The sequence below is a fragment of the Tenacibaculum sp. MAR_2010_89 genome, from assembly GCF_900105985.1.
Lineage (GTDB): Bacteria > Bacteroidota > Bacteroidia > Flavobacteriales > Flavobacteriaceae > Polaribacter > Polaribacter halocynthiae.
On the sequence record NZ_FNUB01000005.1, the window covers coordinates 173,014 to 634,386 of the forward strand.

Sequence of the window (461,373 nt, forward strand, 5' to 3'; positions counted from 1 at the left end):
AACATACTACAAAAATAGTTGTTTTTAATGATTAACGATTTGTTTTCTAATGAATTTATTTTAATCCAACATTATCAATCAAACGAATATCTCCAGCAAAAACAGCTATAAACGCTCTGTATTTCTTTTTCGCTTCGATATTTTTCGGAGTTTGCAACGTATTTTCGTCAGCAATAGTGAAATATTCTAACTCTAATAAAGGCTCTTTTTTAAATTGCTTTTTCACCCACTTTGTTAACTCTTCAATATCTTTTGCTCCAAATTTCTTCTTTGCTTTCTTTAAAGTCTTGTATATAAAGGGAGCTATTTCTCGATGTTCTTTAGTTAACCTTGCGTTTCTAGAGCTCATGGCTAAACCATCATCTTCTCTATAAATAGGTCTTCCTTTTATCTTTACAGGAAGATCATATTTTTCTGCAAGTTTTTTAACTATTTGTAGTTGTTGAAAATCTTTTTTTCCAAAATAAGCTGTATTTGGCATTACTATTTCAAGAAGAGCTTTTACTATGGTTCCCACACCGTCAAAATGACCTTCTCGAAATTTACCTTCCATTTCATGTTCCAAACCGTCAAAATTGAATTTCTCAGAGCTTATATTGTTATCATAAATCTCTTCCACTGAAGGCACAAATAAAACATCACAGGCTACACTCTCAAGTAATTCCTTGTCGTTCTCTAATGTTTGTGGGTATTTTTTTAAATCTTCATTGCTATCAAACTGAGTTGGATTTACAAAAATACTTACCACAGCTATGTCGTTTTTTTCTTTCGCTCTTTTAACAAGTGATAAATGCCCTTGGTGTAAAGCACCCATTGTAGGCACAAATCCAATTGACTTAGCCCTTTCTTTTTGTTCAGCTAAAAACGCTTTTAATTCTAATTTTGTGTTAAATATATTCATTGCCTATTCATTGAAATGCATGCAAAATTAGCAATTTAACATCATTTTAGCATAAAAATTCGTATTTTTGCATCCTCATACAAAGAGTTCGATTTAATGAAGGATAAGAGAATATTATATGTTTCATCTGAGGTGATACCATATTTACCAGAAACAGAATTATCGTCAACTGCATTTAACGTTGCAAAACAAGCACATTCTAAGGGGGTTCAAACACGTATTTTTATGCCTCGTTTTGGGGTAATCAATGAACGAAGACATCAATTACATGAAGTTATTCGTTTATCTGGTATGAACTTAATCATTAACGACATGGATATGCCATTAATTATAAAAGTGGCTTCTATTCCTAAAGAACGAATGCAAGTTTACTTTATTGATAATGATGAATACTTCAAGCGTAAAGCCGTTTACTCTGATGAAGATGATCAATTATTCAATGATAATGATGAGCGTATGATCTTTTTCGCCAAAGGCGTTATTGAAACTGTAAAAAAATTAAATTGGGCACCAGACATTATTCATGTTCATGGATGGATGGCTTCCTTACTACCATTATATTTAAGAGAATTTTATAAAGAAGAACCATTATTTACTGAAAGTAAGATTGTAACTTCGCTTTATAATAATGGTTTTAAAGGTGAACTAAATAACGAACTTGCAAAAAAAGTTTGTTTTGACAAAATTAATAAAGACAAAACAACCGTATTTGAAACACCTAACCATATTAACATACTAAAAAGTGCTATTGAAAATTCAGATGCAATAGTAAAAGGTAGTGAAACATTACCTAATGAAATTGAAGACTTTATTGGAAACAATGATACAAAAGTTTTAGAATTTCAATCTGAAGAAAATTTAACAGAAGCATATTTAGAATTTTATAAAGAAAACGTTTTAGAATTAAGCGAATAAGAATGGTTAGAAAAATTGGTATTTTAGGTGTAAGCTTACTTTGTTTAGCTTCTATTATCTCGTGCGAAAAAGATCTTAATGATATTGGTACTGGTATTGTTAAAAACACAAAATTTAATACAAATCAAATTGACCTGGAGCTAGAAATTACTCCAGTAGATTTAGAAGTTGATTCAAATGGTAATCCATCTGCTATTAGAGCAGACAACATTAATACAGCTGTTTCTGAGTATTGGCTAGGAGTTTATAATAGTAAAGATTATAAAACTGTAGAATCATCATTCATTAGTCAGTTAGGTTTTGTAACCGACCTTAAAACACTAGATACTAATCCCGTAGCAAAAGATGGTGATATAGATTCAGTTTTTATTTTAGACAAAGTAATATTAAAGTTACCATATAGGGCTACAAGTAAAGGGAAAGAAAGTGACGGAAAGCCTAAATTTCATTTAGATTCTGTTCTTGGAGATCCAACTATAGCTACAAGCTTAAAAATTATCAAAAACGGTACATTTTTAAATACATTTGATCCAACAAACCCGTCAAAAAACAATTCTTTTTTATCTAATCATACCTATATAGAAGATGAAGTCCTAAATGAAGACCCTAATTTTAGTTTTAAACCAAATACTAGAGATACTATGTATGTATTTACACGATCTACTAGTACTGGTGTTACATTTAAAGACACTATAAAATTAAGTAACAAAGCTCCTTTCATAACAGTTCCTTTAAAAATGAACAGAATGAAAGAACTTTTTTGGGACAAATTTAACGATAGTGAATTTTCTTCATCACAAGCTTTAAACGAATACTTTAGAGGCATCTATGCAAAAGTAGAAGGTAGTAACGGGTCAATGGTTCCATTAAGTTTATTAGGAACTAGTGAGTCAGCAAGTTTAGAGTTTTATTACACAATTACTCGTTTTGAAAAGAAAGAAGGAATAACAAATTCTGTATACAAAGACACTGTTCCAACCAAATTTTCTTTTCCTTTAGCTGGTGTTCGTAATTCTAAATACAAAATGTCTGCTGCAACTAATAGCATTCCTTCTAATAATTTTGTTATTCAAGGAACTACTGGTTCTATGGCTAATGTTAAAGTTTTAGGCGTTAATTTAGGTAAATTAAAACTTAATGACCCTAACAATACAATTTTGAAACATGAAGCAAAAGACAATAATGGTGATGGTTATTTAGATTTAAAAGAATTATCAAACATTAAAGACCTTGCTAATGATCAATATGGCTTATTAGTTAACGATGCTGTTTTATCTTTTTATATAAACCAAACTGTTAATACTGATAAAAATATTTTACCTCAAAAACTACACCTTTATCTTAATAAAGACAATGGAAGTGGAGGCATAACTCCAACACAAATTTCAGATACATATAAAGAGTCTAACACCTATGGTGGTAACTTAATTTTATCTGATGACAAACCAGAAAGATACACTTTTAGAATTACCGATTATGTAGCTAGTTTATTTGACAAAACTTCTACTGATTTCGCACCTCTTGTTTTAAAAGTTTACAACAACCCCACTGATGCTTCTCTTAAAAATAGAGCGATAGATCTTAATGTTGAGTCTTACAATTGGAACCCTAGAGGGGTTACCATTTTAGATGAAAACGAAGCTGCTAACGGAACAAAAAGAGCAGTTTTAAAAATTTCATATTCAGAAAAAAAATAAAGAATTGATATGTGTGGTATAACAGGTTACATAGGCTATAGAGATGCTTATCCGATAGTAATTAATGGTTTAAAAAGACTAGAATACAGAGGGTATGATAGTGCTGGAATTATGATGTATGATGGAGAGAAAATGCATTTATCAAAAACCAAAGGTAAAGTTTCAGACTTAGAAGTAATTACCAATAATGATGACTCTAAAAAAGAAGGAAAAATAGGAATTGGACACACTCGTTGGGCAACTCACGGAGTTCCTAATAATACAAATTCTCACCCTCATTTTTCTCAATCTGGAAATTTAGTTATCGTTCATAATGGTATTATTGAAAACTATGATACTATAAAAAAAGAATTAATCTCTCGTGGATATAGCTTTCAAAGCGATACTGATACTGAAGTTTTAGTTAACTTAATTGAAGAAGTTAAAAAAAATGAAGGTTGTAAATTAGGAAAAGCGGTTCAAGTAGCATTAACAAGTGTTATTGGAGCTTATGCTATTGCTGTTTTCGATAAAACAAAACCAACCGAATTAATTGTTGCAAGACTAGGAAGCCCAATAGCGATTGGTGTTGGGAAAGATAATGAAGAGTTTTTTGTTGCTTCTGATGCTTCTCCATTTATTGAATACACCAAAAACGCTATTTACCTAGAAGATGGTGAATTAGCTATTATCAAAAAAGATAAAGGTATTAAAGTTCGTAAAATTGACAACGATAAAGAAGTTGATACCGATATACAAGAACTTCAATTAAACTTAGAGCAAATAGAAAAAGGTGGCTATGACCACTTCATGCTTAAAGAAATTTACGAGCAACCAAAAGCAATAACAGATACTTATAGAGGTAGAATGTTAGCGAATGAAGGTGTAATTCGTATGGCTGGTATTGATGATAATATTTCTAAGTTCTTAAACGCTGATAGAATTATTATTATAGCTTGTGGTACTTCATGGCATGCTGGATTAGTAGGTGAATATCTTTTTGAAGATATGGCTAGAATACCTGTAGAAGTTGAATATGCTTCAGAATTTAGATACAGAAACCCTATAATTACTCCAAAAGATGTGGTTATTGCAATTTCACAATCAGGAGAAACTGCTGACACTTTAGCCGCTATAAAATTAGCAAAAGCAAAAGGTGCTTTTGTTTTTGGTGTATGTAATGTTGTAGGTTCATCAATTGCTAGAGAAACTCATGCTGGTGCGTATACACACGCAGGGCCAGAAATAGGTGTTGCTTCAACAAAAGCATTCACTACTCAAATCACTGTGCTTTCTTTAATTTCATTAAAATTAGCAAAAGCAAAAGGAACATTATCTACTTCTGCTGTTAACAATTACTTACAAACACTACAACAAATCCCATCTCAAGTTGAAAAACTTTTAGAAATTGATCCTGTTGTCAAAGAAATTGCGTCTGTATATAAAGATGCTAAAAACTGTTTATACCTAGGTAGAGGGTTTAATTTCCCTGTTGCTTTAGAAGGTGCTTTAAAGTTAAAAGAGATTTCTTACATTCATGCTGAAGGTTACCCTGCTGCTGAGATGAAACATGGACCTATTGCTTTAATTGATGAAAATATGCCTGTTTTTGTTATAGCAACAAGTAAAGGACACTACGAAAAAGTAGTTAGTAATATTCAAGAAATAAAATCTAGAAGCGGTAAAATTGTAGCTATTGTCACTGAAGGTGATGTAACAGTTAAAGAGATTGCTGATCATGTTATCGAGATTCCAGATACTGAAGAAGCATTTACTCCTTTACTAACCACTATTCCATTTCAATTACTGTCTTATCACATAGCAGTAATGTTAGATAAGAATGTAGATCAACCTAGAAATTTAGCAAAGTCGGTTACTGTAGAGTAGTTCACTTTCATTAAAAAAATAATTAAAAGTCTCAGAATTCTATTTTCTGAGACTTTTTTTATTGAAAGTTAAATACACAGGAAAATGATCTGAAAAACCACCTTCATACCATGGACCAATATATGTTCTAAAGGGACTACCTTTAAATTTACCTTTATAAATTCTCATCCAAGGTTTCTTGAAAATTTTAGCCTTCGAAAAAATTAAGCTACTTTCATCATTATCAAAATTATTTGATATAATTATCTGATCAAATAAGTGCCATTCGTTATAAAAAGTTGAAGTTCCATTATTTTTTTTATGCATAGTATACATAGGGTTGTAAAATTCATTAGTTACAAGATGTTTTTTAACACTCTCACTTGATGGATCATCATTAAAATCTCCCATAATAATAAACTTAGATTCAACTTTTTCTTCACTCTTTATTTCTTCTATAACTTCATGAACTAACTTTGCTGCCTTAATTCTTTTATGTTGAGTTTTATCCTCTCCATCTCTCCTTGACGGCCAATGATTAACTAAAACATGCACTAAATCACCGTTTAAAACTCCTTTAACCACTAGTAAATCCCTGGTGTAATCATGATTTCCATCAGTATCGCTTAAATGTAATGGATGCGTTTTTGATGATAAAACAGTAAATAAGTCATTCTTATATAGCATTGCAACATCAATACCTCTTTCATCAGGTGAATTGTAATGTATATAACTATAATTATGATTTATAAGATTTTTATGCCTTATTAAATCTTTCAACACTTTAGCATTTTCAACTTCTACTAAACCAATTATAGCTGGAGCATACTTTGATTCTTGAGCACCTAAAAGAGGTAATATTGAGCTAATTTTTTTTATTTTATGTCTATATCTATTTTTATTCCATTTCTTCTTTCCTTTTGGAGTAAAGTCATTATCCATTGTTAATGGATTATCAATGGTATCAAATAAATTTTCAACATTATAAAAAGCAACTGTAAGAGTGTTTTTTCGTTTATTTCTAGACATTTAATCAAAAAAATTTCATCTAATTTACAAAGTAAATATTACAATTAAACATTGTGATAACACAAAGTATTGAAAAATTTTTATTAATTTTTTTTAAAAAAATATCAAATCAATAAAACTATACAACAACAATTTAATTATTAACTATAAATGTAAATAAAAAACAAGCATAACTCAATGTTAAGTAATTGTTATGCAACACTATAAAGAGTATTAAATAACATAAAAAACATTTTTACATAACACAAAAAACAAACTATAAACAACTAATACACAGTATTTTTACACCATAAAATAAACAGAATATTTAACCCTCTATTTATAAAAACCAAGAAAGATGAGAAAATTTGTTTTATTAGTATTTGTTGCTTTGATGAATGTCTCAGCATTTGCAATTAATGAAAATCCAGTAAAAGAAGAAATCAGAACCAACATTGTAAAATTATTAGGAAAAGTAGATTTTACTATTGAGAAAGATGTTAAAACTACTATAGATTTCTTAGTAAACAAAAAAGGTGAAGTAGTTATTTTAGACGTAGATTGTGCTAGTCCAGAAGTTTGTGCTTACATTAAAAGTAAACTAAATTACAAAAGAGTGTATAAAAACATAAAAAAATCAGTACAAATATATAAAATGCCTTTAAAGATCGTTAGAAGTTAATTAATGAAAGTTGTGTATAATTAAAACCTCGCAAAGTCGAGGTTTTTTTATACTTTTTTTATAACGCTAGTTACCACACCCCATATAACAAAATTATTTTCCTTTGTTATTTTAATAACAGGATAGTCAGGATTCTCTGGTTGTAGCCATACATTGACTCCCTCAACTCTTAATCGTTTAACAGTAAATTCACCATCTAAAAAACATACTGCTATTTTGTTATTTGTTGGTTCAATACTTCTATCAATAACCAATAAGTCATTATCATCTAATCCTGCCCCTATCATAGATTGACCACTAACTCTCGCAAAAAAAGTTGCTTCTTTGTTCTTAATTAATTCTTCATCTAAAGAAATACGAGTCTCTTTAAAATCATCAGCGGGCGAAGGAAATCCTGCAGAAATCCCTATATCTATGTACACTGAACCCTCATTTTTCAAGTCTTTAATAGAAAAAAAAGTTAATGCTTTAGATGCTTTCATATTATTTTACTTTAATAATTTGATTAATATTCGTTGTAAACTTTGGAGACAAATGTTCTTGACGCATTTTCCAAGTACGTTTTAAATCTTGACTAGCTAATTTTATTGCATCTGATTTAAACTTTCTATTTACAGTATCTATTACCTTCATTAAAGGTTTATGTTTTGGGTTCTCCATTTCAAAAAAGTTTAATTGAAAATTTTCATCTGGTACTAGACCTGTAACTATAACGCCAGCTCTTTTATAATTTACACCTTTTTTAAAAATTGTCTCAACAGCGTTAACAGCCTCTTTGCTAATTATTAAAGATGAATTTGTTGGATGCGAAAAAACAATTGACTTACTAGCCCGATATCTTTCATTTTCTTTTTCATGTTTATTACTATTTAAAGATACAATAACCATATGACAACATGAATTTTGCTTTCGTAATTTTTCAGAACAAGACATTGCAAAAGTAGCAATACGCTCTTTTATATTGGCCAAATCAGAAAAGGTATATTCAAAACTTCTTGTAGTAGCAATAGCCTTTTTATTTAACACATCCTCTAATTTCAAAACAGATTTACCTCTTAAATCTTGCTGTAACTTCCACTCAGTTATAGAAAAATTTTTTCGCACCCATTCACTATCTAATTCTGCAAAATCTAATGCCTTAAAACAACCTTTCTCTTTTAGCCTTTTTTGAAGACGATAACCTATTCCCCAAACTTTTTCTATAGGCATCCATTTTAAAGCCTTCATCCTTTTCTCTTCAGAATCTATAACATAAACACCATTCGTTTCTTCAGGAAAACTTCTTGCTATTTTATTAGCCACTTTACTCAAAGCTTTTGTAGGAGCTATACCAACACAGGTAGGGATTCCTGTCCACATTGAAATTCGTTGTTTTATTTTTGTCCCATAATCATTGAAATTAACTTTATCAAAACCTTTAAACTCTAAAAAAGCTTCATCAATTGAATATACCTCAATATCTGGCGTAAAATTGGATAAAATATTCATTACACGTTCACTCATATCTCCATACAAAGGATAATTTGAAGACAAAACAGTAACATTATAACTTTTAAATTCCCTTTTAAATTTAAAAGCCGGTGCTCCCATAGGAATAAACTTTTTAGCCTCATCACTGCGTGAAATAACGCACCCGTCATTGTTACTTAACACAACCACAGGTTTATGAAGTAAATTCGGATTAAACACCCGCTCACAAGAAGCATAAAAATTATTACAATCAACTAAAGCAAACATCGTGTAAAGATAAGAAATTCGTACTTTTGCACTCTATGATAGAAACACGTAAGGCCATATCTGAAAAAGCGGTTTTAATTGGTATTATAACCCAACAGCAAAATGATAAACAATCTGAAGAATATTTAGATGAATTAGAATTTTTAACATCTACTGCTGGTGGTGTTACAGTAAAACGTTTTGTTCAAAAACTAGAAAAACCAAATCCTAAAACATTTTTAGGTACTGGAAAATTAGATGATGTAAAAGCATACATAGAAACTCATAATATTGGTACTGCTATTTTTGATGATGAACTTTCTCCTGCACAATTAAGAAATATAGAGAAGATTCTTGATTGTAAAATATTGGATAGAACAAATTTAATTTTAGACATCTTTGCAAACAGGGCACAAACCAGCTCCGCAAAAACTCAAGTAGAACTAGCTCAATATCAATACCTTTTGCCTAGGCTAACAAAAATGTGGACTCACCTTGACAAACAAAAAGGTGGTATTGGAATGCGCGGTCCTGGTGAAACTGAAATAGAAACAGATCGTCGTATAATTAGAGATAAAATTACCCTTTTAAAAAAGAAATTGACCACCATTGATAAACAAATGGCCGTTCAACGAAAAAACAGAGGTAAAATGGTTCGTGTAGCTCTAGTTGGTTATACCAACGTTGGAAAATCAACTTTAATGAATGTTATCAGTAAAAGCGATGTTTTTGCTGAAAATAAATTATTTGCAACACTTGATACAACTGTTAGAAAAGTAGTAATAAAAAACATTCCTTTTTTAATGACTGACACCGTTGGTTTTATAAGAAAGTTACCTACGCAATTAGTAGAGTCGTTTAAATCTACTCTTGACGAAGTTAGAGAAGCTGATTTATTATTACATGTTGTTGATATATCACATCCAAATTTTGAAGATCATATTTCTTCTGTTAATCAAATTTTAGATGAAATTGACAGCGCAGACAAACCTGCTGTTATGGTTTTTAATAAAATTGATGCTTATACACATGAAACAATAGATGATGATGATTTAATTACAGAAAAAACTAAAGCGCATTATACTCTTGAGGATTGGAAAAAAACTTGGATGAATGATTTACAGAAAGAAAGTATTTTTATTTCAGCACTCAATAAAAGTAATTTAGAAGAATTTAAAGAGAAAACATATAATGAAGTTAAAAAGATTCATATTGAACGCTTTCCGTATAACGATTTCTTATACTTAGAGTAGTTTTTTTCTTTTAACTCAACATCATATTATTAACATAAAACACCTGAAATTAGTTTTTTTAATTATTTTTCTATATCTTTAAATTATTATTTTAATATAATATTAACATTTTAAGCCCCCTAAAAATGAAAACGCTCATAAATTTAACACCTTCACAAAAAAAAGAACATCAAAAAAGTAATTTTTTAGTTTTTCAAATACAAACATATAATTATTAAAAAACTTCCTAACTAATAATTAGCAAACTAAAATACCCCCTTTTAGAATTAGTGACTATACACTAAATCTATTTTTTTAGTAAGCAAAATTTATAGGATTTAATTATAAACGTATGAGAAAACTAACCCTATTATTACTAGCCCTACTCGGTTTTCAAGTAGCATTTTCTCAAGAAGTGTGTACTTCAAAATCTGATGTAGAATCCATTAATGAAATTTCTAATGTAACAAAGTGCATAGTTACTGGCACTAACAAAATAGATGGTTCAAAAAAAGCATCTAAAGTTATTGTTGTATCTAATAGAAGTAGACATAAAAGACGTCTATTTGAAAATAAAGAAGTTCATACTGCCAACCAATTACACGCTGCTAATATCAACATCAAAGCAGAAAACAGCAACAACCAATTAAAAATAAACGACTTAAAAAGCAGAATAGCTAAAATAAACAATGCAATAGAAGAGGAAAATTCACGTAGAAAAATATCTTTTGACACTGTTGATCAAATACCACAATTCCAATCTTGTTCAGACAGTTCTTTAAGTATTGTTGATTGTTTTAATCATGAAATGCAAAAACACTTAGTTCAAAACATTGTGTACCCAGAAGACGCAATTAGAAAAAAAATTACTGGTGATATTTGGATAAGCTTTGTAATTACAAACAAAGGAACAATAAAGAATATTATTACTACTGGACCTAAAGACAGCGACTCTTTAGAAAAAGAAGCCATTAGAGTAGTTTCATTATTACCTAAATTTATTCCTGGTAAACAAAATAATAAAGATATCAATGTTACATATACATTTCCTATAAGCTTTAACCTTGATAATTCACTAGATTAAAGTTATTGAATATAATATTAAACAGAAAAGAGTCTAGTTTTTTTAATTAAAAAAACTAGACTCTTTTCTGTTTAATTAGTGAACAAGAGAATAAAAACTCATAATAAAACCTATAACACCCTATTGTAAAACCAACATAAACAACACCTTACCTATTTAGACTTTATACAAATAGCGAAATAAAGTTAAAAAAACAACTTGATTTAATTTTTTTTCATAAATTTGCACCCGCTAAAAACAGCTAACTAACTAACAAGCTACTAACAAGTATATTACAATTTTAAGGTTATTAATTTTTGAACTCCCCTTTTATGAAAAAAACACTTTTACTCGTAGTATTAGTAATGATTTCAGTTTTTAGTACTACAGCTCAAGAGGTCTGCGCATCTCCAGAAGATGAATCATTAGATTTAAATAGTATCACAAAATGTACTATTAAGCCATCTAAAAATTCGAAAGACAAAAAAACTAGACAAATTACAGTTAAAGTTTCAGCAAGAAGACGTTTTCTAAAGAAAAGAGAACCTATAAAAAAGCGTGCAGCTTCTAGTCTTGGAACATTAAACACAGCTGGTGTTAGTAAAATTGAAACTACTCCTAGTATTCAAAATGAAAAAATAAAAACTAAATCAGTTAGTTTAAAAAACAATATCGAAAGCTTAAAAGAAAAGTTATCTAAAGAAGAAGTTAGGAAAGCTTCAAGATTTACTGCTGTTGATAAAATACCTTCTTTTGACACTTGTAATAGTGCAAAAAAAGAAGATAGAATGAATTGTTTTAACACAGAAATGATTAAACATATTCAAAAGTATTTTAGATATCCTAGTGAGGCTGTAAGAGATCAAATTCAAGGTGAAGTTTGGGTTCGTTTTATTATTGACAAAAATGGATATGTAAGAAATATAAAAACTCTAGGGCCTAAAAATGGAGAAATCCTAAATGAAGAAGCTAAAAGAGTTGTAACCAAACTTTCACGTTTTAAACCTGCAAGAAGAGAAGGAGAAAAGGTATCTGTTAAATACGGCTTCCCTATTAACTTTTCTTTAGAAGAATAATTCCCAATCACTTTTATATTATAATTAAAATTAAAAAAAATGTTTAAAAAACAGTTAGCAATGATTGTTTTTACTTTATGCGTTATGGTTAGCTATGCGCAAGTAAAAATTAATGGAGTCGTTTACGATGAGTATTTAGAGCCGTTTTACAATGCTAAAATTACAAATGGTAAAAACTATGCATTATCTAATGAAGATGGAGAGTTTTCTATTACTATTAGTAACAAATTACCTCAAACGATAATTGTTTCTTCTTTTGGCTACAGAACTGAAACAATAGAAATTACTTCATTAGATCAAGAGGTAAACGTAATTCTTAAAGAAAATTTATTATTAGATCAAGTAGTTATTTCTGCTTCTAGAGTTCCGGAAAGAATTATAGAATCACCAGTAACTATTGAGAGGTTTGGTCTTAATGATATAAGAAAGAACACTTCAAATTCTTTTTATGATGGTTTAACAAACTTAAAAGGAATTAGCTCAAGAGAAGGTAGTTACGGTTTTAAATCTATTAACACAAGAGGTTTTGCTGATTTTAGCAACTCTCGTTTTGTTCAATTAGTAGATGGAATGGATACAGCTGCTCCTGCATTAAATTTTAGTGCGGGTAACTTATCTGGTGTATCTGAATTAGATATAAAAAGCGTTGAAATTTTACCTGGTGCGGCTTCTGCTTTATATGGAGCAAATGCATATAATGGTATTATGCTTTTAAATACTAAAAGCCCTTTTGATTTTACAGGTATCAACATACTTCTTAAAAGCGGGGTGATGAGTCAAGAAGCTGCAGGAAACAATACATTTTATGATGTTGCAGTAAGAATGGGTTACAAGTTTAGCGAAGCGTTTGCAGCAAAAGTTAACTTCTCATATTTTGAAGCTGAAGAATGGCATGCTAATGACTCTAGAAATAGAGAAGTAGATACAAACAAATTAATTGATGGATCACTTAACTCAACTCCAAACTATGATGGAGTTAATACTTATGGTGATGAATTATTTTATGGTTTATCTAATTTTAATGCATTTTTACAATCTGTTAGACCTGGAAGTCCAACGATACCAGCAGATCTTCTTCTTAGAAGAACTGGGTATGCTGAAAAAGATTTATTAAATAGCTATAAATCTAAAAATTTAAAATTTTCAGGTTCTTTACACTACAGACCTTTTAAAGATGAATCATTAGAAATTCAGTTAGCAACTAGACTAGGTATGGGAGACAATCTTTTCCAAGGAACTAGTAGATTTGCACAACGTAATTACTATATAGGACAATCAAAATTAGAAGTTAAAGGAGATAATTTTTATGTAAGAGGATATTACACAAGAAATGATGCAGGAAATAGTTATGATTTAACTAGAACAGGTATATACCTTACTGAAGCATCTACTCCATTTGGATCATATATCAATGATTATTTCATTCAAAGATACCTTAATAATCAAACTGTTGAAGCTTCAAGAAATTATGCTGACAGAAACAGATTACAGCCTGGCACGACTGCTTTTAATAGTGCTTTTAATAAAATAACAACTACTTTAATAACTGAAGAAGGTGGTAGTGCTATATATGACAAAAGTTCTTATCAACATTTAGAAGGTAACTATAACTTTAGAAGTTTATTAAACGATTGGGCTGATGTTCAAGTTGGTGGATCATTTAGAGAATATAATCCAGAATCAAAAGGTACTATCTTTAATGATAAAGATGAAGCAATAAGCGTTCAAGAATATGGTGTATACACCCAAGTTCAAAAGAAATTAATGGATGAAAGGTTAAAATTAACTGCTTCTCTTCGTTATGATAAATCAGAAAATTTTAAAGGAAATGTTTCTCCTCGTTTTGCAGTAAATTACTCTTTAGGTCAAGATAAAGATCATATCTTAAGAGCATCATTTCAAACTGGTTTCCGTAATCCTACGATACAAGAACAATATTTATTTTTAAACACAGGTGTTAAAACTAATGTTGGTTCTACTTCTGACAACTTAAGAAGAATTCAATATAGAAATGAGAATTTCTTCCCTGGTTTTGGTACTGTTATTACTGAAACAACTGGTAGTGATATTATAAACAATGCTTTATTAACAAGATCTGTTTATGACACAAACTTTATAAATGCGAACGGAAGCTTAATTAAATCTGATTATAAAGAAATTCAAGCTGAAGTTGTTAAAACTTTTGAACTTGGATATAGAAGCATACTACGTTTAAACAACAACACTAATTTAGATATTGATGTTAATGGTTTCTATAGTCAACATGATGATTTTGTGTTTTTTCAAGATGTAGTTGTTCCAAACTATGGAACAGTGATTGCAACTGGTCAATTAGATGCTGATGCTAATTTAGCTTTAAACCAAGGACACGTTCGTGAGTTTTACTTAATTACAAATAGTAAATCACAAGTAAAATCATACGGTTTCGGATTAGGAATGCATACTAAGTTCTTTAGAAATTATGACTTCGGAGTAAACTATAACTTTATTGATTACTCTTTCGAAGATGCTGATTTTGGTTCATTTGAACCTAATTTCAATACTCCAAAACATACAGTAAAAGTTCAGTTAGGTAATGATAAACTTTTCAAAAACTTTGGATTTAACATTAACGGTAGATGGTTAGATAGTCATAAATGGGTTTCACCTTTTGCTAAAGGAGATGTAGAAGCTAGAACTGTTCTTGACGCTCAATTAAACTATAGAATTCCTTCGTTAAAATCTAAATTTAAAATTGGTGGTACTAATATCTTTGGAAAAGAATATTTAGTTGCACCAGGATCTGGGAGAATTGGTAAATTATATTACATTTCTTGGACAATCAATAATTAAATCTCAATATTGTAACAACTTTTAAAAGTTACATATAAATATACTAAAGGTAGCAATATTAAATTGCTACCTTTTTTCATTTTACGAATTCATAAAAAGAGAATAATCAAAATTAAAACATATTTACAACTACTTCTCTTTCTAATTCAAAACATTAAATGCAACTAAGTTTTTTTTGTTTTTATTAACAAAAAATATAGTTAAAATTCTGCATCTTTGTAGTTATGCGAATATATCCTATAGAAACAGGAAATTTTAAACTAGATGGTGGAGCCATGTTTGGTGTTGTTCCTAAATCCATTTGGCAAAAAACCAATCCTGCTGACAGCAAAAACATGATTGATATGAGTTTGCGTTGTATGCTTATTGAAGATGGAGATAGACTTACACTTATTGACACTGGACTTGGAAACAAACAATCAGATAAATTTTTTGGTTACTATTATCTATTTGGAGACTTCTCTTTAGACTCTTCATTAGCTAAATATGGATTTCATAGAGATGATATTACGGATGTTTTTTTAACGCACTTACATTTTGATCATTGTGGTGGTGTTATTCAATGGAACAAAGACAGAACAGGATATATGCCTGCTTTTAAAAATGCTAAAGTTTGGAGTAATGATCGTCATTGGCAATGGGCTACTGAGCCCAACCCAAGAGAAAAAGCTTCCTTCTTAAAAGAAAATATATTGCCAATTGAAAAAAACGGACAGTTAAATTTTGTTCATAGAAACACGAAAGATCAAGTAGGATTTGATGTTGTTTTTGTTGATGGACATACAGAAAAACAAATGCTTCCTAAAATAATGTATCAAGGAAAAACCATTGTTTTTATGGCTGATTTACTTCCTACAGTTGGACATATACCACTTCCTTATGTAATGGGTTATGATACTAGACCATTACTTACAATAAAAGAAAAACAAGTGTTTTTAAACGAAGCAGCAGATAAAGATTTTTATTTGTTTTTAGAGCATGATGCTCATAATGAACTTTGTACTGTACAACATACAGAAAAAGGAGTTCGTTTAAAAGAAACTTATAAATTTATAGACATTTTTAATTAAGACAAAGATTATGAGAGTTTTGAAGCCAGTATTTTATTCGGCAATGGCAATTACAACCTTAGTAGGTTGTTCATCGGTAAGCAAAATGGCTGTACCAACAGGAGCTAATACTGTTATTAATATTCCTGCTAAAAAAGCCCCATTAACAGATTTCCAAAAAGACAATTGGCAACACTTAGATTTAGCTACTGATAGTATTCCTGGAATGAGTGTTGACAAAGCGTATACATTTTTACAAGGAAAAAAAAGTATTGAAGTTATTGTTGGTGTTGTTGACAGTGGTACAGATTTAAAACATGAAGATTTAAAAGATGTAGCATGGGTGAATAAAAAAGAAATTGCGGGTAACGGAATTGATGATGACAAAAATGGATATGTAGATGATATTAATGGATGGAACTTTTTAGGTAAATCATACAAAGAGCATTTAGAGTTCGAACGTATTTTAATGAAACCTTCAGTTGCAGATGCAGCAACATTAGCAGAAGTAAAAGCATATCAAGAAAACAAAGTAAATGAAGCTAAGCAAAACGAAAGTCGTTATGGACAAATGTTAAGCGGAGCTGAAAAAGCACACAAGGAACTTACAAAATACTTTGGTAAAGACAGCTACACTCCAGAAGAGGTTGGAGCTATTAACACAAACAATGAAGACTTAAAGAAGAGTATTGCTACAGCAAAGTTTTTGTATCAATTTGTTCCTTCATTACCAAAAGGTATTAAAGAATTATCTTCAATGGTAAGCAAAGCTAAAAAAACAATCAACGGTGATAATTTAAAAACAGACTACAGAACTGTTGTTGGTGATAATGCATATGACATTAACGACAAACCAGGTTCAGGTGATGGAAACACAGGTCATTCTAAAAAAGATGAAGCACATGGTTCACATGTGTCTGGAATTATAGGAGCTACTAGAAACAATGGTAAAGGTATGAATGGTGTTGCTAATAATGTTAAAATTATGGCAGTACGTTCAGTATCTGATGGTGATGAGTATGATAAAGATGTTGCTTTAGGTATTCGTTATGCTGTTGATAATGGTGCTAAAGTAATTAATACTAGTTTTGGTAAAGCGTTTTCTCCAAATAAAGAATGGGTATATGATGCTTTAAAATATGCTGCCAAAAAAGACGTGTTAATCGTAAACGCTGCTGGTAATGATGGAAAAAACATTGATATAGAAAAAACATTCCCTAATGATGCTCCTGATTTAGTAAACGAAATATCTGACAATGTATTAACATTAGGTGCAATGAGTGCTAATTATGATGAGAACTTACCTGCTAGCTTTTCTAACTATGGTAAAATAAACGTAGATGTTTTTGCTCCTGGTGTTCAAGTTCATTCTACTACACCTGATAATGAATATCAAAAATTTAGTGGAACTTCAATGGCAGCACCATCTGCTGCTGGTGTAGCTGCATTGGTTCGTTCATACTATCCAAAATTATCTGCTAGTCAGGTAAAACATATTTTAATGAACTCAGGTACTAAAATTGACTTAATGGTTACAAAACCAGGTTCAAAATCTAGAACAAATCCAAAAGGAGAATTAGTTCCTTTTTCAAGCTTATCTGTATCAGGTCGTGTAGTTAATGCATATAATGCTTTAAGAATGGCAGACAGAATGGTAAATGGAAGAAAATAATTACCAGAAAATAAGTATATTTGAAAAGAGCATTTTAAAAAATGCTCTTTTTTTATAAATAATTAAATAGAATGAAAAAATTATTTTTAGGGGTTTCATTAATATCGATGTTAGCTTGCGCATCAACCAACAAACAACAAACAATTTCAACTCCTCAAACAACTAAAACAAGCAGTAGCACATATTGGCAACAACGTGTAAACTACACAATGGATATTGATATGAATGTTAAAACATATCAATACAAAGGAATACAAAAATTAGTATACACCAATAACTCTCCTGATGTATTAAACAAAGTATTTTATCATTTATACTTTAATGCATTCCAGCCAAATTCTCAAATGGATGTTCGTTCTAGAAATATTAAAGATCCAGATAAAAGAGTTAACGACAGAATTAGCAAATTGTCTCCTTCTGAAATTGGGTATATTAAAGTTAATACATTAAAACAAAATGGATCTGCAGTAAAACATGAAACTGTGGGTACTATTTTAGAGGTTACTTTAAACCAACCTATTCAACCAGGAGAAAGTGTAACTTTTGATATGGTTTTTGACGCTCAAGTTCCTAAACAAATTCGTCGTTCTGGAAGAGATAACAAAGAAGGGGTTGCTTTATCAATGGCACAATGGTATCCTAAAATGGCTGAATATGATTTTGAAGGATGGCATACGCCTCCATATTTAGGTCGTGAATTCCATGGTGTATGGGGTGACTTTGATGTAACTCTTCATATTGACAAAAATTATGTTGTTGGAGGTACTGGTTATATTCAAAACCCTCAAGAAGTAGGTCATGGTTACGAAAACAAAAAAGAAGAACTAAACATTCCTTCAGGAAAAAAATTAACTTGGAAATTTAAAGCTCCTAATGTACACGATTTTACTTGGGCTGCTGACCCTGAGTATATTCATGATACGTATACTATGAAAAATGGTATTGATTTACATTTCTTATACAAAAAAAACTTATCCGCTTTTTATCAAGAAAACTGGAAAAAATTACAACCTAAAACTGCTGAACTAATGAATTACTTTAGCAAACATATAGGAGCATATCCATACAAACAGTACTCAGTAATTCAAGGTGGTGATGGCGGAATGGAATATGCTATGTGTACTTTAATTACTGGTAAACGTAAATGGGGTAGTTTATTTGGTGTTACAGCCCATGAATTAGCACATACTTGGTTTCAATTTTTACTAGCAACCAATGAAAGTAAGCACCCATGGATGGACGAAGGATTTACAACTCACATTTCAAACAAAGCTACCAATGAAATTTTAGAACAAGGAAGAGAAAATCCTCAATCAGGTTCATACAGGCATTATAACTATGTTGTAAACAACAATGCAGAAGAACCTTTATCAACTCATGCTGACAGATACCATACCAATATGGCTTATAGCATGGGAAGCTATTCTAAAGGAAATATCTTTTTAACACAACTTCAATACATTATTGGAGAAGAAAATGTGGCTAAAACTTTAAAAAAGTATTTTACTGATTTTTCTTTTAAACATCCAACACCAAATGATATTAAAAGAACTGCCGAAAAAGTATCTGGAATTCAATTAGATTGGTATTTGAATGAATGGACACAAACTACTCACACTATAGATTATGGAATTAAATCTGTTACCGGTAAAGAAATTACTTTAGAACGTATTGGACAAATGCCGATGCCTATTGATGTTACCGTTACTTATACAGATGGAACTAAAGAATCATTCAATATTCCATTACGTATGATGAGAGGTGAAAAACCAACTTCGGCAAAAACTCTTGAAGACTGGACATTTGCTCACCCAACTTACAGTTTTTCTACATCAAAAAATATTAAATCAGTTGAAATTGATCCATCAAAGTTAATGGCTGATATAAATCAAGAAAACAACGTATTTCAAACTAAATAACTTTTGAAATTAAAAAAGAATAAAAAAGGCGAAGAATATTCAATTTCTTCGTCTTTTTTATTCTTTTAATAATTCCTTTTGAAGATCAGTTGGAGATAACCCTGTGTTCTTTTTAACAAACAAGCTAAAATTTGAAGGACTATCAAAATTATAATTATAAGAAATCTCTTTAAGGTTAGTGTCTTTAAACATTAAATCTCTTTTTATTTCTAAAAGAACTGCATTATGAATAAACTTTAAAGGTGTAATACCATATTTATTTTTCACAATATCAGTTAATTTTTTAGACGTAATATTTAATTTCTCAGCATATTCATTAACCGTTTTGGTATTCAAATTTAGATTTACCAATTCAGTAAACTTAATTAAAGAACGATCATTTGTATTTTTAAACTTTCCTTTTTTAATTGTGCATTCTTCTAATTCATAAAGTAACGTAGATAATAAGTGAATAGATTTTTGTTTCAGAAAAACACTTTCTTCTTTTGTAATATTCCTTATAAGATTTAAAAAGGAAATACCTTTATTTATTAATAACTTATCGTTTTCAAAGATCACTTTAATATCTGAATGGTATTGAAGTGTTAATAATGAACTAACTTCTTCTGAAAAAATAGAGGTATTAAAAAACTGAATTAAAAAACCATCAGCATCCTCTTCTCTTTTTACTAAATGTACTTGCCTTGGTTTAATTAAATAACAACTATTATCTACTATTGGAACTTTATCAAAATCAATTAATTGGTAGCCTCCTCCTTTAACAAAAAACATAATTTCATAATAATTATGCCTATGAACAACATTATAATCATAGGTGTTTTTATGTGAAATAGGTTCAATATTTATAGTGAACTCATCTTTAATATTATGAAGAGGTATTTGATTGTTTAGCTTCATTAAAAAAAGGGGGTTAAATTAATAAGAAAAACGCTTTTTTTCATAACTCAGTGCCACTAGCACCAAGTTACTTTTGCTAAAAGTATAAATTTAATAGTAATTATGATGAAAAAAATATTTATTACACTTATTCTAATATTTTCTATAAATGTAGTTAGCGCACAAAACACATGGAAAGTTGACAAAGCACACTCTTCAATAACTTTTTCAGTATCTCATTTTATGATTTCTGAAGTTACTGGTAATTTTAATAGTTTTGACATCGATGCTGAAACAAATGAAAAATTTGAAAAACCAGTTTTTAAAGTATCAATAAACGCTGCCAGCATAAATACAAATCAAGAAGGTAGAGATAACCATTTAAAATCTCCTGATTTTTTTAATGTTAAAAAAAATCCTACAATTACATTTAATAGTAGTTCTTTTAAGGATTTAAATAATGGAAACTTCGAAACTAGTGGTACCATTACTATTAATGGAATTGCTAAAGAAATTACTTTTAAAGGAAAATTAAATGGTATTATTAAAGCACGAAGTGGAAAAAATAAAGCTGGATTAAAATTAACCTCAACTATTAAAAGAGAAGAGTTTAATTTAGGTAAAGGAATGTCTCCAATTGGTAAAGATGTTACTGTTACTATTAATATAGAAATGAACCAGCAATAAAAACTCCCTTATCCCTCTTTATTAAAGAGTGATGTTTTTTAAAGTCAAAAACTTGCATAAGTTTTTGACTTTTTTAATTATTTGAATGTATTTTTATACATATGAATCAAATAACAATAGACTTTTCATTCTACAGTATTTTAGATATTCTTTCAATATCTACAGCTTTTATGCTTGGTTTACTTTTTATAACTTCAAAATCAAACAATAAAAAAGCCAATATTTTTTTAGGTTTATTTCTCTGGTCATTAACTATTGAAATATTTGGTTCTTTTAGTCAATCAGTTAATGAACTTGAAAATTACAATAACATTCAATCATCATTATTTACAATCCCTTTTTTACTGTTATATACCATACAAACCTTAAATGAGAAGATTAAAGCTTATTGCTATTTATTATTCATACCCGGGTTTATTTTAAACTTTGTTCCTGTAGAAAATATAGTCACAAAATATTTTGAATATTTATTTAATATTCTGCTCTTAATTAATATTACAATAATTCTTAAGAAAAATCAAAATAGAATTGGTGATTTTTACTCTAACATAGAAAATAAAACATTTGTATGGCTTAAAGCAATAGTATACATATTTTTCACCTTTCATGTTCTTTGGGTTTCAGAAGATATTATCGAGTTAAAAAGTATAAAACTTACCCAATACTTTGCTTTTTTATCAACCATTTTAACCTTTATTATGATTTACTGGATAGGCTATAATGGTTTTACTCAATCTGATTTATTTAAGTTCTCTCTATTTATTAATGACAAAGCCTCTTTAGAAAAAACATATTCAAAAGAATCTTTTAGTATAATCTATGATAAAATTGAAATGGATAAGCTTTTTTTAACTTCTAATCTCACATTAAAAACATTGTCTGAAAAATTAGATATTAGAGAAAAAGAATTATCAAAACTTATTAATACCCACACAAATAAAAACTTTTACAATTTTATAAATCAATTTAGAGTGAATGAATTTAAAAAGCTTCTTTTATCACCTAAAGCTAAACAACTTTCAATTTTGGGTTTAGCAGAAGAAGCTGGTTTCTCCTCTAAATCAACTTTTTATTCTGCTTTTAAAAACCTAGAAGGAATAACCCCAAAACAATACCAAAACAATGTAAAAATGTCCGAATAAGAGTTATTCGGACTCATACTAATACTTCTAATACACTTTTGGTGATAGTTTTGTAGTTAAACCAAAAAACATATAAAATTAGAAGTTATGATTATCACAGTTAATAAAATTATTACTTTTTCACTACTATTCTTTTTTATCTCTTGCTCAGATAACAATCAGGTTAATAGCAATTCAACTTCGTTAGAATCATATTTAAAAGCTAATGCAGATTATGTACATAATATTAATGGTTTTTTCATAGTAGCTAGTGCAGTTAAACCAACATCAAACGAAACAACACCAGGAACAACTGGTAAAGATATTTTTGAGCATAGCGTTCGTTTATTTAGTAATTTCTTAGATCAAAATAATGACGGTTTAGTTGATGATGATAAAAAGGAATTAAACAAATGGTTAGCTCAAAAACTAGTTTTCATATCTGGTCCTTTAACTATGGTTGATAAAATATCAGCAGCAAACCTAGTTGAAGGGAAAGGGTTATACGGAATGAGTATGCAGACAGACAACTGGCCATATGTTAAAAACTATAACGGTAAAGGCTGGGAGTTTGCCAAACTAAACTCTTCCACTTGGCGACCTGAAATTTTTAATGCTCTTTGGGAAGAAACATTCCATACAATTACTGAAGCTTTTAGTAGAACAGACAGCGAGTTTAAATTTACCGAAGGAGGTACTTTAAGAAAGTATATGGATGATGATATTTTAGCAAAAACATATGATATTTCAGAGCAAAATGCTGCTGAAAATGGTAATTATGATAAAGTAACGGCAGTAAATGAATATATCCATCAAATTTGGGCAATCAACTTTGCAGGTCATGGTGACAAATTAAATTCCCACCAAAAAAAAGCATTAAATTTTATGGTTAAAAAAAATGTTCCCATGAAGTTATCAGCATCTTATAAACACATATTAGGTAATAGAGTAAAATAAAAATAATTAAAAAAATGAGAAAAATCATATATATATTCGCTTTAATCAGTGTTATAGCTTGCTCAAGAAATAACATAAACTCAACATTAAATTCCAAAATTTCGGTAGGAAATGACCCTAATTTTAAAATCATTAAAAATGATGATTCAGAACTTGCTAGTTTCAATAGAAAAGTAGTTGTATTTGGCATCGATATTTATGCAGCTCCGAAAGTTGAAGATAAAAAACTATTACACGCAGCAAATTTAATGGCACAATATTTAGATAATAATGAAGATGGTATAATTGACAACAAACTTGTAGTAGATAAAATGAAAGAAAATAAAGCGTTTCTTTTTTTATGGAAAACTCAAAATGACATGCCTTCAAACCAACCAAATGGAAGGCTTGGTCAAGATTTAGGTAATGACGAAACAATTCCTGAATGGCACACCAACGGATATACAGGAAGGTTTGATGCTGCAATCGAAGAGGTTTGGCATATTATAACTCATGCTGGCTATGCTAAAGCGTATCCTACAATTTTTGGAGAAAACTCAGGAACATCATTAAGTAATGCTATGGATATAGCTAGAGGAGGCAAATTTAATAGTATTCCAAATAATTATCCTACGAATGCTTGGTATACCTATGACGATACTACATGTACTTACGATTGTCAATCTACTGAATACATTTATTGGGCGATGACATCAATTTTAGGAGCGCAAAAAAACAGATTAAATGCTATTCAACATGAATGGAAATTAAACACAAAAGAAAAAGTAAAAACTACTGACAATACTATTTATACCTTATTAACAAATCCAGTTTACAAATTTCCAACAGTTCTGCCTGATGGTACTTATAAAAGGTAAAGTGCATTAAATTAAGGTTTTTAATGAAATATAAATCACCTCAACATTTTTACGTAATTTTGCACTTCAATTTTAGAGAAAATGTCAGAAGAAAAGAAATCATTAAACTTTATTGAACAAATAATTGAAGAAGATTTGGCTAATGGAATGCCTAAAGAAAATTTACGTTTTCGTTTTCCTCCTGAACCAAATGGATATTTACATATTGGACATACAAAAGCTATTGGAATTAGCTTTGGTTTAGGTGAAAAATATAATGCTCCTGTGAATCTTCGTTTTGATGATACAAATCCAGCAAAAGAAGAACAAGAGTATGTTGATGCCATAAAAAAGGATGTAACTTGGCTAGGATATCAATGGGAAAATGAATTATACTCATCTGACTATTTTCAACAATTATATGATTGGGCTGTTCAATTAATTAAAGATGGAAAAGCATATATAGATTCTCAATCTTCTGAAGAAATGCGTACACAAAAAGGAACTCCTACAGAGCATGGAGTTGCTAGCCCATATAGAAATAGAAGTGTTGAAGAGAATTTAGATTTATTCAACCGAATGAAAAATGGAGAGTTTGAAGAAGGCACACATGTTTTACGTGCAAAAATTGATATGACTTCTCCTAATATGTTAATGAGAGATCCATTAATGTATCGTATTCTAAAGAAAGCGCATCACAGAACAGGAAATGATTGGGTTATTTATCCTATGTACGATTGGACACATGGAGAAAGTGACTATATAGAACAAGTTTCACATTCATTATGTTCTTTAGAATTTAAACCTCATAGAGAATTATATAATTGGTTTCGTGATAATGTGTATGAATATAGTAAATCAGCATACCCAAACCCTCCTAAACAAAGAGAGTTTTCTCGTTTAAACTTAAGCTATACTATTATGAGTAAGCGAAAGTTATTAAAACTAGTTGAAGAAGGTGTAGTAAACGGATGGGATGACCCTCGTATGCCTACTATTTCTGGTTTACGCCGAAGAGGATACACGCCAGCTGCTATTCGTAATTTTATTGAAACTGTTGGAGTATCTAAACGTGAAAACATTATTGATGTTGCTTTACTTGAATTTAAAATACGTGAAGATTTAAACAAAACTGCCAATAGAGTGATGGGGGTTTTAGATCCTGTAAAAGTAATAATTGATAACTACCCTGAGGATAAAGAAGAAATTCTAATTGCAGAAAACAATCCTGAAGATGAAAACTCAGGAACAAGAATAGTTCCTTTTTCTAGAGAAATTTATATAGAACGTGAAGACTTTAGAGAAGAGGCTAACAAGAAGTTTTTCAGATTAAAGCTTGGTAAAGAAGTACGCTTAAAAAATGCTTATTTTATTACAGCTACTAGTTGTGAAAAAGATGAAAACGGAAATATTACAGTTATTCACTGTACCTATGATCCGTTAACAAAATCTGGTAGTGGTACTGAAGAGAGCAAACGTAAAGTGAAAGGAACATTGCATTGGGTCTCTATAAAACATGCTGTAAAAGCTGAAGTTAGAGCATATGATAGATTATTCTCTGATGAAGCACCAGACTCTCACAAAGACAAAGATTTTATGGAGTTTATCAATCCAAATTCTTTAGAAAAAATAACCGCTTTTGTTGAACCTAGTTTACAAACTTCAAAAATTGGAGATCGTTTTCAATTTCAACGCCTAGGGTATTTTAATGTAGATGATGATTCTACACCTGAAAATTTAGTGTTCAATAAAATTGTTGGATTACGTGATAATTGGGCAAAAACAAATAAAAAATAAGAATTACACATTTTTAATAAAATAAAAAACACGCTTTATTTAGCGTGTTTTTTTTATTCTATTACAAAACTTTCATTCTGTATCCAATTGGCTCTTAACTTAAATTCCTTAGGAAAATAAATAATACGTTCAGGGTGAATTCTTTTTAAGAAGTTACCAGTATCCCATTTATTATTATTGTTATCATCAATAATTGCTTTTACAGTATATTTTTTAGGCTCTAATAAGTTAAAAGTTAATTTTTTAGAATCTTTAATATATCGCGTTTTTATAACCTTGTTCTTTATCAACAATTGAATAATAACATTCTTCTTAGTCTTATTTTGAATATCTAAAATTATACTACCATAGTCCTCTACTTCTTTTGTACTAAATTGATAATTTAATGAATCATTTTTTGTTTCATATATATCTTTAAACCCAGCAGGTAAAACACTAAAATCGTAATCCATTTTAGGTTTTTTCTTAAATATTAAAGCTAATTTATTAATGTCCATTCTTTTTAATTGATAAGGTACATTAATAGTGTCTTTATCTACAAAAGAAACTTTTGATGTATCAATAGCTACAATAGGATTATTCCCTTCTAAAAATAATGTATCGTTTAAATGTAAAATTCCACTTACATTCGAGTTAATTAGTAACGAATCAATTTTCTTTTTTCTTAAACGAACAGTAATTGTATCAACAAAACCTTTATTACTAACAATAAAATTTAAAGAGTCTTTTTTTAATGGAGTATGCCAATATAACAGCGTGTCTTTCTCCTTTTCATATTGAAAATAAGACTTAAAATTAGCTGGCACTTTTGATAGTAATGATACTTTTAGGTTTTTTCTTTCACCATTAAAACCAAATTGAATTTTTCCTTTAAAAAGCTCTTTTCCTCTTTTAAATTTAAAAGGTTGTTTTTCTTTAAAAATCCTAATATCTTTTTTAATAATACTATCTCTAGGTAACATGATTGTATCTTTCAAAAAACCAATTTTATCAGTCTTAGCATTAAAAATATAATCATTGTTTGGTTCTTTTAAAGCCAATAACAAATATTTCCCTTTTTTAATATTTGAAAAGTTAAAATTAGTAGAATCTAGGGTACTAGTAACATAGTTGGGTTTTCTCTTGTAAATAATTGAATCGTTAAAGCTACTATCAATTTTATATAATAAAACACCTATACTATTTGCTGTTTTCTTCTTAAAAGCATCTGATATATTTCCTTTAATTTTTAATGAATCGATATATTTTCCAGTAGACAAAACATATTTAAAACTTTCTAGTTTATTATTCTCATTATTATCTTGAACTGCATTACCAAAATTAAATGTATACGTAGTATTAGCTTTTAAAGTATCTAAAATTTTAATATTTATATATTTACTTGGAGTACCCTGGGGAGTTATTAATGGAGGATTTTTTAAAGGTGGTGAAACCACTAATTGTTTTGTTAATTCTTTTAAAACAATATACTCATCAAAGTAAATACGTATGTTATCTTCCTTAAACTCTATACTTTCATAGGGTGGATTAGCAGTAACCATTATTGGTGCATTTTCATCTTTAGGGCCTCCTTCAGGCCTTCCTTTACGGGCACAACTTGTTATGAAAATAACTAGTAAAAGAATGTAAACTTTAATTATTTGCTTCACAAAATAAGTTTTTAATTCAACATCAAAAGTAGTAAAATAACATAAACGAATGTTTATCCTTTTTCAGTATATGCAATGGTACAAATACTAATACTTATATGCGCTGTTTTTAACAATTCATTACAACATGCTTCCAGTGTAGCACCAGTAGTAACAACATCATCTACTAATAATACATGTTTATTTTTAAAAATCTCAAGGTCGTTCAATTGAAATTTAGTATTATTTTTAGAAAAACGCTCAAACCGCTGATGTAATGTTTGTGTTTTAGCTTTTGATGTACGTAAAAGTTTGTTTGGAATATAAGTAATTTCTAAATCAGTACTTAACGTTTTAGCAAATTTTGTAACTTGGTTATACCCTCTTTGCTTTTCTTTTGAAATATGTAAAGGCACAGGAATTATATAATCAACATTAGAAAAAATCTTTTTCTTTTTTAATTCATAGGCAAACCAGCTTCCAAAAAAAATGCCAATGTTTTCTTGATTTTTATATTTTAGTTCATGTATTATTTTTTGTGTAATACCCTCTTTATTATAATATAAAAAAGAGTGTATACTGCTTATAGGAACTCTACCATAAAAAATAGTTTGTAACATTTGTTGTGTTACCTCGTTATTATTTATAATTGGTAAGCTATGTTTACAACTTGTACATAAAAACAATTCTGTTTTTAATAAGTTTGTTGAACAATTTATACATAAATTAGGAAAAAATAAATAGAATATATCTTTTAAAAATTGCATCTTTACTGGCAAGTTTTTAAGAGAAAGATACAAAAATTATAACACTTTATTTTGGGGAGAAAATTCAAGTTTTTTAAAGAGGCCGTAAAAAATTATAAAACTTCTGGTACTGTAGTTCCAAGTTCTAAATATTTAGCAAACAGAATGACAACTACAATAAATTTTGAAAAAGCAGATGTTATTGTTGAATTAGGTTCTGGTAATGGAGCAATTACTAAAAATATATTACAAAAAATACAACCTCATACTACTTTAATTTGTTTTGAAATAAATGATGCTTTTTATAATGAATTAAAGAAAATAAATCACCCACGATTAATTGTATTAAAAGAATCTGCCGAAAAAATTGACGAACTACTTAAAAAATTAGGATTTAATGATGCTAGTTATATCATTTCTAGCTTACCCTTAACAATTATTCCTAAAAAAATATCTAATACTATTTTACAAAAAAGTTATACTGCTTTAAATAAAAACGGATTATTTATTCAATATCAATATAGCCTTTCTTACTACAAAAAACTTAAAGATGTTTTTGGAAAAAACATTACTTTAAGTTTCGAAACTTTAAATTTTCCTCCTGCTTTTGTATACAAATGTGCTAAAAAATAGTATTTTAGCGCAGAACACGTTATATTGTTCATCATAATTTCCCCTTAGTGATGGCTGTAAAAAATTTTAAAAACAAAGGTTTAATCGCCTTTTTGCTTTTTTTAATAATTGCAATAGGTTTTTTAGCATATCAAAATGCTAGAGATTTCTCGCAACTTAAAGGCGCCTTTGACTCTGAAAAACAAGAGTTAGAGGGAGAACTAGATAATGTTATTAAAGACTATCAAAGCGCTATTGACAGAAATGACAACTACACTTTAAATCTTAATAAAGAATTATTAAAAGTAGTACTACTTAAAGATACTATTAAAAACTTAAAAACATCCAATTATAGTTTATTAAGGTTTTACAGAAAAAGAATTACAACTTTAGAAGAGGAAAATAAAAAACTATTAGGTAAATTAGACTCTTTAAACTCTATAAACAAGGAGCTATTCACTGAAAATGATAGTGTTAAAGGTGTTTTAACAAAAAAAGAACATTTAAATTCAAGACTCTCTAGAAGTAATAGAATTTTAACTAAAAAAGTAGCTTCAGCAGAAGTTTTAGAAGTTGAAAAAGTAGTTATTGATGCCATGAAAAAGAGAAGTAGTGGAAAAATGACTACTACTTATAGATCGTGGAAAGCTTGTGGTTTTAAAATACAATTTGATTTACTTGAAAATAAAATAATTGACAAGGGATCTAAACCAATTCACATACAATTAATTAACCCTAAAAATGAAATAGTTGCTATAAAAGGAAAAGTAAAACTAAAAAATGGTAAAAGAATTATTTTTAGCGACTTTATAAGTGCTGATTACTATAATAAAAAGTTATCTGTAATGTCATTTATTAAAGTTAATAAAGATAAATTAGAAAAAGGAATCTATAAAGTAAACATATATGTAAATAAGATATTTATAAAAAAATCAACTATTAAACTAAAATAAACTTTTAAATCCCCCTTAACATGAATTCAAGAACCATTAAAAATATCGCTTTAATCGTTTTATTAATCTTAATTCTATTTTTAACTCTAAATTCTTTCAAAAAATCTAGTGATCTAAAACATTTACAAAATGTTTTTACAGAAGAAAAAGCTGATTTAAAAAACAATTTAGATGAGATGATTAAAGATTACACTGATGTAGTTATCAGAAAAAAAAGTCTTTCTAAAAGGTTACGTGTAGAAATACAAAAAATGAAAGATTTAAGAGATTCTGTAGCAAACTTAAAAGGAGACAACTATAACTTAATAAGACGCTATAGAAGTAAAATAAGTAGCCTTGAAAGAGAAAACAGAAGGTTATTTATTAAAATCGATTCTCTTAATACAGCAAATGAAGTATTAGCACAAGAAAACGTTATAACAAACGAAATTCTTAGTCAAAAAGAAACAATTAATACTGAATTAACTGAAAAATATAAAAAACTAGAAGAAAAAGTAGCAGTTGCCTCAAAAATTGACATAAGTCCTTTAAAAGCTATTGCTATGAAAGAAAGAAGTAGTGGAAAACTAACTTCTACTTCAAGGTCTAGTAGAACTGATGCTTTTAGAATAAATTTTGATTTACTTGAAAATGAAGTTACAAAATCAGGTAAAAAGATGGTTTATATTCAAATAATTGATAAAGACAAAAAAGTAATTACACCTAAAGGTAAAGCACGTTTAAACAATGGAGCAAGAATTATGTATAGTGATTCTGTTACTGTTAACTATAACAATGACAAACTTAGCTTAGTATCATTTGTATTGGTAAATAGAGATGATATTAATAAAGGGAAGTATACTATTAGCGCTTTTGTTGATGGTGAATATTCTGGTAACTCAGTCGTAAGTCTTAGATAAAAATCTTTAAAAATGAAAAAATGTAGTGAAGATTAAAAAATCTTCACTTTTTTTTATGTAATTAACAATAGTTTAAAAGCTTATTATATTTTTGCAGTATGGCAAAACAAGAAGATCAATTTAAAAAGGTAATATCACACGCTAAAGAATATGGTTATATTTTTCAATCATCTGAAATTTATGACGGATTAAGTGCTGTGTATGACTACGCCCAAAATGGAGTAGAATTAAAGAAAAATATTCGCGACTATTGGTGGAAAGCAATGGTACAAATGCATGAAAATATTGTAGGTATAGATGCCTCTATATTAATGCACCCAACCACATGGAAAGCTTCCGGCCACGTAGATGCTTTTAATGACCCTTTAATTGATAACAAAGACAGTAAAAAGCGTTATAGAGCAGATGTTTTAATTGAAGACTATTGTGCTAAAATTGAAAACAAAATTGAAAAAGAGGTTAAAAAAGCTGAAAAACGATTTGGCGACTCTTTTAATAAAGAAGAATTCGTTACAACTAACGGACGCGTTTTAGGATATCAAGAAAAAATTAATACCATTTTAAGTAGGTTAGGTAAATCATTAGAAAATGAAGATTTAGCCGACGTAAAAACTTTAATTGAAGAGTTAGAAATTGCTGACCCTTTAACAGGAAGTAAAAATTGGACAGATGTTAAACAATTTAATTTAATGTTTGGAACCAAGTTAGGTGCTTCTGCTGAAAGTGCCATGAATTTATATTTACGCCCTGAAACAGCACAAGGTATTTTTGTTAACTTTTTAAACGTTCAAAAAACTGGACGTATGAAAATACCTTTTGGAATAGCACAAACTGGTAAAGCTTTTCGTAATGAAATTGTAGCTCGTCAGTTTATATTTAGAATGCGTGAATTTGAGCAAATGGAAATGCAATTTTTTGTAAAACCTGGAACTCAAAAAGAATGGTATGAACAATGGAAAGAAAACCGTTTAAAATGGCACTTATCATTAGGTATAAACAAAGATAACTACCGTTTTCACGATCATGAAAAATTAGCTCATTATGCTGATGCTGCTGCAGATATTGAATTTAAATTTCCTTTTGGTTTTAAAGAGTTAGAAGGTATTCACTCACGTACTGATTTTGATTTAAAAGCACATGAAGAGCATTCTGGTAAAAAATTACAATACTTTGATCCTGAAGAAAACAAAAACTACGTGCCATATGTAGTTGAAACTTCTATTGGATTGGATAGAATGTTTTTAGCTGTTTTCTCTAATTCATTACAAGAAGAAGAGTTAGAAAATGGGACTACAAGAACTGTTTTAAAATTACCTGCAGTTTTAGCTCCTACAAAAGCCGCTATTTTACCTTTAGTTAAGAAAGACGGATTACCAGAGGTGGCTCGTAAAATTGTTGAAGATTTAAAATGGGACTTCAATGTAGCTTATGATGAAAAAGATGCTGTTGGGCGTCGTTACCGACGTCAAGATGCTGCTGGTACTCCTTTTTGTATTACTGTTGATCATGATACTTTAGAAGATAATATGGTTACCATACGTCATAGAGATACCATGGAACAAAATCGTGTTAAAATTGAAGAGCTTAGAGCTATAATTAAACAAGAAGTTGATGTACGTTCTTGGTTAATGAAAATGTAAGTTTTCTACTATATATATTAAAAAGCCTATCATTAATTTGATAGGTTTTTCTTTTGTAGGTTACAAAGAAAAAAGAGTTCAACAATTGTACTTTCGGTATATTTAACAAACCATAAAAAGTTCGTCATTACGAATGAAACCTAGTGAAATAAAGTAATCTAATAATTGATTTACAGATTGCTTCTTTCCTTCTCTAGTTCCCGCTAGTTTGCAACTAGTGGCTAACAAGTTTAGTTTTATTTTGTTAAACTAAAATATAAAATCTATAGTATAGAACTACATTTGATTTTTAATAATTACACCCCTTAATCTTTTATATTTTTATCTTAAAAAATTAATATATAAGATAGTTTTGGAGTAAAAAAGCCATAACATTTTACCGTTATGACTTTATATTTTATTTCTCTTACCGCTTACTCATATACGCCACTAGTTGCAAACTAGCGGGAGCGGGGGAGTATTTATCATTTTAATTTAACCATTCTATATTATTACTCTCACTTTTAAATTCAATTATGCATGATTTTATTATAGTTATAAAATCACTATGGCTTATTTCTAAAACATTTGAATCCATTTCAATAAAATCATTTTCTGATAAATTAAAATTTTCAGGGTATCCTGAAGGTTTCAGTGATATAGCACTATATTCTGTTGTAGCCCCATAACTAATACATAATAAGTTGTTAGGCTCTTTTATCACTACTTTAATACAGCCAATATATTGATCGGAAAAATCAAAAGGTAGGAATATTTCTTTCCTCCCTTTATCTAGTTCTATTAACCAATTCTCTAATAAATTAATTATATTAAGATTAGCTTTTCTTAAAGATTCATCATTAGGGTTAAATTTTTTATCGATAGCAAAGAAATAAGTATCAACTACTTGTTTAAATCCTGATTTAAAAATTTCAAAAACTAAATTATTATGACCTCCTAATTTTACGTTATCTCTATAAATTTTAAACATAATATCTAAATTATTTTGTTGGATAAGCTGTAATTACATCGCTAGTACCATCTATTACAACAATTCTTAAAGTAGATAAATTTTCTCCATTCCCTATTCTACCTCCTTGTTTTCCAATTGTTTTCCCTAAGTTAACATCAAAAGCTCTATAACCATCTTTCAGCTTTCCTTTCATTCCTGAACTTTTTACAATATCCCATGCATCATCAATTGTACCTATCAAATCGTCAGTAGAAATAGTAAAAACACCATGAATAGCTTTTTTTGTGTTATCTGACAAATGTGCTCCTACATGAGCTAATCTATTCCCTTCTCTACTACCTAGATTATAAAATAATCCTTTAGGAGAAACTAAAGCGTTATCAGAAAGTCTTAGTGTATTTCTTGCTATTTTCCCTCCTTTTCCTAAAGCATCTCCTATAAAAGGTATCATCGAAATTCCGCTTAGAGAGGCTTGAGAATAATTTCCTTCTCCTGCATACCATGATGCATTTAAACCATCAGCAATAAAAGTTGGATCAAAAATTCCCGCAATATCTAGAGCTAAATGTCCTATATCAGAAACAGCTTTAGCAACTTGTCCTACTCCAACGGCCATTTCAATTCTATTGGTTTCTGAATCAAAACTAGGATCAGGTGTTTCTATTTTTTGCCTTAATTGCTCACCATAAGCTTTACTTACTTTTTCTACACCTTCATTGTAATTATTCTTAATACTTTGATAACCTTCATAACCAAGCCTCATTGCCTCAAAAAGCAACTGATTATTCAAAAGTTCACGTCCTTCGAGTTCTTTACCTAAACCTAATTTATTTTCTGCAAAAGCATATGTGGCATTATAAGCAAAATCTTCTGCTAATGGGTCTATACTCCAAAACCTTCCATATGCAGGATCATAAAAACGATATTTAAACTCGTTTACATTTAACCCTAATTCATCGTGATATTCTTGCCCTTGGAATGTTTTATTCTTCTGCGCAGTGCTATTCCCAAGGGCTGAGACGTTATTATTGTATCCTTTGTGTTTGAGTCCAAAAGGATAGTAATTAGATTCTTCTATAATTTCAGTACTAGCAGTAATAATACCATCATTGTTATTATCAGTATAAGATAATCTTACATTTCCTAAATGGTCTTTGTATTGGTATACGTAGTTAAAGGTACCATTATCATTCTTTACATAACCCTCTGGGTGGTTAAAGAATTCTAAGGCTCCATTTTTATAAATATGGTTTCCTGCATAGTCAGTAGTTATTCCGCTTACTGTCTTTCTTAGTTTTGAACCACTAGCATCATAAGTATAATCTATATGTTGCTCTCCAATAGTAACCCTAGTTGGTAAGTTTAAATGATTGTAAGTAATATTAGTAATGCCTTTATTAGCATCGGTTTTCATATTACCATTTACATCATAGGTATAATCATTTCCTGCTACTGTAGGATTTTTAAATCCATAATACTTATTACCATAATCTGTTACGTTTACAAGCTTATTCCCTGAATCATATTGGTAAGTCATATTATCCATAACACTAAAGGTTGAAGCAGATGAATTAGTTGCTCCGTATCTTATAAGCTTGGTAATATTACCGTTTTTATCATAGGTTATGGGCTCAGTAGGTGTTCCAATATTATAATTCCCAGTATTATCAACTGCTCCAGTAATTCTATTTAAAGCATCGTAAGTGTAAGTATATTGACTACTTACTGGGTTACCACTTGTGTTTACACTTAGTGAGTTCCAGTTAGTTTGTGCTATATTTCCATTAAATAAACGTTTATTCACATCAGATGCATCATTATACTTTAGGCTAAAGTTAAATAAATCATTGTCATTTACACCATCTTGGTTAATATTTTTTAACCAACCACGTACATTGTAGGCGTAATCTACCTTTTGTAAACCTTTGCTATTATCTACAATTTTTAGGTCTTTGATATGAGTATTATTTGAATGTATAGATATATCACCAAACAAACTTCCAGAGGATGGTGTTAAAGATATATAAAAGGTTGCACCATTCTTTTTATAATGAATTTCACTTCCTATACGTTCAACTCTAAACACATCACCAATTTTGTAAGTGGTTTTGTCTCCTATATTTTGCCCAGATTCGTATATTCTTACATTTTTATCTCCCCAAATATATATTGCGTATTCAATACTAGAATAACTTGCATTTGTGTTCGTCTGAGAAACTCCAATCATATAATATTTATGTATATTAACTGGAAAAAACTCTACATACCCATCTCCAGTAAAATTGCCTTGAGTAGCTAAACCATGATTCCAACCATTAGATCCTGTTTTTGTAATTACATCATTACTAATACTTATTCCGCTAGTTACATCTTTGTAACCTGTTTTGGTTCCGTTACCTACTAACTTTGCTTCTAATTGTCCTAATTCATCGTAATTATTTTTTACGAGTCTAGTTGAAACTTGATTGTTGATTTTTTGAGTTTGACTAACGAGCCTATCCATATGGTCATACTCAAACCTATCAATAGTTACAATATCAGCTTTTCCTGTTTTTTTATGGGTAGTATTTGATATTTCTACTTTTCCTGTAAAATCTAATTTATTTAAAATCCACTCTTCTGTGTTTAAATAGTCATTTTTATGGTGAGTCTCCCAAGCTCTTCCTTTATTATCATAATAAGTAGCTGTTGTAGTCCATTTGTCAGTACCTAATACTCTTACTTGTGATACGGTAGGCAATCCTTTTACATTAGCCGTAGCTGTCATTCCTTCCCATGTACCTGAACCTCCTGCTGGGTTAAAAAGTACGATGTCTCCAACTTCATAGTCATCATAATAATTAACAGTATAAATCTCTGTATAATTTGTTGGGTATGTTACTGCGTAATTATAATATATTTTTTGATTGTTAAAAACAACATGTGAACTTGTTCTTTTTGTATGGTTAGATGGATATTGATTAGTTATCCAGTTTTGAATGCCATTTCTAGATCCACCATCCCAGGTTTTACCTGTAATAACAACTCTACCTAATGCATCATATTTAGTAAATAACCAGTGCTTACCTGGTCTTAAAACAGCATCTTGTGTTAATACTGGACGATCCAAATTGTCATACACGATATACTCCCATCCTTTTCCTGGTATTTTCTTTTCTACTAGTCGGTTTCTATGATCGTATTTATATTGGTATCCTAAATCGTTTAATGTATTTCTTACAGTAGTAATATTGTTAACAGTAGCTTCTACTTTTGGAGGTAATACATAGGTTAGGTTTCCAAAGTCATCATATACATAATAGGTATCATGTTTTTGACCTGCATTATAGGTACGTTTTAATACTACCTGTCCTTGTTTGTTTTTAAACTCTTCTGTTGTATGGTTTACACCATCAGCTGGCATCCAGTTTTCATCTTTAGTAATTGTTTTACTTAACTGCCCAACTATAAAATATCCGCTATTGGCTGTACTTCTTTGTAAAGTAGGTGTATAGGTGTTATTTGCAAAACTAGTAGTTACATAATAGTTAATTACTTCTGATGCTGTATTAACATCATATTCAAACTTTATACTATGACTATTGTTGGTATATCCTTTTGAAGAATAGGTATTTCCTTTTTTCCAATCTTTTCCAGGTGCTGCTTGCTCATAAACTCGATTTAAAGGAGAGTTCTCTAGTACCTTTTCTGAATATGCATTTACATCTGGTAAAGATACACCTGCAAAATCAGGAGTATGTTTTGTTTGATAAAAAGCGTTGGTTGCATTAGCTACATTGCCTGTAACTATGTTTCCATTTGTAACCGTGGTTGCATACGGTAAGTACTCTTTTGTTTGGCGCCCTAAAGCATCGTACTCATAGTGTGTAACGATATCTTTTGGTGGAGCTACTGAACTAATAGCACTATTACTTTTTGCTAGTTCTGGAATAGTTAGGTTTCCTCCATCTACTTGCTCAAATAATGGACTCCAAAAGTATTGACGAACACTTGTGTCTGTACAATAATACAAGTAGTCTCGTAAACGGGTTGTAGTATGATTTGCACTCCATTTATATTCTATTCCATTAGCTACTTTGTTTCCATTAGTATCGTACAGTCCACTAACTCCTGTATCTCCTCCTGAATAATTTACTGGATGTACAACACCCACCATTAAATACCAGGTGTTTAATTGTGGTAAACCTCCAGCCCAAAAATAAGGATTGGTATTGGCTGTTCCGTTTAGGTTATTTACATTTTGAACTCCATGATAGGTTGCTCCTACATTATTAGAAGTACTCGTTTTCTTTACCCAAACAGTATATCGGTAGGTTTTATTTCTATCTATTTCAAAAAACTTCGTATTCCAACCTCCATCTGCGTTACTAGCTGCATCAGGTTTACATTCCCATAATAAATCAGTAGTTCCAAAAGGAGTAGTTCCGTTTACTATCTTATTTTCAGTACTACTCCCATTACGATTATAAAAATCAGTGGCTGTATTATTTAATGTCCAATCAATTGGCATTTCATTAGCATTGGCTAAAACACCTCCTCCTTGTAATACAATACTTTGCTTTGCGCGACCTAATCCATCAAAATATTGAATACTGGTACTTACCTTGTCTTTGTCATTCCCTACTACAGAACTTGTGGTAGCTTTTTTATATGTTTTACTGGTTACGTAATTCTCTGTTTGTGTTTGACCTACTAATAGCATAGGTAGAAACAATACGATATATAATAACTTTTTCATAGCTCTTAGTTTTTATAGTGATATGTATTCTCTTTTAATATATTTCCCTCTGCATCTTTAACCTGTTTTAAACGGTTAAAATTATCGTACTCATAATACATGGTTCTACCTCTTGGGTCTGTTACACTAGTAACTCCTATTAATGGATTGTAAGTTAATGTGGTTACTTGAGTTTGTACATTTGTGAAACTTGCACGCAAAGTTGCTAAACTAATTCGTAATGCATTTTCTGTAGTTACATTAGTATCTGCGTTAGATGCAGTCACCGCATTATTAATAGCTGTTTGTTGTGCTGAACTAATAACACCCTCGTAAGCTTCTATTTTTGCTATAGGTTGTGTTTGATTATAGCCCCATACATAGTAAATCTTTGTACCGTCTTTTTTACTAATCTCTACTGGATTTCCTTTAGTATCATACTTGTGAAATACTACACGGTCTTCTAATCCTAATGTGCTTTTGGCTGTTTGTACTTTTTGTGGTAAATAATTACTTCCAAAATTAGTATACACCGTATTTTGAGTAGATAGCTTCGTATTTCCTTTATATGATTCTACTTTTAAAGGTTCTGCTATACGATATTGATTGGTTAAGGTTTGATCTCCTAAATCAGGAGCATAATAGGTTTTAGTTTTTATTACCTCTCCTCGGCTATTAGTTACTGTTGTTTCTGAAGGCAATAGTTTGTTATTATTATACACATAGTTTTGAGTACTTACTATGTTGCCTGATGCTAAATAACTAGTACTCATTTTACTTTTTAAACGATGCCATTCTGTTGAATAACTATATAAGGCTATAAGTAACATTTCATTCCCTTGTCCTAAACCATTTCCTAAATTGTTTGCAGGCATTGCTATTGTTTCTATACCAAAATAAGGAGCATGATAGGTGTTGACAGTTTCATAGGTAGTTTCTTGCTTACTTACCAATTGATTTTCAGCATTAAACACTTCTAGTTTTTCTAAATTCCCTCGTAACCAATCTCTATAAATAACAGTCTTAAAGTTATTTGGGTACATATTACTATAATAAACAGTATTATGTGGGTTATCCGGACTTCCTAAGTGCCTTGAGAAAGTATACCTTTTTTTACCATTGTTAATACCACCTGTGTAAGTTTCTGTTACATTTTTGTATCCTGCATATCCACCTTTGGTTAGCTCTAATTGTTTTCCTACCGTAGAATAAATTGCGATTGCTCCACTTTGATAATTCTCACAACTTCCTCCTCCTTTATAATTAAAATTTACAAAATTTGGAAAACCAACTGAAAAACCACTTGAAATATTACCTGACTGTTCAAAAGATTCATAATTAAAACTTCTTGACATTGCCAACTTCCCTAAAGATTCGTAAGTACTTATTTGTGCTATTCGTAAGCCTCCATAAATATATTCATTAGGTTTTGGATCAGTAGTCCAATTCATGGTTACTGAAAAAGTTTTTCCTGCTCCAGAAGAACTACTTGGTGATGATGGTGGTAAACCACCACCTCCTAAACAATTAGGATCTGTTAATGGATCACAACCTCCTCCACCTCCTGAAGAGCTTGAAGTTGCTTTTGCGGTAACTTTATAAGATCCTGGTGCAAAAGTGTACTCTAAATTAGGATTTAGAATAGTTAAACTAAAGTTAGGATTACTAACTCCTTTCACTTTTAATGTATAATCACATGATGTGCTATTAAAAAGTGGTCCACACCCTGTCATACTACTTGTAAAAGTAACAAGACCATCACTATTACTTGGAATGGTAAATGCCATTGAATAATCTATTGCTGGATCTGAATCTTGAAACAATGAACTATTGGTAAAATGCTTAGTTACTTTTGTTAAATGATCTATATAATTAGCTGCACTACCATCAAAAACACTTACGTAGTTATTATCCCATACAAAACTATCATATCCACCTGTTGGATAGGTTATTTTAGTCAGAGTTCCTGCTTGGGTAAATGATGGATCCACAGCTCTGTCTGCATTACCAATGTATCCTAATGTATTGTATTTATCTTTTGCTATTAAAGAGGCATTTGTTTTTCCATTGAAAAAACCAAAATAATCCATAGATTTTGAATAACGTCCTGGTAATTTTGTTGCATGGTATTCAAAAGTGTAAGGGTTTAATGTATTTGAATTTGCATCAAACTGCCTAACAGAATTTAATTGTAAGCGATATTTCCCCTCTCCATAATAATCAAAAGGAGAACCAGAATTTGTTCCTTGCTCCATACTGGTTATAAGTTCTATTCCTTTTACAAAATTATTATGCTTATCATATAATTTTATTTTTTTTAATGGATATGACTTGTGCAAATCTAAACGCTCAGTTGTTCCTTTTTCAAATACTATTTTTCCTTCAGGAAATTCTATACTTGCTATTTTAGGCTGTGTAAATTCTTTCTTTAAAAAATTAATTGTCAATCCTTTTTTAGGCGAACAATTTGATTCTATAAATTCTTCATTAATTCTTTGAGTAGTTTTTACTCCTGATTCTACTGTATAATGAAATTTGATACTTTGATCACTTGTTGGAAAAACAACATCTAAGAGCATCCAAGTCTGAAAAAATGGAGTACTAGAACTTCCATAATTTTGAGAGTTTCCTGAAGTAAATCCTTGAGGAGTTAAAGAAACATTTTGACTACTAATAATTCGTTCTTGACCTGTTCTTAATCCATCTGATGACTTTCCAAAATGATAGGCTACTCCATTAGGAGTCGTTATTTTAAAACCTACAATTCTTCCTCCTGCATTTTTAGTTTCTATTTTCAAGTTACTATAAGATACTTGAACAAACTTATTCAAAGATTGATCATAAAAAAACTTCCCTGAACCTCCTGGGAAATTAAAATTAAAAATATCAGCTTCATAATCTCGTTGATGAGCCATATTCTGAAGCAAATGATATGTTTGCCCATCAAAGTTCATCGAATTAGGGTTTCTAGATAATAAATCTTGTACAGTAAATTGCGTATGCATATACCCATAAGTTGGTGTATCATCTGGTAACCCTCGTAAAGTACGAGTTACCAACCCTCCAGGATTTAAATTCCATCCGGTTCCTACCCAAGATGCAATGTCTTCTACCCGAACACCTCCTGAATTATAACTTAAATTGATAGGTACTGATACTCCATTACTAGAAATTGTATGAAATGGAACCGAAATGTTTGGTGTTCCTGTATACAACGATACTTCTACTTGTGAATGTTTAATTAATGCAGCTGCCTCTGGCGATGGTGGCACTACTTTAGGTAAATCTTGCGCATACCCCCATGCACATACAAGTACCATAACGGCACTTAAGAATACTCTTCTCATAAAATATAGTGTGTTTAATTAGCAATTATTTTATCCTTTCAAATGCAAAACTACTCTTTTTTAACAGTTTAAAAAATATTTTTACACTTAAAATCAAAGAGTTGCTGTTTTATGAGTATTCAAAAGTTAAGAATATTAAAACTATCCACAGTTACACCCTTTGTTACAATTAGTATCTTTTTTAGTTTTAAAAAAGAATTTTCTAACTAGAAAAACAACTGCTAAAACAACAATACTATATGTTATAATTTCTTGCATTAGCTTAAAGTTTGATAAGATATTAATGCTACTACATAAGCTAAAACTCCCATACCAACCAATTGTATTATAGGCCATTTCCAGCTTTTTGTTTCACGTTTAACAATAGCCAGTGTAGCCATACATTGCATAGCAAACGCATAAAATAAAAGTAAAGACATCCCTGTAGCAAAATCAAACCTTTTTTTACCTGTGTCTGGATTTAATTCAGATTCCATTTTTTGCTTAATAGTTGTAATATCTTCATCATTATTTTCTACACTATAAATAGTAGCCAACGTACCAATAAACACTTCTCGTGCAGCAAAAGAAGCGATTAAACCAATACCTATTTTCCAGTCATACCCTAGAGGTTTTACTATTGGCTCAATAGTTTTACCCATAATACCTATATAAGAACTCTCTAATTTTGCTGAAGCTATTTTTTGATGTAGCTCTTTATCTGAAAGCTTCATCTCTACATTCTTTTCAGTAATCACTTTCTCAACATTTTCATAAGAAGATGGACCGTGTGATGCTAAAAACCATAAAACAATTGAAATAGCTAAGATTATTTTTCCTGCTCCAAAAACAAACGCCTTTGTTTTCTCCAAAACATCTAAAAAAACATTTTTTAAAGAGGGTAATTTATAGTTAGGCATTTCAACAACAAAAAACGTAGTACTTTTTATTTTTAAACTTTTATGCAGTATGTATGCTGCTATAATAGCAGCTGCAAAACCTAAAAAATATAAACTTAATAAGGTTAATCCTTGTAAACTTAAAAAACCAAAAACTTTAGTATCAGGAATTACCAAAGCAATTAAAATAGCGTATACTGGTAATCTAGCTGAGCAAGTAGTAAAAGGAGTTACTAAAATGGTTATTAATCGTTCTTTCCAACTTGATATAGTTCGAGTAGCCATAATAGCTGGTATAGCACATGCTGTTCCTGATATTAATGGAATAACACTCTTTCCGCTCATTCCAAAACGACGCATTATTTTATCCATTAAAAACACTACCCTACTCATGTATCCTGTTTCTTCTAAAACAGCTATAAACAAAAATAAAATAGCAATTTGTGGTATAAATATAACTACACCTCCTATTCCGGGAATAATTCCTTCGGTTAACAAATCAGTAAGTTTTCCTTTCGGAAATATATCTTTTGCCTTATCAGTGATATCAGCAAATAAACCATCAATAAAATCCATTGGAGTAGAAGCCCAATCAAAAATCGATTGAAATATTAATAATAGGAGTCCAAAGAAAATAATGTACCCAAAGATTTTATGGGTAAAAATGGCATCTAATTTACTTCTTAAATCCTTAGCTTTTGATTTATCTACGCTGTATGTTTTTTTTAAAACTTCATTTATTAGTTGGTAACGATAGATAGTTTCTTTATGCTGATATTTTTTTTTCTTTTGAAATATCATTCTTTAAAAAAAGCAACTCCTTTTTTTCTTCAGCCGTTAAAAGTGAAGTTTGATTTTTTGTAAGCATTAACCATAATTCATACACTGAAAAACGATTGCTTATTCTTTTAAAATTTTCAAAATATTCTATGTCAATTTTAGAATAAATTTGAGCAAAGTTTGAAGAATAAGTTGACTTACTTGAACTAATTATTTCTTTCTTAAGCACATCGATTCCTTTCTTATTTCTAGCAGAAATCAACACTACTTTTGTTTGTAATTCTTTTTCTAAAGTTTTAATATCAATTAAAATCCCTTTCTTTTCCATTTGATCGGCCATGTTTATTGCCAATACAGTTGGAATTTCTAAGTCTTGAATTTGGGAAAAAAGCAGTAAATTTCTTTTTAAATTTTCTACATCAGCAACAACAACAATTACATCAGGAATATCTTCTTCATTTGTACTCATTAATGTTTTAAGTACAATACTTTCATCTATTGAAGTCGGATTTATACTATAAGTACCTGGCAAATCAGTTATAACTGCTGTTTTACCTTCTGGTAACTTACACGTTCCTTGTTTTTTATCAACTGTTACTCCAGGATAATTTCCTACTTTTTGATTTAACCCGGTTAGTTGATTAAATAAAGATGTTTTTCCTGTATTTGGATTTCCAATTAATGATACTTTAATCTTATTGCTCATCCTTAAATTTTAGTTACTACTATTTGACAAGCGGTTTCTTTACGTATCGCTAAATGACTACCATTAACACATATATACATAGGGTCTTTAAACGGGGCAATTTGTAATAATTCAACCTCAGTTCCAGGCAAACACCCCATTTCTAATAATTTTAAAGGTATTCTATCTAAACAGCTTTCAGATATAATGCCTTTTTCCCCGATTTTTAACGATGCTATTGTGCTCAAAAAAAGTTTGTGTTAGCTTGCAAATATACTAAATAGAACGATTCTAAACTACTTATTGATCGTATTAATTCTATTTACAAAATACTTATTGTTCACTATTGGTGAAATAGTATATTTGTAATATGACTTTCGAGGAAATTATTGGACAAGAGCACATAAAAAATCATTTAAAAAAATCTGCTGAAAATGGAAGAATACCACATGCTCAATTATTTATAGGCAAAGAAGGCTGTGGCACCTTGCCAATGGCTATTGCCTATGCACAACATTTACTATGTAGTTTTTCTGAAAATAAAGAAGCATGTACAATAAAATGTAATAAACTTCAACACCCTGACTTACATTTTGCTTTTCCAGTAACTACAACTGACTCTGTAAAAAGGCACCCAGTAAGTAATTTATTTTTAGAAGAATGGAGGTCTTTTATTAAAGAACAACCTTATGGAAGTTTATTTAATTGGTTACAACATATTGGTGTAGAAAATAAGCAAGGTCAAATCGGTGTTGATGAGGCTGAAGATGTTGTAAAAAAATTACAATTAAAATCATATGAAGGAGGTTTTAAAGTAATGATAATTTGGATGGCAGAAAAAATGAATATTGCTGCATCAAATAAGTTATTAAAGTTAATTGAAGAACCTCCAAATAAAACTATTTTTCTATTAGTAACAGAAGATGAAGGCCAAATAATTAACACTATAAAATCAAGATGTCAAGCTTTACATTTTCCTGTTTTAGGGAATGCTGATCTTGTAAAAAGTTTAATTCAAAGAGAAGGTATTCAAGAGAATGAAGCTTTAAAATTAGCACATCAATCTGAAGGAAACTATAACAAGGCTGTTCATTTATTACACAATAACTCAAACGATACCATCTTCGAAGAATGGTTTATTACTTGGATTCGTAGTGCCTTTAGAGCTAAAGGAAATGCAGCTGTAATACAAGATCTAATTGGTTGGTCAGAAGCAATTGCAGGATCTGGTAGAGAAACCCAAAAACAATTTTTACAATACTGCTTACAATTTTTCAGACAAGCACTGTTATTAAACTATGGTACTCCTGATTTAGTTTTCTTAGAAACAACCTCTCCTAGTTTTGATTTGTCTAAATTTTCACCTTTCATTCATAGTGGAAATATCTTAACCATAGAAAAAGAAGTAAGCGATGCTCAATATCATATTGAGCGTAATGGAAATGCTAAAATAATTTTATTAGATTTATCCATTAAACTAACGCGCCTTTTACATACAAAAGAAGAAAAAATTAAAGCATAATGAAAAAAATTAAAATAGTCATTTCCTTTATCATGATAATGCTATTAGCTTTAGCGTGCAAAGAGAAAAAAAAATCTTTATCAACTTATATGATTGGTAATTGGGAAACTTCATATATTAAAATTGAAATGCCAACTGTTAATAAAACAGATAGCACTAGTGTATTTGAAGATGATTTTAGTAAACCTAATTCTGGTAAAGCTCAATCTAATTATAAAAAAGATGGAACTTTTACCGCATGGTTTAAACTTACTGATGGTAAAAAAACTGGTGAAACTGGCGGTATATGGAAAACTAGAAATGATAGTTTGTATGTTGAATATCCTTATTTAGGAAAACAAGTAAAAGCTTGGTATCATATTACACAGACCTCTGAAGGGTTTGATGGAAAAGTTATTTACGATTGGGATAATGACGGTGATTCTGATGATATATTATATATGAAATCTAAAAAAATAGCTCTTAAAAATTGATAATTCTAAATAACATATCACTACGTATTCGAATATTTTTATCAATGATATTATTAATATTATTGGCATCAATATTAATTGTTTCTGTTACTATTTTACAATATGACGAGCAAACAAAAGAATACAACACTCAACGTTTTGGAAGAAAAGAAGAAGCAACCAAGCAAAATATTGAAATAGAACTAAATACAACCACATACGGAGTTACTACAAATAATCTTTCAAAAATTTTTCAAAATAAAATTTATGAAATAGCAACAATACACAAACTTACTATTTCAATGTATGATATGAGTGGAAAACTATTAAAGTCATCCATTCCATATAGTTTTGACAAAGCTAAAGAAATAGCCCTTTCAAAAGAGATATTAATGCAACTTGCTTTAAATTCTGAACACAGGGTTGTGCCTCCGGGAAAAAAAGAAAAAGAAGTAACTTATCAATCATCTTATACATACATAAACGATTCAAGATATAAACGGATTGGTATTCTTCAATTACAAATTGCACAAGATAACGAAGATCAAAAAAAGGAATTGCGTGAGTTTATGTCAAGGCTTTTATTCGTGTATTTATTCATGTTTATTTTAGCCATAATATTAGCTTATTTTCTTTCAAGTTACATTACTAGATCTATTCAAACTATATCACAAAAAATTAAAGAAACTCGTTTAAATAAACGTAACGAAAAAATCACTTTAGAAGCTGCTAGTTCAGAAATAAATTCACTTGTTGAATCATACAACAATATGATTGATCAATTAGAAGAAAGTGCAGTAAAGCTAGCACAAAGTGAACGTGAACAAGCCTGGAAAGAAATGGCAAAACAGGTTGCTCATGAAATTAAAAACCCATTAACTCCAATGCGCTTATCTGTTCAAAGTTTTGAAAGAAAATTTAATCCTGAGGCACCAAATATAAAGGAAAAACTTACAGAATACAGTCAAACACTTATTCAACAAATAGATGTTATGAGCTCTATTGCTTCTGCTTTTTCTGACTTTGCAAAAATGCCTACACAACGTCGAGAAAAATTAGATGTTATTGATGTTGTAAAACATGCATTAGATATTTTCACCGAAAACTACATTATTTATATCGCTGAAGAATCAAACTTAATGGCTAACTTAGATAAAACACAATTAATACGTATTGTAACTAATTTAGTTAAAAATGCTACTCAAGCCATGAAAAAGGATGGTACACCTCCTAAAATTGAAGTAAAAGTAGCATCAGAAAACAACAATGTAAAAATCACTGTTTCAGACAACGGTAAAGGTATTATAGAAAAAAATAAAGATCTTATTTTTGAACCAAAATTCACTACCAAAACAAGTGGGATGGGACTAGGATTACCTATGATTAAAAAAATTATTGAAACTTACGATGGCTCTATTAGTTTTTCATCAACTGAAGGTATAGGAACAGTTTTTACTGTGATTTTACCAAAAACTTAATGGATAACTAATAAAGAAGCTTTATATAATATAACTTACTATAACATGAATTTTGAAAATATTTTAATTGAACAAAGTAACGGACTAGCAACTATAACTATTAATCGTCCTAAAAAATTAAATGCTTTAAACAAAAAGACAATTGAAGAACTTCATGACGCTTTTGAAACATTAGAAAACGATTCATCTACTAAAGTTATCATAATTACTGGTAGTGGAGAAAAAGCTTTTGTTGCTGGTGCTGATATTTCTGAGTTTGCTCATTTTTCAGTTGAAGAAGGAGGGCGTTTAGCAAAAAAAGGGCAAGAAATGTTATTTGATTTTGTTGAAAACTTATCAACTCCAGTTATAGCTGCTGTAAATGGTTTTGCCCTAGGTGGTGGGTTAGAATTAGCTATGTCATGCCATTTCAGAATTGCTTCTGACAATGCTAAAATGGGACTTCCTGAAGTTTCTTTAGGCGTAATTCCAGGATATGGAGGTACACAGCGTTTACCACAGTTAGTTGGAAAAGGTAAAGCTATGGAGTTAATTATGACAGCAGGAATGATTGATGCTAATGAAGCTAAAGATTGTGGCCTTGTAAACCACATAACAACCACAGAAGAATTACTTCCTCTAGCTGAAAAATTAGCTAGTAAAATTATGAGAAACTCATCAGTAGCCATTAGTGCAGCTATCAAAGCTGTTAATGATAATTTTAAAGATGGAATTAATGGATTTGAATCAGAAATATCTGAATTTGGAAATTGTTTTGGTACTGAAGATTTTAAAGAAGGAACAACTGCTTTTTTAGAAAAAAGAAAACCTAATTTCCCAGGAGCTTAATTTATGAAGTACCTAAAAGTAATAATATTATATTTTTTATTTTTCTGTGCAGTTACAATTTCTGCACAGGAATTTAAAGATAGCATTTATAAAAAAGAACTTATACAACTTTCAGATTCTTTACAAAACAGTACTGAAATAAGGAAGAGTATTTCTTTTATGAAAAAAATGCTGTTTTTAGCAGAAAAAAACAAAGATACTTTTAGAATAATACAATTTTTACACACCATTGGAAGGAGAAGTCAGTTTATAAGTGAAAACCATTCTTCTATTGTTTTCTTTAAAAAAGAACTTGCTCTTTTAAAAAATAACAACTTAAACTTTAAAGAAAAAGACTTACTAAATAAAGCTAAAATAGCTCCAATAGAAGTTTTAGCACAATTAGGAAATAATTATTCTGCAATAGGAAACACTACATTAGCTTTAGATTATTTTTATAAAAGTGAAAGTATTGCAGAAAAAGAAAATTTAGAATTTTACAAAGCCGTCATACCAATACTTATTGGGGGAGTAAAATTTAAAGCTAACAACTACAAAGATGCTTTAAAAGAATATAAAAGAGGGTACAAATTTCTGAACGAAACAACTAAAATAGATACTGCTAACAAACGATTTAATTCTTCTTTAACTTTAATATCTATTAGTAATACTTATCTAAAACTAAACCAATTAGATTCTGCAAAGCTTTCTATAAAAAAGGGTATTGAAAAAGGCTTAGATACAATCAATGGTTTGGTTCGCATTAACTTTCAATCGCAAATTGGGCGTATACTTTTAGAAGAAAAAAAGCACAATGAAGCTCTTACTCAGTTTTTAAAACTAAAGAAAATATCTGATGAATATGATATAAATTCAGGCATTACCTACTATTACAAAGATTTATCTGAAGCATACACTAAGGTTTCTCAATACGACTCAGCAATTGCTGTTATGCATAAAGGTATTGATATAATGAAAACCAAAACTAAAGAGTTTAATTTGGTTGAAGATTACAAAGCCTTAGCCAAAATATACAAGCTTTCTGGGAATATAGAAAAATCAAATAACTACTACGAAAAGTATGTACTAAATCAATCTATTTTAGACAAAGAAAGAAGGGAGATTCTTACCTCTTTCCATAATAAAGAAATAGAAAATTTAGCATCAGAAAAAAAAATTCAACAAAAAAACATTTCTTATTTAGCAATAAGCGGTGCATTAATAATTGCCTTATTACTCTTATTTTTATTTAAAACTTCTAAAAAAAACAAAAAGGACTCTGCTTCTTTTAATGAGTTAATAAATAAAATACAACAGTTAGAAGAACAGCAAAAAATTATTGACACTAAAGATAAAACAATAGAAGAAAAAAGTACTTTAGATATAAACCCTGAAACTTATCAAGAAATTTTATCTGGCTTAAAAAAACTAGAAGAACACAATTATTTTTTGAAACAGGATTGTAATTCATATAATGTAGCTAAAAAAATAAAAACTAATACTTCATATTTATCTAAAGTAATAAACGCGCATTATCAAAAAAATTTCAACACATACATTAATGATTTAAGAATTAATCATGCTGTATTAAAGTTAAAAGAAAACAAACAATTTAGAGCTTATTCTATTCAATCTATCTCAGAAGAAATTGGATATAAAAGTACAGATTCTTTTACTAAATATTTTAAAAGAAGAACAGGATTACTTCCTTCAGTTTATATTAAAAAACTGAATTCCATTTCATAAAATAATACTTTATAAAAACAAAAACTATGAGTTTTCACCCTAAATTTATAAAATTAGGGTTTAGTTATCTTCTTAAAAAACATCTTCATAAATAGAATACAATACATTGAAAAACAATCAGTTATAACCGTTCCGTGTTCCCTATTTTTCTAAAAACAGGCTTCATTAACTTGTAATACACATTTTTAAATCAAATCTTTGTACAAGAAATTAAACACAAGATTAATTCTAATAATGATGAAAAAAACACCAAAAACAATATTTATACTTTTTATATTTTTAACACTAGGAGGTTTATTTGGTTACACTGTTAGTTCTTCATTACATTCAATTGATAAATCTAAAAGCATACTTAAGGCATTAAAAGAAAATTGTAATTGTAAAGAAATAAACCAAGTTCTATATGCTACAGGTATTCAATATGGAAAAAACGGTTTAAGTACTGAGAAAGGAGAATATGAATTAATTGATTGTGAGTTTTCATCTTTAAAAAAAGAAGTTGAAAGAATTCAACAAATATTAAATAATAAAATTGACAACTTTAATCAAGTTGATTTATTAGAATTCGACTTCATAAATGGTAAAAACTCAAAAACTGTAATTATTAAAAAAGGGATTATTCAATAAATAAAAAAATTATGATAGTAGTAATAACAAAAATAATATTGGTAACTGTAAGTTTTGTTTTAATCGTTTTACAAAATATTTTTCGATAATGTTCAAAAATCAATTACACAATAAAAATCAACTTTACGTTTTTATTATTGCAGCAATAATAGCTGCAATAAAATATGTAGTACTAGAGATATTCTTTAAATAAACAGCATATTTAGGCTAATGAGTATTTACTATATAAAAAAAACAGCATCTGAAAAAAATCTAAATGCTGTTTCTTAACTTAAGGGAAAAAAATTTTATCGGGGATCGATGTTTCAAACATACACTATTTTTTTAAAACACACAATTAACATAAAATTTATTTTTTATTAACATATAATTTACATTGGATATAAATAATACTTATGCCCATTCAATAAAAAACTGTTTCAAAAATACTTCCATAAAATCATGCCTTTCTTGAGCTATTTTTCTTCCCGTATTGGTATTCATTTTATCTTTTAACAATAAAAGCTTTTCATAAAAATGATTTATTGTTGGTGCTTTAGACTTCTTATACTCTTCTTTAGTCATAGATAAATTAGGAAGTATACTAGGATTATAAATCTCTCTATTCTTAAACCCTCCATAATTAAAACAACGAGCAATTCCTATAGCACCTATTGCATCTAACCGATCAGCATCTTGAATAACATCAAGTTCAGCAGATTTAAATTGTTGCTTAAAATTACCTCCTTTATATGAAATATTGGTAATTATATTTTCTACATGTACTATAACATCATCATTAACCTTTTTAGTTTCTAAAAAGAATCGTGCTTTTTTCGGTCCTACTGTCTCATCTCCATCATGAAATTTACTATCAGCTATATCATGTAATAAAGCACCTAAAGCTACTACAAATTCATCTACATCTTCTTTTTCAGCAATTAGTAAAGCATTTTTATAAACCCTTTCAACATGAAAAAAATCATGTCCTCCTTCTGCTCCTTTAAGCGTTTCTTTTACAAAAGTTATTGTACTATTTATAATTTCTTTTTTATCCATAAAACAAAAATACATCAAATAAAAAACCCTAAGCTAATGCCTAAGGTTTTCATTTTTGTTAAAAATAAAAGTTTACGCCAAAACTTTATTTTTTAATATGCTGTTTTTAACCAAATACTCAGCTATTTGAATTGTATTAGTAGCAGCTCCTTTACGTAAATTATCAGAAACTATCCACATATTTAATGTATTTGATTGAGATTCATCTCTTCTAATTCTACCTACAAAAACTTCATCTTTATTATGAGCGTTAATAGGCATTGGATACACATTTTCTTTTACATTATCTTGAACTATAACTCCTTCAGTTCCTGCCAAAATCTCACGTACTTTAGTCAAATCAAAATCATTTTCAAATTGAATATTTACAGATTCTGAATGCCCCCCAGCTGTAGGAATTCTAACCGCTGTAGCAGTAATAGAAAAAGAATCATCACGTAAAATCTTTTTTGGTTCCTTTACCAACTTCATCTCTTCTTTAGTATATCCGTTTTCTAAAAAAATATCACAATGAGGTAAAGCGTTTCTTCCTATTGGGTGTGGATAAGCCATTTCTCCTTCAACTCCAGCTTCTTCATTATCTAATTGCTGAACAGCTTTTACTCCTGTTCCTGAAACTGATTGATACGTTGAAATTACAACACGCTTCATTCTATACTCTTTATGCAATGGGCCTAATGCCATTACCAATTGAATTGTAGAACAGTTTGGGTTTGCTATAATTTTATCTTCTTTCGTTAATACATCACCATTAATTTCAGGCACCACTAATTTCTTAGTCGGATCCATTCTCCATGCTGATGAATTATCGATAACCGTCGTTCCAACTTCAGCAAATTTTGGAGCCCACTCTAAAGAGGTTTCTCCCCCAGCTGAAAATAAAGCAACATCTGGCTTCATTTCTACAGCTGTAGCTAAATTTACTACTGAATACTCTTTTCCATTGTAAGGTAATAATTTACCTACTGAACGTTCAGACGCAACAGGAATCAACTCTGTTACTGGAAAGTTTCGTTCTGCTAATACTTGTAACATTACATTACCTACCATTCCGGTAGCTCCAACAACTGCTACTCTCATTGTTTTTTAATTTTATAGTGTGTTATAACTGTTTATATAATAGTTACAAAGGTTTAAAAAATAACTATTAGTTGTATATTAAATTTAGGTTTTTTTATAGCCACGTTTAATTATTATCAAATTAAGATCAAAAAGCCATATTTTAAACAACAAAGTTCAAAAAAGCAGTATCTTTGCCATGATCTTATAAAGAATCACAATATATTTTGTTTAACTAAAAAGTATAGCATGCAACTGTACAACAAGTTAAGTGCGATAGAACGCGCTGCACTAATTGACGAAGCGGGAAAAGACCGTTTAACTATTTCATTCTATCAATATCATAAGATAGAAAACCCACAATTATTTAGAGATAAATTATTCCTAGAATGGAATGAATTAGATGTACTAGGAAGAACCTATGTATCTAACGAAGGTATTAATGCTCAAATTTCTGTTTCTTCTGACAGAATGATTGAATTAAAAAATCAATTAGATGCCATTTCTTTTCTAAAAGATATACGTTTAAACGTAGCTGTGGAACAAGACAATAAATCATTTTTAAAATTAAAAGTTAAAGTCCGTAATAAGATTGTTGCTGACGGATTAAATGATAATACATTTGATGTTACTAATAAAGGTGTTCATTTAAGCGCTAAAGAATTTAATGATATGTTAGCAAACCCTAACACCGTTTGTGTAGATATGCGTAATCATTATGAAAGTGAAATTGGTCATTTTGAAGGAGCTGTAACACCTGATGTTGATACTTTTAGAGATTCTTTAGATATTATTGAAGAAGACTTAAAAGACCATAAAGAAGATAAAAATCTTTTAATGTATTGTACGGGTGGAATTCGTTGTGAAAAAGCATCTGCCTACTATAAACACAAAGGATTTAAAAATGTTTTTCAATTAGAAGGAGGTATCATAGAATACACTCGTCAAGTAAAATCAGAAGGCATAGAAAACAAGTTTTTAGGAAAGAATTTTGTTTTTGATCATAGAAGGGCAGAAAAAATTACTGATGATGTAATTTCAAACTGTCATCAATGTGGAAAATCTTGTGATACACACACTAATTGTGCCAACGAAGGTTGTCATTTATTATTTATTCAATGTGATGATTGTGCTGAAAAAATGGAGAATACATGTTCTTCTAAGTGCCAGGAAATAATTCAACTACCATTTGAAGAACAAAAAGAGTTGCGTAAAGGAACTCATGCTAGCAACAAAATTTTCAAAAAAGGACGTTCTGAAGCTTTAAAATTTAAAAAGTAAGACAAACGTTTTTTCACGAAACAATCAAATACTCTTTAAAAGTAAAATAGTTTAACTAAAAAGCTATAATTACAATTTCAAACATAAATTCTAAAGCTCTCAATTGAGAGCTTTTTTTATGCTTTTTTGTATCTTTGTAAAAACTTTTTTGGATGAAAAAACATTTTCCTCTTATAGTAAAAATTTCATTAATTTCTGTTTATTTAATTTTTTTAGCTGGTTCTGTTGTTCGTATGACTGGATCTGGAATGGGATGCCCTGATTGGCCAAAATGTTTTGGATATTACATTCCACCAACTTCTGAAGAACAAATTACCTGGCAACCTAATACCAATTATAATAAAGGGATGATTATTGTTAAAGATGATATGCTATTTGTTGCCGAAAACAATATAAAAACTACTAATGAATTTAATACTAATAATTGGGGAAAATATACCAAACACTCGTATGCTAAATTTAATAAATATCATACCTGGACAGAATACATAAACCGATTAGCATCAGTTTTATCTGGCTTTGTCTTTTTATTTTTAATAGTTGGAGCAAGTAAATTCTGGAGAGAAAATAAAACAATTCCTTTAGTAGCCTTTGGAGCTTTCTTTTTAATGTTATTTGAAGCCTGGCTAGGAAAAACTGTGGTTGACACAAATTTAAAACCAACTGTTATTACTATTCACATGGTTGCCGGATTAATTATTGTTGCTTTATTATTATGGCTTTTATTTATAGTTTCAGGAAAAAACCAAGCAAAAGTAAGTTCAGACGACACTCCAAAATACAACTCGTTATTTAATAAACTTTTAATAGCTTCAGTAGTTTTTTCATTGATACAAATTGCTATGGGAACACAAGTAAGACAGTTTATCGATGAACAAGTAAAACTATTTGGATTCGATAATAAAGAGTATAGTTTAATGGAACCTAATTTTAAATTTTACTTTCATAGATCATTCACTATAGCTATTGTATTAGTTAACTTAGGAATGTTTTATCTAAACCAAATTAAAAACTTAGGTTATAATTTAGTAAACTGGATTCTTTTTCTAATCTTTTTAGAAACCATTACAGGTATTTTAATGTACTATGCTGAATTCCCTTTAGGAACACAAGCAACTCACTTATTAGCTGGAGCTATTTTATTTGGGTTACAATTTTATTTATGGTTGCAAAGTAAAAAAACGTTCACTAATTAAAAACAAAATAAAGCCAAAACCAAAGTACTGGTAAAACCAAAATGGCACTATTAATAGCACTTTTTAAATAAGAATATTGATTAAATTTCTTTAACCCTAAAACCAGAATTTTAAGGGATAATAGACTAAAAACAATAGCGTTCCAAAAACTTAATAGCCTAAAACTATCAAAATCTACCATTTGACTAGTATACATTCCTCTTAAAACAAATTTAAAAGAATCTCCTATAATTATAGGGATTAATGCATAAGCGTATAATGAGCAAATTTCAACATAAGACGCTTTCCCTTTTAGTAATTTCCCTATCTTATGGATAATTAGACTAAAAATAATTCCTAAAAATACACTTATTAAAATAGCTAGAACAAGAAGATACAAGTTATAAAAAAAAGAATATTTAGCGTTTTCTTCATGAAAATTAAGAAGAAATCTTACAATACTAAAAAAAGAAAAAATAGTTAACGTTTCTCTATATAAATCATCTTCATATTTATCATCTAAAATATCTATACCTTTTGATGTTTTAAACATCAAATAAAATATCATTCTCATTCTTGTAGCAATTTCTTTTTTAACTTCTTCTTAATTCTCCCACTGAAGACTTTCCATCATACGAATCATATCTTTTTTAATATGCTCTACAGCTGGTAAAATAGAATCATAATTTGGTTTTATATAAAAAAACAAAGACCCTTTCATAAAATGCTTGGTACTATCAGTTACATGAAACTGTATTTGTGATGCAGCATTCCCTGCTATCTCACACATTTTCCCATATACCTTATTCTCTTTATTAGAAAAATCTCTCCATGAAATATGATCAGCTTTCACAGTATGTTCTAGCACCAATTTTTCAGCCTCTACTAACAACTCTTTTAAATTATTATCTATTGGTCTATAGGTTATGTCAACAGATGCTTTAAGTTTTGGATACTGAATTTTCAACCAATTTTTAGGTAAATCTTTTATAGTTGCACTTTTTGCTACATCAAAATAATAAGGCTTACTCATGTTCAACTTATTATACCCCAACTCTGGATATTCTAAACTTAAATATGCTTTAGGCTTTGGTGTAGTTTCTTCTCCACAACTTATCATTATAAGTGCTACTAAAAGCAAAAGTGTTTTACGCATTTCGTGTTGCTTTAACTTGTTTTATCCGTTTTTTATCTAACGCTTCAATAGTAAACGTATAATTACTAAAGTTTATTTTCTCTCCCTTTTTAGGAAATTTCCCTGAAACTTCTAAAATAAATCCAGCTAAAGTTTCACTCTCACCTTTTTCTTCTTCAAACTTTTCTTCGTCATCATCTCCTAAAACTTTACAAAAATCTCTAATTGTTATTTTTCCATCAAAAATATAATTGTTTTCATCTAACTTAGAATATGATAAATCTTCATCATCAAACTCATCATTAATATCACCAACTATTTCTTCAATTACATCTTCAAGTGTAACAATACCACTAGTTCCTCCATATTCATCAACAACAATTGCTAAATGTTTTTTCTTCTCTTGAAATTCACTTAATAAATCATCTAATTTTTTATTTTCAGGAACAAAAAAAGGTTCTCGAACTAAAGATTGCCATTTGTAAGTAGTTTTATTTAAATGCTGCAGCAAGTCTTTTGCATATAAAACACCTACAATTGTATCAATATTTTCATGATAAACAGGATTACGCGAATACCCATTTTTTAAAATAATTTTAAGTACTTCTGCATAACTAGTTTCATCAGAAATAGCACAAACATCGGTTCTTGGTTTCATTATTTGTACTGTTTCAGTATTTCCAAAAGTTACTATTCCTTCTAAAATTTTCTGCTCTTCCTTTGTAGTGGCATTATCTGATGTTAATTCTAACGCCTGAGATAGTCTTTCAACTGACAAATTATTGTTTTTATTTCCTAGTTTATTTTCAACAACACTTGTTAACTTTATAAGCGGAGAACTTAATGGTGTTAAAATAGCATTTAACAATTGTATCGGTTTTGCCATAAAATTAGCAAACTGCATAGATCTTCTTGTTGCATATACCTTAGGTAAAACCTCTCCAAACAATAAAATTAAAAAGGTCACTAATACTACTTCAATAAAAAACTTCACCCCAGAAGATAGTTCGCTAAAAAGAACTTCACCAAGTGAAGCAAAAATTAGAACTATTAAAATATTTATAAAGTTATTAGTTATTAATATTGTTCCTAACAGTTTCTTAGGATTCTCAAGTAGCTTTACAACAATACTTTTTCCTTTCGATTTTTCAGAAAGGTTATCAATTTCAATTTGTGAAATAGAGAAAAAAGCAACTTCTGTTCCTGATATTAAAGCTGAACAGATTAGTAAAACTAGTAAAACAACAAAATTAAGTGTTGTTAACCAATTAATACTTAAATAGATATTTAAAAACAGTTCGGGGTCTGGGTCCAAAATTTAAATTTTAATTAAACTAGAATGGTAAATCATCGTCTTCACTTGAAGCAACTTTAATATTTTCATTATTATTTGCCTGAGGTTGTGTTTGGCTTTGCTGAGGGGAAACCATAGCATTAGGATCTTTCTTAGTAGACAAGAAAGTCATGTCCTGTACCTGTATCTCAGTAGTATACCTTTTTTGGCCATCAACCTCATACTGACGATTTTTAATACGTCCTTCAATATAAACTTTATCTCCTTTTGTTAAATATTTTTCACAAATTTCAGCCAATTTATTACGTACCACTATATTATGCCATTCAGTGTTCGTTATTTTTTCTCCTGTTTGACGATTGGTATACGTTTCATTAGTAGCTATAGGAAAACGACCAATTGCATTTCCTCCTTCAAAATAGTGCATTTTTACTTCATCTCCGAGATGCCCAATTAAAATAGCTTTGTTTACTGTTCCAGCCATAGCTTTATAGTTTTGTGTAAAATCAAATATACGAAAATTACTTTTCTAACTTTAAAAATTCATTTAAAAACTTGTCTATTAAAACAGGTACTGGTTGTTTTTTTATTTCTTTCCAATTTGTAGTTGCTTCCTTTATAAAAGAAGTATTAACAATCCAAAATTGAGTATATAAATGTTGATGTGATAGTTTATGAATTATTTCTTTTTTATTGAATAGCTTAATAGAGGTCTCTTTTGAAAATAAATTTTTGAAATCATCTAAATCAATTAATTCATTAACATCAATATATTTTTCAGTTTCAATTAAAGGAAACTGATATAATCCTTCCCAAATACCTTTTCCTTTTCTTTCTTCTAAAATTGTTTCATTAGTATCTGTTACAACCACTAAATAATTAAAAAATCTCTTTTTAACTTTTAGCTTCTTTTCCTTTTTTGGCAATTCTTTTACCAAATCTGAATTGAAAGCAATGCAACTTTCTGAAAACATACAACTATCACATAAGGGGTTTTGTGGCTTACAATGTAATGCTCCAAAATCCATAATGGCTTGATTGTAATTTCCGGGGTTTTTAACGTCAATCAAACTTTGAGCTAATTCTTTAAACTCTTTAATTCCTTTAGTTATATTAATAGGTGTTTGTATTCCAAAATAACGTGACAAAACTCTATATACATTCCCATCAACAACAGCAACAGGTTCATTATAACATATAGAAGCGATAGCTGAAGCGGTATAATCGCCCACTCCTTTCAACTTTAACAAAGTTTTATAATTATCAGGAAACACTCCATTTAATTCATTTGCAATGTGCTTTGCAGTGTAATGTAAATTCCTTGCTCTAGAGTAATAACCTAAACCTTGCCATAGTTTTAACACCTCATTTTCTTCAGCTTTTGCTAAATCGAAAACTGTTGGAAAAGCCTCTGTAACCCTTAAAAAATAAGGCAATCCTTGCGCAACTCTTGTTTGCTGTAACATAATTTCGCTTAACCAAATGAAATAAGGATCTTTTGTTTTTCTCCAAGGCAAAGATCTATTATTTTGTAAATACCAGTGTATTAATTCTTTATGAAAAACCATCAAATAAAATTAGTTCTACAAAACTACTGTATTTAGTTTGTTTTTTTTTAAGTTTAATTTTTTTCGGAATAGATTAATTATCATATATTTGCATCCTCAATTTTTAAAGAAAACAAATCAAAATATATTTACAATGACAAAAGCAGATATCGTATCTAAAATTTCAGATAAGAGTGGAATTGAAAAAGCAGATGTATTAGCAACTGTTGAAGCATTCATGGAAGAGGTAAAAGAAGCATTAGAGAATGGCGATAATGTTTATTTAAGAGGTTTTGGAAGCTTTATTATTAAGCAAAGAGCAGAAAAAACTGGTAGAAACATTTCAAAGAACACAACTATTAAAATACCAGCTCATAACATCCCTGCATTTAAACCTTCAAAAGTTTTTACTGAAGGAGTTAAAGCTAAAGTAGCTGTAAAGTAATTTTGTAAATAAAAGTATTAACCGAAAACCAAGTATCATTGGTTTTTATAAAACATTATTAATTATGCCAAGTGGTAAAAAAAGAAAGAGAGCTAAGATCTCTACACACAAAAGAAAGAAAAGAGCAAGAGCAAATCGTCATAAGAAAAAGTAAGCTATCGCTTACTTTTTCTTCGTTTGCTAAATAGCTTACAAAAGTTCATTGACATTAAGGTTTAAACACCTTAAAACGGTATTAAAAATACCTGTTTACAAATTTTAATCCGTCTTCGTATAAAATTACGTTGGCACAAAAACTACATTCAGATGAAAACAGAATTAATAATTCGTTCAAATTCTTCTGATATTGATTTTGCCTTACTAAGAGATGGTAAACTTATTGAATTAAATAAAGAAACAAGCGACAATAAATTTTCAGTTGGAGATATTTTTCTAGCAAAAATTGGAAAAGTAATGACTGGTTTAAACGCCGCTTTTGTAAACGTTGGATATCCTAAAGATGGTTTTTTACATTATCATGATTTAGGGCCACAAGTACAATCTTTAAATAAATTCATTAAGAAGGTAAGCACAGGTAAATATAAAGAATTCACTTTAAAAAACTTTCGTTCTGAAGATGATATCAATAAAGACGGAAGCATTAATGATGTACTAAAATCAGGTCAAAATTTATTAGTACAAATTGTAAAAGAACCCATTTCTACCAAAGGTCCTCGAATTAGTTCAGAGTTATCTATTGCTGGTAGATATTTAGTATTAGTTCCTTTTTCTAATAGAATTTCAGTTTCACAAAAAATAGCTGATACCAAAGAAAAAGAACGTTTAAAAAGATTAGCAAAAAGTATCAAGCCAAAAGGGTTTGGACTTATTTTACGTACTGTTGCTGAAGGTAAAAAAGTAGCAGAACTAGATAAAGATTTACAAAACTCTCTTGAACGTTGGAAAACAACTTGCAAACACATTGCAAACACAAATACTCCAACTAAAATATTAAGTGAGTTAAACAGAGCATCTTCTATTTTAAGAGATGTAATGAATGATTCTTTTACAAACATAGTAACCAACGATGAAGCCTTAAAGGTTGAAATTAAAGAATACCTACAGGAAATTTATCCTGAAAAAGAAAAAATTGTGAAACTACACAAATCACAGATGCCTATTTTTGAGAAATACGGTATTGAAAGACAAATTAAAACATCGTTTGGAAAAACAGTTTCGATGAGCAAAGGTGCTTATTTAGTTATTGAACATACAGAAGCTTTACATGTTATTGATGTAAATAGTGGAAATCGTTCAAACAAAGCATTAAGTCAAGAAGAAACCGCTTTAGAAGTCAATTTAATAGCTGCCACTGAAATCGCTAGACAATTACAGTTAAGGGATATGGGTGGTATAATTGTTGTTGACTTTATTGATATGAAAAGTGCTGAAAACAGACAAAAACTATTTCAGCATTTAAAAGAAGCGATGGCTTTAGATCGTACAAAGCATAAAATATTACCTCCAAGTAAATTTGGATTAGTACAAATTACAAGACAACGTGTAAGACCTGAATTACACATAAAAACAAGAGAACCAAATCCTAATAAAAATGGAGAAGTTGAAGCTCCAATAGTTTTATTAGATAAAATTGAAGCAGAATTAGAGCGTTTAATTAACAGCGAAAAAAACTATACTGACATTACTTTAAATGTACATCCTTTTATTGCTGGTTATTTAACTAAAGGTCTAAATTCTATTCGTTTTAAATGGTTTTTAAAATACAAAAAGTGGATTAAAATATTACCTAGAGATGCCTACCAATACTTACATTATAAGTTTTTTTATAAAAAAACTAAAAATAATAATGCTAAGTAAGGTTTAATCTTATTATGAAATAAAAAGCCCTTTCAATTACTTGAAAGGGCTTTTTTTGTACTTAAAAACCACATATTTCATTCTGAAATGAAGTATGTTTTTGGTTTTAAAAATACTTTTGTAAAAAACTTAAAACCATGAATTCAAAAAAAATTATTCTATTAAATTTTAAAGAAACCAGAAGACGCAGTATTAACTTGTGGAATGGAATTCCATTAGAATATTTAAATTGGAAACCAGATCAAAAAGCATTTACTTGTATAGAAATGGTTCGTCATGTGTTAGAAGCTGAACATTTATTTCACACAGTTATAAATAATAGAGGTAATTTAGGCACTTATATTTCTCCCTGGAAAAATTTAGAATATATCAATGTAACTCATGAATTAAGGTTTGCAGAGAATTACAGAAATGATTTTTTTAGTATGATTGAAAATTTAAATGAGTTAGATTTAGAAAAGATTACAATAAATAGAACAGAGGTAAATCAACATAAAAAATTAGGAGATTATTTAAATAGAATGGTGTATCATGAAGCTGTTCATACAGGTCAACTATTAAGCTATTTAAGAACTTTAGGAGTCAAACGTCCACAAATTTGGGATTGATAAATTATGGAATATTTAGAGAAGGATTTTAGCGAAATTGCTGCTTTATTAGGTGATAAAGCAAGAGCCAAAATGCTATGGAATTTATTAGATGGAAGAGCATACACAGCAACTGAATTAGCCAACTGTGCAGATGTATCTTTACAATCTGCTAGTAATCATTTATCAAAATTACTTCTCAATAATATCTTAATTGTAGAAAAACAAGGCAGACATCGTTATTATAAGTTTAGCACACCAGAAGTTGCTCAAGTTATAGAATCAATGGCTAGTTTATTATCACTAAACACTAATTATAAAAAAATAAAAAGACCAGCAATAACAGCATTTACATATGCTAGAACCTGTTACAAACATTTAGCTGGTGAAGTAGGTGTTAAAATTACCAATGCTTTACTTGAACAAAACATAATTAAACCTTCAGAAAAAAAATATCTAATAACTAGTTATGGAGAAAACTGGTTTTTAAAACTTGGTATCCAAATAGAAATTACTAAAAATACAAAAAGATCATTTGCACATCAGTGTTTAGATTGGAGTGAGCGTAAACATCACTTAGCTGGTGCTTTAGGAGATGCTTTATTAATAAAAATGTTAGAGAAAGATTGGTTTAGAAAAAATAAAAATACTAGGAAACTTATTTTAACAACTCATGGAAAACAAGAAATTAAGGAGCTTTTAAATATTGATTTATAATAATCTTCAATTATTAATAAACATACTGTTTAACTAATATCATACTATTACTATAATATTAAAACCCTACATTTGACTTAAAATAAAAAAAAGTTTTATGATTGGAGGCTTATTAGTTATACTTCTTTGCTTGTATTTTATTAACAAAAACATCAATACAAAATTTGAAAAATTAGAAGATACAATTGTGAACCTTAATAAGAGAATAAGGTACTTACAACAAAAAACAACTTCGCAAGAACAAAAAACTAATAGTATCAAAAAGGATCCAGTTATAAAAAAACCAGATTCTATTATTGAAAAACCTATAGTTAACAAACCTATAGATGACATTTCTAAAAAAACTACAGTTACTGAAACAATTCCTGATAAATCTTCTTCAGTTTTAAAACTAAAACCAACAAAGAAGGAGGTTATTGAATCAATATCAAAAGTAGTTTCAGAAAAAACAAAAACTGAACCTAAAAAACCTTGGTTTGAAACATTTAAAGAGAAAAATCCAGATTTAGAAAAGTTTATTGGAGAAAACTTAATTAATAAAATTGGTATTCTAATTTTAGTGTTAGGTATTAGCTTCTTTGTAAAATATGCTATTGATAAAGATTGGATAAATGAACCTGCTAGAGTTGGTATTGGTATTTTATGTGGTTCACTTGTTATGGCAATAGCCCATAAACTAAAGAAAAACTATGTCGCTTTTAGTTCTGTTTTAGTAGCGGGTGCTATTAGTATTTTTTATTTTACTATCTATATTGCCTTTCACGAATATCAATTATTTAGTCAAACAATTGCTTTTAGTATTATGGCAATTATAACAGCTTTCAGCACACTTGTTTCTGTTACATATGATCGTCAAGAGCTAGCAGTTTTATCATTAATAGGTGGTTTTGCAACACCTTTTATGGTTAGTACTGGAGAAGGAAACTATGTTGTGTTATTCACTTATATAGCTATTTTGAACATAGGTGTTTTAGGTGTTTCCTATTTTAAAAAATGGAGAATAGCCACCATTCTAGCTTTTATTTTCACCATATTATTGTATACTGGATGGTTAGGTTCAAAAATAAATGATCCTTCTTTTTCACATAAAGGAGCTTTACTTTTTGCTACTCTTTATTATTTTATATTTAGCATTACCATAGTTTTAAACAACCTTAAAAATAAAGGTGTTTTTTCAACTATTGAGTATTTTATATTTGTTGCAAATACGTTCATTTTTTTCGGAATTGGGATGGTTATTTTAAAAGATATCAACTCGAATTTCACAGGAATTTTCACCTTATTGTTAGCTATTTACAACTTGGTATATGCTATCATTTTATTCAAAAAATTCGGATTAGATAAAAATGCGATATATTTATTAATAGGTTTAGCTCTTACATTTGTAACATTAACGATACCTATTCAATTCGAAGGAAACCAAATTACTTTATTTTGGGCATTGGAATCTGTATTATTATTTTGGTTATCCCAAAAATCAAAGATTAGTTCTTTTAAATTTGGCGCTATCATTGTACAAGTTTTAACCATTATTAGTTTACTAATAGATTGGGAAAGGTATTACTCTAGTGAAAGTTTCACTGTAATCTTTAATCCTTTATTTATTGCTGGGTTTATCGTTAGCGTTTCTTTATTCATAATATATAGGTTATTAAAGAAAGAAAAAGACGTTATAACAAGGTTTTTTACTTTCTCAATTAAGTTTTATAAAAATGTATTAGTATTAGCAACCGTCATTATAACCTATTTTACCGGTCTTTTAGAAATTAATTATCAAGCGCATCAATTTATAAGTAACCAAGCATCTGCCATATCATTTCCTGTGATGTATCATTTTGTGTTTGTTTCTCTTATACTTTATATAGCTTCTTTATTTAAAAAGAAAAACATTTCAAAAGGAGCTTTGATAGTAAGCACTATTTCTATTATTTTATATATCGTAAACTTTTACAAATTACCAAAAACAGAAATTATTAATAACCTTGTTGAAAATACAACTTCTAATTACGCTTTCTATTTTCACTACATTATTTTAGCTTGTTTATTTTATTTTGGAAATCAATTACTAACAACAACAACTTCTTTATTTACTATAAATACTAAACAGAACAAATGGCTTCCGTGGTTATTTACTTTTGCAATAGTATATGTATTAAGTAATGAAATAATGGTTCATGGTTTATATCTATCTAATAGTTTAAGTAGTGATGAAATAACAAATCAATTTTCTGACAGTGAAAATAATTGGTATGAAAAATTTAATTATGCAAAAAAACAAATAAACAATACAGCTACACAAATTATAAAAATTGGGTATCCTATTCTTTGGGGTGTGTTCTCTTTCATTTTTCTAATTATCGGTATTAGAAAACAATGGAAAAATTTGAGAATTATAGCATTATCATTATTGGGGCTAACAATTTTAAAACTGTTTATTTACGACATTAAAAACGTTTCAGAAACAGGAAAAATAATTGCTTTTATCCTTTTGGGTATTTTAATATTAGTTATCTCTTTTGTGTATCAAAAAATAAAAAAATTAGTAGTAGATGAAAATTCAGAAGATGAAAAAATATAGTTTTTTTATAACTTGTTTAATAGCTATAAATAGTTTTAGTCAAAATTATAAAGGAACGTTAGAAAAAACAAACTATAATGGTTTACATACATTAAACCTCAACACAAAAGTACGCTCGGCAAGCACTGATAATTTTTCTTCTTTAAGAATTAAAGATGTCAATAATAATGAGGTTCCTTATATTATTGTTTCGTCATCAAATAAAAATTTTACTGTTTTTAACCCAATCAAAATCACCACGAACAGGGTTGTTAAGGATTCTATTACTAGCATTGAAATAGAAAACAATACTAACACCCCTTTTGAAGAATTAGTATTAGAGATCGTAAATACTAAAATCACTAAAACATATAGTGTTTTAGGAAGTAATGATTCTAAAAAATGGTATGGTTTAGTTTCAAATAAAACCTTATCAAATATAAACTCATCAAATAACACATCGGTAAAAAAAACTATTCAATTTCCTTTAAATAACTATACGTTTTTAAAAGTTATTTTTAGTGATAAAAACTCATTACCTATAAATGTTATTGGTGCAGGAGTTTATAAAAACAAGTTTTTTAAAACCTCTTCAACTAAACTAGAAAACTATAAAAAAGAAACAGTTTTTCTAAAAGAAAAAAAAGTAACTCGTATTAAATTTTCAGCAGAAGAATCTCATAAAATAAATACTATTTCCTTTAAAATTAACACTGAATATTTTCTGAGAAAGGCAAAAGTATTTGTACAAAGAATACATAAAGTAAAAAAAAGAGAAGAAATATATACCAAAATACTTTCTACTTTTGAGTTAAATGCCAAAAACGAAAACACATTTACTATTACAAATTTAAATGAAAAAGAGTTCTTTATTGAAATTGAAAATGACGATAATCCACCGTTAGACATCGAGCATATTCAATTATTACAAAAGCCAAAGTACCTTATTTCTAATTTAAAAAAGGATGGAATTTACACTCTAATAATAGATACCACTCTAACTAAACCTAAATACGATTTAGGAAACTTTATTTCTGAAAACACTAAAGTAATTAGAGAAATAGCTGTAGCAGATTTTTCAATTATTACAAAAACAACAAAACCTAGTAAAGCCAAAAGCTTTTGGCAAACTACTATTTTTATGTGGATTTGTATTGTTATTGGTGGTATATTGGTAGTTTATTTTGCTTTAGGGTTGTTAAAAGATGTAAATACTCAGGAGACAAAATAGATTTTAATTTTACTAGAAAAGAATTATTAAAAAATGAATAAAGAATTATTTGAAAAAGTTATTGATAATTACGAAAGTTTAAAATACGGACTTTTAGATGCTCAAACTTTTAATGAAGCTCATTATGGTTTTCCTGAGGTATATTATAAAATAATGGAAACTGATGAGCAAAGAGTGAATGCTTTTAAAAAGGCTTTTGAATTAAATAATAATTTTAAAGATGCTGTAGTTTGTGAAATAGGAGTAGGAACAATGCCTTTAACAAAATTATACATGCCTCATGTAAAAAAAGCCTATTTAATAGAAAACAATCCTGATTTAATTCCATTTATAAAAAAAGAAGTTGCCAAACATCCATGGGCAGCTAAAGTAGAAGTTATTTTTGCAGATGCCTTAACTGTTGAACTACCTGAAAAAGTAGATCATGTTATTGGTGAATTGATGAGTATTTACTGTGCTAATGAATTTCAAGTACAAATATTTCAGCACATGCGTAATTACTTAAAACCTGAAGGAAAGTTGTTTCCTAACAGAATTGTAAATTTTGCACGTTTATGTGAAGCAGAAATCGATGAAGATATTCATCATTATCCTGTAATGTTTACCAGGCATCAACCAATGTTTTTATCACAACAATTTTTAGTAAACGAAATTGAATTGTTAAAAGAGAAAAAACAAGGTGTAAAGCTTAGCTTTTCTGTTCCTGTTTTATTTACAGGAAAAGTGAATGCCTTGTATTTAGAATCGTATGTAGAAGTTAGTGAAGGAGCTAATTTTACAGGTACTGATAGTTTAATGCCTCCAACAGTATTAAAAACAACTAACACACTAGATGTTAAAGCTGGCGATTTAATCCACATTGATTTTAGTTTTGATTATGGTTCTTCACTTGATAAAATAAGCTGTTTTTTATCGTAATTACCCACATTTATAAAAACAAAAAAGAGCCTGTAAATATATTTCACAGGCTCTTTTCTTTATAAATAGTCATAAAAATTACTCAATTTGTGTTTTAATTTCTAAAAACTAATATTTTTCTAAAATTAAAAACCCTGAAAATCAAAAGATTTACAGGGTTTTGAGGTGTCGAGCGGATTCGAACCGCTGTAGATGGTGTTGCAGACCACTGCCTAGCCACTCGGCCACGACACCTAATTAATTAGGACTGCAAATTTACATTTTTTATTGTTTAATCCAAATGTTTTTTAACTTTTACGAACATCTTTTAAAACAATAACAACTTCTTCAACATTTCCGCCTATTGGAGGGTTAATTTTAGCAACACTTACCTCAGCTTCATCTACCATTGGTATTTCATGAAAAACTCTATCTAAAATACGTTTTGCTACATGTTCTAATAGCTTCGATCGTATTGCCATTTCTTCTTTTACAATATTGTTTAAATGTACATAATCAACAGTATCGGTAAGCTCATCTGTTTGTGCCGATTTTTGTAAATCAGCCTTTACTTCTATATTAACTTTATATTCCGAGCCAATTTTAGCTTCTTCATCTAAACATCCGTGGTTTGTATACAAACGAATGTTGTTTACACGTATTATTCCCATAAGAACAAAGGTATATTAAAAATAGCTGTATTTTTATCAAAAGAATTGAATTTATTAGAGAATTTTGAATAGAAAAAAGTTTTTACAATTAGCAGGATTATCATCGGTGTCAATGGCAATGAAGCCAATAACAGATTTAGAAAAAATAATGGATGTGCTACCAAACACACCTAAAATGCCAGTGCTTTTTCTTGGTCATGGGACACCTATGAATGCTATTGAAGAAAATAAATACACCTTAGGTTTTAAAAAAGTTGCAAAAACATTACCTAAGCCTACTACTATAATTTGCGTTTCTGCTCACTGGTTAACTAAAGGGACAAAAATTACTGCTATGGAAAATCCAAAAACAATTCATGATTTTGGTGGTTTCCCTCAAGATTTATATGATGTAAAATACCCTTCAAAAGGTAATTCCTCTTTAGCTAAAGAAACACAAAAAATACTTTTACCGAACACTAATCTAGAGTTAGATTATGATTGGGGATTAGATCATGGTGCTTGGTCAGTATTAAAACACTTGTATCCAAAAGCAGATATTCCTGTACTACAATTAAGCATTGATTATTACAAGCCTGCCCTGTATCATTTTGAATTAGCTAAAAAGCTAACAAAACTTCGTTCTAAAGGAGTTTTAATTATTGGTAGTGGTAATATTGTACATAACTTAAAACGATTAGATAGTAACACCTCTAAACATGATTGGGGAAATGTGGCTAGAGAAAAATTAAACAACTTAATTTTAAATGAAGATTTCAATCCTTTACTAGATTATCAAAAATTAGGAAAAGAGGTTCAACTAGCAATTCCTACTCCTGATCATTATTATCCATTAATTTATGCATTGGGTTTAAAAGAAAAAGGAGAAAATATTGAGTTATTTAACGACTCTTTACAAACTCCTAAAATAAGTATGACCTCTTTAAAAATAAGTTAAAAAAACCTTTCTAATTAAAGAAAGGTCTTTTTACTATTATTTTATTTCAAATTTTTGTTTGGAACTATTCATTACAGCTTTATATTTTCCTTTCGGTAAATAATAAACACCATTTTTTGCTTTTTTAAGAACTGCATCTTCTTGCTTTTTTAAATAAGCCTTCTTTCCTTTCTTAGAAAAAGAAACATCGAATGAAACTTCGTTAAACCCTTTTTCAGCATCTACTTCAATTTCATTAATCAAAGTATCTTCATTAAATATATTTATAGTAACTTTCTTAGTTGAATTTACATAAAAAGGGATTTTTAATTTAGGAGTATTTGGTTTTAACCATTTACTCCATGAGTTCCCCCAATAAGAACTTTTTCTAATATTTCTTATTTTAAATAAAGCATCTTCATTTTCAGCTTTCAACTTTTGTAGCGAAGTAATGTTTGCTTTGTATATACTTCTTCCATGAGTACCAACTACTAATTCTTTTGCTTTCGGTTGAATTACTAAATCATGAACTGCTACATTTGGAATATTAGTAAACGAATGCCATTGTATTCCTTTATTTAAAGTAACGTACAATCCATTATCCGTTCCAACATATAATATATTTTCTTTTTCAGGATCTTCTTTAATAACATTCACTGGAGATGTTGGAATATTTCCAGCAATACTCGTCCATGTTTTACCATAATCATCCGATTGATAAATGTATGTAGTAAAATCATCAAAACGATATCCATTTAAAGTAGCATATACACGTTCTTTTTTATGCTTTGAAGCAATTACTCTACTTACCCAAAGGTTTTGAGGCAACGTATTCGAAATCTTCTCCCAAGTACCTCCACCATTTTTTGTAATATGAATATACCCATCATCAGAACCAACATAAATTACCCCAAACTGAAAAGGACTTTCAGAAATACTTGTTAATGTTCCATAAGCTACATTTCCTCTTTTACCACCTTGAGTTAAATCGCCTGAAATAGTTTCCCAATTACTTCCTTTGTTTAAAGAACGATGTAATTTATTACCTCCTAAGTATAAAATATCTTGATTATGTTTTGACAACTGAATTGGAGTTTGCCAATTAAATCTATAAGGATTTTCTCCTAAAGTATGTTTTGGTTGTATATACGTTTGCCTTCCTGACTCTCTATTTATTCGATAATAATTACCAAATTGATATCCTGTATAAACAATATTTGGGTTTCTATCATCAACTGCTACTTGCATTCCATCACCTCCCATTAAACTCTCATATGGGTTTTTACCGGTTTGCTTCCACCTTTTATTAACCTTCGCATTATTATTGGCTACCCAAACTCCATTATCTTGCAAACCTCCATAAATTTTATAGTTTTTTTGATTATCTGCATATACAGAGTAGAATTGTCCTACTGGAGGAGTATTAAGTTTTATCCAACTTTCCCCATCATCATATGAAATATTTAAACCTCCATCATTTCCTTCAATTAAATGACCTTGTTTTTTAGAGTTCACCCATAAAGCTTGATGATCAGCATGAACATTTTCTTTACTGATAGATTTAAATGTTTTTCCTCCATCTTTAGATTTTAAAATAGGAACTCCTAAAACATAAATAGCATTCTTATCTTGAGGATCTACTCTTACTTCTCCAAAATAATATCCATACGAATAATATAAATCATCTAAATACCCTTCATGTGTTTTCTTCCAAGACTCTCCTCCATTCTCGGTTTTAAAAACCTCAGCTCCAATTACTGGTGTATCAAATAATAAAGAGTTTGCATTTTCTAAATATTTAGCTAAATCAATTGGCTTTACGGATCCAGACCTTACCATTTGTTTTACATTTTCAGCTCTATATTTCTCTTGGAATCCATTCATTTTTAAATATGAATTCAACTTTTTATCTTTTAATTTTAAAAACTCTGCTTTTGACATAGTTTTAAAATCGTCTTTTGTTAAAGCATTTGACTTTCCTTTTTTCTTCTTTCCTTTTTCTCTTCTAAATTGGTTGTCATGAAAAGCATACACCGTATTTTCATCAAAAACTGCTAAACCAATTCTTCCTACTCCATTTCCTTCAGGAAAACCATTGTCTTTCGAAATTTTAACCCAAGTACTCCCTGCATCCATACTCTTGTATATAGCAGAATTTTTTCCATCTCCATCAAAATTCCATGCCTTACGTTCTCTTTCCCATGAAGCAGCATATAAAACATTAAAGTTATTTGGACTCTGTTGAACATCAATAACACCAGTATTTTCGTCAACAAACAATGTTTTATTCCATGTTTTTCCTCCATCTGTAGTTTTAAATATTCCTCGTTCGTTATTAGATGAATATAAATGACCAATTACACCAATAATAACTTCGTCAGAATTATTAGGGTTAATTAATATTCTACCAATATGATGACTATCATGTAAACCTACATTTATCCATGTTTTTCCTTTATCTGTTGATTTTAAAATACCTATTCCAGCATACGACGAACGCGATGAGTTGTTTTCACCAGTACCTACCCAAATAGTACCCTTTTTCCAATCTACAGCAATATCTCCTACATTTTGGGTTGGCGAATTATCTAAAACTGGAGTAAAAGTAGTTCCATTATTATTGGTATACCATACACCCCCAGAAGCGTAGCCCACATAAAATTCAGTCGTATTATCAGGATTTACATCAATATCAACAACACGTCCACTCATTACAGTAGGACCAATGTTCTCGAAAGGGATGTTTTTTACAATAGAAGCTTTACTTAACTCTTCTTTTTTAAGTAGAGCTTGCTGTATTGTTTTTGCGGAAGTTGGAACTTGTTGTTGACCTAAAAGTGTAAGAGAAAACAACGCTAAAATTGTTTTTAAAAGCGTTTTCATTAGTTATAGTTTGGTTTTTCAGGTTATGAAATTACTATAACTAGTATCGAATTCAAAAAAATTAACAGAAATTATGATTCCCTTCAACTTCTTGACACATTTCTACAATAAAAAAATTGTTAGCTTTGTAATGTCCTCATTTAAGGATTGTACGTATGAAATTTAATTGTTAGTAGATACCTATAAAGGATAATCATTACTTTTAATATCTATTACAACCCTGTTGAATACCTAGTAATAAAGAATTTTTAACCTAATCTTTTACTTATTAAAATCTATGAACATTTTTATTCTATCGGTTAGTGAACAGATTTATTCTACTAAGCGAATTTATGATGAAGCCATTAGCCGTGGGCATGATGTTAGTATTATAAATCACACTCAATGTTCTATTAAATTAAGTGGGGGGAAACGACAAATTATTTATGAAGGTGAAGATATTATTGATGAACCAGATGTAATTATTCCAAGAATTGGAGCATCAGTTACAAGTCATGGAGCTGCTGTAGTAAAAGAGTTTGAAATGAATGGAGTTTTTAGTACCGCTCGTTCATTAGGAATTTTAAGAGCTCAAAATAAGCTACGTACCTTACAAATAATGAATAGAAAAAACATTCCAATTCCGGACACTGTTTTTTCTGCAAATACTGAAAATATTAGTGAACAAATTCAATTACTTGGAGGAGCTCCAGTTATCATAAAGTTACAAGAAGGTACTCATGGCATGGGAGTTATCTTAGCCGAAACTGAAAAATCAGCAAAATCTATTATCGATACACTCTATAGTATGAACACTAGTTTTTTATTACAAGAGTTTATTAAAGAAAGTAATAGTGAAGATGTTAGAGCTTTTGTAATAGGTGATAAAGTAACCTCGTCAATGAAACGAAAAGGATTGGAAGATGATTTTCGTTCAAATATTCATAGAGGTGGAAGTGGCTCTAAAGTCGATTTAACTTCAAAAGAAAAAGAAATGGCAATAAGAGCTGCTCATTATTTAGGGCTTCCAGTAGCGGGAGTAGACTTAATAAGATCAAAAAGAGGAGCTTTACTAATAGAAGTTAATTCAACCCCAGGTTTACAAGGAATAGAAGCTTTTACTAAGGTAAATGTAGCTGAAGAAATTATTAAATATTTAGAGAAAAAATGTTCAACGAAGAATTCAAAAACGAAGAAATAATAATTCGTGGTGAAAAAATAGGTTTAGGAGAATCTAAACTCATAAAAATTTCTGTTGACAGACTACCAACAGGTACCTATATAGAGATTCCTGTATATATTTTTAATGGTGAAAAAGTTGGGCCAACAGTTTTACTTCAAGGAGGGTTACATGGCGATGAAACTAATAGTATTGAATTAGTTAGAAGAATGCTAATTGATAAAAGATACAAAATTCATAGAGGTTGCGTAATTGTAGTTCCTTTATTAAATGTTTTTGGCTTTTTAAACCTATCTCGCGACATGCATGGCAAAGATGTAAACCGAAGCTTTCCTGGATCTAATACAGGATCTTTAGCTAGTAGAATGGCACGTTATTTAATGAAAGAGCTTATTAAAAATGTAGATTTTGCTATTGATTATCATACTGGAGGAGCTCAAAGAAGTAATTTTCCTCAAATTCGTTTTACACCGCAAGATGAAAGAGCTTTAGAATTATCTAAAATATTTAATGCGCCACTAATGTTTGGTTCTAAGCTAATCCCGAAATCCTTCAGAAATGAATGTTATAAAAATAACATTCCTGTAATTGTATACGAAGGAGGAGAATCATTACGTTTATGTGAAGATGCTATTCAACAAGGAATTAACGGAACGTTACGTATTTTAAAACACTTTCAAATGATTAATGAAAATGTTGAGATTTCAAAAACCAAACAAAGTATATTTCTTAAAAAAAGAAAATGGATTAGAGCCAAAGTGGCTGGGTTATTTACAGCCAAAGTGGCTAATGGCACTTTTATAAAAAAAGGAGAAACATTAGGACATATTATGGATACTTATGGTGAAACAAATTTTACAGTAAAATCACCAATTAATGGATACATAATTGCCAAAAATAATTTCCCCGTAATTAACATGGGAGATGCATTATTTCATGTAGGAGAGCTTTAAAGTGCTGATTTTATTTGTTTTATTCGTTTTTTTTTAGTTAATTTATAATCCATTTAACTAACAAAAATCAATTATGGAATTAATTATTAGCCTACTCACAGGTGCCCTAGGTGGAAACTTAGCTGGTGCTTTACTAAAAAAATTCTCTATGGGTACTTTATGGAATTCTGTTGTTGGAATTCTAGGAGGCGCATTAGGAAGTCAATTATTAGGAACATTAGGAATTGACTTAGGAGGAATATTAGGAAGCATTGCTGGCGGTGGAGTTGGTGGAGGAGTTCTAATGGTAATCATTGGACTTATTAAAAGTGTTATGGGTAAGTAAAGAAAAAGTAGAATGAAGGGTAAAAAGATGCTATTTAAAGCATCTTTTTTTTTACATTAGTTTGTCATAAAAAGCTAAAAATGATAAAAAGTCAACTAACTTTTTCCAGCTACTTAAAAACTACAATAAAAAGCAAGTTGTTAGAAGCTCTCATACCAGAAATTATATCTTATTTTTCTAAAAAAGAACTTTCAAAGAATGATTTTTTTGTTAAAACTGGTAAGATACCTACTAGTTTTTGCTTTGTTGAAAGTGGTATTTTGCAACATTCAATACTAGTAAACGAGGAAGAAAAAACCACGTACTTTGCTTTAAAGAATACTTGTACAACTTCTTTAAAAAGTTTTTTACAAGAAATACCTTCCAGAAAAAACATAAAGGCTTTAAGTAAGTGTGTATTGTGGGTTATTGAAATTAATGACTTTAAATACCTTTTAAAAAACAATAAAGCTTTCTCCCAATTCTATTTTAACTTAATAGAGAATCAAATTTTTTTAATCGATGATTATCGTATCGATTTACTAACACTTAGTCCAGAAGAACGTTACCAGAAGCTTCTAATTAATGAACCTGATTTATTACAAAAGGTTCCTCTTCGTTATTTAGCTTCTTTTTTAGGGATTTCAACTAGAAATATGAGCAGAATTCGAAAAAACATAAAATAGTGCCATTTGGCTATAAACTATAAAGGTCTTTTTATGTAGTTTTGATTACTACATAACTTCTAAAAAAGAATATAACTCATGAAATATGATCCAATAAATAGCAGTTTATTTATTAATAACAGAAAAAACTTTATGGCACAAATGAAGCCAAATAGTATTGCTGTTTTTAATTCAAACGATATATATCCTGTAAGTGCTGATAGTACTTTACCTTTTGAACAACATAGAGATATTTTTTATTTAAGTGGTGTTGACCAAGAAGAAAGCATACTAGTACTATTTCCTGAATGTCCAAAACCACAATTTAGAGAAATTTTATTTTTACGTGAAACGAATGAACATATTGCTGTTTGGGAAGGTGAAAAATTAACTAAAGAAAAAGCGTATACATCTAGTGGTATAAAAACAGTTTTTTGGCTACAAGACCTAGAAAAAATAATGTTTGAATTAATGAGTTATGCTGAAACTATATACATTAATACTAATGAACATTATAGAGCAAACGTTGAAACTGAAACTAGAGAAGATAGATTTACAAAATGGTTACGTGAAAAATACCCTGCACATTCAGTAGCTAAAAGCAATCCTATTTTACAACGTCTACGTTCTGTAAAAGATAGTATTGAGCTAAACTTAATACAATCAGCTTGTGATATTACAGAAAAAGGATTTAGGCGTGTATTAGGGTTTGTAAAACCTGGTGTTTGGGAATATGAAATTGAAGCAGAATACATTCATGAGTTTGTTAGGAACCGTTCAAAAAAGTTTGCTTATACACCAATTATAGCTTCAGGAAATAACGCCAATGTTCTACATTACATAGAGAACAATCAACAGTGTAAAGCAGGAGATTTAATTTTAATGGACGTAGGTGCTGAGTATGCAAACTATTCATCAGATATGACCAGAACTATTCCTGTTTCTGGACGCTTTTCAGATAGACAAAAAGAAGTATATAACGCTGTGAATAAAGTAAAAAATGAAGCTACAAAAATGTTAGTTCCTGGAACTATTTGGGCTGATTACCATATTGAAGTTGGAAAAATTATGACTTCAGAACTTTTAGGTTTAGGGTTATTAGATAAAGCTGATGTACAAAATGAAGATCCTAATTGGCCTGCATATAAAAAATACTTTATGCATGGAACATCACATCATATGGGATTAGATACTCATGATTATGGATTATTACATGAACCAATGAAAGCAAACATGGTATTTACTGTAGAGCCTGGAATATATTTACCAAAAGAAGGCTTTGGAATTCGTTTAGAAGATGATGTAGTAGTGCAAGAAAATGGAAATCCATTTAATTTGATGAGAAACATTCCTATCGAAGCTGATGAGATTGAAGGATTAATGAATTAAAAAACACAAAAGAATGATAGTTGTAAACAAATGACTATCATTCTTTTTATATAATTACTTATCACTAATTTCCCGTTTTAAAACATTTAGTAATGTATTTATCTATTGACGCTTTTTTTTCTAATATATCAACTGGACTTGGTATAGTCCAACTTTTATTTTTAGTTGGTGGAGGACTTATTTTATTTACATATTCTCGTCTTATTCCTTTTAGGTATATGGGACATGCTATTGCCATCTTAAGAGGTAAATACGACAAACATGACTCTCCTGGAGACTTATCACACTATGAAGCTTTATCATCTGCTATTGCAGCTACCGTAGGAATGGGAAATATAAGTGGTGTAGCCATTGCTATTGCCATGGGTGGTCCTGGAGCAATTTTTTGGATGTGGGTAAGTGCTTTTGTAGGAATGGCTACTAAATTTTTTACTTGTAGTTTAGCTATAATGTACAGGGGTAAAGATGAAGAAGGAAATACAAAAGGTGGGCCTATGTATGTAATTACAGAAGGGCTTGGTAAAAACTGGAAAGGACTTTCTATATTTTTTGCATTAGCAGGGCTTATAGGTACACTTCCTGCATTTCAAGCAAATCAACTTACACAAACATTAGTTGACGTTTTTGAAGTAAACAAAGCCAATGAATTTACTGCTAAGTTAATTTTAGGAATTTCAATAGCAATTATTGTTGCTACTGTTATTTTTGGAGGAATTAAACGTATTGGAAGTGTTGCTGGAAAATTAGTACCTATTATGGTAGTAGTATATTTATTAACAGTACTTACAATTTTAGTGTTAAAAATAGAAGAAGTTCCTTCTATATTTTCATTAATATTTACTGATGCATTCACAGGAAAATCCGTTTTAGGTGGTGCTTTAGGTGCATTAATAATTACAGGAGTAAAAAGAGCAGCTTTTTCAAATGAAGCTGGTTTAGGTACTGCGCCTATGATGCACGGAACTGCTAAAACAAACGAACCCATTAGAGAAGGTTTAGTAGCAATGTTGGGCCCAGCAATTGACACCTTATTAGTATGTACATTAACAGCTTTAGCCATATTAGCTTCAGGAATTTGGAAAGGTTTTGAAGGAGATGGAATTACTATGACCTTAGCCGCTTTTAATGCTGTATTACCTTTTAATTCAGGAAGTATTATTTTAACAGTTTGTGTATTAATTTTTGCGTTTTCAACCTTATTTACCTATTCATTTTATGGATACAGTTGTTTGAGCTACTTGACCAACGCTAAGATTGGAAAATACTATAATTATATTTACATACTAGTTATAATAATAGCATCAGTTATTAAGCTAGATTTCGTAATTAATTTAATGGACAGTGCTTATGCTTTAATGGCAATACCTACCATAATATCAACATTAATATTGGCTCCTAAAGTAAAAAAGGCAGCAACTATTTATTTTCAAAAATTAAAAACTAATTCATTTTAGTTAGCTTTAGTTTTTCAATAATTTCAGCAGATATTAAATTAATTCGTTTTTGAGTTTCTTCAATTTTTTTAGTTAGCTCTGTAGAGTCTTTTGCTATATCTAAAGTAGTATTTGCTGTTTTGAAATACCAATCATTCCATGCAGAAATAATAGCTATTTCAGTATTTAATGAATCTCCTTTTTTAAGTGATATTTCGCTAAGTTTTTGTTCTTGTTGAAGTCTAGAAACAGCCTTGTTTTCAATAGTTTTTAAAATGGATTTTGCTGTAGTATTATTAGCATTCAATAAGGTATACGCTGAAACTAACGAAGTAACTCCAACATTTTTCAAGGTCGTTTTTGATACTTTATCTATTCTATCATTATCTGTATGATAAAACTGATCAGTAAAGTGCCAAAATAGTACACTAGGTATGTTTGCTTTTAAAAAAGGAACATGATCACTTCCTCCTTCAAAGGGATTTGTATTAACAGTCCAATTAGCTCGTTTACCTTGCTCTTTAAATTTATCAATTAAAAAATCATTTAAATAATGAGGTTTCATTTGATCAAGTTTCATTTTAAAACCACCCCATTCTGTATGTTTATCATTACCTCTTGTCCAAATTGCACTTGGGTCAGGCATTTTTTCAATCAGAAAAGTACCTCCAGTTTTTTTAGTGTCTTCACCAACCATGTCTAATGAAATTCCCCATTTAATATCTTTAGCTCTAATACTATCTTCTTTAACATACCTATTGGTTGAAACTATTTCATCACCCCATAAAAAAGTTAATGTTCTATTGGGTTCAAATCTTTTTTCTTCTATTAATTTTGCTGTAAGCGTAGCCATTTCCAAAGCAACTCCAACACCTGTGGCATTATCATTTGCTCCAGGTTCTTGAATGTGTGCACTAAAAACTAAACGTTCTTTAGAAATAACACTTCCTTTGATATCTGCTATTATCGTTAATTCTTCTGATGGATAAATATTAGTTGCTATGGTTACTTTTAAAGAAACTTTTCCTTTTAATAATTTAGCTTTTAATCTTTCTTTAGCTTCATAAGACATAGCAATTCCCCATGACTGTATTTTTTCATTTAACGGAATCGATCTAAACTGAATAGAAGTTGTATTTTTTTCTGGTTGTAAATATTTAGGGTTACTATACGAAATTACACCAACAGCTCCTCCTTTTACAATAGCCTCATTAAAAACCCTGGAAGGACTGGTTTCTACAAAAATAATTTTTCCTTTTACATCAAAAGTTTTGATTGTATTCAAATTTTTTACATAAATAACTTCAGCAACTACACCTTCTTTTGGAGTACTATAGGAATTTAACGCAATCATATTTCTATTAGTACTATGTTGTAGAAGCGGAATGTTTTCACCTTCAATTTCAACTATTGCATTTACAGATTCCCAAGTTGGTTTTTTTAAAGGTCTCTTTTCAATTCTATAGGTTAAAATATCTTTTTTCGTAGCTTTATCTTCATTTACAAACCCTGCTTTTTCTAATTGTTCTGCTATTCTATATACGCTTTTATTAAACCCCGTATTACCAACAACTCTCCAATATTTTTCAACAAAAGAAGTAGTTTCGAAGGCTAAATCACCCGTAAACTCTTTATTTAGAACATCAAAATAATTTGAAGAATTTAAAAGTTGCACTTCTTTTTCTTTCTTACAACTTATAAAAACGAATAGAAAAAGTGTACTTAAAAGTAAATTTTTAAACATAACCATTTTTTTAAAAACAATAAATATATCATTCTTTCTTTATATTTACTCACATAAAGTGATAAATAAACTATGGATCATCTATCATCTATCAACATTATAATTGGAATAGCTTTAATTGTATTTATTGTTTTTAATAAACATAATTTAGGTGAAAACTTATACGCTAAACTAGCCATCATTGGAGTTATCAGTTTTTTCACTTTTTCTGCTATCTCTGATTATATTATCACTGAATATGCCACTATTCGTTATAGTGTATTTACATTTATGGCTGTTGTTTTCTCGCATTTAATAGGTTTTTTTTTATTCCTATTTATCTCGGCAATTACTGGTCAAATTAACCATATTAAAAAGATAATAGTTATTACTATTGGAATTACTATACTAAGATTAATTATCATCTATTCTTTGTTAGAAGAATTCTTTAGGGGATTCAATGTTTTAGGTTCTGAAAAACAAACTGAATCCAGTTTTAAACTCCCTGTAATACTTGCAAATACAGATGAATTTATAATGGCTGCTTACAATTTAACCTTAACTATTATAGCCTATAGAACTTTAAAAAAAGCACCTTTAATTGTCGATTTAAAATCTAGTAAAGTATTGTATTATAAATGGGGAAAGATTATACTAATTTTTTCAATTATTCTGTACTCAATTGTATTTTTAGATACGATACTTTTATCTTTTAACAGAGAGAATTTGCATTATATTTTAATTGGAGAAAAAGTACTGCAATCAATATTTTTTATTTTCTTAAGTGTATCGATGATGTATTTTCCAGTGTTTGCTTATTCTGGTAAGTATGAAGATTTGTCTTCTTTATATAAAGTTGATAAAGAAAAATATCAAGGATCTACTTTAACTGATTCACAAGCTCTTTTTAAAGAAATAGATTTGTTAGTTCGAAATGAGAAATTGTATTTGGATTCTGAATTAAAGATGGATAAAGTTTCTAAAAAACTATCAAGACCAATTCCATACATCTCTCAGGCTATTAATGAGAATACACAAAATAGTTTCCCTGACTATATAAATTCTTTTAGAATAGAGGAAGCCAAAAAGAAATTATTGATAGAAAATCCTGATACTATTTTTTCCATTGCTATAGATATAGGTTTTAACAATAAAACTACTTTTTACAATGCTTTTAAAAAGTATACTAATATGACACCCACTCAATATAAAAAGCACTTTAAAAAAGAATAAGATTCGTAATTTGGTGAGGAAAACAGGTTCTACTTTTATTTCAATTATTTTTAGAATAAACTAGTGTATCATCTTAAGTTTCAATTATTCGATATTCAGATATTAATGTTCCTATAGAGAACTCATTACTTCTTTAAAAATTAAATCAATTTCCTTTTTCTAATGTTTAAAAAATCTTTCTAATCACTTTTATTTACCTCATATTATAAAAACGCACTCTTCAAAACCTGAAATAAAAAGTAAAATGGGTTCATTTTAATTAGTACTTAGTGTGTAGTTAAACATCTTCATTCCGTTGGTTTTTAAAGAGTTTAATGAGTAATTGTTTAAGGTAAACATTTATAAATATGGACTTATTTTTTGAGTTAGTATTTTAAAACTGAACTTTTTTTTTAAGAGGGTTATTTAGTTTTGAATCGAAATAATTTAACATTTTAATTAACCCTTCAGAAATGAAAAAAAACTATTTAAGGGCTTTTGTCCTTTCGTCGGTTCTTTTAGGAACTAGTTATCAAGTACAATCGCAAAACAAAAGAGAAGTAGAATCTATACGTAAAAATTACGATTTAGGGAAACTTCAAAAAATCGAGAAAGCCTATCAGAAAAAAGCTCTATCAAAAAAACAAAGAGCTTTTAAAATAGCCAAACAAAAAGGATGGGATACTACTATCTATAAGAAGGATGGTACATTTATGGAGCTTCAAGAAGTTGTAAATGGGCAACCAATTTACTATACAACTTTTAATGTTGATGCAGCAAAATCAACAAGAACAAACCATTTACATAACGGAGGTTCATTAGGATTAAACTTACTAGGACAAGGAATGAAAGCGTATGTATGGGATGGTGGAGTACCAAACAAAGATCACCAAGAGTATGATGGAGCAGGAGGAAATAACAGAGTATCTGTTGGTGACAGTTCATCTACACTTAACTTCCATGCTGAACACGTAACAGCTACAATTGTAGCCTCTGGTAAAGTAGCAAAAGCAAAAGGGATGGCACCACATGCAACTGCAATAGGAAATGACTGGAATAACGATAAAGCTGAAGCACTTAAGGAGGTTGCAAAAGGAATGCTTGTTTCTAACCACTCTTATGGTTATGGAGCACGACAAATTCCAGATTACTATTTTGGAGCATATATTACAGTTGCTCGTGAATGGGATGAAGTAATGTTTAACGCACCAAATTATTTAATGGTAGTAGCAGCGGGTAATGATGGAGAAGATGATAGTTCTAATGCTAAACCATTAGATGGAAAATCAGCTTATGATAAATTATCAGGACATTCAACAGCTAAGAATAATTTAGTAGTAGCAAATGCACAAGATGCAAATGTTGATACAAGCGGAAAATTAATCTCAGTATCAATTCATAGTTCAAGTAGTGAAGGACCAACGGATGATTTACGTATTAAGCCAGATATTACAGGTAACGGATCAGGAGTATATTCAGCTACTCACTTCCCTAGTTATGATAAAGCAACAGGGCAAAATAAAAGCGATGGCAAAATAACAGATGATTATGTTGATATGACAGGAACATCAATGTCAGCACCAAATGTAACTGGTTCTTTATTATTATTACAACAACATTACAAAAACAAAAACAACGGAAGCTTTATGAAAGCAGCTACCTTAAAAGGATTAGCATTACATACAGCAGACGATGCAGGTTCAAAAGGACCAGATGCAATTTTTGGATGGGGATTATTAAATGCTAAAGCTGCAGCTGAAGTAATTACTAAAAGAGGTAAAGAAACACAAATCAAAGAATTAACATTAGCTTCGGGAAAGACATATACGTTAACTGTTGAGTCTGATGGTAAAAGTCCTTTATTGGCTTCTATATCATGGACAGACAGACCAGGTACTGCTACGGAAAAAGCGAACCAATCAACAGCTGTTTTAGTGAACGATTTAGATTTAAAAATCACTAAAAATGGAACAACTTATAGTCCTTGGAGATTAACAGGAGTAACAACAAACGGAAAAGGAGACAATAAAGTAGATCCTTACGAAAGAGTAGATGTTGTAAATGCATCAGGTACATATACAATTACGGTATCTCATAAAGGAACATTAACAGGTAATAGCCAAAACTATTCTTTAATTGTAACAGGGTTAAAAGGAGCCCCGATTGTTTGTAATGCTACTGTACCAACAAATGTAGTTGCTAATAATATAACAAATACTGAAGCTAAAATTGAATGGTCTGCTGTAGCAGGAGCTAAGTATAATGTGGGGTACCGTAAATCAGGTACTACAAACTGGACAACTAAAGAAGCAACGACAAACAATTATAAAATTGTAGGTTTAACAGCTGAAACTAAATACGATGTTCAAGTACGTAGTAAATGTGCTACTAAGAATTCAGCATATAGTTCAGTAATTAACTTTACAACGAAGGCTGCTCCAGTTAAAGACACTCAAGCACCAACAGCTCCAGCAAGCTTAAAAGCAACTAATATTGAGCAAACTACATTAACATTAAACTGGACAGCTTCAACTGATAATGTTGCTGTAACAGGATACGATGTGTACCAAGGAACTACTAAGTTAGGAATTGCAACAAATACTTCGTATAATGTAACAAGTTTAACAGCAAATACAGCTTATCAATTTTCTGTAAAAGCAAAAGATGCGGCAGGTAATGTTTCTGACAGCAGTAACAAATTAAGTGTAACAACTAAAAAAGATGCGGCTGAAAAAGATACTCAAGCACCTACAGCACCATCTAATTTAGCATCAGCAAAAGTTGAAAAAACAACATTAACTTTAAATTGGACAGCTTCTACAGATAACGTAGCAGTAACAAGTTATGATGTATATCAAGGTACGAATAAAATAGGCACAACAATAGCTACTACTTATAACGTTTCTGGTTTAACAGCAGATACATTTTACGAATTCTCTGTAAAAGCAAAAGATGCAGCAGGTAATATTTCTGACAGTAGTAACGAAATTTTTGAATTTACCAAAGGTGACTGGGGAGATGACTGGGGAGAGTTTTCGATAAACAGTGGTACTTCTTCTGATATTACAGTTTTTCCAAATCCTGCAACTAACTTTTTAAACATTAAAATTCCATCACTATTAAATGCAAAGTATCGTGTTTTAAATGTAACGGGGATAGTAGTTAAATCAGGACAGGCAACTAAAAGTATTAATATATCAAAACTACCTAAAGGAATTTACTTTTTTGAATTTAAAAACAAAAAAGAACACCATATAATAAAATTCATAAAAGAGTAGTTAAACTGATTAATAAGTAGTCCCCCCTTTTTTAATCTAAAATTAAAGCCTCAACTATTAAACAGTTGGGGCTTTATAATTTACTAACTGATATTATTTTATATCATTACTACACTTTATATATCTTCTAAAGTTTTATCGCTTTAAACTGCTTTTTCTTCCTCAGAATTAATAATAAATTTAATTCTTAATGAAATACATTAACTTATTTTATTAGAAAACTCAAAAAAAGTAAATTCCTTAACTTTTTTAAATGTGTTATATTTGACAGGAATGTTAATTTGTTTATTTAAAAAAACAGAGAAGATTTGCATAAAATTGATTAAATAATATGAAAAACAACATCACTAAAGGAATTATTTTTGGCGCACTTCTTTTTTTAATATCAGCTATAATAATTCCATACATAGAAGGAGTAACAATTACTAATCAAATACTTTTACAAGGGTTTCTAATTTATTTTTTATTAGGTAGTACTCTATATATTATAGTATATACTCTTTTAAACAAGCTCAAAAAAAAGTAAAATTCTTAATTTTTCTTGGTCAAAACTTCATCTTCAAAAGAGACTCCCTCAAAACCTGTATTCATAAAATTACGTATGTTTTGATGATCAGTACCATTTGGATTTTCTAATACATCCTTAAAATAATATTGTCCAAAGCAAGCTAAAGTCTCCTCTTTTGTAAATTGTTGTTTCATTCCAAAAGCTAATACTTTACTAGATCCTAAATTTTCAGTTTTACTATTTTGTAAATTTCCATTTGTAAATGCAGATGCATTAAAATTATATAGCGCTTCAATAGTAGAAATCGTTTCTGAAAACACAATTTGAGAAGGTGTGTTTTTTAGTTTTTTTATAAAAGATTCTAAAGTCATTTTGATAGTATAAGTTTTGTTACAAAAAAACAAAAACTACTAGTAGAAAACGAGCAAATAGAAAATTTACACATACTTTTTAGTCTCGTTAAAAATGATGCTTTTATTTTCTAAAATAGAATCGAATACTTTTAACCACCAAATAAAAACTAATAAGTATTATAATTATAGCCCACATCCAATATGTACCAATAGTATTCTCTGCAATAGCTTGTGTGTCTGAGTTTTGAATTTGACCTCCCCTTTTAAACTGTTTCGTAAATAAATAGTTTAATTGAAGGTAACTACTCAAAATAGATTGTAGTCCTAAAAACAGTAATGTTCCAACTTCTATATTTTTGTTTTTCAAAAATGTTATTCCCACAAAAACAATAGCAAAAGCTCCTAATACAATAACTCCCCAATATGATCGAATCCATACCAGTAATGAAAGAATAATCATACCTGTTAATAATCGCAATAATATGGTAGCACTTCTTGCATTTTTTGCTCCAGCTATTAATAGTGCTCCAGCTATTGCCGGACCTAATAAACCACCCATTGCAGTAATAGCCTTTCCTATATTTAAGGGTAAAAACCTGTTAGTTAATGTAAAATACGCTACACCTCCTCCATTTTCATAAATTTCTAAATATTTAAAACTACCTCCAGTACATATTGCAGTAAGTCCATGGCCCATTTCATGAAACCAAGTTCCCAGTAATCTAAAAGGATATTGAATAGTAGTAAAATAGGGCAACTGTAACAATAAAAAAACAATTATGGCCGTAGCTAGTATAATATAATTAAGTTGTTTAGTCATTTTTTAAGAGAGTTTTACTTATAAAGTAATTTTAATATTTTTACTTAAAACGTTTTAAATCGTGTAGTTTCAAATTCCTTTAGGTTAATTCTAAACATTTTCTTTGAAGGAACTCTTTGTAAAGGATCTACTTCATAACCTCCAAGTAAATATAAATAACCCTCCGATAAAAACATCTCACAAGATTCATATAATAAATTAATTTTAAATTCTTTTAAAGAAGAATTCAATGTATTAAAGACATAAACATTTGATTCGCTAAAAATATAAATAAGGTTTCCATTAACTTCAATAGCTGGTTTACTCATTTTATTCGGTAGTCTTTTCTCAACTCTCCACTTTCCAGTTCTTAAATTAAAAGAAGTTATTTTATCTATTTTCTTATTATTATTTCCTCCAATTAGATAAACTTTTTCTTTTATTCTAACACTTTCCGTTTCTTTAGGATCAGGCAATTTACCCAATATTCTCCACTTGTTTTGTTTCGTGTCATAAAGTGTTACATCATTAGAAAACTTTTGTTTTCCACTTTTTAAACGTTTTACAGATCCACCTAATAATATAATTTTATCTCCAAATCTTGAAACTCCTTGATTAACTGCTTTGTGTTTATTTTTTAATGATTTTTCTTTACGTTTAGTAATAAGATTAAAAACTTCAATATTATCCGTTAAGTATTCCCTTTCTTTATTTCTTGATATTTTTTTTCCTCCTATCAAATACACTTTATTCTGTATTAAAACTGCTTTATGATTTGCTTTAGGTTGAGTTTTTGATTTGAGTTTTGACCATCTTTTTGTTTTTATAGTATAGACGTAAATAGTACTACTATACCTTATAAAACTTTTATAAAGAAGAAGACTTTTCATGGGAGTATTTGATTCACTAGCTTCTTTTAAAGCAATAGTAGCTGCATCTTTTAAAATTGATTTGTCTCCTCCAAAAACATAAATCTTACCCTCATACAAAACAGATGCGAAACTATGTATTCCCTTTTCTAGCTCAGGTAGCGTTTCAAAGGTTAATTTTCTTTTCTTTTTATATGAAATTAAGACTTCAGAAAGTTTATTATTTTGTTCAATTAAAAAAATAGTGTCATTTAGTTTTTGACTTAAAACGATTGTTCTATCTAAATATTTAATATGTGAAAAATAAAATTTTCCTGTTTTTAAATTCGGAACGGTAACATTTCCTATACTATCAGAAATAAATACATTGCCTTTGTATTTGACATGAACATTCTTTATGGGTTTCTTTTGAATTGAATCAAAAAGAACTAAAACTCTGTTTTGACTTGACAATAAATAACATTGAAATAGCAATAAGATAAATGGCAATTTTTTCATAAAAAATAAGCATCAAAAATTATACCTAAATATCTAATAAAATATTCTGAAGTAAAAAGTTAAAATCCGTAATTTTGCAACTTCTAAAACAAGAATACAATGTACAGAACGCATACTTGTGGCGAGTTAAGAGCATCGCACATTAATACTGAAGTAACCCTTTCTGGTTGGGTACAAAAATCACGTGATAAAGGATTTATGATTTGGGTAGATTTGCGTGATCGTTACGGAATTACACAGTTAATTTTCGATGAAGAACGTACTTCTAAAGAGTTAATGGAGAAGGCTAAAACTTTAGGTCGTGAGTTTGTAGTACAAGTTACAGGAACAGTAATTGAGCGTCAATCTAAAAATTCAAATATAAATACTGGTGATGTTGAAGTATTAGTTGCTACATTAGAAGTATTAAATGAAGCTAAATTACCTCCTTTTACTATTGAAGATGAAACAGATGGTGGAGAAGATATTAGAATGAAATATCGTTATTTAGATATTCGTCGTAACCCAGTTAAAGACAGCTTAATTTTCCGTTCAAAAGTATCAATGGAAGTTCGTAAGTATTTATCTGACAAAGGATTTATAGATGTTGAAACTCCATATTTAATAAAGTCTACTCCAGAAGGAGCACGCGATTTCTTAGTTCCTTCACGTATGAATGCTGGTCAATTTTACGCTTTACCACAATCACCTCAAACCTTTAAGCAATTGCTAATGGTAGGTGGAATGGATAAATACTTTCAAATAGTAAAGTGTTTTAGAGATGAAGATTTACGTGCTGATCGTCAACCAGAGTTTACACAAATAGACTGTGAAATGGCTTTTGTTGAACAAGAAGATATTTTAGAGATTTTTGAAGGAATGACACGTCATTTACTAAAAGAGATTAATGGTGTTGAGGTTGATAAATTCCCACGAATGTTGTTTGATGATGCAATGCGTTTGTATGGAAACGACAAACCAGACATTCGTTTTGGAATGGAGTTTGGTGAATTAAATAAGGTTGCTCAACATAAAGAATTTAAAGTATTTAATGATGCTGAATTAGTGGTTGGTATTGCCGTTCCTGGTGGAGCATCATACACACGTAAAGAAATTGATAAATTAATTGATTGGGTAAGGCGTCCGCAAGTAGGAGCTTTAGGAATGGTATATGTAAAATGCAACGAGGATGGCTCTTTTAAATCATCTGTAGATAAGTTTTATAACCAAGAAGATTTAGCTAAATGGGCTGAAACTACTGGAGCTAAAGCAGGAGATTTAATCTGTATTTTATCTGGTAATACTACTAAAGTAAGAGCACAATTAAGTGCCTTACGTATGGAAATGGCAGAACGTTTAGGTTTACGTAAACCAAACGAATTTGCACCTTTATGGGTAATTGATTTTCCTTTATTAGAACTAGACGAAGAGACTGGGCATTATCATGCAATGCATCACCCATTTACATCGCCAAAACCAGGTCAGTTAGAAATGTTAGATACTGATCCAGGAGCAGTGAAAGCAAATGCATACGATTTGGTGTTAAATGGAAATGAAATTGGAGGAGGATCTATTCGTATTCACGATAAGGAAACTCAAGCAATTATGTTTAAGCACCTAGGATTTTCTGAAGAAGAAGCTAAAGAACAGTTTGGTTTCTTAATGGATGCTTTTGAATATGGAGCACCTCCACATGGTGGTTTAGCTTTCGGTTTAGATCGTTTGGTTGCTATTTTAGGAGGACAAGAAACTATTCGTGATTTTATTGCTTTTCCAAAAAACAATTCTGGTCGTGATGTAATGATTGATGCACCAGCTACATTGAATGATGAACAGTTAGAAGAGTTAAGTATTAAACTTAATGTAAAAGAATAAATAACTTACATAGCTTAAAATAAAAAACCTGTTCTAAAATTAGAACAGGTTTTTTATTATTATGTATTGATTTAATTTTATACTAAATCAAATCCGATATCTTTTCTATAATTCATCTTTTCAAATGAAATTTCATCAATGCTTGCGTATGATTTTTCTAATGCTTCTTCTATAGAATCTCCAAAAGAAGTAACTGCCATTACACGACCCCCATTAGATACAACCTTTCCGTCTTTTTCAGTTGTTCCTGCATGAAAAACAATAGAATCATTAACAGAATCAAAACCTGTTATTTCTTTTCCTTTTTCATATGCTTCAGGATACCCCCCTGAAACCAACATAACTGTAGTTGCAATTTGATTTGTTACTTCATATGATTTACTCTCTAAAGTTTGATTTGCTACACCTTCAAACAAGTCTACCAAATCAGATTGAATTCTAGGTAACACAACTTCAGTTTCAGGATCTCCCATACGAACATTATATTCAATTACTTGTGGGTTTCCATCTACATTCATTAATCCTATAAAAATAAACCCCCTATAATCTATTCCATCTTTCTGTAACCCAATTACCGTAGGTTTAACCACACGTTCTTCTACTTTTTGCAAGAATGCTTCATCTGCAAAAGGAACTGGAGAGATTGCTCCCATTCCTCCCGTATTTAATCCAGTATCTCCTTCTCCTATACGCTTATAGTCTTTTGCTGAAGGCAATATCTTGTAACTTTTACCATCAGTTAAAACAAAAACAGAAAGCTCAATTCCATCTAAAAATTCTTCTATCACAACTGTTGATGATGCCTCTCCAAACTTTTGATTAGATAACATTTCTTCTAATTCAGTTTTAGCTTCTTCTAACTCATTAAGAATTAAAACACCTTTACCAGCTGCCAACCCATCGGCTTTTAATACAAATGGAGGATTCAATGTTTCTAAAAAAGCAAAACCTTCTTTTAAAGTATCTTTAGTAAATGATTGATATCTTGCAGTAGGAATATTATGTTTTTCCATAAATTGTTTAGAAAAATCTTTACTTCCTTCTAACAAAGCGCCATCTTTTTTAGGTCCAATAACAGGAATTTTTTTCAACTCATTATCTGCTAAGAAAAAATCGTGAACCCCTTCTACTAAAGGTGCTTCAGGCCCAACAACAACCATACTTATTTCGTGTTGTAAAACAGTTTCTTTTACCTTTAAAAAATCTGTAGGGTTAATTGGTAAATTTTTGGCAACTGTAGCTGTACCTGCATTTCCTGGGGCTACATATAAGTTAGTTATCTTATTACTTTCTGAAATTTTTTTAGCAAAGGCATGTTCTCTACCTCCTGAACCTAATATTAAAATATTCATTGTTGTGTGTTGTTATTTTGTAATGCAAATATACTGTGTGTAAATGGGTTGTTTTTAAGTTATTCCCCATTTTTTAAAATATTTTATTGCAGATGATAAATGGTAGAAAAGTAATTTTATTTTTTTTGAAGATCCTTGTTTAAGAATATGATACACTTCTACTTCTGGAAAATACAGTTTCTTTTTGCCTATAAAGTCAATTTTTTTACAAATATCTATGTCTTCCATATATAGAAAATAACGCTCATCAAAACCTTTTATTTGTACAAAATCTTTTGTTTTATATAATTGAAAACAACCTGTTATATATTCAGGATAGAATGGTTTAGATAGGTTTCTATTTCTATATTGCCCTTTTTTAATACGACTAAAAAACAACGGTTTTAACAATCCAAATCGCCTTACTAATAACTCAATAATAGTAGGGTATCTTCTGCATGAAAACTGGTGTTCTCCATTTGGAAACAATACTTTAGGAGCAATCATTGAAACATTAGTATCTATGTTTAATTGAGTTATTAAATTAGGTATAACCTCCTTTTTAAAAACTACATCTGGGTTTAAAATTAAATGATATTTTGAGTAGTCAGTAATAGTCTCAATTATTTGATTATGTCCTTTACCAAAGCCTAGGTTTTTTTTGTTTTCAATGTAAATTATCTCATCATTTTTAAATTCATTTTTAAACAGAGAATTCTTTGTATTGTCTATTAAATATAATTTTTTTGATATAGGAGATGATAAAAAGCTATTAATAGTTTTTTTTAACTCATTAATATCTTCTTTGTATAAAACAATTGAAGCCGATATGATTACTTGTTTTTTCAAATTTCTAATATGCTTTATCTTCTCCTTTAAAAACGTTAAAAACTGTTTGAAATATTATTTTTACATCTAACATAAGTGACCAATTTTCAATATAAAAAATATCAAATCTCACTCTATTTTCAATATCAATTCTATTGGTAATTTCTCCTCTATAACCACTTACTTGTGCTAATCCAGTAATACCTGGCTTAACAGATTTTCTTTTCATATAATTTCTAACCTCTTTAGTAAACTTAAAAGACTGTTCATTCATATGTGGTCGTGGTCCTACAACACTCATTGAGCCGAGTAAAACGTTAAAAAACTGAGGAAATTCATCTAAACTTGTTTTTCTTAAAAATGCTCCAACCTTAGTAATTCTCGTATCATTTTTACTTGTATGAATTTTATCAGCCATACTATTTATACGCATTGACCTAAACTTATAACAAACAAACTCTCCTCCATATAACCCCTCTCTTTTTTGTTTAAAAACCACTGGTCCTTTTGACTCAAACTTTATTAAAATAAATAATAAAGGATATAACCAAGACATTACAAACAAACAAATTAACAATGAAAACACTATATCAAAACTTCTTTTTATTATCCTATTCTCAATCAATTCGAAAGGCATTTTTTTTACCTTTAAAACTACTGTAGAACCTCCATAATATTCAGAAGTCGTATTCTTATTATACAGTTCGTTTGCATTTGGAATTAGTTTTACAACCCTGTTTTTTTTTGTAGCAAACTTTGTTATTTTTTTTACTTGTTTTTCTGTTAATTCAGTTAATGAACAATATATCTCATCTATCTGATTTTTTATAACATACTTCAAGCTACTTTCTATAGTTCCTATATGCTCATTGCTTCCTTGTGATTCATCAGAAAAAAAACCACAATATTCATATCCTAACTCTTTGTCTTTTTTAAATAAATTAATTAATTTTTTAGCTGAGCTATCATATCCTAACACAATTACTTTTCTATAGTTTTTACCATAGGTTCTATATTTTTTTAACAAGAAAATACCTAAGAACTTAAATATAGTTATTGATAAAAAAATAGTAAGTAAAACATTTGCTTGATTGTTTACTATTTCTCCTTCTCTAAAAATTGAAAAATAAGAGAAATACCCTAAAGTAAATATAGATAACTGGATTATTATAAGACTTAAAACCTTAAATAAAGAAGTGAAGCGATATACATTATAAAAACCAGTAAACAAAGAAGATAAAATCCAGAATAAAGAAGCATAGCCTAAAAAATGAATTTGCAAATATTGTTGATCATTAATTAGAAATACCACTAAATTAATGATTAATATATCATTTAGTAGAAATAGAGAATTTATGTATTTTGAGTATCTTTTTCCCATACTTTATTTCATAGATTTATATATTTCTTCTAATAAGCCTATATTCTTTTCTATTTTAAAAGATTCTTCAAAATATTTCCTTGAATTTACTCCCATTCTTTCTCTCTCCTCCTCATTATTAATTAATGTAAGTACTTTATCAACTATTTCATTCTTGTCTTTTTTTACTTTAAAACCATTAAAATTATCTTCAATTAAGTCTTTATTACCATCAACACTAGTAACTACGCAAGGCTTACCTAACGCTAATGCTTCAATAACTGCATATGGCAACCCTTCATATCTAGAGGTTGAAATGTATAAATCTGCTTGTTTTAAAATACTCAGAGCTTTTTTTCTCTCTATCCATTCAACTAATGTAATGTTACTTTCTAACTTTTTATTTTTTATTAACTCTTTAATTTTAACTAAAGAAGGCGAATAAAAACCAACCCCCAAAACAACTAAATGGATATCTTTTCTCTGTTTCTTAATTTCAACAATTGTATTAATTAATAACTCTGTGTTTTTTTGATATGACGGCCTACCAATTGTACATATATACTTTTGGGGTAAACTGTATCCAGATTCATTAACAACTACATTAGCAACATCTTCAATTGAGTTATTCCATAACAAGACATTTTTTTTATTAAAATTTAAATCATTTACAGTTCTATTATACTCTGATAAAGAGCAACACAACGTTTTAGCAGAAGAAAATTTAAACGCTTTTTCAATTTGCTTATATGTATGTTTTTTTAATTTAGAGTTTGTACTTAAATAGGAATATGCATGAGGAGTATATACTGTTGGTATTTTTAAATATGTTCCAACCAATCTTCCTAAAATGCCAGCTTTAGCACTATGACAATGAATAATGTCTGGTTTTATTTTTCTAATTTTTTTAATTATATCTATTAAGCATTTGATATCACTTAATGGTTTTATCTCTCTATTTAAATTAATATGAAACGTTTCTATTTTTTCTTCTAAACTGTTTTTAAAAGTGGTTATTTTATCATCTTTATTACACAACAGTACATTACAAAACTCTTCAGCTTGTAAGTGTTTAGTAAGTAATTGAATATAAACTCCAACACCCCCTATAGGTTTTGCTATATGAAGAATTTTAATCATTTAAAGTATTAAGGGTTTTATTCATTAAAAAACTTAGAGTAAAAAGAAAAAATAAAGACATTCCTTTTCCTCTAACTAAAATAGATTCGGTTGACATTATTATTATGAAAAAAATTATAAAAAGAACTGAATGATTTGGTGTTTCTTTTATAAAATAAAAAAGGAGGTATATAAAAAAAAGGAACCCGAAAATTCCTAAACCAATCATAAAATGTAAAAATTGATTATGTGAATTTATAGGATAAAAATGAATATACCCATCATTTTTTATTTTACTAGATATTTTAGTAGTTACATTTTGTATGCCAATACCAAATATATAGTGCTGTTTAAATTCATTAATAGTATATTTGGTAACTAAATATCTTCTATACATATTAAGCCAAGAGTTTTTTATAATTTCTTCTTTATCATTCTTAATACTAGATTTATAAATAGTCATAATTTGTTTTGTACCTTTCGTAAACCTAGCAGTTTTAGTAAACAAAAAAAACAAAGTAAATAATGAGAGCCCCAGTAAGAGTATTTTTTTATAAAATGAAATAGATAATTTTTTAAATATAATTATAATAACAATAACAATATTTGCTATCAAAGACATCCTAGCTCCAATATATGTTAATATTATTAAAAAGCATAAAAAAATAAAAAAATCAATGGTATATGATAAGTACTTTTCTTTATTTAAAAATAATATTAATAACAAAATATTTGCTGAGCCAACAAACATACCATAATAAACATGTGTTAAGTTTAAATACTTTGAAAAAAAAGGATTAATTGAAAGTGTAAGTTTATTCAAAAATAGATTAATAACTAATAATATTATTATTGAAACAAGTATTGAAGTAATAAAATATTTAATCGATTTAATAATAGAAAAATTAAACCCATTCTTTTTGATACAAATAAATAATAAAGGTATTAATAAATAGTATAAGTAGATATCGATTCCTTTTAAATATGGTTTAAAAATAACTGTGCTTAAAACAATTAAGCCGAATAATATCAAAACTAGTTTTTCTGGATAATATTTTTCAACTTTATTATTAATACGCTTCTGTTTTTTTTTAAAAAAAAGAAAGAATAATAACAAACTCAAAAGGATAATTTTATTCACTTCATTAGAAAAAATAGATGAATATATTAAAAGATAAAAATAATTGTAAAAAAAACACTTCTCACTAACCATTCCTTTTTTTAGTCTAAAAAATTGAATTGTTGTTAAAAACAACACAATAGGTAAAATAAAAGTATTAGTTCCCAAAAAGTTGAATGACACAGCTATAAAAAGCACCAAAGTATAAACATCTACTTTAGTATTAATGAAAAAATTATATTTAGTATTAATAATATTACTCAACTTTCTTTTTTTTAGAATCTAATGAAAAATCTTGATAATATAATGCTAAATAAATTATTGGAAAAAAACCCATTTTATGCCTAATAGCTGACCCTAAATCTGGTTCAAAAATTCCCTGCACAATAAAAAAAGAAAACAATATATAATAAACCCATAATTCATAATTGTTTTTCAATCCTTTTTTAAAGCTTTTCTCATATCTAATTAAAAGAATTATAAAAAGTAATGATTGCCATAAAACAAAAGCAATGATTTGTGGAGATAAATAATGCTTCAAACCATTTAATGGCAAGTTAACAGAAAAGAAACCATAAACTATTCCAAAACTTTCTCCATACCAAGATTCGGTATTAAGTGGTGAAATTATCATCGAATTACTAGCTTCACCATTCATTCTTAAAGCATTGAAACTTTCTCTAGTTTTTTGGGATATGAATTCTCCTTTTATAACTCCATAACTTAATGATACAAAAACAGCAGTCAATAACCCATAAAAAATAGTTGCTAGTTTTTTCTTTTTTATATTTACTTTACTAACAAGGTAAAAAATAACACTTAAAAAAGCAACTAACATATAATATTCCCTAAAAAAACTACCGAAAACTATTAATGATAATAACACAAAAATTATATTTTTTAACAAGTTGTCATTACTTTTCTTTAAAAGAAGAGCTATAAAAGTAATACATAAATAGTTTATAAATTCTTTGGTTGGCATGCATAAAAAAACAGCTATCATAATAAAACTTAAATAAGTTAATATATTTTTCACTCTTAACTTATCAAAATTTTTAGGCACACCTATTTTATAGGTCAGAAATGCTACTATAGAATATTGTATAATACCAATTAACGAAAAATGGAGTTCTTTTAATCCTGTTATCTTATAAAATAAAATTGTAAAAGGGTAACTACCTCTCCAACCTAATTCTTTATACTTATCATATAATATTATTTTAGTATCAAAAAAGAAACGTTCCGGTAAAACAAAAACCCCAACAACAGAGACAAATAACCCTAAAGTTATAAAAAAAGCAAAAGTAAGTTTTGATTTATTTACAATGATTCTCATCTATTATAGACCTTTTATATTTAAAAATTAAGAAAACAAAAGTTTTTCTATTTTCATAGAAATTGTTTCCCAAGAAAGATTTCTTTTCTTTTCTTTTAATTTTTGTTTTATTTCTTCACACTTCTTTGAATTACAAAACGCTTCCTTTATTACCTTCGCTAAGTCATATTCATCCACATCGCTCCAAAAACATTCATCATCACTTAATTGTTCTGAAAACCCACCAACCCTAGTACAAATCATTGGCTTTTCAGCAAAAATCCCTAATGCTATTACTCCAGATTGCGTTGCTTCTGTATAAGGTAATATTAATATGTCTGCCCAACTTAAAAGAGTTCCAATTTCTTCTTCTGAAAGATATTTATCAATAGTTTTAATTTTTTGACTTTTTAAAGTATTAAACGAGTAGGTACTTTTTCCAGCAATTATTAACTCATCAAAAAAAAGTGAAGATTTGACTGCACTATTCATTAACATTTCAACACCTTTATACCTATCTATTCTGCCTAAAAAAAGTAGATTTTTAGTATTTACTATTTGTTCTTTTTCTACAAAAAAAGAATTTTCTATAATAGGATGCGGAATTATATGACTTTTTTTTAAGTTATTATATTTATTCTCAACTAATCTTTTCACATAACTTGTTAGAAATATAAACTCTGTTGCATATTTTAATCTTATATACATTAATCCTTGAGTTATAATATTTTTTTCTCCTTTATGAAGAATACCGTCATGCACAGTAAAAACTATTTTTCTGTTTAATATTTTAAATAGTAAAATAAATGGCAAGTCCCAAAAATGCTTATATGGTAAATAAAGAACACTATACTCTTTATATATTTTAGGCATAAAAAATAAAAACTTAATAGGGAAATATATTAATGTATTTAAAATAAAGGTAAACTTATTTTTATATGTCTTTATTTCAATCGCATTAATTAATTTTCTTTTTTGAATTCTATCTTTAGATACTAATATATCAAAATTTTGATTTTTGAATCTTGAACTTATTTCCTCTCCATAAATAGGTAATGACCCAGTTCTTCCTAATGATAAAATCAATATCTTTTTCATAACTACGTTACCTAATAAACACTTTTAAACTGTCTTTTTTATAAACAACTATTGTTGCTAATATATTCCAAAAAAACAAACTACAACTAAAGGCTATCGCAGCACCCTCCATGCCATAAACTGGAATTAAGATTCTATTTAAAATAAAATTAATGACAACAGAACATATTAAAATATTTTGAAAATATTTCTGTTTTCCTGTCATATTTAAATAAACATTAACACTTCCAAATAAAGTACAAATACCTTGACTGACAACCATAATTAACAAAGCTCTGTTAGATGATTTATAGTTATTTCCAAATAAAAACAAAATGTCCTCAGAAAAAAAAACAATCATTAGTATTAATGGTAAAGACAAGAAAAAAATTAACCTAGAGCTTTTTTTTAACAAATTTTCTAGTTCTAAAAAACGTTTTGACTTGAATAGCTCAGCTATTTTTGATGATATATTAATATTAACAGTGTTTATTATCATTGATAATATTAACACAAACTTTACGGCTACACTATAATATGCTACAATTTCATCACTTCTATATTTCTTTAAAAAAATTATATCTATACTTAATAACAAGAAAAAACCCATGCTGCTTATTGCCATGGGGTATGAAGCTAAAAAAATTTCTTTTGTAAAAACATTTATTTCCTTCTTATAATTAGATATATCCTCCAGTTCTTTAATCTTTAAAAAAGATAATATTGTTGAGATAAAACCAACTAAAACAAATGATAGCAAAAAAAAAGTAATTAAGTACTCTTCTTTATTTATTAAAAATAATATTATTGCGCTTAGAAAAAAAGGAACATATTTTATTACATTTCTAAAAATTTCAGAAACAATAATCAAATCAAGGGCTCTAAAAAATTCTGTGTTTAATATTGTTAAACAATAAAAAAATAACACACATACTCCACTCAAAATCAACACATAAGTACTTTGATCTTCAAAAAAAGTAATAATCAATTGTTTTGCTACAATTATTACAATTGCTACAATTATAGATGTGATGAGTATAATTTTCATCATTCTAAAATATATATTTTTTATCTCTGTTAACTTGCCTTTGCTTTTTAACTTTCCAGAAAAATACAATATAGAATGGTCAGTCCCTAATAAACATAAACTACCTATTACTAATATAAATGATCTTACAAAATCATATTTCCCAACAATTTTAGCCTCGTAATTATTTGTTAAGAATAACGTTAAACCAAATAACAGGCAAACTCCCAAAACTCTAAAAAAAATAACTTTAATTATTTTATATGTGAAATTATCTCCTCTCATTGTTTTGTTTATACCACTCATACATTTTATCAATACCTTCCTCTAAAGCTACAGTATGTTTCCATCCTAATGAATGTATTTTTGTAACATCAGTGATTTTTCTCATAGTTCCATCGGGCTTACTAGTATTAAACAACAAACTCCCTTTAAACCCTATTCTCTTTTTAATAAGTACTGCTAAATCTTTAATAGATATTTCTTCTCCAGTACCAATATTAATATGCGTTTGTTCTGTTTTTTTATGATTTACTTTTTCCATTACAAACACACAAGCATCAGCCATATCATCACTCCACAAAAACTCTCGCTTGGGTTTACCTGATCCCCAAATTTCAACTTGCTGCTTTGTAATTCCAAATTTTGATAAGTAAACTAAAGCTTCATCTAAGTTAGCTACTCCTACGTTTTTAATAACTTCTTCTTCTTGATTATCTTCAAGTAATTTTGCTAAATAAATTTTCCTTATTAAGGCTGGTAAAACATGTGATTTTTCAAGATTAAAATTATCATTAGGCCCGTATAAATTAGTAGGCATTACAGAAATAAAATTAGTGTCATATTGAATATTATAATTTTCACACATTTTGATTCCTGCTATTTTTGCTATTGCATAAGGCTCATTAGTATATTCAAGACTACCTGTTAAAAGAGAGTTTTCTTTAATTGGTTGTTCGGTGTTTTTTGGATAAATACAAGTGCTCCCCAAAAACAACAATTTTTTTACATCATTAACATAACTTTGGTGAATTACATTATTTTGAATCATCAAATTGTCATAGATAAATTCAGCCCTATATGTATTATTAGCTATAATTCCACCAACTTTTGCCGCTGCTAAAAAAACAAACTCTGGTTTTTCACTTTTAAAAAAACCAGCAGTAGCTTGTTGATTTGTTAAGTCTAATTCTTCTTTTGTTTTAGTAATAATATTTACATAACCTTTTTCTAAAAGTCTTTTTAAAATGGCGCTTCCAACCAAACCTTTATGCCCTGCTACAAATATTTTAGCTAATTTATCCATTACTTTTAGCTCGACTTATTTACCAAGTTTTTATAGACTAATTTAATATCATTTTCCATCATTTCTCCTATCAAATTTTCAACAGAATATTCTGGAACCCACCCTAGTTTTTCTTTTGCCTTAGATGCATCACCTACTAATAAATCAACCTCAGTAGGTCTATAATAATGTGGATCAATACAAACAACTTCTTTCCCTTTTTCTATTTGATATTTAGGATTACTACAAGATTTTACATAGCCTCTTTCTTCTTTATCTTTTCCTTTAAATACAATTTCAACTCCAACTTCAGAAAAAGCTATTTTTACTAAATCTCTAACTGATGTAGTTTTTCCAGTTGCAATAATCCAATCTTCAGGCTTTTTAGCCTGTAATATCATCCACATCATTCGAACATAATCTTTAGCATGCCCCCAGTCTCTTCTGGCATTAAGATTCCCTAAATACACTTTCTCCTGTAACCCTAACGCTATTTTAGAAACTGCCCTTGTTATTTTTCTTGTAACAAAAGTTTCTCCTCTAATTGGTGATTCATGATTAAATAAAATCCCATTACAAGCATACAAACCATATGCTTCACGATAATTTACTGTGATCCAATAAGCATACATTTTTGCAACTCCGTATGGACTACGAGGGTAAAACGATGTTTTTTCTGTTTGCGGAACCTCTTGTACCTTACCAAATAATTCGGAAGTAGAAGCTTGATATATTTTTGTTTTCTTTTCTAAATTTAATATTTTAATCGCTTCTAATAATCGTAAAGTTCCTAAACCATTTGTGTTTGCTGTATATTCTGGTGTTTCAAAAGATACATGAACATGGCTCATTGCTGCTAAATTGTAAATTTCATCAGGTTGAACCTCTTGAATGATTCTGATTAAATTAGAAGCATCAACCATATCTCCATAATGTAAAAAAAGATTCCTTTTTTCTTCATGAGGGTCTTGATAAAGGTGATCTATACGATCTGTATTAAAACTAGAAGACCTTCTTTTTATTCCATGAACTTCGTAGTTTTTCTCTAACAAAAACTCTGTTAAATATGCTCCATCTTGCCCTGTTATACCTGTAATTAAGGCTACTTTTTTCATACCTATTAAAGATTTGGTAATTGCATGTCTTTATCAGATAGTTTTATCTCTATATCTAATAGATTCCAATCTATATTAAGGGTTTTATCATTATAAATAATACCTCCTTCAGACTCCTTATTGTAATAGTTATCACATTTATAAGCAAAAACCGTATTATTTTCTAATACCGAATACCCATGAGCAAAACCTCTTGGCACAAATAACTGTTTCTTATTTTCACCTGATAAAACAATTGAAAAATGTTGCCCATAAGTTTGAGAATTTTTTCTTAAATCTACAGCAACATCTAGTACTTTACCAGTAATAACTCTTACCAATTTAGCTTGTGCAAACTTTCCCTTTTGAAAATGTAGACCTCTAACAATTCCTTTATTTGAAAATGCTTCATTATCTTGAACAAAATTAAGATCAATACCTATTCCTTTCTTAAATTTTTCTTCATTAAAACTTTCAAAAAAATAACCTCTATTATCTTTAAACAACATTGGTTCTATTACTAAGCATCCTTCTAAAGGGGTTTGAACAATATTCATTAGTATTACTTTTTATAATTATAATTTTCTAAATATTTATTAAGCTTAATTAATAATAAATATAAAATCATTAATCCTAATGATAATAAAGCTAGTTGTACAGATCTGTTTTCAGAAACACCTTTAATTTCATAACCTATAGGTTGAAAATTAGATATGATATTCACAACCTCAGATTTTTCTGATTTCTCTTCACTTATTGTTTTAAGTTCCTTGTTAAGTTTTAATGTCGTTGTAAAAAGATCAAGCTCTTTACTATTTTTTCTAGTACTTCCTAAATCTATATTGGTGCCTTGTTTAGATGATTTTGCTTCTTCTAGAAGAACTTTTTTATAAATATGATGTAAAGAATCTGTTTGAGCTAAGTTTTTTCTTAATAAATTATCAGTTCTATTTAAATTCTCATTTGTTAGTTCTTTTAACTTATTAAAATAATTATTTTCTATTATTGAAGATATTATTACTTCGTCTAGCTTAGAAAACACATCATTCTTAGTTGATAAAACACTAATATTATGAACTTTGTAATTATATTTAGTAAACGTTCTTTTAAAATCTAAAAAAGAATAACTTTTCACTGTTAGGGTATCTATAGATAATATCAGTTCATCATATGTAGTTATAATATCATTTCCGTTTTCTATAGGTTCAATTGAAAATTTCTTTAATGATTTAGCTTCTTCTTCATTTAAATTAAAGGTTTTAGCTAGTAAGTTTTCATTTTTTTGCTTTACAAGATTGTTATAAAATTCAATGTTATTATATAATTGTCTTGCACTATCAAAGTTTGTTTGAACTAAAAGATTTGATCCAAACTTATTTTCTTCCTTTAATTCAATTACTAAACCAGCGATAGCACCAATAACAATAGTTATTCCTAACTTGATATAATTTTTCTTAAAGAAAAGAAGTATTAAAATGAAAAAATGAAAAAGGCCAGAAAAAACACTTCCTATAAAATTAAAAAAATTAGAAATACCCTTGCCTATTATTACAAACAAAGAGCCTAAATCAACTTCTTCTTCGTTTTTATTATTAGCCATGCTTTAAAAAATTTGTTCTATTATTTTTTCAGTTATTGCATAAGTAGGTGTTACTCCACTCATTCCTAATCCTCCCGAAGCTAATGTAGCTCCAGTTTCTAATGGGTTATCAGAAGCATAGTACGCATAACGAACTTTTACATTTTCTGAAATATTTCCTCTAATTTTAGAAGCAGATTGAATTGCTTTCTGGTAATGAGCTCCTTCCATTTCTAATCCTATAACATTCCATGTAGAGTCATGAAAAAATTTTAATAAGTCTTTATTCTGTAGTGAAGTTCCTAGTACAGAAACCATCGCTCCATCAAAAACCTCAACGCCATAACCTTCTAAATTATCTTTAGACAATTCATTTTCAAAAGGATAATTATCTGCAGTTCCTTCAAAAATATGAGATGATGGAATCATAATATCTCCCTTTCCTCCTTCTAAAATTCCTGCCTTTCCCATTATTGAAACAGATTCAACATCTAAATGTATCTTTCCTTCTCTTGTTTTATAAGGCTTTAAAAGCTCATCCATTGTTTCATATGCTTGTTCTCCAAAAGCATAATCCATAACAATAATAACTGGTTTTTTATTTATTGAATTTTCTTTCTTAAATGAAATAGTATTAAAGTCTATTTTATCAGTATCAATAATCTGAACATTAATATTCGTTCCAGAAGTATCCTTTATATAAATCAGCCCTTTTTCAGAAGCATATTGTTTAACCTTTGTTTGTAATGCTCCACTATCAGAATTACTTAACAATTCAAAAAGCTCAAAACCTTTATACTCTTTTGCTTTAGTTGGTAAAGCATTTTTAGCATAAATAGTATTCATTACACTATGCATGTTAGCACTTATTATATGTATTGGTCTATTTATTAAATCGTTTTCTAGTAAAGTTTTCTTTATGTTATTTGCCCAAATTTCTCCATAAAAATGATGTCCAATTTCTTCTATTAAAACTGAACTAAATTTTATGGATCTTTTTTGATCTAAAACCACTTCATTAATAGCTAATTTCCCTAACCAATAAATAAGGTGTAAAAAACGATTTGGATTTTCATCAGTAGCAAATGAGTTACATACATCATATACTTCATCGTAAGTTCTTCCTAAAATGTTACCTAAATGTACAATTATCACATCTTTTTCTTCATCTGTAAGTGTTTTATTATACAAAACAACCTCTTCAAGATGTATCCACTCTCTAATAAATTTTTCTCCAGAACCATCAATTGTAACTCTATCTTTTATTTTATGTGACTCAATAAATAGAAAAGTAAGGTGAGTAAGAATATCATATATTTCAGACCTTCCTCTAGTAATTTCAATGTTCATTTGGTCTTTATCAATACGATAGCAATTTCTCCTTCTTTTAGGAGGTACAATTGCTTTAAAATGTGAGTTTCTATAACCCTCATCAGCTGTTAAGTTGATAAATTGACATTCCTCTATTCCTTCTGGTAAACGCTCTATTACATAAATTAACCCATTTAATTCGGTTTTTTCTTCAGCTATAGATCCATAAATTTCTGGACGTAATGCTAAAAGTGATTTTCGTAAAGTTTCTCCAGAAATCCCCATTGGCTTATAAAATCCACGACTAAACAAATGCCTCATAGAAATGTATAATTTTTCTATTGCATTTGTTGACTCTTGCGCTCTCGTTCTTTCTTTCTGGTTTGGTTTCGACATAAATTTGTAATCAAATAAGTTATATAAACTACTCAGTTTTGAGTATTTTATTGTATCTGTTTTTATTTTTCAACAATGAAACTGCTTGCTTTATTGTTTTATCATTTTTTAATTGGTGTTTATACATTCCTTCTTTATAATAAGAAAGTTTTAATATTTCTTTTTCAATTTTTGCTAATAAAACATCTTTATTTTTTGTTATTTCTGTTACTTTTTGCTGTTGTAACTTTTTCAAAATATTATCATAATCTTTTTGTATACCAATTTTATTTTTTAAAGTTTTATAAGCTCTCTTGAACATTTTTTCTTCCTTTGTAACAAAAGAAGTATCGGTACTATATAAATATGTTTTGAACGTATTAAACTTTTGCGAATCAAATGAAAAATTTAAAGAGTCTACAGCTGTTTCTTTTTGAATATAATCAGTTGCAAAATTAAAAATAGCTCTTGATTTTAATAATGCTTTAGTTGTTTTGTTTTTTTCTGAATATTTTATTTTAATATCGGGAGTTACTCCACCACCATCATAAACTATTCTTCCATTCTGTGTTGTAAACTTATTAACTACCCCTTCAGAAAACTTTGGTACTTTTCCTGTTTTTGAATCTCTATTGGCATAATCCAATTCTTGAATACATCTTCCACTAGGTGTATAATATTTTGAAATTGTAGCTTTCATTTGGGTTCCATAATTCAACTTAAAATAGCGCTGCACCAATCCTTTTCCAAATGAACGTTCACCCATAACAACAGCCCTGTCATAATCTTGTAGCGCTCCAGAAACAATTTCAGAAGCTGAGGCTGATCTATCATCAATAAGAACAACCACGGGCATTTCAACATCTAATGGTTCTCTATTTGTTTTATATGTTCTACTATTCTTTTTAATCTTCCCCCTTGTATCAACCACTTTTTCCCCTTTAGGTATAAACAAGTTTGTAATGTTTACTGCATCAAAAAGTGAACCTCCAGGATTACTTCTTAAATCAAACACTAACTTGTTCATTCCTTTTTCTTTCAACTTTTTAATTGCTTTTGCTACTTCCTCAGTAGCTTTCTGACTCGTAAATTGAGTTAAAACAACATATCCAGTTTCTTTGTCAATCATGTCATAAAAAGGCACTGGATTTACTATAATCTTATCTAATTTAAGTTTAACATTTATATTTTCTCCTTTTCTATTTACTTTTAATATAAGTTCTTTGTTAGGGGTTCCTTTCAGTACTTGAGAAAGCTGACTTCTTTCAAGATTTTTTAAATCTTGGCCATTAACATTTATAATAATATCTCCTGCTTTTAAAGCTGCTTTGTCGGCAGAAAAGCCTTTATATATTTCTGATAAAACAATTCCTTTTTTAGTATAATACGATGTAACACCTATACCACCATATTCACCCTCTCTTCGTATTCTTGCATCTTCAACATCCTGTTCGTTATAAAAATTAGTATATGGATCTAAGCTTATAAGTGTGTTTTTAATAGCTTTATCTGTTACATCTCCAGGATTTATTTCATCAATGTAATTGATATTTAATATTTTAAATAGATTGTTATATATTTCTATTTGTTTCGCTATCTCAAAGAAACGAGATTGAAACGAAAATAAAATTCCAATAATAACTATGCTTCCTAAAAAAAGTACTTTTCTATTTTTCATTTGTATTAATTTCTGCTACAAAAAGCGACATTAATTTACTCATTTTCTCTTCAATATCTTCATATTTCCACTCTTCTCTTGCAATATAAGAAATCATATACACATATGGTTTTTTAGCTTCCGAATACACCATTCCTTTTTCCCTACGGTAGCTTTCTCTTAATAAGCGTTTAATTCTATTTCTATCTACTGCCCTTTTAAAATTACGCTTGGGCACAGACATTCCTACTTGAGCAGGGTATTTAGAAGTGTGTTCTGTTTGTATATAAACCATTCTCAAAGGAAAAACCCTAATAGATTTCCCTTCTTCATATAACTTACCTATAAGTTTCCTACTTTTTAATCGCTCCTCTTTTCCTAAAGTAAATCTCATCATATACAAACATACGTAAACCTATAGGAATAACCATTTTTTTGAGTATTTTTGAGGAAATCATTTTTAAAAATCACCACAACTATTTTATAAATATCATTTACTAACTCATATTGTAATCTTTATAATTAGTAAGTAAAAAAATTAAAAAAACAAACACATATGAAACCAGACTTATTTCAAGCTCCTGATTACTACCAAGTTGATGATTTATTAACCGATGAGCATAAGTTAATTCGTGATACTGCTCGAGAATGGGTAAAGAAAAATGTATCTCCTATTATTGAAGATGCTGCTCAAAATGCTAAATTTCCTGAACAATTAGTTGGTGGTTTAGCTGAAGTAGGAGCTTTTGGACCCTACATTCCTGCTGAATACGGAGGTGCTGGGTTAGACCAAATTTCTTATGGTTTAATAATGCAAGAATTAGAACGAGGTGATAGTGGTATTCGTTCAACTGCTTCAGTGCAGTCTTCTTTAGTTATGTGGCCTATTTTTAATTACGGAAACGAAGAACAAAAAAGAAAATATTTGCCAAAATTAGCAAGCGGTGAATGGATGGGGTGCTTTGGTTTAACTGAACCAAACCATGGGTCAAATCCTGGAGGTATGGAAACGAAATTTAAAGATATGGGTGACCATTATTTATTAAATGGTGCTAAAATGTGGATTTCTAATGCTCCTATTGCTGATGTGGCAGTAGTTTGGGCTAAAAATGAAGAAGGCAGAATTCACGGACTCGTTGTAGAACGTGGTATGGAAGGTTTTACTACTCCTGAAACTCATAACAAATGGTCATTAAGAGCTTCTATTACTGGAGAATTAATTTTTGACAATGTAAAAGTTCCTAAAGAAAATCTATTACCAAAAAAATCAGGACTTGGTGCTCCTTTACAATGTTTAGACTCTGCTCGATATGGTATTGCTTGGGGTGCTATTGGTGCAGCTATGGATTGTTATGATACTGCCTTACGTTATGCTAAAGAGCGTACACAATTTGGTAAACCAATTGGACAGTTTCAATTACAACAAAAAAAATTAGCTGAAATGATTACCGAGATTACTAAAGCTCAATTATTAACATGGCGTTTAGGAGTTTTAAAAAATGAGGGTCGTGCTACATCTGCACAAATTTCAATGGCTAAACGTAATAATGTAGATATGGCTATAAACATTGCTCGTGAAGCCAGACAAGTTTTAGGAGCTATGGGTATTTCGGGAGACTATTCTATAATGCGTCACTCTATGAACCTAGAAAGTGTTATTACTTATGAAGGAACACATGATGTGCATTTATTAATTACAGGTTTAGATATTACTGGTTTAAATGCTTTTAAATAAAACTAAAAAGAAGTGTTCTAAAAAGAAAAACAACTCGGGCTTTTAGAACACTTCTTACAATCAACTATTAAAAATCACTAAATAATAGTTACCCTTTCTTTTTACCACTATTCATAAAAATTAGTAGAGTAGCTATTAAGCCTAAACTAACAATACCAAAAACAATCAACATAATAGTTCCATTTGTCCATGAAACTGCAGGAATATTAACTAATTGTATCATATCGTAAACTTTTATACAAAGGTAAATACAATGAAAAGGTTAGAATATGACTTTTATCAGGATTTGGAAAATTTTGTTTTTAATCCATCAATGCTTTCTTGATTTTTTTCCTCCCAATAAGCTTCAATTCCATCTTTCCCTTTATCTTCAGCCCATTCATTTAACTGATTTCGTTCACCTAAATATTCATAAAAAGGTATAGAAGAACCACAGGAAGTTTGTGCAGATATTATTTCTACTACAAATATTTGACGTGTACCTGGTAGCTTTGGAAACAAGTTTACATAAGTATTCCAATCATTATCTTTTTCTTGTATCTCTGTTGCTTCTCCATACAACCTAAGAATATTAGGAGCTCCTTCAAAAGCACAAAACATAATTGTTATGCGATTATTTTCGATTAAATGTGCAGAGGTTTCATTACCACTTCCAGTAACACTTAACCAAGCAACTTTATTTTCATCCAAAATTCTAAAGGTATCCATTCCTTTAGGAGATAAATTAATTCTTCCTTCTTTAGGTGCTGTAGCAACAAAAAACATTTTTTGGTTTTCAATAAACTTTTGAAGTCTGTTTGTAATTTTTTTATAAAACTTAGCCATAGTTTAACTGTTTAATCTTTTTAAAAAATTGATTTTAAATTTTTGTCCAATAGGTATTTTTTTTGAACCAATAGTAACTTGATTTCCTTCAACAAAGTCTAATTTACTTTGATTTATAATATATGATTTATGAATTTGCATATATTTATTATCTGGTAATAATGAAAGTATATTTCTAAGTGTTTTATAACTCACCAAAACTTTATCTTTTGTATATATTTTAATATAATCTCCTAACGCTTCAACAAATAAAATATCATTTACTTTTAGTTGGTATAGTTTCTTATCTGATTTAATAATTATAAACTCTTTTTCTAAAACTAGTTTATTTTTTACTTTTTGAACTGCTTTTAAAAACCGTTCAAATGAAAATGGTTTTAATAAATAATCTATTGCATTAACATCAAATCCTTCTATTGCATACTCAGAATAGGCTGTAGTAAAAATAACTAAAGGAGGGTTTTTTAACATTTTATAAAATGCAATTCCCGACAAGTTAGGCATATTTATATCTAGAAAAAGAAGATCAACCTTAGTTTCTTTCAAAAACGTCATTGCATCAACTGCATCATTACAAATTCCTGCTATCTCTAAAAAATCAACATCTCCTATAAGATGTTTAAGTATGTTTTGTGAAGATGGTTCATCATCTATAATAACGCATTGTATTTTCATTATTTTAAATCTATTACAAGTTTAACCTTATAAGTTTCATTTGTTTTTTCAATTGTTAATTCATGTTTGTTTGGATATAGTATTGCTAAATTTTCTTTTATGTTTTTTACACCAATACCATTATACTCTTCTGTATACTTTAAATTATTCGCTTTGAAATTATTCTCTATCTCAAATAATAAAACATTTTTATTAAATTCTAAATTAATAATTACAAAAGGGTTATTTATATTGCTTTTTAATCCATGTTTAAAACTATTTTCAACTAATGGCAATAACAACATTGGTTGTATTTCTGAATCCGTATCAATATTGGATATAAATTTAATTGTTGAATTTACAGTGTGCCTGTTTTTTTCAAATGCTATATAATTTTCAATTAATTCCTTTTCTTTTTCTATTGTTGTTTTTCTTTCAGAGTCATACAATACATATCTTAAAATATTAGATAATTGCAACGTAGCTTCTGTAACTTCTTTATTTTTCCCTACAGATAATGAATATAAAACATTGAGTGAATTAAACAAAAAATGAGGATTTATTTGCCCTTTTAAAACCTTTAACCGCTCTTCAATTTCTCTTCTTTCATTTTGATTATAGTGTATCCAATCTTCTAACAATTTAAAAAATGTAGCAATTAAAGAAACAGCAGCAAAAACAATAAGCGTTTGTACGTCATTATAATATGAAATGAAATAATAATCAGTGAAAATCTTATCGATTATTAACTGGTGAAATTGAATATTAAGATATGAAAATAATGATATTATTATTATTGATAAAATTACAAATACCACATACTTCTCTTTTTTAAGAAACTTAGGCACCAAATAATAGATTAATAAACTTACTGGAGGAATTAAAGTAAGTAAATAACTAACCACATAAATAAAATCAATTTTTTTTAAAGGGAAATCAGCAAACAAAAACAGTATTACAAAAAATAAAAGCACCCATAATAAAAGGTTAAATATCCATTTATTATGATGTGCTTTATATCTATTTAATGAATTCTTATTCATTATACTTTAGTCAATGTAAATTTAATTAAGGTTTCCCATTTTTTTGAGGCATTAGAAACAATATATTTTTCAACAAACTTCTGTAATTCTTTTGATGAAGCCGTAAGTAAATATTTGTCGTTTAACAAGCCTATTTTTTCATGTTTGATTTTAATTTTACCTTCTTTAAAAAGATCTTCTATTCTATCTTCATCAAACCATTTAATTTTTATACTTCCATTTGAAGACACATCAAACTTAACTAATGAATGCGCATACACAATATGACTAAATGTTAATGAGTTAATACCTCCACTATCATAATCAACAGGAATAAAATCTAAAAAAAGTTGGTCTTTAATCTTAAATGGAGTAGCAATAAAAAAAGCTTCTTTTCCTTTTTTTTCAAAAGACACAAAGTAAGAATTCTTATATAAGCTTATTAACTGCTTGTCTTCTTTAGATACTTTTCCTTTATATCCTTTTAATATTTCACTTTCAAAGGTTTTTACCTCCCATTTTCCTTTTTCATTGTCTTTCCATTTTCCTAAAAACTCTTCAGTAAAACTAATTGTCTCTTTAGTATAAAAAGGCGATAATGATTTTACAACACACGAGTTTAAAAAAAATAAAATTGCAAGTGAACAAATTATACTTCTAATTTTCATAAAATTATATTTTAAAATTCTTTGTTCAAAAGAAAAATATTAAACACTTAATACCTATTTTTTTCGATAACCTTGTTCATTTTCTCGGTGAAAAATTAAACCTAATCTATCCAGTTTTTAGTTCTTTCTACAGCTTTTTGCCACTTTTTATATAACCTGTCTCTTTTTTCTTCTGAAAACGTAGGTGTAAACTCTTTATTAATTTTCTTTCTATTAATAATATCTTCTTGTTTCCAAAGTCCTACATAAATTCCGGCTAAATATGCTGCTCCCATTACTGTTGTTTCTATAATCTCTGGTCTTTCAACAGGTACATTTAATATATCAGATTGAAATTGCATTATTAAATCATTTGCACAAGCGCCTCCATCAACTTTCAATGATGTTAAACCAACCTCACTATCTTTTTGCATTACGTTTAATACATCTTTAGTTTGGTAAGCTAATGATTCTAACGTGGCTTTAATTAAATGGTTTTTTCCTGTATCACGTGTTAAACCAAATACAGCTCCTCGTGCATACATATCCCAATAAGGCGCCCCTAAACCAGCAAAAGCAGGTACAACATATACCGGGTTTTCACCAGTAACTTGTTTTGCAAATTCCTCACTCTCTTTAGCGCTTTTAATAATATCCAATCCATCTCTTAACCATTGAATCGCTGAGCCAGCAACAAATACACTTCCTTCTAACGCGTAATACACCTTATCATCAATACCCCAAGCAATCGTAGTTAACAATCCATTTTTAGAAAATTCTATATTCTCTCCAGTATTTAATAACATAAAGCATCCGGTACCATAAGTATTTTTAGCCTCTCCTTTATTAAAACATGCTTGCCCAAAAAGCGCGGCTTGTTGATCTCCAGCGATTCCTGCTATAGGAATTTGAATATTATTTAAATTAAAGTTTCCAAAATGATATGATGATGGTTTTACTTCAGGAAGCATTGTAGTTGGAATATCTAATTCTTCTAAAATTTTAGTATCCCAACAAAGGTTTTTTATATCATAAAGCATTGTGCGAGAAGCATTACTATAATCTGTGGCATGCACCTTACCATTAGTTAAATTCCAAAGTAACCAAGTGTCAATTGTTCCAAACAAAAGATTTCCTTTTTCAGCTTCATCTTTTGCTCCTTCAACATGATTTAATATCCAATGTATTTTTGTTGCAGAAAAATAGCTATCTATAATTAACCCTGTTGTTTTACGAACATGGTTTTCTAATCCTTTTTCTTTTAACTTTTCGCAAATATTTGCAGTACGTTTATCTTGCCAAACAATAGCATTATATATTGGTTTTCCTGTGTTTTTATTCCAAACAACTGTGGTTTCTCGTTGATTGGTTATTCCAATCCCTGCTACTTCTGAAGCTTTTATATTTGTTTGTTGTAATACTTTTTTTAATGTTGTTAGTTGAGACTCTAAAATCTCTTCTGCGTTATGTTCTACCCAACCAGGTTCTGGAAAAACTTGAGTAAACTCTTGCTGATTCATTCCTATTATTTCTCCTTCTTCATTAATAACAACTGTACGAGAACTCGTAGTTCCTTGATCTAAAGCTATAATATACTTTTTTGCCATTCTAGGTATTGGGTTAAAAACAGCAATTTACAATATATCCTTTTTAAAAATAAAAAAACCTTCTAGAATTCATCTAGAAGGCTTTGGAGTCACCGTTAAGTGGTTTTTAATGTTTAAGTGCATAACTTGCACCTTTACCTAGTTCAGCTAAAGCTGACATAAAACCCACAAAGGCGTCGTTTGCTTTTTTTACTAAAGTTTTCCCCATTTTAATAAAATTTAAATTTCCCTTAAGTTTTTGTGCTTAAATAAACACGTTACAAATGTATACTTGATTACTAGGGTAAAAAAGGGGTTTCCCGCATGTAAATCTGTAATTTTCCGCAACAAGTATATTTCTTTATAAAAATTAAACTAGAAGAATTTTTGAATTTTTATTCACTTAAAATACAATACATTATATTAGATTTATTATAAAAAAGACAAAACCTTCTAGAACTTATCCAGAAGGTTTGTTTTCCCCTTAAATCATCTGCTCATAATAATGAGTGACATGGCAAATATACTTGCAAATTCAGTGCCAGAAAAGGGGATGTCCGCATCTAAAAATGTAGCTTTCCGTAACTGTTATTTTTTATATAAAATAAAACCCCCTAGAGTTCTTCTAGGAGGTTTTACAATGAATATTAATTTAATTTTAGTGTTTAAGTGCGTAGCTCGCTCCTTTTCCTAAATCGGCTAAACTTTCTAATAAATTAACTAATACTTCATTTGCTTTTTTAAGTAACATTTTTCCCATTTTTCTAAATTTTTTAATTTCCCTTGTTTTTTGTGTTTAAATAAACAACACTACAAATATATACCTGATTATCAATATCTAAAAGGGGATGTCCGTGCATAAAAACGTGATTTTCCGTAACTTACATTTTCATTAACCTTCAAATAAAAAAACTGCCTTGTATAATTCATAGTCTTTAGATGTAATCTATTATATATAAAAGACAAAACCTCCTAGAACTTATCCAGAAGGTTTGTTTTCCCCTTAAATCATCTGCTCATAATAATGAGTGACATGGCAAATGTACTTGCAAATTCAGTGCCAGAAAAGGGGATGTCCGCATCTAAAAATGTAGCTTTCCGTAACTGTTATTTTTTATATAAAATAAAACCTCCTAGAGTTCTTCTAGGAGGTTTTATAATGAATATTAATTTAATTTTAGTGTTTAAGTGCGTAGCTCGCTCCTTTTCCTAAATCGGCTAAACTTTCTAATAAATTAACTAATACTTCATTTGCTTTTTTAAGTAACATTTTTCCCATTTTTCTAAATTTTTTAATTTCCCTTGTTTTTTGTGTTTAAATAAACAACACTACAAATATATACCTGATTATCAATATCTAAAAGGGGATATCCGTGCATAAAAACGTGATTTTCCGTAACTTACATTTTCATTAACCTTCAAATAAAAAAACTGCCTTGTATAATTCATAGTCTTTAGATGTAATCTATTATATATAAAAGACAAAACCTCCTAGAACTTTATCTAGAAGGTTTGTTTTCCCCTTAAATCATCTGCTCATAATAATGAGTGACATGACAAATGTACTTGCAAATTCAGTGCCAGAAAAGGGGATGTCCGCATCTAAAAATGTAGCTTTCCGTAACTAAAATTATTCTCTTTATGTATATCTATAAAATGACAAAACCTTCTAGACAGCTGTGCCAGAAGGTTTGTTTTCCCCTTAAATATCCGCTCATAAAAATGAGTGATGCAACAAATATAGTACTGGTTAACAAGTTTATAAAGGGGTTTTCCGCAGAAAAAAATGCGGTTTTCCGCAAAACAAGCTCTTAATTGATTTTAAATCAGGTTTTTACAACACATAACAAACTTGACTTCTTCCATTATTACATACAGCTACTAAAAACAAAACCTTCTAGACAACTAAGTCAGAAGGTTTCTTTTTCCCCTTAAATTATCTACTCATAATAAATGAGTGACATGGCAAATGTACATCGCAATAAAAACTCCTAAAAGGGGATTTCCGCATCTAAAAATGTAATTTTCCGTAGTTCGTTTTTGCCCATAAAAAAACCTCCTAGATAAAGTTCTAGGAGGTTTTATTTATTATTGAATATTTTTTAATGCTTAAGTGCGTAGCTCGCTCCTTTTCCTAACTCGGCTAATCCTGTTAATAAAGTTACCACCATATTGTTTGCTTTTTTTACGAATATTTTCCCCATTTTATACTACTTTGAATTTCCCTTGATTTTTGTGTTTAATTAAACAACACTGCAAATGTATATTGAAATACAAGTGTACAAAAGGGGTTTCCCGCACTTTAATATGTAACTTTCCATTACCTTAAATTTACTGCATAAAAAAACCTTCTAGTAGTATGAGAAACTAGAAGGTTTTGTTTTTCCCCTTAAAATATCCGCTCATTAAATGAGTGATGCAACAAATATAGTTTTCATTTACTTTTTAAAAAAGGGGATATCCGCAGAAAAAAATGTAGTTTTCCGCAAAAAACACATTTAACATTTTTTAAATCAATTAGTTAAAAATTAAAAAGTTTTTCTCCTTATTGTTATAATATACTTCTACTAAAAACAAAACCTTCTGACTTAGTTGTCTAGAAGGTTTCTTTTTCCCCTTAATTTATCTACTCATAATAAATGAGTGACACGGCAAATGTACCTCGCAATGAAAACTCCTAAAAGGGGATTTCCGCATCTAAAAATGTAATTTTCCGTAATTCGTTTTAACCCATAAAAAAACCTCTTAGAACTTTATCTAGGAGGTTTTATATTTTTATTGAATATTTTTTAATGCTTAAGTGCGTAGCTCGCTCCTTTTCCTAACACGGCTAATCCTGTTAATAAAGTTACCACCATATTGTTTGCTTTTTTTACGAATATTTTCCCCATTTTATACTACTTTGAATTTCCCTTGATTTTTGTGTTTAATTAAACAACACTGCAAATGTATATTGAAATACAAGTGTACAAAAGGGGTTTCCCGCACTTTAAAATGTAACTTTCCGTTACCTTAAATTTACTGCATAAAAAAACCTTCTAGTAGTATGAGAAACTAGAAGGTTTTGTTTTTCCCCTTAAAATATCCGCTCATTAAATGAGTGATGCAACAAATGTAGTTTTCATTTACTTTTTAAAAAAGGGGATATCCGCAGAAAAAAATGTAGTTTTCCGCAAAAAACACATTTAACATTTTTTAAATCAATTAGTTAAACATTAAAAAATTTATTCTTACACTAAAAAACTAGTTCCATGTAGTAATTTAAAAGGAATATTTAAGGAAGTATTTTAACACAAAAAACCTTTTAACTAATATGCTAAAAGGTTTTTGATCTTTTCTCTTCTTTTCTAGAATTTCTCCCTTACAGTGTTAATTCTATAACAAAGATATCTTTTACTTAAAAGTTACAAAAGGGGATTTCCGCAGTAAATAGTGTGATTTTCCGCAAAGGATTAGTCAAGTATCCCTAACTCCTTAGCTTTCAGTACTAAATCTGTATTATTATTTGCATCTAAATCAGTACGTAGCTTGGCTAACTTACTTTCTATAGCTCTAATTTTAACAAGGTTTCCATCACTTTTAGTGATAATACCTTCCATATTAGATATTTTTGAATGCTTTGGTAATTCTTTTAAAATTTGAACAGCAACATCATCCATTTGAATTTCAATCAATGCTCTTTTTAGTAATTTTTCATGAATTTCATGGGTATAATACACCTGATTTGCTAACATTTTTTGGATTGCAAAATTCAATTCGGTAGTATTACATTTTCCTTTTAAAATATAAGCTAACGGGTTTAAGTTACGCACTACATTATACACTCTATTTGTTTCAGAGTGCCCAGTTATTACTCCTATTTTTATAGGTACATTTTCTTTTTGAAGTGCTTTAATTAAGTTTTCACCTCCATCAATATTTGAGTTATCACTGGCATTATCAAAACTTAAGTCAGTAAAAAGTATTTGATACGGATCAGTATTTAAGTGAGATTTTACTAAGTTAAATGCTTCATCACAAGAATTGGTACTTGTAATTTCTAGACCATCAATATCTTTTAGATAGGAAAGAATTCCTTCTATAATTAGTTGATGATCATCAACAAAAAGTATTTTAATTTTTTCAGACATTTAAAGGTATTTGAATGTGTGTTTCGGTTCCAGCCCCTACAGTACTAGTAATTGATAGTGTTCCATTTAACTCTTCAACTCTTTCTTGTAAATTATGTAAACCGATCCCTTTTTTACTAACAGAGGTATCAAAACCTATACCGTTGTCAGTAACATCCAAAAATACATTTTTTTTATGTATTGAAAAAGCGATCGTAAATTTTGTTGCCTTCGCATGTTTTTTACTATTCTGTATGCTTTCTCTAATACTTAAATACAATAATCTTTTTATTGCACTATTAACTTGCGACCAATCTTGCTCATGCAATCCTTTTACTGTTATTTTAAAAGTAAGTTCAAAATAATCAGAAATTAAGTTTATTATTTGGTCTTTAAAGCCAACTTTTTTAAAGCTCACACTACTTAATTGGTGTGATAGTTGACGTACATTTTCTTTAACCGCATCAAGCTTTTGAGCCTCTTCAAACAACTGCGATTTTTCTAATTTTCTATGTAATAAACGTAAATCTCCAGCCACCTCATCATGCAATGATTTTGCAATTTGTTTACGCTCTTGCTCACGTGCTTGTGCTTTTTGTAACTGTGCTTGGTATAGTAATTTTCTACGCCTTAATACAAAAAACAAAATACTTAAACCCAAACTTAAAAAACCAGCAACTGCCACCAGCCAACCAATAACTTTTTGTTGCTTATGACGTACTATTTCATCTTGCTTTTTATCATTCTCTATTTTTAAAAAACTGTTTTCTTCTTCTTTTTTGGTAGTTTCATACCTGATTTTTGCAAATTGGTTTTTCTGCGTACGTTCTTTTTGAATAAGACTGTCATTTAAATCGATATGCTCTTCTAAATACTTTATAGCTTTCTTTCCTGTACTTAATTGAGAAAGTTCTTCTAAAGCATCTAACCAACGTTTATTATTATGAGTTTGCTTAGCATATGTAAGAGCCTTTTCAGCATGAAAACGTGCTTGTTTTACATTTTTTTTCTCTTTATAATACAAACAAATATTTATGTGAGTTGTACTTAACTCACTATAATCTTTTAAACTATCTCTTATTTCTAAAACCTCTTGGTACTGTTTTAATACACTTTTGTTTTTCTCTAAGGAAAAATTACTGTACGCTAAATTTTCTAGTAATAAAGCATATTGAGCTGGATACTTAATTTTAATACTATCAAAAGTTAATCCTTTTTTAAAATACTTGATTGCTTTTTTATGTTGTGTTCTTTTTTGATATAGAAAACCTAAATTATTAACTATAAATAAATATCCTTTTTCGTTTTTATTAATTTTATTAATTTCTAAGGCTCTATTATAATATTTTATAGCTTCATTTTTTTGATTTAATTCATCAGAAACAATACCTAAATTATTATAAACATACTCTAGAAACTCATAAGCTTTAGTCGGTTCTAAATATTCTAAGGCTTCTACTGAACTTATTTCACTTCCTAAAAAATCTTTAGCTTCTCTTTGTAAATTTGCAATACTCAATAAGCGTCCCCCTACTGCTATAGAGTCTTTTAAAAGTTTTGAAACATTTTTAGATTGATGATAATAATAAAAGGCACTATCATTTGTATACACAATTTTTTGATATAAAGCTTTAAAATGATAATATTTAGCTAATGTTGTAGAGTCTTTGCGTCTATTATAAAAATTTAAAAGTTGTTTCGTAGATTTTTTTAAAATAAACGTATCTTTTGAATAAAATGCGTTTACTCCAATATCAATTATCCTCTTTTTTTGCTTACTATACAATACACTATCTTTCTCTTTTTGAGAAAAAGTAACAGTGGAAATAAGAAGTAATAAAAAGAGGAAACGCATACTTTATTTATAAAAGTTCCTAAAAGTAATATTTTTTTATAAAAACCATTAAGCAATATAAGGATTAATATTAAAAAAGGTTGTTCTTTATATAATACAGAACAACCTTTTCAATTTTTATTAATATTATCTTTCAGGATTTAGCTTCCTCCGTCTCCTCCTCCATTACCAGTACTTCCACCGCCAGTGTCAGTATCAGTTCCAGAATTTCCACCTCCGTTATCTATAGTAGTTGCTCCTCCTCCAAATTGTAATGCTTGCTCTTCTAAAGTGTAATTGTTTTTCATCTTCCCTTTTGTTTAATGTTTTAAATTTACGTTTTTTAAAAATAATATTTTATCCTTTAAAACAAAAGGTTTTAAGAGTTTTTTAGCTTTTTAACAGGAAAGTTTCTTGATAAATGACAAAAATGTCATGAGTTTTTATAAAAAAGGTATAATTACTCAGGTAATTAAGAGTTTCCTTTGGTTGTTGTACTTTCTAAATAACAATCGTTACTACGAATAAAACACAATTAAAAGCATTTATCTTTTGTGTTTAAAAGTAAATAAAAAAAGCTGTTCTCTATAAAATACCGAACAACCTTTTAATAGTAATTGGCATTGTTTTTCAAGATTTAATCTTAGTCATCTCCATCTCCATTACCTCCACTTCCACCTCCATGATCACAACGATCATCATACCCTGGTTGATCTTCTTCAGTACATTCTTGCTCCCATGGCATGCCATTAGGTAAAGGAGACCCTCCGCTAATATTTTGTTGTTTAGTTCTTGTTAGAACTGTTCATAGATTTTCAATATTTTTTAACATAATATAGTTATTTAAATTTTATACTTGGAAAAGTATAATTTTATTCCTTATAAACAAAAAAAAACAGGAAAAATTCGTTTTTAGAAAACTAAATTGAAAAGGTTGCTTCAGTCGTTACTTACTTGAAGTTATAGCGAAAAATCGTCACTGTGAACGTAATATAATGGAGTGAAGTAGTCTGTTTATCTTGTACTCAAAACTTAAATAAAAACAATATTTCAAAAGATTGCTTCTTCGTACCTCATCGCAATGACAGGAATCGTCACTGCGAATGAAACGCAGTGGAATGAAGTAGTCTGTTTATATTGTACTCAAAATATAATTGCTAACTCTTATTAGAAAGATTGCTTCAGTCGTTACCCCCTTCGCAATGACATTAATAATCGTCACTACGAACATAATACAATGGAATGAAGAGTCTGTTTGTTTTGTACTAAAATTTAATTAACAACTCTTATTAGAGAGGTTACTTCGTCATACTTCCTCGCAATGACAGCTTGTTTATTATTTTATTGGAAGTTCAATTTCAATAGTAGTTCCTTCTCCTAATTTTGAGTTTACTTTAATAACTCCTTTTAATTTTTTTATTCTTGAGTTTATATTCTTCAACCCAATTCCTTTATTTTCTTTTTCTGAATCAAAACCAACTCCATTATCTTCAATTTTTATGTTCATATTACCACCTTCTTGAACTATTTTTAGCTTTATAGTATTTGCTTTTGCGTGTTTAATACAATTTTGTATCACTTCTTGAAGAATTCGATGAATATTAATTTTTGCTTTTTCATCAATCTTTTTCCAATCAATCTCTGTTGAAATATCTACACTATATTCAAAACCTCCTATTTTACTTTTCTCTTCAAAGAGTTCTTTAATCAATAGTTTAAAATTATCTGATTGACTTATAGTATGGCTCAATTTATGTGAAACTTCTCTGATTTCTTTTTCTACATTTTGTAACTCATTAAGAAGGTATTGGTGTTTATTTAACTCATCAATATCACCTTGAAGTTTTAAAAAACCTAAACTAAGTCGAGTTCCAAAAAGCTTACTTAAAACTCCATCGTGCAATTCTTGTGCAATTCTATCTCTTTCTAAATACCTAGTCTCAGCTTGTTGTAATTGTGTTTGGTATACTAATTTTCTTCTACGTAATACAAAAAATAAAGAACCTATACTTAGCCCCAACAAACTTATAAGTGTTAATAACCAACCAATTGTTTTTTGTTGCTTTTGATATGATATTTCTTCTTGACTTCTATTATTTTCAGACTTTAAGAGCGTATTTTCTTTTTCCCTTTTAACTGTTTGGTAATTAAATCTCGCTATTTTTTCTTGTAATTTATTAGTTACATCAATTAAACTGTCTTTTAATTGTACGTATTTTTTAAAATAATCTTTTGATTTAGAATATATATTTTGATTTAGAATTAATTCTAATTTTTGTAATTGAAGTTCCTTATTTTTACTTTTAAGCGCATATTCAAAAGCTTTAATAGCGTGTTTATTTGCTAAGCTCTTGTTCTTTTTATCAATATAGTACAGACTAATATTTGTGTGCGTAAAACATAAACCTTCATTGTTTTTTAATCTTTCTTTTATGTATACCGCTTCATTATATTTTTTAATAACACCTTCTTTTTTACCTAAAACATAATTACTGATGGCTATACCTTCTATTAAGTTAGCGTAAACTTGGGGTGCTTTCATTTTAATACCTTTATCCGCTAACCCATATTTAAAATATTTTATTGCTTTTTCATGTCTATCATCATTTTGATAATAAACTCCTTGATCTAACCATAAGTTACCCCAAACTTCGTTACGTTTATTTTCACCTTTTTGTTTTGAGAAAAGATATTCTTGAGAAAATGCCATAGCAGAAAACAGCATAGCACATAGGACTAATCGCATAATTTAAATAACAATTTTTGTTTAAAAGTAATGCTTTTTAAATTAATCTATGTTTAAACATGTTAGAGAGTTTTCATTCTAAAAAAGTGAAATGTCACGACGAATGAAACGTAGAGAAATGAAGTAGTCTCTTTATTCTCTGTTCAAAATTTAAACACTAACTCTTATTCGAGAGATTGCTTCGTCATACTTCCTCGCAATGACATTAACAATCGTCACTACGAACATAATGTAATGGTGCGAAGTAGTCTGTTAACCTTGTACTCAAAATATAATTGTTAACTCTTATTGAAGAGATTGCTTCAGTCGTAACCTCCTTCGCAATGACATTCTTTTTAGTATATTCAACTTATGAAAAAGAACTGTGTTTATTTACTTACAAATAAAAATAATACTGTTATATATATTGGAGTTACTAGTAACTTGATAAAACGTATATATCAACATAAATCAAAAACTTTTAAAGGTTTTACTGCTAAATATAATTGTGATAAACTAGTTTATTTTGAAGAATTCGATTCTATTGACGAAGCTATTATTCGAGAAAAACAGTTAAAGTCTGGTAATAGACGAAGAAAAGAAGACTTAATTAACATTGAAAACCCTCTATGGAAAGATTTATCAGAAGGTTGGTTATTTGATTTCATGTAATAAATCATCACTACGAACAAAGTGCAATGGAGTAAAGTAGTCTGTTCATCTTGTACTCAAAATATAATTAACAACTATTATTAGAAAGATTGCTTCTTCGTGCCTTATCGCATTGACAGGAGTTTATTTAAACCCAATTGCTAACGCCATTTTATCTTCTAATTCTTGTAAATGATTTGAAGAAGTTTTAGAGTTCCATTCAAAGTGTTTTATAAACTCGTCTAGTACAAATTGCTTATAATTATCAACACTTGGTTTATCAAAAAACAAGCGTCCTGTACGTCGCATAAAAAAGTCGGTTGGTGTACACGTCATTTCATGCTGAATAGTAAACCAAACCTCCGCTTTTAATAATTGTTTTTCTGAGTTTTCTTCAGTTAACTCATCAAATTTATCTAAAATAATATCGGTTTGTTTTCCATAGTTATGTACTAAATAACTAGCGTCTTTCTCTGTTAAACCAAATGATTTTATACGTTTATATACCTGATTCGTGTAAATTTTTACAGACTTGTAATTTAAAAATGGTCCTCCTGATAAAATAAGGTCTTCTGTTTGTATTGGTTCAAATTCTTTTTCAAACCTACGGGTCATCTTTTTAGCTACTATATCTACAATACGTTCAGCCATTTTACGATACCCTGTTAATTTACCTCCAGCAATAGAAATTAACTTCGTATCAGACACAAATATTTCATCTTTACGAGATAACTCTGAAGCTGATTTTCCTTCTTCATGTATCAATGGTCGTAAACCTGCCCATGACGACTGAATGTCTTCTAATGTAAGTGTTATATCTGGGAACATATTATTTACTGCTTCTATTAAATAGAGTGCATCAACAATACTAGTTTCTACGTTGTCTTTATCTTGTTGGTAATTGGTATCAGTGGTTCCAAAATAAGTTACTTTTCCTCTAGGAATAGCAAACATCATTCGTCCATCAGGAATATCAAAATACACCGATTGCTTTACAGGTAATTTTTCATGAGCTACTACTAAATGGACTCCTTTAGTTAAATGTAAACGTTTTCCAATTTTTGAATTGTTAATTTGACGTAGTTCATCTACCCATGGTCCTGCAGCATTTACAACATACTTCGCTTTAATATTAAAACTTTTATCAGTTAAAACATCGGTAACTTTAGCTCCAACTACACGTTTATTTTCATAAATAAACTCATCAGCTTGCACATAGTTTAAAATTTGCGCGTCATATTGACTAGCAGTTTTTAATATTTCAATCGTTAAACGAGCATCATCAGTTCTATATTCTGCATAAAACCCAGCACCATTTAAAATACTATCTGGCAATAATGGCTCTTTTTCAAGCGCCTCTTCTTTGTCTAACATTTTACGTTTATCATCACCTTCAACTGATGCTAATACGTCGTATATTTTTAGCCCTATAGATGTTAACCATGATCCATAAGTTCCTCCTTCAATAAGTGGTAAAATCATTTTCTCAGGAATTACCAAATGAGGAGCTAGCTTATGTACTATTGCTCGCTCTGTACCTACTTCTTTAACTAGCCAGAAATCAAATTGTTTTAAATATCGTAAACCACCATGAATTAGTTTAGTTGACTTACTACTTGTTCCAGAAGCAAAATCATTTTTTTCTACTAAAGCAACTTTCATTCCTCTTGATGCTGCATCTAAAGCAATTCCAGCTCCTGTAATTCCACCACCAATAATTAACATATCAAACTCTGTGGTTTCAAGTTCTTGTTGAATATTTGTACGGTTAAAAAACGAAAAATTGTTCATAGTAGAAAGGTGTTTTCCAACAAAAATAAGAATAAAAAAGAGTTGTTAAGCTATAAAAAAAGAGCCGAAAAATTTTCAGCTCTTTTTATAGTCCCCCGGACTAAAATCAATAATTATTTATTGATTAATTTTTTGCCAATTTTGGTCAGCTTTCTTTTGAAGTTCTTCTGGGTTTTCTTTTAACCACAACTTCAATGTATTTGTTCCCCATGAATTGTAAAAAAGGTATAATTTACCATTTCTAATTTCAAAAGTTTTAGGATTTATAGATACTTTTTCTCCATTTTTACCTATTGCATAAGCACAGTATCCACCATATTGAGGAATGTATTTTTGAGGCTCTTTTTTAAAAGCTTTTAAGTTTTTTTCAGAAGAAAATCTAAAAGTAACATTATCGTGTTTTGCTGTTATTTTTTTACTTCCTTTCAAGGCAGTATTATTAAAATAAGCAACAACATCGTACCCATTTGCTACTGCTCCTTTTTTTAAATTGTAATTGTTTTGTGCACCAACAAAAGATGTTACAAAAAATAAAACGTAGATTAATTTATTCATGCTCTACTTGTTAATGTGTTTTATTTCTTCCCAGTTTTTATCTCCTTTTGATTGTAGTTTTTTAGTATCACCTTCTTGCCAATCTTCTAATTTATTAGATAACCAAGAACTGTAAAACAAGTACAACTTACCATCTCTAACTTCATAAGCTTCAGCATCAATATACATCTTTGTTTTTTTTGCCGCTATAGCATATGCACAATATCCTCCGTATTGAGGAATATATTGAGTTGGATTTTTTTCAAATAAATTTTTATTTTTTTCAGATGAGAATTTAAACTTTACTCCATCGTACGTTGTTTGATGTTTTGATTTTCCTTTTTTAGGTTTTGCATTTATAAAATACGAAACAACATCATAACCTTCAGCTATGTAGCCCTTTTTAGTATTATAATCTGTTGTTTGTGCGAAAAGTGATGCAGAAAACATCACTATTAGAAGAGTATATATGTTTTTCATAAAGAGAGAGTCGATAAAAAGTAAGAGTACTTACATTTTTTAATTAAAATTTATAGAATCGTTATTTAACGACGTTTGCTTCTTGTTTTTTTTTCTTTGATTTTTACAAAAATTAATTTGTGTCTTCCTTTTGGACTTTCTCTTTGTTCAATTTCAAATTTATCAATTGACTTTATTAAAGGAGTAAGCTTATCAAAACCAAAATTTCTTGAATCAAAATTAGGTTGTTTCTTTTGCAATAAACTACCTACATCACCTAAAAAAGCCCAACCATCATCATCAGATACATCAGCTATCGTTGTGCTTATTAATTCAATTTCTTTTCTAGTAATTTTATCAACATTATATTTTGTTGATTCTTCCTTACCAGTTTCTATATTTTGTATAGCAGTTTTACTTTTTAATATTTCTATATAAATAAACCTATCGCAAGCTACAATAAACGGATTCGGGGTTTTCTTTTCACCTATACCAATTACTTGCATTCCAGCCTCTCTTAACCTAGTAGCTAATCTTGTAAAATCACTATCACTTGATACCAAACAAAAACCATTTACTTTTTCAGAATAAAGAATATCCATTGCATCAATTATCATTGCTGAATCTGTTGCATTTTTACCAGTAGTATACCCATATTGCTGAATAGGTGTTATCGCATTTTCTAGTAATAAGTTTTTCCACTTTGATAAATTTGGCTTTGTCCAATCTCCATAAATTCTTTTGATAGTAGGATTACCATATTTAGCAATTTCTTCCATCATTTCTTTTACATAAGCTGAAGGAATATTATCACCATCAATAAGTACAGCTAAATTTGAGTTTACATCCATATAATGAACTTTTTACAAGCTTTTTTCTTAGGGAAAGATATTTAAAAACAAATTATAAAACAAGTAAATTACAACCTCGAATATCAGAATTATCAAAACGTCCAATAATTTCAAAACTAGTATCAGTATGTACTTTTCCTAAATCTTGTGTTGCTATAAATGAACAAGAATTGTAATTTGCTAAATCAATTACGTTAATTCCTCCTGACTTTTCTTTTGGTAAAATAGTTAATGCATCTTCTGTATCTCTAGTCAATAGACGCATCCAGGGAGGGCAATTAAAAACTCCTTTACCGTTGGAATATCCTTGACTTAATAATTCAGTCATTCCATATTCAGAATGAATATTTTCAACACCAAATCCGTTACCTAATATTTGATGCAACTCTTCACGTATTAATTCTTTTCTTCTACCTTTCATTCCTCCAGTTTCCATAACTATGGTATTTTGAAGATTGAATTGATATTTTTCAATTAAATCTAGTAAAGCAAAGGAAACTCCTATAAGTAGTACTTTTTGACCTTGTTTATCTAATTTGATAAGTTTTTCAGCCAATTCAGATAAATTATTCAAATAAAAACCACTTTCAGAATTTTCAGAACGCTTAATTAAATCGTCAACCATATATACTAAAGAAGAGCCTTTTCGTTCTAAATAATTAGGAAGCAATGCTAAAACAACATACTCTTGAATATTGCCATAAAAATGTTTAAAACCTTTTAAATAACTAGTTTCATACCATGATAAATCTGTTACATGGTGCTTACTTGTAGAAGTCCCTGTGGTTCCTGAGCTTGTAAAAACTTCTTGAACCTCGTCATTTGATGAAACTACTTGCTTATCTTTAAAAAATTGTATTGGTAAAAATGGAATTTTATCAATAGTATCAACATCTGATGGATGTATATATAATAAATCGCAAAAAGAACGATATATCTTATTATTTTTAAACTGATGCTTAAAAACGGATAACGCTACTTCGTTAAACTCTTTTTCTGACTGTATATTAAAAACCTTGTTTTGCATAATTTTTACAAAAATAAGAGTATTCTACGCAACCTTTTAAGTTTTTCTGCATCTTGTATAAAAGACAACGTATGGGAACCATGATTTACACCAAAATAAGTTCGCTTTTTACAAGAACCATATCTAAAAAGCCAAAAAAAGAAAAGTTAATAACTATTGCATCTAAAAGAATAGTCAACAACATAAATTCTTTAAAAAAAGGAATTTTAATTAAAGAAAAAAGCTTTAATGATTGGACTCTTTATAATAGGGATATTAAAGGCTTTATTTATGAAGATGGTTATGAATATGAATTAATAGTTTCTGAAAATGATATAGAAAAAACGTTTTCCCTAGTTAGAGTACTAACAAAAACAAAGAAACTTTCTGAAAACTTACCTTGCTAACAAACAAAATATTATGAAAACTAAAATGAACAGACTACTAACCTTTATTTGTATTTTAACTGCTTTTATTAGCTTATTACTTATTGGGTGTAATAATAATGATATCCCTTTTGATTCTAATAATTTACTAAAAGGTGTTTGGGCTAAAGCTAAACATAATGGAGAAACAATAACTTTTAAACGTGTTAAATCATTACCAGAAAAAGAGTATGGTGTTGCATTTAATGATGCTAATATTTTTATACAGAAAACTTCAGGGTTTTGTGGTACTCCTCCTTTAACTTTTTATGATGATAAAGGTACTTATAATGCTGACAAAGTATTAATAAAAGTGCAATTAGATAATTTTCCTGGAAATTTTAATTGGGAAATTGTTTCTTTAACTGAGAAAGAGTTAGTTGTAAAAACTGCCTTAACAGAAAGAGAAAAAGAACATCAAGAATTGCTAAAAATGTATAGCATATTTCATACTATAGCTACAAGTAAAACTTGTGAAAATTCAAATGATTGGGCATATACTAATTATGGAAGCAAAGCTTGTGGAGGATCTCAAGGTTATATTGCTTATTCTAAAAAAATTGATGTCTCAGGTTTTTTAAAAAAGGTAGAAAATTACACAAAAGCTGAAGATTTTTATAATAAAAAGTGGGGAATTGTTTCTACTTGCGACATTCCTCCAAAACCTACTAATATAGAGTGTGTTAATGGAGTAGCAGTGTTAAAATATTAGTATTTTTAAAAAAATATTTAGCACATTAATTTAAAAGAAATCATAGCGCAATGTTGCCAGCAAAATATTAAGGCACAAGCAAAGGTTTATCAACTTTTTTCTGATAAGCTCTTTGGACTTTGCTTAAAGTATTCTAGAAATTATGAAGATGCTCAGGATACTTTACAAGATAGCTTTTTAACTATTTTTAAAAAAATTAAACAATATAATAACAAAGGTTCTTTTGAAGGTTGGATGAAACGTATAGCTATAAATACTGCTCTTCAAAAATATAGAGAGAAATCTCCTTTACAAATAGTAAAAGAAGAATCTATTGAAGATATTGAAGAAGTTGAATACGATGATTCTATAATAAGTGTCTCTTTTTTATTAGAAACAATTCAAGAATTACCAGACAGGTATAGGCTGATATTCAACCTATACGTTTTAGATAAATTTTCACATAAAGAAATAGCCAAAATACTACAAATTTCTGAAGGAACATCTAAGTCAAATTTATCAAGAGCAAGATTATTATTAAAAAGAAAAATTGAAGTTTATCAAAAAATGCAACAGGAAGCATAAATGAATGATAGAAAGAACATAGACAGATTATTTGAAGAAAAGCTTAATGGATTTGAAGCTTCACCTAAGCCTGAAATGTGGGATGATATTGAGGCTAAGCTTAAAAAGAAAAAACGAAGAATTTTACCTATGTGGTGGTTGTATAGTGGTATTACGGCTGTTTTTATATTAGGTTTTGTTTTATATCCTTTTTTTAAAAATACTATTCCTTTAGAACCGGTTATTAACCCAACTGAAAACATTGTTAAAACTCCTGATGATTTTAATAATCATAAAAAAGAAATAGATACTGATATACCTTTAATAACAGAGAATAGTAACAATAGTTTAAAAGAAAAAAACACAATAATAGCAGAAAAGAAAACTATAAATGTTTCATCAAAAAAAAGAGCTACAAATAACAAATTAATTGCACGTAAAAAGATAGTATCTGGTAAAATAGTTGAAGGGGTTTTATCGGATAAAAAAAGAGCTATGGAAAAGATTATTATTGAAAAAAAGAAAAAAGAAAAAAATGTAGTTAAAAAAGATACTCTAAAAAAACTGTTTACAAAAAAAGACTTTCTTGCTGAAATAAGTAAAAAAGATAGTGTGTTAACTATCAAAACAAATAAGGATAAATGGTCTGTATCTCCTGTTTTTGCGTTAACTCATGCTAACTCTCTTACGCAAAGCTCAGCTTTAGATAAAAGTTTAACCTCAGCTAGTTTAACAGGTGATAACAATATTTCTTATGGTATAAGAGTAGCCTATCAACTAAATAATAAATGGTCTATACAATCAGGGTTATTTACACAAAAAGTTGGTTTTACAAATAAAAACTTGTCGGTTATGGCAAATGTAAGAGGAGCTGGTTTAGAAAGTGTAGAACTAACATCTAGTCCCTTGCTTATTTTAAGTCAGTCTAATAATGCTACTGATGTTAACACATTAAGTAGCGCGAGTATCGTTACTAGTGAAGCATCTTTAAACCAAACATATAGTTATATTGAAGTTCCTATTGAACTAAAGTACGCTGTCTTAAAAACTTCAAAATTTAACACCAAAATAGTTACTGGCTTTAGCTCATTATTTTTAAATCAAAATGAAGTTTCAGTAACATCAGAAAGAATATCACAAACCATTGGGAAAGCTTCTAATTTAAACACACTCAATTTTAGTGGGAATTTAGGACTCGATCTCGAATATTCAATTAATAAAAAAATAAAATTCGTTGTAAATCCAATGTTTAAAATACACTTAAACACTTTTTCAAAAAACTCAAACGGATTTAAACCATACACACTTGGTGTATACTCAGGAATTAGTTATCAATTTTAAAATTTATGTCATGAAAAAATTACTTTTATTATGTTTTGCTTTATCTCTTGCAGCATGTTCTCTAGATAGTGAAGACAACCAGGTTGTTAAATTATTAACTATCGATGAATCTTTTACTCCACAAAGTTTCACCTATAAATCTAAAGATACTATCAAGGTAAAATATACCTTACCTAACAGCTGTCACTCTTTTTTTAGTTTATACTATCAAAGTGATGGGAATGCAAGAATTATTGCAATTAGAGCTTTAGAAAAGCTAAATGCAAATTGTTCACAGCAAACTATCTCTAAAGAATTAAAAATACCAATCCAAATTCAACAAAAAGAAGATTATATTTTTAAATTCTGGAAAGGTAAAGACAATAATGGTAATGATATTTTCGAAGAAAAAACAATACCTGTTAATTAGATATTAAACTTTTACAATAGCTGTATCGTCTAATAACGGTTTATTACAAAAACGAAGTATTAGTTGGGCAACTGCAATAGTATCACGTTCACAATACTCAACAATTCGTTTTAAATTTTTCTCTTTATAATACACATTAGCAACTTCACTTCCGTCAATATCTTCTTTTGGTGAAGGTATTCCTAAAATATGTGTTAATAGTTTTAAAGAGGTATAGTGTTTGTAGTCACCAAATTTCCATAATTCCAGTGTGTCAATATGGTTAACTTCCCATGGTTTTTTTCCAAATAAGTTAAGCATATCTGGTAATGGAATTTGGTGCACAACCATTCGTCTAGCGATATATGGAAAATCAAATTCTTTTCCATTATGAGCACACAAAAGATGTTTTTTTAAGTTAAAATGCTTATCTAATAATTTTTTAAAATCTTTCAACAGTATAGTTTCATCATCTCCATAAAATGAAGTAACTCTTAGTTGGTTTTTATTATTTTTAATAATAAAGTACCCAACTGAAATGCAAATTATTTTACCAAATTCTGCCCATATACCTGCTTTATCATAAAAATCTTCAGGAGAAAACTCTTCCTTTCGTTGATACTTCGTTTTTAAAGCATATAATTCTTGTTCGTTTTCAGATACTTGATTCCACCCTTCATATTGAGGTACTGTTTCAATATCTAAAAATAATACATTTTGTAACGCTAACTTATTTAACATAACCTCCTTTTTAATATTATTAAAGAGTTTGGGTTGAATAACTTAAAATTATGTTTACATTTTACAGTAAACATTCTTAGTGTGGTGATGCATTTCATAAAATCAATTTTTTTAAATATACAAAAATTGACTTTAATTCATTATTCTATATTTAAAAGTAGAAACAACACAATATCCAAGCAATAAAAATGGTAAGTTTCTGATTTTTAACTAGTAACTTTTTCTAAAGTTTATAAAACATTAAATCAATGTTAAGTTAACTAGGAGTATGGACAATTTGTTATTTTATCGTTACTTTTGGGTATTACTACTTAAAAATTAATGTATGAATACTAGCGATATTAAGATTTTATTAGTTGATGATGAACCAGATATTTTAGAAATAGTTGGTTATAACTTAAAATCTGAAGGATATCAAGTTTTTACCGCAAACAATGGTGCTGAAGCAGTTAAAACGGCAAAAAAAGTAAATCCCCATCTAATATTATTAGATATTATGATGCCTGAAATGGATGGTATAGAAGCCTGTGAAAAAATTAGAAATATAAAATCTCTTGAAAACGTTATTATCTCCTTTTTAACCGCTAGAGGTGAAGATTATTCTCAAGTTGCTGGTTTTGATGCTGGTGCTGATGATTATATTACAAAACCAGTAAAACCAAAGGTGTTGGTTAGTAAGGTAAAGTCTTTACTTCGTCGTTTAAAAACAGAAGAAAAAGCTGATTCAACTACTAAAATTGGAGATATTGTTATTAACAGAGATGAATATGTTGTTTTTAAAGGTGATGTTAAAATTTCATTACCAAGAAAAGAATTTGAACTATTCTCTTTATTAACTTCAAAACCTGGAAAAGTATTCAAAAGAGAAGTTATTTTAGATAGCGTTTGGGGAAATGAGGTTGTTGTAGGTGGAAGAACAATTGATGTTCATATTAGAAAACTACGTGAAAAAATTGGTGATGATTATTTTAAAACTGTAAAAGGTGTTGGTTATAAATTTGTTTTAGAAGAACTAGATAACTAATAAAATCATATAAAAATATTTATGTAGATTGCTGAAAAGCAATCTACTTTTATTTATACTAAAAATGAAAATAAAAAAAACATATAAATACGCCCTTTGGTCAGCGCTATATTTAACTCTACTCTCAATAATTTTTGCTGCGCTTTCTTATCTTTTATTTTATAATTTCATAGGTGGTATTACCATTATTATTTTTGGAATTCTTTTTTTTATAATCTCTTTTTTTATCATTCAATATAGAACAGAGCATTTTATATATCAAAGAATAAAAAAATTATATGAAGATATTTCTGTATTAGATATTAATGATTTAAAACGAAAAAAAGTTACAACAGATATCGAAGCTTTAACAAAAACTGTACAAGAATATGTTGAAGGAAAAAGTGAAGAAATTGCTCATTTAACACAAAGAGATTCTTTTAGAAGAGATTTTTTAGGAAATGTAGCTCATGAATTAAAGACACCTCTTTTTACCGTTCAGGGATATATTTTAACCTTAATAGAAGGTGCTGCTGATGATCAAGAGATTAGAACAAAATACCTAGAAAGAGCTAATAAAGGAGTAGAAAGATTAACCTCTATTATTAAAGATTTAGATATGATTGCTAAGCTTGAAACTGAGGGAATGAAAATGAATATTGAGCCTTTTAATATTTTAGAATTAATACAAAACGTTTTTGATTTGTTTGAAATGAAAGCAAAAAAACGTAACATTAAACTAAAGTTTGATAAACTATATGAGTTTCCATTTTTTGTAAAAGGTGATGTTGAACGTATTGAACAAGTGTTAATTAATTTAGTAGTTAACTCTATTAAATATGGTAAAGTAGGTGGAGTAACAACAGTTAGTATAGAAAGTTATAATCCAAACAAGTTTATTATAAAAGTTATTGACGACGGTGAAGGAATTAAGCAAGAACATTTATCACGTTTATTTGAACGTTTTTATAGAGTTGATCAAAGCCGTTCTAGAGAACAAGGTGGCTCAGGTTTAGGGTTATCAATTGTTAAACATATAATTGAAGCACATGGTGAAACTATACTTTTAAAAAGTAATTATGGTGAAGGCTCAGAGTTTTCTTTTACTTTAGAAAAAGCAATGTGATCTTTAAAACCAAAAACCTAAGTTAAATAACCAATATTTTTCTTTATGATCTGGAGACCAAGAATACTTGATTTCTACAGGTCCTAAAAGCGTTTCTACACTATAACCTAAAGCGTAACCAGATTTTGTGTTTTTAAATAGCTTACCGTCAGCAAAAATATCATTTTCAACACGTGCATAATTTGCTATAAATGTTGCGTATTGTTTATCAAAAACACTGTATCTAAAATTAAATTCTGATTTTAAAAAAGATTGATTACTTAGAGCACCTATTTCATAACCGTAAAAAGATTTAAAATTATTAATATAATTTTTATTGTATCCCCCTAAGTTAAAATCAAATATTCCTGAAGCTACGTTTCCTAATGTATATCCAGCTTCTGATGTATATTGAAAAGTAAGCTTGTCGTAAAAAGTTTTTGCAAAACCTAAAGTTCCTGACAACTGTGAAAACTGACTATATTTATTTGTTAATACAATCTCTTTTTGATTAATATTTTCATTTCTATCAGACCAAATAAACCATTTAAAATCTACATCAGCATAAAATCCACTTGTTGGGAACATTTTTTTATTATAAGTGTCTAACTTTAAAAATGTAAAAGCATTTACATAATTACTATTATCAAAAACAGTTTCTTTATCATTCGTTAAAATTGTTTCTGAAGTTATTTTAATTTTTTTGTTCTCTAATCCAATACCAAAAGCAAACTTTTTATCAACTGTAGTTTGTAAATGAACAGCGTTTGTAAAATCTATATATCTAATGTTAATTCTATTAATAACAGCATCATTAAATAGAAAAGCTCCTCTAAAAGAATTGTATCTTGAAGAAAAACCATAACTAGGCAATAACCCATTATCTATAAAATAATTTAAATTATAACGAATTCTATCACCAATTCCTACATCAAAAGAAAACTCATCATTTTGCTTTAATAATTTTTTATGACTATAATTTAATAAAACTGCCGATTTGTACAACAAATCATAATGCAACCCAAAACGTAAAAAAGATTTAATATTATCTTCTTTAACTTTAAGTTCTAACTTTTTTCCTTTAAATGATTTTTCAAAATGATAATCTATTCTTTCAAAGTTTTTAGTAGCTGTTAATGAGCTAATTTTTTTTGAAATATCATTATATGAAACACTATCACCTTCTTTTAACTGTAGCTTTCCTAAAATATAGTTATTTGTATAATTTTTATTCCCTTTAATAATTATTCTATCAACTAATATTTTATCGTTAGAAAATTTTAATTGAGGTCTTCTTTTCTTTGCTTTTTGCAATTTAGCAATGCTATCAAAAACAACTTTATAAGGTTTTGCTACACGAATTCCCTCTGTTAAAATTTCTTGCTTTTTATCAAAAGAAATAACACTGTATTCTAAAATATTAGGTTTTAAACAAATATCTAACAATTTTACCTGCTCATCAGCTTTTTCATACATCTGAAAATTAATGATTTGTAATAAAATAGAAGCTACCGACTCTAATTCTTTTCTCTTTAATAATTCACCTTGAACATTCACTCCAATAATAAGGTCCATGTTTTTAGTTTTCATAATATCAACAGGGAAATTATTTACAACACCACCATCAACTAATAATTTACCATCAATATCTACCGGATTTAATAACGAAGGAAAAGCTCCGCTTGCTCTAAGAGCTAGGGGCAAAGATCCTTTTTCAAGAATAACTTCTTTACCAGTTTCAATATTTGTTGCAATACAATAAAACGGAATTGGTAGTTTTGAAAAATCATTGACATTATCAACAGGAGCTAATAATTCAGTTAAAAAATTAAGTACATTTTGTCCTTTTGATAATCCTAAAGGCAATCCAACTCCTCCTTTTTTTATAGGTAGTGAAATAGCATACTTTTCACCATGTTGTTTCATAAAAAATGGTTTGTTATTTCTACTTACTTTATCTTGAAGTAACGACATAAAATCTGCCCCTTCAATAATTTTTTCAATTTGATTTGCAGAATAACCAGCCGAATATAACCCACCAATAATTGCTCCCATACTAGTACCTCCAACATAGTCAACTTGTACTCCTGCCTTTTCTAGTTGTTTAAGTACACCAACATGGGCAAACCCTTTTGCTCCACCTCCACTTAAAACTAATCCGATTTTTGGTTGCTCTTGAGCAAATAAAAAAGTTGGAATAAGTAATAAAAAAAGTATTTTTCTCATAGTTATTTTTTATGATAATACTGGTAAATTTTTTGAGCTCTAGACAAGCCAACCACTTCTTTTAATTCATCTAAATTAGCGCTTTTAACTCTTTTTGCTGATTTAAATGTACGTAATAAATTAGTAATGGTTTGTTTACCAATATCTGGTATTTCTTCTAATTCTGATTGTATAGCACTTTTACTTCGCTTGTTACGATGAAAAGTAATTCCAAAACGGTGTGCTTCGTTTCGTAAGTATTGAATAATTTTAAGAGATTCTGATTTTTTATCTAAATACAAAGGAACACTATCACCTGGATAATAGATTTCTTCTAAACGTTTAGCAATACCAATAATAGCTATTTTTCCTCTTAACCCTAAAATATCTAAACTCTTTAAAGCAGATGATAACTGTCCTTTTCCACCATCAATTACTATTAACTGTGGTAATGATTTTTCTTCTTCTAATAAACGTTTATATCTTCGGTATACTACTTCTTCCATTGAAGCAAAATCATCAGGTCCTTCAACCGTTTTTATATTAAAGTGACGGTACTCTTTTTTGCTAGGCTTTCCATCTTTAAACACAACGCAAGCAGCAACCGGATGAGTTCCTTGAATATTTGAATTATCAAAACATTCAATATGTCTTGGCTCTTCATGTAATCGTAAATCTTTTTGCATTTGTCCCATAATACGTTTTACATGACGCTCAGGATCTACAATTTTAATTTGTTTAAACTGTTCTTGACGGTAATATTTTGCATTTCTTTCTGATAACTCAACTATCCGTTTTTTATCACCTAACTTAGGAACTGTAACTTTTATATGCTCTCCTAGATTCACTTTAAAAGGCACATATATTTCCCTTGATAATGAATTAAATCGTTGGCGAGTTTCAATAATAAATAACTCCAGTAATTCTTTATCTGTTTCATCTAACTTCTTCTTTATTTCTGTGGTATACGACTGCACTATAGCACCGTTCATAACCTTAAAAAAGTTAGCATAACCATGAGTTTCATCAGAAATAATAGAAAATATATCTACATTATTAATCGATGGATTAACGATTGTAGATTTTGCTTGGTAATTTTGTAAAGAATCTAATTTTTCTTTAATTTTTTGAGCTTCTTCAAATTTCATGTCAGTTGCAAAATCAAGCATTATTTGATGAAATTGTTCTAAACTTTCTTTAAAATTACCTTTAATAATATCTCTAATTGCTTTAATATCTCGCAAATAGTTTTCTTCAGTTTGTAGCCCCTCACAAGGTCCTTTACAGTTTCCTAAATGATATTCTAAACAAACTTTATATTTATCTGCATTAATTTTAGTTTCATGCAAATCATAATTACACGTTCGAAGCGGATATAACTCTTTAATTAAGTCTAATAAAGCATATACGGTTTTAACATTTGTATAGGGTCCAAAATATTCAGATCCATCTTTAATTACCCTACGAGTAGAAAATATTCGTGGAAAACGCTCTTTTTTAATACAAATCCATGGATATGATTTATCATCTTTTAATAAAATATTATATCGAGGTTTGTATTTTTTAATTAGGTTATTTTCTAAAAGTAACGCATCAGTTTCCGTATCAACTACAACATGTTCAATTCGTACAATTTTCTTTACTAAAATTCGTGTTTTTCCATTGTCGTGATTCTTAGTAAAATAAGATGATACTCGCTTCTTTAAATTTTTAGCTTTACCCACGTATATAATAACATCATCCTTATCAAAATACTGATATACTCCGGGTGAATCTGGTAGTGTTTTAACTTGTAATTCTAAAGCTGTAGGCATACAACGAAAATACAATTTTATAAAAAGAAATTAACTGTAATAACGTACATTTATCCATATTTATTTTTAGATGCAAAAACCATTACATTTTTATAAAAAACAACTTGTTGAGTTAGAAGAAAGCTACACAACAATTACAAAAAAAATTATTACTGTTCGTGTTTTACGTTTTGTAATTTTTTTATCTACAACAATAAGTATTTACTTTACTTTTCAACTTTCTAAGATTCCTTTAATACTAGGTATAGTAGGATTACTTCTTTTTGCTTTTTTAGTATTAAAACATGAAAAACTAAAAGACAACCGAAAAATTATTACTGCAAAAAAAGCAATTAACACTACTGAAATTAATGTGTTAAACAGGCGCTATTTTGATTTAGATACTGGTGAAGAATTTATAAATCCATCACACTTTTTTAGTAACGATATTGATTTATTCGGAATAGGTTCTTTTTTTCAATATATAAACAGAACTGTAACCAATGATGGAAAAAAGCAACTTGCTTTAACATTGGTAAGTAATGTTATTACAGGCATTAAAGAAAAACAACTTGCTTTACAAGAATTAGCCTCAAAAATTAAGTGGCGTCAGCATTTTTCTGCGTTAGAAACTGCTGTTTCTTCTAAAAAAGAAACAGCAGAAATTACTAATTGGATTACAAATTACACCTCAAAATTACCTCCCTTTTTAGCTATATTTTCTAAAGTTTTCTCTACCATCTCAATACTACTTATTGGTTTATTTAGTTTCAAAATAATTACATTTTCAATAGTATTAACATGGTTTTTTATTGGTTTAGCAATTACTGGATATACTATAAAAAAAATACAAAAACTATATACTGAAGCCGGTAATGCTAAAGATATCTTTAAACAATATCATCTTTTACTAGAACAAATAGAAAATGAAAATTTTACTTCTAGCATCTTAAAACATAAACAACAAGATATTACTTCAGAAAATAAAAAAGCATCAGCAATTTTTAAAGAATTTTCTAAAATATTGGATGCTTTTGACCAAAGAAACAACATCATTATAGCTGTAGTTGGTAACGGGTTGTTTTTATGGGACATTTTAAATGCTGTTAAAACTGAGCGTTGGATTAATCAATACAAAAACACTGTTGATAAATGGTTTAAAACTGTTAGCTTTTTTGATGCTCAAAACTCACTTGCTAACTTTGTTTATAATCAACCTTCATATGTTTTTCCTATTATTCAGGAAAAAGAAACAACTATTCAAGCAAAAAACTTAGGGCATCCTTTATTAAATCCATCAAAAAGAATAGATAATAATTTTACTATTAATAACGAGCAATTTTTTATTATTACTGGAGCAAATATGGCCGGGAAAAGTACATTTTTACGTACCGTTTCTTTATCAATAGTTATGGCCAATTGTGGATTACCTGTATGCGCTGAAGGTTACAATTACAAACCTATAAAGTTAATAACCAGTATGCGAACATCTGATTCATTAACAGATGATGAATCTTATTTTTATTCAGAGTTAAAACGTTTAAAATTTATTGTTGATGAAATAAAAACTGATACTTATTTTATAATACTAGATGAAATTTTAAAAGGTACCAATAGTAAAGATAAGGCTATTGGTTCAAAAAAGTTTGTTGAAAAATTGAACGGTTCAAAATCTACTGGAATAATAGCTACTCACGATGTTAGTTTATGTGAATTAGCAAATGAACATTCACAAATAGCTAATTATTATTTTGATGCTGAAATTGTTAATAATGAATTGTATTTTGATTATGAAATGAAAAATGGTATTTGTAAAAATATGAACGCTTCTTTTTTATTACAAAAAATGGAAATTGTATAAATCTTAGTTTTCAATAAACTATGATAAATGACAGGAAAAAATTGATTCATTAATACGTACCTTTGTTAAATGCATACACTTCTTGATAGTTTTGGACGACAAATTAACTATGTTCGGTTAGCAGTAACTGATCGATGTAACTTGCGTTGTCAATATTGCATGCCTGCTCATGGTATTGACATTGTTCCAAGAAAAGAATTGCTTACCTATAAAGAAATGTATCGAATTATTCGAGTACTTACTGAATTAGGTGTAAATAAAGTACGTTTAACTGGTGGAGAACCTTTTGTTAGAAAAGACTTTATTGGCTTTTTAGAAATGCTTTCTTATAACGATTTATTAGATACCATAAATGTTACTACTAACGGAGCGTTAGTTTCTAAACACTTAGAAAAATTAGAAAGCCTTAAAAAGATTAAGAACATCAATTTAAGTATTGATAGTTTACAGGAAGAGAAATTTAAAACCATAACAAGACGTGATGTTTTTCCTGAAGTATATAAAACCTTTGAGTTATTAGAAAAAAGCTCATTAAACTTAAAATTAAATGTAGTTGTACAATCTGGTTTCAATACAGATGAAATCAATGATTTTGTTCGTTTAACAAAAGAAAAAAATATTGCTGTTCGCTTTATTGAAGAAATGCCTTTTAACGGAAGTGGGCAACGTGACTTAAAAGAAAATTGGAATTTTAAACGAATTTTACAAGAAATACAATCGCAATTTGATGTTGAAGAAATTCCTGCAAAAAAATCATCGACCTCTAGAAATTATCAAGCAAAAAATCATTTAGGAACTGTGGGAATAATTCCTGCTTTTACTAGAACTATTTGTAATGATTGTAACCGTATTAGAATTACCTCAACAGGTACTTTTAAAAATTGTTTGTTTGATGATGGTGTTTTTAATTTACGTGACTTTATTCGAAATGGAGCAAGTAACAACGATTTAAAAGAGTTGTTTTTATCTTTAGTAAAAGAAAAACCAGAAAATGGTTTTGTGGCTGAAGCGAATAGAAAAAAAGGAAACGTTTCAGAAAGTATGAGTACTATTGGAGGTTAACTATTATGGATAATTTCATTGATAACAACCCTATAATTTCTGGGATAATACTTATTATAATTGGTGCATGGTTATTAGTTTATCAGATAGAAAGCCTAAAAAAACAAAAAGATAATAAACATAAAACAGTTCTTTTAAAAACGGCTAATATGAATATGATTGGATTAATTGTTCTCTTCATAATTGGAGGGCTTATTATAATTTTTAAAGCTTGATAAAATGATTTCTGTAGAAGAAGCAAAACATATAATTTTAGAAAACACACAAAATTTTGGAATTGAAGAAATTCCTTTTATACAGTCAGTTGGTAGAATCTTAAAAGAAAATATTGTTGCCGATAGAGATTTCCCACCATTCAATCGTGTGGCTATGGATGGTATTGCTATCAATTATCGTTTTTTTAAAGAAGGAATTCATGATTTTAAAATAGAAGGAGTTCAACCAGCTGGTAGTATACAAGAAACACTTAAAAATGCAGCCAATTGTTACGAAGTAATGACTGGTGCTACCTTACCTAATAATGTTGATACAGTAATTAGATATGAAGATCTACAAATAACTAATGGTACAGCAACAATTATTGTAGATGCTATCAAAGAAGGGCAAAACATACACAAACAAGGTTCTGATAAACTACAAGGCGATTTATTAATTAAAGAAAACACATGTATTTCTCCTGCTGAAATTGGAGTTTTAGCAACTGTAGGTAAAGCTACCGTAAAAGTAGCTAGACGTCCTAAGGTGATGATTGTTTCTACTGGTGATGAATTAGTTGAAGTAGATAAAAATCCGTTAGCTCATCAAATTCGAAGAAGTAATGTGTACACCTTAGTTTCTTTGTTAGAAAAATTAAATATTCCTTCAGAAACAGCTCACATAGCAGATGAAAAACCTGTTCTAAAAGAAAAAATAGCCACCTTTTTACAAGAATATGATGTACTTCTTTTTAGCGGTGCTGTTAGTAAAGGAAAATTCGATTTTCTACCTGAAGTTTTAGAAGAGTTAAAAGTTGAAAAACTGTTTCATAAAGTGGCACAACGCCCAGGAAAACCATTCTGGTTCGGACGCTCAGGTGCTTTGGCTAATACAAAAAGTACGGTTGTTTTTGCTTTCCCTGGAAATCCTATTTCAACTTATGTAAATTGTATGGTTTATTTTTATGATTGGTATTATACATCTGTAGGTATTAAACCCAAAAAAGAAACGGCAATTCTTGCTGAAGATGTAAATTTTAAACCCAACCTAACGTATTTTTTACAAGTTAAATTAAGCTATCGTTTTGGTCATTTAATAGCAACTCCTATAAAAGGAAACGGCTCAGGTGATTTAGCTAGTTTAGTTTCAACAGATGGATTTATTGAAATTCCAAAAACAGAAGAAACTGAGTTTAAAAAAGGTAGTGTTTTTCCAGTAATTAAATATAGATAGAAGAGAGCTGTCAGTTCGAGTGAATTTGTGAAGAATGAACAAATTTGTATCGAGAACAAATAATGAATTAGGATATTAAAATTTAAAACTAATAACGTGAGCAATTTTTCCCATATAAACGAAAAAAACAATCCTAAAATGGTGAATGTTTCTGATAAAAAAATCACGAAACGAACAGCTATTGCAAAAGCTACCATGTTTTTAGGTGAAGAAATTATTAGTCATTTTAATACCAATGAATTAACAACTAAAAAAGGTCCAGTTTTTCAAACAGCCATCATTGCTGGAATTCAGGCAGTAAAAAAAACGTCAGATATTATTCCTATGTGTCATCCGTTGTTGATTAATGGGGTTGACATTGACATCAATATTGTAGATAAAGAACAAGTAGAAGTATTTTGTAAAGTAACTATTGAAGGAAAAACAGGTGTTGAAATGGAAGCGCTTACTGGAGCATCAGCTACATGTTTAACCATTTATGATATGTGTAAAGCTATTAGTCAGGAAATGATAATAAAAGAAATTAAATTAGTAGAAAAAACAGGAGGTAAATCAGATATTAAAAATGGATAAAAAGCATTCAAAACATACCAAACTAACTAAAAAACAAAACGATAATTTTGCTCCTAATGAAGTATCTATTTTGGGAACAAAATGTGGTATTATAGCTGATTTAGTGACTACAGTTTCAAACAAACTATCACATTATAATCTTGGATATTTTGATGCTTCACATGCTAAAGATGTTCCACAAAATAATTTCTCTGAGTATACCTTTCATCATGAAGGAAACCTTCAAATAAATACAACTTCTCCCATAAATAAATACGAACAACGATTACAGTTTTACAATCATGATTTCGTGTTTATTAACGGAAATCATTATCAAGGTGCTAAACAAATTTTAATTTTAGACGATGAAAAAGAAGCTTCAGTAAAAAAACGCTTAAAACAACTAACAAACATTCAATTCATCATAAAATTAAATGATAACACTCCATATTTTGAATGTTTGACAGAGAAGTTTCCAAATATTAAAAACATAACTTCATACACAATTGATCAGGTTGATAAAATCACAAATCATATAAACAGTTTAATTCAAGAACATATTGCTCCTATAAAAGGTTTAGTGTTAATTGGAGGAAAAAGTACTAGAATGGGTACTGATAAATCTGAATTAAATTACTTTGGGAAACCTCAAAAAGAGCATGTAAAAGAACTCTTAGAAAAATGCTCTTTACCAACTTTTTTCTCTGTTCAGCAACCTTCAGAAAAAGACAATGAAATTCATGATGTATTTTTAAATCTAGGTCCTTTTGGTGGAATTTGCTCTGCTTTTCAACAAGACCCTAACGCAGCATGGTTAGTGATGGCTACTGATATTCCTTTTGTAAATGAAGAAATTATTAAACTTTTATTAGAAAACAGAGATCCTAGTAAAGTAGCAACTGCTATTAAAGGAAAAGGGAAAGAATTTCCAGAACCATTAATTACCATATATGAGCCTAAAGCTTACGGAAAATTATTACAGTATTTAGCACAAGGATATTCTTGCCCTCGTAAAATGCTCATTAATTCTGATGTTAAAATTGTAGAAATTAAAGATACTTTTATCAGAAACATCAATACTCCTGAAGATTTTGAAACTGCTTCTCAAGAAATTAAAAAGAGTGTGTAAATTAAAAATACTCTAAATTGGGATAAACTTTTACCCCAATTTAGAGTATATACAAAAGAATATTTTCTTATTTCAAATCAAACCTATCTAAGTTCATTACTTTAACCCAAGCAGCAATAAAATCAGTAATAAATTTTTCTTTAGCATCATTACTTGCATACACTTCTGCTAAACCTCTTAACTCAGAGTTAGATCCAAAAATTAAATCAGCTCTAGTAGCTTTCCATTTAACAGCATTTGTTTTTCTGTCTTTACCTTCTAATTCCATTTTCTCTTCAGAAATAGGAGTCCAATAAGTACCCATATCTAAAAGGTTTACAAAAAAATCATTTGTTAAAACACCTGGTGTCTTAGTAAGAATTCCTTTAGTTGAAGCATCATAACTTACATTTAATGCACGCATTCCTCCAACTAAAACTGTCATTTCAGGAGCTGTTAAAGTTAATAACTGCGCTTTATCTACTAACAACTCTTCGGTTGTAAGTGTATATTTTTTCTTCTGATAATTTCTAAATCCATCTGCCATTGGTTCTAAAACAGCAAATGAAGTAACATCTGTTTGTTCTTGTGTAGCATCCATTCTTCCAGGATTAAAAGGAACTTCTACTGAGAACCCTGCTTTTTTAGCACCTTCTTCTACTGCTAGTGAACCTCCTAAAACAATTAAATCGGCAATAGAAACCTTTCTAGATGTATTGTTAAATTCAGATTGTATTTTTTTATAAACACCTAACACCTTTTTTAATTGAGCTGGATTATTACTTTCCCAATTAATTTGTGGCTCTAAACGAATACGAGCACCGTTAGCACCACCTCTTCTATCTGACCCTCTGTAAGTAGAAGCCGATGCCCATGCTGTTTCTACCAACAGATTATGAGGAATTCCAGAATTAAGAATTTCTTTTTTAAGTATTTTAATTTCAGATTTTGTAATTAATTTATCCTTTCGTGTTGGAATTGGGTCTTGCCAAATAAAATTCTCTTTAGGAATTTCAGAACCTAAATACGTTGATTTTGGTCCCATATCTCTATGTGTAAGTTTAAACCAAGCTTTTGCAAATGCTTCATCAAAAGATAAAGGGTTTTCTAAAAATTTTTGACATACTTTTTTATAATCAGGATCAAATTTCAGTGCTAAATCTGAAGTTAACATGGTAGGTCTATGTCTTTTGTTTTTATCAAAAGCATCAGGAAAAACTTCTCCAACACCTTTTGCAGACCATTGATGTGCACCAGCAGGACTTTTAGTTAATTCCCATTCGTTATCAAATAATGTATTTAAAAAAGCATGACTCCATCTTGTTGGTGTCGGGGTCCAAATAACTTCTAAACCAGAAGTAATAGCATCTTTACCTTTTCCTGTTTTATAACTACTTTTCCACCCTAATCCTTGTTCTTCAATACCAGCTGCTTCAGGAGAAGTTCCTACATTTTCTGCAGGTCCAGCTCCATGCGTTTTTCCAAAAGTATGACCTCCAGCAATTAAAGCAACTGTTTCTTCATCATTCATCCCCATCCTAGCAAAAGATATACGTATGTTTTTAGCAGAAGCAACTGGATCAGGTTTTCCATTTGGCCCTTCTGGGTTTACGTAAATTAATCCCATTTGTACAGCTGCCAAAGGATTTTCAATATCTAGATCTAACTTTCCTTCTTTATTCAGTCTTCTACTTTCTAACCATCCTGATTCTGATCCCCAATACACATCCTTTTGAGGTTCCCATACATCTTCTCTTCCTCCTGCAAAACCAATCGTTTTTAATCCCATCGATTCAATAGCTACATTTCCTGTTAAAATCATTAAATCTGCCCAAGAAATTTTTTTACCATATTTCTGTTTTATAGGCCACAATAACCTTCTAGCTTTATCTAAATTACCATTATCAGGCCAACTATTTTGAGGAGCAAAACGTTGAAGTCCCATACGTGTACCTCCTCTTCCATCACCTGTACGATAAGTTCCTGCACTATGCCAAGCCATACGTATAAATAATGGTCCATAATGACCATAATCTGCTGGCCACCAATCTTGAGATTCAGTCATTAACTTTGTAAGGTCCTTTTTTAATTGCGCGTAATCTAGTTTGTTAAATTCTTCAGCATAATTAAACTGTTTTTTCATTGGATTTGATAATGCTGAGTTTTGTGCTAGAACATCTAAATCCAATTTGTTAGGCCACCAATCTTTATTAGACTTCTTTTGTGAAATTTGCTCTTTTTTATGTCCTTTATCAAAACCAAAAGGGCACTTTCCTTTTTCTTTTACTTCACTATGGTTTTCACCACTGCTGCAAGCGAAAAGTAAAGAACTTGCTGCTACTACTAAATAAAATTTTTTCATTTTTTAAATGGATTAAGTTTAATAGTAAATTTAAATAAAGTAAAGTGATTATGTTTTTATTTAAAATAGAAATAATTTATATCGGTATTTATTGAACTTTCCTACTGTTCCATCTTTTGCTATTATCAATTATAGTTTTTAACTATTTTTGAAGCTTAATTAGGAAAGGCATGAATAACGTATTACACATTTTTTGTAATAATAAAGCATTAACAATTTTCAAAAACTCTTCTATTGAAGGAAGTACCATTTTTTTTGATGAAAATTTAATCGAAGGACCTTTAACCAAAGATGTTTTTTCCGATAACTTTTGGTCTGAACGTTATTCTTATTTTGAAACCAAGCATCAAAAAATGAGAATAGATTATTTTGACGCTACTATAAAACCTATTTTACAATTAGAAGACCTAAGCATATATTCTGAAGTAACACTATGGTTAGATTATACTAAATTATCTCAAATTAATTTAATGGCTTTAGGTTGTTTTTTAGCACAACATTTTTCTAAAAATACTCAATATTTTCTAGTGTGCTCTGGTAAACATAAAGGTAAAAAAGAGTTACAAAAATTAACAAACTATACTTCGGAAGAGTTTTCTATTCTTTATGGCTATAAAGTAAAAATTACATTGCCAAATTTAGAGTTTCTAAAAAACTGTTGGGATGCTTATGTAACAAAAAACACTCTTTTTAACTATGGTGAGTTCTCTAATAAGTTTAGATACCTACAAGATTCTTTAAATAATTAAATTCTAATAAAAAAGCCTCAACAATTTGTTGAAGCTTTTTTTGTACTCGAGGTGGGAATCGAACCCACACTCCCGAAAGAACTGGATTTTGAATCCAGCGCGTCTACCAATTCCGCCACTCGAGCATTTTAATAAATGGATTGCAAATCTATAAAATATTTTAGTTAATTCGTTAAAATACTTTTAAACTCTTAAAATAGTTATATTTTTGCCCCTCACAACAACACTAACAACAAATAAACTTCGGTAAATGCCTACAAATCAATTAACTCCTAAAATATTCGCTTGTTCTCAAAGTACAGAGCTAGCAGAAAAGATTGCTAAAAGTTTTGGAACTGAACTAGGAAATGTAAAAATATCACGTTTTAGTGATGGAGAGTTTCAACCTGCTTTTGAAGAATCAGTAAGAGGAAGACGTATTTTTATAGTAGGGTCTACTTTTCCTAATGCTGACAATTTAATGGAAATGTTATTAATGCTTGATGCTGCGAAGCGTGCATCTGCAAGACATATAACAGCCGTAATACCTTATTTTGGATGGGCTCGTCAGGATAGAAAAGACAAACCAAGAGTAGCAATAGGAGCAAAATTAGTAGCAAAACTTTTAGAAGAAGCTGGTGCTACAAGAATTATGACAATGGATTTACATGCCGATCAAATTCAAGGTTTCTTTGAAAAACCAGTTGATCATTTATATGCATCATCTATATTCTTACCTTATGTAAAAAGTTTAAAATTAGATAACTTAACTGTTGCATCTCCTGATATGGGTGGTTCAAAAAGAGCTTATGCATATTCTAAATACTTAGAAAGTGATGTTGTTATCTGTTATAAACAACGTAAAAAAGCCAATGTAATTTCTCATATGGAATTAATTGGTGATGTAAAAGGTAAAAACGTTATTCTTGTTGACGATATGATTGACACAGGAGGAACTCTTGCAAAAGCCGCAGATTTAATGATGGAACGAGGAGCTATAAGTGTTCGTGCTCTTTGTACACACCCTATACTTTCTGGTGAAGCTTACGAAAGAATACAAAACTCTAAATTAACAGAGTTAATTGTTTCAGATACAATTCCTTTAAAAAAGAATGTATCTAAAATAAAAAGTGTATCTTGCGCCACTTTATTCGCAGATGTAATGCATAAAGTGCAAGATAATACATCAATAAGCGATGAATTTTTAATGTAAATTTTAATTAAATAAACAAGTAATGAAATCAATTACAATCAATGGATCTCAAAGAGAAAGCGTAGGTAAAGTAGCAACTAAAGCCTTACGTAATGCTGGAAAGGTTCCTTGCGTATTATACGGAGGAGACAAACCTGTACACTTTTCAGCAGAAGAATTATCTTTCAAAAGTTTAGTGTTTACTCCAAATGTATATACTGCAACGATTGAATTAGGTGGAACATCTTATAACGCAGTTTTACAAGATATTCAGTTTCATCCTGTAACAGATAAAATTATACACGTAGATTTTTATCAACTTTTCGATGATAAAGCTGTAACTATGGAAATTCCTGTACGTTTAGTAGGTACTTCTAAAGGTGTTATGGTAGGTGGTGCTTTACGTCATAACTTACGTAAATTAAGAGTAAAAGCTATACCAGCTAACTTACCTGATTTTATTGAAGCTGATATTACTGAATTAGAAATTGGTAATAAATTATATGTTACTGAATTAAAGAATGAAAAATATACATTCTTACATCCAGAAAACACTGTGGTAGCTCAAGTACGTATGTCTCGTAATGCATCTAAAGCTGCTTCTGAAGAAGAAGCAACAGAAGAATAAGCTTCTACTATTTAAAAATATAGAAAAGCGTTACCATTGTGTAACGCTTTTTTTATGTTTGCACTATGAATATCATCTCTTTCTTTAAAACTATTTTTAATTCAAAAAAGAAAAGCACCATGAAAAAATTTTTAATTGTTGGTTTAGGTAATATTGGTGAAAAATACCATGATACTCGTCATAATATAGGATTCAAAATTGTTGATGCCTTTGTAAAAGAGCATCAAGAGAGCTTTGAAACTGATAAATTAGGTGATATAGCCAAATTAAAAATTAAAGGTAAAACTGTTATTGTTTTAAAGCCTAGTACCTATATGAACTTAAGTGGAAAAGCTGTTGTTTATTGGATGAAAAAAGAAAATATTAAAGTTGAAAATTTACTGGTTATTACAGATGATTTAAATATTGATTTTGGTAAACTTCGTATTAAAGGAAAAGGTAGCTCTGGAGGTCATAATGGTTTAAAAGATATTCAAGATAAGTTTAATACCGGAGCATATCCTCGTTTTCGTTTTGGAGTAGGTGCCGACTATGGAAAAGGTCGCCAAGTTGATTTTGTATTAGGAAACTGGAGTAAAGAAGAAGAAAGCGCAATGATAGAGCGTATACCCACCTCAGTTAACGCAGTAACTTCTTTTATAAATGCAGGATTAGCTAATACTATGAATGAATTTAATGGTAAATAAATTCCTTTATTTATAAATTCCTAAAATTTTATTAAAGGTGTTAACTTCACATTTATAAAATTTACAAAGCTTTTCAAATATAGTTCTAGTCATAATTAATTTATTTTGATTACTAATAATAAGTAGCAAAATATATTAATATGTTACAAATTAAATAATTAATTATCACTAGCGTGCCATTCTGCAAAACTAGTATCTGTTTCTTGTAGCTTTAAAGAATGTAATTTTATATTCCCAGGAAGACGCTTTTTAATTTTACTAGCGAAATCAATAATCATCATTTCACTTGTAGGTTGATAATCAACTAAAATTACATGATGTCCTCTATCTTGTAATTCTTTAGCTAACTCTACGTGCGGTGTGTTTTTATTAAATACCGTTGCATGGTCAAATACATCAACAATATCTTCTTTTACAATTTTTTTTAAATCACCAAAGTCAATTACCATTCCGTATTTAACATTTGAAGTATCACTAATAGGTTCACCTATAACAGTTACAGAAAGTTTATAACTATGACCATGAACGTTTTTACACTTACCATCATAACCATATAATGCATGTCCTGTTTCGAAACTAAATTGCTTTGTAATTCTAATATTAGCCACTACCTTTTAAATTTTTTATTACTTCTATATTTATTAAAAAAGTATACGATAGCCACTAAAAATGCTAATACGGCAAATAAATAATCTCCACCCATAATTTCAAAATGTTTTTACGCGTCAAAAATACAACTTTGAATTTAATTTACTTGAATTTTCAATGTTTGTTCCTTTAGCTCAATAATTAACTTGTCCTTAATTAACAAACATTGAAAGTAATAGTATATTTAACTTTGGCATATGAAAAATCAAACCCAATTAAATCGCTATGTTAAATTAATAGAGTTTCTTGAAAAGAAATTCAAGTCTACTATTAAAGCAGAAGATATAGAAGAGGTTTCATTTTATTCTTATCGGAACATCAACCGTATATTTTTGGCTTTGCAACATGAAACTATTGGTCAATTTATTAAAAGACGTCGATTAGAAAAAGCTGCAGAATATTTAAAGTTCTCAACTATTGAAATTTCTGATATTGCCATGGAAATAGGGTATGGAGATATAGCTGCCTTTAGTAAATCTTTTAAAAAGCATTTCGGATGTAATCCTACTCAATTTAGAAAGTCGTTTTCTTTACAGCAAAAAATAACAAATGAAATTTTAAAGAATAAGAGTCAACATGAGAATACTCAAGAGCTAAACTTTGAAGTCGAAACACTTCCTACAATTAAAATAGTCTACATACAATATAAAGGGTCGTATGAAAACATTAAAGAAATTGAAAAAACATGGAAACAGCTTTTAAAATATGCTTATAAAAAAAAATTGTTGTCAGAAAAAACAATTGTTCTTGGTGAAGTCCTAGACGATAATGAACTTTCTTCTTCAATTCATTGTAGATATAATGCTTGTATAGTTTTAAATGATAATCAATCTCTTAATTCTGAAGGTCTATTTATAGTAAAAGAAATTCCATCTCAAAAATATGCTAAATTTATTCATAAAGGTAGTCATGAAAGTTGTTTTGAAACCTATAATGATATTTATGCTCGTTGGATGATTGACGTTGGTTTAGAGTTTGATGACAAGCCTATACTAGAATTTTACCCAAATGACGATGATGTTACTCCTAAAAAAGATCTAATTACAGAAATATACATTCCTATTCTGTAAATGTCCTAATTGAACAAACAAACCTTTCATTCATAACTTAATTTTGTATTATAATTATGAATAATATGAAAGGTTACAAATTTAACAGCTATTGGTATTTAGGGTTTTTTGGTCTTATTGGGTTCTATTATATACCTTTTATAATACTATTTTTTCAAGGTAATAACTCAGCATGGGTACTTACAAACCTATTGTGGTTTTTATGGTTTTCATATTTTATTCCTGAAAATAAAAACAATTAAAAATGAGTTTTTCTAAAATAATATCCTTGTTTCAAGAATCTAATATCATGCTATATGTAGGTTACTTTTTCTTATTTAATACAAGTTTAATAATCATTGAATTATTTATTGATTTTTTAATTAAAAAGGAAAGACGTTGGAAAGATTCATTTGCTAACATTTCTATTTTTTTCTTAAATCAACTAATTGAAAAAACAATTATAGGTTCTATTGGTGTAATATGTTTAATGCCATTTCATTGGATAACACCTTTATCAATATCTATGAATACTTATACATGGATATTAGCTTTTTTAGTCGCTGATTTTACCTATTATTGGATGCACCGATTAGAACACGAACATAGAATTTTATGGGCTAGTCATAGTGTACATCATTCTTCAGAAGATTATAACCTTACTATTTCAATGCGTTTAAGTATTGTAGAAGGCATGTTTGAATGGATTTTCTTAATTCCAATGATTTTAATCGGTTTTTCTCCTTTTCAAGCAATTATTGGATTAGTATTAGTTGCCCAATTTCAAACATGGATTCATACCGAATATATTGGTAAATTAGGCTGGTTAGATGAATTTTTTAATACTCCTTCTGTTCATCGTGTACATCATGGATCTAACAACAAATATTTAGATAAAAACTATGGTGGTTTTTTAATTATTTGGGATAAGATATTTGGTACATTTCAAAGAGAAGAAGAAAAGGTTATTTATGGATTAACAAAAAACATTAAAACTAATAACCCTATTAAAATAAACTTTATTGAATATAAAAATATATGGACCGATGTTAAAAAATGTAAAACATTAAGCCATAAACTGAGAATTATTTTTGGAAACCTAATATGGAAGCCTGATTATTTTTATAAAAAAAGAGCTAAAAATTAGCTCTTAAATTTTTTTAATGCATTTTTAGTAAAATCAGAAAGCACTAGTTTACCTGAGGTTTCAGCCCTCTGAATTAAAAGACTATCCCAGTTTTCTGTACCAATCCACAATGCTTTTTTCATTTCATCTAAAGCTTCTGGGTTATAAGAGGCTAATTTTTCAGTAAACACCTCAAGTTCTTTGTCTAACTCTTCAATATTTTCAAAAACACGTGCATATAAACCTTTCTCTTTTGCCCAATATGCATTTTTCCAACTACTAGCATCTAAAGTTAATTCGGCCAATCCACTTACTCCAACTTTACGTTTTACTGCGGGTGCTATTACAAATGGACCAATACCTATAGTAAATTCTGATAATTTTATAGCTGCATGTTCAGTCGCTAAAACATAATCACAAGCAGCAGCTAAACCTACTCCTCCACCTACAGTTTTTCCTTGTACACGGCCAACAATTAATTTAGAACATGATCGCATTGCGTTAATAACATTTGCAAAGCCTGAAAAGAATTTTTTCCCATCTACAAGATTATCAATTGCTACTAACTCATCAAAAGAAGCCCCTGCACAAAAAGCTCTTTCTCCTTCCGATTTTAACACTACTACAGCTACCTCATCATTACTTGATAATTCATCTAATTTATTAGCTAGTCGCTCTAATAATTCACTAGGAAAAGAATTACTTGCTGGATGTCCAAACTCAATTGTTGCAATCTTATTTTCTACGCTAGTATATAAACTTCCGTTTTCTCTATTAGTGGTCATAAAAATTTCGTTTATGTATAATTAATGCATGAAAATATGCAACTTTATTTTTCAAATTTAATACTTTATTTTTAGTATTCCCTTTCTTACAATTCTTAATTTCTAACTACTTTTTTATAAACTATTAAGCATGTTTTTTACTCTTGATAAGTAAACTATTCTATTTTCATTTATACCTATAATACTTCCACTCATTTAAAAATACATAGTACTTATGGCATTCTTTCAGAATTTAGATAGTTACTTAACTAAATTTAAACTGTTTAAGAACACTAGAATTATTTATTAATATAAATAAAAAAGTACAAAACATACCTACACTAAATATTATGGACAAACCTAATACAACAATCGTAACTCCTAAAATTTCTTCACCTATCATTTTAAATTCAACTCTAGTAAAATGGTTGGCAATAAAAGATGACTTACCAGAAAAGCCGTCGGCAATAGAAATAAAAGAAAAAGGAATTCAATATACCTCAGTAAGTTATAAACCTACAAATTGGATTGATGCAATTATACCAGGAACTACCTTAAACACACTAGTTCATAATTCGGAATGGATTAAACAAAACATTCCTTCAAAAATATTAAGCGAACAGCCTGGTAGCACTACTTTTTTTAATCCGTATTTTGATACTAACTTATTACATATTCCAGATGTAAATGACAAGGGAATTACATTTTATACATATTGGTACTATACAGAAATAAAATTACCTGAAATTAATGATGCCTCACATTTTTGGTTAAAATTTAGAGGAATAAATTATACTGCAGATATATTTATCAATGGGAAACAACTAAATAAAGAACAGTTAAAAGGTATGTTTTTTAGAAATGATTTTGATATTTCTACATTTCCAAGTGAAGATGGTGTTACTAGAATAGCTGTTCGTATAGTACCACCTAACCCTGTTGGAATACCAACTTTATCAAATAATGGTGGTATTCAAGGGGTCCCAAATATTGGAGAGAATGTTACTATGCGTTACCCTATTGGTTGGGATTGGATGGCTACAATTCCTGATAGAAGTACAGGTTTGTGGGACCAGGTTTCAATAGAAACTACCAAATCATTGGTATTAAAAAACCCGCATATAACAACAACTGTTCTCGAAAATGGTATCTTAACAAACAATGCGAAAGTTAATATCTCTGTTGAAGTATACAATTCTACAAATAAAATACAAATAGGAACTCTCAAGTATGTTTTAAATGAAAAAATAGAAAAGTTATCTATTAAAATACCTCCATCAACTGAAGCTAAAAAAGTTACTTTTCCAGAAATAATAATTTCGAATCCGAAATTATGGTGGCCTCATGGTTGTGATCCTTCAGGAACCGACAAACTTCCTGAACTGTATGATTTAGAAATATACATCTACTTAGGAGAGAATATAAGTTCTGAAACCTTGTCTGATCAAAAAAAGGTCCGTGTCGGAATCAGAGAGTTTTCTATAAAGAATGATTTTAAAGTAGACGCCCCAACAAGTCCTTCAAAAAGAAAAAGTCGAAAGTTTTTTGTAAATGGAAATCCAATTTTTATTAGAGGAGGAAATTGGATGGGAACAGATGCATTGTTTCGAATGGGAGCAGACCGTTATCGTAATGAAGTTAGAATGCACAAAGAAATGAATATAAATTTGATTCGTGTTTGGGGAGGTGGAATTGCAGAGCGACCTGAATTTTATGAAGCTTGTGATGAATTTGGGATTTTAGTAATGCAAGAGTTTTGGTTTTCTAGTGAATTTATTTATAACAATAGTAACCTTCCAGAAACCTACAGAAAAACATTTACAAAATGCGCGGTAGACACTATAAAAATGTTACGAAATCATGCTAGCTTATTATTTTGGTGTGCAGCAAATGAATCTATACCACCACAAGAATTGTTAGTTGAGCTGAAAACTTATATTGGTGCTAAAGGATCTTTGGACACTCAAAGAATTCTTATTGAAAATTCTAAAGCTATCTCTGGACAAGTTGAAAATGATGGTCCTTATGGTATATATAACCCCGATAGATATTTCAAATGGCTACCAGATGGATTTACTGGGTCATTCAATCCTGAAATTGGTTCATTAGGAGTACCACCAGTAGAAAGTATGCGTTTGGTACTAGATGAAAATTCATTAGGTGATAAAACTATTCCTAAAAGAAATGCAAAAACATCAGATGTTTTACCTAGTTGGCAGCATTTAAAATACAGTCAATATTTTATTAATTCACCATCTGGTACACCTTTAAATGATCAAATCTATACTTATGGAACTCCAAAAAATATTGAAGATTTTTGTGAACGTGCTCAATTAGCAAGTTATTTTCATTACAAAGAATTGTGGGAAGGGTATTTGACATATATGTGGCAACGATATACAGGACTTATAATATGGAAATCTCAAGGGCCATGGACAGGTTTACGTGCAAAACTATACGATTGGTTTTTAGAATCAACAGGTGGTTATTGGGGTGTAAAAAATGCTTGTGAAGCTATACATGTACAATTAAACTTAATCAATTACCCAAATTCTTCTACTTTTGACATTAACATTGTAAACCATACTGTAAATAAAATTCAAAGTAACTCTATAGAATGGAACGTTTATAGTTGTTCTGAAATGATAGGAACTGGAAATATTTCTATGAAATCACAATTAAACAAAGGTATTGTTGCTGGGTCATCAACTGGTTTAGTATATTCTTTAGATCTTAAAACTGTTCTTTCTAAGCTAAAAACAGATGAAAAAGTATATTTCCTTAAATTAAAAATGACTACAAATAAAGGGATAACTTCAGAGAATTTTTATTGGTTGAGTACAAATGGTCAATTTGATGAATTAGAGACCTATAAAAACTCAATAATTACTTGTACAGCAAATGGTATTATAGCTAAAAAAGGAAGTTATAAAATTCAATTAACTGCCAATAATAATGGAGCTTTGGTTTCTTTTTGGAACCGATTGCAAGTAAGAAAACCAGTAAAAAAAGGTATGGATATAGAAAGAGTTTTACCAGTTTTTTATGATAAAAACTATTTTTCCATGCTAGGGAAATCAGAAGAAAATATTGAAATTGAGTTTGAAGAATCTACTTTAACTAACAGTCAAAAACCTGAGTTGTGGCTAAAAGGGTGGAACCAAACATGGCAACAAATAAAAGTTATTTGGGAATAACTGTTATCCAAAAAACATATTATGACCGTTAAAAAATATTTTTAACGGTCATAAACATAATTCTAAATCAACTATTTTTTATTCTTAAATTCTATTTATAAGAGCTTAATTTTCTTTTCTTGATAACAAGAAAAACTTTTTTCTAAACACAAAAATTAATGGAATACTACGTGCTATAATCCATCCATAAAATGCTATCCAAATAGCATATAGCTTATAGTTCATAGCATCAAAAATTAACAATACTGGTATAAAAACTAATAATGTAGAAAGTAATAGTATATTTCGTAAATACTTAGTTTCTCCTAAGCCTTTAAACATACCATCATAAATAAAAGCAACTGCACAAATAGGTTGCATTGCTAAAATAATCCAAAAAGTATTATAAAATTGTTCTAAAACAACTATTTCTTGTGTAAATATTCTTCCTATAAAATGATAAAAAACAAAACCTATTAACGCTAATCCCCCTCCAAAAATTAGACCATAAATAATTAATTTTCTTCCTAATAAAATTAATGTTTTGTATGCTTTAGCTCCTACTAATTTTCCAGATAAAATATTCCCAGCACTCGAGTATCCATCGATCATAAAAGCTCCCATTAACCAAATATTGAGACCAATAGTATACGCTGCTATATATTCTTTTCCATAATCTGTAGCATAAGAAGTAGCAAAATACAATGCTACATTTAAAGCTATTGTACGTACAAATAAGTTTGCTACCATAACTATAAATCGACGGATTTCTTTATTAAAAGGTAGCGTGAATTTTAATGAAATACTTGTTTTTTTTAACAATAAGTATATAGCCATTAATGCCATTGTTATTTGAGCAAAAACACTTGCATAAGCTGCTCCTTCAATATTCATGGCAGGTATATAATTTTCTATACCGTACACTAATACAATATCTAAAACAACATTAACAATAGTACCAACTATAGCAATAAGCATAGGGTAATACGTATTTTGTAATCCCCTAAAAATGCCAAATATGGCAATAACTAATAATGTAAAAGGAAAACCAAAAACTCTAATTTTATAATAGGTTGTTGAATATTCTAAAATAGTTCCTGAGGCATTGTAAAATTGAAATATTTCCTTGGTAAAAGGATAGCTTATTGCCAAAATAAGAAAACTAATACTTACCACTAATAAAATTGCTTGTGCTGGTAACTCTTTAACTTCATCTAGTTTGTTAGCACCAAGATATTGGGAAATTATTGATGATATGCCACTTCGTGTTTGACCAAAAACCCAAATTAACATAGATAAAAATGCCCCAACAATTCCTATTGCTGCAATACTTTCAGTAGCATTTTGTTGAATATTACCAACAATAGCTAAATCAGTTGTAGACAATAACGGTTCAGCAACTCCAGCAATTAATGCAGGTATTGCTAATTTATTTATTCGTTTAAATGTAATTTCTTGATTCATGATATAATAATCAAAAGTAGGAATATTCATTCTTCATTTTGTAGTTTTGATTATACTTATTTTTGATAAATGAATAGTATTTTATGATAGACTTGATAGAATGCATCTCTGAAATTATTTTAGATATTCAAGAGTTTTTCTTTAGAAAAAAAAGAAAAAAGCAACGTGCGTATGAAAAAGAGAATAGTTTTCCTAAAAAAAGAATGATTTCACCCTATGAAAGGGTCTTTATTATAGTAGGAGTTATGATTGTTTTTATAACTTTTTTTATGTTAATACCTTCATCAAAAGGAACCACAATAACTACTCAAAAAATAAAGGAACTTAAAGAATTATTAGATAATGAAAAATCTATTCTAGGTACCTATCCTGAAAAACTAGAAATGGTTATTAGAAACAATCCTTTAAGGGCTAACTTAACAAAAGACTATTGGAATAATAACTTTCAATATGAATTTATAAATAGAAATAAATATGTATTAAGTTCTTCTGGTAAAGATGGTGTTTTTGGAACTGAAGATGATATTAAATAGCTACTATTTCTTTATTAACATTCGTTTAATTTCATTTAACTTCATTAATGCTTCAATAGGAGTTAAGGTATCAATATTTGTAGTTACTATTTCTTCACGTAAATCTTCTAATAAAGGATCGTCTAACTGAAAAAAGCTTAATTGCATTTCTTCATTGTTAATATCTTTCAAAGTATCTTTTACCTCTTTATGTGCATGATTTTCTTCTAACTGTTTTAGAATTTTATTTGCTCTTCGAATAACTGTTCCAGGCATTCCTGCTAGTTTTGCTACATGAATTCCAAAACTATGGTTACTACCTCCAGATACTAATTTTCTTAAAAAAATAATGCTATCTTTTAATTCTTTTACAGATACATTAAAGTTTTTAATTCTATCAAAAGTTGTAGTCATTTCATTAAGTTCGTGGTAGTGCGTAGCAAATAATGTTTTTGCTTTAGAGGGGTGTTCATGCAAATATTCAGCAATTGCCCAAGCAATTGAAATACCATCATAGGTAGAAGTTCCTCTACCAATTTCATCTAACAATACTAAACTTCTTTCAGAAATATTATTCAAAATAGAAGCTGTTTCATTCATTTCTACCATAAAAGTAGATTCTCCCATTGATATATTATCACTAGCACCTACTCTAGTAAATATTTTATCGACCAAACCTATACGTGCATTTTGGGCAGGTACATAACTTCCCATTTGAGCAAGTAAAACAATCAAAGCAGTTTGACGTAATATAGCTGATTTACCAGACATGTTTGGTCCTGTAATCATAATTACCTGTTGTTGATTTCTATTTAATACAACATCATTAGCAATATATTCTTCTCCTATTGGAAGTTGCTTTTCAATAACTGGGTGCCTTCCATTTTTAATTTCAATATCTGTACTTTTATCAACAATAGGACGAACATAATTATTATCAATTGCAAGTGTTGCAAATGATAACAAACAATCAATTTGAGCTATTAATTGTGCATTATGTTGCACTGGTTGAACAAAACCAATGATATAATTAACAAGTTTTCCAAAAATTTCTGTTTCTAATGATTGTATTTTTTCTTCAGCTCCTAATATTTTAGCTTCATACTCTTTAAGTTCTTCAGTAATATAACGTTCAGCATTTACTAACGTTTGTTTACGAATCCACTCTTCTGGAACTTTATCTTTATGTGTATTTCTAACTTCAATATAATAGCCAAAAACATTATTAAAAGCTATTTTTAAACTCGTAATTCCAGTTCGTTCCGTTTCACGTGCAAGCATTTCATCTAAATACTCTTTACCCGAATTTGATATATTACGTAACTCGTCTAATTCTTCAGAAACTCCATTGGCTATAGCGTTTCCTTTATTAATATTTACTGGAGCTTCTTCAAAAACAGTTATTGATATTTTATCAATAAGTTCTTTACAATCATTTAACTGTTTTCCTATTAATTTTACCGATCCGTTTTTACTATTTTCAGCAGCTGTTTTTATAGGAATTATTGCTTTTAAAGAGTTTTTAAGTAAAATAACCTCTCTTGGTGATACTTTTCCTGTAGCTACTTTAGATATTAAACGCTCTATATCTGAAATTTGTTTTAACTGGTAAGTAACAGTCTCTAAAAACTCGTATGTATCAATTAAAAACTTTACTAATTCATGGCGTTGATTAATAGCATCTAATTCTTTTAAAGGAAGAGCTAACCAACGCTTTAACAGCCTTCCTCCCATAGGAGAAATCGTTTTATCAATAATATTTAATAACGAAACAGAGTTTACTGAGTTACCACCGTGTAATTCTAAATTTCTAATAGTAAATCGATCCATCCAAACATAATTATCTTCTGCAATTCTGCTTATAGATTGAATATGTTCTAATTTATTATGTTGTGTTTCTGAAAGATAATACATAGCTGCTCCTCCAGCTACAATACCATATTCCAATTCATCAACACCAAAACCTTTCAAATTATTTACTTTAAAATGATTAGTTAACGTTTCAAAACCATAATCTTTCTGAAATACCCAATCTTCTATATAAAAAGTATGAAATCTATTTGTAAATAATTCTAAAAAACGTTGTTTATACTGTTTTTGAACAAGTACTTCACTTGGTTCAAAATTTTGCAATAGTTTGTCAACATATTCTTCATTTCCTTGCGCTATTAAAAACTCTCCAGTAGAAACATCTAAAAAAGAAACTCCTATTAGTTTTTTTCCAAAATGAACAGATGCTAAAAAATTATTCGATTTTGATTGTAAAATATCATCATTTAAAGCAACACCAGGAGTTACTAATTCAGTAACACCTCGTTTTACAATCTTTTTTGTCATTTTTGGATCTTCTAACTGATCACAAATAGCAACACGTAAACCTGATTTTACTAATTTAGGTAAGTATGTATTTAATGAATGATGAGGAAAACCAGCCAAGGCTGTTTCACTTTCGCTTCCGGCTCCTCTTTTAGTTAATATAATGCCTAAAACTTCAGATGCTTTTACCGCATCTTCACCAAAGGTTTCATAAAAATCTCCCACTCTAAATAACAACATTGCATCTGGATATTTAGATTTAATTCCATTATACTGTTGCATTAATGGTGTTACCTTTTTTGCCTTTGCTTTTGCCAAGTTTATGGATTTTTTCAGTTAGTTTTGCGAAGATAAAAAAAAGTGACTAGTTGTTGGTTTTTAGTAGTCTTTTTATACTAAAAACCTAGAATTTTTAATTAATATGAACAGCAATGAGAAAACTTAAAAACAACGAATTAGGTAGAATTAGTGTTGAAGAGTTTAAACAAACTTCAAAAACACCAATTCTAGTAGTTTTAGATAATATTAGAAGCTTAAACAATGTAGGCTCAGTTTTTAGAACTTCTGATGCTTTTTTAATTGAAAAAATTTATTTGTGTGGTATTACAGCTACACCTCCTAACAAAGAAATTCACAAAACCGCTTTAGGTGCTACTGAATCGGTAGCTTGGGAACATATAGAAGACACCATAGAGTTAGTTAAGCGTTTAAAAAATGAAAACATAAAGGTTTTAAGTATTGAACAAGCAGAAAATAGTACAATGTTAGATACTTTTACTCCTGAAGACAACCAAAAATATGCTGTTGTATTTGGAAATGAAGTTAAAGGAGTACAACAAGAAGTAGTTTCTATTTCTGATACCTGTATTGAAATACCTCAACTAGGAACCAAACACTCTTTAAATATATCTGTTAGTTGCGGTGTAGTTTTATGGGATTTATTTACTAAGACTAAAAAAAAGTAATTTTAACTTTCATCTTTTTCATGTTCTTCAAGATCTTTGGTTAGATCTAATTTGCGAAGTGTTGGATTTAAAATACCAGTAGAAACTACGGTAATTAATGTCATTGTTCCTCCAAAAACAACTGCAGTTACAGTCCCCATTAATTTAGCCGTTAAACCACTTTCTAAAGCTCCTAATTCATTTGATGATCCAACAAACATAGAATTTACTGAAGATACTCTACCTCTCATATGATCAGGTGTTTTTAACTGTAAAATGGTTTGTCTAATAACCATAGATATTCCGTCAGTAACTCCACTAAAAAATAAAGCTACTAGAGAAATATAAAATGACGTTGATAATCCGAAAACAATAATACAAAGTCCGAAACCAAATATTGCACTTAATAACTTCATACCAGCATTTTTACTAATGGGTATATAAGCAGTAATTAACATGGTTAAGAACGCTCCTATTGCTGGAGCTGCTCGTAAAGCGCCAAAACCTTTGGCACCTACTTCTAAAATATCTTGTGCAAATATTGGTAATAAAGCAATTGCTCCACCAAAAAGAACAGAAATCATATCTAACGTAATTGCACCTAAAATAGCTTTTGTTTTAAAAACAAAAGAAATTCCTTCTCCTAAACTTTTTCTTATAGGTTCTCCCTTTTTAGGGTTCATAATAGGTTTTCTTTTAATAAAAAACACCATAAAAAAAGAAAATAACACCAATCCGAATACAATACATAATGAAAGGTTTACACCTAAAAGGTGAATAGAATACCCTGCAAAAGCTGGTCCTAAAACACTTGCTATTTGCCATGTTGTACTACTCCAAGTAGCTGCATTAGGATATAATTTTTTAGGAACTATTAAAGCTATTAATGAAAAAATAGTTGGTCCAAAAAATGAACGTAAAAAACCACCAAAAAAAACTAATGCGTATATAGAATATAAAACGGTGTTAGAACTCCATCCTTCTACAAAATTAGGGTCTGTTAAAAAGTATAACCCTAAACTAATTAAAGAAAACAAGCCTATACACAATGCTAATAAATTTCGCTTCTCTTTTTGATCAACAATATGCCCAGCAAATAAAGCCATAAAAAAAGCTGGTAAAAACTCAAAAGCACCTATTAAACCTAAGCTCCAAGGATCTTTAGTTAATGAATAAACCTGCCATTCTATAATAATAAATTGCATGGACCATGCAAAAACTAATGCAAATCGTACTAAAAGAAAAATATTAAACTCTTTAATTCTTAACGAAGCATAGGGGTCTTTCTTTGACATTCTTTCTATTCTAATTCAATTTTAAGTCCATTAAAATGGCAAAAGTTTCATTAACATCTTCTTCTTTAACTACAACGGTCATTTCGTGGGTAGTTGATATTACCTCTTGCACAGCTATATTAGCCCAAGCAAATTGCTTTAATATAAAATAATAAACACCTGATTGTTCTAAATTTTCTTTTGGAAGTTTAATTGTTATTGAAGCTAAATCATTAACACTGTTAATTAATATTTCGCTTTTAAAGATATCTTCAACAAAAGGTTGTAAATTTTTACTAGTAACAATATTAGTTTCAAAAATTCCTTGAGAAACGGTTAAAAAGTAATCATTACTATCAGCAGATTTACTTAAAATCTTTGCTATTTCTTTTAGTAAAGAAGTAGTATTTTTAAAAGTAAAATCACACAAATCAGAACGAACTATAACATCTCCTAAATCTAATGCTAGTTTTTTAATATTTTTTCTAATACGTAATTCGTTTACTGGAGATAACCTATTAATAGCCATCATTACAGCACCTACTTTTATTTCTTTTTTAAGTAACTTAGAAACATCAGGTAATATTTCTCTAGCTAGTGATGATACGTTAATTAACTTTTCATTTAAAGCCTCTTCTATAAAGGGAGTTTTTCTGATAGTAATTTCAACAGCTTCTTGAATTGTTTTCATTTTTGTTAAATTTTAAACTAAAAGTAATAAAAATTATTTAAAGTGTAAAAATATACTTTTTATCCTAAAGTAAGATTTTTTATAAAAAAATTTGTAAATCAGATTTTTAGCCTAAATTTGTCGCTATTGTATTTCTATACAAAACCACACACAACTCAATTATAGAAGCGATTGATGAGACTTCTTATTTATAAGAAGAGGTTATTTGTACAAATGCAAACAACTAATCTAATCTATTTGTTAACTTTTTAAACTCATCTTTCGCTTCTTTCTTGTCATACAAAACATTATAAACTGCATCGATTATAGGTGTTTTAGCCCCATTATCTTTCTTAATGTTATATGCACTTTTAGCTGCATAATATCCTTCAGCAACCATACTCATTTCTAACATTGCTGATTTAACAGTATATCCTTTACCTATCATATTTCCAAACATTCTATTTCTACTAAATACAGAATATCCTGTAACTAATAAATCTCCTAAGTAAGCAGAGTTATTAATATTACGTTTCATTTTATGTACTTTCTTAATAAAACGTTTCATTTCACGTATAGCATTGCTCATTAATACTGATTGGAAGTTATCTCCATATCCTAATCCGTGAGCTATTCCAGCTGCAATAGCATAAATATTTTTAAGCATTGCCGCATATTCGGTACCAATAATATCATCTGAAATTTTAATTTTTATGTAACGTCCTGCAATAAAATTGCTTAAATCTTTAGCTTTCTCTTGGTCTTGACAAGCTAATGTTAAGTATGATAAACGCTCCATAGCAACTTCTTCTGCATGGCAAGGCCCAGTTATAACTCCTATATTTTCAAACGGAATAGCATGTTTTTCATGAAAATGTTCACCAACTATAAGGCCAGATTCGGGAACGATTCCTTTAATGGCAGAAAAAATAACTTTATTTTCTAAAGATGTTGTTAGTTTATCTAATTCTGTTTTTAAAAAAGCTGAAGGAATAGCAAAAATTAAAATATCATAATTATCAACTATAACGTTCATATCATCTGATAAATCTAATTGTTCTGGATGTAACTCTGCTGAACTTAAATAACTAGGGTTATGCTTATTACGTTTAATATGTTCAATTGCATATACACTTCGCATATACCAACCTATGGTTTCTAAATTTTCAGAAAGCATTTTTATAATAGCTGTTGCCCAACTTCCGCCTCCTAAAACGGCTATCCTTTTAGTGTCTTTCATAAAGTAGTTTGTTTAATAATGCGAAATTAATAAATATAGAAACTACTATCTAAAACTTAAGGTTATTATATTTGAACTTGAAAAAATAAAAGCAGATGAACGTACAAATTATTAACAAATCAAAACACCAAATTCCAGCATATGAAACAGAAGGTTCTGCAGGGATGGACCTACGTGCTAATATTGAAGAAGCAATAACATTAAAGCCTTTAGAAAGAGTAATCGTAAAAACTGGTTTATTTATTGCTTTACCTGTTGGTTTTGAAGCTCAAGTTAGACCAAGAAGTGGATTGGCTGCAAAAAAAGGAGTTACTGTTTTAAATGCTCCTGGAACTGTTGATGCAGATTATAGAGGAGAAATTGGAGTTATTTTAGTAAATCTTTCTAATGAAAATTTTGTTATAAATGATGGTGAACGTATTGCTCAATTGGTAATAGCAAAACATGAACGTATTAACTGGAAAGAAGTAACTGTTCTTGACGAAACTGAACGTGGTGCTGGTGGTTTTGGAAGCACTGGTGTTTAAATTAATTTATACACCTGACTCATTTTTCTAACCTCATCATGTAATAAGTCAAAATCTAAAAAACAATGTGAATGATATTGGTATCCCTTTTTTTTGTAGAACTCAAAAGCTTGCGGTTGCTCATCCATAGCATCTAACCATATTAATTCATATTGTTTTTTTATTGCTTCTTCTTCTAACCAATTTAATAAACTTTTACCAACTCCTTTTCCTTGTGTTTTTGAATGTAGATAAACCCTATGAAGTTTTACAGACTTCTTATTTTCTAAACCTTCTAATTCACTATTCCAAATAATTCTAAAATTACCTATAATTTCTCCTTTGTAAATTACAAAATAATAATCTGTGTTTTCTTGTAATAGTTCTTTTAAAATGTTCTTTTCAGAATATTGACTCTGCACATACCATTCTCCCCCATCTTTCCAAAAATGACTATAAGCTGCTGGGTAAATTTCCTTCATTAAATTAAAAAGAGATTCAGAATCTGAATTCAAAATCTCTTTTAATTGTATGTCTTCTGATATATGAATCATTCGTTTTTTAATACGAATTTACTTATAATTATAGTATAATTATTTATTGGTTTAGATTTATACTAAATCATTTTTTTATTTAATTTTTATAACAAAAAACTATTCGAAAACTACTTTTTATAAATTTCTTTCCCATTAAATACTGTCATAATAACTTTAGTTGTTTTAATTTGATTTGAAGATATTGTGAAAATGTTTTTGTCTAAAACAACAAAATCTGCTAGTTTACCTACTTTTAAAGACCCAACTTTATCTTCTTGACGCATTACATAAGCTCCATTAATTGTATATGCTTTTATTGCTTCTTTTAATGATATATTTTGTGGTACTCTTGTAACTGCATTCTGAATTCCAACAAATGGATTTAATGTGCTTACATTCCAATCACTGCTCAAAGTTAATCTTGCTCCAGCTTCTTTTAATAATTTTATAGGTACTTGATTATTGGCTAATGTACTTCCTAATAAATGATTGTTTTCATGCCAGTATTGAGGCTGAGTAAAATCTCCAGTAACCTGAGCATCAGCTGTTACATTTAATCTTTTAAACCTACTTAAATCAGAAATATCAACCATTTCTACATGAGTTAATCTATGCCTTCCAATAGTAGTACCTTTCTTTTCAATTGCATTGAGTGCTTCATGAACACCTCTATTACCTATTGCATGAATGTGAAAATCAAATCCTACTGATTCTAATTCTTGAATATATTTTCCAATTCTTTCTTCTGTAAAATAATTCAACCCATTATTAGTTGATAAACCAAAGAAATCTTCTTTATAATTCGAATGTAATGCAGCGGTTGTATTATGAGTAATACCATCTGAATACAATTTGATTTGGTTAATTTTTAATAAACTGTTTTCATCATTAGAAAATAATGCTTTTAATGAAGCAATTTGATCTTTATCTTTTTCTGTTGGATATGCCCATAAACCTAAATTAAATCGAGCTGTTAGTTTACCATCAGTAGCTAAATTTTCCCAAGTTTTATGTTGCTTTCTTTTCCAATATGTTCTTGCATCAGAAACCGAAGTAATACCATTTTTTGCTAATTCAGGAAGTACATAAGAAACCATTCCATCATATTCTCCATTAGGGTTATTAACTGCTTTTATGGCTTGTTGAAAAACTACATCTCCTGCATTATCAATTAAAATACCATTTAACTTCCCATTATCTTTCATTATAATTCCTCCTTGAGGGCTAGGGCTAATATTAGTAATTCCTGCTAGTTCTAATGCTTTTGAATTTAACCACATAGAGTGAGAGGTTTGTTCCATTATAATTACAGGTCTATCAGAAATAGCTTCATTTATAATAGTTAATGGGTTTCTTTTTGCATCTAATAATGTATTAATTGAGTGTCCAAATCCTATTAACCATTTAACGTTTGGATTTTTTTTTGATGCTTTTTTTATTTCTGAAATATAATTTTCTGCATTTGTTTCATTTTCATTTAACACAAAAGAAGTTGTTGTAGACCCTACTTCCATAGGATGCATATGAACATCATGAAAGCCAGGCAATACTAATTTTCCTTTTAAGTCTATTTTTTCAACATTCTTATCGGCTTTTAATGCTGCTTCTTTATTTGTTCCTATAAAAACTATTTTGTTTTTTTCAATAAGCATTGCTTCAGCCCAAGGTTTTGCATCATTAACTGTATATATTTTAGCATTAAAATATAGCTTTTGAATTGATACTTGTTGAGTGTTCATTTTTATCTCTTCTTTTTTAGTACATGACTTAGAAGTAAATAAAAAGCTAAATAATATAATTATAATTTTCATTTGTTTCATGTTGTAGGCTAATTATAAATCAGCCTTTTTTTAAAGGTATATAAATTTCTGTTTCAAATTCACTCTCATTATTTGTATTTCCTTCATGTTTCGTATACTTTTCAATAAAAGGTTTTTCTGAAACTTCAAGGTCTGTTGTAAATAACCATCTAGAGAAAATTTTATCATACGTTTTAGAAATACTTTGATACGTTCCTATATGTTTAAATACTGCATAACATTGCTCAGGAATAGTTTTCACCTTAAACTTTTTTGGAGGTGTTTCAATAGAATCAATTACAATACAAGCATCATAATCATAATTAATTATTTCAGATATTATAGGTTCATCCCATATAATTCCAAAAAATTCTGCTGTATTAACATCTATTTTAAGTTTAGAAGCGTCTTCTAAAAACTTTTCCCAAGCTCTATCTAATTTCGTACTATAATAATCGCCTTTAAAAGTAGTATATACTACTTTTTGAGCAGGTAAAACAGTAATTCTTTCTTCAAAAAAAGGCATGGTTTTTATGTTATTTTTGTTCTTCTTTTGAAATAATTCTTCTTTTTTATTTCTATACTTTGCTGGTGAAATTCCAAAGTGTTTTTTAAACGATTTACTAAATGTTTGTACATCTGAATATCCTATTTCTTCAGCTATTAACTTAATTTCTTTTAAAGAATATACTAACATCTTTGCTCCGTTTTCCACCTTTATTCTTGTAACATAAGCTCCTATAGTTTCATTATAGTATGCTTTAAATACACGCTGAAGATTCCTATATGAAAAACTCGAAAACTCTTCAAGTTCTTGAATAGAAATTTTCTCATTGTATTTAGATCGTAAATAAGAAACAACTTGTTGCAACCGGTTTTTATAGAATTCTTTTGTTTCCACAATGCAAATGTATACTAGGATTACTGTTTTACTTTTGTTTTAAATTGACAACCTTTAAAATACAAAAAAAGCGATTGAAATATCAATCACTTTTTTAAATTAGTATAAACAATAAATTATAGCTTACTTTTTTAAGACTTTTAATGATGTTTTATCATTTATAATTAAAACATATAATCCTTTTTCTAAATCATTTAATTGTATTACTTTTTTTATTCCTTTTCTTATTTTTTTTCCTGTAATATCGTATAATTTCCAATTCAATTTTTCAGATATTCCTTTGATCGTAATTACATCAATTGTTGGATTTGGGTATATTTCTATTTTAGAAGTAATTCCTTCAAAATCTTCTGTACTTAATACAGAATTATTAGAGACTCCTGGGGTTGGTTTAGTAAAAACTACATACTCAGTACTTGCATCTACTTTTGCTCCGTAAGAAAAATCTGTATCAATAGCTGTAAAAGAAATTTCTTGAATTTTTTTAGTTGCATCAGGCGCTGTTAATATTACTTGATCTGTACCTTTTAATTTAAAACCTAAATGGTTTTCTCCTTGATCTACATCTTTATCAGCCCATAGTAACAAAAAACCTTTTGCTTTAATAGTTGTTTTACTAACATTAGTATTTGGAATTTTCCACTTTAATGGTTCTGATGGATTATCAGATACATAATAACCTGCTAAATTTACCGGTTTATCATTTGGATTATAAATTTCAATCCAATCGTCAAATTCTCCTTTTTCATCAGCAATAGTTGTGTCATTTTTTCCCTGAACCTCGTTTATAACTAAATTAGTTGGTGATGATGTTACTGGTTCAAAAACTGCTTTAATTCTAGAATTTGTTGAGAAAACTGGAGAAATATTTAAATCTGTACTTGTAAAATCTCCTTCCCATCGAACAAATTTATATCCTGGTAAAGCTTCAGCAGAAAAATGAATAGGTATATTTTTAAAATATGTTCCTGTAAATGTTTCTTTAACAGATTTCACATTATGAACTCTTATAATTCCTTTTGTTATATCTGAACTCTCATAAGTTACTAGTATTGGATCTTCTAGTGAATATTCATTTTTTATTCTATTAAAAATAGTAGAATCAAATCTTCCTTTTATATCTTTTCTAAGCGCTTCAACATTATTTTTCCATTCAGTTAAATTTGCAAAAGGAGGTTTATTATATTTATTATAACCTTGATCAACAGCTAATTTAGAATTTATAATTGCATGTGCTGGAATTTCACTTTCCAGTTCTTCTTCCATTTTATTTAAAATAGTAATTGCTCGGTCTTTATTATAAATATGATTTATAGTAGCGCTAATAAATTGTATAGCTTCTGTTTTATAAGCCTCATGTGCTTTCATTTCAGAAGGTATAATTGATGATACCGGCATCGGTCCAGTTAAAGGAACATGATCTTCTCCAAGTAAACCAAAAGTAGCATCATAATCATGCATAAAATAGTGGTTTTCATGAGCTGTTTTACCTGATAAATCTTTCCAACTTCCAAATCCATATTCATTTAACTCAGCATAACTAATTAAAAATTGAGCATTTACATGATCATTAAAATTCAATATTTTATCAAATTTTTCTCTATCTGTTGTAAAAGTATATGGAATCCAATCTCTACCATTTTTTTTAAATTCTCCTTTCTTTAAATCATAATTATGTTTCACATAATCATTATCATCATCTTCTCTTACATTAATAATACCTTGATATTTTGCATTTACATATAAAACTGCAGGGCGATATCCTTCAAAAGGAAAATCTGCTAAATTATCTTGACCTAATAACCTAGCTATAAAAGCATCTCTCATATTTGTTTCTGACCAATCTTGACTTGCATTTCTTAGTAAAAAACTCTCAAATTCATCTGTTTTTTTATTTGGGTACATTTTATAATCAAAATCATCATCTCCGTATACTCCATCAGCTTCTACTTTACCATTTAATTGAGGTTGATTTCTTGATGTTCTTCCTGACTCTCTAAAATTTGCATACTGATTAATAGCAACTGTACCATCTTTCTCTATAAAATTAAATTGAACTCTTCCATCAATTACTTCTTTCTTATTTGAATTCAAATAAGAATTATCTGACGTTAATAAAACTACAGGTAAATTATGAGTAGCTCCAATAATATAAGATCGGTTTTCAATACTACTATACTCTGTTAATGATTTAATTACTATTGTTTTTAACACTGTGTTTTTATCAATAGTTATTGGTCCAGAATACAATATTGAACTCAATGAAGGTGTTGTTCCATCAATTGTATAATAGATTTTTCCTTCTCCTTTTTTTGTTATTTCTATAGTTTGATTAGCGCTATATAAACCTGTAGGTATGTTTATTTTAATATCAGAATCTAATAAAGTAAATGCAGAACTATCTGTGTTTTCTGAACTTGGCGTTGGTTTATTCATAAAAGAATAAGAGCCATCAACTAAACGACCATAAGAAACATCATTTTGAATTAAAGGGTATTCTATTTTATGTATTTCTGAGCCATCTTTTTTAGAAAGTATAATTTCTTCTCCTGTAGTTGATAACTTAAAATTGGTACTTAAACCAGAATTTGTATTATCTGCTATTATTAATAAAAAACCATTAGCTAATATTTTTGTTCCTGAAGGAATAGTCCACTTTTTTAAGTTCTCTTTGTCATCAGTTAAAAAATAACCACTAAGGTCAATTGATGAACTTGTTGTATTTTTTAATTCAATCCAATCAGAGTATTCTCCTGTTTTTGGATTTTTATAAGTACTTAAATTTTTTGCTTGAATTTCATTAATAACTATTTCTTGTGCAGTTAATAAAGAACTAGTAGTTAATAATAGTAATGCTAAAAAATAATATTGTTTCATATAGTTAGGTTTTTATAATGATATACCACTATTAAGTGATTCATTAATTACAATACGTCTAACTAAAATTTTACCCTATGCTAAAAATATAAAAACTGCTAAAAATAATTTTTAGCAGTTTTTATAATGTTTAAACTTATTTTATTTTTTAATAAATATTTTATGTTCTTTTTTATTTCTATTTATAATTTGTAAAATATAAGTTCCGTTTTCTAAATTTTCTATATTAAGTCTGATTTTTTGACTATTAATATTTCTTTTTTCTGTAATATTTTTACCTGTAATATCTAATATTTGAATTTTAATATTTGAATTTTTAACTACAGTTTTATTACTTAAAGTAATTATTAATTCACGACTAACAGGGTTTGGATATATTGTAGTTTCATCTAACTGTATATCAGAAGTATTGAGTCTTGACTGAGCATTAGAATTAATACTTACAGTATAATCTTCTACTTCACCATCTCCAATACTACCACATGAATTTGGAGCAGTATTATATTTCATTGATACTCGCATTCTTGTATTTCCTAATTTTGCACTTGCAGGTACTTCTATTGTTCCAGTTACTGCAGTCGTTGATCCAGATCCTGCATCAAAAGCTACTTCATCTGTTCCAAAAGTTCCATCTTGATTATAATCTATCCATACTTTAAAATACTCTTTATAAGCAGTTCCTGAATGCCCTGGTGTTAACGTTATTTCTGTTGAAGACCCAGTTCCTAATGATATTGTTTTAGATGTAAAATCTGAATATTTTTGAGCATCTGAGTTATTTATAAAACTCCCTACTTTTACTCCTGAAATCCATTCATACTGTACTCGTGTTCCTGCTGATTCACAATACGTAATAGGGTTTGGATTTGTTGACCCTGAAATATTTACAGTATAATCTTCTACTTCTCCATCTCCAACACTACCACATGGGTTTGGAGCAGCATTATATTTCATCGATACTCGCATTCTTGTATTTCCAGATTTTGCGCTTGCTGGTACTTCTATTGTTCCAGTTACTGCTGTTGCTGATGCTGACCCTGCATCAAAAGCTACCTCATCTGTTCCAAAAGTTCCATCTTGATTATAATCTATCCAAACCTTAAAATACTCTTTATAAGTAGATCCTGAATGTCCAGGTGTTAACGTTATTTCATTTGATGAACCTCCTGGTAATGTTATGGTTTTTGATGTAAAATCTGAATACTTTTGAGCGTCTGAGTTATTTATAAAACTACCTACTTTTACTCCTGAAATCCATTCGTATTGTACACGTGTTCCTGCTGATTCACAATAGGTAATACTTGAGCCTTTATTTACTGTAATATACCCTTCTTTTGTCATTGTATTACCACCACCTAAATTACTAGCTGTTAACGTTACTTTAAATGTACCTTCTGAATTATAAGTAATTGAAGGGTTTTGCTCAGTTGATGTAGTTGGAGTACCTCCTTCAAACGACCATGACCATCCTGTAGGAGTATTTGTAGAACTATCAGTAAAAACAATTGTTGTTCCTTCTGTAATTGTAGTTGAATTTGCTTCAAAATTAGCAACTGGTGCTTGTACTGTTGTTCCTGTAAGATTAACTGTATAATCTTCAATATCAGCTTCCACTATTTCACCACATCTTGGCCTATCATTATTATCGTATGAATAATAACGAATTACTCTCATTAAAGATGTTCCGTTTGAATAAATTTTAGGAACAGTTATATTTCCATTTAATACCATATCTGGAGTATCTGAAGCTACTGCTCTTCTTTCATAAGCTATTTCATTATCAGAAAATTCATTGTTTCTGTTCCAGTCAATCCAAACAACTAAATTAGTTCCTGCTTCACTAGTTGCATTTGTAATTTGTTGATATGTTGTTAACTCAATAGGGTATGTTTGTCCTTGTATTAAACTTGTAGATAAACTAGTGAAATCACCATATCCAGTTCCACCTTTTTCTGTTACATTGTTAATATCACCAAATACAACTTTTGTTACATCATTTCTTCGTGGATAAGTTCCTCTTCTTGAAACTTGACAATACTCTGTTGGATGTGGATTAACCTTTAATGATTTTTCAATACTTTGTGAAACACTTCCTTTTTTAACTGTTAATTTCACTTTAAAAGTACCTACATTTTCATAATAAATACTAGGTGGAGTTTTACCATTAAACGTAGCTGGAACTCCTCCTTCAAATTCCCAATTCCATGAATCTGGTTCTCTAGTAGAAGCATCTGTTACTACCAATAACTCTTTGGCAGAAATACTCTCAGGCATTTCAAATTTAGCTACTGGATATATTGGATTTGAATTTGAAATATTAATAGTATAATCTTCTACTTCACCATGTAAAAAGAAATCACAAGGAGATGGTTTAGGATTATCTGATTCTGTTTCATTTTTCATTGTAATACGTAATGTATAAGTTCCGTTTACATTTGGTAATGTTACTTCTCCTCCATAATCACTTCCTGCTGGATAAGGGTTTGACATATGAATTTGTTCTCCATTATCTTCAAAATCTTTATCTCCATTTAAATCAATCCAAATACCAAGAATATTTGTTCCTGATGTTTTTATTCCATCATCTTTTATAGAAAAATTATTAGCACCAGGACGTACTTTTATCGTTTTACTTGTAAAGTCAGTATAGTTTTGAGGAAAATCAGATTTTTGAGAAAACTGTTCAAAATTAAAAGTTCCTATTGCACTAGAATAATCATCATATTTCTCATTAATATTTGCAGCTGCATAACAATAATCATTAGGTATTTGACCTACCGTAATTGCTTCATTTGGTCTTTTGTTATAAGCTATAGCAAGTAACCTAGCTTCAAATCCGTTTGGTCTAGATTCAAATTTCATCCATCCATAGTGTAATCTTCCTGCTCGGTCTCTAAAACGTAATCCTGTATAAGTAATTTTTCCATTATGAGGAACACCAGTTCCTGATAGTCTTGGGGCATTATTAACCCCATAACCAGTAGAAACAAAACTACTTGATGCGTTTACTTGCGTTCCAACATTAAGAGAAATAGGATGTAGGGTAGTAGCATCCATTGTAAATCCTTTTCCTCTAGCATTTAATACTACATATTCTCCATTATTAGAATTATCAGTATAATAAGTTATTGAGTACCTAGAATTATCACCAAAATCAAAATCTGTATCTATATAAATCCATCTATTGGTGTTACTACTATTAATCCAAGGAGTTAAATTTTCTGTACTTATGTATGTAATATCATAAGGATCAAAAAATCTAATTTGTAAGTCAAAATTCGTTTTATTGCTTGGAGCAATAGTAAATGCTGATTCATTAAATTGAATTTTTGCTAATGTTCCATCACCTACAACATGACTACTTGCAGTACCTTGTATTTTTAACTTACCTAATTTACTAGTTACTTTTTGAATACTAGCTGATAATCCCGGTGGTAAATTAGTAATTGTAAAATGTATACCATTAGCTAAATTTTGAGAAGTAAAATTTGCACTACCTTCTAGAATAATATCTATTTCTTCTGAAAAAGTTCCGTTATTAACTTCGTCTTCAAAAAAAACTGGCTTAGATAATGCAATAGATGGTTTATCTCCTATACCTGCTTTAACAGTTGCTTCTGGGTTTTTATGCGAATAATAATCAATAAATCGTGCTATTTTTCCATCTGAAGATACCTCAACTCTTGCCCATCCATAAAAATATTTTCCAGGAAAAGATTCTCTTTCAATTCTCATACCTACAAAACCTCTTTTACCTTTCCATACTTGATAAGTATTATCTAATAAAAGTCTATCTCTGTCATCATGATCCCAGTTTAAATTAGGCCCAATTGTAGTACCTTCCTCAATTAATAAAACTTGTTTGCTAGCATTAACCGCCACATGTTTAGTTCCTGCATCAAATCCGATCATTAATTTATTATCATCTACAGAAAGCTCATACCTAGGACGTTGTTGACCTGGGGTTATTCCAAAACCTACAAAGTTATTTCCGTCTATAGCTACTTGTCTTAATTCATCAAAAGTTAAATATGTACTTTCATAAGCATTATTATACTCTATACGTAAATCTGGTCGGCTATATCCTTTAATATTTACAGCATTAAAACCAGTAAAAGCAGCATTATTAAATGTTAACTTTAAGTTTCTTATGTTATTATCTTTTACATGGCTTACAGCTTTCCCAGTTAAACGAACTACAGCTTCAGTAGTACTATTACTTATCACTTGTACATTTAAACCAGAAGGTAAGTTTTCAACTGTATAACTATTACTAGGTAATGTTCCTACATTTAAAAATTTTGGGCCATTTACTAATGTAATTTTTACATCTCTTCCTCCACCAATGGTTCCATCATTTTCAAAACTTTCAGTAAATGTAGTGTAATCATAATACAATCTTGGTTCATTTGTATTTTGTGAAAATACTTCAGTATGATTGCTTGTTTGCCATAAAGGTTTTCTTGAAGAGAAATCTAAAGCAGCTTGCATACGCTGTATTTGACCTCTTGTAAACATTCTATAACAATCAGAATAATCCATAAAATTTTCAGAATTTGGAATTCCTGCTCCTGAGCATTTTTCTTGTGTAACTATACAATCTAAGCTAACTGTAGTTGCTGGAGTATCATCAACATTATCTCCTGTACCTGAACACCCACCTTCAAAAGTGTGTGCTAAATTTAAATAGTGACCAAATTCATGAGTTAATATTCTTCTAAAGTTTTCACTACTATTAGTTCCTAAATATCTCCCATTAAAAACTGCTCTTGCTACATTTCTATCTGATTGATCTTTATTTGGATACCATGCTACTCCAGATCTATTAAGTTTACCATCCTTTTTTAAGTCTAATAAAATATAAACATTAAAATATTTATAGTTATCCCAAGCAAACTTGGCAATTTCTTCATCATAAATATTATCTGCTCCAAATCCGGCTCTATTTGTATAATAATTTATACCTGTTGTTGGATTTCCGTTAGGATCTACTTCAGCTAAACGAAATTCAACATCTAAGGTTGACCTGAGGTTTTTAAATCTATCAGATACATCATGAAAATCATTGTTAAGCCCATTAAAATCTTCATTAGTTTTTTTTAAGGCATCTTTAACTAAAGCATCATCAACCTTTTTACCAACGAAATCAGTACCAAAAACATGAAATACAATAGGTATAACATATTTAGAAGCCCTATTTGCTGTTCCTTTTTTAAATTCTTCTTTTCTTTTTTTTATAAATTTTTTAGTTAAATGTTCATGTTTTTCTGCCTCTATTCTTGCTTTATCATTTTGCAAAAAATAGTTTTGTCGTGATGGTGTATCACACCGAGTTGGTATATCATCACTTTCTTGAGAATAGGTTGAAAATGATAGTAATCCAATTAATAATAGGATAGTTCTAGTTAGTTGTTTCATGTTTAGAAGAGTTAATTAAATATTAAATTTTCAGCAATTTAACATTAAAAACACCTAAACAACAATAATAGATAATATAATATTATAATATGGTAATAAATTAACATTACCATTAAATAAAACACAAATACCATAAAAAAAAGCTATAGAATTAACTTCTACAGCTTTGATTAGTAATAGTTTGAACTTTTAATGTATATACTTAATCTTGATTTTCAATAGCCTCTTTTATTTTATTTTCAAGTTCTTCCATTAGCTCAGGATTATCTTTTATAACACCTTTTACAGCATCTCTACCTTGACCTAATTTTGTATCTCCATAGCTAAACCATGAACCACTTTTCTTTATAATTCCATATTCAACACCAATATCTAATACTTCTCCTACTTTAGAAATACCTTGTCCATACATAATATCAAACTCAGTCATTTGAAATGGTGGTGCTACTTTATTTTTAACAACTTTTACTTTAGTACTGTTTCCAATAACTTTATCGCCATCTTTAATTTGAGTTCTTCTACGGATATCTAAACGAACTGAAGCATAAAATTTTAAGGCATTACCACCTGTTGTTGTTTCAGGATTTCCAAACATAACACCAATTTTTTCACGTAATTGGTTTATAAATATAACTGTACAGTTAGTTTTACTAATAGTACCTGTTAATTTACGTAATGCTTGTGACATTAAACGAGCATGAAGTCCCATTTTAGAGTCTCCCATTTCACCTTCAATCTCTGATTTAGGTGTTAATGCAGCAACTGAATCAATAACCACAATATCAATTGCACCTGAACGTATTAAATTATCGGCAATTTCTAATGCTTGTTCACCATGATCTGGTTGAGATATGATTAAATTATCAACATCTACTCCTAAGCTCTCTGCATAAAAACGATCAAAAGCATGTTCAGCATCAATAAAAGCAGCAATACCTCCTGCCTTTTGAGCTTCAGCAATTGCATGTATACTTAAAGTAGTTTTACCTGATGATTCTGGTCCATAAATTTCAATAATTCTTCCTCTTGGATATCCTCCTACGCCTAAAGCTAAATCTAAACCTAATGATCCTGATGAAATAGCCTCAATATCTTCTACTTGACTATCACCTAATTTCATTACTGCTCCTTTTCCATAAGTTTTATCTAACTTATCTAGTGTAAGTTGAAGCGCTTTTAATTTTGCTTCTTTTTCTTTATCTGCTGCCATAAAATCTGCTAAAATTAGTGTAAAAATAAGAGTTGCTAAGTTATAAAAAAGTAGCAATACTTTTCATTTTTATATTTTTTTTTTATCAGTAAAATCACAATATAATAACATACAATATACTTACTTAATTTACTTTTGAAAACAAAAAATATAGTGTTGAATACTTTTACAAAAAGAACATTTATATTCTTTTTAGCATTTATTACAATTGCTACTAAAATTTACTACTGGTTTTTTATTTTTCCTAATCCAGATGAAGCATATTACTGGCTTTGGGGCCAACATCCTGATTTATCTTACCATGATCATCCAGCATTACAAGCTTTAATTCAAAATATGTTCACTTCATTCTTTGGAACATCTTTATTTATTTTAAGACTTCCAGTTTTTTTATCTTCTATTTGTATTTCATATATATTAATTCTTATAATAAAAAAATTAAATTATAACACTCCCTATTTGTATCTCATTCTATTCTTTTCAAGTCCTTTATTTTATTTATTTACTTCTTTTGCTTGGAACGATTACATACTAATAAACAATTGCTTTATATCTGGTTATTTTTACATAAATTTTATACATGAAATATGGGTAAATGAAAAAGGCACTACTAAAAATATTTTTTTAGGAAGTTTATTTTTAGGGTTAGCAATTATATCAAAATACAATGCCATATTTTTAGGATTAGGGATTATTTCTTTATTAATTTTTACTAAAAAACTCCATTGTATTTTTAAAGATTATAGACTTTATTTAAGTTTATTAATTATACTAATGGTTAGTTCTCCAATTCTTATTTGGAATGCTAAAAATAAGTTTGGTTCTTTTGAATTTAATATTCAACAAAGAACCATAGATCCTTTTATAAATTATGAATTCTTTAAAGGTAACTATATTGGTTTCATTTTAGGTAGTTTAGTAATGCTTTCTCCTTTTATATGCTGGGGAATTATTGAACTTTTTAAAAAGAAAAATAATAATGAAATTAATTCTTATACAATTGTTTATACAAAATTTTCTAAGCATATTTTTTTAGTATCTACCATAACTTTTTTATTCTTATCTATTTTTTCAAATGTTTTATATTATTGGAATATTGTAGGTTTACTTTTCATAACACCTTTGGCTATTAACTTTCTTATAAAGAAGAAAAAAGAAATATCTTCTTTAATATTTTCTTCTATTCTAATTATTGCTATAACTATTCATTTCGGCGGTGTTCCATTAACTTTAATTTTTGGTGGTAAAGATGAAGATAGTACCTATCATTATGGTTGGCATAAAATAAAAAGTAAAGTATTAAAACATCAAGAAAATAATAAAATGCCTATACTAACTTCTTCTTATAGAAATGCTTCTTTATTAGCTTTTTCTATGAATAATCCTAAAATATATTCTTACTCGTCAAGATTTGATCAATTTAATTATTGGACAAAAAATATTTCTTATAAAACTAATTCAAAAGGCTTGATTTTAACAGATGACAGAAGTTTATTAAATAATGAACTAATTTCTCTTTTTTCTGAAATTAATAGTATTGATACCATTACTATAACTAAATACAATTATAATATTAAATGTTATTACCTATATAAAGGTATTTTTAAATAAATAAATAATAATAGCCCTAAAATTAAAGCTATGAAAAGATGTATTTTATATTGAGAATTATAAGGAAAGTGTCTATTAAAAAAATTTTTATTCAAATAAGAGGTCTAATTATTTATATATTCTAAATTCTATTTAATTTAAAATAGTTTTACTTTTGTTTTTATGTTAAAACACCGTCATTTTATAATTCATAAACCTTATGGTTTTCTTTCTCAATTTATTAATAATCAAACAAAAAGGAAGAAAAAAATGCTAGGAGAGTTATATGATTTTCCAGAAGGAACAATGGCAATTGGCCGTTTAGATGTTCCTTCAGAAGGTTTACTTTTATTAACAACTAATGGTAAGGTAAGTGAACAAGTAAGAAGTAATAAAATAGAAAAAGAATATTATGTTCAAGTAGATGGAATTATTTCTCAAGATGCAATTAATAAGCTTCAAAAAGGAGTAGAAATTGGTTTTAATGGTAAAAAATATATAACAAAACCTGGTAAAGCTTTTTCAATAGTTAAGCCTAACTTCCCTGATAGAACTCAAAAAATTAGAGATGAAAGACATGGCCCAACAAGTTGGATAGCTATAACTATTACAGAAGGAAAATTTAGACAAGTCAGAAAAATGACTGCTGCTGTTGGTTTTCCTACACTTCGTTTAATACGAGTTAGAATTGGAGAAATTTTTATAGGAAACTTAAAACCAGGTGACGTAAAAGAAGTAAATGAATTAATATAATTTTAAATAAATAAAAAACATATTAATTCATTATCATTTTTATATGTGGTATTCCATCTTCTAAATACTCTTCTCCAATAGGTTCAAACCCATGTGATTTATAAAATTTTTGTAGATAAGTTTGTGCAGAAATCGTAATTTTTTTAGTATTAAAATTACTATAAATTGCTTCAATTGACGATTTTATTAAATCATGACCATATCCAAATTTACGTTCAGATTTTGCTACTATAACTCTTCCAAAGCTAGGTGTATCAAAATATTGATTTCCATCAAACAAACGAGTATAAGCAATAATCTTATTATTTTTTATACCTAAAACATGTAATGCTATATCATCTTTTCCATCAATATCTTGGTATACGCAATCTTGCTCAACGACAAAAACTTCAGAACGTAATTGAAGTATATCATATAGTTCTGAAGCTGTTAATTCTTTAAAGTTTTTTACTACAAATTTCACTAACATTCACATGCTATTTTATTAACTCTATTAGCATGACGCCCTCCTTCAAATTCAGTAGATAAAAATATTTTTACAAAACCTAAAGCTTGTTGTAATGAAACAAAACGAGCAGGAATTGTTAACACATTAGCATTATTATGCTGGCGAGTTAATTCTACTAATTCATTATTCCAACACAATGCTGCTCTAACACCTTGATGTTTATTAGCTGTCATTTGAGCTCCATTACCACTACCACATAAAATTATACCTATTTCAGCTTGTCCTGTTTCTACAGCTTCCGCTGTTGGATGAATTGTATCAGGATAGTCCATACTATCATTTGTATTAGTACCAAAATTAATCACTTTGTGTCCTAATTCTTCTAAAAGTTTTACTATTTCAAACTTGTATTCAGTACCAGCATGGTCGTTTCCTACAGCAATAATCATAATATGTTGATTTTAATTTAGTTGTGAAACACAAAAATACCATTATTAACGGTTATCAACAGTAATTAACAATGCTTTTTTTAGAGTTATTAATAACCTATTAATTTTTAAGTACTTAATTGTATTATTAAAATGTTAAGAACTATTTGTAGATTTTAAAAAGAAAATTTGATTTTTTACATTTTTTTTACAATACAAGAATAGATATTAGATATGCAACTTTTTTTTTGATTTTTTAAGAAACATTTATCAACATAAAATTTACAATTTATTTACAATGAAATTGAAATAAGTAATTCAATAAAGTTAGTTAACTAGTGTTTATAACTTTTGTTAATAACTACATTTCATAATTGATTTTAAAGAACTTAAATAAATGATAACTTGTTTAACTTATTTAATAAGTAAGAAAACCTAATTTTAAATAAACTTTTTACTCTACATATTCACAAGCTATAATAACAATCATTCTTTTTTTAAAATTTTAAAAATTCTTTATATTAATAATATAATATGTTAATAACTGTAAAAAGTATTTCAAAATTTAAAAATAGAACTTAATATACTAAATAAACATACTTCTTATAAGTGAAGAATGAATAAAAGTAAAAAGAGTTTTTTAAATATTCTTTTTTAATAAATAGATACTATCTTTTGAGGTAATTTTTTGTTCTGAAGTATTTTTTTTGAAAGAAGTGTTTATACTTATAACAGTAACTATAATTCCTGTAATAAATATAAGTAAAAATAAAGCTATTATTTTTCGTAAGTTTTTCATTTTTAAAGCCTTTCTATTATAAAGACGAATAAATTTTAAAAACGTTACAATTTTATTAAGATTTTTTTAACTAAAATTAACTATTGATAACAAATCGTATAGCTTCCTTACAAAGAGTTACTTTAACTTTACCAGTTCCTATTAATTCTCCATCAGCTTGAATATATATAGATTGTTCTATATTTTGAGGGGTTATTAACAATTCGTTTGATAAGTAAGTATTAACCTTTTTATGTTTAGTAATTAAGCCGTTGTACAGTTTAGGCAAATTAAATAATAAATTTAAAAAAGTTAAATTCTTTACAATACTTACATCTAATAAACCATCATTAGGAGATTTATAATCAGTTAATTGCATACCACCTCCTGAATATTTACAAATTCCAAATAATGTCATTAAACACTTAGTACTAACAATTTGATTGTTAATAGCTATAGTAAAAGTTGTTTTTTTATAAAAAATTAAACCAGCAATTCCACTTAATAAGTAAGCAACAGGTCCAAAACGTTTTAATTTATTAAGTTTATTAACAACATAACCATCATAGCCAATACCGGCAACATTATTAAAATATGCTGACGTATTTTTTAATTGTAGAAAACCAATATCTTGGTAAACAGTATTTTCTTTTTTTATTAATAAAATAGCTTCTTTAATATTTTTAGAAATATTATATGTTTTAATCCAATCATTACCAGTACCTAAAGGTATTATACCAACAGTAATTTGATTACTTTCTACTTCATTTTGTGTCATAATTCCATTAATTATATGGTGCAAAGTACCATCACCACCAACAGATATTATATGTTTATAACCTTTATTTATTGCTTCATGAACTAAATCAATTTCATGTTTATGATAGTTTGTTAACACAAATGAATATTCTATTTGTTGTATTTTTAATTCATGTTTTATTTCTAACCATAGCTTATTAAAATTACCATTACCAGCTGTTGGATTTACAATTAGAAACCAAGATTTTGTCATATAAAAAGAAAGTTAATAAGGTTGTAAAATACAAAAATGTATTCATAACAGTTATTTAATAAGTTGAGGTATAAATTTATTTGTACTTTGGTACAAATTTTATAAGAAGCAAGATTAATGACTAGAAAGAAAAAAATCTACAAAAAAAAGGGTAAAGTAATTAAAGATTTAACCCGAAATATTTTCAAAATACTTAATAAAGATAGTAACAAACAATATAATTATAAACAAATAGCTTCGGCATTAGGTGTTACTGGTACTGATGGTAAAACTCAAATACTTCAAAAATTAGTAGAATTAACAGCAACTAAAAAAATTAAAGAAGTAGAAAGAGGAAAGTATAAAATTAATGAAGATAGGAAATATCATATAGGAACTTTAGATGTTACTTCAAATGGTAATGCATATTTCATTTCTGATGATTTTGAAAACGACATTTTTGTACCGTCAGTAAACTTAGGCAAAGGATTACATAATGATGTTGTAAGAGCTTATGTTTACAAAAAAAGAAAAAGTAATAAGTTAGAAGCTGATGTAGTTGAAATTATTGAACGTGTAAAGCAAGATTTTGTTGGAGTATTACAATTGAATAAAAATTTTGGTTTTGTATTACCAGACAGTAATAAAATGTATGCAGATATATTTATTGCACAAAGTAAACTTAATGGAGCAGAACATGGTGATAAAGTATTAGCTAAAATTACTGATTGGCCAGATAATTCTAAAAATCCTTTTGGAAAAATTACTCAAGTTTTAGGAAAACCAGGTGAACATGATACAGAAATACATTCTATTTTGTTAGAATACGGTTTACCGTATGATTTTCCTAAAGAAATAGAAGAAGAGGCAGGTAAATTATCATTTGACATTACTAAAGAAGAAATAGCAAAAAGAAGAGATATGAGAAATGATCTTACTTTTACTATTGATCCTAAAGATGCAAAAGATTTTGATGATGCTTTGTCTTTTACTAAATTAGAAAATGGTAATTACGAAATTGGAATTCATATTGCTGATGTTTCGCATTATGTACAACCTAAAACTAAATTAGATGACGAAGCTTATGATAGGGCAACATCTGTATATTTGGTTGATAGGGTAGTACCTATGTTACCTGAAATGCTATCTAATGGAGTATGTTCATTACGTCCTAATGAAGAAAAATTAACTTTTTCTGCTGTTTTTGAAGTTAATGAGAAAGCTCATATTGTAAATGAATGGTTTGGAAGAACTGTAACATATTCTGATAAAAGATTTGCTTATGAAGAAGCTCAAGTGATTATCGAAACTAAAGAAAATACTATTCCTGCAGAAATTTCATTAACAGGTGAAAGTTATATGGTAGATGAGGCTATTGTTGAAGCTACCTTAAAATTAGATGAATTGGCTAAAAAATTACGTAAAAAGCGTATGAAAGAAGGTGCAATTTCATTTGATAGAGTAGAGGTGAAGTTCGATTTAGATCAAAATGCCAACCCTGTAGGTGTATTTTTTAAAGAATCTAAAGATGCTAATAAATTAATTGAAGAATTTATGTTATTAGCTAATAGAAAAGTTGCTGAATTTATTGGTTTTTCTAAAGGAAAAGCAACTAACAAAACTTTTATATATCGTGTGCATGATGAGCCTAATATTGAAAAATTAGCTTCATTACAAAACATTATAAGTAAATTTGGTTATAAAATTAATACCGAAACAAAAGAAAAAACTTCTCAAAGTTTAAACCAACTATTAAGTGATGTTCATGGAAAGGGTGAAGCTAATATGGTAGAAACTTTAGCTATACGATCTATGAGTAAAGCTGAATATACTACTCAAAATATAGGTCATTATGGATTAGCATTTGATTACTATTCACATTTTACTTCACCAATAAGACGTTATCCTGACGTAATGACACATCGTTTGTTACAACATTATTTAGATGGAGAAAATTCACCTAAAGCTGATATTTACGAAGAAAAATGTAAACATTCTTCAAAAATGGAAGAGTTAGCTTCTAAGGCAGAAAGAGATTCAATAAAATATATGCAAGTTAAATACATGCAAGATCATAAAAATCAAGAGTTTGAAGGAGTAGTATCTGGAGTAACTGAATGGGGAATTTATGTTGAAATAAAATCTAATAAATGTGAGGGTATGGTAAGAATCAGAGATATTAAAGATGATTACTATATTTTTGATGAAAAACAATACGCTGTAGTTGGTCAATCAACTAAAAACATGATTCAATTAGGAGATGAAGTTGTTGTTAAAGTTAAGCATACTGATTTAGAGCGTAAACACTTAGATTTTGAATTAATAACTAGTTAATTCTTTAAAATGTAACAATAAATTTCAATATTTGTCTTTATAGTAATGGTATAGTTATTGTCATAATAATCATACTATGCTTGTTTAACTTATTAAATGTTAAACAAATTAAATATAATAAAAATGAAAAAATTTATTTTTTTAAGTCTGTTTTTTGTAAGTATTATAATCGTTGCTCAAAATAGTATTACTAAAGATTTAGGAAGTTTTACAACTCTTAAAGTGTATAATGGTATTGATGTTGAATTAGTAAAATCTGATAAATTTAATGCAGTTGTAACAGGGCAGAAGGCTAATAAAGTAAAATTTAAAGCTATTAATGATACATTAAAAATAGTTCTTTCTTTTCCTGAAACTACAGCGGAAGGTAAGGCAAAAATTACTTTGTATTATGCAAATGATATAGCAATTATTGACGCAAATGAAGGTGCAATTATAACAAGTAAAAGTATTAAACAACAAAAAGTAGAAGTGAAGGCTCAAGAAGGAGCATTTATTAACATGGTTATCGATGTTAAACATTTGAAAGTAAAAAGTACTTCTGCTTCAGTAATTAAGTTATCTGGTAAAACTAAAAATCAAACTGTAAAAGTTGACTTAGGTGCAAATTATCATGGATTCAATGTTACTGTATCTAGTATGAATATTATTAGAGCTGGTTCTGGGGCAAAAGCCGAGGTTCAATCTGGTGAAGTTTTAGATGCTAAAGTTTCATTTGGTGGATCTATTTTTTATAAAGGAACCCCAGAAGTTTTAAAAGACAAAAAAGTAATAGGTGGAGTAATTGAACACCGAAGTTAATTTTGTATATTTGCTAGTATAAATTTAGTTTAAAAATGATTTCACTTACTATATTTTTAGGAATGATAGGTCCTTGGCAAATAGCTATTGTAGTTGCTTTAGTATTATTACTTTTTGGAGGAAAAAAGATTCCTGAATTAATGAGAGGTTTAGGTACAGGTATTAAAGAATTTAAAGATGCTACTAAAACTGAAGATGGAGAAGAACAAATAGAAGAAAAAAAATAATTAAGTATAATTAAAAAGCCCAATCATAATTGATTGGGCTTTTCTTTTAATGTTTGTACATTTATTATATAACAACAGCTGTTCCTGAAGCAGTAACCATTAGCATACCACCATTGGGTCCAACAGTTTCGTAATCTAAATCCACAGCAACAATAGCAGTAGCACCTAATTGCTTTGCCATCTCTTCCATTTCTTCTAAAGCGCTATTTTTAGCTTCTCTAAGCACTTTTTCATAAGATCCAGATCTTCCACCTACAATATCTCTAATTCCTGCAAAGAAGTCTTTAAAAATATTAGCTCCAATAATTGTTTCACCTGTAACAATACCTAAATATTCTTTAACAGGTTTTCCTTCTATAGTTGGTGTTGTAGTAACTATCATAACTTTTTTTAGTTTTTATTATTCCTTATTGTCATTTTTTTTACTATTCTTCATAGCTTCTCCTATTTGATTACTAGCTGTGAAACTTGCAACCATATCATTAAGCATTTGACTTCCAGCTTGTGGTGAGTTTGGTAATAATATTAAATTACTATTAGTTTCTTGACCAATAGATTGTAGAGTATCATAATGTTGTGTAACAACTATTAAAGCAGATGCTTCTTGACTGTTAATTCCAACTTTATTCAAAACTTCTACTGATTCTTCTAAACCACGTGCAATTTCTCTTCTTTGATCTGCAATACCTTGTCCTTGTAAACGCTTACTCTCAGCTTCAGCTTTTGCTCTTTCTACTATTAAAATACGTTGGGCATCACCCTCGTATTGAGCTGCTACTTTTTCACGTTCAGAAGCGTTAATTCTATTCATAGCTTCTTTTACCTGAGCATCAGGATCAATATCAGTTACTAATGTTTTAATAATATCATATCCATAAGTCATCATTGCCTCATTTAATTCTGATTTTACGGCAATAGCAATATCATCCTTTTTAACAAAAACATCGTCTAACTTCATTTTTGGAACTTCTGCACGAACAACATCAAATACATAAGATGTAATTTGGTCATGTGGATAATCTAACTTATAAAATGAATCATATACTTTATCTTTTATTACTTTATATTGTACTGATACTTTTAATTTTACAAAAACATCATCTAAAGTTTTTGTTTCAATAATTACATCTAATTGTTGAATTTTTAAGCTTAATTTCCCAGCTATTCTATCAATAAGTGGAATTTTTAGATGTAAACCTGATTGGCGAATACTATGGAACTTACCAAAACGCTCTATAATAGCTGCTGATTGTTGTTTTACTGTAAAGAAAGAAGATAATATAAGTACTATCCCTAAGAAAATAATTGGATATAAAAATACTGGCATAATTTGAAAGTTTTAAGTTGATTAAGTTTTTAAGCTAAATATAACACTTAACAACTATATGACGTAATTTTTAATAAATGTTACATTTTTTTATTTATAACTTATATTTGCTAAAATCAATTTTATGGAACTTATTCAAAACAACGCTACAGAAATTTTAATCTTACTTTTTTTAATTGTCACTTTTTTACAATCGGGTGTTGATAAAGTAACAGATTGGAATGGTAATTTATCTTTTATTAAAGATCACTTCAAAAATTCACCATTTAAAAACATGGTACCATTATTATTAGGAATAATTTTAGTTATTGAAATTATTGCAGGAGCTTTTATGTTTGTAGGTATTTTTAATATTATAACTACAGGTTCAAAAGAATTAGCTTTATTAGGAGTTCAACTTTCTGCATTAACTTTAATATTTTTATTAATAGGTCAAAGACTTGCAAAAGATTATGCAGGAGCTATGACATTAGCTGTTTATTTTTTAATTACAGTTTTTGGCATGTTTTTATTAAATAAATAATTCTTATATTATATAGTGTTATTATATATTTTAATTATTAAAAAACCTCTTAAAAACATAGTTTTAAGAGGTTTTTTATTTTTAATAAGGTATTTGTATATGTTTTTTAATTAAATACAAATAAGTGTATTTAAAATGATTATTTAGTGTTTTTTATTAAATAAATTAAAGAAGAATACTCTAAATTTCTTTTTGCTTTAAAATTTGACTTCATACCAATATAAAAAGCATTTATATAATTCATTTTTCCTTTTTTATATTTTTCACTCAACAATGATACATAATAAGAATCAAACTTCATAGGAAGTATTTTTATTACATCCATTTTAATTTCATTAAAAATTTTATTTATAGATGTTTTTGAAAAATGCCACACATGTCTTGGTACATCGTAAGCTGCCCAAAATTCTTTATAATAATTAGCATCAAAACTTTTATAGTTAGGAACAGCTATTATTAATACTCCATTCGGCTTTAGTAATTTTTTAATATTATTTGTATATTCTTTTAAATTTGGAATATGCTCAAGTACATGCCAAAGTGTTATAACATCAAACTTTTTATCATATACTAGTTCTAAATTATCTACTAAATTTATTTTTTTTTGTTTAGCTATTTTTCTTGCATCTACTGAAGGTTCAATTCCAAATACTGACCAGTTTCCTTCTTTACAAGTTTTTAAAAAGTCGCCTGTACCAGCACCAATATCAAGTATTGTTTTACTATCAGTTTTTAATGAATTTATTAATTTTAATTTTTTATTTAATGTGTAAGATTTTACTAATTGGTATGTTTTTTCAAATATATTTTTTGAACCATCAGTATGTGAAATGTAATCTTCACTTTTATAATATTTATCTAAATTACTTGGTAGAGGAGAGGTTACTAACATGTCGTATTCTTTATTATGCATAACCTCATAACTTTCATTTGAAACAGTATAATCTATACAATTTAGATATGGATGAAGATTTTTATAAAATTCTTTTTCTTTGCTCATTATTATATATTTTATAATGTTCCACGGGGAACAATAATTTTCCTAGGACAATATTACATAAAAAAATAAAGATGTTCCACATGGAACATCTTTATTTTTTTAATTATTTTTAATAGACTACTTATAAAATTTGAAAGTTTTTTTAATGTATTTGTGTTAATAAGCTATTTTTAAATATAAAGTAAATGATTATTTATACATATGTTATCTATCGTTTTTCATATTAACTAATAATTGATCAAATTCTGTTTAAATAGTATAAATATAGTAGGAGTGTTTTTAACTTTCATATGGAACATATGAAACATTTTATTATCTATTGATTTTATATTAATTAATAATAGTCTAGTTTCTGTTTAGTAGTATAAATATAGTAGGAGCTCTTTAAATTATTTATGTTCTACAAGAAACATTTCATTATCTATTGATTTTTATATTAATTTATAATTGATTAGTTTCAGTTTAGTAGTATAAATAGAGTAGGAGTTCTTTAAATTATTTATGTTCCACATGAAACATTTTATTATCTATTGATTTTATATTAATTAATAATTGTCTAGTTTCAGTTTAGTAGTATAAATAGAGTAGGAGTTCTTTAAATTATTTATGTTCCACATGAAGCATTACATTATGTTTTGGTTTTAGTATTTATTAATAATAGTCTAGTTTTTGTTTAATAGTATAAATAGTGTAGTGGTTCTTTAAATTATTTATGTTCCACATGAAACATTTTATTATCTGTTTATTTTATATTAATTAATAATAGTCTAGTTTCAGTTTAGTAGTATAGATAGAGTAGGAGTTTTTTTAATTGTTACGTTCTTTGTTTAATATTTTATCACTTATTAATTTTTATTATTAATAATTTAGTTAATTTTTTTAATAGAGTAGAAGTGTGGTTATAATTACGGTTTGTATTATTGTTTTTTTTTGATGAGTAATTATATATTATTTCTAAATAATAATTATGTTCCACATGAAACATATGTTGTTTTATTCTTCCTAGTTAGAAATTATTAGTTATCATTATAAGGTTAAATATAAATTATTAATTGTTTTTTCTACTATTTTTATCTATTTGTTTATGTTATAAATAAAAAAGGACGATTCATTTGAATCGTCCTTTTTTATAAATGTTTTAAATATAATTATCGTCCCATGTATACAAGTAATACCGATATATCACTAGGTGAAACACCACTTATTCTACTTGCTTGTGATATTGAAGTAGGTTGTATTTTTGATAGTTTTTCTCTAGCTTCATATGAAAGTGATTTTACTTTACTATAATTAAAGTTAGAAGGTATAGGAACGTTCTCTAATCTATTTAATTTATCTGCATTGTTTTTTTCTTTCTCTATATATCCAGAATATTTTAAATCTATTTCTACTTGTTCTATTATTTCATTATCTATATTATTTTCATTAATAAAAGATGCTAACTTTGTTACCTTTTTTAGATCGTTGAAATTTAATTGTGGGCGTGAAGCTATCTTATATAACTTCATTGTTTGATTTACTATAGCTAGTTTCTTGCTTTCTAAAATAGGATTGATTTCTTCTTTAGTAACACTTAGATTTTTGATAAAGTTAACTGTAAGCTCCGTTTTTTTCTTCTTATCTAATACTCTTTCAAATCTTTCTTTAGAGGCTAACCCCAATCGGTATGCTTTTTCTGTTAATCTTAAATCTGCATTATCTTGTCTTAATAGAGTTCTATATTCAGCTCTAGAAGTAAACATTCTATATGGTTCTTCAGTTCCCTTTGTTATTAAGTCATCTATTAAAACGCCAATGTAAGCTTCGTTTCTTTTAAGGATGAAAGCTTCTTTATTTTGTGTCTTAAGGGCAGCATTAACACCAGCCATTAAACCTTGTGCTGCTGCTTCTTCATAACCTGTAGTTCCATTTATTTGACCAGCAAAAAATAGATTTTCAATTAATTTTGTTTCTAAATTATGTTTTAACTGAGTTGGTGGGAAGTAATCATATTCTATTGCATAGCCATATCTGAAAAATTTTACATTTTCAAAACCTTCAATTGATCGTATAGCTTTGTCTTGAATATCTTCAGGTAAGGAAGTAGAAAAACCATTTACATATACTTCTACAGTATTCCATCCTTCTGGTTCTACAAATATCTGATGTCTATCTTTTTCTGCAAAACGATTTATTTTATCTTCAACAGAAGGGCAATACCTTGGGCCTGTAGATTTAATTCTTCCATTAAACATTGGAGACCTTTCAAAACCTTCTTTTAATAATTCATGCACTTTAGGATTAGTATATGTTAGGTAACAAGAACGTTGTTTTTGTAAAGGTTTACTTGTTTTTAAGTAAGAAAATTTTTCGGTTATTTCATCACCAGGCTGCTCTGTCATTTTAGAATAATCTAATGATCTACCATCTACTCGTGGAGGAGTACCTGTTTTCATTCTTCCAGATTCAAAGCCTTTTGCTACTAAATCTTCAGTTATACCAGTTGAAGCTCCTTCACCAGCTCTTCCACCACCAAAAGTTTTTTCTCCAATATGGATTAAACCATTTAAAAATGTACCAGCTGTTACAATTACTGTTTTAGCTTTTATTTGTAAACCTAAGGCAGTTTTTACACCTACAATAGTATTATTTTTAAATATTAAACCATTTACAGAATCTTGATAAAAGTCTAAATTATCAGTTTGTTCAAGCATGTTTCTCCAACACTCAGCAAATTGCATTCTGTCTGATTGTGCTCTAGGACTCCACATAGCAGGTCCTTTTGATTTATTAAGCATCTTAAATTGAATAGCTGTTTTGTCAGTTACTATTGCACTATATCCACCTAAAGCATCAATTTCACGAACAATTTGACCTTTAGCTATTCCACCCATAGCTGGGTTACAACTCATTTGAGCTATGTTCTGAAGGTTCATTGTAATTAACAAAGTATGTGCACCCATATTTGCACTAGATGCAGCTGCTTCACTTCCTGCATGACCACCACCTACTACAATAACATCGTATGTTGTACTAAATAAACTCATATTTTATATTCAGTTCCACGTGGAACTCGTTTTATTTTTTATTAAAAATTGTTAGGTATTCATTTTCTTTTTGACGCATTTTTTCTTTTTCATCATCAGTTTTATCTTTTAATCCTACGTAATGTAAAACACCATGAATAATAACTCTGTGTAGTTCATCTTGAAAAGAAGTAGCATATTTGTTTGAGTTTTCTTCTACTCTTTCGATTGATATGAAAATATCACCATTAATTTCTTTACCCAGTGTGTAGTCAAAACTTATAATGTCTGTGAATGTATCATGTTGTAGAAACTCAATATTTATTTTATGTAAATATTCATCATTACAAAAAATATAATTGATTTCACCTAGTTCAAAACCTTCTTTTTCTATACATTCATTTATCCAACTATTAGTTTTAGTTTCATCTAATAATTTGAAATCAGTTTCGTAATTAAATTGTATCATTCTTTTGAATTATCGAAAGGCATATTTATTTTTAAGTAAAAACATGTTATGTAAACAGTTTAAATTTGCTTTTCTGTAGTTGTAAAATATTTTTTAACTTTTGTTTTGTAGTTCTGGCGCAAAGGTAGTGATTGTCTGTTTAAAATTTCTGTTTGATTGTAAAAGAGCTTTTTAAATTTAAGTTCTTTTTTGTTGGCGTTTATATAATCTTTCAAATTGGTATTTGCCTTTCTTTCTTTCTTTTTACCCTGTTCTAAAGCTGCTTTATCTAACTTTAAAAGTTCATAGTTTAATTGTTTCATTTTATTAAGACTTTCTTGTGTAAAACCCTTTTCTAATATTTGATTTTCTAACTCTTCCATTTGTTTTAAAGCTTTTTTACCACTTCCATTTCCATCCTTACCGTTTTTTATAGCATTTTCTAATTGTTGCCTTAATTTTGATTGCTCTTTATATATTTGATATAGTTCTCCATTCATTTCTTCCCCTTGCTTGTTTCCTTTTCCTTTTTGTCCCTGTTTTTCTCCTTTTTTATTTCCTTTTCCATCTTTTGGTTTTCCCTGAGAACTTTTCTTCATTCCATCTTTCATCTTTTTCATTAATTCTCCTTGCTTTTTTATGATGTCAGGTAAACTAAATGATTTTCCCTTTCCTTTTCCTTTACCTTGTCCTTGCTTTGGATTTTTCATTGAATCTAAGGTATTACTTAACATGTCAGCTAACGTATTAGCAGAAGTCATTACGTATTGCTGATTAGATATTCCATTTCTAAAATTATTGTCAGCAAAATTTTCTAATGATTGGTCCATGTTGTAATGTGCATTGGCAAGTTCTTCTTGAATTTTTGTGCTAATTGTTGGTACACGTATTGACAGTGTAAATAAACTATCATCTATATGTTCGAAGTATGTTTTTAATTGATGTTGCTTTTTTAAATTTGAACCAAAATTTGGATGTGATGATGATGTATTTGAAAAAGTATTCATTAATTCTTCCTGATTAAATGAAAAAGTAATTAAGTTTTCTAATACTTGTCGAAGGCCTTCCATGTTTTCTTCTTGCATTTCTGCACTCATTGCTTGCATAGATTCTTGCATTTTTTGACTCATTTTTTTCATTTTTTCTGATGCCTTCTTTTGACTTTTTTTTGCATCAGACCCCTTATTTTCTTTTAGTTTTTCTAATGATTTGTTAAGTTCTTTTTGTGTTTCATCCTTTAGTTTGTCCATTTCTGGAATATCCATTGGTTGCTTTAATTTCTCATTTTCTTTTTTTAATTGATTAAGGTCTTTTTTTATTTTATCAAATTCTTTATTTAATTTTTTCTGAGTTTCTTTAGCTTGATCTTTGTTTTGTACTTGATCTTCTTTTTTCGATTCTTCTTCTTCTTTTTTAGATAAGTCATCAAGTTTATTAGCGATTTGATTCATTTTTTGCTCAACATAATAACGTTTTGTCATTTCTAAAATACGTTCAAGACTTCTTTCTTCTTGTTTGTTTTGTTCAGATAATTCCTTAGCCTTTTTAACAAGTTCTTCTTTATTTAGTTTTTCAGCTAATTTTTTCAGTTCATCTAATAGCTTTTGTTGTTTATCAAGCTTTTTCAGTTCTTCTATACGTTTCTTTAAATCTTCTTTTTTCTTGTTTAAATCTTCGTTTTTTTCATTCTTTTCCGTGAAGTTTTCTTGTATTTTATCGGTTTGACGTTGCATCATTTGTTTATATTGTTCTTGACGCTTAATTAAACTTTTAATGTTTTTTTGATCACTCCAGCTCAGGTTTTTTCTGTTTTGTAAATCAAATTGAATTTTTTCAAGATCTTTTTTACTGTTTTGTTGTTTTTGTAAAGACTTTTCTAATTTATCTATATAGTTCTTTTGTTCTTCTAGAAGTTCATCATCAATTTCATTTTTTGATTTTTGACGGTAATAAAATTTTCTACTTATACTTTTTTTACTACCATTAACTTTATCATTATCATATACTTGAAAAAAAACTTCGTAATTAACTCCTTTTTTTAATTTTATTCCTTTTGGAAACTCATAATAAAAGCTTTGTATTGCTTTATTATTTATTTTAATTAATTGATAATCAGTGTTTTGTTTATTTTTTTCTTCTTTATATACAATTTCAAGTTTTGTGAAACCATAGTCATCAGAAATTTGACCAATAAATTGCGCATCACCTCTTTTTAGGCTGTCTATATTAGATTGTACGGTGATATTAGGTAACTCATCTTTTATAACATTAATAGAAAATTGTAATTGTTCATACCCTTTTAAATTTTTATTTGAAGTTGAAATTATATAATTGGTATTATTTAAAATTTGTTTTTTATAATTAAAACTGTCTTCGCTAATTTTATTAAAAAAATATTTTTTATGATCATTAATAAATGCAACACTATCAGTTTCAGATGTTTTAATAGCCCAAGTAATGAATGTTCCTTGTGGAACATTTATGTTTCCAGAATTAGCAATAATTTCTTTTTTCTTTTTAGTATAATTTGGATAATTCAATTCAAGTGAAATGTTTTGAATAGAAGGAGTTTTTATAACATTTATTTGATAATCATTTGAAGAAACATTATTTGCTTTTACATAAAAAGATATTGGTTTTTGTACTTCACTAAAAGTATAGGAGAACAATCCGTTACCATTATTTTGTAAAAAATATTGTTGATTGTTAAAATAAATTTTAGCTTCTTCAGGAATTATTTCTCCTTTTGCTTCTATATAAATTGTTATTGATTTACCCTTTATAACATTTAGCATATTATTAGTTAAGGAAAATAAAAAAGGAGCTGGTGGAGCATATGCTGTTTTATAATCTATTACACGATTTAAACTTTGACTAAGCTTAGTATTTACGCCTGTTATTAAGGTTAAAAACCAAATTAAAACAGGAATTAATCCATATTTTGCGTATTTCAAATTTGATTTAAAACTTACAGCTTTTGTAAAGGGAATTGGTTGTAATTCTTTTGATTTTTGTTCTATGCTGGCTACTAAAAGATCGGACTGATCTGTATTATCTTTAAGTTGTAATACATTTAATAATTTGTCTTTAACTTCAGGAAAGTGATCACCTATTATTTTTGAAGCATCTTTAATAGAAATACCTTTTTGAAGACCAACCAGTTTAAAAATAGGAAAGCAAATAAAACGAAAGAATAGCAGTAGTTCTACTAATATAAACAACCAAAATAATAAGGTTCTAGCTGTTGGTTTTAACCATAAAAAATATTCAATAAATAAAGTAAAAAAAAGATATATTAATCCTAATGAAAAAAATAATATTCCTCCTTTTATTAATTCATTTGTATAGTATTTTTTACTAAACTGTTGTAGTTTTTGTTCTATTGAATTGAACACTTCCATAAAAGTAACTTCTTAAAATTAGTGTGCTATATGATATAGCTCTTTTTGTGTTTTATTTTTCTTTTGTGTTTTTCACTTCTACATAAAAAACAACTACATGGTTTGCCATGAGATCTGTATGCATACAAATTCTCATATTCAACCTCATTTATTCCTAAAATCTTAAGTCTTTTCTTGTACTTAAGCATCTTTATTCTAAATCTTTCTCTTTTATTCATTTTTTATAACTTATAAAAATACTACTTTTATAATAAAATATTTGAAGTGTTTTTTGTAAGAAAAACCAAAAGTAAACCACTAAACCTTATAATTAATAACTTTTTGAGTTGTATAGAACTTTAAAATAGTATTACTAATTTTATATTTATAGTGAATAACAGAATAAGTGTTATTAATTTCAAATAAAAACAAAGACATGAAAAAACTAGGCGTTTTAGTAACCGTATTATTTGCAACTTCAGTGTTTGCTCAAAGTCCGTGGACAAAAAAGAAGAATGAAGGATATGTACAATTATCATTCACAACTATTTCAAATTATGATAAACTTTTTGGTAATCCTGATTATAATACCGAAAGAAAAATTACTGATAATACGTTACAATTGTATGGTGAATATGGAATTTCTGATAAAACGACTTTATTTGCGAATATTCCTTTAAAAATGGTTCAATCTGGAGATATTGCTGGTCAAACATTATTACCAATTCCTTTTACAACAAAAGAATCTACTTCTTCAATTGGAAATGTTCAATTTGGAGTAAAGCATAATTTTTACAATAAAAAATGGGTTTTATCTGGACAATTAGGAATTGAGGCAAATACTGGAAGTTTTAATGAAGCATCAGGATTAAGAACTGGTTATGATGCTTGGACAGTTACTCCATTATTTTTGGCAGGAAGAGGTTTTAACTCTTGGTATATTCAAGCATTTACTGGGTTTGATATTAGAACAAATGATTATAGTAGTGCTTATAAGTTAGGAGGAGAACTAGGTTATAAAGCTATTGATTGGCTTTGGGTTGCAGGATTTTTAGATGGTGTAATGTCTTTAAAAAATGGAGAAATAGCTTTACCTCTTAGTAATAATCTTACAGGTTTATATGTAAATGACCAAAGTTATGCTGCTTTTGGTTTAAAGTTAATAGGAGAAATAAATAAAAATTTTGGAGCAAATGCTAGTTTTGGTGGTGCTTTTGGCGGAAGAAATGTAGCTAAAAAAGCAGCTTTAAATTTTGGAATTTATTATAAATTTTAAAAATATAGTAATCAATAACTGTATTAAAAAAGCTCTTCAAATTTTTTGAAGAGCTTTTTTGTTATGTATAATTTTAAACTTTGATAGGTATAAGTATCTTTGTGATTTCAAAATTGGTACACACAGATTTAAAAGTACAAAAAATGACTGATAACGTAAGAGTACGCTTTGCTCCAAGTCCTACAGGACCTTTACACATAGGTGGTGTTAGAACCGCTTTATTTAATTATTTATTTGCTAAAAAACATAATGGAACTTTTGTTTTACGTATTGAAGATACTGATCAAACTCGTTATGTGGCTAACGCAGAAAAGTATATCATAGATTCATTAGAATGGTGTAATATACCTTTTGATGAAGGGCCAGGTAAAAATGAAAAGTTTGGACCATATCGTCAGTCAGAAAGAAAAGAATTATATAAACAGTATGCTAATCAATTAATTGAAAGCGGATGGGCTTATTATGCATTTGATACTGCAGAAGAGTTGGATGCACATCGTAAACAGCATGAGGCAGAAGGAAAAACCTTTATTTATAATTGGCATAATCGTGAAAAACTTCAAAGTTCATTAAGATTATCTAAAGAAGAGGTTACAGCTAAATTAGAAGCTGGTGAAAAATATGTAGTACGTTTTAAAACTCCACAAGATGAAGTTTTAATTATGCAAGATGAAATTCGTGGTACAATAAAAATAGATACAAATACTTTAGATGATAAAGTACTGTATAAATCAGATGGTATGCCAACATATCATTTAGCTAATATTGTTGATGATCATTTAATGGAAATTTCTCATGTAATTCGTGGAGAAGAATGGTTACCATCTATGCCATTGCATATACTTTTGTATAAAGCTTTTGCTTGGGAAGCGCCTAAATTTGCACATTTACCACTTATTTTAAAACCAGTTGGAAAAGGAAAATTAAGTAAACGTGATGGTGATAAATTAGGCTTTCCTGTATTTCCTTTAGAGTATACAAATGAGCAAACAAGAGATGTTTCACGTGGTTATAAAGAAGATGGGTATTTTCCAGATGCATTTATAAATATGTTGGCTTTTTTAGGATGGAACCCTGGTACTGAACAAGAGTTGTTTTCGTTACAAGAATTAGTAGAAAATTTTGATTTAACTAGAGTTAGTAAGTCAGGAGCAAAATTTAGCCCTGAAAAAACTAATTGGTTTAATCAGCAATACATGCAACAAAAATCAAATTCAGAATTAACAGCACTGTTTTCATTAATTTTAAAGGAAAAAGGAATTGAAAAAGACAATGAATATATTGAGAAAGTAGTTTCGTTAATTAAGGAAAGAGCAACATTTGTAGCTGATTTTTGGGAGTTATCTAACTTTTTCTTTGTTAATCCAAGCGAATACGATGCAAAAGCAAGTAAAAAACAATGGAAAGAAGGAACTCCAATATTAATGGAAGAATTAATAACTGTAATTTCTAGTATTGAAGATTTCACTTCTGAGAACATTGAAAAAATAGTTAAAGAATGGATTACTTCAAAAGAAGTAGGTTTTGGTAAAGTAATGCAACCTTTACGATTAAGTTTAGTAGGAGCTTTAAAAGGGCCTCACTTATTTGATATTATTGAAATGGTTGGTAAAGAAAATACGATTCAACGTTTACAGAATGCAGTAAATAAATTATAAACAAAAAAGAGCGGTTTTAAACCGCTCTTTTTTTTGTTTATATTGTAAGTGTTAATTACATGATCCAGATGATCTAGCTGCGTGATTACCACCTTCAAATAGATTATTCCAATCTAATTTAATTATTATACTTAAGGCACCTTGTATATGAGAACGCATGCTTTCATAACTTTCTAAAGAATGCTTGTAATATACTTGAGGATTAATTCCTATTCTATCAGAAACCCAATAAATACCACCCGCACCAATGTTAAAAGTAGGTGTCATTTTACGTTCTGAATCTACAATACTTCCACCAACAAAAAGGTACGGACTAAAATTATTTAAAATTGCATCAAAATTGTAACGTATTGAAGCATCCATTGAAAAGTATTTAACAGAGTTTGTCATAATACCAACATCATTTATGGTATTAAATGAAATAGCACCATCAACAGATAAACGCTCACCAATAGGCATTGTTAAATTTAATCTAGGTGTTTGAAAAATATATTGATCACCAATATAACCAGCATCACTTTCATTAAATTTTGCAATACCAAAACCTACACCAATTTGCCATGACTCATTTAAGTTTTGCGAAATGATAGATGTTGTTAATGAACAACAAAATAGTACTATAAAAAACGTTGATTTCATAAAGGTATGAGTTTATACTAAAAACTAAATTTATGTAAATTTAGTATATAATCAAATTAAATTTACCTTTTTTATAGCTTCAGTAAAAGCATCAAGCTCATTATTATTTAATATTAAGTGTATAGCTTCATCACAAACTTTTTCTACATTATCAGTAGGAAATTGTAAAGCAACAGCAATTTTACGCATAATAATCACTTCATCTCTATCAACACTTTCATCAGCAAAAATCATTTTTGTTAATCGGTATAAACGTTCAATACGTTCATCATAACTTACAGGAGGGTTTACAGGAAATTTTTCAGGACTCTTTAAAATTTCTGTATACTCTTCAGTACTAATATTTAATTTTACTGCAGCTCTATCTAATAATTTTTGTTCTCCTTCTGAAATCACATTATCAATCTTTGCTATTTTAACTACACTTGCAAAATGACCTATTTCTTGTTTGTGTTTTCCACTTGCATATAAATCTGATATAGACATAATTTTTTTATTTTTTTAATTAATGTAAAAGTAAACAATCTTGTATTTTTTAGAAGCGCAATTTTAAAAAAAGTCACAAACAATAAAATGTAGATTTTTTTTAAAATCTCTTGCTAAAATTAACTATCACTTTTTCTTATACTATGTTTTAAATAGTATAAAATTGATTAATTAAAACGGCTTTTTTTAATGCACTTTTTAAGGGAGTTTTAAAAAAAGGAGATAGTTTAGTTACAGTTGATATTATCACTTAAAAAAACATGGTTAAAACCTGTTTTTTTAATAAACAAAAAGTATTTATTAAAAAGAGAAAATAAAAGTATTAATTTTTAGTATCCTCAATTTTTAAACTATATCCTACACCATGAACATTGGTAATTTTAATTGAAGAATCTTCCTTTAACTTTTTACGTAATTTAGAAATGTAGGTGTCTAAACTTCTACCAACAAAAACACCATTGTCTTCCCATACTTTTTTAGAAAGTTCATCACGTTTAATAATTTGATTTGGGCTGTCGGCAAAAATTGCAAGCAATTCACATTCTTTTTTAGAAAGGGTAATTTCAACAGCTTCACGTATCAGTTTATGTTGATCAGGATAAAATCTAAAACTTCCAATAGTAATTCTATTTTTAGAAGAAGTACTTGATGAATGAGTAAGTTTATTTTTTGAAAAAAGGAAATCTAAAAAAACAATTATGATTAGTAGGAGAAATGCTAATAGAAAAATGTATTTTTTGAAAAATTGTTCTGTTTTGTTGGTAAATTTAACATCAACAGTATAACAAGTATTAGGCAATACTCTGCCTTTACATGGTATAATATCTTTTTCACTATGATTTTTTATTTCATAACTATAAGCAACTTCACTATCAGAGCAACGTAAAATTGCTATTCTATAAAAATTAGGAAGTGATGATTTATCAAAATTATTTTTAATAATTGTTGTTAAATCACTAGGTTCAAAAGACAGATTTTTCTGAAAAGACAGCTTATATTTATAAGAACTTATTTCACGAATAGGTAAAACTAAAGAAGTACTATCATTACTTGAAAGTAATAATTGATTACCTACTGAACGTAATGATACTTTTACTCTTTCAGAAAAATCATTTTCATCTGAATTAAAATAAAAAATGAATGCCCCTAATAATAGAATACTGGCCAAACTAAAGTATATATAAATCTTTTTTTTGCTCATAATTTTGGTAAATAACATACAATTATCTGACATTTTACAACTGTTGACACTTCTTTTACACTTTTTTCACACTTATATTTTAAAGCCCTTTTAGTTTTACTTCAAAATATAAATATCATGAAAAATTTTTTAATTGTAATTATCAGTATTATGAGTCTATCAATGAATATTAAGGCTCAAGAAAAATTAATAATAAACACAAAAAGCAGTACCATAAAATGGAATGGATACTATACTTTTTATTTTGGAGGTCATGAAGGAACTATTAACTTTACTGAAGGGTATTTTATTAAAACTAACGATAAAATTACTGGCGGTTCATTTATTATTGATATGAATACTATAGTGAGTACTGATATTGAAAAAGGTAAAGCGAAGACAAATTTGGAAAACCATTTAAAAGATCCTGATTTTTTTGATGTTCAAAAACACCCTAAAGCAAGTTTGATAATTACAAAAGTGAAATATTTTAAAGATGGTGCAGTTCGAATTGAAGCAAACCTTACCTTGAAAAGTATTACAAAACCTATTAACTTTAATGCTACAATGGATTATGAAAATAAAAGGCTAACAACAAAATTTAAAATAGATAGAAGACGTTGGAAAGTTAACTATACAAGTAAAGTTAGAGATGGAGCAATATCTGACGCTATTGGTTTTGATGTTACCTTACAATTGTAATATAATAGAGAAGAGATTTTCAACTGTATTCTTTGATAAATATTTAAAAATAATTAAAACATGAATAAACTACTTGTAATAACACTACTATTAACAACTATAGCAACATTTGGACAAAAAGAAGAGAGCCTCTTGTTAGTAGCAGATAGTACTTGGGGTAAAGAAGTTATTCATTTACCTTTTGGTTTTGCACCAGAAATTGACTTTGTAGGCTATGAAGATATTCGATTTGCAAAAGGGTGGGGTAATATTGAAAGTTCAGAATTTTGGTCGTACGTTTTTGTATGGAATATAAACTTGCAAGAGAAACCAAATGCTAAATTCTTTCAAGATAATTTGAAGTTATATTTTGATGGATTAATGAAAGCGGTAAATAAAGAAAAAGATAAAATAATTCCAGAAGCTAAGGTTACTATTATAGCTAAAGAAGAAACCAACGGAATAACCAAATTTACAGGAAAAATAATTACACACGATTCTTTCAGAACAAAAAAGTTGATTACACTTCAGGTATCTGTAGAGAGCTTTTATTGTAAAAAAACAAAAAAGTATATGCCCCTTTTTCGATTTTCACCACAACCATTTGAACACCAAATATGGAAAAAACTACATAATGTAAAACTGAAAGAAAACTATTGTCAAAACAAGTAATTTTTAGAAACTATCTAAAAATAAGTATTGTAAATAAAAATCAGTAACTTGTTAACAGGTTAATTATAAGTAAAGTATTTATGAAATCTGTGTATATATTACTGATTTTTGTTTTTTTAAGCATATGTAGTTTTTCACAAAATAAAAAAGCTATTATTCGTGAAGTTAATCAAGAACTTTGGAAACCGTTTAAAAAACACTTTGAAGCTAAAAATTGGAAGGAATTTAACAAGTTACATACCGATGATGTACTACGAGTTAACAGTTATGGTATACGAATGGGTAAGGAGTATAAAAACACAGTAAAGTCATCATATCAAAAAACAAGTACTAGAAAAAGGCAAATAGACTTCAGTTTTGAACAAAGAGTTTATAAAAAAAACATAGGGTACGAAGTAGGATATTATCGCATTAAATACACTGAAAAAAATAAAGAACCTTTTGTTACTTATGGAAGATTTCATGTAGTAATTAATAAACTCAAAAACAAATGGCTTATAAGTCAAGATTGGGATACAGATGTTATTAATGGAACAAAAATAACTGCTGAATATTTTAATAAAGGAACACTTTTGATATTTTAAGAATTTTTATACTTAATTTTAATAAAAAAGTGTTTTAAAATGATAAAAAAACTATTTAAAAATATTTTTAAAATTATTAATGAGGAAAAAAAACTGATTGATAATAATGAAGAAAAGAGTCTTATTTTAGAAAAAGGAAAAGAATCTTCGATCATTGTCCCAGATTTTAAAGAAATTAAAAACTTAAAAATAAAGAAATGGCATGTTAACGAGGGAGATCTAATCAAAGAAGGAGCTATATTATGTGAATTAGAAAATGAAGAAACTCTTTTAGAGTTTGAAAGTGCTTTTGAAGGTGTAATCCTATATACTTATCCTACCGGAGTCATTGTTTTACCTAATAAAGAAATCTGTAAAATAAAGAGTATTTAAATTATTTTTTTCTTTTAGTTTGAATAATAAAAATGAATATAATTAAAGGAAGAGTAAAAACAAAATATAACCTGTATATACTTAACATAATAAAAGAAATTATAATAATACTAATGAATGTAAGTATATAATGAAATCCTTTTTTTATATTTTTTTGATAATAACCATCAACTATGTATAACCATAATGGAATAGTAGAAATAGAGAAGAGTATAATAGAAAGTAAGTTTTTCATATAGCAATTGTTTAAGAAACCAAAATAGGTGTTTTTTTATATGCAATCAAAATAACTTCAAGGTCATTACAAAAAATAATAATCTTACTTTTGTGTAAAATTTTTTACGTTGAGTAAGCAAACTATTGTAAATCATTACCAACAATCTGGTAAAGTAAAACAGATTGTAAACCAGCTTCAACAAGAACAAAACCATTTTCAAATAACGAATTTGGTCGGTTCTTCGTTGTCTTTTACTATTTCAGAAACTTTTAAACAAGCAGACAAACCCTATTTATTAATTTTTAATGATAAGGAAGAAGCTGCTTATTATCTCAATGATTTAGAACAATTATTGGGAGAAAAAAATGTACTGTTTTATCCAGGTTCTTACAGAAGACCGTACCAAATAGAAGAAACAGATAATGCAAATGTATTATTACGATCTGAAGTATTAAATAGGATTAATTCACGTAAAAAACCAGCGATTATAGTTACGTATCCAACGGCACTTTTTGAAAAGGTAGTTACTAAAAAAGAACTAGAAAAAAACACTTTAAAGTTAGCGGTTAGTGAACAGGTATCTTTAGATTTTGTAAACGAAGTACTCTTTGAATACAATTTTAATCGAGTTGATTTTGTTACCGAACCAGGAGAATTTTCGGTCCGTGGAGGTATTATTGATGTATTCTCATTTTCTAATGACGAACCTTACCGAATTGAGTTTTTTGGTGATGAAGTTGATAGTATTCGATCTTTTGATGTAGAAACACAACTTTCTAAAGATAAATTAAGTAAGGTTAGTATTATGCCTAATGTAGAAAATAAAACTTTGCAAGAAAGCAGAGAGAGTTTTCTAAAATATATTTCTTCAAAAACAATAATATTTGCTAGAAATATTGAATTAATAGGGGCACAGTTAGATAAGTTTTTTCAAAAAGCAGAAATTGCATTTAGTGAATTATCAAAAGAAATAAACCATTCAGAGCCATCAGCTTTATTTAGTAACGGTAATGAAATTAAAAAACAATTAGAGAATTTTACTGTAGCAGAAATTTCATTTCGTTCAGAGTTAAAAAAAGAAAATACTAATAAAGATGTTCTTTTTCACATAAAGCCACAACCCTCGTTTAATAAACAATTCAATGTATTAATTGATAACCTAAACGAAAATCATAATAACGGATTTACCAATTATATTTTTTGTGCGAATGATAAACAAGCACAGCGATTTAAAGATATTTTTGAAGATGCTGAACAGGAAGTACATTATGAGACTATTGTATTTCCATTATACCAAGGATTTATAGATGAAGACGAGAAAATTGTTTGTTTTACTGATCATCAAATATTTGAGCGTTATTATAAATTTCGATTAAAAAACGGATACGCAAAAAAGCAATCAATTACACTTCAAGAATTAACAAAACTAGATGTTGGTGATTATGTAACACATATTGACCATGGAGTTGGAAAATTTGGAGGATTACAAAAAATTGATGTAGAAGGTAAAAAGCAAGAAGCCATAAAGTTAATATATGGAGATCGTGATATTTTATATGTAAGTATCCACTCGCTACATAAAATATCTAAATTCAATGGAAAAGATGGAAAAGCACCTAAAATATATAAACTAGGATCAGGCGCTTGGAAAAAAGTTAAACAAAAAACGAAGAAACGAGTTAAAGAAATAGCTTTTAACTTAATAAAATTATATGCTAAGAGAAGGTTAGAAAAAGGCTTTGCATTTGGACCTGATACTCATATGCAACACGAATTAGAAGCAAGTTTTTTATATGAAGATACTCCAGATCAATTTACTTCAACTCAAGATGTAAAAGCTGACATGGAAAAAGAACAACCAATGGATCGATTGGTTTGTGGTGATGTTGGATTTGGAAAAACTGAAATTGCCATACGAGCTGCTTTTAAAGCTGTAGATAATGGAAAGCAAGTGGCAGTGTTAGTACCAACTACTATTTTAGCGTTTCAGCACTTTAAAACCTTTTCTAGTCGATTAAAAGACTTTCCGGTTACAATTGATTACTTAAATAGATTTAGGACCGCAAAACAACGAAAAGGAGTTTTAGAAGGAATTGCAGAAGGAAGTGTAGATATAGTTATAGGAACGCATCAGCTAACAAATAAGAGTATTAAATTTAAAGATTTAGGATTGTTAGTTATTGATGAAGAACAAAAGTTTGGAGTTTCTGCTAAAGATAAATTGAAAACGATTAAAGAAAATGTTGATACACTAACACTAACAGCAACACCTATACCACGTACATTACAATTTAGTTTAATGGCTGCACGTGACTTATCAGTAATTAAAACACCACCACCAAATCGTCATCCTATTGAAACAAACGTAATTCGCTTTACTGAAGAAACTATACGTGATGCTATTTCTTATGAGGTTTCTAGAGGAGGTCAAGTATTTTTTATTCATAATCGAATAGAAAATATTAAAGAAGTGGCAGGTTTATTACAGCGTTTAGTCCCTGATGCTAAAATTGGTATTGGACATGGACAAATGGAAGGTAAAAAATTAGAAGAACTCATGTTAGGATTTATGAATAATGAGTTTGATGTACTGGTATCTACTACGATTATTGAAAGTGGATTAGATGTTCCAAACGCAAATACAATATTTATAAACAATGCAAATAATTTTGGGCTGTCTGATTTACATCAAATGAGAGGTCGTGTAGGGCGTTCTAATAAAAAGGCTTTTTGTTATTTCATTACACCACCGTATCATCATATGACTGAAGATGCCCGTAAAAGAATTCAAGCACTAGAGTTATTTTCTGATTTAGGTAGTGGATTAAATATAGCTATGAAAGATTTAGAAATTCGTGGTGCTGGTGATTTATTAGGAGGTGAGCAAAGTGGTTTTATTAATGATATTGGTTTTGATGCGTATCAAAAAATACTTCATGAAGCTATTGAAGAACTGAAAGAAAATGAGTTTAAAGAGCTTTATAATACAGAAGATAAAGGTCCTAAGGAATATGTAAAAGAAGTCCAAATTGATACTGATTTTGAAATCCTATTTCCTGATGATTATGTAAATTCTGTGTCTGAACGATTAAGCTTGTATAATAAACTATCTAACCTAACTACTGAAGAAGAACTATTAGTATTTGAGAGTGAAATTATTGATCGTTTTGGAGAATACCCAACACAAGTTGCCGATTTATTAGACAGTGTTCGTATAAAGTGGTTAGCGAAAGAGTTAGGCTTGGAAAAAATGATTTTAAAACAAAAACGAATGATTGGGTATTTTGTTTCTAATCAGCAAAGCGATTTTTATCAAACAGAAGCTTTTTCTAAGATGCTACAGTATGTTCAAAAACATTCAAAAAGTTGTGTTATGAAAGAAAAGGAAACCAAAAATGGTTTACGTTTGTTAATCACGTTTATTAAAATAGATTCAGTAAATAAAGCGTTGAAAACGTTGCAAGATATTTAAACAAATGGAATTTAATTTATTGTTAAAATCTCTACATAAACATATTGAACTAAGTAAAGAAGAAGAAGAGTTTTTTGTTTCTTTAGTAAGTTATAAAAAAATTACTAAAAAAGAAAAACTGTTAATTTCAGGGGGTATATGTTTATCTAAATTTTTTGTAGTAAAAGGTTGTATAAAAAAATATTATATAAATACAGAAGGAAAAGAAAGAGTTTTTGAATTTGGTATAGAAAATCAATGGATTTTAGATATGCAAAGTTTTTGGAAAGAGACATCTTCTATTTATACAATAGAAGCTATTGAAAACACTGAAGTTTTTGAATTAAAGAGATCAGATATAGATAAATTATTAATAAAAGTTCCAAAGTTTGAACGTTACTTTAGGTTGTTAGGAAATGAAATGTTGTATAAAAAAGAGAGAAGAATAAAACAAAGTCTTTCTTGTTCAGGTAAAGAAAGATATAATGACTTTTTAAGTGATTACCCAAAAATTGAGTTGAGGTTATCACAAAGGCAAATAGCCTCTTATTTAGGGGTAAGTCCAGAGTTTTTGAGTTCACTTCGTAATAAAAATGAAACAACAAAACCTTAATACAGATTAAGATTTTGTTGTTTAATCGGGGCTACTTTTGATAAAAAAATCAAAAAAATGACAATACCCGATCTAACAAATGTTTTACTATTTATTATAGCTTCTATTTTTTTAATAATTACACCTGGACCAGCTATTGTTTATATTATAGCACGAACAGTAGAAAAAGGATATAAAGCTGGAATATTATCTGTATTGGGTATTGAAGCTGGAACATTTATTCATGTTGTTGCGATAACCATAGGGTTTTCAGAAATTTTAATCCATTCTAGATTTGGGTTTACTATACTAAAATATGGAGGTGTGTTTTATTTAATAATTTTGGGAATGAATAAGATACTTAAAACTAAAGGGATTTCAAAGAAGAAAAAAAAGACAAAAGAGCCATCAAAGAATGTGTTTTTTGGCGGTCTTATTATTAGTTTTTTTAACCCTAAATCTATTTTGTTTTTTATCGTTTTTCTACCTCAGTTTATAACAATTTCTAAAAAGGGAGAAGCGTCCCAAATATTATTTCTGGGATTAATTTTTATATTAATAGCAATACTTTGGGGAATTTTTGTAGTATCAATATATACTAAATTTATAAAGTATTTTAAAAGAGATTTTTTTAAGCCAAATACTCAAAGTTACGTTATTGGAGCTATTTATATAGGTATAGGATTGTTTTCTTTAATGTTTTTCACTAAAATGTAACTTTCACCAATATGGCATCAATATTTGGACATGCACTAACGGCAGTAGCTTTAGGAACTAGCTTTTCAAAAACCATTCAAAATAAAAAGTTTTGGATATTAGGCATTATTTGTGCCATTTTACCTGATGCTGATGTAATAGGATTTAGTTTCGGTATTAAGTATGAAAGCTTTTGGGGGCATCGAGGCTTTTCTCATTCTTTTGTATTCTCAATTTTACTAGGAGGAGTTATTACATTTCTCTTTTACAGAAAACATTTTTTGACTAAAAAGGGAGTGTTATATATACTTTTTTTTACACTTTGTACGATGTCTCATGCTATATTAGATGCCTTAACTAATGGTGGGCTAGGAGTAGCCTTATTTTCTCCTTTTGATAATACACGTTACTTTTTTTCATGGAGACCAATTCAAGTTTCCCCAATTGGAGCTAGTAAATTTTTTAGTAAATGGGGGTTAAGAGTTATTTATAGTGAACTTATTTGGATTGGTATTCCTGCTATTTTATATATTGCACTGAACTTATTTAATAGGCGAAAACAAAGCACCAATGCAAAACAATCACATTAAAAATATTTTAGGATTATTATTAGCCACACTTTTTATAAGTACTTCTGGTGTTTTAGGTAGGTATATTGCTATGCCTTCAGAAGTAATTATATGGTTTCGTTCATCTTTTGCTATGGTATTTTTATTTGTGTTTTGTAAATACAAAAAAATAGATATTCGCATAAAATCATTCAAACATTATGGACCATTTATTGTTGGTGGTGTTTTTATGGCTGCACACTGGATTACCTATTTTTATGCTTTAAAATTATCAAATGTTGCCATTGGAATGTTGTCTCTATATACATTTCCGGTTATGATTGCTTTTTTAGAACCTTTGTTTTTTAAAATAAAATTTAATCCTATTTACCTTGTTTTAGGGGTTTTAGTTTTGGCTGGTTTGTATATTTTATCGCCAGATTTTAATCTCGAAAATTCAAATGCACAAGGCATTTTGTTTGGGTTATTGTCGGCCCTGTGTTATTCAATAAGATTGCTAATTTTAAAGCAATACGTACTTCAATACAATGGAGTAATGTTAATGTTTTATCAAACACTAATAATAACAATATGTTTACTGCCAGTATTGTTTTTTATGGATATTTCAGGTTTTCAATCTCAATGGCCATATTTATTATTGTTAGCATTGTTAACAACAGCTATTGGTCATAGTTTAATGGTACATTCGTTACAGTTTTTTTCAGCATCAACTGCAAGTATTATAAGTAGTGTACAACCTATATTTGGTATTATATTGGCTTTTTTCTTCTTAAATGAGATGCCTACAATGAATACTTTTATAGGAGGTAGTTTAATTTTAGCAACAGTTGTTATTGAAAGTATAAGGAGTAAGAAAAAATAACTTGTAATTTATTGGATAATAGGGATTAAATTATTTTGTAAGGGCTGTTTTTTCGTTTCGTCTAACGATACAACTAAAAACTACCTATCATGCTAAAATTAAAAACTACCTTCTTTGGGTCAGCTATGCTTTTGTGCTTTTCATTTGTAGCAAGAGCTCAAACTCCAATTAGTGGATTTTATCCTCAAAAAAACAGCTTTACTATTGCTATGAGTTATTCTAATAAAAGTTACGATAAGTTTTATCGAGGAGCTACTTTAACCGATACTAATCCAGCTAATTTAGGAGAGATTTCTTCGTCTATTGTAAGTGTTTATGGAGAGTACGGAATAAATAATTGGCTATCTGCCATTGCTTCTTTTCCATACATCTCAGTAAAAAGTGGTGAAGGTAATGTAGATCCTGTCCATCAAAAAAATAAGGTAAGTGGTATTCAAGATTTATCTCTTTTTTTGAAAGCAAGGTTATTTGAAAAAAACTTTGATGATGGTGGTAAATTTTCTTTTGGTGGTTCCACTGGAATTAGTTTTCCTCTTAGTAATTATGAAGGAAACGGTATTTTATCAGTAGGAAATAAAGCAACTGCTATTGATGGTTTAGTTGTTGCTCAATACACAACAAACTTTAATTTATTTGCTGAATTACAATCAGGATATAGTATTAGAAGTAATTCTGACTTTACAATCCCTAATGCATTATTGTATAGTGTAAAACTTGGTTATTATAACGAGTGGATATATGCACATGCAAAGTTAGGTATTCAAGATGCTACATCAGGTTATGATATTGGATCTGCTGAGTTTGGAGCTAACGGAGGGCCTCTTGCTTTATCGCAAACAGAGGTTGATTATACTAACTTTTCTTTTGATGTATATGTTCCAGTTTTTAAACACAATTTTGGTGTTTCTGCTGGATATGGATTTAATTTAGATGGACGAAATTTTGGAAATGAAAGAGGTTTCTCTTTAGGGTTAGTGTACAAAAACTAAGGAAAATAAATTTTAATAAGTTAAAAAACGTGTTTGATACCTCAAACACGTTTTTTAGTTGTTTTAACAATGTTTTATTAGGATGTTTATAAAATAGTATCGTACTTTATAAAATGTTTTTAATTAGATATTTAACAATACTAACAATGGTAGTTGTTTTTGGTAGTTGTAATAAAAAAGAAGCTATCATTAACAAAGAAACTATTTTAAAGAAGAGTATTCAGTTTCATGATCCTAAAAATGAATGGGAAATTTCTCATTTTAAAGTGCATATTCAAGAGCCAAGAATAAGAAATCCATATAGATACTCGATTGTTGAGTTAAATAATGCCTCTGATTTTTTTGAATTACAACGTAATAGAAATAAACATGTTTCAATTCATAGAATAAATAAATAAAAATCTATTACTTTTCTTGATGGAAAAATAATTACAGATTCTGTTTTAGTAAAAAAATATAGATTAGAACCTACGAGAAATAAAAGGTATCATCGATTTTATAAAACCCTTTTAGGCTTACCAATGTCATTGCCTTCTGAAATTAAACAAATAGACTCTGTAGAAGAAATCCTTTTTAATTCTACAAAAAGTTATAAACTATCTATAGAATTACACAAAGAGCTATTTTCAAAACATTGGATATTATATGTAGCAAAAGAAAACTTCAAAATACTAGGTTTGGAAATGATTTTTCCAAATAACCCAGAAAAAGGTGAACGATTAATTTTTGAAGGAAAATATATGATCAATTCAATAAATATCCCAAGAATTCGTCATTGGAGAGAGTTAAATTCTAATTATTCTGGAAGCGATATTTTAATAAAATAAATTAAGAAACTCTCATGTTCTCATAGTTACGTTTTACAAATTGTAATGCGGTTTCTAATATTTCTCCCATACTTGAGTTCTTTTTAAAAAGAACATCTTTGGTGAAATCGAAAATTTGTTGTTTTAATATTTTTACGTTTTTTTCAGTAGAAACCATATCATTTTTCATACAAGAAACTAGTTCTTGAATTCTAGTTTCAGAACTTAGAATACGTTTAGCAACAATAGATCTTTCTTCTATTTTGTATTGATTAATAGAAGCTTCTTGTAGTTTTTGACCTACTAAGGTTACCATAGGGAAGTTTTCTTTGAAAAACTGAGGATAATATACTTTAAATTTACCCTCAAAGCATTGTTGGTCAAAATCAATAGCCCTAATTTTATAAACTACATGGTCAAAATCATGAGTAGGAACAATTACATAATTATAAGAACGCATATCGCCCAATAAACGAATCATACAACGTTCATTAAACTTTACAAACTCTTTAGCTATTTGAGCTTTTTCAGACTCAGTACATTTAGGTAAAAAATCTTTAATAAAATCATCACCAGGTATTCCAGCAATATGTTCTTCAATTAAAGTGTCTTTATATACCAAAAAATTAAGATTATAGGGAGATAAAATATGTTCTAATTCTAATCCATATATTCTAGAAGCATCAGTTTTTTTTACATAAAAATAAGTATAGTTATCATTTAAAACATTACGAATTTTTACTCTAAAAGGTTTTGAATTACCAAAGGTGCAATAATCAATAGCATCGACATTTAAATAAGGAATGGTATCATCATTACCATTTGAATGTAAAATAGTATATACTTTTTTTAGGCTTAAATCTATCTCTTGACGTTCAAATTCTGAATAATACGTACGTACCCATAAGGTGTCTTCATCGTTTTTATCATAAACCACAATAGATCCTTGAAAACGTAATAAGTCATCATAAAAAATGGGAATTTTAATGTTCCTACTATGCTCAATTAAGTAATTGTTTAATTGATTAGTTACAGGAAACGCAGGTTTTTTTTGCGACATTAATTTTTCTTCAGAAGACATAGATGGGTTTTTCTCAAAAATAGATAAATTAATATTAGTTTTGCCTTTTTTTAATTATAAACAATAAAAATGAAAAAGAGATTTTTTAATTTAATACTAATATTTGTTGTTTTGACATCATGTAGTTCAGAAGATGTTATAGATACTAAGCTTACTGTTTGTTTTGAAGTTGATAAAATGGTTGTTAAAGTGAATGAACCAGTTACTATTACAAACTGTTCAAAAAATGCAGTTTCATATTTTTTTGAGTATGATTATAAGAAAACAACAACAGAAAAAAATCCTGTATTATTATTTGATAATGACGGTGAAAAAAAAGTAACTCTAACTGTAAAAAACAGTAAAGGGGAGTTTTTAAAAAAAACAATTAATATAACAGTAACAAACGTAAAAAGTAGTTATGTAGAAGTGCCTTCTTTTCTTGGAGATAACTTTTTTCCAATAAACTCAGGAGTGTATAATAGTAAACTGTATTATATAGAGAGGCATACTAATTTTGCTTCTAATTCTTCAAAAAACGTGTTTAATTTTGTGGAGTTTGATTTTGCTACTAAAAAATTTACTAAAAAATATATTGCTGATAAGTATTACAATGCAAGTAGAGCTTTTGTAAATTTTTTAGAAAACTCAACTAAAAACATTGTTTTTTCAAGAACATTAAGTGATAGAAATGGTGGAAAAGAGGTTTTATTAGATGCTACTTGGAATAGCTTAAAAAACGAAAATTTTTCTTATAAAGCTTATTATGGTTTTATGAAAAAATCAGATCAATTTTTATACTATGGTTCGTACAGAGATAAAGATTATCATAACCCTACAATTGAAATTAGAGATAAAGAAGGTAAGTTTATAGAAAGAAAGATATATAATCAAATAAAGCAAGGTTTTATAGGTGCTATGTTAAAAACTAGTACTGGGTATATAGCTTTTGGTGGGCAAACAGAACCAATTGATTTTTTAACTTTTAAAAACTATAAACCTATAATATTATTTTTTAATGATAAATTAGAGTTCTTAAGCCATAAAACTTATGATACTGAATTAGGTGGGGTCGTTAAAACAAATAATGATTTAAGTGGTGTTTTCAACTTAAAGAAATTAAATAATGGTAATTACGTAGCTTACAGTCATAGTGAACTTAGGATTATTACTAAAGAAGGAAAAGAATTAAAGAAGGTTAATTTTTCGGGGTATTACACTTCCAGAATACAATCATTGATAGTTGTAAATGATGGATTTATAATTACAGAAGATGAATTTATTAGAAAGTATTCAAATGATGGAGTTGAGTTAAAGTCATTTAAATTTAAAGGAGATTTTACACCAAATTTAATTGAATATGACAATAAAATTTTCTTCGTCTCAGGTTATAATACTACTGAAGAAGTTGCTGGTATCGGTAACTTATCTTTAGTTAAAACCTTTATAGGAGCAGTTGATGAAAACCTTAATTTGATTAACTTAAATTAAAAAAAAGAGCCTATAATTAGGCTCTTTTTTTTAAAAGAATAGTTTATTAAACCTCAAACATTTTACCAGGTAAAGGGGTAATAACATTTTTTAATTCCATTTGGATAAGAATAGAAGATAATTGATAAACAGGAATGTCACAATCTAAAGCTATAATATCTAATAATTGTTTTCCTCTTATAGTAAGATAGTCATATACTTTTTGTTCTTTTTCATTTAAGTTTACAAATAGTTCAATTTGTTTTGGTGCAGATGATGATTGTAAGTCCCAATTAAGCATTTTAGCAATATCGTTGGCTGAAGTTAGTAAATGTGCTTTGTTAGATTTAATAAGATCATTACAACCAGTACTAAAAACGTCGGTTGCTCTTCCTGCTAAAGCAAAAACATCTCGGTTATATGAATTTGCAATATCTGCTGTAACTAATGAACCTCCTTTTTTAGCCGATTCAATAACTATAGTAGCTTGTGATAACCCAGCTACAATACGATTTCTTTTTAAAAAATTTTCTCTAACAGGTTGTTCATCATGCCAAAACTCTGTTATAAATCCTCCGTTTTTATTTACTGAATGAATATGTTTTTTATGAGTTTTTGGATATATTTCTTCTAATCCATGAGCTAAAACAGCAATGGTTTGTAAGTTGTTTTTAATAGCGTTTTTATGAGCGCAAATATCAATACCATACGCAAAACCACTTACAATTATTGGATTGTATTGTGTTAAGTCTTTTATAAGTTCAACACAAAATTCTCTTCCATAGGAAGTAATATTTCGTGTGCCCACAATTGCTAAAATTTTAGAATTGTTGAGGTCTATGTTTCCATCATTAAAAATTAAAATAGGAGCATCAATACATTGTTTTAAATTATTAGGATAATCATTGTCAAAAAAGTATGAAAATGAGTAGTTATTATTATTTAAAAAGCAGAGTTCTTTTTCAGCTTTATACAATGTTTTTTTGTCAAATAAATGCTGCAAAATATGCGAACCAATTCCAGGTATTTTTGCAAGTGATTTAGGAGACTCTTTATATACTTGTTCTGGGCTACCTGTAGCAGAAATAAGTTTTTTCGCAATAATATCTCCTACATTTTTTGTAGCCTGTAGCCTAAGAATGGCCAGTAATTTTTCTTTTTTCATAGCGCAAAAAATTGAGTATCAATATACAAAAAAAGTGTTAATAAGTATTCTAATAAAAAAATAGAAACAACTATTAAAATTACTAGTTTTGTTTTTATGACATTAGCCAACTACATAAACGAATTATTATATAGATACGACTGCGTAATTGTTCCTAATTTTGGAGGGTTCGTAACCAATAAAATTGGTGCAAAAATAAATGCTTCTACAAGTACTTTTTATCCGCCTAAAAAGAAATTAACATTTAATGCGTATTTACAACATAATGATGGTTTATTGGCAAACCATATTGCTTCGGTAGAAAAAATTTCTTTTGAAAAAGCTACTGAGAAAATTTCAATTGAAGTTACTAAATGGAAGGAACAATTAGAAACTTCACTTGTTAAGGTTGATAAAGTTGGTACGCTTACTTTAAATGAAGATAAGCAGTTAATTTTTGAACCTAATAATAATAGCAACTTTTTAGTAGAATCTTTTGGTTTATCAGAGACTGAATCCAAAGAAATTAAACGATTCAATGAAGAGGTTAAAACATTACCTTCATTAGAGGAAGATGAAACTAAAAAAGTGATTCCTATTTTTGTTAAAAGAGCGGCAGTTGCAGCGGCAGTTGTTGGGGTTATTTATACTGGATGGAATGGAGTTCAAAATAAACAGCAACAAAAAATGCTAGCTAGTCAAGAAAAATCTTTAGAGAAAAAAATACAATCAGCAACTTTTGTAATAGATAGTCCATTACCTACAATAAATTTAAATGTAACAAAAGAAGAAGGAATAAACTTTTATATTGTTGCAGGTGCATTTCAAGTAGAAGAAAATGCTGTTAAAAAGGTTGAAGAATTAAAAGAACAAGGATTTGATGCAAAAATTCTTGGTAAAAACTCTTGGGGATTAACGCAAGTAGCATTTGATGGTTATAAAACTAAAGAATTGGCTCGTAAGGAATTATTACGCATAAAAGAAACTGTTTCTGAAGATGCGTGGCTACTAGAAAAATAGTCTTTTTTATATCTTTTTTTAGCTCTTTTATTTTGTTGCATTATGTATATCTTTGCATCAAACTTATAAGATGAGAGCAAAAGCACCTAGAGAATCGTTAACTACACTTACGGATTTAGTTTTACCTGGAGAAACAAATTATTTAGATAATCTTTTTGGAGGTGAATTATTAGCACGCATGGATAGAGCGTGTAGTATTGCTGCTCGTCGTCATTCTAGAAGAATTGTGGTAACTGCTACAGTAAATCATGTTGCTTTTACAAAGTCTGTTCCTGTTGGTAGTGTTGTTACTATTGAAGCAAAGGTTTCACGTGCTTTTAAATCATCAATGGAAGTTTATGTTGATGTATGGATAGAAGACCGTCAATCTGGAGAGAAAACAAAGGTAAATGAAGGTATATATACATTTGTTGCTGTTGATGAAACTGGAAAGCCTGTACCAATTCCACAAATTGAACCAGAAACAGAATTAGAACAAAAACGTTATGATGGTGCTTTACGTAGAAAGCAATTAAGCTTGGTTTTAGCAGGTAAAATGGAACCAAAGAACGCTACAGAGTTAAAAGCGTTGTTTACGTCTTAAAAGGCTTTAAAACGTTTTAAAAATGTAAATTTTAAAAACATACAAAAGAAATTAACTTTTTTGATTAAATTTCTTCTATATCACCATTTTCAGATAAAATAATAGCAACTGATTTTGTTTTTTCGAATTGTGAAAATATAATAATCATGATTACTGTTATGGGTACACTTAACACCATACCTGTAATACCCCATATTTTACCCCAAACAGCAAGTGATATTATAGTTACTAGAGGACTTAAGTTTAATGATTTTCCAAAAAGTTTAGGTTCTATAACATTACCAACAATTACTTGAATACTTCCTACGGCAAATAAAACAATTAAAAAAGGTGTTAACTCTCCAAATTGTAATAAGGAAAATATGGCAGGAAAAACCGTACCAATTAAAGATCCTATAGTTGGTATATAGTTTAATAAGAATATTAAAAATGCCCAAAAGGGTGCGCTATCAACACCTACTAAAAGTAAAACAATATAACTTAGAATACCTGTAAGTAAGCTCACATATGTTTTTAAGCGTAAATAGTTTGAAATAGACTCTTCTATCTTACTTAACATGGTTTGCATATTATTATAATTTTCCTCGTCGTTAAGAAACATTTTATGCAATTTCTTTTTTAAGCTAGATTCTTCTAAAAATATAAATAAGGCATAAATTATTATCATAAAAGTATCACCTAAAATACTACTGATACCATTTGCAATATCACCTAAAATAGATCCATAATTAAATTTTCCAATAAAACCTTTTACAGATTTAATAATATCAACATGAAAATAACTATCAACTTTAGTAATGATAGCATCAATATTAGGTTCGTATTTTGGATATGATGAGGTTAATGTGGTAATACTATTTGTTATTATTTCAGAAATAAAGCTAAAACTAAGTATGATTAAAGTGAAAACAAATACATTAGATAGCCATTTAGGAATATATTTCTTAGTTAATGGAATACGATATATAGTTTTTCGTATTTCTCTTGTTAAAAACCAAAAAATTAAAGCAAAAATAAAAGGAATTAGAATTCCTTTTCCAATAACTAACGTTGCTAGAATAGCTATAGTAATAACGATAAAGTATGCTGCGTTTTTCACTTTTTCTTTTGATTATAAACTTTTATTGTATCCAGTCAGAAGGATTCAAACGGTTCGTGTTTTTATATAAAACAAAACTTAATTTAGTTTTACCTGTTATTTTATCAGTAAATATTTTACCAAGTTTGTCACCGGTTTTAATGGCATCTCCCTTCTTTACATATACTTTTTCTAAATTGTTATACGTAGAAATATAATTACCATGTTGAACGTAAACTGATTTTCTTCCATCTGCATGCCTTTGAACAACCAGTATTTTTCCATTAAAAATACTTTTAGCATTTGAGTTTTGTTTTGTTACGAAATGCAATCCAGGACTGTTTATTTTTATTCCAGGAAATGTAGGGTGAGGTTGAACACCATATTTTCTAGTTATAATACCTTTTACAGGCCAAGGTAAATTACCTTTATTTTGCTCGAAGCTAGCAAGTAAAACTTTTTCTTCAGCATTTAAACTAAATTCAGTTGATTTTTTAGTTCCTTTTTTCTTCTTTTTATTTGATCTAGCAATAGCATCTCTAATTAATTTATCAATTCTAGCTACTACTCTTTTTTCTTCTCTTTGTTTTCTTAAAAGATCTCTTTTATATTTCTTTTCTTGTTTTTTAATTTTCGAAATTAATTTCTCTTGATTTTCTTTATCACTTTCAATTTCTTCTTTATTTTCTTTTTCCTCACCAACTAAACGTTTTTTGATTTTTTTTCTAGTAAGTAAAGAATCATTTAACTTCTCTATATCTTTTGTTTTTACAATAATTTCTTCTCCTTGTTTTTTTCTGAAATTATTGTATTGCTCCATGTATTTAAGCCTTTTATAGGCTTGGTAAAAACTTTGAGAAGAAAGTAAAAACATAGTTTTACTTTGTAAAGATTTACTTTTATGTGTTTTTACAACCATATCAGCATAATCTTTTTTAAGCTTAACTAATTGCTCATTATAGTTTACTAATTGCTTTTTATTTTTTTCAATTTCTTTATCAAGTGTTTCAGTTTCAAGTTCAATTGTTTCAATTAAACGCTCTCTAATACTGATTTTTTGATTGATGTCTTTTAAATCATCTAAGGCATTACTTTTTTTGTTTTTTGTTTTAAAAAGCAAAGTATTTACCTGTTTAATTTCTTTTTTTATATTAAAACGTCGTTTTTCAAGTTCTTTTCTTGTTTGTGAATAAGAAGAAAAACTACTAGTTAAAAGCAGACATAAAAATGATATGTAAAAAAGAGATTTTTTCATTTATAACTGTATTTCTTTATATCCTTTAGGAATTGAAAAATCAACATTTAAATTAGTATTAAAATTAACAGATCGTACCGTCATATTAATATTAGTAAATTTAGAACTTTCTTTTGCTAAGATGTTTATTTTGTTAGGAAAAACAATGTTTTCTTTATTCATATAAGTAGGATATGAAATATCTAAGCGTTGATTTTTAATAGCGTTTACTAATGATTGCTTATCTAATTTGTAATGTAATGGATTTATATAGAAAAATACATCAAACAAATTAGGTTGTTTTTTGGGTGATAATTGATACGAATTTTTGATGATTTCAACGTTCTGACGCTGTGATTTTACATCAAATATTGCTTGACCAAGTAACATGTTTTGAAGTTGTTTAAAATTTATGTCAGTACCAAGTAATTTTTTTAACATTGAAAAATCACCTTCAAAATAATTCTTCTTATAAGGAGAATAAAAACTAACCTTTGTAGGAGTTATTTTAGCTTTAAAAACAGTAATAAACTTAGTTCCTTTTAACCAAATTACTTCATCTTTTTTTATTTTCATTCTTACTGAAAAACCTATATTCTCCTTATTGTCTTTGTAATTTACTTTTAACTTTGCGTCAATAGTTCTTTTTTCAAAATTTTCAGCTGTGTGTTTTTTAGCAACTCTTCTAGCTGACATTTGTTTTACAACTTTGGTTGTAGTTATTGACTTATTTGATTTACACGAAGTAAAAACAACTAATAAAACAAGTATGTATTTTAATAATTTCATTCTTTTATAGGTTTGAAAAATTATTTTTTTATTTTTTTACGATACTTATTAGCATTTTTAGTGTCTCCAATACCTTGATAGGATTTAATAAGCTCATTATAAAAGTTAGTTTGCATAACAGGATTATCTATCACAAAATCAATACCATTTTGTAAACTAGCAATAGCTTTTTTATATTCTTTGCTTTTATTGTTTGCTCTTGCATTCATTAAATACACTAAAGGTTGTGCAGGAAAGAGTGTTATACCTTCTTTACTATACACTAGTAATTTAGAATTGTTTTCTAAATCTAACTTTGTAAGTAGTGTTTTTAATGTAGAAAAAGATTTATTTTTTTTGAATTGACTTTCATAGTTAGCCTTGGTAGTATTATCAATATTTTTTGATAATTGATTTTTAGTATTGCTAGGATAGGTCAACCTTTTTTTTATTCGCCTAAGTCTAGGAGATAATAATTTAGCAGCTTCAAGCTCAGCTAAAACTGATTTAGCTGAATCAATATCGTTTTTTTGTAAGTATAAATAGACTAGATATTGTTTTTTTTTAGGATGCTGTTTTGAAATGTTTTTTTGTATTTCTACAGCTTGATCTAAAGCATTATTTCTTCTGTACACTTGAACTAAATGCTCAGAAATCCAAAGATTATTTGGTTTTAAAACTAACGCTTTATTAGCATACTCAACAGCTTCAATATATTTATTTAACTTGTGATAGTTTTTAGAAAGCTCAAAAAGAACACTTACATCATTTGGAATAAGTTGATTACACTCATCTAAACTTTCAATAGCCTTTTGATGGTTATTAATGGCTTTATGAGTGATTGCTTTAAAAAAATGCTTTTGAAAATCAATACTTTTTTGCTCATCAACAGAAGCAGCTAAAGGAATACTGTCTTGAGAAAGTAATGAAGAAGGAATGAGGAGTAAAATGAAAGTAAAAAAAGCACAAAAAATATGTTTACTAATTTTACTTTCAATCCAAATTTTAAAGTTTTTTTTATGTAAGTTCTGTATAATCACCTATGCTTACTGATGTATATTTACCATTATATTTTGCATGATTACCAATCATAGCATTATCTAAATTAGCATTAGATATTTGAACATTGGTTTGAATTAATGAATTTACAATAGTAGAATCTTCAATTACACTATTAGCCCCTATAGAAACATAAGGTCCAACTTTTGTGTTTTTTAAAACTACATTTTCTCCAATGTAACAAGGTTGTATAATTTCTGAATTTTCTAATATAACGTCTTTTGACACTAAATTATTACCATCAGCTTGTTCAAAAGTTAATACTTGTTTATTAGTATCCACTGTTGGGTCTTTTTTACCACAATCCATCCAAGCATCTACTTTTCCAGGAATAAACTGAGCTCCCTTTTGCTTTAAATTTTCTAAAACTTCAGTTAATTGAAACTCTCCAGAAGGTCTAATATCATTATCAATTAAATAATTAATTTCATTTAATAATTTATCACCATCTTTAAAGTAGTAAATTCCAATAATCGCTAAATCAGAAACAAATTCTTTTGGTTTCTCTACAAAGTCAGAGATTACACCTTCTTTTAATTTTACAACACCAAAAGCACTAGGATCTTCTACTTGTTTTACCCAAATAGCACCATCTGCATTTGCATCTAATGTAAAATCTGCTTTAAATAAAGTGTCAGCAAAAGCTACAACGCAAGGTCCACTTAAAGAATTTTTTGCACAATGAATTGCATGTGCCGTACCTAAAGCTTCTTCTTGTACATATACATTTCCTTTTGCTCCTAAACTAGAGGCTATTTTTAAAAGTTCATCTTTAGTATTTGAAGGAAAACCTTTTGCTGCTGGGCCAATAATAAAAGCTATTTCTTCAATAGGTTGATTAACAACAGAAGTAATATCTTCAACTAAACGTTGTACAATAGGTTTACCAGCTATAACAGTCAATGGCTTAGGAATAGTTAAAGTATGAGGTCGTAATCTAGACCCAATTCCTGCCATAGGAACAATAATTTTCATATGTTTCTTTTTTAATGCTGCAATATACTATTAAATAATCTTTGAAAAAAGTTATAACCCTTTTGGAATTGCTTCAATTAACGTTTTTGTATACGTTGTTTTAGGGTTGTTGTAAATAATATCGGCATCATTTATTTCTTCAATAAGCCCTTTATTCATTACAACTAATTGATCGGCCATATATTTTACAATTGATAAATCATGAGAAATAAAGATATATGTAAAATTAAATTCTGATTTTAATTGATTTAATAAATTAAGAACTTGTGCTTGAACAGATACATCTAAAGCAGATACAGATTCATCACAAATAATAAGTTTGGGTTGTAAAGCGATAGTGCGAGCAATTCCAATTCTTTGACGTTGACCTCCAGAAAATTCATGAGGATAACGATAAAAATGATCGGCTTCTAAACCTACTTTTTTAAGAAGATTTAAAACATATTCTTTACGCTCCTTATTAGATGTTAAAATATTATGAACTATCATAGGTTCTATAATAGCTTTTCCAACAGTAATTCTGGGGTTTAAAGAAGAAAAAGGATCTTGAAATATAATTTGAATTTCTTTTCTTATACTTTTTAAGTTGTTTTTTGAAAGTTTGGTAATATCATCTCCTTTGTAAATTATTTGTCCAGAAGTTATTTTTTCTAGTTGTAAAATTGTTCTACCTAAGGTTGTTTTTCCACAACCACTTTCTCCTACTAAACCTAAGGTTTCTCCTTCATAGATTTTAAATGAAACTGAATTTACTGCTACAACTTTATTTTTCTTAGAGAACCATGAGCCATTAGTAATGAATTCTTTTTTTAAATCAATTATTTCTAATAAAGGAGTTTGATTGTATATTTTTTGATGAAATAACTCTCGTTCTTCATTAGTATACACTGTGTTTTTAACAGTACCATTGATAAAATCACTAATAGTAGGTAGTTTTTTTAGCCGTTTATCTATAGTTGGTTTTGATTTTATTAATGCTTTTGTGTAGTTTTCTTTTGGGTTTAAAAAAACAGATGAAGCAGTTCCTTTTTCAACAATGTTCCCTTTATACATAACAACAACCTTATCTGCAATTTCTGAAACCAAAGCTAAATCATGAGAAATAAAAATAATGCTCATTTTATGTTCTTCTTGAAGTTCTTTTAATAGTAAAATAATTTCTTTTTGAACAGTAACATCAAGAGCTGTTGTAGGTTCATCAGCAATTAAAACTTTAGGTTTACATGCTATTGCCATGGCTATCATAACTCGTTGCTTTTGCCCTCCGCTAATTTCATGAGGATATGAATTATATAATTGTTCTGGCCTTGGTAGTTTTACTTTTTTGAATAATTTAATTACTTCTTGCTTAATTTCTTTATTGGTAAAAGAATTATGTTGGTGTAAAATTTCTGCTACTTGAAAACCACAAGATAAAGTTGGGTTTAAAGAACTCATGGGTTCTTGAAAAATCATAGCGATTTCCTTTCCCCTAATTTTTTGAAATTCATTTTCTTTAAGAGATAGTAGGTTTCTGTTTTCAAAAAGAACCTCTCCTGAAACTGTAGCGTTTTTAGTTAATAAACCCATAATAGCTAGTGAACTAATAGATTTTCCACTACCACTTTCTCCAACAATACCTAAAATTTCATTTTTATATATTGAAAATGAAACTTTGTTTAAAATTTCATTTGTTTTAAAAGAAATAGATAAATTTTTAATATGTAGCATTTATAGGTGTTTTTTGTAAAAATAACCTTTTTTATTAGATTTTATTTTACGAATAATGTATCGAATTGAGGCTGTTTGTTGTTTTATTTTATAAATTTTATATATTTGCCGAACTTTCTATACATTTTTATGTAAAAAACAATAAAATAATTAATAATTTAACTTAAAACCCTTCTAATATGAGACAAAAAATTACTTTGTTATTAATGTGCGTATTTTTTGCTGGAGCTACCTTTGCCCAACAGAAAAGAACTTGCCATGCAATGGAAGACTTGGAAAATAGAAAAAGACAAGACCCTACATTACAAAAAAGAATGGATGAAATTGAAAGATTCACCCAAAGAAAAATCAAAGAGAACAACAATACCAAGAGAAAAATTTCTGGATCAATAATTACACTACCTGTAGTAGTTCATATATTATATACAAATTCAACTAATAATATTAGTACGGCACAAATTCAATCACAATTAGATGTGTTGAATGCTGATTTTAGGAGAACAAATTCAGATAGAACTAATAAATGGTCACAAGCTGCTGATACTCAAATTGAATTCAAATTAGCAACTATTGACCCTAATGGTAACCCTACAACAGGTATTACTAGAACTTCAGTTAGTAAATCTACTTGGGATCTTCAAAATCAGAGCACTAGTAATGATATGAAGAAATCATCTAGAGGTGGGGTTGACCCTTGGAATACTTCTGAATATCTTAACATGTGGATTGTTGATAAATTAACAAGAGGTTCAGGTACAATTTTAGGATTTGCTCAATTTCCAGGTGGAGCAGCTTCTACTGATGGAGTAGTAATGGCTGACCAGTATTTTGGTACAACTGGTACTGCGCAATCACCATTTGATGGAGGTAGAACAACAACTCATGAGGTTGGACATTTTTTAAACTTACGTCATATATGGGGTGATGGACCATGTGGTTCAGATGATTTTGTATCTGATACACCAGAATCTGATGCAGCTAATTATGGTTGTAAAACTGGTCATACTTCTTGTGGTTCTGAAGATATGGTTCAAAATTATATGGACTATTCGGATGATACATGTATGAACCTATTTACATTAGGGCAAAAAAATAGAATGCGTGCTGTATTAGAAGCAGGTGGTTCTAGACGTAGTTTAGCGTTATCTGATAAGTTTGGAAGTGGAACTACTTGTAATGCAACAGTTCCAACAGGAGTTTCAACAAGTGGAGTTACTGCAACAGGAGCAACAGTAAACTGGACAGCAGTTTCTGGAGCAACGTATGATGTTAGATACCGTCAAGCTGGAACTAGCTCATGGACAACTAATGCATCATCAACTACATCAGCTACATTAAGTGGATTATCAGCTTCTACACAATACCAAGTTCAGGTTCGTAGTAAGTGTTCATCAGGAAACTCTAATTATAGTGCTTCAGTAAATTTTACAACTACAGCAGTACAAATAAACTATTGTGCATCTAGTGGAAACACATCATATGCAACAGGAGTTACAAGAGTAGTATTCGGGTCTATTAATAAAGCAGATGGACCAGCTAAAAATGTTGGATATGAAAATTTTACTAATTTAAGTACTACAGTATCTCAATCTTCATCAGTAAACCTTACAGTATCAGTAAATACTGATGGTAATTATAGAGTTGATGCAATAGCATGGATAGATTGGAATCAAGATGGAGATTTTGCAGATAGTGGAGAAACATATGATTTAGGAAACATAAGTAATGTATCTAACGGAGCATTACCAACTAAAGCAGTAGCAGTTCCAGCAAATGCAAAAGTAGGAGCAACAAGAATGAGAGTTTCAGCAAGGTATAATGCGAATCCAACATCATGTCAAACAAACTTTGATGGAGAAGTAGAAGATTATACAGTAAATGTACAAGGAGCAGTAGCAGATACTCAAGCACCAAGTGCACCAAGTAGTTTAGCAGCAGCAAGTATAGTTCAAACAACATTAACATTAAACTGGACAGCTTCAACAGATAATGTAGGAGTAACAGGATATGACGTTTTTAGAGGATCAACAAAAATAGGATCAACTACCACTGCAACAAGCTATAATGTAACAGGATTAACAGCAAATACTGCATATTCATTTACAGTAAAAGCAAAAGATGCAGCAGGAAATGTATCATCATCAAGTAATACAGCAAGTGTTACTACTTTAGGAACTGTAGTTAACTATTGTGCATCAAAAGGTAATAGAGTTACTTACGAGTGGATTGATTATGTATCATTTGGAGGAATGACTAATACAACTGGAGCAAACGGGGGATATGGAGATTTCACATCTAAAGTGGCAACAGTAGCACAAGGAAGTACAAACCAATTAATAGTAAGTGCTGGGTTTAGAAGCACAGCTTATAATGAGTATTTTACAATTTGGATTGATTATAATAAAAATGGAACTTTTGAGGCGAGTGAAAAAGTAGCTTCAGGAAACTCATCAAGTTCAACAAATAGATCTTCAAACATAACTATACCGTCTTCAGCTAGTTTAGGACAAACAAGAATGCGTGTTTCTATGAAGTATAACGCAGCATCAACAGCATGTGAAACTTTCGCAGATGGTGAAGTAGAAGATTATACGGTTAATATTACAGCTAATACAAGTAAAGGTACTAGTATAAGTAATATTGAAACTTTAAGAAGTGAAAGTGGTTTAGGCTTAATGGCGTATCCAAATCCAGCAACTAACTTCATTGAAGTTAATGTAGCATCAAAAAGTGATAACATTACATATAGAGTTATAAACACTATAGGAAGCGTTGTGAAATCAGGAAAAATGATGTCTAGAAGTTTAAATGTTTCAAACTTGAATTCAGGAATTTATATGTTAGAAGTTAATGATGGTCAAAAATCATTAAGAACTAAATTTATAAAAAAGTAAGATTTATTCAATAGATCTTAATAATAAAAAGCCCTAGAGAACGTTCTCTAGGGCTTTTTTGTTGTGTATAAGTAAGTTATATGGTTTAAATAATGAGGTTTTTTGTTTTTTTTAACAAAAAAATTATATATTTGACAGAGTTTTTACAAAAAACAACAACAATAACTACTACATAATCAAAATGTTTTGTAAAAATTTACTACTACAACAGGCTATATATCTTGAATAACTATTTTTAGTTATAAATCAAACTTTAAACCAAACCCTTCTAAAATGAAACGAAGAATTATTTTAGCACTTACGTGCTTGTTTTTTGTGGGTGCTAATTTCGCCCAAGAAAAAAGAAATTGCCATGCAATGGAAAATCTTGAACACCGTCAATCTCAAGATCCATTATTAAAAGAAAGAATGCAAAAAATTGAAGCTTTTACTCAAAAAAGAGTAAAAGAAATGCAAAACACTAAAAACAAAATAGTAGGTAATGTTATTCAATTACCAGTAGTAGTACATGTAATTTATAGTAATTCACAAGAAAACATTAGTGTTGCTCAAATCCAATCTCAAATTGATGTTCTTAATGAAGATTTTAGAAGAACAAATGCTGATAAAACAAATAAGTGGTCTCAAGCTGCTGATACAGAAATAGAGTTTTATTTAGCGAAGGTTGATCCAAATGGAAACCCTACAACAGGTATTACAAGAAAATCATCTACAAAAACATCATGGGGAACCAGTGATGCAATGAAAAAGTTATCTCAAGGAGGAGTAAATCCTTGGAATACTGCCGAGTATTTAAATATGTGGGTATGTAATATTGGTGGAGGAATCCTTGGATATGCACAATTCCCAGGAGGAAGTGCTGCAACTGATGGAGTTGTAATGAGTCCACAATATTTTGGTAGTAAGGATAAAGGTACTGGTTTTTATTTAGCTGCTAAATTCGATAAAGGAAGAACTACCACACACGAAGTAGGACACTTCTTAAACTTACGCCATATTTGGGGTGATGGAGCATGTGGTACTGATGATTTCGTATCTGATACACCTGAATCTGATGCAGCTAATTATGGATGTGTAACTGGTCATACTTCTTGTGGTTCTGAAGATATGGTACAAAACTATATGGATTATTCTGATGATGCTTGTATGAATTTATATACAGCAGGTCAAAAGACTAGAATGAGAGCTGTTTTAGATGCTGGAGGAGTTAGACGTTCGTTAGCATTATCTGATAAAACTGGAGGATCTACCGCTTGTACTGCAACTGTACCAACTGGTGTTAGTACATCTAGTGTTACTTCTTCTGGAGCGTCAGTTTCTTGGACAGCAGTGTCTGGAGCTACCTATGATGTAAGATACCGTCAAACAGGAACAAGTTCTTGGACTACGAATGCAGTAACTGGTACTTCAACTAGTTTAAGTGGGTTATCAGCTTCTACTCAATACGAAGTTCAGGTACGTAGTAAATGTACGTCTGGAAACTCTGCTTATAGTGCATCAGTAAACTTTACAACACCTGTAGTAACGATATCATATTGTTCATCAAAAGGAAATAGTGTATCAGATGAATATATTCAAAAAGTAGAATTAGGAAGTATAAGTAATACTTCAACAGGAGGAAATGGATATACAGATCACACTTCTATCTCTACCAATTTAGCAAAAGGAACTTCTCATAGTATTACGATTACGCCAAAATGGACAGGAACGGTTTACAATGAAGGTTATGGAGTTTTTATTGATTATAATAAAGATGGAGATTTTTCAGATTCAGGCGAAACAGTTTGGACAAAAGCAGCTTCAAAAGATACATCAGTAAGTGGTTCTTTTACAGTACCATCAGGAGCAAGTGAAGGAGCAACACGAATGAGAGTAATATTACGTTATAATGCAGTTCCAAGTGCATGTGGATCATACAACTATGGAGAGACAGAAGATTATACAGTAGTGATAGGATCAGCACAAGCAGATACTCAAGCACCAAGTGCACCAAGTAGTTTAGCTGCTTCAAGTGTTTCACAAACAAGTTTAAGTTTAGGATGGACAGCATCAACTGATAATGTAGGAGTAACAGGCTATGATGTATATAGAGGATCAACAAAAATAGGATCAACAACAACAGCAACAAGCTATAATGTAACAGGATTAACAGCAAATACAGCATATACTTTTTCAGTAAAAGCAAAAGATGCAGCCTCAAATGAATCAAGTTCAAGTAATGTTGTAAATGTAACTACTTTATCAAACACAGTATCTTATTGTGCTTCGAAAGGAAACAATATAAATTACGAGTGGATTGATTATGTATCATTTGGAGGAATGACTAATACTACAGGTGCAAATGGTGGATATGGTGACTTTACATCTAAAACTGCAACTGTAGCACAAGGAAGTACAAATCAACTAGTGGTAAGTGCAGGCTTTACAAGTACTGCCTATAATGAATATTACTCAATATGGATTGATTACAACCAGAATGGAACTTTTGAGTCAAGTGAAAAAGTAGCATCAGGAAACTCAACAAGTTCAGGGAATTTATCATACAACGTAAGTGTACCATCAGGAGCTAGTTTAGGAACAACAAGAATGCGTGTATCTATGAAATGGAACGCAGCTCAAACCGCTTGTGAAGCATTTTCTTATGGTGAAGTTGAAGATTATACGGTAAATATTACTTCAAATGTAAGTAGAGGTACAATTCTAGATAATGTTGCACCATTAACAAATGAAAATGTTTTGGATTTAATGGCTCATCCAAGTCCTGCAACAAATTTTGTACAAGTAAAATTAGCTTCAAGAGCTGAAAATTCAACTTACAGAATAACAAATACTATAGGAAGTGTTGTTTTATCTGGTGATTTGAACTCTTCTATTCTTAATGTTTCGAAATTAAATTCTGGGGTTTATATTCTAGAAGTTAATGATGGTCAAAAATCATTAACAACCAAATTTATTAAAAAGTAAAAACTAACTACTAAGCCCTGAGGTTCTCTCAGGGTTTTTTTACAATTTTAAATTAAACCCATCTAAAAATGAAAAAAAGTTACGTTAAAAACGCAATGTTTTTGGCTTTTTTGTTGCCTGGTGTGTTCACTATGAATGCTCAAGATAACACTAAACCAAGACAAATTAAATTTAAAAATTCTTCAAAAATTGCTTTAACTAAAGCTCCAGTTTTAATTAAAGAAAAGCTTAGATTATCTTCTGAAGATAATTTAATAAAAGTACAATCTAGGCAAGATGAATTAGGTTTTACGCATAATAAATATCAACAAAAATTTAAAGGGATTAAGGTTGAGTTTGCTACCTACATGGCGCATGCAAAGAATGGGAACTTACAGAGTATGAATGGAGAACTTTATGATGTAAGTAGTGTGAATATAGTTCCAAAATTATCTAAAGAAATAGCTTTTAATAGAGCTATAACTCATACAGGTGCTGAAAAATACCTTTGGGATTCTCCTAAAGCAGCAAAAGAAATGGATAATTATAAAAAGCCAGTGGGAGAATTGTTAATACTTCCAGGAGAAGTTATAGGAAAAGATAAAGCAAGATTGGCATATAAATTTGATATCTATGCAACACAGCCTTTAAGTAGAGGTCATCTATACATAGATGCTCATACTGGGGAAGTTTTGTTTTTTAATGCAATAATTAAGCATTTAGATGAACATGCACATTCTTCAAAGAATTTAGGAACTGTAAATAATAGTATAAAAGATAAAATTATTGAAACTTTAGCTACTGGTAATGCAGCAACTAGGTATAGTGGAACACAGTCTATAACTACCAGGGTAATTGGTAGTAGTTATGCGTTAAGAGATAATACTAGAGGAAATGGAGTTAACACTTATAATAGTGGAGGTCAACCGAGTTATCCATCAACAAATTTTACAGATGCTGATAATAATTGGACAGCGGCAGAATTTGATAATGCAGCAAAAGATAATGCAGCTTTAGATGCGCACTGGGGAGCTGAGAAAACATATGACTATTTTCAATCTAAACACAATAGAAATAGTTTTAACGGATCTGGAGCAGCAATAAATAGTTATGTACATTACGATAATGTAGCAGGAGGATTAGGTTATGATAATGCTTTTTGGAATGGTTCGGTAATGACTTATGGTGATGGATCATCAAATGGAAGTGAAGGAAATGGTAATTTTGATGCTTTAACATCTATTGATGTTGCAGCTCATGAAATAGGTCACGCTGTTTGTTCAAATACTGCAAACTTAGCTTATCAAAGAGAATCTGGAGGATTAAATGAAGGGTTTTCTGATATTTGGGGAGCTGCAGTTGAGCATTTTGCAAAAGGAAATGGTAATGATAGTGCACCAAGCGCTTCAGTTTGGTTAATAGGTGATGAAATAGATAGAAGAACTGGCGCAGTAGCTTTACGTTCTATGAGTAACCCTAATGAAAGAAATCAACCTGATACTTATGGAGGAACTTATTGGAAAGAACCAAATTGTGGAACACCAACACAATCAAATGATTATTGTGGTGTACACACAAACTCAGGAGTATTAAATTATTGGTTTTATTTATTAACTGTAGGTGGATCTGGAACAAATGACATTAATAATTCATTTAATGTTACAGGTATTGGAATGACTAAAGCAGCTAAAATTTCTTATCGTTTAGAAGTAAATTATTTATCTGCTAATTCTAAATTTGAGGATGCTAGAAATGGTGCCATATCGGCAGCTACAGATTTATACGGAGCTAATAGTGATGAGGTAAAATCAGTAACTAATGCTTGGCATGCTGTTGGTGTAGGAGATGCATTTGTTGAATCTTGTGCATTAGCAGCACCTACTAATTTTGCAGGTTCTAGTATTAATGATAATGGATTTACTTTAACATGGACAGCAGTTACAGGAGCAAGCTCTTATACAGTAACAGTTAATGGAACAGATAGTACAGTTAATGGAACATCTAAGGTAATTACTGGCTTAACTGCAGGAACAGCTTATGTATGTGTAGTGAAAGCAAAATGTTCATCAGGAGGAGATGGAGCAGCATCTAATGTTAGTGTAACAACTACTGGAACAGCTCCAGTTAATTATTGTTCATCAAAAGGAAATAGTGTATCAGATGAATATATTCAAAAAGTAGAATTAGGAAGTATAAGTAATACTTCAACAGGAGGAAATGGATATACAGATCACACTTCTATCTCTACCAATTTAGCAAAAGGAACTTCTCATAGTATTACGATTACGCCAAAATGGACAGGAACGGTTTACAATGAAGGTTATGGAGTTTTTATTGATTATAATAAAGATGGAGATTTTTCAGATTCAGGCGAAACAGTTTGGACAAAAGCAGCTTCAAAAGATACATCAGTAAGTGGTTCTTTTACAGTACCATCAGGAGCAAGTGAAGGAGCAACTCGAATGAGAGTTATATTGCGTTATAATGCAGTTCCAAGTGCATGTGGATCATACAACTATGGAGAGACAGAAGATTATACAGTAGTGATAGGATCAGCACAAGCAGATACTCAAGCACCAAGTGCACCAAGTAGTTTAGCTGCTTCAAGTGTTTCACAAACAAGTTTAAGTTTAGGATGGACAGCATCAACTGATAATGTAGGAGTAACAGGCTATGATGTTTATAGAGGATCAACAAAAATAGGATCAACAACAACAGCAACAAGCTATAATGTAACAGGATTAACAGCAAATACAGCATATACTTTTTCAGTAAAAGCAAAAGATGCAGCCTCAAATGAATCAAGTTCAAGTAATGTTGTAAATGTAACTACTTTAGGAACAGTAGTAAGCTACTGTACTTCTAAAGGGAATAGAGTTACTTATGAATGGATAGATTATGTATCATTTGGAGGAATGACTAACAGTACTGGAAAAAATGGTGGATATGGAGATTTCACATCTAAAACGGCAACGGTAGCTCAGGGAAGTACAAATCAACTAGTGGTAAGTGCAGGTTTTAGAAGCACAGCTTATAATGAGTTTTTTACAATATGGATTGATTATAACCAGAATGGAACTTTTGAATCAAGTGAAAAAGTAGCATCAGGAAATTCAACAAGTTCAGGAAATTTATCATACAACGTAAATGTACCATCAGGAGCTAGCTTAGGAACAACAAGAATGCGTGTATCAATGAAATACAACGGAGCATCTACAGCATGTGAAACTTTTGCTGATGGGGAAGTTGAAGATTATACTGTAAATATTACTACAGCTAGTGCTTCAATTATTAATACTTTAACATCAACAATTAAAGCAGATGCTCTTACAAATGAAAGAGTTTTAGATTTAATGACATACCCAAATCCAGCTATTAATACTGTTCAAGTTAAGTTTGCTTCAAAAGCAGAAAACATTACTTATAGAATTGTAAATACTATAGGAAGTGTAGTAAAATCTGGAAGAATAACATCAACAAATTTAGATGTTTCAAGTTTAAATTCTGGAATTTATATGTTAGAAATAAATGATGGTCAAAAACAATTAAAAACTAAATTGGTAAAAAAGTAAAAAATTTAAAATAATATTAATTTAATATGAATAAAACCCTGAGTAAAACTCAGGGTTTTTTGTTGTTTTTCAGTAAGTTATTTAAGGTGTTTTTTAAATTGTTATTTTTTTGTTAAAAAAAAAATTATATATTTGGCATTGTTTTAATGAAAAAACTAAGAATTTAAGATTATTTACCTTAAATAAATAGTAATAAATTAAAACCAAACACTAAATTAAAACCCTTCTAAAAATGAAACACAAGTACTTTAAAAGTCTTGTAGTTACAGGTGCGTTAATTGGATTAAGTTTCCAAGCACAACTACAAGCTCAAAACAAAGGTGAGGCTGAAAAAATTCGTAGTAAATACGATTTAACCAAACTAAATGTTATGAAGCAAAACTTCCAAGAAAATGCTTCAAATGAAAAACAACAAGCTTTACGATTAGCTAAAAAGAACGGCTGGAAAACTCAATTCACAACCAAAGATGGAAGTATGGTTGAACTTCAAAGAGTTGTAGACGGAAAGCCAATTTACTACACAACTTTTAACGTTGATGCAGCAAAATCAACGAGAACGAATCACTTACATTCAGGGGGAACATTAGGATTGAATGTAATGGGTCAAGGTATGACAGCCCATGTTTGGGATGGTGGTTTAGCAAGAACTACCCACCAAGAATATGATGGAGCAGGAGGAAATAACCGCTTCTCTATTGGTGATGGTACTACAACAAAAAACTTTCACGCCGCTCACGTTACAGGAACTATTATAGCATCTGGAGTACAAGCTAATGCTAAAGGAATGGCTCCACATGCTAAAGCTGTTGGTTATGATTGGAATAGTGATAAAGCTGAAGCAACAACTGCAGCAGCTAACGGTATGTTAATCTCTAATCACTCATACGGTTATAGAGTTAGAAACCCGAATACAGGGCAAGTATTATTACCTCAACATTATTTTGGAGGGTATATAACAGAATCTCGTGCTTGGGATGAGATAATGTTTAATGCTCCAAATTATTTAATGGTTGTAGCAGCAGGTAACGATGGTAACGATAATACAGCAAATAACAATCCTACTGGAGGTTCTGGTTTTGATAAATTAACAGGACATTCTACATCTAAGAATAACTTAGTAGTTGCAAATGCACAAGATGCTAATGTTGATGCTAGTGGAAATTTAGTTTCTGTATCTATCAATAGTTCAAGTAGTGAAGGGCCAACTGATGATTTTAGAATAAAACCAGATATTACAGGTAATGGTACTGGAGTATATTCTACTTATGAAAGTAGTGATACTGCATATAATTCTATTACTGGTACATCAATGGCTTCTCCTAATGTAACAGGTTCATTACTGCTTTTACAACAGCATAATAATAATACACATAGTTCTTATATGAGAGCTGCAACACTTAAAGGTTTAGCTTTACATACTGCTGATGATGCAGGAGCTTCTGGACCTGATGCAGTTTTTGGTTGGGGATTGTTAAATACTAAAAAGGCAGCTCAAGTAATTACTCAGAAAGGAAATCAATCAAAAATAGAAGAGTTAACATTAACTTCTGGTCAAACATATACAATAACTGTTGATTCTGATGGAACAAACCCGTTATTAGCATCAATTTCATGGACAGATAGACCAGGTACAGCTAATACAACTGTAAACTCTACTACACCAGTTTTAGTAAATGATTTAGATTTAAGAGTTACTAAAGGTGGAACAACTAATTTACCTTATGAATTAACAGGTGCAACTACAAATGCAAAAAGAGATAATAATGTTGATCCTTTTGAAAGAGTTGATGTTTCTGGAGCTTCAGGAACCTATACTATAACAGTAACTCATAAAGGTTCTTTAACAGGAGGTAGTCAAAATTATTCTTTAATAGTAACAGGAATTACAGGTACTCCAGTAGTTTGTAATGCAACAGTACCAACAGGAGTTTCAACAAGTGGAGTTTCTGCAACAGGAGCAACAGTAAACTGGACAGCAGTTTCTGGAGCAACGTATGATGTTAGATACCGTCAAGTTGGAACTAGCTCATGGACAACAAGCGCAGTATCTGGAACAACAAAAGCCTTAAGTGGATTATCAGCTTCTACACAATATGAAGCTCAAGTTCGTAGTAAGTGTTCATCAGGAAACTCTAATTATAGTGCTTCAGTAAACTTTACAACTACAGCAGTACAAATAAACTATTGTGCATCTAGTGGAAACACATCATATGCAACAGGAGTTACAAGAGTAGTATTTGGATCTATTGATAAAGCAGATGGACCAGCTAAAAATGTTGGATATGAAAACTTTACTAATTTAAGTACTACAGTATCTCAATCTTCATCAGTAAACCTTACAGTATCAGTAAATACTGATGGTAATTATAGAGTTGACGCAATAGCATGGATTGACTGGAATCAAGATGGAGATTTTGCTGATAGCGGAGAAACATACGATTTAGGAAACATAAGTAATGTATCTAACGGAGCATTACCAACTAAAGCAGTAGCAGTTCCAGCAAATGCAAAAGTAGGAGCAACAAGAATGAGAGTTTCAGCAAGGTATAATGCAAACCCAACTTCATGTCAAACAAACTTTGATGGAGAAGTAGAAGATTATACAGTAAATGTTCAGGGAGCAGTAGCAGATACTCAAGCACCAAGTGCACCAAGTAGTTTAGTAGCAGCAAGTATAGCTCAAACAACATTAACATTAAACTGGACAGCTTCAACAGATAATGTAGGGGTAACAGGATATGACGTTTTTAGAGGATCAACAAAAATAGGATCAACTACCACTGCAACAAGTTATAACGTAACAGGATTAACAGCAAATACTGCATATTCATTTACAGTAAAAGCAAAAGATGCAGCAGGAAATGTATCATCATCAAGTAATACTGCAAGTGTTACTACTTTAGGAACTGTAGTGTCGTATTGTGATTCAAAAGGTACACGAGTTACTTACGAGTGGATTGATTATGTATCATTTGGAGGAATGACTAATACAACTGGAGCAAACGGAGGATATGGAGATTTCACATCTAAAGTTGCTACTGTAACACAAGGAAGTACTAATCAATTAGTAGTAAGTGCTGGATTTAGAAGTACTGCATACAATGAGTATTTTGTTATTTGGATAGATTACAATGGAGATGGAGACTTTACTGATAGTGGAGAACAGGTAACTTCAGGTAATTCAACAAGCTCAGGAAACAGAACAGCAAATATTACAATACCAGGAAATGCAAAATTAGGACAAACAAGAATGCGTGTTTCTATGAAATATAATTCAGCACCAACATCTTGTGAAGCTAATATTGGAGATGGAGAAGTAGAAGATTATACAGTAAACATTACTGCTTCTAGTGCTAGTTTAACTACATTCTCAGATGTTACTGTAACAGGAGAGCCTTTCTCTAATCAAAATGTATTAGATTTAATGGCATATCCTAATCCAGCTACAAACTTTGTTCAAGTTAAGTTTGCATCAAAAGCAGAAAATATGACTTATAGAATTGTAAATACTATAGGAAGTGTTGTAAAATCTGGGCAAATGAAATCTAGAAACTTAGATGTTTCAAACTTGAATTCTGGAATATATATGTTAGAAGTTAATGATGGTCAAAAATCATTAAAGACTAAGATTGTAAAAAAATAATCTACACATTTATTTATAAACAAAAAATAGTTAGGGAGTGATCCCTAGCTATTTTTTACTAATCACATTAATCAAATGAACAATAAATTTAAGTTTTTGATTGGCGGCTTATCAGTTGCAGCAATTTCAATTATTGGATCTGATTATTTAAAGAAGCAAGACGTTTCGGCTACAATAGCTGAACAACGAGAGGTTCATAAAACCTTTTTAGACGAAAGCCCTTTAAATGAATCTTTAAAATGGGGGAAAAAAGAAAGAAAATTAAAAGGATTACCTCCTAATAGGTATTTTGATCAAATGCAAATGCTTACTATGAATCCAGCTACTGGACAAATGGAAGATGGTACGCTAGCTAAACTAAGAGAAGATTTATTAAAAAGTAGATCAGCTAAAGGAAATAATACACAACAAAGAGGCCCTGGAGATGCAGGTAATTCTTGGGTAGAAAGAGGTCCTAATAATGTAGGAGGACGTACAAGAGTAATTTTGTTTGATCCAAATGATGCAACAAATAATACAGTGTATGCTGGTGGTGTAAGTGGAGGTTTATGGAAAAACACGAATATTAGTAATGCAAATACTCAATGGACAAGGGTTCAGAATGTTCCAGGTAACTTATCGGTAACTTCTATTACTGTTGATCCTAGAAACTCTAATACATGGTATGTTGGTACAGGAGAACAGTATACTGCAGGTGATGTTGTAGGTAACGGAGTTTATGTTACTACTAATGGGGGTACTACATGGAATGCAATTAATATACCTGCTTCAGGTACAGCAATTATTAATCATAATGCAAGTAATATTTTCCTTTCAGGAATACATTATGTAAATGATATTTTAGCATGGGATAATGGAGCATCAACAGAATTATTCGTAGCAGTAGGTGCTCACGTTTATGGTGATGCATCTAGTCCAAAAAATTGGCTAGGATTACAATCAGCTGGTATCTATCGTTCTACAAATAATGGAACTACTTGGAATCGAATAGAATCTGCTAACATGAGATATACATTTAGCGGTAATGATTATTATTATGTACCAAATGATTTAGAAGTAAGTGCAAATAATACGATTTGGATGGGAACTATTAAGTCTGTTTTAGATGCTAATAGTGGAGGTAGAGTATACAGTTCAACAAATGGGTCTACTTGGACAGAAGCTGCAGCTTCTCCTTTAACAAATTCAAATAGAGTTGAGTTAGAAACTTCTGCTACGAATGCTAATAAAATTTATGCATTAACTCAAGGAACAACTTCTGCTGCTCCGGTTCATATTTATAAGACAACAAATGGTTTTACTTCAGTAACTTCAACGTCATTACCAAATGATGCAGATACTGGGATATCTTCAACAGATTTTACAAGAGGACAAGCATTTTACGATTTAGTAATTGAAGCTGACCCTACAAATGATAATATTGTTTATGTTGGAGGTATTGATTTATTTAAAACTACTAATGGAGGAACATCATGGTCTCAATTATCTCATTGGTATGGAGGTTTTGGTCATCAAAATGTACATGCTGATCAACACTCAATAGCTTTCGGTAATAATGATTCATCAAAGATATTATTTGGAAATGATGGAGGAGTTTATTATTCTGGAAATTCAGGAGGGGTTATAGGAAAAAGAAATAAAGGATACAATGTTACTCAATTTGTAAAAGCAGCAATTGGACCAGATGGAGCCGGAGATGTTGATGGTATTTTTAGTGCTGGTGCACAAGACAATGGAACACAGGCTTTTAGAAATGCTGTTGCTGGAGTTAATAGCTCGACTGATTTAAGTGATGGTGATGGTTTTTATACGTTTGTTGATAAAGACGGTCAATATATGATAGCTACTTATGTAAGAAATGTTATTTACAGATTTAGTTTACCTTGGAATGGTTTAGGTAGACAACAAGGAGGGGCAACTACTCTTTTTAATGATTCTCAAAATACTGGTGATTTTGTAAATCCAATGGGATACGATAGTCAGGCAAATAGATTATTATCTAATAAATCTACATCTTCAAGCAAGGCTATTTTAAGTATTAATGTAGCAGCAAATAGTAATGGAACAATAACAAATGCACTATTAGATGCTAGTCCTACTGCTTTTCAACCTTCTCCTTTTGCTAATAATTCTTGGTATGTTGGATTGGCTAATGGTAAATTATTAAGATTAACTAATGTTACTAACAGTAGTGCAACTTGGACAAATATTGCTACTCCTTTTGTAGGGTCTGTTTCATCTGTTCGATTTGGAGCTACTGCAAATGATATTTTCGTTACAATTCATAATTATGGTGTAACTAGTGTTTGGGCTACTTCTAATGGAGGTACGAACTGGGTTAGTAAAGAAGGAAATTTACCAAATATTCCTGTAAGAGATTTATTACAAAATCCATTAGATAGAACTGAAGCTATTTTGGCAACTCAATTAGGAGTTTGGTCAACGTCAAACTTTAATGATGCTAATCCAAACTGGACACAAGCATACAATGGAATGAGTGATGTTAGTGTAACATCGTTTGATTATTGGGATGTTAGTGGAGATAATGCAACCAACAAAGTAATTGCTTCTACCTACGGTAGAGGAGTGTTTACAGGATCATTTACGAGTAATGCAGTAGCAGATACACAAGCACCAACAGCACCAGCTAGTTTAGCAACTAGTTCAATTGCAGCAACTAGTTTAACTTTAAATTGGACAGCTTCAACTGATAATGTAGGAGTAACTGGATACGATGTGTTTAGAGGGGCTACTAAAATAGGTTCGTCTACAACAACTTCTTATAATGTAACAGGATTAACAGCAAGTACAGCATATACTTTTACAGTAAAAGCAAAAGATGCAGCTGGAAATATCTCAACGGCAAGTAATACAGCAAGTGCTACTACTACAGCTATTACAATGTCTTGTTCATCAACAATTACATCATTTCCTTATAGTGAAGGATTCGAATCTAATGATGGATGGGTACAAGTAACTGGTGATGATGGAAACTGGGTAAGAAAAAGTGGTAGTACACCATCTAACGGAACTGGACCAAGTTCAGCAACTCAAGGTTCTTTTTATATGTTTTTAGAAGCTTCAACGAATAATAGCCCAGGAAAAATTGGAGCAAATGCAACAGCTATTTTAGAAAGTGCTTGTTTTGATTTGTCTGATAAATCTTCAGCTTCTTTTAGTTTCAAAAACCATATGTATGGGAATAATATAGGGTCTTTAAAAGTTCAAGGATCTTCGAATGGAACAACTTGGACTGACTTATGGTCTGATTCAGGAAGTAAAGGAAACCAATGGAATTCTATTAAAGTTAACTTAAGTGCTTATTTAGGTGCTAATGTTAAGTTAAGAATTGTAGGAACAACTGGTAGTGGTTGGTCTAGTGATATCGCTGTTGATGATTTATCTGTAACAGCAGTTAATGATGGGCCAGATACACAGGCACCTACAGCTCCTAGTAGTTTAACTTCTTCAAGTGTTACTCAAACTTCATTAACATTAGGTTGGACTGCTTCAACTGATGATGTAGGGGTTACTGGATATGATGTTTTTAGAGGTACTACTAAGTTAGCAACTGTAACAACTACTTCTTATAATGTAACAGGATTAACGGCAAATACTGCATATACATTCTCAGTTAAGGCAAAAGATGCTGCTGGAAACGTTTCTTCTGCAAGTAATGTAGTAAATGTTACAACATTGAGTAATGTAGTAAATTATTGTGCTTCAAAAGGAAATAGAGTTACTTATGAATGGATTGATTATGTTTCTTTCGGAGGAATGACAAATACAACTGCTGCAAATGGTGGGTATGGTGATTTTACTTCTAAGGTAGCTACAGTTACTCAAGGAACTACTAATCAAATAGTAGTAAGTGCAGGATTTAATAGTTCTTCTTATACTGAGTACTTTACAGTATGGATTGATTATAATAGAAATGGAACTTTTGAAAGTAGTGAGCAAACCTCTTTAGGTTCTTCTAGTTCAGCTTCAAATAGATCTGCAAATATATCAATACCTGCAGGAGCAACTTTAGGTCAAACAAGAATGCGTGTTTCTATGAAGTATAACGCAGCGTCTACAGCTTGTGAAACATTTGCTGATGGTGAAGTAGAAGATTATACGGTTAATATCGTTAGTTCATCTTCTTCTTTAGCTGGAACTACTTCTTCAAATGATTTATCTGCTGAACCATTAGATAGAGATGGTTTACCAAGTTTAATTGCATATCCTAATCCTGCAATTAACAGCATTATTGTAAAGTTTGGTAACAATGAAAATGTAAATTACAGAATCACTAATACAATTGGTCAAGTTGTGTTAAAAGGTGAAACTATGAATAACACAGTAAATATCTCTAGTTTAAAAAGTGGAATTTACTTATTAGAAGCAAATGATGGTCAAAAATCATTGACTACTAAATTAGTTAAAAGATAATTTTTTAAAACCCTTCTTTCTTTAACTAATGATGACCCTGGGCAAAAGCTCAGGGTTTTTTTATTAATTTTTGTTAACTTAATTTTCTTAAAGAATTACTAACCTATTTCATCTAGCATTTATAATAGTAATGGTTAAAAACAGAAACTGATATAATTTGATTTAAAAGAGTGGAAGAAACTGTAATTTATAAACTCAAAGTAAAATAAAAAGTTAGACATCTTAAATTAATAGTTTTTAAAACTCGAGCATTTTGTTTGGGTTTTTGTTTCTTTGTATAAAATTTAGAAGATGAATTACCTATCGGTTGAGAATATAGCAAAAGCTTATGGAGAAAAAGTGTTATTTCATGACATTTCTTTTGGAATAAATAAAGATCAAAAAATAGCTTTTGTTGCTAAAAACGGTAGTGGTAAAACCTCTATTTTAAATATAGTAGCAGGAGTAGACGAAGCTGATTCTGGACAAGTAGTTAGTAGAAAAGGCATTGATATTGCTTATTTATCACAGGCAGATAATTTAAATGCCGATTTAACTATTGAAGAAACAATTTTTTCTACAGATAACAAAGTTTTATCGATTATTCAACAATACGAAAAAGCATTAGATAATCCAGATAATGCAGAAGCATATCAAGAAGCTTTTGAGTTAATGGAACAACATAATGCATGGGATTTTGAAACTCAATACAAGCAAATTTTATCTAAATTAAAATTAGAAAATTTACAGTTAAAAGTAGGTAAACTATCTGGAGGTCAAAAGAAACGTTTAGCATTGGCAATCGTATTGATAAAAAAACCAGATTTGTTAATATTGGATGAGCCTACCAATCATTTAGATTTAGAAATGATTGAATGGTTAGAAGCTTTTTTTGCTAAAGAAAAAATAACATTATTTATGGTTACACATGATCGTTATTTCTTAGAGCGTGTGTGTAATGAAATTATTGAACTAGACGAAGGAAAGTTATTTAAATACAAAGGAAATTATTCATATTACCTACAAAATAAAGAAGAACGATTAGCACTTGAAGCAACCAATTTAGGGAAAGCAAAAAGTTTATTTAAAAAAGAATTAGACTGGATGCGTCGTCAGCCTAAGGCACGAACAACAAAATCTAAATCTCGTACAGATGATTTTTATAAAATTAAAGAAAAAGCCCATAAACGACGTAACGAACATGAAGTTCAGTTAGAAATTAATATGAAGCGTTTAGGAAGTAAAATTATTGAGCTTCATAAAATGCGAAAATCATTTGATGATAAAGTAATTTTAGACGGGTTTGAATATGTTTTTAAGCGTGGAGAACGTATAGGTATCATTGGTAAAAATGGTACAGGAAAATCTTCTTTTTTGAATATGCTAACTGGTGGTATACCTTTAGATGGTGGAAAAGTTGTTATAGGTGAAACTGTAAAGTTTGGATATTACACTCAGAATGGTATTGAAATAAAACCAGGACAAAAAGTAATTGAAGTAGTTAAAGAGTTTGGTGAATATATTCCATTATCAAAAGGACGAAAAATATCAGCAGGACAATTGTTAGAACGTTTCCTTTTTGATAGGAAAAAGCAGCATGATTTTGTAGAAAAATTAAGTGGAGGTGAGCAAAAACGATTGTATTTATGTGCTGTTTTAATACAGAACCCTAATTTTCTAATTTTAGATGAGCCTACAAACGATTTAGATGTTGTAACCTTAAATGTATTAGAAAATTTCTTATTAGATTATCCTGGTAACTTAATGGTGGTATCTCACGACCGTTATTTTATGGATAAAATAGTTGATAATTTATTTGTGTTTAGAGGTGAAGGACAAATTGATAACTTTCCAGGGAATTACTCTGATTTTAGGGCTTATGAAGACTCAAAGGTAAAAGAATCAAGGGAGATAAAGAAAGAAGTTATAAAACCTGTTAAAACAGCTAAAAAGGCAGTATTAAGTTTTGATGAAAAGCGCGAATGGGGCTTATTAGAAAAAGATATTGAAAAACTTCAAAAAAAGAAACAATTGATTGAAGGGAAATTTATGAATGTTGAATATTCTCCTGAAGAGATTAATGATAAATCAAAAGAACTTCAAGAAACAATTGATAGTTTAGAAAAAAAAGAAGAACGATGGCTCGAACTTTCAATGAAACTTGAAGGTGAATAAATAAGTACATCATAGAGTAAAATTAAAACCCACATTTTACATAAAAAATGTGGGTTTTAATTTTAAAAACAATAGCTTTTATTCTTTATAAATCTTTACGATTAATTCTCCTTTATCATTCATTGATGCTCTATACATACCAGCTGTATTAAACTCAAACGACATGTTACCATTTTTATCAAGAGCAATGATACCACCAGTTCCACCAAGATTCGTAAGTTTGTTTTGAATAACATCATTGGTAGCTTCTTTTAAAGAAACGTTTTTATATTCCATTTGTGCTGCAATATCATGGGCTACAACACCTCTAATAAAATATTCACCCCATCCTGTAGAAGAAACCCCACATGTAGCATTATTTGCATACGTACCTGCTCCAATTATAGGAGAATCTCCTATTCTATTCCAACGCTTATTAGTCATTCCACCAGTAGAAGTACCAGCAGTAATATTTCCTTTTTTATCTAAGGCAACACAACCTACAGTACCAAATTTACTATCTTTAATATCAGTATCATAAAATGCAGATTTTTCATCATGGTCTAATTGTGTCTTCTCTTTATTTTTTATTCGTTGTAAAGATTTGAATCGTTTTTCAGTATAAAAATAACTTGGATCCATAATCTCTAATCCTTTTTCCTTAGCAAAATTATCAGCACCAATTCCTGATAATAATACGTGGTTAGAATTATTCATAACTTGGATGGCTGCAGAAATTGGGTTTTTAACTGTTTTAACACCAGCAACAGCACCAGCATTTAGAGTTTTACCTTCCATTATAGAAGCATCCATTTCATTGGTTTCAGCATTTGTAAAAACTGCACCTTTACCAGCATTAAACAAAGGAGAGTTTTCCATAATATGTATTGATGCTTCAACTGCTTTAGTACTCGAACCACCTTTTTTTAAAATCGAATATCCTGCTTTTATAGCTTCTTCTAATTTTTGTTGGTATGCTTTTTCTTTTTCTGGAGTCATATTCTTTTTTAAAATAGTACCAGCACCTCCGTGAATAATAATAGCAAACTCATTTTGTTTGATATCTTTAGTGTTTTTTGTTTTTTGTTTTTTATCGTTTTTACAACTGCTTAAAAACAACAGCAATAGTAAAATAGTAGTTATTTGTTTCATTTTTTGTGTTAGTGTTTGATAATTAATTTGATATCAAAAATATGACTTTTCAATTTTATGTTACTTTTAATATTTTAGTTTTTAACAAAATTCAATTATTTGTTTGATGTTTGTTTGTTTTTAAAATATTAATAATTAATTATTTACCTTAGTTAAATTCCAAACAAAATGAACTAACTAAACAAATATCATGTTAAATTCCTGTTACTTTATAAGTAGCGTACAAACATTACTAATAACGTTAATATTTTTTTTATACAAATCTCAAAAATTTAAATTAAACAGGTATTTAGGTTTCTTTTTTCTTACCCTTTTTATTGAAACAGTAAAAATAATTTTGTTAAGAACGTATCATAATATTCACTTGATTTTTTTACCAGTAAATTTTAATTTTTTAACTATTGTTTTCTTATTTTTTTATGCATCAGAAACATCTGGTGTTATAATAAAAAACAAGTTTAAATATTATCTACTAGCAATTATAGAAACAGTAGTGTTCTCTGTATTGTTTATTCTTGTTTGGTTTGTTCCTAGCCTTATAGAAAAACTTTTTATTTATGGGTTTATGGATGTTTATATGTTTTCATCATCAATATTTATAGGTTATTTCTGTATCAGAATAATTAAAATTAATTTAATACATAAAAAGAAACTTTTAGAGTACTATGAGGATGTAAAGTATAAAACACTATTATGGCTTACAGCTTTTTGTGTTATATGTATAGCTTTAAATTTTTTAGGTTTTTTTGGACGATTTTTATTTTTGAATAATAAAAGTTATCACATATTAATCGAAGTACTATTTTTGATTTCGTTATACTATATAACCATTGCTAGTTTAGTTCAAATTAACATATCAAACGTTATTAACTTAAATAAAGTTTCTTTGAATGAAATTCAAAAAGAACTTATCGATGTTTGTAAAACAATTGATCATTATATGACAAGTGAAAAATTGTATTTAAATCCTTCACTAAATTTAACTTTTCTGTCAAACTATATTAAAATCCCAGATCGATTAATATCAAAATCTATTAATGAAATTAAGAACAAGAATTTTAACAGGTTTGTACATGAATACAGAATTGAAGAGTTTAAGAGATTAGTTTTAGATAAAAAATATGAAAAATATAGTATTGAAGCTTTAGCTCATGAAGTAGGGTATAATTCACGAGCTTCGTTTTATAAAAACTTTAAAATAATTGTGGGGGTTTCACCACATGATTTTATTAAAAATAAATAAAATAGTATTTATTTATAAGTTATTAATTGTATCAATTTTTTGAGATGTCTCTAAACATGTTTAGAGACATTGTTGCTTTGTTTAATATTTTGTTTTTGTGGTAATTAGCACCTTTAATCATAAACCTTTCTAAACAATGAAAACAAAATTAAATAAACTTTTAATCGTTGTGTTTTTATCAATGATAACTGGAATAACGTATTCCCAAAACAATATTATTATTCTTCAAAACGGAGAAAAAGGTTTGGCTCCTAGGTACGTACAAATACAAGAAAATAGTCAACCAGCTATTAATTCAGCAATCGGTTTTTTAAGAAAAACTTTTAAAATTTCTTCAAACTTTACTTTTACTGAAGTGTCTAATGAAACGGATGAACTTGGTATAACCCATATAAAATATCAACAGTATTTAAATGATATACCAGTTGAAAACGCCTACTATGTTTTACATGCTCGAAAAGGAAAAGTGTATTCAGTAAATGGTGAAATATTTAAAACAATATTAAAAACTAATGGAATTCAAAAAAAATCAAGTATATCATCTGATGAAGCGTTAAGGTTTGCTTTGAAGGAATTGACAGGAAAAGCATTTTCTTGGGGCCATAATCAAATAAAATCTAAGGCAAAAGATGATAATTTAGTTTATATATCTAAAGGAAATAACTTAAATTCAAGTGAATTAGAGCTGGTGTATAAATTTGATTTATATTCTGAAGAGCCTTTTGAAAGAAAAAAAGTATATATAAACGCATCAAATGGAGAAACTGTTTTTACTGAGGTATTAAAACATTCAGCTTTTCCTGGAATGGAGAAACATTCTTGTAAAGAAGAATCGCATACAAAAGAAGAAGAAATGTTTGCTGCAGGTTCTACCCAAACTAGGTTTTATGGAACTAAAAGTATTACAGTTTCTGGTTCAACAGGAAGGTATACTGCTTCTCAAACAGGAAACAGAAATATCTCTATTACTAATTTAAACGGTAGAAGTATAGGTTTTGGAAGTACACCACCATCTGGAGGTTCTGTTATTTCTAGTGCTACTGCTAATGGTTTTGGAAATTCTGGTAATGAAGGTTATTATATGGCTGCTTATTGGGGAGCAGAACAAACATGGGACATGTTTAAAAGTGTTTTTGGTAGGTCAAGCTATAATGGCTCAGGTGGAAAAGTTAATATATTCGTTAATGGCTCAGGTCAAGGAGCAGATAATAATGCATTTTGGGTAGGATCTTGGACATATTTTGGGAATGCTTCAAGTGGAGCTCCTTTCACTCCTCTTGATGTAGTTGGTCATGAAATAGCACATGGAGTTACTCAAACCTCAGCGGGTTTAGTGTATAGAAATGAATCTGGAGCTATGAATGAAGGGTTTAGTGATATTTTTGGATGTTATGCTGAATATTATGCGTTCAATAGGCTAGACTCTAATGTTTGGACCTTAGGAGAAAATATTTCTTTTCAACGTTCTTTATCGAATCCTAAACAACATAGGCAACCAGACACTTACAATGGTACAAATTGGTATACAGGCTCTGGTGATAATGGAGGTGTTCATATTAATAGTGGAGTGTTAAATCACTGGTTTTATATTTTATCACAAGGTAAGCAAGGTTCAAATGATAAAGGAAGTTCATATAATGTAAAAGGAATAGGTATTGAAAAAGCAGCTCAAGTTGCTTACAGGGCACTTACAAGGTATTTAACTTCAAGTTCTAATTATTCATCAGCAAGAAATGCAGTGATAAATGCAGCAACCGATTTATATGGAGCAAATTCTTGTGAATTGGTAGCTACTACTGATGCAATGTATGCTGTAGGTATTGGCTCAAAATATTCAGGTTCTGGGTGTAGTACCTCTGACTGTTCAGTGATTGAAAATGTAATAGCTTCAAATGTATCAGTTGCAAGTGCAACTATAAATTGGACAGCTAAATCAGGGGTTTCTAATTATCAACTTGAATATAAGAAATCTACTGATACTAATTATACCCAAACTACTGTAAATGGAGCTTCTCAAACCTTGACGGGTCTTAGTTCAAATACATTATATCAAGTTAGAGTAACTTATACATGTGATGGGAAATTAGCTACATATTCATCTGTTATTTCATTTAGAACAAAAAATATTATAGATCCTCCCAAGTGTGATCCAGTTACTGGATTAAATATTTCTAATGTTTCTAAAAACTCTGTAGTTCTTTCTTGGAACAGTGTTCCTTCTATTAATTCTTACACCGTTGGATATAGAAAAGAAACTAGTAATAGTTATACAATTACCTCAGCAAATGGATCATCTATTTCAATTAATGGGCTATTACCAAATACAACTTACTTAGCTAGAATTAAATATAGTTGTAATGACGGTGGAGGTGATACTGGCTGTGATGGTGTTTCAGCATATCAGTCATATCCGTCTATTTATATGACTGGTGATAAGGTTACTTATAATGGGAAAAAATATGAAAGTTTAGCTGATAATTTATACAATATTCCTCCTACTGGTAATACACATTCATACTTATGGAAAGATTTAGGACCATGTTCTTCTAGTTTTTCAGCTTTAGAAAACGATTCACCTTATTCAAGCGAAATTAGGTTTACTACATTACAAGATGATACAAATGTTTGTGAAGCAATTAATAATATTGATATTTCTAGTATTACAACAAATAGTGCAGATGTTTCATGGTCACCAGTTTTAGGGATAACTTCTTTCGAATTAGAATATAAAAAATCTTCTGATAGCAGTTATAATTTAGTTAACGTATCTAGTTCATCGTATTCATTTACTAATTTAAGTGCAAGTACTTCATATCAATTAAGAGTTCGTTATACTTGTAGTAATGGAGATAAGTCGCCATATTCAAATACCGTAAGTTTTGTAACTGAAGGCACTACTGGAGGATGTAATGGAATACCAGAATATAGAAATGGTGTTTTTTACCAAAAAGGTGATAAAGTTGTATACAACGGAAATGTGTTTGAAGCTCAAATTACAGTTTGGTGGGCTCCAATTTATGGTTATTGGACAAATTTAGGTCCTTGTAATAACTTAACTGTAAAGCAAAGTTTTAACATAATAACAAATCCTGCAAAAGAAGGAGTGGTAATAGTATCTTTTAATAATTTAAAAGGAACAAACATTCATGTAAATATTTCTGACTTTTCAGGAAATATTCTTGTTAAAAGGATATTAACTAAATTAAAACTAAATTCATTTAATTCACAGCATGAAATAGCTATTCCAAATCTAAAAACTGGAGTATACTTTATTAATGTTAATGGAATGACTAAGAAATTAATAGTAGAATAATTGATTTGTTTTTACAAAAAAGAAGTAGGTTACTTGTAAATACTAAGTATTTGAGTGTTTTATAAAAAGCATCTATTTTTTAAGGGGAAATTAGATTTATAAATAAATTGAGTTTTTACAATTCAATAATCCTACTTCTGGGTTTTAAAGTGTGCCATCTATATAAACTGTTTGTTTTTATAGATGGTTTTTTTAGTAATTAGTCTTTTTGTTTTTTTTAATACAAAAAGTTATAAAAAACAACAAAAAACCTTTGAATGTTTAATTTTTGAAATGTATTTTTATTCGTAGTTTTGTTTCCATAAAAGTTGAACAATAATTAAACTAGAAATAAATGACTGATTTTGGAATTGATAAAGCTATTAAAGAATTAGGCTTAAAAGAAATAAACGATGGAACTTCAACTGGTTCTGTAAATTTTTCTAATGGAGAAATTATTGAATCATACTCTCCAGTTGATGGTAAGTTAATAGGAAAAGTAAAAACTACGACCAGAGAAGATTACGATAAGGTAATGGACGCCGCTACTTCGGCTTTTAAAACTTTTAGAACAATGCCAGCTCCACAAAGAGGAGAAATTGTTCGTCAGTTTGGAAATAAATTAAGAGAATTAAAAGAGCCATTAGGTAAATTAGTTTCTTATGAAATGGGTAAATCTTATCAAGAAGGTTTAGGAGAAGTTCAAGAAATGATTGATATCTGTGATTTTGCAGTAGGTTTATCTCGTCAATTAAACGGGCAAGTAATTCCTTCAGAAAGACCAGGACACGTAATGAGAGAACAATGGCACCCAATTGGTGTGGTAGGAATTATTTCTGCATTTAACTTCCCAGTAGCAGTTTGGGCTTGGAATACTGCTTTAGCTTGGATTTGTGGTGATGTATGTGTATGGAAAGGTTCAGAAAAAGCTCCTTTATGTTCAGTAGCATGTCAAAATATTATTGCAGATGTTTTAAAAGAAAATAACTTACCAGAAGGTATTTCTTGTATTGTTAATGGTGATTATAAAGTAGGAGAGTATATTACTACTGATACTCGTATTCCATTAGTATCTGCTACTGGATCTACAAGAATGGGACGTATTGTTGGAGCAACAGTTGCTGAGCGTTTTGGTAAATCTTTATTAGAATTAGGAGGAAACAACGCAATTATTATTACACCAACTGCAGATTTAACAGTGGTTGTTCCAGGAGCTGTATTTGGAGCAGTAGGAACTTGTGGTCAACGTTGTACATCTACACGTAGATTAATTATTCATGAATCAGTTTACGATAAAGTAAGAGATGCGATAGTTGGTGCTTATGGGCAAATTAAAATTGGAAACCCATTAGATGAAAATAATCACGTAGGACCATTAATTGATAAAGATGCTGTAAATACCTATTTAGCTGCAATAGAAAAAGCAAAAGCTGAAGGAGGAAAAGTATTAGTAGAAGGAGGAGTTTTAGAAGGAGAAGGATACGAAAGTGGATGTTATGTTAAGCCAGCGATTATTGAAGCAGAAAATCATTTTGAAATAGTACAGCATGAAACATTTGCTCCAATTTTATATTTAATGAAATATTCTGGAGAAGTAGAAAATGCTATTGAATTACAAAATGGTGTAGCACAAGGTTTATCATCTTCAATTATGACAAGTGAAATGAAAGAAGCTGAGAAGTTTTTATCATATGCTGGTTCTGATTGTGGTATTGCAAACGTAAATATTGGTACTTCAGGTGCTGAAATTGGAGGTGCTTTTGGTGGTGAAAAAGAAACAGGTGGAGGACGTGAGTCTGGATCTGATGCATGGAAAGTATATATGCGTCGTCAAACAAACACAGTAAATTATTCTGATGAGTTACCATTAGCTCAAGGAATCAAATTTGATTTATAATAGTGTTTTAATAATACTAAAAACCCCATTTAAAATATTTAAATGGGGTTTTTTATTGGGTTTAAGAAAAATTATTGCATAATTACATCTTTCCCTTTTTTTATGTTTTCTATTTTAAAATATTTTGTTTTACCAGCTTTTTTATAGCTTAAAACAGCTTCATTTTCTTTTAATTCAAAAGGAAACTTCTTTTCTGTTTTTTTAGTAGTATTACCGTATTCTTTTTTAGGATCATCATGTAATTGTAAGTCATACTTAGTATTTCCTGAAGAATAATAGTGTCTTCCAATAATATATTTTGAGTTTTCTTTAGTTTCTATAGTTACGTCTATAATTTTATTCATAAAATAGAGTTTTTCAAAAACTACTTTTTTTGGAGAAGAAAAAGCTATTTTTACATCTGTACTGTTATTACCAGGCATACCACCAGTGATATTTACATAGCTAGCTCCTTTAATTGTAAAAGGAGGAGTTTTTTCAAATTGCATGCTAGCGCACTGAGTAAAACTAATAGTTAAAACTAATAGACTGAAGAGTTTCATTATTTTCATTTTGTATTATTTAGTTTCATTAAATTCAAGGAGTATGCCAAGTTACTAATTTATTATAGATTAAAAAATGTTGAATTATAGTTATTGGGAGTTAAAAGAGTGGTTTTCTAATATTGATTTTACCATTATTGGAAGTGGAATTGTGGGGTTAAATTGTGCTTTTCAACTTAAAAATAAATATCCTAAAGCCAAAATAGTTATACTTGAAAAAGGAGTTTTACCCCAAGGGGCTAGCAGTAAAAATGCTGGATTTGCTTGTTTTGGTAGTTTATCTGAACTTATAGATGATTTAAAAACACACAGCAAAGAAGAGGTTTTTAATTTGGTAAAAAAAAGATGGGAAGGCTTACAATTATTACGAACTAATTTAGGGGATGAAAATATAAGCTTTCAACAAAATAAAGGACACGAATTATTTTTAGATACAGGTTTTTATAACGAATGTTTAGATAAGATAGATGAAATAAACATGTTATTAAATCCATTATTTAAAAGAAATGTATTTACTGTTAATGACAATGTTTTTGGATTTGAAAATATCTATAAAAACTATATAACTAATTCTTTAGAAGGTCAAATAGATACTGGTAAAATGGTTACTCAACTATTGAAAAAAGCACAAGATTTAGATATAAAAATATTGAATGGAATTGCTTTAGAAAGTTTTATTGAAGCACAAAACAAGGTACATATCAAAACAAACAGAATTGAGTTTTTTTCCAAAAAATTATTAATAGCAACGAATGGGTTTGCTAAAGAATTATTAAAAGAAGACGTAAAGCCAGCAAGAGCTCAAGTATTGGTTACAAAGCCTATTGAGAATTTACAGATAAAAGGAACATTTCATTTAGATAAAGGATATTATTATTTTAGAAACATTGATAATAGAATATTATTAGGTGGAGGTAGAAACCTAGATTTTAAAACAGAAGAGACTACTAGTTTTGAACAAACCGACTTAATTCAAAATAAGTTAGATGAAATTTTACAAGAAGTTATTTTACCAAATAAGAAAGTTGAAGTTGATTATAGATGGAGTGGAATAATGGGAGTAGGAAATCAAAAAAAAGCAATAGTAAAACAGGTGTCAAATAATGTTTATTGTGGAGTTCGTTTAGGTGGAATGGGAGTTGCAATAGGTAGTTTAATAGGAAAGGAATTAGCAGATTTAACATGAATGTAAAAGAATTATTATATAATGAATGTGAGGCTTTTGTAAATAATCGTTTACAAACAATTGAGAATATTATAAGTTCAAATAAGAAAGCATTACACTCTGAAACAAAAAGCTCAGCAGGTGATAAGCATGAAACAGGACGTGCTATGTTACAATTAGAAATGGAAAAAGCTGGCCAACAATTAAATGGAGTTCAGCAAATGAAAGAAACCTTAGCAAGAATAGTGTTAACTGCCAATTCTAGTACTAGTTGCCTTGGTAGTATTATTGAAACAAATTCGTTTACTTACTTTTTAAGTATTTCAGCAGGTAAAATAATTGTTAATAATAAAACTTTTTTTGCAGTTTCAGTTTCTTCCCCAATAGGAAAGTTATTATTAGGAAAAACTGTTAATGACGAGCTTACTTTTAATGGAAAAAAGATAGCTATAAAAAATATACTTTAATACTAAAAGTAGGGATTGGTAACTTCTAACTGTTTTATAAGAAGTAATTATCAATCTATAACGAGTAGTTTGAATTTTTAAACAGTTTCACTATTAATCTCTAGTGAAACTGTTGTTTTTTTATCTATGTAATTATTATGATTTAAAAATAATTTTTGACCCTCTAAATCAGTTTCTATTAGCCAGTAAAATCCTTTATAATATGAGTTTAAAACGGTAGCAATAATAGTTGATTTTTCTACAATTTTAATTTGATGAGGATATAAAAGTAATTCTGTATCGTTAATGGTAATTTCATTTACATCATCAAATAAAGAAGCTATATATTTTTCTCTAGGTGCTTTATATAGGTTTTTAGGAGTGTTTTTAGCAAGTATTTGATTATTTCTAATTACAATCATTTTATCGGCAAAAGAAAGAGCATCACCACCATCATGCGTAGCTACAATACATGCAATGTTTTTACTTTTTAAATAAGTAAATAAATTTCTTCTTAAAGAGTTCTTTTTAAAATTGTCTATTTGCCCAAAAGGTTCGTCTAGCAATAGTAGCTCTGGTTCTTTAGCAAGCGCTCTAGCAATAGCAACTCGTTGTTGTTGTCCACCACTTAAATTTTTAACTTTCTCATCAGCAAATTCGGTCATTTCAATAACTTCAAGTAACTCTTTTGTTCGTTGTTGTGCTTTCTCAGGGTAAAAACGCGATAAAAATTTTGCAATATTCTCACTTACAGTAGTGTAGGGCATTAAGTCAAAATCTTGCGCCACATATTTAAAAAAATCCATACCAGGAACCAAATGATAAGAAGGCCCTAAAATTTGAGTTTTTTTCCAAAAGATAGTACCTTTATTTACATCTAATAAGCCATAAATAATTTTCAACAATGTAGATTTTCCACAGCCACTTTCTCCCATTATGCATAGGTTTTCTCCTTCTTGTAGTGTAAAACTTACATTTTGTAAAGTGTTGTTTTGTGTAGAATATTGAAAAGAAATATTATTTACGTGTAGCATAGAACAAAAATAAGCAAAGGAATAAAATAATACCTCTTTATATTAAACGATGATTTTTAATTTTTTTATAAAAAAATGCAATAGATTATAAAAGCTACGTCTTTATAATTGAAGAGCGATTAAAAAGCTTATAAATGAACCACGAATCAGAAAATAATAAAAAACTCAAAGCATTTTTTGATAAAGAATATAATGTTCTTAAATCTTACGTTGGATCTAAAATAAAGCAAAATATTAATCAAGATGCTGAAGATATTATTCAAGATGTTGCGCTTAAATTGTTTTCAGGTGTAAGTGGATATTCTCCTATTAATAACGTGGCAAGTTTTGTATACAGGTCATTAAGAAATAAGATTATTGATAGGATGAGGAAGAACAAACAAAATATTTCAGATGAAGACATTGATGATTTAAAGTTAAATGAGCTTACACAAGCTTTATATGGAGCTTCTGAAGATGTTTATTCAGAAGCAATGAAGGAAGAAATTAAAGTAAGAATGTTGAGTTTAAAGCCAATATATAAAGAAATAATTATAGCTATCGATTTTGAAGGGTATACATATAATGAATTAGCACAAGATTTAGGAGTACCAATAGGAACATTAATGTCTAGAAGACATAGAGCATTAGGGCTTTTATTAAAAAAAATAGAATTAAAAAATAACAAGAATTAAAACAGATGGAAAATTTATTTAAAGAAAGGGTTAAAGGAGAATCGTTAGGGATATTTATAGGAAGAATAGTTTTTGGAGTGATAGCAATTATTGGATTAGCCATATTATTTGGGTATGTAATTATGTGGTTATGGAATACATTAATGCCAGAGATATTCGGGTTACCAGTTATTAGTTATTGGCAAGCAGTAGGGTTATTTATTTTGTCTAAAATTTTATTATGCTCTGGAGGAAAACATAGTTCGGACTGCTCTCCAAGAGAAAAAAAGAAGCATAAATTTAGATCTTTTGATAAAAACAGATGTAATAAGAATGTTTCTGACTGGGAACATTATGAAAAATTCTGGAAAGAGGAGGGGAGTGACGCTTACGAAAAATTCAAAGAGCGTATAGATGAAAACAGTAATACAGATACTAAACAAGAATAAATTATGAAATTATTTATTTACGGAACAGATATAAATACTGAACATAAAGTGAAATCGATTCATAAACTATTTAATGAAGATAGTAATATAATTGATGTATCAATTGATATTGAAGATATTGATAATGTTTTACGAATAGAAGCAACTGATTATATAGAAGAAGTTGATATTATTAATAAAGTTGAAAAGAAAGGATTCCATTGTGTGGAATTAGTTGATTAAGTAAAGAAAAATAAAAAAACCGATACATCTGTATCGGTTTTTATTTTAAAAGCAATTCTTAAGAATTGTAATATTTTAAGACTAAGGTTTGTTTACCAAATTCTAACTCTTTCTTCAGGTGTTATATACATTTTATCACCTTCTTTAACGTCAAAAGCTTTGTAAAAAGCATCTACGTTTTTAAGAGGCATATAAGCTCTATATTGTCCAGGAGCATGTGTATTGGTCATGATTAAGTTTTTTAAAGCTTCATCACGCATTTTTGTTCTCCAAATAGTACCCCAAGAAAGGAAGAAACGTTGCTCAGCATTAAAACCGTCAATATCAGCAGGACGACCATTCTTTTTTAAGAAAATTTGTAAACCTTCATAAGCAGCTTGAACTCCTCCTAAATCTCCAATATTTTCTCCTAATGTATATTTACCGTTTAAGTGCATGCTATCTATAGCAATAATATCACTGTATTGTTTAACTAACTTGTCTCCAATAGTTTTAAACTTTTTTGAATCATCTTCTGTCCACCAATTTTTTAAGTTTCCATCACCATCAAAACGAGCACCAGAATCATCAAAACTATGAGAAATTTCATGACCGATAACAGCTCCAATTCCTCCATAGTTTACAGCTTCATCAGCTTTGTAGTTGTAAAAAGGAGGTTGTAAAATTGCTGCTGGAAATACGATTTCATTATTTACTGGATTAAAGTAAGCGTTTACAGTTTGAGGAGACATTCCCCATTCAGTTCTGTCAACTTTCTTACCTAATTTAGCCATGTTTTTATTATAATTCCATTTAGCTACATTAATTGCATTTTCAAAATATGTACCTCCATTTTTTAAGCCTTTTACTTGTAATGCAGAATAATCTTTCCACTTATCAGGATATGCAATTTTAACAGTTAACTTATGTAATTTTGCTAAAGCTTTCTCTTTAGTTTCTTCACTCATCCAAGGTAATTGAGCAATACGTTTTTCGAAACCTAACATTACATTATCAATCATTTCCTTAGCTTTTTTCTTTGCTTCTGGCGGAAATTTAGCATCAACGTATAATTTACCTAAAGCTTCACCGATAGCACCGTTTAAGTTTCCTAAAGCACGCTCATTTCTTGGGCGTTGTTTTTTAGCACCACGCATTGTTTTGCTGTAAAACTCCCAGTTTGCTATTTCTAAATCAGTACTTAATAAGTTAAGTGAAGTGTTAATAGTATTCCAACGTAATACTAATTTGATATCTTCTACAGAACGAGTTGTAAAAATATCATTCATTGCTTTAAAGTACCCAGGATCAGTAACAATTATTTTTTCAATATTGTTAACACCAATTCCTTTTAAATGAGCATCCCAATCAATTGCAGGTGCTAATTCTTGAAGTTCAGCAACTGTCATTGGGTTATACATTTTACGAGTGTCTCTTCGCTCTTCTTTAGTCATCATTGGTTCAGCTAAACTAGCTTCAAAAGCAACAATATTTGCTGCATTTTTTTTAGCAGTAGCTTCATCATCACCAAATTTAACTAACATTTTAGCAACAAACTCTTGGTATTTTTCTAATTTGTCTTTTACTTTTTCATCTACATAATAATCTCTAGATAAACCAAGACCACCACCACTTAAATAACCAGCATTCATACTACTGTTTTTTAAGTCGTTAAAAACACCAAAATCATAAAAACCACCACCTCCGTATTGAGCCATATTAGTTAAATATGTTTCAACATCTTTTTTAGTTTTTATAGCATCAATCTTAGCTAAATATGGAGCTACAGGAGCTATACCTTGTTTATTACGTGATACAGTATCCATGATGCTTTCATAATAGTTCACTGCCTTCTCTTGGTCTGAATCTATTTCATTTCCTTTAGAATCTTTTATTTTTGGAAAATTACCTTCTTCAATAGCTTTATTTAAAATAGCTAATACATCGGCATCCGTTTTTTTACGAAGTTCTCCAAAGCCACCCCAAGAAGTTCTATCGGCAGGAATTTCAGTTTTATCTAACCAAGTACCGTTAACATATCTAAAGAAATCATCTGTAGGTTTAACAGATGTGTCCATGTTTTCTAATATGATACCTTGAGCTTTCTCTTCAGGTTTTTTTTCAGTTTTACAAGCAACAACACCTAAAGAGGCTACAGCTGTTGTAAAAACAAGTTTATGTATGGTTTTCATTATATATAATTAGATTGATTTAATTAAATGCAAAACTTAGATGTTTTCTCTTCAATAGTATTTTTCATCCTTTTCTTTAATAAACTTTTTCGCCAGGTTTATTTAATAAGACAATAAATGGGAGAAAATGTTACAAAGCTTAACTTTTAATTTTTGATTTAGATGGGTTTGGTAATTGATCAAAGCCCATGTTAAATAATGTAAATCCAAATATATCAGCATACTGTTCAATAGTTTTTGCTACTGGGGTACCTGCTCCATGACCTGCATTTGTTTCAATTCTAATTAAAACTGGGTTAGCTCCTTTTTGTTTGTCTTGTAGTTCAGCTGCAAATTTAAAACTATGGGCTGGTACCACTCTATCATCATGGTCACCAGTTGTTACCATAGTTGCAGGATACTTTACATCTTTATTTACATTATGTACAGGTGAATAGCCTTTTAAGTATTCAAACATTTCTTTACTTTGCTCAGAAGTTCCATAGTCATAAGCCCAACCAGCTCCAGCTGTAAATGTGTGATAACGTAACATATCTAATACTCCAACTGCAGGTAGCGCTACTTTCATTAAATCTGGTCGTTGTGTCATAGTTGCTCCAACTAATAAACCACCATTTGATCCACCACGAATAGCTAAATACTCTGATGAGGTATATTTTTCTTTAATTAAATACTCAGCAGCGGCTATAAAATCGTCAAAAACATTTTGTTTTTTTAGTTTAGTTCCTGCATCGTGCCATTTTTTTCCATATTCACCACCACCACGTAAATTAGGTACAGCATACACACCACCTTGTTCCATCCAAACGGCATTTGCAACACTAAAACTTGGCGTTAAACTTACATTAAATCCTCCATAACCATATAGTATAGTAGGATTGTTTCCATCAAGCTTTATTCCTTTTTTATACGTTATAATCATAGGTACTTTTGTACCATCTTTTGAAGTGTAAAATACTTGTTTACTTTCATATCCATCAGCATCAAAAGCAATATTTGGTTTCCAGTATATCTCATAAGTACCATCTTCTGGATTGAATTTATATGAAGATCCAGGAGTGTTATAATTGGTGAATGAAAAATATAACTCTTTAGCTTCTTTTTTTCCTCCAAAACCACCAACAGATCCTACTCCAGGTAATTTTATTTCTCTAACTAATTTTCCATCGTAATCATACTGTAATACTTTTGAAACAGCATCTACCATATATTCAGCAAAGAAATAACCAGAACCAGTTGACGGACTTAATACATTCTCTGTTTCAGGAATAAAATCTTTCCAGTTCTTTTCTGTAGGATTTGATGCATCAACTGTAACTATTTTTTGATTCGGTGCATTAAGGTTAGTAACTAAATATAACTGAGTTCCTTTATTTTCTATAACATAAGTATCACTATTGTCAGTATCTAAAATTGTAACAATAGGATTATTGTCATTTGATAAATCTTTCATTAATAATTTATTCCCAGAAGTAGATATTCTTGGATAAATAAAAAGATACTTACCATCTTCGGTAACACCACCACTAACATATCTATGTTTTTCTTCAGGTTTAGCTCCGAAAATTACCTTGTCTTCTTTTTGACTTGTTCCTAATTTATGGTAATATAATTTATGTTGATCAGTTTTAGCAGATAGCTGACTTCCTTTAGGCTTGTCATAGCTTGAATAGTAGAAACCATCGTTTCCTTTCCATGATATTCCAGAAAATTTAACATCAACAATAGTGTCTTCTTTAATTTCTTTTGACTCAGCATCCATAATGATTACTTTTCTCCAATCACTTCCGCCTTCTGATATTGAATAAGCTAACGTTTTTTTGTCTTTTGAAAAGCTAACCGAACCTAATGATGTAGTTCCGTCTTCTGCAAATGTATTTGGGTCTAAAAAAACCTCTTCTTTACCATCTTTGTCTTTTCTATATAAAACATAATGGTTTTGTAAACCATTGTTTTTATAGAAGTATGTATAGTCGCCTCTTTTAAAAGGAACACCTAATTTTTCGTAATTCCATAATTCAGACAATCGATTTTTTAATTCTTTACGATAAGGAATTTTATCTAAGTAATCGAAAGTAACTTCATTCTCAGCTTTAACCCAAGCTTCAGTTTCTTTACTTTTATCATCTTCTAACCAACGATAGTTGTCTGTTATTTTTGTTCCAAAATAATCATCAACTACGGGAATTTTAGTAGTTTCAGGGTAGTTCACAGTAATGTCTCTTTTTGTGTTTTTTGATTCTTTACAAGCCATAAATATAGAGCCAGTAATTAGAATAGGAATGATTAGTTTTTTCATCTTAAAAAAGAATTAGATAGTTCTCTCAAAGTTAGAAGAAAAATAGGCAAGAGTGTTACATTTTAAGAGGATTTTAACATAAATCCATTTTTTGTAATTATTATCAGTTAAAACGACTAATTTTACAATTAAGAGATTTAAAGTAAAAGTAAGGTTATAATTAATTTTAAAAAATGACAGAAAATTTAACAAAGGAAACTTTTCTTGAAAAGGTTTTTAACTATGAAAAGAATAAAGAATGGAGTTTTGAAGGTGAAATTCCAGCAATTATTGATTTTTATGCTGATTGGTGTGGTCCATGTAAGGCATTAGCTCCTGTTTTAGAAGATTTAAGTAATGAGTATGAAGGTAAAATACATATTTATAAAGTAGATACGGAAGCAGAACAAGAACTTTCTGCAGCGTTTGGTATTCGAAGTATACCTTCTATGCTTTTTTGCCCTAAAGGTGAAGAGCCACAAATGGCAAATGGAGCACTCCCCAAAAAACAAATTGAACAAATAATTGGAGACGTTTTAAAAATAAAAAAGTGATGTTAAAAACATCACTTTTTTTTATGAAATGAACTGTTTTAAGAAACTCAGTGATTATCACTACGGAAGCTTTTTTTTGGTTTTTAATTATTTGATTAGTAGTTTTTTAAGAATTGTGTTTTTAGAGCGTTAAAAACTTAAAAACATCATTTTGTTAAAAACTTCAAGGGATTTGTGAATAAGTATGGCTTTCAATTTTTAGTAAAAATTCCAATCTTTGTTTTCCCCTAACAACCTAAAAATAACACATTAAATTTTAGTTTACAGAATGGCTAGTATTGAACCAATTTTACAAGAGAATAAAGACAGATTTGTAATTTTTCCAATTCAACATAATGACTTATGGGAATGGTACAAAAAACAACAAGCATGTTTTTGGACTGCTGAAGAAATTGATTTATCTGTAGATGTTGTAGATTGGGAAACTAAATTATCAGATGATGAGCGTTATTTTATTAAGCATGTGTTAGCTTTTTTCGCAGCTTCTGATGGAATTGTAAATGAAAACTTAGCTGAAAACTTTGTAAATGAAGTTCAGTATTCTGAAGCAAAGTTCTTTTATGGTTTTCAAATAATGATGGAAAACATTCATTCTGAAACGTATTCATTATTAATAGATACGTATGTGAAAAACGAAGCAGAGAAAGATAGGTTATTTAAAGCTATCGAAATTTTTCCTGCTATTAAAAAGAAAGCTGAATGGGCATTAAAATGGATAGAGTCAGATTCATTTGCTGAACGTTTAATCGCTTTTGCAGCGGTTGAAGGAATATTCTTCTCAGGATCATTTTGTTCTATTTTCTGGTTAAAGAAAAGAGGATTATTACCTGGGCTAGCTTTTTCTAATGAACTAATTTCTCGTGATGAAGGAATGCACTGTGATTTTGCAGTTCATTTACACAATAATCATATTGTAAATAAAGTACCTAAAGACCGAATTCGAGCTATTATTATTGATGCGTTAAGTATTGAAAGAGAGTTTATTACTGAGTCTTTACCTGTGAGTTTAATTGGTATGAATGCCAAATTAATGACACAGTATTTAGAATACGTAACCGATAGGTTATTACTAGAATTTGGATGCGAAAAAGAATACAATGCTACTAATCCATTTGATTTTATGGAAATGATTTCATTAGAAGGAAAAACAAACTTCTTTGAAAAAAGAGTATCTGAGTATCAAAAAGCAGGAGTATCATCTGGTGGTACAGGAGACATTAGCTTCGATGCTGATTTTTAAATAAGAACGACATACTGCTACCCCCTACATGCGGTAAATTTTGCTAAAACACGATTGTGTTTTTAGCATCATAATATTTTCAAAAAGAAATAAAATTATTTTAACATGTATGAGTTATTATAAGCATGATGCTTTAGTGACTCTATAAACCAACTTAAAAACCAATAGTAATAATATGTATGTAGCAAAAAGAGATGGTAGAAAAGAACCTGTAATGTTTGACAAAATTACAGCAAGGGTTAAAAAAATGTGTTACGGATTAAACCAAATTGTTGATCCGGTAAAAGTAGCGATGCGTGTTATTGAAGGGTTGTATGATGGAGTAACTACTTCAGAATTAGACAACTTAGCGGCTGAGGTAGCTGCGACAATGACTACAGCTCATCCTGATTATGCAAAGTTGGCTGCAAGAATTGCTGTATCAAACTTACATAAAGATACAAAGAAATCGTTTTCAGAAACGATGATTGATTTATATGAATATGTAAATCCACGTACAGAAAAAAAATCTCCTTTGTTAGCTGATGATGTGTATGAAATTATCATGAAAAACGCTGATAAATTAGATTCTACTATTATTTATAGTCGTGATTTTAATTACGATTATTTTGGTTTTAAAACTTTAGAACGTTCTTATTTATTAAAATTAAATGGGAATATTGTTGAACGCCCACAGCACATGTTAATGCGTGTGTCTATTGGTATTCATAAAGAAGATATTGACGAAGCAATCGCTACATACGAATTAATGAGTAAAAAATATTTTACACATGCTACGCCAACATTATTCAATGCAGGTACACCTAAACCACAAATGTCATCTTGTTTCTTATTACAAATGCAAGATGATAGTATAGAGGGTATTTACGATACATTGAAACAAACTGCAAAAATTTCGCAATCTGCGGGAGGTATTGGTTTGTCTCTACATAATATTCGTGCAACAGGTAGTTATATTGCTGGTACAAACGGTACATCAAACGGTATTGTACCAATGTTAAAAGTATTTAATGATACTGCACGTTATGTAGATCAAGGAGGAGGAAAGCGTAAGGGTTCTTTCGCAATGTATTTAGAACCTTGGCATGCTGATATTTATGATTTTCTTGATTTAAAGAAAAATCATGGTAAAGAAGAAATGAGAGCACGTGATTTATTTTATGCGATGTGGATTTCTGATTTATTTATGGAGCGTGTGCAAAAAGATGCTGATTGGACGTTAATGTGTCCACATGAATGTCCGCATTTATTTGATAGCTATGGTGAAGAGTTTGAGCGTTTATATACAAGTTACGAAGCCGCTGGAAAAGGTAGAAAAACCATTAAAGCACGTGATTTATGGGAGAAAATTTTAGAATCGCAAATTGAAACAGGTACTCCGTACATGTTATATAAAGATGCTGCTAACCGTAAATCAAATCAAAAGAATTTAGGAACTATTCGTTCTTCAAATTTATGTACTGAAATTATGGAATATACTGCTAAAGATGAGGTAGCAGTATGTAATTTAGCTTCTATAGCAATACCAATGTTTGTTGGTGAAGATGAAAATGGAAATAAGTTTTTTGACCATGATAAGTTATTTAAAGTAACTAAAAAAGTTATTAGAAACTTAGATACGGTAATTGATAGAAATTATTACCCGGTTGTAGAAGCGGAGAATTCGAATGTTCGTCACCGTCCAGTTGGATTAGGAATTCAAGGATTGGCAGATGCATTTATTATGTTACGTATGCCATTTACATCTGATGAAGCTAAAAAGTTAAATCAAGAAATATTTGAAACTTTGTATTTTGCATCTGTAACGTCATCAATGGAAATAGCAAAAGCAAAAGAACCATATTCAACATTTAAAGGTTCACCAATGTCTGAAGGAGAGTTTCAACACAATATGTGGGGAATTAAAGAAGAGGATTTAAGTGGTCGTTGGGATTGGAGTAATTTACGTAAAGAGGTAATGGAGCATGGAGTTCGTAATTCATTATTGGTTGCACCAATGCCTACTGCATCTACTTCTCAAATTTTAGGAAACAATGAAGCTTTTGAGCCATATACTTCTAATATTTATACGCGTAGAGTATTATCTGGTGAGTTTATTGTAGTAAATAAACATTTATTAGAAGATTTAGTAGAGTTGAATTTATGGGATAACAACATGAAGGAAGATATTATGCGTGCAAACGGATCTATCCAGCATATTGAAGAAATCCCTCAAGACTTAAAAGATTTATATAAAACAGTTTGGGAAATGAGTATGAAAGATATTATTGATATGGCTCGCCATAGAGGATATTTTATCGATCAATCTCAATCGTTAAACTTATTTATGAAAGATCCAGATTTTGGTAAGTTAACATCAATGCATTTCTATGCTTGGAAAAGTGGTTTAAAAACAGGAATGTATTATTTACGTACTAAATCGGCAGTAAACGCAAAACAGTTTACATTAAACATTGAGAAGAAAGAAGAAGTAATTGAAGATGATAAACCAATGAGTGCTTCTGAATTTAAAGCAATGGTAGACGCTTCTAAAAATGGAGCGCCAGACGATGATTGCTTAATGTGTGGATCTTAAAACAATAAATTATAAGTGAAAAAAAGAGAAGTCGAAAGGCTTCTCTTTTTTTAGTAAATTCGACAAATTTTATTCAAATGATGAACTGGGAGCAATTACTATCGTTAAAACGATTTGGAGATACACAAAAACGTGAGAGAGCTAAACAAGATGAAACTCGTTTAGGATTTGAAGTAGATTTTGATAGAATTATATTTTCATCAGCTTTTAGAAGTTTACAAGATAAAACCCAGGTAATTCCATTATCAAAAACCGATTTTGTACATACCCGTTTAACGCATAGTTTAGAAGTATCTGTTGTTGGTCGTACATTAGGTAGAAGAGTAGGAAAGGAGCTGTTAAAGCGTCATCCTAAATTAGTAGAATTAGGATATACCTTTAACGATTTTGGTGCCATCGTTGCTGGGGCTTCTGTAATGCATGATATTGGAAATCCGCCTTTTGGTCATTCAGGAGAAAAAGCGATAGGAGAATATTTTAAAACAGGAAAAGGACTTCAATATAAAGAAGAGTTAACTGCTTTAGAGTATCAAGATTTAATAGACTTTGAGGGAAATGCAAACGGTTTAAAAATTTTAACGGAGAGTAGAGATGGTGTTGAGGGTGGTTTACGATTGTCGTATGCTACACTAGGAGCTTTTATTAAGTACCCTAAAGAGAGTTTACCTAAAAAGCCAACCAAACATATAGTAGATAAGAAATATGGCTTCTTTCAGTCGGAAAAGACTGCTTTTCAAGATTTGGTTGAAGATTTAGGATTGAAGCAGAAAGAAAGTACTGGAATTTCCTATTATCGTCACCCCTTAGCGTATTTAGTAGAAGCTGCAGATGATATTTGTTATACAATTATCGATTTTGAAGATGGTATTAACTTAGGTTTAATTGATGAAGATTATGCCTTAGAGTATATGATTAAGTTAGTTAAAAACACGATAGATAGTGCAAAATACCATTCACTAAAACATAAAAAAGATAGAATTAGCTATTTACGAGCGTTGGCAATTGGAGTTTTAATTAATGAGGCAGTAGCTATATTTTTAGCAAATGAGGAGGCTATTTTAAACGGAACTTTTGATAAAGGCTTGTTAGATAAATGTCAATATGAAGCTCAAATAAACGACATTATAAAAATTAGTGTTGCTAAAATTTATAAAAGCAAAGAGGTAGTAGAAAAAGAAGTAGCTGGATATAAAATTATTGCCGATTTATTGGATGTTTTTGTAACTGCTTTAAATAATAAGTTTGATAATAAGCAATCAAATTACGATACCTTAGTATTGAATTTATTACCACAAGAATATCAGCAAGAACGAGAAAATTTATACGATAGAGTAATGCAAATATGTAGTTATATTGCTGGTTTATCTGATGGTTTTGCAATTCGTTTGCATAGAAAAATAATGGGAAATATTGTTTAGGTGAAATTATAACTATACTAAAAATAACTAAATAAGGGATGAATACTGTTTTATTCATCCCTTATTTAATTTTATAAAGGAATGTTATTTAACTTTCTGTAAATAGCATCGTTAATCATTTTACTAAAGGTGTATTTGACATCCTTTAAAAATGGTTCATTTCCCTCATAAGCACCTGAAGGATCTAGTATATATACATTGGGGTCTTCTTTATCCTCATCTAAAAAGAAAATGCTATATATTGCATCAAGCTGGTCAAACACAAAATAAGGTCTATCCATTTTGTAACCTGTGTACTCTAATGATTCTTCACAATCTTCTCTAAGCTGTTCAAAGTCATCCCATTCAAAAACCATCCCCGTCGCTTCGCTTTCACCTCCAATACTTAAATATTCTTCAAAAGCTAATGGAAACTTCTTTCCTTCATTGAACAATTTCCTAATCTCTATTACAGTTTCAATCTCAAGACCTTTCAAGGGAATTCGGCTACTTAAATTTGGAGTATCTTTTAGTTGTTTCATGTATTTTAATTCCATCGTTATTTCTTTTTTTGTTTTTTTAATATTTTTTCATACTTCTTTTTTGCCATTTTTATTTCAGGGTAAGTTCTTGTTAGGTCTGCAAATCCTTTTACAGATTCATCAGATTTTACAATGAATTTTACTTTTTTTTCTATAGATTTCAGGTATTCTTCTAACATCACAAATTCACGAGAACAACTTGAACAAGTAGCAAAAATATTACTGGTTTCAATCACAAATTCATCTGCCTTATGAACATGGTTTTTTAGAAAATTATACACAAATTTTATCTCACTATCGTATTTTCTTGGACGACCTGTTAAATCATAAGCTCCTGTAACAAATGTAATAAATTCATCATAGTTTTTGAATATATCAATGGTATTTGGTGGTGTCGCAGGTGGATTTCCAAACCTCTCTATGATATCTTTTCTCTTTCCTGATAATGAAAATTCGTTAACCTCATCAATTTTTTTACCTTTTTTAAAAAATTTAATATTAAAATCGGCTTGGTTATGCCCTTTTACTAATCCTGGAAATTCATCTAAATATTTTGTAAATAACCCTATAATTTCATCCCTAGTAATAGGAATTAATGATTTAGCTCTCCATAACCTCGTGGTTTCACTTACATTATAAATAAATTTTGGTCTAAAATCAATATAGTTTTTCAAAGTTTTTTCTAATTCTAACTCTGCTATATTTTCAATTTCTTTTAATAACACTTGCTTCCCTTCCGGAGTTAATAGGTTTTTGGGATCTTTAACAGATTTATTTAAAAGTTTATTTAACTCCTTACGTTCTTTTAGAATACTTCTTGCACTGTTTTTAAGTTTTTCCCTTAAAAAAACCGAAACTTCACCAGTCAACGCTACCATTTCTAAATAAAATAAATATTTAGAAATACTTTTTCCTAACTCGGTATCATTAACGTTGGTAAGTTTTAACAGAGTGTTTACGGTTCCTGAACTTACTTCTATAGCTCCAGCTACTGCTTTTGTTGCTGCAATTGCTGTAGTTACTTGTTTGGTTTTATACAATAACTTTTTTCCGTTTTTAAGGAGTTTTACTAAGCGCCCTACTTTAATTAGATTACCAACACCTGATACGGTGGTTAGTATATCAACTCCATATTCTACTCCTGTTAATACATTTTCCCAGAAAGCCTTTTGGTCATTTGCGTATAATAAGAATGCAGGTAGCTTTGTAAAACGTACGCCATCTTTTTGATCTTTGTCTTTTAGTAGAAATGCAGGGTTTTTACCATTTTGTAATACCAATGGTGAAAATGGGTGGTAGCTGTATTGGTGTTTTTCTTGCTTTTCTACTATTATTTTTTGATCACCATCTTCTCTTTCTATTGTTTTTTCTTCAAATCTACCTGTTTTTACACTAACAGAAATATCTATTAGAGGTTGGTCTCCCTTCCAGTTTATGGTAGCATTATCAGAATGAAATCCTAAAATTTTCTTAGATTGATATGCTAAAAGTACAGGGTTTTTATCAGTAATAGCTATTAATTTATTGGTTTTTGGGTTGATATCGGCATATGAACTACTTTTCCAGATACTCCAAATAAAATATACATAGGTTTGAAAATGTTCTCCATTTAAACCATCAATTAGTTTGTATAAAAGTATTTTTTTATCTGCCCTTCTAATTAATAAGTTTTTAATAAAAAGATCGTTTATTTCTATACTTCCAATATCTTTCTCTTCTAGTACTTTAGAACCGTCTATGGTTTTTGTTTTTTGCCTGTGTGTGTACCTGAAATAAAGTATTCTTAATGTTTTTATAATTAAATCTTCCTCATTAATACTTAAATAGTTTCGTATGTAGCCTTTGGCCAACCCTTCTAGTAAATTCCAAAGAGAGTCAGTATTAAATTTATAGTATAATGGTTGCGCTAAATGATATACAATAGCTGCTTTATTATGTAGCTTACTATTATTATAGGCAGGAGCTATTTTTTCAATTAATTTAATTAAAAATAAATTACGCCATTTAGATTGAAAGTCTGTATACTCATTGTAATAGTTAAAAATGGTTTCGTTTAAAAATTGTAGTACCGTAGTTATGTCTTTACAATAAATACGTAGCCCAATAAATTGGTAATCTTCTTCTGCCGGAGGTATGCTTCTTATTTCTGCACTATCTTTTTTATAATAATAGGATAAACAATAGCTAAAACCAGTTCCAAAGGATTTTGTAATAACAGGAAATTTATGAATCAACTCACTTTCAGTATTCGGAACAACTTTAATAGTATCTGCTATTGAATTTCCATATACACTTGTATATTTATATGGAACATTAGAGTAGCTTTTTAAATAGGAAAAAGCACTTGCCTGATAAGCAGCATAGTTGCTTAAATTATTTAATGTTATGGTTTGAATTGAGGCAACTAGTGTGTCTTCTTGGTTTACATAAAAATTATACCCACCATTATAAAATTCATCTGGAATATAAAATTCTTTTACATATTCTTTTATTTCCTCTTCAGGGTATAATATTATGTCTTTTTGGTAGGTGATAGGTTTGTAAAAAATCCCTGTTGTATGTTGCTGTTTTAAAAAAGCATTATTATCCTTATTTAAATATATGGTTTGAAGGGTTATTATTTCTGAAAGATCGACTTCTTTGTATTGTGATCCAAAATCACGAAAAGATTGAGTACTTTCTTCATAAGTAGCATCTTGGGTTATTTTTTTAACCAACACTTCCTGATTTGTTTTACCATTGGAAGTCCCTACCTTTAAAAATTTAATTAAGTCTGTTATGGTTGTAATAGTGTTCATTCTTTTTCTTTTTTTAATTGAATAATCGATATCCAAACCCAATGTTATGAGTAGGTTGGCTAAGTGGATTTACATTTAACCGATAGCTAGCAAACCACCTTCCTTTTCGGTTGTATTGTAGTCCTAAACTTAGGTTATCAAACCTTTGTGTGTTTCCTCCAACTTCAGAAAATAGATATAGTCCGCTTCTATAGGTTTTTGGATGTTCAATAGTTTTAGTAATGGTGATTTCTCTGGGTACCTTTAGTTTGTAGGATAACTGACTGTCTAACAATTTTCCTTTTACCAAATCATAACTATAAATTTCTAAATCAGCATTATTTAAAGTGTCTCGGTATATTTTGGCTGTTATAAAATTGATGGTATCTTTTATAAAAATGGTGTCTTTTATAATTTTGGTAATATCTTTTTTATGAACATATACTTTTTTATACTTTATAGTTTGTACTTTAAAAGTGTCTATTTTAGGTTGCCAAATAGTATCTCTAACAATAGTTATTTTAGGTTTTTCTATTGCTGTTCTTTTTGAAAACAGATTGATGAGTAACAGCAATAATATGCCGACCAATATTATACTATTGGTTTTAGAGTTTGAAAGTTTCATGATTTGTGTTTTATGATTTGAAAAAAAGTGTATGTTTTCTAAAGTGAAGAGTATTCATAGAAATAACATAAAACACGGAGTTTAAAAAAAGGAAAAAGAACCGCTAAAACATAGTTAGCGGTTAATAGTAATTTAGAAATACTTATTTCAAAAATAATGTTCCAGATAATTTAATAAAGCCGTTATTAAAATCAGCAGAATAAAAATTAGTGGAAGGATAAGTTGATAAATAAATTACTCTTTTGCTGTTTTCACTTGTTATTTGTGGTGTAAAATAATCTTTAGGAGCTTCTCGTCCGGATCCGAGAAATATTTGCTCTAATGTGCTATTTGTTTGAAAAAGAGTGTTGCCCACAATATCTGGTAAACTGATATATGTATAGCCACTTAAGTCACCGTTTGTAACTATTCCTGTTAATTGAATGGAGTAATGAAAAATATTTCCTATGATTTTATAAATACCAGTAGCACCTGTAGAACTGTATTGAGAGCTTCCGTTAGTACTACTAGATATAATAGGGTTCCATGTACCTTCTTTATAAAAATCAGCTTTCATCAGCCCTGCATTGCTGGTATCAGCTAATGGTAATACTACATTATTACCGGTGCTAGATTCTATTGTTCTTGTTGAAGCATTATAAGATAAATTTGTTACAGAATTATTAGCACTTGTCGCATTTATAATTGGTTTTTGAGGGTCTGTATTGTCAATAGCAACATTTGTTCCTGCAACTATTGATTGAACACCGTTTAATTTTGCGTTAGGTAAAAGGTCGTTTCCTTGAACTGTATTTTGAACTATAAAAACTCCATTAACCGCTAAGTCTAAATCCGTATTATTGTGTAATTCATCGACATTATTTTGATCTAATAAGGAATGAGGTCTAACAGTTATTTTATTTATTGTTATTACCTTTTGAAGATTGGTGTTAGATATATTTGTTTCGTTTGATGTGTATTTTAAAGCTAAAAATTTATTCGAATTCCTTTCGAATATACCTATTTCAACTTTCAAATCCTTCAATTCACTTGTTAACATTGTGCCTTGAAAGAAATTTGTTCCTAATGTGTTGGAATCAGCGTTTCCTGAAACTCTAAAACTAGTTTGAATATTTACTGGAGTTTCATTCATAACAAGTATAGTTGTATCAACTACCATGTCTGTTGTTCCATAAGTTACACGAGGTAACAAAATAATGGGTTCGTTGTTTATTGCTGAGCCTGAATAAGTAAAAACAGATTTTTTAGGAACTACTGACACACTCCAATTGTCATTTGATTCACCATCAAAAGGACTTCTTCCTTCGTACCTTACTCCATCTTTTAAACTAGAATTAATAACTGGATTTTCCGGATCAGCCTTATTAATTGTAATATTTTTCCCTGCTTGATATTGAATAGCATCGCTTTTTAAATTATTTAAATCAACTGTGAAGGTTGTGTTGTCATCACGTGTAAATGTTGCCATGCCATTTGTGTCAACTGTACCTGAAACTAACCTTGCTAAATTGGTGTCATCTAAATAAGTTGATAAATCGAGTTCTTTAATATTTACTCCATCTTTTAACAAGGATAATTTGTTATTTAGAATATCTGATAAAGTATATTCTGGTACTTTTTGTTCTTGCGTTAGATTTACTTGGCCAGTTTCATCAATTACAAATCGTCGATTGGCTTCTCCTTCTGGTTGTTTTACGTCGATATAACTATCAATTAAATTGGCATACTGTTCTTGGGTAGGTTTATCACCTGTTTCAAAATGTTTTTTTAAAGTTTCTTTATTTTGTCTCATTTTTTACTTTTTTATCTATTTTAAATAATTTTTTTGATAAAAAAGAGGCGCTAAAAACAAGCTGTTAGCGACTAAACTTTTGATTTGTTATTCTTTTTCTTCTAATAAAGGCATTATTATACTTATTGACTTATATACATTGTTTGCTTCTAGTAAACTAAAAACACCTTTACTTTGTGCGTATTCTGTACTTTTAATTAAAAATGTAATTGCTTCCTTTTCTTCTTTCTGTAGGTTTTTCATTTTTTAATGTTTTTATCTACTTGTTTTACCATTCGTTTAAAGTTGTTCTTTTCCATGAATTATTAGCAACACAAACATAAATATAATCTGATGTGTATCTAATGTCTCCTAGATTTCCTGAATCACTAGGTGAGGTAGGTGCTATATTTAATGCACTTACTTTATAAGAAGTTACTTCTAATTCACCACTTAATTTACTTGGTAATTCAACATCTGATTTAATAAAATATGCTTCTCCTGAAACATTTGGTAAAGTATCATTATTAGCCTTTATATAATAAAGATTATTAACAGAAACATCTGATTGGTTCGTACTATCATATTTTAAATCTAAATAATTAAGTGCTATGTCTCCAGTAACTGTACCTCCTATTAAATTAATATCAGAATATGATGCAAATACATCTTTTATAGTTGCTTTAGCATTTGCTAATTCACCTTTTGACCATGATCCTAAAACTGTTTTTATACTAGGGGTTCCAGAGCCTTCAATTTCTGCGTACGCTAAGGCTCCATATACATTGGAAGTGTTCCCTGAACCTTTAAAACTCCCTACAGAATAGGAACCTGCTAATATTCCTGAACTACCAGTTCCAGAGTTTCTTCCAATTAATTGAGCTCCATAAATATTTCCTGAACTACCAGTTCCTTTATAGTCCGCTCTTGATACACTCGCATAAGTAAAATTTGAATTTGTTCCAGAAAAAGAATTATTCAGGTCAAAAAATGCTCCTACATTATTTGATCCATTTATTTCTTCTTTTACCATTGTAATAAGAGATCCCGCTATTGGCTTATCGGTACCTATAAGCATATTTTTTTTAAAATCTATATCCCCTTCAAAAGTTGATTTACCTGATTTAAAATGAAAACTACCGTTTGAATTAATTCTAAATCGTTCAATAGGTTCTGTATTTAAGTAATTAGGAGAAGTACTAAAGGTCATCGCTCCTCCACCATCTCCCAATACGGAAATTCTACCTCCTTTTACTGTAGAAGCCTCACCTGGAATGTTAAATAATATTCCAGTACCTCTTCCTAAGCCACTATTTCCAAAAGTGTTTAAATTTAACGTGTCTACAATATTTGTTGAACCTGATAGTTGTATTGTTTGCTTTTCTGTGTAAGTATTTGCGGTATTTAATTTAGCAAATTGTGTTGTGTCTTCTTTTAAGCCTCTCAAGTTAACTGTAAATGTTGTATTATCATCACGTGTAAAAGTTGCGATGCCATTTTCATCTATTGTTCCAGAAACTAATCGTGCTAAATTAGTGTCATCTATATATGTTGTTAAATCAAGTTCTTTAATTGATTTTCCATCTTTTAGTAAACTCAACTTATTATCAATAATATCAGATAAAGTATATTCTGGTGTTTTTTGTTCTTGTGCAAGATTTACTTCACCAGTTTCGTCAATCACAAATCGTCGATTGGCTTCTCCTTCTGGTTGTTTTGCATCGATATAGCTGTCAATTAAATCTGAAAATTGTTGTTGAGTTGGTTTGTCGCCTTTTTCAAAGTAGGTTTTAATTGTTTTTTTATATTGTTTCATTTTTTATGTTTTACTAAATATATTTTTACTAATAAAAACTTATTACAAGGGGAAATTTCCTTTTGTATTTCTATTGCTTCAGTGTTTTTTGATTTACATAAAAAAGAGACACTAAAAACTAGTTGTTAGTGACTAGACTTTTAAAAAAATGCTTTTTATTTTTTATACAACCTGAGTTGTTATAATATTTCCTGCATTATCAATACTAATTTTATAATTTTTTGTTCCATCTGGTGTTTTAAGTATTACACCCTTTCCTGCATTTGTACTAATATAATCACCTGTGGTAGTCACTTCCATTATATTTTCATCTCCTAAAACTACTTGATTAGATTTAATAGGGTATGCATCATGTCCTAACCCTGAAGAGTTATTTATTTCTTCAAACTCTGTAAAAGTTTGTCTACCTATAGCATTTCCTAAATAGGTTTCATTTAAACATTTTAAAGTATTTAGATCTATAACTTCCCATATAGATATTCTTGGATTTCTAGCTCCAATATTAACTAGTGTTTGGCTAGTTGGGTCAGTAATATCTTTTTCATAAAAAAACAATTTTCTACTTCCTATAGTAAACCCGTGAGAAGTTATAGTTATTTCAGCATTAGATGCTACATCTACAGCTTCAATTACATATTTTTTAGAAGGGTCAGATGATACTACTTTTTTACTTTGTATTAGGTTTGGGTTTAAACTACCAATAAAAGTGTTGTTATTTCCATTAAATCCATATCCTGAATAATCGCCTATAGCTACGTTTCTATCCCCAGTATTTTGACCTAAAGCAAAATAACCATTGGCTACGTTATAATTACCTGTACAATACCTACCTGTCCATCTAGCTCCTGTTATTGTATTGTTCGAGCCTTTAGCTTTTTCTGCTGAAAAAGCTCCAGTAATAACATTATAACTACCTTCTATATCATATCCAGAAGAAAAACCAATACCTATATTGTTAGACCCTTTGACATTTTGTAAAGCTCTAGCTCCGTATGCTGCATTAACACTTCCTTTTGCAGATTTTAATGCATCTCTACCAATACCTAAACTTTTCCAATAATCATCTCCAATAGTAGTTCCGTTATTTACCTTTACACCAAGTCTAAAAAACGGTACACCTTGATGTTCTAATATTACTGCATTTTTATTAGTTATGGTATTATCTTCAAGCTTACCTAAATCTATAGAGTGATTTCCTAAAACAACGTCGTTTGTAGCTCCTGTATATGGTACAAATGAATTATCCTTACTAGAAAAATTGATTACTGGTTGTAATGGGTTGACGGTGTCTATTGTAACATTTGTTCCTGCTTGATATTGAGGAACCGCATCTTTTAAATTACTTAAATCTAGAGTAAATGTAGAATCATCATCACGTGTAAAAGTAGCTATACCATTCGTATCTATACGACCACTAACTAATCTTGCCAAATTAGTGTTATCTAAATATACTGTTAAATCTATTTCTTTAGCAATTATGCCATCTTTTAATAATGCTAATTTATTTCCTGTGATTTCTGATAATGTGTATTCAGGAATATTCAATTTTGAAGCTACTGATACTTCACCAGTTTCATTAATAACAAATCTACGGTTTGCTCCACCTGTTGGTTGTTTAGCATCAATGTAGCTATCTACAAGATCGGAATACTGTTGTTGAGTAGGTTTGTCACCAGTTTCAAAATATGCTTTTAAAGTTTCTTTGTTTTGTTTCATTTTTTACTTTTTTATCGGTTTTATACTTTTTTCTGATAAAAAAGAGGCGCTAAAAACCAGTTGTTAGCGACTAAACTTTTTGTTTTTCAATTGCTCTATTAATATCTAAATATTGTTGTTTTATTTTTCAATTGTAGTAGCAAAACTATTTACTCTAGCTATAAAACTTTTATTTGTTGCGTTAGAATTTGTACTATCTTCATATTCTACGTATAAATCAACTTTTATATTTACATTCATATCTTCTGCTTTCATAATACTTGAGTTAGCTAAGTTTCTTAAATAATAATGTTTAATAGAGCTTGTTTTGTTACCGTTATCTAGAAGTTCTCCAATAGAAAGCCTAATCCATTGAGAAGGTAATGGAACTATTGATTGAAATTCTGTAATAAGTGGTATTTTTTCATTTAAAATGACATTATTAATATTTCTAGCGTCATTTTTGGATTCATATGTATAGAGTAAAACGGAATTAGATACTGTTCCTGATCCATCCCATCCTGTAGAAAACTTAGTATTATTTGACTCTAGATATACTTTAAAAAATATTTTATTGGGTTCTATACTACCTATTGGTGGATTAGTAGGTGCAATATATGATTCACCTATAAAATTAAATATTGCTACTCCTTGAGTGCTATTGATTACATTTCCTGACTGTGAAAGAGAAATCTTTGAGGTAGAATTATTTCCTACACCTTCAATGTTGTTTTGTAAAAAAAATTTAGGATTAAATATTGATGGTTTGTTTTTAATAAAATCAGATTGTGTGCTATCGATTTGATTCCAATCAGGTTGTTCTATATTTAATTTTGAAGCTATTGATACTTCACCATTTTCATCAATTATAAACCTACGATTAGGTTCACCTGTTGGTTGTTTGGCATCAATGTAGCTGTCTACTAAATCGGAATACTGTTGTTGAGTAGGTTTGTCACCAGTTTCAAAATATGCTTTTAAAGTTTCTTTGTTTTGTTTCATTTTTTACTTTTTTATCGGTTTTATACTTTTTTCTGATAAAAAAGAGGCGCTAAAAACTAACAGTTAGCGACTAAACTTTTTCTATTTCTTTTCTTGGTCTTTTTCTTCAGTTATTTGATCTAAAGTATCTTTTAGACCACTTTGTTTTATTAAATTAAGTAGAGCTTTAAAGGGGTTAACTCCGTAAATTTTATTAAAATTTTCTAAAATTGATTTTATTTCAGTAACAGCTATAAAGCCTGCAATTATTTTTAAGAAAGGCACTTCGTTTACAATATGTTTTTCTAAAAAATAAGCGGATATAATTACTAAATTATAAATGAAAAATTTAGATATCGTATTTGCAATTTTTCCACTTTTTATAGGTATTTGTAATTTTAATGCAGCAAATGCTCCGGTTATAAAATCAACCATAATTAAAAACATCATGGTAGTTAACACTCCATTTAAAGGTGATAGTAAAGCTAACAACCAAAAAATGATATGTGTTATTTTATCCATTTTTTCTTAATTTTCTATATTCTAGAACTCTTTTTTTTGGGTATGCTTTTATACTTACACTGTTTCCTTGATTGCCGCCTAACAGGTAAACATATCTTTTAGATTCTTTTATTAAAAAAGCAACATGTCCTTTCCAGCTATTAGGAGATTCTCTCCATAAAACAACTACATCACCTGGTTCGGGTTTATTTGATGAGGTGCCTACGGTTAACCAACTTCTAGCTGTTAACTTATTTGAATATTCGTAGCCCGCTTGTTTAGCTACCCAACTAGCAAAGGCACTACACCATGCTGTCTCGTCTTTAAATTTTGCTCCATCAACCCCTAACGATGTAAAGTAATTTACAATTTGGGGGTGGTCTTTAGAGCCTCTTATTTCTTTTACGCCATATTGTGATAACGCTGTTGATATTAAACTATTCATACAAATGTTTGATTTTAAGCGTTAGCAGACAAAACTTTTAAGTTTCAGATTCTTTTTCTTTTTTTTCTATACCTGATGGAAGTTTAATCTAACTTTTTCGGTTTCTGCTTAACATTAAAAAGGTTAATAAATAAATGAACTATTAGAAAAGCAATACAAATATATAACATATTACTAATTAAATCAAAACAAATTACATGTTTTTTTGTAAATTGTTTTAATGTATTGGTTTTTAAGCTTTTCCTTTATTGAAATAAATAAATCCATTTTTTTATATAAGTAGTGTCTACAAATACACTGTTTTTTGTGTCTATTTGTATTGTAAAACTGTATGAAAAATTAAGAATGGTAAATCGTATTCCGCATCCTTCAATTTCAATACCTAGTTTTTTTTGAAATTCATTACAGTCTTCTTGACGAATACACTCATTAGCGGTTATTAATATGCTAAATAACCTTATAGCTGCTTTAATAATGACTGAGAAGCATATTTGAAAATTTCCTTTTAGAAAAAAATATTTTGAAGCTTTATTGTTGATAATAGAAAGTGATTCCGACAAACCACTACATTGTTTTTTTTAGAATTTTAAAGATTCGTTCGCACAAAAATGTGGGTGCAGTTTTGGATAAGGTTTTCATGGCGTTGTTTTTTAATTTCATATGCATGTTAAACATACAAACATATGTTTTAAAGCGCTGTTAAAATGATACTATAGTTTTGTTAAAGTATGATTTTGATTTATTGGCTGTTTTAAGTTTCTGGTAAAAAGAGCCTGTTTTTTAGACGGTTATTTACTTATCATATAAAAAATATTACCTAAGTTGTAAATTATTAACAAGTCTTTGGGTTAATTTAATAGCTAAATCAATTAAGGGAGGAAGTAGTATTTTCTGTTTTTTTATCTTATTTGTTCATATACACTTTAACCTTGGCGTTGAAACATGTTTAGGAAAAAGGAATATTAATTTTTTAAAAGTTAGATTTATAAAAAGATATTAGAACTGATAGGGAGGAATTGTAAAATTATTCCTCCCTATCACAAATTCATTTAAAATGAACTTTTATCTAATAAATATTTAAGTTACGGTATTTGTTTGACCAATAATATCAAAGTCAACACCATCTGGTGATGTTTTTACACTACTAAACAATCCGCTTTCTTCACAATCTGGATTACATGGTAAGCCCCCTTCATTTAAAGACACAGAATCTGCTTGTAATATAGTCAATGTAGTTGGTACTCGTGTTTCCCAAGTTCCTTCTACTTCTCCTTCTATTGATTGCATTTCTTCTGTAATTGACACGTATAAATCATCGTCCATATCCGTTACCATTCCTTGGCCGTTCCAAATTTCTCCAGTTTTTATATACCAATTTACAGCCTCTTCAAATCCTGGACGTACTGGTACTACTGATCTGGCCATACCGCTTTGTAAAAAAGCTTGAAAAATAGGGTCACTTCCTTCATTATACTCAAAAGAATCTTTCCAGTTTTCTTTTTCAGCATAGAAATATGGGTAAAATGTATAAGCCATAATTTCCCAATCAAATGCTTGTTCAAAAAACTTAACAATTTCAGCATGTTCCTGTAATGGTTTTCGATTATCTTTAAGGTCTACATTAGATCCTTCTTTATAATGATCTCCAGCTGATTTGATATTGTTAAAAGGGTGTGTTATCAAGTCAATAGCAATACGTTTTAATTCACGCTTTTCTATGCTTCTATTAATTTGAGAACTTAATTCTTTTTTCTTTTCACCTGTGGTGTTACCAATATTTTGAGTTAATACATATTCATTATATTCTCTAACTCTATCATTGTATGCGTCTAAAATAGTTTTATAGGTTTCGTTTTGCCATTCTTGATAGGTTTCTTTTGATCTTTCACAAAAAACAGTAACATTAAAGTACCCTGCATAAATATTTTGGGCATAGAATGAAAACGGAATATTTTCTTTAAACGTTCCTGAAAAGTTGTAAAAATGTGAATATCCTGTTCCTCCAATTACTGTTTTTCTATCACTACCTAAACCTATGGAAAGATCTGCTTCATAGTGAGTTGTTCCTGCCCACCAGTTATAAGATGATCCTTTTTTACCTACAGTCCAATTTACAGTTCCTTTTGAGGCAACATACCCTTTAGGAACATCTATTTCATTAAATACATATCCATTAGCAGTATATGTTTGGTCATCTTTTACAAATGACTTTCCAATTTTTATTGATTTGTCAACTGGAGAAGCTACATCTGCGTTGTATTTTGATGCATAAAATTGATAGTTACTCTCATTTAATTGTCCTGCATTTGTAATGCTTATTTTTTCAGGTTTTTTAGGGGTAATAGCATCATTATTATTGGTTTCCTTAAATTTTAAATATTCTTTAATGTAAAATTTTGCTGGTTCTGGCAACGCAAATTCATACATTAAGCGTTTACCATAATTAATTAACTTGTTTTTATAAATTTTATCAACCCAACGATATACTCCTGTAACATGTTTATCTCCTTTGCGGTTGTCAAAACCATGAGTATTATTTTCTTCATACTCTCGTAATATTCGTGAAGTACGCTTCGTACTAATTTTTTGAACTACACGTTCCAGTGCTCTTTCTGTTACATCTTGTGCGTAAGTTTGTGCTTCTAAATTTGAATTTGAGGCAGAATTTGAAGATGATGAATTGTAATTAGTTCCAGCACTAAAGCTAATACCAAATTTTTCTCCACTAACGCTAGCATTTGCTCCAAAATTATTGGCTTTATCTTTGTTCACAACTGATGAAACCTCATTTTGCAATTCGTTACGTTCTGTAGAAGTTGTGTCGGTTAAGTTTTCTACTTCTTTTTCTGAAGTTGTTTCAGATGTTTGTTCTGATACATTTAAATTTCTTGTAGAGCGTTCTTTATATTCACGTGCCATGATATTTTCAATATGAGAAACTTCTCCAGGTACATAGCAACAAACTTCTTGCTCAACACGCCTAAAATCAGCAATTCCTAATTGAGATACTCCGTGTAGTACAGTTTCTTCTATATTCGTAGTTCCTGAACCTGTATCTTCTCCTCCTTCTAAAACTTGACAAACACCAGAGTAGCGACCGCTATATCTAGCCATAGTTCCAAATACTAAATAATCTTTAGAAATAAATAAAGAAGAGTCGAAACTAAGCTTTACTCCATTACTTAAAGTTAATTCACCTGAAAAGTCACAATTTCCTATAGGAACGGGTAATAAACTTCCTGTGTCAGGGAAAAGTTGTAAACTTAATAAACCATTTGTTTCAGAAACTTTTCTTATTTCAGTTCTTGAAAATGTGGTTCCAGAACTATGCTTAAGTGTATAAGATGCATTTATAACATTGATATTCTCGTTCCCAACGTTCAAAATCATAGAAATATAATTATATCCATATGTAGTTGATGGTGATATTCCTCCAAAATAAGAGTATAATTTAACCCCGTTTAAAGGGTTTACAATTACATTTGAGCCTCCTATATTAATTTTCTCAATCTCTTTTGGTGTATTGTCAAGTATGTTTTTATATTCTTCTCTTATTTTTTCTTTTAAAACTGAAGAAACCTCCCTAAAGCTAGTAAGTTTTTTTAACTCTTCTGACTTTAATAATTTTTTAGTTTCTTGAGAAAAACTATTGCCATCTTCTGAATTTCCAACACTATCTCCATCTCTTGATATTTCAGTTTTCTCTTGAAATTCAAATTTTGGTAATTGTAGTTCTGGAAATACGTCTACTTCCTTTGAGTATCCTTCTTTATTTAAAAGAGTTTGTTTGTTAGGGATAGCGTCTCTTTTAATTTGAGTAATAGAGGCGTCGTATGTTTTTAATTCACTTTCATAACGTAACTTTTCTTCCTTTTTATGTAGTAATTCTGCTTGTTCGAGTTCTTTTAAAGAAATTTCATATTGTTTAATCCTATCTTTTGTTAAGGCGGTTTCTAAATGGGATTTCAAGTGTTTTTGAGAGTCTCTTGATGTACTAGAATCAATTCCGTTAGTTTTTTTTTGAGCTGCAATAATTATATCCTTAGGTATGATTATGCTTGCCTTCGCTCTACGTGTAAACTCTTCTTTTTCTTTTTTTGCAAAAATTGGAGACCCGCCTTTAGGTATAATTGTAGGTTGAAAATTTTTAAACCTTTCTAAAAACTTACGACCGATTAACACTTGAATAATTGATTCTCTTACTGTGGTAGATTTTTTATTAATAATGTTATAAAAAAGTTGATCCCACATTACTTCTTCAAAATCTACGATTCGTTTACTTACTCCGTCTTTTGGTAAGTTTTTTGTTATATTTTCAAATGTAAGATTGGTTTTGTTTCTCCCCAACCAAAGTGAAAACCTGTACAATTCTGAATCTGCAGCTTTTACACTAGAGCGTGTTTTGTATGGAGTGAAACCTGTTTTATACGCTGCTAATAATATTGTTGTTTTTTCTTCTTTATTTACTATTCCTTCAATAGCTGTAAGCGCCTTGTTGTTTAAATTTTGACCTTCTGGAAATGAAACAAAACCTGTTTCTTTGTCTTCAATTGTTTGTGGGCTTCGTAATGTTACAAACCTAAATAGGTTTGATTTAATTGGTTTTTTACTCATTTTAATAGATTTTAATTTTTTTAAATAAGCTCAATTGAGCAACTGTTTTTTGCTTTTCTAACAGTTTCTGCTTCGTGTTTTGAACTTAATTCAATAAAATGTTTGAATTAAAAGGATGAGGTTTTAAAAAAATGATTGAAATCAAGTTAAAATCTCTAAAACGCAATTACCAAAACTATACAAATGTTTGATTTTTAAAGTTTTTTTGTATATTAGCAATTAATTACAGTGCAAATATAACACATTTTACAAATTAAACAAAACAAAAGTTTAATTAATTATGTAAAATGTTTAATTTTTTCAAAAATATGAAGGTATGGGGATATCAGAAAAAATAGCAACTATTAGAAACGCTTTTAATTTAAATAATTTCTCTTTTTCAAAACGAATTGGAGTTACTGGAACTACTGTAGATAGTATAATTAATGGAAGGCCACAGGCAGATGGAACTAGAAAAAAAACGAAGCCTGGATATGATGTTCTTACTGCGATTATTAATGAATTTAATATAAATCCTGATTATTTATTTGGAAAAAGTGATGTTATGCTAACGTCTGAAGTAAAAAATACTCCAACATATTCTGGAGTTCCTCAGGTGGTATCTGTTAATGAATCAGGTAATGAAAATGTAATTTATGTACCTATTCAAGCAAGAGCTGGGTATTTAAATGGTTATGGAGATTCTAATTATATTGAACAATTACCTTCTTTTCATATGCCACATTTAAATAATGGAACCTTCCGTTGTTTTGAAGTACAAGGTAATTCTATGGTGCGAACGTTTTTTGACGGCGATTTGGTTTTTGGTAAGTATGTTGAAAACCTTATTGACATTAAAGATGGTCGTGTGTATATTATAGTTAGTAAAAATGATGGTATCGTGTTAAAAAGAGTTATTAATAGAATTCATGAACGTGGTAAGCTTATTTTAAAAAGCGATAACAAGGATGGTAATTATCCAATGTATACTATAAATGCCGAGGAAATTATGGAGGTTTGGTATGTTTCTATGTTTGCGTCTAAGCAAATGCCTGAGCCAGTTGATGTTTATGATAGGTTGCATGATTTAGAAAGTAAAATTGTTGAATTACAAGAGCAGGTTAATAGCAAAAACTAACATAAACATTCATGTTTAAAAAAATTCTGTTGTTGCTCATTTTTACAAGCACTTCTTTGTTTTCTCAATCAAATTGGGGGAAATTTAAACAGCTGTCTACTCCAAAAAAGGTTTGGGTGTTTTTTCATCCATTCAAAGCTAAAAAAGCATTGCTTATTTCAAAAGAAGCATATAGAGTTGCAGACTCCATTCAAAAATCACCTTTATTAGATGGTGATGCTTCTGGTGGGCAAGTAGACGCTTTTCGTCATGCTTTTTGGATGGCTCGTTTACGTCAAAAAATAGGTAAAAAGGCTGCCCGCTCTCTAGGTAGAGCTCATGAAAAAGAAAATTATCAGACTTTTCAAAAGCGTAAATTAGAAGATGGTGTTGTTCCTGATAAAATATCTTCTTCTATGGATTTATTTAATAATGATGTTGGGTTAACTTTTACTAAAAAAGGAAGTGTAGCCTCTAAAGAAGGATTGATTTATCAGATAATAAACGCCATACATCAAGGAAGATTAAAGATTATTAAAAAAGATAAACGAGGTAAGTTTTTAACTTGTAAAGGTGCTGTTATTTCAAATGAATCGTTACAAGGGAAATGGGTAAATAATAAGTGTTTGGTGTTTTCTAATAAAAAAAGTTGATGCAAAAAGTATATTTTATCTCAGGCACTATGTGTACCATTGATTTATGGCAATTTGTGTTTCCTAAATTAGAAAATGTAAAGCTAATTCATATTGATATTACGCATGCTATTTCTTTTAGTGAAATTAATAATATTATTTTAACTGAAATTGAAGAGCCAGCGATAATTGTAGGGTTTTCTTTAGGTGGGTTTTCTGCTATGAATTTCGCTGTTACTTATCCAGAAAAGGTAAAGCAATTAGTAGTAATTGCAGCGAATACTAACGGATTGAATCAGAATGAAATTCAATTACGAAAAAGCACAATTGATTTTTTAGAGAAACATAAATATAAAGGTATTTCAAAAGTTAGAATTCAGCAGTTTCTTCATTCTAGCAACCATCAAAATGAAAAAGTTATATCTATTATCAAAAAAATGGATAGTGATTTAGGTAAAGAGGTTTTAATACGTCAACTAAAAGCTACTTCTTCAAGAGTTGATATTTCTGAGGAAGTTTCAAAATTAAAAATCCCTATTTTATTTATTTCGGCCGAAAATGATGCTTTAGTTTCATCAAAAGAGATAAAAGTGATTGCTAATAATGCCTTAAAGGGGAGGCATGTTAGTGTTAAAAACTGTGGACATATGATTCCTATTGAAAAACCAGAAGAGATAGCTGAGATGCTAAAAATCATAATATAGTTGCTAAAAAAATAATCCTTAAGGTTAAATCTTCAAGGATTATTTTAGATTAAAACGTACTTTACTATTTAAAATTTTAAAATGGGGGGATTTCAATTTTTAGATTAAATTTTTTCCCACCAACATCCTAAACAGTTAACGGAAGTATTACAGCCACTTCCTGTGTCTAATCTTTTTTCAATACCTCCATTATTTGTAGCATATGCGCAATAACGAACGTCTAATTTTCCTCCTAGAATTTCTTTTTGTTCTTTTTTTGTAAGAATTGATGACTTTAAAAAATCTAATTGAGTTTTCATTTTCTTTTACTTTTTGGTTAGTTATTTCAAAACTAAGTGTTGTATTTTACTTTTCACTCACCCTTTTCGGGTGATTCTTTTAAGCTGTTGATATCGTTCTGTACTGTTTATCAGTTTGTAATAGTGTTTTCCATTTTCTACTAATGATTAGTGAAAGCAGTTTATTTATACCCATTCTAAATATTTAATAAAACAATTCGTAAAGTTTGTTCAAGTAGCATGTACCACTTAAATTTGTACTTATTATTTAATCAATAAACAAAATAATGAGCGGATTACTAAAATCTTCTATCGGAAGAAAGTTTGCCATGGCACTTTCGGCATTCTTCCTGATGTTTTTCTTATTACAACATTTTGCAATTAACATTACCTCGATTTTTCCAGATGATGGAGCAACATTCAATAAAATGTCGCACTTTATGGGGACAAATCCGTTAATTCAATATGTAATGCAACCTGTATTAATTTTCGGAGTTGTTTTTCACTTTGTAATGGGATTCGTCTTAGAATTAAAAAACAAGAGTGCACGTAAAGTAAGTTATGCTAAAAATAACGGAGCAGCAAATTCTACTTGGATGAGCAGAAACATGATTTGGTCTGGTTTAGCGATTTTGGCGTTCGTGGTATTACACTTTATTGATTTTTGGTTTCCAGAAATCAACACCAAATTTATAAAAGGTGATTGGAGTGGATTACATGATGGAGAGTTAAGATACTTCCATGAGTTACAACACAAATTTTTAAACCCAGCAAGAGTTGGTGCTTACGTTGTAGCATTCGGATTCTTAGCAATGCACTTATTACATGGGTTTAATTCTGCATTCCAATCAGTTGGAGCAAATAATAAATATACTAAAGGATTGAAAACATTTAGTAAAGTTTATGCAATAGGTATTCCTGTTGGATTTATAATTATCGCTTTATTTCACCATTTCAATCAATAATACGAAACAAGTATGGCAACTTTAGATTCAAAAATTCCAAAAGGTCCATTAAAAGATAAATGGACAACTTATAAAGATAAAATTGACTTGGTAAACCCTGCCAACAAACGTTTAATAGATGTTATTGTTGTAGGTACAGGTTTAGCAGGTGGTTCTGCTTCAGCTACATTAGCTGAGTTAGGATACAACGTAAAAGCTTTTGCTTATCAAGATTCACCTCGTAGAGCACACTCTATTGCTGCTCAAGGAGGAATCAATGCTGCAAAAAATTATCAAGGTGATGGTGATTCATTTTACCGTTTATTCTATGATACTGTAAAAGGAGGAGATTACCGTTCACGTGAAGCAAACGTTCATCGTTTAGCTGAGGTTTCTGCAAATATTATTGATCAATGTGTAGCACAAGGAGTTCCTTTTGCTCGTGATTATGGTGGTTTGTTAGATAACCGTTCGTTTGGTGGAGTATTAGTATCTCGTACTTTTTATGCAAAAGGTCAAACTGGACAACAATTATTGTTAGGAGCATATTCTGCAATGAATCGTCAAATTGCTCGTGGTAAGATTGAAATGTTCAATCGTCATGAAATGTTAGATGTAGTTATTGTTGATGGAAAAGCTCGTGGTATTATAGCTCGTAATTTGGTTACTGGTGAAATAGAGCGTCATTCTGCTCACGCAGTAGTTATTGCTTCAGGAGGTTATGGAAATGTATATTTCTTATCAACCAACGCAATGGGTTCTAATGCAACTGCAGCATGGAAAATACATAAAAAAGGAGCGTATTTCGCTAACCCTTGTTATACACAAATTCACCCAACGTGTATTCCACGTTCAGGAGATTATCAGTCTAAGTTAACGTTAATGTCAGAATCATTACGTAATGATGGACGTATCTGGGTACCAAAAAACATGGAAGATGTAATGGCAATTAGAGAAGGTCGTAAAAAGCCAACTGATTTGTCAGAAGATGAAAGAGATTATTATTTAGAAAGAAGATATCCTGCATTTGGTAACTTAGTACCTCGTGATGTTGCCTCACGTGCAGCAAAAGAGAGATGTGATGCTGGTTTTGGTGTTAACGCAACTGGTGAGGCTGTATATTTAGATTTTAAATCAGCTATTGACCGTTATGGTAAAGAGCAAGCAAAATTAAAAGGTATTAGTAATGCATCTGCTGCTAAGATATATGAATTAGGACAAGCTATTGTAGAAGCAAAATACGGTAACTTATTCCAAATGTATGAAAAGATTGTTGATGACAATCCATATGAAACACCAATGATGATTTATCCGGCAACACACTATACAATGGGTGGTGTTTGGGTTGATTATAACTTAATGACAACTGTTGATGGTTTATACTGTATTGGAGAGGCAAACTTCTCTGATCATGGAGCAAACCGTTTAGGGGCTTCTGCATTAATGCAAGGTTTAGCTGATGGGTATTTTGTATTACCATATACAATTGGAGATTATTTATCTGGAGATATTCGTACAGGTAAAATTCCTACAGATTCTAAAGAGTTTGATGAAGCTGAAAAAGAAGTTACGGATAGAATTAATTTCTTTGTAAATAATAAAGGAGAGCATTCAGTAGATTATTACCACAAAAAGTTAGGAAAAATTATGTGGGAAAAATGTGGAATGGCTCGTAACGAAAAAGGTTTAAAAGAAGCAATGGCTGAAATTAAAGCTTTACGTGAAGATTTCTGGAAAAACGTAACAGTACCTGGCGATGCGAATGAAATGAATCCTGAGCTAGAAAAAGCAGGTCGTGTAGCAGATTTCTTAGAGTTAGGTGAATTGTTTGCTAAAGATGCTTTAGATAGAAATGAATCTTGTGGAGGTCACTTTAGAGAAGAGTCTGTTGAGTTAGATGGGCTTCAAAAAGGTGAGGCTAAGCGTAATGATAAAGATTATGCATATGTAGCAGCTTGGGAATATAAAGGTGAACCAGCTGATGCAGTTTTACATAAAGAAGAATTAGAGTTTAACGATATTGAATTAAAACAACGTTCATACAAATAAGATAGTATTATGAATTTAACACTTAAAATTTGGCGTCAAAAGGGTGCAAGTGATAAAGGAAAGATGGTCGATTATAAAGTGACCGATATTTCTGAGCATATGTCTTTCTTAGAAATGATGGATGTATTAAATGAACAATTAATTAATCAAGGTGAAGAGCCTGTTGCTTTTGATCATGATTGTCGTGAAGGAATTTGCGGAATGTGTTCAATGTATATTAATGGAGAAGCTCATGGGCCTGATCGTGGTGTAACTACATGTCAATTACACATGCGTATGTTTAAAGATGGTGATACAATTACTATTGAACCATGGAGAGCTGCTGCTTTTCCTGTAATAAAAGATTTAGTAGTTGATAGAAGTTCTTTTGAACGTATTCAACAGTCTGGTGGATATATTTCTGTAAATACTTCAGGAAATACTCAAGATGCTAACGCTATTCCTATTTCAAAAGAAGCTGCTGATAAAGCTATGGATGCTGCAACTTGTATTGGTTGTGGAGCATGTGTAGCAACTTGTAAAAATTCTTCTGCAATGTTATTTGTTGGTGCTAAGGTGTCTCAATATGCTTTATTACCTCAAGGACAAGTAGAAGCTACTGAACGTGTTAAAAACATGGTAGCTCAAATGGATTTAGAAGGTTTTGGTAACTGTACTAATACAGGAGCTTGTGAAATAGAGTGTCCTAAAGGTATTTCTTTAGAAAATATTGCTCGAATGAATTCTGAGTTTTTAAAAGCAAACTTCAAAGGATAAAAAATATTTTTTTTTGCATATAAAAAAAGCGAAGTTGATCAACTTCGCTTTTTTATATTCTTCACTTATTCCTAATATTAGAACGCTTAAGGTTTTTTTTATTTAGTAAGTGAAAATAGAGATACTTTTGATTTTTGTTGATTAACCAAGCATTAAAATTCGGGGGGATTGAAATGTAAAAACAATCACAAATTCAAAGGTTTTATAAGTTTATTTAAACTTATAAAAAAAACCTGAGTGAAAACTCAGGTTTTTGTTTGTTATACCAAATAGGTTAATTAGGTTTTATAATTAAACCTTGGTTTTATCTTTTTTTAATTTTGAAACAAATCCCTTTATTTTAATCATTGTTCTCTTGTTTTTAGCGTTTGAATAGATAGTTACCGCTTTTGAAAAACTTCCAGGTCTGTTTGTGTCATAAGAAACCTCTATTTGACCCTTTTTACCAGGCATAATCGGTTTTTCTGGTTTTTTTGGAACAGCACACCCACAAGTAGATTTAATCTCTTTAATTATTAAAGGAGCGTCTCCAATATTAGTAAACTCAAATGTTCTTGTTCCTTCAGATCCTTGAGCTATCTTTCCATAATTGATAGTCTCTTTTTCAAATTTGAACTCTTGGGCTGAACTTGTTATTGATAATAGGCAAATAACTGTAAATAATAATAATGTTTTCATAATATATAAATTTAGGGTATTACTGGTTTATTTCTGTTTTAATTTTCTTAATCATATTAGCTATGTTTTTATCATTAGGATCTAATTTTTGTGCTTTATTATAACTACTTAAAGCTTTATTATAATTTTTAGTGGTAAAATAAGCTTCACCTAAACTGTCAAAAACATTTGCTTTGTATGGGTACATTTTGGTGTTTAACTCAAAAACGAATACTGCCTTTTCTAGTTGATTTGAGCGTAATAATTTATACCCATAAGTGTTTAACTCTCTACTACCCTTTGTAAACTCAGCTAGTGAAGCGGCTAGTTTATTTTCTTCATTTTTTAATTCTTTTATTGTTTTTTTCTCCAGCATTTTATGTAAATACTCAACCACAATGTATTGTGGTGAATATTTTTTCCTACTTATTATAGTAAGTATGTCTCTTTCAAAATCTTGTTTTGGGTATTCTACTATTCGTGCTACTTCTTTGTTGTTTTTATAAAAAATGAATGTTGGCACTCTGTGTATATTTAATCCTTTTTCTTCTCCATTAGGAGATGCTTTATAGGCTTCTGGCTTTTTATCTACAGCAATCACCTCTAATTGACTTTTATTAAAATGAGTTTCATCAATTACTTTATAAAATTTTGGTAATTCTCGTTTACTATCTCCACACCAGCTTCCATAAAAAGCTTTAATAGTATAATTTTGAATAGAATCTTTTAATTGGGTTATAATTTTATCATTTGTTAAATAACTATCGTAATTTTTTTTAAACCATTTAAAATTTTCATTCTCAAAAGCTTTTTTGTTTGTTTTTCCCAAAAGCATTGGTTTTCCTTTACTATCTTTTGATAGAGTGTTGAGTTGTTGTCCTGTTATAAAATAGCTTGTTAGAAGAAAAATAATTGTTATCGTTTTTTTTCATGTTATATTGATTATTAAACCTTATTTTTTAATTAAAGCTCCTATTGCATTGATTTTTCTAAATCTTGAAAAGGAATAATAGTTTTTACTTTATGACTTTCTACTGGCCAGGATTGAATAATAGTTTTTACATTCAATTTTAACTCTTGGATACTATTATATAATCCTCTTTGTCTAGCATTGGCTTTACCAATAACTCCTGTTTTTGGAATCCAACAAAGGTCATCTTGGAATAGTAGTTTTTCTTTAGGGAAGTAGTATATCAAGTAATCTTTAGTATGTGCTGACTTTTCTCCTATAAAGTAAATGTTCAACTTGTTTTTATTCCCAATTATAAGGCTATCTTGTATTGTTTGAGTTTTTAATTTTTTTGGTTCAAAGTGTAAACTATCAGGTTGAATACTATGGGATGCATTCCCTATATATTCAATATATTCTTTACTAATTTTTGTACACAAAATAGTTGCTTCTTTATGTACAAAAGCTCTTACTCCTCCTAAATAGTGAGGATGATGATGACCAAAAACAAAATACTTTATTGGTTTAGAAGGAGCTATTTTTTTTACTTCCGATATAATAAGTTCTCCATTTCTACTATTAAGAGGCGCTTCTGCTACTAACATAAAATCTTCAAACTCAACAACCATAATTTTATCTTCAGTATGTATTAGATTTATGAAATGAATAAAATCATTGTACTTCTCTGTTTTTATTTGAGTTTTGTTTTCCGGTTTTGAAGTAATAAATCTGTAATCATTAGGTTTGTAAAGTAGCTGTAGTTTATCAGGTATTATTTCTAAGTTATAAATTGCTACTTTATCAACTACTTTTTCATTAATTTTTTTAATTTTAATTTTACTCGGATAGTTTAACGTTTTACTTTTTTTATACGATGAATATATATAAGATGTAACCACATCTCCATACAATTCATCGTAGGTTAAATAGGTGATTTTATTAATTAGATTTGTTGATTTATTGATATGTAATTCAACAGGGATTTCACCAATATTTATTGAGTAAATGTTACTTTCTGGACTTGTTTTTGTGGCTAATTTATTTGTGTTTTCAACAAAATAATTAAGTAAATAAATAGGGGAGTACCTAGCAGATTTAATTAATTGTTCCAAGTACATTTTATTGGTAATTGGACTTAATGTTTTTTTACCATAATCTACATGCAATAATGTGTTCTTATAATATTCAATTTTAGAATAATATTTTCTTTTACGTTTGGTTGTTAATGTATCATTTTTTAAAAATCGGTTTTGATTAACCCATATATTTCCACAGATTGAATATTTTGTTTTTTCCCAAGGTTTAAAGTTATGTCCTAATTTATTTAACTCTTCATTAAAATAAAACGTAACAAGGTTTTTATCTATAATTTTACCCTGCTTTTCCCAACATTTTTTAAGAGGTGTAGTTGTTGAGAAAGACTCCATTGTTACTATTAAAACTGAAATAATTAAAAAGGGTATACTATAAATACGCACTTTTTGTTTTATGTTCAATGTTGTGTACTTGTTTCTCATATATTAGATGTAATGATCTTCACGAAAATATTACAGATCTAGCTAGTTAAAAAAAGATAAGTACCTACAGCATAAAAACTTGTATTAACAACCTCAATACCGCAGTACGTACTATTTAAATAGTAGTTGATACTTGTTTTTTGATTAATGGAGCTATTTTCATACCTTCCTAAATAATTTATGCAAACACTAAAAAAACATAGTACACAAATACTAATTCATCTTCTTTTTTGGATGTTGTTTGTATTTGTATCTTTATTTGTTTTCACTCCCTATTATTGGGCTGAAAATCCATTTTTACAGTACTTTTTTATATTGGTTGTACTAGTTTATGTTAATAACCAATTATTGCTTCCATTTTTTGTAAGGAAGAAATGGTATCTTTTGTATACTTTCTTATTTCTTTTAATTTCATTTTTAGCAACACAATTATATTGTAATGTATTTGCACTTTGTGGTTGCTCAATTATGAAGTGTTTAAGTGATTATTTATGGCAAACTCTAGTTCCGCTTATCTTTTTTGCATTTGTATGGATTTTATTCAGATATATTGATCAAACTAAGGAAGTAGAAAAGATTAAGCAAGAGAGAACAGAAATGGAATTGAAATTTTTAAAATCACAGATAAATCCACATGTTTTATTTAATAATTTAAATACAATTTATTCTTATTCAATTGAAAAACCGAATGAAACACCAGATTTGATTTTAAAATTATCAGATAATTTAAAACATGTTTTATACGAGAGTAATGCTAAAAAAGTTAGTTTAAAAAAGGAGATCCATTTTATTAAAAACTATATTGAGTTTCATAAAATTAGAACTGAAGGTCTTAAACAAATAAATTATGAAGTATTTGTTGATAAGGATTACCATCAAATAGCTCCTTTATTACTTATAACGATTATTGAAAACGCTTTTAAGCATAGTAGAGTTAATAGTATTGTAGATATACAACTAAGGGTAAAAAACAACCGATTAAAGTGTGTTTGTAAAAATGATTATGATAATACTAAAAAGGTAAATGAAAATACAATAGGGTTAAATAACTTAAAAAAACGATTAGATTTATTGTATAAAGAAGATTATGAGTTGTTAGTAGAAAAGCGCGGTCAATACATTGTTACACTTATATTAAACTTAGCGTAGGTAAATTATGAATTGTATTATAATAGAAGATGAAATGCCAGCTCAAAGAATTTTAAAAAATTATATTAATAAAATTCCTGATTTAACACTTCTTGATAATTTTCAAACAGCTACGAATGCTAATGAATTTTTTAAAAAAGAAACTGTTGATCTTGTGTTGTTAGATATAAATTTACCAGATATATCTGGGTTAGATTTTATTAAAACTATTAAAAATCCACCAAAGATTATCATGACAACAGCTTACCCAGATTATGCTGTAGATAGTTTTGAACTGGATACCATTGTTGATTATTTAGTGAAACCTTTTTCTTTTGATCGGTTTTTGAAGGCAATTAATAAAGCTGAAAATCGAATTAATCATCAGGAAAAAACACAAAAAAAAGCCATTTTTTTAAATATAGACAAAACAATACATAAACTATATGTAGAAGATATATTATATATAGAATCTGACAGAAATTATGTTACATTTTTTACTCAAAATAAAAAGCTAAGTGTTATTGATTCTTTAAAAAAGTGGGCAGAAGTATTGAGTTCAAAACAGTTTATTCAAATACATAAATCATATATTATAAATATAAAAAAGATTGAAAAATACTCAGGAAGTAACGTTTTTATAAATACACAAAAGCTTCCGTTAGGAAGAACGTATAAAAATAGTTTTTCAGAAAGTATTAATTCTAGTAAGAGTTAAATAGTATTACTAAGAAATATGCTTGCTTAGTTCATTTTTAAATTCAACTTTTTGATCTATAAAAATCGCTAAAGATGTTGCTTTTTTAGTGAAACCATAAAAACTGTTAAATGAAATTTCATTTTTTAAGTGTACAACTAAATTATGACCTAAAGAATTTCCAAAAGGTGAAAAATACTTAATAGTAGTTTTTTCTGGTAATTCTTTAGATGAAATTTCTATTTTTTCAATATTTTCAAAAGGTATAGCGGCTTTTGATAAAATACCAAACTTTAATATTAATTGTTTTTTTTCAGTATCAATATAACAAGGTCTTTTAGATAATGATTTCATAACTGCAATTACCTGAAGAGCAGTATAGGCACTTAAAATACCTAAAACTAATGAACCATTAATATTACCCTGTTTCATCATAGTGTGTGTAACAAACATTTCTATAATTACAACTAATAAAAAACCAAGAACTAAACTAATAGCCGTTCCTTCTTTATGATAGGTATACTCTAAATCATCATATTGTCGTTTTTTCCAATTTAAAAGACTATAGTAAATAACTGCAATTTCAGTAGCTAAAATAATTCCTGCTTTTGAAGGTAAAATTTTAGTACAAACCTGTTGGGCCTGATCAAAAAAATCTAAAGTAGCATCATTGTTTTTTCTTATTTCTTTGGCTGATTTTCGTACAGTTATAATTATATATACTAGTAAAGAAGTTTCTAATAATGGTATTAATACTACTTGTATTCTAGATAATACTTCTAAGTTTTCTTTTGGAAGAATATAATTTGAAATAACAAAACCTAAAATAAGAACAGTTATAATAGATTTTTTAGAGATCTCTTTTTTTCTAATTAAAAAGAAATGAACTAAAGGTATAGTAATTAAAAAATCGATTATTACAAAAGGAGATAAATTGGGAGTAAAAAAAGATGATTTTACCATTACTATAAGTGATAAAATCATCAATAAAGGAATTCCGTAAACTATTAAGCTTTCTCTTGTTTTAAAAGTATTTTGCATAACACATTTATTATTTAAATTACTACTATTAATTAGTAGCTTTAAAATGTGTTTTGTTACGGTTTTTTAGAATTATTTTCTCTTGTAAACGATACCGTTTTTCATTACAAAAACAACATTTTCCATAGTATTTATATTTACAGTAGGATCTTCATTTACAGCAATAATATCAGCATAAAAACCTTTTTTTATTTGCCCAATTTCAGTGTCCATTTTTAAAATTTTGGCATTGGTTATGGTTGCTGCTTGAATTGTTTCCATAGCAGGCATACCTACCTCAACCATATACCCAAATTCTTTTCCATTATTACCATGCTTAAAAACACCAGCATCAGTACCAAAAGCAATACCAACTCCTTTTTTATATGCCTTTGCAAAAGTTCCTTGAATTTGAGGGCCAACTTTTAAAGCTTTTGGTACTACTATGTCAGGATAAAATCCTTTTATTTTAGCTTTTTCTTCTACTTCTTTTCCAGCGGTTATCGTTGGAACTAAGTATACATCGTTTTTAATCATTAATTCCATTGTTGTAGTACTCATGTAAGTACCGTGTTCAATAGTTTTAACTCCTCCTAAAATGGCACGTTGCATACCTTCATCACCATGAGCATGGGCAGCTACATGCATTCCATAATCTTTGGCTGTTTCACAAATAGCTTTAATTTCTTCAATGGTAAATTGAGGGTTATCTCCACTTTTAGCAACACTTAAAACACCACCCGTAGCCGTTATTTTAATACAATCAGCACCATTTTTATAACGTTGGCGTACAGCTTTTTTTGCATCTTCAACACTATTAACAACCCCTTCTTTAGGTCCAGGGTTACCTGTTAAAACTCTACTACTACCATTTGTTGGGTCAGCATGACCTCCAGTGGTTGCTAATGACTTACCTGCAGTGAAAACTCTTGGCCCTGGAATTTTACCAGCGTCAATAGCTTTTCTAATAGCAATGTTTACTCCAGTACCACCTAAATCTCTAACAGTTGTAAAACCTTTTAACAATGTTGTTTTTGCAAAACCAACGGAATTAAAAGCAACATCAGCTTCATTTAAAATATATCTATTTAAACGTGTTTTAGCACTAAATTCTTGCTCTATATGCACATGCATATCAATAAGCCCAGCCATAACCACTTTGTTCTTTAAATCGATTGTTTTTGCAGTTTTACTTTTTGGAGCTACATAACCATCAATAACATTAACAATTTTATTTTGTTCAACTATAATTGTTTGTTTTTCTTTGATTTTTCCTTCTTTGGTATCAACTAATTTACCACACAATATATACGTAGTTTGAGCTTGAATTGAAATAGTTGTGATTAGAAGTAATAGTAGAAATTTTATTTTAGTCATAGTATATCGTGGTTAATAAAACCCTAAATATAAGCTTTTAAAAAACTAAATAATAGTACTCTTTAGAATTCACAAAAAAGTTTGTTTTTAATAAATTTTAATGAGAAATAAGAAAATATAAAGTTTATTGTTTAAAAGATTGATAATTTAGAAGCTGTAGTAAACTTTTCTAAAAATTGTATTCCTTTAAAAGAGTTTCCTTTTTTATTTAACTTTGGACTCCAAACTGTAATTGCATAATGTCCAGGATGTACAGCAACAATACCACCTCCAACACCACTTTTACCAGGTAAACCTACCTTAAAAGCAAATTCACCAGACTCATCATAAAAACCACATGTTTGCATAAGAGCATTGATTCTTTTAGATTGACTTTGTGTTAAAACTTGATTATTAGTATGTGGATTTATACCCTTATTAGCTAAAAACAAAAAAGTGTTTGATAGTTCTTTAGCACTCATTTCAAGAGAACAGATATCAAAATAAAAATCTAGTACTTCAGAAGGGGCGTTTTGAATGTTATTAAAAGACTTTATAAAATTACACAGGGCAATGTTTCTATAGCCAACAGATTTTTCAGAAGTAGCTATTTTACTAGAATAGTTAATTTTTTCAGAACCAGATAAATTTCTGATAAAAGATAAAAAATCCTCTTTAGGATACTTTAATTTACTTAATAAAATATCAGCTATAACTATAGCACCAGCATTAATGAATGGGTTTCTAGGTATTCCTTTATCGGTTTCAAGTTGTATTAATGAATTATAACTTGTGCCAGAAGGTTCAACACCTAATCTATTCCAAATGGTTTCACCAAGTATGTTGTATGCTAAACTTAATGACAATACTTTTGAAATACTTTGAATAGAAAACTTTTCAGCATAGTCACCAACTCCGTAATTAGAGTTATTGGTTGAAGCAATGTATATACCAAATTTATTAGTGTCAATGTTTTGTAATTCAGGGATATAAGAAGCGATTTTCCCTGTATCTTCAATCTTCTTTATTTCAAGAAAAAGACGTTGTATAATAGTATCAAAACTCATTTGTTTATTCTACTTTTTTATCATGTACTTTTGTAGGTACATGATTATTCCAAACTGTTAAAATATCAGTAGCAACACTTGCACCACTTCCTGCAGCTATAGCAAATTGACTTCTCCAACCAGCAAGCGTTCCACAAACATATAATCCTTCTTTTATTAAGTGATTAAAATTGCGTAGTTGAATTCTATCTTTCATGGCATTGGCCCTTGAATGACGTTCAATATATTGTTCAAGTCCAGCAATATCAAAAGGCTTTGAATAGTTTAATGCTATTACAACGTTTTTACTGAAATATTCATTTTTATTTGTAACAATTTTATACCCTTTTTTATCGTCAAGCACAGCAACAACTTTTTCGTTTTCTATTTGAGAAACGTTTGGATATAAGTTTTTTAATTGGTCTCTACCTTCTGTTAAAATATCTTTACCTAAGGTGCCAGCTGGTAATCCTAAAACATTATTAAATAAAGCATCTTTTAAATGTGAAGAACGTTGATGTAAAATTATACCAACTTTTTTATTTAAAGCATATTCTTTTTTTTGAGCAGACCCTAAAACTAAGGCACATTGCATACCAGCAACACCACCTCCAACAATTAAAGTATTAAAAATCATTTACGCCATTAACATTTTAATGTTTGCAGCAAATAATTTAACAGCAATAGCTAATAATACTACACCAAATATTTTTCTAATAATTTTAATACCGTTTTGACCTATCATCTTTTCAATTCTAGCAGAAGTTTTTAATACCCCATAAATTAAAAATACATTTAAAAGGATAGCTATTAAAATGTTTTCCCAAGAATATTCAGCTCTTAAAGAAAGTAATGTAGTTAAACTACCAGGACCTGCTATTAATGGAAATGCAATTGGAAATACAGAAGCATTTAATGCTTCATCATCATCTTCTTTATATAAGGTAATACCTAAAATCATTTCTAAAGCAATAAAAAACAAAATAAAAGCTCCAGCTACCGCAAAAGAATGTACATCAATTCCTATAAAACCTAATAGCTGTTCTCCTAAAAACAGAAATATTATCATAATAACACCAGCAATAACAGATGCTTTTTCTGATTGTATATGTCCTACTTTTTTACGTAAGTCAATAATTATAGGTATGTTACCAATAATATCGATTACCGCAAATAATACCATAAAGGCTGTAAAAATTTCTTTTAAATTAAAATTCATGATACATTGTTTTTCATCTGCAAAATTAGATAAGTAAACTTACAATCTGTTATTTTTGCATTAAATTTTACACAAACGTAATATAAGACTTTATCTTTTAGTTTGTGAAATTAATTAATTTTCAAACATAAATAATATAAAACAATATATGTTTCAACTAGGAAAAACAATTGTTTCAGAGGACCTTATAGAAAAAGAGTTTGTTTGTAATTTATCTGCCTGTAAGGGTGCTTGTTGTATTGATGGTGATGCTGGGGCTCCTTTAGATGAAGAAGAAACTAAGATTTTAGAAAAAATTTATCCTACGATAAAACCTTTTTTACGTAAAGAAGGTATTGATGCCATTGAAAAACAAGGAACTTGGATTAAAGGTGATTTTGGCGAGCTCGAAACTCCTTTAATAAATGATGCTGATTGTGCGTATGTTATTTTTGATGAAAAAAACACAGCTTTGTGTGCTATTGAAGAGGCTTATAATCAAGGTTTAGTCGATTGGAAAAAACCAGTATCTTGTCATTTATACCCTGTAAGAATAAAAGACTACAGTGAGTTTTCTGCAGTAAATTATGATAAATGGGAAATTTGTGATGATGCTTGTTCTTTAGGAAAAGAGTTACAGGTTCCTGTTTATAAGTTTGTGAAACAAGCATTAGTAAGGAAATTTGGACAAAATTGGTATGATGAATTAGAAAAGTTAGCAGAAAATCATAAAAAAAAGTAGTGTTTTTTAATTAATATTTGTGTCAGCTACCTTCTTTTTTACGACCAAGAATAAATAAAGTACATTGATGGCAATTCAAGAAGTAAAAACATATAATTTTCAAAGTATATTTTCATTACAGTTAGTGGAGTTTGAAAAAGCTTGCATTGTTAATGAGCCTAAACAAGTTGATGATTATAAAATTTTTTGGATAAAAGAAGGAAAAGGAACTTATAATATCGATTTTAAAAGTTATTCTTTTAATGGAAATGTATTGTTTTTCTTATCACCAGGACAAGTTTTTACAGTAGATTCAGAAAAAATAAAAGAAGCATATCAATTAAGTTTTTCAAGAGATTTTTATTGCATTCAAACTCATGATACTGAAATAGCATGTAATGGTGTGTTGTTTAATAATGTTTATGAAACTCCATTTGTATCTCCTACAAACAGAGATACTGAAAAATTAAACTTTATATTAAGTAACTTGATAGAAGAATTTGAATTAGAAGAAACCGCGCAATATGATATGTTGCAGTCCTTTCTTAAGCAGTTTATTATTTATTCTGTACGAATTAAAAAAGGATATGATACTGTAAAGGAAGATTTAGAAACTAAATTATTTAAAGATTTTAGTTTATTAGTAGAACAAAATTTTAAAAAACTACATAGCGTTACTGATTACGCTAAACGATTAGGAGTATCTCCAAAATCTCTTACAAAACATTTTCAGAAAATAGGTACACAAACTCCAAGTGATTTTATTAAGAACAGAATAATTATAGAAGCTAAAAGACAGCTTATCTATTCTTCTGATGCAATAAAACACATTGCTTTTGATTTAGGATTTAATGATCCAGCTTATTTTTCTCGTTTTTTTACTAAATCAGCGGGGCAATCTCCAAAGCAATTTCAAAAAGAGCAAAAGTCATAAGCTCTTCTAATATTTAACTTTATAAAAAACTCGTAACACAAGGGGAAGCTACGAGTATAGAAGGGTTTTAATTCTAGATAAATAACATTTGTTAGCTTGTTGTTTGTCTAGGTTAGCAAATATATAGCAAGCTGTAATTCAAAACATTAACATAGGTTAATAAACTTCTTTTTTTATTTATTTCATACTTGTCCAAGTAACAGGAACTTTTGTCCATTTTTTAAAGTGTGTCTCCGTCGCATCTTTGTATCAGAATTAAAAACAAAGAATTATGAGAGCAGAAAATATCCAATGCCCTAACTGTTGGGGATATCAAGAGTACGATGATCAATTTCCTGAAAGAGAAATGTGTAATTGTGAAAAAACAAATAAATAAAATTTAAAATAAATAAAATTATGAGTACAAGAATTGAAACATTAAACCCTGACACAACTACTGGAAAATCAAAAGAATTATTTGACGCTGTGCAAAGCAAACTAGGATTTATTCCAAATTTAATTAAAGTTTTTGGTAATTCACCAGCAACGTTACAAAGTTATTTAAGCTTAGGTGAATTAACAGCAAGTGGTAATTTTTCTAATAAATTTAGAGAACAGTTAGCGTTAGCAATTGCTGAAGAAAATAAATGTAACTATTGTTTATCAGCTCATACAGCAATTGGTAAAATGAATGGTTTATCTGAAGAAGAAACTGAAGAAAATAGAAAAGGTAAAGCTTCGGAAGAAAAAGTACAAGTAGGGTTGCAATTTGCTCAGAGCATAACTAAAAATAGAGGAAATGTAACTTCAGAAGAAATTAAGGCTTTTAAAGAAGCAGGATATAATGATAGTGATGTTTTAGAAGTAGTGTTAAATGTTGTAGCTAATACATTAACTAACTACGTAAATCATATTGCAGAAACAGAAATTGATTTTCCAAAAGTAGAAGCTGGAAAATATACAGTAAAGGCATAATAAAAATAATAAATAATTTAAAATTTAAGAACACATGAAAAAAGTAATAGCAATCTTAATCGTATTAGTAGGATTTGCATTTCAAGCAAATGCACAAGAAGTAAAAACTGTAGCCCTAGAACAAACTAAAGGGGAGTTTACACAAAAATCATTAACACTATCAGAGGGAACTTATGTTTTTGAAATAGCAAATAATAAAGTAGGTCATGATGTTGGTTTTGTATTAGCTCCTAAAGGTAAGGTTGAGCAGAAAGATCATATAAAAAATGCATATGTAACTTCATTAGTTAAAAACAATGGAAAGTCTACTTCTAAAAAAGTAACTCTTAAAAAAGGAGAGTATGTTTATTTTTGCCCATTAAACCCAACACCACAATATACATTAACAGTGAAGTAATACATTGTTTACGTAGTTTTTAGTATACCTCTTCAGTAAAATGAAGAGGTTTTTATGTATTTATTATTGTTTTAAGTACGCTAATGTTTGAAAAATAGTCGCTTACGGTATTTTTTTAAGATCATAGGTTTAAAATATTAAACTTTGAGATAGCTAAGAAAGTTGAGTAAAAGAAATATAAATCACGATATTGATTTCCTTAAAAATAAGAGAAATAGTATGGTGCTTTGTTTGATTTGTTGATTTTTTTAGTGTCTAATTAAACATATAAACTAAACTTAAAATTATGTCAACAGTAAACAGTCAAATTACAGATGCGGTTACCACTAGCATGAATGAAGCAAACAAATTAATGCACGATGTTAGTACAACTGAAGGAAATACTGCAAAATTAGAAGCAGATGTTAAAACAGTTAGTCAAGATCTACAAACAATAGATAATGATTTAACAATGTCTAAAACGATAAATACAAAATTAAAAGATTTAGATTCTGCATTAAGTGAAGCTGTAGAGTTATTAGAAGTAGTTTCAATAATTCCAGAAATAGGAACTGAAGCATCAGAGTTAAAAAACGTATTATCAACGTTCAAAAAACCTATAGATGAGGCTCTGGATGTTTCTAATAAAGTAGAAAAAGTAGTTGCGCCAATTAGAAATGCTATTGAAAAAGTAGAGCCCAAAGTAAAACAAATTGACGAGGTGTTGTTAAAATTAATGAATGCTGAAAATCAGTTTATAGCTACTTTAGGAGGTGCAATAAATTGTATTAATAGTCTTCCAAATTCAACAGTAAAAACGGAGTTAGTAAACGAAATTGATACAGCAGCAGGTAAGGTTGATCCTGTAGTTTTAACATTTGATGATGCTCAAATAAAAATTTTAAATGGTATAGCTGAAGCTACTGAGGAAGTTGAGAAAATTAAACACTTAGTAATGGGGCTAGTAAGTCTAGAAAATCAAATTAATGCAGTGATGAATGTTTTAAATCCTTTAATTTCTGCTTTAAATTCAGTTAAAAATGTATTAAGTCATACAATACGTGTTCCTTATGGAGGGTATCCTAAAGTTTGTTATAAACATGTTTTAGGAGTAAAAGTACCTTATCCGTGTGGTTGGCATACCGTTTACTTTTCATTTAGTGTAGAACAAATTATAAAAGGAGGACTGAGTGTTATAGGGCCAGTTATGGATTTGTTAAATAAAGCTATGAATGCAGTTTTACAACCAGTATTAAGAGCGTTAAACTTAAATATACATTTACCATCTATACCAGGGCTGAGTATTCTTAATGATTTATCTGAAGATTTGAATTCATTTATAATGAAAGCAATTGACCCTATAAATAACCTTGTAAATGAACTAAATGTTTTTGAAAATATATACAATGATGTTGAAGGATTTATTGCAGAAGTTGAAAAAATAAACAAAGCATGTACAGTACAATTAAAATAACTTGTTTTGATAATGTATTAACTTGATTGTATTGCCTCATCATAAATTATGATGAGGTTTTTTTATAATGAGAATAATGTTTCCTCGTTTATTATTTGATTATAAATGCCGTTTATTTTTTGATACATAGAAGAGAAAAATAATTTTCGATCCACTTCGGCATTTCCTGATATTTTTTTTGATAATTGAATTTTTTTATTAAATGCGCTAATAGTTTCTTCGCAAATAAGATTGTCATCTATTCGTAAATAAGATGTTCTTATGTAGGGTATTAGAAGTGTTTTTGTTTTTTTTGAATTGAAAACTACAGTGTTATTTAAACAAACTAATTTACTATAATACATTTTATTTTTTACACTTGAATTTTCATCCCTAGATTCTTTTTTAATTTTGTTTTCTATACTTGTAATCATTAATTTTAATTCATCACATAATTGTATTGCTTGTTCTTGGTTTGTTAACTTTATTTTATAACAATAATATATTTGATATAAGATACTATTAATTGTATGATCATCCCATATTTCTATACAATTAACCTTTTTAAACGCATTTTTAAAACAAATAGATTCATATATTAAGCTTGAAGAAATATTAAACTTTTCAAAAGCTATCTCTCCTTTTTTAGAATTTTCTTTTGAATTAGGTAAGTTTAATAAAATATATATTTGAAACCTTTGGAGTAAGCTGTTTTGTGGAAAATAATATAAGGGTATATCTTTTGCAGCGTATAATACTTCAGAGTTTTCTAGTTTGGAAAATAAATTAACTAACTTATTACTTTTTATAAAGAAAGACTCTAGGGTGTTATTCGTTTGAAAGTTATAGTTTTTTTGAACCACTATTGATTCCTTTTCTTTAAAGCTATAAATATTGTTCAATGAAACTTTGTAGAATTTAGCAAGAGAAAGAGCTTCCTTAAAAGAAAGCTCAGTTTTATGATTTATTCTTCTATAGGCCGCATCGTAATTTATATCTAAAACGCTAGCTATTTCTTCTACTAGAGAAATATTGTTAGGTAACTTTTGTTTAATTTGACAAAAAAAATATTCTATCTCTTCGTTCATTTGTTGTCTTTTGTAAAAAATGCAAATCAAAATTTCAAAAAATGTAATTTTTTGCGTTCTTCTTTATAGGAAATGAATTTTATTTGTATTATGATAGAGTATACTTTTTGAAGGGTGTATATTCTTTCTTATAGAGATTTTGTATGTATTGCAAGAATTCTTTAATGATAGTCTTCTCTTTTAAGGGAAGGCTATTTCTGTTTATAATACTAGCTTAATAATAGTTTGATAGCTAGCAATATACGAAAAAAATAATATTATGATATTATTACTCCTCTCTTATTAAAAGGTTGAATTATTTGTAAGTTACTCTCTTTTATTGTGTCTTTCTTAAAAGTAAAAGTTTTGTCTTGCAGTGTATTGTTTTCAAAGAAAGTTACTTGAAAACGATTGTCTAAAGCAAATAATTCTGGTTGAATTAATTCAATTTTGGCAATAGAATTACCTGGCAAAAGGTCTATTTTTTTACGAAAAACGGAAGTGGTTTTAGTTTCTGAAAAACCTTGAGAAACAATGACAACCATTTCAATAGCAATGTCTTTTTTATTAATAATATATACGTTCCAGTCATCTGTTTTGTGAACTTCATTGTGCTCTAAAACAATTGCCATTTCTACACCTGAAACTTCTGGTATTTGTATGTCTTTTTTCATCTAAAGAGAATAATTTAAACTTATAGCTATAGTATCTTTGTTAAGGTTACTATTTAATGATATTTTAATTTTATTATTTTTATAGGCTTTGGTAAAAAGATATGAAGATATAAATCCAATACTTGCCCCAGCAATTACATCATAAACATCATGTTTTTTTGCATAAATTCTTGAGTATCCAACATAACTAGCTAATAAGTATGCAGGAAAACCATATTTCCAACCATATCTTTTTTGGATAAAAGCAGCTCCGGTAAAAGCAGCTGAGGTATGTCCTGAAGGAAAACTATAGTTTCCTCCACCTGGTCTTTTTTTATTAATAATTCTTTTTAATGTATGGGTAGCTATAAAAGAAACCCCAAAAGCTTTTATAAATTGCCAATAAGGTTTATCGTTATTTTCAAAAATAAAAGTGCTACCTAAAGCAATTATAGGAATTCCAATCTGAATAATGTCTCCAGATCTTTCTACAAAGCTTTTTTGTGAAAAAATATTAATACTAAAAGAGCAAATAAAAAAAATCAGACAAAAATGCCTCATGTTTTTAGATGATAGATTTAAATTGCTCTAAAAAACGTTTGTCATTTTCATAGAACATACGAATATCTGGAATTTGATATAAAAGCATTGCTATACGCTCAATTCCCATTCCAAAAGCATACCCAGAATATTTAGTAGGGTCAATATTACAGTTCTTTAAAACATTAGGGTCAACCATTCCACAGCCCATAATTTCTAACCATCCAGTACCTTTGGTAATTCTGTAATCGGTTTCAGTTTCAAGTCCCCAATAAATATCAACTTCAGCACTAGGTTCAGTAAAAGGGAAGTATGAAGGACGTAAACGTATTTTAGATTTTCCAAACATCTCTTTAGTGAAATATAATAAAGTTTGTTTTAAATCGGCAAAAGAAACATCAGTGTCAATATATAAACCTTCTACTTGGTGAAAAATACAATGCGCACGAGCAGATATGTCTTCATTACGGAATACTCTTCCTGGAGAAATGGTTCTAATTGGAGGTTCGTTATTTTCCATGTAACGAACTTGTACAGATGATGTATGCGTTCTTAATAAAGTGTCTGGATTTTTATCTATAAAAAATGTATCCTGCATATCACGAGCAGGGTGATACTCTGGTAAATTTAAAGCGGTAAAGTTATGCCAATCATCTTCAATTTCAGGTCCTTCAGAAACAGTAAACCCAATACGATTAAATACCTCAATAATTTGATTTCTTACTAAAGAAATAGGATGGCGTGAACCTAATTCTATTGGTTCAGAAGGACGAGTTAAATCACCATAAATCCCTTTGTCTTCAATAGCATTATCTAAGGCATCATTTAATTCAGCAACTTTACCTTCAGCAGATTTTTTTAGATTGTTTAAAGCTTGCCCAAAATCTTTACGCAATTCAGCATCAACATTCTTAAATTCAGCAAATAAGTCTTTTAACAATCCTTTGCTTCCTAAGTATTTAATTCTGAATGTTTCAACTTCTTCTTTAGACGTTGCTTTAAAAGCTTTTACGTCACCAATCAATTCCTTTACCTTATCTAACATTATTTATTAATCCAAAAAAATTAAGTTGCAAATTTAAGCTTTTTTAGTTAAAAAATGAGGAGATTTCACCTAATAACGAAAACGATGTAGAAAAGTGAAAAATAAAGTACAAAATCAAATTTAAGAAATTGTAAATTAATTATATTTGCCAAGTAAAATTGTTAAAATTATAATAACACAACAATTAATTTATGGAATCTAAAATAAATGCTTTTATGGATTACGTTAAGGAACGTAATGCATACGAACCAGAGTTTTTGCAAGCTGTACACGAAGTAGCAGAAACTGTAATTCCGTTTATAGAAAACAATCCAAAATACCAAGGAAAAAAATTATTAGAGCGTATGGTTGAGCCAGAACGTACTTTAATGTTTAGAGTGCCTTGGGTAGATGATAATGGAGAAACTCAAGTAAACAGAGGTTATAGAGTAGAGTTTAACTCTGCAATTGGTCCATATAAAGGAGGGCTACGTTTTCACCCTTCAGTAAACTTGTCAATCTTAAAGTTTTTAGGATTTGAACAAGTTTTCAAAAACTCATTAACTACATTACCAATGGGTGGTGGAAAAGGTGGATCTGATTTTAACCCTAAAGGGAAGTCAGATAACGAAGTAATGAAGTTTTGTCAATCTTTTATGACTGAATTATCTCGTCATATTGGAGCAAATACCGATGTTCCAGCTGGAGATATTGGTGTTGGAGGAAGAGAAATCGGATTTATGTTTGGTCAATATAAACGTTTGCGTAATGAATTTACTGGTGTTTTAACTGGGAAAGGTGCTTCTTGGGGAGGTTCTTTAATTCGTCCAGAAGCAACTGGTTATGGAGATGTTTATTTCGCTGAAAATATGTTAAACTTTAAAGGAGATTCTTTTAAAGGGAAAACAGTAGCAGTTTCAGGTTCTGGAAATGTAGCGCAATATGCAACTGAAAAAGCAACTCAATTGGGTGCTAAAGTTGTTACTTTATCTGATTCTTCAGGATACATTTACGATGAAGAAGGAATAGATGCTGATAAATTAGCATTTGTTATGGAAATCAAAAATGTTCGCCGTGGTAGAATTGGTGAATATGTTGAGAAATATCCATCAGCTAAATTCTTTGCAAAAGAAAGACCTTGGGGTGTTAAATGTGATGTAGCTTTACCATGTGCAACTCAAAATGAGTTAAACGGAGAGGAAGCAAAAGCATTGGTAGCTAATGGGTGTATATGTGTTGCTGAAGGAGCTAATATGCCATCAACACCTGAAGCTATTGAAGTGTTTCAAAATGCAAAAATTTTATTTGCACCAGGAAAAGCTTCAAATGCAGGAGGAGTAGCAACATCTGGTTTAGAAATGTCTCAAAACTCATTACGTTTGTCTTGGACACGTGAAGAAGTAGATAGTAAATTACATGGTATTATGAATAGTATTCATGAAGCGTGTGTAAAATACGGAACGCAAGAAGACGGATATGTAGATTACGTTAAAGGAGCTAATGTTGCAGGTTTTGTAAAAGTTGCAGACGCAATGTTAGATCAAGGAGTAGTGTAAGTTTATTTACTACAAATAATATTAAAAAGGCCTTATAGATTTTAATCTGTAAGGCCTTTTTCTGCGAAAGTATTTAGGGGTTATAAAAAAGAACTTGGTTAAGAAAAAAAATCAATTTTCACATTCCGTTATAATATGTATCTTTACTGATTAAGAGAAGATTCTGGAGTGGGATTTTATCTAGCTAAAAATCAATAATATAAAGTGTTTTTTGATACTGAAAGTATTCAGGTTTAAAAAGCATTCTAAAAACATACATATAAATTATGAGTTGTAGCGGTTGCTCAACTAACAAAGATGGCGTTCCTAAGGGGTGTAAAAGCAATGGAAATTGTGCTACAGGATCTTGTGGAAGTGGAAATAAACTAGCTGTTTTTGATTGGTTATCGAATATGACTTTGCCAACTGGTGAAGCACCTTTTAATATTTACGAAGTACGTTTTAAAAACGGAAGAAAACATTTTTACAAAAACTTAGAGAAATTAACTATTTCTATGGGTGATATAGTTGCTGTAGAAGGAACTTCAGGACATGATGTCGGAATAGTTTCTTTAGCAGGTGAACTTGTGAAAGTACAAATGAAAAAAAGAAAAATTGAGTCAGATGGTGAAGAGGTAAAAAAAATATATAGAAAAGCTTCTCAAAAAGATATTGATGTTTGGCATAATGCCAGACAAAGAGAACAAGAAACTCAAAGGAAAGGTAGAGAAATCATTAGTAAATTAGGATTGAAAATGAAGTTGTCAGATGTAGAGTATCAAGGAGATGGTACCAAGGCAACCTTTTACTATACTGCTGATGATAGGGTAGATTTTCGTCAATTAATTCGTGATTTGGCAAGTGCTTTTTCTATTAGAGTAGAAATGCGCCAAGTAGGAATGCGTCAAGAAGCTGCCAGATTAGGTGGTATCGGTTCTTGTGGACGAGAGTTGTGTTGTTCAACATGGTTAACTGATTTTAGAAAAGTTAATACAGCTGCAGCACGTTACCAACAGTTATCTTTAAATCCATTAAAATTAGCAGGTCAGTGTGGTAAATTAAAATGTTGTTTAAATTTTGAGTTAGATACTTATCTAGACGCATTAAAAAAGTTTCCTAAACAAGATTTGGTACTTAAAACAGAAAAAGGTGATGCTGTTTTTGTAAAGATGGATATTTTTAAAGGGTTACTTTGGTATACATACAAAGAAGAGAGCTTCAAATGGTATAGAATATCATTAGAGCAAACTCAAGAAATTATCGAGTTAAATGCCAATAATGAATTGGCTTCTCCGTTAGAAGAATATGAATCAGAAATTGTAGAAGAACCAAAAGTTGATTTTGAAAATGTGGTTGGACAAGATAGTTTAACACGTTTTGATGCTCCAAAAAAACCGAGAAGAAATAAAAGAAGAGGCAAAAGAATTAGTAATAATAAGGCAAAAGAGAATAAAACTAATGTGTCTAGGCCAAATAAAACTGTAGCTGATAATCAAAAAACAGATAGTAGAAAACCTAGGTCAAACAGACCTAAAAATAATAATAAGTCAAAAGTAGGGGAGGTAAAACAGAAACCAAATCCAAACCAACAAAAAAGAGCACAAGGTATTAAACCAAAGGGAGAAGTAAAGAAGAATCCAAATCAACAAAAAAGTACTCAAGGGGCTAAACCAAAGGGAGGGGTAAAGAAGAATCCAAACCAGCAAAAAAGAACTCAAGGGGCTAAACCAAAGGATGAAATAAAAAAGAATCCTAATCAACAAAAAAGAACTCAAGGCCCTAAACCAAGAGGTGAAAATCCTAATCAGCAAAAAAAGACTACAGGTAATAAACCGAATAATCAAAGAAGAAGAAATAATAATAAAAAAGGGAACAATAACGGTAATAAAAATGCTGAAGACAATAAATAAAAGTAGTGTATTGATAATGTTTTTTATAGTAACTTTTTTATTCATTTCGTGTGATAAAAAAAGGATTTTTGATGAGTATTTACCAATATCAAATCAAAAATGGAGTAAACACAATACATTACAATTTGCTTTTACAGCAACAGACACATTACAAAAACATAATCTTTTTATTAATGTTAGAAATAATAAAGATTATCCTTTTAGTAATTTATTTATAATTGCTCAGATGAGTTTCCCTGACGGAAATGTAATTACTGATACTTTAGAGTACGATATGGCTGATGGAGCTGGGAGGTTTTTAGGAGAAGGTACTTTAGATATTAAAGACAATAAACTTTTTTACAAAGAAAAAATAATATTTCCTGCTAAAGGAACCTATACTTTTAAAGTACGTCAATCTATGAGAAAAAATGGAAATGTTGATGGAATAGAAGAGTTAGATGGGCTTACTCATGTAGGGTTTAGAATTGAAAAAACAGAATAATGACAGAAGAAAAAACAACTAATTTTAGAAAATATATTAAATGGTTTTGGGGAATCATTTTAGGTGGATTTCTTTCTATTTGCTTACTATTTTTATTGGCATCATGGGGAGCTTTTGGACCATTACCATCGTTTGAAGAGTTAGAAAACCCTAAGAGTGATTTAGCTACAGAAGTAATTTCTATTGACGGAAAAACATTAGGGAAATATTATGTAAAAGCTAATAGAACCCCAATTCAATATAAAGATTTACCTCAAAACTTAGTAAAAGCTCTCGTTGCAACTGAAGATGAGCGCTTTTATGAACATTCAGGTATTGATTTTAGAGGATTGGCCAGAGCAGTTTCTAAATTAGGAGCTGGAGGAGGAGCAAGTACTATTACTCAACAACTTGCAAAAAATCTTTTTACAGGAAGAGCTTCAACAAATAAAATTAAAAGGGTTCTTCAAAAACTTAAAGAATGGGTAGTTGCTGTAAAACTTGAACGACAATATACTAAAGAGGAAATTATAACTATGTATTTAAATACGCAAGGATTTCTTTTTAATGCAACAGGTATACGTTCTGCAGCTCGTATTTATTTTGGAAAAGAGCCAAAAGAATTAGATATACAAGAGTCTGCTATTTTAGTAGCAATGCTAAAAAACCCTAGACAGTATAATCCTTACAGAGAACGTTCAAAAAAGAAATCTTTACGACGTAGAAATGTTGTGTTTTCTCAAATGAAAAAAAATGGGTTATTAACTGATAAAGAAAAAGATTCATTACAAAAATTACCATTAAAAATAAGCTTTACACCAGAAAGCCATAGTGATGGTTTAGCTACTTATTTTAGAGAAAATTTGAAACAATTTTTGAAGAGATGGGCAAAGGATAATCCTAAATCAAATGGAGAGTCATACAATATTTATAAAGACGGATTAAAAGTATATGTTACTATCGATTCTCGAATGCAAAAATATGCAGAAGAAGCTTTAACAACACACATGGCAAATTTGCAATCTTTTTTTAATAAAGAGCAAAAGAATAATAAAACAGCTCCTTTTTATGATTTGGAAAAGTCTGAAATAGCTAGTACGATACGAAGAGCTAAGCAAAACTCTAATCGTTATAAAAGAATGAAAGCTGCAGGTAAATCTGAAAAAGAAATAGACAAGGCTTTTAAAACAGAAACAGATATGCGAGTTTTTTCTTGGAAAGGAGATCGTGATACTGTAATGACTCCGTACGATTCAATACGTTATTATAAATATTTTTTGCGTTCTGGTTTAGTATCTATTGAACCACAAACTGGACATATAAAAGCATGGGTTGGAGGGATTAACAATAAATACTTTAAGTATGATGCTGTTCAGCAACAAAAGCGTCAGGTAGGTTCAACCTTTAAGCCTTTTGTATATGCTACAGCTATTAATCAATTAAAAATGTCACCTTGTGATAAGTTGCCAAATACGCCTTATACAATTCCAAAAGAAAAATATGGAATGCCAAAAGATTGGACACCAAAGAACTCAAATGATAAGTACGGTGGTGAATTAACCTTAAGAGACGCATTAGCGCAATCTACCAATGTTGTTACTGCTCAGTTAATAGATAAGGTATCACCAATAAATGTAGCTCGTTTAGCAGCTTCTGCAGGGATTAAATCAAAAATAGAAGCAAATCCCTCAATAGCATTAGGGGCCATTGATTTATCATTAATTGAAATGGTAAGTGCGTATTCAACCTTTGCAAATAAAGGATTACGTGTTAGTCCTATGATGATTACTCGTATAGAAGATAAAAATGGGACAGTTTTACAAGAGTTTGTTCCTGAAACTAAAGAGGTTTTAAGTGAAGAATCTGCATATGTAATTTTAGATTTGATGAAAGGTGTTACCTTATCAGGTTCAGGTGCTAGACTTCGTTCAGCATGGACAAGAAGAAAAGAAGCAACTACAGGTTTTCCATATAAATTTACAAATCCTATTGCTGGAAAAACAGGAACTACTCAAAATCAATCTGATGGATGGTTTATGGGGATTGTTCCAAATTTAGCAACTGGAGTTTGGACTGGTGGAGAAGATAGAGCAACACATTTTTATGGTATTGGTTTAGGTCAAGGTGCAACAATGTCATTACCAACTTGGGGGTTGTTTATGAAAAAGTGTTATGAAGATAAAACACTAAATATAAGTAAAGAAGATTTTGAAAAACCTCCAGGAGAATTAACAATTAATATTAATTGTGAAAAAGAACCAGAAGTAAAAGAAGGAGAAGAAAAGAAAGAGGAAAAAAAGGAAGAAGAGGATACAGATTTTTAAAACAGAAACAAACAACTAATATGATTAATAAAGAAGTAAATAATGTGCAAGAAGCTGTTGATGGTGTAAGCGATGGAATGACATTAATGCTAGGAGGATTTGGATTATGTGGAATTCCGGAAAATGCTATAGCTGAACTTGTACGATTAGGAGTTAAAGAAGTAACCTGTATTTCTAATAATGCTGGTGTTGATGATTTTGGATTAGGATTATTATTACAAAATCGTCAAATAAAAAAAATGATTTCATCGTATGTTGGAGAAAATGATGAGTTTGAACGTCAAATGTTATCAGGTGAATTAGAAGTAGAATTGACTCCTCAAGGAACTTTAGCGGAAAAATGTAGAGCTGCACAAGCAGGATTTCCAGCATTTTATACACCTGCTGGTTATGGTACTGAAGTAGCAGAAGGAAAAGAAACGCGTGAGTTTGATGGGAAAATGTATGTGTTAGAACCAGCCTTTAAAGCAGAATATGCTTTTGTAAAAGCATGGAAAGGAGACGCAGCAGGAAATTTAGTGTTTAAGGGTACTTCAAGAAACTTTAACCCGAATATGTGTGGTGCAGCAAAGATTACTGTTGCTGAGGTAGAGGAATTAGTTCCAGTTGGTGAGTTAGATCCAAATCAAATTCATATACCTGGAATTTTTGTACAACGTATTTTTCAAGGAGAAAAATATGAAAAGAGAATTGAACAACGCACAGTAAGACAAAGAAACTAATTATGGCTTTAGATAAAAACGGAATAGCAAAACGTATTGCAAAAGAGGTTAAAAACGGATATTACGTAAACTTAGGTATTGGAATACCTACATTAGTTGCCAATTTTGTTAGAGAGGATATAGAAGTAGAATTTCAAAGTGAAAATGGAGTACTAGGTATGGGGCCTTTTCCATTTGAAGGAGAAGAAGATGCTGATATTATTAATGCAGGAAAACAAACAATAACTACTATGCCTGGTGCAAGTTTTTTTGATTCAGCAACAAGTTTTTCAATGATTCGAGGAAAACATGTACATCTTACTATCTTAGGAGCAATGGAAGTAGCTGAGAATGGAGATATTGCCAATTGGAAAATACCTGGGAAAATGGTAAAAGGAATGGGAGGAGCAATGGATTTAGTAGCAAGCGCAGATAATATTATTGTAGCAATGATGCATACTAATAAGCGAGGAGAATCTAAAATCTTAAAAAAATGTTCTTTACCGTTAACTGGAGTTGGTTGTGTTACAAAGGTAGTAACGAACTTAGCAGTTTTAGAAGTAAAAGATAATACATTCCATTTGTTAGAAAGAGCTCCTGGAGTTAGTGTAGAAGAAATCCAAAATGCTACTGAAGGAACATTAGTAATTAATGGAGATGTTCCAGAAATGGAAATTTAAAAATGACATTCATAAAAAAGTTTTATAGAGGAATATATCCCATATTGGCGATTTTGCTTATCCTTATTTTTGATAAAGGTATACAAATAGAACCATCTTGGTTAGGAATAGCAATAGCAGTAGCTTTAGCCTATTTTTTATCACCAAGAAAAAAGATTATTCAAACACAAACAGGAGAAAGAACCCAATTAACTTGGGTTTTTCTTAAAAAACCTATTTTCTTAGATTAATGAAAATAACAAATAAATATATTAAGTTTTTAATTATTTTAAATGGAACATTACTCCCTGTTATTCTAATTTTTCTTTTATTTCAATTAACTAAAGAGTTTTTTCCAAACAATAATAATTTCCCTGATGGGATTATTCTGGGAGAAGAATTAGAAACAGCAAAAAAGGATAGTCTTGTTTTACAAGGGTTAAAATATTATACTCCTATAGATTTATACAATTCTAAAAATAAATACCTTCCAATTTCTTTGTTAACTTATGAAGAAGAAAAGAGGGTGAAAAATTTAGTATCTGTAGCTAATGATATTGGAGACTCTCTTTTAAAATTTGTAAATATTATTTTTGTAGACGAAAACTATCAGGTTATAACTTCTTTATTGAAAAAGAAAGCATCTATCCTTCAAATAAAGCCTCAGAGGAAAAGATATAAATTAGAGAGAGATGAATTAGATAAGACTGTAAAATATATTGCATATTTAATAGCTTTTGAAGACTCAAATAAAGATGGGAAGTTAAATTCTGGAGATAATCATGATTTATATCTTTCAGATTTAAATGGTAAAAATCTTATAAGAATTACAAATAGTATTAATCTTGATAGATTTGAATTTACGAATTCGAACTCTCAAATTTTTATTAAATATACCGATAGAGAAAATATCAGAGAAGAATACAAAAAACAAAAATTTGCTATTTATGATATAGAATCTTCAAAACTTTTAAATATGTCTAGTATTGATAAAGAACTTGATAATTTAGAAAAAATAATTATTGAATAATTTTTAAATGAAAATAATCTCATATAACGTAAACGGAATAAGAGCAGCTTTAAAAAAAGGATTTTTAGAATGGTTACAGCAAGCAAAACCAGATGTAATTTGCATTCAAGAAACTAAAGCACATAAAGAACAATTAGATGTAACCGAATTTGAAAATGCTGGTTATCCATATCATTATTGGTTTTCAGCAGAAAAAAAAGGCTATTCTTCTGTGGCAGTTTTTTGTAAAAAAGAACCTAAACACGTAGAATATGGAACAGGAATTGAAACAATGGATTTTGAAGGTAGAAATCTTAGGGTAGATTATGATGATGTTTCTATTATGAGTATGTATTTACCGTCTGGAACTAATAGCGCTCGTTTAGACTATAAGTTTAATTACATGGATGAGATTTTAGAATATGCTACAGAGTTAAGAAAATCAATTCCTAACTTAATTATTTGTGGTGATTATAATATTTGTCATGAAGCTATAGACATTCATAACCCAAAAATGAAAGGAGTTTCAGGATTTTTACCAGAAGAAAGAGAGTGGCTAGGTAAGTTTATAGACAGTGGTTTTATTGATAGTTTTCGTTTTATGAATCCGGAACGACAAGAATATTCTTGGTGGAGTTATAGAGCAAACTCTAGAGCTAATAACAAAGGTTGGCGATTAGATTATGCTATGGTAACTGAACCTTTAAAGGAAAAAATAACAAGGGCTTATATTTTACCCGAAGCAAAACATTCTGATCACTGTCCTATCGTGGTAGAATTAGATATGTAATTAAATTTATTTTTTTGAACTACCCTTCTTTTTAAAAGAAAAACAATGAAAATGTTACTTAAACTACTATTAGTTTTTACAGGATCAGTTATTGCGCAACAACCTATTGATAGTATTTATATTCCTGTTGATAGTGTTGAAATAGCTGTTGATTCTATTTTTAGAGCAAAAGATACCACCCAAAACAGACAAATAGATACCCTTTTTTCTGATGCTGATTTAAAAAAAATTGATAGTTTATTAGTAGAAGAAAAATTTAATTCTTCATTATTTGATAGTATCCAATATGTAATAAACGATAAAGATATTATTGGGAATTCAACTAAAATTTTATCAACGGAACTACTTAAAAAGCGATTGGTTGATTTAAATGCGAATACTCCATTTAATTTAGCATATAACCCGTCATTAGACAAGGTTATAAATAGTTATTTAAAGTATAGAAAAAAATACTATCCTGCTTTAATGGCTAAAGCAAAGTATTACTTTCCCATGTTTGAACAATACCTTGATCAGTATGATGTTCCGTTAGAAATGAAATATTTAGCAATAGTTGAATCTGCTCTTCGTCCTAATGCTCGTTCTTATGTTGGAGCAACTGGTTTATGGCAGTTTATGTATGGAACAGGAAAACAATTTGATTTAAAAATAAGTTCATATGTTGATGAGCGACAAGATCCTGTAAAGGCAACTGTTGCGGCATGTAAGTATTTAAGTCAGTTATATAAAATTTTTGGTGATTGGGATTTAGCGTTAGCTGCATATAATTCAGGGCCAGGAAATGTTTCAAAAGCAATAAAACGATCAGGAGGGTATAAAAATTATTGGAATATTAGACCTTTTTTGCCAAGGGAAACTGCGGGGTATGTTCCTGCTTTTTATGCTACAATGTATATTTTTGAATATGCTGAGAAGCATGATTTATATCCAGAAGCTCCCAAAATTTTTCATTTTGAAACTGATACTATTCATGTAAAAAGAACAATAAGTTTTGATCAAATTTCTGAAAAAACAGGTATTGATGTTGATTTAATTTCTTTTTTAAATCCTGCATATAAATTAGATATAATACCATTTATAGAAAATAGAAGTTATGCTGTTCGTATTCCACGCAAAGAAATGATAACTTTTTTAGAAAAAGAAAAGGAAATTTATGCATTGGCAGATGAAGATGATAGCAAAAGAGAAAAACCTTTACCGAAGTATTTTGAAATGGATAAGCGTATACGTTATAAAGTACGTAGTGGTGATTATTTAGGTAAAATAGCAAGTAAGTTTGGTGTACGTGTAAAAGATATAAAACGATGGAACGGTATGCGTTCTCATCGTTTAAAAATAGGGCAGCGTTTAAGTATTTATCCTAAAAAATTAGCGATACCTAAAAAGGTTTCAAAAAAACAAAATAAACTTCCAAAAGGGAAACATGAAGTGTATATTGTAAAAGAAGGAGATTCATTATGGACTATTGCAAAAAAATATCCAAAAATTTCTGTCGAACAAATTAAAAAATGGAATAATATTTGGAGTATAAAAAATCTTAAACCAGGTATGAAGCTAAAAATATTTAAAAGCTAATAGATATGAAAAAAATAATGTCATTTTTAATAGCCGCACTTTTGTTAATTTCTTGCGAAAAAGGAACAAAATCTAGTGTGACATTACCAACATCAATAGGAAACACTAATAAAATTTTAGTTGTTGCTAAGGGTAATGAATGGGCAGGTAAAATAGGAGACGAAATACGGACTGTTTTTGGTGAACACCAGGTTGGATTACCACAACCAGAAACGTTACTTTCTGTGAGTCAAATAGATCCTACAGGCTTTAAATCATTTATGAGAAACGGAAAAGCAATCCTTTTTATAAAAAAGGGGCAAAAGGAAAGTGTTACTGTTGAAAAAAACAAATATGCAGCTCCTCAAGTAATTGTTTATGCTACAGCAAAAAATGAAGAAGGAATTGTAAATTTAATAAACAAAAGAGGTAAAGAAATAATTAAAATATTTCAAAAGGAGGATATTAAATTTATTCAAAATATTTTTAAAAAAGAACGTCTTGATGAAACTAAATTTAAAACAACGCAAAATTTAGGTATTTCAATTGATATTCCGAAAAGATTTAAATTGGTAGACGATACTGGAGATTTTTTATGGTTACGTCAGCATTTAAAAAGTGGAATTGCAAGAGGTGATGGAACAAATAATGTTTTAATTTATAGTGTTCCGTTAATTAATGAAGGAAGTGTTGCTGATAATATCACAGAAGTTAGAGATTCTATTGGGAAAAAATATATTCCAGGAAGTAAAGAAGGAATGTATATGATTACTGAACAAGCATACACACCTTTTACTTACAAAGCAGAAATTGATGGAAAAAAGGCATATGAAACTAGAGGGAAATGGGAAGTTAAAAACGATTTCATGGCTGGTCCTTTTTTAAATTATACAGTAGTTGATAAAAAAAATAATAGATTAATAGTTTTTGAAGGGTTTACTTATGCTCCTTCAGTAAATAAAAGAAATTTTCTATTTGAATTAGAGGCGATTGCAAAGTCAATGAAAATAAAATAGAGAATATTACCTAAGAAATAATACAACCAACAGGCTCATTAATTAATTTAATGAGCTTGTTTTTTTTTTGATGAAATAAAATTATAGAAATGTAAAACATAGACTTTAAGTTTTTAAAACCGTTGGTTTTAATGAATAGATTAAATAAGAAAAGTTATTTTAATTATATTTGATACAATTAACTAAAAACTTAAAGTGATGGAAATAAATTATTTAGCAATTTTAGGTGCAGCTTTTATCCCTATGGTTATAGGCTTTCTTTGGTACGGACCAATGCTCTTTCAAAAGGCATGGATGAAAGAAATGAATTTTACTTTAAAAGATTTAGAAGGAGGCAATATGCTTTTGATATTTGGAGTAAGTTTTGTGTTTAGTATTATGCTTGCTTTTGCAATACAATTCTTGGTTATTCATCAATTAGGTGTATTTTCAACATTAGCAGGTGAACCTGGTTTTATGGAAAAGACTGGAGGAGGTTTTGCTTATTATGAAGAATTTATGAGTAATTTTGGAGATCGTTTTAGAACTTTTAAACATGGTGTGTTGCATGGAGTTATAAGCGGTTTGTTTATTGCTTTGCCTATTATAGGTACAAAAGCATTGTTTGAAAGAAAATCATTTAAATACATAGCTATAAATGTTGGTTATTGGACTATAACGTTAGCGTTAATGGGTGGAATAATTTGTGAATGGGCATAATTTTATAAAAAATAGTCGGCAAATAATATTTAATGAAACTGTTTTCTACTATTGAAAACAGTTTCTGTTTTTTTATATAAAAGAAAACGCTTTTCATTTAGGTGTTTATACTATTTTTAGAATTATAATATTATACTTATGGATAAGGAAAAAATTATAAACATTATAAACGAGAAATATGCTCCTTTGAATGATGAATGCAAATTAAAATTTGCAAGAAATTCTAAGGTATTAACTTTAAAAAAAGGAGATGTCTTAGTAAAAGAAGGACAAAATTCAGATAAAGCATTCTTTATAGTAAAAGGAAGTGCAAGAGCATATTATTTAAAAGATGGAAAAGACATTACAGATTGGTTTGCTTTTGAAAATGATTTTATATGTGCTATTAATAGTTTTTTTCAAAAAATACCAAGTCCACACTATATAGAAGTTTTAGAAGAAACGCTACTGCTTGAAACTTCAAGAGATAATATAATGAAATTATCAAATGAGTATCATGCTTTTGAAAAATTAACTAATAAAGTAGCCACAAAAACAATGTTAAAACTTCAGGCTAGAATTGTATCTATGCAATTTCAATCAGCCGAACAAAAATATCAAAATATTCTATTAGCCTATCCACAAATTACCCAAAGAGTGCCTTTAACACATATAGCATCATTTATTGGAATTACTCATGAAACATTAAGTAGAATTAGAAAGTTGCATAGCCGAATTTGATATAAATCAAATGATAATTCATAAAATGAATAGACCTTTGTAAAAAAAGTAAGGTGAAACAAATTCATTTTATATCAGGAATAGTAATAACTGTTTTCATAAGCCTCCATCTATATAATCATTTTTACAGTTTGGTAGGGATAGAAAAACATATTGACGTTATGGATACACTTCGTATGTTTTATAGAAATCTGTTTTTTGAAATATTGTTATTGTTTTCAATCTTAATTCAGATTGTATCTGGAGTGAAACTCTTTTTGATTAAAATAAATAGTGCAAAGAATTTTTTTGAAAAACTCCAGTTATGGAGTGGTCTTTATATAGCTTTTTTCTTAGTTATTCATCTTAGTGCTGTTTTTGTAGGTAGACTGTTTTTAAAATTAGATACTAATATTTTTTTCGGAGTAGCTGGATTAAATACGTTTCCTTTTTTTTTGTTTTTTATCCCATATTATGGGTTAGCTATTATTTCTTTTTTTGGTCACTTAGCCTCAATACATAGTATGAAAATGAAAAAAAACATGTTAGGAACTAGTCCTACTAAACAAGGATATATAATTTTATTTCTTGGAGTGTTGTTTTCTATCGTAATACTTTATGGATTAACAGATGGTTTCAAAGGGATTGAAATTCCAAAAGAATATAATGTTTTAAATAGGTAAATAAAATATAAATGGATTTAACTACAAATTGGGGAAAAATAAGAAATCATTTTAATAAAAGTTTTCGTTCAAATTTTCATGTTTCAATTGCATCAATAACTTCAGACGGTAACCCAACTGTAACACCAATTGGTTCTATGTTTTTGAATGATAATCAAGCTGGTTTTTATTTTGAAAAGTTTACATCTAAGTTACAAGAAAGCAAAAAAAAAGAATATTTGTGTTTTAGGAGTTAACAGTCGTAGTTTTTTTTGGATATCCTCTTTATTTAAAGAAAGGTTTTCTACAAGCCCAGGAATTAAACTTTATGGTGAATTAGGAGAAAAACGTAAAGCAACACCTAAAGAAATAGCTAGGTTAAATAGAAGAATGAAATTAACCAAAGGTTTAAAAGGGAATACTTATTTATGGAAAAGTATGGAATACGTACGTGAAATTAAATTTACAAGAGCAGAGAAAATAAATTTGGGAAAAATGACTAAAAATATATAAATGAACAACTATTTATTTATACCAGGTATCTTATCTTTTCTTTTAGGAGTAATCCATTCGGTTTTAGGTGAATATTTAATTTTTAAAAAGAAAAGAATAAAAAAAGAAATAGTTCCTTCAAAAGGTAGTTTAGAATTAAGAGAAAGGCACTTAAGAATTTTATGGTCTACATGGCATTTAGCATCAGTATTTGGGTGGTGTATTGCTGGGCTATTAATAAAAATATCATTAATAGAAAACTTTCAAGAAATTGAACTAGTTAATTTTATATTAGAACTAATTAGCTCTACCATGTTTTTTGGAGCAATTTTGGTTTTGATTGGAACAAAAGGAAAACATCCTGGTTGGTTTATACTATTGTTAATAGGGTTTTTAATTGTTGTTTCTTGTAAAATAATGTAAATTTTATTTTATAAGTATAAATATAAGAAAAGTGTCAATAGTAATATTGATACTTTTTTTATGTAACGAAATAGGTAAAAACTATACATATAAGTGTCAACTAAATAATTAACCAAAATGATTACACGCTTTTTAAATTTAGAATGGAAACAATATTTTCGTTCATCATATTGGCAAAGGAGTATTGGAATTAAAATTTTATTAGGTTTTTTTGCTTTATATTTTGTTATAATGTTTCTGTTCTTAGGGGTAGGGATATTTCCTGCATTAAAAAAAATGTTCCCTGATAAGGATCCTTTTATAATAGTTAACGGATTTCTGTTTTTTTGGATTATGGGTGATTTAATTGCTCGTTTTTTTCTTCAAAAACTACCAGTTATGACAATAAAACCACTGCTAACTTTACCTGTGAAAAAGAATAAAATTATTAATTACGTTTTAGGTAAGTCTGCTGCGTCATTTTTTAATTTTTTACCACTATTTGCAATTATTCCTTTTGGTGTTGTTTTATTAACAAAAGGATATGATACAGTTCAAATTTCTATATGGATGACAACTATGATAATAGTGGTTCTAATCATTAATTTTTTGAATTTTGTAATAGAAAATGCAAGTGCTAAAAGTGATTTGTCTTTTTTACCGTTGATAGTTATTGCTTCAGGACTATTTGCTTTAGATTATTTTAATATAGTTTCTTTCTCTAACTTGGTTTCAAAAGGAATTTTAGGAATATCAAACAATCCAATTTTAATTTCTATACCTCTTTTACTGTTGGTTGGTTTATACTATGCAAATTATTTAATTTTAAAAAGTAATTTGTTTCTAGATTCTGCGGTACAAAATAAAGTAGAAGAAGCTAAAACTTCAGATTATACTTGGACAGAGCGTTTTGGAGATATTGCTCCTTTTATGCAATTAGACTTAAAACTAATTATGCGTAATAAAAGAACAAAATCTACTCTTTGGATGTTAATAATTGGGCTTTTGTACGGGTTGTTTTTTTATCCTCAACCACAATATGCAGATAAAGAATTTTTCTTTGCATTTATAGGAATATTTACAACAGGTATTTTTTTAATAAACTTTGGGCAATTTATTCCGGCTTGGGATAGTGGATATTATAAAATGATTATGAGTCAAAATTTTAAATATGAACGATATTTAAAATCTAAGTTTATGTTAATGAGTATGAGTGTAATTATTCTTTTTTTATTAGGAATACCTTATGTTTATTTTGGATGGAAAATTTTATTAGCTCATTTTGCAGCTGCCATTTATAATATTGGAGTTAATACACATGTAATTATGTATGGAGGTACATTTAATCGTAAGAAAATTAATTTAGACGAAAAAGCTGCATTTAATTATCAAGGAACTGGAGCAGTTCAATGGATAATAGGTATTCCATTAATGCTTATTCCAATGGGGATATTTGGTCTTGTAAGTTGGTTGGTAAATTTTGAAATAGCTATAATCTCATTAATTTTTTTAGGGCTTTTAGGTATTGTATTTCACCAAAAAATTATGAAAGCTATTACTAGAAAATACATAGCTAATAAGTACGCTATGATACACGCATTTGATCAAGAAAACTAATCAGAAAACATTATGATACAAGTAACAAAACTTACTAAAAAATACGGGAACGCTCAAGTTTTAAGTATAGAAGAATTACAAATTCCAACAGGACAATCATTTGGTTTAGTTGGTAACAATGGAGCAGGTAAAACAACATATTTTAACATACTTTTAGATTTAATTCGACCAACAACGGGTGAAATATCTAATAATAATGTGTTAGTTAATAAAAGTGAAGATTGGAAAACATTTACAGGTTCATTTATAGATGAAAGTTTTTTAATAGGGTATTTAACACCTCAAGAATATTTTGAATTTGTTGGCGATTTAAGAGGAATGAATAAAGCAGATGTTAAAAGCTATTTAAGTCAATTTGAAGACTTTTTTAATGATGAAATTTTAGGAAAGAAAAAGTACTTAAGAGATTTAAGTAAAGGGAATCAGAAAAAAGTTGGAATTATAGCAGCAATGATGGGGAACCCACAAGTAGTTGTTTTAGATGAGCCTTTTGCTAATTTAGATCCAACGACACAGATTAGATTAAAAACAATCATTAAAAAACTTACTGAGAACAAAGAAGTTACAGTGTTGATATCTAGTCATGATTTAAGTCACGTAACAGAAGTTTGTGAGCGAATAGTTGTACTAGATAAAGGAAATGTTGTAAAAGATTTAAATACATCAACAGAAACTTTGAAAGAATTGGAGAGCTATTTTTCAGCATAATATAAAAATTACCATTTTATTACTATTTTTACGCATTTACACAATAACTTAAAGGTATAGTTGTTGTTAAAGTAAATGCGTATTTTTTTATGAAAAAACTATCCAATATATTAGTTTTCAGTATTGTTCTAACTATCATAGTATCATGTAGTGTGAAAAAGAATTCTATTATAAGTCGAAACTTCCATGCATTAACTACCAAATATAATGTGCTGTTCAATGGAGAGCAAGCATATTTAAAAGGGCTTAAAGAGATTGAAGACAAGCATAAAGATAACTTCTGGAAGCGATTAGCTATTGAACCAATTACGTTTAATGATAGAAAAATACAACAAGTATCATTAAAACCAGGTAGTGGTTTTGGAAATGATGATGCGGTAGAAGAAAATAAAAACCTTACTAATTTTGATAAGGCAGAAGAAAAGGCTGTAAAAGCAATTCAAAAACATTCGATGAATATTAATGGGTATGAAAAAAATCGTCAAATAGATGATGCCTATTTATTACTAGGGAAAGCAAGGTATTATACGCAACGTTTCATTCCTGCAATAGAGTCTTTCAATTATGTAATTGCAAACTATCCAAATGCTAATCTAATAAATGAAACTAAAATTTGGAGAGCTAAAACTAACATTCGTTTAGACAATGAAAAGCTAGCAATAGAATCATTAAAATTTTTATTAGAAGTTCAAGAAAATGAAAAAGAACTTCCTGATGAAATAAGAGAACAAGCACATACAGCTATGGCTATGGCTTATGAAAAAACAGATACAATTCAAAAAGTAATTGAGCATTTAACAAAGGCAGTTACAATATTTAAAAATAAAGAACAGTCAGCTAGAAATATGTTTGTTTTAGGACAGATTTATAGTGAATTAGATAGGAAAGATTCAGCTAGAATGGTATTTAAAAAATTAGCTGATTATAAAAAAGCACCTTATAAATATAGAATAAGAGCAAATGTTGAATTAGCCAAAAATACAGCAAATGATTCATCATCGGTGCTGGTGTTGAGTAGGTTAAAAAAATTAATTAAAAATACAGATAATCGTAAGTTTTTAAATGTATTATACTACCAAGCAGGAGTTTTAGAAGTTGGTAGAAATAAAACACAGAATGCTATAAATTACTTTAAAAAGTCACTAGCAGCTAAAAATAATGATGATTATCAAAAAACATATACATATGAACAACTGGGGAATATCGCATTTAACAAGCAAAAATATGTTTCTGCAGGAGCTTATTATGATAGTGTTTTAACTGTTACATCTAAAGAGTTCGATCAAGAAAAAAGAATACGAAGAATACGTAGAAAAAATAAAGGATTAACAACCCTTAGGAAGTTTGAAGAAACAGTAAAAACAAACGATAGTGTTTTGAACCTTGTAGCGATGAGTAAAGATGAACAAGTTTTGTTTTTTGAAAAGTATATTGAAAAAATAAAAAAAGAAGATGAAGAGAATAAACAACAAATGTTGAATTCTCAAAATTTTGGTAGCTCATTTGGAGGTATTGGAGCCAATAATAGTGGTAAAAAAGGGAAATGGTATTTTTATAATACACAAAGTGTAGCGTTTGGTAAAGTAGCTTTTGAAAGAGTATGGGGAAATAGAGTTTTAGAAGATAATTGGAGGTTGTCAGACAAAAATTCACTTTTAGGTGAAGAAGAAAGCTCTGAAAATGATTCTCCTACAGAGGTGAAAGTTGACCCAAGATATGAACTATCAACGTATATTGATGCTATTCCTAAAGAATCAAAGGATATTGATAAACTAAGTGATGACCGTAATGAAGCATTATATCAATTAGGCTTAATTTATAAAGAACAATTTAAAAATTCTGAGTTAGCGATAAAAAACCTTGAAAAGTTAAAGAAACTTAGAAAAGATGATAAAATGGAGTTAGCAATTAGCTACCATTTATATCAGATTTATAGTCAGATAAATGATCAAGAGAAAGCAAATTACAATAAGGATATTGTGTTAAATAAGTACCCTGAAACTAAATTTGCACAAGTAATAAAATCTCCAAATAAAAAATTAATTGAAAATAAAAAAGAAGATCAAGTTGTAAAAAAGTATAAAGAAATTTATTATTTGTACAAAGAAAATAAATTTGAAGAAACTGTAGTTGAAATCGATAAGTTTTCTTCATCAATTCAAAATTCAAATTTAATTCCTAAATTAGCACTCCTAAAAGCCTTGTCAATAGGTAAGTATCAAGATAAAGTAGCTTATGCTAAAGCTTTAGAGTTTGTGTCTTTAAGTTATGCAAATACTATTGAAGGAAAAAAGGCAAAAGAGATCATGAAAAAACTGAAAAAAATAAAATAACCTTATAAAACTCCCCTTAAATATGTTTAGTAAAGAAAGTAAAAAAACGAATGTTAAATCTGTCTCAGAAAGAAATGTAATTGGAAAAAACACAAAAATAACTGGTGATATTATTTCTGAAGGTGATTTTAGAATTGATGGTACTTTAGAAGGTAACATTGAAACTAAAGGAAGAATTATTATTGGTGAAACAGGTTTCATTAAAGGAAAAGCTGAATGTACTAACGCAGATGTTGAAGGGAAATTTTCAGGAGATTTACAAGTTTCAAATACGTTAACCGTAAAAACGTCAGCTAATATTACCGGAGATGTAGTTATAGGCAAGTTATCAGTAGAGCCAGGGGCTACATTCAATGCAACATGTTCTATGAAAGGAGCAATAAAAGAATTGAAGAAAGATGGGCAAAAACGTGCCGAAAAAACCGCTTAACAAATACATTCGGTTTACCACTATTGCTTTTCAAATGGGGTTAACCATTTATTTAGGAAACTTACTAGGTGAATGGTTAGATACCAAATATTCAAATGAAGGAGGCTTATATGCTAAAATATGTACATTAGTGGCCGTTTTTTTAGCAATGTTCTCCGTTATTCAACAAGTTACAAAAATTTCAAAAAACAATGATTAAACGAATTTTGTTTTTTCTTGCTGCAGTACTTATAGTTTTAGCAGTAAGTTATTTTCCGCATAATTATGTTATAATATCAAAAGAAATTCAATTATCATTTTCATTACTAGGAGTATATTTGTTTCATGTAGTATCAGCAATTATAGTGTATCTTATAGTTGAATTTGTGGCAGATAAAATGCCCAATCAAGCAGGTTATGCATACTTAGCTTCCATATTTTTAAAAATCGGATTTTTCGTGTTAGTTTTTCAAGCTTCAGTTTTTACAAATGAACAACTTACTAAGCCAGAAAGGTTTTCATTAGTAATTCCGTTGTTTTTGTTTTTAATTCTTGAAGCAATTGCTGTTTCAAAACTATTGAACAGCAAATAGTTTGCTAGTTTTTACTAGAAATAAATCTCATGAAAACATTCTCATAAAAACTAAATAAAAAAACGGTTTGTAGTTTTAATTAATTGTTTACCTTTGCACGGAAATTTAGAGACCACAACCCTATATTTAAAAAGGTATGATGATAGCAAAAAAATCTATCAAATTTTTAACAGTTTTAGCATTGGTTTTCACTTCTTTTGGAGTGTTTGCTGGTGGAGGAGATAAGAAATCTTCCGAAAACGACGGTGGAAAAGTAGACACCAAAGAAGAAATTAAAAACTACATCAAGCATCACTTAGCGGATTCACATGATTTTTCATTGTTTTCTTATTCAAACGATGCAGGTGAAAGAAAGCATATAGGCTTTCCTTTACCAGTGATTGTTTGGACTAGTAAAGGTTTGAAAACATTTATGTCGTCAAAATTTCATCATAATGATGATGGTAAGTTAGTTGTTGATGCTGGAGGTGTTAAGTTAACTAAAATTCATAGTAAAATTTATGAGTTAGATGCTAACGCTACAACAGTTGCTTTTGATGAAACTCATCATGCAACTAATGCACACAAGGTGTTAGATTTATCTATAACAAAAAGTGTTTTTGGAATTTTATTAGCAGGATTGTTAATGTTTTTAGGTTTTGGTTCGTTAGCTAAAGGGTATAAAAAAGGAGCGATTCCTACTGGAGTTGGTCGTGTTTTAGAACCATTGGTTTTATACGTAAGAGATGAAATAGCAAGGCCAAATATTGGAGAAAAAAAATATAAAAGATTTATGCCATATTTATTAACGGTGTTTTTCTTTATTTGGATATTAAACTTATTAGGATTAACACCATTAGGTTTTAATGTTACAGGTCAAATTGCAGTAACTGTATGTTTAGCATTGTTTACTTTAGTAGTTTATATAACTAACGGATCGAAAGATTTTTGGGCGCATACTTTATGGATGCCAGGTGTTCCAAAGATTTTAAGACCAGTATTAGCTGTTTTAGAATTAGCAGGGTTTTTACTAATCAAACCATTTTCATTATTAGTACGTTTGTTTGCAAATATTACAGCAGGTCACTCAGTAGTAATGGGTATTGCAGCACTTATGGTGTTGTTGAAAACTGAATTTGGAACAGTAGGTGCAACAGGTATTTCATTTTTGTTAACTATGTTTTTAACAATTATTGAATTATTAGTAGCTTTTTTACAAGCATTTATTTTTACAATGCTTTCTGCTTTGTTTATTGGAATGGCAGTAGAAGAGCATGATCATGCACATGATCACTAAGAATTATTATAGAGTAGAATAAGAATTTGTTTAATTTAATATAAATCAATTAGTATGTACAATTTAATTGGAGCAGGATTAATCGTAATCGGTGGAGGAATCGGATTAGGTCAAATAGGTGGAAAAGCAATGGAAGGAATTGCTCGTCAACCTGAGGCTGCTGGTAAAATCCAAACAGCGATGATCATTATCGGAGCATTATTAGAAGGATTAGCATTTGGTGCTTTACTTTTAGGAAAATAATTCCGAAACAAAAACAACGAAAACATTTTCTGCAACGGTTGGTTGCAGAAATGTTTTTAAAATTAAACAACAAAAAGACAATAATTAAGTATTATGGATATTTTTAATGATTTTTCGATAGGATTATTTGCAATGCAATTAACTATCTTAATTCTATTATTATTTTTATTAGCAAAGTTTGCATGGAAACCTATTTTAAATTCTTTAGATGAAAGAGAAGAAGGTATTCAAAATGCATTAGATCAAGCAGAGAATGCTCGTAAAGAAATGCAAAACTTGCAAGCTGATAATGAAAAGATGATAAAAGAAGCACGTGCAGAGAGAGATGCAATGATGAAAGATGCTCGTGAAATTAAAGATAACATTATAGCAGAAGCAAAAGAAGAAGCACAAGAACAAGCTTCTATCATGATTGAAAATGCTAAAGCAACTATTAAGCAAGAACAACAAGCAGCTGTTGCTGAGTTAAAAAAGAATGTTGCTGAATTATCTATAGGTATAGCACAATCTGTTGTTAAAAAAGAATTAGCTTCACAAGACGAACAATTAAAACTTGTTGAAGGAATGTTACAAGACGTTACTTTAAACTAATTAATCGATGAAAGGAGCAAGACCAGCATTACGTTATGCAAAAGCAGTTTTAAATTTAGCTAAAGAATCAGGTAATGATGCTTTAGTAAATGAAAACATGCAGCTAATCGTAAATACTATTGCTGAAAGTGATGATTTAGAGACAATGTTAAAAAGTCCAATAATCAAAGCTAAGGATAAGCAAAAAGTTTTAGTTGCGCTTTTTGGTGATAAAGTAGATACTATAGTAAAAGGTTTGTTTAATTTATTAGAAGAGAACAAACGTATGCTTATGTTAGAACCAATAGCTAAGCAATACACTATTATTTATGATTATCATAAAAGTATGCAAGTTGCTAAAGTTACTACTGCGGTAGCTTTAACTAAAGAGTTAGAAGATAAAATACAAGCAAAAATTGTTGACCTAACAGGTAACAGTGCTAGTATAGAAAATATAGTAAATCCATCTATTTTAGGAGGGTTTATTTTACGTGTTGGAGATGTGCAGTATGATGCAAGTATTTCTAATCAATTTAATGAATTAAGGAGAGAATTTGACAACAGTCATTATATTCCAAAAATTTAATTTTACGTCAAAAGATATAAGATGGCAGCAATTAAACCAGCTGAAGTATCAGCAATTTTAAAGGAACAATTAACAAATTTCGAAGCGAAAGCTTCGTTAAATGAAGTAGGAACTGTATTACAAGTAGGTGATGGTATTGCTCGTGTTTACGGTTTATCAAATGTACAATACGGTGAATTAGTTGAATTCGATAACGGATTAGAAGGTATCGTATTAAACTTAGAAGAAGATAATGCAGGTGTTGTATTATTAGGTGCTTCTACATCTGTAAGAGAAGGTTCTACTGTAAAACGTACTGAAAGAATTGCTTCTTTAAGAGCTGGAGAAGGAATTGTAGGACGTGTTGTAAACACTTTAGGTCAACCAATTGATGGTAAAGGACCAATTGAGGGTGATACTTTCGAAATGCCTTTAGAGCGTAGAGCTCCTGGTGTTATTTATCGTGAGCCTGTAACTGAACCTATGCAAACTGGTATCAAGTCTATTGATGCAATGATTCCTGTAGGACGTGGTCAACGTGAGTTAATTATTGGTGACCGTCAAACTGGTAAATCAACAGTTGCTATTGATACTATCTTAAATCAAAAAGAATTTTATGATGCAGGGCAACCAGTGTACTGTATCTATGTAGCTATTGGTCAAAAAGCTTCAACTGTAGCGGCTATTGCTAACATGTTAGAAGAAAAAGGTGCTTTAGCATATACAACAATTGTTGCTGCAAATGCATCTGATCCTGCTCCAATGCAGGTATATGCACCTTTCGCAGGAGCTGCAATTGGTGAGTACTTCCGTGATACTGGTAGACCAGCATTAATTGTTTATGATGATTTATCTAAACAAGCAGTTGCTTACCGTGAGGTATCTTTATTATTAAGAAGACCTCCAGGACGTGAAGCATATCCAGGAGATGTATTTTACTTACACTCAAGATTATTAGAGCGTGCTGCAAAAGTGATCAATGATGATAAAATTGCAAGTGAAATGAATGATTTACCTGATTCTTTAAAAGGAATTGTAAAAGGTGGAGGTTCTTTAACTGCATTACCTATTATTGAAACACAAGCAGGTGACGTTTCAGCATATATCCCAACAAACGTAATTTCTATTACTGATGGGCAAATATTCTTAGAGTCTGATTTATTTAATTCAGGTGTACGTCCAGCAATTAACGTAGGTATTTCTGTATCACGTGTTGGTGGTAATGCTCAAATTAAATCTATGAAAAAAGTATCTGGTACTTTAAAATTAGATCAAGCTCAATACCGTGAATTAGAAGCATTTGCTAAGTTTGGATCTGATTTAGATGCAGCTACAATGAATGTGATTTCTAAAGGACAACGTAATGTTGAAATTTTAAAGCAAGCTCAAAACGATCCTTTTACTGTTGAAGATCAAGTAGCAATCATTTATGCAGGTTCTAAAAACTTGTTAAAAGATGTTCCAGTTAAGAAGGTAAAAGAATTTGAGAAAGATTATATAGAGTACTTAAATGCTAAGCATAGAGATACTTTAGATACATTAAAGGCAGGTAAATTAACTGATGAAGTAATTGATACTTTAACAGCAGCTGCTAAAGAGATTTCAGCTAAATTTTCAGCTTAATAATAGTTAAAACAATATTCCCGCAAATTTTGCGGGAATCTTATAAATTTTAAGTGCAATTACATGGCAAACTTAAAAGAAATACGAAACAGGATTACTTCAATTAAATCAACAATGCAGATTACCTCTGCCATGAAAATGGTATCGGCTGCTAAGTTGAAAAAAGCTCAAGATGCAATTACGGCAATGCGTCCTTATTCATCTAAGCTTACTGAATTATTGCAAAGCTTAAGCGCTACTTTAGATAGTGATGCAGGTGGAGCATATTCAACGCAAAGAGAAGTAAACAAAGTGTTGTTAGTTACGATAACCTCAAACAGAGGTTTATGTGGTGGTTTTAATTCTTCAATTATAAAAGAAACAGTTAAAACGATTAATGAAACATACAACGGAGTTACTGTTGACTTATTTACAATTGGTAAAAAAGGAAACGATATCTTATCAAAAGAAAATAATGTTATTGAAAATAGAAATGATATTTTTGATGAGTTAACTTTTGATAACGTAGCTTTAGTTGCAGAGCAATTAATGGATTTATACGTAGGTGGTTCTTATGATAAAATAGAAATCATTTATAATAGATTCAAGAATGCTGCAACTCAAATACCACAAGTTGAACAGTTCTTACCTATTAAACCAATTGAAGGTGACGCAAACGTAAATTTAGATTATGTTTTTGAACCATCAAAAGAAGAAATTGTTTTAGAGTTAATTCCTAAATCATTAAAAACTCAGTTATATAAAGCCATTCGTGATTCATTTGCTGCTGAACATGGAGCTCGTATGACTGCAATGCATAAAGCAACTGATAACGCTACTGAATTACGTGACGAATTATTACTAACGTATAACAAAGCACGTCAAGCTGCGATTACTAATGAAATTTTAGAAATTGTTGGTGGTGCAGAAGCATTGAATAATTAAGAAATTATTTATCTTATATATAAAGCGAACCAACTTGGTTCGCTTTTTTTTACATTATTTTCTAAACTAAATAGATACTAAGTTTTTAATTGCCTTGGATTTTTGATTATTTCTATTTGCTAAGTATAGATAAACTAATAAGGGAATGAGTCCATGCGGTATTCTATATAATACTAAATACATGTATTGATGCATAATACTCAATGATACATCATAACTTAGACCGCTTATTATTCTTGCAAAAGCGGTAATAAAACCCCAAAAGCAAGCATATAGCAACATCGTTTTTGCTACTTTAGGTATAAACAAACCAATTGCAATAATAAAATCTATAATCCCAGCTATAAATAATAGGTTTTTAGCGCTTGTTTCTGTGATGGGTAATATATTTAACGTCATTGTAACAAAGTTACCTGGTAACGGATAAAAAACACCAATAGCATACATTCCATGACAAGTAAAAGCTAAAGCAATGAAAATTTTTAACTTAAATATCAATTGATGAATATTTCGAGTTTTTAAATAATATATTAATGCTATTGGAACTCCAAATTGAATTGCATGTTCAAAGAACATAATTAAGTGATAAAACTTATTTTTAGTAATTAGCATCGCTAATACTACTATACTAACTGCTCCTAATTTCAAGATTGTTAGTTGCCATTTTTTAGAAGTTTCAGTAATAGTGAGTGATATTATTGCACAAACAGTGTATAAGCCACCTATACTTTTGGTTAAAAACTGTATAGCATGATCAGTATTTAAGTTTGTAACATACGATTGCCAAGATGTATTAAAAACAAAATTAATTATAGGTTCTAATAGTTGCTGATCCCAAAATACACTTCGATAAGGAGCATCCCAAAACAAATGTTGATATGCTCTACCAGAAAAAATAAAAAAGGTACTGATTTTTAAAAAATTAAGAAGAGTTGTTCGATTCATAAAAAGATCAAATATATAATTACTACGATTTTCCTTTGTTAACTATGCGTTAGCAGATTATGTTTGTAGGGTTAACATATTGTTTAGTAGTTTATTATACTATTAATTCTTTTTTTTGGTTATATACTAATTATCAGTAAAAATATATTTGTAACTAAATTCTATTAACTAAACATAATCCCCCTTCAAGATGAAAAAATCTTTTTTAAACATACTACTTTTTTTAGTAGTTACTTCTTACGCATCAAATGATAAGTACCGATTAATTCTAACAGATAATCCAGCGACTACAATTATGATTGGTTGGAATCAGATTTCTGGTACAAGTCCTAAAGTGCATTACGGCACTACAGATTATGGAACAAATTGGCAAAATTATCCAAGTTCAAAAAGTATAGATCGATCAATTTCTTATAAAGGAATGAGTAATACTTTTGCTAAATTGACTGGCTTAACCCCAAATACCAATTACTATTTCGTTATTAGAGATAGTCAAGGAACCAGTAACCGTTTCTGGTTTAAAACTGCTCCTAGTAATAATCAAAGAATGTCATTCATTGCAGGAGGAGATTCTAGGAATAATAGAGCCCCTAGAAGAAATGCTAACTTGTTAGTGTCAAAATTAAAACCAACAGCTGTTTTTTTTGGTGGTGATATGACTAACGGAGATTCAAGTTCAGAATGGCAAAGTTGGTTTAATGATTGGCAATACACAATAGCTACTGATGGAAGAATGTTTCCAATAATACCAGCTAGAGGAAATCATGAAGATTCAAACAATAGCATTTATAATTTATTTAATGTTTCTTCATCTAATGTATATTATGATATTACTTTTGGAAATAATTTGTATACAATTTATACATTAAATTCTGAAATTTCTGCTGGCGGAAATCAATATTCTTGGTTGAACCAAAAACTAAACGGAAATAGCTCTATATGGAAATCTGCTCAATATCATAAACCAATGAGACCTCACGTATCTTCAAAATCTGAAGGGAATGATGAATATGCTAACTGGGCTCAGTTATTTTATGATAAAGGTGTTAATTTAGTTTTTGAATCGGATTCACATACAGTTAAAACAACTTGGCCTGTGAAACCTTGTTCAGGTGGAAGTGGATGTGATGATGGTTTTATAAGAGATAATAACAATGGAACTACTTATGTTGGAGAAGGTTGTTGGGGAGCTCCATTACGTTCTTCAAATGATGCAAAAAACTGGACAAGAAATAATGGTACTTTTAATCAGTTTAAATGGATTTTTGTTGAAGAATCAAAAATTGAAGTTAGAACAATTAAAGTAGATAATGCAAATAATGTAGGTTCAGTAACTAATGATAATCCATTTACTACCCCTTCTAATTTAGATGTTTGGAACCCGTCAAATGGAAGTGTTGTAACTATTATAAACTCGAACGTGAGTTATCCAGAAGTAACTCTAACTAACCCGATTGATGGTTCAACTCATAAAGTTAATATAGCAATAACTATCAATGCGAATGCCTCGGATAGCGATGGAACTATAGCTAATGTGAAGTTTTATGTAAATGATAACTTAATAAAAACTGATACAAGTTCACCGTATTCAACCAGTTGGACACCTAGTGTTAATAATCAATCATATATTTTAAAAACTGTAGCAATAGATAATGATGGAAATGAAACAATATCAAAAGAAGTTTCAATCTTTGTAGGAGAGGTATCAAAAACAATAACATCAACAATTAATAGTGGAGATGATGATGCTGAACAATATGAATCATCTGGTAAAATGTATATGAATAGTTCTGATTTAGAATTAGTGTATGATGGAAGTTCAAAAGGGAACCAACACATTGGTTTATTATTTAGAAATTTAAACATACCTACAAATGCTACGATTACAAGTGCATACATTCAATTCACTACAGATGAAACTAATTCAGGAAATACTTCATTAGGGATAAAGATTGAAGATTCGTCAAATGCTCAAAATATAACTTCTCAAGGGTATAATATTACATCAAGATCGTATTATAATAAAACGATTAATTGGAATCCAAACTCATGGACTACAGTTGGAGAATCTGGAAATAAACAAAAAACACCAGAGTTAAAAGAATTAGTACAAAAAATAATAAATAAATCGAGTTGGAGTCTTGGTAACTCAATGATGTTTTATATCTCAGGAACAGGAGAGCGAACTGCTGAATCATATGAAGGAAGTAGTAGTAAAGCTCCAAAATTAGTTATAACGTATACAACTGGTAGTTCCGACGGAGGAGGAAATACTCCAAAATGTGAAGATGTTTATGTAACTCTAGTGTTTGATAAATATTCAAAAGAAACATCATGGACATTGAAAAATAGTAGCAACGAAGTAGTTATGAGTGGAGGGAATTATACCCAAGGAAATGGAGAGTCAATTACGGTATCTAAGTGCTTACCAGTTGGGTGTTATGATTTTAGTATTAATGACACCTATGGAGATGGAATTTGTTGTGATTATGGAAACGGTTCATATAAAGTAACGAAAACTGACGGTACAGTTTTGGTATCTGGTGGTAGTTTTACAAGTTCAGATACTAAACAATTTTGTTTAATGAATACTTCTGCAAGAAAAAAAGAAAAGAAAGAAACATCATTAAAATCAAAAATTACTCTTTATCCGAATCCTACTTCCGATAGATTATTCATTAGTGGAGGTGAAAACACATTATTATGGATAGCGAAAGTTCTTGATATTTCTGGTAAAAAAATACTTGAAGTACCTGTAATAAATAGTTCTATAAATATTTCAAACTTAACTAATAATTCAATTTATTTTATTGAAATATTTAATGAACTTGGAGAAAATAAACTGTCAGAAAAAATAATAAAGAAATAATTAATAATAAGAATGACTTTTAAAAAACGGATTATTAATTAGTAATCCGTTTTTTATTGAGTAATTAGTTTTAAAATACTTTGCGGATCAATTCCACATTGTAGTTGTAATTCTTCAGTAGTTCCGTGATGAATAAAATTATCAGGAATTCCTAAGACTTCTATTTTACCTTGATAATTATAGTTTGAGGCAATTTCTAAGATAGCACTTCCAAATCCACCATTTTTGCAACTATCTTCAATAGTAATTATTCTATTAAAGGTTTTAAAAATATTTTTAAGTATTTCAATGTCTAGTGGTTTTACAAAACGCATATCATAATGAGCAACAAGATCTTTATTTTTAATGTTATATACCGCTTCAGTGACATTTTTAGCTATTGTGCCAATTGATAGTATAGCTATTTTATTACCTTCTTTTAAACAAGTTGCTTTACCAATTTCTATTTTATTAAAAGGAAGCTGCCAATTTTTGATGTTTCCTCTTCCTCTTGGATAGCGAATTGCTATTGGTTGCTTTAATTCTTTTTGAGCAGTGTATAATATATTTCGAAGTTCTATTTCGTTTCTAGGAGCAAATATTATTAAATTAGGAATACATCGTAAGTAAGCAATGTCAAAAACACCATGATGAGTAGCTCCATCTTGACCTACTAGTCCAGCCCTATCTAAACAAAAAATAACTGGTAAATTTTGTAGCGCTACATCATGAATTACTTGATCATATGAACGTTGTAAAAAAGTAGAGTAAATATTACAATAAGGAATTAACCCTTCAGTAGCCATACCAGCAGCTAAAGTTACTGCATGTTGTTCAGCAATACCAACATCAAAAGTACGTTCAGGAAACTCTTCCAACATAAATTTTAATGAACTTCCAGTTAACATAGCTGGAGTAATACCTACTATTTTTTTGTTTTTATGAGCTAATTCAACAATTGTTTTTCCAAAAACATCTTGAAATTTAGTAAACTCATTTTTTTCTTTTGGTAAAACATCACCTGAAATTTTATCAAATTTACCAGGAGCATGATATTTTACTTGATTTTCTTCTGCTTGGCGTAATCCTTTTCCTTTTGTAGTAATTATATGTAAAAACTTAGGACCAGGAACCTTTTTTAAACGTTCAAGTTCTCTTAGTAATTCTTCAAGATTATGACCATCTATAGGGCCAGAATAATCAAAATTTAATCCTTCAAAAATATTATGTTGTTCTACATCGTTTCGAGTAGATTTTATACGAGTTAAATAATCTTTTAAAGCACCTACTGAAGGGTCAATCCCTATAGCGTTATCGTTTAAAATAACGAGTAAATTTGCATTAGTGTCTCCTCCATGATTCAACGCTTCAAATGCCATACCGCTAGCAATAGATGCATCACCAATAACAGCAATATGATGTTTGTTTTTTCCTTGTAGTTTTGAAGCTATTGCCATACCTAAAGCTGCAGATATTGAAGTAGAAGAATGCCCTACGCCAAAAGTATCATATTCACTTTCACTACGTTTTGGAAATCCAGAAATTCCATTTAACTGACGATTTGTATGGAATACATTTTTTCTACCAGTTAAAATTTTATGAACATATGCTTGGTGTCCTACATCCCAAACTAATAAATCTTCAGGAGTGTTAAAAACGTAATGCAATGCAATTGTTAATTCAATTACCCCTAAGCTAGCACCTAAATGCCCTTCTTTAGTTGAAACTACATCAATAATAAAATCGCGTAATTCTTTAGCCACTGTAGGTAAATTATTTACAGTGATTTTTCTTAAATCAGAGGGATATTCGATAGTATGTAATAGGCTTTCTGACATTAAACAAATGTACAAAAAGCATTATATAACCCTACTGTAAGCATAAAACTTTGTAGTTTTGTAGTATGAGTAAATTATATGTAGTGCCAACGCCAATTGGAAACCTAGAAGATATGACTTTAAGAGCAATTAGAGTTCTTAAAGAAGTTGATGCTATTTTAGCTGAAGATACACGTACAAGTGGGAAGCTATTAAAGCATTTCGAAATTGCAACACCAATGCAATCTCATCATATGCATAATGAACATAAAACGGTAGATACAATTATTAGGCGTTTGCAAAGTGGTGAAACTTTTGCATTGATTTCTGATGCTGGAACTCCAGCAATTTCTGATCCTGGTTTTTTACTAACACGAGCTTGTATTCAACACGAAATAGATGTTGAATGTTTGCCTGGTGCTACAGCCTTTGTTCCAGCTTTAGTTAACTCTGGTTTGCCAAATGACAAGTTTGTTTTTGAAGGTTTTTTGCCTGTTAAAAAAGGAAGGCAAACTCGTTTAAAATTACTTGCTGAAGAAACTAGAACGATGATATTTTATGAAAGTCCGCATAAGCTTTTAAAAACATTAACTCATTTTGGTGAATATTTTGGTAACGATAGGCAAGTGTCAGTATCTAGAGAATTAACAAAATTATTTGAAGAAACCAAACGAGGAAGCGTAGAAGAAGTGTTATCATATTATACAGTTAAACCTGCTAAAGGTGAAATAGTTATTATTGTTGATGGTAAAAAATAGGTTTCTCATTTTAAAAAGAAACTAATTGATATTCTGGATACTGTTTTTGTAATAATTTTTCTGATTTTTCAGGAATAACTTTAAGGGTTATATATGTTATAATTATTGAAAAGACAATCATGAAAGAAGAAAACATACAAAAGAATAGTCCCATTTCATAAAAATCTTTGTTGGTAGGTAAACTAATATCGAAAATGTAAAAAAGAATAAGAGTAAGACTTCCAATGCCTTGAGTTTTTATGATGTCTTCTAGCATCCATCTTTTTCCTGTTTTCTTATTTTTTTTCTTTAAATTTTTGCTAGAATAATAAACTGCTATGGTTTGTAGTAAACAAAGAGATAAATAGGTCGTAGTATATATGTAATAAGCAAAATTTAGTTGTTGAATTTGATAAAAAGACAATAACATTAATACAGTTAAAATGATTTTAGGAAGCTTAAACCAATCTTTAATAAATTGAAATACAATTTTAATATATTTTTTATTTAGTTGCTTTTGTTTTTCTTCAATTACATCCATAAAACCAAATATTCCAAATTTTTTAAAAGAAATATCTCTTGCTTTTTCGAAAGATAGTTGTGGTTTATTATCCCATATTTGCTCAATATCATTAGCTAAATGATCTACAAGTTCAGTTTGTACATCATAATATTCTACATAATGCTGTCGGGTAAATATATACAACTCTTCTATATGTTTTTCTGTTAGCTTTTTCATAATGATAATTCTCTTTTTATGTTTTCAATTTTAGTGTATGCCATTCGAAAAATTTTGTAACCTGTATGCATTGCTACATAGTATAAAGGAATTAATAATAACCACACTTTTTTTTGAATTACTTCAGAAGTGTATGGTATAAATTGGATAACCATGTTAAGAATTAAAAAAGTAAAAGAGAAATAGAAAACCCCATAGTTTATATGAACAGATTTCCCAAATTTTTTAAAATAGAGTATAACTGTGTGTATTAAACAAAAAACAATGGGTATTATGTACAAGATAATGTTTAGCTGTTTAAAATATTTCAAAGAAATACTTTGAGCTAAAAAAAAGTAGGTTAATGTAAGTGTGAAAAAAACTAATACTTTTTTAAATGATTTAAAGAAATCTATAAACATTTTAGAAAATTGTTTTCTGTAAAGAGTATTTATAGTTTTCCAACCGTTTTTATGGATTTCACGTAAGTTTTTATTCCAACCAGATCTTTCTAAAGCATTTTTAAATTCACTTTTAAAAAGTGTAGTTTCAGAATTTAATTCAATATCAGAGACTAAGTGATCCACCATTTCTATCCTTTGATCCCAATATTCAATTCCGTTTTCCTTTAAATAATTATCTATGAATTGTATTTGTTCCTTAGTTAATTCCATACTTATTCAATTAAGTAATTATATTTTTCTTTGATAGTATTCATTTTTGAGATAAAGCTTTCTCCTGAAAGAAATAAACCAAAAAAAGAAATAAGCATTGTATTAAAAAGGGAAGAATTCCAATCACCATTATTATTACCAATTTTTGATAAATTAAAAAATTGAAAAGCTATATTGATTATGATTCCTCCTGCTAAAGAGTATGAATGAACAATTTTTAATTTTCCAAATGTTTTTATAAATTCTCTTGTTTTTAATACATAATATGTGATGTATCCAATCAATAAAATTATTGGAAAATACAAAGTGTTTATGTTTTGTAATTTATTCATATAAAAACTAATGCTAGCGACTATGCTTATTATAGCTAAGTTTCTTGGTTTAATTGTCTGTTGAACCATATCTTTTAAAATAAATAAAGCATCAGACCAAAACTTTTTCTTCAATATTGAATCATACCTTTTTTTTAGTTCTTCTTTTCTACTTAACATATATTTTAAAAAATGAGTATGAAGTCGTTGGTCTTCATAAAAAGCAGGAATATTACTCACTTTATTTTCTATTTCTGAAGCGATATGATCTACCATTTCAAATCGGATGTCTATATATTCGACACCAATAGCCTCTAAAAAATTATTTATTTGTTGTACTTGTTCCTTAGTTAATTCCATTAAAAAGAATATTTTTTCAACAATGTAAAGTGCTTTTTATAAAGCTTTATAGCTAGTTGAAACATAAATAAACTAACAACTAAAATCATTGTTTTTAATAAATCTAAGCCATCATGTTTGGTTATAAAAGAACCAGAAATCATAAAAGGAAATAAAACTACAGCCAACACTTGAGTTTCATATAAAAACCTGAAAGATGTTTTTTGCTTCGTAGAATATATATGGACGTAACCTAATATGATTAATAAAGAAAGAGCATAGGATACGGTTTGAAAAGTAATGTTTGCGATATCCGCTATAAGGGTTGAAACATTTAAAGAAATACTATCATTGAAACCTATTGAGAGTAGCATTAGAATAAATATACTCCATATTTTTATAGCATGTGGTTTTCCATATTTTTTCATTTTATTTATAATAAGTAAAGGTTTTACATAGCAATACCCTAAATAAATACTAGAAGAATTTTGTAAAAGAACATTCCATTTTTCAGTTGCTTTATTAAATGAATGATCAAAGTCTTTTTCAGTAAGCATAGTGCTTTCTATTTCCGAAATTATGTGGTCAAGTACTTCAACTCTAATATCTATATAGTAAACCATTTTTTTATCTAGATACTTTTTTACTTGCTGTGTTTGGTTTTTAGTTAGCTCCATACTTAATCTAAATTTAATTTTGGATTTACTAATTGCTGCATAGTTTTTAAAAACTCTTGCATTTCTGCTAATTTATTAGCCGTTTCTTTTGTACCGCTTTCAGTCAACTTATAGTACTTTCGTAATCTGTTTCCAACTTTAGCTACTTCTACATCTAATAAGCCTTCAGCTTCTAGTTTGTGTAAAGCAGGATACAAAGCGCCTTCAGTAATTTGCAATTCTCCTTTTGTTAGTTCTTTTACTTTTTGTGTTATTTCGTAGCCATACATTTTATCATTTTGTGCTAAAAGTTTTAAAATGATGGTTTGTAATGAACCTTTATATAATTTTTGATTTCCCATTTCGTTACCTGTCTTACTGTTTTGCATTTTAAAAAACGCTTAAAACATGGTGTAAATGTATGCATAATTTTCTTATGTATAAAATTCTTAGGTGTTATTTTATGGAAACTCTAACTATTCATTCGTTATTAGTTTGTTACTTTTGCATGATATTACTTAAAGAATGGCAAAATTTTACAAATTATCTATAAAAGAAGTTATTAAAGAAACTACTGACGCAGTTTCTATTTTATTTACAATTCCTGAAACATTAAAAGAAACTTTTTCGTTTGTAGCAGGACAATACGTTACTTTAAAGAAAGAAATAAAAGAAGAAGAAGTAAGAAGAGCGTATTCTATTTGTTCATCACCTAAAAGTGGAGAGCTTAAAGTAGCAGTAAAAGCTGTTGAAAACGGGAGGTTTTCTTCATATGCAACTTCAGAACTTAAAGCAGGTGATGAAATAGAGGTTACTGCACCAGAAGGTAAATTTATATTGCAACCAGCAACTAATAAAAATTATATTGGATTTGCTGCAGGAAGTGGAATAACTCCTGTGCTTTCAATGATAAAATCAACATTAGAAAATTCTACTTCTACATTTACATTGGTGTATGGAAATAAAAGTGTTGCTGATACTATTTTTTATAAAGAATTAGGTGATTTACAACAACAATATCCTGAGCAATTTAAGTTAAATTATGTTTTTAGTAGGGAGCGTAATGAACCATCGTTATTTGGTAGAATAGATAAAGGCAATGTTAATTATTTTATAAAGAATTTATATAAAGAAATTTCTTTTGACGAAGCGTTTTTATGTGGTCCTGAAGAAATGATAAAAATAGCTTCTTCAGCATTAAGTGAAAATGGATTAAGTGAGAATGAGATTCATTTTGAATTGTTTACAGCGTCAGTTAATGAGGAAAATGTTTCTGAAATAAAAGATGGTGAAACAGAAATTACTGTGATGTTAGATGATGAGGAAACTACCTTTACAATGAAACAAACAGATACGTTGTTAGCTGCAAGTTTACGAAATAAACTTGATGCTCCATATTCATGTCAAGGAGGTGTTTGTAGTAGTTGTATAGCTTTGGTAACTGAAGGTAAAGCTGTGATGACTAAAAACTCTATTTTAACAGATGATGAGTTAGAAGAAGGATTAGTTTTAACCTGTATGGCCCATCCAACGACAGCTAAAGTAACTGTAGATTACGACGAGGTATAATTTGTAGAATACTCTAGTAGTTTAAATGATGGCTATTATTTATAAATAAATAAAAATTAATGGATTTTTACGATTTAAAAAATGCCTTTTTTGTAGGTGTAGTAATGTCTTTTATGATTGGTCCGGTGTTTTTTATGCTTATTAAAACAAGTATTTTAAAAGGCGCTAGAGCAGCAATTGCATTTGATATTGGTGTAATTTTAGGCGATATATTTTTTATGCTTATAGCATATTTTGGAAGTAGAAGTTTATTAGAAAAAATTAAAGATGACCCTCGATTATTTTTAATTGGGGGTTTAATATTAATTGTATACGGATTAATAACTTACTTAGATAAAAGTAATAAAAAGGAGGTTGAAGTTTGTGAAGTAGATATTCCAGAAAGCAACAACTATTTGAAATTAGTTTTAAAAGGATTCGCTTTAAATTTTATTAATGTTGGTGTTTTGGCAGGATGGTTAGGTATAATTGTGGTAGTAGGTCCAACATTAAATATGAATCCTAGTTATATGTTTTGGTACTTTTTTACCGTAATAATTGGGTATGCTTTAAGCGATTTAGGTAAAATACTTTTAGCGAAACAATTAAAAAGCAAGTTAACACCATTGGTAATATATAGAATCAAAAGGGGGATGGGAGTTTTATTAATAGTTTTTGGAGCGCTTATAATGTTAAAAAGTTTTATACCTAAAGATCAAATAGATAGTTTGTTCCAAAAAGTAGAGCAAACAACTAAAAACCAATAATAACTTTGGCTATCCAGAAGTAAATTAAAATTCCAAAAATATCGTTACTTGTAGTTATAAATGGACCGGTAGCTATTGCCGGATCAATTCCTCTTTTATTTAAAAATAAAGGAATAAATGTACCTACCAAACCAGCTACAATAATAACTACAAAAAGAGATACAGAAATAGCACTAGCTATATTCATGTCTTGTTCAGTAGCAAAAACATATATAAAAAGTAAAATAGCCAAAGCAAGTCCATTAATCATTGCTAAAGATACTTCTTTTAATAACCTATCGGTAATGCTTCCTTTTACATCATCATTTGCTAAACCTTGAACTATAATAGCTGATGATTGTACACCTACATTTCCAGCCATCGCAGCTATTAACGGAGTAAACATAAAAAGAATTGCGTTTTCAGCAATAGCATCATCAAAAAAACCCATAATTCTTGCTGCACCTACACCACCTATTAAACCTAAAAATAACCAAGGTAAACGTGCTCTAGTTAATTGCCAAATAGTGTCATCAGCTTCTACGTCTTGTGTAATACCTGCAGCTAATTGATAATCTTTTTCTGCTTCTTCTTTAATTACATCAACAATGTCATCAATAGTAATACGTCCAACTAAAACACCCAATTCATCAATTACAGGAATCGCTTCTAAATCGTATTTGCGCATAATGTTAGCAACATCTTCAGCTTTTTCATGAACGTCAACAAAATCTACTTTAGGAATATATACATCAGCAATTTTTGACCGAGTAGAGGCCATTAAAAGATCTTTTAATGATAAACGTCCTTTTAGTTTTCCATCATTATCTGTTACATAAATAGAATGAACTCTGGTAACTTCTTCTGCTTGTTTACGCATTTCTTTTACGCAAGTAAGCACATTCCAGTTTTCATTAACCTTTACTAACTCTTTAGCCATTAAACCACCAGCAGTATCTTCATCATAACGTAGAAGTTCAACAATTTCTTTAGCATGTTCTTTATCTTCAATTTTTTGAATTACTTCCTGTTTACGTTCTTCAGGTAATTCAGCAATAACATCAGCAGCATCATCTGTATCAAGTTCGTCAATTTCTTCAGCAATTTCTTTGGCAGATAGTTGTTCTAGTACATTTTCACGAACATCTTCATCAACATCCATTAACACTTCTGAAGTGGTTTCAGAGTCAAGCAAACGAATAATATAAACGGCTTCATCAAATGATAACTCATCTAATACTTCAGCAATATCTGCATGATGTACTTCTGCAAAAAAATTAGAAAGAGCAGTGTCTTTTTGATTTTTTATTAATTCTCGTACGTTATCAATAAGGTCTTTAGTGATCTCTAATGCCATCGTTTGCGATTTTAGACGTTAAGCTTATAAAGTCTTGTACCGACAATTGTTCGGGACGCTTCGCAAATATAGGGTCTTCTTTTAAAGTAACCGAAAGATTAAAAGATTTTAAACTAGAACGAAGCATTTTCCTTCGCTGATTAAAAGCAGTTTTTACAACTCTAAAAAATAATTTTTCATCAACCGGAAGCGTGTAATTTTCTTTTCTAGTTAAACGGATAACCCCAGAATCTACTTTAGGTGGTGGATTAAAAACAGTAGGAGGAACTGTAAATAAATATTCTGCATCAAAAAAAGCTTGTGTTAATACAGAAATAATACCGTATACTTTACTCCCTTCTTTTTCCGCAATTCGTTTAGCTACTTCTTTTTGAAACATTCCAGAAAATTCAGGAACAAACTCACGGTTTTCAATAGCTTTAAAAACTATTTGAGAAGAAATATTATATGGGAAATTGCCAATAATAGCAACTTGTTTTTTATTAAAAACTTTTGTGAAATCTTGTTTTAAAAAATCGCCTTCAATTATGGTAAATTTTTCTGAAGAAGTATTTAGTTTTAAATGTTCTAAAGGAAAGGTTTCTTTTAAATAAGTTACAGATTCAGTGTCTAATTCCATAACCGTAACTTTTGACTTTTTCTCTAACAAATATTTAGTTAGAACACCCATTCCAGGACCAATTTCAAGTACATCTTCATATCCTGTTTCGGTTAAAGAATCTGCTATTCTTTTAGCAATACTCTCGTCATTTAAAAAATGTTGTCCTAAATGTTTTTTTGCTCTTACTGTCATGTTCTAATACTAATTATTTATAGTAGGTTTTTTTATTGAAAATACAATTATAAGTGCTCCCAATCCAAAACCACCTAAAAAGCCTCCAATTGTTTCCCAAGGTTCAATACCATAGTAAAAGTAGGTTATTAGGGCACCTAAAACTATTAAAAAAACACTTAAATAAAGAATAGTGTTTCTGTTTTGGTAAATTTTGTTTTGCATTTTTAATTGCTGCTTACCGTAGGGTAGAATTCGTTAATTACTTTTAATTCAGTTCTGAAGGCCAACATTTTGTCAGCAAATTTCTTCATTCCATCAGTACGAAGTTTATTTGCGTCATGGTTATAGTAATTGTCTAAATCTTCTCTTGTTTTTGCTGTATATTGAATAGAGTAGGTAGCACCCCCCATTTCTTCTTCCACTAAAACCTGTGTCATTTTAGCGCTTATAAACCTACCTGTAGCTAATACTTCAGGTATGTGTTTTTCTATCCAAATAAGCCATTCATTATGAATGCTTTCGTCTACGTTTATTGTTACGTTATATATATACATAATTTGTAATGTAATACTATATCAATAAGTGTAATAGCAAAGATTAATTCTTGTGGCTATTGTATATGATATAAATAGTTAATTAAATATTATCTCCCCTTAATTTTCTGTATTTTTTTCTAGCATCTACTAAGTAAATACTGGAAGCGTGGTCAAAAATAATCTTTTGGTAGTATTCAGATGCCTTTTCAGGATTATTTAATTTTTTATTATATAACTCTCCTAATTCATATAGGCTATTGTCAACTAAGATTCCTTCAGGATCTAATTGTAAAATTTTAGTAAAGTTATCAATAGCATTTGCATATGCTTCCTGTTTTACAAATAACTGAGCTTGTTTATATAAGGCTTCATCTTCAATTGGTTGACTTTTATAAGTTGTTATTATTTCTGATAATAAACCGATGGCTTCTTTATTTTTATTTTGATACGCTAATAAATCTGCCTTTGCGTATTCTTTTAGTCCAGTAGATATACTGTCTTTAGATTGATTGTCTGAAATTGTTAAAAAAAGCTCTGCGGCATCGTTGGCTATAAGTTGAGTTGCAGATCCTTTTAATATTTTTAATTGTGCTTTAGCCCATTTAAAATCATTTTTAAAATATGAGGCTTGAGCAACTTTAAAACGAGCTTCCTGTGCTAAAAAGTGATTTTTAAATTGAGTTTGTACTTGTGAAAAATAAATGAGTGCTTTATTGAAGTTTCTAGTAAAAACTAATATTTCTCCTAGTTTAAGTTTAACGGAAGCTTTGGTGAATTTTGAATTAGTAAAACTCATTGCTTTTTCTAAAACTTTAATTCCTTTTTCAGGGTTATTTTTGGTAAAAGTTAAAAAGTCTGCGTAAGCTAATTGAATAAATAATGTATTTCTGTTTGAGCCAAACTTAGTAAATATTTGTTGAAACTTCTCTTCAATATTAGGCTGTTTTGTAACAATATCAACCTGTAAATTCATATAAACAGCTCTGAATTTATCAGTAGGGTAATTAGTTTTTTCTATTACGATATCAAAACATTCTTTAGCGGTTTCGTAGTCTTTGTTTTCAAAAGCTATTTTACCTAAATTTTTTATACCAGATAAATTATCAGCGTCCCTAGCAAGTAAAGCTTTATGTTGTATTAGTGCTTTTTGATATTGTTTTTGTTTAATAAATAACCAAGCAAGCAAATCATTCCACACATTTTTGGGCTTACTAATTGATTTTTTTAAAATTGATTTTCTTAATAAAGTATTATTCTCATTCTCGCTATCATCGTTAATATATTTACTCGCATATCGTTTAATATTATTGAGGTATTTTTCATTTCTATCAACTAAATTAACATACGAGTCAAACATCTTTTCAAAATCACCTTTTTCACCATAAATTTGAGCAAGCTGAAATCCGTAATTTGCTTTTGGATTATTATCCATAATGCCATTGTAAGCTTTTAAAGCATAATCTAACTTGTTGTAGTTTTTAAAAAGGTTTGCTATTATACCACCATATCCACTATTGTTTTTTACAGATTCTAATGCGTTTTTATATTGCTCATCGGCTTTGTTAATTTCTTGCTTACGTTCAAAATTATACCCTAACATCACATATGTGTATGTTTGTTTTGGGTATTTCTTTAGTTTTTTGAGAAGTAAAGATTCAGCAACTAAAAATTGGTTAGTTTCTTGGTAACAACTAATTAATCTTTTTAAATAAGTTGTATTATAAGGACTTTTGTTATGAAGCTCTTTATATAATTGTATTGCTTTTTCATATTCACCATTTCTAAAATAATTTTCAGCAATTATAAAACCGTTTTGTTGAGAATAACAAAATAGACTGGAAATAAAAAAAGTAAATAAGAAGATAAGTTTTTTCATTAAAAATTAAATGTATTTATTTTGAATACAATGTACACAAACTTCTTGAAAAAAGACCATATAATCAAATATTTAGCCTTTTAAAAGTTTAGTAAAACATGTGTTTTTTTGTTAAAAATTCATTAAAATTATATTTTTTATTAAAGTCCTTGTAACATTTTGGCACGAACTTTGTCTTACTAATAAAAGAACTAAACAAATACTAGTATGAAAAACTTATCTATACAATACAACTCGGCAAAAGAAAGAGCAAATGAGTTTATGAAGAAAGGTCAAATATCTCAATATTTTGAGGCACTTTTAGAAATGAATAAATGCAAAAAAATAATGACAGCTATTATAGCAAATTAAAAAAGTAAGTTTCAAACTTGAAACTTACTTTTTTAATTTTAGTTATTTGTTTGCAATTTAGTCAATGGTATCAAATCCACAATAAGGGATTAAAACTTCAGGTATTTTAATTCCGTTTTCTGTTTGGTAGTTTTCTAAGATACCAGCCAAAACTCTAGGTAATGCAAGCGAGCTACCATTAAGAGTATGTACTAATTGACTTTTCCCATCACTGTTTTTAAAACGTAACTTTAAACGGTTTGCTTGATAAGTTTCAAAGTTTGAAGCAGAGCTTATTTCTAACCAACGCTTTTGCGCAGTTGAATATAATTCAAAATCAAAAGTTAAGGCAGCAACAAATCCTGTATCTCCACCACACAAGCGTAAAATTCTATATGGTAATTTTAATTCACGTAAAATTTCTTTAATGTGCTCTACCATTCCATTTAATGCATTATAAGAATTATCTGGATGTTCAATTCTTACTATTTCAACTTTATCAAATTGATGCAAACGATTTAATCCTCGTACATGAGCACCATAACTACCGGCTTCTCTTCGAAAACATGGTGTGTAACCTGTGTATTGAATAGGTAAATCAGCTTCTTTTACTAAATCATTTCTATGAATATTAGTTATTGGTACTTCAGCAGTAGGAATTAAGTATAAATCATCTACAGATGCATGGTACATTTGTCCTTCTTTATCTGGTAACTGACCTGTAGCTATTCCTGAAGCTTCATTAACTAAATGAGGTACTTGAACCTCTTTATAGCCAGCGTTAATATTTTTATCTAAAAAATAGTTGATTAATGCACGTTGTAAACGAGCACCTTTTCCTTTATAAACAGGAAAACCAGCTCCAGTAATTTTAGCACCTAAATCAAAATCAATAATATCGTATTTTTTAGCTAATTCCCAGTGTGGGAGTGCGTTTTCATTTAACTCAGGAATAATACCTTCAGAAAAAATCTCTTCGTTATCTTCTTCGTTCTTTCCAGCTACAACAGAAGTATGAGGTATATTAGGTATTTGGTATAATAACTCTTGCAACTCACTCGTAGCGATATTTAACTTTTCTGTTAACTCTTTAGATTGATCTTTTAACTGACCTGTTTTTTCTTTTAAAAGATTAGCTTTTTGTGCTTCTCCTGATTTAAATAAATTACCAATTTCTTTGGACAGTTTGTTTGATTCAGCTAAAATATTATCTAATAAAACCTGAGTTGATCTTCTGGTTTCATCAGTACTTAATACTTCTTCAATTATTGTTTGAGCATTAGCAAAACTACGTTTTGCTAATCCTTCTAAAACAGCTTGTTTGTTTTCTCGAATAAACTGAACCTGTAACATCTTTTATTATTTTTTTAAGAAAGGCAAAGATACAGGATGTAATACATTTAAGCAATGTGTTTTTAATACTAAATTTGTTCGAGCATCATGAAAAAATCAGATAGTGTAATATTGAAATAATCACATATTTTTTGAATAGTAAAAACAGTTACATTTGTTTTTCCTTGTTCTATTCTTGCTAAATGAATGCCCGTATCAATGTAAAATTCACTTAAAGTAACATCGTATTTAGTTCGTAAAGTTTTAATACAAAGGGCTATTTTTCTTAAAATTATCTCGTCTTTGGTAAGTATCATTTTTTTTGATACAAATTCTAAAAAACATATTGAAAACATAATGACAAGTCTGTCATTATTAAGAAATTAAAAAGACTAACTTTGCCTTGGAAGTTACGTCAAACAAACTATGTAATGTTTAAAACCGGGGGGCTTTAAATGAAATTTAAAATTAGTAATTGGCGTAACTTTTTAAAAAACTAATAGAAGTTTCTTTGTCGATTTTTAATTGATTTTTTAAATCGTTTATAGATTCAAATTTTTGTTCATCTCTTACAAAGTAAAGTAAATTAACACTTATTTCTTGGTCATAAATATTTTGATTAAAATCAAAAAAATGAACTTCAATAGTTTGATCTTTCCCATCAACTGTAGGTCTGTTACCTATATTCATCATACCAAAAAATAATTCATTGTTAATTTTAGATTTAATTACATAAACACCTGTTTTAGGAATAAGTTTATAATTTTCAATAATGGCTATGTTAGCAGTTGGAAACCCTATTTTACTACCTAGTTGTTTTCCATTTACAACTTTGCCAGCAAGCGGAAAATTATAGCCAAGATATTTGTTTGCAGTTTTAAGTTTGCCACCTAATAAGGCTTTTCTAATTTTAGTAGAACTTACAGAAACATCATTGATATCCTGTGCAGGAATTTCTTCAACATCAAAATCGTATAAGTGAGAATACTCGGTTAATTGTTCAATGTTACCTTCTCTATTTTTTCCAAAATGATGGTCGTAACCAATAATTAATTTTGAAGTGTTAAGTTGATTAACCAGAATATCACGAACAAAATCTAAAGCTGTTAATCTAGAAAATTCTTTACTAAAAGGATGGATTATTAGGTAATCTAGCCCTAATTGTTCTAGATACTTTGTGCGTTCCTTAATCGTATTTATTAATTGAATTGAAACTTCTTTTTGAAGTACCATTCTTGGGTGAGGAAAAAAAGTTAATAAAACCGATTTCATGTTGGCTGATTTAGCATCTTCAACTAACTTTTTTATAATTTTTTGATGTCCTATATGTACACCGTCAAAGGTACCAATGGTAACAAATGTTTTTTGAGTAGGAGTAAAGTCAAAAATTGAGTGAGTTATTTCCAATTTTTAAAAAGTTTTAGCAAATGTACAATATGTATAACATATAGAAAAAGCATAGTTAGTAATAATGAGAGAATTGTGATTAGCAATAAAGATTGAGTTATTATTTAATTTTTAATAAAATTTAACACAAATATTTTGAAAATGAAAAAAAATCGTATTTTGCGGTAAGTTAACAAATTATTTTACACATTATGATGAAAAGATTATTACTTGTTGCATTTGCAGTGCTTAGTAGTGGGATGTTTGCACAGACTACTATTACGGGTACAGTAAATGACGCATCGCTTGGTGGACCGCTGCCAGGTGCAAACATTAAGGTTTCCCGAAAGGCAGTCGGAACTAGTACCGATTTTGATGGGAAATTTACTTTAAAAGTAACCGACACTCCTCCTTTTACTCTTGAAATTTCTTTGCTAGGGTATGAAACAAAAAAAGTAGAAATAACACAGAATAACCAAATAGTAGAGGTGAGTTTAACTGAAAATGCAACTTCATTAGATGAGGTAGTTATTTCAGCATCAAGAACGCCAGAGCGTATTATGGAATCTCCTGTTACAATTGAGCGTTTTGATTCAAGAGCGATAAAAAACACATCTTCTCCTTCTTTTTATGATGGTTTAGAGAATTTAAAAGGAGTTGATATTAACGCAAGTGGATTAACATTTAAATCAGTAAACACTCGTGGTTTTGCTGCTTTTGCAAATGAACGATTTGTTCAGTTAGTTGATGGAATGGATAATTCTTCTCCAGCTTTAAACTTTGCATTAGGTAACCTTTTAGGGATGTCTGAATTAGATGTAAAAACAGTTGAAATATTACCAGGAGCTGCTTCTGCATTATATGGAGCAAATGCCTTTAATGGTATTATGTTAATGACTAGTAAAAATCCTTTTGACGATCAAGGTATAAGTGTTGTTTATAAAACAGGATATACAGTTCAGCAAGCTGCTGGAAACAATCGTTTTGATGATGCTAGTATTCGTATGGCTCATGCATTTGATAACAAATTTGCTGTTAAAGCTACGTTTTCTTACTTAAAAGGAGAAGAGTGGCACGCTACAGATTATAGAAATACAAGTGGAGTAGGTGGGAATTATTTACCAGGAGATAGAGACTCAAGACTAGATTTTGATGGACTTAATGTTTATGGTGATGAGGCAGTTACTGATTTGAAAAGAGTAGTTGATGGTTTAGTAGCAAATGGAACTTTACCAGCATCTGCACAAGGAGTTGTTCCTAACGTTAGAGTTAGTAGAACAGGTTACAATGAGGTAGATTTAATGAGTAATGAAGCAAAAAGTTTAAAGTTTGGTGCTTCTTTACATTACCGCCCTTGGGGTAATGACCGTTTAGAAATTATTTGGAATTCTAAGTATGGTACTGGTAATACTATTTACCAAGGTCAAAACAGATATAATATTGCTAACTTCTTTATGGAGCAACATAAATTAGAGTTTAGAGGTAAAAACTTCTTTGTAAGAGGATATTATACAGGAGAAGATGCTGGAGATTCTTATGATACAAGATTTGCAGGTTTAAACATAAACAACCAATGGGTTATAAATCCAGCTACTGGTCAATTAGCTAATCCAAAAGATGCAGATAATACTTGGTTTGCAAGATATGTATTAGGATATTTTAACGCTGCTACACAAGGTGGTGCTAATCCTGCTAATGCTCACGTTGCGGCTAGAAGTTTTGCTGATCAAGGTCGTTATATGCCAGGTACTCCTGAATTTAAAGCTGCTTTTGATAAGGTAACTAAAGATCCAGATTTAACAAGTGGTTCTAAATTTCAAGATCAAACAAGTTTATATCATGTTGATGCAAACTTAAATTTACGTGATTATATTGATTGGGCAGAGGTACAAGTAGGAGGTTCATACAGGCAATTTAACTTAAATTCTTTTGGAACTATATTTACGGATGCTGATAGTCCTATTGCTTATGATGAGTATGGTGTATATACACAAATACAAAAGAAATTTTTAGAAGACCGTTTAAAGTTTACTGGTTCTGCTCGTTATGACAAAGCTAAAAACTTTAAAGGAAATGTTTCTCCTCGTTTATCTTTAGCGTATTCAGCTGGAGAATTTAAGAATCATAACTTTAGAGCATCTTTTCAAACAGGATTTAGAAACCCAACGACACAAGATCAATATATTGGTTTAACAACTGGTGGTGGTACATTAATAGGTACAGCTGAAGATAACTTAGATCGTTTTACTTCTTTACCAATAGGTGTAAGTCCAGCTGGTAGAGCTGTATCTGGTTTAGGTGCTACTACAACATATACAGGTAGAGATGCTTTTGAGAATGCCTTTTCATTAAGTTCAATCGAAGCAGGAGCTCCATCTAAAGCAAATTTTGGTTTAGTTAAACCTGAAAAAGTAACCTCTTTTGAAGTTGGATATAGAAGTGCTTTATCTGTTTCAGATAAAAAAGTAGGTGTTGATTTTAGTGCTTATTATAACGATTATCAAGACTTTATTGCTATTAAAAATATTGCAGTTCCTTTTTATGGAAAAGTAGGAAGTACTGCTCCTAGTGGAGTGCCAGGTGCTACTCAAGGTGATTTAGCTTTATTAGCATTAAGAAATGGAGATTTCGCAGGTGTTGGTTTTAGAACAAATTCAGCAGCAGATATTACTTCTTATGGAGTTGGTTTAGGGTTAACTACTAAAGTTTTCAATGGATTTAACGTTGGATTAAACTATACTTGGTCTAAATTTGATTTTGATCAAACTTCTGATCCAGATTTTGAAGCAGGATTTAATACTCCTGAGCACAAAGTAAAATTACAATTAGGTAAAACAGATTTATTTAAAAACTTTGGTTTTAATGTTAGTGCTAGATGGCAGAATGAATTTTACTGGGAGTCTTCTTTCTTCGAAGGAGATGTGGATTCAAGAACTGTGTTAGATGCACAGGTGAATTATAGAATTCCAGCATGGAAGTCAGTAATTAAATTAGGAGGAGCTAACTTAACAGGAAAAGAATACTTTAGTGCACCAGGTGTTGGAGCAATAGGTTCTCAGTATTTCCTTTCTTGGACAATTAACAACTAAAAAGATGAAAAAAATAAATTTTAAATATAATTGGTTACCAGTTCTTTTTATAGGATTAGTAGCTTGTGATGTAAATAATGATTTAGATCCAATTAAGGATAATACCCCAGAAGTTCCAGTTGTTGCTGTGACAGAAGGAACAGCAGATTTTTCTAAATATATATCATTAGGAGCTTCTTTTACTGCAGGTTTTACAGATGGAGCTTTATTTAAGGAAGCTCAAAAAAATTCTTTCCCAAATATTTTAGCTAGTAAGTTTTCAATGGCTAAAGGAGGTGATTTTAACCAACCTCTAATGAAAGATAATATTGGAGGAATGGTAAGCGGAGCTAATGTAGCTTTACAGCCTAGATTTTATTTTAATGGTTCAGGACCTACAAGGTTAACAGTTAAACCAACAACTAAAGTAGGTTTTCCAGCAGATAATGCACCTGCTTTTAATAATTATGGTATTCCTGGAGCAAAAAGTTTTCATTTTTTAGCTCCTAATTATGGAAGTGCAGCTGGTTTAGCTACAGTTCCTGCAACTGCAAACCCTTACTTTGTAAGAATGATGCCAACGCAATCTACATTATTAGCTGAGGCAGCGTCAAAATTACCAACATTTTTTACGCTTTCTGAAGTTGGTGGAAATGATGTATTAGACTATGCTGTGGCCGGAGGTGCTAGTGGAGCAATTACTCCAAAAGCTACTTTTGATGCCGCTTTTGGTGCTATTATTAATACATTAACTGCACAAGGGGCTAAAGGAGTTGTTGCAAATTTACCGTACATAACTACATTACCTCATTTTACAACAGTGCCTCATAACCCAGTGCCTATGACAGCTACAGTAGCTGCTGCTTCTAATCAGGGATTTGCACTGTATAATGCAGGTATAAAACAAGCTTTTGCTTTCTTAGTAGCTAATACTCCTATGACTCAAGCTATGGCTGATGCTGAAATAGCAAAAAGAACAATTAATTTTTCTGAAGGGAAAAATGCTGTTGTTATTGTAGATAAAAATTTAACAAATTTAACAGCGATTAATCCAGGATTAAAAAATTATAGACAAGCAACTAGTGAAGATTTATTAGTACTACCTAGTTCTACTTTTATTGGTACTACTGTAGGAGGTAATCCTTTGTTAGTTAATGGAGTTTCAGTTCCATTAGAAGATAAATGGGTGTTAACAAAAACTGAGGTTGACGCTATAAAAACAGCTACAGATGGTTATAATACAACCATTAAAGCAATGGCAGATTCAAAAGGATTGGCTTTTGTAGATTTTAATGTTATTTTAAAAACTGCCTCAACTTCTGGTTTACAGTTTGATGAGTATACGTTGAATACTAGTTTAATTTTTGGTGGTTTAGTTAGTTTAGATGGAATTCACTTAACTGCTAGAGGTTATGCTTTAATGGCAAATAAAATGTTAGAAGCTATTGATGGTAAATATGGTTCTAACTTTATGAAAGCTACTAAAGGTTTAGCTAAAGCTGCTGATTACCCAACGAATTACTCTCCAGCTTTGTTGAATTAATTCTTATTGAAAATAAATATATTAAAAGCCTATCATTTGATAGGCTTTTTTATTTTTGCGAAAATTTTAAAAAAAAGAATTAATGAAAAAAATGCTATTTTATGTTGCTGTTTTTTTAGCAACAATTAATTGTTACTCACAAATTGAATTCGAAAAAGGTTATTTTATAAAAAATAATAATGAAAGAGTAGAATGTTTAATAAAAAATGAAGATTGGGATAATAATCCTTTGAAATTTAAATATAAACTTAATCATGGTGCTCCTGAAATTTTTAATACTATAGAATCAGTTAAAGAATTTGGAGTTTATAATTTTTCAAAGTATACAAGAGGAAATGTTGATGTTGATCAGTCAAGTAATGAAACTAGTAAATTGGATGGTTCTAGAAAACCTATTTTAAAAAAAGAAACTCTTTTTTTAAAAGTGTTGGTAGAAGGTAAGTCAAATTTATATAGATACAAGAGAGGTAATTTAAAAAGGTTTTTTTATAGTAATAAAGAGAAATCTATTAAACCTCTTATTTATAAAAGATACTTAAATTCAAAGCATAATGCTAACTTGAGTTCTTTTAACGGAAGTATTGTAAACAAAAATCTTAATCGAAATTTTATTTATGTAAATGAAAGGTATAAGCAGCAGTTATTTAAAAATTTAACTTGTAAAACGATTTCTTTAAAAGAGATAGAGAAGTTAAGATATAAAAAGCAAAGTCTAAGTAAGTTTTTTATTAAATACAATAAATGTTCAGGGTATTTAATTGATGATCAGTATGAAAAAGAAACCAAGGGGGTTTTTAAAGTTTCTTTAAAAGGAGGAGTAAGAAATACTACTTTAGATATTGACAATTCTTCTAGTTTTTTACCAAGTATTAGTTTCGATTCTAAAACTACATACAAAATAGGAGTGGAAGGTGAATACTTTTTGCCATTTAACAAAAATAAATGGTCTTTATTTGTAGAACCAACTTTTCAATTTTTTAGTGCTAAAAAAGAACTTCCTTTTGCGTTTCTAGTTGAGAAAAAAATAATAGTAGAAACTAATTATAAATCTATTGAAGTTCCAATTGGGATTAAACGCTATTTTTTTCTGAACGATGTTTCTAAAATGTTTATAGGTGGATCTGTTGTTTTAGATTTTAATTTTGATTCATACTTAAGATATACAAGAACTGATGGGGCTATTATTAAAGATTTTATTATAAGAACTAGTAGTAGTATTGGTTTTCATATAGGATATGTTTATAAGAACAATTATAGTTTAGAGTTGACATATCAAAATAATCGTGATTTTTTAACGACATATTCTAACATAAGTTCAAAATACAGTACTATGTCCATAACAATTGGGTATACTTTTTAAATTTGAAAACCCGATGAGATTTATTTCATCGGGTTTTTATTTGATAGAAGTGTTTATTTTGAGTTTTAACACATAAGGGTTAAAAAATAATAAAAATCCTTAAGGAGCAGGATTTGGCATCTTATTGTGAGCTATTTCAATTTCCATTAAGATATCTTCACTAAGCTCAATATTTATAGAGTTAATATTTTCTTTTAATTGACTCATTTTTGTAGCTCCGATAATATTACTTGTTACAAATGGTAATTGATTAATGTAAGCAAGTGATAATTGTGTTAATGTTAATCCATGTTTATCAGCTATTTTTTGATACTCTAAAACTGCTTTTTTAGATCCTTCACCCATGTAACGAGAAATGAAACGTGGAAACAATGTACCTCTTGCTCCTTCAGGTTTCTTTCCTCCTAAATATTTTCCTGACAAAACACCTTGGGCTAGTGGAGAATAAGCTAGCAATCCAACATCTTCTCTCATTGAAACTTCACTCATTCCATATTCATAACTTCTGTGAATTAAGGAATATGAATTTTGAATAGTTACCATTTTGGGTAAATTATGCTTCTCAGCAGTTTGCAAATATTTCATGGTTCCCCATGGAGTTTCGTTAGATAAACCAACATGTTTTATCTTCCCTTGTTTAACAAAATCATTAAGGGTTTCTAAAATTTCTAAATGCTTTTCAGCTTCTTTAGTTGAGGTTTTATATGGGTAATCACGAACACCAAAACAATTCACGCCACGATCAGGCCAGTGCAATTGGTATAAATCAATATAATCAGTTTGTAAGCGTTTTAAACTACCTTCAATAGCATCAGAAATATTTTTTTTGTTAAAACCTCCAGTTCTAATGTGAGCTGTATAATCGCCACCACCAGCTATTTTAGAAGCTAAAACAACTTTATCACGATTTCCTGTTTTCTTAAACCATGATCCAATAATTTTTTCTGTTGCTCCATAAGTTTCTGGAGTTGCAGGTACGGAATATAACTCAGCAGTATCAAAAAAGTTTACCCCTTGCTCTAAAGCGTAATCCATTTGTTCATGCCCTTCTACTTCAGTGTTTTGATTTCCCCAAGTCATGGTTCCTAAACATATTTTAGAAACTTTTACATCAGTATTTGGTAATGTTGTGTATTTCATTTTTGAAATATTTAGTCATTTAATTTATGAATATCTAGCAATTTCTTCTTTTACACTCCTTAGCTGATTCAATAAAATTTGATGAGAGTCAAATTCTTTTAAATCTTTCTTTTTTGAATGTTGATTTAATTACTTAAAAACATAAAAATACCAATATTTCTGAAAAGAAAAATGTAAAGTTTTTATAAAAAAATAAATCCCGCAATTTGCGGGATTTATTTTTTTAATATGATAAGTATACTTATTGAAGTATCGCTTCTATACCAGGTAAGGTTTGACCTTCTAACATTTCTAGCATTGCACCACCACCAGTAGATACATAACTTACTTTATTTCCAAAGCCAAATTGTTTAACTGCAGCAACTGAATCACCACCGCCTACTAATGAAAATGCTCCATTATTGGTTGCTTCTGCAATTGCTTTTCCTAATTCAATAGTTCCGCTTGCAAAGTTTTCCATTTCGAAAACTCCTAATGGTCCATTCCATAAAATAGTTTTAGATTTTGAGATAACTTCTGCAAATTTTTCAGAGGTCTGTGGACCACAATCTAGTCCCATCCAACCGTCAGGGATTTCATTAGTGTTTACCGTTTTAGTATTTGCTTCATTGCTAAAAGAATCAGCAATAAGTGCATCAACTGGTAAATGAATTTCAGTATTCTTTTCTTTTGCTAATTTTAAAATAGCCAATGCTAAATTTAATTTATCATCTTCAACTAAAGAGTTTCCTATTTTTCCACCTAAAGCTTTGATAAAAGTAAATGTCATTCCTCCACCTACTATAATATGATCTACTTTGTCAATAATATTTTCAATTACTCCAATTTTTGAAGATACTTTTGCGCCACCTAAAATTGCTGTAACTGGTTTTTCTGAATTATTTAAAACCTTATCAATACTTTCAATTTCTTGAGCTAATAAATTTCCAAAACATTTATTTTCAGAAAAAAACTGAGCTATTACAGCAGTTGATGCATGAGCTCTGTGCGCAGTTCCAAAAGCATCATTTACATAAATATCTCCCCATTTTGAAAGTTTTTCAGCAAATGTAACATCACCAGCTTTTTCTTCACCATAGAAACGTAAATTTTCTAATAATAAAATTTCACCAGCTTTTAAATTTGAGATAGCAGTTTCCACTTTATCTCCAATACAATCTTCAACAAAAGAAACTTTTACACCTAAAATAGTAGTTACTGTTTCTACAATATGACGTAATGAATATTTTTCTTCAACACCTTTTGGGCGTCCTAAATGTGACATAAGTACACAACTTCCTCCATCTTCTAAAATTTTAATAATTGTTGGTTTTGCAGCTTGAATTCTTGTGTCATCGGTTACTTCAAAAACATCATTTAAAGGAACATTAAAATCAACGCGTATTAATGCTTTTTTGTTTTCAAAATTATAATCGTTTAGTGTTTTCATGTATTGTTATTGTGTGTTTGTTCTTGTCAAAAAAATTGTATTTAAAAAGCAAATAGTTTTTAGTGCTCTATTAAAAACTTAAGTTTTTCATTAGTTTTCGTTGGTGTGAATTCAATTACTTCGTAATCTGCTAAATTATTTATTTTAAAAGGATCTAGTTTTATAATTTGCTCAACATTATCTTTATTTTTTGCTTTACAGAGTATAATCCCTCCGTTTCTAGGCTCTTTTCTTCCGGATGTTAAAAAAAAACCGTCTGTATATTGTTTATTTAAAAACTGTATGTGTGCTTCTAAAAATTGATCAATTTTTTTCAAAGGAGCTTTGTAGGTAAGGTTTATAATAAACATATTTACTATTTTAATACTGTTCTTTTTCTTCAACAAAAATAACTATTTAAAACTATATTAAAATAGGATTTGATTTAATAACAAACTTATATATTTGTTAAAAAAGAATGGATACTATTTCTGTAAAAATACTGTCTGAAAAACTAAATTTACAAGAATGTTATGATTTTGTAGCAGATCCTTCTTGTGGAGGAATCGCTGTATTTGTAGGTACAGTTAGGAACGCTACAAAAAATAAAGAAGTAACTCAGTTAGACTTTTCTACTTATAAGCCTATGGCTATAAAAGAAATGAAAAAGATAGCTAATATTGCCTTAACAAAATTTTCAGTAAAAAAAATAGCAATCCATCATGCTGAGGGCTTATTAACTATTGGAGATATTCCTGTTATTATAACAGTTTCTTCTCCGCATAGAGGAGTTGCTTTTGAGGCTTGTCAGTATGCTATTGATACGCTTAAAGAGACTGTGCCTATATGGAAAAAAGAATATTTTTCTGATGGCGAAGTATGGGTAAATGCACATCCATAAAAATAATACCAATCCAAACTTGGTTATATTTCATTAAAAAGTGAATTTATGATTGAATTTAAAACAACTGAAAATCTATTAGAGCTAGAGCAAATATTAGCATTACAAGCTGAAAATATACCTGTTAATTTAACTGAAGTTGACAAAAAGGAGCAGGGTTTTGTTACCGTACAACATGATTTAGCAATATTAAAAAACATGCATGAAGTACATGCGCATAGTATTGCTACCTGTAAAGGAAATGTTATTGGGTATGCTTTATCTATGTCTAAAAAATTTAGAGGTGAAATAGCTGTTTTAGCTCCTATGTTTACTGAAATAGATAATTCTATAAAATCTGATAGTAATTATATTATTATGGGACAGGTTTGTATTGGCAAAGAATATAGAGGAAAAGGTGTTTTTAGAGGTTTATATGCAAAGATGAGAGATGCTTTTACAGCTACATATGATTGTATAATTACTGAAATAGATGCCTTAAATATTCGTTCAATAAATGCACATAAAGCCGTTGGTTTTGAAGAGTTAGTACGTTACGATTATAACAATCAAACGTGGGTTGTAGTGTTTATGGATATTTAGTAACTAAATTTACTTTTTTAAATATCTAATACTTCAAATCAGTAGGCTCAATAAAAGAAGTTTCTGGGTTGTAAAGATCTTTTAGTATTTCTTTTATTTCATGCATAAATTCTTCCAATTTTCCTTCTGTAATTTCATTGTCAGGAGTTTTGTAATTTGAAGAAAAATTCATTTTTAAAAAACCATTTTTTAAATTTTTAAATGAAATAATACCAGCTTCTAATGGTTTTGAAAAATCATAGTTAGTATGTTGTGTATATAAGAATGTATACAGCATTACTTGAATAGCCTTATGATATTTTAATTCAGGTAATAAACTAAAATCTAATACTTTTAAGTTTAACGCATCTACTTTACCCGTTTTGTAGTCAATAATTCTAGTAACTCCGTTTAATTCATCAATCCTATCAACCTGGCCATGAATTTTAATAGGAAAATCAAACCCTTCAATAGTTATTTGAGTAGCTAATGTTTGTTCAGTAGCAATTATTTTTAATTGATTACTGTCATCTTTAAGAAGTTCTTTTTCTTGTTTTAAAAAATTAATAACAAAACGATTAGCAACTTCAAAAATTAATCGATTTTTACCAGTGCTAATGTCTCCATTTTTAAAATGCTCTGAAAAATAGAAAACAATTAACTCTTTAGTTTTTTGTTGCATTTTAGTAATGATCTCAACTGATATAAATTTACCTTCAAAAGGCTTGTATAAAGCTTCTAAAGTGTCATGTACAACAGTTCCCATAGTATTTGCAGCAACAGTTTCTTCTACATCATCAAACTCTTTTATTTTTAATATTTTTTGTTTGTAAAAAGCTATCGGGTTATATAAATAGTTGGTTAAGGCTGATGGAGATATCCCTTTCTTAGCTAGTTCTCGTAATTTTTCTAAAACTTCTTCGTTCTTTGTTATTTCTTTTTGTTGGGTTACGGTTGTAATTATTTTAGGACTTATAATTTCTTCTTTTAAGTCGCCTCTCATCATTTCTAACTGAGTAACGAAACGACTTTTTTCTCCACTTCCAAAAACATCATGTTCTGTATTGTATAATATGTATATGTTTTTGGCACGTTGTAACACTCTAAAAAAGTGATATGAAAAAAGTGCATCTTTTTCTTTATAGGTAGGTAATCCAAACTCTATTTTTACATCAAAAGGGATAAAAGAATTTTGTTGATTATTACCTGGTAAAACTCCTTCGTTTACTGAGGTAATGATTACGTTTTCAAAATCTAATACACGAGTTTCTAATACTCCCATTAGTTGTAAACCTTGTAAAGGTTCTCCTTGAAAGGATAAACTTTCAGATTGTATTAGTTGTTTAAAAAACTGTTGAAGTGTTTTTAAATCTTGAATATAATTAAAGGTGTCATGTAAGTTTTGTAATTGTATAAATGCAGTAAAAAAACGATATAAGTATTCTTTTTCTAACTCATTAGCAACTTCTTTTAAAACAATAATAACATTTAAAATACGTGATAAAAAGTCATCAACAGTAGTAAAAGGGTTAAAAAGAGGTAAAATAACATTTTGCGTTTCTATGGGGATTTGCGTAAAAAACTCTGTAATTTTTTCTTGATTGACAAATGTTGTATTACTTGCTACAATTACTTCAGAAATACTGTCTGCAATATTATGTTCTTCAATATATAATAATTGATATATAGCGGGGTGTTTTAGTAAAGCTATTACATCTTTATAATAAAAAAGATGGTGATCTTTTTTTTGTAATTTTTCTTGATTTATAAAAAGCTGAAAAATAATGAGTAATAAACTTGTGGTAGGAACATCTTTTAACGGATATCCCATTGTAATATTTATTGCATCAACATTTTCAGGTAATGAGTTTAAGGTTATTGGAAGTAAAGATTCATCTGCTAATACTAATGCTGTATTGTTATGGTTAGAAAATTTTGATAATAACTCTCCAGCATACTTTATTTGCGTTATGTTTTTTGATGCTCCAATTACTTGAATATTCTTTGGAGATGAAAAATGTGTCGCAACTGTTTGTATAGGGTTCTTTTGATAATATTTCCATCGGGTTTTATATTTTCTAATAAAGCTTCCAGCCTGGTGGTTACTTTCATAAAAAGCTTGGTCAATGTCCCAGTATACCTCAGTGTTTTTGGCTTCTAACATTTTTTGAAAGAGCAACTCTTCAGCTGCATTTAATGCATTGAAACCTATAAAAAAGAATTTCTTTTTTTTGTTTTTTAGAATATAATCATCAATTAATTTGACAGATTCTCTATAAATCACTCCTTGATATCCTTTCTTTTCCGAAATTAAAAACTCATAAAAAATGGTGTAAAGCTTATGTAGTTTTTCCATAAAAGCAAAATGATCTTTCATCAATTCTGTTTCTTGAAATGTTCCAGAAACTGACCATTTTCGTAAGCGATGTATATCTCTTAAATACACAAAAATCTCTTGCGCATTTATTAAGTGTTGATCTATTTCATTAAAATCTTGTAATACGGTAAAAGCCCAAGATGAAAATACATCAAAAGTATCAGGATTAACCTCTTCCTTTTTATAAATAGAATAAAAATAAAATAGTAACTGAACAGAATCTGCTTTCTTCATTCCAGAAACATCTTCTATATAATCACCTATATTACTTATTTTAGGTAAAAAACCTGTTGTAATCTTATCTTTCAATGTTTGCTTAACAAATACCCCTGCTCTTTGAGATGGAAGTATAAACTCAACATCTTCAAATGATTTGGTAGTTTTTAAAATACTATCTAATGTATCAGAAATAAATGATTGCATCGGTTAATTATATAGGAGCAAAGTACAATTTTTATCTTATTTTTGAGATATAAAAGATTTCATTTCAATCAAAAATAATGACTAAAAAACTTACTATAGCATTAGTTCAATCGGATTTAGTTTGGGAAAATCCAGTGGCCAATAGAATGATTTTCGAGGAAAAAATAAAGACAATTACAGCTAAGTTAGATGTAATTATTCTTCCTGAAATGTTTACTACTGGTTTTACTATGAATGCAGCGGAAAATGCTGAGGTAATGGAAGGCGAAACCATAAAATGGATGCAAAATATGGCTAACTTAAAACAGAGTGCTATTGTTGGTAGTATTATAATTAAAGAGAATGAGAACTTTTTTAACAGATTACTTTTTGTTCATCCCTCTGGGAAAATTGATGCTTACGATAAGAAGCATACATTTACGTTAGCAAAAGAACATGAAACATATACCGCTGGCGAAAGCAATATTTTAATTGAGTATAAAGGATGGAAAATTCGTGCATTAATTTGTTACGATTTACGTTTTCCTGTTTGGGCAAGAAATACAAATAATTACGACTTATTGCTATATATTGCTAGTTGGCCGAAACCAAGAATTAATGCTTGGGATACTTTGTTAAAAGCAAGAGCTATTGAAAATATGAGCTATTCTATTGGGGTTAATAGAGTAGGATTTGACGCTAATAAGTATGAGTATACAGGGAATTCAGTTTGTTATGATACTTTAGGAAATTGTTTAGTTAAGAATGATAAAGGAGAAGAAGCAATTTTAATTGTTGAGTTAGATAAAGAAGAACAAAATAAACGTAGAGATAAATTTCGTTTTTTAGAAGATAGTGATGCTTTTCAGTTTATAGAATAAACTGTTCGTTTGTCTGGTTAGCTCTTAAATCAGAGTTAGTATATATAAATGTAAGAGTAAAGGTAACAGTCAGAAGTTTTCTAATGACTGTTGTGAGCAACATAAGTATGAATATTTAGTTTATTCCAATATCTAATTTTAAACTATTTTTGCTGATACTACGTTGTTAAGATATGATCAAAAATTTTTTTTGTGTTTTGTGTTTTTTAATCGGTGTTGTTGCGTATGCACAAACAAAACCAAAAGAATTTCGTTTAAAAAAAATACAAGTAAAAAAAGATACAGTTCAAATTGATAGTGTAAGTATTAATCCAACAAATTTTAAACTTCTTTCTAAAGAAGGTAGTCTTATAAATCCATCAAATTATAAAGTCAATTTTGGGTTGTCTCAACTGATTATTGATAAAGAAAAGTATTCAGAAATAACCGTTGAATATTATCGATATCCAGAATTTATAACAAAAGAGTATTCTCCTTTTGACAAGCGATTAATTGTAGAAAACACTAAAAATACAGGGAAATTATATAGTGAAACTACGAATAAAAAAACTTCGGATGTTCGTTTTTTTGATGGTTTAACTACACAAGGGTTTATTACTAGGGGTGTTACTGGAGGGAACAACCAAAATGCAGTAACAAATTCATCGTTAGATTTAACAATTTCTGGGAAGTTATCAGATAAAGTAGGGATTAGAGCAAATATTTTTGATACTAACATTCCGTTGCAACAAAATGGGTATTCACAAAAAATCACTGATTTTGATCGGATTTTTGTTGAATTATATAGTAAGAACTGGAGAGTTAAGGGAGGAGATGTAAGTTTAGAGAATAATGATAGTTATTTTTTGAATTTTAACAAGCAGGTTTCAGGAGTTGAGGTAGGAGCTAATTTAAGTGAAAGTACTAATGTTTTAGCATCTGGAGCTATTGTTCGTGGTAGGTTTTCGTCATTTAATTTTGTTGGTGTTGAAGGGAATCAAGGGCCGTATAAAATTTTCGGATCAAATAATGAATCGGGTATTATTATAGTTTCGGGGAGTGATAAAGTGTTTGTAAACGGGGTGTTGTTGCAAAGAGGAGAAAATAAAGACTATACTATTGATTATAACTTAGCGGAAATTAGATTTAATACAGCCTACCCTATAACTAACGATATGCGTATTCGTATTGAATTTCAATATTCTGATAGAAATTACACACGATTTATTACCTATGAAAAAGCTCAATATAAAAAGGATAACTTTTCAATAGCTGGTTATTTTTATAATGAGAATGATGCCAAAAGTCAACCCATACAACAAGCGCTTACAGATGCTCAAAAACAAATTTTAGCGAATGCAGGTAATGATATAACTAAAATGATGGCGCCTAGTTTTTTTGCAGATGAATTTTCTGTTAATAGGATTCAATATAAAAAAACAATAATCAGTGGAAATGAGGTTTTTGAATATACCACTAATGAGAATGATGAGGTATTTTCGGTGATTTTTTCAAATGTAGGAGCTGGTAAAGGAGATTATGTTGTTGATAAAACCATTGCTATTGGAACTATTTATAAATATCTAGGTAAAAACCAAGGAGGTTATAATCCTGTAGTTCAGTTAGTAGCTCCTTCAAAACTACAAGTAGCTGTTGTAAACTCAAAGTATTCACCTTCAGATAAAACAACGATACAAGCTGAACTAGCGTTTAGTGATAATGATGTGAATTTATTTTCAAACATTGACGATTCTAAAAATAAGAGAATAGCTACTAAGATTGGATGGAATCAACGATTGTTAGATAAAGACTGGAAAATTACCAGTGATGTGAACTACAAGTTTATTGAAAATAATTTTCAAACAGTACAACGATTTCAAGCGGTAGAATTTAATAGAAACTGGAATTTAGACAGTCCAACAGGAGATCAACATGAAATAGGAACTGTTTTAACTGCTCAAAAAAATAAAAAAACTACTATTTCTTATGGATTTCATCATTTAAAGTTTAGCAATAACTTTTCAGGAAGTAAGCATACTCTTCAATCAAAGGTGAAATTTGATAGTACTAGTGTATGGGTGAATGGAAGTTGGTTAAAAAATAGTACAAATACTAGAAAAGATAATTTTTTTAGGGGGCAATCAAAAGTTGAACATAGTTTTGAGAAATCATGGTTAGGAGGTTTTGTAAATTTTGAAACTAATGAAAAGAAAGAAACGTCTACTAATAATTTTGATATAACAAGTCATCAATTTAAGGAGTATGAAGGATATTATGGAATTGGTGATAGTACTAAAGTATTTGCGAAATTTGGTGTGAATTATAGAACGAATGATAGTATAAAGAGTAACGCATTTACACAAATTAATAACCGTAAAACTTTTTATATTAATAGTAAAATAATACAGAATACAACTACAAATTTATCACTCTATGCTAATTATAGGTTTACAGAAAATAGATTAGCTGATAATGAAACAACATTGAATTCTAGAATATTATATAATCAACGATTTTTTAAAAACCTTTTAACTTTAGGAACGGCTTATGAAACATCTTCAGGTAATATAGCGCGACAGGATTTTATTTATGTAAAAACAGAACCAGGGCAAGGATATTATACTTGGATAGATTATAATAATGATGGAGAACAACAGTTTAATGAGTTTGAAATAGCGCAATTTCAAGACCAAGCCACTTATTTACGAATAGCGTTACCTAACATACGATTTCTTGCTACTCAACGTGTAAAATGGAAACAATCCATTACTTTAAACCCTAAACAATGGGGTAGTAAAAAAGGATTTAAAAAAACACTTTCACATTTTTATAATCAAACGTATGTAACTATTGATAACGAACGTTTACGAGCTGGAAGTGGTTTTAATTGGAATCCTTTCAATACATCTGGGGATGGGGTATTAGGGTTAAATTTTAACTTTAGAAATAGCTTTTACTTTAATAGAAACCTTCAGAATTATAGTTGGACTTATACATTTGGTAAATCGCAAAACAAACAACAGTTTTCTGTGGGAAATCAAGAAGGAAATTCATTTATTCATCAATTAGAATTTCAACATAAACTAACAAAATTCTGGTTATTTGAAACAAAAGCATCTGTAGGAGAGAATAAACTAAAAACAGAAAACTTAGCCAATAGAAATTATGAAATTTCAGTAAAAGAATTACAGCCTAAATTTACATTTATATACAATAAAGATCATCGTTTTTCAGTTTCTTATCATTATAAGAACAAAGAAAACAATATGTTGAATTTTGAAAAGTTGCAGCAGCAAAAAATAGGACTTTCTTATTTTTTTATAAGTTCAAAAAAGAATCAAATTAGTGCAGATACTGCTATGTTTTTAAATGATTTTACAGGGAATTCAAATTCGCCAGTAGGGTATCAAATGTTAGAAGGACTCCAGATTGGTAGGAACTATACCTGGAACTTGCAATTGAATCAAAAATTAACATCTGTTTTAAATTTATCGGTATCTTATTTAGGTAGAAAAAGTACGAATTCTAGTGCAATACATACGGGCACTGTACAATTAAAAGCTATTTTTTAAGTAAGTTTGTGGTATTATAATTGCATAGTAACAACATTATATTAATTAATAAAAATTTATACATGAAGAAAGTAATTTTAGCAGCTGTAATTTTTATCAGCTCATTTGCAAATGCACAGCAAGAAATAAAGGTAGATATAGCAGATGCTTTAGTAATGAAAACTTTAGAAGTGTCGTATGAATACTATTTAAGTGAACAGTCATCAGTTGGTATATCAGCGTTGTTTAATTTTGAAAAGAAGAGTTCAGATTTTAGATATAATGAAAATGAAATGTTTACGCCATACTTTCGTCATTATTTTACTACGAATCGTAACTGGAATCATTTTGGAGAAATATTTTTAGGAATAAACTCTGGAGAAACAGCTATTGAAGCTGGAGGAAAAACAATTGGATATAAAAAATATACTGATGGAGCTTTAGGGGTTGCAGTAGGGTCTAAATATGTGTCTAATGGAGGTTTGGTAGTAGGTGCGTATGCTGGTTTAGGGAGAAACATGTTTTCTTCTGATTCCTATTCAGTAGTGCCAAGAGTTGGTATTAATGTTGGATACAGATTCTAAGAAAATCATCAGAAAATAAACAAAAAAAGTCCACGAATGTGGACTTTTTTTTGTTTACAAAAGATCATGTTTTTAGTTAATTTCTTTTGATGTTTTTTATAAGATTGACTACAATAAAACTTAAAATAGCTGGGATAACCCATCCTAAATGATGTTTTGAAAAAGGAATTAAGTTAGTTACACTTACCAATTGTTTTTTATCAATAATAAACTGAAGAAAATCAGGAATGCTAAAAATAAAAGTAATTAAAACAACAATTTTAAAAACAACAGGAGTGGTTAGTTTTTTAGGAGCTATATTTAATAAAATTAATATAATTGTAATTGGATAAATAAACATTAGTACAGGAAGAGCTATTACAATAATAGAATGAAAATCTAATTGTCCAACTAAAACACCAAATAAACAGCTAATTACTGCAGTAATCACATATGCTTTTTGTGAGTTTTTAAACAATCCTTTAAAGTAATCAGCAGTACCAGTAATTATTGCAACTGCAGTAGTAAAGCATGCTAAAGCAACTAAAACACTTAAAAATACAGCGCCAATATTACCTAGTGTTGCTATGCTAATTCCTCGCAATAAATTAGCTCTTTGCATATCGCTACTTAGAGTACCGTCAACCAATATTTCAGAGCCATAAAAAGCACCAACCGAAATTAAACCAGCATATATTATAAAAAGCCCAGTTCCTGCAATGAATCCAGCTTTTTTAATTAATTCTTTTTTATCTGTATAAGAGCTATACCCTTTTAAATTTAAAGAAATTATAACAACACCACCAACTACTACGGCTCCAATGGCATCAAAAGTTTGATATCCTTCTAGTAAACCGCTAACAACAGGGGTTTTGAACATACTAGGATTCATGATCATATCACTAGAAAACAATCCAATACCAATAACTAGCACTAAAATAAGTACAATAAAAGGAGTTAAGTATTTACCAACTAGGTTTAAAACTTTTGACCTATTTAAAACAAAGATTAATACTAAGGCAAAATAACAACAGCTAGTTATCAAAGGGCTTGTTCCAAAAAAAGGATGAATAGCAATTTCATGAGTTGCAGAGGCTGTTCTGGGTGATGGAATAGCTATTGAAATAATATAAATAATTACACAGTATAGTAAGCTAAAAGTAGGAGATACTTTTTTTCCAAGGTCATATAAAGTACCTTGTAGCTTAGCATGTGCTAAAATTCCAAGAATAGGAATTACAACAGCAGTAATCATAAAACCAAGCGTTACCCAAAACCAATTATCACCAGCATTGTAACCTAAAAGAGGAGGTAGTAATAAGTTTCCTGCTCCAAAAAACAGTGAAAATAGTGCGAAACCAGTAACGAGTATTTCTTTTGTTTTATTCATTTTGAGTACTAATTATTTCTGCCTATTGGCTCAATGAGGCTATCTTTGCCGAAGATAAGTTAAAAATGATTGTAGTATATAAGGGAGTAAATATTTTTTATACAGATAAAGGAAAAGGTAGTACAGTAGTTTTATTACATGGGTTTTTAGAGAATTCAACCATGTGGAATGGAATTACTGAAGAACTTTCTAAAAGAAACCGTGTTGTCTCTGTTGACTTATTAGGGCATGGGAAGTCAGATTGTTTAGGCTATGTACATACTATGGAAGATATGGCAGAGGTGGTAAAAGCAGTCTTGAAACAATTAAAAATCCGTAAAGCTATTTTTATTGGTCACTCAATGGGTGGGTATGTTTCGCTTGCATTTGCTAATAAATATCCTAAAAACGTTAAAGGGGTTTGCTTAATGAATTCTACTGCGCAAGAAGATGATGAAGAACGTAAAGAAATACGAAAAAAAGCAAGTAAAATAGTACAGCAGAATTTTAATATGATGGTTAAAATGGCAATAAACAACTTATTTGCTTCTGCATCAAAAGAACTTTTTTCTAATGAAATAGAAAAAGTGCTAAATGAGGCTCTAAAAACTCCTGTAAGAGGTTATATGGCCTCTAATGAAGGTATGCGATTACGAAAAAATAGTGAAGAAGTTTTAGAACAAATACAAAAAAGAATAATTATTGCAGGTAAAGAAGATCCTGTTTTAAATTACGAATCTATAAAAAGAGAAGCGATAAGAACTAATACAGATTTGAAGGTACTAGCTAATGGGCATATGAGTCATATTGAGAATAAGAAAGAATTGCTTGAAACTTTATTAGAATTTATAAGAAGTTGATTTTATAAAAAAGAATAAGAGCTATATTTGAATTGAATGTTTTTAAAATATAGAAAAGTAAATTGAATCATGGATAATTCATCAATTATAAGTGTTTTAGGTGTTATTATAGTATTACTTTTTCTGTTTTTTTCTGTTTTCTTATTTACAGTTAAAACCGAAAAAAAAACAAGTAATTATCTTTTGGCTGCTTTTTTAGTAGTTACAGCAATTGATATCAGTGCGTTTTTTTATTCAAACTTTATAGAGCTGCCATTAGCAATAGAAATGTTACGAATAAAGATTTCGAGTTTTAAAGACCCATTACTTTTTCTATATATTTTATCAATTATTTATTCAAATTTCAAGTTAAAAAAAATACATTTAATTTATGCTGTTCCTTGGTTATTAGGTATAATAGTTTTAATGCCAAACTTTTTTTTAGCAGATAATGCTACTAAGCTAGATTTTTTTAATAGTTATGATGAAAAACCGGAAGGAAAATTTTTAAATGTTTTTGGATATTTAGTTTCTCTAGCTTATCTGTTTTCTGAAATATATTATGTGATTAGATATCGAAAATTATTATTAGAAAATTATACAGATAAAAATGCTTTTAAAAATTACAATTGGCTTAAGCAATTATTAGTTTTATTAACCATTGGACAAATTATCACAGTTATTAAAAACGTTTCTAGGGGATTTTATTCTTCAGAAACTACCGATGTACTTAGAATAGTGACCCTACTTTTTGGAGTGTTTTTTATATTCTGGTTAGTGTTTAAGGCGTTAAATTCGCCTAAATTATTTAGAGGAGTTGATGTAAACTTAAATACATCAAAAGAAATGAAAGGTAATGTAGGTGGAGAAGCTAAAAATAATCAACAAATTAAGCTATTGAAAGATTATATGAATGAAGAAAAACCTTATTTAAATCCTTCACTAACTATTAGAAATCTTGCCGAGCAATTAAAAATACCTATGCGAGAATTATCGGTATTAATAAACCAAGATTTAAAACAACACTTTTTCGATTTTGTAAATGAATATCGTATAGAAAAAGCAAAACATATTTTAAAAGATACTTCGAAAAGCAAACAAACTGTGCTTGAAATTTTATATGAAGTTGGTTTTAATTCAAAATCATCTTTTAATACCGCATTTAAAAAACATACAGGATTAACACCAACTCAATACAGGAAATCTTCTGTAAATTAAAGGTTTAACGTAAAGTCGAACGTTTTTAAAAAATAGTCGAACTGATTTTTTTAGTGTAAATCAGTTCGACTTTGTGTTTTCGGTCGTATAGGTTTATACACTTGTGCACTTTTGTCTCATCGAAATAAAAACAAAATAAAATGAGACGCTTAATTTTAACTTTTTTAGTATTTGTATCAATAAGTACATTTTCTCAAACAATTGTAGGTACTGTAAAAGATACTACAGAAAATATTGCATTTGCTGATGTTATTATAAAAAATAGTACAAATAAAATAATAGTTGGAGCTACAACTGATAATAATGGAAAGTTTAGTGTTAAAGTAAAAGAAGGAACTTATACAATTCTGATTTCTTTTTTAGGCTATAAAAGTTGGAGTAAGGAATTGATTGTTTCTAAAAATTTAAACTTAGGAAAAATTACCTTAAATGAAGACGCTGAAACATTAGATGAGGTTGTTGTAAAAACAAAAAAAAGAGTAATTCAAAGAAAAGTAGATAGGTTAGTTTTTAATGTAGAAAAAAGTATTGTAGCCTCTACAGGAAATGGGGTTGACATTTTAAAAGTTTCGCCAAGAGTACAGGTTCAAAATGGAGCTATAGAAATTATAGGAAAAGGTGCTTCTAGAATAATGATAAATGGACGAATTTCACCTTTGAGAGGAGAAGAGTTAATTGATTTTTTAAGTGGGTTAGGAGCTAATGAGATAAAGAGTATTGAAGTTATTACTAATCCGCCAGCAAAGTATGAAGCGGCAGGAAATGGAGGCTTAATTAATATTATCTTAAAAAAAGGAGTACAAAACTCTTGGAAAAACACTACTAGTTTAACGTATAATCAGAATAAGTATAATTATGCCAGTCTTAGAAATAGCTTCTTTTTAAATAAAAATAAGATTTCATTGACGGCTAGTATAAATGTTACCAAAGGAAGTTTTCTAAATTTTGAAAATTTGCAAATTGCATATCCATCAAATTTCTGGAACATGGAAGTTGATAATAAGTCAAAAAAGGATAATGTTTCTGGGCGTTTTTTAGTTGATTATGAAGTGTCAAAAACATTTACTTTGGGAGTACAGTATTTAGGTAGTTTTGGCCAGCCTGATTACTTACCAACTACCACATCGAGTATTTATAATTCAAATAATCAATTAGAAAAGAGATTGGTAAATAAAGGTGATTTTGATATTAATAATACAAATAACAGTTTTAATTTTCATGGAATAAAAAAGTTTGAGAACTCTAAGAAAAATATATCTTTTGATGTTGATTATTTTGAATATGTCTCTGATAAAAAACGTGATTTTATTACAGAAACTTTTGATGGGAATAATTCATTTATAGGGATAAATTCAGCAGGATTAAATTTATCAACTCAAGAAATTAAAAATGTTAGTTCAAAAATAGATGTAGAATACCCTTTAAACAAAGTGAACTTGTCATTCGGAGTAAAAGCTAGTTTTGTTAGTTCTACTAGTAATGCTTTGTTTTTTAATACTATTACTGGAGTTCTTGTGTTAGATAAAAATATTTCTAATGAATTTAAATATAATGAGAATAACTATGCAGGTTACATATCAGGAAACACTAAATTAAATGATAAGTTAGAGTTACAATTTGGTTTAAGAATAGAAAATACAATAACGGAAGGAATGAACTTGACAATTAATCAGATAAATAATAATAACTACACTAAATTATTTCCTACTCTTTACATTTCATATTCAAAGGATGACTTTAATAACTTTAATTTTTCTTATGGTAAAAGAATAAGTAGACCTTCTTTTGGTAATTTGAATCCATTTAGAGTATATGTTAGTGATAATAGTTATAGCGAAGGGAATCCTTTTTTAAAACCTTCTTTTACAGATAGTTTTGAGTTAACACATTCATATAAGAGAAATTTAATTTCTAGTGTTTTTTTTAATAGCACAAATGAAGGAAGAGGTACTGTTTTTACTTCAAATGAAGTTAACCAAACTCAAATAGTAACAAGGCAGAATTATTATAATCAATATAATTATGGTTTCACAGAAAGTTTTTCATATAATAAAATATCTTGGTGGGAAAGTCAAAATGATATAACTTTTATAGGATATAAAACTACTTTTACTAAAGAAGTCGGTTCACAACCTAAAAATGGATTTGGAGTACGTGTTTCATCAAATAATACATTTTTACTATCCGAAAACACAAAATTACAAGTTAACTCTTGGTATAATTCAAAAGTTAGCACTGGTTTATATAGTGTTGGCAGTATGTATAACTTGTCTTTTGGTTTACAACATAACTTTAAGAAGAGTAATATAAAAATGTCAATTTTTGCAAATGATATTTTAAATACTGCTAGTTTAAACAATTATGAATCTATTGTAAATGGGATAAAACAAACATATTTTAATAATCCAAGTTCAAGGAGTATTCAACTGGGATTATCGTATGATTTTGGAAATAGAAAAGTAAAAGAAAATAAGAGAGATTTTGGTAATGAAGATGAGAAAAATAGAACTCAATAAATATGTTTTTTAATTTTTTATGGTATAGTTATTGTTTAATCACAGGCTGTTTAAAACTACAAATTACTACTATTATGAAAAACAAATTATTATTTTTAATTGCTATTGTGTTAAGTGTCTCATCTTTTGCTCAAGAGAAAGAAGTTTCTGTAGAAAAGTCAATATTTGGCGTTCAAGCAGGTTTATTTGGAATTTGGGGCTACAATGAAGCGAGACTATCAAATACTATAAGTTTAAGAACAGAGTTAGGATTAAATATGGGCATTTGGGGAGGAACTTCTTATCCAAAAACAGGTTATATTTTATTTCCTACAATTTCTGTAGAACCTAGATATTATTATAATTTAAATAGAAGAACAAAACTTAATAAAAAAACAGCAAATAATAACGGTAACTATTTTAGTTTAAAAACAAGTTATAACCCTAATTTATTTACAATTTCAAATTACAATAGTTATGTACATAATCATATTACAGTGATTCCAAAATGGGGATTAAGGAGAAGTTTTGCTAAAAATTTTGAATATGAATTTTCTGTTGGAGTAGGATATGTTTATGATTTTGATTTCAATGAAGGAGGAACTGGAGTAGACTTAGGCTTTAGAGTAGGGTATAGATTTTAAAAGAAAATACGATATGTTTTAAAAGCTTTACTAGTTAATAGTAAAGCTTTCTTTTTTGTACTTTAGCGTTAAATCTGTTTTTTATGAAAATACACCACATATCTCAAGAAAATTCTATTTTAAACAAGTTCTTATCAGAAATAAGAGATGTTTCAGTTCAAAAAGATGCAATGCGTTTTAGAAGAAATATTGAAAGAATAGGAGAAATATTAGGATATGAGTTAAGTAAAAAATTAGACTTTTCTTCAACAACAACAACAACACCGCTTGGTGAAAAGAAAAAAGAGATTCCGGTAAATGATGTGGTATTGTGTTCAATTTTAAGAGCAGGATTACCTCTTCATAACGGCTTGTTAAATTATTTTGATGATGCAGAAAATGCTTTTATTTCTGCTTATAGGCATCATCCAAATAATGATGAAGCATTTGAAATTGTGGTAGAGTATTTTGCTTCGCCATCTATAAACGATAAAACATTATTGTTAATTGATCCAATGCTGGCAACTGGTAAATCTTTAGTAGCAGTTCATGAAGCTATTAAAAAATATGGAAGTCCTAAAAAAATACATATTGTATCAGTTATTGGGTCATCTGATGGAGTTGATTATATAAAAAAGTATTTTCCTGATAATACAGATTTATGGATAGCAGCTATTGATGAAAATTTAAATGAAAAAGGCTACATAGTACCTGGTTTAGGTGATGCTGGCGATTTAGCATTTGGAGTTAAAATGTAAAGTTATAGAAAAAACACAGTAATTGAAGCAATTACAAATACTATAATGAAAACATCAGCAAACCATTTTTTTTGAAATATTTCTAGTCCATTAGCTAAAATAACTGATGTAGGAAATAATAAAAATAAAAATTCAATACCTGATTTGTTTGGTATTAAAACAAATACAGCTCCAGAAACAATAAGATGAAATAAAACTAAGATCCAATTTTTTCTAAAACGATTAAGAATAGCCAAAGCTTTTGGAGTTTTTAATAATATGGCGAATAATGTAAAAAAACCAATAAAAACAATAGGAAATAAATAATCGTTTTCTAAATATAAGCTAAAGTCAGAAGGAGCCTTCCAAGAAAAAAGTAGAAAAAAGTTTTCTAAAGCATTATACCAAAAACAATAGGTGAAATATAAAATAACAGGAGAGATAAATCCTAAAACAGGAATTAATAATGTTTGATAAGTAAAGCGTTGATGTAAGTATGTTGATGCATAAAGTAATAAAGCAAAAAAGATTGTAAATGGCTCAATTATAAAAGAAATACCTAACCATAGCCCTCCGTCAAAAAGTTTATGAAAAATGTTTTTAGAAGATTGTAAGCTGTATACTTTTCTAAGAAAAAGTAAAATGGTTAAGTTGGCATAAAAAACAGAACCTACTGCAATATTTTTGATGAAAAAACCTATTAAAATAGTATAAAAAAGAAAGGCATAAGAATTATCGTATGTTACTTCATTTTTAGTGATTATAAAAATGTAAATAGAAAAAAGCACGATAAATAAAAAAAGTTCTTTACCAATAGAAAAAAGCGTAATATTTTTCGAAAATAAGGTTACAAAATAGTAACTCAAAAACAGTAGAAAAAGCACTATAAAATTTACAGGCTTAGATTTGCTGAAAAAATTGGCTAACATCGATTCTTTTTATATTTTTGCAAACGTAAAGATAATCAAGTTATGTTAGGTTTAAATATTTTTAGATTAATAGGAGATTTTTTTGAATTCATATTAACACCATTTAAGTGGTTACGCTTAGAAGTGGCAAAATCAGATGCTGGTTGGTGGACTTCTAACCTTATAAACTGGGTGTTTTTGTTAGTTCTTATAGTTTTATTAGCGTATTGGATGAAAGAATCTTTACGTTTCAAAAATGAAGGAATAGAAGACAAAGCTTAATTTCTACATACATTGGGAAGTAAAAACAAATTAAAACGTTTCAAAGAAAATGATACGTTTCCTAACGTTATTCAACCTACAAGAGAAGAAGTAATAGACAACTTTCAGCACAAAGGGAAGTGGAAAAGCTTTTTTGAGAATGAAAATCCTATCGTTTTAGAATTAGGATGTGGTAAGGGTGAATACACAATAGCACTAGCTGAAAAAAATCCAGATAAAAATTTTATTGGAATTGATATTAAAGGAGCTCGATTTTGGAGAGGTGCAAAAACTGCTATTGAAAACAACATGAAAAATGTTGCTTTTATTAGAACACAAATAGAATTAATTAATTTTATTTTTGCAGAAAATGAAGTTGATGAAATATGGATAACTTTTCCAGACCCACAAATAAAATATAAACGAACAAAACATCGTTTAACAAATTCTGAATTTTTAAAGAAGTATAACCATATATTAAAGCCTGAAGGAACTATTAATTTAAAAACTGATAGTGAATTTATGCATGGTTATACATTAGGTTTATTGCATGGTGAAGGGCATGAAATATTGCATGCTAATCATGATGTATATAAAGATTATTACTCGCCAGAGGAAGTAACGGGTACTCAAACTTTTTACGAAAAACAATATTTGGAGAAAGGAAAACCAATAACATACGTCAAATTTAGGGTGAAATATTAAAAACACCTAAAAAATGATTTTGTCTAACTTGGTTCTTGGTTTTGTAACATCTTACATTGGTTACATGTCTCCGAGCATGTTAAATATTACAGCAAGCAAGATAAGGTTAGAGAAAAGTAAAAATGAAGCTCATAAGTTTATTTTAGGAGTTTTATTAATTGTAGTTCTTCAATTATTTGTTTCAATTTCATTAATGTCTTTTTTGAATAAATACCCTGAACTAATTGCTTATCTTAAAAAGATTGCTGCAATAGTTTTTTTTATACTTTCAATAGTTTTTATTAAAAAAGGACTTACCAAAAAAACATCAGAAAATAGAGTATATATTGAAAATAGCTTTTCTTTAGGAATGGTACTGTCTTTAATAAATATGTTTGCCATTCCTTTTTTTATTGTAGAGTACAAATTTTTTTTAATGTATGGTTGGCTAATGAAAACGACAAGTTCAACTATTTTTTTTGGATTAGGCTCTGTATTAGGAGTGTTTTTGGTACTATCAAGTTATGTTTTTTTGGTTAATAAGTTTGAAAACAATTTGTTAAGGGTAACAAAATATTTTAATGTTTTTATTGGAATTGTAATGAGCTTAGTTGCTTTGTACTCTTTTTTAATATCGTATTTTTAAAGCATGAGCAAATCAGATAATTTTTTTGAAAGAGTGTATGATGTAGCACGTTTAATTCCTTATGGTAAAGTAACAAGTTATGGTGCAATTGCTACCTACTTAGGAGCGGCCAAATCTGCAAGAATGGTTGGGTGGGCTATGAATAACTCAAGTAATCAAAAAGAAGAAGTTCCAGCACATAGAGTAGTGAATAGAAAAGGACTTCTTACTGGAAAACATCATTTTGATGGAACAAATTTAATGCAGCAATTGTTAGAAAGCGAAGGGATTGAAGTTGTTGATAACCAAATTCAAAATTTTAAAAATGTGTTTTGGAATCCTTTAGAAGAATTGAGTTAAAATAAGATGATAAGCTATATAAATACTACTTATTGCCTTATAAATATTCCTAATTTAAAGGCTTTATTTTCTAAGGGCTAAAACGTATCTTTGTAGCTGAGATAAAATAGATATAAACAACCTGTTTAAAGCTAGTTGTATAAAGTTAATGACAAAATGAGTTTTAAAAAACAAGATATATACAAAGCGTTAGAAACAATAACTGCTCCAGGAGAAGGTAAAAGTTTAGTAGAAAACGAAAATGTAACGAATGTTGTAACTTTTGGTGAAGAGGTAATAGTAGATGTTACAATCAATAATCCATCTTTACAAGCAAAGAAGAAAATTGAAGTTGAAATCATGAAAGCAATTCATGAGCATGTAGATCAAAAGATAGACGTTAAGGTAAACGTTAAAGTTGAGGTAGCGCCTAAAGAAAACCCAAATCAAATAAGAGGAAAAGAAATTCCAAACATCCAAAATATAATAGCTATAGCTTCTGGTAAAGGAGGTGTAGGGAAGTCTACAATAACTTCTAACATGGCAGTTTCATTAGCAAAAATGGGATTTAAAGTTGGTGTTTTAGATGCCGATGTGTATGGGCCTTCACAACATTTAATGTTTGATGTAGCTCAAGAAAAACCATTAGCTGTAAATGTTAAAGGGCGTTCAAAAATGAAGCCAGTTGAGAATTATGGAGTAAAGTTATTGTCTTTAGGTTTTTTTACAGACCCTAATCAAGCAGTTATTTGGAGAGGCCCAATGGCTTCAAAAGCATTAAATCAATTAATCTTTGATGCAGATTGGGGAGAGCTAGATTTCTTATTAATTGATTTACCTCCAGGAACAGGAGACGTACATTTATCAATAGTTCAAGCTGTGCCAATTAATGGAGCAGTTGTAGTTAGTACTCCACAAAACATTGCTTTAGCTGATGCTAAAAAAGGAGTAGCAATGTTTAAACAAGAAAGCATCAATGTACCAGTATTAGGAATTGTTGAAAACATGGCGTATTTTACACCAGCGGAATTACCTGATAATAAATATTATATTTTTGGTCAAGGAGGAGCTAAAAATTTAGCAGAAGATATAGATACAAGCTTTTTAGGAGAGATACCTTTAGTGCAAAGTATTCGTGAAGCAGGTGATGTGGGTCATCCCGTAGCGTTACAAGAAAATACACCATTAGCAGAAGCGTTTACAAACGCTACAAAAGAAATGGTTTCACAATTATTAAAAAGAAATGCAAATTTACCACCAACAGAAGTTGTTAGAATAACAACAATGAGTGGTTGTAGTACAAAATAAGTAGTTATGGCAGCAACAGAAACAAGAAATAACGTAGAGAAAGCTTTAGAAGAAATTCGTCCTTTTTTAGTAAGTGATGGAGGAAATATTAAGTTGTTATCTATTGAAGAAAATACAGTTAAAGTTCAATTAGAAGGTGCTTGTAGTGGATGTTCAGTAAATCAAATGACCTTGAAAAATGGAGTTGAAGCTACTATTAAAAAATATGCACCAGAAATTAAAGAGGTGATTAATGTAGCATAGGCTGATATAAATCAGTTTTTAATTTAAGTTTACACTGTAAATTTGAACATTTAATTATTTAAAAAATATTCCTGTCTTTATATTTTAAGACAGGAATCTCAGTATAAAAAAAGAATATTTTTGTAAAAGAAATGATACAAACAGACATATTAATTATAGGTGCAGGACCAACAGGATTATTTACGGTTTTTGAAGCAGGGCTACTAAAACTTAGATGTCACTTAATTGATGCTTTAGCACAACCAGGTGGTCAATGCTCAGAGATATATCCTAAAAAGCCAATTTATGATATTCCAGCTTACCCAGAAATATTAGCAGGTGATCTAACAGATAAATTAATGGAGCAAATTAAACAATTTGAGCCAGGGTTTACTTTAGGAGAAAGAGCAGATACTATTGAAAAACAAGATGATGGAAGCTTTATTGTTACTACAAATAAAGGAACTAAACATCAAGCACCAATAGTTGCTATTGCAGGTGGGTTAGGAAGTTTTGAACCACGTAAACCACCTATTCCAAATATAGTTGATTTTGAAGATAAGGGAGTTGAATACATTATTAAGGAGCCTGAGTTGTATCGTGATAAAAACGTAGTAATTGCTGGAGGTGGCGATTCTGCTTTAGATTGGTCAATATTCTTAACTGATATAGCTAAATCTGTAACTTTAATTCATAGAAGAAATGAATTCCGTGGAGCATTAGATTCTGTTGACAAAGTACAAGAGTTAAAAGATGCTGGAAAGTTAATGTTAATAACACCAGCTGAAGTAAAAGGAATCGTTGGTACTGATACGGTAGAAGGTGTTATAGTTGAACAAAAAGATAAAGAAGCATTTACTTTACCTACGGATCATTTCATTCCATTGTTTGGTTTATCTCCAAAATTAGGTCCTATTGCTGATTGGGGGTTAGAAATTGAAAAAAATGCCATAAAAGTAAACAATGCATTAGATTATCAAACTAATATTCCTGGTATATACGCAATTGGTGATGTTAATACATATCCTGGTAAATTAAAGTTAATTTTATGCGGGTTTCATGAAGCAACATTGATGTGTCAAAGCGCTTATAAAAGAATTTTCCCAGATAAAAAATATGTAATGAAATATACTACTGTAGGTGGTGTTGATGGTTTTGATGGAACCAGAAAAGAGGCTCCTAAAGCTGTAGTTAAAAAAATTGAGTAACTCAATTAGAGTTTAAGTTTTACTTTAGATAATAATTAAATTAAAAATATGATTGCTTTAAATTTCTTAATAATTAATCCTTTTGAAAACTTGATTACAAGTTTTGATGTTTTTGTTATAAGTTCTTTATTTATTTTAATTTCTTATCTTAAATATATAGAAAAACCTATAAAAAGAAAGGAAAAGGCTACCGTTTTTGAATTAGATATTCCAATCTATAAATCTAAAGACATTCTTTTACAAGGAAAGAATAATTACTTTACAAAAGATAAAAATTCTATTTGGGTTGATTTATTTGTAATTGCTTTTGTTTTTATAGTTATTATTACTCCTTTGCATGAGTTATTAGGTATTGAATACTTTTTATAAATAACTTGTTTAAACAACACATTAAAAAAGTATCTTAAGAAAGAAAGTTGAATTTATATTAAGAAAAAAATAATTGACATTAACTGATTACATAGAACAATTAGCAAGCGATAAGCTTTTATATTTTGCATTACCAGTATTTTTTATTTCAATGTTGGTTGAATATCAATTTGCAAAAGAAAAATATCATGGTAAAGACACTGGCGTTTCGTTATTAATGATGGTTTTTTCTGCAATAATTGAATTTATTCCTAAGATTCTTGCTTTCGTAGCTTTTTTCTATTTACATGAAATAAGTCCTTTGAAAGATATCGTTCAACGTCAATGGTGGGCATGGGTTATTTTATTATTTGCAGATGATTTTGCGTATTATTGGTTTCATCGTTTAAATCACGAAGTTCGTTTATTTTGGGCTGGCCATGTACCGCATCATTCATCAATCCATATGAATTTGGGAACAGCATTGCGTCAAGGAGTTGGTGAACGTGTTCATAAGTTTTTCTTTTGGTTATGGATACCTCTTTTAGGTTTTGATCCATTAATGATGTTTATTATGATGGGAGTAAGTTTAATTTATCAGTTTTTTGTACATACAGAGTTAGTAAATAAGTTGCCTAAACCAATTGAGTTTATTTTTAATACGCCATCACATCATAGAGTTCATCATGCCTCAAATATTCGTTATTTGGATTGTAATCATGCAGGAATTTTAATTATTTGGGATCGAATTTTTGGCACATTTTCTAAAGAATTAACCAATATTGATAAACCTGTATATGGATTAACAGTAAATATTGAAACATTCAACCCTATTAAAGTAGCAACTCATGAATATGGAGCAATTTGGAAGGATGTTAAGAGAGCTAGTAAGTTGAAAGATAAGCTAAATTATATTTTTAACTCACCAGGTTGGAGCCATGACGGAGAAGATAAAAGAGCAAAGACTTTGAGAAAAAAGAAAGTGAATTGTTAAAAAAGTAAACTATGAATTTAAATGCTGATTTATTAGGAGTAATTAATTGTTTGGGATTAAGTTATAAAACGGGTTTGTCAGGTTATGATTTATTTGCTTTTTTCTTAGGGTCATGCGTTGTTGTTAGTTTATTGATTTGGTATTATGGTAAAATATCAAGCTGCCAAACAATCAAGTTAAATGTAAGTGCTTTAATTTACGATTCAAAAGATATTCTTTTACAAGAAAGAACTATAGAAAGCAATTATTTAATAGGAGAGAGTACTTCAATTTGGGTTAAAGCAATCATATATGTTTTAATAATATTAGTTGCTACAACTCCTTTATTTAAGCTTTTTGGATTACAATTATATATATAATTAATAATGGATACTCAGGATATAAAAATAAAAATTACTGATAGGGAAGGGGTTACTCATGAGGTTATTGCACCTACTGATATGGCTATGAATTTAATGGAAGTTGTTCGTTCTTATGAATTAGCTCCTGAAGGTACAATAGGTATTTGTGGAGGTATGGCAATGTGTGCATCATGTCAGTGTTATGTGAAATCTGATCATGAATTACCTGAAATGACTGATGATGAAGATGCAATGTTAGCTGAAGCTTTTGATGTAGAAGATAACAGTCGTTTAGGGTGTCAAATACAAATGACTCCTGAAATGGATGGTTTAGAAGTTGAATTAGCTCCTGAGAGCTAATTCAACTGTGTTATTGTTGGTTAAATTTAATTTTTAACTTGTTCTTTGATCTTTACTTCTTTTTTGATTGGAGGTAATCTTTTTCTCAAAAATAAAATTTGACCTAAATGACTAGATTGGTGTTCCATAATGTGAAACCAAGACCATTGATTAGATAATGTTTTTCCAGGGTTTACTTCTTTAAACCATTTATCATCTCTTTTTCGTAATTCTTCAATAGTTTTTTTTCTAACTGCATCAAATATTTCCAAGTAATAACTTATTGGTTTGCCCTTAAGTATTTCTCTACCTTTTTCATCTAAATCCATTCCAGCTTTCCATAATTCAGGTTCTTTTTCTTCAAAAACAGATTTGCCAAACGTGTATTTCTGATAATAAACTTCGGCTGCAGCTAAATGCATTACCAATGCACCAATACGATTTGCTTTAGGATCGTGTAAGTGATCAACATGTTCAAGAGGTAGGTTTTTTACTATTCGATGAACTCTAGCTTTTAAATCTTCTAGCATAGAAATCATATTGTCAATTTGAGGATTTTCAGCATCCTTTTTACCTATTTTACCATACTCGTATTCAGGAACTTTAATACCTGAACCAATGATTAATAATGATCTTTTACCAGAAACTGCATCTGAACTAGATGATAATTTAAATTCTTTTATTCGTCTAATTTTTTTCTTATTAGTAGATTCTCTCCAGCTTTTTATTTCTTGATTAGCTACTTTTTTTTCGAAATCACTATTTAGAATGCTAACTTTTTTAAATTCTCCATTTTCATCTTCTATGAACAATCTTATATTGTCAAAATAAAACTTACCATTATTAATACATAATCCCCCAAAATTTAAACTTTTAGAGTTTTTGTTCAAAGTACCCTCAATGGTGTATTCTTTCCAATTGTTATCTTTTACACCTCTATCTTGCATGTTATCAAAAAAACCTCGTTCAGAGTTTTTTGTATCTACTCTTGCCCATAAGCCTGCCCAAGCAATTTTGTCAGCAGGTTCAACTTTAATACTTCCAATTAACTTGAATTTTATTTCAGAATCAGATGTTATATCAATAGATTGTGTAAAAGAAGTCCAGCTTCTAGATATTTCTTTTTTAGATTGAGAAAAAATAGAGATACTGAATAAAAAGAAAATAAAAAATAACTTTTTCATGGTTTTAAATAATTATGTTAAGTAAATTAAAAATTTAGGCGAAAATATAATTTTTAAAGAAAACCTTAATAGAAAAGTTAAAATATAAATAAACTATTGATTTAATTGTTTGCCTGTTGGTTTTTATGAAATATCTGTTGAAGTGATAATAGATAAAACTAAAAGTAGTTAGCTTAGAAGTTGAATTAGCCCCCGAGAGCTAATTCAACAGTAACATTATTATATTCTTCTTGTAAAATGGCTAACCAGTTATTAATACGATTTTGAGTTAGTTCTGGCTCATTGTCTTCATCTATAGCTAAGCCATAAAATAAATCTTCCCCTATAATTTCGGCCTTTGATTCGGTAAAGTCATAGCCTTTTGTAGACCATTTTCCTATTATTCCTCCACCATTTGCAATAACAACTTTGGCTAGCATACCAACACCATCTATAAAATACTCTCCATAACCATATTGATCACCCAAACCAAAAATGGCAACTGTTTTGTTTGAAAAATCAATAGTTTTAAATTCATCAAAATAACTTTCCCAGTCGCTTTGTAAATCCCCATCATACCATGTTGAAAGCCCCAAAATTAAAAAATCAAATCTTTCAAAATCTGACAAGCTTGCATTTGAAACTTCTATAACTTCAACATCACTAACATTCCATTCATCTACAATGTTATGAGTAATTTCTTCTGTCATACCAGTGTCTGATCCGTAAATTATTCCTATTTTATTATTCATGTTCATTGTTTTAATATGGTTAATGTATATTCTCTATTTACATAATCACCAGTTTTACTTTTTATGTTTTCTGTTTTATGTATTGTGTTAGTTATCTTAAAGGGAGTGTTTTTCAACAATAATCTTATATCTTCAGTTGTATATAGTTTAAATTTTGAATTTACAAAAGGAAGTGTTTTCATAAATTCTTTTTTAGCATAAGTTAAAATGCAAACACCTTCTTTTTTTAAAACTCTTGAAATCTCTTGTAAAAAAGCTATTGGTTTTTTCCAGAAATAAATTGTATTTACTGTAAAAACTTTATCTATTGAATTGTTTTCAAAAGGAAGTTTTTCCCCGTTATATAGTTGAAAAGATGCATTTATAGCGCTATCCATATTATTTGAATTAAGTATAGCTTCTTGATTCATTGTTTTAGAAATTTCTAAACCTATATAATGAATATTCAATGCTTTGTTTAGAAGGTATTTCAGATGGCCACAGTTACCGTGGCCAATTTCTAAAACAATATCATTGTTAGCAATATTTAGAAGTTCAATAGAAGTTTTGGTCATGCTAATGTTATTAACATTCATAGAGTTTGCAATTTCTATACCTTTTGAACCATTAGGGCAACTCAATTGGTTTTCTATTTCTTTTAAATCTTCTTTTCTGAGCTTCTTTTCCATTGTATTTTTAGTTAATAGTTTCTTTTCTCCATTCGTTTATGTTCTTAATCAAAAACACATTTGCTATGACTAATAATAATAAAATTAAAATCTCAGATATATTTGAGGCTTCATATATAACAGCAGTAATAATGTGATAAACATTAAATAAGCCTAAAATAATAGCCCAGACAAATGATGTTAAGATATACCACTTTTTAGAAACTTCAATAGTTAATAACCCAAATGTAAGTGCTAGTCCTTCCATTAAAATACGCCATTGGTGGGCCCAGAATGGTGTTTCTCCTGTTGATCCTTCAATAAAGACAGACTCGTTAAAAAATACTGTTGCTAAACCGTATATATGATGAAAAATAAATCCGATAGCGATGAATATCCATAAAAGTGAAATTTTTGTTTTCATTGGTATTTGTGTATTAGTGTTAATAGTAGTTTTATTTTGAGGAGTTGTATTGTTTTTTAAAGCTTCTTCCTCTTTTAAAGCTTTTAAGTTTTTATAATCTATAGGTGCTTTAGAAAAGGCACTTTTAGTTTTAATAGTTGGTTTTATTTTAAAGTAAAACAGCAATGAAAAGAGTGCAATGAAAGTCCATAATAAATCAATACATAAAATTTCAAATTGATGATTGATGTATGTTTTCCAAACCCAATTCCCAGTTATAACACCGTTACTAATTGGGATTAAAAATCCAAGAATAGTACCAAGCAATAAAGATGTTTTGTTGGTGTAGTAATTGTCTCTTTTAAATCTGTAAAAAGCAATAAATATTAGCCAAGTAATAAAGTAAAAATAGTAGATACTAGTTTGTTTGTCAGTATAATATCCGTTGGTGAGTTTTACAAATAAAAAAGCTAACGCAGTAACGGGTAACATAGATAAACAAATGGAAAGGTAAATATGTCCAACTTTTGCAGTATATAAACGTTGACGTATAGTCATACTTTTTTTGTTACGAGCCTCAATCCATATTAAAACGCCAGTAATAATGACAAAGCAAGTGATTAATGAAAGAATGAAATAGATGATTTTGATAAATGACCCTCCATAATCACCAAAATGTAAACGTGTTAATACACGTTGAGTATCTTCATTATAATTTAAATTATTTGGATTTTTCTCTATTTCTATTTTATCAGTATAAGGGTCAAAAATTAACCTTCCTATTCCAACAAAACGATTACTCTCCTTTAATTCACCAATAATGGTATATTTCATATTTACACCACCATAATTTTTTATAAACGCTTGCGTAAGGTGAAAATCTTCCCAATGATCAGCTGTTTTTTGAACAAAAGAATTAAAACTAGGTATCTCTTCATTTGATGTTGAAACCCATTCATAGTTTTTACGTTCAGGACGTAAGTCTTCTAATAACTTATCTTGATTACCATTGTATAAAAAATTAGCAGGAAGTAATACTAAAATGCTTAACCCAAAATAGGTTCCAGTAACAGCGAAAATAAATTGAAAGGGTAAACCTATAACTCCAAGTGCTGTATGAGCATCAGTCCAAACCTTTTTTAAAATTGCTTTAGGATTAAAAGAATAAAATTTAGGAATAATTTTTTTCCAATGTACAATGACACCAGTTACAATAGCAAATAAAAAAAATAAGGAAACAAAACCGGCTAAATAAATACCTATAACAGGAAACTGTTGAAAAAAGTGAAGACGATATAGAAATTCTCCAAGGCTATATTGTTCAATATAAGATTTGGTTTCTTTTGATTTAATATCTACATAAAAATAATTAGGAACCTTTCCTTTAGTAGAAGCTAATGTGTCTTTACTTGCAGTCATATTAACAAAAATATGATCGCTTTTTTCTCCAAAATTAATGTGTAAATCTCTTCCTGTTAATTCGTGATTTTTATCTAACGAAGATAAAATATCATCGTAATTTATATTTTTTCGTTCAGTATGACTAATCGATTTTCCTTCTTCCCAGAGTTGAATCTCTTCTTTAAATAAAGCAAAAGCACCTGCAAAGAATATTATATATAAAGCAACACTAATTACAATTCCACTAATAGTGTGCGTGTTAAAAAAAACATTGTAGTTTCGATTGCTCATTATAAAAAGGGATTGTTTTGGTTACCAAAATAATATGCTATGTATAATAGCAAGGAAATGATTAAGTATAAAGCCCAAGCTTTCCATCCATTTTTAAATAGAAACGGAATAATTAAGCAAGCGCACCATACTATAAACGTACTAAAGATTGAAGTAACCATTATTTCTTTTGAATATGGTAACCATAGTGCTAAAACCATATGCAATAATGCACTGATTATATAACCACCTAAAACTCCTGCTGATACTTTAGCGAATTGTTGTGAAGGTGATTTTGTTAAATATTTAGTGTTTGCAGGCATGTTTATGATGTTAAAAACTCTATAGTTAAACTTATTATAAAAAGAAGAATGAGAAATTTATAATTTGCTTCCTTAATAGGGTTAAAAAGTATGAGTATGCTTAGAGTTAATAATAAAAGAGTTAAGTTTATTAATATACCAGTAGTTATTCCATATGTTACTGCAGAAGTAGTAAAAGAAAGTAGGACTACTATAAGGCCAATAATTTTAACTTTTAAGGCATTGTTTTTTATCAACTTCTCTAATAAATTATTATGCAAAATTGCTTCCTTAGAAGTGTTTAATAACATAAAAACACTCATAAAATTTAATAATAGTATAACTGTATTCATCTTTAAGTTATTTATGTAATTATTTAAAAAGGCATAACTCAAAGTTCAAAAACAATGAGTTATGCTCGCATTTAATAAATGACAATTCAAATTATAATAGACACAATTTATGTGAAAATTATTATTAAAATTTATATGTTAAAGTTCCTAAAAATGCTCTAGGTGCTTGCGGAGTTACCGTACTCCAACCTTTATAATATTCTTTGTCAGTTAAATTGTTTGCTTTTACACTTATTCTAAATTTATCATGCTCATAGTAAAGAGAAGCATTAAAAATGGTGTATGCTGGAAGAATAAAATCACCAGCTATAGGGTAACCAACCATAGTGTTATAATCACTAGCACCATTAACACCGAAACCTAAACCAAAGTTTTTAGCAATTCCTTCTAAGAATTTATAATCAGCCCAAAAGTTGTATGATGTTTCTGGACCAGCTTCAGCTAAACGTTTTCCAATTAAATCTGGCCTAGAAACTGATTTTGTTACTTTAGCATCATTATAGCTAAATCCACCACGAAGGTTTAAGCCCTCTATAGGATTAGCATTTAGTTCTAACTCAAAACCTTTACTATTAACAGTTCCGTCTTGTTGCTTGCTAGCACCGAATCCCATTATTTTATCTTTTACAGTAATATCATAGTAGCTAAGAGAAGCTTCTAATTTATTATTGAATAAGTTTGTTTTTACACCAAACTCTAATTGGTTAGCTTGTTCTAAATCGTATGATTGTAATTTTGTTCCAGCAGCAGGGTTAGCTACATCAATAGGTACTATTTCTGGGTTTACGTATGAGAAGCCGTTTTGATAATTAGCAAATACTGATAATTGATTCAGTATAGGTTGGTAAACAATTCCAAACTTAGGTGAAAAAGTAGATTTTGAATATGCTTTTTGATCATCAGTAGCATCGTTTGCATCACCATCATATTTGAATCTATCATAACGAACTCCCGCCATAACAGATAATTCTGGTAAAATATTTACTACGTCTGAAATATATCCACTAAGAACATCTTGATTAATATCAGTATTTGATCTTGGAACATTTGCTAAAACAGCACTAAGGCTAGCTTGATTTGTAGGCAAATTTGCGAAACCAAAAGCTGCTGGTACTGGAATTAATTGACCTTGTGGTGTTGTAACATTAATTCCTCTGAAACCAGAACTATTATCCATAATTTGAGATTTTAAATAATCAACACCAATTACAACTCTGTTTCTAATAGTTCCTAATTTAAAATCACCAGTAAAGTTTTGTTGTAATGCTAATGTATTAGTTTCTGCATCTGTTTGTTGAGCATATAAACCGAATAAATTTGCGCGAAGATTATATAAATAAGTGTAATGTCCTTTGGATTTAGCATTACCACCAGCAATAATTGTTTGTGATGACCAATTATCAGAAACTTTATAAGCAATCTCTCCTCTGAAATTTTGAGTTGGGTTTTTAATAGAAATATCATTACTAGTTAATGATTTGTTTCTGTCGTAATTTAGTTCACCTAAATTTTTAAAAGTTAACGCAGCTCCTCTATTTAAAAATAAAAAAGCTTGGTTAGTTTGATCAGTAGATGAAAGCTCATAGTTAAAGTTTAATGTTAACCTATTATTTACTTTATAAGAAATGGCAGGAGCTAAAAATAAAGATTTTCTAAATCCAGCATCTTGAAAACTATCTTCAGTTTGATATCCAGCATTAAATCGTAATGAAATATCCTCGTTATCTTCAAGGTTCGTGTTAAAATCAACTGTTAACTTTTTAAACCCAAAAGAACCTCCACCAACAGTAATGTTTCCTCCAGTTCCTTTGTAGGGTTTTTTAGTTACAATATTAATTAAACCACCATAAGAAGTCACAGTACTTCCAAACAAAGTAGCAGATGGTCCTTTAACAACTTCAATTCTTTCAACATTATCAGGATTAATAAATCCATTTGTTATTCCTGGTACTCCATTTACTAGTTGAGGTTGAATTGAAAAACCACGAATTGCATAATAACCTGCACCATCACCACTTCTACCAGTTGATGACCATAATTTTTCTACACCCGTACTGTTTTTTAGCGCCTCTTCAAAACTAATAACTGATTGAGAAATTAATAATTGATTGGTAACAGTACTGTAAACTTGAGCGTTTTCAATATTTTTTAAAGGTAATTTTGCTACATAAGCTGATTTTTTTCTCGAAAATTTATTTTTTCTATTTGTGTCTACAATTACTTCATTAAGTAATTCATTTCCTTCATAAATTGTAATTGTTAATTTTTTTGAATTTCCATCGGTTACTAAAGTCTTAGTTTTAAATCCGATATAAGAAATGACAAGTGTTTTTTCACCTCTATTGTTAGTGTTTAATTTAAAATTACCATCAATGTCTGTTTGAGTTCCATTTTTAGTTCCTTTAATTATTACGTTAACACCTATTAAAGGTTCGTTATTGTTGTCTATTACTGTTCCGCTGATAGATCCCCCTTGCGCTACAGAATGAGCCATTACTAAAAATAGCATAATGGCAGTTATTACTCCTTTCATTGTATTTATTTAGATTTAATAAAATTTAATTCAGCAAAAATATTTCATTAAAATGTAACAACAAAACTTATTTAGATTAAATTTAAATAAAAAAAACTAATGTTTTGAAATTTCGATATTTAATAGATAGAATATTCTGTATATTTGTAAGAAGAATTATAAATTATGATGGCTTGTAGTCCTTTTGAAGACTTGCTTATACTTCTAAAGTTTCTCATAAAGAGAAATCCCGAATAATAAAGTTTAAAGACAATAAAAATTTAAGTATTAATCTTTAAACTAAAATAAATATGCCTTTTTATCATAAATTAGGAAAAATTCCACCAAAGCGTCATACTCAATTTCGTAAGGAAGATGGAAGTTTGTATTACGAACAATTATTTGGAACTATTGGTTTTGACGGAATGTCTACTAATAGTTATCATGAACATAGACCAACAATGGTCAAAGAGATTCGTAAACAGTATTCAGTTGCGCCAAAAATAGCAAAAGCTAATAATATACAATCTTATCGTTTCAGAGGATTTCAAGTTCCTCCTGAAAATGATTATTTAGAAAGTAGAAAAGTTGTATTAACAAATTCAGATTGTAATATAATTTTATCAGCTCCGAAAGAGTCTACTAAAGATTACTTTTATAAAAATACAGACGCTGATGAAGTAATTTTTATTCATAAAGGTACAGGGAAACTCCGTACAATGTTAGGGAACATAGAGTTCAAATACGGAGATTACCTAGTGATTCCTAGAGGAATTATTTATAAACTAGATTTTGATGATGAAAATAATAGATTATTCATTGTAGAATCATATTCACCTGTATATACACCAAAACGTTACAGAAACTGGTTTGGTCAATTACTAGAGCATTCACCTTTTTGTGAAAGAGACTTAAGAAGGCCGGAAGAACTAGAAACATATAATGAGTTAGGTGATTTTTTAATTAAAGTGAAAAAACAAGGAGAAATTATAGAAATGGTATATGCATCTCATCCTTTTGATGTAGTAGGTTATGATGGTTATAATTTTCCATATGCGTTCTCTATACATGACTTTGAACCAATTACTGGTAGAATTCATCAACCACCACCAGTTCATCAAACTTTTGAAACTAATGCATTTGTAATTTGTAGTTTTGTGCCACGTTTATATGATTATCATCCAAAAGCAATTCCTGCACCGTATAATCATAGTAATATAGATTCAGATGAAGTTTTATATTATGTAGATGGTGATTTTATGAGTAGGAATGATATTGATCAAGGTCATATTTCTTTGCATCCAGCGGGAATTCCTCATGGTCCACACCCAGGAGCAGCTGAAAGAAGTATTGGTCATACTGAAACTGAAGAATTAGCTGTAATGGTTGATACATTTAAACCATTACAAGTTACTGAAGAGGCAATGAAAATTGCAGATGAAGATTATTACAAATCTTGGTTAGAATAATTAGTTCAGTGTTAGTGGTTGAATATAAGGTAAATAAAACTATTTCTTTTTAACATAGGTTATAGTTTAATAAATAAAAAATTAAAGACTTTTAATTCCCAGTTAAGAGTTTCTTTCTGTCAAAGAAAGGTTAGGATGGGGTTTTATTATGAGTAAAAAAGAAGTAAAATCAGTAAACTACGGTTTAGAAAAAATATTTGAAGGAGCACAAGATTTCCTTCCATTGTTAGGAACAGATTATGTAGAGTTTTATGTTGGTAATGCAAAACAAGCAGCACACTTTTATAAAACGGCATTCGGTTTTCAATCATTAGCCTACAAAGGTTTAGAAACAGGTTCTACTGATTCAGTAAGCTATGTATTAGTTCAAGATAAAATACGTTTAGTTTTAACAACTCCTTTAAACAGTAAATCACCTATTAATGATCATATTGTGAAGCATGGTGATGGTGTAAAAATAGTAGCTCTTTGGGTAGATGATGCAAGAAGCGCATATGAAGAAACAACCAAGCGTGGGGCGAAGTCTTATATGGAGCCAACTGTTGAAACAGATGAGCATGGTGAAGTTGTTAGAGCTGGAATTTATACTTATGGAGAAACGGTTCATATGTTTGTTGAGCGTAAAAATTATAAAGGTACGTTTATGCCAGGATTCAAAAAGTGGGAATCTGACTATAACCCAACGCCAGTAGGATTAAAATATATTGATCATATGGTTGGAAATGTAGGGTGGAACCAAATGGATGTTTGGGTTAAATGGTATGAAGAAGTAATGGGGTTTGAAAACTTTTTGTCTTTTGATGACAAACAAATTCATACTGAATACTCAGCTTTAATGAGTAAAGTGATGTCTAATGGAAACGGACGTATTAAGTTTCCTATTAATGAACCAGCTAAAGCAGCGAAAAGATCTCAAATTGAAGAATATTTAGACTTCTATGAAGGAGCAGGAGTGCAACATATTGCAGTAGCTACTGATGATATAATCTCTACTGTAAGTCAATTAAAAGCAAGAGGAGTTGAGTTTTTACCACCACCACCACAAGCATATTATGATGATATTCCTAATAGATTAGGAGAGCATAGAGATATGATGAAAGAAGATATTGGTGAGTTACAAAAGCTATCAATAATGATTGATGCTGATGAAGAAGGATATTTATTACAAATTTTTACAAAACCAGTTGAAGATAGACCTACGTTGTTTTTTGAAATAATTCAAAGAATGGGAGCAAGAGGTTTTGGAGCAGGTAATTTTAAAGCGTTGTTTGAATCTATAGAAAGAGAACAAGCAAAAAGAGGAACGCTCTAAACCTAAATCTTAAGATTAACAGAACCAAGAAAAAGATAAAACTCTAAATTCTTGGTTCTCTTTTTTATAAAAAAATGAATCAGATTTTTAAAAATATTAAATCACCTTTCTCATAAAATTTATTTTAATCAGAATATAAAATAAATTTTAATTAAAAAATAGATAAATGAGTAAAGACGATATATTAAAAGCATTAGAAGAGAAGTATGAAAAATTAGGTGTACCTTTAAATACTATGTTAGAAGGATTGTTGCATAGTACACCTATTACATACTGGGATTATATCCAAACTGATGCTTTGTTAGGTTTACAAATTCCTAGAACAACAGAAAAAGATGAGATGGTTTTTATCATGTATCATCAAGTAAATGAACTGTTGTTTAAAATGATATTATGGGAAATTGATCAAATTTCACTTTCAAAAAAAGTAATAACAGCAGAAAAATTTTCAAAACACTTAATGAGGGTAAGCAGGTATTTTGATATGCTGTGCAGTTCATTTAGTGTAATGGGAGAAGGAATGGATGTTGATCAGTATTTAAAGTTTAGAAATACTTTGGCACCAGCTAGTGGGTTTCAAAGTGCGCAATATCGTAAAATAGAGTTTGCTTCAACAGAGTTAATTAACTTGATTGATGTTAGATATAGAGATACAATTGATCGAGATTCATCTTTTAAAAATGCGTTTGAGCATTTGTATTGGCAAGCGGCTGGTAAAAATCATCAAACAGGAGAGAAAACAATACTTATAAAGCTTTTCGAGAAAAAATATATGGGAGAGTTTATTGAGTTTATGGAAGATTACAATGACTGTAATTTGTCTAAAAAATTCAAAGAATTACCTGAGGATGTTCAAAAGAATGAAGAATTAGTAAAAGCTATGCGTCATTATGATTATACTGTAAATGTAAAATGGGTAATGGCACATTATAATGCTGCAGGAAAATATTTAGGTGGTGGAGAAAAAGATTTAGAAGCAACAGGAGGAAGTAATTGGCGCAAATATATGCATCCAAAATACCAGCGTAGAATATTTTTTCCTTATTTATGGAGTGAAGAAGAATTGAAAAATTGGGGAACCTTTTAAAAAATAAAAAACCATTAATTTATTGAATTAATGGTTTTTTATTTTTGGAATGGTAATTGTCTATTAAATTTCATAAGTTTGAATATTATGAAAATAAATAAACTATTAATAGTATTGCTTTGTTTAGCAATAAATGTTTCATCTCAAGAAAGACCTGTGGCTTTTAAAGGAGGAGAATGGTTGCGTTATAAAATGAGTTACAGTGGTTTTTTAAGAGCTGGAACTGCCGTGTTAGAATTAAAAGATGAAAAGTTAAAAAATAGAAATGTAATTCATGCAACAGGAAGAGGTTGGACTACTGGTATGATAAGTTGGTTTTTTGAAGTGAAAGATAAGTATGAAAGCTATTTTACAGCTGATGAGGTAAAGCCATATTTATTTAAAAGGGATATTAATGAAGGAGGTTTTAAGAAAAAAAGAAATGTGTCTTTTAACTATGAAAATAATACAGCTTATGTACAAGATTTTACAAAGCAAAAAGATAGTGTTATTTCAATAAAGAGTCCTCAAGATATGATATCTACTTTTTATTTTTTAAGAAGTTATGATACTCAGAAAATGAAAAAGGGAGAAGAGATTAATGTAGATATGTTTTTTGATGATAAAAGTTACCCTTTTAAACTTCGTTTTTTAGGTTATGAAACTTTAAAAACAAAATTCGGAAAGGTTAAAACTCAGAAATTTAGACCTTTAGTTCAGGCTGGTAGGGTTTTTAAGGCACAAGAAAGTGTTACGGTTTGGATAACTGCAGATGATAATAAAGTGCCAATTAAAATGAAAGCATCACTAGCTGTTGGGTCGTTACGAGCAGAATTAGAAGCATACAGAGGATTGGCTAATCCTTTCGAAATAATAGTAGATTAACTTTAAGTTGTTTAAGTATTGTTAAAGTGTTAAATACAAATATAAATATTTGTATTTTTGCGAGAATAGGCAATTAAAAACAACCTCCTTGAGAAAAATCACCATTTTACTAGTGTTATTTACTTTTTTATTCTCTTGTAAAAAAGAAGAAAAAAGAGAGATAATTGAGACTAAGGTAATTGAAAAACCAAAACCAGTGCTTTTGTATGGGTTTAATTTAGATAATTATAATGTTGTACATGATACAATAAAAAATGGAGATAGTTTTGGACTTATTTTAGATAGACATCATGTAATGTATCCTAAAATAAATAAAATAGCCACTACAATTAAAGAAACTTTTGATGTAAGAAGAGTTAGATCTGGAAAACCATATACAATATTGACATCAAAAGATTCAATTAAAAAAGCTCAGGTATTTATTTATAAACATAATAAAGTCAATGCAACAATTATAAATTTTAAAGATTCTGTAATTTCTGCATATAAGCATAAAAAGAAAGTTAAAATTGTAGAAAAAGAAATAGCAGGAGAAATTTATTCTAATTTATCTGTTACTATGGATAGTTTAGGGTTAACACCTACATTGACTAACACAGTAGCAGATATCTATGCATGGACATTAGATTTTTATAGATTGCAAAAAGGTGATAAATTTAAACTTATTTATGAAGAGAAATTTATTAATGATACTGTTTTTGTTGGGTATGGAGAAGTAAAAGCTGGCTTGTTTAATCATAAAGGGGAAGATTTATATGCTTATAAGTTTGTAGCTGACTCTATAAAGAATATAGCTGAATTTTACGATGAGAAAGGAAATATGTTAAGGAGTACTTTTCTAAAATCACCTATAAAGTTTCAGTATAGAATATCTTCACGTTATAATTTAAGAAGAAAGATAGCTTTATATGGTAGAGTTAGAGCGCACCGAGGAACTGATTTTGCTGCTCCTTATGGAACTCCAATAATGTCAACTGCGAGTGGAACAGTTGTGGAATCAGCTAGAAGAGGAGGTAATGGTAATTATGTTAAAGTGAAACATAATAGCACATATAGTACTCAGTATTTGCATATGAAAAGAAGAAAGGTGAGAGTCGGAGATTATGTGAAGCAAGGAGATATTATAGGTTTAGTAGGTATGACAGGTAATACCAGTGGACCTCATGTATGTTATCGTTTTTGGAAAAACGGTAGACAAGTAGATCCATTTCGTGAAAAATTACCTTCAGCTAAGCCATTAAAAGATAGCATTAAGCCAAGATATTTTAATTTTATAGAACCTTTAAAAAAACAATTAGATAGCATTCCTTTTTTTAAAAAAACTACAGCTATTTTTGTTGAAAAAGAAACATTAGCTACCAAGTAATTATGCCTTTAAAAAACATTAATCCTACAAAAACAGAAGCCTGGGCGAAATTAGAAAAGCACTATGGAGAAGCTAAAAATTATCAGCTTAGAAAGTTGTTTAAAGAAGATAAAAATAGAAAAGAAAACTTTTCTATAAATTTTGAAGAGTTACATGTAGATTTTTCTAAAAATCATATAACAAAAGAAACTTTAAGTAAACTTATTTCCTTGGCTGAGGAAATAGATTTGAAAGATGCCATAGAAAAATATTATACAGGTGATAAGATTAATGTGACAGAAGACAGGTCTGTTCTTCATACAGCATTAAGAAGTAATAGTAATGAACCTGTTTTTGTAGATGGTAAAGATGTAAAACCTCCTGTTCAAACCGCTTTAAGAAAAATTAAGGCTTTTAGTAATAAGGTTATTTCAGGAAAATGGAAAGGTTATACAGGTAAAGCTATAACAGATGTAGTTAACATAGGAGTAGGTGGTTCAGATTTAGGACCAAAAATGGTTGTTGAAGGGTTAAAGTTTTATAAAAATAAATTAAATACACATTTTGTTTCAAATGTTGATGGAGACCATGTTTTTGAAATACTAAAAAAATTAAATCCAGAAACTACATTATTTATAGTTGTATCAAAATCATTTAGTACAAAAGAAACGATAACTAATGCAAATACAATAAGAGATTGGTTTTTAAAGTCAGCAACAGTTTTTGATGTAGCAAAACATTTTGTAGCTGTTTCATCAAATATTAATGCGGTACTGAATTTTGGGATAGATAAGAAAAATGTTTTCCCAATGTGGAATTGGGTAGGTGGTCGTTTTTCATTATGGTCAGCTGTTGGGTTATCTATAAGTTTATCTGTTGGATTCGATAACTTTAAGCGTTTGTTAAATGGAGCAGAAAAAATGGATATTCATTTTAGAGAGACTGATTTTGATAAAAACATACCAGTAATTTTAGCATTATTAAGCCTGTGGTATAACAACTTTTTTCGTTGTGATACTGAAGGTGTTTTTGTGTATTCTCAATATTTAAATATATTACCTGAATATTTGCAACAAGCTGTTATGGAAAGTAACGGTAAAGGGGTAGATAGAAATGGTAATGAAGTTACTTATGAAACGGGTACTATAGTTTGGGGTGGAACAGGTACCAATATGCAACATGCATTTATGCAGTTATTGCATCAAGGAACTAAAATAGTTCCTGCTGACTTTATAGGTTTTGAAGAACCATTGAATGGATTAGCAGATCATCATAAAAAATTAATGGCAAACCTTTATGCTCAAACAGAAGCATTGTCTTTTGGTAAAACTAAAGAAGAAGTGCATTTAGAATTGAAAACTAAAGGAGAATTTGAAAAAGTTAACAAATTACTTCCGTATAAGGTGTTTAAAGGGAATAAACAATCCAACACAATTATATTTAAAAAGCTGACACCTGAGTCTTTAGGAATGTTAATTTCAATGTATGAACATAAAGTATTTACTCAAGGAGTTTTATGGAATATTTACTCTTATGATCAATTTGGTGTTGAATTGGGGAAGGAATTAACAGAAAAAATACTATATAGTTAAAATTTTATTAATTAGAATTGTTTCTAATCATTGAAAATAAGTGATTTATTTTAGGTTATCTGAAAAAATGTTAACGTTAAGTTAATATTGGTAAAGTTAAAAATCAGGAATTTTGCCAAGCATTTAATAACAAATTAGATTAGATAATGAAAAAAATTAAAAATGTATTACTTGTGGCTTTGTTTTTTATAACTGCTGCAGTTGTAGGACAAACCAAGATTACTGGTATTGTGGTTGACGAAATGGGTGAACCATTACCAGGAGCAAACGTTGTAGTTAAGGGGACTACTAACGGAATTGGAACTGATTTCAACGGTAAATTTACGTTGAACTCAAAATCTAATTCAGGAGTAGTTGAGGTTTCTTTTGTTGGTTACGACACTAAAAATGTATCTTTTACATCAGCTAAAACCAATTTAGGACAAATTCAATTACAACCATCTAATGTATTAGGGGAAGTAGTTATTACAGGAGTAATTGATATCGCTAAAGATAGACAAACTCCAGTTGCATCTTCTACTATTAGAGCTGAAGAAATTCAAGAGAAGTTAGGATCTCAAGAGTTTCCTGAAATTTTAAAATCTACACCTTCAGTTTATGCAACTAAACAAGGTGGTGGTTTTGGTGATTCTAGACTTTCTATTAGAGGTTTTGATCAAGAAAATGTTGCTGTTTTAATTAACGGTGTTCCAGTAAATGATATGGAAAATGGTAGAGTATACTGGTCTAACTGGATGGGGTTATCTGATGTTACTTCAGCTATGCAAGTACAAAGAGGTTTAGGTTCTTCTAAATTAGCTAATGCTTCTGTTGGAGGTACAGTTAATATTGTAACAAAAACTTCACAACAAAGAGAAGGTGGTAATGTAGGATTTAGTTATGGTAATGATAACTATATGAAATACAGAGCATCATATTCTACAGGTAAATTAGAAAGCGGTCTTTCTGCTTCTATTTTATTAAGTAGAACACAACAAGATGGTTACGTTGATGGTACAAAAGCTGTTGGGCATAACTATTTTATTGGATTAGGGTATGCAGTAAATGATGATCACCAATTAGAATTTACTTTTACAGGAGCTCCACAATGGCACAACCAAAGAAGTTATGCTGAATCTATTTCTACTTACCAAAAATATGGAGTAGGTGGAGAGCCAAATATTAAATACAACGCAGCTTGGGGATATTTAAATGGAGAAGAGTTTTCATTTAGAAGAAACTTTTACCACAAGCCTGTTATGTCATTAAACCATGACTGGACAATTTCTGATGCTTCAAAATTATCAACTGTAGTTTATGCTTCATGGGGACGTGGAGGAGGAACAGGTCCTATTGGAGATGTAAATAACATCAGAGACTTTGATTCAAGATTAAGAGATTCTAATGGTATTGTTCGTTTTGATGATATCGCTAAGTGGAATGCTGGAGGAAGTGTTCCTGATTTCGGAGCAGATAGAACTAGTACTATCAGTGATAGAAGTAACGGTTTAACAAGAAGAGCTTCTATGAATTCTCATAACTGGTATGGAGCAGTTGTTAACTTCCATAATGATGCAAATGAAAACTTAAGTTGGGATTTAGGTATTGACGTAAGAACTTATAAAGGAATTCACTATAGAGTTGTAAACAACTTATTAGGAGCTACTGGTTATGTTGATAGCAGAGATAGAAATAACCCAAATAGAAATATTACTGATTTCGTTGAAGCTTCTCCAAGCTTTAACCCTTGGCAAAATATTTCTGATCAACAAAAAATTGAATATTACAATGATGGTAATGTACGTTGGTTAGGTGCTTTTGGACAAGTAGAATACAAAAATGATAAAATATCTACTTACTTACAAGGGGGTATTTCTCAACAAGGTTTCCAAAGAGTTGATTACTTTAACTTAGGAGCTCATAACGGTACTGAACAAGCATCTTCTTTTAAAAATTTAATTGGAGGTAATATTAAAGGGGGACTTAACTGGAACATTAATGAAGCACATAACGTATTCTTTAATGCTGGTTTTATTTCTAAACAACCTTTCTTTAACTCAGTATACACAAGTTTTACTAACAATGATATTAATCCATTCTTAACTAATGAAAAAATCATAAATTATGAAGTTGGTTATGGATTTAGTCATGAAAACTATGCTGTTAAATTAAATGCATATAGAACTTCATGGAAAGATAGATTTTTAAGAGGAAGAGGTTCAGTTAGAGGTAACTTTGTACAAATTAACGGAGTTGAGCAAGTTCACTCTGGAATTGAATTAGAAACTCTTGCTAAGTTTGGTAAACTGAAAATTGAAGGTATGATATCTTTAGGTGACTTTGAGTACAAAGGTGAAGCTATTGGTACTGAGTACGATCAAAACAACGATTTAGTACAAGATAACATTACTTTTTACTTAGATGGAGCTAAAGCTGGTAATCAAGCACAAACAACAGCTAGAGTTGGTTTTACATATGAAGCTACTGAGTCTTTAAAATTTGATATTGATCAATTTTATGCTTCTAGGTTATATGCTAGTATATCTCCAGCTGCTTTTTCTAGTAAAACTACAGCAGCGTTAGGATCTTTACAGCTTCCTGGTCACTCATTAATAAATGCAGGTGTATCATATAAATTAAAGCTTAATGATAAAATGAAATTAAAATTCCGTTTTAACGTTAACAACTTAACTAATGAAGTGTATATTTCTGATTCAGCAACTAATATTCATGCTACATCTGGTTCAACTACTTATAGAGGAATTGATGTAAGAAATAGAGTATACTTTGGTTTCGGAAGAACATGGAATACTTCTGTTAGATTTGAATTTTAATAGTATTTAACTACTAATTAAATATAATTTAAAACCACCTCATATGAGGTGGTTTTTATATATATATAAATTTAGTAAATTTGTGGCCAATTAAAATTTAACAAAAGATGGTTAAGAGTAATAATTCATTTGGGTTTTTTATAGTGTTATTTTGCATTTTAATTAGCACTACAGAAACTTTTTCAAAAGATAATTCCCCAATTACTTCTATAGAGAAAACATCTAAATTTAAGCCACAAAATGATGTGATTAAATATACATTAACTGATGACGATTATTCATTAGTAGGCAATGGTTTTAGTAATTTTGATATAAGAGAAGGGTACGATGAGGAAACTGTAATGGTTAGGTTAGCAAAAATCAGTAAGATTCTATTAAATAATTTTCCTAACTACAAAAAAGGACAAAAACTTGCTGTTTCTTACAATGTATGGAAGCCAGGAGATGATGTTTTTGTTATGAATGTTGAGTTTAATGGAACGAAGTATGTTTTACAAAAAAAATAAACTTTAATAAGTAGTTTATAAAAAAAGCTAGATATATAAAAATATCTAGCTTTTTTGTTTTTTTTAGTATTCCTAAGAGAGTTACTATTTAATAAGCTCTTTTGTCATTACCTTCATAAAAGTTGATGAAAGCTTGGTTTACTACTCTATGACCTCCATCAGTAGGATAATCACCAGTAAAGTACCAATCTCCTAAGTTTTCAGGACATGCTTTGTGTAGCTTGCTTACTGGCTGGTATATCACTTCAACATTTGATTTAATTTCAGGAGTTTTAAGCATTTCAGCTATTTTAGCAGAAATTTGTTGATCTGTAAAAGGAGCATATACTTCTTTTACATAATTAACAATATCTTTATCATGATTATTCTGCTGCTCTATACACTTCTGATATACATCATATACTATATGATATTGATTTGTTTCTTTAAGTAGCTCTAAAGCGGCTTTAAATGCTATAAAATCACCTATTCTTGCCATGTCAATACCATAACAATCAGGATAACGAATTTGTGGAGCTGAAGATACAATCACAATTTTCTTAGGTTGTAATCTGTCTAATATTTTAATAATACTTTTCTTTAAAGTTGTTCCACGAACAATACTATCGTCAATGATAACTAAATTGTCAGTAGGCTTTACAACTCCATAAGTAACATCATAAACATGGGCAACTAAGTCATCTCTACTACTATCATCAGTAATAAATGTTCTTAATTTTGCATCTTTAATTGCTATTTTTTCAAATCGCGGACGAGTTGATAAAATTTCAATAACTCTTTCTTTAGATAATTTCCCACCACCGGCTAAAATAGCGTCAGTTTTTTGTTGATTTAATACATCTTCAGCTGCTTCCATCATTCCAAAGAATGAGGTTTCGGCTGTGTTAGGAATATAAGAGAATACAGAATTTTCTATATCACTATTAATAGATTTTAAAACTTCAGGAAAAACAAATTTCCCTAAATTTTTACGCTCTTCATATATACTAGCATCACTACCTCTAGAAAAATAGATACGTTCAAAAGAACAAGCTTTCTTAGGTCTTTGTTCTAGAATAGGAGCCATTGTAGTTTTTCCGTTTTTCTTAATAATTAAAGCGTGACCTCTATCAATTTCTTTAATTTTATCAATGTCAACATTGAAAACAGTTTGTATAACTGGACGTTCAGAAGCTACTACCACCACTTCATCATCTTGATAATAAAAAGCGGGTCTTATAGCAGCTGGGTCTCTTAAAACAAATGCATCACCATGTCCTAATAAACCAGCCATTGCATAACCTCCATCCCAATTTCTTGATGAACGTTTTAAAATACGTTGTATATCTAGATGTTCTTCAATAAAAGGAGAAGCATCCTTTTTATTTAAACCAACATCTTTAGCTTTTAAATATGTATCAGAAACTTCATCTTCTAAAAAGTGTCCAATTTTTTCCATTACAGTAACTGTATCGGCAGACTCTTTTGGGTGTTGCCCTAAATCAATCAATTCTTTCATTAATTGTTTAGAGTTAGTCATGTTAAAGTTACCAGCAACAATTAAACTTTGATGCCTCCAGTTACTTTGACGTAGAAAAGGGTGTACATTTTCTATGCTATTTCCTCCAAATGTACCGTAACGAACGTGACCTAAAAATAAATTTCCGATATATGGCATATTTTCTTCTTGCCATTGAACATCATCAATTTTATCAGGATTCTTTTCAAAAATACCATTGATTCGCTCATTAACTTGACCAAAAATATCTTGTATTGGTTGTGATTTATTTGAACGAACTCTACTAATATATCTTGTTCCAGGTTCTACATTGAATTTTATACTTGCCATCCCAGCACCGTCTTGACCACGATTGTGCTGTTTTTCCATAAGCAGGTACATTTTGTTAACTCCATAAAATGCGGTACCGTATTTTTCCTTGTAGTATTCTAAAGGTTTTAATAACCTTACCATAGCAATTCCACATTCATGTTTTAAAGCGTCGCTCATTTATAAAAGTGTTTATTAGTTGTGTTTTTTAGTGTTGTTGTGTATAAAAAAATCCGCAGTTTATCTGCGGACTTGTATGTTATGATAATTCTATGTCAAATTGTGTTAGCTCTTTAAACGCTTGTAAGCGTTCTTGAACTTCATCTTTCGTAAGTTCTTCCATTCGTTGAGTTCCAAACTTTTCAACACAAAAAGAAGCTAAGTTTGAACCATAAATAATGGCGTTTTTCATATTCTCAAAAGAGATGTCCTCAGTTTTTGCTAAAAATCCACAAAAACCACCAGCAAAAGTATCACCAGCACCAGTTGGGTCAAAAACTTCAGCTAAAGGTAATGCAGGAGCAAAAAACATTTTACCTTCATTGAATAATAAAGCTCCATGTTCTCCTTTCTTTATTACTACATATTTAGGCCCCATTTCATGAATTTTCTTTGCAGCATTTACTAAAGAATATTCACCACTCAATTGTCTAGCCTCTTCGTCATTAATAGTAATTACATCAACACGCTTTAATACTTCATGTAAATCATTTAAAGCAATGTCCATCCAGAAATTCATAGTATCTAAAACTACTAACTTAGGTCTTTCATTCATTTGATCTAATACAGAAGCTTGAGTTAATGGATGTAAGTTTCCTAACATCACAATTTCTGAATCTTTGAATACTTTAGGAACTACTGGTTTAAAATGTTCTAAAACATTTAATTCAGTAATAAGAGTATCACGAGAGTTCATGTCATTGTGATATTTACCACTCCAAAAAAACGTTTTACCATCTTTAACAATTTCTATTCCATCAGTATTAATTCCTTTGTTCTTCATCATATCTAAATATGATTCTGGGAAATCACCACCAACAACAGAAACTACACCAGTTTCAACGCCAAATTGAGCAGCAGCCAAACTTACAAATGTTCCTGATCCTCCTAAAATTTTATCTGTTTTACCAAAAGGTGTTTCAATAGCATCAAAAGCTACAGTACCAACCGCTAATAATTTACTCATAAGTTTAATTTAACCTTTCCAAAAGGAAAGAACTTTTTACTGTTTTAAGTCAGGTTTTATAACAATACCTAACAAAAATTAATAATTATGTTCACTTTATTTTTTATAAGCATAAAAATGCCTTTTTTGTCGTAATTTTGCACTTTTAATACAAAACCAGTCTTAGACTGTGCAAAAATAGTTTTAAAAAATGACTATCAAAGAAATACAAGAAGAAATTATTGATGAGTTCTTAATGTTTGATGACTGGATGGAACGTTATGAATACATTATTGAGTTAGGTAAATCATTACCTTTAATAGATGATACTTATAAATTAGATGAGAATTTAATAAAAGGATGTCAATCTAAAGTATGGTTACATTCTAATTTAGAAGGAGATATTGTTACATTTACTGCAGATAGTGATGCCATTTTAACCAAAGGTATAGTGGCTTTATTGTTAAGAGTTTTTTCAAATCAAACACCTAAAGCTATTTTAGAAGCGGATACTGGTTTTATTGATGAAATTGGGTTGAAAGAACATTTAAGTCCAACAAGAGCAAATGGGTTAGTATCTATGGTTAAGCAAATAAAAATGTATGCGATAGCTCAGCAAACTAAATTGACAAATTAAAATATTAATTATGACTGAAGAGAATTTAGAAGATTTAGGAGATAAAATAGTACGTGTTATAAAAACAATTTTTGATCCAGAAATACCTGTAGATATTTATGAATTAGGATTGATTTATGATGTTTTTATATCTGAGGAAAATGATGCGAAAATTTTAATGACCTTAACATCTCCTAATTGTCCAGTAGCTGAAACTTTACCAGTAGAGGTAGAAGAAAAAGTGAAAACATTAAAAGAGATTAATAATTGCGAAGTAGAAATTACTTTTGACCCTACTTGGACGCAAGATATGATGAGTGAAGAAGCAAAATTAGAGTTAGGTCTTTTATAAGTTTAAAAATGGCTGAAGAAATTATAAATAGAGTAGCAAGTAGTAAATTAATTACTATTGACTTAGAAGATTATTATCCAAATGGTACTAGAGTAGTTTTTGATATTAAAGATTGGCTTTTTCAAGAGTTAATTTTAAAAGAAAAAGACTTTAGACAGGATGTTAAAAATCATGATTGGTCTCAATATGAAAATTCGTTTGTTGCTTTAACTTGCAGCTCAGATGCTATAATACCTTCTTGGGCATACTTGTTATTAACTACGGAATTGTCATTGTATGCAAAAAAAGTAGTAATTGGTAATTTAGAGCTACTTGAAACTGTTTTATACCAAGGAATAATTAATGAACTTGATATTAATAGTTTTAAAGATAAGCCTGTAATAATTAAAGGATGTGCTAATAAACCTATACCTCCTTCTGCATATACTTTGCTAATTGAAAAAATTCAACCTATAGCAAAAACTATTATGTTTGGTGAAGCATGTTCAACAGTACCTTTATTTAAAAGAAAATAATTAATCTTATTTGTAAAGTATTTGTAAAATGAAGAAAATTCTTTTTACGCTATTAATTAGTTGTTCATTAATTAGTTTTTCTCAAGAAAAAAAAGACAGTATCCCTAAAAAATGGGAAGTTACAGGTAAGCTTGTTTTTTTGTTTAATCAATCTACATTTTCTAATTGGGTTGCTGGTGGTAGTAATACTATTGCTGGAAATATTGCCATAAATTATGATTTTAATTACAACAAAAATAATTGGCGTTGGGATAATAAGATTACTTCAATTTATGGGTTAAGTTATGTAGATGGGCAAGGGGTTAGAAAAACAGGAGACCGATTTGAATACAACTCTTTATTAGGGTTAAAAGCAGATAAATATTGGTTTTTTTCCTTTTTAAGTAATTTTAGAACTCAATATACACGAGGATACGATTATAAAAAAACACCAAAGTTACCTATTTCAGACTTTTTATCACCAGCTTATTGGAGTTTTGGGCCTGGTATGTTGTGGAAAAAATCTGACAATCAAAGAATAAATATAGCGCCAGCTACTGCAAGATTTACATTTGTTTCTGATGAGTTTTCTGGAAAATATGGTGTGGCTCAAGGTGATAATTCAAGTTTTAGTTTAGGTTTTAACTTGTCTGCATATTTTAAGTTTGATGTTATGAAGGATGTTCAAATGGAGAATATTTTAACTGTGTATTCTGATTATTTAAATAGCCCTCAAAATATTGATATTGACTATCAAATGCGATTTTTTATCAAGATAAATGAGTATCTTTCTATGAATTTAGGTTTTCATGCCATCATAGATGATAATGCCTCTAGTAAAATACAGTTCAAACAGGTATTTGGTTTAGGGCTAAATTATATTTTCCATAAAAGGTGACTTTTGTAAAATTAGGTTGTCTTAAACAAAAGTAAAGGCGTACTTTTGCGCCCCTAAAATTTAAATTATTTTAAAGTGATGAAAAAAATAGTAGCTATCGCAATGTTATTTGGAACGTTAGTAGTTAACGCCCAAGAAAAAAAAGAAGAGCCAAAAGAAGGATGGAAAAGAGGAGGAAACATTTCTTTTTTATTCAATCAATCTGCATTTAATAATTGGTTAGCTGGAGGTGTTAATAATATTTCAGGAACATTAGGGATAAATTACGATTTCAATTATGCTAAAGGAGATTGGACTTGGGATAATAAAATTATTGCTTCTTATGGTTTAACAAAAATAAAAAATGAAGGTGCTAAAAAAACAGATGATCGTTTTGAGCTTAACTCTTTAGCAGGTAAAAAAGCTTCTGGAAATTGGTATTATTCTGCTTTTTTTAATTTTAAAACACAAATGTCTTCAACATATAATGAAGGTATTCAACAATCTCATTTTTTCTCTCCTGCTTACTTTCAGTTTGGTCCAGGTATGTTATGGAAAAAATCGGAAAATTTAAAAGTTAATTTTGCACCAGCAACTTCAAAATTAATTATTGTTGATAATCAATTTACTGCTGGTTTGCCTGCTGGAGCAAGTTATTTTGGTGTTAAACCAGGCGAAACTACTAGATATGAACTTGGAGCTGCAATAAACGGGTATTATAAAATAAATATTATGGAAAATGTATCTGTTGAAAATATCTTAAATTTATATAGTAATTATTTAGATGAAGCTCAAAATGTAGATATTGATTATACAGTTAATGTTGTAATGAAAATTAATAAATACTTATCAGCTAATTTAGCACTACAAGCAATTTATGATGATAATGCGTATGAAGGTTTTCAAACAAGAGAAATTTTTGGTTTAGGAGTAAACTATAATTTCTAAGATAATAATAAAAATATTTTATATAAAGACTGTCTTTTTAGGCAGTCTTTTTTTGTTTGAATTTGGTTATATGAAATTATGATCTATAAGCAAAATTGTTTTTGGCACAAAATTTGAAAATGTTTAAGCATAACCATAATAATTAGTGCTTATGAAACGTATAAAATTACTTTTACTGTTAATAATAACAGGAACTACATTAACCTCTTGTGTTGTTACAAATGATGAATTTATAGATGATGCTGTTTCATTAAATGAACTTATTTCTAGTTACGATTTATGGTATATAGATTATCATAAAACTCAAGGTTCAGGAGATGTTCCTTTTATATCCAAAGCTTTTACGGTATCATTTTTAAGTGGTAGAATGTATGCAAATAATAATATAGTAGATATAGGAAAAACAGGAAATGGTCTTGGGATCTCTGTTGGACGATATGGTGTTTTTAATAATGTTCTTGAAACTAGTCATAGTTTAGATGGAAATTATGATTTTGAAGTAGTTCAATTATCTGATAATGAAATAAGAATTGATTATTTATTGCAAAATGTTAGTTATTATTTAGTTGGATACCAAGTTAATAACTTTGATTATGATAAATTGTTTTACGAGAATATAGAATATTTTTTACAAGAATACATAGCTTGGGAAAGAACTGATGCTAAAGGAGGAACTTCAAATGTGTTTGATAAAGAGCATTTTTTACAGTTCACACCAGAAAATGACGTGACTTTTTATTCATCTCATGATGTGTTTGGCACAAATATTGATAATATAAAGTGGGATTTCATTGGAGGCTATGAAGTAGCTGATGTTAGAGGATATAATGATCTAAAAGTTTTAACACTTAATTATGATAGTGGAGATACTGAGAAATTCGAATTAAGCGTTATAAATGATGAAACGGTATCATTATACCATTTACGATCTGAAACAACGTATACATTTTCTGGAAGGGGATTTGTACAATATTTAAAAGAAGATAAAAAAAGAGGTGCGAAACAAGCTGTAAGGAACAGTGGAAGAAAACGTACTAAGATAAAGAGACAAACCGTTCAAAGAAGGGTTTTAAAATAAAGTTTGGTTAGTTGATTTTTGGTTGGTTATTTTTAATAACCAATTGAAATAAACCGCTCCGAGAGGAGCGGTTTTTTATTTTTTATAACATCCTGTTTACATAAAAAAAATTACCTTTATAGAAATTACACTTAAAATGAGAAAAACTGCTTTTATAACAGGTGCTACATCAGGAATAGGAAAAGCGACAGCTATGTTTTTTGCTAAAAACAATATTAACTTGGTAATTTGCGGAAGGCGTGTTGAAAAGTTAAAAACTCTAGAAAAAGAGCTTTTAAAATATACTAAAGTACATACATTACAATTTGATGTTCGTTTTAAAGATCAAGTAGAAAAAGCAATCAATAGTTTGCCAGATGACTTTAAAAAAATAGATGTTCTTATTAATAATGCAGGAAACGCTCATGGATTAAGTTCTATTCAAGAAGGAAGTGTTGATGATTGGGATGCTATGATTGATGGTAATGTAAAAGGACTATTATATGTTTCAAAATCAATAATTCCTCAAATGGTTGAGAGAAATGATGGTTTTATTGTAAATATAGGCTCTATTGCAGGAAAAGAAGTGTATCCTAATGGTAACGTTTATTGTGCGTCTAAGTTTGCTGTAAATGCTTTAAATAAAGGAATGCGTTTAGATTTAAATAAACATAATATTCGTGTTTGTGCAATACATCCAGGTTTAGTTGAAACAGAGTTTTCAGATGTACGATTTAAAGGAGATACAAATAAAGCTAAAACTGTTTATCAGGGATATAAAGCATTACAAGCAGAAGATATTGCTGATATTATTCATTTTGTGATAACAAGGCCTTATCATGTAAATATTGAAGATTTAATAGTGTATCCTACTGCGCAAGCAAGCGCTACAGTTTTAAATAAAAATTAATAAAAAGTGATTAACAAACGGCTTTTAATTAAGAATTTACTTTCTAAAAATGATGAAAATAGCTTTTATGATAAGAAGCAACAGTTGTCATTAAATTCAAGAGAAGGAAAGGCTAAATTTATAAAGCATGTTTGTGCACTGTCTAACTCTAATCCTGATAATAATTCATATATAGTTATTGGGGTAGAAGATGAGAAGAATAAAATTATTGGAGTTGATTTTTTTGATGATAGCAAAATCCAAAATTTGGTAAATGCATATTTAAATAATCCTCCTAAGATTGAGTATGAAAATGTACCATTTCCTAGATTACCTCGCTATAAAGTAGTAGGATTAGTTACTATATACCCTAATAATGAAATGTCATCGTTAAAAAAAACAGCTTGGAAGTATCCAAAAGGAGCGGTTTTTTATAGAAGAGGAAGTAATTCAATACCAGTTGAAGGTTTTTTTGAAGTAAAAAATACAAATCAACCTATTGTTGAGGCTATTGAAAAAAACGCTAGGAATAATATAGAGTTAACATTGAATGGGGTTTTTGATTTTTTTAAAAAACATAAAAAAGAATACAATCCTCAATATAAGGTGTTTAAAGAGCAATTTGTGTTGTGCTGGGCAGGAAAAGAAACTTTAATAAATAAAGAGGTTTATTTTTCACGAGTAGACATAGAGTTAGTTAATGAACAAGTACGATTATTCTTTTCTGATTTAGATGATGTTCAAATTTCTTTCAATGAGCATTCGTTTATTATAACTGAATATATTTTGTTAGGTATAGATACTAGTGAAAAAAGATATCCATTAGAGAAAACAATTATTCATTTTAAAGATAATGGAATACACGATATAGCTTCAGAGTTTTTGTTTGACCCCCCTCAATTTGATAAAAAAATATTGCACCATATTTACAATACTAATAATAGTATAGTTTCAAAAATTGAAAAAGAAATTTCTTTAACTTTAACTGAGCAGGTAGATGTTTTAAAGCTTCCTACAACTTATTTAATTTGTTATTTGAATGGTTTTTTAGAGGCATCAAAACAATTAAAGAAAGCAAAAAACTATATTCGAGATTTGGAGGATAAAACAACTTATGTAAAGTATAAAGAAGCATTACGTGTATTACGTAAAGTAAAGTACAGTTAAAAAGACGTTAGTGTTTATTTACCAACGCCTTTTTTGAAAAACTAGTTATTAGGTTGGTTACTCATTTCAAAAATTATTTCACCACCATTAGTTATATCATGATGCGAAAGCAAAAAGGATTCTAGTTTTTTACCATTAACCAAAACATTTTTTACAAATACATTTTCTTTACTTTGTTTTTTTACTGTGATTTTTAATGTTTTTCCATTTTCTAAATGAATTGTAGCGTTCTTAATGTTAGGGCTACCAATGGCATAATAAGGAGATCCAGGAGTTACGGGGTAAAACCCTAGGCTACTAAATATATACCAAGCACTCATTTGACCCGCATCATCATTCCCACATAACCCTTCTACAGAGGGCGCATACATACTGTTCATAATCATACGAACACGTTTTTGAGTTTTTTCTGGATGCCCTGTCCAATTATATAAGTATGGAATATGATGCCCAGGTTCATTACCATGTACATAATTACCTATAATTCCATCACGAGTTATGTCTTCATGATTAGCTATGTATTTATCATCAATTTCTGTGGTAAATAATTCATCTAATTGTTTACTAAACTTTTCTTTTCCTCCCATCATTTTAATCATTTCATCTATATTTTGTGGTACATATAAGCCATAGTTCCACGCGTTTCCTTCAATAAATCCTTGTCCATGAGTGTCCATTGGATCAAAATTTTCTCTAAAAGAACCATTAGTTAATCTTGGTCTCATAAAACCAATGGAAGAATCATACACATTTTTATAGTACTCTGATCTTGATAAGTATTCTTTTTCAATACTAATATCTCCAGTTTTTTTAGCTACTTGAGCAATACACCAATCATTATAAGCATACTCTAATGTTTTTGAGACTGAAGAATGGCTTTTGTCATCTGGAACATATTTGTATTTCATGTATTCACCAATGCCGTCAAAATATTTTACAGTTGCCGTATTAGTTGAAGCTTTTAAAGCATGGTTTTTGTTAAAATCCCCTACATTTTTAACCATAGCATCTGCAATTACTGAAGTAGCATGATATCCAATCATACACCAATTTTCATTGGCATAATGGCTCCAAATAGGTAGCATTTTATGTACACTTTGATCATGATGGGCTAGCATTGATTTTATCATGTCGTTATTTCTCTTAGGTTGTGTAATGTTGTATAAAGGATGTAATGCCCTATAAGTATCCCAAAGAGAAAAAATAGTGTAATTGGTAAAACCATCAGAAGTATAAATGTTTTGATCTAATCCACGATATTTTCCGTCTACATCTTCATATAAAATAGGTGACAAGTTGGTATGATATAAAGCAGTATAAAATGTAGTTTTATCATTTTCGGTTAATGTTTCTACTTCAATTTTTTGTAGTTCTTTGTTCCAATTAGCTTTAGTTTTTTCTCTGACTTTGTTAAAATCCCAATGTGGTATTTCAGTTTTTAAATTATTTAAAGCTCCATTAGTACTTACTGGAGACAAAGCAAACTTTATATTTATTTTTTCACCCTCTTCAGTATTGAAATTAAAATAGGCTCTAATATCTTTTCCGGCCATTTCAGGAAAGTTTTTATTTTGTTTAAACCTTCTATAAAAGCCATCATAAGTTTCTTTATTGTATTTCTTATGACCATAACTTTTAAAAGGCTTAGAAAACTGCATAGCAAAGAAAACTTTTTTAGTTCTTGCCCATCCTTTAGTTTGCCTGTATCCAGTTACTAACGTATCATTTTCTACACGAATAAATGTCCATACATTTTTATTATTGTGATGATATACATTATAAACTAAATCTAAAATAATATGTGAATCTTCTGATTTTGGAAAAGTATATTGATGAAAACCAACACGTTCGCTAGCTGTTAATTCAGCTTTTATGCCATAGCTATCCAGATTTACACTATAGTAACCAGGTGATGCTTTTTCTTTAGTGTGAGAAAATGTAGAATAAAAACCTTTAGAATTGTCTGCCTTTTTTAAAGGATCTAGTACTAAATTACCTGTAGTAGGCATTACTAAAAAATCACCCAAATCTGCATGACCTGTTCCACTAAAGTTAGTGTGAGCAAAACCAATAATGGTTGAATCTTTATATTGATATCCTGCACAATATTCATACGTTTCTTTATTGTATGAACCATCTTTATTGAACATTACTTCAAAGTTAGTTTGAGGGCTTAGTTGAACCATTCCAAAAGGAGCAGTTGCTCCAGGAAATACATGTCCCATTTTACTGGTTCCTATAGTAGGATTCACATATTTTGTAAAATCTATATTTGATTTACTCTCAACAATATTATCTGTTGATTTTTTTTGACAACTTATTCCTAAAAGAAATAAGCTTAAAAGAAAAGGGAATTTAATTGAAGGTTTCATAATTTTTAATAAAAAGGTGTTTGTAGTGCTAAAAAAGCAAAAAAACATCTAAAAACCTCCTTGAAAATATTTTTATATCAATAATTATCGAATTCAAACAAAATAATTATTTTTGTTAATTAATAAACAAAAAAAGAAAAACCTCGAATTAATCAAGGTTTTATTGTTTTAATAGAACGTATTTTTATTATTTACCACCATCAAGTTTGTCTTGCCAGTCTTTTAGTTCTTTCCATTTACCTTCATAAGCAAGTTGAGCTTGTTTAGGCCAAGTTCCAGGTTTGTGTATTTTATATCTATCTCCTCCACTCTTTAGTACTTCTTGACATTTTTCTATTGAAGTTTCCCCTAAGGACTTCCATGTTTTAATTCCGAAATTATGAAAAAGACCTTCAATTTTGGGACCTATTCCTTCTACCACTTTTAAATCATCTTGTTTTATTTTTTTACCAAAAGCAGCTTTTGCATCAGTAGCATTAAAAGGTATATTATTGTTTGCGTTACTTGTAAGTGAAGAAGCGATATTTGTTTTAGCAGTTTCTAAACTAGTTTCTAAATTTTTAGCGTTTTTAGTACAAAGATCTAAATCTGCTTGTAATGTAGATTTTGCTTTTGAACAAGCAGTTAAGTCAGCCTCTAATCTTGCAATTTTATTATTAAGGGTATCGTTGTTGTTATTTTTACTAGTACCTAATAAATATCCTAGAAAAGCACAAATGGCACCAACTAATAATGGAATTAACCAACATGGTATATGGATTGCTAATAAAGTCATGTTTTTAATTTTTTATGATTATTTTAATTAATAGTTATTTCAATTCTTCTGTTTTTTGCTCTACCTTCTTCAGTTGTGTTATCTGAAATAGGAGTATTTTGACCTTCAGAAGCAACAGTTATATTTTGAGATAAAATCCCATTTTTAATTAAATATGTTTTTATAAAGTTAGCTCTATCCAAACCTAACTTCATATTCCCATCTTTATTTCCTGTATTATCTGTATGGCCAGTAACTTGAATTATGACACCTAATTTATCTACACATTTTGAGATATCAGCAAATTTTTGACGCTGTTCTGGAGTTAAATTAATACTTGCTTGCCCTGTTTTAAAGTATATAAGCAATGGGCTTTCTTTAATAGTTTCACAAGCTTTTTTTAGAGTTTCATCACTTTTTAAAGCCTCATCAGTTCTTGTAAAAATATCAAACTTTAAAGGGCCATATAAAATGTTGTTTTTATTAGCGACTAAATCATTATTTAACTCTCCGTAGGTATTAATTAGTTTTGACGAAATATTTTGAGAAACCATATAATTTTTAACAGAGTTAGCTCGAGCTAACCCTAAGTTAGGAAATGCTGAGTTGTTGTTTTCATCATTCATATAATACCCCGTAATATTAAGGCGTTTGTTTTCATCTGAGTTTAAATATTCTCTAATCATTGAAATCCCATTATTTAATGAAGTAGATACAGAGTCACGAATGGAAAAACCGGAGGTGTTAAAATTGAAATTTTCATTGATTTCATAGGCTAAATTCCCACGAGTATCTTTAATACTAAAAGGTAGTGAAGTTGGGTGCTTAGTTTTAGGTTTACTTACTTCTTCATTACTTGTTTTTTGGGTTTTTTGTTTAGAACTATCGCAACTTTCAGCATAGCAAACAGTACAACACATATACCAATATAAAATTGATCCAATAATAATGGTTAGCAGAATACCTAATAAATAAATTGATTTTTTACTCATTAGTTTATGGTTTAAATTATTGATTGTTAAATTATTAAAAATTAATTGAAAAATAAAATTTTGTTTTTCACGAAATTTTAAGACTTACTGCTAAATAAATGTTAAGGTGTATAAATTAATGAAACACTTTTATAAAAACATAGTCTTATAGGAAACATAACTTAACAATCAATCTCATGAAAAAATTATTATTTACAGCATTAATCGTTCTTGTATCTGCTAACACAATTAAAGCATCTAACACAATAGAAGCACCTATAAAAACTTCTGTTGAATATGTAAAACTTAGTACGTTTTGCGAAATGATAAAACAAGGAAATTATGAAAGTGTAAAAGCTTTTATAAATAATGGAACAAACATCAATAGAAAATCTATGGGGTTAACTCCTGTAATGTTTGCAGCCAGGTATAATAAAGTAAAAATACTTAAGCTTTTAATAAGTAACGGAGCTAAGTTAAAAACAAAATCAAATAAAGGATATACTGCTTTACAGTATGCAAAAATGTCTAAGGCAAATGAGGCTTACGAAGTTTTAAAAGGAGCCTTAGAGAAAAACTAAAAAATAGCATATAATTATTTGAATGAAGACTGTCTATAAAGGACAGTCTTTTTTTATTTAATTTAGCAAAAAAATTAAAAACATGACTTTATTAATAATCTACGCAACTTTATCTATTCTCTTTTCATTTCTATGTTCAATTTTAGAAGCAGTTCTGTTAAGTGTAACACCAACTTTTGTTAATGTAAAAAAGAAAGAAGGAAAAGCGTTTGCGGAAGGTTTAGAAACTTTGAAAAAGGATGTAGATAAGCCATTAATAGCAATTTTAACTGTAAACACTATTGCCCATACTGTAGGTGCTATTATGGTTGGTGCTGAGGCAAAAAAAGCTTTTAGTGACGATGGAAATGGAGTTTTTATTGTATCTGCAATAATGACAATATTAATACTTGTTGCCTCAGAAATTATACCTAAAACTATTGGAGCAACCTATTGGAAGTCTTTAGCAGGGTTTTCTACTAAGGCTTTAAATATATTAATATTTGTATGTAAGTACACAGGACTTATCTGGGTTTTGCAGTTATTTACAAAAATGTTTGGTAAAGGAGCTCACGGTGAAAGTGTTTTAAGTAGAGAAGATTTTACTGCTATGACTGATATAGCTGAACAAGAAGGTGTTTTTCATGAAAATGAAAGTAATGTGATACGTAATATGTTAGGTTTTAAAGAAGTACAAGCAAAGCATATCATGACACCACGTACAGTTTTAAAATCAGCTGATGAAAATCAAACAATACAATCGTTTTTTGACGAACATAAAGCGTTACGTTTTTCTAGAATACCAGTTTATTCTGAAAATCCAGATACTATTACTGGGTATTTTTTAAAAGATCAATTGTTACTTTCTCTAATTAATAATAAAGGAAATGAGCCTTTAAAAAGTATTAAAAGAGATATTATTATTGCAGATAGAGAGCTTTCTATTCCTAACTTATTTGATAAATTAATTGAACAAAGAGAACATTTAGCGTTGGTTGTTGATGAATTTGGAACAGTAAGTGGATTAGTTACTCAAGAAGATGTAATTGAAACCTTGCTAGGATTTGAAATTATGGATGAAAGTGATAATGTTGCTGATTTACAAAGTTTTGCAAGAAAAAACTGGGAACAAAGAGCTAAACGCTTAGGTATAGTTAGTGAGGATGAGGAAGAAAAAAAAGAATAAGTTAAACTTTTATAGCATAAAACAAAAAGCTGTCTAAAAATCAGTCATTGTGAATTAAATGAAGCAATCTTAGAAATATTAAGTTTGCTACGAATAAAAAAATCTCGTAATGACCTTAAAATGATTTTTAGACAGCTTTTTCTTATTAAGATATATACCCGAACTTTTTAAGTTGTTCTTTGTTTTTAATATCAAATAAAGAAGAATTATGTAAAAGTTTAACATTAGTAGAGATGTTTATAACATTTTCATAATCATGGTCTGTTAGTATAATTCCTTTTGATTTAGCTTTTTTCTGAATCATTTCTTTAATACCTTCTATACTGATTGGAGAAACACCATTAAAGGGTTCGTCAAGTAATACAAATTTTGACTTTGTATTTAAAATCATTAAAATTTCAATAATTCTTTTTTCACCACCAGATAATTCTTGAGTTTTAGAATTTAAAAAGGGCTTTATAAAATTGTTTTGATAAAGATCAGTTATGTTTTCTTGATCACAAAAAAAATTGATTAGTGTTTTTATTTTATAATTATTAGGTAAAAAGTTATCTTGAGGTAAATAATTAATCCAACGATAGGTTTTACTTTGTTTTTGAATGATTATGTCATTTACTTTTTGAAACTTAAAATTAGCTTTTTCAATACCAAAAATTACCTTTAATAAGGTAGATTTTCCTGAACCATTTCTTCCTAGTAAACCAATAATATCACCAGTTTTACATGAGATAAATAAATTATTAAGTATAATTTTAGTTTTAAAACTTTTAGTAATACTATCTACATGTAAATAATTCATAAACAATTTATTAGTATAATTAATAATAAACTCATTATAATAGTTGATATCCAGAGTTTTAATTTGTTTAGTCCATGGTTAGCATAAAATAAATATTCCTTTTTTTGAGAAAATTCATATGTCAATAAATGAAAAGCTAAATGAGTTAAAAAAAAAGTAATACTAAAAGTGAAAGATGATTGAGGTTTAGAGAAAATAATATCCAAAAACACCTTATAGTAACTTACTATACTAAACCAAATAATAATAGATACAATTAAACTTATGGTTAAAAACTTATATTGAAATAGTAGAATGAGTTTAATTTTTTTCATAATTCATCTTCTCTTTAATTTTTTAGAAACAAATTTTAAAAAATGTTTTTACTTAAGCTGTTAAAATATAGGTAATTGTTTTTGTGTATTATTTTATTTATGTTTGATGAAATTTTATAAAAAGTTTGATCAAGTTTTTATAAAATTAGCTAGCTAGAAAAAGAGGAGGTGATTTTAAAAATAATTGCGCACATTTCCTTTTTTATTTTAAGATTTTTTACATACTCAAAAATGAGTTATGATGTTTGCCATTTTAAGAATGGAGTAATAATTAACTAAATTAAAAATTAATAAAATGAAAAAAGTATTTTTAACAGTAGCTTTATTTTTTGTTGCTGGAAGTATTTTAAATGCAACAAGTTCTTTTGAGAAAGATGAGATTCTTTTGTCTCAAAACTCAGCTGAAGATGGCGCTCACGTACATTGTAAAAGAGCAGCAATAAAAGAGGCTTATGCATTTGCGTATAAGCTTAATCAAGAACCTGATGTTAGTGTCTTTATGATTTATTATAAAGACTGTATGGGGTATGAGTAATTAATATACTCTTCGAGTAATGTTTTTATTACTCGAAGAGTTTTAGAATTTTAAAATATGAGATATTTAATACTATTAGTATTTTTTGTAAATACTAATTTGTTTTCTCAAGGAGAAAGTAGCATTGTGTACGGAGCAAAATTAAATTTAACTATTGAAGAAGTAAATGAGTTAAATAATAAAAATAAGCAAGCAAAAGTAGATGATAAAGTAACATTAGCTTTAAAAAGCATGATTAGAAATTCAACTGAAGTCGAAGGAGTTTTAGTGTTTTCTAAATTAAAGTCTAATTATGAATTATTTGATGCTTTAGAAACTAGAGTAAAATTAGAGGTGTCATTATTAAAGAATATGGCGGGAGGAAATAAAATTTATTTTACATCATTATTTCCTCAAAAAAATCAAAAAGAAGATTGCAATACACTAGGAGAATGTTATGTTATAGAAAATGAAAAACCAATTTGGGAATTAACACAACAAACAAAAATAATTGGTAGTTATTTATGTTATAAAGCAATTCAAACTAATTCAAACAAAAAAAATAAAAAAACAATAGCATGGTATACTAATGAAATACCATTAGGCTTTGGTCCTGTTAATTACTATGGTTTGCCAGGTATGATATTGGAGGTTGATTCGTTCCCTATACTCTTTAAAGCTAAAACAATTATTCTTAACTCTAAAAAGAAAATAAAAGTCAGAGAACCAAAAGGAAAAGAAGTTACGAAAAAAGAATTCAAAAGTTTATTAAGAAAAGCTTTTCCCGACTTTTATAATTATAAAAAATGATTTTAAACTTACTAGGTTGAATTAAATGTAAATTTAGTTATGATTATAGTTAAATAGACTTATGAAGTATTTAATCCTATTATTATTTATTGTAAGTGCTTCCTTGTTTTCTCAAGAAGGTGAAATTGTTTATGGTATTAATTTAAATTTAACTATTGAAAAAATAAATGAAAGAGTTAAGAAGAGTAAACGAAAACTTAATCAAGAGGTAATAACTACTTTAAAAAAAATGGTTTTGAATTCTAGAGAAATAGAAGGAGTTTTATTATTTTCAAATATGATTTCAAATTATGAAATTAATGAAAGTGTAAAAAATGAAGGAGTAAAAGGAGTTAGTTTTATTAAGAATGATGCTGGAGGTAATAACTTTTACCATACATCTTTATTGCTTCAAAAAAACAAACAAGAAAACTGTGAAATTTTAGAAGCGTGTTATGTAGTAGAAAATGAGAAACCTATTTGGGAGTTAACACAAGAAACAAAATATATTGGAGGTTATTTGTGTTATAAAGCGATTCAATCAAACTCTAAAAACAAGATTAAAAAACCAATAGCATGGTATACTAATGAAATACCACTTGGGTACGGACCTGTTGAATTTTATGGTTTACCAGGATTGATATTAGAGTTAGAAAAATCAACAATAACTTTTAAGGCTAAAAAAATTGTGTTTAATTCAAAAAATAAAATAAAAATTAGAGAGCTTAAGGGAAAAGAAGTTACAAAAAAGGAGTTTAAAAGTTTATTAATAAAAGCATTTCCTGACTTTTATAATTATAAAAAATAATTTTTCTAAAGGAATGATTAAGCACGTTTTTTCAATAATTTTATTAACCTTTTCAGTAACAGTTTTTACGCAGAATTTTGAATTAAAAGGAATTGTGAAAGATAGTTTGGGAAGCCCATTGCTTTATGCAAATGTTATAGCAAAACCTAGAGACGTGACTAAAAACATGAGTTTTTCAGTTACTGATGAAAAAGGAAGGTATCGTTTAGAGTTAAAAACTAATGTTAACTATACGATTGATGTTAGTTATATTGGTTATAAAAAGGCATCTTTTGTAATTCTATCAAATAAAAACATTCAAAAAAACATCATTTTAAAAGAGGCTAAAAATAAGTTAGAAGAGGTTGTTATAGAGCTTCCTGTTACTGTTAAAGGAGATACAACCATTTACAACACTCAAAAATTTATAAATGGTAAAGAGCGTAAACTTAAAAATATACTTAAAAAATTACCAGGAGTTCAAATAAACAAAAATGGAGTAGTAACCGTTAAAGGAAAAAAAGTTACCAAAATGTTGGTAGATGGTAAACCTTTCTTTGGAGGAAACACAAAATTGGCAATTGAAAATATACCTGCTGATGTTGTTGCTAAAGTGGAGGCCATAGATAATTATAATGAAGTTGCTTTTTTGAGAGGATTAACTGACTCAAATAAATTAGCAATGAATATAAAGTTAAAAGAAGGTAAGAAACGTTTCGTTTTTGGAGATGTAGAAGTAGGAAAAGGTAACGAAGAGTATTATAAAAGTAATGCAAACTTATTTTATTACGCTCCTAAAACCAATGTTAATTTCATAAGTAGTTCTAATAATATTGCTAAAAAAGCATTCACCTTTAAAGATTATATGAGTTTTCAAGGTGGCTCTAATGCTGTGTTTAATAATGGTTTTGATTGGAAAGGTGGAGATCTTTCACAATTTATAGAAAATACGGATGTTTTAAAAAGTAAAGAGCATTTTGGGGCTTTGAATATTAGTAATGTTGTATCAAGTAAATTGGATCTTTCTGGTTTTGTTATTTTTTCTCATACAAATACTAGTAGTCGGATAGTAAATAAAAATGAATATGCAGGTTTTCAAGAGTTACAAAATATTAGTACAAAAGCTATAAATACTTTAGGTATTGGTAAGTTTACTTTTGATTATACACCTAATAATAAGGAACAGTGGTTTTTTAAAACTCAGTTTAAAAATTCTGATAACAATAAAGATAATGGTATTTCTTCTATTGTTAATGCTATAGATAATAGAATTGAAGTTGAAAAAAAAAGTGGCATTTCAAATTTTAATCAAAATGTGGAATGGCATAAAAAAGGGAATAGAAAACATACATATTCTGCTACAGCTAATTTTTTATTTGATAATAATATATTGAACTCTTCATGGAATACTAACCAGCCAATTTTAAATGGCATAGTTCCAGTTTCAAATAATTTAAGAGAGTTAAATATTAATCAATTACGAAAGACTAAGCAATATAATTTCACTACTATTTTTAAAGATTTTTGGGTGTTAAACCGCAATAATCATATTTATACAACCATTGGAAATACGTATCAAAAACACCAGTTTTTTACGGATGATTTTCAGTTGCTAACTAATGGAGTAACAAATAATTTTAGTGCTAACAATTTTGGAAATGATACTCAATACAGTTTTCATGATTTATTTTTAGGGGCACATTATAAATTTAAAATAGGGATTTTTACCTTTAAACAAGGAGTTTATTTGCATAAATATAATTGGAGTGTGGTTCAAGAACATATTATTAAAAGGAGTAAATGGAATTTACTACCTGATTTTTTAATGAAAATAGATTTTAATAAATCAAAAGGAATAACTGCAAGGTATAATTTAAAAACTACTTTTATGGATGTTTCTAAATTAGCAAATCGATTCTATTTGCAATCGTATAATTCTGTTTTCAAGGGGAATGAAAATTTAGAAAATGAATTATACCATTCAGTAAACTTAAATTACCATCGTTTTAGCTTTTATAAAGGACTTTTTTTTAATGCTAATATAAATTATACAAAAAAAGTAAAAGGTTATACTACCAGAGTTGCATTTCTTGATAATTTAAATGCATCTAAAACTGTAGATAGGTTTTTAACACAAGATTTGTTACTTAATCCTAGTGAAAATTGGAATGCTGCTGTTTTTTTTGAAAAAAGAATAAAAAAAATAAGATATAAGCTTTCAGGGGATTATATAAACTCTAACTATATACAGGATATAAACAACGTTATAGTAAAAAATGAAAGTAATAATTATTCTTTTGATATAGGGTTAGAAACTTTATTTGATAAATTACCTTTAATAAATATAGGATTTAGAAAAAGTATAGGAACTTATAAGTCAAGCAATATTACATCAAAATTTAGTGCAAATGAACCATACGTAGATATTGATTATGATTTTTTAAATGCATTTAAGTTGACTTTTGATTATAGTTATTACGATTATAAAAATCAAACAGAAAGCCAAAGTAATAGGTATAGCATAACAAATGCATCTATATTTTATCAGAAAGAAGATAGCCCTTGGAATTTTAAAATTACTGCTCAAAATTTAACAGATGAAACATTTAAACAGAGCAATAGTTTTTCAGACTATCTAATTTCTGATACTAGAACATATATAATGCCTAGAATTATATTATTTGGTATAGGATATAAGTTATAATTTAATTCCAAAAAGAACTCTATTTTCTTTTTGTCCATTAAAGTTAGAACGTACAAAATCTACACGAAGAAAGCGCCATTTTCCAAAGCCAATATTATCTAACCCTAATGAGAATTCTGAATACGGCTTGTTTCCACCAGTAAATAAACCTTTAGCTCCTGCTACTAAATGAAAGTTTAGTTGATTTAAAAGTGGCACTTTACTTAATAATGCGCCTTTAAAGTTTTGTTCAGCATGTAGTTCACCATATTTATCATTTGTACTTAATTGATAATAAGGTAACGCCAAAAAGCCGTTTAAATAATTACTATTCGGAGCTATTAATAGGCGATTTCCATTAAAGTGGGCATAATCCATAAAAGGTATATCTTTTTTGTCTAAAAATAGTCCTCCCTTAATTTTGTATTTAAATCTTCCCCAATTTCCAAGTCCAATGTTTTGATATAATTGTGAATAAATAACATCTGAATTCCAGTTACTATTTCCAGAACCAAAGTTCTTTTTATATCCAATGTATAATGAAGGATACTTTTTGTTACCAATGTTTATTTTTCTATTTGGATACGACCAGTACTTTTGACCAAATTGTATTGATGCACCTAGATTAAATGACCACATTTGATGAGGTGTAAAAGAACTATTAAAGTTTGAAGGCTGAATAGGATTGTTAGAGGTGTATGCTATGTCTTTTTTTGGAAACATTACATAGTCTGTTGTATTGAATAAAGGTTTTCTGTCAGCAAATTCTATGCTTGAATATAAACGTAATCCATTAATCACTTCTTGAGAAAAAGATACTTTTGCAAAAGATTTTTCATAAATTTTCATGTAGTTTCTTTCAAACATGGTAGAACTTATGGTGTTCCAAAATTTAGAAATTGGATTTTTAGCATCAAATTGACTTGTAGTTATTCCTCCAGAAATATTTAAAATAGGTCGAGAAGTATTGTTCCATTTATATGAGAAATACCCTGTAGGCCTAGCTTTTTTATCAGATAGTCCATAATTAACAGCAACACCTGTGCTAAACCCTTTTCCTGTTTTGTTTAAGCGTTTATTAAAGTTCAAACTTAAACTTGAGTTCCATCCTTGAACAGTATTAAAATTTAAGTTTTCTATAGGTGAAGAAAAATTAACAGACCATTTCTTATATGAGTTATCATAGCTATACCCTGTAAGAATGTTAAGAGGTTTGAATTTGTTTCTTTTACGATCAATAGAGTCTAAGTATTTTTTAGATTTTCGTATTACTTTAATACTATCTTTTAACTTGTAATCAGAAACTTCTTCATTAGTTAAGGCAACAGGTCTTATAGTATTCCAGTAGGTGGTATCTTTTTTAGTTGCATTTTCGGCAAAAGATAATACTTCATTTGTAAATGTATTCTCAGTAAAGTTTGGCGTGAAATTGTAGTTTGAGTATGCCGCTGAAAAACGACCATTAAAGTTAATACCAAACATACCAGCATTAAAATCTATAGTTTGTGTAACCAAAGTCCAGGCTTTTATAGCTGGTACATAATTGTAGTTTTGTTTAATATGTAAACTTTTAACCATGGGTACACCTACTTGAGAACCAGAAACATTAACATCGGCACCATATATTGACCAATCGTCTTCTACAATGTATATAAAACCATTAAAAACAGGATCGTTTTTTCTTTTTGGAAGTAATTCAATCTTGTTAACGAGCTTACCATTTTTATTGTAAAAAACACCAGTTAATTTATACTTGTAATATCCAAAAGCGCCATCTGCTATTGGAGAAACCATTTGTTTTCCAGCTAAATCAAATGAGTTTTCATAAAAATCGAAGTTTACTTCATCTGCTTGGTTAAAGCTTATACCATTATCTTGACCAGAAACTTTAGAAGCAACGATGTGTTCTTTAAATTTCTTTGGTTTTTTTTGATATGTTATTTTTGAAATAGTTTCTGAAAGGTACATAATACCACTACGGGTAGAATCTAACCCTCCGCCTAAATCACCTACTTCTTGACCTAGAATTTTTTTAGGAGCGTTTTTAATTTTAAACATTCCACGAGAATAAAAGTCTGAAGTGTATTTACCTAGCTTATTTGTATTCTTGTTTTTATTTGCAATGGTATTTCTAATAATTGCATTTGCTGGGTTTTCTTTTGAATTAATTTGAACTTCATCTAAAGAAACTTGTTCTTCCTGAAGTGAAACGTTAAGAATAAAAGGTAACTTGTTAATTGTTACATTTTTTTTAGCTGTTTTATACCCTAAAAATTGAAAAATTATAGTATAGTTTCCTGTTTTTTCAATGTTTAAATTATAATCACCATTGTTGTTTGAAGTAGTTCCAGTGATGCTGTTTTCTAAATAAACACTAACAAAAGGGAGTGATTTTCCTTTAGTGTCAGTAATTTTACCTTTCATTTGAGAAAAGCTAATAATAGAGGAAAGTAAAAAAATAAATGTAGTTATTTTCTTCATAGTTTTGGTTTAATATTAGTTTGGTAACAAACTTAACAGATATAAAATCAGTAATATGACTACAAAATGTTAAAGATGTTACAAAGAAATCTTAAAAACATAGACACACGTTTTTTATAAATGGTTGCCTGAATAATTTTTTTAGCTAAAAAGTTTAAGGTATAAAAAGTTCAGCATAGGTATTGATAAATAAAAAAGGTTTCCTAATCAATTTAGGAAACCTTATGTGTATTATTGCTAAAAGAAGCAGATAGTTATTTCTTTTTCTTTTCTTTCTTCTTTTTACCAAATAAACCTCCTAAAACATCTTTTACTTTATTAACGGTTGCATCTTTGGTACTTGTTGAGGTTTTAGTTGTATCCTTTTTAGATTTTCCTAGTAAATTTCCTAACGTGTTTTTAACTAAATTGTCTTTTTGTTGTTGAATTAATTTCTGACTTAATTTTGAAACAGAAGAAGATAAATCAGTAGTAACACTTGGAGATGTCATATTTCCTGTAATGGTTGCAGTAACTGGCACTGTTATGTTTTGATCTTTAGCGCTTAGTTTTGATAATAAGCCAGATACCTCACTTCCTAAGTATTTAGCAGGAACATCTAAAGTAACGTTATAATTCATACTTTGATCAAAACCATGACTTCCTCCTATATTAATGCCAATATCTTTATATTTTAATTTAAAAGGAGCTACTGCTACTTTTCCTTGTTTAAACGATAAATGTGTTTTTATGTCTGATAAATCTAGTTTTGTTAAATCTATAAATGATAATTTATTATCTAATAAACTTAAAGCTTTTGAATTTTCAGGGTTAATTTTAGTAGTTAAAAGTTGAGCTAAAGCTTTTCCAGAAACAGAAGTTAAGTTTGGGGTGAAATCTTTATTCAAACTACCGCTTAAATTAATGTCTGAATTTAATTTTCCATTCATAGCACCAGCAATTGGGCTTAATGATTTTAATAAATCCATACTAGTAAAAGATTGAGAAATATCAAATGATTTAACTCCTAATTTCATAGCAAAAGTAGGCTGCTTCTTCTGGGTATTTACTTCCCCATTTAATGCTATTTGTCCGTTAAAAATTCCTGCATTTACATTTTGTAAAATAGCTTTTTCATCCTTTAACCATAAAGTTCCTTTTACATTTTTTAAAGTTAAGTTGTCATAATGAACAGTTTTAGCATCTGCTAAAACTTTACAATCTAAGAAAGCTGGAATTTTTAGTGATTCTTCTGTTGAAATCTCTTTAGTTTCCGATTCTTCTTTTGAAGTATCATCGTTGGTAGGAGTATCTGTGTTTTTTTGCATGAAATCACTCACATAAAAACTGTTAGATTTCACATTAAAAGTACCTTGTAGTTTTTTGTTTGACAATAAAAACCCAAGAAGGTTATTAATTTTTCCAGTAGCATTCATGTCACTCTTTCCAGTTTTAGCATCAAACTTTGTTAGTGAAATAACTTTAGGATCAAAATTAATTTTGGTGTTCTTTATTTCAAGAGGATTTACAATATCTTTTGAAGAAAAAACAAAATCGCTTACCTCAATAGTACCATCATTTTTAATACGCCTAACAATGTTCTTTTTAATAGCATCAACATCAAAGCTAGTGCGCAAATTTGCTTTTAATTTACCACTTAGTTCATTTTTTAAATCAACAGGGTAGGCTTTGTTAATATTGGCTAAATTTAAGGTTCCGTTTAAATTGGCTTTTACTAACGGATTTGTGGTTAAGTTGTATAAACTTCCTTTTCCAGAAAAAACATCTTCATCAATTTTAAAAGAAAGATTGTCAATGGTTATAAAGGTGTTTTTAACCTTTCCAGTAGTGTTTTTTAATTGAGCGTTGATATTTATGTTGCGAACACTTTTAGGTAAGTCAGGGTATTTAAAAGAGGCATTTTTAGCATTTACTGCTATATCCAGTTTTGGAATATTTTTTTCATCAATGATTCCAAATACTTTTCCGGCTACACTAAAGTTTCCTGAGGTTTTAACATCAGCGATGTTTTTAGCATAAACCTCTGGAATTAAGCCTAAAAAATTTTTAAAGTCAGATGATGGAGTTTTAAAATCAATATGTACTTCTTGGTTATTCTCATTTATTTGAACAAAACCATTAAAAACAAGAGCTAGGTTATTCAGCTTAGCTTCATTTTTTAAAAATGAAAACTTTTTGTTTACTAAATCCATTCCAAGAATAGCATCTAAAGATATCTTTTGATTTTTTGCATAGTAAACATTGTCCATTCCAAATGAAATGGTAGATGTTGTTTTGGTAGTTAATTCTGAGTTTGATTGAGAAAAATCACCATAACCACTATGATTAAAGTCGTTCAATAAAAGAGACATTTTTCCTTTTTTATCGTTGTATTTAATAGTGGTGTTACTAATACTATAACCGTCAATTGATAATCCAAAAGTAGAAGGTTCGCTTTCTTTTGAAACCTCTTCATTAACTGTAACTTCAGTAGAAGGTTTAGCAATATCATAATTTGCTTTTCCTTTTTCATTAACTAATACGTTTACCAAAGCATTGTCAATAGTAAAAGATTTTATGTTTAATTGGTCAGAAGAAGCTTTAAAAAGTTCAGTAAGTTTTAGTTTTAAAACAACGTCTTTCGCATACAGCAAAGTATCCCCTTCAAAAGGTTTATGATTTATTACTGAAACATTAGAAAGTGTAACAGATGCATTTGGGAAATTCCTGAGTAAACTTAAGTTACCATCAGAAAAATCAACCTTAGCATTTACGTTGTTGTTTACAGTTTCTTTAACCAAACCAAGAATCTTATCTTGAAATAATAAAGGGATGCTTACTAATAAAATGAAAATGACTAAAACAAAGCCAATCAATATTTTATAAACTTTTTTCATAGAGGAAATATTTTAAAGTATATATTACTAACGGGCAAAGTTCAGTATTTATTTGTTAACATATCGCTAAGAAAACTATAAAAATAAAAGTTTTGGTAATTTTGCTTTTGAAAACGAACAATAAATGAGTAAAAAAGAGCAATATTCTAATTTTATAAAAGCCCAAGCTAAGAAATTAGGGTTTTTAGAATGTGGTATTGCAAAAGCTGAGTTTTTAGAAAAAGAAGCACCTCGTTTAGAAGCGTGGTTAAAAAATGACTTTCATGGTGAAATGAAGTACATGGAAAACCATTTTGATAAGCGTTTAGATCCAACATTGTTAGTAGAGGGCGCAAAATCTGTAATATCATTAACGTATAATTACTTTCCAGAAGAAGTTCAATCAAAAGATAGCTATAAGATTTCTAAATATGCTTATGGGCAAGATTACCATCATATTATAAAAAATAAGTTAAAAGCATTATTACAGCTTATACATGATGAAATAGGGGAGGTGTCTGGGCGTTGTTTTATAGATTCTGCTCCTGTTTTAGAACGCGCTTGGGCAGAAAAAGCAGGTTTGGGTTGGAATGGGAAGCATTCATTATTAATACAGAAACAGCAAGGGTCTTTTTTCTTTTTAGCCGAATTAATTATTGATTTAGAATTGGTGTATGATCATCCATTTACTACTGATCATTGTGGATCATGTACTCGTTGTATTGATGCATGCCCAACAGAAGCCATTTTGCCAAACAATACGATTGATGGTAGTAAGTGTATTTCATATTTAACAATTGAACTAAAAGATTCTATTCCTTCGGCGTTCAAAGAAAAGACGGAAAACTGGATGTTTGGCTGTGATATCTGCCAGGATGTTTGCCCTTGGAATCGTTTTTCAAAACCACATGCTGAACCTTTGTTTTCACCTCAAGAAAACTTATTAGAAATGACTAAGCGAGATTGGCAAGAGTTAACCCAAGAAACATTTAGTAAAGTATTTAAAAAATCGGCAGTAAAACGAACCAAGTTTAGTGGTTTGCAACGTACTATTTCTTTTTTGAAGGGTGATTAACCAAATCTTTTTGTCTTTATATTATTCAATCAGATTTTGTTATTTAATTAGTTCAATGATATTCTCAATATAAAAAGTACTTATTTAAGTACTTTTTGTGTATCTTTGCTTTATGGAAACAGTAAATTATACAGACTTTCGTTCAAATTTAAAGCATTGGTTTGATAAAGTAGTTAATGATGTAAGTGATATTGTTATTAAACGTAAAAACGGTAAAGATCTTGTATTAATTTCACTAGATGAATATAACTCACTAAAAGAAACCACTTATTTATTAACGGGAAAAAATAGAGATGTTTTATTAGATTCTATTAAAGAGCTAGAAGAAGGTTCTGGAATAGATAAAGATTTAATAGAATAGATGAAATTAACTTGGTCTAGTTCTTCTTGGAATGATTATTTGTATTGGCAAAAAGTTGATAAAAAAATAGTTAAACGAATTAACGATTTGATAAAAAGTTGTAAACGGACGCCTTTTGAGGGCATAGGGAGGCCTGAAGCTTTAAAAGGTGACTTACAAGGGTATTGGTCAAGAAGAATAACATCAGAGCATCGACTAGTTTATAAATATGATAAGGAACAAATTTTGATAGCAGCATGTCGCTATCATTACGGTAAGTAACTTATGATACAGTCATGTTATTAAGAAAAAAGTTAATTAATAAAACCAATATCATCAATTTCTAAAATTGTAGCATCATCTTGGAAATTTCTTGCGCTTGAATATTTCCAATCTTCAGGGTTCACTACTAAACCACTATCTACCGGATTGTTATGTATATAATTTATTTTCTGTTTGATAACTTTCTCACTCCATAATTCTATAGGCTTGTTGTTTTGTTGCCAAAATTGCCGTTTAGTAGTGGTTGCATTCTTTTTACCTGCTCTTTCAAACATCCATAACAACCATTCTTTTCTGCTTTCTTGTGAGTTGTTTTCTATACATTCTACTACTTTTTTAGAAGTATATCGTTTAAAATCTCGTAATAATTCTGAAGGTTCACTTTTTGAGGAACGGAATATAAAATGGACATGACTTGGCATAAAACAATAGCAATATAATTCCATTCCTTTTTCTTTTCTACAGTAGTTTATACTATCTACTAGCACATCGAAATATATTTGTCGTGTAAATACATCTATCCAATTTATAGTTGCAAAACTTACAAAATATAAACCAGATTTATTATGGAATTTATAATTTCTACTCATAGCATAGCTAAAATACAAAAATTACTTTTCTTATTTTCTATTACTTACACATTCGCTACCGCTAGTATTTACTAGTGGCCAACAAGTTTAGTTTTATTTAGTTAAACAAAATAAAATCTATAGTATAGAACTTTTACCCATAGCCTTCTATGATTTTTTATCTAAAATAGCTACTTTTTAAGATAGTTTTATAGAAAAAAAGCCATAACATTTTACCGTTATGACTTTATATTTTTTACTTTTACCGCTTACTCATATACGTCACTAGTTACAAACTAGCGGGAGCGGGGGGTAAATCTTGGTTTTCTTCATAAGAAGAACCGTTTATTGAGTATCTATATCTTATACGATAGCCTCTTTTTGGTATTCTATATTTTTTAATAATAGTACCAATAGTATATAAATGACTTTTCTCTAATTGTCTTTTTTTTTCTAAACCAAGATAATAACCAAATGAAGCTAATCCTATACAAATCATAAGAATAAAATAGATGTCTTTTTTGCTGTTTTTAGTATTCATTATTTTCTTGTTTCAGTGAAATGAATAACATTAGTTGTATTTAATTAAATTTTAAGATATAACTTATTTGTATAACTAAAATACAAAAAATAGGTTTCTTATTTTCTATTAATTATTTTGGTTCATTTGCTACCTCGTGCTACCGCTAGTATTTACTAGTGGTCAACAAGTTTAATTTTATTTAGTTAAACTAAAATATAAAATCTATAGTATAGAACTACATTTTATTTTTAAAAACTCCAACTCATCTCTTTTATGTTTTTTATCTAAAAATTAATTTATGAGTTAGTTTTATAGAAAAAAAGCCATAACATTTTACCGTTATGGCTTTATACTTTATTTCTCTTACCGCTTACTCGTATACGCCACTAGTTACAAACTAGCGGGAGCGGGGGTAAACTCAAAAAGCTTATAAATAAAAAAACCACGCTACAATTGCTTATAACGTGGTTTTATCTATTTTTAAAATTTAATTTCTATTTGCTTACTCATACCCGCTACTAGTTATAAAAACTAGCAGTAGCATCACTCTGACATTCTAGCACCATCAGGGGGGGTATTTTTTAACCTAGACATACGGATTTAAGGTACAAACTAGCGGGAGCGGGGGGGGTCTCATTTGTATTTCTTACTCTTTCCCGCTACTAGTTAAAAACTAGCAGTAGCCATTCTAGGAATAGCGGGGGTTAGTTTTATTGCAAAAAAGCCATAACATTTTACCGTTATGACTTTATATTTTATTATTCTTACTCATATACGCCACTAGTTACAAACTAGCGGGAGCGGGGGTGTCTAGTTTTTTAACAACTCTAAATAAAATATACACCAATGAAATTAGAGAGGTTGATATAATTGCCCAATAAACAAAGCCAAAATTTAATTTCTTCAATATATACCAATAAGGTATTATTCCCATTTTGATTAAATACCAAATAAAATTATACCCAGCATGAAATAATATAGAATATATTAAAGTAAAACGTTTATAAATAAGACAAGATATAATTCCAAAAGTAAAGAATGTAATTAATCTCAATATATCGTTTAGATAATTTATATGTATCATTGCGAAAAGAAAGCTTGTTGCAATTATCCCAATAACCATATTTTTTTTAGAAAAAACACTCAATAATATTTTTCTAAAAAATAGCTCTTCAAGAATAGGTGTTAAAATTACAACATTAATAAAAGTAATAGTCATACTTAAAAAACTAGGAGTTTTAAAATTTAAAACATCTGGAATTTTTAGTTCTTCTGTTATAATTTCTATTCTTAAAAAAGGATCTTCAATTGTTCTATATAAGATTAGCATAAATAAAACTAAAAAAATGTATTCATAATTTACTGTAGTTTTTTTATTTTTAATAATAGAAGGTGTTTGTCTTATGTAAATTAAACTCACTGAAATAAGTATTAGAGAAATAAACGTATCAATAAATAAGAAGTAATCTAAATTAATATCTAAAAACTCATCTCTTATAAAAATAAATTTTGACAACTCTTCCAATGAGAAAATTAAAAGAAAATAAACCCCAAATATTATTATTAGTTTTATAAATTTTTTGTACATTTTAATGTTTTGTTTTGCCCATCGTAGTAGGTATATAGCCTCTTCTTATTATATCTTCTCTCTTACTTTGATTTGCTTCATTTAAACTATCAATAGTTTTATTGTTTTTTTTTGATCTTTTTATCTATTTTTTTAGATTTATTAGTAACAATTAATGTTTGCAATAATTGAGCTGCTCTTAAATATTTATCTGCTCCTTTATCCCATTCATCACCTTTGAAAACACCAGCTTTTATTTGAAGGGACAAATCATCATTAATCCTCTTTTTTACTTTATTTAGAGAGTCATTTTCATTTTTTATAGTTACTTTAGTAGTCTCATTAGTAACCATCTCATTTTCTAATTTAACAACCGAATTTTCATTATGCTGTTCAATAAATTCTCTTTGTTCAGATGGAATAATATCTACAACATCTTCTTCCTCTAAATTAGAATCTTCAATATTGTCAATTGGATTTACCGTATTTTTTCCGTGTTGATCTTGAACTATTTTATCTACTTGTTTAAAAGTAAATCCTAACTTTTCTAAATATTGTGTATGTAAAGTAGATGCACTATCTCCAGCTTCAGCTGTATATGTTCCATCTCCATTATCTATCCAATCATTACCTAATGGAGCCATCCCATCTGGATCAATAAAGTATATCGGATTATTAAAAGCGTAATTATACGGAGAGTGCCTGCGCATTTGCTCAGCAAGTGGGTCTAAATTCATCCACCTACCTAAAGAAGCATCATAATTTCTAGCACCGAAGTCGTGCCATTCAAGTCCAAGTTCTTCGTTAAGTTCTTTTCCATTGTATCCGAACTTCTGCGCCGTACTATTTCCAAGGGATGACGTGATATTATTGTACCCCTTGTGTTTGAGTCCAAAAGGATAGTAATTAGATTCTTCTACAATTTCTGTGCTTGGAGTAATTACTCCATCATTGTTAGCATCAGTATACGATAAACGGACGTTTCCTAAATGGTCTTTGTATTGGTATACATAGTCAAATGATGAAATTGCTGTGCTACCGCTCGCAATGACAGGTTTTACATATCCTTCTGGGTGGTTAAAGAATTCTAACGCTCCATTTTTATAAATATGATTCCCTGCATAATCAGTGGTGGTATTTTCTGCTGTTTTTCTTAGTTTCACTCCACTAGCATCATACACATACTCTATATGTTGCCCAGCTATAGTAACTCTGGTTGGTAGGTTTAAATGGTTGTAAGTAATATTAGTAATGCCTTTGTTAGCATCAGTAATCATATTACCGTTAACATCGTAGGTATAATCGTTTCCAGTATTGGTACCGTCTTTAAAACCAATATTTTTATTCCCTCCTAGTAATTCTTCTACCTTTATTAACTTATTACCTGTATTATTATCTGAATACGTATATTTCAACTTATCCATATTGGTAAAATTAGCAGTCCCTTGGTATCCGTTTCTGTTTAAGGTTTCTATATTACCATTTTTGTCATAGGTAATTCCAGAAATATTGTAATGCCCTGTATTATCTACCGCACCAATAATTCTATTTAAAGCATCATAGCTATAAGTGTATTGGTTACTTACTGTACTACCCGTGTTTACACTTAGTGAGTTCCAGTTAGTTTGTGCTATATTACCGTTAAACAATGCTGTTCCCATGGTTGGGTTATTATATTTTAAGCTAAAGTTAAACAAATCATTATCATTAGCATCACTATCTTGGTTAATATTTTTTAACCAACCACGAACATTGTATGCATAATCAACCTTTTGTAAACCAGCTCCTACTTTTTTGTTTTTTAACTGCCCTAGTTTGTCATAGGTATTCTCAACAATAGTTTCAGCTGTTTGGTTATTAATTTTATTAGTTTGCTTAGTCATTCTACCAGCATGATCATAACTAAATACATCTATGGTTACAACTTCTAAACTTCCTTTTTTATGGGTGGCTTTCGTTTCTAACACCTTCCCTACAAAGTCTAATTTACTTTCAACAATATCAGTAGTTCCTAGGTAGTCATTTTTACTAGCTACAAATACTGGGCGTGCTTTGGCATCGTAATAGGTTACTGTAGTTATCCAATTATTAGTATTTAATACTTTAACTTTACTAACCGTAGCTAACCCTTGAGTATTGGTTGTTACCGCTTTGCTATACACATTTGACGGAGCTGATAGTTCGCTTGGTACACTTGGGTAGGTATCGTAATAATTTATAGTTAATATTTCACCTGTTGTTACCGTTGAGCTATTGGTGTTAAAATAGCTTTGCATAGCAGGCTGTGTACTTATTGTACTATGCGTATAAATACCAGTGTTGCTTACCCTTCCTAAAGCATCATATTTGGTAAATAACCATTTTTTGTTTGGTTTTTGCTTAGCATCTTGTGTTAATACAGGTCTGTCTAATGTATCATACACAATATATTCCCATCCTTTTCCTGGTATTTTCTTTTCTATCAAACGATTTCTATAATCGTATTTATATTGGTAACACAACTCTGAAAGTTCTGTAGCCGATACACTTCCATCTGCTGTACTTACCTTTGGAGGTAGTACATAGGTTAAATTTCCATAATCATCATACACATAATACGTGTCATGAACTACATTGTTATTATAGGTTCTTTTTAAAACTACTTGTCCTTCTTTATTTTTGAATTCTTCAGTAGTGTGATCTTTAGTACTTCCACTATGGTTTTCATCTCTTGTAACTGTTTTGTATAATTCTCCAGCTAAATAATTAGAAGTCGTAGTTGATAAAGCAGGTGTGTATACATTTCCATTAACAGTAGTCGTAGCTTTGAATAGTTTAACAGCATCGGCAGTTGAATTTGCTTGATAGTCAAACTCTATTTCATGACCTCCACCAAGCTCCCATGCTTTTCCTGGAGCAGCTTGTTTTAAAACTCTGTTTAACGGTGAATTATCAAACTCCTTTTTTGAATAGGCATTTATTAAGTTTACATCTGTTACACCTGGAAAATCAGCTGCGTACTGTATTTTGTAATAATTTTTTGTTCCTAACTCAGTTCCTGAAATAATTCCTCCATTATTACTGGTTACAGCATAGGGTAAATATTCTTCATTTTGCCTTCCAAGTTCATCATAGGCTATATGGGTAACAATATCTTCTTTTGTAGGTGATTGTTGTATAGCAATACTTTGTTTAGCACGCCCCAATCCGTCAAAATAGGTTATTTGTTCTACTACATCTTCTCTATTGGAAACTGTTCCGGTTTTAGTTTCTGTTTGAAAACTTCTAGTTAATACATAGTTTTCATTACTAAGGCTTAATGGTATGTATGGGTCATTTATAATTTTTGCGGTAAATGTAGATCCTGCTTTTATCCATGTTAATGGTTTTAGCGTAATACTTCTACTTGCAGTTAAATGTGCTGTTCCAGTTACTTGGTAATTGGTTTTTTCAACATCTTGTACAACTTGTGCATAAGAGCTTATTGAAATACACAATAAAATGAATAATAGCTTTTTCATAGTCTTATTAATTTTTGTAGTTGTATTTGTTTTCTTTTAAAATATTTCCTTGAGTATCTTTTACAAATTCTAACCTATTAAAGTTGTCATAATGATAGGTGATTTTCTCTCCTCTTGGGTCTGTCATAGTGCTCACTCCAACTAAAGGAATATAAGTTATAGTAGTTACTTGTGCAGTACTAATTGCACTACGTATTTTTTGAATTTCAGTTTGAATCTGGCTTTCGGTATAGCTTTGTAAATAACTTAATGTTTCAGTATTTGTTTTTCCTAAAGCAGTCATTACTTGTGCATAGGTAGCGTTTTCAATTTTGGCTATAGGTTGCGAATAATCATACCCCATAAATATACAATATGAGTACCATTTACTTTACTTACCTCGGTTGGATTTCCTTTACTATCGTACTTATGATATACAATACGTGGTTCTAAATTTCCATTTCCTTTTGCTGTTTGAATAGTATTTGGTTCTACAATACCATTACCCCAGTCTTTAAAATTAGTACGTTGCGTACCTAATTTTTTATCAGTTCTTTGCCCGGTTTCAGAATTAACCAGTACATTTTTATAACTTTCTGTTTGTATAAGTGTTGCTATACGATGTTGTTTTTTTAAACTATCAATAGCTTTTAAAGCTCCTGGGCTTATCCCTAATAATTGGCTTTTATCATCAGGATAATACATTTTAGTTTTTAATACCTCTCCTTTACTATTGGTTTTTTCTACTCTAGTTTGTTGTAGATGATTTATATTATCGTAAAAATAATTAATAGTATTTGTTATTGGATTATTTCCATTTATATCAAACTGTTTTTCTATAGTTTTATCTAGGTATGACCAATAAGAGTATGTTTTATATTTATGAACATTTAAATTCCTTATTATTTGTGGAAAAGAAACTAAGTCATTTACATTTTTCCCAAAACATTTATGTTTAATATCTCTAATTTTTATATTAGTAGCGCCTGGACTTTTACATTTTATTTGACCAATGGTCACAGGTCCTTTACCATTACTTGTTGATGAGTAATAAGTTACAGGATCTAACCAGCCTGGTCCACTAATAGCATGTGAATGATTCGTATGGCATTGCCATACTGGTGTTGTACCTATTAAATCAGCAGCTTTACATTTATAAGTAGGATATGCTGGCTGCATAACAACGATATTATAATTAGAACTTATGTTATAATTAGATATTTCTGACACAGTTCTGTCAAGTTTATAATTATTTGTTATTTCTTTTACAACGGTTTTTGTTGAGCTTTTAGATAGTGGTTTTTTGAAAAACTGAATCTTTTTTTCTAATCCATGATTCCAACCAAAATTTGTAAAATTTGCTATTACACGGTTTGCACCTAAAAGTGTTTCTCCAGGAGAGTCTCTATTAACTATAAACTCATGTTCTTCTCCACCATTAATAAAGTCATCGCCACCATTACTAATAGTTACTTTTTTATAATATACATTACTACTACCTGAATTGGTAAGAGGAAAACTACCTGTTGATCTTAAGGTTAAATAACTTTCAGAAACAATGTTGGAACCAAGACTTCCTATGTCTTTAAATGCTGTTCTACCTTGTACATGACCTAAGCCTTTAATGGTTGCATCACCTGAAGATTTTGTTAAATCATTCATGTCGGTATAATAATACCTTTTGGTGTTTAAAATATCTGTATTAAAATCGTAATTTCTTATATATTTAACTCTATTACCACCTGTAAAAATGTTTTTATAGCTAGTAGTATATTTTTTAATTCTTAAAGAAACTGAAGCATCAACACATCTATTTGGGGTATAGCTACCATTTAGAATCTCAATTCTATAACTTTTACTATGTGGTAAATTAGTAATAGTTGAAAAATTAATTGACCCTTGGGTTGTATTAAACCCTTTTTCATATACTAAATTGTTTGAACCGTTAGTGATATCGTAAATTTTAATAATTGCATTTGCCTTATCTAATGGATAATCATAACATCCTTGAGATGAATTTACATATCCTTTTACTTGATAATTTAGCCCAATTTCAACATTTTTTCCTGCATTGTAATCACCAATAGTAAAAGTGCTAGATTTAATTTGCTCTCCGACGATAGTTAAACCAGGTTTGTATTCATAGTTTAATTCTGTTTCGTAACCATAATAATTATTACCTTCATATTCAAAATTTGTATATCCCATTGAAGGGTACACTATTTTTGTTAATAATCCTTTTTTAGAATAAACAGTATCCAAATTTCTATTAGCTAAACGGGATGTTTGTTTTGCAAAAACAGGGTAACTTTCTCCTAAATCAGGAAGCATTGATTGGTTTGTTTTTCCATTATAATACCCCCAATAATCTTGACTGTAAGAAAATCTTTTAGGAAAAGCATTAAAATCATCATAAGCAAACGAAAACTTCTTTTGAGGGTTTTTGAACGTCAAATTTTCTAAAAACACTCTCTTATTAGATGAAAAATGATATGTGAAATCTGTTTTGTCTATTAAATTATTACTTTGATCTAATAATTGAATGTTTTTAATTAACCTATAATTAACAGCACTAGGACTAGGATGCAATGTTGAATTATCAATTAACAATTTACCACTTTGAGGTTGGTTACTATTTATTTCAATAAGTCTCTTTCGTATTACTCTATTAAAGTTTTCACAATCAATAATTCCAGTAGTTAAAGGGAAATTAGAATTGCCTATAGGATATGTAGAAGTTAGTTCTAAAGATTGTGATATACTTGTTGTATATGATTCTTCTTTATTATTAGTGTCATATACAAAGTTAATTATATCTCCCTTTGGGTGTACTATTTTAGACAAATACCATGAACTTGTATAGCCTTGCTCAGGAGGTGATGCAGCAGTATTATTACACTTGTTTCTTGAGTATAAAATTTCTTCATCATTAAAATAATAAGCTACACCATCATCAGTGGTTATTACAAACCCTTTTTGTCCACTAATTAAATTTCGCTCTATTTTTAAATTTGTGTGAGGTACTGTTCTATAAACACCTTCATTGTCTATTACTATTTTTCCTGATTTACCTAACATATTATATGAAAACATATCAGATTCAGAATCTACATAATCAGTTTTACCAGCATTATATAAGAAGGAAACAATATCAGGGTCTACATCAATATTTTCACTAAAAGTTGGTTGACTTGATAAGCTTTCAATTTGATATAAATCTACTCTGTTTATTTCTTTTACAGGATGTTCTAACCTGTAATTTTCATCTTCTTTTCCTCTTACAGTTCTAGCAATTACTCCACCTATATTTAAACTCCAACCTAAACCTACATTTGAACTTAATTGATCAACTTTAATTCCACTTGAGCTATATGATAAAGAAATTGGTACATTTAAATTTCTTGTTTTATAAGCTTGAATAGGTAGATTAACTCCAGTTACTCCTGTATTTAAACCTACAGGGAAATCTCCGTATTTTGTTAACTCAAAAGCAGTTGGTGCTGGAGGTACTATTTTAGGTAATTCTTGTGCATTCCCCAATACACATACAAGCATTGTAAAAATGCTTAACATTATTTTTTTCATGATAAGAGTGATGTTTTAATTAGCAATTATTTTTTTCATTCTTCATGCAAAAATATATAAAATTTATTACATGTTGATTGTTATATGTTTAATAATTAATAGTGTTAAGTTTTTTTTTATAGGAATGGGTAATAAATTCTTTTGTATTTTTGACAAAAAAATAAATTGCTTTATTTACAACTTATTTTCATCCTCTTTTTATTGCTGATTTTTTATCAGGATTTTAAAAACAGAAGTGTAGTATTGTATTTATTTCTCTTAGGAGTGATCTCAGGAGGAGTTTTACATTATAAAAATTCATTATTAGAGGAGTTTTTAATAAACGTATTGTTAAATGTAGGCTTTATCGCTGTTTTAACTGTAGTGTTATTTTTGTATTCAACTTTTATTATGAAAAAGAAACTATTAGAAACAATAGGGGTAGGAGATTTTTTAATGTTTATAGTATTTGCATGTAGTTTTCCAATAGGTACATTTTTAGTGGTGTTTTCTACATCACTTATTTTTTCATTACTTTTATTTTTAATTTTGAAAAATCAATTACAGTATAAAACTGTTCCATTAGCAGGGTTTCAGTCTTTGTTTTTAAGTTTATTATTATTACTAAATTGGCTATTTAACATTGTAGATATATACGTTATTTAAATGAAAAAGGAACTTTTAGAAATACCTACCGAAACCATTCAGTTAATTACGGCTGAGCAAGCGTATTCATATAGAATCGTACCTGTTAAGAGTGATAAAACTTCGTTAACTTTTAAAACAGATTTTAATGAGCTTGCTTCTTTACAACAAGAGTTACAAATTATATTAGGTAGTTCTGTAGTTTTAGAAAAAGAAGATTCACAAACTATTGATACATATCTTCAAAAAAATTACCGTAAAAGAACTTCAGGAAACTCGAGTTCATCGTTAAATTACTCGGAAGATTTTTTGCTAAATATGATTCATGAGGCAAAAGAATTAGGAAGTAGTGATATTCATTTTGAAGTTTATGAAAAACAGCATAGGGTTCGTTTTCGAATTGATGGTAAGCTATTGGAACGTTATGTGATTTCAGAAAATGAATATCCAAAAATAGTCAATAGGATTAAAATAATGGGGAGGCTAGATATTTCTGAAAAAAGATTACCTCAAGATGGACGTATTAATATTTCAACAGGAAAAGAAGACTTTGATATTCGTGTATCCTCATTACCAACATTACATGGAGAAAAGTTAGTACTTCGTATTTTATCTAAAAATACCTTAACTGTACAATTAGAAAATTTAGGATTTACAAGTAATGAATTAGATACTTATAATACAGCGGTTAAAAAACCAAATGGTATTGTATTGATTTCAGGTCCTACAGGTTCAGGAAAAACAACAACGTTGTATGCTACTTTAAAATTGTTAAATACAAATGATACCAATATTTTAACAATTGAAGATCCTATTGAGTATACTTTAGAGGGAGTGAATCAAGTACAGTTAAAAGAGAATATAGGATTGGATTTTGCTAGTACATTACGTACCTTTTTACGTCAAGATCCTGATATTATCATGGTAGGTGAAATTCGTGATGTTGCTACAGCTAATATGGCAATTAGAGCTGCATTAACTGGGCATTTGGTATTGTCTACAATTCATACAAATTCAGCTTGGGCAACAATTTCTAGGTTAATTGATATGGGGGTTCCACCTTTTTTAATAGCAAGTACTTTAAATGTGAGTGTTGCGCAACGGTTGGTTCGTAAATTATGTACCTCCTGTAAAACAGAAGAAAAGTTAACTATAGGTGTTTTTCCTAAAGGAGTTGTCATTCCTGAAAGTGTAACTACTCATTTTAAGGCTAATGGTTGTACTGAGTGCTACCAAACAGGCTATAAAGGAAGAAAAGCTATTTATGAAATTATTCCTATTACTAAAGAATTGGTAGAGAGTATAGAAAAAAAGGAGTTAAATATTTCTAGTTATTTAAAGCAAAATAACATTGGTACTTTACAGGATAATGCACTTTCATTAGTAGCTGAAGGAATTACTTCTGTTGACGAAATATTTTCACTATTGATATCATAAGAAATGAATAAACAACAAAAAACATATTTTTTATTAGTTGCTGTATTAATTGTTTGGGGCTTGATTGGGTATCAGTTTTTCAAAAAAATAAATCCTACTGAAAATGAAGTTTTAGGTGATCAAATACCTAAAAAATACATACCTGAAAAAATTAATAAATCGAAATCGTATGTAGTTATTGCGAAGTATCGTGATCCTTTTTTAGGAACGATGTTTTCTGAAAAGAAAAAGGTTAAAAGAAAGAATATTGCACCTAAACAAGAAATGAACATTCCATTTCCTACTGTTGTATATAATGGAATTGTAGAGGGCGGAAATTTAAAATCGTACACTATTACAGTAAATGGTAAGCAGGAGTTATTAAGAATTGGGGAAGAGTTATCAGGAGTGAAACTGATAAAAGCAAATAGTGAGCAAATAAAAGTTCGTTTCAATACGGTTATTAAAACGATAAAATTACAATAAAGTGTTTTTAAAAAAAGTAAAAGCGGGGGCGTTGCAATATGTTTTGGTTATTTCGGTACTCATTGCAATTATTGTTTTTGCTTTTATTGCATTAATTTATTTACAGCGAAGAGTACAATTAAAAAATAGTTTTTATAAAGAGGCAATTGAAAATGTACAATTTGGATTTGATTTTATTAGTCAAAATGATGTTCCATATAATACACCCCAAGAGCATCAATTTTCTAATAATGAACTCGAAAAAACAACTTTATTAAAGGATCATTGGGGAGTTTTTAATAAAGTTATCGTTACTTCTACAGTTAAAAATGAAAACTTTCAAAAAATAGGGTTAATAGGAGGGAATAACATTAAAAGAGATGCCTTATATTTAAAAGATAATAATCAGCCATTAGTATTGGTTGGTGATACCAAGATTACAGGAAATGTAGCTTTGCCTGAACGAGGTGTAAAAGGAGGGAATATTTCAGGAACTTCTTACTATGGAAATCAATTAATTTTTGGAAACCAAAAGTTAAGTTCTGCTGCACTATTAACTATTGATAACCTTGAATATATAAAAGGATTGATTCAAAAAAGGTATTTGAATGAAAAAGTAGTTTCATTTGAATTAGAAGAGGGATTAAAAAAAAGACAATTGTTTTCGCAGCCGACGGCTGTTTTTCAAGCATCTGAAAGTATTTATTTGAGAAATGTGCAATTACAAGGAAATATTATAATTCATTCTAACAAATCTATTGTAGTAGATGCTACTTCACTTTTGGAAGATGTTATTTTAATAGCTCCCGTTGTTAAAATTAAGAGTAATGTAATAGGTAGTTTTCAAGTATTGGCTACAAAAAAAATAGAAGTAGCTAGAGGTTGTAAATTGAAATATCCTTCGGCGTTGGTATTATTTTCAAATGAAAAATTAGAAATTAATCCACCAGAAGAGAATTCGATAGCTATTAATGAAAATTGTGATATTAAAGGAGTTGTTCTTTTTCATCAAGAAAAAGGATCAAATTATAAATCTCAATTAGTTATATCTAAAAATACAACCATAACAGGAGAAGTGTATTGTAATCAAAACTTAGAACTATTAGGAAGTGTTTATGGTTCCGTATACGCTAGTAGCTTTGTCACAAAACACTTTGGAAGTGTGTATATTAATACTGTTTTTAATGGCGTTATTAATGTTAATAAATTGTCTGAGCAATATTGTGGACTACAAATAGGGAATTCAACTCAAAAAGTAGCAAAGTGGTTATATTGAAATCGTTTTTCAGCCGAAAATTAAAAGCGTCCTCTTTAACAGAGGTAATGGTAGCAACAGTACTTATTGTAGTGGTTTTTGGTATTGCCATTGCTACATTAAATAACATAATGCAGAGCACTGTTAGTAAGAATACACAGGCTGTTGAAGCTGAGTTAACGGAGTTGCGATATTTATATAAAAATAATAAAATACGACTCCCATATGCTGATGAAATTGATGATTGGAAAATTTCTATTCTAAAGGTAAAAGAAGGTGTGTATTCGGTAGTTCATTTTGAAGCTGTAAATATCTTACATAAAAAACAATTGATAAAAAAAGAAATATTCATTGAAAATCACTAAAAAAATAAAAGCTTTTACATTGAGTGAGTTACTAGTTGTTTTAGTAATTTCTAGTATTGTAGTTTCATTAGCTATTCTTATATTGTTAATGGTTCAAAAACAAATTAAAAGCATTCAATCTAATTTAGATAAAAAACAAGAGATTCAGTTTTTAGAAAGAGCGCTATGGCAAGATTTTAATACCTATGCAGTTTCATATCAAAAAGAAAAGGATATATTATTTTTAACCAATTCTATTGATTCAGTAATTTATGTGTTTAATGAAGGTTATGTAATACGTGAAAAAGATACTATGTCCATTGAACTCATAGATAAAAAAATATTTTTAGATGGTAATCTTGTTACTTCTGGCGTTATTGATGGGCTTCAGATTGAAACTTCTGCTAAATTCGGATCTAAAAAAATGTTTATATATAAAAGTAAAAGTGCAATGCACTATTTAAATGACTAATGGCTTTTAAATTAGAAAACACACAAAAATCTAAACAAAAGAAGGATACTTCTTTTGATATTAATGCACTTCTAAAAAAAGAAATTAACTTTTTCGGCGGCTCTTTTTCTAATAAAAAGAAAGAAGCTTTTTATATAGAGTTGTCAGTTTTGTTAAATGCTGGTCTAGAGCTAAAAGATGCTCTTGAATTAATAGGAGCTGAACAAAAAAAAGAAGCAGATAAAGAGTTGTTTAAAACAATTGTTGATGAGTTAATTTCTGGAAAAAATTTATCAGAAGCAATACGGCTTGAAAAACAATTTACGGAATACGAGTATTATTCATTGCAAATAGGTGAAAGAACAGGAACGCTTCAAAAAGTAACTGACGAGTTGGGTGCTTTTTTTAGAAGGAAAAACGAACAAAAACGAACAATATTAAATGCATTGTCTTATCCAATGGTTGTTTTATGTACTGCATTTTTAGCAGTAGGCTTCATGTTGCAATATGTAGTACCAATGTTTGCAGATATTTTTAAACAAAACAAAGTAGAATTGCCTTGGATTACCAAACAAATAATTAGTTTTTCAAATGTTTTTTCATCGTATTATTGGGTAGTGATTTTAATGATTATAGCTTTTTTTGTTTTTATGAAGTTAGCTAAAAATAAAATTTGGTATCGTAAATGGAGTGCTGCCTTTTTGTTGAAAGTTCCTTTTGTAGGTGGTTTTTTACGTAAAGTACGAATAGCACAATTTACTCAAGCTATTACGTTATTAGTTGGTGCTAAAGTGCCATTGTTAAATGGTATTCAGCTAACTAAAAAAATGATAGATTTTTACCCTTTACAAATTGCTTTATCAAAAGTTGAAGAGGATATTTTACAAGGGAAAAGTTTGCATGAAAGTATAGGGAATCAGTCAATTTTTGATAAAAAAATGAGTTCGTTAATTAAAGTGGCTGAAGAAACAAATCAGACAGAGACAATTTTTAACAGATTAACATATCAATATAATCAAGAAATAGAGTATCAATCTAAAACAATAAGTGCGGTAATTGAACCTCTAATTATTTTATTTTTAGGTGGAGTTGTAGCTGTAATATTAATAGCTATGTATTTACCAATGTTTAAGCTAAGTACTGTTATTGGTTAGTTGTTTTTGATTTTTTGTAGAAAAATAGTAGCAGTTAAATAAATGCGATTTTTACTGTAGTTCTTTTTCTTTTTAAAATGGATAGATATTAATTCGCCTAATTGTTGTTGTTCTATATGATTTATTAATTTTAAAAGGGTGCTAAAATCTCCTTTTATTTCAAATGAAAAAGTAGTAATGGTAGTTTTTTTCTCAATAAATTCATGCGGTTCATCAAAAGCAAGTACTTCTATTTTTTTTTTCTTCAGAAAAAGAGGTGATTTTTTGAAGTAGCGTTTGTTGAAATGAATTTTTTAGTGAAACATTTCTTGATTTTAAAATAGAATCTAAAAAATTGTTTTTTTGAGTTAAATAGATGGTTCTATTTGTTGCGTTGTTTAATAATTGTTTTTCTTTTAAGAGGTTTGAATACTTGTTTTTAACCTCAAAAGTATTTTTAATTGTAAAATTATATACAACAAACAAGGTGATTAAAAAACCAACAAGTAAGCCTATGTTTTTTTGTTGGTTATTCATTGTTTATATGTATTAATAATTCAAATTCCATATTGTTTTTTTGTTTTCCGTAACTCATAATTGTTACTTTATCAACCCATTTTTTTGATTCTAACAATGAAATTAAATGAGTTGAATCTTCATTTTTTTTACTAACACCTTTTACTGTAATTTGATTTTTAGTAACAAGAATTGTTTTCCCTTTTTTTACGCGAGATTTTATTGGTTGATAATAAATATTTGTAAGTAAAATAGTATTTGGAATTAATTGAGCTATTTCATCTATATGTCTTGAAACTTTAGATTGAGAGACAGATTGTAAGTTTTTTACTACTTTTTCTTTTTGCGCTACTTTTTCTTGTAAGCTTATTAGTCTGTTTTTTGTTTGCTCATTTAATTGTACATCAATGGTCAGTTGATCTGCTTTGGTTGTGTAATGACTAAATACTAAAAAATTAATTAGAAGAATTGTAAATAAAAACCCAAACCCGAATTTCAAACCCAAGTCAAAAAGTTTTTTTTGTTGATATGTTTTTTTTAACTCCTCTGTTTTTTGAGTTAAACCTATTTGTTCTATGTTTTGGTCAAAATAGTACGATAAAACACCTCCTAGCGGTAATAATTCATGATTAGATACTTCTAAATCATTAACGATGTAGGTCTGATCTTCTACAAACTCTTTTTCAATAATTGTAATTTTATTGTTTTCTACTGTTATTTTAGCATTTGAAGTATTAAAATTATCATTCCCTATAAAAGGAAGAATATTTTGAAGTGCTAAATTTCCTAGTGAAAAATCAACAATAGAAATACCATTCTTTGAATAAAGATCAATTACATAGTCAATGTGTTCTTTTCTACAGATAGAAATGAATGATTCGGTATCGTTTGAGTATATTTCATAGTAAAAATCACTTATTACAATGTTTGGAAAAGCTACTTGAATAAGCTTCTTTTGACTATCATTAACAACTGTTATTTTTTTTGAAAGTACATGTTGATTATTAATGATTAAAAAAGCATGTTTGTTCGCTTTTACAAAAGAAATTACTTCATTTATACTATTATATTGATGCCTGTTTGTTACATTTAGCTCTTTTTTCTTTTTAGATAATTGAAGCCCCGTATAAAAATCTGTATTGTTTTTGTCTGTCGAATGCTCAATAGCACAAAAACTTGTTCCGTATAGTAACCATTTCTTTAACATTAACGAATGATAGTTGGTTTAATTAAAACAGATAATTTTGTTTTAGAGTTTGTTCTTGTTTTTTTACTAAATAACCATTTAATAATAGGGACTCTTGCTAGAAAAGGGACTCCTGAACCTGAATCGTTTTTTATATTTTCTTCCAATCCGCCTAAAATAATAACATCTTGATCCTGAACTCTAATAGTAGAAGTAAATTCTCTGGAATTCATTCCTGGAGGAGCATTTTTATCAATACGTTTACCATTAAAACTAGATTGTAAAACATTTACACTAAGTGTTATTTGTTCATCTCCAGATACTATCGGTCTAATGTTTACCGATAAATCAGCATCTATGGGGATGTATTGGTTAGTTTGTATTGTTTGAGGGTTTTGAGAACCTATAACATCAGTTCTTTCATCTTTATAATATGAGCGCTCTCCATTTGATAACGATGCACTATGACCGTTTAAAGTTGATAATTTGGGGGTAGACCTTATTTTTACATCACCATTTGTTTCCATCATTTGAATTTTTGCAAAAAAGTTAGGGACTACCTTACCTACATTTAATGATCCAAAGCCATTAAATCCTCCAATGATTTTGTTTATAGTAGTAGCTCCCAAATTTATATTTGCAGAAGGGAAAATACTTCCATTATCTTTAGTTGGTTTGTCTCCTATACCTAAATCTAAACCTGTGCTAACTGATGCCGACTTAGTAACTTCTAATATCATTACTTCAATTAAAACAACAGGTATCGGTTTATCTATCTTACTTACAAATTCTTTGAATTTTTCTACTTCTTGCGTGTCACCGCTTACAATAAAAGCATTTTGTTCTATATCGGTTATTATTTCAAGTTTACCCATGATATCTTTCGGTATAATACTTTTTAAAGCTTCCGCTTTAGAATTATAATTTCCAAAAGATTGGTTTTGGTTGCGAATATTTTGTTGTCTACTATTATAGTTGTTATTTCTTTGGTTGTTTAAATTGTTTCTATTTCCGTTAGAATATGATTGTTGAGAACTATTAAAATTGTTAGAGTTATTAGTGAGTGAATTTCTATTACCATTAAAGTTTTGAACTCTATTACGTGCTCTATTTTGTAACGGTTGATTCATTATTTCAATAGAACGATGCATCAATGGAATGACAACAGAACTTCTAATTAGTTTTTTTTCTTTTTGTCCAAAATAGTATATACTTTTTTTCTTTTTGTATGTAAATTTAGTATCCTCTAAAATTTTAGATAACAATTCATCGTAAGTAATTCTTGATGCTTTTACTGAAGCTTTACCAATGTTATTTAAAGGAGCATTAGTGAAAATGTTAATCTTTAAAGCATTTCCTATGTCGTTAATAACAGTTTCAATTTTAGCATTTTCAAAATCTACATCCAGTAGTAGGTGCTCAGTGTCAATTATTTTAAAAAACAAATTAGAATTTTGATAACGAGTTGGTCTTATAGTTTGACCATTATTAATTGAATTTCGATTATTAGAGTTTTGTTGAAAGCTTGCGGCGTTTTCAAATAAGTAATAATTATCTTTTGTTTTTGTTACTATTAAGTTGTTTGAAAATGCTAGTTTATCCATAGCACTCTCAAAAGACTTGTTTTTTATGTATCCAGAAATTGTTTTTCTACCTATATCTGGTGAAAAAACAAGGTTTTTCCCTGATATGTTGGTGATTTTTTTAAATGCAACTGCAATAGAGTCATTTTGTAAGTCAATAGTAAATAAATCAGAAGTAACATCATATTCAACAGGTATATTCTTCGGAATGTATCCTGGTTTTTTTTCTTTTTCTGGAACGTATTTTTTTAATGAAATAATATTACCAGTAACAATGAAAGTAAGTTTAAATTCTTTACATAAATAAAGTAAGATGTCTTTAATTTGAGCGTTAGAGAAATTGTGTGTTAAGTTTGTATTTTGCAACTCGTCAGATACACTTAAATTAACTTTTCTAGCTTTTCCAATAGCTCTAATAAAAACGGGAAGGTTTTGACCACTTACATTAAAATCTACTGTTTTTGTAAGTCCAGGTATAGTTGTTAGTAGGTTGTTTAATTTTTGTTCTAATTTAAGAATTCTTTCTTTTTCTTTGTTAATATTCTCTTGAGTAAACCCATTAAGTGTTCCTAGAAGTAATATTAATATGAATTTAATTGTATGTTTTTTTAGCATTTTTTTTATTTTATAGTAAAAGCATTTGTTGAATAACTAGTTTCATATTCTGTATTCATAGCTTTTACTCTCCATTCATATTGTGAACTTGTTAAATCTTTATTTATAGATTTATTGTTAATTATGGTATCCAACAAAATTTTCGTTGCGTTTTTAAAGGTCGGTGTTGCAATTTGGATATTATAGTTATCTGCATCTTCAATAGTTTGCCAATTAAAACTAATTAATCCTGCGTCTAATTGGGCACCATTGCTAGGAGCAAGTAATATGATCCTTTCATTTGAAATATTTTTAATAAAAATAGCTTCACAAGAATTTAATAGAAAACAGATACTTACAATGATTGTTAACTTTTTCATTTTTTTAAAATTTAAAACTATTTTCAGTTAATTTATCTTCAAGTTCTTGAGCGTTTCTTTTAGTTGTATTGCTGCAATTTTGACCCTCATTAACAATAGTGGCTATTTTAATTTTTCTTCTTTTAGTAGTTTTCCAACAGAATGAAGATAATTGATATCCAAAAATTACCTCTTTAGAAAGGTCTAATTCTCCAATCTTTTTTTCGTTTTTAAATAGAAGTAGTCTTTGTTTTTTATATTTATCTGTTTGTAAATAAATAGCGTCACTTTGTTTAAGTTGATTTAAAAAAGGTGCTCCCGAGGTGAGTTTTATTCCAGTAATTATCGTAGCCTCAGGTGATTTTTTTAAGTAATTAAAAATAGATAAGTTATTCTCATTTATTGAAGAAACAATAGAAACCTTATCAGTAACACTGATGCTAGTATAAAATGGTTTGTTTGGAATGCTATCGTTAAAAATTATTTTTTGGGTTTGATCTTTTCCGCTAATAGCTTTTTTGTATTCTTTGTAAGTATCTTTTTTGAATTGATGCGTTGAGTAAGAAACCTTAATTTTTTGATCGTATCTAGGAACTCCAAAAGTTTGAAAAACAGTTTTTCGAAGAGATTTTTGTTTTTCTCCAATAACACCTAACTCAACGGGTGTTTTTGTAGTGTAAAAATTGTTTTTCTGAGGAAGGACCCCACAGGAAACACACATTATTAATGTGATTATAGCAATTATTTTTTTCATTTTATTTGTTTAAGCCGTAATTTAACAACAAATTGTCGCGCAAAAATACTAAATATTTTTACTTTTGACATTTATATATATTTTTACTATGAAATTGAAGAAGAATATTTTATCTAAAAAAGTAGAAGCTTTTAATTTACAAGAGCTGTTAGTGGTTCTTGTTATTATTGGAATTCTTATTTTGATAGCACTCCCTAATTTAATGCCAATGATTTCTAAAGCAAAAAGTATTGAGGCTCAGAATCAATTAAAACATTTGGGGTCTATGCAACGAACACATTTTTATATGCATTCTAAATATTCAAATGATTTTAATGCTATTGATTTTGTTGTTCCTTTAACTAATAAAAATGGAGGTAAAGCAAAATATTCATATGAAATTATAGAAGCTACCACGAATACTTTTAAAGCGCGTGCTACTGCTATAGTGGATTTTGATGGGGATGGTGTTTTTAATGTTTGGGAAATAGACCAAGAACAAAATTTGAAAGAAATAATTAAAGATTAAACGAAATAATAAGTAGTTTAATTGTTAATAATAAAACCTCCAAAAAAGATATTTTTTGGAGGTTTTATCATGTTAATCTCTTTTTACAGAAAATCACCAAAGAAAAACCAGTTAAGGCTTTTTTTAATTTTGTTTTCTTTGTTGTCTTCTTCTAGGATTTTGGTGTCTCTTATTTCACTTTGAAATAAATCGATAACAAATTCATCGTAAGTTTTTTTAGTTTCCTCTTTTAAAAAAGCATCAAAGTATAATTCACTAGCTTTTTCTCCTTTTATTTTTTCTATTTCTAAAAGTGTTTTATATAAAGGCTCAATTTTTTCAATAACACCATTTGGTACAGCTTTTCTTCGTCCTGTATAACCAGTAATTTCACCTTGCTCATTTTTATCAACTGTAAAATCGGTAATCACCCAATAGTATCTACCGGTTCTTGTTAAGTTTTTAACAATAGCATGGAAATTTTCACCTTTTTTTAAAGCGTTCCATAAAACTTTAAATGCCACTTTAGGCATATCAGGATGACGAATAATATTATGGGGCTCACCAATTAATTCAATTTTATTGTATTCAGAAGCTTCTTCAAAAGCATCATTCATGTATAAAATTGTACCATGAATGTCCGTTTTGCTAATGATTGTTTGGGTTTTATCCCATTTTACTTCTTCGTTTATAATCTTGATTGGTTTGGGGGATATCTTTGTCATTTAATACTTTATTTAGTCTAAACAAAAATAATTAAAACAAATAAAACAGTAACCTTAATTTTAAATAAAAGTTACTGTTTTTTATTTTTAAAATAGGGGTGGTTTGCTAAAGGAAATCACCAAAGAAAAACCAATTTAAGCCTTTTTTAATTTTATCTTTATTAGCTGGAGTATCGTACTGTTCTTTTTTACTTTCCTCTTTAAATAAATCAACAACAAACTCGTTATAGTTCTTACCTATTTCTTCTTTTAAATAACCTTCAAAATATAATTCACTGACCTTTTCGCCTTTTAATTTTTCAATATCAAGTAATGTTTTATATAGTGGCTCAATTTTTTTAATAACACCTTCTGGAACAGCTTTTCTTCGTCCTGTATAACCAGTAACTTCACCTTGTTCATTTTTATCAACTGTAAAATCAGTAATAACCCAATAATATCTTCCAGTTCTAGTTAAGTTTTTAACGATGGCATGAAAGTTTTCGCCTTTTTTTAAAGCTTCCCATAAAACTTTAAATGCTACTTTAGGCATATCTGGGTGTCTAATTATGTTATGAGGTTCGCCAATTAATTCAATGGCACTATACTCACAAGCTTGTGTAAAAATATCATTAGCATATAAAATCGTTCCGTGTAAATCCGTTTTACTTACAATTGTTTGGGTCTTGTCCCATTTTACCTCTTCGTTAATAATTTGTTTTGGGGGAGTTTCCATAATTTAGTTTTTTTATTTTGGTTGCCGCAAAAATCTATTAATAAAGGATAATTAAATATGATTTTTATCAGTTTCTAAATTGTTTTTACAACAGAACAAAATGTATATTTGTCAGTTAATACAAACAACATTATTATGAGCGAATCTAGAAAACGACGAGAAGCTTTATTATATCATGCAAAACCAAAGCCAGGAAAAATCTCTGTAGTTCCTACTAAAAAGTATGCAACTCAACACGATTTGTCTTTGGCATATTCCCCAGGAGTTGCTGAGCCTTGTTTAGAAATAGCAAAAGATAAAGACAATGTATATAGATATACTGCTAAAGGTAATTTAGTAGCTGTAATATCAAACGGGACGGCGGTTTTAGGTTTAGGAGATATTGGTCCTGAGGCATCAAAGCCTGTGATGGAAGGAAAAGGATTACTATTTAAAATATTTGCAGATATTGATGTATTCGATATTGAAGTTGATGCAACTGATGTAGATAAATTTGTAGAAACTGTAAAAGCAATTGCGCCTACTTTTGGAGGGATTAACCTTGAAGATATTAAGGCACCTGAAGCTTTTGAGATAGAAAGAAGATTAAAAGAAGAATTAGATATTCCTGTAATGCACGATGATCAGCATGGTACCGCTATTATCTCTGCTGCGGCATTAAAAAATGCTTTAGAAATTAATGGTAAAGATATTTCTAAAGTTCTAATTGTAGTAAATGGAGCAGGAGCAGCTGCGATATCATGTACTCGTTTATATTTAGCTTTAGGAGCTAAAAGGGAAAATGTGATTATGTGTGATAGTAAAGGTGTAATAAGAAACGATAGAGATAATCTTACTTCACAAAAAGCAGAATTTGCAACACATAAAGATGTGAATACTCTAGAAGAAGCAATGCATAATGCAGATGTTTTTATAGGGTTATCTAAAGGTAATGTAGTTACTCCAGAGATGTTATTATCAATGGCGAAAAATCCTATTGTATTTGCTATGGCAAATCCTGATCCTGAAATTTCTTATGATGTGGCAGTTGCTACAAGAGAAGATATTATTATGGCAACAGGAAGATCTGATCATCCTAATCAGGTTAACAATGTTTTAGGGTTTCCTTTTATTTTTAGAGGTGCATTAGATGTAAGAGCATCAAAAATTAATGAAGAAATGAAAATGGCGGCTGTACATGCATTAGCAGATTTAGCTAAAAAATCAGTGCCAGAGCAAGTGAATATAGTGTATGATGAAATAAGTCTTTCTTTTGGAAAAGATTATATTATTCCAAAGCCATTTGATCCTAGGCTAATTTACGAAATTCCTCCAGCAATTGCTAAAGCTGCAATGGACTCAGGAGTTGCTAAAGAGCCTATTGAAGATTGGGGGAAGTATAGAGAAGAGTTAATGGATAGGTCAGGTACAGGAAGTAAAGAAATAAGGTTATTACATAACCGAGCTAAGAAAAATCCAAAAAGAGTTGTATTTACTGAAGCTGATCATTTAGATGTGTTAAAAGCAGCTCAAAGAGTTTATGAAGAGAAAATTGGTATTCCAATTTTATTAGGTAGAAAAGAAGTCATTTTGGAATTAAAAGAAGAACTTGGATTTACAGGTGATGTTCAGATTATCGATCCAAAAATAGATGAAGAAGAGGAAAGAAGAAATCGTTATGCTGATTTTTTCTGGGAAACACGTCAGCGAAAAGGGGTAACTCTATTTGAAGCTAAAAAATTAATGCGTGAGCGTAATTATTTTGCAGCTATGATGGTAAATAGTGGTGAAGCTGATGCTTTGATTACAGGATATTCTAGGCCTTATTCATCAGTAGTAAAGCCAATATTAGAACTAATAGAAAAGGATAAAGGAGTTACTAGAGTAGCAGCAACAAACCTAATGCTTACTAAGCAAGGACCAATGTTTTTAGCTGATACTACTATTAACATCAATCCAACGGCCAAAGATTTAGCAAAAATTACACAATTAACGTCTACTTTGGCAAAAATGTTTGGAATGAAGCCAAATGTAGCTATGTTAGGTTTTTCAAACTTTGGATCATCAAAGTCAGAAAGTTCAGCAAAAATTAGAGAAGCAGTTTCTTATATTCATAGAAATTATCCAAATGTTGTGGTTGATGGTGAGTTACAAGCTGATTTTGCATTAAACCCAGATTTGTTAGCAAAAGAATTTCCGTTTTCTAAATTAAATGGAAAAAGAGTTAATGTGTTGATATTTCCAAACTTAGATGCCGCTAATATTACGTATAAGTTAATGAAGCAGGTAGACGGAGTTGAATCTGTTGGGCCAATTTTGTTAGGTATGAGCAAGCCAGTTCATATATTACAATTAGGAGCTAGTGTTGATGAAATGGTTAATATGGCAGCAGTTGCTGTAGTTGATGCACAAAATAAATCATTAAAAAAAACAATGTAAAAGAGGGTGAAAAACCTTGAAAATGAGTGTTTTTAAAAACAAATATTTTTTCTACTTTAGACAACGCAAAAAATTAATGGATGATAACACAAATTAGAGGAAGACTTGTAGAGAAAAATCCAACCTATGTGGTAGTAGATTGTAATGGAGTTGGATATTTATTACATATCTCTTTAAATACATTTTCTTTATTACCAGAAAATGAGAACATCGTGTTATATACGCATTTATCAATTAGAGAAGATGCACATACTTTGTTTGGGTTTATTAATAAAACTGAAAGAGAAATTTTTAGATTATTAGTTTCAGTATCTGGGGTTGGACCTAGTACAGCAAGGACTATGCTTTCCTCTATGACATCTGAAGAAATTCAACAAGCAATAGCTTCTGAAGATGTAAAGTTAATTCAATCTGTTAAAGGTATTGGTGTTAAAACAGCACAAAGAGTTATTGTTGATTTGAAAGATAAAATTCTAAAAACCTTTGATTTAGATGAAGTTTCATTAAAACAAAACAATACAAATAAAGAAGAAGCGTTATCTGCTTTAGAGGTATTAGGATTTGCTCGGAAACAAGCAGATAAAGTAGTTAATAATATATTAAAAGTAACACCTGAAGCTACTGTAGAAGAGCTTATAAAGCAGGCGTTAAAAAACTTATAATAGAGTTGGGAAAGACATTTATGAATAAATTATTTACAACACTTACTTTGCTAGTAAGTGTTGTTTCGTTTTCACAAAGTATTACGAATAATAATAAACAAGGAGTAAAAAAAGATACAGTTATACCACTTAAGTATAATTTTAATTTTAGTCAAAAAGGAAAACTTTTTTTAAATAATCCCTCACAGTTTCAAGTCAGATACGATAAAGCTATAAATAAGTTTGTAATAGTTGAAAAAATTGGAGATTATTATATAGGGACTCCAGTTTTTATGACTCCAAGAGAATATGAAAAGTATCGTTTAAAAAACGATATGAAAGACTATTTTAAAGAAAAAGTTGATGCAACTAATTCAAGAAAAAAAGGAAATAATAAAGCTAGAAAAAACTTGTTACCAAAATATTATGTGAACTCAAAGTTTTTTGAATCTGTTTTTGGAGGAAATGAAGTTGAGGTTATTCCTAGAGGACAAGTAAATATTAAATTAGGAGGTGTTTATCAAAATAATGAAAATCCACAAATATCAATAGATAATCAAAGTAGTTTTACTTTTGATTTTGACCAACAAATAAGTGCAAGTTTACAAGCCAAAGTAGGAAAACGATTAAAAGTTACTGCTAATTATGATACGCAATCTACTTTTGATTTCCAAAATCTTATAAAATTAGAATACACACCAACTGAAGACGATATTATTCAAGGTATTGATGCAGGTAACATAAGTATGCCTATTAAAAATTCATTAATAAACGGTGCTCAGGCTTTATTTGGGGTAAAGGCAGAATTACAATTTGGAAAAACTCGTGTTACAGCTGCATTTTCTCAACAAAATTCGCAATCAAAAACAGTTGTAGCCGAAGGTGGAGCTACGATTGAAGAGTTTGAATTAAGAGCTTCTGATTATGATAATGATCGTCACTTCTTTTTATCACAATATTTTAGAGAAAACTATAAGGATGCACTAAAACAATATCCTTTAATCAATAGTTCAATAAATATAACCAGAGTAGAAGTTTGGGTTACCAATAGAACACAAAGTGTTACTGACTTTAGAAGTATTGTTGCACTTGCCGATATTGGAGAATCTAAAGATGAAAATAAGGTGAAAACTCAGGTAACTAATAATCCAAACCTAGTTACTGTTAACGGAAAAGTAATACCTTATAATGAAGTAAACGAATTTGGAGGGTTGTTAACAAATACTAGTGGTCTTAGAGATATCGCAACAATGAATAGTACTTTAGATGGTGTTGTTGCTCCTCAAAAAGCTACTCAAGGTACAGATTTTTCATATTTGCAAAATGCACGTAAACTTCAGGCTAATGAATATAAATTACATCCACAATTAGGTTTTATATCATTAAATAGAAGATTAAATGATGGAGAGGTTTTAGCTGTAGCCTATGAATATACTGTAGTTGGAGCATCTAATAATGAAACGGTTTTTAAAGTAGGAGAGTTTTCAAATGATGGAGTTGTTGCCCCAGCAAATTTAGTAGTAAAATTACTTAGAAGTGAAATATTAACTACGGTTAGAAAAAATTCTGTTACTAATTTAGATGAGTCATTTCCTACATGGAGATTAATGATGAAAAATGTATATGCGATAGGCGCATATCCTTTACAGCAACAAGGTTTTCGTTTTGATTTATTATATCGTGATGATCAAACTGGAACTTTACAAAATACATTACAAAATGCCAGTAGTTCCAGTATAAAAGAAACCCCTTTAATGCAAGTTTTACATATTGATAGATTAGATCAAAGTCAGTATGAAGTAGCAGGAGGTGATGGTTTTTTTGATTTTATAGAAGGAGCAACTGTAAATTCACAAAAAGGATATATTATATTTCCAGATCCTGAACCTTTTGGAGAAAACTCATATTTAGATTCAAAATTAGTTGGAGCCGATAAAAGTAAATATCTATTTAAAGACTTATACTTGACAACTAAAATTCAAGCAAAAAATGAATTTCAAAATAAGGATAAATACTTTTTAAAAGGATACTTTAAATCAGAATCAAGTAGAGGAATATCATTAGGAGCATTTAATATACCGAGGGGTTCAGTAAAAGTTACAGCTGGAGGAAGGCAATTAGTAGAAGGTATTGATTATGTGGTAGATTATCAATTAGGGAGAGTGCAAGTTTTAGACCCTGGATTAGAAGCTTCAGGAACACCTATTAATGCTACTGTAGAAAACAATACTTTTTTTAATCAACAAAGAAAAACATTTATCGGAATAGATGTTGAACATCGATTTGCAGAGAACTTTACTATAGGTGGTACATTTTTAAATGTTAGTGAAAAGCCTATTACTCCAAAAGTTAATTTTGGAGGAGAACCAATTGATAACACAATGATTGGTTTCAATTTAGATTATTCGTCTGAAGTACCTTATTTTACGAAACTAGCAAATAAATTACCATATGTAGAGACTGATGTTCCTTCAAAAATATCAGTAAGAGCTGATATGGCATATTTACTACCAGGATCACCTAGCGGTATTGATGTAAATGGAACAGCTACCTCATATTTAGATGATTTTGAAGCATCACAGATTCCTATTAATTTAAATTCTCCTCAACAGTGGTTTTTGGCAAGTACACCTGAATCACAAGGGTTAGAAGTTGAAGGAAAAGAAGTAAATAATTTAGTTTATAATAATAAAAGAGCTAAGATAGCTTGGTATAATGTCGATCAACTTTTTTATGGAAGTACTAATAGACCAGGTAATATCAATGAAAATGAATTGTCAAGAGATGAAGTTCGTCAAATTAGATATGAAGAATTATTCGATGTAGATTTAGATATTACACAACAAAATTTAGTAAGAACATTAGATTTAGCGTACTATCCTAATGAAAGAGGTCCTTATAATTTTAATACAAATACAACTGAAGTTGATATTGATGCAGGAAATGATAAGGTAACACTTAAAAAACCTGAAGAAAGTTGGGGTGGTATTATGCGTCCATTAACAACAAATAATTTTGAACAGGCAAATGTTGAGTATATTCAGTTTTGGTTAATGGATCCGTATGAAAACTATTCTATAACTGAATCCGAAGGATTACCAGTTGGTGCAAATCCTAAAGATGCAATTAACCATGGTAAGTTATTGATAAATTTAGGAAATATATCAGAAGATATTTTACGTGATGGTAGTAAGCAATATGAAAATGGATTACCAGAAACAGGTATTAAAACTAATGGTAGTAATGTTAGAGAATCTGTTTGGGGTTACACTCCAATTAATCCTTCCATCTTATATGCTTTTGCTTCAGATGACAATGCTAGAACAAATCAAGATGTTGGATTAGATGGGCTAAGTGATGCCGAAGAGAAAAGTGATTTTCACAGTATATCATCTTTTCCAGCTGAATACAAAGCTTTATCAGATCCGTCAGGAGATAATTTTCAGTTTTTTAGAGGTAGTGAATTAGATGCTGTTAATGCTTCTATTTTAACTCGTTATAAGAATTTTAATAATACACAGGGTAACTCACCTACTTCAGGGCAGTCAACAGAAGCATATCCTACATCATCATCTACATATCCAGATACAGAAGATATTAATAAGGATCAAACGATGAATCCTGTTAATAGTTATTTTGAATATGAAATACCTTTAAATAAAACTGAGTTAGATAAAGGTGTTGGATTTAACAATATAGTTGATGTTAAAAATAGCACAGTTACTTTGTCAAATGGTCAATCAAGAACAACTAGATGGTACCAATTTAGAATACCAGTAAAAGGTGGTACACCAGTAAATGGAATTACTGATTTTAATAGTATTCGTTTTGTAAGAATGTTTGTTACACAGTTTAGAATACCAGTTGTATTACGTTTTGGAGAATTAGAATTGGTTCGTAGTGATTGGAGGAGATACACAAAAAATGTTCCTAATACTGAAATTAATAAATTTGAAATAGGAATTGTTAATATAGAGCAAAATAGTGATAAGTATGCTCTACCTCCTGGTATTGAAAGAGAACAGTTGCAAGGAACGAATAGAGTTCAACGCCAAAATGAACAATCTGTTACTTTAAAAGTTTCTGATTTACCTGCTGATTCACTTAGAACTATTTATAAAAACATAAGTATAGATATGCGTAGATATAAAAATTTACGAATGTTTGTGCATGCTGAAGATCCTAATAGAATAGCAAAACAAGGAGAAAACACTGAAAGTGTAGCTATTATTCGTTTAGGAACAGATTTAAATGAAAATTATTATGAAATTGAAAAGCCATTAATTTACTCTAGTACTTCTGGAACACCTGAGTCAGATAAGGTATGGCCAGAGGAAAATAATTTAGATATTTTCTTAGAAGAGTTAGCTAATCTTAAACTGGAAAGGACTGGGTCTTTAACTGATGTATTTTCTGGAGTAAGTACAAATGGGTTAAAGATATCGGTAAAAGGTAATCCAACGTTAGCACAAATACGAACAGTAATGTTAGGTGTGAAGAATAATTCTGCTGTACCTAAAACAATTGAGGTTTGGTTTAATGAGTTGCGAGCTGTTGGTTTTGATAATAAAGGAGGATGGGCAGCTGTTTTAAATGCAGATGCTAATTTTGCTGATGTTGCAGATGTATCAATAGGCGGAAGAATGTCTACAATTGGTTTTGGAAATGTTGAAGATAGAGTACAGCAAAGAAGTATTGAAGAAGTAAAACAATATAATGTAGCAACAAATGTTCAGGTAGGAAAAATGATGCCCAAAAAATGGAACATGCAAATACCTATGAGTTATAGTTATGGAGAAGAGTTTAGAGATCCTAAATATGATCCGCAATTTCAAGATATAAAACTTGAAGATGCATTAGATAAAAACCCTAACAGTAAAAATTCTCAAGATTATACTAGAAGAAAAAGCATAAGTTTCATTAACGTTAAAAAGAATAGAAACCCTGAAAGTAAGAAGAAGCAGAAATTTTATGATGTAGAAAATTTTTCAGTTTCATATTCGTTTAATGAAGAGTTTCATAAAGATTACAATATTCAAAAATATGTCAATCAAAATGTGATGGCTGGAGCTAGTTATAATTTTAACTTTAAACCTTGGATAGTTGAGCCATTCAAAAAATCAAAAATGTTTAGTAATAGATATTTACGATTTATTAAAGATTTAAATATTAATCCTGTTCCTAAAAATATTGCAGTAAATTCAAGAATTAATAGAAATTATAGTGCACAACAATCAAGAAATTTAATAGAAGGGTTATCACCACAGCCTGAACTTAAACAACGTAATTTTGTTTTTGATTGGGATTATACTATTGGTTTTGATTTAACAAAGTCGTTAAAATTAAACTTCAATGCTACTAATAATTATATTTATGATAGTTTTGGTAGGGATGAAGACTTAGAAATATATGATAAGTTTTTTAGTATTGGACGTCCTAATAATTACCACCAAAAATTAAATGCAACATATAAGGTTCCTATTAATAAATTACCTTATTTAAGTTTTATATCTGCTGATTATGGATATACAGCAGATTTTGATTGGAAGGCAGCTTCACAAAGTTATGTAGATAAAGTTGGAAATATGATACAAAATGCCAACACACATAATTTAAACACTACAATAGATTTCGGACGATTCTATAAGGTATTAAAGCTAGATAAATTGCTAATTAGAGGAGCTAAGAAGGGGCCAATTAAGAAAGGATCTTTAAAATTAGGAAGTAAACAAGTAGCTCAAAAAGCAAAACTAAAAAAGAACGCTGGTTTTGGGAAGAAAGCATTGAAAGGGTTATATGATGTTTTAACGTCAGTAAAGAGGGCTAAAATTAATTATAGCCAAAACAACGGAACTTTATTACAAGGATACAAACCAACTGTTGGTTTTCTTGGTAGAAATAATTTTGATGGTGGCCTAGCTCCTACTTTTGGGTTTGTATTTGGTAGCCAAACTGATATTTTAAGAACAGCGATTGATAATAATTGGATTATTAGAAGTATTCCTGGGCAAGAATATTATAATAAAAACTATGGTAGAACTAGTAACAGAAAATTAGATTATACCATTTCTGTAAAACCATTAAAAAGTTTAACAATCGATTTTAGAGGTAATAGAATTCAAACGAGTAATATTACTCAACAACTAGATGTAATTTCTGATGGAAATGGTGGTTTTGAACAAAATCCAAATATTAAATCTTTTGAAACAGGAAATTATAGTATCAGTCATTTTATGTTAGGTACAATGTTCACAAATAATGAAGTTTTGTATCAAAACTTTTTAAATTATAGAACAACAATTGCAAATAGATTAGCTACAACAGCTCAACCAGTCAATGGGTTTAAAGAAAGTGGACAACAAGCAATGTTACCAGCTTTTTTAGCAGCTTATTCTGGTAGTAGTCCAAACTCGGTAAGTACAGGGATTTTTAAAAACATTCCTATACCTAACTGGACGCTTCGTTATAACGGTTTAATGAAGTTTAAATGGTTTAAGAAAACATTCTCTTCGTTTACAGTATCTCATGGATATAAATCGTCTTATACGATAGGTAATTACACGAATAATTTACAGTACGAAGGACCAACATCAGTCAAAGTAAATACTTCTGGTAATTATCATCCAGAATTATTAATTTCGTCGGCAACTTTAATAGATGAATTTTCACCATTAATTAAGGTTGATTTTAGAATGAAAAATTCATTATCCTTTAAAGGTGAAATTAGAAGAGATAGAAGTTTAACACTAAATTTTAACAATAATACAATAACTGATATAAATGGAACAGAATATGTAATTGGATTTGGATATAAGATAAGAGATGTTAAATTTGTAACCAGATTTACGGGTAAAAAAGAAACTTTAAAAGGAGACATCAACTTTAGAGCAGATATATCATTAAGAGACAATTTAACATTAATAAGAAGTGTTGATAAAGAGAACAATCAAGTAACAGGGGGAGAAAGGTTATTTGGAATAAAATTTTTAGCAGATTATAATTTAAGTAGAAATCTAACTGCATCTTTTTATTACAATCACCAAACATTTAATTATGCAGTTTCAACTACTTTTCCTAGACAATCAATCAATGCTGGTATTAATTTAGTATATAACTTAGGAAATTAAAAACAAACAAAAATATAAAACAACAATACAATGAACATTCCATCAGAATTAAAATACACTAAAGACCACGAATGGGTTAAAGTTGAAGGAGACGTAGTAACTATAGGAATTACGGATTTTGCACAAGGAGAATTAGGAGACATCGTTTACGTAGATGTAGATTCTTTAGATGATACATTAGAAATAGAAGAAGTTTTTGGTTCAGTAGAAGCAGTAAAAACAGTTTCAGATTTATTTATGCCTTTATCTGGAGAGGTTACAGAATTCAATGAAGGTTTAGAAGATGAGCCTGAATTGGTGAATTCAGATCCTTATGGAAAAGGTTGGATGATTAAAATTAAAATATCAGATGAATCACAATTAGAAGGTTTATTAAGTGCTGATGCTTATCAAGAACTTATTCAAGGGTAAGAAAAACAGAATCATAATAGCGATATTTATTACAATAAGTATCGCTATTCTTAGTTTAATAAAGCTAGGTAAACAACCAATCTCAATTAGCAATATTGATAAAATTGAACACTCAATTGCTTATTTCTTTCTTACTTTTTCTTGGTTGTTAGCTTTAGTTAAAACAAAATATCAAACCTATATTGTATCTATTTGTTGTTTGATTTACGGCATAATTATTGAGGTTTTACAAGCTACAATTACGGTATATAGAACTGGAGACTATTATGATGTAATAGCAAATTCAGTAGGAGTTCTTTTGGCATTTACATTATTTAGCGTCTTTTTTTATAAAAAAGATACTATTTGGTAAATTAGCTTGTATAAGTTGAAATAAATTAATTAAATTAGCGAACTATTAAAAAACAGAAAGGATGGAAATCAAAAAAAATCCAAAATCAAACTTAGAGAATTATAGTAAGTTGTTTATGCAACTAGGTTTGGTTTTAGCTTTATTTGTTACATATGTAGCAATTGAAAATAAAACATACGATAAAGAATACGGAGATTTAGGGATGGCTAATATGGCATCAGAAATCGAAGAAGAAACAATCGAAATTCAACCAGAAGCACCAAAGCCACCTCAAAATACACCACCACCACCAGCTCCTGAAAAGATTGAGATAGTAGAGGATGAAAAAGAAGTTGAGGAAACTGTAATCGAATCTACTGAAACTGATGAGTCTGAGGCTGTCGAAGTTGAAGAAATTGAAGAGGCTGAAGAAGAAGAAGAAGTTGTAGAAGATGTGCCATTTTCAATTATTGAAGATGTACCTGTATTTCCAGGATGTTCAGGAACTAAAGCTCAAAAGAAAGCATGTTTAAATAAAAAGATGCAAAGACACGTTCAACGTTATTTTGATGCTGAATTAGCTAATGAGTTAGGTTTAGCTCCAGGGAAAAAGAAAATTTATTTAGTTTTTAAAATAGGTAAAACTGGAAATATCGAACAAATTAATGCTAGAGCACCTCACCCAAGATTAAAGAAGGAGGCTATTCGTATAGCAAAAAAGTTACCTAAAATGTTACCTGGTAAA

394 protein-coding genes, 2 tRNA genes and 1 pseudogene (2 of these 397 cut by a window edge) are annotated in these 461,373 nt (G+C 29.2%); 221 read left to right on the forward strand and 176 right to left on the reverse strand.

Translation table 11 applies throughout. The annotated features are described in order from the left end of the window. Both panD and panC read right to left on the reverse strand, forming a co-directional pair. On the reverse strand, nt 1-5 hold the beginning of the coding sequence (panD, locus tag BLV71_RS04455) for an aspartate 1-decarboxylase (RefSeq protein WP_028888691.1). 346 nt of this gene lie to the left of the window's left edge; only the first 5 of its 351 coding nucleotides appear in the window; its start codon is at nt 3-5; its stop codon lies beyond the left edge, outside the window. 50 nt (nt 6-55) lie between these two features. Beyond that, entirely contained in the window at nt 56-901 is an 846-nt protein-coding gene (panC, locus tag BLV71_RS04460) for a pantoate--beta-alanine ligase (RefSeq protein ID WP_093869385.1), read from the reverse strand. A gap of 96 nt (nt 902-997) precedes the next feature. Here panC and BLV71_RS04465 point away from each other — a divergent pair, with 96 nt between their 5' ends. From BLV71_RS04465 to glmS, 3 genes are read left to right on the forward strand one after another with little or no spacing between them, the layout of a single operon-like run. Then, the gene (locus BLV71_RS04465) at nt 998-1,816 is read left to right on the forward strand and encodes a glycogen/starch synthase (protein WP_093869386.1); all 819 of its coding nucleotides are present in this window, start codon (nt 998-1,000) and stop codon (nt 1,814-1,816) included. Between the two features lie 2 nt (nt 1,817-1,818). Further along, complete coding sequence (locus BLV71_RS04470) at nt 1,819-3,513, forward strand: DUF4270 family protein (RefSeq protein WP_093869387.1); 1,695 nt, start codon at nt 1,819-1,821, stop codon at nt 3,511-3,513. Nucleotides 3,514-3,522: 9 nt separating this feature from the next. Continuing rightward, nucleotides 3,523-5,379 (forward strand): glutamine--fructose-6-phosphate transaminase (isomerizing), encoded by a 1,857-nt coding sequence (glmS, locus tag BLV71_RS04475; protein WP_093869388.1) that lies wholly within the window; start codon nt 3,523-3,525, stop codon nt 5,377-5,379. Between the two features lie 39 nt (nt 5,380-5,418). Here glmS and BLV71_RS04480 read toward each other — a convergent pair whose 3' ends face one another. Continuing rightward, entirely contained in the window at nt 5,419-6,387 is a 969-nt protein-coding gene (locus tag BLV71_RS04480) for an endonuclease/exonuclease/phosphatase family protein (protein WP_093869389.1), read from the reverse strand. Nucleotides 6,388-6,724: 337 nt separating this feature from the next. Between BLV71_RS04480 and BLV71_RS04485 the strand changes: the two genes are divergently transcribed. Beyond that, nucleotides 6,725-7,048, forward strand: coding sequence for a hypothetical protein (locus tag BLV71_RS04485; RefSeq protein WP_093869390.1), 324 nt, complete (start codon nt 6,725-6,727; stop codon nt 7,046-7,048). 47 nt (nt 7,049-7,095) lie between these two features. Here the strand turns inward: BLV71_RS04485 and BLV71_RS04490 are convergent, their stop codons facing one another. Together BLV71_RS04490 and BLV71_RS04495 are read right to left on the reverse strand one after the other, a co-directional pair. Further along, a complete protein-coding gene (locus tag BLV71_RS04490) occupies nt 7,096-7,530 on the reverse strand; it encodes a LexA family protein (protein WP_093869391.1) in 435 nt (144 codons plus the stop codon). Nucleotide 7,531: 1 nt separating this feature from the next. After that, complete coding sequence (locus BLV71_RS04495) at nt 7,532-8,785, reverse strand: Y-family DNA polymerase (protein ID WP_093869392.1); 1,254 nt, start codon at nt 8,783-8,785, stop codon at nt 7,532-7,534. Between the two features lie 35 nt (nt 8,786-8,820). On the opposite strand from BLV71_RS04495, the gene hflX reads away from it, so the two are divergent. The 7 genes from hflX to BLV71_RS04530 all read left to right on the forward strand — a co-directional run bounded on the left by hflX (nt 8,821) and on the right by BLV71_RS04530 (nt 19,607). Further along, complete coding sequence (gene hflX / locus BLV71_RS04500; protein ID WP_093869393.1) at nt 8,821-10,017, forward strand: GTPase HflX; 1,197 nt, start codon at nt 8,821-8,823, stop codon at nt 10,015-10,017. Nucleotides 10,018-10,348: 331 nt separating this feature from the next. After that, nucleotides 10,349-11,080, forward strand: a complete 732-nt coding sequence (locus BLV71_RS04505) for an energy transducer TonB (protein WP_093869394.1) — start codon at nt 10,349-10,351, stop codon at nt 11,078-11,080. Nucleotides 11,081-11,391: 311 nt separating this feature from the next. Then, nucleotides 11,392-12,135, forward strand: coding sequence for an energy transducer TonB (locus BLV71_RS04510; RefSeq protein WP_093869395.1), 744 nt, complete (start codon nt 11,392-11,394; stop codon nt 12,133-12,135). Nucleotides 12,136-12,174: 39 nt separating this feature from the next. Further along, a complete protein-coding gene (locus BLV71_RS04515; protein ID WP_093869396.1) occupies nt 12,175-14,967 on the forward strand; it encodes a TonB-dependent receptor in 2,793 nt (930 codons plus the stop codon). 224 nt (nt 14,968-15,191) lie between these two features. After that, nucleotides 15,192-16,037, forward strand: a complete 846-nt coding sequence (locus BLV71_RS04520) for an MBL fold metallo-hydrolase (RefSeq protein WP_093869397.1) — start codon at nt 15,192-15,194, stop codon at nt 16,035-16,037. 10 nt (nt 16,038-16,047) lie between these two features. After that, nucleotides 16,048-17,688, forward strand: coding sequence for a S8 family peptidase (locus BLV71_RS04525; protein WP_093869398.1), 1,641 nt, complete (start codon nt 16,048-16,050; stop codon nt 17,686-17,688). 71 nt (nt 17,689-17,759) lie between these two features. After that, complete coding sequence (locus BLV71_RS04530; RefSeq protein WP_093869399.1) at nt 17,760-19,607, forward strand: M1 family metallopeptidase; 1,848 nt, start codon at nt 17,760-17,762, stop codon at nt 19,605-19,607. 57 nt (nt 19,608-19,664) lie between these two features. On the opposite strand, the gene BLV71_RS04535 is transcribed toward BLV71_RS04530, so the two are convergent. After that, nucleotides 19,665-20,504, reverse strand: coding sequence for an AraC family transcriptional regulator (locus BLV71_RS04535; RefSeq protein ID WP_093869400.1), 840 nt, complete (start codon nt 20,502-20,504; stop codon nt 19,665-19,667). A gap of 102 nt (nt 20,505-20,606) precedes the next feature. Between BLV71_RS04535 and BLV71_RS04540 the strand changes: the two genes are divergently transcribed. The 5 genes from BLV71_RS04540 to BLV71_RS04560 all read left to right on the forward strand — a co-directional run bounded on the left by BLV71_RS04540 (nt 20,607) and on the right by BLV71_RS04560 (nt 25,881). Beyond that, nucleotides 20,607-21,170, forward strand: coding sequence for a YceI family protein (locus BLV71_RS04540; protein WP_093869401.1), 564 nt, complete (start codon nt 20,607-20,609; stop codon nt 21,168-21,170). Nucleotides 21,171-21,271: 101 nt separating this feature from the next. Next, entirely contained in the window at nt 21,272-22,312 is a 1,041-nt protein-coding gene (locus BLV71_RS04545; RefSeq protein ID WP_093869402.1) for a helix-turn-helix domain-containing protein, read from the forward strand. An 87-nt stretch (nt 22,313-22,399) separates the two neighbouring features. Beyond that, nucleotides 22,400-23,248 (forward strand): hypothetical protein, encoded by an 849-nt coding sequence (locus tag BLV71_RS04550; protein WP_093869403.1) that lies wholly within the window; start codon nt 22,400-22,402, stop codon nt 23,246-23,248. 14 nt (nt 23,249-23,262) lie between these two features. Next, entirely contained in the window at nt 23,263-24,105 is an 843-nt protein-coding gene (locus tag BLV71_RS04555) for a hypothetical protein (protein ID WP_093869404.1), read from the forward strand. A gap of 81 nt (nt 24,106-24,186) precedes the next feature. Beyond that, entirely contained in the window at nt 24,187-25,881 is a 1,695-nt protein-coding gene (locus tag BLV71_RS04560) for a glutamine--tRNA ligase/YqeY domain fusion protein (protein ID WP_093869405.1), read from the forward strand. A 53-nt stretch (nt 25,882-25,934) separates the two neighbouring features. Here BLV71_RS04560 and BLV71_RS04565 read toward each other — a convergent pair whose 3' ends face one another. Together BLV71_RS04565 and BLV71_RS04570 are read right to left on the reverse strand one after the other, a co-directional pair. Then, nucleotides 25,935-27,530 (reverse strand): Ig-like domain-containing domain, encoded by a 1,596-nt coding sequence (locus tag BLV71_RS04565; protein ID WP_093869406.1) that lies wholly within the window; start codon nt 27,528-27,530, stop codon nt 25,935-25,937. A gap of 53 nt (nt 27,531-27,583) precedes the next feature. After that, the gene (locus BLV71_RS04570; protein ID WP_093869407.1) at nt 27,584-28,276 is read right to left on the reverse strand and encodes a ComF family protein; all 693 of its coding nucleotides are present in this window, start codon (nt 28,274-28,276) and stop codon (nt 27,584-27,586) included. Nucleotides 28,277-28,327: 51 nt separating this feature from the next. On the opposite strand from BLV71_RS04570, the gene BLV71_RS04575 reads away from it, so the two are divergent. The 4 genes from BLV71_RS04575 (at nt 28,328) to BLV71_RS04590 (ending at nt 32,359) form a co-directional block, all read left to right on the forward strand. After that, the gene (locus BLV71_RS04575) at nt 28,328-28,888 is read left to right on the forward strand and encodes a class I SAM-dependent methyltransferase (RefSeq protein ID WP_093869408.1); all 561 of its coding nucleotides are present in this window, start codon (nt 28,328-28,330) and stop codon (nt 28,886-28,888) included. Between the two features lie 50 nt (nt 28,889-28,938). Continuing rightward, on the forward strand, nt 28,939-29,820 hold the full coding sequence (locus BLV71_RS04580; RefSeq protein WP_093869409.1) for a hypothetical protein: 882 nt from the start codon (nt 28,939-28,941) through the stop codon (nt 29,818-29,820). A 20-nt stretch (nt 29,821-29,840) separates the two neighbouring features. Continuing rightward, nucleotides 29,841-30,719: a hypothetical protein gene (locus BLV71_RS04585; protein WP_093869410.1), complete on the forward strand. Its 879-nt coding sequence runs from the start codon at nt 29,841-29,843 to the stop codon at nt 30,717-30,719. Nucleotides 30,720-30,817: 98 nt separating this feature from the next. Continuing rightward, nucleotides 30,818-32,359 carry a glycine--tRNA ligase gene (locus BLV71_RS04590; protein ID WP_093869411.1) on the forward strand — a complete coding sequence of 514 codons (1,542 nt, stop codon included), beginning with the start codon at nt 30,818-30,820 and terminating at the stop codon, nt 32,357-32,359. A gap of 469 nt (nt 32,360-32,828) precedes the next feature. Here the strand turns inward: BLV71_RS04590 and BLV71_RS04595 are convergent, their stop codons facing one another. The 6 genes and pseudogenes from BLV71_RS04595 to BLV71_RS04620 all read right to left on the reverse strand — a co-directional run bounded on the left by BLV71_RS04595 (nt 32,829) and on the right by BLV71_RS04620 (nt 43,966). Beyond that, nucleotides 32,829-33,329 carry a hypothetical protein gene (locus tag BLV71_RS04595; RefSeq protein ID WP_093869412.1) on the reverse strand — a complete coding sequence of 167 codons (501 nt, stop codon included), beginning with the start codon at nt 33,327-33,329 and terminating at the stop codon, nt 32,829-32,831. Nucleotides 33,330-33,339: 10 nt separating this feature from the next. Next, nucleotides 33,340-38,049, reverse strand: coding sequence for a DUF6443 domain-containing protein (locus BLV71_RS04600; RefSeq protein ID WP_093869413.1), 4,710 nt, complete (start codon nt 38,047-38,049; stop codon nt 33,340-33,342). 5 nt (nt 38,050-38,054) lie between these two features. Then, nucleotides 38,055-41,375, reverse strand: a complete 3,321-nt coding sequence (locus BLV71_RS04605) for an RHS repeat domain-containing protein (protein WP_143032756.1) — start codon at nt 41,373-41,375, stop codon at nt 38,055-38,057. A 141-nt stretch (nt 41,376-41,516) separates the two neighbouring features. Continuing rightward, nucleotides 41,517-41,711, reverse strand: a complete 195-nt coding sequence (locus BLV71_RS18995) for a FeoB-associated Cys-rich membrane protein (RefSeq protein ID WP_369813908.1) — start codon at nt 41,709-41,711, stop codon at nt 41,517-41,519. Then, nucleotides 41,633-43,739, reverse strand: a pseudogene (feoB, locus tag BLV71_RS04615) (ferrous iron transport protein B). Before feoB ends, BLV71_RS18995 begins: the two are co-directional and overlap by 79 nt. 2 nt (nt 43,740-43,741) lie before the next feature. Then, on the reverse strand, nt 43,742-43,966 hold the full coding sequence (locus BLV71_RS04620; RefSeq protein ID WP_093869416.1) for a FeoA family protein: 225 nt from the start codon (nt 43,964-43,966) through the stop codon (nt 43,742-43,744). A gap of 122 nt (nt 43,967-44,088) precedes the next feature. Between BLV71_RS04620 and BLV71_RS04625 the strand changes: the two genes are divergently transcribed. From BLV71_RS04625 to BLV71_RS04650, 6 genes are all read left to right on the forward strand, one after another. Beyond that, nucleotides 44,089-45,240 (forward strand): DNA polymerase III subunit, encoded by a 1,152-nt coding sequence (locus BLV71_RS04625; protein ID WP_093869417.1) that lies wholly within the window; start codon nt 44,089-44,091, stop codon nt 45,238-45,240. Continuing rightward, nucleotides 45,240-45,713 (forward strand): hypothetical protein, encoded by a 474-nt coding sequence (locus BLV71_RS04630; RefSeq protein ID WP_093869418.1) that lies wholly within the window; start codon nt 45,240-45,242, stop codon nt 45,711-45,713. Before BLV71_RS04625 ends, BLV71_RS04630 begins: the two co-directional genes overlap by 1 nt. Before the next feature lie 44 nt (nt 45,714-45,757). Continuing rightward, entirely contained in the window at nt 45,758-47,170 is a 1,413-nt protein-coding gene (locus BLV71_RS04635) for a sensor histidine kinase (protein WP_093869419.1), read from the forward strand. Between the two features lie 45 nt (nt 47,171-47,215). Next, complete coding sequence (locus BLV71_RS04640; protein WP_093869420.1) at nt 47,216-47,998, forward strand: enoyl-CoA hydratase/isomerase family protein; 783 nt, start codon at nt 47,216-47,218, stop codon at nt 47,996-47,998. Between the two features lie 3 nt (nt 47,999-48,001). Then, a complete protein-coding gene (locus BLV71_RS04645) occupies nt 48,002-49,723 on the forward strand; it encodes a helix-turn-helix domain-containing protein (protein ID WP_093869421.1) in 1,722 nt (573 codons plus the stop codon). 234 nt (nt 49,724-49,957) lie between these two features. Then, a complete protein-coding gene (locus tag BLV71_RS04650) occupies nt 49,958-50,350 on the forward strand; it encodes a hypothetical protein (protein ID WP_093869422.1) in 393 nt (130 codons plus the stop codon). Between the two features lie 393 nt (nt 50,351-50,743). On the opposite strand, the gene BLV71_RS04655 is transcribed toward BLV71_RS04650, so the two are convergent. Together BLV71_RS04655 and BLV71_RS04660 are read right to left on the reverse strand one after the other, a co-directional pair. Then, nucleotides 50,744-51,388, reverse strand: coding sequence for an HD domain-containing protein (locus BLV71_RS04655; protein ID WP_093869423.1), 645 nt, complete (start codon nt 51,386-51,388; stop codon nt 50,744-50,746). Nucleotides 51,389-51,460: 72 nt separating this feature from the next. Then, nucleotides 51,461-52,468, reverse strand: a complete 1,008-nt coding sequence (locus tag BLV71_RS04660; protein WP_093869424.1) for an aspartate-semialdehyde dehydrogenase — start codon at nt 52,466-52,468, stop codon at nt 51,461-51,463. 228 nt (nt 52,469-52,696) lie between these two features. Between BLV71_RS04660 and BLV71_RS04665 the strand changes: the two genes are divergently transcribed. Together BLV71_RS04665 and BLV71_RS04670 are read left to right on the forward strand one after the other, a co-directional pair. After that, a complete protein-coding gene (locus BLV71_RS04665; RefSeq protein WP_093869425.1) occupies nt 52,697-53,728 on the forward strand; it encodes an oxygen-dependent tRNA uridine(34) hydroxylase TrhO in 1,032 nt (343 codons plus the stop codon). Nucleotides 53,729-53,880: 152 nt separating this feature from the next. Then, complete coding sequence (locus BLV71_RS04670; protein ID WP_093869426.1) at nt 53,881-54,924, forward strand: COX15/CtaA family protein; 1,044 nt, start codon at nt 53,881-53,883, stop codon at nt 54,922-54,924. Here the strand turns inward: BLV71_RS04670 and BLV71_RS04675 are convergent. The 5 genes from BLV71_RS04675 to mutY are packed head-to-tail and all read right to left on the reverse strand — an operon-like array spanning nt 54,917 to nt 58,900. Next, on the reverse strand, nt 54,917-55,471 hold the full coding sequence (locus BLV71_RS04675; protein WP_176974352.1) for a Yip1 family protein: 555 nt from the start codon (nt 55,469-55,471) through the stop codon (nt 54,917-54,919). The genes BLV71_RS04670 and BLV71_RS04675 overlap by 8 nt on opposite strands. A 36-nt stretch (nt 55,472-55,507) precedes the next feature. Then, nucleotides 55,508-56,059 (reverse strand): gliding motility lipoprotein GldD, encoded by a 552-nt coding sequence (gene gldD / locus BLV71_RS04680; protein WP_093869428.1) that lies wholly within the window; start codon nt 56,057-56,059, stop codon nt 55,508-55,510. Continuing rightward, on the reverse strand, nt 56,052-57,353 hold the full coding sequence (gene gldE, locus BLV71_RS04685; RefSeq protein WP_093869429.1) for a gliding motility-associated protein GldE: 1,302 nt from the start codon (nt 57,351-57,353) through the stop codon (nt 56,052-56,054). Before gldE ends, gldD begins: the two co-directional genes overlap by 8 nt. Nucleotides 57,354-57,372: 19 nt before the next feature. After that, nucleotides 57,373-57,816 (reverse strand): single-stranded DNA-binding protein, encoded by a 444-nt coding sequence (locus BLV71_RS04690; protein ID WP_093869430.1) that lies wholly within the window; start codon nt 57,814-57,816, stop codon nt 57,373-57,375. A 37-nt stretch (nt 57,817-57,853) separates the two neighbouring features. Next, nucleotides 57,854-58,900: an A/G-specific adenine glycosylase gene (mutY, locus tag BLV71_RS04695; protein WP_093869431.1), complete on the reverse strand. Its 1,047-nt coding sequence runs from the start codon at nt 58,898-58,900 to the stop codon at nt 57,854-57,856. A gap of 133 nt (nt 58,901-59,033) precedes the next feature. Here mutY and BLV71_RS04700 point away from each other — a divergent pair, with 133 nt between their 5' ends. From BLV71_RS04700 to BLV71_RS04730, 7 genes are all read left to right on the forward strand, one after another. Next, nucleotides 59,034-59,324 carry an HU family DNA-binding protein gene (locus BLV71_RS04700; protein WP_093869432.1) on the forward strand — a complete coding sequence of 97 codons (291 nt, stop codon included), beginning with the start codon at nt 59,034-59,036 and terminating at the stop codon, nt 59,322-59,324. A 306-nt stretch (nt 59,325-59,630) separates the two neighbouring features. Further along, complete coding sequence (locus tag BLV71_RS04705) at nt 59,631-61,181, forward strand: Rne/Rng family ribonuclease (RefSeq protein ID WP_093869433.1); 1,551 nt, start codon at nt 59,631-59,633, stop codon at nt 61,179-61,181. A gap of 137 nt (nt 61,182-61,318) precedes the next feature. After that, complete coding sequence (locus BLV71_RS04710) at nt 61,319-61,789, forward strand: DinB family protein (protein ID WP_093869434.1); 471 nt, start codon at nt 61,319-61,321, stop codon at nt 61,787-61,789. Nucleotides 61,790-61,795: 6 nt separating this feature from the next. Continuing rightward, entirely contained in the window at nt 61,796-62,485 is a 690-nt protein-coding gene (locus BLV71_RS04715) for an ArsR/SmtB family transcription factor (protein WP_093869435.1), read from the forward strand. 97 nt (nt 62,486-62,582) lie between these two features. Further along, nucleotides 62,583-65,063 (forward strand): DUF2339 domain-containing protein, encoded by a 2,481-nt coding sequence (locus BLV71_RS04720; RefSeq protein WP_093869436.1) that lies wholly within the window; start codon nt 62,583-62,585, stop codon nt 65,061-65,063. Next, the gene (locus tag BLV71_RS04725; RefSeq protein ID WP_143032757.1) at nt 65,050-66,273 is read left to right on the forward strand and encodes a hypothetical protein; all 1,224 of its coding nucleotides are present in this window, start codon (nt 65,050-65,052) and stop codon (nt 66,271-66,273) included. The genes BLV71_RS04720 and BLV71_RS04725 overlap by 14 nt, the downstream gene beginning before the upstream one ends. A gap of 33 nt (nt 66,274-66,306) precedes the next feature. After that, nucleotides 66,307-67,191, forward strand: a complete 885-nt coding sequence (locus BLV71_RS04730; protein ID WP_093869438.1) for an rRNA adenine N-6-methyltransferase family protein — start codon at nt 66,307-66,309, stop codon at nt 67,189-67,191. A 163-nt stretch (nt 67,192-67,354) separates the two neighbouring features. Here BLV71_RS04730 and BLV71_RS04735 read toward each other — a convergent pair. Together BLV71_RS04735 and folB are read right to left on the reverse strand one after the other, a co-directional pair. Next, a tRNA-Cys gene (locus BLV71_RS04735) sits at nt 67,355-67,425 on the reverse strand. 53 nt (nt 67,426-67,478) lie between these two features. Then, the gene (folB, locus tag BLV71_RS04740) at nt 67,479-67,841 is read right to left on the reverse strand and encodes a dihydroneopterin aldolase (RefSeq protein ID WP_093869439.1); all 363 of its coding nucleotides are present in this window, start codon (nt 67,839-67,841) and stop codon (nt 67,479-67,481) included. A 118-nt stretch (nt 67,842-67,959) separates the two neighbouring features. Here folB and ygiD point away from each other — a divergent pair, with 118 nt between their 5' ends. After that, the gene (ygiD, locus tag BLV71_RS04745) at nt 67,960-68,778 is read left to right on the forward strand and encodes a 4,5-DOPA-extradiol-dioxygenase (protein ID WP_093871958.1); all 819 of its coding nucleotides are present in this window, start codon (nt 67,960-67,962) and stop codon (nt 68,776-68,778) included. A gap of 36 nt (nt 68,779-68,814) precedes the next feature. Here ygiD and BLV71_RS04750 read toward each other — a convergent pair whose 3' ends face one another. Further along, the gene (locus BLV71_RS04750) at nt 68,815-71,640 is read right to left on the reverse strand and encodes a WD40/YVTN/BNR-like repeat-containing protein (protein WP_093869440.1); all 2,826 of its coding nucleotides are present in this window, start codon (nt 71,638-71,640) and stop codon (nt 68,815-68,817) included. A gap of 277 nt (nt 71,641-71,917) precedes the next feature. Between BLV71_RS04750 and BLV71_RS04755 the strand changes: the two genes are divergently transcribed. From BLV71_RS04755 to BLV71_RS04780, 6 genes are all read left to right on the forward strand, one after another. Then, nucleotides 71,918-72,820 carry an ATP-grasp domain-containing protein gene (locus BLV71_RS04755; RefSeq protein WP_093869441.1) on the forward strand — a complete coding sequence of 301 codons (903 nt, stop codon included), beginning with the start codon at nt 71,918-71,920 and terminating at the stop codon, nt 72,818-72,820. Continuing rightward, nucleotides 72,787-73,752 (forward strand): succinylglutamate desuccinylase/aspartoacylase family protein, encoded by a 966-nt coding sequence (locus BLV71_RS04760; RefSeq protein ID WP_093869442.1) that lies wholly within the window; start codon nt 72,787-72,789, stop codon nt 73,750-73,752. The genes BLV71_RS04755 and BLV71_RS04760 overlap by 34 nt, the downstream gene beginning before the upstream one ends. 73 nt (nt 73,753-73,825) lie before the next feature. Continuing rightward, a complete protein-coding gene (locus BLV71_RS04765; protein ID WP_093869443.1) occupies nt 73,826-74,077 on the forward strand; it encodes a hypothetical protein in 252 nt (83 codons plus the stop codon). An 80-nt stretch (nt 74,078-74,157) separates the two neighbouring features. Then, nucleotides 74,158-74,742, forward strand: coding sequence for a Crp/Fnr family transcriptional regulator (locus tag BLV71_RS04770; RefSeq protein WP_093869444.1), 585 nt, complete (start codon nt 74,158-74,160; stop codon nt 74,740-74,742). Between the two features lie 78 nt (nt 74,743-74,820). Continuing rightward, entirely contained in the window at nt 74,821-76,110 is a 1,290-nt protein-coding gene (locus BLV71_RS04775; protein ID WP_093869445.1) for an aminopeptidase P family protein, read from the forward strand. Between the two features lie 92 nt (nt 76,111-76,202). Then, nucleotides 76,203-77,564 carry an alanine/glycine:cation symporter family protein gene (locus BLV71_RS04780; protein WP_143032758.1) on the forward strand — a complete coding sequence of 454 codons (1,362 nt, stop codon included), beginning with the start codon at nt 76,203-76,205 and terminating at the stop codon, nt 77,562-77,564. Here BLV71_RS04780 and BLV71_RS04785 read toward each other — a convergent pair. Continuing rightward, a complete protein-coding gene (locus tag BLV71_RS04785) occupies nt 77,551-79,287 on the reverse strand; it encodes a M28 family peptidase (RefSeq protein WP_093871959.1) in 1,737 nt (578 codons plus the stop codon). The genes BLV71_RS04780 and BLV71_RS04785 overlap by 14 nt on opposite strands. Nucleotides 79,288-79,359: 72 nt before the next feature. On the opposite strand from BLV71_RS04785, the gene BLV71_RS04790 reads away from it, so the two are divergent. Both BLV71_RS04790 and BLV71_RS04795 read left to right on the forward strand, forming a co-directional pair. Then, nucleotides 79,360-80,499: a helix-turn-helix domain-containing protein gene (locus BLV71_RS04790; RefSeq protein ID WP_093869446.1), complete on the forward strand. Its 1,140-nt coding sequence runs from the start codon at nt 79,360-79,362 to the stop codon at nt 80,497-80,499. A 452-nt stretch (nt 80,500-80,951) separates the two neighbouring features. Then, on the forward strand, nt 80,952-83,756 hold the full coding sequence (locus BLV71_RS04795; RefSeq protein ID WP_093869447.1) for a fibronectin type III domain-containing protein: 2,805 nt from the start codon (nt 80,952-80,954) through the stop codon (nt 83,754-83,756). A 531-nt stretch (nt 83,757-84,287) separates the two neighbouring features. Here BLV71_RS04795 and BLV71_RS04805 read toward each other — a convergent pair. The 3 genes from BLV71_RS04805 to BLV71_RS04815 form a co-directional block, all read right to left on the reverse strand. After that, nucleotides 84,288-84,635 (reverse strand): HopJ type III effector protein, encoded by a 348-nt coding sequence (locus BLV71_RS04805; protein ID WP_093869449.1) that lies wholly within the window; start codon nt 84,633-84,635, stop codon nt 84,288-84,290. A gap of 103 nt (nt 84,636-84,738) precedes the next feature. Beyond that, nucleotides 84,739-85,437 carry a M50 family metallopeptidase gene (locus BLV71_RS04810; RefSeq protein ID WP_093869450.1) on the reverse strand — a complete coding sequence of 233 codons (699 nt, stop codon included), beginning with the start codon at nt 85,435-85,437 and terminating at the stop codon, nt 84,739-84,741. A 44-nt stretch (nt 85,438-85,481) separates the two neighbouring features. Further along, complete coding sequence (locus BLV71_RS04815) at nt 85,482-86,783, reverse strand: Kelch repeat-containing protein (RefSeq protein WP_093869451.1); 1,302 nt, start codon at nt 86,781-86,783, stop codon at nt 85,482-85,484. 99 nt (nt 86,784-86,882) lie between these two features. Between BLV71_RS04815 and aspS the strand changes: the two genes are divergently transcribed. Further along, complete coding sequence (aspS, locus tag BLV71_RS04820; RefSeq protein WP_093869452.1) at nt 86,883-88,637, forward strand: aspartate--tRNA ligase; 1,755 nt, start codon at nt 86,883-86,885, stop codon at nt 88,635-88,637. 77 nt (nt 88,638-88,714) lie between these two features. Here aspS and purD read toward each other — a convergent pair whose 3' ends face one another. The 15 genes from purD to rnpA all read right to left on the reverse strand — a co-directional run bounded on the left by purD (nt 88,715) and on the right by rnpA (nt 105,512). Continuing rightward, nucleotides 88,715-89,989 carry a phosphoribosylamine--glycine ligase gene (purD, locus tag BLV71_RS04825; protein WP_093869453.1) on the reverse strand — a complete coding sequence of 425 codons (1,275 nt, stop codon included), beginning with the start codon at nt 89,987-89,989 and terminating at the stop codon, nt 88,715-88,717. A gap of 54 nt (nt 89,990-90,043) precedes the next feature. Continuing rightward, nucleotides 90,044-90,817: a glycosyltransferase gene (locus BLV71_RS04830; protein WP_093869454.1), complete on the reverse strand. Its 774-nt coding sequence runs from the start codon at nt 90,815-90,817 to the stop codon at nt 90,044-90,046. Between the two features lie 4 nt (nt 90,818-90,821). Then, a complete protein-coding gene (locus BLV71_RS04835) occupies nt 90,822-92,177 on the reverse strand; it encodes an exopolysaccharide biosynthesis polyprenyl glycosylphosphotransferase (RefSeq protein WP_093869455.1) in 1,356 nt (451 codons plus the stop codon). Nucleotides 92,178-92,180: 3 nt separating this feature from the next. Continuing rightward, nucleotides 92,181-93,296, reverse strand: coding sequence for a glycosyltransferase (locus BLV71_RS04840; RefSeq protein ID WP_093869456.1), 1,116 nt, complete (start codon nt 93,294-93,296; stop codon nt 92,181-92,183). After that, nucleotides 93,289-94,488, reverse strand: coding sequence for an O-antigen ligase family protein (locus tag BLV71_RS19000; protein ID WP_369813933.1), 1,200 nt, complete (start codon nt 94,486-94,488; stop codon nt 93,289-93,291). The genes BLV71_RS04840 and BLV71_RS19000 overlap by 8 nt, the downstream gene beginning before the upstream one ends. Nucleotides 94,489-94,651: 163 nt before the next feature. After that, nucleotides 94,652-95,731, reverse strand: coding sequence for a hypothetical protein (locus BLV71_RS04850; RefSeq protein WP_093869458.1), 1,080 nt, complete (start codon nt 95,729-95,731; stop codon nt 94,652-94,654). Between the two features lie 27 nt (nt 95,732-95,758). Further along, a complete protein-coding gene (locus tag BLV71_RS04855) occupies nt 95,759-96,808 on the reverse strand; it encodes a glycosyltransferase family 4 protein (RefSeq protein ID WP_093869459.1) in 1,050 nt (349 codons plus the stop codon). Nucleotides 96,809-96,815: 7 nt separating this feature from the next. Then, nucleotides 96,816-98,120: an MATE family efflux transporter gene (locus BLV71_RS04860; protein WP_093869460.1), complete on the reverse strand. Its 1,305-nt coding sequence runs from the start codon at nt 98,118-98,120 to the stop codon at nt 96,816-96,818. Next, a complete protein-coding gene (locus BLV71_RS04865; RefSeq protein ID WP_093869461.1) occupies nt 98,086-99,120 on the reverse strand; it encodes a GDP-L-fucose synthase family protein in 1,035 nt (344 codons plus the stop codon). The genes BLV71_RS04860 and BLV71_RS04865 overlap by 35 nt, the downstream gene beginning before the upstream one ends. Nucleotides 99,121-99,125: 5 nt before the next feature. Beyond that, the gene (gene gmd, locus BLV71_RS04870) at nt 99,126-100,214 is read right to left on the reverse strand and encodes a GDP-mannose 4,6-dehydratase (RefSeq protein ID WP_093869462.1); all 1,089 of its coding nucleotides are present in this window, start codon (nt 100,212-100,214) and stop codon (nt 99,126-99,128) included. Nucleotides 100,215-100,219: 5 nt separating this feature from the next. Next, nucleotides 100,220-100,750, reverse strand: a complete 531-nt coding sequence (gene rfbC / locus BLV71_RS04875) for a dTDP-4-dehydrorhamnose 3,5-epimerase (protein ID WP_093869463.1) — start codon at nt 100,748-100,750, stop codon at nt 100,220-100,222. A gap of 5 nt (nt 100,751-100,755) precedes the next feature. Next, nucleotides 100,756-101,793 carry a hypothetical protein gene (locus BLV71_RS04880; RefSeq protein WP_093869464.1) on the reverse strand — a complete coding sequence of 346 codons (1,038 nt, stop codon included), beginning with the start codon at nt 101,791-101,793 and terminating at the stop codon, nt 100,756-100,758. Between the two features lie 3 nt (nt 101,794-101,796). Next, nucleotides 101,797-103,479 (reverse strand): DUF6909 family protein, encoded by a 1,683-nt coding sequence (locus BLV71_RS04885; RefSeq protein WP_093869465.1) that lies wholly within the window; start codon nt 103,477-103,479, stop codon nt 101,797-101,799. A 28-nt stretch (nt 103,480-103,507) separates the two neighbouring features. Beyond that, nucleotides 103,508-105,136, reverse strand: coding sequence for a S41 family peptidase (locus BLV71_RS04890; protein ID WP_093869466.1), 1,629 nt, complete (start codon nt 105,134-105,136; stop codon nt 103,508-103,510). Continuing rightward, nucleotides 105,126-105,512, reverse strand: coding sequence for a ribonuclease P protein component (rnpA, locus tag BLV71_RS04895; protein WP_233487127.1), 387 nt, complete (start codon nt 105,510-105,512; stop codon nt 105,126-105,128). Before rnpA ends, BLV71_RS04890 begins: the two co-directional genes overlap by 11 nt. Before the next feature lie 159 nt (nt 105,513-105,671). On the opposite strand from rnpA, the gene BLV71_RS04900 reads away from it, so the two are divergent. Beyond that, nucleotides 105,672-106,850, forward strand: coding sequence for an acyl-CoA dehydrogenase family protein (locus BLV71_RS04900; protein WP_093869468.1), 1,179 nt, complete (start codon nt 105,672-105,674; stop codon nt 106,848-106,850). An 88-nt stretch (nt 106,851-106,938) separates the two neighbouring features. Here the strand turns inward: BLV71_RS04900 and BLV71_RS18810 are convergent, their stop codons facing one another. The 10 genes from BLV71_RS18810 to BLV71_RS04940 form a co-directional block, all read right to left on the reverse strand. Beyond that, nucleotides 106,939-107,073 carry a hypothetical protein gene (locus BLV71_RS18810; RefSeq protein WP_255405118.1) on the reverse strand — a complete coding sequence of 45 codons (135 nt, stop codon included), beginning with the start codon at nt 107,071-107,073 and terminating at the stop codon, nt 106,939-106,941. Nucleotides 107,074-107,129: 56 nt separating this feature from the next. Further along, nucleotides 107,130-107,675: a pyridoxamine 5'-phosphate oxidase family protein gene (locus BLV71_RS04905; RefSeq protein ID WP_093869469.1), complete on the reverse strand. Its 546-nt coding sequence runs from the start codon at nt 107,673-107,675 to the stop codon at nt 107,130-107,132. A 3-nt stretch (nt 107,676-107,678) separates the two neighbouring features. Then, nucleotides 107,679-108,350 (reverse strand): LytR/AlgR family response regulator transcription factor, encoded by a 672-nt coding sequence (locus BLV71_RS04910; RefSeq protein WP_218131766.1) that lies wholly within the window; start codon nt 108,348-108,350, stop codon nt 107,679-107,681. Further along, nucleotides 108,350-109,372 (reverse strand): sensor histidine kinase, encoded by a 1,023-nt coding sequence (locus BLV71_RS04915; RefSeq protein ID WP_093869470.1) that lies wholly within the window; start codon nt 109,370-109,372, stop codon nt 108,350-108,352. The genes BLV71_RS04910 and BLV71_RS04915 overlap by 1 nt, the downstream gene beginning before the upstream one ends. Beyond that, nucleotides 109,372-110,019, reverse strand: a complete 648-nt coding sequence (locus BLV71_RS04920) for a hypothetical protein (RefSeq protein ID WP_093869471.1) — start codon at nt 110,017-110,019, stop codon at nt 109,372-109,374. Before BLV71_RS04920 ends, BLV71_RS04915 begins: the two co-directional genes overlap by 1 nt. Nucleotides 110,020-110,120: 101 nt before the next feature. Then, nucleotides 110,121-111,605, reverse strand: coding sequence for a glycerol kinase GlpK (gene glpK / locus BLV71_RS04925; RefSeq protein WP_093869472.1), 1,485 nt, complete (start codon nt 111,603-111,605; stop codon nt 110,121-110,123). A gap of 3,431 nt (nt 111,606-115,036) precedes the next feature. Beyond that, nucleotides 115,037-115,714 (reverse strand): response regulator, encoded by a 678-nt coding sequence (locus BLV71_RS04930; protein ID WP_093869473.1) that lies wholly within the window; start codon nt 115,712-115,714, stop codon nt 115,037-115,039. Continuing rightward, entirely contained in the window at nt 115,707-117,548 is a 1,842-nt protein-coding gene (locus BLV71_RS04935; RefSeq protein ID WP_093869474.1) for a tetratricopeptide repeat-containing sensor histidine kinase, read from the reverse strand. The genes BLV71_RS04930 and BLV71_RS04935 overlap by 8 nt, the downstream gene beginning before the upstream one ends. Before the next feature lie 140 nt (nt 117,549-117,688). After that, complete coding sequence (locus BLV71_RS18485; protein WP_176974354.1) at nt 117,689-117,835, reverse strand: hypothetical protein; 147 nt, start codon at nt 117,833-117,835, stop codon at nt 117,689-117,691. A 1,028-nt stretch (nt 117,836-118,863) separates the two neighbouring features. Continuing rightward, nucleotides 118,864-120,273, reverse strand: coding sequence for a sensor histidine kinase (locus tag BLV71_RS04940; protein ID WP_093869475.1), 1,410 nt, complete (start codon nt 120,271-120,273; stop codon nt 118,864-118,866). A 351-nt stretch (nt 120,274-120,624) separates the two neighbouring features. On the opposite strand from BLV71_RS04940, the gene BLV71_RS04945 reads away from it, so the two are divergent. Then, entirely contained in the window at nt 120,625-120,924 is a 300-nt protein-coding gene (locus tag BLV71_RS04945) for a GIY-YIG nuclease family protein (RefSeq protein ID WP_093869476.1), read from the forward strand. Between the two features lie 123 nt (nt 120,925-121,047). Here BLV71_RS04945 and BLV71_RS04950 read toward each other — a convergent pair whose 3' ends face one another. The 5 genes from BLV71_RS04950 to BLV71_RS04970 all read right to left on the reverse strand — a co-directional run bounded on the left by BLV71_RS04950 (nt 121,048) and on the right by BLV71_RS04970 (nt 125,565). Then, the gene (locus tag BLV71_RS04950; protein WP_093869477.1) at nt 121,048-122,694 is read right to left on the reverse strand and encodes a glycerol-3-phosphate dehydrogenase/oxidase; all 1,647 of its coding nucleotides are present in this window, start codon (nt 122,692-122,694) and stop codon (nt 121,048-121,050) included. Nucleotides 122,695-122,811: 117 nt separating this feature from the next. Further along, nucleotides 122,812-123,249: a YHS domain-containing (seleno)protein gene (locus BLV71_RS04955; protein ID WP_093869478.1), complete on the reverse strand. Its 438-nt coding sequence runs from the start codon at nt 123,247-123,249 to the stop codon at nt 122,812-122,814. Nucleotides 123,250-123,252: 3 nt separating this feature from the next. After that, nucleotides 123,253-123,708, reverse strand: coding sequence for a YHS domain-containing (seleno)protein (locus BLV71_RS04960; protein WP_093869479.1), 456 nt, complete (start codon nt 123,706-123,708; stop codon nt 123,253-123,255). Nucleotides 123,709-123,773: 65 nt separating this feature from the next. Then, on the reverse strand, nt 123,774-124,538 hold the full coding sequence (locus BLV71_RS04965) for an NYN domain-containing protein (RefSeq protein ID WP_093869480.1): 765 nt from the start codon (nt 124,536-124,538) through the stop codon (nt 123,774-123,776). A 52-nt stretch (nt 124,539-124,590) separates the two neighbouring features. Further along, nucleotides 124,591-125,565, reverse strand: coding sequence for a LuxE/PaaK family acyltransferase (locus BLV71_RS04970; protein ID WP_093869481.1), 975 nt, complete (start codon nt 125,563-125,565; stop codon nt 124,591-124,593). Nucleotides 125,566-125,636: 71 nt separating this feature from the next. Between BLV71_RS04970 and BLV71_RS04975 the strand changes: the two genes are divergently transcribed. From BLV71_RS04975 to BLV71_RS04995, 5 genes are read left to right on the forward strand one after another with little or no spacing between them, the layout of a single operon-like run. Beyond that, nucleotides 125,637-125,951 (forward strand): DUF4377 domain-containing protein, encoded by a 315-nt coding sequence (locus BLV71_RS04975; protein ID WP_093869482.1) that lies wholly within the window; start codon nt 125,637-125,639, stop codon nt 125,949-125,951. Nucleotides 125,952-125,964: 13 nt separating this feature from the next. Next, on the forward strand, nt 125,965-126,681 hold the full coding sequence (locus BLV71_RS04980) for a hypothetical protein (protein WP_093869483.1): 717 nt from the start codon (nt 125,965-125,967) through the stop codon (nt 126,679-126,681). A 42-nt stretch (nt 126,682-126,723) separates the two neighbouring features. Next, nucleotides 126,724-127,245 carry an RNA polymerase sigma factor gene (locus BLV71_RS04985; protein WP_369813934.1) on the forward strand — a complete coding sequence of 174 codons (522 nt, stop codon included), beginning with the start codon at nt 126,724-126,726 and terminating at the stop codon, nt 127,243-127,245. After that, nucleotides 127,246-128,565, forward strand: coding sequence for an outer membrane beta-barrel protein (locus BLV71_RS04990; RefSeq protein ID WP_093869485.1), 1,320 nt, complete (start codon nt 127,246-127,248; stop codon nt 128,563-128,565). It begins immediately after the preceding gene. A 10-nt stretch (nt 128,566-128,575) separates the two neighbouring features. Next, entirely contained in the window at nt 128,576-128,974 is a 399-nt protein-coding gene (locus BLV71_RS04995; RefSeq protein WP_093869486.1) for a hypothetical protein, read from the forward strand. A 3-nt stretch (nt 128,975-128,977) separates the two neighbouring features. Here the strand turns inward: BLV71_RS04995 and BLV71_RS05000 are convergent, their stop codons facing one another. Further along, nucleotides 128,978-129,694 carry a 3'-5' exonuclease gene (locus BLV71_RS05000; RefSeq protein WP_093869487.1) on the reverse strand — a complete coding sequence of 239 codons (717 nt, stop codon included), beginning with the start codon at nt 129,692-129,694 and terminating at the stop codon, nt 128,978-128,980. 325 nt (nt 129,695-130,019) lie between these two features. Here BLV71_RS05000 and BLV71_RS05005 point away from each other — a divergent pair, with 325 nt between their 5' ends. Both BLV71_RS05005 and BLV71_RS05010 read left to right on the forward strand, forming a co-directional pair. After that, entirely contained in the window at nt 130,020-130,718 is a 699-nt protein-coding gene (locus BLV71_RS05005) for a response regulator transcription factor (RefSeq protein WP_093869488.1), read from the forward strand. 64 nt (nt 130,719-130,782) lie between these two features. Next, the gene (locus tag BLV71_RS05010) at nt 130,783-131,823 is read left to right on the forward strand and encodes a sensor histidine kinase (RefSeq protein WP_093869489.1); all 1,041 of its coding nucleotides are present in this window, start codon (nt 130,783-130,785) and stop codon (nt 131,821-131,823) included. Between the two features lie 3 nt (nt 131,824-131,826). On the opposite strand, the gene BLV71_RS05015 is transcribed toward BLV71_RS05010, so the two are convergent. Beyond that, entirely contained in the window at nt 131,827-134,028 is a 2,202-nt protein-coding gene (locus tag BLV71_RS05015) for a patatin-like phospholipase family protein (protein WP_093869490.1), read from the reverse strand. A 2-nt stretch (nt 134,029-134,030) separates the two neighbouring features. Then, a complete protein-coding gene (gene uvrC / locus BLV71_RS05020) occupies nt 134,031-135,821 on the reverse strand; it encodes an excinuclease ABC subunit UvrC (RefSeq protein ID WP_093869491.1) in 1,791 nt (596 codons plus the stop codon). A gap of 70 nt (nt 135,822-135,891) precedes the next feature. Between uvrC and BLV71_RS05025 the strand changes: the two genes are divergently transcribed. The 6 genes from BLV71_RS05025 to BLV71_RS05050 all read left to right on the forward strand — a co-directional run bounded on the left by BLV71_RS05025 (nt 135,892) and on the right by BLV71_RS05050 (nt 141,832). Continuing rightward, a complete protein-coding gene (locus BLV71_RS05025) occupies nt 135,892-137,661 on the forward strand; it encodes a MutS-related protein (protein WP_093869492.1) in 1,770 nt (589 codons plus the stop codon). A 69-nt stretch (nt 137,662-137,730) separates the two neighbouring features. After that, nucleotides 137,731-138,723 (forward strand): GTP 3',8-cyclase MoaA, encoded by a 993-nt coding sequence (gene moaA / locus BLV71_RS05030; protein ID WP_093869493.1) that lies wholly within the window; start codon nt 137,731-137,733, stop codon nt 138,721-138,723. Between the two features lie 5 nt (nt 138,724-138,728). Next, nucleotides 138,729-138,938, forward strand: coding sequence for a hypothetical protein (locus BLV71_RS05035; RefSeq protein ID WP_093869494.1), 210 nt, complete (start codon nt 138,729-138,731; stop codon nt 138,936-138,938). Nucleotides 138,939-138,942: 4 nt separating this feature from the next. After that, a complete protein-coding gene (locus BLV71_RS05040) occupies nt 138,943-140,151 on the forward strand; it encodes a molybdopterin molybdotransferase MoeA (protein ID WP_093869495.1) in 1,209 nt (402 codons plus the stop codon). 96 nt (nt 140,152-140,247) lie between these two features. Next, nucleotides 140,248-140,724: a cyclic pyranopterin monophosphate synthase MoaC gene (gene moaC, locus BLV71_RS05045; RefSeq protein WP_093869496.1), complete on the forward strand. Its 477-nt coding sequence runs from the start codon at nt 140,248-140,250 to the stop codon at nt 140,722-140,724. After that, nucleotides 140,717-141,832: an NTP transferase domain-containing protein gene (locus BLV71_RS05050; protein ID WP_093869497.1), complete on the forward strand. Its 1,116-nt coding sequence runs from the start codon at nt 140,717-140,719 to the stop codon at nt 141,830-141,832. The genes moaC and BLV71_RS05050 overlap by 8 nt, the downstream gene beginning before the upstream one ends. Before the next feature lie 67 nt (nt 141,833-141,899). On the opposite strand, the gene katG is transcribed toward BLV71_RS05050, so the two are convergent. After that, nucleotides 141,900-144,173, reverse strand: coding sequence for a catalase/peroxidase HPI (gene katG / locus BLV71_RS05055; RefSeq protein WP_093869498.1), 2,274 nt, complete (start codon nt 144,171-144,173; stop codon nt 141,900-141,902). A 170-nt stretch (nt 144,174-144,343) separates the two neighbouring features. Between katG and BLV71_RS05060 the strand changes: the two genes are divergently transcribed. Then, on the forward strand, nt 144,344-144,922 hold the full coding sequence (locus BLV71_RS05060) for a DUF1835 domain-containing protein (RefSeq protein WP_093869499.1): 579 nt from the start codon (nt 144,344-144,346) through the stop codon (nt 144,920-144,922). 43 nt (nt 144,923-144,965) lie between these two features. Here the strand turns inward: BLV71_RS05060 and BLV71_RS05065 are convergent. Beyond that, a tRNA-Leu gene (locus tag BLV71_RS05065) sits at nt 144,966-145,047 on the reverse strand. A gap of 125 nt (nt 145,048-145,172) precedes the next feature. Here BLV71_RS05065 and BLV71_RS05070 point away from each other — a divergent pair. From BLV71_RS05070 to pth, 3 genes are all read left to right on the forward strand, one after another. Then, complete coding sequence (locus BLV71_RS05070; RefSeq protein WP_093869500.1) at nt 145,173-146,114, forward strand: ribose-phosphate pyrophosphokinase; 942 nt, start codon at nt 145,173-145,175, stop codon at nt 146,112-146,114. A 22-nt stretch (nt 146,115-146,136) separates the two neighbouring features. Continuing rightward, on the forward strand, nt 146,137-146,721 hold the full coding sequence (locus BLV71_RS05075; RefSeq protein WP_093869501.1) for a 50S ribosomal protein L25/general stress protein Ctc: 585 nt from the start codon (nt 146,137-146,139) through the stop codon (nt 146,719-146,721). Between the two features lie 119 nt (nt 146,722-146,840). Then, on the forward strand, nt 146,841-147,407 hold the full coding sequence (gene pth / locus BLV71_RS05080; RefSeq protein ID WP_093871961.1) for an aminoacyl-tRNA hydrolase: 567 nt from the start codon (nt 146,841-146,843) through the stop codon (nt 147,405-147,407). A 158-nt stretch (nt 147,408-147,565) separates the two neighbouring features. Here the strand turns inward: pth and BLV71_RS05085 are convergent, their stop codons facing one another. Then, nucleotides 147,566-148,015, reverse strand: a complete 450-nt coding sequence (locus BLV71_RS05085) for a 6-pyruvoyl trahydropterin synthase family protein (protein WP_093869502.1) — start codon at nt 148,013-148,015, stop codon at nt 147,566-147,568. A gap of 237 nt (nt 148,016-148,252) precedes the next feature. Between BLV71_RS05085 and BLV71_RS05090 the strand changes: the two genes are divergently transcribed. Together BLV71_RS05090 and BLV71_RS05095 are read left to right on the forward strand one after the other, a co-directional pair. After that, on the forward strand, nt 148,253-149,125 hold the full coding sequence (locus tag BLV71_RS05090) for an AraC family transcriptional regulator (protein ID WP_093869503.1): 873 nt from the start codon (nt 148,253-148,255) through the stop codon (nt 149,123-149,125). Nucleotides 149,126-149,369: 244 nt separating this feature from the next. Beyond that, nucleotides 149,370-150,251: a sterol desaturase family protein gene (locus tag BLV71_RS05095; RefSeq protein WP_093869504.1), complete on the forward strand. Its 882-nt coding sequence runs from the start codon at nt 149,370-149,372 to the stop codon at nt 150,249-150,251. On the opposite strand, the gene BLV71_RS05100 is transcribed toward BLV71_RS05095, so the two are convergent. Next, a complete protein-coding gene (locus tag BLV71_RS05100; RefSeq protein WP_093869505.1) occupies nt 150,248-151,015 on the reverse strand; it encodes an enoyl-CoA hydratase/isomerase family protein in 768 nt (255 codons plus the stop codon). The two genes, BLV71_RS05095 and BLV71_RS05100, sit on opposite strands and share 4 nt — an antisense overlap. 329 nt (nt 151,016-151,344) lie before the next feature. On the opposite strand from BLV71_RS05100, the gene BLV71_RS05105 reads away from it, so the two are divergent. Beyond that, complete coding sequence (locus tag BLV71_RS05105) at nt 151,345-154,191, forward strand: glycoside hydrolase family 2 protein (protein ID WP_093869506.1); 2,847 nt, start codon at nt 151,345-151,347, stop codon at nt 154,189-154,191. 105 nt (nt 154,192-154,296) lie between these two features. Here the strand turns inward: BLV71_RS05105 and BLV71_RS05110 are convergent, their stop codons facing one another. Further along, nucleotides 154,297-155,634: an MATE family efflux transporter gene (locus tag BLV71_RS05110; RefSeq protein WP_093869507.1), complete on the reverse strand. Its 1,338-nt coding sequence runs from the start codon at nt 155,632-155,634 to the stop codon at nt 154,297-154,299. 83 nt (nt 155,635-155,717) lie between these two features. On the opposite strand from BLV71_RS05110, the gene BLV71_RS05115 reads away from it, so the two are divergent. Beyond that, on the forward strand, nt 155,718-156,167 hold the full coding sequence (locus BLV71_RS05115) for a type II secretion system protein GspG (protein ID WP_093869508.1): 450 nt from the start codon (nt 155,718-155,720) through the stop codon (nt 156,165-156,167). Between the two features lie 3 nt (nt 156,168-156,170). Here BLV71_RS05115 and mutS read toward each other — a convergent pair whose 3' ends face one another. Beyond that, nucleotides 156,171-158,780 (reverse strand): DNA mismatch repair protein MutS, encoded by a 2,610-nt coding sequence (gene mutS / locus BLV71_RS05120; protein ID WP_093869509.1) that lies wholly within the window; start codon nt 158,778-158,780, stop codon nt 156,171-156,173. A gap of 113 nt (nt 158,781-158,893) precedes the next feature. Here mutS and BLV71_RS05125 point away from each other — a divergent pair, with 113 nt between their 5' ends. Beyond that, the gene (locus BLV71_RS05125; RefSeq protein ID WP_093869510.1) at nt 158,894-159,427 is read left to right on the forward strand and encodes an RNA methyltransferase; all 534 of its coding nucleotides are present in this window, start codon (nt 158,894-158,896) and stop codon (nt 159,425-159,427) included. 2 nt (nt 159,428-159,429) lie between these two features. Here the strand turns inward: BLV71_RS05125 and BLV71_RS05130 are convergent, their stop codons facing one another. The 3 genes from BLV71_RS05130 to BLV71_RS05140 all read right to left on the reverse strand — a co-directional run bounded on the left by BLV71_RS05130 (nt 159,430) and on the right by BLV71_RS05140 (nt 162,590). Beyond that, entirely contained in the window at nt 159,430-160,701 is a 1,272-nt protein-coding gene (locus BLV71_RS05130) for an MFS transporter (RefSeq protein WP_093869511.1), read from the reverse strand. A gap of 10 nt (nt 160,702-160,711) precedes the next feature. Further along, nucleotides 160,712-161,371: a hypothetical protein gene (locus BLV71_RS05135; RefSeq protein ID WP_093869512.1), complete on the reverse strand. Its 660-nt coding sequence runs from the start codon at nt 161,369-161,371 to the stop codon at nt 160,712-160,714. A 223-nt stretch (nt 161,372-161,594) separates the two neighbouring features. Continuing rightward, nucleotides 161,595-162,590, reverse strand: a complete 996-nt coding sequence (locus BLV71_RS05140) for an NAD(P)H-dependent glycerol-3-phosphate dehydrogenase (RefSeq protein ID WP_093869513.1) — start codon at nt 162,588-162,590, stop codon at nt 161,595-161,597. A 95-nt stretch (nt 162,591-162,685) separates the two neighbouring features. Between BLV71_RS05140 and dut the strand changes: the two genes are divergently transcribed. After that, nucleotides 162,686-163,117, forward strand: coding sequence for a dUTP diphosphatase (gene dut / locus BLV71_RS05145; protein ID WP_093869514.1), 432 nt, complete (start codon nt 162,686-162,688; stop codon nt 163,115-163,117). On the opposite strand, the gene BLV71_RS05150 is transcribed toward dut, so the two are convergent. The 6 genes from BLV71_RS05150 to recA form a co-directional block, all read right to left on the reverse strand. Further along, nucleotides 163,114-163,650, reverse strand: coding sequence for a GNAT family N-acetyltransferase (locus BLV71_RS05150; RefSeq protein WP_093869515.1), 537 nt, complete (start codon nt 163,648-163,650; stop codon nt 163,114-163,116). The genes dut and BLV71_RS05150 overlap by 4 nt on opposite strands. A 110-nt stretch (nt 163,651-163,760) precedes the next feature. Further along, on the reverse strand, nt 163,761-165,443 hold the full coding sequence (locus tag BLV71_RS05155) for an amidohydrolase (RefSeq protein WP_199488192.1): 1,683 nt from the start codon (nt 165,441-165,443) through the stop codon (nt 163,761-163,763). Nucleotides 165,444-165,471: 28 nt separating this feature from the next. Further along, complete coding sequence (locus tag BLV71_RS05160) at nt 165,472-166,332, reverse strand: AraC family transcriptional regulator (RefSeq protein ID WP_093869517.1); 861 nt, start codon at nt 166,330-166,332, stop codon at nt 165,472-165,474. A 123-nt stretch (nt 166,333-166,455) separates the two neighbouring features. Further along, nucleotides 166,456-169,209 (reverse strand): lamin tail domain-containing protein, encoded by a 2,754-nt coding sequence (locus BLV71_RS05165; RefSeq protein WP_093869518.1) that lies wholly within the window; start codon nt 169,207-169,209, stop codon nt 166,456-166,458. 141 nt (nt 169,210-169,350) lie between these two features. After that, nucleotides 169,351-174,627 (reverse strand): GEVED domain-containing protein, encoded by a 5,277-nt coding sequence (locus BLV71_RS05170; RefSeq protein WP_093869519.1) that lies wholly within the window; start codon nt 174,625-174,627, stop codon nt 169,351-169,353. A 202-nt stretch (nt 174,628-174,829) separates the two neighbouring features. Continuing rightward, nucleotides 174,830-175,837, reverse strand: a complete 1,008-nt coding sequence (gene recA / locus BLV71_RS05175; protein WP_093871962.1) for a recombinase RecA — start codon at nt 175,835-175,837, stop codon at nt 174,830-174,832. Between the two features lie 156 nt (nt 175,838-175,993). Between recA and BLV71_RS05180 the strand changes: the two genes are divergently transcribed. After that, entirely contained in the window at nt 175,994-177,448 is a 1,455-nt protein-coding gene (locus BLV71_RS05180) for an ArnT family glycosyltransferase (RefSeq protein WP_093869520.1), read from the forward strand. A gap of 162 nt (nt 177,449-177,610) precedes the next feature. Beyond that, entirely contained in the window at nt 177,611-178,180 is a 570-nt protein-coding gene (locus BLV71_RS05185) for a pseudouridine synthase (RefSeq protein WP_093869521.1), read from the forward strand. A 22-nt stretch (nt 178,181-178,202) separates the two neighbouring features. Here the strand turns inward: BLV71_RS05185 and BLV71_RS05190 are convergent, their stop codons facing one another. From BLV71_RS05190 to BLV71_RS05200, 4 genes are all read right to left on the reverse strand, one after another. After that, complete coding sequence (locus BLV71_RS05190) at nt 178,203-178,649, reverse strand: GNAT family N-acetyltransferase (protein ID WP_176974355.1); 447 nt, start codon at nt 178,647-178,649, stop codon at nt 178,203-178,205. After that, a complete protein-coding gene (rpiB, locus tag BLV71_RS05195) occupies nt 178,643-179,077 on the reverse strand; it encodes a ribose 5-phosphate isomerase B (RefSeq protein ID WP_093869522.1) in 435 nt (144 codons plus the stop codon). The genes BLV71_RS05190 and rpiB overlap by 7 nt, the downstream gene beginning before the upstream one ends. Nucleotides 179,078-179,696: 619 nt before the next feature. Further along, nucleotides 179,697-179,855, reverse strand: a complete 159-nt coding sequence (locus BLV71_RS18490) for a hypothetical protein (protein WP_158530825.1) — start codon at nt 179,853-179,855, stop codon at nt 179,697-179,699. A 76-nt stretch (nt 179,856-179,931) separates the two neighbouring features. Beyond that, nucleotides 179,932-180,846 (reverse strand): diacylglycerol/lipid kinase family protein, encoded by a 915-nt coding sequence (locus BLV71_RS05200; RefSeq protein WP_093869523.1) that lies wholly within the window; start codon nt 180,844-180,846, stop codon nt 179,932-179,934. A 117-nt stretch (nt 180,847-180,963) separates the two neighbouring features. Here BLV71_RS05200 and rnr point away from each other — a divergent pair, with 117 nt between their 5' ends. From rnr to BLV71_RS05215, 3 genes are all read left to right on the forward strand, one after another. Continuing rightward, nucleotides 180,964-183,159 (forward strand): ribonuclease R, encoded by a 2,196-nt coding sequence (gene rnr, locus BLV71_RS05205; protein WP_093869524.1) that lies wholly within the window; start codon nt 180,964-180,966, stop codon nt 183,157-183,159. 123 nt (nt 183,160-183,282) lie between these two features. Then, on the forward strand, nt 183,283-183,960 hold the full coding sequence (locus tag BLV71_RS05210) for a head GIN domain-containing protein (protein ID WP_093871964.1): 678 nt from the start codon (nt 183,283-183,285) through the stop codon (nt 183,958-183,960). Nucleotides 183,961-183,995: 35 nt separating this feature from the next. Further along, the gene (locus BLV71_RS05215; RefSeq protein WP_093869525.1) at nt 183,996-184,187 is read left to right on the forward strand and encodes a Sec-independent protein translocase subunit TatA/TatB; all 192 of its coding nucleotides are present in this window, start codon (nt 183,996-183,998) and stop codon (nt 184,185-184,187) included. Nucleotides 184,188-184,251: 64 nt separating this feature from the next. Here the strand turns inward: BLV71_RS05215 and BLV71_RS05220 are convergent, their stop codons facing one another. Next, nucleotides 184,252-184,569, reverse strand: a complete 318-nt coding sequence (locus tag BLV71_RS05220) for a heavy metal-binding domain-containing protein (protein WP_093869526.1) — start codon at nt 184,567-184,569, stop codon at nt 184,252-184,254. An 18-nt stretch (nt 184,570-184,587) separates the two neighbouring features. Next, the gene (locus tag BLV71_RS05225; protein ID WP_093869527.1) at nt 184,588-185,514 is read right to left on the reverse strand and encodes an SPFH domain-containing protein; all 927 of its coding nucleotides are present in this window, start codon (nt 185,512-185,514) and stop codon (nt 184,588-184,590) included. 124 nt (nt 185,515-185,638) lie between these two features. Here BLV71_RS05225 and BLV71_RS05230 point away from each other — a divergent pair, with 124 nt between their 5' ends. After that, nucleotides 185,639-186,037: a DoxX family protein gene (locus tag BLV71_RS05230; RefSeq protein ID WP_093869528.1), complete on the forward strand. Its 399-nt coding sequence runs from the start codon at nt 185,639-185,641 to the stop codon at nt 186,035-186,037. Between the two features lie 139 nt (nt 186,038-186,176). Here BLV71_RS05230 and BLV71_RS05235 read toward each other — a convergent pair whose 3' ends face one another. The 4 genes from BLV71_RS05235 to BLV71_RS05250 all read right to left on the reverse strand — a co-directional run bounded on the left by BLV71_RS05235 (nt 186,177) and on the right by BLV71_RS05250 (nt 193,891). Continuing rightward, nucleotides 186,177-187,037: a class I SAM-dependent methyltransferase gene (locus BLV71_RS05235; protein WP_093869529.1), complete on the reverse strand. Its 861-nt coding sequence runs from the start codon at nt 187,035-187,037 to the stop codon at nt 186,177-186,179. A gap of 1,148 nt (nt 187,038-188,185) precedes the next feature. Continuing rightward, entirely contained in the window at nt 188,186-190,063 is a 1,878-nt protein-coding gene (gene mnmG, locus BLV71_RS05240) for a tRNA uridine-5-carboxymethylaminomethyl(34) synthesis enzyme MnmG (protein ID WP_093869530.1), read from the reverse strand. A gap of 31 nt (nt 190,064-190,094) precedes the next feature. Beyond that, the gene (gene ybeY, locus BLV71_RS05245; RefSeq protein WP_093869531.1) at nt 190,095-190,511 is read right to left on the reverse strand and encodes an rRNA maturation RNase YbeY; all 417 of its coding nucleotides are present in this window, start codon (nt 190,509-190,511) and stop codon (nt 190,095-190,097) included. A 59-nt stretch (nt 190,512-190,570) separates the two neighbouring features. Further along, entirely contained in the window at nt 190,571-193,891 is a 3,321-nt protein-coding gene (locus BLV71_RS05250; protein ID WP_093869532.1) for a coiled-coil domain-containing protein, read from the reverse strand. A 415-nt stretch (nt 193,892-194,306) separates the two neighbouring features. Between BLV71_RS05250 and BLV71_RS05255 the strand changes: the two genes are divergently transcribed. Beyond that, complete coding sequence (locus tag BLV71_RS05255) at nt 194,307-195,146, forward strand: transporter family protein (protein WP_093871965.1); 840 nt, start codon at nt 194,307-194,309, stop codon at nt 195,144-195,146. A 143-nt stretch (nt 195,147-195,289) separates the two neighbouring features. After that, the gene (gene gltX, locus BLV71_RS05260) at nt 195,290-196,804 is read left to right on the forward strand and encodes a glutamate--tRNA ligase (RefSeq protein ID WP_093871966.1); all 1,515 of its coding nucleotides are present in this window, start codon (nt 195,290-195,292) and stop codon (nt 196,802-196,804) included. 51 nt (nt 196,805-196,855) lie between these two features. Here the strand turns inward: gltX and BLV71_RS05265 are convergent, their stop codons facing one another. The 3 genes from BLV71_RS05265 to BLV71_RS05275 all read right to left on the reverse strand — a co-directional run bounded on the left by BLV71_RS05265 (nt 196,856) and on the right by BLV71_RS05275 (nt 199,130). Continuing rightward, complete coding sequence (locus tag BLV71_RS05265) at nt 196,856-197,443, reverse strand: hypothetical protein (protein ID WP_093869533.1); 588 nt, start codon at nt 197,441-197,443, stop codon at nt 196,856-196,858. A 51-nt stretch (nt 197,444-197,494) separates the two neighbouring features. Further along, nucleotides 197,495-197,929, reverse strand: a complete 435-nt coding sequence (locus tag BLV71_RS05270; protein ID WP_093869534.1) for a tellurite resistance TerB family protein — start codon at nt 197,927-197,929, stop codon at nt 197,495-197,497. A gap of 322 nt (nt 197,930-198,251) precedes the next feature. Next, the gene (locus BLV71_RS05275; protein WP_255405120.1) at nt 198,252-199,130 is read right to left on the reverse strand and encodes a winged helix-turn-helix domain-containing protein; all 879 of its coding nucleotides are present in this window, start codon (nt 199,128-199,130) and stop codon (nt 198,252-198,254) included. 117 nt (nt 199,131-199,247) lie between these two features. Here BLV71_RS05275 and BLV71_RS05280 point away from each other — a divergent pair, with 117 nt between their 5' ends. The 12 genes from BLV71_RS05280 (at nt 199,248) to BLV71_RS05340 (ending at nt 209,621) form a co-directional block, all read left to right on the forward strand. Continuing rightward, on the forward strand, nt 199,248-199,811 hold the full coding sequence (locus BLV71_RS05280) for a YceI family protein (protein WP_093869535.1): 564 nt from the start codon (nt 199,248-199,250) through the stop codon (nt 199,809-199,811). A gap of 60 nt (nt 199,812-199,871) precedes the next feature. Then, the gene (locus tag BLV71_RS05285) at nt 199,872-200,462 is read left to right on the forward strand and encodes a hypothetical protein (RefSeq protein ID WP_093869536.1); all 591 of its coding nucleotides are present in this window, start codon (nt 199,872-199,874) and stop codon (nt 200,460-200,462) included. Between the two features lie 80 nt (nt 200,463-200,542). After that, a complete protein-coding gene (locus BLV71_RS05290; RefSeq protein WP_093869537.1) occupies nt 200,543-201,046 on the forward strand; it encodes a nuclear transport factor 2 family protein in 504 nt (167 codons plus the stop codon). A gap of 39 nt (nt 201,047-201,085) precedes the next feature. After that, entirely contained in the window at nt 201,086-201,418 is a 333-nt protein-coding gene (locus BLV71_RS05295) for a biotin/lipoyl-containing protein (RefSeq protein WP_093869538.1), read from the forward strand. A 344-nt stretch (nt 201,419-201,762) separates the two neighbouring features. Continuing rightward, nucleotides 201,763-205,107, forward strand: coding sequence for a transcription-repair coupling factor (gene mfd, locus BLV71_RS05305; RefSeq protein WP_093869540.1), 3,345 nt, complete (start codon nt 201,763-201,765; stop codon nt 205,105-205,107). 4 nt (nt 205,108-205,111) lie between these two features. After that, nucleotides 205,112-205,699 carry a Crp/Fnr family transcriptional regulator gene (locus tag BLV71_RS05310; RefSeq protein WP_093869541.1) on the forward strand — a complete coding sequence of 196 codons (588 nt, stop codon included), beginning with the start codon at nt 205,112-205,114 and terminating at the stop codon, nt 205,697-205,699. Between the two features lie 57 nt (nt 205,700-205,756). Further along, entirely contained in the window at nt 205,757-206,395 is a 639-nt protein-coding gene (locus BLV71_RS05315; RefSeq protein WP_093869542.1) for a LysE family translocator, read from the forward strand. Nucleotides 206,396-206,406: 11 nt separating this feature from the next. Then, nucleotides 206,407-206,964, forward strand: coding sequence for a metal-dependent hydrolase (locus tag BLV71_RS05320; RefSeq protein WP_093869543.1), 558 nt, complete (start codon nt 206,407-206,409; stop codon nt 206,962-206,964). Next, nucleotides 206,945-207,805: a DMT family transporter gene (locus BLV71_RS05325; RefSeq protein ID WP_093869544.1), complete on the forward strand. Its 861-nt coding sequence runs from the start codon at nt 206,945-206,947 to the stop codon at nt 207,803-207,805. Before BLV71_RS05320 ends, BLV71_RS05325 begins: the two co-directional genes overlap by 20 nt. Before the next feature lie 89 nt (nt 207,806-207,894). Beyond that, nucleotides 207,895-208,794, forward strand: a complete 900-nt coding sequence (locus tag BLV71_RS05330) for a hypothetical protein (RefSeq protein ID WP_093869545.1) — start codon at nt 207,895-207,897, stop codon at nt 208,792-208,794. Between the two features lie 113 nt (nt 208,795-208,907). Beyond that, the gene (locus tag BLV71_RS05335; RefSeq protein ID WP_093869546.1) at nt 208,908-209,192 is read left to right on the forward strand and encodes a DUF6503 family protein; all 285 of its coding nucleotides are present in this window, start codon (nt 208,908-208,910) and stop codon (nt 209,190-209,192) included. A 123-nt stretch (nt 209,193-209,315) separates the two neighbouring features. Continuing rightward, nucleotides 209,316-209,621, forward strand: a complete 306-nt coding sequence (locus BLV71_RS05340; protein ID WP_093869547.1) for a hypothetical protein — start codon at nt 209,316-209,318, stop codon at nt 209,619-209,621. A 1-nt stretch (nt 209,622) separates the two neighbouring features. Here BLV71_RS05340 and BLV71_RS05345 read toward each other — a convergent pair whose 3' ends face one another. Further along, complete coding sequence (locus tag BLV71_RS05345; RefSeq protein ID WP_093869548.1) at nt 209,623-210,681, reverse strand: hypothetical protein; 1,059 nt, start codon at nt 210,679-210,681, stop codon at nt 209,623-209,625. Between the two features lie 69 nt (nt 210,682-210,750). Here BLV71_RS05345 and BLV71_RS05350 point away from each other — a divergent pair, with 69 nt between their 5' ends. Next, nucleotides 210,751-212,151, forward strand: a complete 1,401-nt coding sequence (locus tag BLV71_RS05350) for a PKD domain-containing protein (protein ID WP_093869549.1) — start codon at nt 210,751-210,753, stop codon at nt 212,149-212,151. Between the two features lie 46 nt (nt 212,152-212,197). On the opposite strand, the gene dprA is transcribed toward BLV71_RS05350, so the two are convergent. Next, nucleotides 212,198-213,295: a DNA-processing protein DprA gene (gene dprA, locus BLV71_RS05355; protein WP_093869550.1), complete on the reverse strand. Its 1,098-nt coding sequence runs from the start codon at nt 213,293-213,295 to the stop codon at nt 212,198-212,200. 96 nt (nt 213,296-213,391) lie between these two features. On the opposite strand from dprA, the gene BLV71_RS05360 reads away from it, so the two are divergent. Together BLV71_RS05360 and BLV71_RS05365 are read left to right on the forward strand one after the other, a co-directional pair. Further along, complete coding sequence (locus BLV71_RS05360; RefSeq protein WP_093869551.1) at nt 213,392-214,294, forward strand: HU domain-containing protein; 903 nt, start codon at nt 213,392-213,394, stop codon at nt 214,292-214,294. 70 nt (nt 214,295-214,364) lie between these two features. Beyond that, nucleotides 214,365-214,877 (forward strand): acyl-CoA thioesterase, encoded by a 513-nt coding sequence (locus tag BLV71_RS05365; RefSeq protein WP_093869552.1) that lies wholly within the window; start codon nt 214,365-214,367, stop codon nt 214,875-214,877. Between the two features lie 64 nt (nt 214,878-214,941). On the opposite strand, the gene BLV71_RS05370 is transcribed toward BLV71_RS05365, so the two are convergent. The 6 genes from BLV71_RS05370 to BLV71_RS05395 are packed head-to-tail and all read right to left on the reverse strand — an operon-like array spanning nt 214,942 to nt 221,701. Beyond that, complete coding sequence (locus tag BLV71_RS05370; protein ID WP_093869553.1) at nt 214,942-215,976, reverse strand: AI-2E family transporter; 1,035 nt, start codon at nt 215,974-215,976, stop codon at nt 214,942-214,944. A 22-nt stretch (nt 215,977-215,998) separates the two neighbouring features. Next, nucleotides 215,999-217,210 carry a murein hydrolase activator EnvC family protein gene (locus BLV71_RS05375; RefSeq protein ID WP_093869554.1) on the reverse strand — a complete coding sequence of 404 codons (1,212 nt, stop codon included), beginning with the start codon at nt 217,208-217,210 and terminating at the stop codon, nt 215,999-216,001. Further along, nucleotides 217,211-217,978 (reverse strand): lipoprotein insertase outer membrane protein LolB1, encoded by a 768-nt coding sequence (locus BLV71_RS05380; protein ID WP_093869555.1) that lies wholly within the window; start codon nt 217,976-217,978, stop codon nt 217,211-217,213. A 20-nt stretch (nt 217,979-217,998) separates the two neighbouring features. Continuing rightward, on the reverse strand, nt 217,999-218,997 hold the full coding sequence (locus BLV71_RS05385; RefSeq protein WP_093869556.1) for a tetratricopeptide repeat protein: 999 nt from the start codon (nt 218,995-218,997) through the stop codon (nt 217,999-218,001). Further along, the gene (locus BLV71_RS05390) at nt 218,975-219,991 is read right to left on the reverse strand and encodes a sugar phosphate nucleotidyltransferase (RefSeq protein WP_093869557.1); all 1,017 of its coding nucleotides are present in this window, start codon (nt 219,989-219,991) and stop codon (nt 218,975-218,977) included. The genes BLV71_RS05385 and BLV71_RS05390 overlap by 23 nt, the downstream gene beginning before the upstream one ends. A 51-nt stretch (nt 219,992-220,042) precedes the next feature. After that, nucleotides 220,043-221,701, reverse strand: coding sequence for an ABC transporter ATP-binding protein (locus tag BLV71_RS05395; RefSeq protein WP_093869558.1), 1,659 nt, complete (start codon nt 221,699-221,701; stop codon nt 220,043-220,045). A 179-nt stretch (nt 221,702-221,880) separates the two neighbouring features. On the opposite strand from BLV71_RS05395, the gene BLV71_RS05400 reads away from it, so the two are divergent. The 6 genes from BLV71_RS05400 to BLV71_RS05425 all read left to right on the forward strand — a co-directional run bounded on the left by BLV71_RS05400 (nt 221,881) and on the right by BLV71_RS05425 (nt 241,341). Further along, complete coding sequence (locus tag BLV71_RS05400) at nt 221,881-224,595, forward strand: GEVED domain-containing protein (RefSeq protein WP_093869559.1); 2,715 nt, start codon at nt 221,881-221,883, stop codon at nt 224,593-224,595. Between the two features lie 273 nt (nt 224,596-224,868). Continuing rightward, nucleotides 224,869-227,559 carry a GEVED domain-containing protein gene (locus BLV71_RS18740; RefSeq protein ID WP_255405121.1) on the forward strand — a complete coding sequence of 897 codons (2,691 nt, stop codon included), beginning with the start codon at nt 224,869-224,871 and terminating at the stop codon, nt 227,557-227,559. A 68-nt stretch (nt 227,560-227,627) separates the two neighbouring features. Then, nucleotides 227,628-231,110 carry a M4 family metallopeptidase gene (locus BLV71_RS05410; protein WP_093869560.1) on the forward strand — a complete coding sequence of 1,161 codons (3,483 nt, stop codon included), beginning with the start codon at nt 227,628-227,630 and terminating at the stop codon, nt 231,108-231,110. Between the two features lie 232 nt (nt 231,111-231,342). After that, entirely contained in the window at nt 231,343-234,753 is a 3,411-nt protein-coding gene (locus tag BLV71_RS05415; protein WP_093869561.1) for a GEVED domain-containing protein, read from the forward strand. 75 nt (nt 234,754-234,828) lie between these two features. Then, nucleotides 234,829-239,187 carry a GEVED domain-containing protein gene (locus tag BLV71_RS05420; RefSeq protein WP_093869562.1) on the forward strand — a complete coding sequence of 1,453 codons (4,359 nt, stop codon included), beginning with the start codon at nt 234,829-234,831 and terminating at the stop codon, nt 239,185-239,187. A 291-nt stretch (nt 239,188-239,478) separates the two neighbouring features. Further along, complete coding sequence (locus BLV71_RS05425) at nt 239,479-241,341, forward strand: ABC-F family ATP-binding cassette domain-containing protein (protein ID WP_093869563.1); 1,863 nt, start codon at nt 239,479-239,481, stop codon at nt 241,339-241,341. Between the two features lie 78 nt (nt 241,342-241,419). Here the strand turns inward: BLV71_RS05425 and BLV71_RS05430 are convergent, their stop codons facing one another. After that, the gene (locus BLV71_RS05430) at nt 241,420-242,472 is read right to left on the reverse strand and encodes an isoaspartyl peptidase/L-asparaginase family protein (protein WP_093869564.1); all 1,053 of its coding nucleotides are present in this window, start codon (nt 242,470-242,472) and stop codon (nt 241,420-241,422) included. A gap of 364 nt (nt 242,473-242,836) precedes the next feature. Here BLV71_RS05430 and BLV71_RS05435 point away from each other — a divergent pair, with 364 nt between their 5' ends. The 3 genes from BLV71_RS05435 to BLV71_RS05445 all read left to right on the forward strand — a co-directional run bounded on the left by BLV71_RS05435 (nt 242,837) and on the right by BLV71_RS05445 (nt 248,904). Further along, the gene (locus tag BLV71_RS05435) at nt 242,837-243,715 is read left to right on the forward strand and encodes a helix-turn-helix domain-containing protein (RefSeq protein WP_176974356.1); all 879 of its coding nucleotides are present in this window, start codon (nt 242,837-242,839) and stop codon (nt 243,713-243,715) included. 136 nt (nt 243,716-243,851) lie between these two features. Then, nucleotides 243,852-247,028 (forward strand): M4 family metallopeptidase, encoded by a 3,177-nt coding sequence (locus BLV71_RS05440; protein ID WP_093869566.1) that lies wholly within the window; start codon nt 243,852-243,854, stop codon nt 247,026-247,028. 334 nt (nt 247,029-247,362) lie between these two features. Next, nucleotides 247,363-248,904 carry an L-piperidine-6-carboxylate dehydrogenase gene (locus BLV71_RS05445; protein WP_093869567.1) on the forward strand — a complete coding sequence of 514 codons (1,542 nt, stop codon included), beginning with the start codon at nt 247,363-247,365 and terminating at the stop codon, nt 248,902-248,904. Nucleotides 248,905-248,975: 71 nt separating this feature from the next. Here the strand turns inward: BLV71_RS05445 and BLV71_RS05450 are convergent, their stop codons facing one another. After that, on the reverse strand, nt 248,976-249,446 hold the full coding sequence (locus BLV71_RS05450; protein WP_176974357.1) for a hypothetical protein: 471 nt from the start codon (nt 249,444-249,446) through the stop codon (nt 248,976-248,978). A 79-nt stretch (nt 249,447-249,525) separates the two neighbouring features. Here BLV71_RS05450 and BLV71_RS05455 point away from each other — a divergent pair, with 79 nt between their 5' ends. Both BLV71_RS05455 and BLV71_RS05460 read left to right on the forward strand, forming a co-directional pair. Then, entirely contained in the window at nt 249,526-250,632 is a 1,107-nt protein-coding gene (locus BLV71_RS05455) for an NAD(P)/FAD-dependent oxidoreductase (protein WP_093871969.1), read from the forward strand. Continuing rightward, entirely contained in the window at nt 250,629-251,078 is a 450-nt protein-coding gene (locus BLV71_RS05460) for a 3-oxoacyl-ACP synthase (protein WP_093869569.1), read from the forward strand. Before BLV71_RS05455 ends, BLV71_RS05460 begins: the two co-directional genes overlap by 4 nt. A 77-nt stretch (nt 251,079-251,155) precedes the next feature. On the opposite strand, the gene BLV71_RS05465 is transcribed toward BLV71_RS05460, so the two are convergent. Next, entirely contained in the window at nt 251,156-252,091 is a 936-nt protein-coding gene (locus tag BLV71_RS05465; protein ID WP_093869570.1) for an ABC transporter ATP-binding protein, read from the reverse strand. Nucleotides 252,092-252,225: 134 nt separating this feature from the next. Between BLV71_RS05465 and BLV71_RS05470 the strand changes: the two genes are divergently transcribed. From BLV71_RS05470 to BLV71_RS05480, 3 genes are read left to right on the forward strand one after another with little or no spacing between them, the layout of a single operon-like run. Beyond that, nucleotides 252,226-252,765 carry an RNA polymerase sigma factor gene (locus tag BLV71_RS05470; protein ID WP_093869571.1) on the forward strand — a complete coding sequence of 180 codons (540 nt, stop codon included), beginning with the start codon at nt 252,226-252,228 and terminating at the stop codon, nt 252,763-252,765. Nucleotides 252,766-252,770: 5 nt separating this feature from the next. After that, nucleotides 252,771-253,193, forward strand: a complete 423-nt coding sequence (locus BLV71_RS05475; protein ID WP_093869572.1) for a hypothetical protein — start codon at nt 252,771-252,773, stop codon at nt 253,191-253,193. 3 nt (nt 253,194-253,196) lie between these two features. Next, on the forward strand, nt 253,197-253,415 hold the full coding sequence (locus BLV71_RS05480; protein ID WP_093869573.1) for a hypothetical protein: 219 nt from the start codon (nt 253,197-253,199) through the stop codon (nt 253,413-253,415). Between the two features lie 92 nt (nt 253,416-253,507). Here BLV71_RS05480 and BLV71_RS05485 read toward each other — a convergent pair whose 3' ends face one another. Together BLV71_RS05485 and BLV71_RS05490 are read right to left on the reverse strand one after the other, a co-directional pair. Further along, nucleotides 253,508-255,586 carry a M13 family metallopeptidase gene (locus tag BLV71_RS05485; RefSeq protein WP_093869574.1) on the reverse strand — a complete coding sequence of 693 codons (2,079 nt, stop codon included), beginning with the start codon at nt 255,584-255,586 and terminating at the stop codon, nt 253,508-253,510. A gap of 139 nt (nt 255,587-255,725) precedes the next feature. Then, nucleotides 255,726-257,885 (reverse strand): prolyl oligopeptidase family serine peptidase, encoded by a 2,160-nt coding sequence (locus tag BLV71_RS05490; RefSeq protein ID WP_093869575.1) that lies wholly within the window; start codon nt 257,883-257,885, stop codon nt 255,726-255,728. A gap of 173 nt (nt 257,886-258,058) precedes the next feature. Between BLV71_RS05490 and trxA the strand changes: the two genes are divergently transcribed. From trxA to BLV71_RS05510, 4 genes are all read left to right on the forward strand, one after another. Beyond that, nucleotides 258,059-258,418 (forward strand): thioredoxin, encoded by a 360-nt coding sequence (gene trxA, locus BLV71_RS05495; protein ID WP_093869576.1) that lies wholly within the window; start codon nt 258,059-258,061, stop codon nt 258,416-258,418. Between the two features lie 268 nt (nt 258,419-258,686). Then, nucleotides 258,687-259,658 carry a ribonucleotide-diphosphate reductase subunit beta gene (locus tag BLV71_RS05500; RefSeq protein WP_093869577.1) on the forward strand — a complete coding sequence of 324 codons (972 nt, stop codon included), beginning with the start codon at nt 258,687-258,689 and terminating at the stop codon, nt 259,656-259,658. Between the two features lie 175 nt (nt 259,659-259,833). Then, entirely contained in the window at nt 259,834-262,233 is a 2,400-nt protein-coding gene (locus tag BLV71_RS05505; protein ID WP_093869578.1) for a ribonucleoside-diphosphate reductase subunit alpha, read from the forward strand. 80 nt (nt 262,234-262,313) lie between these two features. After that, complete coding sequence (locus BLV71_RS05510) at nt 262,314-263,651, forward strand: deoxyguanosinetriphosphate triphosphohydrolase (protein ID WP_093869579.1); 1,338 nt, start codon at nt 262,314-262,316, stop codon at nt 263,649-263,651. 71 nt (nt 263,652-263,722) lie between these two features. Here the strand turns inward: BLV71_RS05510 and BLV71_RS05515 are convergent, their stop codons facing one another. The 12 genes from BLV71_RS05515 to BLV71_RS05565 all read right to left on the reverse strand — a co-directional run bounded on the left by BLV71_RS05515 (nt 263,723) and on the right by BLV71_RS05565 (nt 279,397). Continuing rightward, nucleotides 263,723-264,172, reverse strand: a complete 450-nt coding sequence (locus BLV71_RS05515) for a hypothetical protein (protein ID WP_143032759.1) — start codon at nt 264,170-264,172, stop codon at nt 263,723-263,725. A 17-nt stretch (nt 264,173-264,189) separates the two neighbouring features. Next, on the reverse strand, nt 264,190-266,970 hold the full coding sequence (locus tag BLV71_RS05520; protein WP_143032760.1) for a hypothetical protein: 2,781 nt from the start codon (nt 266,968-266,970) through the stop codon (nt 264,190-264,192). Between the two features lie 13 nt (nt 266,971-266,983). Then, nucleotides 266,984-267,574, reverse strand: coding sequence for a hypothetical protein (locus BLV71_RS05525; protein WP_093869582.1), 591 nt, complete (start codon nt 267,572-267,574; stop codon nt 266,984-266,986). 142 nt (nt 267,575-267,716) lie between these two features. Continuing rightward, entirely contained in the window at nt 267,717-269,366 is a 1,650-nt protein-coding gene (locus BLV71_RS05530; RefSeq protein WP_093869583.1) for a hypothetical protein, read from the reverse strand. 87 nt (nt 269,367-269,453) lie between these two features. Next, nucleotides 269,454-269,609 (reverse strand): hypothetical protein, encoded by a 156-nt coding sequence (locus tag BLV71_RS18500; protein WP_176974358.1) that lies wholly within the window; start codon nt 269,607-269,609, stop codon nt 269,454-269,456. Nucleotides 269,610-269,634: 25 nt separating this feature from the next. Beyond that, nucleotides 269,635-271,161 (reverse strand): hypothetical protein, encoded by a 1,527-nt coding sequence (locus BLV71_RS05535; protein WP_093869584.1) that lies wholly within the window; start codon nt 271,159-271,161, stop codon nt 269,635-269,637. 162 nt (nt 271,162-271,323) lie between these two features. Next, a complete protein-coding gene (locus tag BLV71_RS05540; RefSeq protein WP_093869585.1) occupies nt 271,324-272,877 on the reverse strand; it encodes a hypothetical protein in 1,554 nt (517 codons plus the stop codon). 120 nt (nt 272,878-272,997) lie between these two features. Continuing rightward, the gene (locus tag BLV71_RS05545) at nt 272,998-273,858 is read right to left on the reverse strand and encodes a hypothetical protein (RefSeq protein WP_093869586.1); all 861 of its coding nucleotides are present in this window, start codon (nt 273,856-273,858) and stop codon (nt 272,998-273,000) included. Nucleotides 273,859-273,939: 81 nt separating this feature from the next. Further along, a complete protein-coding gene (locus BLV71_RS05550) occupies nt 273,940-274,359 on the reverse strand; it encodes a phage holin family protein (RefSeq protein WP_093869587.1) in 420 nt (139 codons plus the stop codon). After that, the gene (locus tag BLV71_RS05555; RefSeq protein ID WP_093869588.1) at nt 274,352-274,783 is read right to left on the reverse strand and encodes a TIGR02594 family protein; all 432 of its coding nucleotides are present in this window, start codon (nt 274,781-274,783) and stop codon (nt 274,352-274,354) included. The genes BLV71_RS05550 and BLV71_RS05555 overlap by 8 nt, the downstream gene beginning before the upstream one ends. A gap of 245 nt (nt 274,784-275,028) precedes the next feature. Next, the gene (locus BLV71_RS05560; protein WP_093869589.1) at nt 275,029-275,343 is read right to left on the reverse strand and encodes a hypothetical protein; all 315 of its coding nucleotides are present in this window, start codon (nt 275,341-275,343) and stop codon (nt 275,029-275,031) included. A 517-nt stretch (nt 275,344-275,860) separates the two neighbouring features. After that, on the reverse strand, nt 275,861-279,397 hold the full coding sequence (locus BLV71_RS05565) for a hypothetical protein (RefSeq protein ID WP_093869590.1): 3,537 nt from the start codon (nt 279,395-279,397) through the stop codon (nt 275,861-275,863). Nucleotides 279,398-279,713: 316 nt separating this feature from the next. On the opposite strand from BLV71_RS05565, the gene BLV71_RS05570 reads away from it, so the two are divergent. From BLV71_RS05570 to BLV71_RS05580, 3 genes are read left to right on the forward strand one after another with little or no spacing between them, the layout of a single operon-like run. Next, on the forward strand, nt 279,714-280,514 hold the full coding sequence (locus BLV71_RS05570; RefSeq protein WP_093869591.1) for a S24 family peptidase: 801 nt from the start codon (nt 279,714-279,716) through the stop codon (nt 280,512-280,514). An 11-nt stretch (nt 280,515-280,525) separates the two neighbouring features. Then, the gene (locus BLV71_RS05575) at nt 280,526-281,146 is read left to right on the forward strand and encodes a DUF6973 domain-containing protein (protein ID WP_093869592.1); all 621 of its coding nucleotides are present in this window, start codon (nt 280,526-280,528) and stop codon (nt 281,144-281,146) included. Beyond that, nucleotides 281,146-281,829 carry an alpha/beta fold hydrolase gene (locus tag BLV71_RS05580; protein WP_093869593.1) on the forward strand — a complete coding sequence of 228 codons (684 nt, stop codon included), beginning with the start codon at nt 281,146-281,148 and terminating at the stop codon, nt 281,827-281,829. Before BLV71_RS05575 ends, BLV71_RS05580 begins: the two co-directional genes overlap by 1 nt. 104 nt (nt 281,830-281,933) lie before the next feature. Here the strand turns inward: BLV71_RS05580 and BLV71_RS05585 are convergent, their stop codons facing one another. After that, a complete protein-coding gene (locus BLV71_RS05585) occupies nt 281,934-282,128 on the reverse strand; it encodes a hypothetical protein (protein ID WP_093869594.1) in 195 nt (64 codons plus the stop codon). Between the two features lie 266 nt (nt 282,129-282,394). Between BLV71_RS05585 and BLV71_RS05590 the strand changes: the two genes are divergently transcribed. The 3 genes from BLV71_RS05590 to BLV71_RS05600 are packed head-to-tail and all read left to right on the forward strand — an operon-like array spanning nt 282,395 to nt 285,856. After that, nucleotides 282,395-283,072, forward strand: coding sequence for a succinate dehydrogenase cytochrome b subunit (locus tag BLV71_RS05590; RefSeq protein ID WP_093869595.1), 678 nt, complete (start codon nt 282,395-282,397; stop codon nt 283,070-283,072). A 12-nt stretch (nt 283,073-283,084) separates the two neighbouring features. Then, nucleotides 283,085-285,100, forward strand: a complete 2,016-nt coding sequence (locus tag BLV71_RS05595; RefSeq protein WP_093869596.1) for a fumarate reductase/succinate dehydrogenase flavoprotein subunit — start codon at nt 283,085-283,087, stop codon at nt 285,098-285,100. A 9-nt stretch (nt 285,101-285,109) separates the two neighbouring features. Then, the gene (locus tag BLV71_RS05600; RefSeq protein WP_093869597.1) at nt 285,110-285,856 is read left to right on the forward strand and encodes a succinate dehydrogenase/fumarate reductase iron-sulfur subunit; all 747 of its coding nucleotides are present in this window, start codon (nt 285,110-285,112) and stop codon (nt 285,854-285,856) included. A 291-nt stretch (nt 285,857-286,147) separates the two neighbouring features. Here BLV71_RS05600 and BLV71_RS05605 read toward each other — a convergent pair whose 3' ends face one another. The 3 genes from BLV71_RS05605 to BLV71_RS05615 all read right to left on the reverse strand — a co-directional run bounded on the left by BLV71_RS05605 (nt 286,148) and on the right by BLV71_RS05615 (nt 288,979). Next, nucleotides 286,148-286,534 carry a DUF1573 domain-containing protein gene (locus BLV71_RS05605; RefSeq protein ID WP_093869598.1) on the reverse strand — a complete coding sequence of 129 codons (387 nt, stop codon included), beginning with the start codon at nt 286,532-286,534 and terminating at the stop codon, nt 286,148-286,150. Nucleotides 286,535-286,553: 19 nt separating this feature from the next. Continuing rightward, the gene (locus tag BLV71_RS05610; RefSeq protein WP_093869599.1) at nt 286,554-287,348 is read right to left on the reverse strand and encodes a thioredoxin family protein; all 795 of its coding nucleotides are present in this window, start codon (nt 287,346-287,348) and stop codon (nt 286,554-286,556) included. Nucleotides 287,349-287,485: 137 nt separating this feature from the next. After that, nucleotides 287,486-288,979, reverse strand: coding sequence for an MBL fold metallo-hydrolase (locus tag BLV71_RS05615; RefSeq protein ID WP_093869600.1), 1,494 nt, complete (start codon nt 288,977-288,979; stop codon nt 287,486-287,488). A 468-nt stretch (nt 288,980-289,447) separates the two neighbouring features. On the opposite strand from BLV71_RS05615, the gene BLV71_RS05620 reads away from it, so the two are divergent. Continuing rightward, nucleotides 289,448-290,128, forward strand: a complete 681-nt coding sequence (locus BLV71_RS05620) for a sensor histidine kinase (RefSeq protein ID WP_255405124.1) — start codon at nt 289,448-289,450, stop codon at nt 290,126-290,128. Nucleotides 290,129-290,135: 7 nt separating this feature from the next. Further along, nucleotides 290,136-290,825 carry a LytR/AlgR family response regulator transcription factor gene (locus BLV71_RS05625; protein ID WP_093869601.1) on the forward strand — a complete coding sequence of 230 codons (690 nt, stop codon included), beginning with the start codon at nt 290,136-290,138 and terminating at the stop codon, nt 290,823-290,825. Nucleotides 290,826-290,834: 9 nt separating this feature from the next. Here the strand turns inward: BLV71_RS05625 and BLV71_RS05630 are convergent, their stop codons facing one another. From BLV71_RS05630 to BLV71_RS05650, 5 genes are all read right to left on the reverse strand, one after another. Further along, entirely contained in the window at nt 290,835-291,845 is a 1,011-nt protein-coding gene (locus BLV71_RS05630) for a hypothetical protein (protein WP_093869602.1), read from the reverse strand. 72 nt (nt 291,846-291,917) lie between these two features. After that, entirely contained in the window at nt 291,918-293,201 is a 1,284-nt protein-coding gene (locus BLV71_RS05635) for a metal-dependent hydrolase family protein (RefSeq protein WP_093869603.1), read from the reverse strand. 131 nt (nt 293,202-293,332) lie between these two features. Continuing rightward, a complete protein-coding gene (locus tag BLV71_RS05640; RefSeq protein ID WP_093869604.1) occupies nt 293,333-294,247 on the reverse strand; it encodes a glutaminase in 915 nt (304 codons plus the stop codon). A 4-nt stretch (nt 294,248-294,251) separates the two neighbouring features. Next, complete coding sequence (locus tag BLV71_RS05645; RefSeq protein ID WP_093869605.1) at nt 294,252-294,863, reverse strand: FAD-dependent oxidoreductase; 612 nt, start codon at nt 294,861-294,863, stop codon at nt 294,252-294,254. Next, on the reverse strand, nt 294,864-295,445 hold the full coding sequence (locus BLV71_RS05650; protein ID WP_093869606.1) for a MarC family protein: 582 nt from the start codon (nt 295,443-295,445) through the stop codon (nt 294,864-294,866). It abuts the gene before it with no gap. Between the two features lie 148 nt (nt 295,446-295,593). Between BLV71_RS05650 and BLV71_RS05655 the strand changes: the two genes are divergently transcribed. From BLV71_RS05655 to BLV71_RS05675, 5 genes are all read left to right on the forward strand, one after another. Then, complete coding sequence (locus tag BLV71_RS05655) at nt 295,594-296,166, forward strand: DUF3109 family protein (protein WP_093869607.1); 573 nt, start codon at nt 295,594-295,596, stop codon at nt 296,164-296,166. 67 nt (nt 296,167-296,233) lie between these two features. After that, on the forward strand, nt 296,234-297,079 hold the full coding sequence (locus BLV71_RS05660; RefSeq protein WP_093869608.1) for a helix-turn-helix domain-containing protein: 846 nt from the start codon (nt 296,234-296,236) through the stop codon (nt 297,077-297,079). A gap of 396 nt (nt 297,080-297,475) precedes the next feature. Continuing rightward, nucleotides 297,476-298,033 carry a carboxymuconolactone decarboxylase family protein gene (locus tag BLV71_RS05665; RefSeq protein WP_093869609.1) on the forward strand — a complete coding sequence of 186 codons (558 nt, stop codon included), beginning with the start codon at nt 297,476-297,478 and terminating at the stop codon, nt 298,031-298,033. A gap of 34 nt (nt 298,034-298,067) precedes the next feature. Further along, entirely contained in the window at nt 298,068-298,430 is a 363-nt protein-coding gene (locus BLV71_RS05670) for a cupredoxin domain-containing protein (RefSeq protein ID WP_093869610.1), read from the forward strand. A 286-nt stretch (nt 298,431-298,716) separates the two neighbouring features. After that, nucleotides 298,717-299,883, forward strand: a complete 1,167-nt coding sequence (locus BLV71_RS05675; RefSeq protein WP_093869611.1) for a kinetochore Spc7 family protein — start codon at nt 298,717-298,719, stop codon at nt 299,881-299,883. A gap of 62 nt (nt 299,884-299,945) precedes the next feature. Here the strand turns inward: BLV71_RS05675 and BLV71_RS05680 are convergent, their stop codons facing one another. From BLV71_RS05680 to pheS, 4 genes are all read right to left on the reverse strand, one after another. Then, on the reverse strand, nt 299,946-300,950 hold the full coding sequence (locus BLV71_RS05680) for a hypothetical protein (protein WP_093869612.1): 1,005 nt from the start codon (nt 300,948-300,950) through the stop codon (nt 299,946-299,948). Nucleotides 300,951-301,207: 257 nt separating this feature from the next. Beyond that, nucleotides 301,208-301,603: a hypothetical protein gene (locus tag BLV71_RS05685; protein ID WP_093869613.1), complete on the reverse strand. Its 396-nt coding sequence runs from the start codon at nt 301,601-301,603 to the stop codon at nt 301,208-301,210. Next, a complete protein-coding gene (locus BLV71_RS05690) occupies nt 301,604-302,143 on the reverse strand; it encodes a phosphatase PAP2 family protein (RefSeq protein ID WP_093869614.1) in 540 nt (179 codons plus the stop codon). It lies immediately after the preceding gene. A gap of 4 nt (nt 302,144-302,147) precedes the next feature. Then, nucleotides 302,148-303,167, reverse strand: coding sequence for a phenylalanine--tRNA ligase subunit alpha (pheS, locus tag BLV71_RS05695; RefSeq protein WP_093869615.1), 1,020 nt, complete (start codon nt 303,165-303,167; stop codon nt 302,148-302,150). A 191-nt stretch (nt 303,168-303,358) separates the two neighbouring features. Here pheS and gdhA point away from each other — a divergent pair, with 191 nt between their 5' ends. The 29 genes from gdhA (at nt 303,359) to atpG (ending at nt 328,922) form a co-directional block, all read left to right on the forward strand. Further along, a complete protein-coding gene (gene gdhA, locus BLV71_RS05700) occupies nt 303,359-304,702 on the forward strand; it encodes an NADP-specific glutamate dehydrogenase (protein WP_093869616.1) in 1,344 nt (447 codons plus the stop codon). Nucleotides 304,703-304,968: 266 nt separating this feature from the next. Continuing rightward, nucleotides 304,969-306,591, forward strand: coding sequence for a regulatory iron-sulfur-containing complex subunit RicT (ricT, locus tag BLV71_RS05705; RefSeq protein ID WP_093869617.1), 1,623 nt, complete (start codon nt 304,969-304,971; stop codon nt 306,589-306,591). Then, nucleotides 306,572-307,075 (forward strand): gliding motility lipoprotein GldH, encoded by a 504-nt coding sequence (locus BLV71_RS05710; RefSeq protein WP_093869618.1) that lies wholly within the window; start codon nt 306,572-306,574, stop codon nt 307,073-307,075. Before ricT ends, BLV71_RS05710 begins: the two co-directional genes overlap by 20 nt. Next, nucleotides 307,075-309,378 carry a penicillin-binding protein 1A gene (locus tag BLV71_RS05715; protein ID WP_093869619.1) on the forward strand — a complete coding sequence of 768 codons (2,304 nt, stop codon included), beginning with the start codon at nt 307,075-307,077 and terminating at the stop codon, nt 309,376-309,378. Before BLV71_RS05710 ends, BLV71_RS05715 begins: the two co-directional genes overlap by 1 nt. Nucleotides 309,379-309,398: 20 nt before the next feature. Further along, a complete protein-coding gene (locus BLV71_RS05720; protein WP_093869620.1) occupies nt 309,399-310,100 on the forward strand; it encodes a CoA transferase subunit A in 702 nt (233 codons plus the stop codon). 2 nt (nt 310,101-310,102) lie between these two features. Beyond that, a complete protein-coding gene (locus tag BLV71_RS05725; protein WP_093869621.1) occupies nt 310,103-310,759 on the forward strand; it encodes a 3-oxoacid CoA-transferase subunit B in 657 nt (218 codons plus the stop codon). A 2-nt stretch (nt 310,760-310,761) separates the two neighbouring features. Next, the gene (locus tag BLV71_RS05730) at nt 310,762-310,989 is read left to right on the forward strand and encodes a hypothetical protein (RefSeq protein WP_093869622.1); all 228 of its coding nucleotides are present in this window, start codon (nt 310,762-310,764) and stop codon (nt 310,987-310,989) included. Continuing rightward, nucleotides 310,989-311,768, forward strand: a complete 780-nt coding sequence (locus BLV71_RS05735; protein ID WP_093869623.1) for a hypothetical protein — start codon at nt 310,989-310,991, stop codon at nt 311,766-311,768. Before BLV71_RS05730 ends, BLV71_RS05735 begins: the two co-directional genes overlap by 1 nt. Before the next feature lie 7 nt (nt 311,769-311,775). After that, nucleotides 311,776-312,537 carry an exodeoxyribonuclease III gene (locus tag BLV71_RS05740; RefSeq protein WP_093869624.1) on the forward strand — a complete coding sequence of 254 codons (762 nt, stop codon included), beginning with the start codon at nt 311,776-311,778 and terminating at the stop codon, nt 312,535-312,537. A 45-nt stretch (nt 312,538-312,582) separates the two neighbouring features. Then, the gene (locus BLV71_RS05745; RefSeq protein WP_093869625.1) at nt 312,583-314,112 is read left to right on the forward strand and encodes a lytic transglycosylase domain-containing protein; all 1,530 of its coding nucleotides are present in this window, start codon (nt 312,583-312,585) and stop codon (nt 314,110-314,112) included. Between the two features lie 5 nt (nt 314,113-314,117). Further along, nucleotides 314,118-315,107 (forward strand): DUF4837 family protein, encoded by a 990-nt coding sequence (locus tag BLV71_RS05750; RefSeq protein ID WP_093869626.1) that lies wholly within the window; start codon nt 314,118-314,120, stop codon nt 315,105-315,107. Nucleotides 315,108-315,305: 198 nt separating this feature from the next. Then, nucleotides 315,306-315,806 (forward strand): DUF1761 domain-containing protein, encoded by a 501-nt coding sequence (locus BLV71_RS05755; RefSeq protein WP_093869627.1) that lies wholly within the window; start codon nt 315,306-315,308, stop codon nt 315,804-315,806. 138 nt (nt 315,807-315,944) lie between these two features. Next, nucleotides 315,945-316,526: a Crp/Fnr family transcriptional regulator gene (locus tag BLV71_RS05760; protein ID WP_093869628.1), complete on the forward strand. Its 582-nt coding sequence runs from the start codon at nt 315,945-315,947 to the stop codon at nt 316,524-316,526. 53 nt (nt 316,527-316,579) lie between these two features. Further along, complete coding sequence (locus tag BLV71_RS05765; RefSeq protein ID WP_093869629.1) at nt 316,580-317,188, forward strand: hypothetical protein; 609 nt, start codon at nt 316,580-316,582, stop codon at nt 317,186-317,188. An 11-nt stretch (nt 317,189-317,199) separates the two neighbouring features. Further along, nucleotides 317,200-317,424: a hypothetical protein gene (locus BLV71_RS05770; protein ID WP_093869630.1), complete on the forward strand. Its 225-nt coding sequence runs from the start codon at nt 317,200-317,202 to the stop codon at nt 317,422-317,424. Next, entirely contained in the window at nt 317,360-317,680 is a 321-nt protein-coding gene (locus BLV71_RS05775) for a hypothetical protein (RefSeq protein ID WP_093869631.1), read from the forward strand. Before BLV71_RS05770 ends, BLV71_RS05775 begins: the two co-directional genes overlap by 65 nt. Continuing rightward, complete coding sequence (locus BLV71_RS05780; protein ID WP_093869632.1) at nt 317,681-318,082, forward strand: hypothetical protein; 402 nt, start codon at nt 317,681-317,683, stop codon at nt 318,080-318,082. A gap of 117 nt (nt 318,083-318,199) precedes the next feature. Then, a complete protein-coding gene (locus BLV71_RS05785; RefSeq protein WP_093869633.1) occupies nt 318,200-319,678 on the forward strand; it encodes a DUF5687 family protein in 1,479 nt (492 codons plus the stop codon). Between the two features lie 12 nt (nt 319,679-319,690). Continuing rightward, nucleotides 319,691-320,386 (forward strand): ABC transporter ATP-binding protein, encoded by a 696-nt coding sequence (locus tag BLV71_RS05790; protein ID WP_093869634.1) that lies wholly within the window; start codon nt 319,691-319,693, stop codon nt 320,384-320,386. 89 nt (nt 320,387-320,475) lie between these two features. Further along, complete coding sequence (locus BLV71_RS05795; protein ID WP_093869635.1) at nt 320,476-322,719, forward strand: type IX secretion system periplasmic lipoprotein PorW/SprE; 2,244 nt, start codon at nt 320,476-320,478, stop codon at nt 322,717-322,719. A gap of 22 nt (nt 322,720-322,741) precedes the next feature. Continuing rightward, nucleotides 322,742-323,149 (forward strand): bactofilin family protein, encoded by a 408-nt coding sequence (locus tag BLV71_RS05800; RefSeq protein WP_093869636.1) that lies wholly within the window; start codon nt 322,742-322,744, stop codon nt 323,147-323,149. After that, the gene (locus tag BLV71_RS05805) at nt 323,118-323,348 is read left to right on the forward strand and encodes an AtpZ/AtpI family protein (protein ID WP_093869637.1); all 231 of its coding nucleotides are present in this window, start codon (nt 323,118-323,120) and stop codon (nt 323,346-323,348) included. The genes BLV71_RS05800 and BLV71_RS05805 overlap by 32 nt, the downstream gene beginning before the upstream one ends. Then, complete coding sequence (locus tag BLV71_RS05810) at nt 323,341-323,721, forward strand: DUF6168 family protein (protein WP_218131767.1); 381 nt, start codon at nt 323,341-323,343, stop codon at nt 323,719-323,721. Before BLV71_RS05805 ends, BLV71_RS05810 begins: the two co-directional genes overlap by 8 nt. 136 nt (nt 323,722-323,857) lie before the next feature. Beyond that, complete coding sequence (gene atpB, locus BLV71_RS05815) at nt 323,858-324,997, forward strand: F0F1 ATP synthase subunit A (RefSeq protein ID WP_093869638.1); 1,140 nt, start codon at nt 323,858-323,860, stop codon at nt 324,995-324,997. A gap of 54 nt (nt 324,998-325,051) precedes the next feature. Beyond that, nucleotides 325,052-325,240 (forward strand): ATP synthase F0 subunit C, encoded by a 189-nt coding sequence (gene atpE, locus BLV71_RS05820; protein WP_053973883.1) that lies wholly within the window; start codon nt 325,052-325,054, stop codon nt 325,238-325,240. A 93-nt stretch (nt 325,241-325,333) separates the two neighbouring features. After that, a complete protein-coding gene (locus BLV71_RS05825; RefSeq protein WP_093869639.1) occupies nt 325,334-325,831 on the forward strand; it encodes a F0F1 ATP synthase subunit B in 498 nt (165 codons plus the stop codon). Nucleotides 325,832-325,838: 7 nt separating this feature from the next. Continuing rightward, nucleotides 325,839-326,396: an ATP synthase F1 subunit delta gene (gene atpH, locus BLV71_RS05830; RefSeq protein WP_093869640.1), complete on the forward strand. Its 558-nt coding sequence runs from the start codon at nt 325,839-325,841 to the stop codon at nt 326,394-326,396. Between the two features lie 21 nt (nt 326,397-326,417). Beyond that, nucleotides 326,418-327,998 (forward strand): F0F1 ATP synthase subunit alpha, encoded by a 1,581-nt coding sequence (gene atpA, locus BLV71_RS05835; protein WP_093869641.1) that lies wholly within the window; start codon nt 326,418-326,420, stop codon nt 327,996-327,998. 63 nt (nt 327,999-328,061) lie between these two features. Next, on the forward strand, nt 328,062-328,922 hold the full coding sequence (gene atpG, locus BLV71_RS05840; protein ID WP_093869642.1) for an ATP synthase F1 subunit gamma: 861 nt from the start codon (nt 328,062-328,064) through the stop codon (nt 328,920-328,922). A 66-nt stretch (nt 328,923-328,988) separates the two neighbouring features. Here the strand turns inward: atpG and BLV71_RS05845 are convergent, their stop codons facing one another. Then, entirely contained in the window at nt 328,989-329,867 is an 879-nt protein-coding gene (locus BLV71_RS05845; protein WP_093869643.1) for a hypothetical protein, read from the reverse strand. Nucleotides 329,868-330,057: 190 nt separating this feature from the next. Between BLV71_RS05845 and BLV71_RS05850 the strand changes: the two genes are divergently transcribed. Then, nucleotides 330,058-332,736, forward strand: coding sequence for an Ig-like domain-containing protein (locus BLV71_RS05850; protein WP_093869644.1), 2,679 nt, complete (start codon nt 330,058-330,060; stop codon nt 332,734-332,736). A gap of 53 nt (nt 332,737-332,789) precedes the next feature. Here the strand turns inward: BLV71_RS05850 and dxs are convergent, their stop codons facing one another. Continuing rightward, nucleotides 332,790-334,553: a 1-deoxy-D-xylulose-5-phosphate synthase gene (gene dxs / locus BLV71_RS05855; protein WP_093869645.1), complete on the reverse strand. Its 1,764-nt coding sequence runs from the start codon at nt 334,551-334,553 to the stop codon at nt 332,790-332,792. Nucleotides 334,554-334,618: 65 nt separating this feature from the next. On the opposite strand from dxs, the gene rsmI reads away from it, so the two are divergent. Further along, nucleotides 334,619-335,290 carry a 16S rRNA (cytidine(1402)-2'-O)-methyltransferase gene (gene rsmI, locus BLV71_RS05860; RefSeq protein WP_093869646.1) on the forward strand — a complete coding sequence of 224 codons (672 nt, stop codon included), beginning with the start codon at nt 334,619-334,621 and terminating at the stop codon, nt 335,288-335,290. Between the two features lie 10 nt (nt 335,291-335,300). Here rsmI and BLV71_RS05865 read toward each other — a convergent pair whose 3' ends face one another. Genes BLV71_RS05865 through BLV71_RS05885 form a run of 5 tightly spaced genes read right to left on the reverse strand, consistent with a single transcriptional unit; the run spans nt 335,301 to nt 338,329 of the window. Further along, nucleotides 335,301-336,008, reverse strand: coding sequence for a hypothetical protein (locus BLV71_RS05865; RefSeq protein WP_093869647.1), 708 nt, complete (start codon nt 336,006-336,008; stop codon nt 335,301-335,303). Further along, on the reverse strand, nt 336,005-336,661 hold the full coding sequence (locus BLV71_RS05870) for a hypothetical protein (RefSeq protein WP_093869648.1): 657 nt from the start codon (nt 336,659-336,661) through the stop codon (nt 336,005-336,007). Before BLV71_RS05870 ends, BLV71_RS05865 begins: the two co-directional genes overlap by 4 nt. A 2-nt stretch (nt 336,662-336,663) precedes the next feature. After that, complete coding sequence (locus tag BLV71_RS05875) at nt 336,664-337,332, reverse strand: hypothetical protein (RefSeq protein WP_093869649.1); 669 nt, start codon at nt 337,330-337,332, stop codon at nt 336,664-336,666. Continuing rightward, on the reverse strand, nt 337,332-337,988 hold the full coding sequence (locus tag BLV71_RS05880) for a hypothetical protein (RefSeq protein WP_093869650.1): 657 nt from the start codon (nt 337,986-337,988) through the stop codon (nt 337,332-337,334). Before BLV71_RS05880 ends, BLV71_RS05875 begins: the two co-directional genes overlap by 1 nt. Before the next feature lie 2 nt (nt 337,989-337,990). After that, complete coding sequence (locus BLV71_RS05885; protein WP_093871972.1) at nt 337,991-338,329, reverse strand: PadR family transcriptional regulator; 339 nt, start codon at nt 338,327-338,329, stop codon at nt 337,991-337,993. A gap of 163 nt (nt 338,330-338,492) precedes the next feature. Between BLV71_RS05885 and BLV71_RS05890 the strand changes: the two genes are divergently transcribed. Next, nucleotides 338,493-339,536: a ferredoxin--NADP reductase gene (locus tag BLV71_RS05890; RefSeq protein ID WP_093869651.1), complete on the forward strand. Its 1,044-nt coding sequence runs from the start codon at nt 338,493-338,495 to the stop codon at nt 339,534-339,536. A gap of 59 nt (nt 339,537-339,595) precedes the next feature. Continuing rightward, nucleotides 339,596-340,282: a LysE family translocator gene (locus tag BLV71_RS05895; RefSeq protein ID WP_093869652.1), complete on the forward strand. Its 687-nt coding sequence runs from the start codon at nt 339,596-339,598 to the stop codon at nt 340,280-340,282. Here BLV71_RS05895 and mgtE read toward each other — a convergent pair. The 5 genes from mgtE to BLV71_RS05920 form a co-directional block, all read right to left on the reverse strand. Further along, nucleotides 340,269-341,618: a magnesium transporter gene (gene mgtE / locus BLV71_RS05900; RefSeq protein ID WP_093869653.1), complete on the reverse strand. Its 1,350-nt coding sequence runs from the start codon at nt 341,616-341,618 to the stop codon at nt 340,269-340,271. The two genes, BLV71_RS05895 and mgtE, sit on opposite strands and share 14 nt — an antisense overlap. Next, nucleotides 341,599-342,411 (reverse strand): 16S rRNA (adenine(1518)-N(6)/adenine(1519)-N(6))-dimethyltransferase RsmA, encoded by an 813-nt coding sequence (rsmA, locus tag BLV71_RS05905; RefSeq protein WP_093869654.1) that lies wholly within the window; start codon nt 342,409-342,411, stop codon nt 341,599-341,601. The genes mgtE and rsmA overlap by 20 nt, the downstream gene beginning before the upstream one ends. Nucleotides 342,412-342,420: 9 nt before the next feature. Next, nucleotides 342,421-342,615, reverse strand: coding sequence for a hypothetical protein (locus BLV71_RS05910; RefSeq protein WP_093869655.1), 195 nt, complete (start codon nt 342,613-342,615; stop codon nt 342,421-342,423). 2 nt (nt 342,616-342,617) lie between these two features. After that, nucleotides 342,618-342,947, reverse strand: a complete 330-nt coding sequence (locus tag BLV71_RS05915; RefSeq protein ID WP_093869656.1) for a DUF4286 family protein — start codon at nt 342,945-342,947, stop codon at nt 342,618-342,620. 82 nt (nt 342,948-343,029) lie between these two features. Further along, nucleotides 343,030-344,805, reverse strand: a complete 1,776-nt coding sequence (locus tag BLV71_RS05920; RefSeq protein ID WP_093869657.1) for a tetratricopeptide repeat protein — start codon at nt 344,803-344,805, stop codon at nt 343,030-343,032. Nucleotides 344,806-345,012: 207 nt separating this feature from the next. Between BLV71_RS05920 and BLV71_RS18505 the strand changes: the two genes are divergently transcribed. Beyond that, nucleotides 345,013-345,156, forward strand: coding sequence for a hypothetical protein (locus BLV71_RS18505; protein ID WP_176974359.1), 144 nt, complete (start codon nt 345,013-345,015; stop codon nt 345,154-345,156). Between the two features lie 57 nt (nt 345,157-345,213). Here BLV71_RS18505 and serS read toward each other — a convergent pair whose 3' ends face one another. The 3 genes from serS to BLV71_RS05935 all read right to left on the reverse strand — a co-directional run bounded on the left by serS (nt 345,214) and on the right by BLV71_RS05935 (nt 347,874). After that, a complete protein-coding gene (serS, locus tag BLV71_RS05925) occupies nt 345,214-346,488 on the reverse strand; it encodes a serine--tRNA ligase (protein ID WP_093869658.1) in 1,275 nt (424 codons plus the stop codon). 68 nt (nt 346,489-346,556) lie between these two features. Then, entirely contained in the window at nt 346,557-346,784 is a 228-nt protein-coding gene (locus BLV71_RS05930) for a helix-turn-helix domain-containing protein (protein WP_158530821.1), read from the reverse strand. A 151-nt stretch (nt 346,785-346,935) separates the two neighbouring features. Then, on the reverse strand, nt 346,936-347,874 hold the full coding sequence (locus BLV71_RS05935) for a bifunctional riboflavin kinase/FAD synthetase (protein ID WP_093869660.1): 939 nt from the start codon (nt 347,872-347,874) through the stop codon (nt 346,936-346,938). Between the two features lie 191 nt (nt 347,875-348,065). Here BLV71_RS05935 and BLV71_RS05940 point away from each other — a divergent pair, with 191 nt between their 5' ends. From BLV71_RS05940 to BLV71_RS05950, 3 genes are all read left to right on the forward strand, one after another. Next, nucleotides 348,066-350,942, forward strand: a complete 2,877-nt coding sequence (locus BLV71_RS05940; RefSeq protein WP_093869661.1) for a TonB-dependent receptor — start codon at nt 348,066-348,068, stop codon at nt 350,940-350,942. Between the two features lie 4 nt (nt 350,943-350,946). Beyond that, nucleotides 350,947-352,464 carry an SGNH/GDSL hydrolase family protein gene (locus BLV71_RS05945; RefSeq protein WP_093869662.1) on the forward strand — a complete coding sequence of 506 codons (1,518 nt, stop codon included), beginning with the start codon at nt 350,947-350,949 and terminating at the stop codon, nt 352,462-352,464. An 82-nt stretch (nt 352,465-352,546) separates the two neighbouring features. After that, complete coding sequence (locus BLV71_RS05950) at nt 352,547-353,824, forward strand: hypothetical protein (RefSeq protein ID WP_093869663.1); 1,278 nt, start codon at nt 352,547-352,549, stop codon at nt 353,822-353,824. 99 nt (nt 353,825-353,923) lie between these two features. On the opposite strand, the gene BLV71_RS05955 is transcribed toward BLV71_RS05950, so the two are convergent. The 3 genes from BLV71_RS05955 to BLV71_RS05965 all read right to left on the reverse strand — a co-directional run bounded on the left by BLV71_RS05955 (nt 353,924) and on the right by BLV71_RS05965 (nt 356,743). After that, nucleotides 353,924-354,964, reverse strand: coding sequence for an NADP(H)-dependent aldo-keto reductase (locus BLV71_RS05955; RefSeq protein WP_093869664.1), 1,041 nt, complete (start codon nt 354,962-354,964; stop codon nt 353,924-353,926). A 241-nt stretch (nt 354,965-355,205) separates the two neighbouring features. Next, nucleotides 355,206-356,393: a phosphoglycerate kinase gene (gene pgk, locus BLV71_RS05960; RefSeq protein ID WP_093869665.1), complete on the reverse strand. Its 1,188-nt coding sequence runs from the start codon at nt 356,391-356,393 to the stop codon at nt 355,206-355,208. A 59-nt stretch (nt 356,394-356,452) separates the two neighbouring features. Then, nucleotides 356,453-356,743, reverse strand: a complete 291-nt coding sequence (locus tag BLV71_RS05965) for a YciI family protein (protein ID WP_093869666.1) — start codon at nt 356,741-356,743, stop codon at nt 356,453-356,455. 107 nt (nt 356,744-356,850) lie between these two features. On the opposite strand from BLV71_RS05965, the gene BLV71_RS05970 reads away from it, so the two are divergent. Then, a complete protein-coding gene (locus BLV71_RS05970; protein WP_093869667.1) occupies nt 356,851-357,273 on the forward strand; it encodes a molybdenum cofactor biosynthesis protein MoaE in 423 nt (140 codons plus the stop codon). Between the two features lie 48 nt (nt 357,274-357,321). Then, the gene (locus BLV71_RS05975) at nt 357,322-357,855 is read left to right on the forward strand and encodes a GNAT family N-acetyltransferase (protein WP_093869668.1); all 534 of its coding nucleotides are present in this window, start codon (nt 357,322-357,324) and stop codon (nt 357,853-357,855) included. 25 nt (nt 357,856-357,880) lie between these two features. Here the strand turns inward: BLV71_RS05975 and BLV71_RS05980 are convergent, their stop codons facing one another. Then, complete coding sequence (locus BLV71_RS05980) at nt 357,881-360,634, reverse strand: PD-(D/E)XK nuclease family protein (RefSeq protein ID WP_093869669.1); 2,754 nt, start codon at nt 360,632-360,634, stop codon at nt 357,881-357,883. 77 nt (nt 360,635-360,711) lie between these two features. Here BLV71_RS05980 and BLV71_RS05985 point away from each other — a divergent pair, with 77 nt between their 5' ends. The 3 genes from BLV71_RS05985 (at nt 360,712) to BLV71_RS05995 (ending at nt 365,608) form a co-directional block, all read left to right on the forward strand. Continuing rightward, complete coding sequence (locus tag BLV71_RS05985; protein WP_093869670.1) at nt 360,712-361,494, forward strand: amidohydrolase; 783 nt, start codon at nt 360,712-360,714, stop codon at nt 361,492-361,494. A 173-nt stretch (nt 361,495-361,667) separates the two neighbouring features. Next, complete coding sequence (locus BLV71_RS05990) at nt 361,668-365,045, forward strand: hypothetical protein (protein WP_093869671.1); 3,378 nt, start codon at nt 361,668-361,670, stop codon at nt 365,043-365,045. Between the two features lie 62 nt (nt 365,046-365,107). Further along, on the forward strand, nt 365,108-365,608 hold the full coding sequence (locus BLV71_RS05995; RefSeq protein ID WP_093869672.1) for a DUF3575 domain-containing protein: 501 nt from the start codon (nt 365,108-365,110) through the stop codon (nt 365,606-365,608). A 76-nt stretch (nt 365,609-365,684) separates the two neighbouring features. Here BLV71_RS05995 and brnQ read toward each other — a convergent pair whose 3' ends face one another. Further along, nucleotides 365,685-366,977: a branched-chain amino acid transport system II carrier protein gene (gene brnQ, locus BLV71_RS06000; protein ID WP_093869673.1), complete on the reverse strand. Its 1,293-nt coding sequence runs from the start codon at nt 366,975-366,977 to the stop codon at nt 365,685-365,687. Between the two features lie 65 nt (nt 366,978-367,042). Here brnQ and BLV71_RS06005 point away from each other — a divergent pair, with 65 nt between their 5' ends. From BLV71_RS06005 to upp, 5 genes are all read left to right on the forward strand, one after another. Next, complete coding sequence (locus tag BLV71_RS06005; protein WP_093869674.1) at nt 367,043-367,816, forward strand: alpha/beta fold hydrolase; 774 nt, start codon at nt 367,043-367,045, stop codon at nt 367,814-367,816. Nucleotides 367,817-367,885: 69 nt separating this feature from the next. Further along, nucleotides 367,886-369,013, forward strand: a complete 1,128-nt coding sequence (locus BLV71_RS06010) for a helix-turn-helix domain-containing protein (protein WP_093869675.1) — start codon at nt 367,886-367,888, stop codon at nt 369,011-369,013. Between the two features lie 140 nt (nt 369,014-369,153). Next, on the forward strand, nt 369,154-371,529 hold the full coding sequence (locus BLV71_RS06015) for a TonB-dependent receptor domain-containing protein (RefSeq protein ID WP_093869676.1): 2,376 nt from the start codon (nt 369,154-369,156) through the stop codon (nt 371,527-371,529). A 74-nt stretch (nt 371,530-371,603) separates the two neighbouring features. Beyond that, nucleotides 371,604-372,152 carry a hypothetical protein gene (locus BLV71_RS06020; protein ID WP_093871973.1) on the forward strand — a complete coding sequence of 183 codons (549 nt, stop codon included), beginning with the start codon at nt 371,604-371,606 and terminating at the stop codon, nt 372,150-372,152. Nucleotides 372,153-372,235: 83 nt separating this feature from the next. After that, a complete protein-coding gene (gene upp / locus BLV71_RS06025) occupies nt 372,236-372,889 on the forward strand; it encodes a uracil phosphoribosyltransferase (protein ID WP_093869677.1) in 654 nt (217 codons plus the stop codon). 2 nt (nt 372,890-372,891) lie between these two features. Here the strand turns inward: upp and BLV71_RS06030 are convergent, their stop codons facing one another. After that, nucleotides 372,892-373,797, reverse strand: a complete 906-nt coding sequence (locus BLV71_RS06030) for a DUF6427 family protein (protein WP_093869678.1) — start codon at nt 373,795-373,797, stop codon at nt 372,892-372,894. Between the two features lie 42 nt (nt 373,798-373,839). Between BLV71_RS06030 and BLV71_RS06035 the strand changes: the two genes are divergently transcribed. The 11 genes from BLV71_RS06035 to BLV71_RS06085 all read left to right on the forward strand — a co-directional run bounded on the left by BLV71_RS06035 (nt 373,840) and on the right by BLV71_RS06085 (nt 380,466). Then, nucleotides 373,840-374,058: a DUF6341 family protein gene (locus BLV71_RS06035; protein WP_093869679.1), complete on the forward strand. Its 219-nt coding sequence runs from the start codon at nt 373,840-373,842 to the stop codon at nt 374,056-374,058. 12 nt (nt 374,059-374,070) lie between these two features. Continuing rightward, the gene (trmB, locus tag BLV71_RS06040; RefSeq protein ID WP_093869680.1) at nt 374,071-374,742 is read left to right on the forward strand and encodes a tRNA (guanosine(46)-N7)-methyltransferase TrmB; all 672 of its coding nucleotides are present in this window, start codon (nt 374,071-374,073) and stop codon (nt 374,740-374,742) included. Nucleotides 374,743-374,755: 13 nt separating this feature from the next. Continuing rightward, nucleotides 374,756-375,367 (forward strand): LysE family transporter, encoded by a 612-nt coding sequence (locus BLV71_RS06045; RefSeq protein ID WP_093869681.1) that lies wholly within the window; start codon nt 374,756-374,758, stop codon nt 375,365-375,367. A gap of 3 nt (nt 375,368-375,370) precedes the next feature. Further along, nucleotides 375,371-375,706 (forward strand): MGMT family protein, encoded by a 336-nt coding sequence (locus tag BLV71_RS06050; RefSeq protein WP_093869682.1) that lies wholly within the window; start codon nt 375,371-375,373, stop codon nt 375,704-375,706. 156 nt (nt 375,707-375,862) lie between these two features. Continuing rightward, on the forward strand, nt 375,863-376,993 hold the full coding sequence (locus BLV71_RS06055; RefSeq protein ID WP_093869683.1) for an Mrp/NBP35 family ATP-binding protein: 1,131 nt from the start codon (nt 375,863-375,865) through the stop codon (nt 376,991-376,993). 6 nt (nt 376,994-376,999) lie between these two features. Next, nucleotides 377,000-377,236, forward strand: a complete 237-nt coding sequence (locus BLV71_RS06060; protein WP_093869684.1) for a NifU family protein — start codon at nt 377,000-377,002, stop codon at nt 377,234-377,236. Nucleotides 377,237-377,367: 131 nt separating this feature from the next. Beyond that, complete coding sequence (locus tag BLV71_RS06065) at nt 377,368-378,423, forward strand: NAD(P)/FAD-dependent oxidoreductase (RefSeq protein WP_093869685.1); 1,056 nt, start codon at nt 377,368-377,370, stop codon at nt 378,421-378,423. 48 nt (nt 378,424-378,471) lie between these two features. Next, nucleotides 378,472-378,792, forward strand: a complete 321-nt coding sequence (locus BLV71_RS06070; RefSeq protein WP_093869686.1) for a hypothetical protein — start codon at nt 378,472-378,474, stop codon at nt 378,790-378,792. A 73-nt stretch (nt 378,793-378,865) separates the two neighbouring features. Then, on the forward strand, nt 378,866-379,765 hold the full coding sequence (locus BLV71_RS06075; protein ID WP_233487119.1) for a sterol desaturase family protein: 900 nt from the start codon (nt 378,866-378,868) through the stop codon (nt 379,763-379,765). Between the two features lie 11 nt (nt 379,766-379,776). After that, nucleotides 379,777-380,124, forward strand: coding sequence for a hypothetical protein (locus tag BLV71_RS06080; protein WP_093869687.1), 348 nt, complete (start codon nt 379,777-379,779; stop codon nt 380,122-380,124). Between the two features lie 6 nt (nt 380,125-380,130). Next, a complete protein-coding gene (locus tag BLV71_RS06085; RefSeq protein WP_093869688.1) occupies nt 380,131-380,466 on the forward strand; it encodes a 2Fe-2S iron-sulfur cluster-binding family protein in 336 nt (111 codons plus the stop codon). A 26-nt stretch (nt 380,467-380,492) separates the two neighbouring features. On the opposite strand, the gene BLV71_RS06090 is transcribed toward BLV71_RS06085, so the two are convergent. From BLV71_RS06090 to BLV71_RS06120, 7 genes are all read right to left on the reverse strand, one after another. After that, entirely contained in the window at nt 380,493-381,629 is a 1,137-nt protein-coding gene (locus tag BLV71_RS06090; RefSeq protein ID WP_093869689.1) for a DinB family protein, read from the reverse strand. A 185-nt stretch (nt 381,630-381,814) separates the two neighbouring features. Further along, on the reverse strand, nt 381,815-382,360 hold the full coding sequence (locus BLV71_RS06095) for a flavodoxin (RefSeq protein WP_093869690.1): 546 nt from the start codon (nt 382,358-382,360) through the stop codon (nt 381,815-381,817). Between the two features lie 2 nt (nt 382,361-382,362). Next, entirely contained in the window at nt 382,363-383,028 is a 666-nt protein-coding gene (locus BLV71_RS06100; RefSeq protein WP_093869691.1) for a class I SAM-dependent methyltransferase, read from the reverse strand. 7 nt (nt 383,029-383,035) lie between these two features. Then, nucleotides 383,036-385,102, reverse strand: a complete 2,067-nt coding sequence (locus BLV71_RS06105; RefSeq protein WP_093869692.1) for a PepSY-associated TM helix domain-containing protein — start codon at nt 385,100-385,102, stop codon at nt 383,036-383,038. Next, nucleotides 385,102-385,404 (reverse strand): hypothetical protein, encoded by a 303-nt coding sequence (locus tag BLV71_RS06110; RefSeq protein ID WP_093869693.1) that lies wholly within the window; start codon nt 385,402-385,404, stop codon nt 385,102-385,104. Before BLV71_RS06110 ends, BLV71_RS06105 begins: the two co-directional genes overlap by 1 nt. Nucleotides 385,405-385,406: 2 nt before the next feature. Beyond that, nucleotides 385,407-385,736 (reverse strand): hypothetical protein, encoded by a 330-nt coding sequence (locus tag BLV71_RS06115; RefSeq protein ID WP_093869694.1) that lies wholly within the window; start codon nt 385,734-385,736, stop codon nt 385,407-385,409. A gap of 124 nt (nt 385,737-385,860) precedes the next feature. Further along, the gene (locus tag BLV71_RS06120) at nt 385,861-388,269 is read right to left on the reverse strand and encodes a TonB-dependent receptor (protein WP_093869695.1); all 2,409 of its coding nucleotides are present in this window, start codon (nt 388,267-388,269) and stop codon (nt 385,861-385,863) included. 290 nt (nt 388,270-388,559) lie between these two features. On the opposite strand from BLV71_RS06120, the gene BLV71_RS06125 reads away from it, so the two are divergent. From BLV71_RS06125 to BLV71_RS06160, 8 genes are all read left to right on the forward strand, one after another. Further along, nucleotides 388,560-389,717, forward strand: coding sequence for a homogentisate 1,2-dioxygenase (locus BLV71_RS06125; RefSeq protein ID WP_093869696.1), 1,158 nt, complete (start codon nt 388,560-388,562; stop codon nt 389,715-389,717). A 148-nt stretch (nt 389,718-389,865) separates the two neighbouring features. Continuing rightward, entirely contained in the window at nt 389,866-391,029 is a 1,164-nt protein-coding gene (gene hppD, locus BLV71_RS06130; RefSeq protein ID WP_093869697.1) for a 4-hydroxyphenylpyruvate dioxygenase, read from the forward strand. A gap of 166 nt (nt 391,030-391,195) precedes the next feature. Continuing rightward, nucleotides 391,196-392,116 (forward strand): tryptophan 2,3-dioxygenase family protein, encoded by a 921-nt coding sequence (locus BLV71_RS06135; RefSeq protein WP_093869698.1) that lies wholly within the window; start codon nt 391,196-391,198, stop codon nt 392,114-392,116. 87 nt (nt 392,117-392,203) lie between these two features. Continuing rightward, complete coding sequence (locus tag BLV71_RS06140) at nt 392,204-392,980, forward strand: DUF3108 domain-containing protein (protein WP_093871975.1); 777 nt, start codon at nt 392,204-392,206, stop codon at nt 392,978-392,980. A gap of 88 nt (nt 392,981-393,068) precedes the next feature. Continuing rightward, a complete protein-coding gene (locus BLV71_RS06145) occupies nt 393,069-394,346 on the forward strand; it encodes a M23 family metallopeptidase (RefSeq protein WP_093869699.1) in 1,278 nt (425 codons plus the stop codon). A 2-nt stretch (nt 394,347-394,348) separates the two neighbouring features. Next, a complete protein-coding gene (pgi, locus tag BLV71_RS06150) occupies nt 394,349-395,917 on the forward strand; it encodes a glucose-6-phosphate isomerase (protein WP_093869700.1) in 1,569 nt (522 codons plus the stop codon). Between the two features lie 146 nt (nt 395,918-396,063). Next, the gene (locus BLV71_RS06155; RefSeq protein WP_093869701.1) at nt 396,064-398,730 is read left to right on the forward strand and encodes a TonB-dependent receptor; all 2,667 of its coding nucleotides are present in this window, start codon (nt 396,064-396,066) and stop codon (nt 398,728-398,730) included. A gap of 107 nt (nt 398,731-398,837) precedes the next feature. Continuing rightward, entirely contained in the window at nt 398,838-399,236 is a 399-nt protein-coding gene (locus tag BLV71_RS06160; RefSeq protein WP_093869702.1) for a hypothetical protein, read from the forward strand. An 88-nt stretch (nt 399,237-399,324) separates the two neighbouring features. On the opposite strand, the gene BLV71_RS06165 is transcribed toward BLV71_RS06160, so the two are convergent. Further along, the gene (locus tag BLV71_RS06165) at nt 399,325-401,223 is read right to left on the reverse strand and encodes an amidophosphoribosyltransferase (protein ID WP_093869703.1); all 1,899 of its coding nucleotides are present in this window, start codon (nt 401,221-401,223) and stop codon (nt 399,325-399,327) included. Between the two features lie 79 nt (nt 401,224-401,302). Next, nucleotides 401,303-402,229 (reverse strand): PfkB family carbohydrate kinase, encoded by a 927-nt coding sequence (locus BLV71_RS06170; RefSeq protein WP_093869704.1) that lies wholly within the window; start codon nt 402,227-402,229, stop codon nt 401,303-401,305. Nucleotides 402,230-402,419: 190 nt separating this feature from the next. Here BLV71_RS06170 and BLV71_RS06175 point away from each other — a divergent pair, with 190 nt between their 5' ends. The 8 genes from BLV71_RS06175 to BLV71_RS06210 all read left to right on the forward strand — a co-directional run bounded on the left by BLV71_RS06175 (nt 402,420) and on the right by BLV71_RS06210 (nt 408,608). Next, nucleotides 402,420-402,845, forward strand: a complete 426-nt coding sequence (locus BLV71_RS06175) for a SufE family protein (protein WP_093869705.1) — start codon at nt 402,420-402,422, stop codon at nt 402,843-402,845. Nucleotides 402,846-402,855: 10 nt separating this feature from the next. Next, complete coding sequence (locus BLV71_RS06180; protein WP_093869706.1) at nt 402,856-403,176, forward strand: iron-sulfur cluster assembly protein; 321 nt, start codon at nt 402,856-402,858, stop codon at nt 403,174-403,176. An 8-nt stretch (nt 403,177-403,184) separates the two neighbouring features. After that, complete coding sequence (locus tag BLV71_RS06185) at nt 403,185-403,691, forward strand: DUF2480 family protein (RefSeq protein ID WP_093869707.1); 507 nt, start codon at nt 403,185-403,187, stop codon at nt 403,689-403,691. Between the two features lie 28 nt (nt 403,692-403,719). Then, the gene (locus BLV71_RS06190) at nt 403,720-404,568 is read left to right on the forward strand and encodes a DUF3078 domain-containing protein (protein WP_093869708.1); all 849 of its coding nucleotides are present in this window, start codon (nt 403,720-403,722) and stop codon (nt 404,566-404,568) included. A 78-nt stretch (nt 404,569-404,646) separates the two neighbouring features. Further along, entirely contained in the window at nt 404,647-405,495 is an 849-nt protein-coding gene (locus BLV71_RS06195; protein ID WP_093869709.1) for a DUF3078 domain-containing protein, read from the forward strand. Nucleotides 405,496-405,646: 151 nt separating this feature from the next. Beyond that, nucleotides 405,647-406,573: a hypothetical protein gene (locus tag BLV71_RS06200; protein WP_093869710.1), complete on the forward strand. Its 927-nt coding sequence runs from the start codon at nt 405,647-405,649 to the stop codon at nt 406,571-406,573. Nucleotides 406,574-406,709: 136 nt separating this feature from the next. Then, nucleotides 406,710-407,462: an SDR family NAD(P)-dependent oxidoreductase gene (locus BLV71_RS06205; RefSeq protein WP_093869711.1), complete on the forward strand. Its 753-nt coding sequence runs from the start codon at nt 406,710-406,712 to the stop codon at nt 407,460-407,462. 6 nt (nt 407,463-407,468) lie between these two features. After that, a complete protein-coding gene (locus BLV71_RS06210) occupies nt 407,469-408,608 on the forward strand; it encodes an ATP-binding protein (protein WP_093869712.1) in 1,140 nt (379 codons plus the stop codon). 41 nt (nt 408,609-408,649) lie between these two features. Here the strand turns inward: BLV71_RS06210 and BLV71_RS06215 are convergent, their stop codons facing one another. The 3 genes from BLV71_RS06215 to BLV71_RS06225 form a co-directional block, all read right to left on the reverse strand. Continuing rightward, the gene (locus BLV71_RS06215; protein ID WP_093869713.1) at nt 408,650-410,980 is read right to left on the reverse strand and encodes a GH92 family glycosyl hydrolase; all 2,331 of its coding nucleotides are present in this window, start codon (nt 410,978-410,980) and stop codon (nt 408,650-408,652) included. 187 nt (nt 410,981-411,167) lie between these two features. Continuing rightward, a complete protein-coding gene (locus BLV71_RS06220) occupies nt 411,168-411,755 on the reverse strand; it encodes a hypothetical protein (RefSeq protein WP_093869714.1) in 588 nt (195 codons plus the stop codon). 23 nt (nt 411,756-411,778) lie between these two features. Continuing rightward, nucleotides 411,779-412,726, reverse strand: coding sequence for an OmpA family protein (locus BLV71_RS06225; protein ID WP_093869715.1), 948 nt, complete (start codon nt 412,724-412,726; stop codon nt 411,779-411,781). 176 nt (nt 412,727-412,902) lie between these two features. Here BLV71_RS06225 and BLV71_RS06230 point away from each other — a divergent pair, with 176 nt between their 5' ends. Together BLV71_RS06230 and BLV71_RS06235 are read left to right on the forward strand one after the other, a co-directional pair. After that, nucleotides 412,903-413,286, forward strand: coding sequence for an ankyrin repeat domain-containing protein (locus tag BLV71_RS06230; protein ID WP_093869716.1), 384 nt, complete (start codon nt 412,903-412,905; stop codon nt 413,284-413,286). An 82-nt stretch (nt 413,287-413,368) separates the two neighbouring features. Then, nucleotides 413,369-414,451, forward strand: coding sequence for a CNNM domain-containing protein (locus BLV71_RS06235; RefSeq protein ID WP_093869717.1), 1,083 nt, complete (start codon nt 413,369-413,371; stop codon nt 414,449-414,451). A 145-nt stretch (nt 414,452-414,596) separates the two neighbouring features. Here the strand turns inward: BLV71_RS06235 and BLV71_RS06240 are convergent, their stop codons facing one another. Further along, the gene (locus BLV71_RS06240) at nt 414,597-415,250 is read right to left on the reverse strand and encodes an ATP-binding cassette domain-containing protein (protein WP_093869718.1); all 654 of its coding nucleotides are present in this window, start codon (nt 415,248-415,250) and stop codon (nt 414,597-414,599) included. Between the two features lie 609 nt (nt 415,251-415,859). Between BLV71_RS06240 and BLV71_RS06250 the strand changes: the two genes are divergently transcribed. The 4 genes from BLV71_RS06250 (at nt 415,860) to BLV71_RS06265 (ending at nt 420,358) form a co-directional block, all read left to right on the forward strand. Then, on the forward strand, nt 415,860-416,099 hold the full coding sequence (locus tag BLV71_RS06250) for a hypothetical protein (RefSeq protein WP_093869720.1): 240 nt from the start codon (nt 415,860-415,862) through the stop codon (nt 416,097-416,099). Nucleotides 416,100-416,156: 57 nt separating this feature from the next. Continuing rightward, nucleotides 416,157-416,888: a GLPGLI family protein gene (locus tag BLV71_RS06255; protein WP_093869721.1), complete on the forward strand. Its 732-nt coding sequence runs from the start codon at nt 416,157-416,159 to the stop codon at nt 416,886-416,888. A gap of 61 nt (nt 416,889-416,949) precedes the next feature. Continuing rightward, nucleotides 416,950-417,675, forward strand: coding sequence for a GLPGLI family protein (locus tag BLV71_RS06260; RefSeq protein WP_093869722.1), 726 nt, complete (start codon nt 416,950-416,952; stop codon nt 417,673-417,675). 13 nt (nt 417,676-417,688) lie between these two features. Next, on the forward strand, nt 417,689-420,358 hold the full coding sequence (locus BLV71_RS06265; protein WP_093869723.1) for a carboxypeptidase-like regulatory domain-containing protein: 2,670 nt from the start codon (nt 417,689-417,691) through the stop codon (nt 420,356-420,358). Here BLV71_RS06265 and BLV71_RS06270 read toward each other — a convergent pair. Then, complete coding sequence (locus BLV71_RS06270) at nt 420,353-422,818, reverse strand: DUF5686 and carboxypeptidase regulatory-like domain-containing protein (protein WP_093869724.1); 2,466 nt, start codon at nt 422,816-422,818, stop codon at nt 420,353-420,355. The genes BLV71_RS06265 and BLV71_RS06270 overlap by 6 nt on opposite strands. 254 nt (nt 422,819-423,072) lie before the next feature. Continuing rightward, the gene (locus BLV71_RS06275; protein WP_093869725.1) at nt 423,073-425,694 is read right to left on the reverse strand and encodes an AsmA family protein; all 2,622 of its coding nucleotides are present in this window, start codon (nt 425,692-425,694) and stop codon (nt 423,073-423,075) included. A 124-nt stretch (nt 425,695-425,818) separates the two neighbouring features. Between BLV71_RS06275 and queG the strand changes: the two genes are divergently transcribed. From queG to BLV71_RS06290, 3 genes are all read left to right on the forward strand, one after another. Next, nucleotides 425,819-426,748, forward strand: coding sequence for a tRNA epoxyqueuosine(34) reductase QueG (queG, locus tag BLV71_RS06280; protein ID WP_093869726.1), 930 nt, complete (start codon nt 425,819-425,821; stop codon nt 426,746-426,748). Nucleotides 426,749-426,860: 112 nt separating this feature from the next. Next, the gene (locus tag BLV71_RS06285) at nt 426,861-427,109 is read left to right on the forward strand and encodes a type II toxin-antitoxin system Phd/YefM family antitoxin (protein WP_093869727.1); all 249 of its coding nucleotides are present in this window, start codon (nt 426,861-426,863) and stop codon (nt 427,107-427,109) included. Then, a complete protein-coding gene (locus BLV71_RS06290) occupies nt 427,110-427,370 on the forward strand; it encodes a Txe/YoeB family addiction module toxin (RefSeq protein ID WP_093869728.1) in 261 nt (86 codons plus the stop codon). It begins immediately after the preceding gene. Between the two features lie 32 nt (nt 427,371-427,402). On the opposite strand, the gene BLV71_RS06295 is transcribed toward BLV71_RS06290, so the two are convergent. The 6 genes from BLV71_RS06295 to BLV71_RS06320 form a co-directional block, all read right to left on the reverse strand. Then, nucleotides 427,403-427,960 carry an REP-associated tyrosine transposase gene (locus BLV71_RS06295; RefSeq protein WP_093869729.1) on the reverse strand — a complete coding sequence of 186 codons (558 nt, stop codon included), beginning with the start codon at nt 427,958-427,960 and terminating at the stop codon, nt 427,403-427,405. Nucleotides 427,961-428,228: 268 nt separating this feature from the next. Beyond that, entirely contained in the window at nt 428,229-428,480 is a 252-nt protein-coding gene (locus BLV71_RS06300; RefSeq protein ID WP_143032762.1) for a hypothetical protein, read from the reverse strand. A gap of 766 nt (nt 428,481-429,246) precedes the next feature. Further along, complete coding sequence (locus BLV71_RS06305) at nt 429,247-430,050, reverse strand: CPBP family intramembrane glutamic endopeptidase (RefSeq protein WP_093869731.1); 804 nt, start codon at nt 430,048-430,050, stop codon at nt 429,247-429,249. Between the two features lie 98 nt (nt 430,051-430,148). Further along, nucleotides 430,149-433,529, reverse strand: coding sequence for a DUF6443 domain-containing protein (locus BLV71_RS06310; RefSeq protein WP_093869732.1), 3,381 nt, complete (start codon nt 433,527-433,529; stop codon nt 430,149-430,151). A gap of 7 nt (nt 433,530-433,536) precedes the next feature. Next, complete coding sequence (locus BLV71_RS06315) at nt 433,537-433,872, reverse strand: RHS repeat protein (protein ID WP_093869733.1); 336 nt, start codon at nt 433,870-433,872, stop codon at nt 433,537-433,539. Next, on the reverse strand, nt 433,845-437,093 hold the full coding sequence (locus BLV71_RS06320; RefSeq protein WP_093869734.1) for a hypothetical protein: 3,249 nt from the start codon (nt 437,091-437,093) through the stop codon (nt 433,845-433,847). Before BLV71_RS06320 ends, BLV71_RS06315 begins: the two co-directional genes overlap by 28 nt. A gap of 243 nt (nt 437,094-437,336) precedes the next feature. Here BLV71_RS06320 and BLV71_RS06325 point away from each other — a divergent pair, with 243 nt between their 5' ends. From BLV71_RS06325 to BLV71_RS06355, 7 genes are read left to right on the forward strand one after another with little or no spacing between them, the layout of a single operon-like run. Then, on the forward strand, nt 437,337-437,738 hold the full coding sequence (locus tag BLV71_RS06325; RefSeq protein WP_143032763.1) for a hypothetical protein: 402 nt from the start codon (nt 437,337-437,339) through the stop codon (nt 437,736-437,738). Further along, nucleotides 437,739-439,154 (forward strand): GspE/PulE family protein, encoded by a 1,416-nt coding sequence (locus tag BLV71_RS06330; RefSeq protein WP_093869736.1) that lies wholly within the window; start codon nt 437,739-437,741, stop codon nt 439,152-439,154. It begins immediately after the preceding gene. Nucleotides 439,155-439,157: 3 nt separating this feature from the next. Beyond that, a complete protein-coding gene (locus tag BLV71_RS06335) occupies nt 439,158-439,619 on the forward strand; it encodes a hypothetical protein (protein ID WP_093869737.1) in 462 nt (153 codons plus the stop codon). A gap of 1 nt (nt 439,620) precedes the next feature. After that, nucleotides 439,621-440,874, forward strand: coding sequence for a hypothetical protein (locus BLV71_RS06340; RefSeq protein WP_093869738.1), 1,254 nt, complete (start codon nt 439,621-439,623; stop codon nt 440,872-440,874). Between the two features lie 47 nt (nt 440,875-440,921). Further along, entirely contained in the window at nt 440,922-441,218 is a 297-nt protein-coding gene (locus BLV71_RS06345; RefSeq protein ID WP_093869739.1) for a hypothetical protein, read from the forward strand. Next, a complete protein-coding gene (locus BLV71_RS06350) occupies nt 441,205-441,669 on the forward strand; it encodes a prepilin-type N-terminal cleavage/methylation domain-containing protein (RefSeq protein WP_093869740.1) in 465 nt (154 codons plus the stop codon). Before BLV71_RS06345 ends, BLV71_RS06350 begins: the two co-directional genes overlap by 14 nt. Continuing rightward, entirely contained in the window at nt 441,669-442,802 is a 1,134-nt protein-coding gene (locus BLV71_RS06355; protein WP_093869741.1) for a type II secretion system F family protein, read from the forward strand. Before BLV71_RS06350 ends, BLV71_RS06355 begins: the two co-directional genes overlap by 1 nt. A gap of 213 nt (nt 442,803-443,015) precedes the next feature. Here the strand turns inward: BLV71_RS06355 and BLV71_RS06360 are convergent, their stop codons facing one another. Genes BLV71_RS06360 through BLV71_RS06380 form a run of 5 tightly spaced genes read right to left on the reverse strand, consistent with a single transcriptional unit; the run spans nt 443,016 to nt 447,773 of the window. Further along, entirely contained in the window at nt 443,016-443,318 is a 303-nt protein-coding gene (locus BLV71_RS06360) for a hypothetical protein (protein WP_093869742.1), read from the reverse strand. After that, the gene (locus BLV71_RS06365) at nt 443,311-444,504 is read right to left on the reverse strand and encodes a PilN domain-containing protein (RefSeq protein WP_093869743.1); all 1,194 of its coding nucleotides are present in this window, start codon (nt 444,502-444,504) and stop codon (nt 443,311-443,313) included. The genes BLV71_RS06360 and BLV71_RS06365 overlap by 8 nt, the downstream gene beginning before the upstream one ends. Then, nucleotides 444,504-446,681, reverse strand: coding sequence for a type II secretion system protein GspD (locus tag BLV71_RS06370; RefSeq protein ID WP_093869744.1), 2,178 nt, complete (start codon nt 446,679-446,681; stop codon nt 444,504-444,506). The genes BLV71_RS06365 and BLV71_RS06370 overlap by 1 nt, the downstream gene beginning before the upstream one ends. A gap of 5 nt (nt 446,682-446,686) precedes the next feature. After that, nucleotides 446,687-447,040 (reverse strand): hypothetical protein, encoded by a 354-nt coding sequence (locus BLV71_RS06375; RefSeq protein ID WP_093869745.1) that lies wholly within the window; start codon nt 447,038-447,040, stop codon nt 446,687-446,689. A gap of 4 nt (nt 447,041-447,044) precedes the next feature. Next, nucleotides 447,045-447,773: a hypothetical protein gene (locus BLV71_RS06380; RefSeq protein WP_093869746.1), complete on the reverse strand. Its 729-nt coding sequence runs from the start codon at nt 447,771-447,773 to the stop codon at nt 447,045-447,047. Between the two features lie 88 nt (nt 447,774-447,861). On the opposite strand from BLV71_RS06380, the gene BLV71_RS06385 reads away from it, so the two are divergent. Further along, a complete protein-coding gene (locus BLV71_RS06385) occupies nt 447,862-448,281 on the forward strand; it encodes a prepilin-type N-terminal cleavage/methylation domain-containing protein (protein WP_093869747.1) in 420 nt (139 codons plus the stop codon). 83 nt (nt 448,282-448,364) lie between these two features. Here BLV71_RS06385 and BLV71_RS06390 read toward each other — a convergent pair whose 3' ends face one another. Both BLV71_RS06390 and BLV71_RS06395 read right to left on the reverse strand, forming a co-directional pair. Continuing rightward, nucleotides 448,365-448,985: a PAS domain-containing protein gene (locus BLV71_RS06390; RefSeq protein ID WP_093869748.1), complete on the reverse strand. Its 621-nt coding sequence runs from the start codon at nt 448,983-448,985 to the stop codon at nt 448,365-448,367. A gap of 106 nt (nt 448,986-449,091) precedes the next feature. Beyond that, a complete protein-coding gene (locus BLV71_RS06395; RefSeq protein ID WP_093869749.1) occupies nt 449,092-449,700 on the reverse strand; it encodes a PAS domain-containing protein in 609 nt (202 codons plus the stop codon). A gap of 135 nt (nt 449,701-449,835) precedes the next feature. Between BLV71_RS06395 and BLV71_RS06400 the strand changes: the two genes are divergently transcribed. The 6 genes from BLV71_RS06400 to BLV71_RS06425 all read left to right on the forward strand — a co-directional run. Next, nucleotides 449,836-452,118 (forward strand): NADP-dependent malic enzyme, encoded by a 2,283-nt coding sequence (locus BLV71_RS06400; RefSeq protein WP_093869750.1) that lies wholly within the window; start codon nt 449,836-449,838, stop codon nt 452,116-452,118. Nucleotides 452,119-452,198: 80 nt separating this feature from the next. Then, on the forward strand, nt 452,199-452,780 hold the full coding sequence (gene ruvA / locus BLV71_RS06405; protein ID WP_093869751.1) for a Holliday junction branch migration protein RuvA: 582 nt from the start codon (nt 452,199-452,201) through the stop codon (nt 452,778-452,780). 20 nt (nt 452,781-452,800) lie between these two features. Next, nucleotides 452,801-459,886: a T9SS outer membrane translocon Sov/SprA gene (sprA, locus tag BLV71_RS06410; RefSeq protein WP_093869752.1), complete on the forward strand. Its 7,086-nt coding sequence runs from the start codon at nt 452,801-452,803 to the stop codon at nt 459,884-459,886. A gap of 30 nt (nt 459,887-459,916) precedes the next feature. Beyond that, nucleotides 459,917-460,297: a glycine cleavage system protein GcvH gene (gcvH, locus tag BLV71_RS06415; RefSeq protein WP_093869753.1), complete on the forward strand. Its 381-nt coding sequence runs from the start codon at nt 459,917-459,919 to the stop codon at nt 460,295-460,297. Then, nucleotides 460,269-460,649 carry a VanZ family protein gene (locus BLV71_RS06420; RefSeq protein WP_093869754.1) on the forward strand — a complete coding sequence of 127 codons (381 nt, stop codon included), beginning with the start codon at nt 460,269-460,271 and terminating at the stop codon, nt 460,647-460,649. Before gcvH ends, BLV71_RS06420 begins: the two co-directional genes overlap by 29 nt. Nucleotides 460,650-460,710: 61 nt before the next feature. Then, on the forward strand, nt 460,711-461,373 hold the 5' portion of the coding sequence (locus tag BLV71_RS06425; RefSeq protein WP_093869755.1) for an energy transducer TonB. The gene runs 60 nt beyond the window's last position; only the first 663 of its 723 coding nucleotides appear in the window; it begins with the start codon at nt 460,711-460,713; its stop codon lies beyond the right edge, outside the window.

Coding starts and splice junctions, on each gene's coding strand:
- panC (WP_093869385.1), bottom strand. CDS start 901: ATGAATATATTTAACACAAAATTAGAATTAAAAGCGTTTTTAGCTGAA.
- BLV71_RS04465 (WP_093869386.1), top strand. CDS start 998: ATGAAGGATAAGAGAATATTATATGTTTCATCTGAGGTGATACCATAT.
- BLV71_RS04470 (WP_093869387.1), top strand. CDS start 1,819: ATGGTTAGAAAAATTGGTATTTTAGGTGTAAGCTTACTTTGTTTAGCT.
- glmS (WP_093869388.1), top strand. CDS start 3,523: ATGTGTGGTATAACAGGTTACATAGGCTATAGAGATGCTTATCCGATA.
- BLV71_RS04480 (WP_093869389.1), bottom strand. CDS start 6,387: ATGTCTAGAAATAAACGAAAAAACACTCTTACAGTTGCTTTTTATAAT.
- BLV71_RS04485 (WP_093869390.1), top strand. CDS start 6,725: ATGAGAAAATTTGTTTTATTAGTATTTGTTGCTTTGATGAATGTCTCA.
- BLV71_RS04490 (WP_093869391.1), bottom strand. CDS start 7,530: ATGAAAGCATCTAAAGCATTAACTTTTTTTTCTATTAAAGACTTGAAA.
- BLV71_RS04495 (WP_093869392.1), bottom strand. CDS start 8,785: ATGTTTGCTTTAGTTGATTGTAATAATTTTTATGCTTCTTGTGAGCGG.
- hflX (WP_093869393.1), top strand. CDS start 8,821: ATGATAGAAACACGTAAGGCCATATCTGAAAAAGCGGTTTTAATTGGT.
- BLV71_RS04505 (WP_093869394.1), top strand. CDS start 10,349: ATGAGAAAACTAACCCTATTATTACTAGCCCTACTCGGTTTTCAAGTA.
- BLV71_RS04510 (WP_093869395.1), top strand. CDS start 11,392: ATGAAAAAAACACTTTTACTCGTAGTATTAGTAATGATTTCAGTTTTT.
- BLV71_RS04515 (WP_093869396.1), top strand. CDS start 12,175: ATGTTTAAAAAACAGTTAGCAATGATTGTTTTTACTTTATGCGTTATG.
- BLV71_RS04520 (WP_093869397.1), top strand. CDS start 15,192: ATGCGAATATATCCTATAGAAACAGGAAATTTTAAACTAGATGGTGGA.
- BLV71_RS04525 (WP_093869398.1), top strand. CDS start 16,048: ATGAGAGTTTTGAAGCCAGTATTTTATTCGGCAATGGCAATTACAACC.
- BLV71_RS04530 (WP_093869399.1), top strand. CDS start 17,760: ATGAAAAAATTATTTTTAGGGGTTTCATTAATATCGATGTTAGCTTGC.
- BLV71_RS04535 (WP_093869400.1), bottom strand. CDS start 20,504: ATGAAGCTAAACAATCAAATACCTCTTCATAATATTAAAGATGAGTTC.
- BLV71_RS04540 (WP_093869401.1), top strand. CDS start 20,607: ATGATGAAAAAAATATTTATTACACTTATTCTAATATTTTCTATAAAT.
- BLV71_RS04545 (WP_093869402.1), top strand. CDS start 21,272: ATGAATCAAATAACAATAGACTTTTCATTCTACAGTATTTTAGATATT.
- BLV71_RS04550 (WP_093869403.1), top strand. CDS start 22,400: ATGATTATCACAGTTAATAAAATTATTACTTTTTCACTACTATTCTTT.
- BLV71_RS04555 (WP_093869404.1), top strand. CDS start 23,263: ATGAGAAAAATCATATATATATTCGCTTTAATCAGTGTTATAGCTTGC.
- BLV71_RS04560 (WP_093869405.1), top strand. CDS start 24,187: ATGTCAGAAGAAAAGAAATCATTAAACTTTATTGAACAAATAATTGAA.
- BLV71_RS04570 (WP_093869407.1), bottom strand. CDS start 28,276: ATGCAATTTTTAAAAGATATATTCTATTTATTTTTTCCTAATTTATGT.
- BLV71_RS04580 (WP_093869409.1), top strand. CDS start 28,939: ATGGCTGTAAAAAATTTTAAAAACAAAGGTTTAATCGCCTTTTTGCTT.
- BLV71_RS04585 (WP_093869410.1), top strand. CDS start 29,841: ATGAATTCAAGAACCATTAAAAATATCGCTTTAATCGTTTTATTAATC.
- BLV71_RS04590 (WP_093869411.1), top strand. CDS start 30,818: ATGGCAAAACAAGAAGATCAATTTAAAAAGGTAATATCACACGCTAAA.
- BLV71_RS04595 (WP_093869412.1), bottom strand. CDS start 33,329: ATGTTTAAAATTTATAGAGATAACGTAAAATTAGGAGGTCATAATAAT.
- BLV71_RS04600 (WP_093869413.1), bottom strand. CDS start 38,049: ATGAAAAAGTTATTATATATCGTATTGTTTCTACCTATGCTATTAGTA.
- BLV71_RS04605 (WP_143032756.1), bottom strand. CDS start 41,375: ATGAGAAGAGTATTCTTAAGTGCCGTTATGGTACTTGTATGTGCATGG.
- BLV71_RS18995 (WP_369813908.1), bottom strand. CDS start 41,711: ATGGCCTATAATACAATTGGTTGGTATGGGAGTTTTAGCTTATGTAGT.
- BLV71_RS04625 (WP_093869417.1), top strand. CDS start 44,089: ATGACTTTCGAGGAAATTATTGGACAAGAGCACATAAAAAATCATTTA.
- BLV71_RS04630 (WP_093869418.1), top strand. CDS start 45,240: ATGAAAAAAATTAAAATAGTCATTTCCTTTATCATGATAATGCTATTA.
- BLV71_RS04635 (WP_093869419.1), top strand. CDS start 45,758: ATGATATTATTAATATTATTGGCATCAATATTAATTGTTTCTGTTACT.
- BLV71_RS04640 (WP_093869420.1), top strand. CDS start 47,216: ATGAATTTTGAAAATATTTTAATTGAACAAAGTAACGGACTAGCAACT.
- BLV71_RS04645 (WP_093869421.1), top strand. CDS start 48,002: ATGAAGTACCTAAAAGTAATAATATTATATTTTTTATTTTTCTGTGCA.
- BLV71_RS04650 (WP_093869422.1), top strand. CDS start 49,958: ATGATGAAAAAAACACCAAAAACAATATTTATACTTTTTATATTTTTA.
- BLV71_RS04655 (WP_093869423.1), bottom strand. CDS start 51,388: ATGGATAAAAAAGAAATTATAAATAGTACAATAACTTTTGTAAAAGAA.
- BLV71_RS04660 (WP_093869424.1), bottom strand. CDS start 52,468: ATGAGAGTAGCAGTTGTTGGAGCTACCGGAATGGTAGGTAATGTAATG.
- BLV71_RS04665 (WP_093869425.1), top strand. CDS start 52,697: ATGCAACTGTACAACAAGTTAAGTGCGATAGAACGCGCTGCACTAATT.
- BLV71_RS04670 (WP_093869426.1), top strand. CDS start 53,881: ATGAAAAAACATTTTCCTCTTATAGTAAAAATTTCATTAATTTCTGTT.
- BLV71_RS04675 (WP_176974352.1), bottom strand. CDS start 55,471: ATGATATTTTATTTGATGTTTAAAACATCAAAAGGTATAGATATTTTA.
- gldD (WP_093869428.1), bottom strand. CDS start 56,059: ATGCGTAAAACACTTTTGCTTTTAGTAGCACTTATAATGATAAGTTGT.
- BLV71_RS04690 (WP_093869430.1), bottom strand. CDS start 57,816: ATGGCTGGAACAGTAAACAAAGCTATTTTAATTGGGCATCTCGGAGAT.
- mutY (WP_093869431.1), bottom strand. CDS start 58,900: ATGGTTTTTCATAAAGAATTAATACACTGGTATTTACAAAATAATAGA.
- BLV71_RS04700 (WP_093869432.1), top strand. CDS start 59,034: ATGACAAAAGCAGATATCGTATCTAAAATTTCAGATAAGAGTGGAATT.
- BLV71_RS04705 (WP_093869433.1), top strand. CDS start 59,631: ATGAAAACAGAATTAATAATTCGTTCAAATTCTTCTGATATTGATTTT.
- BLV71_RS04710 (WP_093869434.1), top strand. CDS start 61,319: ATGAATTCAAAAAAAATTATTCTATTAAATTTTAAAGAAACCAGAAGA.
- BLV71_RS04715 (WP_093869435.1), top strand. CDS start 61,796: ATGGAATATTTAGAGAAGGATTTTAGCGAAATTGCTGCTTTATTAGGT.
- BLV71_RS04720 (WP_093869436.1), top strand. CDS start 62,583: ATGATTGGAGGCTTATTAGTTATACTTCTTTGCTTGTATTTTATTAAC.
- BLV71_RS04725 (WP_143032757.1), top strand. CDS start 65,050: ATGAAAAAATATAGTTTTTTTATAACTTGTTTAATAGCTATAAATAGT.
- BLV71_RS04730 (WP_093869438.1), top strand. CDS start 66,307: ATGAATAAAGAATTATTTGAAAAAGTTATTGATAATTACGAAAGTTTA.
- folB (WP_093869439.1), bottom strand. CDS start 67,841: ATGGGAATAATACGTGTAAACAACATTCGTTTGTATACAAACCACGGA.
- ygiD (WP_093871958.1), top strand. CDS start 67,960: ATGAAGCCAATAACAGATTTAGAAAAAATAATGGATGTGCTACCAAAC.
- BLV71_RS04750 (WP_093869440.1), bottom strand. CDS start 71,640: ATGAAAACGCTTTTAAAAACAATTTTAGCGTTGTTTTCTCTTACACTT.
- BLV71_RS04755 (WP_093869441.1), top strand. CDS start 71,918: ATGAACATTTTTATTCTATCGGTTAGTGAACAGATTTATTCTACTAAG.
- BLV71_RS04760 (WP_093869442.1), top strand. CDS start 72,787: ATGTTCAACGAAGAATTCAAAAACGAAGAAATAATAATTCGTGGTGAA.
- BLV71_RS04765 (WP_093869443.1), top strand. CDS start 73,826: ATGGAATTAATTATTAGCCTACTCACAGGTGCCCTAGGTGGAAACTTA.
- BLV71_RS04770 (WP_093869444.1), top strand. CDS start 74,158: ATGATAAAAAGTCAACTAACTTTTTCCAGCTACTTAAAAACTACAATA.
- BLV71_RS04775 (WP_093869445.1), top strand. CDS start 74,821: ATGAAATATGATCCAATAAATAGCAGTTTATTTATTAATAACAGAAAA.
- BLV71_RS04780 (WP_143032758.1), top strand. CDS start 76,203: ATGTATTTATCTATTGACGCTTTTTTTTCTAATATATCAACTGGACTT.
- BLV71_RS04785 (WP_093871959.1), bottom strand. CDS start 79,287: ATGTTTAAAAATTTACTTTTAAGTACACTTTTTCTATTCGTTTTTATA.
- BLV71_RS04790 (WP_093869446.1), top strand. CDS start 79,360: ATGGATCATCTATCATCTATCAACATTATAATTGGAATAGCTTTAATT.
- BLV71_RS04795 (WP_093869447.1), top strand. CDS start 80,952: ATGAAAAAAAACTATTTAAGGGCTTTTGTCCTTTCGTCGGTTCTTTTA.
- BLV71_RS04805 (WP_093869449.1), bottom strand. CDS start 84,635: ATGACTTTAGAATCTTTTATAAAAAAACTAAAAAACACACCTTCTCAA.
- BLV71_RS04810 (WP_093869450.1), bottom strand. CDS start 85,437: ATGACTAAACAACTTAATTATATTATACTAGCTACGGCCATAATTGTT.
- BLV71_RS04815 (WP_093869451.1), bottom strand. CDS start 86,783: ATGAAAAAATTGCCATTTATCTTATTGCTATTTCAATGTTATTTATTG.
- aspS (WP_093869452.1), top strand. CDS start 86,883: ATGTACAGAACGCATACTTGTGGCGAGTTAAGAGCATCGCACATTAAT.
- purD (WP_093869453.1), bottom strand. CDS start 89,989: ATGAATATTTTAATATTAGGTTCAGGAGGTAGAGAACATGCCTTTGCT.
- BLV71_RS04835 (WP_093869455.1), bottom strand. CDS start 92,177: ATGGGAAAAAGATACTCAAAATACATAAATTCTCTATTTCTACTAAAT.
- BLV71_RS04840 (WP_093869456.1), bottom strand. CDS start 93,296: ATGATTAAAATTCTTCATATAGCAAAACCTATAGGGGGTGTTGGAGTT.
- BLV71_RS19000 (WP_369813933.1), bottom strand. CDS start 94,488: ATGGTTAGTGAGAAGTGTTTTTTTTACAATTATTTTTATCTTTTAATA.
- BLV71_RS04850 (WP_093869458.1), bottom strand. CDS start 95,731: ATGAGAATCATTGTAAATAAATCAAAACTTACTTTTGCTTTTTTTATA.
- BLV71_RS04855 (WP_093869459.1), bottom strand. CDS start 96,808: ATGAAAAAGATATTGATTTTATCATTAGGAAGAACTGGGTCATTACCT.
- BLV71_RS04860 (WP_093869460.1), bottom strand. CDS start 98,120: ATGAGTGGTATAAACAAAACAATGAGAGGAGATAATTTCACATATAAA.
- BLV71_RS04865 (WP_093869461.1), bottom strand. CDS start 99,120: ATGGATAAATTAGCTAAAATATTTGTAGCAGGGCATAAAGGTTTGGTT.
- gmd (WP_093869462.1), bottom strand. CDS start 100,214: ATGAAAAAAGTAGCCTTAATTACAGGTATAACAGGGCAAGATGGAGCA.
- rfbC (WP_093869463.1), bottom strand. CDS start 100,750: ATGAATATTGTTCAAACCCCTTTAGAAGGATGCTTAGTAATAGAACCA.
- BLV71_RS04880 (WP_093869464.1), bottom strand. CDS start 101,793: ATGGCTAATAATAAAAACGAAGAAGAAGTTGATTTAGGCTCTTTGTTT.
- BLV71_RS04885 (WP_093869465.1), bottom strand. CDS start 103,479: ATGTCGAAACCAAACCAGAAAGAAAGAACGAGAGCGCAAGAGTCAACA.
- BLV71_RS04890 (WP_093869466.1), bottom strand. CDS start 105,136: ATGAAAAATAGAAAAGTACTTTTTTTAGGAAGCATAGTTATTATTGGA.
- rnpA (WP_233487127.1), bottom strand. CDS start 105,512: ATGATGAGATTTACTTTAGGAAAAGAGGAGCGATTAAAAAGTAGGAAA.
- BLV71_RS04900 (WP_093869468.1), top strand. CDS start 105,672: ATGAAACCAGACTTATTTCAAGCTCCTGATTACTACCAAGTTGATGAT.
- BLV71_RS18810 (WP_255405118.1), bottom strand. CDS start 107,073: ATGATACAATTAGTTAATATTCCTGCAGTTTCATGGACAAATGGAACT.
- BLV71_RS04905 (WP_093869469.1), bottom strand. CDS start 107,675: ATGGCTAAGTTTTATAAAAAAATTACAAACAGACTTCAAAAGTTTATT.
- BLV71_RS04910 (WP_218131766.1), bottom strand. CDS start 108,350: ATGAAAATACAATGCGTTATTATAGATGATGAACCATCTTCACAAAAC.
- BLV71_RS04915 (WP_093869470.1), bottom strand. CDS start 109,372: ATGAATAAGAATTCATTAAATAGATATAAAGCACATCATAATAAATGG.
- BLV71_RS04920 (WP_093869471.1), bottom strand. CDS start 110,019: ATGAAAATTAGAAGTATAATTTGTTCACTTGCAATTTTATTTTTTTTA.
- glpK (WP_093869472.1), bottom strand. CDS start 111,605: ATGGCAAAAAAGTATATTATAGCTTTAGATCAAGGAACTACGAGTTCT.
- BLV71_RS04930 (WP_093869473.1), bottom strand. CDS start 115,714: ATGTCTGAAAAAATTAAAATACTTTTTGTTGATGATCATCAACTAATT.
- BLV71_RS04935 (WP_093869474.1), bottom strand. CDS start 117,548: ATGCGTTTCCTCTTTTTATTACTTCTTATTTCCACTGTTACTTTTTCT.
- BLV71_RS18485 (WP_176974354.1), bottom strand. CDS start 117,835: ATGAAAAACAATTACACTTTAGAAGAGCAAGCATTACAATTTGGAGGA.
- BLV71_RS04940 (WP_093869475.1), bottom strand. CDS start 120,273: ATGCGATTAGTCCTATGTGCTATGCTGTTTTCTGCTATGGCATTTTCT.
- BLV71_RS04945 (WP_093869476.1), top strand. CDS start 120,625: ATGAAAAAGAACTGTGTTTATTTACTTACAAATAAAAATAATACTGTT.
- BLV71_RS04950 (WP_093869477.1), bottom strand. CDS start 122,694: ATGAACAATTTTTCGTTTTTTAACCGTACAAATATTCAACAAGAACTT.
- BLV71_RS04955 (WP_093869478.1), bottom strand. CDS start 123,249: ATGAATAAATTAATCTACGTTTTATTTTTTGTAACATCTTTTGTTGGT.
- BLV71_RS04960 (WP_093869479.1), bottom strand. CDS start 123,708: ATGAAAAACATATATACTCTTCTAATAGTGATGTTTTCTGCATCACTT.
- BLV71_RS04965 (WP_093869480.1), bottom strand. CDS start 124,538: ATGGATGTAAACTCAAATTTAGCTGTACTTATTGATGGTGATAATATT.
- BLV71_RS04970 (WP_093869481.1), bottom strand. CDS start 125,565: ATGCAAAACAAGGTTTTTAATATACAGTCAGAAAAAGAGTTTAACGAA.
- BLV71_RS04975 (WP_093869482.1), top strand. CDS start 125,637: ATGGGAACCATGATTTACACCAAAATAAGTTCGCTTTTTACAAGAACC.
- BLV71_RS04980 (WP_093869483.1), top strand. CDS start 125,965: ATGAAAACTAAAATGAACAGACTACTAACCTTTATTTGTATTTTAACT.
- BLV71_RS04990 (WP_093869485.1), top strand. CDS start 127,246: ATGAATGATAGAAAGAACATAGACAGATTATTTGAAGAAAAGCTTAAT.
- BLV71_RS04995 (WP_093869486.1), top strand. CDS start 128,576: ATGAAAAAATTACTTTTATTATGTTTTGCTTTATCTCTTGCAGCATGT.
- BLV71_RS05000 (WP_093869487.1), bottom strand. CDS start 129,694: ATGTTAAATAAGTTAGCGTTACAAAATGTATTATTTTTAGATATTGAA.
- BLV71_RS05005 (WP_093869488.1), top strand. CDS start 130,020: ATGAATACTAGCGATATTAAGATTTTATTAGTTGATGATGAACCAGAT.
- BLV71_RS05010 (WP_093869489.1), top strand. CDS start 130,783: ATGAAAATAAAAAAAACATATAAATACGCCCTTTGGTCAGCGCTATAT.
- BLV71_RS05015 (WP_093869490.1), bottom strand. CDS start 134,028: ATGAGAAAAATACTTTTTTTATTACTTATTCCAACTTTTTTATTTGCT.
- uvrC (WP_093869491.1), bottom strand. CDS start 135,821: ATGCCTACAGCTTTAGAATTACAAGTTAAAACACTACCAGATTCACCC.
- BLV71_RS05025 (WP_093869492.1), top strand. CDS start 135,892: ATGCAAAAACCATTACATTTTTATAAAAAACAACTTGTTGAGTTAGAA.
- moaA (WP_093869493.1), top strand. CDS start 137,731: ATGCATACACTTCTTGATAGTTTTGGACGACAAATTAACTATGTTCGG.
- BLV71_RS05035 (WP_093869494.1), top strand. CDS start 138,729: ATGGATAATTTCATTGATAACAACCCTATAATTTCTGGGATAATACTT.
- BLV71_RS05040 (WP_093869495.1), top strand. CDS start 138,943: ATGATTTCTGTAGAAGAAGCAAAACATATAATTTTAGAAAACACACAA.
- BLV71_RS05050 (WP_093869497.1), top strand. CDS start 140,717: ATGGATAAAAAGCATTCAAAACATACCAAACTAACTAAAAAACAAAAC.
- katG (WP_093869498.1), bottom strand. CDS start 144,173: ATGAAAAAATTTTATTTAGTAGTAGCAGCAAGTTCTTTACTTTTCGCT.
- BLV71_RS05060 (WP_093869499.1), top strand. CDS start 144,344: ATGAATAACGTATTACACATTTTTTGTAATAATAAAGCATTAACAATT.
- BLV71_RS05070 (WP_093869500.1), top strand. CDS start 145,173: ATGCCTACAAATCAATTAACTCCTAAAATATTCGCTTGTTCTCAAAGT.
- BLV71_RS05075 (WP_093869501.1), top strand. CDS start 146,137: ATGAAATCAATTACAATCAATGGATCTCAAAGAGAAAGCGTAGGTAAA.
- pth (WP_093871961.1), top strand. CDS start 146,841: ATGAAAAAATTTTTAATTGTTGGTTTAGGTAATATTGGTGAAAAATAC.
- BLV71_RS05090 (WP_093869503.1), top strand. CDS start 148,253: ATGAAAAATCAAACCCAATTAAATCGCTATGTTAAATTAATAGAGTTT.
- BLV71_RS05095 (WP_093869504.1), top strand. CDS start 149,370: ATGAGTTTTTCTAAAATAATATCCTTGTTTCAAGAATCTAATATCATG.
- BLV71_RS05100 (WP_093869505.1), bottom strand. CDS start 151,015: ATGACCACTAATAGAGAAAACGGAAGTTTATATACTAGCGTAGAAAAT.
- BLV71_RS05105 (WP_093869506.1), top strand. CDS start 151,345: ATGGACAAACCTAATACAACAATCGTAACTCCTAAAATTTCTTCACCT.
- BLV71_RS05110 (WP_093869507.1), bottom strand. CDS start 155,634: ATGAATCAAGAAATTACATTTAAACGAATAAATAAATTAGCAATACCT.
- BLV71_RS05115 (WP_093869508.1), top strand. CDS start 155,718: ATGATAGACTTGATAGAATGCATCTCTGAAATTATTTTAGATATTCAA.
- BLV71_RS05125 (WP_093869510.1), top strand. CDS start 158,894: ATGAGAAAACTTAAAAACAACGAATTAGGTAGAATTAGTGTTGAAGAG.
- BLV71_RS05130 (WP_093869511.1), bottom strand. CDS start 160,701: ATGTCAAAGAAAGACCCCTATGCTTCGTTAAGAATTAAAGAGTTTAAT.
- BLV71_RS05135 (WP_093869512.1), bottom strand. CDS start 161,371: ATGAAAACAATTCAAGAAGCTGTTGAAATTACTATCAGAAAAACTCCC.
- BLV71_RS05140 (WP_093869513.1), bottom strand. CDS start 162,590: ATGAAAGACACTAAAAGGATAGCCGTTTTAGGAGGCGGAAGTTGGGCA.
- dut (WP_093869514.1), top strand. CDS start 162,686: ATGAACGTACAAATTATTAACAAATCAAAACACCAAATTCCAGCATAT.
- BLV71_RS05150 (WP_093869515.1), bottom strand. CDS start 163,650: ATGATTCATATATCAGAAGACATACAATTAAAAGAGATTTTGAATTCA.
- BLV71_RS05155 (WP_199488192.1), bottom strand. CDS start 165,443: ATGAAAATTATAATTATATTATTTAGCTTTTTATTTACTTCTAAGTCA.
- BLV71_RS05165 (WP_093869518.1), bottom strand. CDS start 169,209: ATGAAACAATATTATTTTTTAGCATTACTATTATTAACTACTAGTTCT.
- BLV71_RS05170 (WP_093869519.1), bottom strand. CDS start 174,627: ATGAAACAACTAACTAGAACTATCCTATTATTAATTGGATTACTATCA.
- recA (WP_093871962.1), bottom strand. CDS start 175,837: ATGGCAGCAGATAAAGAAAAAGAAGCAAAATTAAAAGCGCTTCAACTT.
- BLV71_RS05185 (WP_093869521.1), top strand. CDS start 177,611: ATGTTAAAACACCGTCATTTTATAATTCATAAACCTTATGGTTTTCTT.
- BLV71_RS05190 (WP_176974355.1), bottom strand. CDS start 178,649: ATGTTAGTGAAATTTGTAGTAAAAAACTTTAAAGAATTAACAGCTTCA.
- rpiB (WP_093869522.1), bottom strand. CDS start 179,077: ATGATTATTGCTGTAGGAAACGACCATGCTGGTACTGAATACAAGTTT.
- BLV71_RS18490 (WP_158530825.1), bottom strand. CDS start 179,855: ATGAAAAACTTACGAAAAATAATAGCTTTATTTTTACTTATATTTATT.
- BLV71_RS05200 (WP_093869523.1), bottom strand. CDS start 180,846: ATGACAAAATCTTGGTTTCTAATTGTAAATCCAACAGCTGGTAATGGT.
- rnr (WP_093869524.1), top strand. CDS start 180,964: ATGACTAGAAAGAAAAAAATCTACAAAAAAAAGGGTAAAGTAATTAAA.
- BLV71_RS05210 (WP_093871964.1), top strand. CDS start 183,283: ATGAAAAAATTTATTTTTTTAAGTCTGTTTTTTGTAAGTATTATAATC.
- BLV71_RS05215 (WP_093869525.1), top strand. CDS start 183,996: ATGATTTCACTTACTATATTTTTAGGAATGATAGGTCCTTGGCAAATA.
- BLV71_RS05220 (WP_093869526.1), bottom strand. CDS start 184,569: ATGATAGTTACTACAACACCAACTATAGAAGGAAAACCTGTTAAAGAA.
- BLV71_RS05225 (WP_093869527.1), bottom strand. CDS start 185,514: ATGCCAGTATTTTTATATCCAATTATTTTCTTAGGGATAGTACTTATA.
- BLV71_RS05230 (WP_093869528.1), top strand. CDS start 185,639: ATGGAACTTATTCAAAACAACGCTACAGAAATTTTAATCTTACTTTTT.
- BLV71_RS05235 (WP_093869529.1), bottom strand. CDS start 187,037: ATGAGCAAAGAAAAAGAATTTTATAAAAATCTTCATCCATATCTAAAT.
- mnmG (WP_093869530.1), bottom strand. CDS start 190,063: ATGAGTTTATTTAGTACAACATACGATGTTATTGTAGTAGGTGGTGGT.
- ybeY (WP_093869531.1), bottom strand. CDS start 190,511: ATGATACAATTTAATTACGAAACTGATTTCAAATTATTAGATGAAACT.
- BLV71_RS05250 (WP_093869532.1), bottom strand. CDS start 193,891: ATGGAAGTGTTCAATTCAATAGAACAAAAACTACAACAGTTTAGTAAA.
- BLV71_RS05255 (WP_093871965.1), top strand. CDS start 194,307: ATGAAAAAACTAGGCGTTTTAGTAACCGTATTATTTGCAACTTCAGTG.
- gltX (WP_093871966.1), top strand. CDS start 195,290: ATGACTGATAACGTAAGAGTACGCTTTGCTCCAAGTCCTACAGGACCT.
- BLV71_RS05265 (WP_093869533.1), bottom strand. CDS start 197,443: ATGAAATCAACGTTTTTTATAGTACTATTTTGTTGTTCATTAACAACA.
- BLV71_RS05270 (WP_093869534.1), bottom strand. CDS start 197,929: ATGTCTATATCAGATTTATATGCAAGTGGAAAACACAAACAAGAAATA.
- BLV71_RS05275 (WP_255405120.1), bottom strand. CDS start 199,130: ATGAGCAAAAAAAAGATTTATATATACTTTAGTTTGGCCAGTATTCTA.
- BLV71_RS05280 (WP_093869535.1), top strand. CDS start 199,248: ATGAAAAATTTTTTAATTGTAATTATCAGTATTATGAGTCTATCAATG.
- BLV71_RS05285 (WP_093869536.1), top strand. CDS start 199,872: ATGAATAAACTACTTGTAATAACACTACTATTAACAACTATAGCAACA.
- BLV71_RS05290 (WP_093869537.1), top strand. CDS start 200,543: ATGAAATCTGTGTATATATTACTGATTTTTGTTTTTTTAAGCATATGT.
- BLV71_RS05295 (WP_093869538.1), top strand. CDS start 201,086: ATGATAAAAAAACTATTTAAAAATATTTTTAAAATTATTAATGAGGAA.
- BLV71_RS05310 (WP_093869541.1), top strand. CDS start 205,112: ATGGAATTTAATTTATTGTTAAAATCTCTACATAAACATATTGAACTA.
- BLV71_RS05315 (WP_093869542.1), top strand. CDS start 205,757: ATGACAATACCCGATCTAACAAATGTTTTACTATTTATTATAGCTTCT.
- BLV71_RS05320 (WP_093869543.1), top strand. CDS start 206,407: ATGGCATCAATATTTGGACATGCACTAACGGCAGTAGCTTTAGGAACT.
- BLV71_RS05325 (WP_093869544.1), top strand. CDS start 206,945: ATGCAAAACAATCACATTAAAAATATTTTAGGATTATTATTAGCCACA.
- BLV71_RS05330 (WP_093869545.1), top strand. CDS start 207,895: ATGCTAAAATTAAAAACTACCTTCTTTGGGTCAGCTATGCTTTTGTGC.
- BLV71_RS05335 (WP_093869546.1), top strand. CDS start 208,908: ATGTTTTTAATTAGATATTTAACAATACTAACAATGGTAGTTGTTTTT.
- BLV71_RS05340 (WP_093869547.1), top strand. CDS start 209,316: ATGTCATTGCCTTCTGAAATTAAACAAATAGACTCTGTAGAAGAAATC.
- BLV71_RS05345 (WP_093869548.1), bottom strand. CDS start 210,681: ATGTCTTCTGAAGAAAAATTAATGTCGCAAAAAAAACCTGCGTTTCCT.
- BLV71_RS05350 (WP_093869549.1), top strand. CDS start 210,751: ATGAAAAAGAGATTTTTTAATTTAATACTAATATTTGTTGTTTTGACA.
- dprA (WP_093869550.1), bottom strand. CDS start 213,295: ATGAAAAAAGAAAAATTACTGGCCATTCTTAGGCTACAGGCTACAAAA.
- BLV71_RS05360 (WP_093869551.1), top strand. CDS start 213,392: ATGACATTAGCCAACTACATAAACGAATTATTATATAGATACGACTGC.
- BLV71_RS05365 (WP_093869552.1), top strand. CDS start 214,365: ATGAGAGCAAAAGCACCTAGAGAATCGTTAACTACACTTACGGATTTA.
- BLV71_RS05375 (WP_093869554.1), bottom strand. CDS start 217,210: ATGAAAAAATCTCTTTTTTACATATCATTTTTATGTCTGCTTTTAACT.
- BLV71_RS05380 (WP_093869555.1), bottom strand. CDS start 217,978: ATGAAATTATTAAAATACATACTTGTTTTATTAGTTGTTTTTACTTCG.
- BLV71_RS05390 (WP_093869557.1), bottom strand. CDS start 219,991: ATGAAAATTATTGTTCCTATGGCAGGAATTGGGTCTAGATTACGACCT.
- BLV71_RS05395 (WP_093869558.1), bottom strand. CDS start 221,701: ATGCTACATATTAAAAATTTATCTATTTCTTTTAAAACAAATGAAATT.
- BLV71_RS05400 (WP_093869559.1), top strand. CDS start 221,881: ATGAGACAAAAAATTACTTTGTTATTAATGTGCGTATTTTTTGCTGGA.
- BLV71_RS18740 (WP_255405121.1), top strand. CDS start 224,869: ATGAAACGAAGAATTATTTTAGCACTTACGTGCTTGTTTTTTGTGGGT.
- BLV71_RS05410 (WP_093869560.1), top strand. CDS start 227,628: ATGAAAAAAAGTTACGTTAAAAACGCAATGTTTTTGGCTTTTTTGTTG.
- BLV71_RS05415 (WP_093869561.1), top strand. CDS start 231,343: ATGAAACACAAGTACTTTAAAAGTCTTGTAGTTACAGGTGCGTTAATT.
- BLV71_RS05420 (WP_093869562.1), top strand. CDS start 234,829: ATGAACAATAAATTTAAGTTTTTGATTGGCGGCTTATCAGTTGCAGCA.
- BLV71_RS05425 (WP_093869563.1), top strand. CDS start 239,479: ATGAATTACCTATCGGTTGAGAATATAGCAAAAGCTTATGGAGAAAAA.
- BLV71_RS05430 (WP_093869564.1), bottom strand. CDS start 242,472: ATGAAACAAATAACTACTATTTTACTATTGCTGTTGTTTTTAAGCAGT.
- BLV71_RS05440 (WP_093869566.1), top strand. CDS start 243,852: ATGAAAACAAAATTAAATAAACTTTTAATCGTTGTGTTTTTATCAATG.
- BLV71_RS05445 (WP_093869567.1), top strand. CDS start 247,363: ATGACTGATTTTGGAATTGATAAAGCTATTAAAGAATTAGGCTTAAAA.
- BLV71_RS05450 (WP_176974357.1), bottom strand. CDS start 249,446: ATGAAACTCTTCAGTCTATTAGTTTTAACTATTAGTTTTACTCAGTGC.
- BLV71_RS05460 (WP_093869569.1), top strand. CDS start 250,629: ATGAATGTAAAAGAATTATTATATAATGAATGTGAGGCTTTTGTAAAT.
- BLV71_RS05465 (WP_093869570.1), bottom strand. CDS start 252,091: ATGCTACACGTAAATAATATTTCTTTTCAATATTCTACACAAAACAAC.
- BLV71_RS05470 (WP_093869571.1), top strand. CDS start 252,226: ATGAACCACGAATCAGAAAATAATAAAAAACTCAAAGCATTTTTTGAT.
- BLV71_RS05475 (WP_093869572.1), top strand. CDS start 252,771: ATGGAAAATTTATTTAAAGAAAGGGTTAAAGGAGAATCGTTAGGGATA.
- BLV71_RS05480 (WP_093869573.1), top strand. CDS start 253,197: ATGAAATTATTTATTTACGGAACAGATATAAATACTGAACATAAAGTG.
- BLV71_RS05485 (WP_093869574.1), bottom strand. CDS start 255,586: ATGAAAACCATACATAAACTTGTTTTTACAACAGCTGTAGCCTCTTTA.
- BLV71_RS05490 (WP_093869575.1), bottom strand. CDS start 257,885: ATGAAAAAACTAATCATTCCTATTCTAATTACTGGCTCTATATTTATG.
- trxA (WP_093869576.1), top strand. CDS start 258,059: ATGACAGAAAATTTAACAAAGGAAACTTTTCTTGAAAAGGTTTTTAAC.
- BLV71_RS05500 (WP_093869577.1), top strand. CDS start 258,687: ATGGCTAGTATTGAACCAATTTTACAAGAGAATAAAGACAGATTTGTA.
- BLV71_RS05505 (WP_093869578.1), top strand. CDS start 259,834: ATGTATGTAGCAAAAAGAGATGGTAGAAAAGAACCTGTAATGTTTGAC.
- BLV71_RS05510 (WP_093869579.1), top strand. CDS start 262,314: ATGAACTGGGAGCAATTACTATCGTTAAAACGATTTGGAGATACACAA.
- BLV71_RS05515 (WP_143032759.1), bottom strand. CDS start 264,172: ATGAAACAACTAAAAGATACTCCAAATTTAAGTAGCCGAATTCCCTTG.
- BLV71_RS05520 (WP_143032760.1), bottom strand. CDS start 266,970: ATGAACACTATTACAACCATAACAGACTTAATTAAATTTTTAAAGGTA.
- BLV71_RS05525 (WP_093869582.1), bottom strand. CDS start 267,574: ATGAAACTTTCAAACTCTAAAACCAATAGTATAATATTGGTCGGCATA.
- BLV71_RS05530 (WP_093869583.1), bottom strand. CDS start 269,366: ATGAGACAAAATAAAGAAACTTTAAAAAAACATTTTGAAACAGGTGAT.
- BLV71_RS18500 (WP_176974358.1), bottom strand. CDS start 269,609: ATGAAAAACCTACAGAAAGAAGAAAAGGAAGCAATTACATTTTTAATT.
- BLV71_RS05535 (WP_093869584.1), bottom strand. CDS start 271,161: ATGAAACAATATAAAAAAACAATTAAAACCTACTTTGAAAAAGGCGAC.
- BLV71_RS05540 (WP_093869585.1), bottom strand. CDS start 272,877: ATGAAACAAAACAAAGAAACTTTAAAAGCATATTTTGAAACTGGTGAC.
- BLV71_RS05545 (WP_093869586.1), bottom strand. CDS start 273,858: ATGAAACAAAACAAAGAAACTTTAAAAGCATATTTTGAAACTGGTGAC.
- BLV71_RS05550 (WP_093869587.1), bottom strand. CDS start 274,359: ATGGATAAAATAACACATATCATTTTTTGGTTGTTAGCTTTACTATCA.
- BLV71_RS05555 (WP_093869588.1), bottom strand. CDS start 274,783: ATGAATAGTTTAATATCAACAGCGTTATCACAATATGGCGTAAAAGAA.
- BLV71_RS05565 (WP_093869590.1), bottom strand. CDS start 279,397: ATGAGTAAAAAACCAATTAAATCAAACCTATTTAGGTTTGTAACATTA.
- BLV71_RS05570 (WP_093869591.1), top strand. CDS start 279,714: ATGGGGATATCAGAAAAAATAGCAACTATTAGAAACGCTTTTAATTTA.
- BLV71_RS05575 (WP_093869592.1), top strand. CDS start 280,526: ATGTTTAAAAAAATTCTGTTGTTGCTCATTTTTACAAGCACTTCTTTG.
- BLV71_RS05580 (WP_093869593.1), top strand. CDS start 281,146: ATGCAAAAAGTATATTTTATCTCAGGCACTATGTGTACCATTGATTTA.
- BLV71_RS05585 (WP_093869594.1), bottom strand. CDS start 282,128: ATGAAAACTCAATTAGATTTTTTAAAGTCATCAATTCTTACAAAAAAA.
- BLV71_RS05590 (WP_093869595.1), top strand. CDS start 282,395: ATGAGCGGATTACTAAAATCTTCTATCGGAAGAAAGTTTGCCATGGCA.
- BLV71_RS05595 (WP_093869596.1), top strand. CDS start 283,085: ATGGCAACTTTAGATTCAAAAATTCCAAAAGGTCCATTAAAAGATAAA.
- BLV71_RS05600 (WP_093869597.1), top strand. CDS start 285,110: ATGAATTTAACACTTAAAATTTGGCGTCAAAAGGGTGCAAGTGATAAA.
- BLV71_RS05605 (WP_093869598.1), bottom strand. CDS start 286,534: ATGAAAACATTATTATTATTTACAGTTATTTGCCTATTATCAATAACA.
- BLV71_RS05610 (WP_093869599.1), bottom strand. CDS start 287,348: ATGCTTTTGGGAAAAACAAACAAAAAAGCTTTTGAGAATGAAAATTTT.
- BLV71_RS05615 (WP_093869600.1), bottom strand. CDS start 288,979: ATGAGAAACAAGTACACAACATTGAACATAAAACAAAAAGTGCGTATT.
- BLV71_RS05620 (WP_255405124.1), top strand. CDS start 289,448: ATGAAGTGTTTAAGTGATTATTTATGGCAAACTCTAGTTCCGCTTATC.
- BLV71_RS05625 (WP_093869601.1), top strand. CDS start 290,136: ATGAATTGTATTATAATAGAAGATGAAATGCCAGCTCAAAGAATTTTA.
- BLV71_RS05630 (WP_093869602.1), bottom strand. CDS start 291,845: ATGCAAAATACTTTTAAAACAAGAGAAAGCTTAATAGTTTACGGAATT.
- BLV71_RS05635 (WP_093869603.1), bottom strand. CDS start 293,201: ATGACTAAAATAAAATTTCTACTATTACTTCTAATCACAACTATTTCA.
- BLV71_RS05640 (WP_093869604.1), bottom strand. CDS start 294,247: ATGAGTTTTGATACTATTATACAACGTCTTTTTCTTGAAATAAAGAAG.
- BLV71_RS05645 (WP_093869605.1), bottom strand. CDS start 294,863: ATGATTTTTAATACTTTAATTGTTGGAGGTGGTGTTGCTGGTATGCAA.
- BLV71_RS05650 (WP_093869606.1), bottom strand. CDS start 295,445: ATGAATTTTAATTTAAAAGAAATTTTTACAGCCTTTATGGTATTATTT.
- BLV71_RS05655 (WP_093869607.1), top strand. CDS start 295,594: ATGTTTCAACTAGGAAAAACAATTGTTTCAGAGGACCTTATAGAAAAA.
- BLV71_RS05660 (WP_093869608.1), top strand. CDS start 296,234: ATGGCAATTCAAGAAGTAAAAACATATAATTTTCAAAGTATATTTTCA.
- BLV71_RS05665 (WP_093869609.1), top strand. CDS start 297,476: ATGAGTACAAGAATTGAAACATTAAACCCTGACACAACTACTGGAAAA.
- BLV71_RS05670 (WP_093869610.1), top strand. CDS start 298,068: ATGAAAAAAGTAATAGCAATCTTAATCGTATTAGTAGGATTTGCATTT.
- BLV71_RS05675 (WP_093869611.1), top strand. CDS start 298,717: ATGTCAACAGTAAACAGTCAAATTACAGATGCGGTTACCACTAGCATG.
- BLV71_RS05680 (WP_093869612.1), bottom strand. CDS start 300,950: ATGAACGAAGAGATAGAATATTTTTTTTGTCAAATTAAACAAAAGTTA.
- BLV71_RS05685 (WP_093869613.1), bottom strand. CDS start 301,603: ATGAAAAAAGACATACAAATACCAGAAGTTTCAGGTGTAGAAATGGCA.
- BLV71_RS05690 (WP_093869614.1), bottom strand. CDS start 302,143: ATGAGGCATTTTTGTCTGATTTTTTTTATTTGCTCTTTTAGTATTAAT.
- pheS (WP_093869615.1), bottom strand. CDS start 303,167: ATGTTAGATAAGGTAAAGGAATTGATTGGTGACGTAAAAGCTTTTAAA.
- gdhA (WP_093869616.1), top strand. CDS start 303,359: ATGGAATCTAAAATAAATGCTTTTATGGATTACGTTAAGGAACGTAAT.
- ricT (WP_093869617.1), top strand. CDS start 304,969: ATGAGTTGTAGCGGTTGCTCAACTAACAAAGATGGCGTTCCTAAGGGG.
- BLV71_RS05710 (WP_093869618.1), top strand. CDS start 306,572: ATGCTGAAGACAATAAATAAAAGTAGTGTATTGATAATGTTTTTTATA.
- BLV71_RS05715 (WP_093869619.1), top strand. CDS start 307,075: ATGACAGAAGAAAAAACAACTAATTTTAGAAAATATATTAAATGGTTT.
- BLV71_RS05720 (WP_093869620.1), top strand. CDS start 309,399: ATGATTAATAAAGAAGTAAATAATGTGCAAGAAGCTGTTGATGGTGTA.
- BLV71_RS05725 (WP_093869621.1), top strand. CDS start 310,103: ATGGCTTTAGATAAAAACGGAATAGCAAAACGTATTGCAAAAGAGGTT.
- BLV71_RS05730 (WP_093869622.1), top strand. CDS start 310,762: ATGACATTCATAAAAAAGTTTTATAGAGGAATATATCCCATATTGGCG.
- BLV71_RS05735 (WP_093869623.1), top strand. CDS start 310,989: ATGAAAATAACAAATAAATATATTAAGTTTTTAATTATTTTAAATGGA.
- BLV71_RS05740 (WP_093869624.1), top strand. CDS start 311,776: ATGAAAATAATCTCATATAACGTAAACGGAATAAGAGCAGCTTTAAAA.
- BLV71_RS05745 (WP_093869625.1), top strand. CDS start 312,583: ATGAAAATGTTACTTAAACTACTATTAGTTTTTACAGGATCAGTTATT.
- BLV71_RS05750 (WP_093869626.1), top strand. CDS start 314,118: ATGAAAAAAATAATGTCATTTTTAATAGCCGCACTTTTGTTAATTTCT.
- BLV71_RS05755 (WP_093869627.1), top strand. CDS start 315,306: ATGGAAATAAATTATTTAGCAATTTTAGGTGCAGCTTTTATCCCTATG.
- BLV71_RS05760 (WP_093869628.1), top strand. CDS start 315,945: ATGGATAAGGAAAAAATTATAAACATTATAAACGAGAAATATGCTCCT.
- BLV71_RS05770 (WP_093869630.1), top strand. CDS start 317,200: ATGGATTTAACTACAAATTGGGGAAAAATAAGAAATCATTTTAATAAA.
- BLV71_RS05780 (WP_093869632.1), top strand. CDS start 317,681: ATGAACAACTATTTATTTATACCAGGTATCTTATCTTTTCTTTTAGGA.
- BLV71_RS05785 (WP_093869633.1), top strand. CDS start 318,200: ATGATTACACGCTTTTTAAATTTAGAATGGAAACAATATTTTCGTTCA.
- BLV71_RS05790 (WP_093869634.1), top strand. CDS start 319,691: ATGATACAAGTAACAAAACTTACTAAAAAATACGGGAACGCTCAAGTT.
- BLV71_RS05795 (WP_093869635.1), top strand. CDS start 320,476: ATGAAAAAACTATCCAATATATTAGTTTTCAGTATTGTTCTAACTATC.
- BLV71_RS05800 (WP_093869636.1), top strand. CDS start 322,742: ATGTTTAGTAAAGAAAGTAAAAAAACGAATGTTAAATCTGTCTCAGAA.
- BLV71_RS05805 (WP_093869637.1), top strand. CDS start 323,118: ATGGGCAAAAACGTGCCGAAAAAACCGCTTAACAAATACATTCGGTTT.
- BLV71_RS05810 (WP_218131767.1), top strand. CDS start 323,341: ATGATTAAACGAATTTTGTTTTTTCTTGCTGCAGTACTTATAGTTTTA.
- atpB (WP_093869638.1), top strand. CDS start 323,858: ATGATGATAGCAAAAAAATCTATCAAATTTTTAACAGTTTTAGCATTG.
- atpE (WP_053973883.1), top strand. CDS start 325,052: ATGTACAATTTAATTGGAGCAGGATTAATCGTAATCGGTGGAGGAATC.
- BLV71_RS05825 (WP_093869639.1), top strand. CDS start 325,334: ATGGATATTTTTAATGATTTTTCGATAGGATTATTTGCAATGCAATTA.
- atpH (WP_093869640.1), top strand. CDS start 325,839: ATGAAAGGAGCAAGACCAGCATTACGTTATGCAAAAGCAGTTTTAAAT.
- atpA (WP_093869641.1), top strand. CDS start 326,418: ATGGCAGCAATTAAACCAGCTGAAGTATCAGCAATTTTAAAGGAACAA.
- atpG (WP_093869642.1), top strand. CDS start 328,062: ATGGCAAACTTAAAAGAAATACGAAACAGGATTACTTCAATTAAATCA.
- BLV71_RS05845 (WP_093869643.1), bottom strand. CDS start 329,867: ATGAATCGAACAACTCTTCTTAATTTTTTAAAAATCAGTACCTTTTTT.
- BLV71_RS05850 (WP_093869644.1), top strand. CDS start 330,058: ATGAAAAAATCTTTTTTAAACATACTACTTTTTTTAGTAGTTACTTCT.
- dxs (WP_093869645.1), bottom strand. CDS start 334,553: ATGTCAGAAAGCCTATTACATACTATCGAATATCCCTCTGATTTAAGA.
- rsmI (WP_093869646.1), top strand. CDS start 334,619: ATGAGTAAATTATATGTAGTGCCAACGCCAATTGGAAACCTAGAAGAT.
- BLV71_RS05865 (WP_093869647.1), bottom strand. CDS start 336,008: ATGAAAAAGCTAACAGAAAAACATATAGAAGAGTTGTATATATTTACC.
- BLV71_RS05870 (WP_093869648.1), bottom strand. CDS start 336,661: ATGGAATTAACTAAGGAACAAATACAATTCATAGATAATTATTTAAAG.
- BLV71_RS05875 (WP_093869649.1), bottom strand. CDS start 337,332: ATGGAATTAACTAAGGAACAAGTACAACAAATAAATAATTTTTTAGAG.
- BLV71_RS05880 (WP_093869650.1), bottom strand. CDS start 337,988: ATGGAGCTAACTAAAAACCAAACACAGCAAGTAAAAAAGTATCTAGAT.
- BLV71_RS05885 (WP_093871972.1), bottom strand. CDS start 338,329: ATGGGAAATCAAAAATTATATAAAGGTTCATTACAAACCATCATTTTA.
- BLV71_RS05890 (WP_093869651.1), top strand. CDS start 338,493: ATGGCAAAATTTTACAAATTATCTATAAAAGAAGTTATTAAAGAAACT.
- BLV71_RS05895 (WP_093869652.1), top strand. CDS start 339,596: ATGGATTTTTACGATTTAAAAAATGCCTTTTTTGTAGGTGTAGTAATG.
- mgtE (WP_093869653.1), bottom strand. CDS start 341,618: ATGGCATTAGAGATCACTAAAGACCTTATTGATAACGTACGAGAATTA.
- rsmA (WP_093869654.1), bottom strand. CDS start 342,411: ATGACAGTAAGAGCAAAAAAACATTTAGGACAACATTTTTTAAATGAC.
- BLV71_RS05910 (WP_093869655.1), bottom strand. CDS start 342,615: ATGCAAAACAAAATTTACCAAAACAGAAACACTATTCTTTATTTAAGT.
- BLV71_RS05915 (WP_093869656.1), bottom strand. CDS start 342,947: ATGTATATATATAACGTAACAATAAACGTAGACGAAAGCATTCATAAT.
- BLV71_RS05920 (WP_093869657.1), bottom strand. CDS start 344,805: ATGAAAAAACTTATCTTCTTATTTACTTTTTTTATTTCCAGTCTATTT.
- BLV71_RS18505 (WP_176974359.1), top strand. CDS start 345,013: ATGAAAAACTTATCTATACAATACAACTCGGCAAAAGAAAGAGCAAAT.
- serS (WP_093869658.1), bottom strand. CDS start 346,488: ATGTTACAGGTTCAGTTTATTCGAGAAAACAAACAAGCTGTTTTAGAA.
- BLV71_RS05930 (WP_158530821.1), bottom strand. CDS start 346,784: ATGATACTTACCAAAGACGAGATAATTTTAAGAAAAATAGCCCTTTGT.
- BLV71_RS05940 (WP_093869661.1), top strand. CDS start 348,066: ATGATGAAAAGATTATTACTTGTTGCATTTGCAGTGCTTAGTAGTGGG.
- BLV71_RS05945 (WP_093869662.1), top strand. CDS start 350,947: ATGAAAAAAATAAATTTTAAATATAATTGGTTACCAGTTCTTTTTATA.
- BLV71_RS05950 (WP_093869663.1), top strand. CDS start 352,547: ATGAAAAAAATGCTATTTTATGTTGCTGTTTTTTTAGCAACAATTAAT.
- BLV71_RS05955 (WP_093869664.1), bottom strand. CDS start 354,964: ATGAAATACACAACATTACCAAATACTGATGTAAAAGTTTCTAAAATA.
- pgk (WP_093869665.1), bottom strand. CDS start 356,393: ATGAAAACACTAAACGATTATAATTTTGAAAACAAAAAAGCATTAATA.
- BLV71_RS05965 (WP_093869666.1), bottom strand. CDS start 356,743: ATGTTTATTATAAACCTTACCTACAAAGCTCCTTTGAAAAAAATTGAT.
- BLV71_RS05970 (WP_093869667.1), top strand. CDS start 356,851: ATGGATACTATTTCTGTAAAAATACTGTCTGAAAAACTAAATTTACAA.
- BLV71_RS05975 (WP_093869668.1), top strand. CDS start 357,322: ATGATTGAATTTAAAACAACTGAAAATCTATTAGAGCTAGAGCAAATA.
- BLV71_RS05980 (WP_093869669.1), bottom strand. CDS start 360,634: ATGCAATCATTTATTTCTGATACATTAGATAGTATTTTAAAAACTACC.
- BLV71_RS05985 (WP_093869670.1), top strand. CDS start 360,712: ATGACTAAAAAACTTACTATAGCATTAGTTCAATCGGATTTAGTTTGG.
- BLV71_RS05990 (WP_093869671.1), top strand. CDS start 361,668: ATGATCAAAAATTTTTTTTGTGTTTTGTGTTTTTTAATCGGTGTTGTT.
- BLV71_RS05995 (WP_093869672.1), top strand. CDS start 365,108: ATGAAGAAAGTAATTTTAGCAGCTGTAATTTTTATCAGCTCATTTGCA.
- brnQ (WP_093869673.1), bottom strand. CDS start 366,977: ATGAATAAAACAAAAGAAATACTCGTTACTGGTTTCGCACTATTTTCA.
- BLV71_RS06005 (WP_093869674.1), top strand. CDS start 367,043: ATGATTGTAGTATATAAGGGAGTAAATATTTTTTATACAGATAAAGGA.
- BLV71_RS06010 (WP_093869675.1), top strand. CDS start 367,886: ATGGATAATTCATCAATTATAAGTGTTTTAGGTGTTATTATAGTATTA.
- BLV71_RS06015 (WP_093869676.1), top strand. CDS start 369,154: ATGAGACGCTTAATTTTAACTTTTTTAGTATTTGTATCAATAAGTACA.
- BLV71_RS06020 (WP_093871973.1), top strand. CDS start 371,604: ATGAAAAACAAATTATTATTTTTAATTGCTATTGTGTTAAGTGTCTCA.
- upp (WP_093869677.1), top strand. CDS start 372,236: ATGAAAATACACCACATATCTCAAGAAAATTCTATTTTAAACAAGTTC.
- BLV71_RS06030 (WP_093869678.1), bottom strand. CDS start 373,797: ATGTTAGCCAATTTTTTCAGCAAATCTAAGCCTGTAAATTTTATAGTG.
- BLV71_RS06035 (WP_093869679.1), top strand. CDS start 373,840: ATGTTAGGTTTAAATATTTTTAGATTAATAGGAGATTTTTTTGAATTC.
- BLV71_RS06045 (WP_093869681.1), top strand. CDS start 374,756: ATGATTTTGTCTAACTTGGTTCTTGGTTTTGTAACATCTTACATTGGT.
- BLV71_RS06050 (WP_093869682.1), top strand. CDS start 375,371: ATGAGCAAATCAGATAATTTTTTTGAAAGAGTGTATGATGTAGCACGT.
- BLV71_RS06055 (WP_093869683.1), top strand. CDS start 375,863: ATGAGTTTTAAAAAACAAGATATATACAAAGCGTTAGAAACAATAACT.
- BLV71_RS06060 (WP_093869684.1), top strand. CDS start 377,000: ATGGCAGCAACAGAAACAAGAAATAACGTAGAGAAAGCTTTAGAAGAA.
- BLV71_RS06065 (WP_093869685.1), top strand. CDS start 377,368: ATGATACAAACAGACATATTAATTATAGGTGCAGGACCAACAGGATTA.
- BLV71_RS06070 (WP_093869686.1), top strand. CDS start 378,472: ATGATTGCTTTAAATTTCTTAATAATTAATCCTTTTGAAAACTTGATT.
- BLV71_RS06080 (WP_093869687.1), top strand. CDS start 379,777: ATGAATTTAAATGCTGATTTATTAGGAGTAATTAATTGTTTGGGATTA.
- BLV71_RS06085 (WP_093869688.1), top strand. CDS start 380,131: ATGGATACTCAGGATATAAAAATAAAAATTACTGATAGGGAAGGGGTT.
- BLV71_RS06090 (WP_093869689.1), bottom strand. CDS start 381,629: ATGAAAAAGTTATTTTTTATTTTCTTTTTATTCAGTATCTCTATTTTT.
- BLV71_RS06095 (WP_093869690.1), bottom strand. CDS start 382,360: ATGAATAATAAAATAGGAATAATTTACGGATCAGACACTGGTATGACA.
- BLV71_RS06100 (WP_093869691.1), bottom strand. CDS start 383,028: ATGGAAAAGAAGCTCAGAAAAGAAGATTTAAAAGAAATAGAAAACCAA.
- BLV71_RS06105 (WP_093869692.1), bottom strand. CDS start 385,102: ATGAGCAATCGAAACTACAATGTTTTTTTTAACACGCACACTATTAGT.
- BLV71_RS06110 (WP_093869693.1), bottom strand. CDS start 385,404: ATGCCTGCAAACACTAAATATTTAACAAAATCACCTTCACAACAATTC.
- BLV71_RS06115 (WP_093869694.1), bottom strand. CDS start 385,736: ATGAATACAGTTATACTATTATTAAATTTTATGAGTGTTTTTATGTTA.
- BLV71_RS06120 (WP_093869695.1), bottom strand. CDS start 388,269: ATGAAAGGAGTAATAACTGCCATTATGCTATTTTTAGTAATGGCTCAT.
- BLV71_RS06125 (WP_093869696.1), top strand. CDS start 388,560: ATGCCTTTTTATCATAAATTAGGAAAAATTCCACCAAAGCGTCATACT.
- hppD (WP_093869697.1), top strand. CDS start 389,866: ATGAGTAAAAAAGAAGTAAAATCAGTAAACTACGGTTTAGAAAAAATA.
- BLV71_RS06135 (WP_093869698.1), top strand. CDS start 391,196: ATGAGTAAAGACGATATATTAAAAGCATTAGAAGAGAAGTATGAAAAA.
- BLV71_RS06140 (WP_093871975.1), top strand. CDS start 392,204: ATGAAAATAAATAAACTATTAATAGTATTGCTTTGTTTAGCAATAAAT.
- pgi (WP_093869700.1), top strand. CDS start 394,349: ATGCCTTTAAAAAACATTAATCCTACAAAAACAGAAGCCTGGGCGAAA.
- BLV71_RS06155 (WP_093869701.1), top strand. CDS start 396,064: ATGAAAAAAATTAAAAATGTATTACTTGTGGCTTTGTTTTTTATAACT.
- BLV71_RS06160 (WP_093869702.1), top strand. CDS start 398,838: ATGGTTAAGAGTAATAATTCATTTGGGTTTTTTATAGTGTTATTTTGC.
- BLV71_RS06165 (WP_093869703.1), bottom strand. CDS start 401,223: ATGAGCGACGCTTTAAAACATGAATGTGGAATTGCTATGGTAAGGTTA.
- BLV71_RS06170 (WP_093869704.1), bottom strand. CDS start 402,229: ATGAGTAAATTATTAGCGGTTGGTACTGTAGCTTTTGATGCTATTGAA.
- BLV71_RS06175 (WP_093869705.1), top strand. CDS start 402,420: ATGACTATCAAAGAAATACAAGAAGAAATTATTGATGAGTTCTTAATG.
- BLV71_RS06180 (WP_093869706.1), top strand. CDS start 402,856: ATGACTGAAGAGAATTTAGAAGATTTAGGAGATAAAATAGTACGTGTT.
- BLV71_RS06185 (WP_093869707.1), top strand. CDS start 403,185: ATGGCTGAAGAAATTATAAATAGAGTAGCAAGTAGTAAATTAATTACT.
- BLV71_RS06190 (WP_093869708.1), top strand. CDS start 403,720: ATGAAGAAAATTCTTTTTACGCTATTAATTAGTTGTTCATTAATTAGT.
- BLV71_RS06195 (WP_093869709.1), top strand. CDS start 404,647: ATGAAAAAAATAGTAGCTATCGCAATGTTATTTGGAACGTTAGTAGTT.
- BLV71_RS06200 (WP_093869710.1), top strand. CDS start 405,647: ATGAAACGTATAAAATTACTTTTACTGTTAATAATAACAGGAACTACA.
- BLV71_RS06205 (WP_093869711.1), top strand. CDS start 406,710: ATGAGAAAAACTGCTTTTATAACAGGTGCTACATCAGGAATAGGAAAA.
- BLV71_RS06215 (WP_093869713.1), bottom strand. CDS start 410,980: ATGAAACCTTCAATTAAATTCCCTTTTCTTTTAAGCTTATTTCTTTTA.
- BLV71_RS06220 (WP_093869714.1), bottom strand. CDS start 411,755: ATGACTTTATTAGCAATCCATATACCATGTTGGTTAATTCCATTATTA.
- BLV71_RS06225 (WP_093869715.1), bottom strand. CDS start 412,726: ATGAGTAAAAAATCAATTTATTTATTAGGTATTCTGCTAACCATTATT.
- BLV71_RS06230 (WP_093869716.1), top strand. CDS start 412,903: ATGAAAAAATTATTATTTACAGCATTAATCGTTCTTGTATCTGCTAAC.
- BLV71_RS06235 (WP_093869717.1), top strand. CDS start 413,369: ATGACTTTATTAATAATCTACGCAACTTTATCTATTCTCTTTTCATTT.
- BLV71_RS06240 (WP_093869718.1), bottom strand. CDS start 415,250: ATGAATTATTTACATGTAGATAGTATTACTAAAAGTTTTAAAACTAAA.
- BLV71_RS06250 (WP_093869720.1), top strand. CDS start 415,860: ATGAAAAAAGTATTTTTAACAGTAGCTTTATTTTTTGTTGCTGGAAGT.
- BLV71_RS06255 (WP_093869721.1), top strand. CDS start 416,157: ATGAGATATTTAATACTATTAGTATTTTTTGTAAATACTAATTTGTTT.
- BLV71_RS06260 (WP_093869722.1), top strand. CDS start 416,950: ATGAAGTATTTAATCCTATTATTATTTATTGTAAGTGCTTCCTTGTTT.
- BLV71_RS06265 (WP_093869723.1), top strand. CDS start 417,689: ATGATTAAGCACGTTTTTTCAATAATTTTATTAACCTTTTCAGTAACA.
- BLV71_RS06270 (WP_093869724.1), bottom strand. CDS start 422,818: ATGAAGAAAATAACTACATTTATTTTTTTACTTTCCTCTATTATTAGC.
- BLV71_RS06275 (WP_093869725.1), bottom strand. CDS start 425,694: ATGAAAAAAGTTTATAAAATATTGATTGGCTTTGTTTTAGTCATTTTC.
- queG (WP_093869726.1), top strand. CDS start 425,819: ATGAGTAAAAAAGAGCAATATTCTAATTTTATAAAAGCCCAAGCTAAG.
- BLV71_RS06285 (WP_093869727.1), top strand. CDS start 426,861: ATGGAAACAGTAAATTATACAGACTTTCGTTCAAATTTAAAGCATTGG.
- BLV71_RS06290 (WP_093869728.1), top strand. CDS start 427,110: ATGAAATTAACTTGGTCTAGTTCTTCTTGGAATGATTATTTGTATTGG.
- BLV71_RS06295 (WP_093869729.1), bottom strand. CDS start 427,960: ATGAGTAGAAATTATAAATTCCATAATAAATCTGGTTTATATTTTGTA.
- BLV71_RS06300 (WP_143032762.1), bottom strand. CDS start 428,480: ATGAATACTAAAAACAGCAAAAAAGACATCTATTTTATTCTTATGATT.
- BLV71_RS06305 (WP_093869731.1), bottom strand. CDS start 430,050: ATGTACAAAAAATTTATAAAACTAATAATAATATTTGGGGTTTATTTT.
- BLV71_RS06310 (WP_093869732.1), bottom strand. CDS start 433,529: ATGAAAAAGCTATTATTCATTTTATTGTGTATTTCAATAAGCTCTTAT.
- BLV71_RS06315 (WP_093869733.1), bottom strand. CDS start 433,872: ATGGGGTATGATTATTCGCAACCTATAGCCAAAATTGAAAACGCTACC.
- BLV71_RS06320 (WP_093869734.1), bottom strand. CDS start 437,093: ATGAAAAAAATAATGTTAAGCATTTTTACAATGCTTGTATGTGTATTG.
- BLV71_RS06330 (WP_093869736.1), top strand. CDS start 437,739: ATGAAAAAGGAACTTTTAGAAATACCTACCGAAACCATTCAGTTAATT.
- BLV71_RS06335 (WP_093869737.1), top strand. CDS start 439,158: ATGAATAAACAACAAAAAACATATTTTTTATTAGTTGCTGTATTAATT.
- BLV71_RS06345 (WP_093869739.1), top strand. CDS start 440,922: ATGGTAGCAACAGTACTTATTGTAGTGGTTTTTGGTATTGCCATTGCT.
- BLV71_RS06355 (WP_093869741.1), top strand. CDS start 441,669: ATGGCTTTTAAATTAGAAAACACACAAAAATCTAAACAAAAGAAGGAT.
- BLV71_RS06360 (WP_093869742.1), bottom strand. CDS start 443,318: ATGAATAACCAACAAAAAAACATAGGCTTACTTGTTGGTTTTTTAATC.
- BLV71_RS06365 (WP_093869743.1), bottom strand. CDS start 444,504: ATGTTAAAGAAATGGTTACTATACGGAACAAGTTTTTGTGCTATTGAG.
- BLV71_RS06370 (WP_093869744.1), bottom strand. CDS start 446,681: ATGCTAAAAAAACATACAATTAAATTCATATTAATATTACTTCTAGGA.
- BLV71_RS06375 (WP_093869745.1), bottom strand. CDS start 447,040: ATGAAAAAGTTAACAATCATTGTAAGTATCTGTTTTCTATTAAATTCT.
- BLV71_RS06380 (WP_093869746.1), bottom strand. CDS start 447,773: ATGAAAAAAATAATTGCTATAATCACATTAATAATGTGTGTTTCCTGT.
- BLV71_RS06385 (WP_093869747.1), top strand. CDS start 447,862: ATGAAATTGAAGAAGAATATTTTATCTAAAAAAGTAGAAGCTTTTAAT.
- BLV71_RS06390 (WP_093869748.1), bottom strand. CDS start 448,985: ATGACAAAGATATCCCCCAAACCAATCAAGATTATAAACGAAGAAGTA.
- BLV71_RS06395 (WP_093869749.1), bottom strand. CDS start 449,700: ATGGAAACTCCCCCAAAACAAATTATTAACGAAGAGGTAAAATGGGAC.
- BLV71_RS06400 (WP_093869750.1), top strand. CDS start 449,836: ATGAGCGAATCTAGAAAACGACGAGAAGCTTTATTATATCATGCAAAA.
- ruvA (WP_093869751.1), top strand. CDS start 452,199: ATGATAACACAAATTAGAGGAAGACTTGTAGAGAAAAATCCAACCTAT.
- sprA (WP_093869752.1), top strand. CDS start 452,801: ATGAATAAATTATTTACAACACTTACTTTGCTAGTAAGTGTTGTTTCG.
- gcvH (WP_093869753.1), top strand. CDS start 459,917: ATGAACATTCCATCAGAATTAAAATACACTAAAGACCACGAATGGGTT.
- BLV71_RS06420 (WP_093869754.1), top strand. CDS start 460,269: ATGCTTATCAAGAACTTATTCAAGGGTAAGAAAAACAGAATCATAATA.